322 protein-coding genes and 1 pseudogene (1 of these 323 cut by a window edge) are annotated in these 349,682 nt (G+C 71.8%); 138 read left to right on the top strand and 185 right to left on the bottom strand.

The window, feature by feature from the left end:
- Positions 1 to 168: 168 nt before the first annotated feature.
- Positions 169 to 1,002, bottom strand: coding sequence for a 4-hydroxy-tetrahydrodipicolinate synthase (dapA, locus tag ACWEVP_RS19875; RefSeq protein ID WP_452063998.1), 834 nt, complete (start codon positions 1,000 to 1,002; stop codon positions 169 to 171).
- 73 nt (positions 1,003 to 1,075) lie between these two features.
- Between dapA and ACWEVP_RS19870 the strand changes: the two genes are divergently transcribed.
- From ACWEVP_RS19870 to glmS, 3 genes are all read left to right on the top strand, one after another.
- On the top strand, positions 1,076 to 1,996 hold the full coding sequence (locus ACWEVP_RS19870; RefSeq protein WP_452063997.1) for a LysR substrate-binding domain-containing protein: 921 nt from the start codon (positions 1,076 to 1,078) through the stop codon (positions 1,994 to 1,996).
- A gap of 123 nt (positions 1,997 to 2,119) precedes the next feature.
- Positions 2,120 to 2,380, top strand: a complete 261-nt coding sequence (locus ACWEVP_RS19865) for a hypothetical protein (protein ID WP_452063996.1) — start codon at positions 2,120 to 2,122, stop codon at positions 2,378 to 2,380.
- A 13-nt stretch (positions 2,381 to 2,393) separates the two neighbouring features.
- Positions 2,394 to 4,217, top strand: coding sequence for a glutamine--fructose-6-phosphate transaminase (isomerizing) (gene glmS / locus ACWEVP_RS19860; protein WP_452063995.1), 1,824 nt, complete (start codon positions 2,394 to 2,396; stop codon positions 4,215 to 4,217).
- 1 nt (position 4,218) lies between these two features.
- On the opposite strand, the gene ACWEVP_RS19855 is transcribed toward glmS, so the two are convergent.
- The 3 genes from ACWEVP_RS19855 to ACWEVP_RS19845 are packed head-to-tail and all read right to left on the bottom strand — an operon-like array spanning position 4,219 to position 6,318.
- Positions 4,219 to 4,650 carry a pyridoxamine 5'-phosphate oxidase family protein gene (locus ACWEVP_RS19855; RefSeq protein WP_452063994.1) on the bottom strand — a complete coding sequence of 144 codons (432 nt, stop codon included), beginning with the start codon at positions 4,648 to 4,650 and terminating at the stop codon, positions 4,219 to 4,221.
- A 4-nt stretch (positions 4,651 to 4,654) separates the two neighbouring features.
- Positions 4,655 to 5,776: a cytochrome P450 gene (locus ACWEVP_RS19850; RefSeq protein WP_452063993.1), complete on the bottom strand. Its 1,122-nt coding sequence runs from the start codon at positions 5,774 to 5,776 to the stop codon at positions 4,655 to 4,657.
- Complete coding sequence (locus ACWEVP_RS19845; protein ID WP_452063992.1) at positions 5,773 to 6,318, bottom strand: TetR/AcrR family transcriptional regulator; 546 nt, start codon at positions 6,316 to 6,318, stop codon at positions 5,773 to 5,775. The genes ACWEVP_RS19850 and ACWEVP_RS19845 overlap by 4 nt, the downstream gene beginning before the upstream one ends.
- A 90-nt stretch (positions 6,319 to 6,408) precedes the next feature.
- On the opposite strand from ACWEVP_RS19845, the gene ACWEVP_RS19840 reads away from it, so the two are divergent.
- Together ACWEVP_RS19840 and ACWEVP_RS19835 are read left to right on the top strand one after the other, a co-directional pair.
- Positions 6,409 to 7,428: an aldo/keto reductase gene (locus tag ACWEVP_RS19840; protein ID WP_452063991.1), complete on the top strand. Its 1,020-nt coding sequence runs from the start codon at positions 6,409 to 6,411 to the stop codon at positions 7,426 to 7,428.
- Positions 7,428 to 8,282 (top strand): LLM class flavin-dependent oxidoreductase, encoded by an 855-nt coding sequence (locus ACWEVP_RS19835; protein ID WP_452063990.1) that lies wholly within the window; start codon positions 7,428 to 7,430, stop codon positions 8,280 to 8,282. The genes ACWEVP_RS19840 and ACWEVP_RS19835 overlap by 1 nt, the downstream gene beginning before the upstream one ends.
- Position 8,283: 1 nt before the next feature.
- Here the strand turns inward: ACWEVP_RS19835 and ACWEVP_RS19830 are convergent, their stop codons facing one another.
- The 4 genes from ACWEVP_RS19830 to ACWEVP_RS19815 are packed head-to-tail and all read right to left on the bottom strand — an operon-like array spanning position 8,284 to position 12,463.
- Positions 8,284 to 9,099 carry a carbohydrate ABC transporter permease gene (locus ACWEVP_RS19830; protein WP_452063989.1) on the bottom strand — a complete coding sequence of 272 codons (816 nt, stop codon included), beginning with the start codon at positions 9,097 to 9,099 and terminating at the stop codon, positions 8,284 to 8,286.
- Positions 9,096 to 10,160: a carbohydrate ABC transporter permease gene (locus ACWEVP_RS19825; RefSeq protein WP_452063988.1), complete on the bottom strand. Its 1,065-nt coding sequence runs from the start codon at positions 10,158 to 10,160 to the stop codon at positions 9,096 to 9,098. The genes ACWEVP_RS19830 and ACWEVP_RS19825 overlap by 4 nt, the downstream gene beginning before the upstream one ends.
- 4 nt (positions 10,161 to 10,164) lie before the next feature.
- Positions 10,165 to 11,394 carry a sugar ABC transporter substrate-binding protein gene (locus ACWEVP_RS19820; RefSeq protein ID WP_452063987.1) on the bottom strand — a complete coding sequence of 410 codons (1,230 nt, stop codon included), beginning with the start codon at positions 11,392 to 11,394 and terminating at the stop codon, positions 10,165 to 10,167.
- Between the two features lie 25 nt (positions 11,395 to 11,419).
- Complete coding sequence (locus ACWEVP_RS19815; protein WP_452063986.1) at positions 11,420 to 12,463, bottom strand: LacI family DNA-binding transcriptional regulator; 1,044 nt, start codon at positions 12,461 to 12,463, stop codon at positions 11,420 to 11,422.
- Between the two features lie 114 nt (positions 12,464 to 12,577).
- Between ACWEVP_RS19815 and ACWEVP_RS19810 the strand changes: the two genes are divergently transcribed.
- A complete protein-coding gene (locus tag ACWEVP_RS19810) occupies positions 12,578 to 14,605 on the top strand; it encodes a glycogen debranching N-terminal domain-containing protein (RefSeq protein ID WP_452063985.1) in 2,028 nt (675 codons plus the stop codon).
- On the opposite strand, the gene ACWEVP_RS19805 is transcribed toward ACWEVP_RS19810, so the two are convergent.
- Together ACWEVP_RS19805 and ACWEVP_RS19800 are read right to left on the bottom strand one after the other, a co-directional pair.
- Complete coding sequence (locus ACWEVP_RS19805) at positions 14,576 to 15,259, bottom strand: class I SAM-dependent methyltransferase (protein WP_452063984.1); 684 nt, start codon at positions 15,257 to 15,259, stop codon at positions 14,576 to 14,578. The two genes, ACWEVP_RS19810 and ACWEVP_RS19805, sit on opposite strands and share 30 nt — an antisense overlap.
- Entirely contained in the window at positions 15,256 to 15,654 is a 399-nt protein-coding gene (locus ACWEVP_RS19800; protein WP_452063983.1) for an SRPBCC family protein, read from the bottom strand. Before ACWEVP_RS19800 ends, ACWEVP_RS19805 begins: the two co-directional genes overlap by 4 nt.
- 53 nt (positions 15,655 to 15,707) lie before the next feature.
- Here ACWEVP_RS19800 and ACWEVP_RS19795 point away from each other — a divergent pair, with 53 nt between their 5' ends.
- The gene (locus tag ACWEVP_RS19795) at positions 15,708 to 16,130 is read left to right on the top strand and encodes a MarR family winged helix-turn-helix transcriptional regulator (RefSeq protein ID WP_452063982.1); all 423 of its coding nucleotides are present in this window, start codon (positions 15,708 to 15,710) and stop codon (positions 16,128 to 16,130) included.
- A gap of 45 nt (positions 16,131 to 16,175) precedes the next feature.
- Here ACWEVP_RS19795 and ACWEVP_RS19790 read toward each other — a convergent pair whose 3' ends face one another.
- From ACWEVP_RS19790 to ACWEVP_RS19775, 4 genes are all read right to left on the bottom strand, one after another.
- Positions 16,176 to 18,146 carry a cellulose binding domain-containing protein gene (locus ACWEVP_RS19790; protein ID WP_452063981.1) on the bottom strand — a complete coding sequence of 657 codons (1,971 nt, stop codon included), beginning with the start codon at positions 18,144 to 18,146 and terminating at the stop codon, positions 16,176 to 16,178.
- Positions 18,147 to 18,227: 81 nt separating this feature from the next.
- Entirely contained in the window at positions 18,228 to 21,536 is a 3,309-nt protein-coding gene (locus ACWEVP_RS19785; RefSeq protein WP_452063980.1) for an error-prone DNA polymerase, read from the bottom strand.
- Positions 21,537 to 21,671: 135 nt separating this feature from the next.
- Positions 21,672 to 23,243, bottom strand: coding sequence for a DNA polymerase Y family protein (locus ACWEVP_RS19780; RefSeq protein WP_452063979.1), 1,572 nt, complete (start codon positions 23,241 to 23,243; stop codon positions 21,672 to 21,674).
- A gap of 89 nt (positions 23,244 to 23,332) precedes the next feature.
- Entirely contained in the window at positions 23,333 to 24,016 is a 684-nt protein-coding gene (locus tag ACWEVP_RS19775; protein ID WP_452063978.1) for a hypothetical protein, read from the bottom strand.
- 168 nt (positions 24,017 to 24,184) lie between these two features.
- Here ACWEVP_RS19775 and ACWEVP_RS19770 point away from each other — a divergent pair, with 168 nt between their 5' ends.
- Positions 24,185 to 24,676, top strand: a complete 492-nt coding sequence (locus ACWEVP_RS19770) for a MarR family winged helix-turn-helix transcriptional regulator (protein ID WP_452063977.1) — start codon at positions 24,185 to 24,187, stop codon at positions 24,674 to 24,676.
- Positions 24,677 to 24,679: 3 nt separating this feature from the next.
- Here ACWEVP_RS19770 and ACWEVP_RS19765 read toward each other — a convergent pair whose 3' ends face one another.
- Positions 24,680 to 25,237 carry a GNAT family N-acetyltransferase gene (locus ACWEVP_RS19765; protein WP_452063976.1) on the bottom strand — a complete coding sequence of 186 codons (558 nt, stop codon included), beginning with the start codon at positions 25,235 to 25,237 and terminating at the stop codon, positions 24,680 to 24,682.
- Positions 25,238 to 25,307: 70 nt separating this feature from the next.
- Here ACWEVP_RS19765 and ACWEVP_RS19760 point away from each other — a divergent pair, with 70 nt between their 5' ends.
- Both ACWEVP_RS19760 and ACWEVP_RS19755 read left to right on the top strand, forming a co-directional pair.
- Positions 25,308 to 26,645: an NAD(P)/FAD-dependent oxidoreductase gene (locus ACWEVP_RS19760; protein WP_452063975.1), complete on the top strand. Its 1,338-nt coding sequence runs from the start codon at positions 25,308 to 25,310 to the stop codon at positions 26,643 to 26,645.
- Positions 26,646 to 26,732: 87 nt separating this feature from the next.
- Positions 26,733 to 27,938, top strand: coding sequence for a glycosyltransferase (locus ACWEVP_RS19755; protein ID WP_452063974.1), 1,206 nt, complete (start codon positions 26,733 to 26,735; stop codon positions 27,936 to 27,938).
- Between the two features lie 43 nt (positions 27,939 to 27,981).
- Here the strand turns inward: ACWEVP_RS19755 and ACWEVP_RS19750 are convergent, their stop codons facing one another.
- Positions 27,982 to 29,487 (bottom strand): alpha/beta hydrolase, encoded by a 1,506-nt coding sequence (locus tag ACWEVP_RS19750; protein WP_452063973.1) that lies wholly within the window; start codon positions 29,485 to 29,487, stop codon positions 27,982 to 27,984.
- Positions 29,488 to 29,719: 232 nt separating this feature from the next.
- Between ACWEVP_RS19750 and ACWEVP_RS19745 the strand changes: the two genes are divergently transcribed.
- Genes ACWEVP_RS19745 through ACWEVP_RS19725 form a run of 5 tightly spaced genes read left to right on the top strand, consistent with a single transcriptional unit; the run spans position 29,720 to position 34,209 of the window.
- Positions 29,720 to 30,115: a GntR family transcriptional regulator gene (locus tag ACWEVP_RS19745; RefSeq protein WP_452063972.1), complete on the top strand. Its 396-nt coding sequence runs from the start codon at positions 29,720 to 29,722 to the stop codon at positions 30,113 to 30,115.
- Entirely contained in the window at positions 30,112 to 30,993 is an 882-nt protein-coding gene (locus ACWEVP_RS19740; RefSeq protein ID WP_452063971.1) for an ABC transporter ATP-binding protein, read from the top strand. The genes ACWEVP_RS19745 and ACWEVP_RS19740 overlap by 4 nt, the downstream gene beginning before the upstream one ends.
- Complete coding sequence (locus ACWEVP_RS19735) at positions 30,990 to 31,973, top strand: transporter (RefSeq protein WP_452063970.1); 984 nt, start codon at positions 30,990 to 30,992, stop codon at positions 31,971 to 31,973. Before ACWEVP_RS19740 ends, ACWEVP_RS19735 begins: the two co-directional genes overlap by 4 nt.
- 20 nt (positions 31,974 to 31,993) lie before the next feature.
- Positions 31,994 to 33,106, top strand: coding sequence for an alpha/beta hydrolase family protein (locus tag ACWEVP_RS19730; protein WP_452063969.1), 1,113 nt, complete (start codon positions 31,994 to 31,996; stop codon positions 33,104 to 33,106).
- The gene (locus ACWEVP_RS19725) at positions 33,103 to 34,209 is read left to right on the top strand and encodes an alpha/beta hydrolase family protein (protein ID WP_452063968.1); all 1,107 of its coding nucleotides are present in this window, start codon (positions 33,103 to 33,105) and stop codon (positions 34,207 to 34,209) included. The genes ACWEVP_RS19730 and ACWEVP_RS19725 overlap by 4 nt, the downstream gene beginning before the upstream one ends.
- Before the next feature lie 50 nt (positions 34,210 to 34,259).
- On the opposite strand, the gene ACWEVP_RS19720 is transcribed toward ACWEVP_RS19725, so the two are convergent.
- Entirely contained in the window at positions 34,260 to 35,129 is an 870-nt protein-coding gene (locus ACWEVP_RS19720; protein ID WP_452063967.1) for a formate/nitrite transporter family protein, read from the bottom strand.
- A 203-nt stretch (positions 35,130 to 35,332) separates the two neighbouring features.
- Here ACWEVP_RS19720 and ACWEVP_RS19715 point away from each other — a divergent pair, with 203 nt between their 5' ends.
- Positions 35,333 to 35,824: a hypothetical protein gene (locus ACWEVP_RS19715; RefSeq protein ID WP_452063966.1), complete on the top strand. Its 492-nt coding sequence runs from the start codon at positions 35,333 to 35,335 to the stop codon at positions 35,822 to 35,824.
- A 4-nt stretch (positions 35,825 to 35,828) separates the two neighbouring features.
- Here ACWEVP_RS19715 and ACWEVP_RS19710 read toward each other — a convergent pair whose 3' ends face one another.
- Together ACWEVP_RS19710 and ACWEVP_RS19705 are read right to left on the bottom strand one after the other, a co-directional pair.
- Complete coding sequence (locus tag ACWEVP_RS19710; RefSeq protein WP_452063965.1) at positions 35,829 to 36,371, bottom strand: ferritin; 543 nt, start codon at positions 36,369 to 36,371, stop codon at positions 35,829 to 35,831.
- A gap of 34 nt (positions 36,372 to 36,405) precedes the next feature.
- Positions 36,406 to 36,921 carry a hypothetical protein gene (locus tag ACWEVP_RS19705; RefSeq protein ID WP_452063964.1) on the bottom strand — a complete coding sequence of 172 codons (516 nt, stop codon included), beginning with the start codon at positions 36,919 to 36,921 and terminating at the stop codon, positions 36,406 to 36,408.
- A gap of 81 nt (positions 36,922 to 37,002) precedes the next feature.
- Here ACWEVP_RS19705 and ACWEVP_RS19700 point away from each other — a divergent pair, with 81 nt between their 5' ends.
- On the top strand, positions 37,003 to 37,752 hold the full coding sequence (locus tag ACWEVP_RS19700; protein ID WP_452064017.1) for an SDR family NAD(P)-dependent oxidoreductase: 750 nt from the start codon (positions 37,003 to 37,005) through the stop codon (positions 37,750 to 37,752).
- Between the two features lie 31 nt (positions 37,753 to 37,783).
- Positions 37,784 to 38,395 carry a PaaI family thioesterase gene (locus ACWEVP_RS19695; RefSeq protein WP_452063963.1) on the top strand — a complete coding sequence of 204 codons (612 nt, stop codon included), beginning with the start codon at positions 37,784 to 37,786 and terminating at the stop codon, positions 38,393 to 38,395.
- On the opposite strand, the gene ACWEVP_RS19690 is transcribed toward ACWEVP_RS19695, so the two are convergent.
- From ACWEVP_RS19690 to ACWEVP_RS19670, 5 genes are read right to left on the bottom strand one after another with little or no spacing between them, the layout of a single operon-like run.
- Complete coding sequence (locus tag ACWEVP_RS19690) at positions 38,392 to 39,150, bottom strand: MHYT domain-containing protein (RefSeq protein WP_452064016.1); 759 nt, start codon at positions 39,148 to 39,150, stop codon at positions 38,392 to 38,394. The genes ACWEVP_RS19695 and ACWEVP_RS19690 overlap by 4 nt on opposite strands.
- A 20-nt stretch (positions 39,151 to 39,170) precedes the next feature.
- Positions 39,171 to 39,758, bottom strand: coding sequence for a GTP-binding protein (locus ACWEVP_RS19685; protein ID WP_452063962.1), 588 nt, complete (start codon positions 39,756 to 39,758; stop codon positions 39,171 to 39,173).
- Positions 39,739 to 40,116, bottom strand: a complete 378-nt coding sequence (locus tag ACWEVP_RS19680; RefSeq protein WP_452063961.1) for a DUF742 domain-containing protein — start codon at positions 40,114 to 40,116, stop codon at positions 39,739 to 39,741. The genes ACWEVP_RS19685 and ACWEVP_RS19680 overlap by 20 nt, the downstream gene beginning before the upstream one ends.
- Positions 40,113 to 40,547 carry a roadblock/LC7 domain-containing protein gene (locus tag ACWEVP_RS19675; RefSeq protein WP_452063960.1) on the bottom strand — a complete coding sequence of 145 codons (435 nt, stop codon included), beginning with the start codon at positions 40,545 to 40,547 and terminating at the stop codon, positions 40,113 to 40,115. The genes ACWEVP_RS19680 and ACWEVP_RS19675 overlap by 4 nt, the downstream gene beginning before the upstream one ends.
- Positions 40,544 to 42,769, bottom strand: a complete 2,226-nt coding sequence (locus tag ACWEVP_RS19670; protein WP_452063959.1) for an ATP-binding protein — start codon at positions 42,767 to 42,769, stop codon at positions 40,544 to 40,546. Before ACWEVP_RS19670 ends, ACWEVP_RS19675 begins: the two co-directional genes overlap by 4 nt.
- A gap of 394 nt (positions 42,770 to 43,163) precedes the next feature.
- Between ACWEVP_RS19670 and ACWEVP_RS19665 the strand changes: the two genes are divergently transcribed.
- The 4 genes from ACWEVP_RS19665 (at position 43,164) to ACWEVP_RS19650 (ending at position 46,007) form a co-directional block, all read left to right on the top strand.
- The gene (locus ACWEVP_RS19665; RefSeq protein WP_452063958.1) at positions 43,164 to 44,123 is read left to right on the top strand and encodes an ArsR/SmtB family transcription factor; all 960 of its coding nucleotides are present in this window, start codon (positions 43,164 to 43,166) and stop codon (positions 44,121 to 44,123) included.
- A 47-nt stretch (positions 44,124 to 44,170) separates the two neighbouring features.
- Positions 44,171 to 45,004 carry a class I SAM-dependent methyltransferase gene (locus ACWEVP_RS19660; protein ID WP_452063957.1) on the top strand — a complete coding sequence of 278 codons (834 nt, stop codon included), beginning with the start codon at positions 44,171 to 44,173 and terminating at the stop codon, positions 45,002 to 45,004.
- Positions 44,988 to 45,572: a TetR/AcrR family transcriptional regulator gene (locus ACWEVP_RS19655; protein ID WP_452063956.1), complete on the top strand. Its 585-nt coding sequence runs from the start codon at positions 44,988 to 44,990 to the stop codon at positions 45,570 to 45,572. The genes ACWEVP_RS19660 and ACWEVP_RS19655 overlap by 17 nt, the downstream gene beginning before the upstream one ends.
- A gap of 165 nt (positions 45,573 to 45,737) precedes the next feature.
- Positions 45,738 to 46,007 carry a hypothetical protein gene (locus tag ACWEVP_RS19650; protein WP_452063955.1) on the top strand — a complete coding sequence of 90 codons (270 nt, stop codon included), beginning with the start codon at positions 45,738 to 45,740 and terminating at the stop codon, positions 46,005 to 46,007.
- Here the strand turns inward: ACWEVP_RS19650 and ACWEVP_RS19645 are convergent.
- The 16 genes from ACWEVP_RS19645 to ACWEVP_RS19570 all read right to left on the bottom strand — a co-directional run bounded on the left by ACWEVP_RS19645 (position 46,004) and on the right by ACWEVP_RS19570 (position 65,671).
- The gene (locus ACWEVP_RS19645) at positions 46,004 to 46,585 is read right to left on the bottom strand and encodes an anthranilate synthase component II (RefSeq protein ID WP_452063954.1); all 582 of its coding nucleotides are present in this window, start codon (positions 46,583 to 46,585) and stop codon (positions 46,004 to 46,006) included. The two genes, ACWEVP_RS19650 and ACWEVP_RS19645, sit on opposite strands and share 4 nt — an antisense overlap.
- Positions 46,582 to 47,922, bottom strand: a complete 1,341-nt coding sequence (locus ACWEVP_RS19640) for an anthranilate synthase component I family protein (protein ID WP_452063953.1) — start codon at positions 47,920 to 47,922, stop codon at positions 46,582 to 46,584. Before ACWEVP_RS19640 ends, ACWEVP_RS19645 begins: the two co-directional genes overlap by 4 nt.
- A complete protein-coding gene (locus ACWEVP_RS19635; RefSeq protein ID WP_452063952.1) occupies positions 47,919 to 49,076 on the bottom strand; it encodes a DUF362 domain-containing protein in 1,158 nt (385 codons plus the stop codon). Before ACWEVP_RS19635 ends, ACWEVP_RS19640 begins: the two co-directional genes overlap by 4 nt.
- The gene (locus ACWEVP_RS19630; RefSeq protein ID WP_452063951.1) at positions 49,069 to 49,743 is read right to left on the bottom strand and encodes a cyclase family protein; all 675 of its coding nucleotides are present in this window, start codon (positions 49,741 to 49,743) and stop codon (positions 49,069 to 49,071) included. Before ACWEVP_RS19630 ends, ACWEVP_RS19635 begins: the two co-directional genes overlap by 8 nt.
- 15 nt (positions 49,744 to 49,758) lie before the next feature.
- Positions 49,759 to 51,093, bottom strand: a complete 1,335-nt coding sequence (locus ACWEVP_RS19625; protein ID WP_452063950.1) for a hypothetical protein — start codon at positions 51,091 to 51,093, stop codon at positions 49,759 to 49,761.
- 20 nt (positions 51,094 to 51,113) lie between these two features.
- Entirely contained in the window at positions 51,114 to 52,355 is a 1,242-nt protein-coding gene (locus ACWEVP_RS19620) for an MFS transporter (protein WP_452063949.1), read from the bottom strand.
- Complete coding sequence (locus ACWEVP_RS19615; protein ID WP_452063948.1) at positions 52,352 to 53,569, bottom strand: ATP-grasp domain-containing protein; 1,218 nt, start codon at positions 53,567 to 53,569, stop codon at positions 52,352 to 52,354. Before ACWEVP_RS19615 ends, ACWEVP_RS19620 begins: the two co-directional genes overlap by 4 nt.
- 46 nt (positions 53,570 to 53,615) lie before the next feature.
- Entirely contained in the window at positions 53,616 to 54,884 is a 1,269-nt protein-coding gene (locus ACWEVP_RS19610; RefSeq protein WP_452063947.1) for an ATP-grasp domain-containing protein, read from the bottom strand.
- Between the two features lie 10 nt (positions 54,885 to 54,894).
- On the bottom strand, positions 54,895 to 55,491 hold the full coding sequence (locus tag ACWEVP_RS19605; RefSeq protein ID WP_452063946.1) for a mycothiol-dependent nitroreductase Rv2466c family protein: 597 nt from the start codon (positions 55,489 to 55,491) through the stop codon (positions 54,895 to 54,897).
- Positions 55,488 to 56,576 carry a branched-chain amino acid aminotransferase gene (locus ACWEVP_RS19600; protein WP_452063945.1) on the bottom strand — a complete coding sequence of 363 codons (1,089 nt, stop codon included), beginning with the start codon at positions 56,574 to 56,576 and terminating at the stop codon, positions 55,488 to 55,490. Before ACWEVP_RS19600 ends, ACWEVP_RS19605 begins: the two co-directional genes overlap by 4 nt.
- Positions 56,573 to 57,883 (bottom strand): class-II fumarase/aspartase family protein, encoded by a 1,311-nt coding sequence (locus tag ACWEVP_RS19595; protein ID WP_452063944.1) that lies wholly within the window; start codon positions 57,881 to 57,883, stop codon positions 56,573 to 56,575. The genes ACWEVP_RS19600 and ACWEVP_RS19595 overlap by 4 nt, the downstream gene beginning before the upstream one ends.
- Positions 57,880 to 59,802 carry an FAD/NAD(P)-binding protein gene (locus tag ACWEVP_RS19590; RefSeq protein WP_452063943.1) on the bottom strand — a complete coding sequence of 641 codons (1,923 nt, stop codon included), beginning with the start codon at positions 59,800 to 59,802 and terminating at the stop codon, positions 57,880 to 57,882. Before ACWEVP_RS19590 ends, ACWEVP_RS19595 begins: the two co-directional genes overlap by 4 nt.
- Before the next feature lie 63 nt (positions 59,803 to 59,865).
- Positions 59,866 to 60,930, bottom strand: a complete 1,065-nt coding sequence (aroF, locus tag ACWEVP_RS19585; RefSeq protein WP_452063942.1) for a 3-deoxy-7-phosphoheptulonate synthase — start codon at positions 60,928 to 60,930, stop codon at positions 59,866 to 59,868.
- The gene (locus ACWEVP_RS19580; RefSeq protein WP_452063941.1) at positions 60,927 to 62,591 is read right to left on the bottom strand and encodes a class I adenylate-forming enzyme family protein; all 1,665 of its coding nucleotides are present in this window, start codon (positions 62,589 to 62,591) and stop codon (positions 60,927 to 60,929) included. Before ACWEVP_RS19580 ends, aroF begins: the two co-directional genes overlap by 4 nt.
- A gap of 176 nt (positions 62,592 to 62,767) precedes the next feature.
- Complete coding sequence (locus ACWEVP_RS19575) at positions 62,768 to 64,582, bottom strand: BTAD domain-containing putative transcriptional regulator (protein WP_452063940.1); 1,815 nt, start codon at positions 64,580 to 64,582, stop codon at positions 62,768 to 62,770.
- 246 nt (positions 64,583 to 64,828) lie between these two features.
- The gene (locus ACWEVP_RS19570) at positions 64,829 to 65,671 is read right to left on the bottom strand and encodes an ATP-dependent sacrificial sulfur transferase LarE (RefSeq protein WP_452063939.1); all 843 of its coding nucleotides are present in this window, start codon (positions 65,669 to 65,671) and stop codon (positions 64,829 to 64,831) included.
- Between the two features lie 196 nt (positions 65,672 to 65,867).
- Between ACWEVP_RS19570 and larB the strand changes: the two genes are divergently transcribed.
- Both larB and larC read left to right on the top strand, forming a co-directional pair.
- Entirely contained in the window at positions 65,868 to 66,560 is a 693-nt protein-coding gene (gene larB, locus ACWEVP_RS19565; RefSeq protein WP_452063938.1) for a nickel pincer cofactor biosynthesis protein LarB, read from the top strand.
- A complete protein-coding gene (gene larC / locus ACWEVP_RS19560) occupies positions 66,557 to 67,753 on the top strand; it encodes a nickel pincer cofactor biosynthesis protein LarC (RefSeq protein WP_452063937.1) in 1,197 nt (398 codons plus the stop codon). Before larB ends, larC begins: the two co-directional genes overlap by 4 nt.
- Here larC and ACWEVP_RS19555 read toward each other — a convergent pair whose 3' ends face one another.
- The 5 genes from ACWEVP_RS19555 to ACWEVP_RS19535 all read right to left on the bottom strand — a co-directional run bounded on the left by ACWEVP_RS19555 (position 67,754) and on the right by ACWEVP_RS19535 (position 73,647).
- The gene (locus tag ACWEVP_RS19555) at positions 67,754 to 69,844 is read right to left on the bottom strand and encodes a xanthine dehydrogenase family protein molybdopterin-binding subunit (RefSeq protein WP_452063936.1); all 2,091 of its coding nucleotides are present in this window, start codon (positions 69,842 to 69,844) and stop codon (positions 67,754 to 67,756) included.
- Positions 69,841 to 70,848 carry an FAD binding domain-containing protein gene (locus ACWEVP_RS19550; protein WP_452063935.1) on the bottom strand — a complete coding sequence of 336 codons (1,008 nt, stop codon included), beginning with the start codon at positions 70,846 to 70,848 and terminating at the stop codon, positions 69,841 to 69,843. The genes ACWEVP_RS19555 and ACWEVP_RS19550 overlap by 4 nt, the downstream gene beginning before the upstream one ends.
- A complete protein-coding gene (locus ACWEVP_RS19545) occupies positions 70,845 to 71,354 on the bottom strand; it encodes a (2Fe-2S)-binding protein (RefSeq protein WP_452063934.1) in 510 nt (169 codons plus the stop codon). The genes ACWEVP_RS19550 and ACWEVP_RS19545 overlap by 4 nt, the downstream gene beginning before the upstream one ends.
- Entirely contained in the window at positions 71,351 to 72,550 is a 1,200-nt protein-coding gene (locus ACWEVP_RS19540) for a zinc-dependent alcohol dehydrogenase (RefSeq protein WP_452063933.1), read from the bottom strand. The genes ACWEVP_RS19545 and ACWEVP_RS19540 overlap by 4 nt, the downstream gene beginning before the upstream one ends.
- A gap of 74 nt (positions 72,551 to 72,624) precedes the next feature.
- On the bottom strand, positions 72,625 to 73,647 hold the full coding sequence (locus tag ACWEVP_RS19535) for an NAD-dependent epimerase/dehydratase family protein (protein ID WP_452063932.1): 1,023 nt from the start codon (positions 73,645 to 73,647) through the stop codon (positions 72,625 to 72,627).
- Between the two features lie 192 nt (positions 73,648 to 73,839).
- Here ACWEVP_RS19535 and ACWEVP_RS19530 point away from each other — a divergent pair, with 192 nt between their 5' ends.
- On the top strand, positions 73,840 to 75,432 hold the full coding sequence (locus ACWEVP_RS19530; RefSeq protein WP_452063931.1) for an ABC-F family ATP-binding cassette domain-containing protein: 1,593 nt from the start codon (positions 73,840 to 73,842) through the stop codon (positions 75,430 to 75,432).
- Positions 75,433 to 75,438: 6 nt separating this feature from the next.
- On the opposite strand, the gene ACWEVP_RS19525 is transcribed toward ACWEVP_RS19530, so the two are convergent.
- Both ACWEVP_RS19525 and ACWEVP_RS19520 read right to left on the bottom strand, forming a co-directional pair.
- Complete coding sequence (locus tag ACWEVP_RS19525; RefSeq protein ID WP_452063930.1) at positions 75,439 to 76,473, bottom strand: alpha/beta fold hydrolase; 1,035 nt, start codon at positions 76,471 to 76,473, stop codon at positions 75,439 to 75,441.
- Between the two features lie 92 nt (positions 76,474 to 76,565).
- Positions 76,566 to 79,259 (bottom strand): ATP-binding protein, encoded by a 2,694-nt coding sequence (locus ACWEVP_RS19520; RefSeq protein ID WP_452063929.1) that lies wholly within the window; start codon positions 79,257 to 79,259, stop codon positions 76,566 to 76,568.
- A 136-nt stretch (positions 79,260 to 79,395) separates the two neighbouring features.
- Here ACWEVP_RS19520 and ACWEVP_RS19515 point away from each other — a divergent pair, with 136 nt between their 5' ends.
- Together ACWEVP_RS19515 and ACWEVP_RS19510 are read left to right on the top strand one after the other, a co-directional pair.
- Positions 79,396 to 80,910: a tannase/feruloyl esterase family alpha/beta hydrolase gene (locus ACWEVP_RS19515; RefSeq protein ID WP_452063928.1), complete on the top strand. Its 1,515-nt coding sequence runs from the start codon at positions 79,396 to 79,398 to the stop codon at positions 80,908 to 80,910.
- A gap of 84 nt (positions 80,911 to 80,994) precedes the next feature.
- Entirely contained in the window at positions 80,995 to 82,065 is a 1,071-nt protein-coding gene (locus tag ACWEVP_RS19510; protein WP_452063927.1) for an aldo/keto reductase, read from the top strand.
- A 586-nt stretch (positions 82,066 to 82,651) separates the two neighbouring features.
- Here ACWEVP_RS19510 and ACWEVP_RS19505 read toward each other — a convergent pair.
- Together ACWEVP_RS19505 and ACWEVP_RS19500 are read right to left on the bottom strand one after the other, a co-directional pair.
- Positions 82,652 to 82,984: a helix-turn-helix domain-containing protein gene (locus ACWEVP_RS19505; protein WP_452063926.1), complete on the bottom strand. Its 333-nt coding sequence runs from the start codon at positions 82,982 to 82,984 to the stop codon at positions 82,652 to 82,654.
- 368 nt (positions 82,985 to 83,352) lie between these two features.
- The gene (locus ACWEVP_RS19500; RefSeq protein WP_452063925.1) at positions 83,353 to 86,400 is read right to left on the bottom strand and encodes a BTAD domain-containing putative transcriptional regulator; all 3,048 of its coding nucleotides are present in this window, start codon (positions 86,398 to 86,400) and stop codon (positions 83,353 to 83,355) included.
- A 221-nt stretch (positions 86,401 to 86,621) separates the two neighbouring features.
- Between ACWEVP_RS19500 and ACWEVP_RS19495 the strand changes: the two genes are divergently transcribed.
- Entirely contained in the window at positions 86,622 to 87,836 is a 1,215-nt protein-coding gene (locus ACWEVP_RS19495; RefSeq protein WP_452063924.1) for a hypothetical protein, read from the top strand.
- A 296-nt stretch (positions 87,837 to 88,132) separates the two neighbouring features.
- On the opposite strand, the gene ACWEVP_RS19490 is transcribed toward ACWEVP_RS19495, so the two are convergent.
- The 4 genes from ACWEVP_RS19490 to ACWEVP_RS19475 form a co-directional block, all read right to left on the bottom strand.
- The gene (locus tag ACWEVP_RS19490) at positions 88,133 to 90,295 is read right to left on the bottom strand and encodes a tetratricopeptide repeat protein (protein ID WP_452063923.1); all 2,163 of its coding nucleotides are present in this window, start codon (positions 90,293 to 90,295) and stop codon (positions 88,133 to 88,135) included.
- Positions 90,296 to 90,391: 96 nt separating this feature from the next.
- Entirely contained in the window at positions 90,392 to 91,612 is a 1,221-nt protein-coding gene (locus tag ACWEVP_RS19485; RefSeq protein ID WP_452063922.1) for an amidohydrolase family protein, read from the bottom strand.
- A complete protein-coding gene (locus ACWEVP_RS19480; protein WP_452063921.1) occupies positions 91,609 to 92,031 on the bottom strand; it encodes a GAF domain-containing protein in 423 nt (140 codons plus the stop codon). The genes ACWEVP_RS19485 and ACWEVP_RS19480 overlap by 4 nt, the downstream gene beginning before the upstream one ends.
- Positions 92,028 to 93,419, bottom strand: a complete 1,392-nt coding sequence (locus ACWEVP_RS19475) for an MFS transporter (RefSeq protein WP_452063920.1) — start codon at positions 93,417 to 93,419, stop codon at positions 92,028 to 92,030. Before ACWEVP_RS19475 ends, ACWEVP_RS19480 begins: the two co-directional genes overlap by 4 nt.
- A gap of 129 nt (positions 93,420 to 93,548) precedes the next feature.
- Between ACWEVP_RS19475 and ACWEVP_RS19470 the strand changes: the two genes are divergently transcribed.
- From ACWEVP_RS19470 to ACWEVP_RS19460, 3 genes are all read left to right on the top strand, one after another.
- On the top strand, positions 93,549 to 94,427 hold the full coding sequence (locus ACWEVP_RS19470) for a MurR/RpiR family transcriptional regulator (RefSeq protein ID WP_452063919.1): 879 nt from the start codon (positions 93,549 to 93,551) through the stop codon (positions 94,425 to 94,427).
- A gap of 80 nt (positions 94,428 to 94,507) precedes the next feature.
- The gene (locus tag ACWEVP_RS19465) at positions 94,508 to 95,230 is read left to right on the top strand and encodes an SDR family oxidoreductase (RefSeq protein ID WP_452063918.1); all 723 of its coding nucleotides are present in this window, start codon (positions 94,508 to 94,510) and stop codon (positions 95,228 to 95,230) included.
- A 5-nt stretch (positions 95,231 to 95,235) separates the two neighbouring features.
- Positions 95,236 to 96,195: an RNA polymerase subunit sigma-70 gene (locus tag ACWEVP_RS19460; protein ID WP_452063917.1), complete on the top strand. Its 960-nt coding sequence runs from the start codon at positions 95,236 to 95,238 to the stop codon at positions 96,193 to 96,195.
- Here ACWEVP_RS19460 and ACWEVP_RS19455 read toward each other — a convergent pair.
- Positions 96,155 to 96,874 (bottom strand): ANTAR domain-containing response regulator, encoded by a 720-nt coding sequence (locus ACWEVP_RS19455; protein ID WP_452064015.1) that lies wholly within the window; start codon positions 96,872 to 96,874, stop codon positions 96,155 to 96,157. The two genes, ACWEVP_RS19460 and ACWEVP_RS19455, sit on opposite strands and share 41 nt — an antisense overlap.
- A 176-nt stretch (positions 96,875 to 97,050) precedes the next feature.
- On the opposite strand from ACWEVP_RS19455, the gene ACWEVP_RS19450 reads away from it, so the two are divergent.
- Both ACWEVP_RS19450 and ACWEVP_RS19445 read left to right on the top strand, forming a co-directional pair.
- Entirely contained in the window at positions 97,051 to 97,389 is a 339-nt protein-coding gene (locus ACWEVP_RS19450; RefSeq protein WP_452063916.1) for a DUF3140 domain-containing protein, read from the top strand.
- A gap of 338 nt (positions 97,390 to 97,727) precedes the next feature.
- Positions 97,728 to 99,272, top strand: coding sequence for a recombinase family protein (locus tag ACWEVP_RS19445; protein ID WP_452063915.1), 1,545 nt, complete (start codon positions 97,728 to 97,730; stop codon positions 99,270 to 99,272).
- Positions 99,273 to 99,308: 36 nt separating this feature from the next.
- On the opposite strand, the gene ACWEVP_RS19440 is transcribed toward ACWEVP_RS19445, so the two are convergent.
- From ACWEVP_RS19440 to ACWEVP_RS19410, 7 genes are all read right to left on the bottom strand, one after another.
- A complete protein-coding gene (locus tag ACWEVP_RS19440) occupies positions 99,309 to 100,547 on the bottom strand; it encodes a hypothetical protein (RefSeq protein WP_452063914.1) in 1,239 nt (412 codons plus the stop codon).
- 696 nt (positions 100,548 to 101,243) lie between these two features.
- On the bottom strand, positions 101,244 to 101,453 hold the full coding sequence (locus ACWEVP_RS19435; RefSeq protein WP_452063913.1) for a hypothetical protein: 210 nt from the start codon (positions 101,451 to 101,453) through the stop codon (positions 101,244 to 101,246).
- Positions 101,443 to 103,626 (bottom strand): FtsK/SpoIIIE domain-containing protein, encoded by a 2,184-nt coding sequence (locus ACWEVP_RS19430; RefSeq protein WP_452063912.1) that lies wholly within the window; start codon positions 103,624 to 103,626, stop codon positions 101,443 to 101,445. Before ACWEVP_RS19430 ends, ACWEVP_RS19435 begins: the two co-directional genes overlap by 11 nt.
- Complete coding sequence (locus ACWEVP_RS19425; RefSeq protein ID WP_452063911.1) at positions 103,616 to 104,422, bottom strand: hypothetical protein; 807 nt, start codon at positions 104,420 to 104,422, stop codon at positions 103,616 to 103,618. The genes ACWEVP_RS19430 and ACWEVP_RS19425 overlap by 11 nt, the downstream gene beginning before the upstream one ends.
- Positions 104,419 to 104,757: a hypothetical protein gene (locus tag ACWEVP_RS19420; protein WP_452063910.1), complete on the bottom strand. Its 339-nt coding sequence runs from the start codon at positions 104,755 to 104,757 to the stop codon at positions 104,419 to 104,421. The genes ACWEVP_RS19425 and ACWEVP_RS19420 overlap by 4 nt, the downstream gene beginning before the upstream one ends.
- Entirely contained in the window at positions 104,757 to 105,086 is a 330-nt protein-coding gene (locus ACWEVP_RS19415; RefSeq protein ID WP_452063909.1) for a WhiB family transcriptional regulator, read from the bottom strand. The genes ACWEVP_RS19420 and ACWEVP_RS19415 overlap by 1 nt, the downstream gene beginning before the upstream one ends.
- Entirely contained in the window at positions 105,083 to 105,280 is a 198-nt protein-coding gene (locus ACWEVP_RS19410) for a helix-turn-helix domain-containing protein (RefSeq protein WP_452063908.1), read from the bottom strand. The genes ACWEVP_RS19415 and ACWEVP_RS19410 overlap by 4 nt, the downstream gene beginning before the upstream one ends.
- A 167-nt stretch (positions 105,281 to 105,447) precedes the next feature.
- On the opposite strand from ACWEVP_RS19410, the gene ACWEVP_RS19405 reads away from it, so the two are divergent.
- Positions 105,448 to 105,822, top strand: a complete 375-nt coding sequence (locus ACWEVP_RS19405; protein ID WP_452063907.1) for a helix-turn-helix domain-containing protein — start codon at positions 105,448 to 105,450, stop codon at positions 105,820 to 105,822.
- Between the two features lie 351 nt (positions 105,823 to 106,173).
- The gene (locus tag ACWEVP_RS19400; protein ID WP_452063906.1) at positions 106,174 to 107,127 is read left to right on the top strand and encodes a tetratricopeptide repeat protein; all 954 of its coding nucleotides are present in this window, start codon (positions 106,174 to 106,176) and stop codon (positions 107,125 to 107,127) included.
- Here the strand turns inward: ACWEVP_RS19400 and ACWEVP_RS19395 are convergent.
- Positions 107,113 to 107,661, bottom strand: a complete 549-nt coding sequence (locus ACWEVP_RS19395; RefSeq protein ID WP_452063905.1) for an NUDIX hydrolase — start codon at positions 107,659 to 107,661, stop codon at positions 107,113 to 107,115. The genes ACWEVP_RS19400 and ACWEVP_RS19395 overlap by 15 nt on opposite strands.
- 378 nt (positions 107,662 to 108,039) lie before the next feature.
- On the bottom strand, positions 108,040 to 111,174 hold the full coding sequence (locus ACWEVP_RS19390; protein WP_452063904.1) for a tetratricopeptide repeat protein: 3,135 nt from the start codon (positions 111,172 to 111,174) through the stop codon (positions 108,040 to 108,042).
- Positions 111,175 to 111,900: 726 nt separating this feature from the next.
- On the opposite strand from ACWEVP_RS19390, the gene ACWEVP_RS19385 reads away from it, so the two are divergent.
- Positions 111,901 to 113,634, top strand: coding sequence for an ATP-dependent nuclease (locus tag ACWEVP_RS19385; protein WP_452063903.1), 1,734 nt, complete (start codon positions 111,901 to 111,903; stop codon positions 113,632 to 113,634).
- A gap of 58 nt (positions 113,635 to 113,692) precedes the next feature.
- Here ACWEVP_RS19385 and ACWEVP_RS19380 read toward each other — a convergent pair whose 3' ends face one another.
- Positions 113,693 to 114,859, bottom strand: a complete 1,167-nt coding sequence (locus tag ACWEVP_RS19380; RefSeq protein WP_452063902.1) for a hypothetical protein — start codon at positions 114,857 to 114,859, stop codon at positions 113,693 to 113,695.
- A 656-nt stretch (positions 114,860 to 115,515) separates the two neighbouring features.
- On the opposite strand from ACWEVP_RS19380, the gene ACWEVP_RS19375 reads away from it, so the two are divergent.
- The 4 genes from ACWEVP_RS19375 to ACWEVP_RS19360 all read left to right on the top strand — a co-directional run bounded on the left by ACWEVP_RS19375 (position 115,516) and on the right by ACWEVP_RS19360 (position 117,607).
- Entirely contained in the window at positions 115,516 to 115,770 is a 255-nt protein-coding gene (locus tag ACWEVP_RS19375; RefSeq protein ID WP_452063901.1) for a hypothetical protein, read from the top strand.
- On the top strand, positions 115,767 to 116,018 hold the full coding sequence (locus tag ACWEVP_RS19370) for a hypothetical protein (protein WP_452063900.1): 252 nt from the start codon (positions 115,767 to 115,769) through the stop codon (positions 116,016 to 116,018). The genes ACWEVP_RS19375 and ACWEVP_RS19370 overlap by 4 nt, the downstream gene beginning before the upstream one ends.
- Positions 116,019 to 116,079: 61 nt before the next feature.
- Positions 116,080 to 116,925 carry a S1 family peptidase gene (locus tag ACWEVP_RS19365; RefSeq protein WP_452063899.1) on the top strand — a complete coding sequence of 282 codons (846 nt, stop codon included), beginning with the start codon at positions 116,080 to 116,082 and terminating at the stop codon, positions 116,923 to 116,925.
- A gap of 295 nt (positions 116,926 to 117,220) precedes the next feature.
- Positions 117,221 to 117,607 (top strand): transcriptional regulator, encoded by a 387-nt coding sequence (locus tag ACWEVP_RS19360; protein ID WP_452063898.1) that lies wholly within the window; start codon positions 117,221 to 117,223, stop codon positions 117,605 to 117,607.
- Between the two features lie 241 nt (positions 117,608 to 117,848).
- Here ACWEVP_RS19360 and ACWEVP_RS19355 read toward each other — a convergent pair whose 3' ends face one another.
- Genes ACWEVP_RS19355 through ACWEVP_RS19330 form a run of 6 tightly spaced genes read right to left on the bottom strand, consistent with a single transcriptional unit; the run spans position 117,849 to position 126,284 of the window.
- Positions 117,849 to 119,810, bottom strand: a complete 1,962-nt coding sequence (locus ACWEVP_RS19355) for an RICIN domain-containing protein (RefSeq protein ID WP_452063897.1) — start codon at positions 119,808 to 119,810, stop codon at positions 117,849 to 117,851.
- 33 nt (positions 119,811 to 119,843) lie between these two features.
- Positions 119,844 to 121,592: a glycoside hydrolase family 35 protein gene (locus tag ACWEVP_RS19350; protein ID WP_452063896.1), complete on the bottom strand. Its 1,749-nt coding sequence runs from the start codon at positions 121,590 to 121,592 to the stop codon at positions 119,844 to 119,846.
- The gene (gene arfA / locus ACWEVP_RS19345) at positions 121,585 to 123,123 is read right to left on the bottom strand and encodes an arabinosylfuranosidase ArfA (protein WP_452063895.1); all 1,539 of its coding nucleotides are present in this window, start codon (positions 123,121 to 123,123) and stop codon (positions 121,585 to 121,587) included. Before arfA ends, ACWEVP_RS19350 begins: the two co-directional genes overlap by 8 nt.
- Entirely contained in the window at positions 123,120 to 124,460 is a 1,341-nt protein-coding gene (locus tag ACWEVP_RS19340) for an ABC transporter substrate-binding protein (RefSeq protein ID WP_452063894.1), read from the bottom strand. Before ACWEVP_RS19340 ends, arfA begins: the two co-directional genes overlap by 4 nt.
- Before the next feature lie 32 nt (positions 124,461 to 124,492).
- Complete coding sequence (locus ACWEVP_RS19335; protein WP_452063893.1) at positions 124,493 to 125,356, bottom strand: carbohydrate ABC transporter permease; 864 nt, start codon at positions 125,354 to 125,356, stop codon at positions 124,493 to 124,495.
- A gap of 1 nt (position 125,357) precedes the next feature.
- Positions 125,358 to 126,284, bottom strand: a complete 927-nt coding sequence (locus ACWEVP_RS19330; protein ID WP_452063892.1) for a carbohydrate ABC transporter permease — start codon at positions 126,282 to 126,284, stop codon at positions 125,358 to 125,360.
- A gap of 134 nt (positions 126,285 to 126,418) precedes the next feature.
- On the opposite strand from ACWEVP_RS19330, the gene ACWEVP_RS19325 reads away from it, so the two are divergent.
- Positions 126,419 to 127,417 carry a LacI family DNA-binding transcriptional regulator gene (locus tag ACWEVP_RS19325; RefSeq protein ID WP_452063891.1) on the top strand — a complete coding sequence of 333 codons (999 nt, stop codon included), beginning with the start codon at positions 126,419 to 126,421 and terminating at the stop codon, positions 127,415 to 127,417.
- Positions 127,418 to 127,524: 107 nt separating this feature from the next.
- Positions 127,525 to 127,707: a hypothetical protein gene (locus ACWEVP_RS19320; protein WP_372664434.1), complete on the top strand. Its 183-nt coding sequence runs from the start codon at positions 127,525 to 127,527 to the stop codon at positions 127,705 to 127,707.
- Here the strand turns inward: ACWEVP_RS19320 and ACWEVP_RS19315 are convergent.
- Positions 127,685 to 128,308, bottom strand: coding sequence for a DsbA family oxidoreductase (locus ACWEVP_RS19315; RefSeq protein ID WP_452064014.1), 624 nt, complete (start codon positions 128,306 to 128,308; stop codon positions 127,685 to 127,687). The genes ACWEVP_RS19320 and ACWEVP_RS19315 overlap by 23 nt on opposite strands.
- 84 nt (positions 128,309 to 128,392) lie before the next feature.
- Here ACWEVP_RS19315 and ACWEVP_RS19310 point away from each other — a divergent pair, with 84 nt between their 5' ends.
- Both ACWEVP_RS19310 and bdeA read left to right on the top strand, forming a co-directional pair.
- Positions 128,393 to 128,992, top strand: coding sequence for a QsdR family transcriptional regulator (locus ACWEVP_RS19310; RefSeq protein ID WP_452063890.1), 600 nt, complete (start codon positions 128,393 to 128,395; stop codon positions 128,990 to 128,992).
- A 243-nt stretch (positions 128,993 to 129,235) separates the two neighbouring features.
- Positions 129,236 to 130,165 (top strand): bis(hydroxyethyl) terephthalate hydrolase, encoded by a 930-nt coding sequence (bdeA, locus tag ACWEVP_RS19305; RefSeq protein ID WP_452063889.1) that lies wholly within the window; start codon positions 129,236 to 129,238, stop codon positions 130,163 to 130,165.
- 4 nt (positions 130,166 to 130,169) lie between these two features.
- On the opposite strand, the gene ACWEVP_RS19300 is transcribed toward bdeA, so the two are convergent.
- Positions 130,170 to 131,150, bottom strand: a complete 981-nt coding sequence (locus tag ACWEVP_RS19300) for an NAD(P)-dependent alcohol dehydrogenase (RefSeq protein WP_452063888.1) — start codon at positions 131,148 to 131,150, stop codon at positions 130,170 to 130,172.
- A 90-nt stretch (positions 131,151 to 131,240) separates the two neighbouring features.
- Here ACWEVP_RS19300 and ACWEVP_RS19295 point away from each other — a divergent pair, with 90 nt between their 5' ends.
- Positions 131,241 to 131,900, top strand: coding sequence for a TetR/AcrR family transcriptional regulator C-terminal domain-containing protein (locus ACWEVP_RS19295; protein ID WP_452063887.1), 660 nt, complete (start codon positions 131,241 to 131,243; stop codon positions 131,898 to 131,900).
- Between the two features lie 45 nt (positions 131,901 to 131,945).
- Positions 131,946 to 132,938, top strand: a complete 993-nt coding sequence (locus ACWEVP_RS19290) for an LLM class flavin-dependent oxidoreductase (RefSeq protein WP_452063886.1) — start codon at positions 131,946 to 131,948, stop codon at positions 132,936 to 132,938.
- Here the strand turns inward: ACWEVP_RS19290 and ACWEVP_RS19285 are convergent, their stop codons facing one another.
- Positions 132,939 to 133,571, bottom strand: a complete 633-nt coding sequence (locus tag ACWEVP_RS19285) for a fasciclin domain-containing protein (RefSeq protein ID WP_452064013.1) — start codon at positions 133,569 to 133,571, stop codon at positions 132,939 to 132,941. It lies immediately after the preceding gene.
- Here ACWEVP_RS19285 and ACWEVP_RS19280 point away from each other — a divergent pair.
- Entirely contained in the window at positions 133,459 to 133,719 is a 261-nt protein-coding gene (locus ACWEVP_RS19280) for a hypothetical protein (protein ID WP_452064019.1), read from the top strand. The genes ACWEVP_RS19285 and ACWEVP_RS19280 overlap by 113 nt on opposite strands.
- Here the strand turns inward: ACWEVP_RS19280 and ACWEVP_RS19275 are convergent.
- Genes ACWEVP_RS19275 through sigK form a run of 3 tightly spaced genes read right to left on the bottom strand, consistent with a single transcriptional unit; the run spans position 133,706 to position 136,582 of the window.
- Positions 133,706 to 135,262: a molybdopterin-dependent oxidoreductase gene (locus ACWEVP_RS19275; RefSeq protein ID WP_452063885.1), complete on the bottom strand. Its 1,557-nt coding sequence runs from the start codon at positions 135,260 to 135,262 to the stop codon at positions 133,706 to 133,708. The genes ACWEVP_RS19280 and ACWEVP_RS19275 overlap by 14 nt on opposite strands.
- Before the next feature lie 13 nt (positions 135,263 to 135,275).
- The gene (locus tag ACWEVP_RS19270; RefSeq protein ID WP_452063884.1) at positions 135,276 to 135,989 is read right to left on the bottom strand and encodes an anti-sigma factor; all 714 of its coding nucleotides are present in this window, start codon (positions 135,987 to 135,989) and stop codon (positions 135,276 to 135,278) included.
- A complete protein-coding gene (sigK, locus tag ACWEVP_RS19265) occupies positions 135,986 to 136,582 on the bottom strand; it encodes an ECF RNA polymerase sigma factor SigK (RefSeq protein WP_452063883.1) in 597 nt (198 codons plus the stop codon). Before sigK ends, ACWEVP_RS19270 begins: the two co-directional genes overlap by 4 nt.
- 490 nt (positions 136,583 to 137,072) lie before the next feature.
- Here sigK and ACWEVP_RS19260 point away from each other — a divergent pair, with 490 nt between their 5' ends.
- Complete coding sequence (locus ACWEVP_RS19260; RefSeq protein WP_452063882.1) at positions 137,073 to 137,486, top strand: SsgA family sporulation/cell division regulator; 414 nt, start codon at positions 137,073 to 137,075, stop codon at positions 137,484 to 137,486.
- Positions 137,487 to 137,500: 14 nt separating this feature from the next.
- On the top strand, positions 137,501 to 138,832 hold the full coding sequence (locus ACWEVP_RS19255) for a class I adenylate-forming enzyme family protein (RefSeq protein WP_452063881.1): 1,332 nt from the start codon (positions 137,501 to 137,503) through the stop codon (positions 138,830 to 138,832).
- Here ACWEVP_RS19255 and ilvD read toward each other — a convergent pair.
- Positions 138,822 to 140,513, bottom strand: coding sequence for a dihydroxy-acid dehydratase (gene ilvD, locus ACWEVP_RS19250; RefSeq protein ID WP_452063880.1), 1,692 nt, complete (start codon positions 140,511 to 140,513; stop codon positions 138,822 to 138,824). The two genes, ACWEVP_RS19255 and ilvD, sit on opposite strands and share 11 nt — an antisense overlap.
- Before the next feature lie 115 nt (positions 140,514 to 140,628).
- On the opposite strand from ilvD, the gene ACWEVP_RS19245 reads away from it, so the two are divergent.
- Positions 140,629 to 141,705: an NAD(P)H-dependent amine dehydrogenase family protein gene (locus ACWEVP_RS19245; protein ID WP_452063879.1), complete on the top strand. Its 1,077-nt coding sequence runs from the start codon at positions 140,629 to 140,631 to the stop codon at positions 141,703 to 141,705.
- The gene (locus ACWEVP_RS19240; RefSeq protein ID WP_452063878.1) at positions 141,702 to 142,187 is read left to right on the top strand and encodes a carboxymuconolactone decarboxylase family protein; all 486 of its coding nucleotides are present in this window, start codon (positions 141,702 to 141,704) and stop codon (positions 142,185 to 142,187) included. Before ACWEVP_RS19245 ends, ACWEVP_RS19240 begins: the two co-directional genes overlap by 4 nt.
- A gap of 54 nt (positions 142,188 to 142,241) precedes the next feature.
- Here ACWEVP_RS19240 and ACWEVP_RS19235 read toward each other — a convergent pair whose 3' ends face one another.
- Positions 142,242 to 143,765: a GMC oxidoreductase gene (locus tag ACWEVP_RS19235; protein ID WP_452063877.1), complete on the bottom strand. Its 1,524-nt coding sequence runs from the start codon at positions 143,763 to 143,765 to the stop codon at positions 142,242 to 142,244.
- A 224-nt stretch (positions 143,766 to 143,989) separates the two neighbouring features.
- Between ACWEVP_RS19235 and ACWEVP_RS19230 the strand changes: the two genes are divergently transcribed.
- The 3 genes from ACWEVP_RS19230 (at position 143,990) to ACWEVP_RS19220 (ending at position 145,410) form a co-directional block, all read left to right on the top strand.
- Positions 143,990 to 144,355 (top strand): RNA-binding S4 domain-containing protein, encoded by a 366-nt coding sequence (locus ACWEVP_RS19230; RefSeq protein ID WP_364462582.1) that lies wholly within the window; start codon positions 143,990 to 143,992, stop codon positions 144,353 to 144,355.
- Between the two features lie 224 nt (positions 144,356 to 144,579).
- A complete protein-coding gene (locus tag ACWEVP_RS19225; RefSeq protein ID WP_452063876.1) occupies positions 144,580 to 145,092 on the top strand; it encodes a sigma-70 family RNA polymerase sigma factor in 513 nt (170 codons plus the stop codon).
- Between the two features lie 15 nt (positions 145,093 to 145,107).
- A complete protein-coding gene (locus ACWEVP_RS19220) occupies positions 145,108 to 145,410 on the top strand; it encodes a cupin domain-containing protein (RefSeq protein WP_452063875.1) in 303 nt (100 codons plus the stop codon).
- A gap of 3 nt (positions 145,411 to 145,413) precedes the next feature.
- Here the strand turns inward: ACWEVP_RS19220 and shbA are convergent, their stop codons facing one another.
- Entirely contained in the window at positions 145,414 to 146,043 is a 630-nt protein-coding gene (gene shbA / locus ACWEVP_RS19215; protein ID WP_452064012.1) for an RNA polymerase sigma factor ShbA, read from the bottom strand.
- Positions 146,044 to 146,374: 331 nt separating this feature from the next.
- Between shbA and ACWEVP_RS19210 the strand changes: the two genes are divergently transcribed.
- Positions 146,375 to 148,810, top strand: a complete 2,436-nt coding sequence (locus tag ACWEVP_RS19210; protein WP_452063874.1) for a hypothetical protein — start codon at positions 146,375 to 146,377, stop codon at positions 148,808 to 148,810.
- Positions 148,811 to 148,813: 3 nt separating this feature from the next.
- Here the strand turns inward: ACWEVP_RS19210 and ACWEVP_RS19205 are convergent, their stop codons facing one another.
- Complete coding sequence (locus tag ACWEVP_RS19205) at positions 148,814 to 149,626, bottom strand: hypothetical protein (RefSeq protein ID WP_452063873.1); 813 nt, start codon at positions 149,624 to 149,626, stop codon at positions 148,814 to 148,816.
- Between the two features lie 403 nt (positions 149,627 to 150,029).
- On the opposite strand from ACWEVP_RS19205, the gene ACWEVP_RS19200 reads away from it, so the two are divergent.
- Positions 150,030 to 150,197, top strand: a complete 168-nt coding sequence (locus ACWEVP_RS19200; protein WP_452063872.1) for a hypothetical protein — start codon at positions 150,030 to 150,032, stop codon at positions 150,195 to 150,197.
- Here ACWEVP_RS19200 and ACWEVP_RS19195 read toward each other — a convergent pair.
- From ACWEVP_RS19195 to ACWEVP_RS19185, 3 genes and pseudogenes are all read right to left on the bottom strand, one after another.
- On the bottom strand, positions 150,194 to 150,826 hold the full coding sequence (locus tag ACWEVP_RS19195) for a TetR/AcrR family transcriptional regulator (RefSeq protein ID WP_452063871.1): 633 nt from the start codon (positions 150,824 to 150,826) through the stop codon (positions 150,194 to 150,196). The two genes, ACWEVP_RS19200 and ACWEVP_RS19195, sit on opposite strands and share 4 nt — an antisense overlap.
- A gap of 125 nt (positions 150,827 to 150,951) precedes the next feature.
- Positions 150,952 to 151,182 carry a hypothetical protein gene (locus ACWEVP_RS19190; RefSeq protein ID WP_452064018.1) on the bottom strand — a complete coding sequence of 77 codons (231 nt, stop codon included), beginning with the start codon at positions 151,180 to 151,182 and terminating at the stop codon, positions 150,952 to 150,954.
- Between the two features lie 302 nt (positions 151,183 to 151,484).
- A pseudogene (locus ACWEVP_RS19185) lies at positions 151,485 to 151,619 on the bottom strand (hypothetical protein); the annotation flags it as partial.
- Between the two features lie 110 nt (positions 151,620 to 151,729).
- Here ACWEVP_RS19185 and ACWEVP_RS19180 point away from each other — a divergent pair.
- Positions 151,730 to 154,024 carry a putative bifunctional diguanylate cyclase/phosphodiesterase gene (locus ACWEVP_RS19180; RefSeq protein WP_452063870.1) on the top strand — a complete coding sequence of 765 codons (2,295 nt, stop codon included), beginning with the start codon at positions 151,730 to 151,732 and terminating at the stop codon, positions 154,022 to 154,024.
- On the opposite strand, the gene ACWEVP_RS19175 is transcribed toward ACWEVP_RS19180, so the two are convergent.
- On the bottom strand, positions 154,021 to 154,839 hold the full coding sequence (locus tag ACWEVP_RS19175; RefSeq protein WP_452063869.1) for a cyclase family protein: 819 nt from the start codon (positions 154,837 to 154,839) through the stop codon (positions 154,021 to 154,023). The two genes, ACWEVP_RS19180 and ACWEVP_RS19175, sit on opposite strands and share 4 nt — an antisense overlap.
- 97 nt (positions 154,840 to 154,936) lie before the next feature.
- Here ACWEVP_RS19175 and ACWEVP_RS19170 point away from each other — a divergent pair, with 97 nt between their 5' ends.
- Both ACWEVP_RS19170 and ACWEVP_RS19165 read left to right on the top strand, forming a co-directional pair.
- Positions 154,937 to 155,359 carry a DUF5709 domain-containing protein gene (locus tag ACWEVP_RS19170; protein WP_452063868.1) on the top strand — a complete coding sequence of 141 codons (423 nt, stop codon included), beginning with the start codon at positions 154,937 to 154,939 and terminating at the stop codon, positions 155,357 to 155,359.
- A 113-nt stretch (positions 155,360 to 155,472) separates the two neighbouring features.
- Positions 155,473 to 156,429, top strand: coding sequence for a LuxR C-terminal-related transcriptional regulator (locus ACWEVP_RS19165; protein ID WP_452063867.1), 957 nt, complete (start codon positions 155,473 to 155,475; stop codon positions 156,427 to 156,429).
- 93 nt (positions 156,430 to 156,522) lie between these two features.
- Here the strand turns inward: ACWEVP_RS19165 and ACWEVP_RS19160 are convergent, their stop codons facing one another.
- A complete protein-coding gene (locus tag ACWEVP_RS19160) occupies positions 156,523 to 156,693 on the bottom strand; it encodes a hypothetical protein (RefSeq protein WP_452063866.1) in 171 nt (56 codons plus the stop codon).
- A 483-nt stretch (positions 156,694 to 157,176) separates the two neighbouring features.
- Positions 157,177 to 157,545 carry a MerR family transcriptional regulator gene (locus ACWEVP_RS19155; protein ID WP_452063865.1) on the bottom strand — a complete coding sequence of 123 codons (369 nt, stop codon included), beginning with the start codon at positions 157,543 to 157,545 and terminating at the stop codon, positions 157,177 to 157,179.
- Positions 157,546 to 157,599: 54 nt separating this feature from the next.
- Here ACWEVP_RS19155 and ACWEVP_RS19150 point away from each other — a divergent pair, with 54 nt between their 5' ends.
- Complete coding sequence (locus ACWEVP_RS19150) at positions 157,600 to 158,760, top strand: MFS transporter (RefSeq protein WP_452063864.1); 1,161 nt, start codon at positions 157,600 to 157,602, stop codon at positions 158,758 to 158,760.
- 50 nt (positions 158,761 to 158,810) lie between these two features.
- Here ACWEVP_RS19150 and ACWEVP_RS19145 read toward each other — a convergent pair whose 3' ends face one another.
- Positions 158,811 to 159,995 (bottom strand): glycoside hydrolase family 18 protein, encoded by a 1,185-nt coding sequence (locus ACWEVP_RS19145; RefSeq protein WP_452063863.1) that lies wholly within the window; start codon positions 159,993 to 159,995, stop codon positions 158,811 to 158,813.
- A 154-nt stretch (positions 159,996 to 160,149) separates the two neighbouring features.
- Here ACWEVP_RS19145 and ACWEVP_RS19140 point away from each other — a divergent pair, with 154 nt between their 5' ends.
- Complete coding sequence (locus tag ACWEVP_RS19140) at positions 160,150 to 160,542, top strand: hypothetical protein (protein WP_452063862.1); 393 nt, start codon at positions 160,150 to 160,152, stop codon at positions 160,540 to 160,542.
- Here ACWEVP_RS19140 and ACWEVP_RS19135 read toward each other — a convergent pair.
- On the bottom strand, positions 160,536 to 161,870 hold the full coding sequence (locus ACWEVP_RS19135; RefSeq protein ID WP_452064011.1) for a pyridoxal phosphate-dependent decarboxylase family protein: 1,335 nt from the start codon (positions 161,868 to 161,870) through the stop codon (positions 160,536 to 160,538). The two genes, ACWEVP_RS19140 and ACWEVP_RS19135, sit on opposite strands and share 7 nt — an antisense overlap.
- An 84-nt stretch (positions 161,871 to 161,954) precedes the next feature.
- On the opposite strand from ACWEVP_RS19135, the gene ACWEVP_RS19130 reads away from it, so the two are divergent.
- On the top strand, positions 161,955 to 162,485 hold the full coding sequence (locus ACWEVP_RS19130) for a GNAT family N-acetyltransferase (protein WP_452063861.1): 531 nt from the start codon (positions 161,955 to 161,957) through the stop codon (positions 162,483 to 162,485).
- On the opposite strand, the gene ACWEVP_RS19125 is transcribed toward ACWEVP_RS19130, so the two are convergent.
- Together ACWEVP_RS19125 and ACWEVP_RS19120 are read right to left on the bottom strand one after the other, a co-directional pair.
- Positions 162,478 to 162,942: a nitroreductase family deazaflavin-dependent oxidoreductase gene (locus ACWEVP_RS19125; protein WP_452064010.1), complete on the bottom strand. Its 465-nt coding sequence runs from the start codon at positions 162,940 to 162,942 to the stop codon at positions 162,478 to 162,480. The genes ACWEVP_RS19130 and ACWEVP_RS19125 overlap by 8 nt on opposite strands.
- A gap of 25 nt (positions 162,943 to 162,967) precedes the next feature.
- Positions 162,968 to 164,893 (bottom strand): glycosyl hydrolase family 28-related protein, encoded by a 1,926-nt coding sequence (locus tag ACWEVP_RS19120; protein WP_452063860.1) that lies wholly within the window; start codon positions 164,891 to 164,893, stop codon positions 162,968 to 162,970.
- A 142-nt stretch (positions 164,894 to 165,035) separates the two neighbouring features.
- On the opposite strand from ACWEVP_RS19120, the gene ACWEVP_RS19115 reads away from it, so the two are divergent.
- From ACWEVP_RS19115 to ACWEVP_RS19095, 5 genes are all read left to right on the top strand, one after another.
- Positions 165,036 to 165,665: a class I SAM-dependent DNA methyltransferase gene (locus tag ACWEVP_RS19115; RefSeq protein WP_452063859.1), complete on the top strand. Its 630-nt coding sequence runs from the start codon at positions 165,036 to 165,038 to the stop codon at positions 165,663 to 165,665.
- Positions 165,666 to 165,769: 104 nt separating this feature from the next.
- The gene (locus ACWEVP_RS19110; RefSeq protein WP_452063858.1) at positions 165,770 to 166,951 is read left to right on the top strand and encodes a PucR family transcriptional regulator; all 1,182 of its coding nucleotides are present in this window, start codon (positions 165,770 to 165,772) and stop codon (positions 166,949 to 166,951) included.
- Between the two features lie 31 nt (positions 166,952 to 166,982).
- On the top strand, positions 166,983 to 167,462 hold the full coding sequence (locus ACWEVP_RS19105; protein WP_452063857.1) for a DUF2975 domain-containing protein: 480 nt from the start codon (positions 166,983 to 166,985) through the stop codon (positions 167,460 to 167,462).
- On the top strand, positions 167,462 to 167,668 hold the full coding sequence (locus ACWEVP_RS19100; RefSeq protein ID WP_086673211.1) for a helix-turn-helix domain-containing protein: 207 nt from the start codon (positions 167,462 to 167,464) through the stop codon (positions 167,666 to 167,668). Before ACWEVP_RS19105 ends, ACWEVP_RS19100 begins: the two co-directional genes overlap by 1 nt.
- 3 nt (positions 167,669 to 167,671) lie before the next feature.
- Positions 167,672 to 168,676: a pentapeptide repeat-containing protein gene (locus ACWEVP_RS19095; RefSeq protein ID WP_452063856.1), complete on the top strand. Its 1,005-nt coding sequence runs from the start codon at positions 167,672 to 167,674 to the stop codon at positions 168,674 to 168,676.
- Here ACWEVP_RS19095 and ACWEVP_RS19090 read toward each other — a convergent pair.
- Positions 168,673 to 169,164 (bottom strand): hypothetical protein, encoded by a 492-nt coding sequence (locus ACWEVP_RS19090; RefSeq protein WP_452063855.1) that lies wholly within the window; start codon positions 169,162 to 169,164, stop codon positions 168,673 to 168,675. The two genes, ACWEVP_RS19095 and ACWEVP_RS19090, sit on opposite strands and share 4 nt — an antisense overlap.
- Before the next feature lie 273 nt (positions 169,165 to 169,437).
- On the opposite strand from ACWEVP_RS19090, the gene ACWEVP_RS19085 reads away from it, so the two are divergent.
- A complete protein-coding gene (locus ACWEVP_RS19085) occupies positions 169,438 to 170,505 on the top strand; it encodes a DUF3068 domain-containing protein (RefSeq protein ID WP_452063854.1) in 1,068 nt (355 codons plus the stop codon).
- Position 170,506: 1 nt separating this feature from the next.
- On the opposite strand, the gene ACWEVP_RS19080 is transcribed toward ACWEVP_RS19085, so the two are convergent.
- Positions 170,507 to 171,202: a class I SAM-dependent methyltransferase gene (locus ACWEVP_RS19080; protein WP_452063853.1), complete on the bottom strand. Its 696-nt coding sequence runs from the start codon at positions 171,200 to 171,202 to the stop codon at positions 170,507 to 170,509.
- Positions 171,203 to 171,338: 136 nt separating this feature from the next.
- Here ACWEVP_RS19080 and ACWEVP_RS19075 point away from each other — a divergent pair, with 136 nt between their 5' ends.
- Positions 171,339 to 172,493 (top strand): glycosyltransferase family 4 protein, encoded by a 1,155-nt coding sequence (locus ACWEVP_RS19075; RefSeq protein ID WP_452063852.1) that lies wholly within the window; start codon positions 171,339 to 171,341, stop codon positions 172,491 to 172,493.
- Here ACWEVP_RS19075 and ACWEVP_RS19070 read toward each other — a convergent pair.
- From ACWEVP_RS19070 to ACWEVP_RS19060, 3 genes are read right to left on the bottom strand one after another with little or no spacing between them, the layout of a single operon-like run.
- Complete coding sequence (locus ACWEVP_RS19070) at positions 172,460 to 173,518, bottom strand: hypothetical protein (RefSeq protein WP_452063851.1); 1,059 nt, start codon at positions 173,516 to 173,518, stop codon at positions 172,460 to 172,462. The two genes, ACWEVP_RS19075 and ACWEVP_RS19070, sit on opposite strands and share 34 nt — an antisense overlap.
- Positions 173,519 to 173,521: 3 nt before the next feature.
- Positions 173,522 to 173,704 carry a hypothetical protein gene (locus ACWEVP_RS19065; protein ID WP_400893745.1) on the bottom strand — a complete coding sequence of 61 codons (183 nt, stop codon included), beginning with the start codon at positions 173,702 to 173,704 and terminating at the stop codon, positions 173,522 to 173,524.
- Positions 173,705 to 173,707: 3 nt separating this feature from the next.
- Positions 173,708 to 175,390, bottom strand: coding sequence for a hypothetical protein (locus tag ACWEVP_RS19060; RefSeq protein WP_452063850.1), 1,683 nt, complete (start codon positions 175,388 to 175,390; stop codon positions 173,708 to 173,710).
- Between the two features lie 70 nt (positions 175,391 to 175,460).
- Between ACWEVP_RS19060 and ACWEVP_RS19055 the strand changes: the two genes are divergently transcribed.
- Entirely contained in the window at positions 175,461 to 176,663 is a 1,203-nt protein-coding gene (locus tag ACWEVP_RS19055; RefSeq protein ID WP_452063849.1) for a polysaccharide biosynthesis protein, read from the top strand.
- Positions 176,664 to 176,968: 305 nt separating this feature from the next.
- Here ACWEVP_RS19055 and ACWEVP_RS19050 read toward each other — a convergent pair whose 3' ends face one another.
- Complete coding sequence (locus tag ACWEVP_RS19050; RefSeq protein WP_452063848.1) at positions 176,969 to 180,979, bottom strand: alpha-(1->3)-arabinofuranosyltransferase domain-containing protein; 4,011 nt, start codon at positions 180,977 to 180,979, stop codon at positions 176,969 to 176,971.
- A 132-nt stretch (positions 180,980 to 181,111) separates the two neighbouring features.
- Between ACWEVP_RS19050 and ACWEVP_RS19045 the strand changes: the two genes are divergently transcribed.
- The gene (locus ACWEVP_RS19045; RefSeq protein WP_452063847.1) at positions 181,112 to 181,762 is read left to right on the top strand and encodes a class I SAM-dependent methyltransferase; all 651 of its coding nucleotides are present in this window, start codon (positions 181,112 to 181,114) and stop codon (positions 181,760 to 181,762) included.
- Here the strand turns inward: ACWEVP_RS19045 and ACWEVP_RS19040 are convergent.
- A complete protein-coding gene (locus ACWEVP_RS19040) occupies positions 181,756 to 183,489 on the bottom strand; it encodes a hypothetical protein (RefSeq protein WP_452064009.1) in 1,734 nt (577 codons plus the stop codon). The genes ACWEVP_RS19045 and ACWEVP_RS19040 overlap by 7 nt on opposite strands.
- A gap of 20 nt (positions 183,490 to 183,509) precedes the next feature.
- Positions 183,510 to 185,090 carry a substrate-binding domain-containing protein gene (locus ACWEVP_RS19035; RefSeq protein ID WP_452063846.1) on the bottom strand — a complete coding sequence of 527 codons (1,581 nt, stop codon included), beginning with the start codon at positions 185,088 to 185,090 and terminating at the stop codon, positions 183,510 to 183,512.
- 259 nt (positions 185,091 to 185,349) lie between these two features.
- On the opposite strand from ACWEVP_RS19035, the gene ACWEVP_RS19030 reads away from it, so the two are divergent.
- On the top strand, positions 185,350 to 186,150 hold the full coding sequence (locus ACWEVP_RS19030) for a hypothetical protein (protein ID WP_452063845.1): 801 nt from the start codon (positions 185,350 to 185,352) through the stop codon (positions 186,148 to 186,150).
- Between the two features lie 46 nt (positions 186,151 to 186,196).
- Complete coding sequence (locus tag ACWEVP_RS19025; protein WP_452063844.1) at positions 186,197 to 186,550, top strand: VOC family protein; 354 nt, start codon at positions 186,197 to 186,199, stop codon at positions 186,548 to 186,550.
- A 5-nt stretch (positions 186,551 to 186,555) separates the two neighbouring features.
- Here ACWEVP_RS19025 and pdxR read toward each other — a convergent pair whose 3' ends face one another.
- The gene (gene pdxR / locus ACWEVP_RS19020) at positions 186,556 to 187,938 is read right to left on the bottom strand and encodes a MocR-like pyridoxine biosynthesis transcription factor PdxR (RefSeq protein ID WP_452063843.1); all 1,383 of its coding nucleotides are present in this window, start codon (positions 187,936 to 187,938) and stop codon (positions 186,556 to 186,558) included.
- A 47-nt stretch (positions 187,939 to 187,985) separates the two neighbouring features.
- Here pdxR and ACWEVP_RS19015 point away from each other — a divergent pair, with 47 nt between their 5' ends.
- Together ACWEVP_RS19015 and ACWEVP_RS19010 are read left to right on the top strand one after the other, a co-directional pair.
- A complete protein-coding gene (locus tag ACWEVP_RS19015) occupies positions 187,986 to 188,444 on the top strand; it encodes a carboxymuconolactone decarboxylase family protein (protein WP_452063842.1) in 459 nt (152 codons plus the stop codon).
- Entirely contained in the window at positions 188,441 to 189,799 is a 1,359-nt protein-coding gene (locus tag ACWEVP_RS19010) for an MFS transporter (protein WP_452063841.1), read from the top strand. The genes ACWEVP_RS19015 and ACWEVP_RS19010 overlap by 4 nt, the downstream gene beginning before the upstream one ends.
- Positions 189,800 to 189,924: 125 nt before the next feature.
- Here ACWEVP_RS19010 and ACWEVP_RS19005 read toward each other — a convergent pair whose 3' ends face one another.
- Positions 189,925 to 191,382 carry an MFS transporter gene (locus ACWEVP_RS19005; protein ID WP_452063840.1) on the bottom strand — a complete coding sequence of 486 codons (1,458 nt, stop codon included), beginning with the start codon at positions 191,380 to 191,382 and terminating at the stop codon, positions 189,925 to 189,927.
- 86 nt (positions 191,383 to 191,468) lie between these two features.
- Between ACWEVP_RS19005 and ACWEVP_RS19000 the strand changes: the two genes are divergently transcribed.
- Positions 191,469 to 191,843, top strand: a complete 375-nt coding sequence (locus tag ACWEVP_RS19000) for a MarR family winged helix-turn-helix transcriptional regulator (RefSeq protein ID WP_452063839.1) — start codon at positions 191,469 to 191,471, stop codon at positions 191,841 to 191,843.
- A 3-nt stretch (positions 191,844 to 191,846) separates the two neighbouring features.
- On the opposite strand, the gene ACWEVP_RS18995 is transcribed toward ACWEVP_RS19000, so the two are convergent.
- The 8 genes from ACWEVP_RS18995 to ACWEVP_RS18960 all read right to left on the bottom strand — a co-directional run bounded on the left by ACWEVP_RS18995 (position 191,847) and on the right by ACWEVP_RS18960 (position 201,594).
- A complete protein-coding gene (locus ACWEVP_RS18995; protein WP_452063838.1) occupies positions 191,847 to 193,187 on the bottom strand; it encodes a S1C family serine protease in 1,341 nt (446 codons plus the stop codon).
- Positions 193,188 to 193,321: 134 nt separating this feature from the next.
- Positions 193,322 to 193,822: a cyclodeaminase/cyclohydrolase family protein gene (locus tag ACWEVP_RS18990; RefSeq protein WP_452063837.1), complete on the bottom strand. Its 501-nt coding sequence runs from the start codon at positions 193,820 to 193,822 to the stop codon at positions 193,322 to 193,324.
- Positions 193,823 to 193,825: 3 nt separating this feature from the next.
- Complete coding sequence (locus ACWEVP_RS18985; protein ID WP_452063836.1) at positions 193,826 to 196,252, bottom strand: GcvT family protein; 2,427 nt, start codon at positions 196,250 to 196,252, stop codon at positions 193,826 to 193,828.
- 13 nt (positions 196,253 to 196,265) lie between these two features.
- Complete coding sequence (gene purU / locus ACWEVP_RS18980; protein ID WP_452063835.1) at positions 196,266 to 197,108, bottom strand: formyltetrahydrofolate deformylase; 843 nt, start codon at positions 197,106 to 197,108, stop codon at positions 196,266 to 196,268.
- The gene (locus ACWEVP_RS18975) at positions 197,105 to 197,572 is read right to left on the bottom strand and encodes a sarcosine oxidase subunit gamma (protein WP_452063834.1); all 468 of its coding nucleotides are present in this window, start codon (positions 197,570 to 197,572) and stop codon (positions 197,105 to 197,107) included. The genes purU and ACWEVP_RS18975 overlap by 4 nt, the downstream gene beginning before the upstream one ends.
- Positions 197,562 to 200,099 (bottom strand): 2Fe-2S iron-sulfur cluster-binding protein, encoded by a 2,538-nt coding sequence (locus ACWEVP_RS18970; RefSeq protein ID WP_452063833.1) that lies wholly within the window; start codon positions 200,097 to 200,099, stop codon positions 197,562 to 197,564. Before ACWEVP_RS18970 ends, ACWEVP_RS18975 begins: the two co-directional genes overlap by 11 nt.
- Complete coding sequence (locus ACWEVP_RS18965) at positions 200,096 to 200,374, bottom strand: sarcosine oxidase subunit delta (RefSeq protein ID WP_452063832.1); 279 nt, start codon at positions 200,372 to 200,374, stop codon at positions 200,096 to 200,098. Before ACWEVP_RS18965 ends, ACWEVP_RS18970 begins: the two co-directional genes overlap by 4 nt.
- Positions 200,375 to 200,382: 8 nt before the next feature.
- Positions 200,383 to 201,594 carry a sarcosine oxidase subunit beta family protein gene (locus ACWEVP_RS18960; protein ID WP_452063831.1) on the bottom strand — a complete coding sequence of 404 codons (1,212 nt, stop codon included), beginning with the start codon at positions 201,592 to 201,594 and terminating at the stop codon, positions 200,383 to 200,385.
- A 62-nt stretch (positions 201,595 to 201,656) separates the two neighbouring features.
- Between ACWEVP_RS18960 and ACWEVP_RS18955 the strand changes: the two genes are divergently transcribed.
- Positions 201,657 to 202,304, top strand: a complete 648-nt coding sequence (locus ACWEVP_RS18955; RefSeq protein ID WP_452063830.1) for a GntR family transcriptional regulator — start codon at positions 201,657 to 201,659, stop codon at positions 202,302 to 202,304.
- On the opposite strand, the gene ACWEVP_RS18950 is transcribed toward ACWEVP_RS18955, so the two are convergent.
- Together ACWEVP_RS18950 and ACWEVP_RS18945 are read right to left on the bottom strand one after the other, a co-directional pair.
- The gene (locus ACWEVP_RS18950) at positions 202,301 to 203,422 is read right to left on the bottom strand and encodes an aromatic ring-hydroxylating oxygenase subunit alpha (RefSeq protein WP_452063829.1); all 1,122 of its coding nucleotides are present in this window, start codon (positions 203,420 to 203,422) and stop codon (positions 202,301 to 202,303) included. The genes ACWEVP_RS18955 and ACWEVP_RS18950 overlap by 4 nt on opposite strands.
- A 127-nt stretch (positions 203,423 to 203,549) precedes the next feature.
- Positions 203,550 to 204,128, bottom strand: a complete 579-nt coding sequence (locus ACWEVP_RS18945) for a TetR/AcrR family transcriptional regulator (protein ID WP_452063828.1) — start codon at positions 204,126 to 204,128, stop codon at positions 203,550 to 203,552.
- Between the two features lie 92 nt (positions 204,129 to 204,220).
- On the opposite strand from ACWEVP_RS18945, the gene ACWEVP_RS18940 reads away from it, so the two are divergent.
- The 6 genes from ACWEVP_RS18940 to ACWEVP_RS18915 all read left to right on the top strand — a co-directional run bounded on the left by ACWEVP_RS18940 (position 204,221) and on the right by ACWEVP_RS18915 (position 211,112).
- Positions 204,221 to 205,687: an aldehyde dehydrogenase family protein gene (locus ACWEVP_RS18940; RefSeq protein WP_452063827.1), complete on the top strand. Its 1,467-nt coding sequence runs from the start codon at positions 204,221 to 204,223 to the stop codon at positions 205,685 to 205,687.
- Between the two features lie 35 nt (positions 205,688 to 205,722).
- On the top strand, positions 205,723 to 207,291 hold the full coding sequence (locus ACWEVP_RS18935) for an amino acid permease (protein WP_452063826.1): 1,569 nt from the start codon (positions 205,723 to 205,725) through the stop codon (positions 207,289 to 207,291).
- 8 nt (positions 207,292 to 207,299) lie between these two features.
- Positions 207,300 to 208,958, top strand: a complete 1,659-nt coding sequence (betA, locus tag ACWEVP_RS18930) for a choline dehydrogenase (RefSeq protein ID WP_452063825.1) — start codon at positions 207,300 to 207,302, stop codon at positions 208,956 to 208,958.
- Between the two features lie 182 nt (positions 208,959 to 209,140).
- Positions 209,141 to 209,461 carry a bifunctional 3-phenylpropionate/cinnamic acid dioxygenase ferredoxin subunit gene (locus tag ACWEVP_RS18925; RefSeq protein ID WP_452063824.1) on the top strand — a complete coding sequence of 107 codons (321 nt, stop codon included), beginning with the start codon at positions 209,141 to 209,143 and terminating at the stop codon, positions 209,459 to 209,461.
- The gene (locus tag ACWEVP_RS18920; RefSeq protein ID WP_452063823.1) at positions 209,458 to 210,588 is read left to right on the top strand and encodes an NAD(P)/FAD-dependent oxidoreductase; all 1,131 of its coding nucleotides are present in this window, start codon (positions 209,458 to 209,460) and stop codon (positions 210,586 to 210,588) included. Before ACWEVP_RS18925 ends, ACWEVP_RS18920 begins: the two co-directional genes overlap by 4 nt.
- 38 nt (positions 210,589 to 210,626) lie before the next feature.
- Positions 210,627 to 211,112 carry a putative immunity protein gene (locus ACWEVP_RS18915; protein ID WP_452063822.1) on the top strand — a complete coding sequence of 162 codons (486 nt, stop codon included), beginning with the start codon at positions 210,627 to 210,629 and terminating at the stop codon, positions 211,110 to 211,112.
- Between the two features lie 5 nt (positions 211,113 to 211,117).
- On the opposite strand, the gene ACWEVP_RS18910 is transcribed toward ACWEVP_RS18915, so the two are convergent.
- Genes ACWEVP_RS18910 through pdhA form a run of 5 tightly spaced genes read right to left on the bottom strand, consistent with a single transcriptional unit; the run spans position 211,118 to position 215,942 of the window.
- Positions 211,118 to 212,104 carry a hypothetical protein gene (locus ACWEVP_RS18910; protein WP_452063821.1) on the bottom strand — a complete coding sequence of 329 codons (987 nt, stop codon included), beginning with the start codon at positions 212,102 to 212,104 and terminating at the stop codon, positions 211,118 to 211,120.
- Complete coding sequence (locus tag ACWEVP_RS18905) at positions 212,101 to 212,649, bottom strand: hypothetical protein (protein WP_452063820.1); 549 nt, start codon at positions 212,647 to 212,649, stop codon at positions 212,101 to 212,103. The genes ACWEVP_RS18910 and ACWEVP_RS18905 overlap by 4 nt, the downstream gene beginning before the upstream one ends.
- Positions 212,650 to 212,702: 53 nt before the next feature.
- Complete coding sequence (locus ACWEVP_RS18900) at positions 212,703 to 213,884, bottom strand: dihydrolipoamide acetyltransferase family protein (RefSeq protein ID WP_452063819.1); 1,182 nt, start codon at positions 213,882 to 213,884, stop codon at positions 212,703 to 212,705.
- Positions 213,877 to 214,872: an alpha-ketoacid dehydrogenase subunit beta gene (locus ACWEVP_RS18895; protein WP_452063818.1), complete on the bottom strand. Its 996-nt coding sequence runs from the start codon at positions 214,870 to 214,872 to the stop codon at positions 213,877 to 213,879. The genes ACWEVP_RS18900 and ACWEVP_RS18895 overlap by 8 nt, the downstream gene beginning before the upstream one ends.
- Complete coding sequence (gene pdhA, locus ACWEVP_RS18890) at positions 214,872 to 215,942, bottom strand: pyruvate dehydrogenase (acetyl-transferring) E1 component subunit alpha (protein ID WP_452063817.1); 1,071 nt, start codon at positions 215,940 to 215,942, stop codon at positions 214,872 to 214,874. The genes ACWEVP_RS18895 and pdhA overlap by 1 nt, the downstream gene beginning before the upstream one ends.
- A 185-nt stretch (positions 215,943 to 216,127) precedes the next feature.
- Between pdhA and ACWEVP_RS18885 the strand changes: the two genes are divergently transcribed.
- Entirely contained in the window at positions 216,128 to 216,544 is a 417-nt protein-coding gene (locus ACWEVP_RS18885) for an Lrp/AsnC family transcriptional regulator (RefSeq protein ID WP_452063816.1), read from the top strand.
- Positions 216,545 to 216,825: 281 nt separating this feature from the next.
- Positions 216,826 to 219,417 carry a glycoside hydrolase family 3 protein gene (locus ACWEVP_RS18880; protein WP_452064008.1) on the top strand — a complete coding sequence of 864 codons (2,592 nt, stop codon included), beginning with the start codon at positions 216,826 to 216,828 and terminating at the stop codon, positions 219,415 to 219,417.
- A 44-nt stretch (positions 219,418 to 219,461) separates the two neighbouring features.
- On the opposite strand, the gene ACWEVP_RS18875 is transcribed toward ACWEVP_RS18880, so the two are convergent.
- Positions 219,462 to 219,995 (bottom strand): hypothetical protein, encoded by a 534-nt coding sequence (locus tag ACWEVP_RS18875; RefSeq protein WP_452063815.1) that lies wholly within the window; start codon positions 219,993 to 219,995, stop codon positions 219,462 to 219,464.
- Between the two features lie 41 nt (positions 219,996 to 220,036).
- Complete coding sequence (locus ACWEVP_RS18870) at positions 220,037 to 220,240, bottom strand: hypothetical protein (protein ID WP_452063814.1); 204 nt, start codon at positions 220,238 to 220,240, stop codon at positions 220,037 to 220,039.
- Between the two features lie 808 nt (positions 220,241 to 221,048).
- Here ACWEVP_RS18870 and ACWEVP_RS18865 point away from each other — a divergent pair.
- Positions 221,049 to 222,713, top strand: coding sequence for a DUF885 domain-containing protein (locus ACWEVP_RS18865; protein WP_452063813.1), 1,665 nt, complete (start codon positions 221,049 to 221,051; stop codon positions 222,711 to 222,713).
- Here the strand turns inward: ACWEVP_RS18865 and ACWEVP_RS18860 are convergent.
- From ACWEVP_RS18860 to ACWEVP_RS18850, 3 genes are all read right to left on the bottom strand, one after another.
- Positions 222,710 to 223,138, bottom strand: coding sequence for a hypothetical protein (locus ACWEVP_RS18860; RefSeq protein WP_452063812.1), 429 nt, complete (start codon positions 223,136 to 223,138; stop codon positions 222,710 to 222,712). The two genes, ACWEVP_RS18865 and ACWEVP_RS18860, sit on opposite strands and share 4 nt — an antisense overlap.
- Positions 223,135 to 223,620, bottom strand: a complete 486-nt coding sequence (locus ACWEVP_RS18855; RefSeq protein WP_452063811.1) for a hypothetical protein — start codon at positions 223,618 to 223,620, stop codon at positions 223,135 to 223,137. The genes ACWEVP_RS18860 and ACWEVP_RS18855 overlap by 4 nt, the downstream gene beginning before the upstream one ends.
- A 99-nt stretch (positions 223,621 to 223,719) precedes the next feature.
- Positions 223,720 to 224,838, bottom strand: coding sequence for a PucR family transcriptional regulator (locus ACWEVP_RS18850; protein WP_452063810.1), 1,119 nt, complete (start codon positions 224,836 to 224,838; stop codon positions 223,720 to 223,722).
- A gap of 115 nt (positions 224,839 to 224,953) precedes the next feature.
- On the opposite strand from ACWEVP_RS18850, the gene ACWEVP_RS18845 reads away from it, so the two are divergent.
- The 3 genes from ACWEVP_RS18845 to ACWEVP_RS18835 all read left to right on the top strand — a co-directional run bounded on the left by ACWEVP_RS18845 (position 224,954) and on the right by ACWEVP_RS18835 (position 227,215).
- Entirely contained in the window at positions 224,954 to 225,814 is an 861-nt protein-coding gene (locus ACWEVP_RS18845) for an esterase/lipase family protein (protein ID WP_452063809.1), read from the top strand.
- Between the two features lie 53 nt (positions 225,815 to 225,867).
- Complete coding sequence (locus ACWEVP_RS18840) at positions 225,868 to 226,107, top strand: helix-turn-helix domain-containing protein (RefSeq protein ID WP_452063808.1); 240 nt, start codon at positions 225,868 to 225,870, stop codon at positions 226,105 to 226,107.
- Positions 226,108 to 226,201: 94 nt separating this feature from the next.
- The gene (locus ACWEVP_RS18835) at positions 226,202 to 227,215 is read left to right on the top strand and encodes a trypsin-like serine peptidase (RefSeq protein WP_452063807.1); all 1,014 of its coding nucleotides are present in this window, start codon (positions 226,202 to 226,204) and stop codon (positions 227,213 to 227,215) included.
- 10 nt (positions 227,216 to 227,225) lie between these two features.
- Here ACWEVP_RS18835 and ACWEVP_RS18830 read toward each other — a convergent pair whose 3' ends face one another.
- Positions 227,226 to 230,360 (bottom strand): GH92 family glycosyl hydrolase, encoded by a 3,135-nt coding sequence (locus ACWEVP_RS18830; protein ID WP_452063806.1) that lies wholly within the window; start codon positions 230,358 to 230,360, stop codon positions 227,226 to 227,228.
- Positions 230,361 to 230,506: 146 nt separating this feature from the next.
- Here ACWEVP_RS18830 and ACWEVP_RS18825 point away from each other — a divergent pair, with 146 nt between their 5' ends.
- Positions 230,507 to 231,202, top strand: a complete 696-nt coding sequence (locus ACWEVP_RS18825; RefSeq protein WP_372664335.1) for a response regulator transcription factor — start codon at positions 230,507 to 230,509, stop codon at positions 231,200 to 231,202.
- A complete protein-coding gene (locus ACWEVP_RS18820) occupies positions 231,192 to 232,967 on the top strand; it encodes a sensor histidine kinase (protein ID WP_452063805.1) in 1,776 nt (591 codons plus the stop codon). Before ACWEVP_RS18825 ends, ACWEVP_RS18820 begins: the two co-directional genes overlap by 11 nt.
- Here ACWEVP_RS18820 and ACWEVP_RS18815 read toward each other — a convergent pair.
- The 9 genes from ACWEVP_RS18815 to ACWEVP_RS18775 form a co-directional block, all read right to left on the bottom strand.
- A complete protein-coding gene (locus ACWEVP_RS18815) occupies positions 232,957 to 233,784 on the bottom strand; it encodes a carbohydrate ABC transporter permease (protein ID WP_452063804.1) in 828 nt (275 codons plus the stop codon). The genes ACWEVP_RS18820 and ACWEVP_RS18815 overlap by 11 nt on opposite strands.
- The gene (locus tag ACWEVP_RS18810; protein ID WP_452063803.1) at positions 233,774 to 234,658 is read right to left on the bottom strand and encodes a carbohydrate ABC transporter permease; all 885 of its coding nucleotides are present in this window, start codon (positions 234,656 to 234,658) and stop codon (positions 233,774 to 233,776) included. Before ACWEVP_RS18810 ends, ACWEVP_RS18815 begins: the two co-directional genes overlap by 11 nt.
- Positions 234,655 to 235,944, bottom strand: a complete 1,290-nt coding sequence (locus ACWEVP_RS18805; RefSeq protein WP_452063802.1) for an ABC transporter substrate-binding protein — start codon at positions 235,942 to 235,944, stop codon at positions 234,655 to 234,657. Before ACWEVP_RS18805 ends, ACWEVP_RS18810 begins: the two co-directional genes overlap by 4 nt.
- 74 nt (positions 235,945 to 236,018) lie before the next feature.
- Positions 236,019 to 237,074: a LacI family DNA-binding transcriptional regulator gene (locus tag ACWEVP_RS18800; RefSeq protein WP_452063801.1), complete on the bottom strand. Its 1,056-nt coding sequence runs from the start codon at positions 237,072 to 237,074 to the stop codon at positions 236,019 to 236,021.
- A gap of 48 nt (positions 237,075 to 237,122) precedes the next feature.
- Positions 237,123 to 238,742 (bottom strand): FAD-dependent oxidoreductase, encoded by a 1,620-nt coding sequence (locus tag ACWEVP_RS18795; protein ID WP_452063800.1) that lies wholly within the window; start codon positions 238,740 to 238,742, stop codon positions 237,123 to 237,125.
- A 90-nt stretch (positions 238,743 to 238,832) separates the two neighbouring features.
- The gene (locus tag ACWEVP_RS18790; protein WP_452063799.1) at positions 238,833 to 239,984 is read right to left on the bottom strand and encodes a 4-hydroxybenzoate 3-monooxygenase; all 1,152 of its coding nucleotides are present in this window, start codon (positions 239,982 to 239,984) and stop codon (positions 238,833 to 238,835) included.
- A gap of 69 nt (positions 239,985 to 240,053) precedes the next feature.
- Positions 240,054 to 240,791 (bottom strand): IclR family transcriptional regulator, encoded by a 738-nt coding sequence (locus ACWEVP_RS18785; RefSeq protein WP_452063798.1) that lies wholly within the window; start codon positions 240,789 to 240,791, stop codon positions 240,054 to 240,056.
- 43 nt (positions 240,792 to 240,834) lie between these two features.
- Positions 240,835 to 242,601, bottom strand: coding sequence for a chitinase (locus ACWEVP_RS18780; protein ID WP_452063797.1), 1,767 nt, complete (start codon positions 242,599 to 242,601; stop codon positions 240,835 to 240,837).
- A 265-nt stretch (positions 242,602 to 242,866) separates the two neighbouring features.
- Positions 242,867 to 243,412, bottom strand: coding sequence for an AAA family ATPase (locus ACWEVP_RS18775; protein ID WP_452063796.1), 546 nt, complete (start codon positions 243,410 to 243,412; stop codon positions 242,867 to 242,869).
- A 284-nt stretch (positions 243,413 to 243,696) separates the two neighbouring features.
- Between ACWEVP_RS18775 and ACWEVP_RS18770 the strand changes: the two genes are divergently transcribed.
- The gene (locus ACWEVP_RS18770) at positions 243,697 to 244,119 is read left to right on the top strand and encodes a hypothetical protein (RefSeq protein ID WP_452063795.1); all 423 of its coding nucleotides are present in this window, start codon (positions 243,697 to 243,699) and stop codon (positions 244,117 to 244,119) included.
- Here ACWEVP_RS18770 and ACWEVP_RS18765 read toward each other — a convergent pair.
- Both ACWEVP_RS18765 and ACWEVP_RS18760 read right to left on the bottom strand, forming a co-directional pair.
- On the bottom strand, positions 244,097 to 246,058 hold the full coding sequence (locus ACWEVP_RS18765; RefSeq protein WP_452063794.1) for a serine/threonine-protein kinase: 1,962 nt from the start codon (positions 246,056 to 246,058) through the stop codon (positions 244,097 to 244,099). The two genes, ACWEVP_RS18770 and ACWEVP_RS18765, sit on opposite strands and share 23 nt — an antisense overlap.
- A complete protein-coding gene (locus ACWEVP_RS18760) occupies positions 246,055 to 246,846 on the bottom strand; it encodes a hypothetical protein (RefSeq protein WP_452063793.1) in 792 nt (263 codons plus the stop codon). The genes ACWEVP_RS18765 and ACWEVP_RS18760 overlap by 4 nt, the downstream gene beginning before the upstream one ends.
- A 275-nt stretch (positions 246,847 to 247,121) precedes the next feature.
- On the opposite strand from ACWEVP_RS18760, the gene ACWEVP_RS18755 reads away from it, so the two are divergent.
- From ACWEVP_RS18755 to ACWEVP_RS18735, 5 genes are all read left to right on the top strand, one after another.
- Positions 247,122 to 247,808, top strand: coding sequence for a hypothetical protein (locus ACWEVP_RS18755; protein WP_452063792.1), 687 nt, complete (start codon positions 247,122 to 247,124; stop codon positions 247,806 to 247,808).
- A 78-nt stretch (positions 247,809 to 247,886) separates the two neighbouring features.
- Entirely contained in the window at positions 247,887 to 248,669 is a 783-nt protein-coding gene (locus ACWEVP_RS18750) for an ArsR/SmtB family transcription factor (RefSeq protein ID WP_452063791.1), read from the top strand.
- Positions 248,670 to 248,873: 204 nt separating this feature from the next.
- Positions 248,874 to 250,031, top strand: a complete 1,158-nt coding sequence (locus ACWEVP_RS18745) for an EfeM/EfeO family lipoprotein (RefSeq protein WP_452064007.1) — start codon at positions 248,874 to 248,876, stop codon at positions 250,029 to 250,031.
- A gap of 71 nt (positions 250,032 to 250,102) precedes the next feature.
- On the top strand, positions 250,103 to 251,254 hold the full coding sequence (locus tag ACWEVP_RS18740; RefSeq protein WP_452064006.1) for a Dyp-type peroxidase: 1,152 nt from the start codon (positions 250,103 to 250,105) through the stop codon (positions 251,252 to 251,254).
- Positions 251,255 to 251,290: 36 nt separating this feature from the next.
- Complete coding sequence (locus ACWEVP_RS18735) at positions 251,291 to 252,913, top strand: phospholipase C (protein ID WP_452063790.1); 1,623 nt, start codon at positions 251,291 to 251,293, stop codon at positions 252,911 to 252,913.
- Positions 252,914 to 252,958: 45 nt separating this feature from the next.
- On the opposite strand, the gene ACWEVP_RS18730 is transcribed toward ACWEVP_RS18735, so the two are convergent.
- Genes ACWEVP_RS18730 through ACWEVP_RS18710 form a run of 5 tightly spaced genes read right to left on the bottom strand, consistent with a single transcriptional unit; the run spans position 252,959 to position 256,934 of the window.
- The gene (locus ACWEVP_RS18730; RefSeq protein ID WP_452063789.1) at positions 252,959 to 253,378 is read right to left on the bottom strand and encodes an ATP-binding protein; all 420 of its coding nucleotides are present in this window, start codon (positions 253,376 to 253,378) and stop codon (positions 252,959 to 252,961) included.
- 5 nt (positions 253,379 to 253,383) lie between these two features.
- Positions 253,384 to 253,743: an STAS domain-containing protein gene (locus ACWEVP_RS18725; protein WP_452063788.1), complete on the bottom strand. Its 360-nt coding sequence runs from the start codon at positions 253,741 to 253,743 to the stop codon at positions 253,384 to 253,386.
- A gap of 49 nt (positions 253,744 to 253,792) precedes the next feature.
- Complete coding sequence (locus ACWEVP_RS18720; protein ID WP_452063787.1) at positions 253,793 to 254,233, bottom strand: response regulator; 441 nt, start codon at positions 254,231 to 254,233, stop codon at positions 253,793 to 253,795.
- A complete protein-coding gene (locus ACWEVP_RS18715) occupies positions 254,230 to 255,747 on the bottom strand; it encodes a sensor histidine kinase (protein ID WP_452063786.1) in 1,518 nt (505 codons plus the stop codon). The genes ACWEVP_RS18720 and ACWEVP_RS18715 overlap by 4 nt, the downstream gene beginning before the upstream one ends.
- Entirely contained in the window at positions 255,744 to 256,934 is a 1,191-nt protein-coding gene (locus ACWEVP_RS18710; RefSeq protein ID WP_452063785.1) for a PP2C family protein-serine/threonine phosphatase, read from the bottom strand. The genes ACWEVP_RS18715 and ACWEVP_RS18710 overlap by 4 nt, the downstream gene beginning before the upstream one ends.
- 197 nt (positions 256,935 to 257,131) lie before the next feature.
- On the opposite strand from ACWEVP_RS18710, the gene ACWEVP_RS18705 reads away from it, so the two are divergent.
- The gene (locus tag ACWEVP_RS18705) at positions 257,132 to 257,635 is read left to right on the top strand and encodes a hypothetical protein (RefSeq protein ID WP_452063784.1); all 504 of its coding nucleotides are present in this window, start codon (positions 257,132 to 257,134) and stop codon (positions 257,633 to 257,635) included.
- Here the strand turns inward: ACWEVP_RS18705 and ACWEVP_RS18700 are convergent.
- From ACWEVP_RS18700 to ACWEVP_RS18685, 4 genes are all read right to left on the bottom strand, one after another.
- On the bottom strand, positions 257,622 to 258,791 hold the full coding sequence (locus ACWEVP_RS18700; RefSeq protein WP_452063783.1) for an RNA polymerase sigma factor: 1,170 nt from the start codon (positions 258,789 to 258,791) through the stop codon (positions 257,622 to 257,624). The two genes, ACWEVP_RS18705 and ACWEVP_RS18700, sit on opposite strands and share 14 nt — an antisense overlap.
- 50 nt (positions 258,792 to 258,841) lie before the next feature.
- Positions 258,842 to 259,180: a YciI family protein gene (locus ACWEVP_RS18695; RefSeq protein ID WP_452063782.1), complete on the bottom strand. Its 339-nt coding sequence runs from the start codon at positions 259,178 to 259,180 to the stop codon at positions 258,842 to 258,844.
- A gap of 80 nt (positions 259,181 to 259,260) precedes the next feature.
- On the bottom strand, positions 259,261 to 260,301 hold the full coding sequence (locus ACWEVP_RS18690) for a DUF6801 domain-containing protein (protein ID WP_452063781.1): 1,041 nt from the start codon (positions 260,299 to 260,301) through the stop codon (positions 259,261 to 259,263).
- A 77-nt stretch (positions 260,302 to 260,378) separates the two neighbouring features.
- Positions 260,379 to 261,608 carry a DUF6801 domain-containing protein gene (locus tag ACWEVP_RS18685; protein WP_452063780.1) on the bottom strand — a complete coding sequence of 410 codons (1,230 nt, stop codon included), beginning with the start codon at positions 261,606 to 261,608 and terminating at the stop codon, positions 260,379 to 260,381.
- Positions 261,609 to 261,926: 318 nt separating this feature from the next.
- Here ACWEVP_RS18685 and ACWEVP_RS18680 point away from each other — a divergent pair, with 318 nt between their 5' ends.
- Positions 261,927 to 262,490: a hypothetical protein gene (locus ACWEVP_RS18680; RefSeq protein ID WP_452063779.1), complete on the top strand. Its 564-nt coding sequence runs from the start codon at positions 261,927 to 261,929 to the stop codon at positions 262,488 to 262,490.
- A complete protein-coding gene (locus ACWEVP_RS18675) occupies positions 262,487 to 263,671 on the top strand; it encodes a lipase family protein (protein WP_452063778.1) in 1,185 nt (394 codons plus the stop codon). The genes ACWEVP_RS18680 and ACWEVP_RS18675 overlap by 4 nt, the downstream gene beginning before the upstream one ends.
- Here ACWEVP_RS18675 and ACWEVP_RS18670 read toward each other — a convergent pair whose 3' ends face one another.
- Positions 263,672 to 264,262 (bottom strand): hypothetical protein, encoded by a 591-nt coding sequence (locus tag ACWEVP_RS18670; RefSeq protein WP_452063777.1) that lies wholly within the window; start codon positions 264,260 to 264,262, stop codon positions 263,672 to 263,674.
- 40 nt (positions 264,263 to 264,302) lie between these two features.
- Here ACWEVP_RS18670 and ACWEVP_RS18665 point away from each other — a divergent pair, with 40 nt between their 5' ends.
- Positions 264,303 to 264,797 carry a GtrA family protein gene (locus ACWEVP_RS18665; protein ID WP_452063776.1) on the top strand — a complete coding sequence of 165 codons (495 nt, stop codon included), beginning with the start codon at positions 264,303 to 264,305 and terminating at the stop codon, positions 264,795 to 264,797.
- Positions 264,798 to 264,808: 11 nt separating this feature from the next.
- Here ACWEVP_RS18665 and ACWEVP_RS18660 read toward each other — a convergent pair whose 3' ends face one another.
- Positions 264,809 to 266,008: a helix-turn-helix domain-containing protein gene (locus ACWEVP_RS18660; RefSeq protein WP_452063775.1), complete on the bottom strand. Its 1,200-nt coding sequence runs from the start codon at positions 266,006 to 266,008 to the stop codon at positions 264,809 to 264,811.
- Between the two features lie 198 nt (positions 266,009 to 266,206).
- On the opposite strand from ACWEVP_RS18660, the gene ACWEVP_RS18655 reads away from it, so the two are divergent.
- The 4 genes from ACWEVP_RS18655 (at position 266,207) to ACWEVP_RS18640 (ending at position 271,485) form a co-directional block, all read left to right on the top strand.
- Positions 266,207 to 267,415 carry a PucR family transcriptional regulator gene (locus tag ACWEVP_RS18655; RefSeq protein WP_452063774.1) on the top strand — a complete coding sequence of 403 codons (1,209 nt, stop codon included), beginning with the start codon at positions 266,207 to 266,209 and terminating at the stop codon, positions 267,413 to 267,415.
- A gap of 338 nt (positions 267,416 to 267,753) precedes the next feature.
- Positions 267,754 to 268,668, top strand: a complete 915-nt coding sequence (locus ACWEVP_RS18650; protein ID WP_452063773.1) for an alpha/beta fold hydrolase — start codon at positions 267,754 to 267,756, stop codon at positions 268,666 to 268,668.
- A gap of 403 nt (positions 268,669 to 269,071) precedes the next feature.
- The gene (locus tag ACWEVP_RS18645) at positions 269,072 to 270,262 is read left to right on the top strand and encodes a helix-turn-helix domain-containing protein (protein ID WP_452064005.1); all 1,191 of its coding nucleotides are present in this window, start codon (positions 269,072 to 269,074) and stop codon (positions 270,260 to 270,262) included.
- A 29-nt stretch (positions 270,263 to 270,291) separates the two neighbouring features.
- Positions 270,292 to 271,485, top strand: a complete 1,194-nt coding sequence (locus ACWEVP_RS18640) for a helix-turn-helix domain-containing protein (protein WP_452063772.1) — start codon at positions 270,292 to 270,294, stop codon at positions 271,483 to 271,485.
- Here ACWEVP_RS18640 and ACWEVP_RS18635 read toward each other — a convergent pair.
- The 14 genes from ACWEVP_RS18635 to ACWEVP_RS18570 all read right to left on the bottom strand — a co-directional run bounded on the left by ACWEVP_RS18635 (position 271,482) and on the right by ACWEVP_RS18570 (position 288,139).
- A complete protein-coding gene (locus ACWEVP_RS18635) occupies positions 271,482 to 276,482 on the bottom strand; it encodes an acyltransferase domain-containing protein (RefSeq protein ID WP_452063771.1) in 5,001 nt (1,666 codons plus the stop codon). The genes ACWEVP_RS18640 and ACWEVP_RS18635 overlap by 4 nt on opposite strands.
- The gene (locus ACWEVP_RS18630) at positions 276,479 to 276,637 is read right to left on the bottom strand and encodes a hypothetical protein (protein WP_452063770.1); all 159 of its coding nucleotides are present in this window, start codon (positions 276,635 to 276,637) and stop codon (positions 276,479 to 276,481) included. Before ACWEVP_RS18630 ends, ACWEVP_RS18635 begins: the two co-directional genes overlap by 4 nt.
- Before the next feature lie 122 nt (positions 276,638 to 276,759).
- The gene (locus ACWEVP_RS18625; protein WP_452063769.1) at positions 276,760 to 277,344 is read right to left on the bottom strand and encodes a hypothetical protein; all 585 of its coding nucleotides are present in this window, start codon (positions 277,342 to 277,344) and stop codon (positions 276,760 to 276,762) included.
- A complete protein-coding gene (locus ACWEVP_RS18620) occupies positions 277,341 to 277,838 on the bottom strand; it encodes a hypothetical protein (protein ID WP_452063768.1) in 498 nt (165 codons plus the stop codon). Before ACWEVP_RS18620 ends, ACWEVP_RS18625 begins: the two co-directional genes overlap by 4 nt.
- Entirely contained in the window at positions 277,835 to 278,941 is a 1,107-nt protein-coding gene (locus tag ACWEVP_RS18615) for an MlaD family protein (protein ID WP_452063767.1), read from the bottom strand. The genes ACWEVP_RS18620 and ACWEVP_RS18615 overlap by 4 nt, the downstream gene beginning before the upstream one ends.
- Positions 278,941 to 279,912, bottom strand: a complete 972-nt coding sequence (locus tag ACWEVP_RS18610; protein ID WP_452063766.1) for an MCE family protein — start codon at positions 279,910 to 279,912, stop codon at positions 278,941 to 278,943. Before ACWEVP_RS18610 ends, ACWEVP_RS18615 begins: the two co-directional genes overlap by 1 nt.
- Positions 279,909 to 280,907 carry an MCE family protein gene (locus ACWEVP_RS18605; protein WP_452063765.1) on the bottom strand — a complete coding sequence of 333 codons (999 nt, stop codon included), beginning with the start codon at positions 280,905 to 280,907 and terminating at the stop codon, positions 279,909 to 279,911. Before ACWEVP_RS18605 ends, ACWEVP_RS18610 begins: the two co-directional genes overlap by 4 nt.
- Positions 280,907 to 281,917 carry an MCE family protein gene (locus ACWEVP_RS18600; protein WP_452063764.1) on the bottom strand — a complete coding sequence of 337 codons (1,011 nt, stop codon included), beginning with the start codon at positions 281,915 to 281,917 and terminating at the stop codon, positions 280,907 to 280,909. Before ACWEVP_RS18600 ends, ACWEVP_RS18605 begins: the two co-directional genes overlap by 1 nt.
- Positions 281,914 to 282,930: an MCE family protein gene (locus ACWEVP_RS18595; protein WP_452063763.1), complete on the bottom strand. Its 1,017-nt coding sequence runs from the start codon at positions 282,928 to 282,930 to the stop codon at positions 281,914 to 281,916. The genes ACWEVP_RS18600 and ACWEVP_RS18595 overlap by 4 nt, the downstream gene beginning before the upstream one ends.
- A complete protein-coding gene (locus tag ACWEVP_RS18590; protein WP_452063762.1) occupies positions 282,927 to 284,123 on the bottom strand; it encodes an MCE family protein in 1,197 nt (398 codons plus the stop codon). Before ACWEVP_RS18590 ends, ACWEVP_RS18595 begins: the two co-directional genes overlap by 4 nt.
- Positions 284,120 to 284,935: an MlaE family ABC transporter permease gene (locus ACWEVP_RS18585; protein ID WP_013229372.1), complete on the bottom strand. Its 816-nt coding sequence runs from the start codon at positions 284,933 to 284,935 to the stop codon at positions 284,120 to 284,122. Before ACWEVP_RS18585 ends, ACWEVP_RS18590 begins: the two co-directional genes overlap by 4 nt.
- Positions 284,936 to 285,730: an MlaE family ABC transporter permease gene (locus tag ACWEVP_RS18580; protein ID WP_452063761.1), complete on the bottom strand. Its 795-nt coding sequence runs from the start codon at positions 285,728 to 285,730 to the stop codon at positions 284,936 to 284,938.
- Positions 285,727 to 286,458 carry a hypothetical protein gene (locus ACWEVP_RS18575; RefSeq protein ID WP_452063760.1) on the bottom strand — a complete coding sequence of 244 codons (732 nt, stop codon included), beginning with the start codon at positions 286,456 to 286,458 and terminating at the stop codon, positions 285,727 to 285,729. Before ACWEVP_RS18575 ends, ACWEVP_RS18580 begins: the two co-directional genes overlap by 4 nt.
- Positions 286,459 to 286,576: 118 nt before the next feature.
- Positions 286,577 to 288,139: a DUF6801 domain-containing protein gene (locus tag ACWEVP_RS18570; protein WP_452063759.1), complete on the bottom strand. Its 1,563-nt coding sequence runs from the start codon at positions 288,137 to 288,139 to the stop codon at positions 286,577 to 286,579.
- A 254-nt stretch (positions 288,140 to 288,393) separates the two neighbouring features.
- On the opposite strand from ACWEVP_RS18570, the gene ACWEVP_RS18565 reads away from it, so the two are divergent.
- A complete protein-coding gene (locus ACWEVP_RS18565; protein WP_452063758.1) occupies positions 288,394 to 289,329 on the top strand; it encodes an ATP-binding cassette domain-containing protein in 936 nt (311 codons plus the stop codon).
- Positions 289,326 to 290,159 (top strand): ABC transporter permease, encoded by an 834-nt coding sequence (locus tag ACWEVP_RS18560; protein ID WP_452063757.1) that lies wholly within the window; start codon positions 289,326 to 289,328, stop codon positions 290,157 to 290,159. The genes ACWEVP_RS18565 and ACWEVP_RS18560 overlap by 4 nt, the downstream gene beginning before the upstream one ends.
- On the opposite strand, the gene ACWEVP_RS18555 is transcribed toward ACWEVP_RS18560, so the two are convergent.
- The 5 genes from ACWEVP_RS18555 to ACWEVP_RS18535 are packed head-to-tail and all read right to left on the bottom strand — an operon-like array spanning position 290,156 to position 302,058.
- Positions 290,156 to 291,262 (bottom strand): glycosyltransferase, encoded by a 1,107-nt coding sequence (locus ACWEVP_RS18555; protein ID WP_452063756.1) that lies wholly within the window; start codon positions 291,260 to 291,262, stop codon positions 290,156 to 290,158. The two genes, ACWEVP_RS18560 and ACWEVP_RS18555, sit on opposite strands and share 4 nt — an antisense overlap.
- Positions 291,259 to 292,035, bottom strand: coding sequence for an alpha/beta fold hydrolase (locus ACWEVP_RS18550; RefSeq protein WP_452063755.1), 777 nt, complete (start codon positions 292,033 to 292,035; stop codon positions 291,259 to 291,261). Before ACWEVP_RS18550 ends, ACWEVP_RS18555 begins: the two co-directional genes overlap by 4 nt.
- Complete coding sequence (locus ACWEVP_RS18545; RefSeq protein ID WP_364465269.1) at positions 292,023 to 292,313, bottom strand: acyl carrier protein; 291 nt, start codon at positions 292,311 to 292,313, stop codon at positions 292,023 to 292,025. The genes ACWEVP_RS18550 and ACWEVP_RS18545 overlap by 13 nt, the downstream gene beginning before the upstream one ends.
- Positions 292,310 to 296,152 (bottom strand): beta-ketoacyl synthase N-terminal-like domain-containing protein, encoded by a 3,843-nt coding sequence (locus ACWEVP_RS18540; RefSeq protein WP_452063754.1) that lies wholly within the window; start codon positions 296,150 to 296,152, stop codon positions 292,310 to 292,312. Before ACWEVP_RS18540 ends, ACWEVP_RS18545 begins: the two co-directional genes overlap by 4 nt.
- Positions 296,146 to 302,058, bottom strand: a complete 5,913-nt coding sequence (locus ACWEVP_RS18535) for an SDR family NAD(P)-dependent oxidoreductase (RefSeq protein WP_452063753.1) — start codon at positions 302,056 to 302,058, stop codon at positions 296,146 to 296,148. The genes ACWEVP_RS18540 and ACWEVP_RS18535 overlap by 7 nt, the downstream gene beginning before the upstream one ends.
- A gap of 215 nt (positions 302,059 to 302,273) precedes the next feature.
- On the opposite strand from ACWEVP_RS18535, the gene ACWEVP_RS18530 reads away from it, so the two are divergent.
- Positions 302,274 to 303,062, top strand: coding sequence for an SDR family oxidoreductase (locus ACWEVP_RS18530; protein WP_452063752.1), 789 nt, complete (start codon positions 302,274 to 302,276; stop codon positions 303,060 to 303,062).
- A 3-nt stretch (positions 303,063 to 303,065) separates the two neighbouring features.
- A complete protein-coding gene (locus ACWEVP_RS18525; protein ID WP_452063751.1) occupies positions 303,066 to 304,031 on the top strand; it encodes an aldo/keto reductase in 966 nt (321 codons plus the stop codon).
- On the opposite strand, the gene ACWEVP_RS18520 is transcribed toward ACWEVP_RS18525, so the two are convergent.
- From ACWEVP_RS18520 to ACWEVP_RS18510, 3 genes are all read right to left on the bottom strand, one after another.
- Positions 304,023 to 306,632, bottom strand: a complete 2,610-nt coding sequence (locus ACWEVP_RS18520; RefSeq protein WP_452063750.1) for a CHAT domain-containing protein — start codon at positions 306,630 to 306,632, stop codon at positions 304,023 to 304,025. The genes ACWEVP_RS18525 and ACWEVP_RS18520 overlap by 9 nt on opposite strands.
- 92 nt (positions 306,633 to 306,724) lie before the next feature.
- Positions 306,725 to 306,910, bottom strand: coding sequence for a hypothetical protein (locus tag ACWEVP_RS18515; RefSeq protein ID WP_452063749.1), 186 nt, complete (start codon positions 306,908 to 306,910; stop codon positions 306,725 to 306,727).
- A gap of 304 nt (positions 306,911 to 307,214) precedes the next feature.
- Complete coding sequence (locus tag ACWEVP_RS18510; protein ID WP_452063748.1) at positions 307,215 to 308,360, bottom strand: serine hydrolase domain-containing protein; 1,146 nt, start codon at positions 308,358 to 308,360, stop codon at positions 307,215 to 307,217.
- Between the two features lie 101 nt (positions 308,361 to 308,461).
- On the opposite strand from ACWEVP_RS18510, the gene ACWEVP_RS18505 reads away from it, so the two are divergent.
- The 5 genes from ACWEVP_RS18505 to ACWEVP_RS18485 all read left to right on the top strand — a co-directional run bounded on the left by ACWEVP_RS18505 (position 308,462) and on the right by ACWEVP_RS18485 (position 312,273).
- Positions 308,462 to 308,866, top strand: coding sequence for a hypothetical protein (locus tag ACWEVP_RS18505; RefSeq protein ID WP_452063747.1), 405 nt, complete (start codon positions 308,462 to 308,464; stop codon positions 308,864 to 308,866).
- 30 nt (positions 308,867 to 308,896) lie between these two features.
- A complete protein-coding gene (locus ACWEVP_RS18500) occupies positions 308,897 to 309,259 on the top strand; it encodes a VOC family protein (RefSeq protein ID WP_452063746.1) in 363 nt (120 codons plus the stop codon).
- An 81-nt stretch (positions 309,260 to 309,340) separates the two neighbouring features.
- On the top strand, positions 309,341 to 311,011 hold the full coding sequence (locus ACWEVP_RS18495; RefSeq protein WP_452063745.1) for a hypothetical protein: 1,671 nt from the start codon (positions 309,341 to 309,343) through the stop codon (positions 311,009 to 311,011).
- Between the two features lie 15 nt (positions 311,012 to 311,026).
- Positions 311,027 to 311,416 (top strand): NUDIX domain-containing protein, encoded by a 390-nt coding sequence (locus ACWEVP_RS18490; RefSeq protein ID WP_452063744.1) that lies wholly within the window; start codon positions 311,027 to 311,029, stop codon positions 311,414 to 311,416.
- A 32-nt stretch (positions 311,417 to 311,448) separates the two neighbouring features.
- Positions 311,449 to 312,273: a DUF72 domain-containing protein gene (locus tag ACWEVP_RS18485; protein ID WP_452064004.1), complete on the top strand. Its 825-nt coding sequence runs from the start codon at positions 311,449 to 311,451 to the stop codon at positions 312,271 to 312,273.
- 7 nt (positions 312,274 to 312,280) lie between these two features.
- Here the strand turns inward: ACWEVP_RS18485 and ACWEVP_RS18480 are convergent, their stop codons facing one another.
- Both ACWEVP_RS18480 and ACWEVP_RS18475 read right to left on the bottom strand, forming a co-directional pair.
- The gene (locus ACWEVP_RS18480) at positions 312,281 to 313,162 is read right to left on the bottom strand and encodes an aminoglycoside phosphotransferase family protein (RefSeq protein ID WP_452063743.1); all 882 of its coding nucleotides are present in this window, start codon (positions 313,160 to 313,162) and stop codon (positions 312,281 to 312,283) included.
- 4 nt (positions 313,163 to 313,166) lie between these two features.
- A complete protein-coding gene (locus ACWEVP_RS18475) occupies positions 313,167 to 314,321 on the bottom strand; it encodes an epoxide hydrolase (protein ID WP_452063742.1) in 1,155 nt (384 codons plus the stop codon).
- A gap of 82 nt (positions 314,322 to 314,403) precedes the next feature.
- Between ACWEVP_RS18475 and ACWEVP_RS18470 the strand changes: the two genes are divergently transcribed.
- From ACWEVP_RS18470 to ACWEVP_RS18455, 4 genes are all read left to right on the top strand, one after another.
- Positions 314,404 to 315,006 carry a CGNR zinc finger domain-containing protein gene (locus ACWEVP_RS18470; protein WP_452063741.1) on the top strand — a complete coding sequence of 201 codons (603 nt, stop codon included), beginning with the start codon at positions 314,404 to 314,406 and terminating at the stop codon, positions 315,004 to 315,006.
- Positions 315,007 to 315,069: 63 nt separating this feature from the next.
- A complete protein-coding gene (locus ACWEVP_RS18465; protein WP_452063740.1) occupies positions 315,070 to 315,672 on the top strand; it encodes a dihydrofolate reductase family protein in 603 nt (200 codons plus the stop codon).
- Positions 315,673 to 315,687: 15 nt separating this feature from the next.
- Positions 315,688 to 316,011 carry a YciI family protein gene (locus ACWEVP_RS18460; RefSeq protein ID WP_452063739.1) on the top strand — a complete coding sequence of 108 codons (324 nt, stop codon included), beginning with the start codon at positions 315,688 to 315,690 and terminating at the stop codon, positions 316,009 to 316,011.
- A complete protein-coding gene (locus ACWEVP_RS18455; RefSeq protein ID WP_452063738.1) occupies positions 316,008 to 317,243 on the top strand; it encodes an RNA polymerase sigma factor in 1,236 nt (411 codons plus the stop codon). Before ACWEVP_RS18460 ends, ACWEVP_RS18455 begins: the two co-directional genes overlap by 4 nt.
- Here the strand turns inward: ACWEVP_RS18455 and ACWEVP_RS18450 are convergent.
- From ACWEVP_RS18450 to ACWEVP_RS18440, 3 genes are all read right to left on the bottom strand, one after another.
- Positions 317,230 to 317,967, bottom strand: a complete 738-nt coding sequence (locus tag ACWEVP_RS18450) for a dihydrofolate reductase family protein (protein WP_452064003.1) — start codon at positions 317,965 to 317,967, stop codon at positions 317,230 to 317,232. The two genes, ACWEVP_RS18455 and ACWEVP_RS18450, sit on opposite strands and share 14 nt — an antisense overlap.
- Entirely contained in the window at positions 317,964 to 318,557 is a 594-nt protein-coding gene (locus ACWEVP_RS18445) for a dihydropteroate synthase (RefSeq protein ID WP_452063737.1), read from the bottom strand. The genes ACWEVP_RS18450 and ACWEVP_RS18445 overlap by 4 nt, the downstream gene beginning before the upstream one ends.
- 117 nt (positions 318,558 to 318,674) lie before the next feature.
- On the bottom strand, positions 318,675 to 318,974 hold the full coding sequence (locus ACWEVP_RS18440) for a YciI family protein (protein WP_452063736.1): 300 nt from the start codon (positions 318,972 to 318,974) through the stop codon (positions 318,675 to 318,677).
- 212 nt (positions 318,975 to 319,186) lie between these two features.
- Here ACWEVP_RS18440 and ACWEVP_RS18435 point away from each other — a divergent pair, with 212 nt between their 5' ends.
- From ACWEVP_RS18435 to ACWEVP_RS18415, 5 genes are read left to right on the top strand one after another with little or no spacing between them, the layout of a single operon-like run.
- A complete protein-coding gene (locus ACWEVP_RS18435) occupies positions 319,187 to 320,095 on the top strand; it encodes a hypothetical protein (protein WP_452063735.1) in 909 nt (302 codons plus the stop codon).
- 33 nt (positions 320,096 to 320,128) lie between these two features.
- Positions 320,129 to 321,307, top strand: coding sequence for a pyridoxal phosphate-dependent aminotransferase (locus tag ACWEVP_RS18430; protein WP_452063734.1), 1,179 nt, complete (start codon positions 320,129 to 320,131; stop codon positions 321,305 to 321,307).
- An 11-nt stretch (positions 321,308 to 321,318) separates the two neighbouring features.
- Positions 321,319 to 322,248 carry a phosphotransferase enzyme family protein gene (locus ACWEVP_RS18425; RefSeq protein ID WP_452063733.1) on the top strand — a complete coding sequence of 310 codons (930 nt, stop codon included), beginning with the start codon at positions 321,319 to 321,321 and terminating at the stop codon, positions 322,246 to 322,248.
- Positions 322,249 to 322,276: 28 nt separating this feature from the next.
- On the top strand, positions 322,277 to 322,966 hold the full coding sequence (locus ACWEVP_RS18420) for a TetR/AcrR family transcriptional regulator (RefSeq protein ID WP_452063732.1): 690 nt from the start codon (positions 322,277 to 322,279) through the stop codon (positions 322,964 to 322,966).
- Positions 322,967 to 322,994: 28 nt separating this feature from the next.
- Entirely contained in the window at positions 322,995 to 323,846 is an 852-nt protein-coding gene (locus tag ACWEVP_RS18415) for a TIGR03620 family F420-dependent LLM class oxidoreductase (RefSeq protein WP_452063731.1), read from the top strand.
- A 49-nt stretch (positions 323,847 to 323,895) separates the two neighbouring features.
- Here the strand turns inward: ACWEVP_RS18415 and ACWEVP_RS18410 are convergent, their stop codons facing one another.
- The gene (locus tag ACWEVP_RS18410) at positions 323,896 to 324,735 is read right to left on the bottom strand and encodes a hypothetical protein (protein ID WP_452064002.1); all 840 of its coding nucleotides are present in this window, start codon (positions 324,733 to 324,735) and stop codon (positions 323,896 to 323,898) included.
- Positions 324,736 to 324,796: 61 nt separating this feature from the next.
- On the opposite strand from ACWEVP_RS18410, the gene ACWEVP_RS18405 reads away from it, so the two are divergent.
- Entirely contained in the window at positions 324,797 to 326,320 is a 1,524-nt protein-coding gene (locus tag ACWEVP_RS18405) for an AMP-binding protein (protein WP_452063730.1), read from the top strand.
- Between the two features lie 149 nt (positions 326,321 to 326,469).
- On the opposite strand, the gene ACWEVP_RS18400 is transcribed toward ACWEVP_RS18405, so the two are convergent.
- From ACWEVP_RS18400 to ACWEVP_RS18365, 8 genes are all read right to left on the bottom strand, one after another.
- Entirely contained in the window at positions 326,470 to 327,567 is a 1,098-nt protein-coding gene (locus ACWEVP_RS18400) for an epoxide hydrolase family protein (RefSeq protein WP_452063729.1), read from the bottom strand.
- On the bottom strand, positions 327,564 to 328,109 hold the full coding sequence (locus tag ACWEVP_RS18395) for a dihydrofolate reductase family protein (protein WP_452063728.1): 546 nt from the start codon (positions 328,107 to 328,109) through the stop codon (positions 327,564 to 327,566). The genes ACWEVP_RS18400 and ACWEVP_RS18395 overlap by 4 nt, the downstream gene beginning before the upstream one ends.
- Positions 328,110 to 328,153: 44 nt before the next feature.
- On the bottom strand, positions 328,154 to 330,469 hold the full coding sequence (locus tag ACWEVP_RS18390) for a molybdopterin-dependent oxidoreductase (protein WP_452063727.1): 2,316 nt from the start codon (positions 330,467 to 330,469) through the stop codon (positions 328,154 to 328,156).
- Positions 330,466 to 331,491 (bottom strand): LLM class flavin-dependent oxidoreductase, encoded by a 1,026-nt coding sequence (locus ACWEVP_RS18385; RefSeq protein WP_452063726.1) that lies wholly within the window; start codon positions 331,489 to 331,491, stop codon positions 330,466 to 330,468. The genes ACWEVP_RS18390 and ACWEVP_RS18385 overlap by 4 nt, the downstream gene beginning before the upstream one ends.
- A complete protein-coding gene (locus ACWEVP_RS18380; protein WP_452063725.1) occupies positions 331,488 to 331,979 on the bottom strand; it encodes an SRPBCC family protein in 492 nt (163 codons plus the stop codon). Before ACWEVP_RS18380 ends, ACWEVP_RS18385 begins: the two co-directional genes overlap by 4 nt.
- 77 nt (positions 331,980 to 332,056) lie before the next feature.
- The gene (locus ACWEVP_RS18375) at positions 332,057 to 332,560 is read right to left on the bottom strand and encodes a winged helix-turn-helix transcriptional regulator (RefSeq protein WP_400879222.1); all 504 of its coding nucleotides are present in this window, start codon (positions 332,558 to 332,560) and stop codon (positions 332,057 to 332,059) included.
- A gap of 32 nt (positions 332,561 to 332,592) precedes the next feature.
- Positions 332,593 to 333,168 carry a GNAT family N-acetyltransferase gene (locus tag ACWEVP_RS18370; protein WP_452063724.1) on the bottom strand — a complete coding sequence of 192 codons (576 nt, stop codon included), beginning with the start codon at positions 333,166 to 333,168 and terminating at the stop codon, positions 332,593 to 332,595.
- A gap of 10 nt (positions 333,169 to 333,178) precedes the next feature.
- Entirely contained in the window at positions 333,179 to 333,568 is a 390-nt protein-coding gene (locus tag ACWEVP_RS18365) for a cupin domain-containing protein (RefSeq protein WP_452063723.1), read from the bottom strand.
- Between the two features lie 43 nt (positions 333,569 to 333,611).
- On the opposite strand from ACWEVP_RS18365, the gene ACWEVP_RS18360 reads away from it, so the two are divergent.
- Positions 333,612 to 334,577, top strand: coding sequence for a helix-turn-helix domain-containing protein (locus ACWEVP_RS18360; RefSeq protein WP_452063722.1), 966 nt, complete (start codon positions 333,612 to 333,614; stop codon positions 334,575 to 334,577).
- 15 nt (positions 334,578 to 334,592) lie between these two features.
- On the opposite strand, the gene ACWEVP_RS18355 is transcribed toward ACWEVP_RS18360, so the two are convergent.
- Positions 334,593 to 335,174 carry a TetR family transcriptional regulator C-terminal domain-containing protein gene (locus ACWEVP_RS18355; RefSeq protein ID WP_452063721.1) on the bottom strand — a complete coding sequence of 194 codons (582 nt, stop codon included), beginning with the start codon at positions 335,172 to 335,174 and terminating at the stop codon, positions 334,593 to 334,595.
- A gap of 70 nt (positions 335,175 to 335,244) precedes the next feature.
- Here ACWEVP_RS18355 and ACWEVP_RS18350 point away from each other — a divergent pair, with 70 nt between their 5' ends.
- The 8 genes from ACWEVP_RS18350 to ACWEVP_RS18315 all read left to right on the top strand — a co-directional run bounded on the left by ACWEVP_RS18350 (position 335,245) and on the right by ACWEVP_RS18315 (position 342,580).
- Positions 335,245 to 335,706, top strand: coding sequence for a GNAT family N-acetyltransferase (locus ACWEVP_RS18350; RefSeq protein WP_452063720.1), 462 nt, complete (start codon positions 335,245 to 335,247; stop codon positions 335,704 to 335,706).
- A gap of 122 nt (positions 335,707 to 335,828) precedes the next feature.
- Positions 335,829 to 336,722, top strand: a complete 894-nt coding sequence (locus tag ACWEVP_RS18345; RefSeq protein WP_452063719.1) for a hypothetical protein — start codon at positions 335,829 to 335,831, stop codon at positions 336,720 to 336,722.
- Positions 336,723 to 337,020: 298 nt separating this feature from the next.
- Positions 337,021 to 337,335 (top strand): hypothetical protein, encoded by a 315-nt coding sequence (locus ACWEVP_RS18340; protein WP_452063718.1) that lies wholly within the window; start codon positions 337,021 to 337,023, stop codon positions 337,333 to 337,335.
- A 202-nt stretch (positions 337,336 to 337,537) separates the two neighbouring features.
- The gene (locus ACWEVP_RS18335) at positions 337,538 to 338,539 is read left to right on the top strand and encodes a LacI family DNA-binding transcriptional regulator (RefSeq protein ID WP_452063717.1); all 1,002 of its coding nucleotides are present in this window, start codon (positions 337,538 to 337,540) and stop codon (positions 338,537 to 338,539) included.
- Positions 338,540 to 338,558: 19 nt separating this feature from the next.
- On the top strand, positions 338,559 to 338,720 hold the full coding sequence (locus ACWEVP_RS18330; protein ID WP_452063716.1) for a hypothetical protein: 162 nt from the start codon (positions 338,559 to 338,561) through the stop codon (positions 338,718 to 338,720).
- 47 nt (positions 338,721 to 338,767) lie between these two features.
- Complete coding sequence (locus ACWEVP_RS18325; RefSeq protein ID WP_452063715.1) at positions 338,768 to 340,132, top strand: MDR family MFS transporter; 1,365 nt, start codon at positions 338,768 to 338,770, stop codon at positions 340,130 to 340,132.
- A gap of 83 nt (positions 340,133 to 340,215) precedes the next feature.
- Positions 340,216 to 341,703 (top strand): alpha/beta hydrolase, encoded by a 1,488-nt coding sequence (locus ACWEVP_RS18320; RefSeq protein WP_452063714.1) that lies wholly within the window; start codon positions 340,216 to 340,218, stop codon positions 341,701 to 341,703.
- Between the two features lie 64 nt (positions 341,704 to 341,767).
- Entirely contained in the window at positions 341,768 to 342,580 is an 813-nt protein-coding gene (locus ACWEVP_RS18315; protein WP_452063713.1) for an SGNH/GDSL hydrolase family protein, read from the top strand.
- Between the two features lies 1 nt (position 342,581).
- On the opposite strand, the gene ACWEVP_RS18310 is transcribed toward ACWEVP_RS18315, so the two are convergent.
- Positions 342,582 to 343,367: a DeoR/GlpR family DNA-binding transcription regulator gene (locus tag ACWEVP_RS18310; RefSeq protein ID WP_452063712.1), complete on the bottom strand. Its 786-nt coding sequence runs from the start codon at positions 343,365 to 343,367 to the stop codon at positions 342,582 to 342,584.
- Positions 343,368 to 343,741: 374 nt separating this feature from the next.
- Entirely contained in the window at positions 343,742 to 343,963 is a 222-nt protein-coding gene (locus ACWEVP_RS18305; protein ID WP_452063711.1) for a hypothetical protein, read from the bottom strand.
- A 96-nt stretch (positions 343,964 to 344,059) separates the two neighbouring features.
- On the opposite strand from ACWEVP_RS18305, the gene ACWEVP_RS18300 reads away from it, so the two are divergent.
- A complete protein-coding gene (locus ACWEVP_RS18300; RefSeq protein ID WP_452063710.1) occupies positions 344,060 to 344,494 on the top strand; it encodes an N-acetyltransferase family protein in 435 nt (144 codons plus the stop codon).
- A gap of 1 nt (position 344,495) precedes the next feature.
- On the opposite strand, the gene ACWEVP_RS18295 is transcribed toward ACWEVP_RS18300, so the two are convergent.
- Both ACWEVP_RS18295 and ACWEVP_RS18290 read right to left on the bottom strand, forming a co-directional pair.
- Positions 344,496 to 345,092, bottom strand: a complete 597-nt coding sequence (locus ACWEVP_RS18295; protein ID WP_452063709.1) for a hypothetical protein — start codon at positions 345,090 to 345,092, stop codon at positions 344,496 to 344,498.
- Between the two features lie 101 nt (positions 345,093 to 345,193).
- Positions 345,194 to 345,889: an SDR family oxidoreductase gene (locus ACWEVP_RS18290; protein WP_452063708.1), complete on the bottom strand. Its 696-nt coding sequence runs from the start codon at positions 345,887 to 345,889 to the stop codon at positions 345,194 to 345,196.
- A 104-nt stretch (positions 345,890 to 345,993) separates the two neighbouring features.
- Between ACWEVP_RS18290 and ACWEVP_RS18285 the strand changes: the two genes are divergently transcribed.
- The 3 genes from ACWEVP_RS18285 (at position 345,994) to ACWEVP_RS18275 (ending at position 348,514) form a co-directional block, all read left to right on the top strand.
- Complete coding sequence (locus ACWEVP_RS18285) at positions 345,994 to 346,908, top strand: LysR family transcriptional regulator (protein WP_452063707.1); 915 nt, start codon at positions 345,994 to 345,996, stop codon at positions 346,906 to 346,908.
- 194 nt (positions 346,909 to 347,102) lie between these two features.
- Positions 347,103 to 348,254, top strand: coding sequence for a lytic transglycosylase domain-containing protein (locus ACWEVP_RS18280; RefSeq protein WP_452063706.1), 1,152 nt, complete (start codon positions 347,103 to 347,105; stop codon positions 348,252 to 348,254).
- Between the two features lie 5 nt (positions 348,255 to 348,259).
- The gene (locus ACWEVP_RS18275) at positions 348,260 to 348,514 is read left to right on the top strand and encodes a hypothetical protein (protein WP_452063705.1); all 255 of its coding nucleotides are present in this window, start codon (positions 348,260 to 348,262) and stop codon (positions 348,512 to 348,514) included.
- Here ACWEVP_RS18275 and ACWEVP_RS18270 read toward each other — a convergent pair.
- The gene (locus ACWEVP_RS18270; RefSeq protein WP_452063704.1) at positions 348,511 to 349,281 is read right to left on the bottom strand and encodes a TetR/AcrR family transcriptional regulator; all 771 of its coding nucleotides are present in this window, start codon (positions 349,279 to 349,281) and stop codon (positions 348,511 to 348,513) included. The genes ACWEVP_RS18275 and ACWEVP_RS18270 overlap by 4 nt on opposite strands.
- Positions 349,282 to 349,347: 66 nt before the next feature.
- Between ACWEVP_RS18270 and ACWEVP_RS18265 the strand changes: the two genes are divergently transcribed.
- Positions 349,348 to 349,682 carry the 5' portion of a DnaJ family domain-containing protein gene (locus tag ACWEVP_RS18265; protein ID WP_452063703.1) on the top strand. It continues 79 nt past the right edge of the window, so the window shows 335 of its 414 coding nt (coding positions 1-335); its start codon is at positions 349,348 to 349,350; its stop codon lies beyond the right edge, outside the window.

The raw sequence follows: 349,682 nt of genomic DNA, 5'->3' as shown, positions 1-349,682 counted from the left end.
TGCCGGTCGGGGTGAGGGGTGCGTTAGCGTGGGTCACGAGGGCCTCCGTTGCTCGGCGTAGATGTCGCAATCCACACCGAACCCGGAGGCCCTCCCTCACACCAAGATCATCCGATCACGTGTCGCCACGATCGCAACCTCCCCGGACAGAACACCTAGCCCGTCCGGTCAAGCGGGTACGGCGAGCAGCGGGAGCCGGACCGTCGCGTGCGGGATCACTCCGAGCCCGGCCAGCGCCGCCTTGGCCGCCGTCGTCCCCGGGCCGTTCCGCATGATCGTCTCCACCAGCGGGACCAGCGACCGGTTGACCGCGCGCGCCGACTCGAGGTCGCCGCGGCGGACGGCGGCGATCAGGGCCGCCGTGCGGTCGGCCGCCACGTTGCCGACCACGCTCACCACGCCCGCCGCGCCGCACGCGAGGTACGGCAGGTTCAGCTCGTCGATGCCGCAGTAGTACGCCAGCCCGGTGTCCGCCATGACCGTCATCGCCTCGAACAGGTCGCCCTTCGCGTCCTTGACCGCCCGGATCCGGGGGTGCGCGGCGAGTTCGGCCAGCGTGGACGGCGTCATCGCGATCCCGGCCCGCGCCGGGACGTCGTAGAGCATCACCGGCAGCCCGGTCGCGTCGGCCACCGCGAGGCAGTGGGCCACCACGCCCTCCTGCGTCGGCCGGGAGTAGTAGGGGCAGACGAGCAGGAGCCCGTCCGCGCCGGCGGCCTCGGCGTCGCGGGCCCGGCGGATGCTCGCGGCGGTGTCGTACGTGCCGACGCCGGCGATCACCCGGGCCCGGCCGGCGACCCGGGCCACCACGCTCCGGACGAGCCCGGCGGCTTCGGGCTCGGTGAGGGTGGGGGACTCGCCGGTCGTCCCGCCGGCGACGAGCCCGTCGCAGCCGGTGGCGAGCAGGTGGTCGACGAGGCCCGCGAGGCCGGGTTCGCTGAGTGCCCCGCCGGGCCGCATGGGGGTCACCATCGCGACGAGGTTGGTGCCGAAGTCGGTCATGCCGTCGACCCTGCCCGCCGCGACTGGTGTGGTCCAGCGACGCTTTTTTGCCGATACCGCGTAGCCTGGCTTAATGATCGAAGTCGGTGCGCTGCGGGCGTTGCGGTCGGTGGCGGCGCTCGGGACGCTGGCCAAGGCGGCCGACGAGCTGGGGTTCACGGCGTCGGCGGTGTCGCAGCAGCTCAAGCGCCTGGAGCGGCAGGTCGGCGTGCCGGTGCTGGCGCCGGCGGGCCGCGGGGTGGTGCTGACCCCGGCCGGTCGGGCGATCGCCGACTCGGCCCCCGACGTGTTCCAGGCGCTGGAACGCTGCGCGGAAGCGGCCCAGTCGGTCTCGGAAGGCGCGCCGCGCGGCACGCTCCGGGTGGTGGCGTTCTCGACCGCGATCCGCGGCCTGCTCGCCCCGGTCCTGCGGGGCCTGGCGGAGCGCTGCCCGGACCTGCGCGTGCGGATCACCGAACAGGACCCGGACGAGGCACTGCGCAGCGTCGACGCGGGCACGGCCGACCTCGCCCTCGTCCACGACGCCGACGGGCTGCCGGCCCCGGCGCCCTCTTCGTTGACGCAGCGGCTGGTGCACACCGACGCCGGCGACGTGGTGCTGAGCCGCACGCACCCGCTGGCGTCGGCCGCCGCCCCGCTGGGCCGTCTCGACCTCGCGGGCCACGCGTGGGTGACCAGCCCGCCGGGAACGGTGTGCCACCAGTGGTTCCGCCGCCTGTTCGCGGACGCACCCGCCGAGCCGGACGTGCGTCACCTGGTCGACGACTTCGCGACGCAGCTGGCGCTGGTCGCGTCGGGGGAGGTGATCGCGTTGATCCCCCGGCTGGCCCGACCGCCGCTGGGCGAGGACCTCGTCGCGCGCCCGTTGCGCCGGCAGCCGAAGCGGGAGGTCCACGCGGCGTGGCGGCGCAGTGCCGACGCCAGCCCGGCGATCCGGGCGCTGCTCACGGAACTCGGCCGGGATCGTCCGCAGCCCGTGCCGAAGCCGGCTTGAACCGAGCGGCCAGGCGCACACCTCCACCCTCACCGCCACCCCTGAAGCTCTCCAACCCGTAAAGCTTGCCCGATTTCGGGCAAGAATTTGAAGTTCCCGACACGGGCGGGGCATGATGGCCGCGTGGCAGAGACCGACATCGTCGAACGCGTGGCCGCGTCCACCGGTCTCCCGCCGGGGGTCGCCGCCCGCGTCGTCGACGACGTCCTCGCCTACTACCGGACGCCCACCGAGGCCTACGTCCGCCGCCGGCACGCCGAGCTGCAGGCCGAGGGCCGGAAGAACCCCGAGATCTTCCCGCTCATCGCCGCCGAGCTGCGCGGCAGGCTGGTGGCCGCGCCCGACCTGTCCGAGCGCCAGCTGCGGCGCATCGTCTACGGCTGAAAGAAGGTTCGCCATGTGCGGGATCGTCGGCTACATCGGCGGCCAGAACGCCGCCCCCATCCTCCTCGAGGGCCTGACCCGGCTCGAGTACCGCGGGTACGACTCCGCGGGCATCGCCGTCCTCGGCGCCAAGGGCGCCCCGCAGGTCCACCGCGTCGTCGGCCGGGTCCGCAACCTGGCCGCCGCGCTGCCCAAGAGACTCGCCGGCAAGGTCGGCATCGGCCACACGCGCTGGGCGACGCACGGGCCGGCGTCGGAGGCCAACGCGCACCCGCACACGTCGGAAGACGGCCGGATCTCCGTGGTCCACAACGGAATCATCGACAACGCCGACGCGCTGCGCGCCCAGCTCGCCGACGCCGGCGTCACCCTCACCTCCGAGACCGACACCGAGGTCCTCGCCCACCTGATCGCGCGGTCGGCCGCCGAAACCCTCGAAGACGCCGTCGTCGAGGCGGTCTCGCGGATCACCGGCACGTACGCGATCGCCGTGACCGACAGCGAACACCCCGACCGCCTGGTCATCGCGCGCAACGGCTCGCCGCTGATCATCGGCGTCGGCGAGCGCGAGATGTTCGTCGCGAGCGACCTCGCCGCGCTGGTCCGGCACACCTCCCAGGTCGCGCACCTCGACGACGGCGAGTTCGCCACGGTCTTCGCCACCGGCTACCGCACCTTCACCGTCGACGAGAGCGACACCACCAAGCCGGCGACCGAGATCGACATCGCCGCCGAAGACCTCGACCTCGGCGGCTTCCCGCACTACATGGTCAAGGAGATCCAGGAGCAGCCCGAATCCGTGGAGCGGATCATCCGCGGCCGGCTCGACGACCGGTTCGGTGTCGCCCGGCTCGACGGGCTCAACCTGACGCCGCGGGAGCTGCGCGGGTTCAGCCGCGTGAAGATCCTCGGCTGCGGCTCGGCCTACTACGTCGGCCAGATCGGCGCGACGATGATCGAGGAGCTGGCGCGGATCCCGGCCGACGCCGAGGCCGCGTCGGAGTTCCGCTACCGCAACCCGATCATCGAGGCGGACACGCTCTACATCGCGGTCAGCCAGTCCGGCGAGACGATCGACACCGCCTTCGCCGTCGAGGAGATCAAGCGCAAGGGCGGCCGGGTGGTCGGTCTCGTGAACGTCGTCGGCTCGACGATCGCGCGCGCCTGCGACGGCGGGGTCTACCTGCACGCCGGCCCGGAGATCGCGGTCGCCTCGACGAAGGCGCTGACGAACATGGCCGTCGGGTTCGCGCTGATCGCCCTGGCCCTCGGCCGCGTGCGCGATCTGTCCAATGCGGACGGTCAGCGGATCATCGCCGCGATCCGCGCGCTGCCCGGCCAGATCAAGTCCGTTCTGGACGCCGAACCCGAGATCGCTGAGCACGCGAAGACCGCGGCCACCGCGAAGAGCCTGTTCTTCATCGGCCGCGTCCGCGGCTACCCGGTGGCCCGCGAGGGCGCGCAGAAGTTCAAGGAGATCTCCTACCGCCACGCCGAGGCGTACCAGACGTCCGAGCTCAAGCACGGCCCGCTGGCCTTGATCGACGACACGCTCCCGACGATCGCGATCGTGCCCGCCGACGAGCTGGCCGACCGCAACCTCGCGGCCGTGCAGCAGATCCGGGCCCGCGGCGGGTCCGTGCTGGCCGTGACGCACGAAGCCGTCGACTTCGGCGAGCTGGACGTCCCGCGGATCGTCGTGCCGCGGACCGAGCCGGAGCTCGACCCGATCCTGCTGACCATCCCGTTGCAGTTGCTCGCCTACCACGCCGCGCTGACGCTGGGCTACGACATCGACAAGCCGCGCAACCTCGCCAAGTCCGTCACCGTGGAGTGAGCTACTCGCGTTCGACCTTGCGCAGGCCGGCCTCGGGCGTCCACCACTCGACGACCAGCAGCGTCGCCGCCTCGTTCAAGTGCGTGTGGACCACCTCGGCGATGTCCACCCGGAAGCCCTCGCCCGTGTCGAGGGCCCGGCCGGAGATCTTCGCCTCCCCCGGCCACTTCGCCTCTTCGCCGTCGACCGGGTCGACCGTCGCGCTGTGCAGCGCCAGCCGCGGGTCGCGCTTCAGGTCGGCGCCCTTGCGCGCGTTCGGCATCGAGCCGAACGTCAGCTCGCCGTCGGCGAACTTCAGTTCGATGCCCGAGATCCGCGGCGAGCCGTCGGCCCGGATGGTCGCCATCGTCTTGTGCCTGCGCGCGTCGAACAACGTCCGCACGCGCCGCGCGAACTCCGGTTCCGCCGCCTCGACCTCACGCCACGCCGTCATGCGGTCATGATGGCAGCCACCGCGCGGGGACGGCGACGGGTTTGCGGAACACCAGCCCGATCGGTGCGGCCGGCTCCGCCAAGGCGAGCCCGGGCAGCCGGTCGAGCACGGTCTCGAGCGCGATCCGCGCCTCCAGCCGGGCGAGGTCGGCGCCGAGGCAGAAGTGCGGGCCGTGCGCGAACGCCAGCTGTTTGCCCAAGCCGGGGCGGCCCGGGTCGAAGACGTCCGGGTTCTCGAACACCGCCGGGTCGCGGTTGGCGGCCGTGAGCGAGACAGTCACGAGATCGCCCCGCGCGATCGATGCCCCCGCGAGCTCGACGTCGCGGGTCGCGTACCGGTCGACCACCGCCGCCGCGGGTTCCAGGCGCAGCGACTCCTCGATCGCGGCCGGGACGAGCGCGCGGTCCGCCCGCACCGCCTCGAGCCGCGCCGGGTCGCGCAGCAGGTGCAGCAGGAGGTTGGCGATCATGCCCTCGGTCGTCTCGATGCCGCCGAACATCAGCACCGCCGCGTTCGACACCACCTCCGGCAGGGCCAGCGCATCGGCCGCCTCGGTGAGCAGCGACGGCCGGCCGACCGTGGCTTCGATGTGCGCGCGCAGCTCACCGAACGCCTCCCCGCCACGCGCACCCGGCGGACGGCCGGCCGAGATGTCGTCCACCGTGGACACGATCGCGTCGTACCAGGCCAGCACCCGGGCGGTGTCGGCGCCGTCCAGGCCCAGCGCGCCGGCCACGACCGCGACCGACAGCGGGCCGGCCAGCGCCCGCCGCAGTTCCGCCCGCCCGGTGGCGGCGAACCCGTCGACCAGCCGGGTGCACTCCGCTCGGACGAACCCGGCGAACCGGTCCTCGATCTCCCGGGGCCGGAAGTGGCGGGCGAACGGCGTCCGGTGGCGGGTGTGCTCGCCCGCGTCGAGCGAGAGCATCGACGGGCCGACGACCCGGGCGGTCGAGAAGCGGGGGTCGTCCACGGTGAAGGTGGCGGCGTCGCGCATGACGTGCAGCGCGAGGTCGTGCCGGGTGACGAGCCAGCCGTTCAGCGCCGGCAGCCAGGCCACCGGTTCGGTCGCCCGGAGCCGGGCCAGCAGCGGGTACGGGTCGGTCGTGAGCTGCTCGATCGTCACGCCCGCAGCCCCGCGATGAGCAGCCCGACCAGCCGCCGCGCGTCGTAGTCCGGGTTGCCGTCCTCCGCGCCGACGCACAGGTTGCCGACCCCGCGCATCAGCTCCAGCGGGCGCACCCGCGCGGTCAGCCCGGCGGCTTCGAGCAGCTGGGCGCACACCGGGACCAGGCGATCGAGGAAGTACGCGTGCAGCGAGGCGAACCCGTCGCCCTGCAGGACCCCCGCGAGCCCGTGCTTGGTCACCAGGAAGTCGACGAACAGGTCGATCCACGCCGCCAGCGCCGCGTGGGGCGAGGACGCGGTCTCCAGCAGCGCGGGGCCCGCGTCGGCGCAGGCTTCCACCTGGTGGCGGTAGACGGCGACGATCAGGTCCGCCCGCGTCGGGAAGTGGCGGTAGATCGTGCCCATCCCGACGCCGGCCTTGGCCGCGATGTCCCGCACCGGCGCGTCGACCCCGGCCGCGACAAACACCGCCGCGGCCGCGTCGAGCAGCGCTTTCTCGTTGCGCCGGGCATCGGCGCGCTTGGGCTTGCTTCCGCTCACCACACCTCCCGGGGTTGCTAAGCGGAACAATGCTCCGTATCGTTAGCGGAGCAACGTTCCGCTTGCCATCATCCCACGGAGGAACCCCTCATGCAGTACCGCACCCTGGGCCGCACCGGCGTCCAGGTCAGCAGCCTCGCGCTCGGCGCGATGAACTTCGGCGCCATCGGGCGCACCACCCAGGACGAGGCCACCGCCATCGTCGGCGCCGCCGTCGACGGCGGGATCAACCTCGTCGACACCGCCGACATGTACGGCCAGGGCGAGTCGGAAGTCATGGTCGGCAGGGCGATCAAGAACCACCGCGACGACCTCGTGCTCGCCACCAAGGCGGCGATGCCGATGGGCGAGGAGCGCAACCACCGCGGCACCTCGCGCCGCTGGATCTTCAAAGCACTCGAAGACAGCCTGCGCCGCCTCGACGTCGACCACGTCGACCTGTACCAGATGCACCGCTGGGACCCGGCCACGAGCGACGAGGAAGCACTTTCCGCGCTGACCGACCTCCAGCGCGCGGGCAAGATCCGCTACTTCGGCTCGTCGACCTTCCCGGCCTACCGGATCGTGCAGGCCCAGTGGGCGGCGCGGGAAAACCACCTGGGCCGGTACGTCACCGAGCAGCCCAGCTACTCGATCCTGCAACGCGGCATCGAGGCCCACGTGCTCCCGGTGACGCAGGAGTACGGCCTCGGCGTGCTGGCCTGGAGCCCGCTGGCCTCCGGCTGGCTGTCGGGCGCGGTGCGCGCCGGGCAGGAGATCACGACCAACCGCGCCGGTGCCCTGCCCCAGCGCTTCGACCTCACCGACCCGGCCAACCAGGCCCGCCTCGACGCCGTCGAGAAGCTCGTCAAGCTCGCCGACCAGGCCGGGCTTTCCCTGATCCAGCTGTCGCTCGGGTTCGTCACCGCGCACCCGGGCGTGACCAGCGCGCTCATCGGCCCGCGCACGCTCGGCCACCTCCAGGCGCAGCTCGCGGCGGCCGACACCGTCCTGCCCGCCGACGTCCTCGACGAGATCGACGCGGTCGTCGCACCCGGCGTCGACCTGGCCGCGCACGAGAAGTTCGACACCCCGCCCGCCCTGCTCGAGAAGTCCCTCCGGAGGCGTTGATGACCAGCTTCGGCATCCTGACCGCACCGATGAACGTCGGCTACGACGAGATCCAGCGCGTCTGGCGCGAAGCCGACGAAATCCCGGAGATCGAGCACGCCTGGCTGTTCGACCACCTCATGCCGATCGGCGGCGACCCGGACGGCCCGATCTTCGAAGGCTGGACGCTGCTTTCGGCGCTGGCCGCGCAGACCGAGCGGATCCGGCTCGGCCTGCTGGTCACCAGCAACCGCTTCCGGCCCCCGGCGGTGCTGGCGAAGATCGCGACCACGGTGGACGTCGTGTCCGGCGGACGGCTCGACTTCGGCATCGGCGCCGGTTCCCGCCCGAGCCACCCGCTGGCCCGTCGCGAGTACGACGGCCACGGCCTGCCGTACCACACCCAGGACGACGCGGTCGCCGCGCTCGCCGAGGCGTGCACGGTCATCCGTCGCTTGTGGACGGAAACCGAGCCGTTCGACTTCGACGGGGAGCACGTCCACCTGAAAGGCGCGTTCGGCAACCCCAAGCCGGTGCAGCGCCCGCACCCGCCGATCATGATCGGCGGCCGCGCGAGCGCGACGCTGCGCGTGGTCGCCGAGCACGCCGACCAGTGGACCATCCCCGGTGGCGGCGACATCGAAGACCTGGCCGGCCGCAGCAGGCTCCTCGACCGCTACTGCGCCGAAATCGGCCGCGACCCGGCGGAGATCACCCGCTCGATCTTCCTGCCCGTCGACTACGACAAGCCCGCCGCCACGCGGGAGAAGATCGAGGAAGCGGTCGGCGCCGGGTTCGGCCACGTCGTCCTCGGCCTGGCGAACCCGTACCCGGACGGTGTCGTGCGGTGGGTCGCCGACGAGCTGGTCCGCTGAGCTACTTGTCGACCCCTTCGTAGGTGCCCCGAGTGAACCGGCGCGAGAAGACGAAGTAGACGATCGCGACCGGCAGCGTCATCAGCAGCGCCGCGGCGAGCTTCAGCGGGAACTGGTTGCCCTGGCCGAGTTCACCGGAGACCAGGCTCGCCACCCCGGAGGTCAGCGTGTTCAGCGCCGGGTCCTGCCGGGACACGATGTAGTGCGGCAGCTCGTTCCACGATCCCTGGAACGACAGGATGGTCACGGTGATCAATGCCGGTTTCGACATCGGCAGCACCACCGACCAGAACGTGCGCAGCGGCCCGGCGCCGTCGATGCGGGCGGCCTCTTCGACGCTCACCGGCACGGTGTCGAAGAACTGCTTCATGATGAACACGCCGGTGCCGTCGACCAGCAACGGGATGATCATGCCCGCGTAGCTGTCGTACATGCCGAGCTGGTTGAGCACGAGGAACTTCGGGATCAGCAGCACCACGCTCGGCACGGCGATGACCGCCAGTACCGCCCCGAAGACCGCGCGGCGGCCACGGAAGCGAAGCCTCGAAAGGGCGTAACCGGCGAAGGAGTCGAACACGACCCGGCCCACGGTGATCGTCACCGAGACGAACACCGAGTTCGCCGCCCAGCGCGGGAAATCCTGCTGGGCGAGCGTCCGGAAGACGCTCACCGACCACTGCCGCGGCCAGGGCAGAAGCGGGTGCGCGGTGGCGTCGGCGTCGGTCTTGAACGCCGTCGCGAGCTGGATGAGGAAGGGGTAGATGTAGAGCGCCGCGACCAGCGCCAGCACCGCGTACCCGAGCCACCGGAGTTTCATCGGCGCTCCCGCAGGGCCCAGCGCTGCACCAGGGTGAAGGCGACGATCACGAGGAACAGGAGGAACGCGATCGCCGCGCCCTGGCCCCACTGGTGGCCGATGAACGAGGACGAGTACGACAGGTACGCCGGCGTCAGCGTGGTGTTGGCCGGGTTGCCGCGGCTGAGCACGTACACCTGGTCGAAGACCTGCCAGGTGCCGATCAGGCCGAGCGTCAGCACGAGGAACAGCGTCGGGCGCAGCTGCGGCAGCGTGACGCGCCAGAAGCGCTGCCACGACGTCGCGCCGTCGATCAGCGCGGCCTCGTCGACCGACGGCGGCAGGTTCTGCAGCGCCGCGTAGAACATCAGCATGAACCCGCCCGTGGAGGTCCAGACGACGAGCACGATGATCGAGCACATCGCCACGCTCGGGCCGGACAGCCAGTCCCACCAGGACAGGCCGAGGAAGTCGTGGCCGGCCAGTGCCGGCGGCGGGCTCGCCGGGTCGCCGAGCGCGAGGTGGAAGATGCCGCGCGGGTCGGCGAACCAGCTGGGACCGTCCACTCCGAACAGCTTGAGCGCGGCGTTCACCGTGCCGGTGCTGGAGAACAGGAAGAGGAACACGACGGAGATCGCGACCGAGCTGGTCACGGTCGGGAAGTAGAACGCGGTCCGGAAGAACTGGCGGCCCTTGAGCTTCTTCCGGTGCAGGAGCAACGCCAGGAAGAGGGCCAAGGCGGTCTGGAGCGGGACGACGAACAGCACGAAATAGCCGTTGTTGCGGACACTGGTGGCGAAGTTCCGGCGCGTCAGCCCCGGTTCGGCGAGCAGCGCGGCGTAGTTGTCCCCGCCGACGAAACGCACCCGCGAGGAGAACGGGCTGCCGCTGCCGGTCCAGTCGCTGACGCTCACCCACAGCGCCATCAGGATCGGCAGCACCATGAACAGGCCGAGCACGATCAGCGTCGGCGCGAGGAAGAGCCAGCCCGCCTTGCCGTCGCGCCGGAGGGGGCGGCGGGCCCGGGTGCCGCGCGGGGGTGCGGCACCCGGGGCCACCGGTGTGGTGAGCAGCGTGCCCATGGCGTCACTGCCCCAGCGCGGCCGCGGTGTTCTGCTGCAGCTGCTGCAGGATCCGCTTCGGGTCGGCGCCCGGCAGCTGCTGCAGCTGGGCGTCGAAGTCGGTCAGCACGGGGTCCATCTTGGCCAGCGTGACGGGCCCGTGCGCGTACTCGGCACCGGCGACGAACGCCGACTGCGCGGGGAACTTCTGCTCGTACTGCGTCCGCACGGACTGCCGCGACGGGATGACGCCGAACGCTTCAGCGAACGCGAGCTGCTGCTGCGGCCGCATGAACGAGTCGACGAGCTGCTTCGCCTGCTCCTGGAACTTGCTCTTGGCGGCGATGCCCCAGCACTGCGTGAACGACAGCGTCCCGGGCCCGGCCGGCCCGGCGGGCAGCGCGACGACGCGGTACTTGACGTCCGGGTAGTCCTTCTTCATGCCGCCGGCCAGCCAGTTGCCGTCGATGCTCATCGACGCCTTGTGCTGGCCGAACGCCTCGCCGGAGTCCCCGGCGCCGATCTGCTTCGGGTACTTGGCCGCGCCGGAGGCGAGCAGGTCGCGGACGTAGGTCAGGGCCTGGAGGTTCTGCGGCGTGTCGGCGGTGGCCTTCTTCTGGTCGGCGTCGACGGCCCAGCCGCCGGCCTGGACGAGGAAGGCGCCGACGCGGTCGCGGGTGTCGTTGAACACCAGCCCGGTGCGGCCGCCGGTGGTCAGCTTCCGCGCGACGGTCGTCAGCTGGTCCCACGTCTTGGGGACGTCGGTGTCGGTCAGCCCGGCCGCGGCCCAGTCGTCGGTGTTGATCGCCAGCGCGAGGGTCGAGAAGTCCTTGGGGGCGCAGTAGAGCTTGCCGTCCTTGGTGAACGTCGTGCGCAGCGTGGGATAGATGTCGTCCTTGTAGGACAGACCGTCGCCGTACGGGAGCATTTCGGCGGCGTAGCCCTGGAACTTGGTGGCGTCGACGGCGAAGACGTCCGGCGGGCTGCCCGCGGCGAAGCCCTGGCTGAGCTGCTGCGCGAGGTCGTTGGCGCTCACGACCTCGGCCTGGGAGCCGTCCTTGCCCCACGCCGCGGCGGCGTCCTGCATGGCCTTGAGCTCGGCGCCGCCGCTCGCGGCGATCATCACCTTGAGCGTGGCGGGCCCGGACTGCTGCGTGGCAGGCCGGGCCGGGTCGTCGAAACCGCTGCCGCAGGCGGAAAGCGGGAGCAGCAGGCCGGCCGCCGCGAGGGCGGCCACAGTTCGGCGGGGAAGCATCGATCCTCCTTGATCGCGCGGGGACTCAAGTTGTGCGGAGCACGAGGTGCGGGGTGAAGAGGGTGGTCGCGGGTTCGGCGCCGGCTCCACCTCGCAGGGCGGTCCTCAGCTGCCGCACGCATTCGGCGGCGACGTCGGCGATGGGCTGGGCGACGCTGCTCAGCCCGAGGACGGCGGCGGTGGGGGTGTCGTCGAACCCGATGACGGCGGCATCGGCGCCGGGCCGGATGCCGCGGTCCCGGAGTTCGGCGGCGACACCGAGGGCGAGCGAGTCGCTGGCGCAGACGAACGCGGTCGGCACGCCGGCGCCGGGCAGGTCGGCGGCCGAGCCGCTGCTCCCGGCCGGGCCACCGGCGTCCAGCAGCCGGGCGGCCGCCGAGCGCCCGCCCTCCACGCCGTCGAACACCGCGACCCGCGGCCCCTCCCCCAGCCCGGCCGCGGCGAGCCCCGCCGCCCAGCCCGCGCGGCGGTCGTCACCGCTGCCCGAGCCCTCCGGCCACCCCACGAACGCGATCCGCCGGTGCCCCTGGCGGACCAGGTGGTCGGTGGCCAGCCGCGTCCCGGCGGCGCCGTCGACGTCGACCCACGGGTGCGTGTCCTCGGCACCCCACGGCCTGCCGAACGTGACGAACGGCAGCTCGCGCTCGAGCAGCCAGCGGGTGCGCAGGTCGTCGTGGTGGGTGTTGGTGAGCACGAACCCGTCGATCCCGACCGAGGCGATCAGGTCGGCGTACGCGCGGGTCTCGGCCTCGTCGTCGGCCGCGGTGAACAGCATGATCCGGTGGTCGTAGCGCTCGGCCGTCGCGGTCAGCGAGTGCAGGAACTGGTCGAGCACGACGCCGCTCACGCCGTTGCCCGAAGGCGGGATGCACAGCCCGATGATCTGCGACCGGGTGGTGCGCATCTGCCGCGCGGCGGTGTTCGGGCGGTACCCCAGCCGTTCGATGGCGGCCAGGACGCGTTCGCGCGTCTCCGGGCTGACGACCTCGGGCGAGTTGATCACGTTGGACACGGTCTGGCGCGACACCGCGGCCGCCTCCGCCACCGAGTTCAGCGTGGGCCGTCCCATGGTTCGCCTCCGGTTTGAACGTTCAACTGGCGGCAACTCTGAACCCGTAGCGCTGAGCTGTCAAGACCTCGAACCCAGTTGACATTCTTTGGTTGGATCGATCCAATCGTTGTCATGGCCCACCTCCAGCCCCTGCTCCACGACCTCGCGATCGCACTGCACGCACCGACCGTCGTCCTGTCCGGCCGGGACGGGCAGATCCGCGCCGGCGGGACGCAGGGCCTGCTCCACGGCGACCTCCGGCTGCTCAGCGAAGCCGTGGTGACGGTCGACGGCGACGAGCCCGAGGCCATCGGCGGCGACGAGCCGGTCGCCGGCCGCGCGCGGTTCACCGGGCTGCTGCGCCGGCTCGGCGACCCCGGCCCCGACCCGACGGTGTGGCTGCGGCGCGACCGCACGGTCACGGCGTCCGGGATGACCGAGGAGCTTTCGCTGGTATCGACGGCCTCGGTGCACCGACCGCGCGTAGTGGAGCTCGTGCTGGCCGCCGACTTCGCGCCGATCGACGAGATCAAGTCGGGCGGCCGGCGCTCCCCCGTCGTCCCGGCCGGCACCGGGTGGGCCGCTTCCTCGGCGGTCTCCGAAGTGACGGCCGAAGGCGCCGAAATCGACGTCGACGGACCTCGGCTCCGGCTGCGCTGGACCGTGGAAGGTGCGGCGACGCTGCGCTGGTCGCTGCGGGTTTCCGACGAGCGGGCGTTGTTCGCGCCGGCCGGCACCCGGCTGCCCCGGCCGGAGGTGCACGCGGACGACCGCCGGTTCACCGCGTTGCTGGACCGCGCGCTCGACGACCTCGACGGGCTGCTCCTGGCCGAGCGCGACCACCCGGGCGACGCGTTCGCCGGCGCGGGCGCGCCGTGGTTCCTCACGCTGTTCGGCCGTGACAGCCTGTGGGCCGCGCGGCTCGCCTTGCCACTGTCGGTCGACCTGGCGGGCGGGACACTCCGCACGCTCGCCCGAGCCCAGGGTTCGCGCCACGACCCGGCGACCGGCGAGGCGCCGGGCAAGATCCTGCACGAGCGGCGCCGGGACGTCTTCGAGACGATCGAGGGCGCGTCGCTGCCCGCCGAGTACTACGGGACGGTCGACGCGACCGCGTTGTGGGTGTGCCTGCTGCACGACGCGTGGCGCTGGGGCCTGCCCGAGGACGAGGTCCGCGACCTGCTGCCGACGCTGCGGTTCGCGCTGTCCTGGATCACCGGCGCCGCGGACCCGGACGGCGACGGGTTCGCCGAATACCGCGACGAAAGCGGGCACGGCCTGGCCAACCAGGGGTGGAAGGACTCCGGTGACGCCGTCCGCTTCCACGACGGCGCGCAGGCGAAACCCCCGATCGCCTTGAGTGAGGTCCAGGCGTACCAGCACGAAGCCGTGGTGCGTTCGGTAGCGTTGCTGACGGCCTTGGGCGAGCCCTCCGATGGCCTTGCCGAGTGGGCTTCGGCTCTTCGCACCCGGTTCCGGGACCGGTTCTGGGTGTCCACTTCGGACGGTCACTACCCGGCGCTGGCCCTGGACGGCGACAAGCGGCCGGTGGACGCGCTGACGAGCAACATCGGGCACCTCCTCGGCACCGGACTGCTTTCGGAAGACGAAAGCGCGTCCGTCGGCGCGTTGCTGGTGGGCTCCTCCCTGGCGTCGGGCTTCGGCCTGCGCACGATGAGCGCGTCTTCGGGCGGTTATTCGCCGTTGAGCTACCACTGCGGCTCGGTGTGGCCGCACGACACGGCGATCGTGGTCCGGGGTCTGCAGCGCACGGGCCAGGGCGCGCGGGCCGGCCACCTCGCCGCCCAGCTGCTCGCGGCCGCGCCCGCTTTCGGCTACCGGCTGCCGGAACTGTTCGCCGGCTACGGCGTTCCGGAGACGTCGTCGCCGCTGCCGTACCCGGCGTCGTGCCGTCCGCAGGCGTGGTCGGCGGCGGCCGCGGTGAGCCTGCTGGTGGCGTTCCTCGGCCTGGAGGTCGACGTCCCGGCGGGCACGGTGTCCCTGACCCCGCCCCGGCCGAGCCCGGTCGGCGCGCTGCGGGTGTCGGGGCTGCCGGTGGCGGGCGGCACCCTCGACGTCTCGGTCTCCGCGGCCGGTGAAGTCACCGAACTGCGGCTGCCGCCGGGGTTTTCAGTCCTTCCGGAACAGCCCGGCGAGTAGGAACGGCTCGCCGAAGCGGCCCGTTTTCCCCTTCATCGGGCGGAGTTCGAGTTCGGTGTAGCCGTCGAACAGGCTTCGCAGTTCGGCCGGTGAGTAGGCGAGGCCGCCGTGGAGGCTCCGGTCGCGGTAGAGCTGCGCGTCCGGGATCTCGGTGCCGGAATCCGGGTTTCCGGTGCCGGCGGCGAAGCAGACGAGGCCGAAGTGCCCGCCGGGTTTCAGGTACCGGTCGAGCAGGGCGAGGTAGCTGATCCGCCGGTGCGGCGCGAGGTGGTGCAGGCAGCCGGAGTCGTAGACCAGGTCGTAGTCGTCGTGCGGCAGGTCCATGGCGAAGATGTCGGCTCGGTGGAAGCGCACGCCGGCCACGCGTTCCCGCGCCCAGGCGATCGCTTCGGACGAGCCGTCGACGGCGTCGACGGCGTAGCCGGCTTCGGCGAGCCTCCGCGCGTTGCGGCCGGGCCCGCACCCCAGTTCCAGGGCGCGGCCGCCGGGCAGCCGGCCGTCCCTCGCCCAGGCGTCGAGGTTTTCGTCGGGTTCTTCGACGAAGAACGGGACGGGCCGGTCGCGGTCGGCGTAGAAGCCGTCCCACTCGATGTTCTCGAAGAGGCCGTCCAGCATCCGCAGGAGGTCGTCGACCGACCGGACGTCGCGGTTCACCGTTCGACGTGCACGCGCACGGCCCGGAGTTCCTCGTCGATCACGGCCATCTGCGCGTCGACGGCCGCCGGTTCGGTGTCCTCGGGGAAGAACAGGCTGAAGATCAGTTCCGCACCGGTCAGGTTGGGCACGACGCGGGCGAAGAGGCCGAGGTGCGGGGCGTCGGCGCTGACGAAGTCGACGACGCCGTGGTCCGCGGCGGCCTTGACGGCGACCGGTCGCGCGTCCTCGCCGACGCGCCAGACGTCACCGTGGTCGTGCTCGACGGTGGCGGCGAAACCCGGCGCCCAGTCGGGCAGGTGGCGGGCGTCGGACAGGTAGGCGAAGACCCGCGCGGGCGGCGCGGAGACGGAGATGGTGCGCGTCTCGGCGCGCCCCGGCTCGAATGTGGTCATGAGCCAAACGATACGCAGGTGCTTATCATCTGTCCACGCGTAAAATCTTCCCGGTGAGCGAAGACCTCGGAGCGTTGTGCGCCGGAGCGGCTCGCGCGCTGGCCGAGGCCGAGCGCCCGGTGCTGGAGTCGCACGGGCTCACGATGTGGCAATACGTGGTGCTGTCGGCGCTGTCCCCGGGTGCGGCGCCGAGCCAGCTGGTGCTGGCCCAGCAGATCCACTACGACAAGACGCGGTTGATCGCGTTGCTGGACGGGCTGGAGGCGGCGGGGCTGGTGAGCCGGGCACCGGACCCGGCCGACCGCCGGGCGCGCGTGGTGCGGTTGACGGAGGCCGGGATCTCGCGGCACGCGGCGGTCCGGGACGCGATCCGCGCGCTGGAGGAGCGGATGCTGGCGGGGTTGAGCGCCCAGGAGCGGCGGGCCCTGCGGTCGGGGCTGGCCCACCTGGCCGACTCGCGCCCGGTGCGTGAATGACCCATTCACGTCGGCTGACGACGTGAATGGGTCATTCACGTCGGCTCACGCCACCGAGCAGAGGGTTCCGTTCAGCCTGAACGCCGTCGGCAGGATGTTCGGCCCGCTGTAGTCCGCCACGAAACCGATGTCCGTTCCCGACGCCACCGGGGCCGACGAAGTGACCGTCACCGTCGAACCCGACTGCGCCCACGTTCCGTTCCAGCCGCTCGTCACCCGCTGCCGCGCGGTCGGCCACGTGAACGTCAGCGTCCAGTCACCCGTCACCACCGGCGACGACACGCGGATCCCGCCCACGAAACCGCTCGCCCAGTCGTTCACGTCCGTCAACCGGACCGTGCAGCTGCTCGACGCCGGTGCGCCCGTCGTCAACGTCAGCGGCGGCGACGCCCACGACACGCGCCCCGCCGCGTCGCGGGCCAGCACGTTCACCGTGTAGCGCGTTCCCGGGACCAGGTTCGCCACCGGCAGCGACGTTCCCGTCGTCTCGCCCCACTCCTCGCTGACCGCCCCCAGCTGCCGGTACACCTCGTACTTCACGCCCGGCGCCGACGCGGGCCAGCTGATCGTCGCCGTCGTGTCGGTCGTCGTCGCCGTCGGCTGACCAGGGGCGCGCAACGGCGAGACAGCGTCGTGCAGTACCACCGTCGTCAGGGAATACGGTGGCAGCACACCGTCCCATGTGGACGAGCGGGCGATCGACGTCGCGCCATTGGTGAACGTGTACGCCTCGGCCACCGGCGAACCCGCGCGGCCGAGGTCGACCGTCCGCGCCGCCGCGGGGTCCTTGTTCACCAGCAACACCGCGACGTCCCCGTTCGGGCGGCGGGCCGCGTGCACGTCGACCAGCGGGTCGTCCGCGGCGGCGCGGACGAACTGGTCACCCGGTCTCGCGAACGCGCTCAGCATCTTCAGCCCGTAGTACGGCGCGAACGGCGTGTTCAGCGCGGGCTCGCAGCCACCGTCCACACAGGTCGCGCTCGACAGCAGGCCGGAGTCCCCGTAGTCGGGGTATCCGGCCACTGTGGACACCTTGGTCGGTCCGTTGTGCGTGTCCCACCAGTCCACTGTGAACACGCCGTTCTCCAGCATCGACGCGTACGCCTCGGCCGCGAACAGCGCGCCCGGCTGGGTGTTCAGGCCCACCGGCGAGTTCGTCTCCGTCAGCGCGATGCCCAGCGGACGGCTCGCGTACCGGGTGATCTGCTCCCGGACCAGGTAGAGCAGGTCGTCGACCTGTTCGGTGCGGGAGAGCGCTTCTTCCGCCGTCGAACCGCCCGGGTACCAGTGCAGCACGGCGAAGTCGACGTGCGGGCCCGCGATCGAGAGCACCGTCTGGTTCCACGTGCCGGTGTCGCCGGCCGCGACGATGCCGTCCGGCCAGTTCGCCGGGGTCGTCAGCACGACGCCGATCTTGACCGACGGGTCGACGGCCTTCATCGCGTCGGCGTAGGCCACGACGCCCGCGGCGTACGCGGCCGGGCTCTTGTCCTCGTGGTCGTCGGCCTCCCAGTTCGCGCCGTAGTGGCCGTTGCCGTACAGCTCGTTGCCGATCTCCCAATACTTGACGCCATAGCCCTTCGTGACGTTCGCGTACCGCACCCAGTCCGCGGCCTCCGCCGGCGTCCCGGTGCCGTAGTTGGCGATGACGATCGGCTGGGCACCCGCCCGCCGGACGCCGCCCATGAACGTGTCGAAATCCGTGTTCGGCGCCACGTAACCGCCGGGCGCGGAGTTGTCCTTCCAGTGGTAGATGTCGCCGTAGGAGCCGCCCGGGTACCGCATCGTGCGGACCCCGGCGGCGCCGTACAGGTCGGCCACGACATCGGTGCCGAGCTGGCTGTCCCACACGGCGTGGTTGACGCCGACCGCGGTGTCCGGCACCGTGGCCAGCCCCGCTTTCACGTTGATGGTGACGGTCGTCGCGGCCGGGGTCGCCGCGGCGGCCGCCGGCACCGCCGCCACGAGCACGGCGGCCAGCGGCCACGCGGCCCAGTGCGGACGTCGAACTGTCATCGAAGGGTCCATCCTCTCGTCGGGCACGAAGGGATGGCTGGAAGCGCTCTCGGAGCAGAGAACCAGTGCGTGGCCCGGAAGTCAACGGAAGTCCCGCGACGGCGCGGTCCGCATCGACAGGTCGAGCGGTTCGAGCCGGTCCGCGACGAGCGTGACGACCCCCTCGGCCGCCTGGACGTACCCGCGGACCAGCAACGCCGCGCTCGTGTGGGCGACCAGCCGCTGCCGACGCCAGAGCCCTGGGGACACGATGACGTTGGCCATGCCGGTCTCGTCCTCCAGGTTGAGGAACGTGATCCCGCCCGCGGTCGCCGGGCGCTGGCGGTGGGTGACCGCGCCGCCGACCCAGACGCGCGTGCCGTCCTCGGCCCGCGCCAGTTCGGCCGTCGTGAGCGCGCCGCGCTTCCCGAGCAACGAGCGCAAGTACTCGACCGGGTGGCTGTCCGGGGAGACGCCGGTGGCCCACAGGTCCGCCGCGGTGACCTCCAGCCGCGTCATCCCCGGCAACGCGGGCGCGTCGAGGCCCGGGGCCAGGCCGGGCAGGTGCCCGGGCCGGGTCGCCGCCGCGGCACCGGCGGCCCAGAGGTCCCGGCGCCGGTCGCCACCGAACGCGCCGGCCGTCGCCAGCGCCTCGGCGGCGTTCTTCTTCAGCCGGACACGGCGGGCGAGGTCGCCGGGCCCCGCGTACGGCCCGTTCGCGTCGCGTTCGGCGACGATCTCGCCGGCGACGGCCTCACCCAGGTGCCGGACACCGGCGAGGCCGAGGCGGAGCGCGACGCCGCCGGTGCTCCCGGCGTCGGGTTCGAGCGTGGCGTGGGCGAGGCTGGCGTTGACGTCCGGTTCGCGGACGCGGACGCCGTGGCGGCGCGCGTCGGCCACCAGCGACTGCGGGCTGTAGAACCCCATCGGCTGCGCGCGCAGCAGGCCCGCGCAGAAGGCGGCCGGGTAGTAGCGCTTGAACCACGCCGACGCGTAGACGAGCAAGGCGAACGACATCGAGTGCGCTTCGGGGAACCCGTAGCCGGAGAAGGCGTGGATCTGCTCGAAGATCCGCGTCGCCAGCTCGCGGTCGAGACCGTTGGCTTCGCAGCCGGCGAAGAACCGCGCCATCAGCGCCTTCATCTTCGCGCTGGAGCGCTTGGCGCCCATGGCACGCCGGAGCTGGTCGGCTTCGGCGGGTGAGAAGCTCGCGACGTCGACGGCCATCTGCATCACCTGTTCCTGGAACAGCGGCACGCCGAGCGTCCGGTCCAAACTGGACGCCAGCAGCGGGTGCGCGTGCTGCCACTGCTCGTCGCCGCGGCGGCGCCGGATGTACGGGTGCACCGAACCGCCCTGGATCGGGCCGGGCCGGATCAACGCGACTTCGACGACGAGGTCGTAGAACTCCCTGGGGCGCAACCGCGGCAGGGTCGCCAACTGCGCGCGGGACTCCACTTGGAACACTCCGACGGCGTCGGCCTCGCACAGCATGTCGTAGACGGCGGGGTCGGCGAGGTCCAGCTTTCCGATGTCCACTTCGGACCCGTGGTGCTCGGCGACGAGGTCGAGCGTGTAGTGCAGCGCCGAAAGCATGCCGAGGCCGAGCAGGTCGAACTTGACCAGGCCGACGGCCGCGCAGTCGTCCTTGTCCCACTGCAGCACCGAGCGGTTCTCCATCGTGGCCCACTCGACCGGGACCACTTCGGACACCGGCTGCTTCGAGATGACCATGCCGCCGGAGTGGATGCCCAGGTGGCGCGGGAAGTCCTCGATCCGGGCGGCCAGCTCCAGGACCTCCGCCGGGATGTCGCCCGCGGTCTGCCCGCCGGTCCGGCTCCAGCGGTCGACGAGCTTGCCGTAGGCGTCCTGCTGCCCGGGGCTGTGCCCGAGGGCCTTCGCGGCGTCGCGGATCGCCGAAGGCGCGCGGTAGGTGATGACGTTGGCGACCTGCGCGGCGTGGAAGCGGCCGTGTTTTTCGTAGACGTACTGGATGGCCTCCTCGCGGCGGTCGGACTCGATGTCGATGTCGATGTCGGGCGGCCCGTCCCGTTCCGGCGCGAGGAAGCGCTCGAACAGCAGGTTCCACTTCACCGGGTCGGCGTGGCAGATCTCCAGCGCGTAGCAGACCGCGGAGTTCGCCGCGGAACCGCGGCCCTGGCAGAGGATGTTCGCCTCCTTGCAGAAGCGGACGATGTCCCACACCACGAGGAAGTACCCCGGGAACCCGAGCTTTTCGATGATGCCGAGTTCGTGGTCGAGCTGGGCGTAGGCTTCCGGGTTGTCTTCCCGCGTCCCGTAGCGTTTCGCCGCGCCGCGCCAGGTCAGTTCGCACAGGAACGACATTTCGTCGTGCCCGGGCGGCACCGGGAACGGCGGCAGGTCGGGGGCGACGAGCTTCAGGTCGAACGCGACCTCGACGCCGAGGACGGCGGCACGCCCGACCGCGCCCGGGTAGCGGCGCTCGAAGCGGCGGCGCTGCTCCATCCCGGACCGCAGGAACGCCTGCCCCGACGGCGGCCGCCACGCTTCGAGGTCCTCGGCCGAGCGCCGCGCCCGGACGGCGGCGACCATGTCGGCCACGACGGCGTCCTCGGGGCGGGCGTAGTGGACGTTGTTGGAGACGACGGTCGGCAGCCGCAGCTCCTTCGCCATCCCGTCGAGGTGGTCGTTGGCCGCGTCGTCGAGGGGCTGCCGGTGGTCGATCAGCTCGACGGCGACGTGCCGGCGCCCGAACCGGTCGACGAGCCGGCCGAGCTCGGCGCGCGCGGCGGCGGGCCCGTGGGCGGCGAGCGCCCGGCGCACCGGCCCCTTGCGGCACCCGGTGAGCACGACGACGTGCCCGGCCAGCTCGTCGACGAGCTCGTCGGGGTCGTAGACGGGCCGGCCCTTCTCCCCGCCGGCGAGCTGCGCGCGCGAGATGACTTTGCAGAGCCGGTGGTACCCGGCCTGCTGCCGGGCGATCACGAGCAGGTGTGTCCCGTCCGGGTCCGGCTGACCGGCCCGCGGCCCGGGCAGGCCGAGGGAGAGCTCCGCCCCGAACCCGACCCGCACCCCGAGCTCCCGAGCGGCGTCGTTGAACCGGACGGCGCCGTAGAGGCCGTCGTGATCGGTGAGGACGAGGGCGTCGAGCTCGAGCCGGGCGGCTTCCTCGACGAGGGTCTCGGGGTGGGAGGCACCGTCGAGGAAGCTGAAGTTGGAGTGGACGTGCAGCTCGGCGTAGGGGGCCCGGATCCGGTCACCACCGTCGTCCCGGGCCCTGCGCCGCCGCAGGTCTTCGGGCGCGCCAGCGTACCCTTCGCGTTTGCGCGACCACGCGGGGGCATCGTTGCCGTCACCGGGAACGGGCGGCCGCCCGGAGGCGATCCGTTCCACTTCGGACCACGGCACACTCGGGTTGTTGAACGCCAAAATCCGCTCCCCACAAGGAGTTCGCTGTGGGGAAGCCAGCGACTACTGTTCGAACACACGTGCGACTACGTGGACCGATCCTGAGCCCGGCGGGGCCCGCTGTCAACTCGGCAGTCGCGTCGGTCACAAGGACGGTCAGTCGTAGACGCCCTCGACAGTCCATTGTGGATCAACTCCCACGGTGACCCTCAGCAGCAGCGCCAGGTCGTCGTTTTCGCCCTCCAGCACCACCTGTACCCGGGCCAGCGGGCGTTCGCCGCGGTGACCGGGCAGCGCCGGGTGCACCACCCACGGCCCGGCCGACCCCAGGACGCGGCGCGCCGGGCCGCCGTCGATCGCTATCGTCGCCGGTGGGTACGTGAGCTCGCCGCGGTCCGTGCACGCCACCGGGTCGCCCACCGCGTCCAGCACCCTCGCCGGTGGGGGCTCCGGTGGGACCCGGGACGGCGATGGTGCCGGGAGGCGGCCCGGCCACGGGCGGTCCTCGACCGCCGGCTTTCGCGGCTCGCCCCACGGGATCAGGCGGACCCGCTCCGCCGGGCCGCGGCCGCCGTCCAGCAACGGCGTCACCACCGCGCCCGGGCCGAGGAGACCCTGGATGCGCACCAGCGCGCGGCCCGCGCGCTCGGCCGCGTCCGCGTCGCGGCCCAGCGAACCGAGCTGCAGCTGCAGCGCCTGCCCGCCGACGACCTCCTCGGGGTCGAGGCGCAGCCGGACGATCCCCGCGCTGGGCCGGTCGCGCGTGGTGAGCCAGCCTTCGCACTGCCAGCGCACGCGGTCCGCCGTCGCGCGGGCGGTCAACGGCTCCGCGCAGCGCCAGACGCGCACGCGCTCTTCGCCCGCTTCGGTGACCGCGACGATCGCCAGGCGTGTGCAGGCGAGACCGTGGTTCGCGAGGCCGGCGAAAAAGCGTTCGCCGAGGGTCTTCGCGACGAACGCGGCTTCGTCGACGCGGCTCAGGGGGTGGTCGAACTCCTCGGTGACCGTCAGGTCCGGCGGGAGGGCGCGGCGCAGCGGCGGGCGTTCGGCGAGGCCGCGGGCGAGGCGGTGGGCGGTGACGGCGTCCTTCGGGAAGCGGCCCGCGACGTCGCGTTCGGCCAGCGCGGCGAACGCGCCGAGGGTGCGCAGGCCCAGCCGCCGCAGCAGGTCGACGAGCTCGCCGCGGTCGTCGCCCGGCTGGTTCAGCTCGGTGATCGGGAGGGGCGCGAGGAAGCCGGGCGTGTCCCCGGGCGGGACGAGAGCCGCGCGGCGGGCGGCGAGGGTCGCGGCGAAGAGCCCGTCGGCGATCCCGACCTGGCATTCGACGCCGGCGCCGGCTTCGACCTCGTTGATGAGGAGCTCGGCGAGCGCTTCCTCGCCGCCGAAGTACCCGGCGGCGCCGGTGACCGGCACGGCGACGATGCCCGGCCGCACGACCTCGACTCCGACGGCCTGCCGTTCGACGGCGGCGGCGACGGGTTCGAAGAGGCGGGCGTCGCGGTCGGGGTCGTGCTGGTGGACGACGAGATCGGGACACCGGGACTGGGCATCGCGCCGGCGCATGCCGCGCCCGACCCCGTCGCGGCGGGCGGCGGCGGAGCAGGCGACGACGCGGTTGGCGGAGAAGACGGCGGCGGGTGCGAGGGGCGGGGTACCGGCCGCGGCCCCGGCGGCGACGACCGGCCAGTCCGGGCACCACAGCACCAGCAGCCGTGGTGAACCGCTCATCCCGCGAACGAAAGAGGAGTCATCGCCCGGCTTCCGCGGGTCCGGGCGAGAACGGCAAGCCGATCAAGCGAAATCCGTGGCACCCAGGCTCACCCGGCCACCTCGGCCAGCCGCCGCTTCCGGGGCTCGCCCGCCGCGACCGCCCCGCCCGGCCCCGGCAGCTGCAGCCGCACCGACGACGGCCGCACCGCCGCACCCCGCCCGGCGCTCGTCGCCACCACTTCGCGCGTCCTCAAATGCCCGTACCCGTCCGGTGTCAGGCCCTGCCAGCGGCGGCCCGACACCGTCAGCTCCACGTCCGCGCCCGGCCACGGGCCCATCGCCAGCAGCACCGTGCCGCGGTTGCGGACCCGCCCCGCCAGCCGGCGCGCCAGCTGGGGCTGGACGCCGACCGGGCCGAGCACCACCAGGTCGAACCCGTCCACCAGCGCCGACAGCACACCCGGCAGCTCCGCGCCCGGGTGCGGCACCAGCGCGATCCGCGCCAGGTCGACGCCGAGCTCCGCCGCCGCGGCCAGGCCCAGCTCGGGCAGGCCCGTCACCGCCGCCCAGGAACCGTCGCGGGTCGCCGCCGCCAGCAACGCCAGCGCCAGCGAGGTCGCGCCGCGCACCGAGACCGTGCTGCCGCGCCGCAGGCCGCCGCCCGGCAGCAGGTCCGCCAGCGGCGGCAGCACGGCCAGCACGTCGCCGGAAACCGGGGACGAGCCCAGCTGCGCCGCCGTGCGGACCCCCGGGATCGCCGTGAGCCCGGCCAGCGCGTCCGGCACCGCCACCACCGCTCACCTCCAGCACCACGTACTCGCACCGGAGACACCCGCGCGGAGCGGGCGCACCCAGGAGAAAGTTATCGAACATTTGTTCGCATAGTGCGAGACGGGCGGCCCGCTGTCAAGCCGGGGGTCACCCCGGCGGGGCAGGGCCGCTCCGGCACACTGGACGGCATGACCCGCACGAACCCGGGCCTGGACGCCGCCGGCGTCGACACGCTGACCGACGCGGTCCTCACCGCGTCGCGGCTGCTGGTGGCGGTGTCCGTCCGGTCGATCGCCGCGGCCGAGGACGGCCTGACCCTGCCGCAGTTCCGGCTCCTCGTGGTGCTGCACACCCGCGGCCCGCTCAAGCACGCGACGCTCGCCGAACACCTCGGTGTCACGCCGTCCACGGCCAGCCGGATGGTCGACCGGCTGGTCGCCGCCGGGCTCGTCGACCGGCGGCACAGCCCGGTGTCCCGCCGCGAGATCGTGCTCGACATCACCCCGGAAGGCGCGCGGATCGTCCGGCAGGTGACGACCCGGCGGCGCCGGGAGATCGCCAAGATCGTCGCCCGGATGCCGGCGGAGAGCAGGCAGGGGCTCGTCGACGCGCTGACGGCGTTCGCCGAAGCCGGCGGGGAGCCGCCCGCGGCCGCGGCACCCGAAGCCATCTGGGGCTGACGCTCAGACCTCGCGGCGCACGATCCACGCGTGGGCGCCGAGCTGACGGCCGCGGGTGAACCCGAACTCCTCGAACAGCTCCACGGTCGCGCTGAACAGGAACCGGCCCGGCGCGTCCCGGCCGGTCGTCACCTCGGAAATCGCCTCGACGAGCCCGCCACCCGCCGTCGCGATCTGCGCCAGCGCCCCTTCGAGCGCGGCGCGGGCGACGCCGGCCCGCCGGTGCTTCCGGTCGACGAAGAAGCAGGTGATCCGCCAGTCCGGCCGCGGCGGCGGGGTCTTGTCGTACTCGCGCCGGTGCTTGATCCGGGGCAGCTCGTCCGGTCCGCCGTACTGGCACCATCCCTGCGCGACGCCGTCGCCGTCCAGCACGAGGGCGGCGTGTGCGCCACCGGTCCGGACCCGCTCCTCCTTGAGCTCGCGGCGGACCGGCCCCCGCTGCTTGCCTTCGGGGTGGAACCCGAGGCACCAGCAGCCGCCGAAGACACCGTTGTTGCGCTCGACGAGCTCGGCGAAGACGTCCCACGTCGAGGCGTGCAGCGGCACTGTGATGTAGGGCATCCGCGGATCCTGCCAGTCACGTCCTGCCCCGCCACCTCGTCCAGGGGGTGAAGCGAGAAAAGAGGACGAAATGCGCCGGATCCTGATCGTCGGCGGTGGGTACGCCGGGTTCTACGCCGCCTGGAAGCTGGAGAAGAAGCTCCGCGAGCACGAGGCCGAGGTCACCCTCGTCGACCCGCGGCCCTACCTCACCTACCAACCGTTCCTGCCCGAAGTCGTCGCCGGGGCCGTCGAGGCGCGGCACGCCGCCGTGTCGCTGCGGCGGCACCTGCGCCGGACCCGCGTGGTCGCCGGAGCCGTCACGGCCATCGACCACGCGCACCGGGTCGTCACCGTGCAGCCGGCCGACGGGGACGCCTTCGAACTCGGCTACGACATCGTCGTCGTCACCGCCGGGGCCGTCACGCGGAAGCTGCCCGTGCCCGGCGTCGCCGAAGAGGCGATCGGCCTCAAGCACGTCGAAGAGGCGGTCGCGATCCGGGACCGGCTGCTCACCGCGTTCGACCGCGCCGCCGTGCTCCCCGAAGGCCCGCAACGGCGGAAGCTGCTCACCGTCACCTTCGTGGGCGGCGGCTTCTCGGGCGTCGAAGGCTGCGGTGAACTGCTGTCGCTGGCCACCGCGCTGCTCAAGCGCTACCCGGAACTGCGCCGCGACGAACTGGCGTTCCACCTCGTCGAGGCGTCGGGCCGGATCCTGCCCGAGGTCACCGACCGGCCGGGGCGCTGGGTCGTGCGCGAGCTGGAACGGCGGGGTGCGCACGTCCACCTCGACACGCTGGTGACGTCGGCGACCGGCGGGCACGTGACGCTCTCGACCGGCGAAGAGTTCGACTCGGAGCTGATCGTCTGGACCGCCGGCAACGGCGCGAACCCCGTCATCGGCAAGCACACCGACCTCCCGGTCGACGCTCGCGGCCTGGTCGTCGTGCGCCCCGATCTGCGGGTCGAGGGCGTGACCGGCGCCTGGGCGGCCGGCGACGCCGCTGCGGTGCCCGACCTCGCGTCGCCGGTCCCCGGCGCGCGCACGGTGCCCAACGCGCAGCACGCCTACCGGCAGGGAAAACTGTTGGCGCGCAACATCATCGCGACGTTGCGCGGCCGGCCGCCGAAGCCGTACGTCCACCACAGCCTGGGTGCCATCGCGACGCTCGGCCTCGGCCGCGGCATCTTCCAGTACCGGCGCCTGGTGCTCACCGGCCTGCCGGCGTGGCTCCTGCACCGCGGCTACCACGTGCTGGCGGTGCCGAGCTGGGAGCGCAAGGTCCGCGTGCTCGCCGTGTGGCTGACGGCGGCGCTGTTCGGGCGCGACATCCTGTCGCTGGCTTCGGTGCAGCACCCGCGCGACGCGTTCGTCACCGGCGGTGCCCGCCCGGAAGGGAAAGATCTCCCCGCCCCCTTCAAGGTATAGCCGAACCCCGGGCTTGCGGCAAGGCGGGGGTGATCCCCCACAATGGCCCGCCGTAGGCCACCACCAGGGAAAACGGGGGAACGCTCAATGCGGTTGCTGTTGACGACATGGGGTTCGCGAGGGGACGTCGAGCCGCTGGCCGGGCTCGCGGTGGCCCTGCGGGAACTGGGCGCGGACGCGGTGGTGTGCGCGCCACCGGACGACGACTTCGGCCGGCTGCTGGCGCGGGCGGGGGTGCCGCTGGTGCCGCTGGGCCCGACGGTGCACTCGATCGTCGCCAATCCGAAGCCGCCGACGGCCGAAGACGCGTTCAAGCTCGCGCCCCGGCTGGTCGACGCGCGGTTCGAGACGCTCACCGCGGCGGCCGAAGGGTGTGACGCCCTGCTGGCGACCGGCCTGATGCCGGCCGGCGCGCGGGATGTGGCGGACCACCTGGGCCTGCCGTACGTGTTCGCGTGCTTCCACCTGCTCGGGCTGCCGTCGCGGCACTTCCCGCCGGGGGCGCGGCCGGGCACGCCGTCCTCACCGGACGAGACCGACAACCGGGTGCTGTGGCGGCAGGACGCCGAACGGGTCGACGCCCTGTACGGCCCGGCCGTGCGGCGCCACCGCGCAGCGCTGGGCCTGCCGCCGGTGGACAACCTCCGCGACTACGTCTTCACGGATGAGCCGTGGCTGGCCGCGGACCCGCTGCTGTGCCCGTCGGACGGCCAGACCGACCTGGACATCTTCCAGACGGGCGCGTGGATCATGCCCGACGACCGGCCGCTCCCGGACGGGCTCGAGGAGTTCCTGGACGACGGCGAGCCGCCGGTGTACGTGGGCTTCGGCAGCATGGCCGCGTACGCGCCGGAGGGCATCGCGCGGACCGCCATCGAGGCGGTCCGCGCACGGGGCCGCCGGATCGTGCTGGCCGCCGGCTGGGCCGGACTGGCCCCGATCGACGACGCCGTCGACTGCTTCGCCGTCGGCGAGGTGAACCAGCAGGCGCTGTTCCGGCGGGTCGCCGCCGTCGTGCACCACGGCGGTGCCGGCACCACCACGACGGCGGCGCGGGCCGGCGCGCCGCAGCTGGTGGTGCCGCGGATCGCGGACCAGCCGCACTGGGCGGCGCGGGTGGCCGAGCTGGGCATCGGCGCCGCGCACCCGGACCCGGCGCCGACGGTCGGGTCCCTGTCCGCGGCACTGGACACGGCGCTGGCCGCGGAAAGCCGGGCGAAGGCCGTGGGCGCGGAAATCCGTCCCGACGGCGCGCTGGTGGCCGCCAAGCGGCTCGTCGAACTGGCCGGGTGAGCCCCGGGGCGGCACTTTCACGTGAAAGTGCCGCCCTCGGGCCTCAGCCCGCGAACGGGCTCGCGTCGATCGCGCAGGTCTTGCCCGCCGCCGGGAACGTCCCGGAGATCAGGTACTCCCGCTTCACCTGCTCGGTGCAGGTGCTCGGCACGTACATCGACGAGTGGCCGTACCCCTCGGTGACGAACACCCGGGCGCGGGCCAGTTCCGCGGCCCCGTCACGGGCGCCGTGGAGCGGGGTCGACGGGTCGTAGCGGTTGTTCAGTACCAGGATCTCCGCCGACGTCGGGCGGTTCCACGGACCGGTGTAGCGGTCGGTGTCCTTCGCCTGCCAGAACGCGCAGCTCATCATGTCCAGCACCGCGATCCGGCCGAAGTACGGCACCCGCTGGTCTTCCGACTCCGCGTACCGGCTGTAGATCGCCGGGTCGGTCGGGACGTCGCTGTCACTGCACTGGATCGCGTTGAACGCCTCGGTGCGGTTGGACGTGTACGGCTCGCCCGTCTTGAACGCCGCCGCCGTACGAGGGGCCTCGTAAAGCCGCTGCAGCAGCGAAGCGATGTCCGGCCAGCCCCGCGAGTCCGACAGGTCCGCCGCGGCGTTGATGATCCCGGAGTACGTCCAGGTTTCGCCGTCCACGGTGATCGGCGCCTGCTTCGCGCGGGCGGTCAGGGCAGCCCACTTCGCCTTCGGGTCGCCCGGGGAGAACGCGCACTTCGGGCCGGCTTCCGCGCACAGGCGCAGGAACTGCTCGAACGTCTGCGAGATGCCGGTGGCGACGTCCTGACGGGTGTCGAGCGGGACGGTCTTCCCGGTGCCGTCGCGGCCGGTGGAGTTGCCCGCGAAGTCCATCGTGCCGTCGAACGCCATCGCCCGGATCCGGTTCGGGAACAGGTTCGCGTACGTGGCGCCGAGCTGGGTCCCGTAGGAAATGCCGTGGTAGGTCAGCTTCGCGTCGCCGACCGCGCGGCGCAGCAGTTCGAGGTCCCGGGCGGTGTTGGCCGTCGAGACGTGCTCGAGGATCGGGCCCGCCTTCGCCGAGCAGCGGTCGGCGAGTTCCTCGGACTTGGCGTAGAAAGCCGCGTTGCCGCTGGGATCCCCCGGCATCTCCGGGAAGGAGCCGAAGAACGCCTCCTGCTCGGCGAGGGTGTCGAAGCAGCGGACGGCGGTGCTGTGCCCGATGCCGCGCGGATCCCATGACACGAGGTCGAACCGCGCGCGCAGCTCGTCGGAGAAGAGCCACGGCCACTTCCCGCGCTCCCGCAGGCGTTGCAGGCCGGACGCGCCGGGGCCGCCGAAGTTGACGAACAGCGTGCCGATCTTGTGCGCGGGATCGGTGGCGGGCAGCTTGATGAGCGCGAGGTCGATCTTCGCGCCGGCGGGCCGGTCGTAGTCCAGCGGCACCGAAGCGGTGGCGCACTGGAAGCCGTCTTCGCAGCCGGTCCAGCTCAGCTTCGGCGTGGGAACGCTGTCGACGGAGGCGGACGCCACCGCCGGACCGGCCACGACGGCCATCGAGACCCCGAGCGCGACGACGATGCCGCGCACGAGGGCTCCCCCAGTGAATCGACGCACGAAAAACCCTTTCGTCGGAGGAAACGATCACCCCCACAGACGGGCGAGGGGGTGATCGGGTTGGCAGCCGGGCCGAAAAGATCACGGCCGCCTCTGGGTTGTTCGCGCGGAGCCCGGGCAGGGTTCCCGCCCGCTCGCCTGAGCACTGGCGCGGACTTGCACCGCTTAGCTATAGTACTAGGCAACTAGATAAATGGAGTTGCCGATGATCGAATTCCACCTCGACGCCCGGTCGGGTCTCTCGCCGTACCAGCAGCTGGTCCAGCAGGTGCGGCACGCGCTCCGCCTGGGCCTGCTCAGCGAGGGAGACCAGCTCCCGAAGGTCAAGGACGTGGTCGCCTCCCTCGCGATCAACCCGAACACCGTGCTCAAGGCCTACCGCGAACTGGAGCACGACGGCCTCGTCTCGGCCCGGCCCGGTGTCGGCACGTTCGTCACCGCGACGCTCAACGGCGGTGCCTCCTTCGCCGTGCTCGGGTCGCTGCGGCAGGACCTGCGCCGCTGGCTGGGCAAGGCCCGCAAGGCCGGTCTCGACGAAGAGAGCATCGAGGCCCTGCTGATGTCCACGTTTCGCGACTCCGCCAGAGAGGACATAGCGTGACCGTCCTGACCGCCCGGGGACTGGGCAAGAAGTACAAGCGCAAGTGGGCGCTGACCGGCTGCACACTCGAAATCGAAGCCGGACACGTCACCGGGCTCGTCGGCCCCAACGGCGCCGGCAAGTCCACCCTGCTGAACATCGCCGCCGGCATGCTGGAGCCGACCACCGGCAGCGTCGAGGTGTGCGGCGGGGTGCCCGGCAGCGGGCCGGACCAGCTGGCGAAAGTCGGCTACGTCGCCCAGAGCACGCCCGTCTACACGGGACTGACCATCGAAGAGCACCTGCGGCTCGGCGCGCACCTCAACCCGCGCTGGGACTCCGCGCTCGCCGCGAAGCGGATCGAACGGCTGGGGCTCGACCCGAAGCAGCACGCGGGAAAGCTGTCCGGCGGCCAGCGCGCGCAGCTGGCGCTCACCCTCGGCATCGCCAAGCGCCCCGAACTGCTGCTGCTCGACGAGCCGGTCGCCGCGCTGGACCCGTTGGCGCGGCGGGAGTTCCTGCAGGACCTCATGGAAGCCGTCGCCGAACACGAGCTGTCGGTCGTGATGTCCTCGCACCTGGTCAACGACCTGGAACGCGTCTGCGACCACCTCGTCGTGCTGGTGGCGTCGCAGGTCCGGGTGATCGGCGAGGTCGAAGAGCTGCTGGCCACGCACCACCGGCTGTCGGGGCCGCGCCGTGACGTCGGCACGCTGCCGGCGGACCAGTACGTCGTGTCCGAGAAGCACACCGACCGCCAGACCACCGTGCTCGTGCGCACCGAGGCGCCGATCCTCGATCCCGCGTGGACGGTCGCGCGGATCGGGCTGGAGGACCTCGTCCTCGAGTACATGAGCAACCCCGCCGCCGCCCGCCCCGCACTGGAGGTCTTGAAATGACCTGGCTGACCTGGCGCCAGTTCCGCCTGTCCGCGCTGTCGGTGTTCGCCGCGCTGGTCCTGATCGGCGTCGCGCTCGCCATCACCGGACCGGAGCTGGTCGGGCGCACGGACTTCTCCGACCAGGACGTCCTCTTCGGCGGCACGATCCTGGTGCTGTACCTGCTGCCCGCGGTGATCGGCGTGTTCTGGGGCGTCCCGATGATCACGCGCGAGCTGGAGACCGGGACGCACAGCCTGGTCTGGAACCAGACCGTCACGCGCACGCGGTGGCTCACCACCAAGCTCGGCTTCGGCCTGCTCGCGGCGATGGTGGCGGCCGGCCTGCTCGGCTGGGCGGTGTCGTGGTGGGCGAGCCCGATCGACGCGCTCGCGGCCCAGCAGACCGACCGCGGGATGCTCTCGCGCATCATGCCGGTCGTCTTCGGCGCCCGCGGCATCGTCCCGATCGGCTACGCGGCCTTCGCCCTCGCGCTCGGTGTCGCGGTCGGGATGCTGCTGAAGCGGACGGTGGCCGCCATGGCCGTCACGCTCGTCGCGCTCGCCGCCGTGCTGCTCGTGGTGCCGAACTTCGTGCGGCCGTACCTCATCCCGCCGGCGCAGATGACGGTCCCGATCGTCAGCAAGGACATCACGAACATCACCGGCGACGACACCCACGGCATCCTGGAGATCGGCGTGCGGAACCCGGCCGGCGCGTGGGTGCTGGCGAACGAGACCATCGACCCGGCGGGCAGCGTCGCCGAGCCGCTGCCGGACTTCATCCAGACGTGCGCCCCGCGGCCGGGCCAGGGCCCGCCGGAGCGCGGGAGCATGGAAGCGTGCATGGGCCAGCTCGGCCAGCACGGCTACCAGCAGCGCCTGACCTACCAGCCGGGTTCGCGGTTCTGGCCGCTGCAGTGGCTCGAGCTCGCGCTCTACCTCGCCATGACCGCACTGCTCACCTGGTTCTGCTTCCGCCGCGTCCGCCACCTTTCCTGACGACGATTCCTGGGGGAATCATGCGCACCCTCGCGGTAGCCACCGCTTTGGCACTCACCCTCTCCGCGTCGCCGGCCGCTTCGGCGGCCACGGCGCCCCACCTGCCCCGCCCGACCGGCCACGAGCCCGTCGGCGTCAGCTCACTGTCCGTTGTGGACAGATCACGACCCGATCCCTGGGTACCGGCGGTGCCCTACCGGGAGCTGATGGTCTCGCTCTTCTACCCGGCCGCCTCGGCGAACGGGACCACGAAGCAGTACATGACGCCGCTGGAGTCCGAGCTCAACCTCGACCGGGAAAACATCCCCGGGCTGCCCCTGGACGTCCTGAGCACCGTCCGGACGAACGCCGTCGTCGACGCGAAGCCGGCCGGGCGGTGGCACGGCCTGCCGCTGGTCGTGCTGTCACCGGGCTGGACGCAGCCGCGCGCCACGCTCACCGCGCTGGCCGAGGAGCTCGCCAGCCGCGGGTACGCCGTCGCCGCGATCGACCACACCTACGAAAACCGCGCGACGACCTTCCCCGACGGGCACGTCACCGGCTGCGCCGCCTGCGAAGTCGACGACCAGCCCGGGTTCTGGGAGAAGTTCGCGCAGGTCCGGTCGAAGGACACGTCGTTCGTGCTCGACGAGCTGCTGCGCTCGAAGAAGTGGGGCGCCCTGATCGACCCGGCACGGATCGGCATGACCGGCCACTCCGCAGGCGGGGCGATCACGACGCAGGCGATGCTGGCCGACCGGCGCATCCGGGCCGGCGCCGACCTGGACGGGAGCATCCACGTCCCGCTGCCGGCTTCGGGGCTGTCGCGGCCGTTCCTGTTCCTGGGCAGCATGGACGACTACGTGCCGGGTCAACCGGGTCCGTACGACGACTGGGAAACGGACTGGACGCACCTCACGGGGTGGAAGCGCTGGCTCATGGTCTCCGGCACCGTGCACGCCTCGTTCACCGACCTCGGCGTGCTGGCCGAGCAGCTCGGCGTCGACCTCGGCGCGTCGATCGACGCGGACCGCGCGCTGGCGATCACCCGCACCTACGTAAGCGCTTTCTTCGACCTGCACCTGCGGTGCCGGCCCCAGCCGCTGCTGACCGCGCCGTCGCCCGCCTACCCGGAAGTGACGTTCATCGGATGAAGACCACGATCTTGACGGCGGTCACCGCGCTGGCCTTGAGTTCACCCGTGGCCCCGCCGCACTCCACGGAGGTCGATTCCGCCATGACGCTCTCCCTGCCCGCGCCGACCGGGCACCGCCCGGTCGGCAGCACGCCGGTGTACCTGAAGGACGTCTCGCGCCCGGACCCCTGGGTGCCGTCGGTGCCCTACCGGGAACTGATGGTCTCGCTCTTCTACCCGGCGGCGTCCGCGCACGGGCCGAAGACGCGGTACCTCACCTCGGCCGAATCCGCGGCGCTGCTGCGGGACAGCGGCCTGGCCGTGCCGCCGGACCTGCTCACCGGGGTGGTGACCAACTCGGTGGCCGGGGCCCGGCCGGCCGGGCACCACCTGCCGCTGGTGGTGCTTTCACCCGGCTACACCAAGCCCCGCGCCACGCTCACCGCGCTGGCCGAGGACCTGGCGAGCCACGGATACGCCGTCGCGCTCGTCGGCCACACCTACGAGAACACCGGCACGAGCTTCCCCGACGGGCACTTCGCCGGGTGCGCGTCCTGCGAGGTGCCGCACGACGACGCGTTCTGGACGAAACTGGAACTGGGCCGGGCCGCGGACGTGTCGTTCGTGCTCGATTCCCTGACCCGCTCGAAGCAGTGGGGCCCGCTCGTCGACGCGGCGCGGATCGGCATGGCCGGGCACTCCGTGGGCGGCGCGAGCGCGATCCCCGCGATGGTCGCCGACGCCCGGATCCGGGCCGGGATCGACATCGACGGGTCGACGCACGTCCCGCTCACCGCACCCGGGCTGGCCCGGCCGTTCCTGTTCGTCAACCACGAGCAGGTTCCGGCGTGCGCGCCGGGGAACGTGGACTGGGAACGGGACTGGGCGCAGCTGACGGGGTGGCGGCGCTGGCTCGAGGTGGCGGGCACGCAGCACGCGTCCTTCACCGACGTGGGCCTGATCGGGGAACAGCTCGGCGCCGACCTGGGCACGACGAGCGCCGAGCGGGCGCAGGAGATCACGCGGACGTACGTGAACGCGTTCTTCGACCGGCACTTGCGGGGCGAGGCGCGGCCGGCGCTCGACACGCCGGCCTACCCGGAAGTCTCGTTCTGCCGCTGAGAACGGCGGAAGCGGCACGCGTTGGGGGTGTGCCGCTTCCGCCGGGCTGCCTACCGCGCGAGCACCTCGGCCGGCGGCCGCGCCTGTGCCGACCGCCGGCGGGGTCGAGGCTCGGCCGCCGGAGCCGGTCCGCCGCGGCCCAGGAAGCCGTAGCCCGCGCCGACGATCAGGCCGCCGCCCACGAGGTTGCCCAAGCCGACCAGCACCAGGTTGACCGCGAACGCGCCGAACGTCGCTCCCGGCACGCCTTCGAACAGGCCGAGGGAGAACATCGTCATGTTGGCCACCACGTGCTCGAACCCCGAACCGATGAACGCGAGCAGGCACCAGAAGAGCAGCACCAGCTTCGCGCCGTCCGACTTCGTGCGGGCCGCCATCCAGACCCCGAGGCAGACCAGCAGGTTGCAGAGCACGCCGCGGAAGAAGAGCATCGCTGCCGATTCCGCCGTCTTCGCCTTGACCGTCGCGGCGAGCAGCGCGGCGGCCGGGGCGGCGTGGCCCGGAGTCGCGCCCGCCTGCAGGATCCCGCTTTCGTGCACCAGCCACGCGAACCCGGCCGAGCCGGCCAGGTTGCCCGCGAACGACCCGGCGATCACCGCGATCCCCCGGCCCACCCCGGTGCGGCGCGCGAACGCGCCCTGCACCATCGTCATCATGTTGCCGGTCGACAGCTCGCCGCCGGCGAACACCACGAGCGTCAGCGCGATCCCGAACACCAGCCCTTGCACGAGCTTCGTCCACGGCGACTGCGCCGCGTTCAACGGCCCGGTCACGGCGAGCAGCACCACCACGGCGATCCCGATGTACGCGCCCGCCAGCGCAGAGCTCAGCAGGTACCGGCCCGGCCGCCGCAGTTCGGCGCTCTTGCTCCGCGCGGCTTCCGCCTGGACACTGAGGGCTTCGGAAATCGGGACGGGCACGGTGCTCCTCCTGGCGGTCTCGGTTGCGGCGATCGGACGATCACCGGCCCCAGTCGAATCGCCGCCCGCTGCGACGCGGTGAACCCGGCATCACGGCCTCGTGAGCGGCTCCGCACCCGCGCTCCGGTTTCCGGTGAGAACGGTCATCCGGCACGAAACTCGAAGATCGAACGTTTGCCGCGATCACGCCGATACTGGACACCGTGTACGAGACGCTCTCGCTGCTCGCCGCGCTCGCCAGCGCCGTCGCCGCGGTCGTCGGCACCTGGGTCGCGGTCGCCCAGTGGCGGGCGTCGCGGCCGGCCGCGCCCGCGCGTCCCCCGGCGCCGCGTTCGCCGGCACCGCCTTCCCCGGCACCACCGCGTGAGACCGCGGCCGGACGCCCGCCCGGCCGCGGTCTCACGCGCACCGCCGCGGTGGCGGTCACCCTCGGCACGGTCACCGCCGTGTCCTCGGCGCTGGGCGACGTCGTCTTCGGGCTCCAGCAGCAGGACTCCACCTCCGGTCAGGAGGCGCTGCTCAGCGTCCTGCTGGGCGCCGCCGTCCTGGCCGGCCTGGCCGCGACGCTGCTCGGGCTCGTCCTGATCGCCGCCGGCCTGGGGAAACGGCAGCGGAAGCTGGTCCGGCTCGGCCTGCTCGCCGTCGTGCTGAGCCAGACGTTCTGGCTGGCGACCTGGCTGACCACGTTCCTGTAGCGCCTCAGAGCTTGCCGCCCGCGACCGGCGGCATGTCCGGCGCGTCCTCGACCCCCGTCGCGGCCTCGCGGTAGAGGTGGTTTTCGACCTCGAAGAGGTTGTCCGCGGCGCGCTCGACGACCGTGAGCAGTGTGGACATCTGGGCCACCTCTTCGACCTGCTCCTTGAGGAACCAGGCCACGAACTGCTCGCCGAGGTAGTCCTCCTCCGCCCGCGCGGCCTTCGCCATGGCCTCGATGTCGGCGGTCACCGCGCGCTCCTGGTCCAGGGCCAGCTCGATGGCCTCGTGGACGCTCGAGAAGTCGTTCCGGACGTCGCCGCTGCCCGGGATCGCCACCGGCTGGCTGCGGTCGAGCAGGTACTGGACCATGGCGAGCGCGTGGTTGCGCTCCTCGATCGACTGCCGGTAGAAGCGTTTCGCCAGCCTCGGCAGATCGCGGGCGTCGAACCAGACGGCGAGGGCGACGTACTGCTGCGCGGCGGTGAACTCGTGCCGGATCTGCGCCTGCAGGAGTTCGGAGAACTTCGAACGCTGGGTATCGGCCATGTCCCACAAGGTACGGCCTGCCCGGCCGCCGGGGCTACGAGCCGCGGGCGCCCCGGACGCTGTCCTTCACGGCGTCGAGCAGCTCGTTGCGGGCCGCGGTCAAGGCCCGGTACTCGGGTTTCCCGGGGTTGATCAGCTCGTGCCACAGGGAAACGACCGCGGCGCCGCGGTCTTCCAGCTCGTGTGCCTTGGCGATCACCGCCGGTGTCCCGATCACCTCCAGCATCGCGACCTGCTCCCGCAGTCCCGCGAGCGCCTCGGCGCCGGCCTGGTACCTCGACCGGCGGTCGTCCTCTTCGGTGAGCACCTGGTACCGGAACGCGGTGATCCGCCCGAAGTACCGGGTGATCTCCAGGTAGGCGTCGCGGAGGTCGCGGTCCCACTGGCGCCGGTCTTCGCGGTTCAGCCGCCGCCGATCGCTCAGCGCGGTCGCGACGAACGCGATCACCGCGCCCGCGAGCAGGAAGCCCCCGGCGATGACGGGAACGCCCCACCAGGGCGCGGAACCCGGTGCGGCTGGGGCGAGGGCGGCGGGCACCGGCGGCAGCATGCGGGCACGATACCGGGGAACGGCGGCAAATCCGCCTGAAGATTTTCGCCCGGGAGCTACGATCCGCGGGTGCCGAGCCACCTGCCCGACCTCTCCGGGACCGTCACCTGCGTCACCGGCGCGTCCGGCACGATCGGCCGGGGCGTCGCCGCGAGGTTCGCCGAAGCCGGCAGCGCCGTGGCCGTGCACCACCGCCGCCCCGGCGCGGCCGACGACCTGGTCGCCGCGATCGAGGCCGCGGGTGGCCGGGCCCGCGCCTTCACCGCCGAACTGACCGACGACGACGCCTGCCACGCACTGCTGGCCGCCGTCGCGGAGTGGGGCGGCCGGCTCGACGCCCTCGTCAACAACGCCGGCGCCCAGCCCGTCGAACCCCTCGCGGACCTGACCGCGCACCAGTGGCGCGCGATGCTCGACACGACGCTGACCAGCGCGTTCTCCTGCACCCAGGCCGCCGCGACGCTCCTGCGCGACGGCGGCAGCGTCACCCACGTCGCGTCGATCGAAGCCCGGCAGCCCGCGCCCGGGCACGTCCACTACAGCGCGGCCAAGGCCGCGCTCGTCATGCACGCCCGGGGCGCCGCGCTGGAGTACGGCCCGCGCGGGATCCGCGTCAACACCGTGTCGCCCGGGCTCATCGCGCGCACCGGGCTCGAGCGGGACTGGCCCGAGGGTGTCGAACGGTGGCGGCGCGCCGCGCCGCTGGGCCGGCTCGGCACCCCCGAAGACGTCGGCAACGCCTGCGTCTTCCTGGCCTCGCCGCTGGCTTCCTGGGTCACCGGCCACGACCTCGTCGTCGACGGCGGGGTCACCGCGCGCCCGACCTGGTAACCTGGAACACGTTCTAGTTCCTGGGGGCGCGATGACCTTCCCGATCGTCGACGGCGTGCCGCCCGGGCGCGCGCTGCTGGGGTCCCGGATCCGCGAGCTGATCGAAGCTTCGGTGTGCGCGGGCGACGACGCCGACCTGGCCGCCGCCGCGAGCCGCGTCGAAGCCGTCACCGCCGCGCTGCGGGCGACCGGCGGCGCACCGCCGCTGCTGCTGGCCGCGCTCGAAGGCGGCGGTCACCTGAGCGTCAACAACCCGCTGGAAGGGCCGGGGAACCCGCTGGCACCCCCGTTGTCGTGGACCCACGTGGGCCCCGGGGAGGTCCGCGCGGAAGTCCTCCTCGGCGCGGCGCACGAAGGACCACCCGGCCGGGTCCACGGCGGCTGGGTGGCGGCGGTCCTGGACCACGTGCTGGGCCGCGCCACCGCCGCGGCCGGCTTCCCCGGGATGACGGCGTCGCTGACGGTCGACTACCACCGGGGCACGCCGTACGCGGTGCCGCTCAGCGCCGAAGGGCGGCTCGAGCGCCGGGACGGGCGGAAGCTGCACGCCACCGGCACCCTCCGCGCGGGCGAAGAGATCTGCGCGACGGCCAAGGCGATCCTCGTCCACTTCGGCGCCGACCGGTTCCCGGTGTCCACTTAGGGCACGACGGACGTGTGGCGGGGCGCGTCCGAACTGGACGACGCCATCAGCACCGCGCAGATCGGCACCGCCATCGCCAGCGCCGCCAGCACGAACACCGGGAACAGGAACGAGAACACCTCCGCGCCCGACGGGTCCGGGGCCGCCGGGTCGAGGTGCAGGCGGACCGCCGCCATGCCCGTGTAGTGCATGCCCGTCACCGCCGCCGCCATCACCAGGCCCGCCGCCAGGCGCGGCAGGAGCTTGTCCAGCCCGACCGTGAACCACAGCGCCGCGGTCGCCGCCACCACGGCGATCACCACCGACAGCGTCACCAGCGTCGGGTCGTAGCCGATCGTGCCCTTGACCTCGACCGCCCACATCCCCGTGTAGTGCATGACGGCCACGGCGAGCCCGGTCAGCAGGCCGCCGAGCAGCAGCCGCCGCCACGCGAACCGGTTGCGGACGCCGAACACCAGCAGGCCGCAGAACACCGCCGCCACCGACAGGACCGCGGACAGCGCCGTGCGCGGGATGTCGTAGCGCACCGGCTGCCCCGGCGTCGAAAACCCGAGCATCGCGATGAAGTGCATGACCCAGATGCCGACGCCGCCGATCGACAGCGCGGCGAGCCCGAGCCAGGTCAGCCGGGTGCGCGCGTTGTCCGTCGTACGCGCCTGCAGCGTGCACGCGAGCCCGAGCGCGCAGCCGACCACCGAGGTCAGGTAGGCCAGCACGACGAGCCATTGGCCCATCGCGAAGTCGTCGTGGTCCATGTGCATTTTCCGGCTCCTACTCAGGCTTGCCGCTGGCGCGGCGCGTGCAACGCGACCAGTGCGTACTCGGCCGCGGCGATGAGGGTCTGCTTCGTCGACTCAGGCGAACGCGCGTCGCAGGTGATGACCTGGACCTCCGCCGGGATCTTCAGCGCTTCGCGCACCTGCTCCGGCGGGTGCTGCCGGGTGTCCTGGAACTGGTTGACGGCGACCAGGAACGGCAGCCCGCGCGACTCGAAGAAGTCGATCGAGGCGAAGCTGTCCGCCAGCCGGCGCGTGTCGACCAGGACGATCGCCGCCACCGCGCCGCAGACGAGGTCGTCCCACATGAACCAGAACCGGTGCTGGCCCGGCGTGCCGAACACGTAGAGGATCAGGTCGTCGGCCAGGGTGAGCCTGCCGAAGTCCATCGCCACCGTCGTGGCGAACTTCCCCGGCACCGCTTCGGTCCGGTCGATCCCGATGGCGGCGGCCGTCATCACGGCTTCGGTGCGCAGCGGGTCGATCTCGGAGACGGCGCCGACGAACGTCGTCTTGCCGGCCCCGAACCCGCCGGCCACGACGATCTTGGCCGAGGTGATCCGCTTGTCAGAGTGCACGTAGTCCACTGAGGACCCTTTCGAGCAGGTCGTTGCGTTCGTCGAAGGAGGCGTCCGCGGTGAGCGTGTCGCGGATCGACACGTGGCCGGCGACCAGGAGGTCGCCGATGAGCACCCGGGCCACGCCCAGCGGCACGCCCAGGTGCAACGCGACCTCCGCCACCGAGCGCTGGTGCAGGCACAGCTGCGTCACCGCGGCCAGCGGGTTGGTCGGGCTGAAGGGCGCCGTCCGCCCCTCGGCCGTCGTCTCGACGAGGGCTTCCACCGCCAGGTCGACCGTCGGCCGGGTGCGCCCGGCGGTCCACGCGTAGGGGCGGGCCAGCGACGCCGCGTGCCGCCCGCCTTCGCGTCGCCGGCCTTCGGTCACCGGCTCGCCCCGGGTGCGGCCGTGGGTCGCGCGGGCGTCTCGACCATCTTCCCGACCCGGTCGACCAGCAGCGTCATCTCGTAGCCGACCAGGCCGATGTCGCAGCCCGGGTTGGCCAGCACCACCAGGTTCGAGCCGTCGCCGACGTTCATCAGCAGCAGGAAACCCTGCTCCATCTCGATGACCGACTGCACGACCCGGCCGGCGGTGAACAGGTCCGCGGTGCCCAGCGCGAGGCTGGCGAGACCGGACGCGATCGCGGAGAGCTGGTCCGCCCGGTCGCGCGGCATCGCATCGTTCGCCGCCACCAGCAGGCCGTCCGCCGAGACGAGCGCGGCGTGCGCGACACCGGGCACCTCCTGCGTGAACGCCGACACCAGCCAGTTCCGGGACCCCTCGGCCACTTCCGCTCCTTCCTGCCGGGTGCTCATGCCGATCCCGGGCCCTTCGGGTCGGTCGCGACCCGGTGGCGGGCCGCGCGCATGCCGCTGTAGTGCCGGGACAGGTTGCTCCGCACCGCGGCCGGGTCCCGGAACGACGAGTCGGTCTGCTGCGGCCTGCGCGGGGTGACCGAACCGGGCGCGAGCTGCGCGCCGGGCTGCCGGGTCGGCAGGCCGGACTCGGTGAACTCGAGGCCGTCCAGCGTGCCGACCGCGGCCTCCGCGGCCTGCCGGACGTCGTCGGCGGGGGTCGCCCACCCGCCGGGGCGCGCCGGTTTCGCCGGCGGGTCGGCGAACCAGTGCGAAAGCATCTGGTCGAAGATCGGCGTCGGCATCGGCGCGGGCTCCGCGACGGCCGGCGGTTCCTCGGCGGGCCACCGGGGTTCCGGCTCGCGGCGGACGCCGTCGACGGCGGGCGGCGCCGCGGGCAGCCCGGGCCGCGGCGGCAGGTCGACCAGGATCAGCGCCCCGGGTACGTGCACGCTGGCGGTGATGCCGGCGCTCGCGGTCCGCGTGGTCGTGGGCCGCAGCCGCACGGTGATCCCGTGCGAAGCGGCGAGCCTGCTCACCACGAACAGGCCCATCCGGCGGGTGGTCTCCGGGCTCACCGACGCGCCGGCGGCGAGCCGGGCGTTCGCCGCTTCGAGGTCCTCGCGGGTCATGCCGAGCCCGGTGTCGACGACCTCGATCAGCACCCCGCCGTCGAAGCCGCGGTCGGCGGTGAGCACGACCTGCTCGTCCGGCGGGGACGAGCGGATCGCGTTCTCCAGCAGCTCGGCGAGGATGTGCACGACGTCGGCCGCGGCCTCGGCCTGCACCGACCCGCGGGGCGCGTTGCCGAGCGTGACGCGCTGGTAGTCCTTGACCTCCGACGTCGCCGCGCGCAGCAGCTCGACCGTCGCGACCGGCCCGACCTCGCGGCGCACCGGCCGCCCGCCCGCGAGGACCTGCAGGTTCTCGCCGTTGCGCCGCAGGCGGGTGGCGATGTGGTCGATCCGGAAGAGCTCGGCCAGCCGCTGCGGGTCCTGCTCGTCGGCTTCGAGGTCCTCGATCACCGACAGCTGCAGCTCCACCAGCGACTGGCTGCGCCGCGACAGCGTCATGAACATCTCGCTGACCTGGATCCGCATCTCGGCCTGCTCGCCGACGGCCAGCCGCACCGCCTGCCGGTGCATGTCGTCGAAGGCGCGGGCCAGCTGGCCGACCTCCTCGTCGGAGTCGACGGGCAGCCGCTCGGTCGACTGCCAGTCGACGTCCTCGCCCTCCCGGATCCGCTCGATGGTGGCGGGCAGCCGGCGGCGCGCGGTGTCGACCGCGGCCGCGTGCAGCCGCCGGATCGGGGCGACCACCGAGCGGGCCACGGCGAGCGCGATGGCGAGGGCGCCGAGCAGCGACGCGATCACGAGCGCGGCGTCGCGCAGCGCGTCGGACCGGGTGAGGTTGGTCCGCGCGCCGACGGCGTCGGAAAGCGTCTTCACCTGGTCGTCCAGGATGGTCCCGAGCGCCGCGCGCTTGGCCGCGGGCCCGCCGGCGCCGGGGATGGTCGCGGCGGCGAACCGCGCCGCCACCGCACCGGACGGCAGCGCGCGGCGGATCTGCCCGGTGAGCACCGCCTCTTCGGCGACGGCGGCGGCGAGCGAGTCCGCGGATCTTCCGTCCGGCACCTCTTGGCCGGCGAGGGACGCCCTCAGCTGCGTCAATGCTTTCGTGATATCGGCAGGCGCGTCGAGATCGACATTCCCGGCCTGGGCGACGATACCGGGGATCACCTCGCCCAAACCGACGACGAAGTCGTGGTAGGCGGCGGCTTTCTCACCGGGGGAACCTTCCTGCAGGCGCACACCGGCCAATTTTCCCAATTGATCTTCCAGTGCGCGGGAAAGCTCCGGGCCCAGCTGCGAGAATGCGGCGTCGTGGCGGATCGTGGCGGTTTTGGCGTCGACCGCGGCGGTCTGCGCGGCCGCGCCGCCGTGGATCAGTTCGTCGTCGACGAGGCCGGTGAGCTCGGCGATCCCTTGCACGACAGGCATTTGGTCGCGCACGGCGCTGAGCGCGCCGGCCTGGGCGAGCTCGCCCTGCACGCGCCCGCCCGCCAGCAGCAGCGCGACCAGGACGGGCAGCAGCAACACGACGGAGATCTTGGTGCGCAGCCGCCAGGTGCCGGGATTCCACGACGCGGCGGACCGTCGGCGCAGCGGTTCATCTTCTTTCATCGGTGGCGTGGCTCGATTCGTACCGGTGGCCCGAGAACGATTTCCTGGATTTTTTCCCCCGGAATTCTGACCGGAGACATAACTCCGCGGGCCGCGGTGCTGTCAAGGAACGGCGGCCGTTTCCCCCGTACGCATCAGCTACGCAGGGTAATGGTCGGCGACGCCGCTTTTCACCTTCGCGGAGTGCGTGAATTTCCGTCCGCTTCGGACGGTCCCGGGCCGGGCCGACCCCCAGCCGGCCCGCGCCACTCGCCGTGAATCCGGCGGGAGGTGAGCACGACGGTGCCAGCGGCTCGTGAGCAGCGTCAACAGCCGTGCGGACCTTTCACGCCTGGGTGAAACATCACTCCGCGTCACCACGGCTATCCTCGGCCGGGAAAGGGCGGTGCGGTGCATGCTGAAGATCCACTTCACGGACGCGGACCTGGCGAAGGTGACCATCGCCGAGGACGCCGATCCGATGTGGGAGCTGCTGATGAGCAGTTACCGGATCCGCCGACCCGAGGGCGAGCCGTTCTTCGGCCGGTGGCGCAAGGGGTCGCGCACCGCCGTTCCCGAGTCCGGCCGGCTGCTGATGTCCGCCGTCCCGCCGTACGGGTACTGCCCGGACTTCCTCACCCCGGCCGGGCACGCCACGATCGGTGACGGCGTCTCGGCGGTGCTCGAGACCCCGGCGAAGGCACTGGCCGGGGACGTCGCGGAGCTGGCGGCGCAGGGCACGCGTGTCACGCCGTGGCTGCGCCGGCTGGCCGGCGGCGACACCGGCGAACTGCACCGGCTCGGCACCGCCCTGCACGACTACTACCGCCGCTGCCTGGCCCCGGACTGGGCGACGGTCCGCCACGTCGTCGCCCGCGACCGCCGCCGGCTGCAGGCGAACCTGGACCGCGGCGGGCCGCAGCTGCTGCTCTCGACGTTGCACCCGGACGTCACGTGGACGCCGCCGGTGCTGCGGGTGCGCTTCCCGATCGAGCAGGAGCTGCACCTCGACGGCCGCGGCCTCCGCCTGATCCCGACGTTCTTCGCGCACGGCATGCCGACGACGTACAAGGACCCGGATCTGCCGCCGGTGCTGGTCTACTCGATCGGCCACCCGCGCTTCGACAGCGACGCCGAGCCCGGCGCCTCCCTGGTCGCGCTGCTCGGCCAGACGCGGGCGCGGGTGCTGGTGGCGGTGGCGACCGCCCGGTGCAACACGAGCGAGCTGGCCGCGACGACGGGGGTGTCCCTGGCGACGGCCAGCCAGCACGCGTCGGTGCTGCGGGCCGCCGGGCTGATCACCAGCGCCCGGTCGGGGAAGTCGCAGATCCACGAGGTCACCCCGCTGGGCCTGGGCGTCATCCGGGCCGGCTGACGCCGGGGGTTGCGCGACCCGCCCGCCAAAGCGAACAATCATTCGCCATGGAGTCCCGAGCCAGCTTCACCGCGGAGACGATGGCCCTGCAGCGGGCGTTCGAATCCCACCGCCCACCCGGGCGGCGCCTGTTCGACGACCCGTACGCGACCGCCTTCCTGCGCCCGTCGCTGCGCGTCCTCGCCGAGGCGGCGCGGCTCCCCGGCGTCCGGCACCTCGCCTTCGGCCTCTACGACGCGGTCGCCGGGCCGGGACCACGCGCGTCCGGCATCACCCGGACCAAGGTCATCGACGACGCCCTCACCGCGGCCGTGACCGGCGAAACCCAGTGCGTCCTGCTCGGCGCCGGCTACGACACGCGCGCCCACCGGCTGCCCGCGCTCGCCGGCCGGGCCGTCTTCGAGGTCGACCACCCCGCCACCCAGGCCCGGAAGCGGGCCGTCCTGGGCGCGGGCCCGGAGTACGTGCCGGTCGACTTCGAACGCGACGACCTCGCGGCCCGGCTCGTCGAAAGCGGCTTCGACCCGGGGAAACCGAGCGTGTTCGTCTGGGAGGGCGTCACCAACTACCTCACCGCCGAGGCCGTCGGCACGACCCTGGCCGCCGTGCACGGGCTCGGCGGCGACCTCGTCTTCACCTACGTCGACGTCCGCGCCCTGCACGAGCCCAGCCCCTTCCCCGAGGCGCGCCGGTGGGTGCGGGCCGTCGCGCGGTCCGGGGAGCCGTGGACCTTCGGCCTGCTGCCGGCCTCGACCGGGGCCTTCCTGGCCGAGCACGGCTTCGACCTGCGAAAAGACGTCTCGGCCAGGGAAGCGGGCGGCGGCTCGCGGCTGTACCGGATCGCGATCGCGGCGAGGCGGGCCGATGCCCCGCATCAGTGACGAGCGCCGCGCGGCCCAGCGGAAGCGGATCCTCGACGCGGCGATGACGTGCTTCGAGCAGGCCGGCCCGGACGGTGCGTCCATGCAGGACATCGTGGCCGCGTCGGGGATGAGCGCGGGTGCGATCTACCGCTACTTCGACGGCAAGGAGGCGATCATCGAGGCGGTCGCCGCCGACCGCCACGAGCACGAGCGCGACCTCGTCGCCGCGGCGATCGCGGACGGCGGGCCGGAGGCGCTGAAGCGGTTCCTGGACGCCTACTTCGACTGGGTGGCCGACCCCGAGGAGGCACGACGCCGGCGCGTCACGGTCCACGTCTGGGCCCGCGCCCAGCACGACGAGCGGCTCCGGCGGATCGTCACCGAGGGGCTCGCCCCGCTCGACGACGTAGGCCGCGCACTGGCCGGGATGGGGCTGCCGGACGGCGTCGAGCCGGACATGTTCGCCCGGGTCCTGCTCGCGCTCATCCAGGGCTTCCTGCTGCAACGCTCGTGGGAGCCCGACCTCGACCCGCACCGCTACCGTGACACGGTGACCAGCCTCCTCGACCGGGTGTTGCGTCCGTGAGCGGCTCGCGTGTTAGCCTGACGCCGTGCAGCGCCCGATGACGTCCTCGCGACTCGTAACCCGGCGCGCCGGCTGAACCCAGGTCGCCGGCGCGCAGCGTCGTCGATCGCTCTTCCGGGACCTGGCCCCGATCTCGTTCCCTTCTTTCGTTCCGGGAGATCAGCCATGTCCACGTCGTTCGCCATTCCCGCCGCCCGCTCGGCGATGCTGCTGCGCCGCCGCATCGCCACGTACTTCGTCGGCGGCGCCGAGGAAATCCCGGCGCTGGTCACCGCTCTGGGCGGCCACCTGGTCCACGAACTGTCCGTCGACATCAAGGACGGCGTCCGCGAGAGCAGCATGGTCTGCGCGGTTCTGCTGGCCGCCGAGGAGACCGAGCCGCTGCTGGAGCGGTTGCGGGAGCTGCCGTCGGTCGTCTCGGCGGAACTCGTCTAACCGCGGACGAGGGTGCGCGGGCGCATCGCGTTCGCCACCATCGACATCCCGCCCTCGGTGAACAGCGACTCCGGGTGGAACTGCACCCCCTCGACCGGCAGCTCGCGGTGCCGCACCCCCATCACCTCCCCCGTCGACGACCACGCCGTCACGACCAGGTCCGCCGGCAGCGATGCCGGGTCCAGCACCAGCGAGTGGTACCGGGCCACCGTCAACGGGTTCGGCAGCCCGGCGAACACGCCCCGGCCGTCGTGGGCCAGCGGGGAGCACTTGCCGTGCATCGGCTCCGCCGCGTGGACCACCCGGGCGCCGAACGCCGCGCCGATCGCCTGGTGGCCCAGGCACACCCCGAGGATCGGCACGCGCCCGGCCAGCGCGCGGACCAGCTCGACCGAGATGCCCGCGTCCGCCGGGGCGCCCGGGCCCGGGGAGATCAGCACCAGCTCCGGGTCGAGCGCGGCCACGTCCGCCACCGACACCTCGTCGTTGCGGTAGACCTGGCACGACGCACCCAGATCGCCCAGGTACTGCACGAGGTTGTAGACGAACGAGTCGTAGTTGTCGAGCACGCAGATCACGCGGCCGCCCCTTTCACCGTCACGCCGAGAGCGCGGGCCCCGGAGCCGAGCTTCGCCAGGCACTCCGCGTACTCCTCGGCCGGGTCGGAGTCGTGGACGATGCCGCCGCCCGCCTGCAGCCGGATTTCGCCGTCGCACCAGACCATGCTGCGGATCGTCAGGTACAGGTCCACATGGGACACCCCGAACGAGCCGACCGCGCCCGAGTACAGCCAGCGCCGCGCCGGTTCCAGCGAATCGATGATCTCCATCGCGCGCACCTTCGGCGTGCCGGTCATCGTGCCCGCCGGGAACGTCGCCCGGATCAGCTCGGCCGTGCCGCGCTCCCGGGCCGGCTCGCCCCACACGTCGGACGTCAGGTGCATGACGTGCGAATACCGCTCGACGGCCAGCAGCCGCTCCACCGAGACCGTGCCGGGGCGGCACACCCGGCCCAGGTCGTTGCGGGCCAGGTCGACCAGCATCCGGTGCTCGGCCAGCTCCTTCACCGACGAGCGCAGGTCGTCCTCGGCGAGCCGGTCGGCGCGGCCGTCGCGGCCCCGCGGCCGGGTGCCGGCCAGCGGGCGGATCAGCGCCCGGCCACCGCGCAGCGTCAGGCACGGTTCCGGTGACGCCCCCACGGCCTCGAACTCCGGGCCGCCGTACCAGAAGTGGTACGGCGACGGGTTGATCTCCGTCAGCCTCCGGTAGACGGCCAGACCGTCCACAGTGGCCGGTGCCGTCCAGGGGTTGGACAGCACGAGCTGGAAGACGTCGCCGTCGAGGATGTGCTGCTGGGCGCGGCGCAGAGCGTGGACGTACTCGTCGTACCCGAAGCCGAACGTCCCGGCCCCCACCGCGACCGTCCCGAGTGGAGCGACGACGAGCCGGTCGAGCGTCCGGGCGACCTGCTCGGCCGCCTTCCGGGCCGCCGCGGGGGTCGGGCCCCGGCCGATCACCCGGCCCTCGGTGACCAGTACCTCGGGCAGGAAGAACTCGTACACCGGCCGCCCGGCCGCCGGGTGCCGGCTGGGCAGCCGCTCGAAGTCGCGCGCCGCGTCGTAGGCGAGGAACCCGTACCAGGCCGCCTCGGCGTCGGTCGTGTCCGGCGGCAGCTCCAGCCCGGCCAGCAGGTCCACCGCCGCGGTGAGCGGGGCGGGCCCGGCACCGCCGGGGTGTGAGAGGACGGCGAGCTCGCCCGCGGCCAGCACCGCGTCCCGGCCACCCGGCCCGGCGGTGAGCATGACGCGCCCGGCCGGGCGCAGCGCCGCGGCGGCCGCCACCGGGTCCACTGTGGACGACAGCGGCACGACGCAGCGGTGCAGCCGGGCCCCCGGGGACAGCGCGGACGTGATCATCGCGCGACCGCCGGCACCCGGAACTGCGTCCGCTCGTGGTCGCCGACGGGCTTGCCCATGGCGTAGCGGAACGCGGCGAGCTGGATCGCCCGCGGCGGGCAGCCTTCGACGAAGATACCCAGGTCCCTGCTCTCGTACAGGCAGTTGCCGACGAGGATCACTTCGCCCCGCAACGGCGGCACCTCGACCTGGGGCCCGGAGATGATCGTCATCTCGCCGTCCCACTCGCACAGTTCCCCGGCCAGCGCCCGCATCGCCCCGGCGACGAACCGGCTGCACGCCGGGCAGGCGTTGTCGGCGTGGACGTGGATGCCCTCGCGCGGCACGACGATCTCGACCGGTGCCTTCACCATGTCGAACGCCAGCTCCTCCAGCGGTGTCCCGAGCAGCTCGATTTCGTCGAGGGCGAGGGGTCCCATCCCCCGCGCGTGCGCGTCCCGCAGGTACGCGACGCTGTCCGGGTCGAACCCGGCCAGGGTCCCGACGGCGACGTCGAGTGCGACGGCGTTGCGGCTCGCGGCCAGGAAACCGACCTCGCGGGCCTGCCCGTCCATCGGGTAGTTGCCCTCGATCACCGTGGTCCCGTCGCAGACGACCAGGTCCTGCGGCCGCAGGACATTGAGGTCCACAGTGGACTCGTCGACGCCCGCCATGTGCACGATCCGGGTGGTGTACCCGGGAAGCAGCCCGACCAGGTTCTTCATCGCGTTCGAGTAGACGACGCTCGCGTGCGTGCGCAGCTGCGGGACGCCGATGAAGTAGTCGCAGTCCAGGATGAGCTCGGGGACGGCGATCGGCACCCGCAGGGACGTCGCCCCGGGGATGCCGGTGATGCGCAGCGGCAGGTCGTCGAAGCTGACGACGCGGGCGTACTTCGCGGCCTCGTGGTCGCGCAGGATCTCGTAGATCGCGTGCGTGCGCTCGGCGATCACCGGCCGTGCCCCGTGTTCGGCGACGGCGCGGGCGATCGCGGCCAGCAGCGCCGGCCGCACGTGGAACCCGGGCGCGGTCTGGAAGAGGTTCGGCTTGATCAGCACCTCCGCGCCGGGCGGCAGCGCGGCCAGCGGGTCGCCGAGCAGGTCGAGCAGGCGGGCCAGGCCGTCCGGCACGTCGGCGTCACCACCGACGGCCGAGAGGGCGACAGCCTCAGACATCGGTGTCCTCCACGGCGATCACGCGCGCGGGCGCGGCTTCGGCGCCGGCGACCTTGGTCGGCAGCGCGATCAGCTGCACCACCTGCCGGGTCAGCTCGTGCATGTTGGTGACGTACTCCAGCAGCGGGATCCCGGCCGCCAGCAGCGCGTGGTGCACCGGCGACTCCGCGTCGCCGGGCCGTTCGGTGAGGCAGTCGAAGCCGACCAGGCACGCGCGGTTGTCGATGGCCCACTGCGCGGCCGACGGCGTCAGGTAGGGCGGGCGGTCCCAGTAGTCGGACCGTCCCCAGTTGTGCCGCAGCCAGTCGGTGCGGACGAGCAGCCGGTCGCCGGGCCGCCACACCGGCCGCAGCACCTTCTCCAGGTCTTCGCCGGTCACCTCGTCCAGCTCGCCCTTGTACGACAGGTCGGCGACGCAGGCGCGGCCGATCAGCGTGGCGAGCGGCACCTCGTCGATGCCTTCGGTGCCCGGGTAGAAGTGCAGCTTGTACTCCATGTGCGTCCCGTTGTGCGGGAACACGTGCAGGTACGAGAAGGTGCGCTTGGTGCCGTACGGGTCGGTCTCCGGCGTCATCGAGCGTTCGCTGACGAACTTCGGGAACCAGTCGGCGGGGTAGGACGGCATTCCGTCGTAGAAGCCGTGGGTGAGGTCGACGAGTCGGGGCACCGGGGTTCTCCTTGCTCAGCAGGTGAAGAGGCAGGTGTTGCGGACGTCGGGGTTGTTGATCATCGTGATGACGGTGGTGCCGCCGGGCGGGATCGCCCGCACGCCGCCACCGGACAGGCCGGCCGGAGTCATGAACGCCGCCCACAGCGCGTACCACTCGGTGCGTTCGCCGGTGTCCGGGTCGATCACCGTCTCCAGGTTGGGCCGCACGATCTCCTGGACGAGGGAGCCGGTCCGCGAACCGGCTTCGAGGGTTTCCCGCCAGGTGGCCGCGTCGACTTCCGGGCCGATGACGACGCCTTGGCCGCCGTAGAGGCCGGTCGGCTTGAACACCAGCTGGTCCTGGCGCTCGAGGCACTCCTCGATGCGCCCGGCGTCGGGACCCGCGCCGGGGCGCCCGAGCATCCGGCACCACGGCAGCACGCGCTCGATCGCGGCCCGCTCGCCGGGCTCGAAGGTGTCCACGAACTCCGACAGCATCGCGAGGGTTCCCTTGTTGCTGAACACGTTCGTCGGGGTCCAGACCACGACCTGGCCGTTCTCGTGGGCGCGGAACACCGGTTCCAGAAGCTCATCGCAGTCCGGGTGCTCCAGCATCTCCTCGAGGCCGTAGTAACGCAGGATGACGTCGACGCCCGCGCCGTCGAGGTACGGCTTCCCGGAGCGGAACTCCAGGTCGCCGATCTCCCCCACCCGACAGACGACGTCGTTTTCCGCCAGCAGCTCGGCGATCGCGCGCCGCTGGTGGCCGTACGTCGTCATGCCGCCGGGGCCTTCGACGATCGCCACCACCGGCTCGCCGGCCCCGATCGTCTTGCCCGCGTTGCGCAGCGCCTCGGCGAGGTCGGAGCCCATGTCGAGGAACCCGAGGCCGTGCTCGGCGGCGAACTCCGCGACGGCCGGGACCCGCAGGTACGCCTTGGGCAGCGTGCCGACCATGTCCAGGCCGCCCAGTGCGCTGCCGATGTTGTATTCGAGCAGCTTGAACGCCGAGCCGTCGTAGTAGACGTCGGCGCGGCCGTACAGCGGCGGCGGTTCCTCGCCGAGCAGCCGGGTCATCAGCGCCGCGTGCCGGTCGTCGATGCCGAGCGACCGGCGGAACCGGTCGAAGTCGCCGTCGAACAGCCGCCGCGGCAGGCTGCCGACGAGCTCGTAGACCGTGACGAGGTCGCGGCCGAACGCGCGGTACTCCGCCTCGTCGACCACGATCGGCCGCGGCAGCAACCGGGGCCACGAAAGGCGCTTGGTCTCCGACAGCTCGAGGCTCTCCCGCGCGTGGCGCAGCGGGCTGTCCGCCTCCTCGCACCCGGCGAGGTAGGCCTTGGTGATCCGCTCGGACCGTGCCGACATGGTTACCTTCCCAGGTGGATTCAGGCGGAGACCGCGACGCGGGCCTCGCGCCGGGCCAGGATCGCCCGGTACTGCAGGATGACCACGACGCCGAAGGCCAGGTAGATCCCGGCCATCCCGGCCGTGCTCACCACCGCGCTCAGGCTGATCAGGATCGAGTTGACGATCTGGCCGAACCGGATGTGCAGGTAGTACGCGGCCAGGTAGCGCGGCCGGCCGTCGTCCGGGGCCAGCTCGGCCAGCAGGGCCTGCTGCACCGGCAGGTTCATCAGTTCCCCGACGGTCAGCACGACGACGGCGACGAGCAGCAGCCACGCGTCATCGGTGACGGCCAGCACCGCGAACCCGCCCGCGTACAGCGTGATACCCGCGTAGAGCCGCGCCCGGTCCGGCATCCGCTTCAGCAGCGTGTTGACCACCAACGCGAACGCGACGACGAGGACCGTGTTGACCGCCTTGAGCACGCCGAGCATCTCCACGCCGGTCACCACGCCGAACGGGAACACCGGCTGCGTGGGGAAGTCCGTCGACAGCCGGATGCCGATCGCGGTGCTCAGCTGGCCTTCCAGGGTCAGGATCAGCGTGGCGGCGATGATGAGCCGGCGGAACGTCGAGTCGGCGAGCACGACCTTGTAGCCCTGCGCGAACTGGGCGAGCCCGGTCAGTTTCGTCGGCGGCCGGGGAATCTCCGGTTTCGTCTCCGCCACCATCGTGACGGTGATCGTGAGGGCGAACGCCATCCCGATCGCGCCGCCGAGGATCACCGCGCCGAAATGGCTGCTGTACAGGAACGCGCCGAGCAGCGCGCCGGTGCCGAGGGCGAGGTTGATGACCCAGTAGTTGACCGTGTAGACGAACTTGCGCTCGTCCGGCGGCGTGACGTCGATGATCGTCGCGTCGTTGGCGGGCAGCGCGAGGTTCGTCCCGAACTTCACGATGGCGTAGGCGAAGTAGACGGCGAGCGCGCCCCACTCCGAGTAGTAGGCGACCGCCATCACCGCGAGGAAGCCGGTGCCGATCAGGTCGCCGACGACGAGCACCGGGCGCCGTCCCCAGCGTTCGGACAGGTGGCCGCCCACCAGCATGCCGATCACCGCGAACGCGGCGAACACCAGGATCAGCGCGCCGGCGACCGCGACGCCGACGTGCGCCGCGAGGTAGATCGCGATGAACGTCAGGATCATCGCGTCGATCAGCTTGTGCACGAACGCGAGGCCGATCCGGACCCGGACGTTGCGGTGCAGGGCGAAGAAGCTCCTCATCGGACCTCGACCTCGATCAGGGAGCGGACGTGGTCCGCGCGGGCTCGGGCTTGTTCCGCGGCTTCGGAACCGGTGAGGATCACGAAACCGTGCCGGGTCTTGGAGCTGACGGTCTCCGGCAGGACGTCCCCGGGGGCGAACGGGAAGCTCAGGATGTCCACATAGTCCAGTGCGCGGGCTCGCTCGAGACCGGTGACCGACCGCAGAACTCCCGTGGGGAAGGAGAAGTAGGCGATGTGCCCGACCGAGCCGCCCGGCTCCGGCAGCGACGTCCGCCCGGCGAGCGCGGCGAACATCGCCCGCTTGACGTCGAAGCCGCGCGCGTGCCGGATGATGTCCGGGATCTTGTCCCCGCCCAGCCGGGCCTGCGACTCCACGATCCGCGGCCCGGCTCCGGTCAGGATGACCTCCGTGTGCGCCGGGCCGCACTGGTAGCCGACGGCGTCGAGCAGCTCGACCGCGAGCGCGGCGACCTCCCGCGTCTCCGCCGTCTCCGGCTCGCCGAAGAGGTGGCCCCGCTCGACGAAGTGCGGCAGCGGGCCGAGCAGCTTGCGCGTCACGCCGATGACGTGGTGTTCGCCGCGCACGGTCATCGTCTCGACGCTGAACTCGGGCCCGCGCAGGTATTCCTCGACCAGCAGCGGCCCGGAATAGGCCAGCGCGGCCAGTTCGTCGCCCCAGGCGGGCAGCTCGGCCGGGTCGGTGAGCAGCCGCGTCCCGCGGCTGGCCGACAGCGCGGCGGGCTTCACCACGACCGGCAGCGTGAACCCGGCCAGCAGCGGCTCGACGTCCTGCCAGCGGTCCGCGACGGCGAACCGGACGGTCGAGATGCCCTTGTCGCGCAACAAGGTCCGCATCGCGAGCTTGTCGTTGAGCAGGAACACCGAACGCGGCGAGTTGACCGCCACGCCCAGTTCGTCGGCCACCTCATAGGCGAGCTGCATGCTCTCCTCGGAGCCGACGTGCCAGACCCGGCGGGCGCCGGTGTCCCGGACGGCCGCGCGGATCGCCTCGGCGTAGGCGGCGCGGTCGGTGAAGTCGACCAGCCACAGGCTTTCGGCGAGGCTCTCGACCTCCTTGAGGTAGGCGGGCGCGTCCGCGCCGAACAGCCGCGTGGCTTCGGCCGGGTCCCAGATCGCCGTGATCCGGAAGCCCTCCGCCCGCGCCTTGCCGAGGTATGCCTTGTAGGGCATCACCATCACGAGGTCCGGCATGTCTTCTCTTCCTCCCGTCCTGGGTCCAGCCTCACCGACGCGGCCATCAGCGGGCCATCGGCGGCGCATCGGCGCGGGTCTCGACGACGATCTGCTGCGCGGCGGCCTCGGCGATCCGGCCCGCCAGGTAGGCGTCCGCGGCTGTGGCGAGGACGTGGCCGACGCGGTCTTCGTTCACCCGCAACGGGTCGACCCGCCCGCCGGGGCCGACCGACACCCCGGCTTCGCGGACCCCGGGCACCGCGGCCGCGATGTCCAGGCCGGTCACGGCGGTCACGACCCCGGGATCGGCGGTGAGGTAGCGGATGGCCGCGCCGCGCGCCGGCTCGGTCACGACGTCGCCGGCGGACTCCCCGAGGTACTGGCGGATCAGCAGCTCCATCGTGCACCAGCCGAAACTGGCGTCCATCAGCTCGGTGATCCGGTCGCCCGCCGGCCGCGGGTTGATCTCGATCAGCTTCGGGCCGTCGCCGGTGTACTTGAGCTCGACGTGCGCGATGCCGAGGTCGAAGCCGACGGCTTCGGTGGCGGCCACCGCGGCCGCCTCCAGCTCGCGCCGGACGTCGCCGGGCAACGCCGTCGGGAAGCTGTGCCCCAGCTCGACGAACCGGTTGCGGCCGCCGAGGATCTTGTCGGTGACGCCGAGCACCCGGACCGCGCCCGCCTCGGCCAGCACCTCGACGCTGACCTCGAACCCGACGAGGCACTCCTCGACGAGCACCTCGGGCGAGCGGGCCTGGCCGCGGCGGTTGGTCGTCTCGGAGCGGATCGCGGTGAACGTCCCGGTGACCTCGTCGAGCGTGCCGCAGCGGACGACGTGGGCGCCGCTGGTCTCGTCGACCGCCTTCACCACGCACGGCAACCCGATCTCCTCGGCCGCCCGCACCGCCTGCCCGGCCGTCGTGACGACGCGGAATTCCGGGACGGGCACGCCGCGTCCGGCCCAGCGACGTCGTTGCGCGGCCTTGTCACGGGCGATCCGGACGGCAGCCGGGTCGGGACCGGGGAGGCCGAGCTGGCGGGCCGCTTCGGCGGCCTGGATCACCTCGTACTCGGCCACCGACAGCAGCGCGTCGAGGGGCTTGGCGGCGTCGACGGCCTTGACCGCCTCCAGCAGCGGTTCCAGCTCGTGGGTCGGGCAGGACACGAACTCGTCGACGCACGTTTCGAGCACCTCGGTGCCGCCCGGCGTCGCGTGGTAGCGGTCCAGCCCGCGGCTGAAGAAGGTGACGTGCAGGCCCAGCCCGCGCGCCGCCCGCAGGGCGTCGAACCCGGACCCGGACCGGTTCGACTCGACGAACCCGATGCGTCTCATGTCCGTTCCCTCACTCGTAACTCAGGCCCGGCGTGCGGGCGCGCTTCAGCTCGAAGAAGTGCGGGTTGCGCGCGAGCGCGACCACGCCGTCGAAGAGGTCGACGGCGTCCTGCCCGCGGGGGATCGCGTTGAGCACGGGCCCGAAGAAGCCGGTGCCGTCGACGTGGATCGCCGGTGTGCCGAGGTCCGCGCCGACCGGGGCCAGCGCCTCTTCGTGGCTCTTGCGCAGGGCTTCGTCGTACTCGGTGCTCTCCATCGCGTCGATGAGCCCGGCCGGCAGGCCGGCCTCGGCCAGCGCCTGCGCGACGACGGCGGGGAAGTCCTTGTTCCGTCCGTTGTGGATCCGGGTGCCGAGCGCGGTGTAGAGATCGCGCAGGACGTCCTCGCCGTGCTGCTGCGCGGCGGCGACGCAAACCCGGACCGGGCCCCACGAACGGTCGCAGAACTCGCGGTACCACGGCTCGATCTCGCGGTCTTCGTTGAGCACGCCGAGGCTCATCACCCGGAACCGCAGGGTGACTTCGCGGTGGCGTTCGACCTCGAGGATCCACCGCGAGGTGATCCAGGCGAACGGGCAGGCGGGGTCGAAGTAGAAGTCGATCTTCACGGGGTCCTCTCCGGGGTGTGCAGCCAGCCGAACTCGTCGGGGGTCTCGCCGTACTGGATGTCCAGCAGCGTGTTGAGCAGGCGGCGGGTGACCGGGCCGGTGGTGCCGTCCCCGACGGCCCACTCGCCGTCCGGCGTGACCGCGTGCCCGACCGGGGCCAGCGCGCGGGCCGTCCCGCAGGCGAACGTCTCGGTGATGCGCCCGTCCCGGCAGCCGCGCTGCCAGTCGTCGAGGGTCACCGGCGCTTCGGTGACCGCCAGCCCGAGCCGCGCGGCCAGCCGCAGGATCGAATCCCGCGTGACGCCGGCCAGCAGCGTCCCGCTCAGCGGCGGCGTCACGAGCCGGTCGCCCTCGACGAAGAACAGGTTGGAGCCGCCCACTTCTTCGACGTACCGGCGCTCGCGCGCGTCCAGCCAGACCACCTGGTGGCAGCCGTGCGCCGCTGCCTCGCGCTGCGCGACGTACGACCCGCCGTAGTTGCCGCCGCACTTGATCGTGCCGGTACCGCCGTCGGCCGCGCGGACGTACTCGGGCGACGCCCACAGCCGGATCGGGGCCGGTTCCGCCGTGGCGGGCCGGGCGGGACTGCCGATGACCGCGAACAGGTACTCCTCGGCGGGCCGGTTCGACAGGTGGGTCTCGCTGGCGATCATGAAGGGCCGCAGGTAGAAGCTGTGCCCGCGGGTGCGCGGCACCCAGTCGCCGTCCAGGCGCAGCAGCGCCTCCACGGCCGCGAGGAAGTCGGCCTCCGGCAGCTCGGGCATGGCCATCCGGCGGGCCGAGCGCGCGAACCGGGCGGCGTGGTCGCGCGGCCGGAAGAGGGCGTGCGCGCCGTCCGGCCGCCAGAACGCCTTCAGTCCCTCGAAGATCGTCTGTCCATAGTGGAACGCCATGGTGGCCGGGTGCAGCGAGAACGCGGTGAGCGGCCGGCTGCGGGCGTCGTGCCAGCCGCGGCCGGCGGTCCACCGGGCGGTGACCATGTGGTCGGAGTAGAGCGATCCGAAGCCCGGCATGCGCAGGAGTTCTTCGCGCTGCCCGGCGGGCATCGGGTCGGTCCGCTCGTGGGCGAAGTCCAGGGTCGTCATCGTCGCTCCTCGCGTTCGAAGCGGGCCAGGGCCCGGTCGGCCAGCGGGCCGGCCAGTCCGGTGTAGCCCGCCGGGTCCAGCAGGCCGGGGGGAACGTCGAGCAGGCCGGCCAGGTCCGCACCGGTCCGCTCGGCCTCGGCGGTGGCTTCGGTCAGCAGGCGCTTGGCCGCGGCTTTGCCCAGCTTCGGGGCCAGGACGGCGTTGACGCGTTCGGAGACGATCGCGCCCCGGGTCAGCCGCAGGTTCGTCGCCATCGCCCCGGGGTGCACCCGCAGCGTCGCGGCCAGCCGGACGCCGTTCGCGGCGGCACCGGCGGCGATCCGCAGGGCCTCCCGCAGCGGCTGCCACTCGGCGTGCCAGCCACCGGAGGAGCGTTCGTCCTCGGCGGCCATCGAGCCGAACAGCACGGTGGCGAGCGGCGGCAGCTGCCGGGCGGCGGTCGCCACGAGCGTCGCGAACACCGGGTTGTGCTTCTGCGGCATCGCCGAGGAGGCGCCGCGGCCGGGCGCGCGTTCCTCGGATACCTCGCCGATCTCGGTGCGCGCCAGCACGAGGACGTCGGCGGCGATCTTGCCGAGCGCGCCCGTGGTGACCAGCAGCGCCGAAGCGACGTCGGCGATCGGCGTGCGGATCCCGTGCCAGGGCAGGACCTGCGGGGCGAGCCCGAGCCTGCGCGCCACCCGGTCGGGCAGTTCCAGCGAGCCGGGACCGTACTCTTCGTACGCGGCGAGGGTCCCGGCCGCACCACCGAGCGAGACCGGCAGGTCCGCGCGCGCCCGGCGCACCCGCTCGACGGCGTCGAGGACGAGGTGCAGCCAGGTCGCCGCCTTGAGCCCGAACGTGACCGGCACGGCGTGCTGGGTCAGGGTGCGCCCGGCCATCGGTGTGTCCCGGTGGGTCCGGACGTGGTCCGCCAGGCCCGCGGCGGTGGTTCGCAGATCACGCTCGACGCGGTCGAGGGTGCTCGCGCACAGCAGCATCAGGGCGGTGTCGAGGATGTCCTGGCTGGTGCTGCCGCGGTGGACGTACTCGGCGGCGGCCGGGTCGACGGCCGCGGTGAGGCCGGTGACGAACGCGACCACCGGGTTCGCCGTCTCGCGCACCCCCGCGGCGATGGCCTGGGGGTCGAGGTCGGCGACGGCGACCGCACGGATGGCCTTGGCGGCGGTCTCGGGGATCGCGCCCAGCTCGGCTTGTGCCTCGGCCAGGGCGGCTTCGGTGTCGATCATCGCGGCCAGCAGAGCGTGGTCGTCGACGAGTTCGCCGGCGCCGGTCCCGGCCCACGCCGGGGCGAGCAGCTCGCTCACGCGGTCCTCCCCAGGTCGTCCCGTTCGGCGGCGATCCGCAGGCACGAGCGCGCGATGGCGTCCGCGTCGCCGAGGATCACCGAGTTGACGCCGGGCCGGATGCCCGCCGCCGTCACCCAGTGCACCGCTTCCGTCGGCACGCCGAACGCGAAGCGGCGCGGGTGGGGCCGCCCGCCCGTGTCCAGCACGTGGTACGGACGGCGCGTCACCGCGAGGCCGCCCGTCTCGAACTCCCCGATGCGGTACGGGCGGCACTCGCCGCGCGCCAGCAACGCGCGCAGCAGCGGGTCCGTCGTGCGCCGCAGGTCGGTGTCCGGCAGGCGCGCCTCGATCAGCGTCTTCGCGTGGACCGTGACGTCGGGGCACGCGGCCGACCGCGCGACGAACCGGCCGCCCGCGGCCTCGATCCGCAGGTCCGGGCCGAGCACCTCGAGCACGCCCGCGTCGAGCAGCGCGCCGAACTGCTCGACGCGTTCGGCGGGCGGCCCGATCGACAGGTACGCGTTGAGCGGCATGTACCAGCGCCGCAGGTCGTCGCGGTAGGACGCGCCGGAGATGCCGCCGTGGTCGACGACCAGCCGGATCTCGTTGCGCAGGTCGCGCAGGACGTCCGTGGCCGCCTTGAGCGGGCCGGTCACGTTGCCCTTGCCCGCCTCGGCCAGATCGGTGTCCACAAAGGACCGGAGCCACGTGCGGAACGTCGCCGTCGAGGCCAGGTCGGCGGCCGAGTACGGCGTCGCGACGCCTCCCCAGTCCCAGCTCTCCTCGAGCCCGAACTTGGCCAGCACGATCCGCTGGGCCTCGGTTTCCCGCACCGCCAGTGGATCCGCGGGCACCTCCGCCGGCCCGGCCGCCGCGAACGCTTCGGTGAACTCCTCGACGTCGCACGCGCACCCCCGCTCCCGCACCAGCGCCGCGTAGAAGACCGTGCGGACCTCCTGGTCGATCAGCGGCCAGACGTCCCGCCGGAAGTCGGCGCCGGCCCGCAGCCGCTCGATCACCGAGGTGGTGAGGAACCGCGGTTCGTGCCGCCCGGACGCGCCCTTCTCGTTGCGGGCACGGGCCTGGTACGGAACCCCGCGCCGCGACCCGGCGACCAGCCGCGGCTCCCGGCCGGACGGCACGTACTCGAGCGCGCCGCCCGGCTCGCGGACGAACTCGCCGCCGCGGCCGAGCGTGAGCAGGGCCAGGTGGTCGAAGAATTTCAAGCCCATCCCGCGCAGCAGCACCGGCTCCCCCGCCGGGACGTCGTCGAGCGACGCGTCGGCCGGGTTGCCCGGCGCGAGGTAGCGCAGGCCGTGCCGGGCGGCGTACCGGCTCAGGTCCGCTTCGGCCGGGCTGAGCTCGTGCGGCTGGTGCCCCAGCGCGAGCACGACCGCGGCCAGCCCGCCGATGGTCGTGCCGTCGTCGAGCACGACGTCCTGCCCGGTTCCGGTGTCCCGGACGTCGACCGCCCGCGCCTGGTGCGCCACGAACTCGAGCGACGGCGGCGCGGTCCGGGTGATCCGCCGCCGCGTCCACCGCAGGTAGCTGCCGTAGAACGCCCGGGACGGGTAGTCGTCCGGGCCCAGCCGCTCGGCTTCGGCGCGGACGGCGTCCGGCACGTCCGGGCTGCCGAGCAGGGCGATCGAGCGCGCCCACTCGTACAGGCTCGGACCGCGCACGACCGGGCCCGCGCAGTCGACGGTGTCGTCGACGAACATCGTCACCTGCGACGCGACGGTGTTCATCAGCAGCAGGCGGTCCTGCGTGCTGCGCCACACCTGGCCGCCGTCGGCCAGCCGCGGGTCGATCAGGTGCACGACGAGCCGGTGGCCCCGCGGCACGAGCGCGCGTGCGTTGGCGCTCAGCCGTTCCGCGACCGACAGCCCGCGCGGGCCGAGCCCGGCCACGGCGATCTCCGACGTCTCCCCGAACACGATCTCCCACTCCCGTACAGGTCGTGGGTGAGAGCACACTGCTTCTCACCCACGAGGTCTTGGTCAGCGTTGGTGCAAGGTGCGGCCCAGGCCGGCCGCGGCGCCGGCCAGCCGGGTCATCAGCCCGGCGAACTGCTCCGGCCGCAACGCCTGTTTGGCGTCGCACAGCGCCTGCTCCGGCTGGACGTGCACGTCGATCAGCAGTGCGTCCGCGCCGGCCGCGATGGCGGCGAGCGAGAGCGGCTCCACCAGTTCCGGCCGGCCGCCCGAATGGCTCGGGTCGACGATCACCGGCAGGTGCGTGCGCTGCTTCCACAGCGCCACCGCGGTCAGGTCGAGGGTGAACCGCGCCGACGGCTCGAACGTGCGGATGCCGCGCTCGCACAGCACCACCTGGTCGTTGCCCTCCAGCAGCAGGTACTCCCCGGCGGAAAGGGTCTCCTCGACGGTGCAGCCGAACCCGCGCTTGAGCACCACCGGCAGGCCGCTCTGGCCCACCGCGCTCAGCAGCGCGAAGTTCTGCATGTTCCGCGCGCCGATCTGGAAGCCGTCCACCACTTCGGCCAGCCGCTTGACGTGCTCCGCGTCGACGACCTCGGTGACGAACGGCAGGCCGGTCCGCTTCCGCGCCTCGACGAGCAGCTCGAGCCCGGAGAACCCGAGGCCCTGGAACGAATGCGGCGACGTCCGCGGCTTGAAGACGCCGCCGCGCAGGGCGACGGCACCGTGCTCGGCGACGACCCGCGCCGTCGCCAGCATCTGCTCCGGCGTCTCGACCGCGCACGGCCCGGCGATCACCGCGACCGAGCCGTCTCCGATCGTCGCGGGGCCGAGGGCGACCTCGGTCCCGGCCGGGCGCAGCTCCCGGCGGCCCAGCCACGCCTCGCCGCCCCGCGGCACACGCCGGGTCGGCGACGGCAAGTCCGCCGCCGCGGCGAGCAGCTCGGGGTTGTCCACTCCGGACACCGGGAGGACGTGGCTGGCGCCGAGGCGGTAGACCTGCGTCGGCGTGCCGGCGGACTCGAGGTACCGCAGCCAGCCGTCGACCCGGGCGCGGGTCACGGTCTCGTCGAACACGAGCAGTTGGTCTTGGTGGGTCACGGCGATCGTCTCTTCTCCGATGGTCACGCGAGCGCGTCGCTCGTCGCGAGGTTTTTGCCCCGGCGGTCCCGGACGTGGACGGCGAGGTCCTTGTACTTGTCGCGGAGGAAGCGCTTGAGCGACTTCCCGGTCACCCCGAGCGGGAAGTCGTCGTCGCCGGTGGCGACCTCGACGACCGACAGTTCGGGTTTCCCGTTGGCGCGCAGGGCTTCGTTGGCCGCGAACAGCACCTTCTCGGCGTCGACGTCCCGGCCGGTCACGACGGCCACGGCCACCTTCTCCCCGCCGTAGCCGCCGGCCACGACGGTGCAGTCCTCGACGCCGGCGACCTCGTTGAGGATGAGTTCCTCCATGAGCACCGAGTAACCGGGGCCGTCGGCGGTGGGCACGACGTCGACCGCGCGGTCGACCTGGTAGAAGTTGCCCTCTTCGTCGCGGTAGGCGATGTCGCCGGTCAGCCAGTAGCCGGCCAGCTTGCTGCGGTAGTAGGTGTCCTGGTTGCCCCAGTACCCCACGGTCATCGACGGCGGTTTCGCGCCGAGGAAACCGTATTCGTAGGGCTCGGCGAGCGTGCCGTTCTCCCGCACGATGGCGACCTCGGCGAACCCGACCGACTTGCCGACGCAGCGGTCGTTGCGCTCGGTCGCGAGGGTGCGCGGCTGCATGAGCACGCCCCAGCCCAGCTCGGTGGTGCCGAGCCGGTCCAGGAACGCGGCGGGCGGGCGCTCCGGCGACCGGCGGCCGAGGATGTTCTTCAGGTGCCGCTCGTGGATGGCGTCCGCCATGGACACCCAGATGTTCACCGAGTCCAGCGCGCGCGGCGCCGTCTCGATCGCCGCGAGCTCCGGGTAGGCGTGCCCGAAGGCCATCACCATGGTCGGCTGGTGCTTCTCGACGGCGTCGGCGAGTTCGGCGCCGGTGACGTCCCGGTGGACGACCATCGGCTGGCCGCCCAGCACGGCGTAGGCGTTGAACGACACACAACCCTGGTGCGACTGGGGAAGCGCGTTGAGGATGAGCGCGTCGGGCTCCTCCTGGTAGTTCACCGCACGCCACTTCGGACCGTCCAAAAGGGTCTTGTGGGTGTGGATGACGGGCTTCGGCAGGCCGGTCGTGCCGGAGGAGTGCATGAGGCCGACGGGGTCGTCGGGGTGGTGGCGGAACCGGTCGGCTTCGGGCAGGACCGCCGACGGCGGGCCGACCTGCTCGGTGTGCACCCACTTCAGGTTCAGCCGGTCGAGGTCCGGGGCGATCCGGGCGAGCCGTTCGGAGTCGGTGTAGAGGCCGGTGGCGCCGCTGCGCTCGATCAGGGCGACGGCGCTGTCGCGCTTGGCGTTGCTGTTGATCAGCATGGAGATGGCGCCGATCCGCGCGAGCGCGGAGAGGTGCAGGAAGTACTGGATGGAGTCCGGCGGGAAGACCGCGACCCGGTCGTGCGGCCGCACCCCGCGCTCGAGGTACCACACCGACCAGCTCTGCACGAGGTGGTCGAGGTCGCGGAGGCTGAACCAGGTCTTCGTTTCGCCGTCGGTGTAGGGGATCGGCGTGAGCGAGTGGAGGAAGGGCTCGTCCGGGAAGGGGTTGAGCTCCAGCATGGCGGGCAGCAGGTTTCCCCCGCCGATGGTCGGATCGGCGAGCACCCGGGCGCGCAGCTCGGGGCTCAGGACGGTCTTGTGCGTGAACTCCATGGCATCACTTTCTGCTGCGGGACCACGGTTTTTGTCTCCTAGTACCGAGGATGCCGGGCCGGGCCATCGGCGCGGCCTTGCCGGTGCATCGGCCCTGCATCGGCGCGGATGCATTGCCCGGCAAGGGTTTGCGGTGCGTACCGGAGGCGTCACGCAAGGACAGCGGCGGCCGCCGGTCAGCCGAGGCTGCACTCCAGCTCGACGGCCGAGGGCAGCGGCCGGCCGAACGTCGTCAGCAGCGTCTCGTGTTCTTCGGCCTTCTCGCGCGCGTGCTCGCGGACCAGGGCGTGGAAGTGGTACCGGCCCGCCGTCCGCTGCCGCAGCACGTGGGCGTCGAACAGCTCCTCCAGCACCCGTTCGACCTCCGGCCCCGGCTGGTTCACCAGCCGTGCCGCGTCGGCCGCGTCGAACTCCTCGCCGGCGAACGCGCCCAGGGCCCGGAAGAGCCGGCGCTGCGCCGCGGTCAGCCGCTCGTAGGAGACCTCGAACCGCGACTCCACGCTCCGGTCCTCCAGGCTCAGCTCGGCCAGCCGCCGCACCCGGTCGCGCAAGCGGAACACCAGGTCCTCCAGGGACCACGCGGGCCGGTTGTGGAAGCGGCACGCCGCGATCGTGACCGCCAGCGGCAGGTTCCCGCACAGCGCCACGACCTCGGCGACGGCGTCCGGCCGGTCCGCGGTCCGGTCCGGTCCCGCGATCCGGGTGAACAGCGCCGCCGCGTCCGGTGCCGGGAACACGTCCAGCGAGCGGGAGGTCACCCCGTCGAGGCCGGCCAGCCGGCGGCGGCTCGTGATGATCACCTGCGCCTTGCCCGTGCCGGGCAGCAGCGGCCGGACCTGCCGGGCGTCGAAGGCGTTGTCCAGCACCACCAGAACGCGCCGCTCGGCGACCTCCGCGCGCCAGCGGGCCGCGCGCTGCCGGGCGTCGCGGGGGATCCGGGACGGCGGGAGCCCGAAGTCCAGCAGCAGCCGCTCCAGCGCCGCGTCCGGTTCGAGCGGCTCCTGGCCCGCCGTGTGCCCGTGCAGGTCGATGTAGAGGTGGCCCTCGGGGTACCGGTGCGCGAGCTGGTGGGCGAGCCGCACCGCGAGCGTCGTCTTGCCGGAGCCGGCCATCCCGTCGATGGCCAGGATGCTCAAGGCGGTCCCGGCGGGCCGGCTGCCGGCCAGGAAGCGCAGCTCCTCGGCGCGGCCGGTGAAGTGCGCGGTGTCGTACGGCAGGAAGGAGCGGCCCGCCGCGGGCTCGGCCGGCCGCCGCTTCGGCAGGTCGTCGCGCAGGATCCGTTCGTACAGCTCGCGGATGCTCGCTCCGGGGTCGACCCCCAGTTCGTCCCGCAGCATCCGCCGGCCCTGTTCGTACGCGTTGAGCGCGTCGGCCGTGCGGCCGCACCGGTGCAGGGCCAGCATCAGCAGCTTGCGGGTCTCCTCGCGCAGCGGGTGCCGCGAGACGAGCTCGCCGAGCTGCGGGACGAGCGCCGACGCCTCGCCGCCGTCCAGGCGCAGCCCGATGAGCCGTTCGGTGGCGGACAGGCGGTTCTCCTCGAACCGCGCGGCGACGATCTCGAACACCGGGCTGTTCAACCCGGACAGCGCCGGACCGTTCCACAGGCCGAGCGCGGCCTCCAGGTGCTCGACGGCCGCGGTGGCGCGCCCGGCCGCGGCCGCCGCCGAGGCCGACGCGACCAGCGTGGTGAACCGGTGCGCGTCCACGTCCTGGGGGTCGACGGTGATCCGGTAGCCGGGACCGTCCTTGACGACGAGGTGCTTGGCCGCCCCGAAGCTGCGTCTCAGCGCGGCGACCGCGTTGTGCAGCTGTCTTCGCGCGGTCACCGGCGGCTCGCCGTCCCACATGGCCTCCAGCAGCCGGTCGGCGCCGACCACCTTGTTCACGCTCAACAGCAGCATCGCCAGCAGCCGCTGCTGGCGCAGGCCGCCGAGGTCCACCCGCTCCCCGTCACGCTGGACCCGCAGGGTGCCGAGCAACTCGAAGTACATGCGATCCTCCCCCACCGTACGCGGGCGGCCACCGCTCGCTGCCGTCGCCGCCGAACCCGGGAAATATAGCCGAGAAATGCGCTCGGCAAGACGTAACAACCGACACGGTGTTTTCGGCACGACATCGCCGGGAATGATCGACTCGGTCCGTACACGAATCGTCGCAACCGGCCGACGAATATGTCCGACGTGATAGCGGCGGTTCGATGTGTGCTTTTTTCACGACCCGTTCGGCGACGGCACAAATCACCGCGCGGGCGAATTGCCCGGCGGCGGTGCGAGTGCGGGAGCCCGGTAGGCGCCGACCTCGCCCGGACCGGTCAGGCCGAGGCCGGCGAGCTCGCCGACGACGGCCGCGGCGAGCCCCGGCCGAGCTGCGACAGCCACGTGCGCAGGGCCATCCACCTCCACCCGGAATCCCCGGCCGAGCAAGCGCACGCGCAGGTCTCGCGGGCGGATCCCCGCCTCGGCCAGCCGCGCGCCCACCGCGATCTCGGCGCGTTCCACCAGTCCCAACCTCCCTAAAGAGACGGGGACGCCCACGGAGATACGTGAGGCGAGGCAAGGTGTCGACGGCTTGTCCGCCACGGGCAGCCCCCACGCGGCCGCCAGCGCCCTGACCTCGGCTTTGCCCAGCCCGGCCGCGGCCAGCGGCTCGACGACGCGCAGTTCGCGGGCCGCGCGCAGGCCGGGCCGGTGCAGGGCGCGGTGGTCGTCGGCGTGCGTGCCGGTGGCCACGTGCGCGAACCCGCGCCGTGCCGCGAGCGCGCCGATCGCGTCCAGCACCGTCCGTTTGCAGAAGTAGCAGCGGTCCCCGGCGTTGTCCCGGTAGCCGGGAACGGCGAGTTCACCGGTCGGGACTTCGGCGAGCTCGGCGCCGAGGCCGGCCGCGATCTCCCGCGCGGCGGCGAGTTCGGCCCGCGCGAGGCCGGGCGAGTCGGCGATCGCCGCCAGCACCCGGCCGGCGGGCAGCACCCGCACGGCCGCGGCCAGCACGACCGCCGAGTCGACGCCGCCGGAGAAGGCGACGGCGACCCCGCCGAGCTCGCGGACCCGGTCCAGCAGCCGATCTTCGATTCCGGCCGCCATTACGGCGTCCCCGCTGGTGGCGACGTCACGATGAGTCGGTTCCGGCAAAAGAACAGCACTTGTCCCCCACTCGAGGCGTGTTGCGTGCGGTAAGTCGATCGCGGCGGGTCCACCCAGTCAACCCATTGCCGTATTCGTAAGACGGCCCCCTCCGGACAGTTTACATACAACGCGCGACGAGGCTAACGTGTCGAACGTGGTATCGACTGGGGTTACGGCGGCGACCGCCGATCTGGGTTTCGCGCGATTGGATCTCGACCGGGCCGCCCGGACCGGGGATCCGGAAGTGGTGTTCGGCGCGGGGAAGACCCCGGAGCAGATCGCGGCCGCGCTCGCGCGGCTGCACGAAGCCCATCCCGGCCGCGCGGTGCTCGCCACGCGGGTCGGCGACGAAGCCCGCGCTCTGTGCCGCGATCGCCTGCCGGGCGCGGACATCGACGACGCCGGCCGGACGGTGACGCTCGGCGCGCCGCCCCCGCCGCGCGGCAAGGTGGCCGTGGTGTGCGCGGGGACCTCGGACCTGCCCGTCGCGCGGGAGTGCGCCACGACGGTGGCGGTCTTCGGCGCGGAGCCGGACCTCGTGGTCGACGTCGGCGTGGCCGGGCTGCACCGCTTGCTGGCCGAACGCGACCGGATCGCCGCCGCCGACGCCGTCGTGGCGATCGCCGGCATGGAGGCCGCGCTGCCGACCGTCCTCGGTGGACTGTGCGGGAAGCCGTTGATCGCCGTGCCCACGAGCGTCGGCTACGGCTGGCACCTCGACGGCCTGACCGCGTTCCTGACCATGCTGAACAGCTGCGCCCCCGGGGTGGTGACGGTCAACATCGACAACGGCTTCGGCGCGGGCGTCGCGGCGGCCCGCGTCGCCCGGCAGTCGGTGGCGCCGTGACCGTCGCGTGGATCGACGCGGGGAACGGCTGCGCCGGCGACATGCTGCTGGCCGCGCTGGTCGACGCGGGCGCGGACTTCGACGCGATCACCGACGGGCTGGCCGGGCTGGGCGTCGACGACATCCGGCTGACCGAGCAGGTGGTGCGGCGCCACGGCCTGCGCGCGCGGCAGGTCGTCGTCGAGGCGCCCGAGACGCGCCACGCCCGCCACCTCCCGGAAATCCTCGGCCTGATCGCCGCCGCCGCGCTGCCCGACGCCGCGAAAGGCTTTGCCACCAAGGTGTTCGACCGGCTGGCGGACGCCGAAGCCGCGGTGCACGGCATCGGCCGCGACCACGTGCACTTCCACGAAGTCGGCGCGCTGGACGCGATCGCCGACATCGTCGGGTGCGCCCTCGGCCTGGACGCGCTCGGCCTGCTGGACGCGACCGTGACGGTCTCGCCGATCGCCGTCGGTGGAGGCACGGTGACGGCGGACCACGGCCGGCTCACCGTGCCGCCGCCCGCGGTGCTCGCGCTCCTCACCGGGGCCGGCGCACCGGTCGCCGCACACCCGGCGATGCGGGAGCTGTGCACGCCCACGGGCGCCGCGCTGCTGGTCTCGCTCGCCGACGCCTACGGCCCGATGCCGTCGTGCGTGCCGGTCCGGGTCGGCGTCGGGGCGGGCACGGCCGACCCGCCAGGGCACGCGAACATCGTCCGGGTCGTCGTCGGCGCGGGGGCGGAGGAACGCGCGTGGGTGCGCGCGAAGCTGACCGTCGTCGAGACGACGGTCGACGACCTCGATCCCCGGCTGTGGCCCGAAGTCCTGGCCGCCCTGCGCGCCGCGGGCGCCGCCGACGCGTGGTGCGCGCCGGTGACCGCGCCGAAGGGCCGGCCGGGCGTGGTCCTGACGGCGCTCGCGGCCGAAGACCGCGTCGACGGCATCTGCGCGACGGTGTTCGCCCACACCTCGACGCTCGGCGTGCGCCTGTCCCCCGTCGAGCGGCGCTCCCTGCCGCGCGACAGCGTCACCGTCGACTACCGCGGGCACGCGGTGAGCGTGAAGCGCGGGTTCCTCAACGGGTCCGTGGTCACGGCGCAGCCGGAGTACGACGACGTCAAGGCGGCCGCGGACGCCACCGGCCGGCCGCTGCGCCGGGTGCTCGAGGAAGTGCGCGCGGCCGTCGAGCCGGAGCGCCACGAGCACTGATCAGGGCAGCCCCGGCAGCAGCTTGTCCAGGGTGATCGGCAGATCGCGCACGCAGACGCCGGTGGCGTGGAAGACCGCGTTGGCCACCGCCGCCGCCGTGCCCACGATGCCGATCTCGCCGACTCCCTTGCTGCCCATGGGGTTCACGTGCGGGTCGACGTCGTCGAGCCAGTGCGCCCGCAGGTCCAGGACGTCCGCGTTGGCCGCGATGTGGTACTCGGCCAGGTCGTGGTTGACGACGTGGCCGAACCGCGGGTCGAGCAGGCTGTGCTCGTGCAGGGCCATCGACAGGCCCATGGTCATCCCGCCGAGGAACTGCGAACGCGCGGTGCGCGGGTTGACGATCCGGCCGGCCGCGAACGTGCCGTGCAGCCGCGCCACCCGGACCTCGCCGGTGTCGGCGTCGACGCGGGCTTCGGCGAACTGCGCCCCGAACGCGTACATCGCGTAGCGGTCCTCGTCCGGGTTCTCCGGTGTTCCCGCCGAAACCTCGTCCCCGTCGCCGGGGTCGTCGCCGTACTTGTCGCGGAACGCCTCGGCCGCCGCGACCAGCGTGGCGCCCCACGACGTCGTCCCGGTCGACCCGCCGGCGACCGTGGCCTCGGGGTGGTCGGTGTCGCCGATGCGGACGTCGACGTCCTCGACCGGTACGCCGAGGGCGTCCGCCGTGATCTGCGGCAGCACCGTCCACGCGCCCGTGCCGAGGTCGGCGGCCCCGATTTCCGCGGTGTAGCGGCCCTTTTCGAACCGGACGACCGCCGTCGAGCCCGGCATCCGCTTCGCCGGGTAGACCGACGCGGCGACGCCGGTGCCGACCAGCCACCGGCCGTCCCGGCGGACGCCCGGCCGCGGATCGCGGTCCGCCCAGCCGAAAGCTCGCGCGCCGGTGCGCAGGCACTCGACGAGCCGGCGGCCGGAGAAGGGGTTACCGGTCTCCGGGTCGCGCTCGGGTTCGTTGCGCACGCGCAGCTCGACCGGGTCGATGCCCAGCTCGTACGCGAGTTCGTCCATCGCCACCTCGGGCCCGAACATGCCGGGGCACTCCCCCGGCGCGCGCATCCACGACGGCACCGGCACGTCGAGCGCGGCGAGGCGGTGGCCGGTCCGCCGGTTCGGCGCGGCGTACATCATCCGCGCGGGCACCGCGGTCTGCTCGGCGAACTCCTTGATCCGCGACGTCTGCTCGACGACGTCCAGCCGGATCGCCCGCAGCCGTCCGTCGCGGCCGACGCCCAGGCGCATCCGCTGGATCGTCGGCGTGCGGTAGCCGGCCAGGCTGAACATCTGCTGCCGGGTCAGCGCGAGCTTCACCGGACGGCCGGGTACGGCCCGTGCGGCCAGCGCCGCGAGGACGACGGGGGCGTGCGCGGTGCCCTTCGACCCGAAGCCGCCGCCGACGTACGGGCAGCTCACCCGCACCTGCGCTGCGGGCAGGCCGAACACCTTCGCGACGGTGCCGCGCACCGGGTGGACGCCCTGCGTGGAGTCCCACAGCGTGAGCGTGCCGTCTTCCCAGAGCGCCGTCGTGGTGTGCGGCTCGAGCGGGTTGTTGTGGTACATCGCCGTCGTGTACGTCCGGTCGACGGTCACGGCGGATTCGCGCAACCCGGCCTCGACGTCGCCCTGGTCGGTGTCCGTCGGGAAGGACGGGTTGACCTTCTCCGGTTTGTAGAGGTCGTCGCGGTCGGCGCGCAGCTCGACGTCGGCTTCGCCGCGGTCGTACTCGACCTCGACGAGGTCCGCCGCCTGCCGCGCGGTCTCCGGGCTGTCGGCGATCACCAGGGCGAGCACACAGCCGCGGAACGGGACCTCTTGGTCCTGCAGGACCGCCAGTTCGGCGTCCTCGGTGTCGGCCAGCCGTTCGGCGGTGAACGGCGTCAGCACCCGCAGGACGCCGTCGAGCGACTCGGCCTCGACGGTGCCGACCCGCGTGCACCGGCCGCGCGCGATCGTCGCCTGCACGGGATGGCAGTAGGCCGCGTGCTCGACGGGGGCCTCGTAGGCGTACGGCGCGGTGCCGGTGACCTTCGCCGGCCCGTCGCGGCGGGTGAGGGCGCGGCCGATGGCCCGCGGTTCCAGCAGTCCGGTCATCGGGGGCGCTCCTCGGCGGTCAGCTCGCGCAGGACGGCGGTCAGGGTGCGGGTGACGAGCGGGATCTTGAAAGCGTTTCCCCCGTCGATCCCCTCCAGCGGGCGGGCGTCGGCGAGTTCGGCTTCGGCAGCCGCGCGGAACAGCGCGTCGGTGGGGCGTTCGCCACGCAGGACGTCTTCGGCGCGGTGGGCCCGCCACGGCTTGTGCGCGACCCCGCCGAGCGCGACCCGGACGTCTTCGACCGTGCCATCCACAATGGACACCGCGGCCGCCGCGGAAACCAGGGCGAACGCGTAGGACGCCCGGTCGCGGACCTTGCGGTAGGCCGACCGGCGGGCCCACGGCAGCGCGGGGACGGTGATCGCGGTGATCAGGTCGCCGTGGCCGAGAACCGTGTCGCGGTCCGGCCGGTCGCCGGGCAGGCGGTGGAGCCCGGTGAACGGGACGTCGCGCTCGCCTTCCGGCCCGAGCACGCGCACCCGGGCGTCCAGCGCGGCCAGCGCCACCGCCAGATCGGACGGGTGGGTGGCGACGCAGTGCTCGGACGCGCCGAGCACCGCGTGCTGGCGGGTGGCCCCGCCGAGCGCCGAGCAGCCTTCGCCGGGCGTGCGCTTGTTGCACGGCGTCGTGACATCCTGGAAGTACACGCACCGGGTGCGCTGCAACGGGTTTCCGCCGGTGGTGGCCATGTTCCGCAGCTGCGCCGACGCGCCCGCCAGCAAGGCCTGGGCCAGCACCGGGTAGCGCTCCCGGACGCGCCGGTCGGCCGCGAGGTCGCTGTTGCGCACGCCCGCGCCGATTTCCAGGCCGCCGTCGGCGTCCTCCCGGACCTCCGTCGACGTCAACGCCGTGACGTCGACGAGCCGGCCGGGTGCGGCGATGCCGAGCTTCAGGTGGTCGACCAGGTTGGTGCCGCCGCCGAGGAACTCCGCCGCCGGATCACCCGCGACGACCTCGACCGCCTCGGCGGCCGTGGCCGGCCTGCCGTACGCGAACGGTTTCACCGGTTCCCTCCCGCCTGCCGCACGGCGGCCACGATCCCGGCGTAGGCACCGCAGCGGCAGAGGTTCCCGCTCATCCGCTCGGCGATCTCGTCGTCAGTCCACTGTGGAGTTTCGGTGACCGGGGCGGTGACGTGGCTCGGCGCGCCCTCGGCGAACTCGGTCAGCAGCCCGGCCGCGGAGCAGATCTGGCCGGGAGTGCAGTAGCCGCACTGGAAGCCGTCGTGTTCGAGGAAGGCTTGCTGCACCGGGTGCAGCTCGCCGTCCGGCGCCAGGCCCGCCGCCGTCGTCACCTCGGCGCCTTCGCAGGTCACCGCGAGGACGAGGCAGGCGAGCACCCGCCGGCCGTCGAGCAGGACCGTGCAGGCACCGCACTGGCCGTGGTCACAGCCCTTCTTCGGGCTGTGGACGCCGAGCTGGTCGCGCAGCAGGTCGAGCAGCGTCCGCCGCGGGTCGACGGTGACCCGGCGCGCGGTCCCGTCGACCCTCAGCTCGAGTGTGGTGGTCATGCGACGTCCAGCACCGTCTTGAGCCAGCCCTCCTCGCGGCGGTCGAACGTCCGGTAGGCGTCGATCGCGGAGGTGGGCTGTTCGTGCTGCGTGATGAACGGCGTCGGGTCGACCGCGCCGGAGGCGACCAGCCCGATCAGTTTCGGGACGTACCGGCGGTGGTTGCAGTTGCCCATGTGGACGGTGAGGTTCTTGTTCATGGCCTGGCCGAACGGGAACCGGTCGAAGCCCGGTGGGTAGACGCCGATCACGCCGATGGTCCCGGCCTTGGCCACGGCCTCGACCGCCCAGCGCGCGGCCAGGCTCGGGGCCTCGCCCGGCACCCACTGGTCGCCGTCCGGGGCGGCGTCGGGCGCGGCCACCTCGCGTTCCGCTTCGAGGTCTTCGCCCTGCCCCGCGGCGGGCCCGCGAGCCGGGCGCTGGGCGTCGACGCCGACCGCGTCGATCACCCGGTCCACGCCGATACCGCCGGTCAGCTCCTTGACCAGGGCGACCGGGTCCTCGGCGTTGAAGTCGACCGTCTCCGCGTTCTGGCCCCGGGCGAGGTCCAGCCGGGAGGCGATGCCGTCCACGACGAACACGCGGCCGGCGCCCTGGCGCTTGGCGGAGGCGATGGCGAACTGCCCGACCGCGCCCGCGCCCAGCACGAGCACGCTGTCCCCCGCGCCGACCTCGGCCAGGCGTGCCCCGAACCACGCGGTCGGGAAGATGTCGGAGACGAGGATCGCCTGGTCGTCGGTGACGTTGTCGGGTACGCGGACGAGCGTGGTCATGGCGAACGGGATCCGGGCGTACTCGGCCTGCAGCCCGTCGACCGGGCCGGTGGACTCGGGACCGCCGAAGAACGACGTGCCCGCGGACGGGCCGTTCGGGTTGGCCGTGTCGCACTGGGCGTAGTACCCGGCCCGGCAGTACGCACAGGTCCCGCACCCGATCGTGGACGTCACCACCACGCGGTCACCGGGGGTGAAACCGCGGACGGCCGGGCCCACCTCTTCGACCACCCCGACGGCTTCGTGACCCAGCACGGTCCCCGGCACCATCCCCGGCATCGTGCCCCGCACGAGGTGCAGGTCGGTGCCGCAGATCGCGCTGCGGGTGATCCGGATGACGGCGTCACTCGGCTCCAGGATCTTCGGGTCGGGCACCTCGTCCAGCCGGATGTCGCCGACGTCGTGCCACACCACTGCCTTCACGTTCGCCTCCGGAGGTCGTTTCGGAGGCGGTTGCCCGCTGGGCGGCCGCGCAAACGGCCACCGGCGGAAAGATGTCAGGGCCGCTTGCCGACACCGGTCGCGAGCTCGTGCAGCCGGTGCCGGTCCGGGGCCAGCGGGGCCGTGTCCGCGCCCGCGCCCGCGCGCAGCCCCTCGAGGAACTCGGTCAGCGTGCTCGCGGCATCGTGCCGCGGCCGCCAGTCCAGCTCGGACTCCGCGCGGCTCGTGTCCATCAGCGGCAGCCGCAGCACGGCGTCGAAGAGCCCGGGCGTCGCCGGGACCGCGTGCAGCCGCCAGGCCGCGTCCACCGCCGCCCGGACCACGCCGGCCGGGACCGGGACCGTCCGGGCGTGCAGCAGGTCCGCGGCGAAGCGGGGGTCGACGACCGGGCCCGTCGCGATGTTGAACGCCCCGCGCACCGGCCGCGTCACGGCCCGGCGGACCGCGTCGGCCAGGTCGGCGGTGTGCACGACCTGCGCGCGCAGTCCCCGGACGTCCGGGACCAGCGGGATCAGGCCCGGCCGGATCAGGCTGCCCGGTACGAACGGCCCGCCGAACAGGCGGCGCTGCGCGGTCGCGGCCGCGCGCTGGAAGACGAACGCGGGCCGGACGCGCACGACGTCGAGCTTCGGGTGGCGCTGCTCGAACGCGTCGAGATAACGCTCCACATAGGACTTCTCACGCGTGTACGCCGCACCGGGCCAGCCGTGCGTCGGCCAGTCCTCGGTCACCGGTTCGTCGTTCTCACGCGGCGAATACGCGCCGACCGACGACGAGTAGACGAGCTTGGGCACGCCGGCGGCGGCCGCGGCGTCGAACACCCGCAGCGAGCCGAGGACGTTGGCGCGCCAGGTGGTTTCCGGGCGGCGCGTCGGCTGGAACAGCCACGCCAGGTGGACGACGGCGTCGGCGCCGCGGAACAGCGGCACGAGGTCGGCGCGCTCGACGTCGGCCGCGACGACGCCCCCGGCCGGCCGCCGCGCCAGCCCGGCGACCGTCTCGACCTGCGGATCGGCCTCCAGCGCCGCGACGACGCCGGTGCCGATGTTGCCCGTTGCTCCCGTGACCACGATGCGCATCGGGGCCGGTTACCCGGCCGGTCGCCGGACAACCCTGCTATGTTCGAGGTGAAGATCCTTACCGAGGGAGCAGTCGTGGCAGGTGACGTCGACATCTCCGGATAGCTCCGGAGTGTGCAGGCCCCCGGCAGTGCCGGCGCGGGCCGCTTTCGACGTCCCCCTTTCGCTTCGCACCACTTCGAGGTCTTCACCATGTCCGAAATCGTGCTGTCCGGCCTGTCCTTCTCCTGGCCGGACGACACCCCCGTGTTCGACCGCCTCTCCGCCACCTTCCCCGGCGGCCGCACCGGGCTCGTCGCCCCGAACGGCTCCGGCAAGACGACGCTGCTGAAGCTCGTCGCGGGCGTCCTGCGGCCGGCGGCGGGCAGCGTCACCGCCGACGGCGTCCTCGGCTACCTGCCGCAGGACCTGCCGTTGAGCGGAAAGCCGTCCGTCGCCGAAGTCCTCGGCGTCGCGCCGGTCCTGGCGGCCATCGCCGCCGTCGAGTCCGGCGACGCCGCCGAAGCGCACTTCACCACCATCGGCACCGACTGGGACATCGAGGAACGCACCCGCGCCCAGCTCGACCGGCTCGGCCTCGACGTCGCACTGGACCGGTCGCTGAGCACGCTGTCCGGCGGGCAGATCGTCTCACTGGGACTGGCCGCGCAGCTGCTCAAGCAGCCCGACGTGCTGCTGCTCGACGAACCGACCAACAACCTCGACCTCGACGCCCGCCACCGGCTGTACGCGGTGCTCGACGACTGGTCCGGTTGCCTCGTCGTGGTCAGCCACGACCGCGCCCTGCTCGACCGGATGGACCGGATCGCCGAGCTGGACCGCGGGGAAATCCGGTTCCACGGCGGCAACTTCACCTCGTACGAGGAAGCCGTCCGAGCCGCGCGGGAGGTCGCCGAAAAGAACATCCGCACCGCCGAACAGGAGGTCAAGCGCGAGAAGCGGGAGATGCAGCAGGCCCGGGAACGCGCCGCCCGCCGAGCGAGCACCGCGTCGCGCAACCTGGGCAACGCCGGGCTGCCCAAGATCTTCGCCGGCACCATGAAACGCAACGCCCAGGAGTCGGCCGCCAAGGCGGACGGCACGCACGCGGCCCGCGTCGGCGCGGCGAAGGCCAAGCTCGACCAGGCCGAACGCGCGCGGCGGGACGAGCAGAAGATCAGCCTCGAGCTGCCGCGGACGGAGGTCCCGGCCGGCCGCACGCTGTTCCTCGGCGAGGGCCTGCGGGCCCGCGGGCTGTTCCCGGACGGCGTCGACCTGGCGATCCGCGGGCCGGAGCGGATCGCGCTGACCGGGCCCAACGGCGCCGGGAAGTCCACGCTGCTGCGGATGATCCACGGCGACCTCACCCCGGACGCGGGTTCGGTGTCCCGTGTGGACGGTCGGATCGCGTTCCTGTCCCAGCGGCTGGACCTGCTGGACGACGAACGCTCGGTGGCCGAGAACCTGGCGTCCGCCGCCCCCGCGACACCGCCCGCGCAGCGGATGAACCTGCTGGCGCGCTTCCTGTTCCGCGGCTCACGGGTACACCTGCCGGTCGGTGTCCTCTCGGGCGGCGAACGGCTGCGCGCGACGCTGGCGTGCGTGCTGTTCGCCGAGCCGGCCCCGCAGCTGCTGTTGCTGGACGAGCCGACGAACAACCTCGACCTGGTCAGCACGGGCCAGCTGGAAAGCGCGCTGACCGCGTTCCGCGGCGCGTTCGTGGTGGTGAGCCACGACGAACGCTTCCTGGACGCCATCGGGATCGACCGCCGGCTGCGGCTCGAAGACGGTGAGGTGCTCGGCTGACGTGTGTCACATGCGGGCGGCGTCGAGGATCGCCTGGGCGAACGGCTTCGGCGCCTCCTGCGGCACGTTGTGGCCGATCCCGTCGAGGATCCGGTGCTCGTACTTGCCGGTGTACTTGGCGCGGTAGGCCTTGCCGTCCTTGGCCGCGCCGTCGAAGTCGCTGGCGATCGTGATCGCCGGGACCGGGATCACCGGGCCCGCCTGCAGCTTCTGCTCGTACGCGTCGTACTGCGGTTCGCCCGGGGCCAGGCCGAGCCGCCAGCGGTAGTTGTGGATCACGATGTCGACGTGGTCGGGGTTGTCGAACGCGGCGGCGCTGCGGTCGTACGTCGCGTCGTCGAAGTGCCACGCGGGGGACGCCGTCTTCCAGATCAGCTTGTTGAAGTCGTGGCGGTTCGCCGCGTAGCCCGCGCGGCCGCGCTCGGTCGCGAAGTAGTACTGGTACCACCAGCCGAGTTCCGCCTGCGGGGCGAGGGGTTTCCGGTTCGCCGCCAGGTTCGTGACGATGTACCCGCTCACCGCGACGACGGCCTTGCACCGCTCCGGGAACAGCGCGGCGATGATGTCGACGGTCCGCGAGCCCCAGTCGTACCCGCCGAGGACGGCCTTGCCGATCTTGAGCGTGTCCATCAGCGCGACGACGTCGAGCGCGACGGCCGCCTGCTGCCCGTTGCGGACGGTCTGCGCCGACTTGAACGCCGTCGGGCCGTAGCCGCGCAGGAACGGGATGATCACGCGGTAGCCGGCCGCGGCCAGGATCGGCGCGACGTCGACGTAGCTGTACGGGTCGTACGGCCAGCCGTGCAGCAGGACCACCGGCTGCCCGGTCGCCGGCCCCGACTCGTGGTAGGCCATGGTCAGCACCCCGGCGTCCGCGTGCTTGACCTCGCCGAGCGAGGTGTGCTCACCGGAGCCGGCCCGCAGGTCAGGGGCCGTCGACGGGGCCGCGGCCGGAGCGGCGGCGTCCGACGAGCAGGCCGCCAAGGACGTCGCCGCCAGCCCCGCCGCGAACGCCTGCCCGAACCTTCTCCTGCTGATCATCTGGACTCCTGTGCGAAAGACCGTGGGACTTTCACGACGTTAGAGCCGGTCCGGTGACCTTCGCGCCCGTCAGGTGACGCAGCCGGTGTACGTCACCCCTCCAGGGTCTTCAGCATCCCGGCGAGGTCGGCGCGGGAGCTCACGCCCAGCTTGGGGAAGATCCGGTGCAGGTGCGTGCCGACGGTCCGGTGCGAAAGGTACAGCCGCTGCCCGATCTCGCGGTTCGTCAGCCCCTCCGCGGCCAGCTGGGCGATGCTCAGCTCGTGCGGGGTCAGCTTCTCGCGCGCGTCCGGACCGCGGTTCGGGCTCGACTCGCCAGCGCCGCGCAGCTCACGTCGCGCCCGCTCGGCCCACGCCGTCATGCCGAGGGCGTCGAACGTCTCGCGCGCGGTGCGCAGGTGCGTCCGCGATTCGACGACCCGCCGCTGCCGCCGCAGCCACTCGCCGAAGGCCAGGTGGACGCGGCCGCGTTCGGCGGGCCAGCCGCTCAGGTCGGCCCCCAGTGCTTCGGCGAACCGCTCGTCGCTCGGGTCGAGCACCGCGCGGGCGTACCGCAGCCCGATGTGCAGCGCGGGCGACGGCGTGTCCAGGCACTCCAGCTCGGCCAGGACGTCCCGCAGGTCATCGGTCCGCCCGGCCCGGACCGCGGCCTCGGTCAGCTCCGCGACGCAGTACGCGCGCAGAGCCAGCTGGTAGGCGGGGTCGGCAGGATCGAGGAGCCGGCGCAGGTCGGCGAAGGCGTCCTCGAAGCGGCCTTCGCTCAGGTCGGTGAGCCCGCGCGTGAGCTGGACGGTGGCGAGCACCGGCCGCGCCCCGGCGGCCAGCCCGGTGCGTTCGGCCTCGCCGGCGAGGGTTCTCGCCTGCTTGTGGTCGCCGCGCAGGGCGGCGATCTCGGCCTGGACGGCGGTGGCCAGGCCGTGCATGAACGGCTGGCCGGTCTCCTGGGCGAACCGGGCCGCTTCCGCCGCGGCGGGCACGGCGCCGGCCAGGTCCCCGAGCCGGACACGGCTCCACGCGAGGACGGCCAGCGCGCGCGGCAGCGCCCCGAGCCGTCCTTGCGCACGCAGGCCCGGCGCGGCGGCCGCGGAGAAGCGGGCGGCGAGGTCGAAGGCCCCGATCTGGAGGGCGGCGCTGCCCAGGTAGCGGTCGACCTCGGGATCGGCCCCGGTCCGCGCGGCCAGCTGCGTGAGTTTTTCCAGGACGTCCCGGCCGCGTTCGAAGGGCGCGACGTACGCGGTGACCGCCACGATCCGCGGGTCGTCGGCCGGGACGGGCAGCGCGTCGGCGACGTCGAGCAGCGCTTTTCGCGCGGCCGGGCCGGGCTCGGTCCAGAAGCACCGCATGGCGGCGCTCCAGAGGATCCGCAGTGCGGCGTCGTGCTGCCCGTCGGCGGCGACGGTTGCGGCGGTGGCCGCGAGTTCGGCGACGCGGGCGGGGTCTTCGCGGACGCCGTCTTCGAACTCGCTCAGCAGCCGGCTGGCGGTGGCGCGCCGGCTCGCGCCGGCCGGGTTGGCGGCGTGCACGAGCCGTTCGGCGGTTTCGCGCCGCCCGGATTCGACGGCCAGTTCGGCGGCCTTGAGCAGCCGATCGGTCCTGGCTTCGGGCTGTTCGCTGAGCCGCGCGGCCTGTTCGAGCGCGGCGATGGCGGCGGCGGCCCCACCCCGGTAAAGGGCGCGGTCGGCGGTCCGTTCCAGATCGGCGGCGACGCTCTCATCGGGCCCGGCGGTCGCGGCGGCCTGGTGCCAGGCACGCCGGTCGGGCTGGTCGTGCAGGGCTTCGGCGAGGGCGAGGTGGGTCCGGCGCCGCTCAGCCGGTGCCGCGGCGGCGGGGATGGCGGAGCGCATGAGGGGATGCCGGAAGGTGACCGTGCCGGCGGAAAGTTCGACGAGCCGCGCTTCGACGGCGGGAGTGAAGACATCGGGCTCGACGCCCGCCGTTACGAGCGCGCCTGTCGCCGTCAATGTCTCGGCCAGCGCCGTCGTCTCGTTGAGCGCCGCCACCAGCAGTGCCGTGCGGGTCGCCGGTGGCACACCCGCCACCCGAACCGTGAACGTGCGCTCCAGCCGCTCCGTCAGCGGCAGCACCGGGTCGAGCCCGTCGAAGTCCGCCAGCGCGGACGGCAGCTCCGTCAACGCCAGCGGATGCCCCGCCGCCTCCGTCAGCAACCTGGTCCGGACCGCCGGCGCCAGCCGCGGCGCGACCGCGTCCAGCAGGTCCGCCGCCTCGTCCGCCGCCAGGCGGTCCAGCAGCATGGGCGCCAGACCCGCGTCCAGCAGCGGCGAAGCGGCACCCTCCCGCAGCGTGGCCAGCAGGACGATCGGCTCGTTCTCGATCCGCCGCGCCACGAACGCCAGGACGTCCGCGCTCGCCTGGTCCAGCCAGTGCACGTCCTCCGCGACCAGCAGCAAGGGCTTCGCCGCCGCTTCTTCGGCCAGCAACGTCAACACGGCGAGCCCGACCAGGTACGCGCTCGGCGAAGCGCCCTCAGCCAGGCCCAGCGCCGTACGCAGCGCGTCCCGCTGCGGCGCGGGCAGCTCGGCCACCCCCGCCCGCACGGGGTGCAGCAGCTGGTGCAACCCCGCGTACGCGAGGTTCCGCTCGGCCTCCGCGCCGGCCGTCCGCAGCACGCGCAGCCCCGCGACCGACGCCGCGTCCGCCGTCTCCGCCACCAGCGCCGACTTGCCGATCCCGGCTTCGCCGCGGATGACGACACCGCTGCGGTCTTCGGGACCGTCGACGAGCTCGCCCAGCTCCTTCAGCTCGGCTTCCCGCCCGTGCAGCGCCATGCGACCGACCTTACCCAACCGGTGTTTTCCCAGCTCAACGCCTAGTGACGTACACGGGCAGCGTCATCCGACGGGCGCGGCGGTCGCGCGCCGCCGCCTAGCTTCGCAGCGTCCACCCAAGCGACCCGAGGAACCGATGAGACGCATCCCCAAGTTCTTGGCGGCCGCTGTGCCGCTCCTGCTGACCGGCCTGATCCCGCTCTCCCCGAGCGCGTCGGCCGCGACGCCGGCCTGTGCCGCCGTGCCGGTCGAGGCGCCGGCCGGCGCGAAGATCGAGTCGGTCCAGGCGGAACCCAAGACCGGCTACTGCCAGATCACCGTCACCCTGACCCACTCGGGCAGCGACCACGTCAAGGTCGCCGTGGCCCTGCCCGACACCGGCTGGACCGGCCGGCTGCAGGCCCTCGGCGGCAGCGCCTACGCCGCCGGGAACTTCGACGGGCTCGCCCAGGCTGTCAAGGACGGCTACACCGGCGTGACGACCGACGCCGGCGTGTCCCTGGACGGGCTCGACACGTCGTGGGCGCTGACCGCCCCCGGCAAGGTCGACCGGACGCTCCTGACCGACTTCGCCACCCGTTCGGTGCACGAAGAGGCCCTGATCGGCAAGGCCGTCACGCAGCGGTACTACCACCGCCCGGTGGCGTACTCGTACTGGACCGGCTGTTCGACCGGCGGCCGCCAGGGCTATTCCGAGGCCCAAAACCACGCCCACGACTTCGACGGCATCCTCGCCAACGCCCCGGCCGTCGACTGGACGCAGTTCGCCGTCGCGACGCTGTGGCCGCAGATCGTGATGAACCAGAGCCACGACTTCCCGAGCACCTGCGTGCTCACGGCGTTCCGCACCGCCGCGGTCCAGGCCTGCGACGCGCGTGACGGCGTCACCAACGGCATCGTCGACCGGCCGGACGAGTGCGGCTACGACCCGCGCAGCCTCGTCGGGACGAAGGTCGTCTGCGACGGCGAGGAGTTCACCGTGACAGCGGCGGACGCCGAGGTCATGCGCAAGATCTGGGCCGGCCCGACCGACGAGCGCGGCCGCAAGCTGTGGGCCGGGCTGCCCAAGGGCGCGGACTTCACCTGGCTGGCCGGCACGACGCCGGGTCCCGACGGCACGCTCGTCGCGCCGGGCTTCCCGGTGGCCGTGAAGTGGGTGCAGTCGTTCGTGGAGAAGCAGGCCGGTTTCGACACCTCGAAGCTGACCTACGCCCAGTACGCCGACGTGTTCCGCCAGTCGGTGCGCGAGTACGACGACGTCATCGGCACGTCCGACCCGGACCTGTCAGCCTTCCGCCGCGCCGGCGGCAAGCTGATCACGTTCGTGGGCGCGAACGACCAGCTGATCCCGCCGGGCGGCACGCTGTCCTACCGCCGCGCGGTGGAGCGGACGATGGGTGGCGCGCAGCGGGTGAACGACTTCTACCGGCTGTTCTCGGCGCCCGGTGTCGAGCACTGCTTCGGCGGTGGCGGCCCGGAGCCGACGAACGCGCTCGGGCAGCTGGTCGACTGGGTCGAGCACGGCAAGGCCCCGGCCACCTTGACGGCCGCTTCGGCGGACGGCAAGACCCGCGACCTGTGCCCGTTCCCGTCGGTTTCGCGCTACACGGGCGGCGACCCGGCGGTGGCGTCGAGCTACCGCTGCCGCTGAGTCCACGCCGTGGGTGCCGGCCTCCCTCCGGCACCCACGGCGAATGGACTTGCGGGTCCAAAAACGGCTCGGCACGGTGGAGTCATGGCACTCGACCAGTACTACCTCCTCGGCCGGTCCGGCCTCCGCGTCAGCAGGTTCGCGCTCGGCACCATGAACTTCGGCACCGGCGGTTTCCACGCCGCCTACGGCAAGACCGAAGCCGAAGCCCGCCCGATCTTCCGCAAGTACCTCGACGAGGGCGGCAACTTCGTCGACACGGCGGACTTCTACACCGCGGGCGAAAGCGAGACGATCCTCGGCCGCCTCATCGCCGAAGCGAAGGTGCGCGACCGCGTGGTCCTCACCACCAAGTTCACCAACAGCGTCGACCCGGGCGACCCCAACGCGGGCGGCAACGGCCGCAAGCACATGATCCGCGCGCTCGAGGCGTCGCTGCGCCGGCTGGGCACCGACTACGTGGACCTGTTCCTGCTGCACACGTGGGACCGGCTCACCCCGGTCGAGGAGGTCGTCCGCACGCTCGACGACCTCGTCCGCGCGGGCAAGATCCGCTACGCGGGCCTGTCCGACGTGCCGGCCTGGTACGCGGCGCGCGCCCAGAGCGTCGCCGAGGCGAACTCGTTCGGCCCGATGATCAACCTGCAGCTGCCGTATTCCTTGGTGCAGCGCCAGATCGAGACCGAGCACGTCCCGATGGGCCAGGAACTCGGCCTCGGGGTAACGGCGTGGAGCCCGCTGGCCGGCGGCTTCCTGACGGGCAAGTACCGCGACGGCGGTCCGGGCCGGTTCGCCGACCCGGACGCCCAGACCTGGACCGACCACGACTGGCAGCTGCTGAAGCCACTGGAGGAGGTGGCGGGCAAGCTGGGCGTGACGATGGCCCAGGTGGCGATCAACTGGGTGGCGACCCAGCCGGGCATAGCGGCGGCGATCGTGGGCGCGAGCAGCGCGACCCAGCTGGAGAAGAGCATGGCGGCGCTGGACTTCGAGATCCCACCCGAGCTGCGTGCGGTACTGGACGAGGCGAGCGCGGTGCCACCGGCGTCGGTGTACCGGATGTTCACGGCGCAGTACCAGAACTGGATCGTCACCCCGGACACGAAAGTGGGCGACAAACCGGCGGGGTACGCACCCGCGATCCGGAACTGGTAGCTCCGCCCCTTTCGAGTGAAGATTTCTCGCTTTCTTGTCGCCAACCGAGGACAAGAAGGAAGTGCGGCCACCCGGTCGGGTGGCCGCATTGCTCTGTCCGCGCACACGTGGACGACCGGAGGAGCGAACGCCTTGCCAGGCCGTGCCACCAGCCTCACCGAAGGTCTACAGTGGAACGACACCGGTTGCGTCAGTTGTTGAATTCACAGCGGATCGAAGCAGGTCAGACCATCAGGTGACAATCACTCGACCGTGTTGTCCCATCCGAGCGACACCCTGCTAAGTTTTCCCCTGACAGGGGGATGTACCCTCCCCCCAACGAAACCGAATGACCGCCGAAAGAGGCTCGCACTCGATTTTCCCGGCTTCGGATGAGCTCTAATCTTGATGCTCGTCCACCTGCGAGGTGCGCCGCGCCGGTCCCCAGCTGTCGTGAGGAGGTTCCCTGATGCACGCCCTGTTGCCCCTTTGGTGGATCATCATGAGTGGCGCCGCCTGAGCCACCGCCCACCCTACCGGCGAACGGCCGGGTCGCGCCGGGCTTCGTACGTGGCATCTCGTTTCGGAGCCCGGCCGCACAAGAGAATCAGGGCTGGCCACGCCTGCGCAGTTCGACACCCTCGGCGAGCAGAACGTTGCGCGTCTGGTTGTAGGACAAGCCGTACGTGTCCGCGAGCTGGCGGATCGACCGGCCTTCGAGATAAGCCTCGACCATGCCCGGCGGGGTCGGTGGCAGCGGAATGCGCTGCGGCCGCAGCGTGATCCCGGCATCGAGCAGCACAGTCCGGATCTTGCGGTAGCTGAACGGGTAACGCGCGACCAGGCCTTCGATCGTGTCGCCGGCGGCGTAGTGCTCGACGAGCTCTCGCACCACGTCGTCGGGAACGGGACCGGGTTCGGCTCGGTGCTCGTCGCTCACGGGATCATCCGCCCAGCTGATCCGGGTGCGTTGCAGTTCGTGCGCACCCAGCCAACGGCATCGCCGCCGCCGCGTACACCGCCGCGAGTGTGGTCCCCGGTCGATCCGTGCTCATGGCCGCTCCGCTCCCGGTGTGCGCGTGTGACGTGCTCGTGGTGCGCGGTCTCCCCGGAGGAACGACCGCGAGCGGCGGCGATGACGCGGATCGGCGGCTTTGTGGCCGACGCCAGGAGTACGCCTCGCCTTCAGCCTCGACGTCACGTTCGGTCGACACCAAGATCCCGAAGGGCTGACCACTGTGGACGATCACGCTGTTGATCGTCGTGGTACGACCGGAAAACCGACACGAAACCGGTGGGATTCCCGCTTCACCGTTCGTGGCGCAGCCGCGGCGGCAACATCGCCACGGTGTCGCGTTCACCGTCCCGCGCGGCCGGGATGACCAGCTCCGCGTCCAGTTCGGCCACCAGCTCACCCAGCTCTTCCGCCCGCCTGCCGCGCTCCCTCCCCCGGTAGAGCTCCGCCGCCTGCAGCCACAGGGCCCGCGCGTCCGCCCGGTTCTCGCGCTCGCGCAGGATCGCCGCGAGCGCCGACAAGGCCCTCGCCTGCCCGGTCGCGTGGCCGGTGCGATCGGCCAGCTCGACCGCCCGGTACGCGTACCACAACGCCGCCCGTGCGTTGCCCTGCTCGTGCCTCAGCCTGGCCAGGACCGTGTTGAGCTTCATCACCGCGGGCAGGCTCAGGCTCGCCGACGTCAGCTCCGAGGCTCGCCGGCACTGTTCGTCGGCCTCGGCCAGCCGTCCCTGGTCGGTCAGCAAGGACGCCCACGCCGTGTGGATCTCCAGCCGCGTCGTCACGTCCGGGGTGTCGCGCAGGTCGGCCAGGGCCTCGGCGTACAGCTGGGCGGCCTCCTGCTCGAAGCCGCCCGCGGCCACCAGCGCGTTCGCGAGCCGGTGCGCCGCGGCGGCGCACAGCGCCGGCTCGCCCAGCTCGTAGGCCAGCTCCAGGGCGAGCCGGCACAGCACGGCGGCTTCCGCCGCGCGGTCGTCCCGCAGGTGCCACTTGGCCAGGTTCAGGGTCGACGCGATCCGCCCCAGCGGTGAGCCGTCCGCCTCCGCCAGTGCCAGCGCCCGCCGCAGGTGGCGTTCCGCCTGCCGCTCCTCGCCGCGGTGCATCAGGACCACGCCCAGGTCGTTCAGGTGCGACCCCAGCAGCTGCCGCAGCCTCACCTCGTCCGCGCCGGGCTCGGTCAGCGCCGATTCCACGCTCTCGACCGCGGTCGTCAGGCAGGCGATCGCGTCGGCGAAGAAGCCTGTGTTCACCAACAACTCGACGAACAGCGCCGGGAGGTGGCAGGCGATCTCGTGCAGCCCCTCGGCGCAGGCGCCGGCGACGACCGCCACCAGCAGGCTCTTCTCCCGGATCACCCACTGCCGGGCCGCGACCGCGCCGGCGAACCCGGTGCCCGGCCGATCCAGGGTCGTCGGGGGCAGAGGCGGCAGCGGTTTGTGCGGGAACACCAGACGGTGCGCGTCACGGGCCATCAGCAGGTAGAACTCGAACAGCCGGCGGCGCACCGCCGCGATGTCGTCCAGCTGCGCCGCGACCGACGCGGCGTAGGCGTGCAGGAGGTCGTGGACGCGGTAGCGGTCGAGGTCGCCGGGGTGCTCGAGCAGGTGCGCCGCGACCAGGACGTCGAGCGAGCGGCGCACCGCGGACACCGGCCGTCCGGCCGCGGCCGCGACGGCTTCGGCGGTGACTTCCGCACCCGGGTGCACCCCGATCACCGCGAGCGCGCGCCGCTCGTCCGCCGCCAGCGCCTGGTAGGACACGGTGAACGCCGCACGCAGGCTCCGCTGCGGCCAGTCGCCTTCGTGCCCGAGGTCCAGCAGCAGATCCGCGTCGCGCAGGAGCCGGGCCAAGGTCGGCAGCACCATGCCCGTGCGGGCCAGCGCACGATCGGCCACCAGCGTGAGCGCCAGCGGGTTGCCCCGGCACAGCCGCACCAGTTCCGCCACACCGCGGCGGTCGTCCCGGGCGCGCCGGCCGATCCGGCGCTCCAGCAACGACATCGCGTCCGAAATGGCCAGCGGCCGCACGGTCACCACCGGCGGGGACACTGTCGCCGCCAGCGACGGCAACCGCCACCGCGACACCACCAGCACCGTGCAGGCCGCCAGCACACCCAGCAGCGGAGCGACCTGCTCCCGGCTGCGCACGTTGTCGAGCACCACCGCCAGCTGCCGTGGCCGCAGCAGCGCCGCCAGCTTCGCCGCACGCGCCACCGGGTTGACGACTTGGTCGACCGGGAAGTCCAGCAACGACAACAGCGTGTCGACGACCTCGCCGGCGTCCGCGGCCGTCGCCTGGCTGTCACCGCGCATGTCCAGCACGACGACGCCGTGGCGGAACCGCCGCCGCGCCCGGTGCGCCCACCGCACCACCGCGGTGGACTTGCCGACGCCCGGGCCGCCGGTCACGACGACCGCGCCCGGACGGGGCACCCCGCTCGAATCCGAGGTGAACGCGTCCAGCTCCGCGAGCAGCTCGGCGCGGCCCTCGAGCTCGTCGCAGTCCGGCGGGACGTGCCACAACGCCGGAACGCCGGGCTCCGCGGCTTCGGCCGGGGCGAGCACCTCCACCACCTGACGTGGAAAAGCGCCGTGGCCGGTGATCACTTCTTCGTGCACCGCCCGCAGCTCGTCGCCGGCCCGCTGCTCCCCCGCGTCGAGGTACTGCCGGCGCATGGAGAGGTAGAACTCGGTCACTTCGCCGGGGCGCTCCGCCGCGGCCAACGCCCGGATCCGCAGCTTCGCGAGGCTCAGCTCCAGCGGATGGGCCTGTTCGAGCTCCAGCAACCTGCCGAGCGCGACGTCGGCCTGCCCGGCGGCCAGCAGTTCGGCCACCAGCAGGGCGTTCGCCGGGAGCCACTGGCTGCGCAGCCACTGCGCGCGCCAGCCGGCCGCGCGCCGCGTCCGCAGGTCGCTCAGCGGCTCGTCGCGCCACAGCCGCATCGCCGCTTGCGCCTCGACGTGGGCTCGCTGGTGGTCGCCCCGGTCGCGCCGCTGCCGGGCGAGCCCCAGCAGGGTGGCGAACGCGAAGTGGTCGACCAGCGCGGGATCGATCTCGACCACGCAGCCGGCCTTGCCGACCCCGACGTGCGCGGCGACCCCGCGAGCCTGCAGCGCGTGCCGCAGGTGCGCGGCGTTCTGGTGCAGGGTCGCGAGCGCTCCCCGTGGCGCGTTCTCGTCGTCGGACCACACCCAGTCGACGACCTCGTCGACGGAGAACCGCTGGTTCGGGCGCGTCAGCAAGGCGGCCAGAACCTGCCTCGACCGCGGCTGGGCCCACTTCACATCCACTTTCCCGTGCAGCAGCAAGGCCGTTTGCCCGAGAATTCCGAACACCAATTCCACGCCGCCCCCTTCCCCCTCGGTGAACACTGTCCACCGCCCGCTCCGCCGCAGACATTTTTCCATTGATCTTAATGAAAGACCACGTCAGAAAAGTGAAGAAAGCGCGTTGACGATCACTGTTGATCGTTTGTCAATCCACTAAAGCACAGGCCGAAAGGCTTTTCTCAACGGGGTCCAGGACATTCGTGACAACAACTGGACACGACACCGAGGAGACCCCGATGGCCGACCACACCTGGGTGCGCAGCCCCCTCGGCCCCGCCGACGCGCACTTCGCCACCCGGCTCGGCACGAAATCCGTTCTCGTGCTCGTGCCGCACATCGTGGCCGGCACCCGGTTGCTGGACCTCCTGCCGCTGCTCGAAGCCGACCATCGCATCCAGATCGCGTTCGCCGATCCCGGCGACGGCGAAGACTGGCAGGCCACGCACGACTTCCTGCGCGCCCAGGGCGGCACGGTGCTCCCGTGGGCACAGGCGCGTCGCAGCGAAGTCGACCTCGTCCTCGCCGGCAGCACCCGCGGCATCGACGACCTGACCGCGCCGGTCCTGCTGGTCCCGCACGGCGGCGGGTTCGGCCAGTACCAGCCGTGGCGCCCGCGGGCGGGCGACCCGCACCAGGTCGGGCTCGGACCGGACCAGCTGCTGCGCGCGGGCCGGGTGCGCGCCGACGCGATCGTCCTGGTCCACGACCGCGAGCAAGACCTCCTGGCCGAATTGTGCCCGCCCGCGGTGCCGGCCGCGGTCGTCGCCGGCGACATCGCCCTCGACCGGCTCACCGCGAGCCTCCCGTTCCGCGACCGGTACCGGCAGGCGCTCGGCGCCACCGGTGAGCAGGAGGTCGTCGTGGTGACGTCCACCTGGTCGCCGCGGTCGGCGTTCGGCAGGCACCCGGACCTGTTCGACCGGGTCCTGGCCGAGCTGTCGCCGGAACGTTTCCGGGTCGTCGGCGCGCTGCACCCGGCGATCTGGTCCCACCACGGCGCCCGGCAGGTCCGGTCGTGGCTCGCCGACGCGCTGCGGGCCGGGCTGGTGCTGGTACCGCCGGAGGAGGGGTGGCGCGGAGCGCTGGCCGCCGCGGACCACGTCCTCGGCGACTACGGATCCGTCACCGGTTACGCCGCCACCACGGGTGCGTCGATCCTGCTCGCCGACAACCCCGACCAGCCGCTCCTGTGCGGCAGCCCCGCCGAAGTCCTCGCCCGGCACGCGCCCCGCTGGCAGCCCGGCCTGCCCCTGCGGCCCCAGCTGGTGGCCGCGGCGGCAGCACGCGACGCCGCCGGCCTGCCCGGCATCGTCCGCGGACTGCTCAGCTCCCGTCCCGGGCGGACCGGGCACATCCTGCGCCGCACGCTGTACCGGCTGCTCGGCCTCGCGGAGCCCGCGCGGGCCGTGCCCGTTTCCCCGGTCCCGCTGCCGAAGGCGGTGGCGTGGTGACCCGCTGGCACTACACGTGCGGCGCCCGGCACGGCACGCTCGTCACCGCCACCCCGCACAGCCGCGCCTCGCTCGCCGACGCCGTGATCGCGCCGGCCTGCGCCACCCGCGCCGACGGACGAGCAGTCCTGGCCGGGCTCTTCGCCCGGCTCCCCGGGCTCACCGCTGCCGTCGTCCCGGTCGAGGCGACCGGCCTGCTGCTCGGTGCGCACAGTGGAGACACCACCCTCGTCGACGACGGACCCGCCGAGCTCGCCGCGGTCGCCGCCTGCCTGTGGCTGATCATCGGGCGGCGGCTAACCGCCCTCGCCTCGGTCCAGGGCGTCGAGCGCGGTCCGGACCCGCGACAGCACCTCGCCGCCGACGTCGGCGACCAGTTCCGCCGCTTCCACGAGGTACTGCCGGGCGCGCGGGAAGTCGTCCTGGGTGACCTCGGCCAGCGCCAGCAGCACGTTCGCCTCGTGCACCTCTGAGCCTCGCCGTCCCAGCACCTCGCGGGCCTCTTCCAGCCGCCGGACCGCCACCTCGGGCTGCCCGGATCGCGCGTCGATCCGGGCGAGCCCGAGTGTCACCCAGGCCCCGCCCCGTGCGTCGCCGATCCGGGCGAACAGCCGGGCGGCCGTCTCCAGGTGCCGCTTCGCACCTCCTTCGCGGCCGGCCAGCAGGAGCACTTCGCCGATTCGCCAGTGCCGGGCCGCCACCCCACGCTCGATCCCCAGGTCCTGCTCGATGCGCAGGCTGTCGGTGAACAGGACCACCGCCGCGTCGACGTCACCGCGGTTCTGCGCGACCAGTCCCAGCTGCTCCAACGCGGCGGACTCGCCGCGCCGGTCCCCGGCCTCACGCGCCAGCTCCGCCGCCCACCGCGATTCGCGCTCGGCCGCCTCCGGCTGCCCGAGGTCCAGGTGGGCCCGGCCGAGCTGGTACCGGAGCCTCGATTCCGCGATCCGGTTGCCGCAGCGGTGCGCGGCGGTGATCCCGAGCTCGTGCGAGCGCAGCCACTCCGGGTAGCGCTTGCGCCGGAGCAGCAGCTCCCACAACGCTTCGCAGAGCTGCCACGCCACCTCGTCGTGGCGGTCGGCCACCGCTTCTTCCAGCAACGCCAGCACTCCCGGCAGCTCGCCGGCCAGCCAGTCCAGTGCCTCGCCGTCCGTGGCGAACGGCGCCGGCTCGTCCCGCACGTCCTCGGCGACCGAGCTCACGCGCCAGCGCATCGGAATGACCACCAGGTTCGCCCGCGTCAGCTCCCGCAGGTACCACCGGGCGGCGCGAGGCACGGCTTCGAACCGGTCCTCGTCCCGCTGGGCGCGCGCGTGCAGCCGGACGAGGTCGTGGAAGCGGTAGCGGTCGAGGTCGACCTCCTCGAGCAGGCTCGCGTCGACCAGCAGTTCCAGCGCCTCGCCCACGTCGTGCTCCCGCATGCCGGTGACCGCGGTGGCCAGTCCCGCGGTGAACTCCGGCACGGGGACCTCGGCCGTCAACCGGTACAGCAGCGCCGCGTGCGCGGGCAGCTCGCGGTAGGACCAGTCGAACGCCGCCGTCGCGGAGTCCTCCGCGCCCGCGAGCCGGGACAACGTCGCCAGCCGTGAACGCTCGTCGCGCAACTGCGTCACCACCCGCGAGACCGGCCAGCGCGGCCGCGCGGCCAGCCGCGCCGCCGCCACCCGCAAGGTGATGGGGAACCGCCCGCACAGCTCCGCCAGTTCCGCCACCCCCGCCGGTTCCGCGTCGGCCCGGCTCCGGCCGACCGTGCTGGAGAGCAACGCGATCGCGTCGCCGGGCGGCAGTGGCGCCACGTCCACGAACCGGGCGCCGTCGGCGAGCAGTCCGTCCAGGCGAAGGCGGCTGGTCACCACCACCGCGGATCCGGCCGAGGCGGGGATGAGCGAGCGCACCTGTGCCGTCGACACGGCGTTGTCCAGCACCACCAGCAACCGGCGCTCGGCGGTCACCGTCCGGTACAGCCCGACCTGCTCGGCCAGCCCGGCCGGGACCCGCTCCGGGGCGACGCCCAGTGCGCGCAGAAAAACGCCCAGCACCTCTTCCGGCGCCACGGCCGTGTCGGCGGAAAAGCCGCGCAGGTCGGTGTAGAGCTGCCCGTCGGGATAGCGGTGCGCGTGGCCGGACGCCCACGTCACCGCCAGAGCGGTCTTCCCGACTCCGCCGGGACCGACCACGACGACCACCTGCGCCCGGGAGCCTGCCCCGGGTCCGGTCAGCTCGTCGAGACAGGAAAGCTCGTCCGCGCGGCTGACGAAGTGCGCGGGCGGCGGTGGCAGCTGCCGGGGACTGCCCGGCACGATCGCCGGTACGCCCGGTACCGCGGCGGCGGGCTCCGGATCGGCGGCGCCGTGCTGGGAGGGCACAGCCGACAACTGCCCCGTCCGCGGCGAACGACTGCCGTCCTGCCCGTTCGCGCCCTTCGCCGCCCCGCGGCCGCCCTCGCTGACGCCGTTCACCCGAACACCCCCCGACGTACCCGGAGCTTCCCTGTCTACAGGGTGCGCACGGAAAAGTCAGTGGGCGGGCCAGTGAGTTGGCCGACAGCCCCGGCGTCAGATCGCCGTGCCGGCGACCACCTCGCCGCCCTGGATGATGTGGCTGAAGTGCTTCGGGTCCGCCAATACTCCGATGTCCGCCAGCGGATCTCCGTCCACCACCAGCAGGTCCGCGTGCGCGCCCGTGGCCAGTGTTCCGATTTCACCCGTAAGGTTCAGCAAGTCCGCCGCTGTTGATGTTGCCGAACGGATTACCTCCAACGGGGTCTGGACTTCGCCGCGGAGGCGGAACTCGTGGTTCTGGTGGCGGTGCATGCCGCCCAGCAGGTCCGTTCCGTACACCAGCTTCACGCCGCCGCGGGCCGCTCGCTCCAGGGCCGCCATGCCCGCGCCCAGTACCTCGTCGACCTTGCGCCAGCTCGGCTCCGGCAGCCCGTGCTCGCGGCCCTCCTCCTTCAGCGCCCAGTACGTCACCAGGGTCGGGACCAGGTAGGCGTCCTGGGACCGGAACAGCGAAACACTGCGGTCGTCCAGCAGGTTGCCGTGCTCGATCGACCGGACGCCCAGCTCCAGTGCCCGGTTGACCGCGCGGGCGGTGTACGCGTGCGCCGCCACGTACCGGTTCGCCGCCGATGCCTCCTCGACGATCGCGGTCAGCTCCTCCGCCGAATACTGCGTCGAGTCGATGCGGTCGGTCGGGGACGCGACGCCGCCCGAGGCCATCACCTTGATGTGGTGCGCGCCCTTGCGCAGCTCGTCGCGGGCGGCCGCGCGGACCGCGTCCACGCCGTCGGCCACCCGGCCCAGGCCCGCGCAGCACGGGTGGTCGTCCTTGACGTGGGTGCCGCGGGTGCGGCTGTCGCCGTGCCCGCCCGTCTGGCTCAGCGCCCGGCCGCAGAACAGCAGCCGCGGCCCGCGGAACAGCCCGTCCGCCTGGGCGTCCGCCAGTCCGTAGTCGGCACCGGAGGCGTCGCGGACCGTGGTGAACCCGCGGTCGAGCATGCGGCTCATGGTCTGCGCGGCCTGAGCGGCCACATAGGACGGTGACGACGAGGAAAGCGAGCCCAGGTCCGCCGTCGACGCCGTGACGTGCACGTGCGCGTCGACCAGCCCGGGCAGCACGACCGCGCCGCGCACGTCCAGCGTCGGCACGTCGGCGGCGGCGAGGCCCGGCCCCACCTCGACGATCCGTCCGTCGGAAGCACGCAGGTCGCCTTCGGTGTACTCGCCCGACAGCGGGTCGAGCAGCCGGGCGTTGCGCAGTAACAGTCCGGTCATCGTTCCTCCAGTAGCGCGGACACGGCCAGCGGCGCCAGCGATGCGGCCACCGCCACCGAATCTTCGTCATAGCTGCCTTCGGCGTCCAGGATGTTGAGCACCCCGAGCGTCCGGCCGTCGGCGACCACGGGCACGTTGATGATCGACCCGCAGCCGAGGCTTTCGATCAGGTCGTGGTCGGCGAAGATCTCGCGCACCGCCGCCCGGTCCGGCCCGAAGTACGGCTCCTGGGCGGTGATGCAGCGGTCGAGCCAGCCGGCCGCGACCTCGACCGTCTTCTCCCCGCCCACCGGGTACTCCGCCGGGTGGCTGCTGTGCACCCGCTTCAACGCGCGGCGTTCGGGCACCCACGCGAGCACCGTGAACAGCCGCACGCCGATCGCGTCGCGCACCCGTTCCTCCACAGTGGACAAGCTCACTTCGTCATCTCCTTCGCGGCGGCCTTCGGCGCGCCGTGTTCGGTCAGTTCTTCCAGCGACCGGCCCGCGGTGGACAGGCCGAAGACGAGCACGCAGAGCACCCCGGCCGCCAGCACCGCCGTCGTCATGCCGAAGACGCCGGCGAACCCGAGGCTCGCCGAGGACAGGCCGATGATCGTCGGCGCGAGGATGCTGCCGACCCGGCCGAACGCGCTGGACAAACCGGTGCCGCTGGCGCGGATCCAGGTCGGGAACACCTCGGGCGTGTACGAGTACACCCCGGCGTAGGTGCCGTTGAGGAAGAACGACAGCACCGCGCCCGCCAGCGTGATCGACCACGGCGCGCTCGTCTGGCTCAGCCAGAACGCGCTCACGGCCGAGCCGGCGAGGTACAGCGCGATGGTGTGCTTGCGGTCGAGCCGCTCCGACAGCCACGCGGCCGAGAAGTACCCGGGCACCTGCGCCAGGTAGATGATGATCGAGAACTCGAAGCTCTTCGTCACGGTGATGCCGCGTTCGACGAGCAGCGTCGGGATCCACGAGAAGAAGCCGTAGTAGGAGAACGTGATCACGAACCAGACGGTCCAGATCACCGCCGTCCGGCGCCGCATCGCCGGGCTCCACAGGAACTTCAGCGCGCTGAAGAGGTTGACCTTCGGTGTCTCGGTGGCCGGCTGGGCGTCGGCGGGCGGCACCGGCGGGAGCGTCGTGCGCGTGGCCTTCTCGACGTCGCGCTCGATCTTGGCGACCACGTTCTCGGCTTCGGTGACCCGTCCTTGGGCGAGCAGGAACCGCGGCGACTCGGGCAGCGACCGCCGCCACCACAGCAGCATCACGATCGGCAGCGCGGTGACCAGCTGCGCGATCCGCCAGCCCTCGTCGAACGACGGCACGACGAACCGCCCGATCAGCGCGGCCGCGACGAACCCGAAGGAGAAGAAGCCGGCGAGCGCGCCGACGAACCAGCCGCGCCGCTTGGCCGGCACGAACTCGGACAGGAACGGCGCGATGATCGCGCTTTCGGCGCCGGCGCCCGCCCCCGCGAGCACCCGGGCGCCGAGGAAGATCTCGTAGTTCGGCGAGAAGGACGCGATGACGGAGAACAGCGCGTAGAAGGCCAGCGCGTACATCATGACCTTCTTGCGGCCGATGCGGTCGCCGAGCAGGCCGGCCGCGATCGCGCCGAAGAGGAAGCCGAACGGCGTCGCGGAGCCGATCAGCCCGAGCTGGCCGTTGTCGAGACCCCACGCCGCCTTGGCGCTGGGCAGCAGGAAGGCGACGACCGCCGAGTCCATGCCGTCGAAGGTGTAGCCGAGCCCGCCGATGAGCAGCAGCTTGTAGTGGGGCCGGCTGAGCGGCAGCCGATCCAGTCGTGCCAGCAGGGTCATGGGGGAACGCCTTCCGTGTCCGGGCGCCGGGGAGTGTGGACAACGTATACTGCGTTTTTGCAGTTTTGCAATGTTTGTTGCAACTCGACATCCCTGCGTTACGGTTACCCGATCCGAGGGAGGGGACGAGTGGCGGACACCGACGACGGTTTCGAGGCGTGGCTGCGGGACCGGCTGCCCGAGCGCGGGCTGCGGCCGAAATCGGCCGCCGTGCTGGAGGTCCTCGTCTCCCAGCCGAGGCGGGCGTCCTTCGGCTCGACGGCCGAGCTGGCCCAGCTCGCGGGCGTCAACGTCGCGACCGTGACGCGCACGGCGCAGGCGCTGGGCTTCGCCGGCTGGCCGGCACTGCAGCAGGAGCTGCGGGCCCGGTACATGTCGTCGCTGAGCGCGCCGCAGGTCGCCGAGGAGCACCGCGGCGTCGACTCGCCGGGGTCGGCGTCGCTGCGCCGCGACCTCGACAGCCTCGCCCTGCTGAACCGGCGGTTCGACGAAGAGGTGATCCGCGAGGTCGCCCGGGCGATCGCCGCGGCCCGCCGGACGCTGGTGATCGCCGACGGCAGCTACGCGGCGGTCGGCATCGCTTTCGCGCACAACGCGCGGCTCGCGGGCTACGACGTCCACGCGGTGACGGCGGGCGACGCGGAGCTGGCCAACCAGACGGCGAAGCTGACCTCGGACGACGTCCTGGTGGCGATCAGCTTCTGGCGCCTGTACGAGAGCACGGTCCTGGCGGCGAGCGAGGCGAAGCGCCGCGGCGCGCGGGTGTTCGCCGTGACGGACGCGGCCAGCCCGGCACTGGCGGGCGCGGTCGAGCAGGTCTTGATGGTGCCGGCCGAGGGCGTGACGTTCTTCCCGTCGCTGACCGCGGGCATGGCGCTGGTCCAGGCGATCGTCGCCCAGCTGGCGGCGGTGGACCCGGCGCGGACGAGCGAGTCGATCGAGGCCGCGGAGGCGATGTGGTCGCGCTTCGACCTGCTGCACCGCCGCCCCTCGGCCAAACCCGTGTGATCTGGGTCACTCAGCGACGGTTTTCCGCTCCCCCGGCGGTCTCGATCCGGTCCACACGGCATCGACCACCGGGAGTCCTCATGTCCACCACCGCCGTAGTCACCGGGGCCGGCCGCGGCTTCGGGCGTGCCATCGCCGCGGCGCTCGTCGCCGGCGGCCGTACCGTCGTCGGCATCGCCCGCAGCGCGCCCGAACTCGACGCCGTGCGCGACGAGCTCGGCGCGTCCTTCGTCCCCGTCGCCGCCGACGCGACCGACGACCAGCTCGCCGAGAGCGTCCTTCGCGAACACCGGCCGGGCCTGCTCGTGCTCAACGCGGGGGCCGTGCCGCACATGGCGCCCGTGCACGAACAGACCTGGGAAACCTTCAGCCGCAACTGGCACGTCGACACCCGGCACGTCTTCGCCTGGACGCGCGCCGCACTCCGGGAGCCGCTCGGGAAGGGCAGCGTCGTCGTCTCGATGTCCAGCGGGGCCGCCCTCGCCGGGTCGCCGCTCAGCGGCGGGTACGCCAGCGCGAAAGCCGCGATCCGGTACCTGCGCGCGTACGGCGCCGAGGAGTCCGAGCGCGCCGGGCTCGGACTCCGGTTCGCCACGCTCCTGCCGCAGCTCACGCCCGCCACCGGCCTCGGCACGGTCGGCGTCGAGGGCTACGCCGCGCGCACGGGCGTCGACCGCGACACCTTCGTCGCGAAGATGGAGTCGGTCCTGACGCCGGAGCAGGTGGCCAAGGCCGTCCTCGAAGTGATCGACGGCGACGCCGCGGAATACCAGGTCAGCGGCACCGGCCTGCGTACGCTCTGAGTGTCATGCCCGACTTCGCCACCGAGACCGCGCCCTTCCGGGCCGAGCTGCTCGCGCACTGCTACCGGCTGCTCGGCTCGATCCACGACGCCGAGGACCTGGTGCAGGAGACGTACCTGCGGGCGTGGCGCGCGTTCGGCGGGTTCGAGGGCCGGTCTTCGGTGCGGCGCTGGCTGTACAAGATCGCGACGACGGCGTGCTTGACCGCGCTGGAAAGCCGGGCCCGGCGGCCGCTCCCGTCGGGGCTGGGCGCGCCGTCCGACGACCACCGGGTGGCGGTGGCGGCCGCCGATCCGGCGGTGCCCTGGCTCCAGCCGATCCCCGACGCGCTCCTCGACCCGGCCGCGGTCGTGGCCGGGCGCGCCGGGGTGCGGCTGGCGTTCGTCGCCGCGCTGCAGCTGCTGCCCGCCCGGCAGCGGGCGGTGCTGACCCTGCGGGACGTGCTGGCGTTCGGCACCGCCGAGGTCGCCGAGATGCTCGGCACGACCCCGGCGGCGGTCGACAGCGCGCTGCGCCGGGCCCGCGGCCGGCTCGCCGAGGCCGGCCCGGTGCAGGAGGACCTCGCCGAACCGGCCGGGCAGGGCCGGTTGCTCGACCGGTACGTGGACGCGTTCGTCCGCGCCGACCCCGGCGCGCTGGTGACGCTGCTGCGCGCGGACGTCGAGCTGGAGATGCCGCCGGTCCCGACGTGGTTCACCGGCCGCGACGCGGTCGTCGGATTCCTGGGCCGCCGCGTGCTGCGGCCGGGGGCCTGGCGGCTGGTGCCGTCCCGGGCCAACGGCCAGCCGGCGCTGGTCGAGTACGCGGCCGTGGGCGACGGGCGGTTCGCCGCCCACGGCGTCCAGGTCCTGACGGTGCTCGGCACCCGGGTCGCGCGGATCACCGCGTTCAACGACGCCTCGCTGGTCCCGCTCTTCGCCGCGGCTAGCTGCGACCCCCGTCGGCCGAGCTCATCCGCTTGGTGAACCGGGCCGCGACATCGCGCAGCTTCGTGTTCGTGTGCTGCGACTCGACGATCAGCCGTTGCATCGCCGCGTCCTCGCTCGCCCGGTGGATCAGCATCAGCATGCCCTTGGCCTGCTCGATCACCGCGCGCGTCTCCATCGCGTTGCGGAGCTCGTCGGCGAGCCGGCGGGCCTCCCGGTAGCGGCGGGTCAAGCGCAGGACCGTCTCCACGCACAACGTGAACAGCCGCAGCACCTTCGTGTCGAACTCGTGGTAGCCGTGCGCGCCGAAGCCGAACAGCGTGATCGCGCCCACGAGCGCGTCGTCCACCCGCAGCGGCACCGCCAGGTAGCTGCCCACGCCGAGTTCCTTGGCCGCGAGGACGAACTCGGGCCACCGGTCGCCGGTGTCGGCGACGGCGACCCGCACCACCTCGCCCGTGAGCGCCGCGAACAGGCCGGGTCCGTCGCCCGCCGCGTACTGCACGTCGTCGATGCGCCGGGCGCGTTCGTCGGTGAAGGCCGCGGTCTGCGTCACGCCGTCGCGGACCACCACGATGCTCGCCAGGTCCGCGTCCGGCACCACCCGGACCGCCTCGCCGCAGACCGCGTCGAGCAGGCCAGGCGTGTCCGAGACCGATTCGAGGACCCCGACGAGATCGCCCAGGACGGCGTTCAGCTCGTCGACCCGCTCCGCCATGGCGTCGCCAGTGGTCGGCAAGATCCACCCCTCCCATGCGTCAAGCGGCGAGCCATGGGAAAGAGCTCGCCAGCAGCGTCAACCGAGACCACCGCTGGCGTTTCAACGGGTCCGGGAGAACCTTACCGGCCGGGTGCCTGCGGTTTGGCGTGGGCCGCGCCGGGTAGCCCCGGAAAATGAGCAACACGGCAGTTGACGACGAGTTGTGGGCGGAGTTCCACCGGGTGGTGAACATGACTTCGCGCGAGCTGGAGGACTGGCTGCGCACGCGCGACGCGGGCCCGGAGGCCGAACCGCTGCCCGACGAGGCGGGCCCGCCGACCGGCCACCAGGTGCTGGCGGTGCTGCGCAAACGCAGGAGCGACGCCGATGAGCACGACGCCGACGTGATGCGGAAGGTGGTCGACCGGGTGCACGCGCAGCGCCGCGACGACCTCGAGCCGACGGCGGGCGAACCGCACTGGCGGCACCGGCTGATGTCGATCGGCCACGACCCGCTCAAGCCGGCGGGCTGAGTTCGCGGCCGGGTTTGCCGGGTAAGCGACCGGCCACAGGGGCAGGTGACGTCGCGGGCGACAACGGCCGCCGGGGCGCCGAGGAGATCGCGGCGGACGAAGGCCGTGAAGCGGAGGGCCAGCGCGTCCCAGCGTTCCTACGGCTCGGCGGACTGAGCCCGGCCGAGCAGCCCCCGGTTTCCACGCTAGCGGAGGGCACCGACAAATCCGGCGCCGGTCGTTCCTGATCGCCCGAGTTGTCCACAGCGCGGGTCAGGCGCCCCGAGGTGGCCTTGGTTGCGTCAGACGCACCGAAGGCCGCCTTGGCGAGGTCTCATTTGCTGACATAGCCTCGTCGTATGGCAATCAAACAGGATGTTAACGCAGGTCAGGGCTCTGACCGACCGATCGTCCTGGACTCCTACGGCCGGCTGTCGCGGGTGCCAGAGACGGGCGAGTTGGAGAAGATCGAGACCCAGTGGGCCGATAACCGGAAGGTGATCGAGCGGGCCGGCGCGGCCCTCGGCGAGGAGTTGAAGGACGGGCTTTCGGCGTGGAAGCGTAGCGTCCGCCGCCCCGGCTGGGAGCGACTGTTGGAACGGGTCGAGTCCGGCGAGTCGGACGGGATTGTGGTCTGGCATACCGACCGCCTGTTCCGGCAGCCGCGCGACCTGGAAAAGTTGATCGAGCTGGGCGAACGCGGATTCAAGGTCTACTCGGCGCACGGCGAGCGGGACTTGGCCGACCCGGACGACCGGTTCATCCTGCGAATCGAGGTCGCGCACGCGGCCCGCTCGTCCGATGACACGTCCCGGCGGATCAAGCGCCGGTTCGCCACCAAGCGTGAACAGGGCGTCGGGCACCTGGGAGGTCCGCGCCGGTTCGGGTGGCCGGGGAAGGACATGACGTGGGAACCGGGTCCGGGCGAGACCGACAAGAACCGGCCCGATGTTACTGCCGAGCTGGTCGAGCGGGAGCGAGCCGCGTTGCGGGACGCGACGGATGCGCAGTTGGCGGGGATCGGTCAAGGCACGATCGCCAATGAGTGGAACACAGCAGAGCTACGGACGGCGTTGGGGCGTGAGTGGGTCGCCGTCACGGTGAAGTCCGTCCTGCTGCGGCCGACGAATGCCGGGCTGATCGAGCATGACGGTAAGTTGGTCGGCCGGATCGAGGGCGAGCCGATTGTGGACCCGGACAAGTTCGCACGGCTGCGAGCGATGTATGCCGCTCGGCGGCGAGGACGGGTTGTCGGCGAAAGCTACGTCGGGACTGGCATCCTGCGGTGTGGCCGCTGCGAGATGAAGCTGTCGGCAAGCCGTAAGGACACGGTGTACAAGGACACTGGCGAGCGGCGCGCGGTGTACTTCTCCAACAAGCAGCGGCGCGGGTGCGGGAAGGTCTACGGAGACCGGCGCGCCGTGGATGCCGAGTTGCGGTTGATCGTGATCGCGCGGCAGTCCGATCCGCGTCACGCTTCGGCGGTCGCTGCGGCCCGGGCGCGCGTCGCCGACCGGCTCGCCGAGGTGCGAGCGGAGATCGCCGAGTGCGAGAAGATTCAGAACGCGTTGTCTGAGCGACTGGGACGACGGGAACTCACCTTGGATGCGTTCGATCAGGCGAACCGGCCTCTTGCTATCGATCTTGCGCGGCTGCGCGCGGAACGGGACGCACTCTCCGGCGGGAACCCTGACGGTCCGATGACGGCCCAGGAACCGGCCGAGATCGCACGCCAGTGGGACGACGGTGACGTCAGTGAACGACGGACGATGCTGACGTCGGCATTGGGCAAGGCCCTGCTTTTCCTGGACCCGCCCGACCGGAGGGGCACACGGAAGTTCGATCGGGAGCGGTTACGGCTGAACGACGCCGAAAGCCGAGGCTACAAAGCGGATCGGGCATGACAGGCGAAGGGGTGCCATAACGTCGCGGCCCCGGGTTCAGAAAAGAGTTTCCTCGGATATATGAAATCCTATTAGTGATACGGATTCCTCTTGTACAACTGCTACGACCTCTTTGTGGCGTCGCGATTCGACGAATGTTCTCACGCGAGCAGCGGCCCCCTTCAACAGGTTGTAGCTGCCAGATCTAGTCATCAGCTTTATTGAGTCTTCAAGTTCAATTGCGAAGCCGCTGCTGATCGGATATGTTTCCAGCACTTCATCTAGGTTGACATGGATTCGACTTGCTTCGCGATAGCTTTTGACTGGCTGAAGTCGAACGTCACGGTTTTCGTTCCCAACTCGCAGATTTACGACATGAAGCCGACCTGCAACAGAAGCCAGTATATGAGAATTCGAGTTGCCCAGGACTTTGATATCCAGTTCAGCTGGAGGGGTGCCCTGCCCTAGGTCGGATAGCGTCGATTGAGTCGTCGTAAGGAGTTCGGACTCCTGCTCGTACCCGATCACTTGGACATCATCAAATCTGGCAGTTCCTTGAGCTGGTCGCTCTTCGATCCGCGACCGCAGAAGACTAGGAGCTGCGTCCTGGGTGTAATTTAGCAAATTTCTTCCGGCGTAGGACGATGAAAGAGAGTAGTCCGCAACCCGACGGAACGTTGACGGCTTGAATCCGGGGCGCCCGACGAGAGAGTCGTCTGCGCTCTCGTCCGCAGCGAACCTGATTCGCCCAAAGAGTAAGCCATCATCTTCGGCGGATGCATTTATGGCTGCGTACCCCACCGCCAGGCGTGATACCCGTCGGTCGAGTTGCTGATTTAGCTCGTACTCTCTGTCGGGGTGTCGCGGGTGTATGTAGCTCTCAAACAGGCCATTTAGGGTAGCGAGGTATAGTCGGTTCGCGTAGAGATAGGAGTCTAGTACCGGCTCACGGTAGGCCTCGCTGCCGCTGAACCCAAACAGGTTCTCCGGAAGCTCTAAGACAATTCTGTCATTGCCCCTGAAAGGGCGCAAAAAAGCGGATTCCAATTCGGGTATTTGCAGCATTAGGCGGGTTTGTTCGCCAACCTTCCAGTCGTTTCGGAAGATCAGTTGTTGAACAAGGAATGCAATATTGAGACCGTAGTTCTTGGCAAGCTTCTTGTACGCGGCCTCCATGTCAAGATATCGCAAGAGGCCAATGCGATCCCAGAGGTAGATTCGATTCTTGTACAACCAAATATCCCGCCATTGTCCTGGGATTCTTAGCTGAATCGAAAGTAGTTCCGGCATCGCCATCTCACCTGCGCCTTGTCAGGATTCGCTGCTGCTCAGTGTATGAGATGAATCCCGACGTGTGCCACTTGAGCACTAGGTCGTCTGGCGGTGGCTTGAAGGCGAGAGCGCCCCGCTTGGTGCCGACGGGGAAGCCATGCCACGGGTCCGGGGGGTTTTGAGGCGCGTCGAAGAACGCTACTCGCTCCCCGCGCGTGCCCAGGTCTGGAGCGCCAGCCTCGGCGACCGCCCAGTAGTTGCCTCGGGCGTCCTTCCACGATTCAGCTTCTGCTCGGCAGAACGTGTGACACTCGTCGTCACGACTGATGTTCCACTGTGACTTGGGATGCTTGGTGGTCGCGGTGGCGCGGTGGTAGTTGACTGACTTATAAGGCGTCTGCTGGCAAGAGTCGAACAGGACGCCATCCGACGCGACTGCGGTTCGCCTGCACGAACGGCTGCCAGACGTCAAGTCGCCCCCTCTCGTCGCCGCCCCGGAGCGAGCAGTGTACGTCTGGGACGCGTGTCAACTGGCCATCTTGTGCAGATGTCGTTGAAGAGGACGAGTTCGTTTCAATCGCACGCCGTCTGACCAGGGCACATGCGCTGACCTCGGGTTTTGGATCGGCCCTCCGTATGCGGCGCGTAGCGACCAGAGTCTGCGTTTGGGCGTGAGGATGGACCGCCAACAGCTAGCGGCAGCCCATCCCCCGCATCTGATCAGCGTTGGTGGCGCTGGTCGATCCGGCGAAGCACGACGGCGAGTCTCTCGATTTCGTCGCCGGTCATGGGCGGCAAGGCGGCGCACGCCCGGCGCCAGTACTCCAGACCTTCCGGATCGATTGGCTCGGCGAGTTCAGCATGGTCTTCCTTTGCGGGTTGCTCGGCTGCGGGCTGTTCGGCGGTGCTCGGGGCCCGGTCAGCCGTCATCCGCGCCCACCTCACCACCGTTCGCCGTGTGTCGGCTGGCCTCGCCAAGAACGCGGTCGACGGCCGCACGAAGGTCGGACGTGAGGTAGCCGCGTACGCGTTTGGTCTGGCCGTCCTCGGCGGGGATGTAGTCGCGTGTCGGGCGGCATCCCAGCTCACCCATCGAACGGCCGAACGCGGTCGGTTCGACGGCGAGCGCGTCGACAAGTTCGGCGCTGGGGATGAATGCGCGTTCGTCCGCGTCGTCGCCGAGGTAGTCGATCACCGACGCCAGCGGTTCCGGTAGCTCGTCGAGTCCGGCCGGTTCCGAAGTGGGTACGGCGCCGACGCCGATGGCGTGGGCAGCGGCCGCGTGGTCAAGGGTCGGCATGGTGTCCTGCCCTGCGGCGTGCCCGCTGAGCGTTCCGGCAGCTTTGCGGAGCGCCCGGCCTTGCTGACAGATGGTCTGCCAGTCCTCGTTCGGCATGTAGTAGGTTCGGACTGTCATCGCGAGGACATCGGCTCCGGCGGCGGTATCTCCGTCCGGCCGGAGGATGCCCACCCCCTTGTGGGAAGGCAGCAGGCGGCTGGAGTCGAACCCTCGCGTGTTCATCTGCTCGCCGAGCACGATGTTGGAGTCGCGCCAGTCCATCACCCGCAGTGCGAACCGTGATCCGAGCACGGCCCGCAGCCCGGAGGGGATGGTCTTCGAGTCCGGCCGCTGTGTGGCGAGCACGAGTACGATTCCGGCGGCCGGTCCCTTCTTTGCCAGCCACGTCAGCAGTTCGCCGACGTACTCGCCCGCCGTGACCTTCTTGCCTTCCACTTCCACAGGTGTCCGGCTTTCGAGCGGGACTTGGACCTCATCGATGAAGATCGCTGTAATCGGCATGTCCAATGACGGGTCGCGGGACATCTCCGGCGTGACCTTGGACTCCGGGCAGGTCAGGTCGTCGAGGTCTCGCATCCGCCGGAACCTTCCCTGAACCTCTGAGACCAGTTCGACGAGCCAGTCCACGAGGGACAGCACGTGTTCGGGTTCGTCGCCGGACATGAACCGGTGCGCGACCTGGCCGGCGGCGTCCCAGTCCTTCCCGGCTTTGAAGTCCACCACGTACAGCCGGACCCACGCGTCCAGGATGAGACCGGCCGCCGCGAGCCGAGCGGCGAATGTCTTGCCCTGCCGAGGAATCGCACCGACCAGAAGGGACGTCCACACAAGCGGCAAATCGATCCGCCGATCCCGCGCGTCGCGCCCGAACGGGATCGGACGCCACGCGTCCCACGTGGACACCCCGAGCAACGGGGTCCGCAGCGGCGGCCGGGCATACGGGTCCTCATCCGCGACCCACATCGACACCCGACCGGCATGCCCGCCGTTGCCGCGCACGCGTTCCACGATGAGCTGAACCTCATCTACCGCCAGGGCCGACGCGAGCGCGTCCCGGTTCTTCACCACGTCGGCCGCCTTGCGAGTGGCGGGTAAGTCGACCGTGATCGCCCATCCGTTCCCGACATGTGTTGCCCGCTCCACCAGGCGGAGCGTTTCGTCCTTGCCGATCAGCTTCGCGTCCCGGAACGCGTCCACCAGAACTTGCGGGTCCATCGTCCATGTGAGTGTGCGTGGACCGGCGAGCGCGGGTTTCCGCCCAGGGCTTCCATCCTTGCGACGCCCCAGGATCGCCAACGCCACCGATGCGACGGCACCGGCGATCCAGAGTGGATCGGTGCCGTACACGAGATCCACCACGGCGACCGTCAGTGTCAGGACGGCGAGCACCGCACCGGTGACCTTCCACCGGAACAGTGTGAGTTCGCGGATCTCGGTGAACTTGTCGGCGAGCTTGTCCGACTCCTCAGCGGCCGTTCGGTAGTCCCGCACCTTCACCCAGCCTCGCCACCACCGCGCGCCGACGACGACGCCGCGCACCACCGCGCCGAGGAACCGCCACGGCGACTTGAGCACCCAGACCACGCCGTCCTTGGCGGCTTGAACGGCCTGCGGCTTGCTCTTGAGCCACAGCGGCACCTGGGGCGAGTGCTGCCACCACCGCACGAACCGGCGCCGCACGGTCCGGTGGCGCGGTTGCGGCAACGTGTCATCGATTAACTCGCCGTCGAGCACCGGCCCGACGTGCTCGACTTCCCGCGAGCTCATCCGGGCCAGCGCACCACCTTCCGGTTCAGTGTTCATCGCGGGCCCCCTCGCTTACCTCGGCGACGAGGGCGGCCGCGAGCCGGGAGGACAGGCCGCGCGAGCAGCCGGTGACCTCTCGCACCCATGCTGGGGTCACGACGATGTCGGGTGACCAGGCTCGTCGAGCGTCGGCGAGGTAGTCGGCGAACCACCGCCGTCGCTTGGTTGGCTGTTCACGCCGGGGCGCGGCCGGTTCATGAACGCCCGCCGGGTTAGTGGCAGTCGTGAACGCGACGTGCACGGCGTCGGTGAGCTTGTCGCGCAGGTCGGTGACCGCTTCGGCGGCCACGAACACGACCAGGGGCGGCACCGAGTGCAGGACCACCCCGGCCGGCGACCCAGCCGCCCACGATGACCAGGTGTTCATGACGTACGTGGCGGCTAGCGTGAGCCACTTCGCTGCCCGCACCCACGCTCCTGTGTGGACCTGGTACCGCGCCGTCACCTGCTCCGCCCGTAGGATCGCGAGCAGCACCAGGCACACGGTCGGATCGAGCAGCCACGCCGTCAGCCACGGCAGCGAGCCGAACGCGGCCCCGGACGCGGCGAACCATTGGACATTGGCCGTAGTGAACGCCAGACCGAGGATGATCCCAGCCCAGCACAGCCGGTCCACCTGCGTGCGGACGCGTTCGACCTGCAAGGCCACCACGTCCGGGTGGGTCTGCCAGCGGCGGACGTCGGCCGCTTCGGCAGCGTCTTCGGCCAGCCGCTGCGCCCGGTTCGGCGCGGCCGGGGCGGGCAGCCGCCGGATGGCGGCCACCCCTCCTGGCTTCCGGTTGGTCGTGGTCATCGGCGACCACCACCCCGGCGACGCGTGCTGGTGGTGTCCAGCGACGTGACCGTCAGGGCACGCGTGAGGACGTGCGCGGCGATCAGGTCCGGCAGGCCCGGCACCACGAGCAGCAGCGTCGGGTTACCCGGGTGCGTGATCACCAGCCACTGAACGCCCATGAACGCCGCGCCCGTGAACAGCACCCGCCCGGCGAGCGACACCACCCGGGCGCCCGCCCGGGCCGCGTCGGCCGCCCGGCGTGCCTTCCGCGCGCCGAACCGCCACACCACGAACAGCGCGAGCAGGACACCGGCCCCGGCGAGGATCTGTGTCGGCGTGAGGGTGAGCGTCATCATGCCTCACCTCCACGGCGTCGCAGCCAGACCGGGTGGAGCGTGCGCCGGTCGGTGTCCGGCAGCGCGCCCCAGACGCCGAGCGTGTCCGGCCCGGCGGTGCGCAGGTCGAGTTCCAGGCACTCGTCGACCACCGGGCATCCGGCGCACAGCCGGGCGGCCAGCTCCCTGTCTGGCGGGTCGTCCCCGGTCAGTTCTGGCATGTCGGCCCGGTCGAACGCCCAGAAACACAGACCGTCCCTGGTCACCAGGTTGTTGAGCACGTCGTCCGGCACGTCGACGTACCGGTCGAGCCAAGCGGCCATCTCTTCGTAGTTGGGTTCGGTCATCGCGCACCCCCGTCGAGTACGCGCCGCAGCTCGGCGGCCGGGATGACGAGGCGGGAGCGGCGCCGCTCTGCGTGCAGCGAACCGACCCGGATGGCGCGATGGATCTCGTTGCGGTCGACGCCGAGAATCCACGCGGCGTCGGCAAGTGAGTAGAACGCCGGACCACCGGCGTCAGGGATGTTCTTCTTCTGCATTGGAGTGAGCCCTTAGAGTCGTTCAGCTGATTTGAGCTGAAAAAGAAAGCTGATTTAGTCGCATGAAGGCGTGAAAATGGTCCAAATGCGCGACGCGGTGTCGATCTCGGCGCCGCGGATTCCGTTAAGCGCTAATGTCGGCGCTGAGGCGGACCACGGAGGAATGGGTGTCGGAAGACTGGGCGGCGGTCGCGAAGACCATCAACGAGCGCGTGAACGAGCTCGGATGGAAGCAACGCGAGCTGGCCGAACGCTCGCAGGTCTCCCAGGCGATCGTCCGCGAAATCCAGAACCACACCGTGGAGCGCAAGCGCAGCGACCGCACCCTGGAAGCGCTGGCCGTGGCGCTGGGGCTGCACCCGCAGCACCTGCTCGCAGTGCTGCACGGCCGCATCCCGCCGGCCCTGGGCCAGCCTCGCGAGGACATGGAAGACGCCGTGTCGGCGCGGCTGGCCGTCATCGAGCAGCGGCTGACGCAGATCACCGATCAACTGGCCGATCTCACCGAGCTGATCCGCCGTGATGGTGATCCGCGCGGCTAGCGCGAATTCCTCATCACGGTCGGCCTCTGCGGCCGTCCGGCGGGCGTTCCTGTCGTGTGTCATGCCTCTAAGAAACGGCATTTCTGCGGCCGCCGGGAGCTGGCAGCGGATGACACACCCCGTGTTATCTCGTGTTATTTCCGCAGGTCGCGGCCGTTATCACGGGGCAGCGTCATGACGCCGATAAGCCCCCTGCAGGCCGCCCGGCACGCGGTCGGCTGGAGTCAGGAAAAGCTCGCGCGAGCAATCAACACGCGCGCTGCCGCACACGGATTGTCGGAGCGTTCAGTCCCGAGTCGGAAGACGGACATATCCCGGTGGGAGAACGGGCACGTCACGCCAGAACCGCCGATGCGCGCAGTCCTGCGCGAGATCTACGGCCGCACCGACGCGGAACTCGGTCTCCCATCTGGTGACGCCGCAATCGGCGAAGAGCTGGCCGAACGGCTCGTCGTCGCCAAGCGTGTCGACGCCGCGATCATCGCGGGGTTTCGCCAGGAGGTCGACGGCGTCCGCCACGCCGACCGCCGGTTCGGCTCGGCCGCCCGGCTGGAGCGGCTGCGCGGCCAGATTACCGAGATAGAAGAGCGGCTGCAGCACACACTGTTGCGGCGCGACCGGGCGCCGCTAGCTGGGGTGCTGGTCGAGGCGTCCACCCTGGCCGGCTGGAACTCGCTCGACATCGGCTCACTCACGCAAGCGTGGACCCACTACGAACGCGCCAAGTCAGCCGCACTGGAGTCCGGCTCGGCCGCGCTGCTCGCGCACGCCACCGCCGAACAGGCATACGTGCTGATCGACGCGGGCAACATCGACGACGCACTAGCCCTGTTCGCCGAGGCACGATCGATCGGCAAACAGGCGCCGCGCCTGCTGCGCGCGTGGCTGGCCGCCGCCGAAGGAGAAGGCCACGCCATCGCCGGACACGGAGACGACTCCCTACGCGCGTTCGACGACGCCGACACACACCGGCCATCCGAAGTCGTACACCCCGAACTGCCGTTCCTGTTCCTGGGCGGCACCCACCTGGACCGCTGGCGCGGCAACGCGCTCGTCCACCTCGGCGCACCGGAGGCCATCGACCAACTCGAACGGCTCGTCGACGACGCCCGATCATCGTCGTTCGTCCGGGCGAGCGCAGCCGTGTATGTCGACCTTGCGCTTGCCTACAGCGCGGCCGGGGACCGAGAGGCCGCCCGGACCTACGCGCAGCAGGCCCGGCGGATCATCTCCCCGGTCAGGTCCGTCCGACTACGTCGCCGATTGGAACGGCTCGTGCTGCCCGGCGACTCACGCCCGGCGTGAGTTGAGGTAGTAGAGCAGGGACACCAGCGTGCCCGACCCGAGCAACTCCTGACGCTGCGCCAGCTCGTTCACCCGCAACAACGGCACCCACTCCACCCGGCCTACCTCCTCGGTGTCGGTCGGGTCGCCGACGTGCTCGGCTTCTCGCCACAGGTACACGTCGACCGGCGCGGTGACCTGCCCCGGGAGTGGCTCGAAGCTCACCAAGTGCTCGGGTTCGCCGACCGGCCGCCAGCCGCTCTCCTCCGCCGCCTCCCGAGCGGCCGTGCCTGCCGAGTCGTCGCCGTCGTCGACCATGCCGCCGAGCAGCTCATACCCCCATTGCTCGGTAGCGAAGCGGTAGCGCCAGAGCATGAGTGCTTCGTCGTGCTCGTTCACGATCAGCGCGATAGCGATCCGCGCGAGGTGGACCACGTGGTAGTCCCACCGCTCGCCGTTCGGCGCCTCCACGTCCGTCAACCCGACCTTGACCCACCGGTTGTCATAGACCAGCCGCTCACCGAACGTCTTCCACGACCCATGCTCGTCAGCCACGCCGGGCAGCCTACGGGCTGGACGCCGCTGAGCGCGATTGTTGCCGACTAGTACGGGCAGCGCCGAGACGAGATCATTGCGTCACTTCAGGCGGTCGAGTAGCAGTGTGACGAACTCGCCGCGCTGTGGGCCACACCGGGCGAGCTGGCCACGACCGAGTGGCAGACCGCCCGCCGAACGTTTGCAGAGAATGAACGGCGGCTGCGCGCAGAGTTGGCCGCCGTTCCGCTTCCGCTGGTGAATGTCGATATCGCAGAGGCGCGGCCCATGGCGATAAGTGGACAATGGGCTAACCCCATTGTTGGGGCTTTCGCCGGCGTCGACAAAACCTCACCCCGTTGCGGCTGGGTCGGCACCTTGCGGGGCGCAAGCTCGGACTCACATATCGCTGGCGACAATAGACCGTATCTGATCAATTCCGGGTAGCGGCGGATCGGATAGCAGGTCGTACATCACTTGGCTTTCGAGCCGGTCACCAGGAGTCCGCAGTGACAGGGAATCCCGCAGACGACGTTCGTAGTCGTTTGCCTGCTCTACGCCACAAAGGGCAATTGTTTCCAGCTCAACGGTGCGGAAGGGGGAGCACCCGGTCACACGGTTTTCGGCGCGCGCGAATCTATCTCGAGCTCCCGCGATATCTTGCCGGTGCCACAGGATAGCCCCGGCCCATATCCTGGCTTCTCCCGTATGCCCTGGACTGAGTTGTTCGGCGACATCAAACTCAGCGAGCGCCTCCGACAATTCGCCTATCGTTGCCAGCGCGATGCCGCGGTTGCTGTGGTAGTCGCCGTCGTCGGGGTTGAGGGCGATGGCCTGGTCGAAGGCGGTGAGGGATTCCTCGAGCCGCCCCAACCGCTGCAGCGTGATGCCGCGGTTGTTGTGGTAGTCGCCGTTGTCGGGGTTGAGGGCGATGGCCTGATCGTGGGCGGTGAGGGATTCCTCGAGCCGCCCCAACCGCTGCAGCGTGATGCCGCGGTTGCTGTGGTAGTCGCCGTCGTCGGGGTTGAGGGCGATGGCCTGGTCGAAGGCGGTGAGGGATTCCTCGAGCCGCCCCAACCGCAGCAGCGTGATGCCGCGGTTGTTGTGGAAGTCGCCGTAGTCGGGGTTGAGGGCGATGGCCCGGTCGCGGGCTGTGAGGGATTCCTCGAGCCGCCCCAACCGCTCCAGTGCAATGCTGCGGTTGCTGTGGTAAGCGCCGTTGTCGGGGTTGAGGTCGATGGCCCGGTCGTAGGTGGTGAGGGATTCCTCGAGCCGCCCTGCTTCACCCAGAGCCACAGCGTAGTTGTGCCAGGCTGCCCCATCGTCGTTCGTGTACGTTTCTGTAGCGACGTGGGCGGCTGCCAGGCCAATCGCAGTGGGCACGGCGGTGTCGTCGACACCTGCCCAGATCAACCTGTTGGCGATTGCGTGCGCCTCGTTCCCGATCTGCTTTCGCATGCTGGTGCTGTATGTTCGGTCAGCTGCCGAGCGAAGTATAGCGACGGCTTCCTTGTCGTTGTGGTTTGTTGCCTGGAGCCGTGCCTGAAGGATCATCAGCGCGATCCCGCGATCGGTTGCATCACCAAGCATACATTCAACCTCGTTCCGACTCGCTCGTTGCAAGGCGGCATGAGGTAAGACCGATTTAACTCGGCGTTCCGCGCGAACGAAGGTTCTCTGTTGGATTTCCCTCAACCTCTCAGCGGTTGTTCGCGGCGAATCCGTCGTGACCAAATCCAGCTCACGGTGCTGCTTATCGTCAAAGGTGCTCGCGAACGTGTCAACAACAGACGCAGCGGCGTCGGCGGTTTCTGGGGCCGTCACGGCGAGTACCGGTAGAATGTTGATGAATATCTCCAGTCCGACTTGATTGTCTCGCCAGAGCGAGTGCCATAGGTAGGCCAGCAAAGTTGTGTCGTAATGAGAATTGTTCAGCTGGTCGTCAACGAGTGGCCACTTTATGCGCAGCTGCATCAAACGCTCCGCGAACAGGTCGAGGGCCCGTTGGTTGATTACGCGTACACGATCGCGTCGAAACGGGTCTAGCAGGTCGGTGCGTAGCGTGTCGCGCACGTCATCGTGCAGTCGACGCGAGCCCGGCAAGACAAAGTCATGACGGCGCGCCAAGTCCAGGAATGCTTCCAACGGGTCGGGAACGTTCCACAGGGTCCTCAGCAGTTCGGGATCGCTGCGCAGGTCTCCGATAGTGAGAGCAAGTCCGAGGATCTTCTCCACATCGCCACGGCGCGGGTCATCGTCTGAGTGGACAAGCTGCTCGGCGTGAATGAGATAACGCCGCGCCAGCTGGGACACGATGCTGCTGGGGTGTCCTGCGTCCATCTGGCGGCAGACATCCTCGACCGGTTGGTCTTCGTCGAGTAACTTCGCCGCCAAGCTGACCGCGAGTGGCAGCCCCTTGGTGAACCGTGCGATGACATCGATTTGCGCGTCGGTGTAGCGACGGCCGGGCATACGTGTGCCGAGATAGTCCCGGATCATCGAATCGTCGAACCTCGTCGGCGACATGAGCAGCAGGCGTGCGTCGCCGATGTCCCGTACAAACTGCACCACCGGGCTGTCGACGCCGGCTTCTGCCTCGGTTTCGAAACGGGCACCAACCACCCACAGGACCCGAGGCCCAGTCTGCGCCATGACGTGCCGCAACCAATTCCAAGCGCGAAGACCAACGACCTCTCCGGTGTCCAGCAGGACCACCATCGGTTGTCGACCTGCCACTGTTCGTACGGCCGCAGCAAGTCGACGTGTCAACTCCCGAACGGGATCGGTCACCAAGTCGTATTCGTCCGGGGACAGCACCCCGGTCTTCCTCCCGGTGACCGCCCGGGCTGCGGCGGTCGACAGGTGCCCCGCGGCCTTCGCCGAGTCTTTGAGCTGGTCTGGCGTCAGTCCCAGAAGCCCGCCTGGATGCCCGCTGAACGTCAGCCCAGCCGACACCGCCGACTTCACCAACGTTCCGGCGTCCTCTGCTGTGAACGGCGACCCGGATTGCCGGCTCTGTGCAAGCACCTCCGAGAAGCGGGCCGCGTACTCAGGCATCCGAGCAGCACCGCGCACGTAGCCCTCGAAAGCCTGATCTGCCCCACGTACATCCTCCCCGATCGCGTCGATCACAGCCGCGCGGACGGCGTCGAGGACGGTGACCAGGCTAGGCCCCTGGATATCCGCGTAGCGGCTCGGCTGGTCACGCATTTCGTCCTCCCAATCCAGCCATACGGTCCGGATCCGCCCCGGCGACACCGGCGAGTCGCCGACCTCGCCCTCGGCCATCTCCTGGAAGTAGTGCAGCAAACGGCTCTTGCCGCTCCCGCCCAAGCCGTGCACCAACACCACACGGGAAACCGGGCCACTCCGGCCCTCACTACGTCGTCGCCATCGCGCTCGGCGCCCGGTCGGCATCGTCTTCAGCAACGCCGCGAACCGCGCACGCTCGTCGCGGCGACCGACGAACGCTCCCTCGACCGCCCAAGTTGTGGTTACATCGGCAGCTTGAGACCTGACCCGTCCGCCGCGCATCGCGCCCCTCCGCTCTGAGAGCTAGGCTTAACTGCTCATCGATGAGGATGAAGTCGCGCCTTCCGTGCACTTCCACTGCACCAACGCGTTCCAGCCTGACGCCGCGCGGACCTCCGGTGGCACAACTGCACCACTAGATCGAAAGGTCAACCACCTCATGCCCCGAACAGTCGCCTCAACTAGTGCACCTGTTACGCCCATGGTCGCTCTCCGTATGCACGCTCGTGCGTGTCCAGGCAACGGGGCAGGTGCGGCGTGCGCGGCCGGGTACCACAGGCTTTGACACGGGTCGCGTGGATATCGCCTAGCAGTCCCGGCGACGTCCGAGCCTTGCAGTCCGGGACGCATGCCGAACCCCCGGCAACCGTGGCGCACTGACGGGTATTGCCCGGGCGCCGGGGTTCCGGCATCCAAGATCAGCCTTTCTGACGTCCGCGAGCGAGGGCGCTGGACTCGACCGCCCGGCCCGCCTCCTCGATGAACGCTACAGGTCTTACCAAAGTGCTTAGCAAACGCACATGGCTCCCCGGATGCGGCGAGCTCAACGTCCGTAATAAAACCTTGAGAGCGCGCGACTACATGGTATGGGATTGGGACTTCGGCGGAGGGCGTGACTATAGGGCTTTTCGGCGCGCATGCACACAAGATCTTCGGCAGCCTAGCTAGCCACCATTCCTTCAATGTGGTCGCCAACTCGCAGAATGGACGTATTTCTTGCTTGCACGAATGCATCTAGTCAACTACAAAGGATTTGGCAATTTCACTGTTCACTTTAAGCCGGAAACATCAATCTTGATCGGCCCCAATAATGCCGGAAAAAGTACAATAATTGCAGCCCTCAGATTGTGCTCCAGTCTACTATCTCTAGCGATGAGGCGAAAGCCTGAGTTTGTCATCAAGGACGTTCGGCGCGACCGATCGGTCATGGCATATGCGGTGTCTTCCGCGCCGGCCAGCGGCTTTATTGACGCCAATGTCCGCCACGAGTTTCGCGAAGTTGAAGCGCGGATCGAACTTTACTTCAAGAATAAGGCCGCACTCTATGTAGTATGGCCAGTCGACGATGAGCGGCCCTACTTCTATCTGGAACACGTCCCAGGCGCACAGCCGCCTGCTCTGCGTGTTGCCAAACAGTTCTACTCGACGATGGGTTTTGTCCAAACCATGTCGCCCTTAGAGCAAGACGAGGTAGTCCTGTCTGAAACCCACGTTAAAGAGAATCTTGGCACGCGGCTGGCGAGTAGGCACTTTCGTAACCAGCTTCACCTCCGAAAAGAAGCGAACCCGGAAGAGTATTCCAAGCTCTGTGAATATTTAATAGAGCACACTCCAGAGATTGAAAAGATTGATCTTGTTGTAACAACATCCAAGGATTCCAGGGCTCTTGATCTTTATTTTGTCGAAAGTAGTACACGGACCGAAAAGGAGATCTGCTGGTCGGGGGATGGTCTCCAAATCTGGCTGCAGATTCTATTCCACATCTGGCGCCAGATGGATTCCACAAGCCTTGTGCTCGACGAGCCCGACGTCTACCTGCATCCCGATCTGCAACGTCGACTGATCCATCTGCTCGAAGACTCGCGGTGTCAAGTAGTTCTAGCGACACATGCGCCGGAGATGCTAGCTGAAGCCAGTAGGAATTCCGTAGTTATTGTCGATAGGGGTAAAAAGACTTCACGGGCTGTCAATAGTGACGATGCACTTTCAGAGTTGAACCACGTCCTCGGCTCCGGGTTTAACCTTCAACTAGCCAAGGCGCTCCGTGCCAGAGTTGCGCTCTTTGTTGAGGGGCAGGACATGCGGGTTTTGCGAAATATTGCAAAAACGATCGGTGCCGATATGGTTGCCCAAGAACGAGGTCTAACGGTTGTTCCCATGGGGGGAGCATCAAAGCGCAGGCTTGCAAGCTCGTTTGGATGGATCAACACCACACTACTGGACTCCGCAGTGGCGATATACGTGGTTCTCGACAGAGATTTCCTTGACGAAAAAGCTGTAGCAGAAATGGTTTCCGAGTTCGACTTCAGTGAAGTCAGTCCGCATGTATGGCAACGCAAAGAGTTAGAGAGCTATCTGATTTCTGAACCGGCGATGGTGCGCATATCGGGCTTGTCGGAGGATGTTGTCCGTGAGTCGTTGGACGATGTTTTGGAGTCCCTTGAGGAGTACGTATTCTCGCAGACTCTCGCGCTGGCTCTTGAAGAGGAGCGACGTAAAGGAATTTACTCTGCAACCACCTATCAATCTTGCAGGCAAAGATTTGATGAAAACTGGTCGATTCGCCAGTGGAGAATCGACCATGTCCCCGCAAAGGATCTTATTGCAGGCGTGAACCGAAACTTTCAAGCCGTGGGCGGCAAAGCGTTGTCTGCTCGCTCATTGTCGTCGACGATGAGATCACATGAGGTTCCCGCAGAAATGCGTGACCTGCTCCTCGAAATAGATCAGAAGCTGAGTTGATTCCGTCCAACTACTTGATGCTGCCAGCTACGACGCACTGACCTTGCCAAATAGGAAGTCACGTCAGCGCGGCTTGGAGCCGATCAATCCGTCGCTGTTGGCGGAGGGAACCGATCTCGGCCGCGAGCGCTCTCGCTCGGACCGCGTGCGCACGCCCCTGCTCACGATCGCCCATCGTCGTAAAAGCGGTAGCGAGGTCGACGCGCAGTGCCGTCTCGGCGCGAGCGAATGTAGGGTCAAGGCGACTAAGGGCCGCCGAGAGAACGTCGACGGCTTCGGGTTCGCCGATCCGGGCCAGAGCGTGACCGCGCCATCGCGCGAGGTGGACCTGGTCGAGTACGACATACGGTCCATCCGCCGTCGGCGTGCAGGACGGCAACAACCCGGCCGCGCGATCGAAAGCGTGCAGGCTCGCTGAACGCTGGCCGTCTGCCGCGAGTGCTTCCCCGTGTGCGGCAGCAAGCCAGGATCGCAGGAGACGGCCGCTGGTGCGCTGGGCTCGGCGCTCGGTCGTGTTCAGCAGTTCCACGGCCGACGTCGTCTCATTGACCTCGATCAACACAAAGGCCTGTTCAGCGGCGCAATGGACTTCGAACGCGGCATTGCCGGATTCCGACGCAGCCGCTTTCGCTCGTTCGTAGAACTGCCACGAGTCGGAGACCCATCCCATATCGAGGGCCTGCCACCCGGCGAGTGTGCCGAACTCGGCGAGCAAAGCCGCAAGCTGGCTCCGGACGCTTGGAGTCAAGCTATGCGACCGCAGGCGGTACACCTGACTGATCTTGGTCGCGACCTCGTCGTGAGCAGTAGTCGCACCCAACTGTCGATCAAGTCTGCGCACTGCTGTGAGCTGAGACTGGAGCAGCGCCAGCACATCTGGGTTGACCCGGCGGGCCGCGCTAAGTCGCTGCCGTAGCTCGTACTCGCTCGGCTTAACTGCCAGAGCCGCGTCCGGTTGAGCGAGCAGTTCATCGATCCTAAGTCCCAGCATCCGCTCAAGTAGCCGTGCCGTCGCCGGACGCGGACGGCCGACCGGCGTGCCGTCGGGACGACGCCCAGCGGCGAGGCGCTTCAGGTGGCGTTCGCTGAGGGTTCCCGGCTCACCGAAGCTGCGCGCGAACTCTTCGGCGGCAGAAGCGAACTCCGCCAACGTCTGATGTCGCTCGCGGATCTTCTGCTCTAGGACGGTGCGAGGCGCAGGCCCGGCAGCGTCATCGATTGCCATCGTCCACCCTCCTCACATTCCGGTGCCGCGGCATGTCCCCTGTATGTCCCTCGCCTGACCTGTCGCTGATATGAGCTATTGATCCAGGCTGATTTCAGATCATACAACTTGTTCCGCCTGGTCGGCCTGTAGGAGGCGGCACCCACCCGGGAGCGTGGATCCGACCTGGCCGGCGGGACCTGCGGAGAAGGGTTTCAGGTGAGCGTCGAACGGCCGGGAAGGGGCGCGGGCCTGCATGTGAGCTGGCACCGGAGCGAACGAGACGGCATAGACCATGCAGTGACCGATGAGGAGTTCGCTCGCGGCAGGCGCGACGACACCCATGGACGGTACGAGGCAGTCTGCGGGCACGTCGTGCTGACCGGCTCGATGCTGCTGCCGCCGGGTCGCCTCTGCCCAAGGTGCTACGCGTTCCTGGTCGCCCGCTCAACACTCCCGACCGCGAAGCAACGCATCCGGCGAACGCGGCATCGGAAGCCATCGGCGTTGCGTCGCTTGCTTCGCGGCTCCCAGTTTCCCGACCTTCCGTCATCCATCCCGTGCCCGCAGTCACGACCGGGACCGGAGCGAAACGGTCGAACCCCAGTTCCGGCGGGGGCGGGTAGCGCCCCGATCGCATCCGTTCCCGCCGGTCACCACGCGCTGCGGGGGGCGCGGTGACGGTCCGGCTGGTGTTCGGGCGCCCGTTGCCGGGGGTCGTGGGTGAGACGCGCCGGGTGGTGCACGTGTTCGAGGTGTCGACCGGGGACACGGTGCCGGAGCGGCTAACCGCGTTCTGCGGGACCTCCTTCGGTCACGGCGAACTGGAGCACCTCGACCGGATCCAGGGGATGCCGTGCGTGTCGTGTTTGCGCCGGGCACCGATGCCTGATCCGGAGCTGACCGACGGTGTGCCGGAGCTGTCGCGGTGAACGATCTCCTTGTTCTGGGGATGGTGTGGGTTCCGTGGGGGCTGGTCATCGGCCGGGAGACCTACGGCGACCTGCGCTCGTCGGTGCCGTCGCAGTGGTATCAGGGCCCCGTCAGGGCGCGGGCCGTGGTCGTGGCCGTCGTCGCCGGGATCTGCTGGCCCGCCGTGCTGGTCGTTGACGACCTCGTCCACGTCCCGGGTCTTTTCCGGTGGCTCTTGGCATTCGTCGTGTGGCGGCGACCTTACTAAGCACGATGGATCTTCCGAGCGTTTGGCTCGGAGTTTTGTTGGTACACAACGGAAAGAGGGAGTGTTGAGAACAACCGCAATCGCGTCCATCGTGGCCGCGTTGGCCTTGCCGGGGCTGCTCGGCGCAAGCGTCGCGACCGCTGCTGTCCAACCTGAGATTGTCGGCGGGAGCGCCGCGACCGGGGACACGAGCTGGGCAGTGTCGATGGTGTATGACGCCCCCGCCTACGGCCGCTTCACCGCCCCGTGGTGCGGGGGCGTGCTGGTGTTCCGGAGCTGGGTGGCGACCAACGCGCACTGTTTCACCGACACGCCCGGCAACACCGGGAGGATCCCGGTGTCGGCGAAAACCTTCTCCGTGCGCGTGGGCTCGAAGGACCGCACCCGGGGTGGCGAGACGGCCAGGGTCGTTCAGATCAAGGTGCACCCGGGGTGGCAGTGGGCGGCGGGGGCGCCGAAACAGCCGGTGGACGATATCGCCCTGCTCAAGCTGGATCACCCGGTGAATGTGCAGCCGATCCCGCTCGCCGGACAGGCGGCCCGGCCCGGTGACCCGGTGACGCTCTACGGCTGGGGCGCGGACCAGCCGGACGGGGACACCAGCAACCCGCCGGTGCGGCTCCAGCAGTTGCGTACCACGGTGCTGGCGCCGGAGCGGTGCGCCGACGCGGGCCAGTCGGCGGGCGAGATCTGCACCGACAACCCGCACGGCACCGACGGCCCCGGCGGCGGCGACTCCGGCGGCCCCGCCGTCGCGCTCGTGGACGGGGTGCCGCAACTGGTCGGCACCTGCAGCCGCGCCGCCGCCGAGTACCCGGGCGTCTCGCCGACGATCTACACGAGTTCGCCGGACTTCCGGACCTGGATCTACGACACGGCCCGAGGAGCCGCGGTCGCTGCCGCGTAGTCCCTGGCCGCGTCGCGGTGGCGTATCACCTCATGCGGCCGTGAAAGTCACCGCCCCCGGACCACTCATCACCCCGGGATATGCGGAATCCAAGGTGGGGAGCAGTCTTCTTTCGCTGTACTGATCCACCTGCGGCCAGCATGAGCACCAAGAGTTGAGCCGCCCGACCCCGTGTGCGGAGGGGGTCGGGCGGCTCCTCGCGGCTCCAGGATGCCGGGTACAGATGCGCGCCCACGCGGCGGCAAGGCGCACGGCCGTTCCACGACACGACAACGAAACGACGAGGGAAGCGCTAGTGATCGCCAGAGTGCGCAGTGAGCGACGACCGGTCGCTATCCGCAGCATCAGCCGTGATCTTGATCCGGTGCTGCTCGCGCCCGCGCGGCTGTTCGTCGTGACCCTGCTTGCCGAGATGCGCTGGTGTGAGTTCGGGTTCATCTGCGCAGCGCTCGACGTCACCCCGGCCGCGCTGTCCGCCCAGCTCGGCAAGCTCCGCCGGGAGGGCATCGTCCAGACCCAGCGGAACAAGGCGCAGCGAACCTCGGTCCGGCTCACACCCGAGGGCTGCGACCGGCTCGTGAACCACCTCGAAGCGCTCCAAGCCGTGGTGTCCCGCGCGGTCGAACTGATCGGCACTGGATCCGCTGCGTGCGACGGTCCGCCACCGGAGCAGGACGTGTGACAGCCTGCTGCCATGTCTTGAAAGAGCTCCAGACGGCCGGTTCGGGACGGGTGGGACAGGCTCCGGTGAACCTGTCCCACCCCTCCCAGTCGACGTTTCCCCAGCTCAAATCCTATTTTTCTACCTGTCCCACGTGCGGGACGGGTACGCCTACCTGTCCCACGTGCGGGACAGGTAGGCGGCCCGGCCTTCTCTGTCACAACTATGTAACCAAATAGGACATCGTCTTGGGGCGCTTGGGCTACCTCGCCACGGCCTGCCAGCGCTGGTTCGGGCCGTTCGTCGGCCGGTAGAGCCCGATCTTCGCGCCGTCGGCGCGGGACTCGCCCGTGACGTCCAGCAGCTGACCGCTCGCCGCGTTGACGAACGTCCACGTCCCGTCACCCGTTGTCGACAGCGTCCACTGGGCCGCCGGGTCCGACGTGCCCGGTGGGGCCAGCGTCACCGCGCCGCCTGATGTGCTCAGTACCGCGCCCGTCGCCGCCGAGGCGATCGAGAACCGGTCGCGGTTGCCGTAGCGGCCCGTGCGGTCGGTCAACGTCCAGTGCTGCGCCGCCGCCGAGGCGTCCGTCGTGCGCTGGACCAGCCCGCCGTTCTCCGCCGACAGCGACTTGCCGCTCTGCACCCCCGTGAACGCGACCGGCTTGCCCGACCCCAGTCCCGTGCCCGCGGCCGTCGACGACACCCCGGTGACCAGGAACGTCGTCACCGACCGGGCCGGGACCCGCAGCGTCGCCCGCGCCGACGTCACCCGCACCGGCTTGCCGCGGCGCAGCGCGCCGGTGACGTCGGTGACCACCGGCGTCACGGACGCGCCCGGCCGGACGCTCCCGAAGCCGGACAAGTCCAGTGTCACGTCCTGCTCCGCCGCGCCCGGGTTGACGTGGACCACCGACGACAGTTCGTCGGCGCGCATCGCGGCCGTCGAAGCGGTGTCGTCCGACGCGATCAGCCGGTCGCCCGGGCGGATGAAGTGGGTGAAGTTCCGCATCGTGTCGAACTTCGTGTTCGTCCGGATAGGACAGTCCGAAGTGGTGCAGCCGAACGGGACCTGGATCTCGCCCCAGTTCATCCCCGCCGCCGACTCCCCGCCCGGCTTCATGTTGTCGTAGTCCTCGATCGGCTGCCAGCCGACCCACGCGCCCGGCTCCAGCAGGCGCAGGTCGTCGGTGATCTGGCCGGCCAGCCCGAGCCCCGAGTCCATGCTGGTGAAGTCCTGCCGGTCCAGCCAGCTCCCGCCGACCTCGCTCATCCACAACGGCTTCGACGCGCCCTTCGCCAGGTCACGCGGGATCGGCCGGTTGCCGGTGCCGTAGGTGTGCACGTTCAGCCGCCCGGCCGCCGCCCGCGCCGCGGCGGACCAGCCCGCCCAGTCGGCGGCGAAGATGTCCGGGTTCGTCTCGTCGGGCGCGGAGACGACCTTCCCGGGCAGCGCCGCGGCCATCGCCGGGATCAGCCGCGACTGCACGGCCGGCCCGATGTGCGCACCCTCCTGCCGGCCGCCGGTCGGGTTCCCGTCGGCGCCGAGGGTGGTCTTCCAGTAGTTCGTGTTCGGCTCGTTCAGCGGGTCGACCGAGGAGAACGTGATGCCGTGCGCCCGTTCCAGCGTGCGCACGACCTGCGCCAGGTACGCCGTGAAGTCGCCGATCTTGTCCGGGCGCAGCTGCTCGTCGGTGGCCGTGAAGCCGCCGGAGACGTACCCCGACACCGTCTGGAAGTACGGCGGCGAGTTGCTGAACGCCTCCCACTTCGTGACGCGGTTCTTGATCTTGTCGACCCACCAGCGCTGGTTCGGGTCCGCCGCGGTGTCGAACTCGGCCGGGTCCCCCGGCGTCCACCAGTCCTTGTCGGCGCGGGTCGTCCCGGCGGGCGCCTTCCACCAGCCGGGGACCGCGCCACCGGGCCGCAGGTAGTCCGGGACGTCCGGGGCGTTGCCGCCGCCGATGTCGAACCGGGCGATGTTCAGGTTGAGCCCGTCGGGGCCGAACACCATGTCCGCCAGGCGGTTCCGGACCGGATCGGGGTAACCGCCGGTCGCCTCGGCCATCCACGCCAGGCTCGCCCCCCACCCTTCGAACGGCTGCTGGCGATAGGTCGGATCGGGCCGGACGGTGACGGCGGTGGCCGCGGAAGCGGGTGCCGCGGCCACCCCCGCCGCCACGATCGGTACACAAAGGACGGTGAGCAAACGCCGCAGGTTCATCGTCGAACTGCCCTTCGCTTCGGTGGGGACTGCTCAGGCCTCCGTGTGGCCCAGCAGCGGCCGCGGCACGAACCGCGCCGCCGGGTCGAGCATCGTGTCCAGTTCGAGCACGACGAGGTCGTTGGCGCCCGCGCGGACGACCGGGCGCGGCACGTACAGCGTCCGCTGCGGGCCGCGCCGCCAGTACCGGCCGAGGCAGAACCCGTTGAACCACACCAGGCCCTTGCCCCACTCGCCGGTGTCGAGGAACAGGTCCGCGGACGCGTCGACGTCCACCGAAGCCCGCAGCAGCACCGGCCCGGCCACCGCACCGGCGACCAGCGACGGCACCGCCGGCCGCAGCCCGGGGAGCGTGTCGAGCTCCAGCGGCAGCACGTCCCACCCGGTCAGCGGCTCGCCGTGCAGCGTCGCGCCGCCAATGACGCCCTTCGCCTCGCCGATCCGCGGGCCGTAGTCGACGCGGCCCTGGTCCTCGACCAGCACGAGCAGCTCGCCGTGCGCCCGCGGCAGCGCGATCGCCCGCTCGTGGTGGTCGCGCTGCAGCGTGCCCACCGGGTCGCCGTCGAAGAACACCGTCGCGCGGTCGCGGACCTCGCCGAACGCCAGCACGCCCGGCCGGTCGCCCGAAACGGTCGTGCGCAGCAGCGCCAGGCGCGGCATCGGCGTCAGGTCGTCGAACGCGGGCAGCTCCTCGTGGAACTCCCAGGTGCCCCAGCGGTCCGGGGCGTCGAGCAGCCGGACCGGGTCGCGCAGCACCGCGTGGGCCGTCGGCGCGGGCCGCGGCGGCGGCGGGACCGAGTCCGGCACCTTGTGGTAGCGGGCGATCACGTCGCGGAACGCGTGGTACTTCGGCGTCGGGTCGCCGGCTTCGTCCAGCGGGGCGTGATAGTCGTAGGACGTCACCAGCGGCTGGTAGACGCCCTTGTCGTTCGCGCCGTTGGTGAGGCCGAAGTTGGTGCCGCCGTGGAACATGTACAGGTTGACCGACGCGCCCGCGGCGAGCAGCGCGTCGAGCTCCGCCGCGGCGTCCGCGGCGGGCGTCGTGTGGTGGTGGGCGCCCCAGTGGTCGAACCAGCCGTTCCAGAACTCGCTGCACATCAGCGGACCGGTCGGCTGGTGCGCCCGCAGGATCGCCAGCCGCTCCCGTGCGCCGGAGCCGAACGACGCGGTGCGGTGCAGCCCGTCGAGGCTGCCCGCTTCGAGCATGTCCGGCTGGTCCACTGTGGTCAGTGGCACGGTGATCCCGGACGCGCGTGTGTGGTCGGCCAGCGCCCGCAGGTACTGCTTGTCGTCGCCGAACGCGCCGTACTCGTTCTCGACCTGCACGAGCAGCACCGGCCCGCCGCGGTCGACCTGGTGCGGCACCACGACTTCGTAGACGCGCGTCAGGTACTCGCGCACGGCGGCGAGGTAGCGCGGCTCGTACCGGCGGACCCCGACCGCCGGGTCGCGGAACAGCCACGCCGGCAGGCCGCCGTTGTCCCACTCCGCGCAGATGTACGGTCCCGGCCGGACGATCGCGTACATCCCGGCTTCGGCGACCAGCCGCAGGAACCGGTCGAGGTCGAGCCCGCCGGCCAGGTCGAACACGTCGGGCGAAGGGGCGTGCGCGTTCCACGGGACGTACGTCTCGATGGTGTTCAGGCCCATCCGCCGGGCCTTGTCGATCCGGTCGGCCCACAGGTCCGGGTGCACCCGGAAGTAGTGCAGGGCACCGGAAAGGATCCGGAACGGCTGCCCGTCGAGCAGGAAGTCGGACTCCCCGATGGCGAACTCAGGCATGCGGAGCCGCCTCCGGGCTCAGCTGGAGCACGGTCCAGGACAGCGGTGGCAGTGTCACGGTGATGGTCGTCCCCCCTGGGTCGGACGTCGCGGCGGCGCCGGGGAGCGGCACCGGCCGGACCGGTTGCGCGGTGGCGGTGTTGGTCGTGTGGCGCGTCCCGCCTTCGGGCGTGGTCAACGTTTCGGCGGCGTACAACCCGTACCGCGCGCCGCGCAGGCGGATCCGGACCTCGGTCGCCGACGTGGTGGCGCGGTTGGTCAGGAACACCGCGCCGCGCCCGGACTCCCCCGCCGTCGCGGCGACGTCGACGAGGTCGACCTCACCGTGTTGCGCGGTGCGAAGCCGTGGACCCTCGACGGACAGGCGCAGGCTCTGCCCGCTCGCCAGCGCGGCCACCCGCTGGAACGGGTGGAACGTCGTCTGCCGCCACGCCGGGCCGCCGGGCTCGGTGCGGATCGGCGCGATGACGTTCACCAGCTGCGCCTGGTTGGCCATGGTGACGCGGTCGACGTTGCGCAGCAGGGAGCTCAGGAGCGAGCCGACGACGACCGCGTCGGTGACGGTGTAGTCGTCCTCGATGATCCGCGGGTGCTCCCGCCAGCCGCCTTCGGCGAGCCGCGCCTGGTCCACCTCGTTCCACCGGCGCAGGTCCCAGACGTTCCACTCGTCGACGCTGATCCCGATCTTCTTGTCCAGGCCCAGTTCGGCGAGGGCGTCGTCGATGATCGCCGCGGTGGTGCCGATGAAGCGGTCCAGCGCGGCGCCGCTGGCCAGGTAGCTGTCGGTGTCGCCGTGCAGTTCCTGGTAGTAGGCGTGCAGCGAGATGTGGTCGACGAGCTCGGCGGTGTGGCGCAGCACCGTGCGTTCCCACGAGCCGAACGTCGGCATGTCCGCGTGCGAGCTGCCCGCGACGACCAGCTCGACGTCCGGGTCGACCATCCGCATGACCCGCGCGGTTTCGGCGGCCAGGCGGCCGTACTCTTCGGCCGTCTTGTGGCCGATCTGCCACGGGCCGTCCATCTCGTTGCCGAGGCACCACAGCTTGAAGCCGAACGGGCGGTCGGCGCCGTTCGCGCGCCGCCGCTCGCTCAGTTCCGTGCCGCCCTCGTGGTTACAGTACTCCAGGACGTCGATGGCCTCCTGGATGCCGCGGGTACCGAGGTTGACGGCGTACATCACCTCGGTACCCGCGGCTTCGGCCCACGCGGCGAATTCGTGCAGGCCGAAGCGGTTGGACTCGACGCTGTGCCAGGACGGGTCGAGCCGGACCGGCCGCCGCGGGCCGACGCCGTCCTCCCAGCGGTAGCCGGAGACGAAGTTGCCGCCGGGGTACCGGACCACGGTCGGCCCGAGCTCGCGGACCAGTTCCAGCACGTCGCCGCGGAACCCGCGGTCGTCCGACGTGGAGTGCCCGGGTTCGTACAGTCCCGTGTAGACGGACCGGCCCATGTGCTCGACGAACGAGCCGAAGAGGCGACGCGGGACCGGGCCGATCACCTCGCCCGCGTCGCCTTCGATGTGGACGGTCATCCCGCGCTGACCGTGAAGCCCTGCTGGTTGCCGTAGTCCACGATGGCCTGCTGCCAGGCCGCCAGGCCGGCGTCGAGCGGCGTGGCGTTCACGTAGGCCTTGCCCGCGGTGTCGCTGAAGATGCTGTTGGCGTAGGTCTGGTACGGCAGGTAGGTCCAGCCCGGCGCGACGTCCTTCGACGCCTGCGTCAGCACCTGGTTGATCTTCTGGCCGCCGAAGTACGGCACCGCCTCGTCGACGAACGCGGGCGAGGTCAGGTCGGCCGTGGTGGACGGGAAGCCGCCGCTCTTGATGAACGGCGCGACGCCGCCGGCGTGGTTGAGCCAGCGCACGAAACCCGCGGCCAGGGCCGGGTTCTTGCTCTGCTTGACCACGGACTGGGCACTGCCGCCGTTCTCCGCGGTCACCGGCTTGCCGTCGTAGGTCGGCATCGGCGCCACGGCCCACTTCCCGCTGGCGCCGGGCACCGAAGAGATGAAGTTGCCCGGCATCCAGGCCCCCGTGACCAGGGACGAGATGGTGCCGTCACCGAGGGCGCGGAACCAGTCGTCGGACCACTCCTTGACCGGGGCGAGCAGCTTGCCCTGGATCATCTGGTCCCACATCGCGGTCCACTTCTTGGTGCCCGCGTCGCCGAAGTTCACCTTCACGTTCTTGCCGTCGACGGCGAACGGGCGCCCGCCGGCCTGCCAGATCATGCTGAGCACGGCCCCGGGATCACCGGTGTCCGAGGTCATGTACTTGGTGGGGTCGGCGGCGTGCAGCTTCTTCGCCGCGGCGAGGTACTCGTCCCACGTCTTCGGGACGGTGATGCCGTTCTTGTCGAAGACTTCCTTGTTGTAGAACAGGGCCATCGGGCCGGAGTCCTGCGGGAGGCCGTAGATCCCGTTGCCGTTCTTCACCTGCGCCCACGTCGAAGCGCTGTAGTCCTTCTCGAACGAGCCGAACCCGAACTGGTTGAGGTCGGCCAGTGAATCGGTCAGCGCGAACTGCGGAAGGGCGTAGTACTCGATCTGGGCGACGTCGGGGGCACCCGAGCCGGCCTTGATCGCGTTCTGGAGCTTGGTGTACTCCTCCTTGTTGGTGCCCGCGTTGACGTAGTTGACCTTGACGTTCGGGTATTCCTTCTGGAACGCGGCCACCTGGTCCTTGGCCGACGGGGTCCAGCTCCAGTAGGTGATCTCGCCGCCTGCCTTGAGCGCGGCGTCGACGGAGTCCTGGGTGCCGGTGGCGGCGGCGGGTGCGGAGGACGTGCCCCCGGACGAGCAGCCGACCGCGAGCGCTGCGGCCAGCGCGATGGCGGCGGCCGCCTTGGCGCGAGTGCGGAATCTTGACATCGGATGTCCCTTCACGGCGGTGTGACGGCGGGTTACTGCTTGACGCTGCCCGCGCTCAGCCCGGATTGCCAGAACCGTTGCATGAGCAGGAAAGCGAGGACGAGGGGGATGATCGTGAGCAACGACCCCGTGAGCACGAGGTTGAAGATCGGCTGGGCGCCGGCGCCGTTGGCCTGCGCGCTCCACTGGTTGAGCCCGACGGTCAGCGGGTACCACTTCGGCTCGCTGAGCATGATCAGCGGCAGGAAGTAGTTGTTCCACGTCTGCACCATCGTGAACAGCGCGACGGTGATGATCCCGGGGACCAGCTGGCGCAGCGTCACGGTGAGGAAGATCCGGATCTCGCCCGCGCCGTCGATCCGCGCCGCTTCCAGGAGCTCGTCCGGGATGGCGTCGGCGGCGTAGACCCAGATCAGGTACAGGCCGAACGGGCTGATCAGCGACGGGATGAGGACCGCCAGCGGCGTGTTGGTCAGCCCGAGCTTGCTGAACATCAGGAACGTCGGCACGGCCAGCGCGGTGGGCGGCACCGCCACCGCACCCAGGACGACGGCGAACACCGAGCGGCGGCCGGGGAAGCGGTACTTGGCCAGCCCGTAGCCCGCGGCCGTGGCGAGGATCGTCGCGCCACCGGCGCCGGCCACGACGTACAGCAGGGTGTTGCCGAGCCAGCGGAAGAAGATCCCGCCGTTGTAGGTGAACGTCTGGCCGATGTTGTCGAACAGCGCGAACGTGCCGCCGAAGGACAGCCCCGACGTCGAGAACAGCGCCGGCTGGGTCTTGGACGCGTTGATCACCAGCCACACCAGGGGAACCAGGGTGTAGAGCAGGTAGAGCGCCATGAAGCCGGTGAGGACGCGCGATTTGCGGGGGTTGGTCACCGAGAACGCGGCCACGTCACATCTCCTTCCGGGAGCCGCGCAGCTGCACGACGTAGGCGATGACGGCGGTGATCACGCCCATCACGATCGCGACGGTGGCGGAGTAGTTGTACTGCTGCCCGGTGAAGGAAAGGTTGTAGGCGTACATGTTCGGTGTGTAGAAGGTGCCGATCGTGTTCGGCACCAGGTTGCGCATGATGTTCGGCTCGTTGAACAGCTGGAAGCTGCCGATGATCGAGAAGATCGTCGCCACCACGATCGCACCCCGGATCGCGGGGAGCTTAACCGACAGGATGGTGCGGAACGCGCCGGCGCCGTCGATCGCGGCCGCCTCGAACAGTTCCTTGGGGATCACCTTCAGCGCGGAGTAGAAGATGAGCATGTTGTAGCCCACGAACTCCCACGTGACGATGTTGCCGATCGAGGTGAGCAGCCAGCCGGGCGACAACGGCTTGACCTCGGTGCCCAGCAGGTGGTTCAGGTCGGCGGCCAGTCCGAAGTGGTCACCGTAGATGAAGCCCCACATCAGGGCGGCGACCACGGCGGGGACGGCGTACGGCAGGAAGATCACGACCCGGAAGAACCCGGCGGCGTGCAGGCGGGCGCTGTCGATCGCGAGTGCGGCGATCAGCGCGAGCACCAGCATGATCGGCACCTGCACCGCGAGGAACACCAGCACCCGCTGGAACGCCTCCCAGAACTTCGGGTCGGCGAGCACCTGTGCGTAGTTGTCGGCTCCGACGAACACCGTGCCGCCGAAGAACGCCTGGTCGCGGAAGAGGCTGAGCACGAACGCGTAGCCGACCGGCGCCACGAACGTGAGCGCGAACACGAGCATGAAGGGGGCGACGAAGAGCCAGCCGCGCCAGTTCCGCCGCGAACGGCGGGCCGCGCGCGCCGGGCGCGCCGGTGCCGCGACGGGCGGTGCCGCTGTGGACGTCATCGTCCCTCCGGATTTTGGTGCTGATGTTTACGTCAACATTTCCGCGCCGAAGGGTAACGTGTTGACGTAAACATGTCCAGGACGCTCCTGAGGAGACACTCGTGCCGGCTGCATCCCCCCGTCGTGGACCGTCGATGGCGGACGTGGCCCGCGAGGCGGGTGTGTCCGGCCAGACGGTGTCGCGGGTCGCGAACGGCCGGACGAACGTCGACGACGCGACCCGCGAACGCGTCCTCGCGGCCATGCGCCGGGTCGGCTACCGGCCCAACAGCGCGGCGCGGGCGTTGCGCAACGGCAAGTTCCGCAGCATCGGCGTGATCATTTCCGCGCTCCCGACGTTCGGCAACAGCCGCACGCTCGACGCGATCGCGGCGGCGGTGGTGCCGGAGGGGTTCTCGATCATCCTGATGCCGGTGACGCGCCCGACGCAGGGCGAGGTGACGGGGGCGTTCAGCAAGCTGAACGAGCAGGCCGTCGACGGCGTGATCATCCTGATCGAGCAGCACCAGCTCGACCAGAGCGAGATCGAGCTGCCGCACGGGCTCCCGGTGGTGGTGATCGATTCGAGCGCGCGTTACGACTACCCGGTGGTGGACACCGACCAGGCCGACGGCGCGGCGACGGCGACCCGGCACCTGCTCGAGCTGGGGCACGCGACGGTGTGGCACATCGCGGGGCCACCGCAGTCGTATTCGGCGGAGCGGCGCCGCAAGTCGTGGCGGGCCACATTGGAGCTGGCGGGGGCTTTCGTCCCGCCGGTGCTGACGGGCGACTGGTCTCCGTCGTCGGGTTACGAGGCGGGGCTGGCGCTGGCCCGCGATCCGTCGGTGACGGCGGTGTTCGCGGCCAACGACCAGATGGCGCTGGGATTGCTGCGGGCGTTGCACGAGTCGGGGCGCCGCGTGCCGTCGGAGGTCAGCGTGGTGGGCTTCGACGACATGGAGGAGGCCGCCCACTTCTGGCCGCCGTTGACGACGATCCGCCAGTCGTTCGAAGCGGTGGGCCGGCACGCGGTTTCGGCGCTGCTGGCGGAGATCGAGACGGGCGCGGAGGCCGGCGAACCGGTGTCGGTGCCGACGGAGCTGGTCGTCCGGTCGAGCACGGCGCCGCCCCACCCGAAACTTCTCGTTTGAGCGCGCGAAACCGCGGGCATTACCGGCCACCAAGCCGGATCCCCCGGTCGGACGAACGTCGCAGTGGTGTGGACCATTCGGCCCACCGCCGCAGAAACGAGGCCGTCATGCTCGCCATCCTCGCCGCCGTGCTCTTCGGGCTGGCCCTGCTCATGGAACTGGCCGGGTTCGGCCTCGGGCCGATCATCACCACCGGCACCCTCACCACGGCCGGGCTGCTGTGCGTCGCCCTGCACCTGGCCGGCGTCGCCACCGACCGGTCGCGGTTCAGCCGGCGGCGGCGTCGCTGACCCGCCGCAGCACCTGGGCGAACACCTCGGGCGACTGGGCGCCCGCGACGCCGAACCGCCGGTCGATCACGAAGAACGGCACCCCGGTGGCGCCCAGCGCCCGCGCTTCTTCGCCGTCCGCCACGACTTCGGCTTCGTAGGCGTCCGACTCGAGCACCGCGCGCGCGTCGGACGCGTCGAGACCGGCTTCGGCGGCCAGTTCCACCAGCGAATCGCGGTCGAACAGCGACTTCCGCTCGGTGAAGTGCGCGCGGTAGAACCGGTCGACGACGGCGTCGGCCAGCCCGTGCCCGGCCGCGAGGTGGACCAGGCGGTGGCCGTCGACGGTGTTTCCCATGTGGACACCGTCGAGGTGGTACTCGAGACCGTCGGCGGCCGCGCGCTGTTCCATCTGCGCTTCCATCGCGTCGGCCTCCTCGAGCGTCCGGCCGTACTTCTCGGCGAGCACCTCCCGCGTCGGCCGGGAGGTCCCGCGCGGGAACGAGGGGTCGAGCTGGAACGAGTGGTGCACGACCTCGACGTCGACGCCGACGTCGGCGACCGCTTGCTCGAAGCGGCGCTTGCCGAGGTAGCACCAGGGACAGACGAGATCGGACCAGATGTCAACACGCACGTACCCAAGCTAACCCGGCCGGTGGCACGCACTTCAAGGTAACCGTCCTCCAGCTGTGGATAGGGTGACCCGGTGACCGTCTCGACCGACGACATCGTCCGCCACGCGGCGCGGCTGCTGTACGCCGGCACCCGCCTCGACCTCGGCCGGATGGCGACCGAACTCGGGATCTCGCGCACGACGTTCTTCCGCCGCGTCGGCAACCGCGACGACCTGATGGGCGCGGGACTGCGGCTGCTGTCGGACCGCACGTGGCAGCGCGCGCTGGAAAACTGGCGGTCCGTGCACGGCGACGAGGTCCGCACCCCCGAGGGACGGCTGCGGTGCCTGTGGGTGATGGAGGAGTACCGCCGCGAGGTCGCGGGCAACGAGGGGATGCGCAAGCTGATCGAGGCGGAGTCGACGGTGGCGTTGCGGGTGCTGACGGACCCGCGCGGCGCGGTCCAGCCGGCCTTGGTCGACGCGCACGTGGAGCTGTTCCGCGAGGACGCCTCGGCTGCGGGGCTGACGCCGCTGGTGGGCCTGCCGGACCTGGCGTTCGCGGTGGTGCGGCTCGGCGAGTCGTTCCTGTACTCGGACGTGCTGGCGGCGCGGACGGTGGACCTGAAGGTGGCGACGACGCTGCTGGACACGTTGGTGCGCGGCGCCTTGGAGCCGAACGCGACCCGCTGACCCGAGTACTCACGTGCGTGAGTGCCACGCGCCCCCGAATCGCTGAGCAAGCGCACAGTCGGTCGGCTACTCACCCGTTCGGGTGTTGTGGAACATTTGCCCGAAGTGTTTCATGAGTCCACGGGAAAGCGGTTCCCCCGCATCTCGCACGCGGCACGTTCTCCGTTGCCGTGCAACGGTTCCATCGGTCCGCCCGTCCGTGTCCGGGCGCGCTTTCGCCTGCCCGGGGAAAGAGAGCGATCCATGTCCGTACTCACCAGTCCGCCGACGTCGCCAGACTCGGGTGAGAAAATTTCCCGCCGCCGCTCCTGGCGGGCCAAGGCCGCCGGCGTGCTCGCGGCCGCCTTGACGGTCACCACCGCCGTCGCCTCGCCGGCCCCCGCCGCCGACAACCCCTACGAGCGCGGACCCGCGCCGACCACCGCCAGCATCGAAGCCAGCCGCGGCAGTTTCGCCACCAGCACCGTCACCGTGTCACGGCTGGCCGTCTCGGGCTTCGGCGGCGGGACCATCTACTACCCCACCACCACGACCGCCGGCACGTTCGGGGCGATCTCGATCGCGCCCGGCTTCACGGCGCTCCAGTCGAGCATCGCCTGGCTGGGCCCGCGGCTCGCGTCGCAGGGGTTCGTCGTGTTCACCATCGACACCCTGACCACCAGTGACCAGCCCGACAGCCGGGGCAGGCAGCTGCTGGCCTCGCTCGACTACCTGACCCAGCAAAGCAGCGTCCGGTCGCGCATCGACAGCAGCAGGCTCGGCGTGGTCGGGCACTCGATGGGCGGCGGCGGCACGCTCGAGGCGGCCCGCTCCCGGCCGTCACTGCAGGCCGCGATCCCGCTGACCGGCTGGAACCTGACCAAGAACTGGTCGACGCTGCGCGTGCCGACGCTCGTCGTCGGGGCGGAGGCGGACACGGTCGCCCCGGTGGCCACGCACTCGATCCCGTTCTACACCAGCCTGCCGTCCACTTTGGACAAGGCGTACCTCGAACTGCGCGGCGCCAGCCACTTCGCCCCGAACTCGTCGAACACGACGATCGCGAAGTACACCCTCTCGTGGCTCAAGCGGTTCATCGACAACGACGCCCGCTACGAACAGTTCCTCTGCCCGATCCCGGGCACCAGCCTGTCCATTTCGGACTACCGCGGCAACTGCCCGCACAACGGCTGACCGGTCAGCCGGGCACGCCGAGGGTGACCGACACCTTCCCCTTGGCGTGCCCGGCTTCCTGGTAGGCGATCGCGGCGCGCAGGTCGTCGAACGGGTAGCTCCGGTCGACCACCGGCCGCAGCGAGCCGCGTTCCACCAGCTCGGCCAGTTCGTCCAGGACCGCTTTCTTGTCCCGGCACGCGACGGCGTCCGCGAGCACCACGCGCCGCCGGGCGAACGGGCCGGCGGCCAGCGCGGCGAAGACGTGCCCGGCGGGCTGCACCCAGCGCCCGGCCGGGCCGCCGACCGCGACGAACGTGCCGCCGCGTTCGAGCACCCGGCGGCAGGCGAACACCGACCGGCCGCCGGCGACGTCCAGCACGAAGTCGTAGCGGCGGCCGCCGCGGGTGAAGTCCGCCGAGCGGTAGTCGGTGACGTGCTCCGCGCCGAGGGACCGGACCAGTCCGGCGTTCGCCGGGCCGCAAACGGCGTCGACGCCGGCCCCCAGCGCCTTCGCGAGCTGGACGGCGAAAGTGCCGACGCCGCCGGAAGCGCCGTTGACCAGAACCCGGTGCCCCGGCTCCACTCCTCGCAGCGACAGCAGCGCCGTCACGGCCGCCATCGGCATCGCCGCCGCCTGCTCGTGGGTGAGGTTCGCGGGCATCCGCGCCAGCAGGTCCTCACGTACGCAGACGTACTCCGCGTAGGCGCCCCTCGGCAGCAGGGCGTAGACGTCATCACCGGGTGAGAACTCCTTCCCGGCCGTCTCGACCCGGCCGGCCAGGTCGCAGCCGAGGACACCGGCCGGCGGCCGGCGCAGGCCGAAGCCCCCGGTCATCAGGCGCGCCACGCGGGGCTCGCCTCTCATGAAGTGCCAGTCGTACGGGTTCACCGACGTGGCGTGCACGCGGACCAGCACTTCGCCTTCACCGGGAACCGGATCCGGCACGTCTTCCCAGCTCAGAGCCTCCGGCGAGCCGTACACACGCTGAACGAGAGCTTTCACGACGCCTCCCTTACGTTGTAAGTCTTACGTCGTAAGGTAGCGCCGGAGCCGACGAGGGGTCAAGTGGCCTTACGTTGTACGATCTTGGGCGTGACCACCGAAGCCCGCGTCCCGCTGAGCCGGGAGCGCGTGCTGCGCGCGGCCGTCGCGCTCGCCGACGAGCACGGCCTGCGCGCGGTGACGATGCGCCGGCTCGCCGACGAACTCGACGCCGAGGCGATGTCGCTCTACTACCACGTCGCCAAGAAGGAAGACCTGCTCGACGGCATCGTCGACGTGGTCGCGCAGGAGATCAACGAGGCCGTCGCCGGGCTGGAACCAGGTCCGGACTGGCGGCGGACGGCGCGGCGGCGCATCCTCACCGCCCGCGAGGTGTTCCTGCGCCACCGCTGGGCCCCGGCGCTGTTCGAGACGCGGTCGTCGGCGAGCCTCGCCGTGCTGAAGTACTACGACGCCCTGGTCGGGGTGATGCGCGAGGGCGGCTTCACGCACGACCGGATCCACCACGCGCTGCACGCGCTCGGCAGCCGGGCCCTGGGGTTCAGCCACGAGGTGTTCGACCCGAACGCGGGCGCGTCGGCCGAGCTCCCCGCGGAGCTGGCCGCGCAGCTGCCGAACCTGGCCGGGATGCTGAGCGAAATCGCCCACGACGACCCGGACTCGACGCTGGGCTGGTGCGACGACCAGGCGGAGTTCGAGTTCGGCCTGGACCTCATCCTCGACGGCTTGGACCGGCTCCGGGACCGGTAGTCCAGCACGTGGGACACCACCGCGCGCCGGAGCAGAATCGGCGGTGTGTCGCGACCACTGCGGAAGCTCGGCTTCCTGACCATCGGCCTCTTCGATCCCGCGGACCCGCGGCGGGGCCACGAGTCCACGCTGGAGATCATCGAGCTCGGCGAGCGGCTCGGGTTCGACAGCGCCTGGGTGCGGCACCGGCACCTGCAGCACGGGATCTCGTCACCGGTCGCCGTGCTCGCCGCCGCGTCGCAGCGGACCAGCCGGATCGACCTCGGCACCGCCGTCATCCCGCTGGGCTGGGAGAACCCGCTACGGCTCGCCGAGGACCTCGCCACCGTCGACCTGCTCTCCGGCGGCCGGCTCAACCCGGGGATCAGCGTCGGCCCGCCGATGCGCTACGACGAGGTCAAGCGCGCCCTCTACCCGGACACCGCGGACGCCGAAGACTTCTCCTACGAGCGTGTGCGGCGGCTGCTGGACTTCGTCCGCGGCGAGCCGGCCACCGGGTTCAGCGGCACCGAGGGTTTCGAGGTCTTCTCCGACCGCGTCCAGCCGCAGGCGCCCGGCCTCGGCGATCGCCTCTGGTACGGCGGCGCGAGCCTGCGCTCGGCCGAGTGGGCGGGCAAGCACGCGATGAACTTCCTGACCAGCAGCGTGGTCAAGGCCGAAGGCGAGAGCACGGACTTCGCCGAAATCCAGCTCTCGCACATCCGGACCTTCCGCGAGCACCACCCGGCCGGGCGGATCTCGCAGGGCCTGGTCGTCATCCCGACCGACACGGCGACGCCGGCGCAACGCGCGAAGTACCAGGCCTACGCGGAAAACCGGCTGCCGCGCACCGCGCGGCCGCAGGGCCCGGCGCGGATGCTGTTCTCCCCCGACTTCGTCGGCAGCTCCGCCGAGATCGCCGAGCGGCTGCACGCGCACGAGGCGTTCCGCGAGATCGACGAGGTGGCTTTCGCCCTGCCGTTCACCTTCGAGCACGAAGACTACGTGCAGATCCTCACCGACATCGCGGAACGCCTCGGCCCCCTGCTCGGACGCTGACTACTTGTTGGTGCCCGGGGTCAGCACCTTGTCGATCACGAAGACGGTGGCGTTCTTCGTGGGGATGTTGCCGCACAGGATCTTCGCGCCGTTGACGGTCAGGTTGTCACCCGAGCCCTCGATCTTCAGCGGCCCGCCGGCGGTGTTCAGCGACTCCAGCGTGCCCGCGGAGGCGAGCCCCTTGGCGTCGTAGCGCTTGCCGACGACGTGGTACTGCAGGATCGGCGCCAGCTCGGCCGGCTTGCCCGCCAGTTCGTTGAACTTCGCGTCTCCCAGCGCGGCGAACGCCGGGTCGGCCGGCGCGAACACCGTGATGGCCTGCTGGCTGTTGAGGGTGTCGACCAGGTTGGTGGCCTTGACCGCCGCCACCAGCTTGGTCAGCAGGGGGTTGGTCGACGCGGCCGAGGCGACCGGCTGCGGGCCCATCGAGTCCAGCGAACCGGGCGCGGACCCCTGCGGCAGCTGGGAACAGGCCGGGCCGAAGACGTCGGCGTTGGTGGTCACGCCGTCCCCGGCGGCCATGCTGGACGACGGAGCCATCGACGACGACGGCGCCGGAGCCGGGGCGCTGCTGGAGCTGCCGGAAGAAGCGGTGTCGCTGCCGCTGCACGCGGTCAGCGAAAGCGCGGCCACGGCGGCGATGCCGATTCCGGCGACACGAAGCTTGGTCACGAAAATCACTCCAAAGAAAGCGGCTGTGAACTTCTTCTTGCGGGGTATTCGGAACTACCGGGAAAACGGATGGGCACCCGATCAGGTGATGTGGGTCACCGCGCCGTGAAATTGATGCCGTGCCATCCGGTGGCACCGTCGGGAACGGTTCCGGCGCGCGCGTCGGTCTGCGTGTACCCGTTTCGGTCGGTGGCCCGGCAGACGACCTGGTGACCGCCGGGCGCGGCGTCGAACTCGATCCACCACATGCGCCAGGTGTCGAGGTTGACTTCGTGGGACAGCAAGGCTTCGCGCCACGGGCCGTCGTCGATCCGCACTTCGACCTTCTCGACACCGGTGTGCTGGGCCCAGGCGATCCCGGCGACGCGCACCTTTCCGGCGGGCACGGTTTCGAAACCCTTCGGGGTGTCGATGCGCGATTCCGTCTTGATCGGCGCTTCCCGTCCCCAGCCGCGTTTCAGCCAATAGGCCTGCCGGGCCCGCCAGGTCGTCACCTCGAGGTCGGTGACCCATTTCGTCGCGGACACGTAACCGTACAGCCCGGGTATCACCAGGCGAGCCGGGAACCCGTGCTCGATCGGCAGCGGTTCGCCGTTCATCCCGATGGCGAGCATGGCACCGCGCCCGCGGTCGAGTGCCGCCGCCACCGGGCTGCCGGACGTCCAACCGTCCACACTGGACGAGAAGAGCTGCTCCGCGCCGGGGCGGACCCCGGCCTCTTCGAGGAGGTCGGCCAGGTCGACGCCGATGAAGTTCGCCGTGGACACGTAGGTGCCGCCGACTTCGTTGGACACGCACGTCATCGTGATGGTGCGTTCCACGAGCGGCCGGCCGCGGATGTCGCCGTAGCCGAACCGGAGTTCGCGGTCGACCATGCCGTGCAGGCGCAGGCTCCAGTCCTCGGTCCGGACCTGCGGGACGGACAGCGCGGTGTCCACGCGGTAGAAGTCGGCGTTGCGGGTGAGGAAGGTGGGGGTGCCCAGCTTCGCGAAGTCGGCGTCGGCCGGGATCACCGGCGCGGTCCGGGCCGGGACGAGCCGCCCGACCGCGGCGCGCGACGACGCCGCGTCCCGGCTGCCGGCGAGGAGCTGCCCGCCGAGGCCCGCGACCCCGGCGCCGACGACCACGCCGGCGCCGGCCAAGAGCACCGTCCGGCGCGAAGAGTCGGCCACGACGTCGCGCCGGGCCAGCCGGTGCAGGAAGGCGAACGTCGCGACGCCGGCGACCAGGCTCGCCAGCGGGGCGAGCAGGGCGACGGTGTCGAGGTCGGGACGGGCGTACACCGCGACGACGCCGACGAGGCCGAACGCGGCGACCACCCCGAGCCCCGGCCACGGAGTGCGGCGGGACGCCAGACCGGCGACCGCCGCGGCCACCACCATGACCACGGCCATGCCGGAGAGCAGCACGAGCTTGTCGTAGGTGCCGAAGGTGCGGACCGCGAAGTCCTTGAGCTGCACGGGGGTCAGGTCGATCGCGCCGTTGCCGACCGCCAGGTAGGGCGACGCGTTGACGCCGACGAAGCCGGCGACGAGGTGACCCGCCGCCAGCGCCGCCGCGAGCGCGAGGACGCCCAGGAGGGCGGCCATCCACCGGCGCAGCTTCGGCGCGGGTGGCGTCGGGGTCGGCCGTGGGGCCGTCGAGGTGCTCATCGCAGTCCGATCGCTAGACGAGGGAAATCCGGGTGACCGCCGGGGTCGTCGGGCCCGCGGAGCCGCCCGCGGGCTCGACGGTGATGCCGATCCGGTCGGTGCCGGGCGGGATGTCGGACATCAGCATCCGCGGCTGCAGGATCCCGGCCGAGTGCGCTTCGCCGGCGCGGATCAGCCACACCTGGTAGACGTGGCCGGCGTCGAGCGCGGGCAGGTCCGACGCGAGCAGCACGGCCTGGTTCCGGCTGCGCGAGACGACCAGCGTGGCGTGCCCCTCGCCGGTGCCCTGGATCGCGGAGGCGTCCGGCGCGGACAGCACCGAGTCGACGGGAGCCGGCGGCGCGGAGACGCCGGCCACCCCGATCCCGACCGCGACGACGGCCGCCGCGGCGGCGCCGAACAGCGCGACGCGGAGCTGGAACCCCTTGCCGCGCCCGGGTTTCCGCCCGGCGTCCGGCCTCGGCTCGCCGTCGGCGGCGCGGGGCCCCGGGACCTTCGGGGGCAGCTGACGGGTGCGGGCCACGTCGGCCAGCACCAGCAGTCTCAGCTCGGCCGGCGGGGTGACGGAGGCGGCCGCGCCCAGCCGGGCGCCGGTCGCGCGCAGCTCGGCCACCTCCTGGCGGCACGCCGGGCACGCGCCGAGGTGCCGTTCGAACCCGGCACGCTCCACATCGGACACGGCGTCCAGCGCGTAGGCCCCGGTCAGCGTGTGCAGCTCGGCGGTCATCGATCCACCCCCAGGCAGTCACGCAGCCGGATCAAGCCGTCCCGGATGCGGGTCTTGACGGTGCCGGGCGCCACTTTCAGCACCTCGGCGACTTCGGGATAGGTGTAGCCGTTGTAGTACGCCAGCACGATCGACTCGCGCTGGAGCTCGGTCAGCTGCGCCAGGCACTGCCGGACGCGCTGCTGGTCGAGCGTGGCCAAAGTGGACTCGGTGACGTCGTCGAAGGGCCGCCGCACGTCCATCCGGCCGGCCTTCTCCTCCCGGTCGAGCACGGCCTGGTGCGAGCGCACCCGGTCGACGGCGCGGCGGTGGGCGATGGTCAGCACCCACGACAGCGCGCTCCCCCGTTCCGGGACGTACCGGGCGGCTTTGCGCCACACCTCCACCAGCACCTCCTGTGCCACTTCCTCGGCCTGGGCGTGGTTGCGCAGCACGCGCGTCACCAGCCCGAGCACCGGACCGGCGATGACGTCGTACAGCGCCGCGAAGGCGGATTCGTCTCCGGCCGCGACGTGTCTCAGGAGTTCCTCGGCGCTCGCCGCGGGCCCCGGAGCCTCGCCCGGATGCAGCCGCAGCCGCCCTCGCTCACCCATGCCCGGCACCCTCCGCCTCACCCTGGTTGTACGAGGCGTTCGCGGCCGGACGGCGCCGCGGACTGGTGCGGGGTGGCGCTTCCCACCCGGACGGTGCAACTCGGGCGCCGGAACCCATCCGGCGGCGCGGCGGCTCCGAAAGTCTGGTGTCGAGGTCGGCCGGTGGGCCGGCTGGGTTCGACGCGCCCGGTCGCGGGCGCGGTCTTGAACGGCTCGCTCCGCACCTCCGGCGCCCGTCGATGACTCACTCCCGACCACCGGCAACGCGGACCGGCACAAAAAGTGGAGTCACTTCACTTGCGCACCGACTCCAGATCGACCGCTCACCCAGCGTGAGAAATCTGCCCGTCCGGCCACGCCGACGGTGACCTCGGACACTTCTTGATCACCCCGAAGTGTGAAAGTTTTTCGGAACGCTGGGCGTTGAACTCACCATGGGTTATCCCTGGAACAAGACGAAGTTAACCGACGAGTAGCAAAGGCGGTCCCGATGGCCGACCCGCACAGCATGACCAGCGCCCGCATCGACTTCGCCCTGCGCACCTTCGGGGCCGGGCCGCGACCGGTGCCCGCCGAGCTGGAGTACGACACCCGTGACCCCTACGCGGTCGCCGTCGTGCTGCACGCCGGCGTCAACGCCGTCCGGTGGCTCTTCGGGCGCGATCTGCTGGCCGACGGCCTGCTCGCCCGCTGCGGCGACGGCGACGTCCGCGTCGGGCCCGCCGGCGATCCCGCCCTGGTCGTCGTGGAACTGACCTCGCCCGACGGCGCCGCCGTGCTCGAAGCGCCCGCCAAGGAGATCGCCGCCTTCCTCGACCGGACCTACGACGTCGTCCCCGCCGGGAGCGAGAGCGACTGGTTCGACTTCGACCAGGAACTCGAGAAGCTGTCGTACCAGGACTGAGTACCGTCCACGCGGTGAGCTTCTTCCTGACGAAGGTCCTCGCCGCCCTGGACGACGGCGGTGACCGCCCGCTCTTCGTCCACGACGGGGTCACCACCTACCACCAGGCCCGCGACCGCCTCCGCCGGCTGCACGGCGGGCTCGGCACCACCGGCACCGTCGCCGTCGACCTCCGGAACCGGCCCGAGACCGTTCTCGTCCAGCTCGCCGCCCTCCTGCGCGGCGCGACCGTGCTGATGGTCCCGGCCTCGGCGCCGACGCAGGACCGCCTGGCGGCCGCGCGCGGCGCCACTGTCGTCACCGACCGGCCGCACGACTGGCCCGGCGAGCCGAACACCCTCGACGACCTCGACGGCGACCCCGAACCGCTGACCCCGCCGGACACCGTGCACCTGCTCTTCCCCACCGGCGGTACCACCGGCACCCCCAAGCTCATCCGCCACAGCGGCATCTACGACGGCATGGCGCACATCTTCGCGCCGAACCCGGACGGCCCCGGCCGCACGCTGCTCGTCGCCCCCATGACGCACATGACCGGCAACGCCACGGTCCTCGCCGCGCTGCTCCGGCGCGACACCGTCGTCGTCCACGACGGTTTCGACGCGGGCGCGGTCCTCGGCGCGATCCAGGAGCACCGCATCGACACGCTCTCCCTGACGCCGCCGCGGCTGGCCGCCGTGCTCGACCACCCGGCGCGCGAGAGCACCGACCTCAGCAGCGTCCGCTCGCTGTCCCTCGGCGCCGCGCCGCTGCCGCCGCACCGGCTCGCGCAGGCCCTCGACGTCTTCGGCCCGGTCGTCGGCCAGGGCTACGGCCTCACCGAAGCGCCGATGATCGCGAGCATCTCCGCCGCCGAACTGATCGCCCGCCCCGAGCTGCTCGGCTCGGTCGGCCGGATCGTGCCCGGCATGGAAGCCCGCATCGAGGACGGCGAAGTCGTCGTCCGTGGACTGTCCATGATGGACGGTTACCGCGGCGGCCCCGACATCGGCGCCGGCTGGCTGCGCACCGGCGACCTCGGCCGCCTGGACGACGACGGCTACCTCTACCTGCTCGGCCGGGCCGACGACGTCGTCGTGGTCGGCGAGCACGGCACCAAGGTCGCCACGACCGTCGTCGAGCACGCCCTCGAGACGCACCCGGCCGTGCGGGCCGCGGCCGTCTTCGGCCGCGGCGACGTGCTGCACGCCGTCGTCGTCGCCGGAAACGTCACCGAAGACGAGCTGAAAGCGCACGCCCGGGCGACTTTCGGCCAGGAGCACTACGTCCCGGCGAAGGTGGACTTCGCCGACGCGCTCCCCCTCACCGAGGTCGGCAAGGTCGACAAGCGCGCGCTCAGCTCGTGACGGCGCCGTAGGACGACGACCGGACCAGCTTCGCGTACTTGCCGAGCACCCCTTCCGGGAACTTGTTCGGCAGCGGCTCCCAGCCTTCGCGGCGACGCGCCAGTTCGGCGGCGTCGACCAGCAGGTCCATGCTGCGGCCCTTGATGTCGACGGCGATCCGGTCGCCGTCGCGGACGAACGCGATCGGCCCGCCGTCGACCGCCTCGGGCGCGACGTGGCCGATGCACAGCCCCGTCGTCCCGCCGGAGAACCGCCCGTCGGTCAGCAGCAGGACGTCCTTGCCCAGCCCGGCGCCCTTGATCGCCGCGGTGATCGCGAGCATCTCGCGCATGCCCGGCCCGCCCTTGGGGCCTTCGTAGCGGATGACGACGACGTCCCCCGCCTGGATGCGGCCCTCGTTCAGCGCCGCCATCGCCTCCTGCTCGCGCTCGAACACGCGCGCCGGGCCTTCGAAGCTGGCCGTGTCGAAGCCCGCGGACTTCACGACCGCGCCTTCGGGCGCGAGCGAGCCGCGCAGGATGGTGATGCCGCCGGTCGGGTGCAGCGGGTTGTCCAGGCGCCGCAGGACTTCACCGTCGATCGGCTCGGGGTCCAGCTCGGCGAGGTTCTCCGCGACCGTCTTGCCGGTGACGGTCAGCGCGCCGCCGTGGATCAGGCCCTCGTCCAGGAGCGCCTTCATCAGCACCGGGATGCCGCCGTGGCGGTCGATGTCCTGCATGACGTACTTGCCGAACGGCTTCAGGTCGCCCAGGTGCGGGACGCGGTCCCCGATCCGGTTGAAGTCGTCCAGCGTCAGCTCGACCTTCGCCTCGTGTGCGATGGCCAGCAGGTGCAGCACGGCGTTGGTCGAGCCGCCGAGGGCCATCACGACGGTGATGGCGTTCTCGAACGCTTCGCGCGTGAGGATGTCGCGCGCGGTGATGCCCTTTTCGAGCAGTCCGACGACGGCCTCACCGGAGAGGTGCGCGTAGTGGTCGCGGCGGCGGTCCGCGGAGGGCGGTGCGGCCGACCCCGGCATGCTCATCCCCATCGCCTCGGCCGCCGACGCCATCGTGTTCGCCGTGTACATGCCGCCGCAGGCACCTTCGCCGGGGCAGATGGCGCGTTCGATCCGGTCGAGGTCGGCGGTGCCCATTCGGCCCGCCCGGCAGGCGCCGACCGCCTCGAAGGCGTCGATGATGCTGACGTCCTTCTCGGTGCCGTCCGTGAGTTTCACCCAGCCGGGGGCGATGGTGCCCGCGTAGAGGAACACCGACGCGAGGTCGAGCCGGGCCGCCGCCATCAGCATCCCGGGCAGGGACTTGTCGCAGCCGGCCAGCAGCACCGAGCCGTCGAGCCGCTCGGCCTGCATGACCGTCTCGACGGAGTCGGCGATGACCTCGCGCGACACGAGCGAGAAGTGCATGCCGTCGTGGCCCATGGAGATGCCGTCGGAGACGGAGATCGTGCCGAACTGCAGCGGGTAGCCGCCGGCCGCGTGCACGCCCTCCTTCGACGCCTGCGCGAGCCGGTCCAGCGACAGGTTGCACGGCGTGATCTCGTTCCACGAACTGGCGACGCCGACGATCGGCTTGCGCCAGTCGCCGTCCCCCATCCCGACGGCGCGGAGCATGCCGCGGGCGGGCGCGGCCTCGATCCCGTCGGTCACCGTGCGGCTGCGGGGTTTCGGATCGATCGTCATCGCGGGGCCCTCCGGTACGACGTTCGGACGCACTGCAGCCTACTCGGCTCCGCGCGGTCCGCTGGCCGGAACGATTCGCTTCCGGCGCCCCGGCCGACCGCGAAAACTCGGGCAGATGATCGCCACAGTGGTGTGGGGCACGGGCAACGTCGGCCGTGCGGCAATCCGGGCCGTCGAGGCCCACCCGGCGCTGGAGCTGACCGCGGTGCTCGTCCACGACCCGGCCAAGGTCGGCAAGGACGCGGGCGCGCTGGCGGGCGTCGGCGACCTCGGCGTCGCCGCCACGGACGACATCGACGCCGTCCTGGCCGCGAAGCCGCGAGCCGTCGTCTACGCCGCTTCGGGGGACGTCCGGTTCGACGACGCGCTCGCCGACGTCGTCCGCGCCCTCGGGTCGGGCGCCGTGGTCGTGACCCCGGCGCTCTACCCCCTCTACGACCAGCGCAACGCGCCCCCGGAACTGCGGGACCCGGTGCTCGCGGCGATCAAGGAGGGCGGCGGTTCGCTGTTCGTCTCCGGCGTCGACCCCGGCTGGGGCAACGACGTGCTGCCGCTGCTGATCAGCGGCCTCGGCACGGACGTCGACGTCATCCGCTGCCAGGAGATCTTCGACTACTCGACCTACGAGCAGCCCGACTCCGTCCGGTACCTGGTCGGCATGGGCCAGCCGATGGACTACGACCCGCCGATGCTGATGACCGGCGTGCCGTCGATGGTGTGGGGCGGGCAGGTCCGGCTGATCGCGCGCGGCCTCGGCGTCGAGGTGACCGAACTGCGCGAGACCCTGGATCGCCGTCCGCTCGAGGAGACGGTGACCACGCGGACCATGGGCGACTTCGAGAAGGGCACCCAGGGTGCGGTGCGGTTCGAGGTCCAGGGCATCGTCGACGGCGAGCCGCGGATCGTCATCGAGCACGTGACGCGCATCCACCCGTCGTGCGCGCCGGACTGGCCGGCGCCGCCCAGCGGCGACGGCGCCCACCGCGTGATCATCGAAGGCCGGCCGCGCATCGAGGTCAGCGTCGAAGCTTCCGACGAGGGCGAAAACCGGTCCGCGGGCGGCAATGCCACCGCGGTCGGCCGGCTCGTCGGCGCGATCGACTGGCTGGCCGAGGCGGAACCCGGTCTCTACGACGCACTCGACGTCCCGCTGCGCCCGGCAGCCGGCAAGCTCGGAAGGAGGCGCTCGTGAACATCGACATCCCCGAGGGCAAGGACCCGATCGGGTACGTGTGGGGCGAGATGGTGCCCGGTATCGGCGTCGCCGCGTCGCAGTTCTCGCTGGCGGTGTACTCGCACACCACGTTGGGGCTGCGGGAGTTCGAGGCCGCGCGGCTGCGGATCGCGCAGATCAACGGCTGTGTCTTCTGCCTGGACTGGCGCACCGAGCGCGACGGCGTGAAAGTCGAACCGGAATTCGCGGACGCGGTCACCGAATGGCGCACGACGGAGCTGTTCGACGAGCGCACGCGCCTCGCGGCCGAATACGCCGAGCGGTACACCCTGGACCACCACAACCTGGACGACGAGTTCTGGAAGCGGATGTCCGCGCAGTACAGCCAGAAGGAGATCGTCGAGTTGTCGATGAGCCTGGGCTCGTGGCTGGCGTTCGGGCGCCTCAACCACGTCCTGGGCCTGGACACCGTCTGCGTCCTGCCGTCCCACCGGTCGTGAGTGAGAAACAGCGTTCTAACGCTGTTTCTCACTCACGAGGGCCGCGGGAGACTGCTAGAAGTCGGTGGCGATGATCTTCTCGATGTTGCGCTCGGCCAGGGCTGTGATCGTCACGAACGGGTTGACGCTCGTGTTGCCTGGGATCAGGGAACCGTCGATCGCGTACAGGCCGGGGTAGCCGGCCAGCCTGCCGTAGTTGTCGGTCGCCTTGCCGAGCACCGCGCCGCCGAGCGGGTGGTACGTCAGGTGGTCGCCCCAGATCTTGTACACGCCGAAGAGGTCGGTGCGGTAGATCGTCCCCTCCTTCGCGTTGATCTTGTCGAAAATGGACTTCGCCATGTCGATCCCCGGCTGTTTCCAGGCCGTCTGCCAGTTCAGGTCGACCTTCTGCGTCGCCGGGTTCCACGAGAACTGCGCGCGGTTCGGGTTCTTCGTGATGGACAGGTAGAACGACGCCCACGTCTCGATCCCGGTCGGCAGCGGCGCCACCTCCGCGAACGCGCCGCCCGCGGCCCAGTTGTCGATGCCGCCGCAGGGGATGGACGACTGGAGGCTGCCGGTCGGGTCCCAGATCTGGTTGGCGCGCCCGACCATCACGTTCCCGTTGTCGCCCCAGCCCTTCCCGACTTCGCCGTTGAGGTTGGGCAGCGCGCCGGTGGCCTTCAGCTTCACCAGCAGCTTGCTCGTCCCGACGCTGCCCGCGGCGAAGAACACCTTGTCGGCGGTGACGCCCTTGGTCGCGATCACCGCGCCGGAGGTGTTCAGCTGCTCCAGCGTCACCGCGTAGCCGCCGCCGGACGCGGGCGTCACCGACGTCACCCGGTGCAGCGGCGAGATGGTGACCCGGCCGGTCGCCTTGATCTGCGGCAGGTACGTCTTCTGCAGCGACTTCTTGCCGTAGTTGTTGCCGTACAGGATTTCCCCGGCCAGCGCCGACCGCGGCACGGTGTTCGCCTGCTCCTGCTGCATGTAGTTCCAGTCGTAGACGTCCGGGACGAAGATGAACGGGAACCCGGACCGCTGCGCCTGCTTCCGGCCGACGCGCGCGTACTGGTAGCACTCGGCGGAGTCGAACCAGGCCGGGTCGACCAGGCCGACGCCGAGGCCGGCGTTGGCGCGCGGGTAGTAGGTGCCGTACATCTCGTCGGCGTTGACCGTCGGCAGGATCGCACCGAAGTTCTCCCGCTTCGGCGTGACGGCCATGCCGCCGTTGACGAGCGAGCCGCCGCCGACGCCGCGGCCCTGGTACACGATGATCCCGCCGAACTCCTCCGCGTCGAGGATGCCGGTGTACTTGGGGATGTCCTTGTCGATGGGGAACCCGAGGAAGTTGGACAGCGGCTGCTTCGTCCTGGTGCGCAACCAGAAGGAGCGCTGGTCCGGGCTGGTCGTGTTCGCGAAGATCTTGCCGTCCGAGCCGGGCGTGTCCCAGGCCATGCCCATTTCGACGAGCTGGACGTCGACGCCGGCCTGGGCCAGGCGCAGGGCGGCGACCGAACCGCCGTAACCCGAGCCGATCACCAGGGCGGGCACGCGCGCCGCGTCGGCGATGGTGGCGGCGGCCGCCCGGCTCCCCACAGCCGCGGCCGCCAAGATAGAACCAGTTCCTGCGATGAAAAGACGACGGGAAACTTGCCCAGAAGCTGTTCTCCATACGGATTCGTCACGCATGTGATGGTCCTCACCGTTGAGGTATATTAGAACAGGTTATAACTCAGTGGTGCAGACAAGTCGACATATACCCACGAGTAACCTCCCGGGGCTGCGCGAGGATTCCGCTGAATGGGCCATGATGGACGACTGTGGAGTCGACCCGAGTGGACCGCTGGCTCTGGGCGGTCCGGCTGACGAAGACCCGTCCGGACGCCGCAGCGGCGTGCCGGGGCGGGCACGTGCGCGTCAACGACAAGCCGGCGAAGCCCGCGACGACCGTCGTGCCGGGCGACGAGGTCCGCCTGCGCATCGGCGGGACGACCAGGATCCTCGACGTGGTACGGGTGATCCAGAAACGCGTGGGCGCGCCGGACGCGGTCACGTGCTACGTCGACCGGACGCCGAAGCCGCCGCCGGAGACCGCGATCCCGGTCGCCCGGCGCGACCGCGGCGCGGGCCGTCCGACCAAAAGGGAACGGCGCGTGCTGGACGCGTTCCGGCAGCAGGAGTTCTGAGGCGGTCGGCCCATTCCGGAAATGGGTCGACCGCAACACGACAGCGACGATTCACCGCGGTGGTGCGGTCGCCGCTGCGCACCCTCCGGGCGATGGTCATCTCGCCCGATGACCTCGGAATCGCCATCGCGCGCGGTCGTTGACCGGCGATAGCGGGGAATTCGCGCGGTCCGGGTCCGTACCGGGGGAAAACGGGTAGTACCCCCGCCGGATGGAGGGGAACCATGACAACCGCAGAAGAAGCCCCGGACCGCCTGCTCGCCGCCGCACGGCCGCTGGTGGTGCGCTACTGCCGCGCCCGGCTCGGCACCCGGCACGCCACCTGGTGCTCCGCGGACGACGTCGCGCAGGACGTGTGCGTCGCCGTGTTCAAGGCACTGACCGCGCGGCCGCCGGACCGGCCGTTCCCCACGTTCGTCCAGGGCATCGCCCGCCAGAAGGTCACGGCCGCCCGCAAGGCGGCGGCGCGCCAGTGGGACGAGCCGGCGGCCGAGCTCCCCGACGAGGCCGACGTTTCGATGGACCCCGAAGACCACGCCCTGCGCCGCGAACTGGGCGAGCGGATGGCGAAGCTGCTGCAGGTGCTACCGGAGAGGCAACGCGAGATCCTCGTCCTGCGGGTCGCGGTGGGGCTGTCGGCCGAGGAGACGGCGGAGCAGGTCGGGTCGACGCCGGGCGCGGTCCGCGTCGCCCAGCACCGGGCGCTCAGCCAGCTGCGGAAAGTGGTCGGCGGTTAGAGCTACGCTGGATCGGTGAGCGACAGCGAGAACTTCGAAGGACGCGACGTCGGGTCCGGGATCTCCGTCATCCGCGAAAGCACCGACGTCGTCGGCTCCGGACCGCGCCTGCACAAGCACCCGTACACCGAGACGTTCGTCATCATCCGGGGGCGGGCGCGGTTCACCGTCGGCGACACCGAACGCGACGGCGGCGCCGGGGACGTGCTGGTCGTCCCCGCCGGCACGCCGCACAAGTTCGCCGTGCTCGGCCCCGGTGTCTACGAAGCCGTGCACATCCACGAGAGCGACCACTTCATCACCGAATGGCTGGAGTGACGCTCAGAACCCGCCGTCGCCGATCATGCCGCGCAGCTTCGTCAGCGCGCGGTACTGCGTGATGCGGACGTTGCCGGCGGAAATGCCCAGCGCCTCCGCGGTCTCGTTCGCCGAGAGGCCGACGACGACCCGCAGCGACAGGATCTCCTGGTGCAGCGGCGGCAGCGACGCCATCAGCTTGCCCAGCCGGGCACCGAGGTCGAGGCCGAGCACGTGGCTCTCCGGCTCGTTGCCGCCCAGCGGCCGGTCCGGCAGCTCCGGCACCGGCTTCGACCGGTCCCGCGCCACCGAGCGGAAGGCGTCGGCGACCTTGTTCGCGGCGATGGCGCGCACCAGGTAGAGGAACGAGCCGCCGCGGTCCTGGTAGCCGGGCAGCACCTTCAGCACGGCCAGGCAGACCTCCTGAGCGACGTCGTCGGCCGACAGGTAGGACAGGTCGCGCCCGCCGATCCGGGCGCGGCAGTACCGCACGACCGTCGGCTTGATCAGCCGCAGCAGGGCCTGGACGGCGTCCGGGTCGCCGGCGCGCGCCGCCGCCACGACCGGGTCGAGCTGCTCCTTCGTCAGCTTCCCGTCCGGGCGCGGCAGCTCCTCGAGCACGACGTAGCCGTCGACCGCCGTCTCCGCCATCATGGTGTCCACGGGTTCCCTCCTCGCATCCGTCCACCGGACCGGGGACCCGCCGTCCGCAATGGACCACACTGGCCCGCATCCGCTTTTCCCGGTTCCCAGTCCGACAATCGGAGTAATCGAGGCGCTGACCAGCAACGTTGCAGCAGTGTGGTTCTTGTCCAGATATTGTCCGTTAACCGCAAACGGCCCACCGGGCTTTCCCGGCGGTCCTGCCCGCCGGGCAGGTCAAATAGTGGACAGATCCTGCCGGGCGTAGCGAATTCGCGGCCCGGTCCGATCCTTGGCGCGTGACCGAACTCGACCTCCCGGGAACCGAAGCCATGATCACCCATTGACCGCCGACCGGTTCGACGTCTTCCTGTGTCCCGCGGCGTCCGGCAGCGTGGAAAAAGCCCTGCGCGCCGACGGGCTGCGCGTTTTCCGAAGTTCCCCTTTCGACGATTTCGACAAGATCGCGCCGGATCTGGCGGCCTCCCGCGTCCTGCTCGCCGACCACCCGGCTCGGTCCGGCCGCGTCCTGGCGATGGTTCCGGGGGAACCCCTCCCGGACCTGGTCCGGCGGGTGCGCGAGAAAGCCGTCGCCGGCCCCGGGTGCGCGTTGCTGTGGACCGTCCACAGTGAACTCGCCGCGCGGCGGGCGGTGCTGGTGCGCGGCCTGCCGGGCGCCGGCAAGACGACGCTGGCCGAGGAGTACGCGTGCCTGGCCGGCCGGTTCGGCGGCCGGGTGCTACGGACGGGCCCGTTCGGCCACCTCGACCCGGACGACTTCCTGTCCCGGTTCCACCTCGCGCTGGCGGCGGCCGCGGGCACGTCCGCCGGCGGGTTCGACCGGTTGCGCGCGCGGCTCGGCGCCCGGATCGACGCGGCGGGTTCGCGGGTGCTGGTGCTGGTCGACGACGTCCCGGCGGGGGTGCCACCCGGCGAGCTGGCCCGGGTGCTGCTGCCGGCGCCGTCGGTCCGCACGCTGATGACGAGCCGGACGGCCCACTGGCCGGGGGCGACGGTGGACGTGCCGGGCCTGACGGTCGCCGAGGCCCGCCGGGTGCTGCCGGCCGCGACGGCGGAGTTCACCGCCCGCTGCGACGGCCACCCGATGACGCTCCGGGCGGCGGAGTTCCTGCTGCGCGAGCGGCCGGGCCGGGCGCTGGAGGAGCTGCCGGACACGGCACCGCAGGCGATCCGCGAGGTGCTCCTGCGGCTGGGGCGCCCGGCGCGCGAGCTGCTGCGGCTGGGATCGGTGCTGGCGCCTTCGCCGCTCCCACCGGAGGTGACGTGCGGCGCGGCGGTGGCGGAGCTGGTCGAGCACGGGTTCGCGGTGCGGGAGGAGGGCGGCGTGCGGCTTCAGGCGCTGGCGGTGGAGGTGGCCCGCGGCGAGTTCGGACAGCCGGCGGCCGATGGGCCGGCGGCGGTGGTGGTGAGGGGGTTGGCGGGCGACCTGGGCGCGGAGGAGCCGGGCGCGGTTGAGCTGGGCGGCGCCTTCCCGAGCACGGGCGGGCAGGCCGAGGCCTCGCCGGGCGCGGCTCGACCGAACGGCTTCACACCAGCCCTCACCAGCGCGGCCGGGCCGACCGACTCCCCGCCAACCCCCACCACCGCAACCGACCCAACCGACCCCCCACCGAGCCTCGCGAGCGCAGCCGGGCCCACCGACTCCCCGCCAACCCCGACAGGCGCAGCCACCCCCTCCTCACCCAGCCACCTGACCTCCATCACCCACACGGACCTCATCGAGCACGCCCGCGCGCTGGCCGAGCACAGTCCCGCCCACCGCGTCGCCCTCCTGCGGCACGTCGCCGCCGCTCATGAAACCTGCGGTGATCCCGCCGCCGCCGGGGAAATCCATGCCGTCATCCTCTCCTCCGGCGAAGCCACCTCCGCGGACTTCGCCGCCGCCGCCCAGGTCGAACTCGCCTGCGGGCTCGTTCCCGAGGCCCTCGCCCACGCCCGCCGGGCCTTCGCCGCCGGCCACCACCTCGCCGCCCGCGTCGTCGCCCAGGTCCTCGACAGCCGAGGCGACTACGCCGAAGCCGACCGCCTCTTCTGGCGCACCCACCGTCCGGCCACCGCCGAGGAGCGGCTGCACGCCGCCCGAGCCCGGCGGCTGCGCGGCCACCCCGGGGAAGCCATCGCCCTCCTCGAACCCGCGCTCGGCCCGCCCGGCGCGCTGACCCTCGAATACGCCCGCAACCTCCTCCAGGCCGGCCACGCACAGCGTGCGCACGACGTCGCCGAAGCACTCGACCACCCGGACGCGGACGTGATCCGAGCCGAAGCCGCCCTGCGCGGCCACGAGCCCGCCGATCTCGAAAAGACCTACGCGCGGCGGTTCGGCGTCGAAAGCCCCCTCACCCTGACGGCGTCGGTCCACGCCGCCCGCGCGCGGCACCGGCCCGAGCAGGCCCTGGCCGCCCTGCGGCGGGCCGAGCCCGCCGTCCGGCGGGTGCTCGGCGACGACCACCCGCTGCACCACCGGCTCCGGCACGGCATGGGCCTCGCGCACGCGAGGCTGCGCGAATTCGACCGGCAGGCCGACCTGCTCGACGGCATCCTCGGCCCCCAGCTCCGCCTTCTCGGCCGGACCCACCCGGAAACCGTCGAAACCCGCCTCGACCTCGGGCTCGCGCTCGCCCTCAGCGGCCGCGGACCGCTCGATCGAGCGACCGAACTCGTCGACGGCGCCGCCCGGGACGCCGAACGGCGGGGCACCCCCGGCCTGGCCGCGAAAGCGCGGGCGGCCCAGGGCATCGTGCGGCTGGTCCTGCCCTGAGCGTCACGCGCACTGCCAGCCGATCCCGTACGCGAAGCCCGGCGCGAGGTGCCGGAACCGCACGTGCACCTCGCCCACCTCGTCGGCCTCCAGCACCGCGCCGCGGGGCGACCGGGTGTCGTTCTGGAACGCCTTCTCCAGCAGCACGATCCGCTCCGGCACCCGGTCGCCGAACCGGACGTGCAGGTCGAACAGGTCGCACGGGTGCCGCGGCACGCAGATGTAGTGCGGCTGGCGCATGTTCGCCCGGAACCGCAGCCCGATGTCGTGCCGCTCGCCGCGCCGCAACGGCTCCGGCAACCGCAGCGCCAGCCCCACCCGGTCGCTCGACTCCATCGCGCGACCGGCGAGCGCGCCGCCGTGGAACACGTCGACCTCGAGATCGGACTCCCGCACCGAATCGCCGGATTCGGCGCCCGCGGTGAGCGTGAGCGCCAGGTCGAGCTCAGCGATTTCGTCGGCGTCGGCGACGACCCGGCGGAATTCGAACGCCTCGGCCACCGGCTGGTCGAGTGCGAGCGTCACGCGCAGTTCTTCGGTGTGCCAACTGCGGCTCGGATAGCGCGGCCGCGGATCGGGCCCGCCCGCCGCGACGGCCATTGCCGCGACCTGCTCGATTCCTTCGTCGATCCGCCGCCGAACCGTCCGGTCGTCGCGATCGAGCGTGATCGCCGCCCAATGCACCCGTTCCTGGTAGAACGGCTTTCGCGCGCGCTCGTCCAGCGCGAACGCGGCCCGCAGAGCGATCTTCAGGTCGTCCGGCAACGACTCGACGAGCGGCCGCAATCGGTCGGTGAGTTTACGCCGGACCGCCACCGAGTCGTCATCTTCCACAATGCCGCATGCGGCGCGCAAAGCGGGTCCGACGCGATCCGCGAGGGGTGTGGTGAAAATTCCCCGCCCTTTGCGCAGAACCTTCAACTCACCGACCACGTCCGCCGCACTGAGGTCCACCGTTCCTCCCTCGCCCTTACCGCACGGGGATCAATATTCGTCAGCGCCGACGCCGCTGTCCAGTCGATCAAGCGGCGGCAAACGGATCGTTATCCGCCGCATTCTTGACGGGGCCGCACCGATTTCGCGCGGAAAATCGCGGGGCCGTCCGGGGTGCCCGAACACGGCTGCCGCGCGCCGGCGGGTCGAAATCGTCGAACTCCCGCACGCCACCCCGGTGGGTGACCGAGGCGTGGCCGCCCGCGGACCGGGGTACTTGTTGATCATGAGCCCGAAGGTGTGGCGCCTGCTGATCTCGGGGTCGCTGCGGCTGTTCCTGATCAGCGCCGTGCCGGCCGCGGCGCACTTGTCCCTGTTCGTCGGGGTGGTCGCGACGGTGATCGCGTTCGTCGTGCCGGCGCCGCAGACCCCGCACGAACGCCTGGGTCCCTAGGCCACGACGACGCGCGCCAGCACGGCCGGGACCGCCCGCTCGAGCTCGGCCGCCGCGTCCTCGTCCCCGGCCAGGTGGCGCAGCAGGGCCTGCTGGAACAGGCCGTCGAACAGCGCGTACGCGACGGACCGCGGCACGCCGGCCGGCACGGACGCCAGCTCGGCGTGGCGCACGACGACGTGGTCGATCATCTCCTCGCGGCGCCGGTCGATCTCGAGCACGTCGGCGCGGAACGACTCCTCGAACAGGCTCTGGTTGCGCAGGTCGTACCAGAGCCGGTGCAGCTTGGCGTCCGCGCGCAGCGTCGCGGCCATCGCCGCCGCGAAGTCCCGTTCCAGCTCTTCGGCCGTCCGCGCGCGGGCGACGATTTCGTCGTAGCGGGTGACGCACACTTCCTCGAACTGCCGCACGCAGTGGGTCAGCAGGTCGACCTTGTCGGCGAAGTAGTAGTGCAGGACGCCGTGCGAGAACTCCGAGTTCTGCGCGATCTCCCGCAGGCTGGTGCGCGCGTAGCCGAGCTCGGCCAGGGTCTGCAGCGCCGACTCGGCCAGCTGGGCCCGGCGGTCGGCGAACTTGTCGACCCGGCGGCTCGAGATCCGGTCCCGGGTCCGCTCCTTCGCCTCTGTCACCTGCACCGTCCGTCACGTCGGGGACTGCCGGGATCAGTCTATCGGGCGGTTGACCAGCGCTTCCGCACCCGACGTCCGCCAGGGGCGCAGCTTCTCCGGGTTCCGCACCGCCCAGATCCGCCGGATCACCCCGCCAGCACCGTCTCGACCACCCCGTCCCGCTCGGCCACCAGCCCGGGCCGTCCGTTCACCACCCGCTTCACCAGCGTCATCGCCGGCACGCGGCGGGTGATCCCGACCGCGTACCGGGCCACGTTCCCGCCGCCGTCGGCGACCGCGACGGCGGCGGGGTCCAGCAGCCCGACCAGCCCGGCGATGTCCCTCGCTTCCCAAGCCGCTTTGAACGCCCGGACCACCGCCGCGTCCCCCGGAACCGGCGGAGCCGGCGCGGGCCGCACGCGGCGCCGGGCCGACGTCGCCAGCTGACTCGTCGAGCAGCAGCGCTTCGGCCGGGTCCGCCAGGCCGTCCGGCGGCAGCGGCTCCGGGAGCCACTCGCCCGGGTACCGCTCCCGCCGGACCCGGGCCGAGCCCAGCAGGTCCAGGCAGATCCGGCTCGCGACCGTCGTCAGCCACGCCCCTGGCCGCTCGATCGCGTCCCGCTGCCGCACGGACAGGGCGTACCACCCGGCCGTACGCGTCCTGGACGACGTCCTCGGCGTCGCTCAGGGAACCCAGCAGCCGGTAGGCGATCCCGATCAGCCGCGGCCGCTCGGTCAGCACGTCGTTCTCGCTCACACCGCTTCGACGAACCGGGCGGGCGCCGCCGGGCCTGCTGCTGCACCGGCGTGACATCGCCTGACCAACCGGTCCCGGCTACCGGTGCGGTGACCGTGAAGCGGCGGGCACGCGGTGTAGTGTTTGCCGGTCCGACCGGCGGGTGACCCACGTGAGGTGCCATGACAGTGCGGCGGTACCCAGTCGCGGCCCTGCTCGTCCTCGGCACGGTGGCCCTCGTCGTCGTCAACGGCTTCGCGTTCTGGGGCGACACCCTCGCCCTCTGGATCGACGACGCCATGCAGCTGAGCGCCGGGGTCGGCGCGGTCGTCTGCGGTGTCCTGGCCGCGCGCCGCGTCCGGGGGCACCAGCGCTGGTGGCGGGTGCTCGTCGCGGTCGGGATGGCCGGCTGGTCGCTCGGCCAGTGCGCCTGGTCGTGGTACCAGCTGATCGACGGGCGCGGGCTGCCGTCGCCATCCCTCGCCGACGTCGGCTACCTGAGCTTCCCGGTGTTCGCGCTCGCCGCGCTCTTCGTCCTGGCCCGGGCGCGGGTCCGGCCGGACCGGGAACGCTGGCAGCCCGCCCAGTGGACCGCCCACTTCGGCGTCGCGGTCGTGCTCGACGGCCTGGTCGTCACCGGCTCGCTGTTCATCCTCACCTGGACCGCGGCGCTCGGGCAGCTCGTGCGCGCCACCGCGCCGGACAAGCTGACCTGGTCGGTCGCCATCGCCTACCCGCTGTCGGACCTGGTGATCGTGGTCGTCGCCGTGCTGCTGGTCGTGTTCGACCGGGTGGACCGCCCGTACCGGGCGAACCTGCTGCTGGCCGCGGTCGGGATCGTGGCGCTGGCCTGCTCCGACAGCGTCTTCGCCTACCTCGTCAGCATCGGCGCGGAGAGCATGAAGCCGTGGTCGGACGGCGGGTTCGTGCTCGGGCCGCTGTTCATCGCGTTCGCGTTGCTGGTGACGCCCGGGCGGCGGCAGCGCGAGGACGCGGGCCCGGCGGCCGGTGTCGACTGGTGGCAGCTCGCGCTGCCGTACGTCCCGGTCACCGCCGTCGCGCTGCTGATCACCGTGCAGCTGCTGGCCGGGGCCGGCCCGGACGGCGTCGAGGTGTTCGTCGGCGTGCTCGTGGTGTTCCTCGTGCTCGCCCGGCAGCTGCTTTCCTTGCTGGACAACCGGTTGCTGCTGCGCCGGGTGTACGAGGGCCAGCAGCAGCTGACCCACCAGGCCTACCACGACCCGCTGACCGGCCTGGCCAACCGCGCCCTGTTCGCCGACCGGCTGGACCGGGCCGTCGAGGCCGTCGACCGGCCGCTCGTGCTGATCTTCGTCGATCTCGACGACTTCAAGGAGGTCAACGACCGGTTCGGGCACGCGGGCGGCGACGTCCTCCTGCACGCCGTCGCGCAGCGGCTGCTGAGCTGCGTGCGAGCGGGCGACACCGTCGCGCGCTTGGGCGGCGACGAGTTCGCGATCCTGCTGGAAGGGGAGCTGGACGCGCCGCAGGCCGTCGCCGACCGGATCCAGGGCGCGCTGCGGCGGCCGTTCGCGGTGCACGGCACGCTCGTTCCCGTCCGCGCGAGCATGGGCCTGGTCGTGCCGGACCCGGCCGAGCCGCTGGTGTCCGCGGACGTGCTGCTGGGCCGCGCGGACACGTCGATGTACGCGGGCAAGCGGCTGGGCAAGGACACGACGGTCGTCTACCGCCCGTCGCAGGACGGCCCGCCGGACTTCCCGGCCGCGCTGCGGCGGGCGGCGGACGGGATCCCCGAAGGGTTCGGCCTGGTGTTCCAGCCGATCGTCCGGCTGGCCGACGAGACCCCCGTGGCCGTCGAGGCACTGGCCCGCTGGACCATGCGCGACGGGACGTCGGTGTCGCCCGAGACGTTCGTCCGCGCCGCCGAGGGCGCCGGGCTCGGCGCCGAGCTGGACGCGCTGGTGCTGGACCTGGCGTGCCGCGAGATCACCACGGCCGGGCTGGATCTGACGGTGCACGTCAACGTGTGCGCGAGCCGCCTCGGCGCGGCGGCGATCGAGCAGAGCGTCGGGTCGGCGCTGGAGCGCTACCGGCTGCCGGCGTCCCGGCTGGTCGTCGAGATCACCGAGACGGTCCCGGTCCCGGACCTGGCCGCGGGCGCGGCGGCGATCCGGCGGCTGCAGGAGCTGGGCGTCCGGGTGGCGCTGGACGACTTCGGGGCGGGCTACAGCTCGCTGACGGTGCTGCACGCGCTGCCGGTCAACCTGATCAAGCTGGACCGCGCGTTGACGACGGGCGTGCAGCCCGACCGCGACGCGGCGCTGTGCCGGTCGCTGGTCGGGCTGTGCGCGGACCTGGAGCTGGACGTGGTCGCCGAGGGGATCGAGACGGCCGAACAGGCCGCGTTGGTGACCGCGGCCGGGTGCACGACGGCGCAGGGCTACCGCTACGGCCGCCCCGCGCCGCTGTCGGCGTTGAGACTGTCGGCGATCCCCGCGGGTTAGCCGACCCCGGGCGGGAGGACGCCGAAGATCGTCGCCGTCGAGCCCGCTCCCCTCCGGTTGATCGGGCCGCCCGCCAGTACCCACGCGCCCGTCGCCGGCAGCGCCTTCAGGTTCGCCAGGATCTCCAGGCTGATCCGGTGGCGCCGGTAGACCAGCTTCGACACCGTGTACGTCTCGTCGGTGCCGACGTCCGGGCTGAAGGTGTCGGTGCCCGTGCCGCCGCGGCGGCCGAGCCGTCCGGTGTCGATCAGCCACTCGACCGCCGGGATCGAGAAGCCGGGCTGGTGCAGCACGCCGTCGGCGTCGGTGTTCGGGTACGCCGGGGTGCCCCACTTCGCGTCCCAGCCGGTCCAGAGCACCACGACGGACTCGCCGGGGATGCGGCCGTGGCGCTTCTCCCACGCCTTGAGGTCGTCGATCGTGACGGCGTAGTCGGGGTTGCCCGCGGCCTTCGCTCTCACGTCGATCTTCACGGCCGGCCGGAATAGATCCGCCGGGTCCAGGTCGTCGGCGAGGGGCTCGCCGGTGTTGAAGTGGCCCGGCGCGCCCCAGTGCGTGCCGGTGTGCTCGCCCTCGCGGACGAACTGCAGGTAGTAGCCGTCGTCCGGGATCGTGGCGATGGTTTCCAGCTCGAAGGCCGGGTCGCCGGGGAAGACGTTCGTCGTGGCGGGATCGTTGACGTGCGAGAGGTTCACCAGGTTCAGCTGGTCGAGCCGGACCGGCGGCGCGGTCGCGGCCTGGGCGGTCCGCCCGGACAGCGCGGCGCCGAACACACCGGCCAGTCCCGCGGCCAGCACCCTGCGTCTCATCGGCATGGAGGTCACCTTTCACCGGAACACCGCCCGTGCGGTGCGCTGCACGGTGATATCACCCGGGCCGCGCGGGGCCAAGGAGCTGAGCGAGGATGGACACATGGACGACGACATCGAAGACCACGCCGACGAAGGCATCCTCGACCCGGAGGACACCTTGGTCGACCGCGACGAGCTGGCGGAGGGCTATTCACCGCCGGAGCGCCCGCGGGAAACCGAGGAGTGGGGCACGACCGCGCGGGAGACCGCGGAGGGCGAGAGCTGGGAGGGGCGGCTCGCGCGCGAGGTCCCGGACCTGGCCGACGACGAGGGCGACGGCCTCGGCGACAGCGAAGACACCGACGGCGAGCTGATCGACGAGGAGGTGGGTGACGTCCGCGCGGGCCGCCTGGTGGCGACCGACGAGGGCTTCGGCGAAGACAGCGACGAAGAGCTGTACGCGTCCGACGCCGGCATCGACGGCGGCGCGGCTTCGGCGGAGGAGGCGGCCGTCCACGTGATCGACCCGTCCCGCCGGTGGTGACCTCGATTCGGCGACCGGCCTAATCCTTTCCCCCGTCCGGCGCGTGGGGTAGGCGGCAGCGCGGTGGTGTCCGGATCCGGCCGGGTCCGCCCACGCTGCCGGAAGGGACACGGATGCTCGAGGGGCTGCTGACACCGGGCGCGGGCGCGCTGTACGACACGATGGTGCGCACCGGGCCGCTCCCGCTGGACGACCCGCGGGCCGAGAGCCCGGAGATGCGGGAGCTGTTCGACCGCGGGTTCGTGCGCCGCGACTACCGCGAAGACCCGGTGATCGCGCCGATGGAGCCGGTGCGCGCGGTCGACCACGCCATCCTGGGCGCGCAGCAGCAGCTGCTGGAGCAGCAGCGGCAGATCGTCGCCGCGCGCCAGCAGCTGGACGTGCTGCAGGCGGTGTACCGGGCGGCGAACGGTTCGGGCGGTGATTCGGCCGTCGAGGTGCTGACGGACCCGCGGCGCATCGGCTCGCTGTCGCTGGAGCTGTGCCTGTCCGCGCGCGAGGAGTTCCTGACGTTCACGACGCACCACTTCAAGCGCAAGCCGGACGCGAGCACGGTGATGCGCCTGCCGGAGGCGGTGACCGAGCGCGGAGTGGCGTTGCGCAACGTGTACGAGCGCGCGGCGCTGGAGTTCGAGGGCGCCAAGGAGATCGTCGACGCGAGCGTCGCGGCGGGCTGGACCATGCGGGTGGCGCCGGAGCTGCCGATGAAGATGGTGATCGCCGACCGCCATTCGGCACTGGTGCCGTTGGACCCGAGCGGCATGGAGGGCGCGCTGTTCGTGCGAAGCCCGACGATCGTGGCGGCGCTGCGAATGCTGTTCGAGCTGGTGTGGAGCCAGGCGGTGGCGGTGAACGGCCCGGCATCCCGCCCGCGGCACGGGTTGACGCCGACGCAGGCGAAGGTGCTGGACCTGCTGGCGACGGGGATGACGGACGGCGCGATCGCGCGGCACCTGGACGTGAGCGAGCGGACGGTCCGGAGGCACGTGCAGGGGTTGCTGGAGGCGCTGCAGGCGGACAACCGGGTGGCGGCGGTCTTCGCGGCGACCAGGCTGGGCTGGCTCGGCTGACCCCGAGCGCCCCGATGTGGTCTTGGTTGCGTCTGACGCACCGAAGGCCACATCGGGGCGCTTCTCCCCCTCCGGAGCCGCCCCTCCCCTGGGCTACTCCAGCTTGCGGCACTCCGGCGGGCCGTCGGTCCAGATCCAGACGCACACGGTTCCCGGGGGCCGGACGGCCGGGTCGCCGGTCCCCTGCGCCGCGGCCGCCACCGGTGCGCCCAGTGTGCCGATCGCCGCCGCCGCGGCCAGGCCGGCCAAGGCTCGCTTGATCATGGTCGTTTCTCCCCGCGAAGTGATCTTCTTCCGGGACCAAACGTAAAGCGGGACCACCGTGCGCCGGCAGGGGCGGGTTCGGCCACTGTCCGCTTCCGGCCACCGGCGATCCCGGCCGGGCTGGCCCCTCCGGGCGACCGGAACCGGCCCGGCCGCCCGCCGAATCGGCCGCGCCCGGCCGCCCCCGCGAACCAGCCACGCCCGGCCGCCTCGCCGAAACGAGCCACCCCGTCGAAACCGGCCGCGCCGCGCCGAACCGCCCCGGCGACCGCGCGGCCCCTTCCAGCCGAACCGGCCGGAACCGGACGTTGGCCGCCCTCGACCGGTGTGCTCGGCCCTGGCTCCCTCCTACCTTCGTCCCATGGCTGAGGACGCGCCTCCGCGATGGTGGGCCGATGAAGGGGCGCGTCCGCGGCCGGAACCCGCCGGCTGGTGGCCCGAAGCCGACACCCTGCACTGGGTGCGGACTCCCGACGAACCCGACTAGACCCGGTTGTACTCGCGCACCGCGTCGAGGTACTCGGCGATCGCGTCGCGGTTGCGCAGCAGGCACTCCGCTCGTCTCGCCATGCGGTCGCGCTCCTGTTCGAGGGTCGCGATCATCTCCGGGGTCGCGTCCGGGAAGTAGATCGCGCGGGGCTTGTCGAGGCAGGGCAGGATCTGTTTGATGATCCTGGTGGGCAGCCCCGCGTCGAGCAGCCCGCGGACCTGGATCACCCGGTCGACCGTCGGCTCGTCGTAGTCCCGGTAGCCGTTCGGCCCGCGGGCGGCGATGATCAGGCCCTGCTCCTCGTAGTACCGGAGCAGCCGCCGTGACGTCCCCGTCCGCTCCGCGAGTTCGCCGATCCGCATGTGCCCCACCTCACGTAGACCTTCACACGTATGTGAAGGTTCGAGCATAGCGGCATGACGAGCACCGAAGTCCGCCGACAGACCCCCGCCCTCCTCGCCCTCACCACCGCCGCGTTCGTCACCGTGCTCACCGAGGCGCTGCCCGCCGGCGTGCTGCCCGGCATGAGCGCCGGCCTCGGCGTCGGCGAGGCCGCGGCCGGCCAGGCCGTGACGATCTACGCCCTCGGCACGGCCCTCACCGCGATCCCGCTCGCCGCGGCCACCGCGACCAGGTCCCGCAAACGCTTGCTGCTGGCCGGCGTGGCCGGCTTCGCCGTCGCCAACACCGTGACGGCGCTGTCGGCGGACTACCCGCTGACCATGGCCGCCCGGTTCGTCGCCGGGGTGGCCGCGGGCGTGGTCTGGGCACTGCTGGCCGGGTACGCCCGGCGCCTGGACCCCGGCAACCCGGGCCGGGCGATCGCGATGGTGATGGCCGGCATCCCGCTGGCGCTGTCGCTCGGCATCCCGGCCGGGACGTTCCTCGGCGGCCTGCTCGGCTGGCGCTCGGCGTTCGGCGTCATGTCCGCGATCGCCGTGGCACTCCTGCCCTGGATCGTCCTCAAGGTCCCCGACCAGCCGGGGCGGACCGGCGGCCGGGTGCCGGTCCGGCGCACGCTGTCCGTGCCCGGGGTCGCGCCCGTGCTGGCCGTGACACTGGTGTTCGTGCTGGCCCACACCGTGCTCTACACCTACGTCGCCGCGTTCCTCGGCCACGCCGGGATGGGCGGCGCGGTGGACGTCGTCGTGCTGGTCTTCGGCATCGCGTCGATGGCCGGGATCGGGATCGTCGGCGTGCGGGTCGACCGCGCGCTGCGCACCCTGACCGTCCTCAGCACGCTCCTGGTCGCCGTCGCCGCGACGATCCTGGCGACCGCGGCCGGCAGCCCGGCGCTGGTCTACGCCGCCGTCGCGCTGTGGGGTCTGGGCTGGGGCGGCGTCCCGACGCTCCTGCAGACCGCGGCCGGGAACGCGGGCGGCGACGCGGCGGACAACGCGCAGGCCATGCTCGTCACGCTGTGGAACGCGGCGATGGCCGCGGGTGGCGTGCTCGGCGGCGTCCTGCTCGACGCCGCGGGGCCGTCCTCGTTCCCGTGGACGCTGCTGCTGCTCCTGCTGCCGGTGCTCGCCGTGGTCCTGGGGGCCCGGCGGCACGGTTTCCCGGCGAAGTCCTGAGTGGACGAAGGGCCCGGGCGGGTTCGCGCCCGGGCCCTCCAGCTGGTGGGTCAGCAGCGGCCGGCGATGGCCCGCAGCAGTTCCGCGTTCGCGGTGTCGCCCGAGAGCTCCCAGGCGAACACCCCGCCGAGCCCCTGCGACTTCGCGTACCCGGCCTTCGCCGACGCCGTCTCGGGCGTGTCGTAGCTCCACCACTGCGAACCGCACTTCGCGTACGCCGTACCGGCCACCTTGCCGTTCGCGGGACACGTGGTCTTGAGGACCTTGTAGTCCTCGACGCCCGCTTCGTACGTGCCCGGAGCCGGGCCGGCGGCGGTGCCGCCGGGCTGCTTCTGCGTCACGCCGTCCCAGCCGCGGCCGTAGAAACCGAGGCCCAGCAACATCTTCGACGACGGAACGCCCTGGTGGCGCAGCTTCTGGAGCGCGGCGTCGGCGTAGTACCCGGCGTGCGGGATGCCCGGGTAGGACCGCAGCGGCGAGTGCGGCGCGGTGGGCCCGGTCGGCTGGCCGCCCGCGACGAAGTAGTCGTAGGTCATCACGTTGTACCAGTCGAGGTACCGGCTCGCGCTGCCGTAGTCGGTGGCGTCGATCTTCCCGCCGCGAGAGCCGTCCGCGGTGATCGCGGCGGTGACGAGCTGGCGCCCGAACTTCGCCCGCAACGCCTTGACCAGCGCCGTGAACGCCTTCGGTCCGCTGGTGTCGCAGGTGTCGCCGCAGGCGTTCGGGTATTCCCAGTCGATGTCGATGCCGTCGAAGACGCCCGCCCAGCGCGGGTCGTTGACGAGGTTGTAGCAGGACTCGGCGAACGCCTCCGGGTTCCTGGCCGCCTCCGGGAAGCCGGCCGACCAGGTCCAGCCGCCGAACGACCACAGCACCTTCAGCTTCGGGTGCAGCTTCTTCAGCTGGAGGAGCTGGTTGAAGCTGCCGTGCAGCGGGCCGCTGTCGGCCTGGCCGTTGACGCTCATGGCGGCGTCGTAGGGCATGTCGTGGTCGGCCCACGGGTCGCCGACGGCGCACCCGCCGCCCGTGACGTTGCCGAACGCGTAGTTGATGTGGGTCAGCTTCGCGGCCGAACCCGACGTCTCGATGTCCTTGACGTGGTAGTTGCGGGCGTAGACGTCCCAATCGGCGAAGTAGGCCATCACCTTGCCCGAAGGCTGGCTCGCTTCGGCGGACGGCGCCACGACGCCGGCGGCGGCCAGCGCCAGTGCGGCGACAGCGACGCTCTTTCTCATGCGGAGCACGACTTTCCCTTCCGGCCTGCGGACTGGGTGGCGCGCTGAGGCTAACAGGTCCAGACCACTGCGGACCAGGGCGAAACGTTGTGGTCAAAGGTTTCGCGATGACACCGCAGCCCGGCGCGAATTCACGGCGTGGCATGATCGGCCGATGACCGAGTTCGGCTGCGCCCGCTGTTCCGGCGAAGACGCCCTCACCGCGCTGGCCTTCTGCACGACCCGGCTGCGGGAAACCCACCGCCTGGTCGAACAGTCCCACTTCGGCATTTCGCTGCGCGAATGTCCGGAGTGCCGCCAGGGGTTCGCCGCGATCTTCACCGAGTTCGTCGACTGGTCCGGCGGCGAGGACGCGCAGTACTTCGACTTCGTCCCGCTCACCCCCGCCGAGGTGACATCGTTGGCAGCGCAGGGTTCCCGCGTCGACCTCGTCCGGCTGGGCGCGCTCGGCAGCGTCCGGCGGCGGCTGTCGTCGAGCTGGCCGACCGGTGCCGACAAGCAGATCGGCTGGCGGACGGACCCGCTTTCGGTGCGCGAAGGCTACTGAGCGGCCAGCCGGAGGATCGCCGCGGCCGAGCGGTCGACGTCCGCCTCCGTCGTCGTCCAGCCGGACACCGAAATCCGCAGGTACCGGCGGCCGCGCCAGGTCGTTCCGCCGAGCCAGCAGGTGCCGTCGCGCTGCACCCGGTCGACGATCGCGTCGGTGCCGTCCCCGAAGGACACGAGGACCTGGTTGAGGACGACGTCGTTCGCGATCTCGGCGCCGCCGTCGGCGAGGGCCGCGGCGAAGCGGCGGGCCAGCCGGCAGCAGCGGTCGACGAGTTCGGCGACGCCGTCGCGGCCCAGTTCGCGCAGCGCGGCCCAGACCGCGAAGCCGCGGGCGCGGCGCGACGATTCCAGCGTCAGGTCGCCCATCCCGGACACTTCGCCGGCGCCGGTCAGGTAGGCCGCGCGGTAGGCGATCGCCTCGGCGTGGACGTCCGGGCGGGCACAGAAGACGAACCCCGAGTCGTACGGGACGTTCAGCCACTTGTGGCCGTCGCAGGCCCAGGAGTCGGCCAGCTCGACGCCGTCGAGCAGCGGCCGGGTCGCGGGGTTGGCGGCGGCCCAGAGCCCGAAGGCGCCGTCGACGTGGATCCAGGCGTCCGGCGCGACCGCGCGGGCGGCCCGGATGTCGTCGCAGGCGCCGGTGTTCACGTTGCCCGCCTGCAGGCAGACGATGGTGGGTCCGTCGACTTTGGCCGCGAGGTCGGCGATGTCGATGGCACCGTCCGCTTCGGCCCTGACCGGGACGACGGCCCGGGTGCCGAAGCCGAGCAGCCGCAGGGCGCGGTCGACGGTGGCGTGCCGTTCCTCGCTCGCGACGACGCGGACGCGCGGGGCGCCGGCGAGCCCGTCGCGCTCGACGTCCCAGCCGGCTTCGGCGAGCACGTGGTGCCGGGCGGCGGCCAGCCCGACGGTGTTCGCGGCCTGCCCGCCGGTGACGAAACCGGCGGACGCGGTGGCGGGGAGGCCGAGCAGGTCCTTGAGCCAGTCCCCGGCGGCCCGCTCGGCGGCGGCCGCGGCGGGTGAGAGAACGGCGTTGAAGGCGTTCTGGTCCCAGCCGGCGGCGAGGACGTCGGCGGCGGTGGCGGCGGGCAGCGCGCCCCCGACGACGAAGCCGAAGAACCGCGGCCCGGCGGTGGCGACCAGCCCGGGCTCGGCGGCTTTCGCGAGTTCTTCGAGGACGGTGGCGGGCGGGGTCGGAGCGTCGCGCAGCTGCCCGAACCCCGCCCGCAGGGCTTCCGGGTCGACGGGCCGGGCCACCGGGCGGTCTTCGAGCCCGGCCCGGTGGTCGGCGGCCAGCTCGGCGGCGCGGGCCAGGAGGTCACGCAGTTCGTCCACGAGGTGACTGTAAGCCCGGAGTGACGTGCACCGGAGCCGGGAACAATCACGGGCCGCGCGGCGTAGCGTCCTGGTATGGAGACCCCGCTGAGCACCGACCGGCTCGTGATCCGGGACTGGACGCCTGCCGACGCCGAAGCCGCGTACGCCATTTACGGCGCGGAAGACGTCACGCACTGGCTGACCCCGGCCATGGAGCGCGTCGGCGACGTCGGCGCCATGCGCTCGGTCCTGGCCGCGTGGCAGGAGGCGCAGCCGAACCTGCCGCCGCCGCGCGGGCGCTGGGCCGTGGAGCGCAAGGAGGACGGCGTCGTCATCGGCGGGCTCGGCATCCGGCTGCTGCCGCCGTTCGAAGAGGACCTCGAGCTCAGCTGGCAGCTCGCGCCCGGTGTCTGGGGCCGGGGCTACGCGTCGGAAGCGGCGACCGCGCTGATCGAGTGGGCGTTCACCCAGGACACCGACGAGCTCTTCGCCGTCGCCCGGCCGAACAACACGCGCGCGATCGCCGTCGCGAAGCGGCTCGGCATGCAGTGGGTCGGCGAGACCGAGAAGTACTACAACCTGCGGCTCCAGGTGTACCGGATCCGGCACACCGACCTCATCTGACCGGCTCCAGCAGGAAGACGCGGATCTCGCGGTCGCCCGCGCGGACGGCGTAGCGGTCGTACGCCGGCCAGTAGGACGCGACGGCGTCCCACATCTCCCGGCGCTCGTCGCCGGTCAGGAGCCGGCCGGTGACCTCGGTGGTCCGGCCGCCGATCGCGACCGTCGCCTTCGGCTGGGCCAGGAGGTTCGCCGACCACGCCGGATGCGCCTCGCCGCCCCAGTTCGAGCCGATGACGACGTACCCGCCGCCGCGCTCGACGTACAGCAGAGGCACCTGCCGGGGTTCGCCGCTGCGCCGGCCGACGGTGGTGAGCAGCAGCGTCCGCAGCCCGACCGCCGCGCCGACCCCCACCCGGCCGCCGGTGACCCGCAGCAGCACCCGGTCGGCGGGCACGAGCGCCCGTCCGAGCACCGCGAACGCCCTGCTCTTGCCGAACCCGGCGAAGACACCCCGCAAACCAGCCACGGCGAAACCCTAGCGGTCACCACCCCGAAGGCGGCGGGGGCGGCACGACCGGCGGCCGGTCGTCGCAGGTGATCGTGTTCGGCAGGAGCCACGGCGCGAGCCAGCTGCCGTTGCCGCCGAGGTCGGTCAGCGCGAACTCCGAGCCCGTGGGTGGGAAGTTGAACGACCCGCAGTTGTTGACGGCGACCGCGCCGACACCGCGCGCGGCCACGTTCCGGAACGACGCCGACCCCGCCGACCGGGCGCTGACCACCGACGTCCCCGCGCCGTCGACGCGCAGGTCGGCGAACCGCAGGCCGGTGATCGAGTACCGGTCCTTCACCGGGAAGTCGCTGACCAGCATGATCGCGTTGTAGGTGTTGTCGAGGAAGTGGTCGCCGGTCACCTCGACGTCCGCGGCGATGTCCTTTTCCAGCGCGTAGAACCAGATCGCGCCGAGCCCGATCTTCCAGTTCAGCTCGAACGTTCCCGCCCGGACGGTAGTGTTGTCCACGATCCGCACCGTCCCGCCCAACGCCTCCGCGCCGAACCGCGAGCCCACCTGGATCGCGCTGCCCTCGCGGATCGGGTCGGCGATCAGGTTCCCCGAGACGACGTTGTCCACGCCGCCGTAGAGCGCGATCCCGTTGGCCAGCACCGGCGTCTGGACCGTGTTGTGGTCGAACGTGTTCCGCGCGTCCTGCGCCTTCTCCGACCACATGGCCAGGCCGTCGTCGCCGGTGTTGCGCAGGAAGTTGTTCGCCACCATCGAGTCCGTCACTCCCGTGTGGAAGTTCAGGCCGTCGGCGATCTGGTCGGCGATGACGTTGCCCGTGATCCGCGTGCGCGCCATCGGCCCGTCGAACCACAGGCCGACCTTGGTGTGGTGCAGGTACAGCGAATCCACAGTGGAGTCGCTGAGCGCGCCGCCGACCGCGTTGACCTGGTCGGTGTCGACGCGCTCCCGGACGTCCCCCTCGATCGCGAAGCCGGTGAGGTGGACGCCGTGACTGCCGCCCGCGGTCGCTTCCTTGCCGTAGATGCCGACGCCGTGCCCCTTGACGATCGTGTACCAGCTGCCCGCGCCTTCGATCGTGACGTCGTCGACGATGACGTGCCGGTTCACCTGGTAGGTGCCGGGCGGCAGGTAGACCTTCAGGTGCGCGCGCCGCGCGAAGGCGATGGCGCGGTCGAGCGCGTCGGCCGAGTCCCGGCGGCCGGTCGGGTCGGCGCCGAAGAGCACCGCGTCGGCCGCGAAAGGAAGCACGCGCGGCGGCGCGACGCGCTCGGAGTCGAGCAGGTCGACGACCGTCCACGCCGCGCCCGCCGACGCGGTGAGCCGGACCTTGGCCCCCGCCGGGTGGGACGCGCCAAGCAGGAGCCGCTGCTCGTCGTAGAAGTGCGTGGGGCGGAACGGCTTTTCGATCACCGGCGCGGGCGTGCTGGCCGCGGGCACGCACGAGCACTCGGTGATCCACCAGTCCGGGTGCAGCAGGTCCGCGTCGGGGGAGTTAGTGAACGGGTACTGGTTGTACAGCCAGGAATACTGCGAGGTCAGCGTCATCCGCTGCCGGTGGGCGCCGTTCACGGTGACGTCGAGGGGCGCGGTGATCCCGCCGCCGTTCGGCGCGTCCGGGATGCTGTAGCGGACGGTGATCGCGTTCGCCGCGGCCGGCAGCGTGAACTCGACGTACTGCCCGGGCGCCAGCCGGACCGCGCGGCGGCCGGACGCCTCCGACGGGAGCGTGTAGGCCGAGCGGTCGGGCCCGATCACGACGCCGTCGGTGCGCGCGTTCTCCGCCTCCTGCTCGAGAAACGGGACGTCGGCGCCGCGGCCGGCGACGAGCGCCGGGTCGAGCGCGGCCCGCGTCACCACCGGCCGGACGGCGGCGGACGCGGGCGCGGCCACCGACAGCAGGGTGACGACCGCGACGAGCACGGTTCCGAAGGTGCGGCGGGCCATCGCGGACCTCGATTCTCGAATGGAGTGCCGCGGAAGAGTAGGTCGACGACCCTCGGTACCACAAGGTTTTTCGTGAACTTACTCTGCACTTGCGCGATTTGATTCGTAAGTTGCGCAACCGGACGTCTGGCAGGGTGGGCGCATGACGCGCCCCGAAACCGCCGCCGAGGTCTTCGACGCCCTGGGCAAGGACTACGAAGCCGCCTTCCCGGACCAGCCGGGCCAGCGGGCCGTGCTGACGTGGCTGCTGGACCGGCTGCCCGGCCGCGCCACGGTGGTCGACCTCGGCTCGGGCACCGGCCGACCGGTGGCAGAGACCTTCGCGGCCGCCGGACACGACGTGACCGGGTACGACGTGTCGGCGAAGATGGTCGAGATCGCCCGCGAGCAGGTCCCCGCGGCGCGGTTCGCCCAGGCGGACCTGCGCGAACTGACCCGCCCGGCCGGCAGCGCCGACGTGGTCACCGCCTTCTTCTCGCTGCTGCAGATGACCCGGGCGGAGATCGACGCGGTGCTCACCAAGGCCGCGTCGTGGCTGGCACCCGGTGGCCACTTCGTGCTCGGGACGGTCGCGGCCGACGCCGACGGGGTCGAGTTCGCGTTCCTCGGGCATCCGATCCGCGCCAGCACCTACCCCGCCGGGACCTTCGCCGCCCGGCTGGAGTCCGCGGGTCTCGAGATCGTCTACCGGGAGCAGGTGCGCTACGAATCGCCCCATCCCGCGGTTCGCCCGGAAGACCAGCTCTACCTCGTCGGGCGCCGCCCTTCGTGAGTCGATCGTGGCGTCAACCCCTCACCGGGCCGATCACCCGGTGGACATGAATTTTGCTCAAGTTCGTGCATGTCCCGGGCCGGGGACCCGAGCTAAAGTGAGGAATGGGCATCGAAGCTCTGGCCAGGCCAGTCCCTCGCGAACACCGCGAGCTGGTGCGCGAAATGCTGGCCAGACTGCCCGAGTTCGCCGACCGCCTCGCCCGGCTGCTGAGTGAAGAAGACGAGTTCTACCGGCAGGTCGACCACGTCGCGCCGGACGAGCTGCGGCAGGTCTGCCACGCCAATCTCGAACGCGCCCTGACCGCGCTGGCCGAGGGCCGCGGCCTCGCCCTCGACGCCGCCCGCAAGACCGGGCTCGTCCAGGCCCGGCAGGGCATCCCGCTGCCCGCGGTGCTGCGCGCCTTCCGGATCGGCGGCACCTTCGTCTACGAGGCCCTGCTCGAGCTGGCCGGCCCGGAATTCCTCAACCCGACCCGGACGATCGAGATCAACTCCTACGTGTGGAAGGCGATCGACCTCTACTCGGACGCGCTGACGACGGCCTACGAGGAGGTCGCGGCCGAGCCGTCGCACGCCAACGTCCGGCTGCTCGACGACCTGCTGCGCGGCCGGCTCGCGAGCCAGGCCGACATGGAGGCCGCCGCCCGGGAGCTGGGCCTGCCGACCGCGGGGATGTTCGTCGCGGTGGTCACCGAGCGCGTCGAACCCGACGAGCACGACACGGTCGAGGCGCTGCTGCGGGCGCGCCGCTGGCGGTCGGCGTGGCGGCCGGGCGGCGAGGCCGGCCTGGTGGCGATCGACCGCATCGAGGACGTCCGGCGGCTGCGGGAAGTGCTGGGCTCGCTGCCGGTGGCGGCCGGGATGAGCCGGCCGTTCAGCGGGTTCCCCGACGTCCCGGACGCGCTGCACCGCGCCCGGATCGCGCGCCGCTCGCTGCCGTCGGCGACGGCCGGCGTGGTCGTGTTCGGCGACTCGCCGGTGACGACGCTGGTCGCGGCGGCGCCGGGGATGGCCCGCGACGTCGTGCGCTCGGCGCTGGCCGGTGTGCTCGCGCTGCCGGGCGCGGAACGGAAGGTCCTGCTCGACACGCTGCTCGCGTGGTTCGCCGGTCATGGCTCGGCGAAGGAGGCCGCGGACCGGCTGTTCGTGCACCCCAACACGGTCCGGTACCGGCTGCGCCGGGTGCAGGACCTGACCAAGCGGGACCTGAGCGACCCCGTGGACATCGGCGAGCTGTACGTCGCACTGGAGTCGGTACGTCTCGATCCCGACTCGATCGATTGACTTTCGATAGATATCGAGCGATAGTCGTCGCATGATTTCCGAGAAGTGGGCCGTTCGCGCGCTCAGAGTGTTCCTGGTGGTGCTCTTTGGCGTCCTCCTCGTGTTCCAGACGCTGTCGCTGCCGGGCGGGATCGCCTACCACACGCAGCAGAACCCGCACGACGCTCCGCTGCGCTGGCCGCTGACCGCCATCGCGGTGTTCCTCGTGCTGTGCGTGCAGGTGGTGCTCGTCGCGACCTGGCAGTTGCTCACGCTGGTCAAGAAGGACCGGATCTTCACCACCGCGTCGCTGAAGTGGGTCGACGCGATCGTCTGGGCCATCGGCGCGGCCTGGCTGGTGTTCGTCGGCATGCTGCTGTTCGTCGGCTTCAACGCCGACGACCCGGGGATGCCGATGGTGCTGTTCCTGGTCACCGTCGGGATCACCGTGCTCGGCCTGCTGATGGTGGTCATGCGCGCGCTGCTGCGCCAGGCCACTACGCTGCGGACCGACATGGAAGCGGTCATCTGATGGCGATCGTCGTGCGCATCGACGTCGAACTGGCGAAGCGCAAGATGAGCGTCGGGGAGTTCGCCGAGAAGGTCGGGCTGACGCCGGCCAACGTGGCGGTGCTGAAGAACGGGCGGGCGAAGGCGGTGCGGTTCAGCACGCTGGAAGCGATGTGCCGGGTCCTCGGCTGCCAGCCCGGTGATCTGCTGGAGTGGGTGGAGGAGTAGCGCGTGCTCGACGACCTCGGCCGGTGGTGGCGCCGTCGGGGCGGCACGTGGTGGTGGGCGATCGCCGTCATCGTCGTGCCGGTCGCGGTGATCACCGCGGCCGCGGTCACGCTGCTCCTGCTGTTCGTGGGCGGCGGCACGCCGTCGGACCGGATCGAACTGATCAAGACCGGCCTGACGGTCGGCGCGGGCACGGGCGGGGTCGTCGCGCTGGTGCTCACCGGGCGCCGTCAGCGGACCACCGAGCACGACGCCGGCGAGCGGCGGCTCACCGAGCTCTACCTCAAGGCGGTCGAGCAGCTCGGGTCCGACAAGGCGGCGGTCCGCCACGGCGGGTGCTACGCGCTCGAGCGCGTCGCGCAGGACAACCCCGCGCAGCGGCAGACGGTGGTCAACGTGCTGTGCGCCTACCTGCGCACGCCATACACCGAACCGGCGCCGGCGAAGAACGGCGTGCGGCGCCCGCTGGTGTCCCGCCGCCGTCCGGGCCTGCGCCCGCCGTCGCCGCTGCCCGCCGGCGACGCGCGGCAGGAACGCGAGGTGCGGCTCACCGTCCAGCGGTTGCTCGCCGACCACCTGAACCCCGGCAAGGACCCGAAGCACCCGCAACCCTCGTTCTGGCCGGACATGGACCTCGACCTGTCCGGCGCCACCCTGGTCGAGTTCGACCTGATCGGCTGCCGGGTCGCCGCCGCGAACTTCACGGGCGCGACGTTCGTCGGACGGGCCTGGTTCGACTACGCGAGCTTCGCCGGCAGCGCCCGGTTCCAGCGGGCGACGTTCACCTCCGAAGCCCGGTTCGCCGGCGCGGTCTTCGGCCGGACGGCGTGGTTCGAAGACGCGACGTTCGCCGACGAGGCCCAGTTCCACAGCGCGCGGTTCGCCGCCGACACGGTGTTCTGGCGGAGCCGCTTCGCCGGCGCCGCCGCCTTCGACCTCGCGGAGTTCGGCGAAGAACCCGACTTCGGCACCGCGACCTTCGCCGAACCACCCACGTTCGACGGCTAAGCCGCGTCCGCCTCTACCAGCCGAGCCAGTTCCAGCAACGTTCCTTCGAAGCCGGGACCGGCGGTGAGCGCCACCGTGAGCGGACCCCCGCGCCGGTCCGTGCCCACCGGGAGCGTCACCGCCGGCTCCGTCCACTGGGGACGGTCCACACCGGCCGAGACGACCACGTCCGGCCGGGCTGCCGGGCGGCGGCGGCCGCCCGCGTCGAGGTCGAGCACCACGTTGCCGTGCAGGGAAAGCAGCGCCGCCACGTCGGCGACGGCGTCGCGCAGTTCCCGGTCGGCGATCGAGTCCGAGTGCGCGCCGATCGCCGCCCGGGACGGCTCGGCGCCGAGCCTCGGCACGATCACGCCGAGGTCGCCCGGGGTGCAGGCGAGCAACCGGATGCCGGGCACGCCGGCCAGCGGGTCGGTCAGCGTGATCCCCGCGCTCGCGGCCGCCGCCACGATCCGGGCCCGCCAGCGCGCGGTGGCCGCGATGGCGACCATCGAAGGGTCCTGGGGCAAAAGGGATGCGCTCCTTTGCGGTACGGCGCGGCGGAGTGAGGATCGTCCGATGGTGGGCCCGTGCCCGTTGTGCCCGGGAACAAACATGTTTGGTCGCTTGGTCCGAACGGCCGCCCACATGCGACCTTCCGGTGGCACCGGGTGTCTGTGACCGCCGGTCACACTTTGACGCGCGGCGTGGCGCGGGCCACTATCCGCAGCACTGATTACCGCCGGGTAATTTGTGCTGTCGACGAGGACGACCCAGGAGGACCGTTGCGACGAGCTTTCGGCCTGATCTTGCTGGCACTGGGCGTCTTCGCCGTCGCCGGGGCGGTGCTCCTCCCCACGTACGTCTACCCGAAGCTCGCCAAGGTGCCGCTGGACCAGGACTCCACGTCGGTGCTCGAGGGCACCGCGAGCAAGGTCCTCGCCGTGACCGACGACGGCTCCGGCCCGGTCTCGAACATCCGCGAGAACGCCAAGCTGACCGCGGTGGCGCACGTGCAGGCGAACTTCGCCGCGCCCGAGATGCACCAGGACACCGACTACGCGGTCTGGCTGCTCGCGGTGCAGGTCACCGACGACGCCGACGGCACGGTGCTCAGCGCGAGCAAGCGGCAGGTCTGCTTCGACCGGCGCACCGGCGAGGGCTACGACCCGCGCGGCGCGACCGACCCGTCGTGCGCGGCGAACAGCAGCTACGTCACCGAACTGAAGGACAAGGCCGACAAGGACGGTCAGAAGCCGCCGGAGACGAACGTCGAGAAGGCGCAGCCCGGCCTGAACTTCAAGTTCCCCTTCGGCACCGAGCAGAAGGACTACAAGGTCTACGACGACAACACCGGCGCGGCCGTCACCGCGCGCTACACCGGCACCGAGACGGTGAACGGGATCGAGACCTACAAGTTCGTCCAGGAGATCCCGGACACGAAGCTCGACTCGAAGAAGGTGCCCGGCTCGCTGGTCGGCTCCGACCAGTCCACTGTGGACGCGGATCTCTACTACCGCGGCGTGAACACCCTGTGGGTCGAGCCGGTCACCGGGATCGAGGTCAAGCAGCAGCAACAGCAGCACCAGGAGCTGCGCGTCGGCACCGGTGGCAGCTCGACGGTCGTGTTCGACGGGACGCTCGCCTACAACGGCAAGACGATCTCGCAGATGGTCGACCAGGTGAACGCGAACAAGGGCAAGCTGGAGTTCCTGTCGAGCACCGGCCCGCTCTGGCTCGGCATCGGCGGTGGCGTGCTGATCGTCGTCGCGATCATCCTGCTGGCCCGCCGCCGCCCGCCGGAGCCCCCGACGTCGCACCGGCGGCGCCAGGTGGCCTACGCCGGCAGCTGAGTCACTTCTTCCGCAGGACCAGGACCAGGTTCCAGGAGGCTATTTCCCGGAGGCCGGGAATCCGCACGATCCACATCGCCCAGCTCGGGTGGTACCGCGGATACCCGGCCACGAGATCGGCGAGCGGCGTCGTCTTCGCCCAGCGGAGCGCGGCGCCGACCGAAACCGGGAACAGGCTTTCGCCGAATTTGTTCTTCGGCTGCTTCCCCTCTTTCCGGGAATACCGCTCACGGGCGTAGTAACCACCGAGGAAATGCCACGGCGCGGTCTCGTGGCCGCCCCACGGGGAGAACCACGGCGTGAACGACGCGAAGACCGTGCCGCCGGGCTTGGTCACCCGGCACATCTCCTCGAGCATCACCCACGGCTCGCTGACGTGCTCCAGCACGTTCGACGAGTAGCAGACGTCGACGGAACCGCTGCGCACGGGCAGTTCCGTGCCGCTGGCGCGGATCATGTTCTCGCCGGGCTCGCCGCGCGCGGACAGCTCGCCGACGTCCGGGTCGAGGCCCAGGTAGACCGCGCCGGCGGCGCGGAAGGCCTCGGAGAAGTACCCCGGCCCGCCGCCGACGTCGAGCACCGTGCGGCCGGACAGCGGAGTGTGCGCCGCCAATTGCCGGACCGAGTCGGCGGCCAGCGCGGAATAGAAGCCGTCCGGGTCGGTCTGCTCGGTGAGGAACGTGCGGAAGAGCGTCACGGAACGGCCGAGCGTGGCCCGGTGCGGCCGGTCGACAACAGAATTACCTACCATTGAACCGTCGCTTTCCCGATTACGTTCATCTACTGTGTACGCACCGGTAACCTAGCATCGTCGCTACAGTTTGGATAACCCGATGGAACGACCTCGCGTGCTCCTCGTCAACTGGCGCGACACCGGCCACCCCGAAGGCGGCGGGTCGGAGCGGTACGTCGAGCGGATGGCCGAAGGGCTCGCGAGAGCCGGGTACCGGGTCGAAATCCAGTGCGCCGCCTACCCGGGCGCGACCGCGGGCGAGTGGCGCGAAGGTGTCCGCTACCGGCGGCGCGGCAACAAGTTCGGGGTGTACGCGCACGCACTGCGCGCCATTCGCCGGGCCCGCGCCGACCTGGTGGTCGACGTCCAGAACGGCATGCCCTTCTTCGCCCGGCTGGTCGCCGGGTGCCCCGTGCTGGTGCTCGTGCACCACGTCCACAAGGAACAGTGGATCAGCGCGCTCGGCGAGACGCTGGGCCGGGTCGGCTGGTGGATCGAGTCGCGGCTGGCGCCGTGGCTGTTCCGGAAGTGCCGGTACGTCACGGTTTCCGAGGTCACCAGGACCGAGCTGGCCGGGCTGGGCGTCGACCGCGCCCGGGTGGCCGTGGTGCCGAACGGACTGGACGCGCCGCCGGCGTGCGTGTCCGGACGGGACGCGACACCGACGCTGGTCGCGGTGAGCAGGCTGGTGCCGCACAAGCGGATCGAGCACGCCATCGACGTCGTCGCGCGGCTCGCGCGGAGGTGGCCGTCGCTGAAGCTCGAGGTGGTGGGCCAGGGGCCGTGGGACGAGGTGCTGCGCGAGCACGCGGCTTCGCGCGGGGTCGCCGACCGCGTGGTCCTGCACGGCTGGGTCGACGAGCACGCCAAGCACGAGATCCTCGCGCGGTCGTGGCTGCACCTGTGCCCGTCGGTCAAGGAGGGCTGGGGCATCGTCATCATGGAGGCCGCGGCGCACGGCGTGCCGTCGGTCGCCTACCGCGCGGCCGGTGGCGTGGCCGAATCCATTGTGGAGGGCCGCACCGGCCTGCTCGCGAACGACTTCGAGGACTTCACGGCCCAGGTGGACGGCCTGCTCGCGGACGGCCTGCGGCGCGCGGAGATGGGACTGGCCGGCGCCGAGCGAGCCGGGATGTACAGCTGGGACGCGAGTGTCGGGCAGTTCGAGGCGTTGGTACGGGACGTTTCCGGGGTTCCGGCGCCTCGGCCGCGCGTGCTGGGTCAGGTGGCGCGCGGCGAGGCGCTGGCCTCGTGAACCGCGGCCCGGAACTCCTCCAGCAGCCGCCCGGCCGCGGCCTCGTCGAAGTCGCGACGACGGGCCCGCACCGTCACCGTGGTGACCTCCCCCGTCGTCGCCGCGCCGAACGCCACCCCTGACCGCCCACTCGCCGCCGGGTAGAACGCCAGCGAGCGCACGGAATCCCCCGCGGACACCACGCCCAGGTTGGACACCAGGAACGTCGAGCCGAGCCGGCTCGCCAGCAGCCGCGTGCCCAGCCGGGCGAGCCTGCTGCTGCGGGCCGGGAAGTCCGGTTCCGGTGCCTGGGCCGCGAGCACCGCGGCGACGTCGGCGCCGGGCCGCAGCCGCAGCCGGAAGAACGCGCTGTCGTGCACCGGTTCCGGCGCCGCTCCGGGGCGCCACGACGCCCCCAGCGCGGCCACGACCCGCGCGGTGCGGGCGCCGTGCGCGCGGTTCCAGCGTCCGGTGGCCCGGGCGGCGGCCGCGACGAACCCCGCCGCGCCGAGACGCAGCCGTGGCTCGTGCCGGGCGCGGAAGACGTCACCGGCGGCCGGTGCGACCCGGTCGGGCGTGATGCGGCCAGGCGGCGCGAAAAGCGCCTCAGCGAGCCGCTGGAGGGCCGAAAGGGCAAAGGGTTTCCCGCCGGTGCGTTCGCCGATACCCCGCGCCGCCGAGGAAACCGGGACGTCGAGGAGGATGCCCAGCAGCGAGAGCAGGCCGAGGCCGTCGAGGGCGCCGTGGTGCGCGGCGACGAGTAACGTGGACTCGCCGACCGCGATCCGCAGGAGCGGCGCAGCGCGTTCGTAAGGCGCCGAAGCGAACCGGTCGCGGGTGGCCGGCAAGTCCGCGGCCCGCTCGATTTCCGGCACGGCACCGAGGTGCGGGTACTGCTGGACGGCGGCCGCCAGCCGGGCGCGGAGCTTCTCCGGTTCCGGTGCGGCCGTGCCGAGTTCCGCTTCGAGGAGGATGCTCCAGGAAACGGTGGGGTCGCCGTAGAGCCCGACGACGCGGTGGGCGTGGTCGGAGGCGAGCCGGGTCACGCGTCAGCGGTTCCCGTAGATCTTGCCGGGGTGGTCGGCGGGGTTGTACTTCACCTGTGCGTTGAGCTTTTCCTGCACCTGGGCGGAGCTGTCCGGGTCCGCGCCCTTGGTGAGGGCGAAGCCCGCTCCGGTCGCGAGACCGCCTCCGAGGATGACGGCGGCGACCACGCCGATGACCGTGCCCACGTGTCACTCCTTCCGCGGCGGGAGATTCCTGCCGCGGCCCAATGTACGCATCGGTAACATGCGGCACAACACTGCGACGCACAGCGACGCGAGCACTACTCCGTTCGCCGCCAGGGCGGGCGCCCACGAAATCGGTTTCACCGCCGGCTCACCCGGGGTCCGGTACAGCGTCAGCCACTCACCGGACCACACCGGCGTCGCGCCGGCGAGCAACCGTCCGTCGACCTCGCCGGGTGTCCCGTGCTCGACGAGGATCCAGCCGATGCCCGCCGCCGTCAGCTCACGCGCGGACGTCGCGGCGCGGACGTCGCCGATGCGCGGGTCCTCGCCGGCGACGCGGTCCGCTCCCACTTGGAGGGTGTCGTCCATCAGCACGGGTTTCGGCAGGACGCGCGGCGCCGGGTCGAGCTGGGTGCGGTCGTCGTTCCAGGCGAACCCCCGGAACGCCGACAGCGGCAGCGTCAGCACGTCGCCGGGACGGTCACCGAGCACTTCGGACACCGCCTGCCAGTCGGCGGGGTACCGGACGGTGGCCAGCCGGCCCCAGCCACCCCACGCCAGATCGGGCAGGGTGAGCAGCGGGAAGAGGGCCGCCGCCGTCACGAGCGCGACGCGCCCGCGCCCGGTCTTGAGCTTGGCCGCGGCGACCTCGACGGCCAGCGCGAAACCCAGTGCGAGCGGCAACGCCCACCAGGCGACCCACTTCTGGGCGTCCCGCAGGAGCCCGGCGCCGGGCAGGTGGCGCGTGGCGGCGGTCAGCACCGCGTCCCCGCCCGGCAGTGTGGCCAGTGCCGCGAGCAGCACGCCCGCGGCACCGAGGGCGAACAAGGACCGCGCGGGCGCCTTTCCCCACCTTTCGGTGAGCGGCTTGAGCCCGGCCACCGCGATGGCGACCACGACGAGCGTCAGCACCGGGACGAGCGGCATGGCCCGGCTGCCGGGAACCGTTTCGGAGTTCCAGATCCCGCCCAGGCCGAGGACGCTGAGCAGCGCGGGGCCCCAGCTTTCGGCGCGGGCGCTGAACGCCGTGACGCCGGCCGGGTCGGAGTACGTGCCGCCGGCGTCGAGGAACGTCGGGACCAGCCACGGCAGGTTGAGCACGATCGCGATGGCGAGGGTCTGCCAGAGGCGGCGGGAACCGGCGGCGACGGCCATGACGACGGCCGCGAGCACGCCACCCGGCGGAGTCAGGACGGCGGGCGCGCAGGCGAGCACCAGTCTCGGCAGCGCGTTCGGTTCGTGCTTCCGTGCGGCGAGGCCGGCGCGGACGATCCAGGGCAGGGCCGCGTAGGCCAGGAGCAGCGGCCAGTGCCCGATGAAGAGCCGCTCGGCGACGTACGGCGTCCAGGCGTACGCGGTCGCGGCGACGAGCCGCGTGCCCAGGTGTTCGGTCGGGACGAGCCGGCCGGCGCCCTGCGCGGCGGCGAAGATCGCCAGCAGCAGCACGATCTTCTGGACGATGTCCCCGGGCAGCGCGGTGGTGGCGAGCGCGACGGCGGCGTCGGCGGGGACGGACCGCGGCAGCGTGCTGCCGATCCCGAAGGCGTCCGGCACGAAGTACTGGCGGGGCGCGAACACCATGTCGTAGCTCAGGACGAACCCGCGGCCGAGCAGCGGCGCGCACACGGCGAACGCGAGCAGGGCGGACACCGCGGGGAGCGCGAGCCGTCTGCCCGGTGCGTCCACTGCCCTTCCTTTCCGGTGTCCGCGCGGTTAGGGTCCCTGGAAATTACCCGCCGGTAATGGGAGCCCGCCGTTGAGCGTAGCCACCGAAGTGCCGGCCCGGACCGGCAACCGGGTCGCGGCGATCCTCGTCTCGCTCGCGCTCGCGGGCAACAACGCGGGCAGCTACGTGCTGAGCCTCGCGGCCGCGCGGATCCTCGCGCCGGGGGCGTTCGGCGAGCTGAGCTCGCTGCTGGCGGTGCTGGTCATCGGCGTCGTCCCGGCGATGGGACTGCAGACGGTGGTGGCGCTGCGGGTCGCGCGCTCGTCGTCGTCGGCGCGGGGCTCGCTGTTCGCGCTGGGGCTGATGACGAGCGCGATCGTCGCGACGGCGGCGTTGACACTGAGCCCGTTGCTGGTGCTCCTGCTCCACCTGGGCTCGCTGACCCCGGCGCTGCTGGTGACGGCCGCGCTCGGGCCGTTGACGCTGCTGGGGGTCTTCCACGGGCTGCTCCAGGGCGCCCACCGGTTCGCGCTGCTCGCCGGGCTGATCGCGCTCGAGGGCGTGGGCAAGGTCGGCGGATCGCTGGTGGGGTTGCTGGTGTCGGGCTCTTCCACGGGCGCGCTGGCCGGCACCGCGCTCGGGTCGCTGGCGGTGGTCGTGGCGGGCTGGTGGGTGTGCGGGCGCCCGCGGCCCCGCTGGGCCGACCGCCACGGCGTGGAAGTACTCCACACGGCGCAGGCGATGCTGGCGCTGGTGCTGCTGGTGAACCTGGACCTGGTGCTGGCGCGGCACACGCTGCCGTCGTCGTCGGCCGGGGAGTACGCGCTCGGGGCGATCGTCACGAAGATCGCGTACTGGCTGCCGCAGGCGGTGGGAGTGCTCGTGCTGCCCCGGTTCGCCGCTTCTTCCGGGCGCCGGCGGGCGTTGCCGGTGGCGTTGGCGGTGTGCGCTTTCCTGGATGCGTTCGTGGTGCTGGCATCCGTGGTGCTGGGGCCGTCGTTGCTCGCGGTGATCGGCGGTGCGCGTTACGCCGGGAGCACGATGCCGGTGTGGCCGTTCGCGCTGGCGGGGTCGATGCTGGCGCTGGTGCAGATCCTGTTGTACGCGCGGCTCGCCGACGGGGATCGGCGGGTCGCGGTGCTGATGTGGGCGGCCGTGGGCGTGGAGGCGTTGCTGGTCACGGCTTGGCTGCACGGATCGGCGACGCAGGTGGTGACGGTCGCGGCTTGCTGCGCGGGCGGGCTGGCGGTGGCGGGCGCGGTTCTGGAGCTGCGGGCGCGGCGGGTTTCTTGAGCCTGGCCGGGATGACATGAACGACTCGTTCATGCCATCCGCCAACCGCCCAAGGCGAGAGGCCCCCGAGAACGGGCACCGACGAGAACCCAGACTCCCCCGCACCCCGATCCGAAGCCAGAACACGGCCGGCAGCGCCGGGTCAAGGCATCTTTCCCGCCTTGACGCGGTGTTGCCGGCCGTAGTCACAATGACAGCTTCGGGGTGCCGGAGGGGCTTTGGCAGGACAGCTGTCCCCGCCCGGCACGACCGCCCGCGGAACGCTGGGCCGAAGAGGCGCTTCAGCAGGATGCCGAGCTCCCCGGCTAACCAGCCGGTTCCGTCGGGTTGTCCTTGCGGGTGAACCAGTCCACGCACGTCGCCACCATCGCGGCCGCCGCCAGGAGCAGGGCCGCCTGGGTCACCGGGCCGTACGCCCACTCCTGGCCGTGGCCCAGTACCCGGCCCGTCACCGACACCACCGCCGCCACGGCCATCCCGCCGAACGCCACGTACCTCGGCGCCCGGTCCCAGAACTGCCGCGCCAGCAGGCACGCGATCAGCAGCACCACCGGCAGCATCCCGCCCAGCGCCACCAGCAGGCCGATCAGCACCACCGGCACGAAGGAACCGCCCGGCGGCACCGCGAACGGCCGCCGCCGGGCCGGCCAGAAGACGCCCACCAGCAGCAGGACGACCGCCACCGCACCGACCAAGAGCGAGCTGCGGTACGCCGAGTCCGGCGCGAACGACAGCGACACCACCCCGCCCGCGCCCGCCGGGACGATCCACGCCTGCTGCCAGCCGTCGACGCGGGTGCGGGCCAGCTCGCGACCGTCCATTGTGGCCACCCAGCCCGCGTTCGCGTTCTCCGGGACCGCCAGCACCGCCTCCGCGCCCGGCGCGACCGTCACCGATCGCGAAGCCGCGTCCCACTTCCCCACCTGCACCGCGCGGTGCACCGGCGGGGTGGCCGCCACCGCCGGGCGCAGCCACAGGTCCTGGACGACGAAGGAGTCCGACCGGTCGGTCCGCAGCTCGTGCCCGCCGGACGGCAGCGAGATCCCGCCCTCGGAGTCCCGGCACATCCGCAGTTCCAGCGGCCGGTGCGCGGTGATGTCGGACAGCGTCCCCTGCACCGACGTCCGGTAGTCCAGGCCGTCGAGGTGGACGTTCGGCCCCGACCCGCACGGCACCGTGAACGCCGGGTCCGGCCCGGGCAGCAGCCCGTCGGTGCCCGACAGCTCCAGGCTCCCGATCCCCACCACCGCGCGCGCGGCGGGGTCGTCGTCGTCGCCCGGCAGCACGATCTGCAGCTGGTCGGTGTCCAAGGGCTCGAAGGACGCCGATCCGCCCGCGTCGAGCTGGACCGTGCGCGACCCGGACTTCCCCACCAGCTCCAGCTGCCGCGGCGCTCGCGCGCCGCTCGCCGGCGCGACCCCGATGTGCAGCCCCGAAATCCGCTTCGGGGCGGTCCAGTTCAGCGTGAGTGCCGGCCGCAGGTCGGTGACGTCGGGACGCCACGTCGTGCCCGCGTCGCCGTCCACCGCGGCGAACCCGCCCGCCGCCGGGTCGCCACCCAGCTGCGACGTCGACGCCACCGTGACCCCCGGCAGCGCGACCGGGTTCTTGCCGCCGCCGGCGGGCAGCACCGAGCCGCCGACGAGGAACGTCTGCTCGGCCGGGGTGCTGAACAGGCGCCGGATGCCGTCGGGCTCTTCGCCGTCACGGGCCGCGGACGCGTCGCACCGCACCGCACCGTCGGCGGGCAGGCACGCGAACCGCGGCGCGGCGCCCCGCGTGAACGCGAAGCCGGGCGCGGGGCCGGCGGGCAGGTCGGCCGGGACTTCCAGCGCACGCTGCGGTTCGGTGCCGGGGATCTTCAGCTCCGCGATGCCGACGTTGCCGTCCTGGCGCCCGACCACCAGCGACAGCAACGTGATCCGCACCTTGCGCGTCACGCCCGCCGCCACGGCGTAGGTGTGCGGCCCGGCCCCGCGGATCACCTGCTGGTCGACCGAGCCGTTGTCGGTGGTGATCCGGACCCGCGTCGCCGGCCAGCCGACGCGGAGGTCGTCGACCATCTCCAGGTCCACCGAGTTCACCAGCCGAGGCGTGTCCAGCTCCACCTCGAGCCACTGGCCGATCGGCCCGGTGAACGACGACGAGCGCCACGACGTGCGCGGGTCACCGTCGATCGCCGCGAACGGCTGGTGGCCGGGGTCGGACCCGCCGAACGCGTCGGCGAACGACGCGGCCGTCGACGCCGTCACCGCGCGGATGCCCCGGTAGGCGGCGACGGTCTGGTGCTCCTCACCCGGGAACGGCAGCACGTCCCCCGCGGCGCGCTGCTGCCGGAACGCCTCGCCCGCGGTCAGGGTCTGGCTGAGGTTGTCGCGCACGCCACCGACGTTCCGTTCGGCCCGGCGCAGGCCGTCGGTCACCAGCCGGGGGCCGCCGGGTGAACCGCCGTCGCCGGTCAGCACCGTCGGCGTCGCCGGGTCGAGCTGACCGGAATCGATCAGCGGGAGCAGGTTCTCCGGGCCGCCGCTCACGGTGGGGACGTCCGTGGTGGACGTCGCGGTGGCGAGCGGCACCGGTTTGCGCACCTCGTAGACCTCGAGCGGCCCGAACTCCGCCGCCTTGCCGATGCCGGGCGAGCCGGCCAGCCCGGCCCGCAGGGTCGCCACCGGCGGCGCGGACGTCCGCTCGCGGTCGATGTCGTTGCGCAGCAGCAGGAACCGGTAGCCGGACCGCGCGAGCAGCGCGGCGAGCCCGGGATCGCCGCGGCCGTCGGCCAGCGCCGCGTCGACCGAGTCCATCAGCCGCGTGTTGCCCTCGGACCCGAGCGGCACCTGGTTGCGCACCGCCCACGGGCTTCTCGCGATGGCCTGCGCGGGTTCGTCGACCGTGCGGCCCCAGTCGTACTCGCCGAACCCGGTGGCCGGCAGCAGCAGCGTCCGGGCGTTCGGGTCGGCCTTGGCGACGTAGCCCATCGCGTCGTACCAGTAGCCGGGAACCTCGTCCCAGCCCGGGCCGGACCGCAGGTTGAGCAGCCACGCGGGCGCGGCCATCACGAGCACCAGCAAGAGCCCCAGAGCGGGCCGGAGGAACCGGCGCGCGGACCGCACCCGGACCGGGCTCGCGATGCCGTGCACGAACGCCAGCATCAGCGGCAGCCGCAGCACCGGTTCGAACTTGTGGACGTTGCGCAGCGGGGCGAGCGGGCCGTCGAGCAGGTGCCGGACCTGTTCGGCCACCGGGCTGTCGAGCGTGCCGACGTACCCGATGGTCAGCAGCGTCAGTCCGGTGAGGACGCCCAGCACGAGGAACCGGCGTTCCGGCAGGCCGCGCCGGGTCAGGCCGAGCAGGCCGACGCCGGCGACGAGGCCCGTCGCGAGCATCAGCACCGGGTTGTCGATCAGCGACCAGCCGCCCGGCCACCACGGCGTGCCCTGCACGACGTAGGCGACCCACTGGTTGGTCCCGCGCAGCACCTCGAACAGCGACATCGGCGCGGTCGTGTTCGTCGCGGACTCGATGTAGTCCAGGAACGGCAGGCTGTACTCGCCGAGCAGCAGCAGCGGCAGGATCCACCACAGCGTCGCGCCGACGACGAAGACGAACCACCACAGCACCAGTTCGACGTGGTGGCGCGTCCACTTGCGCGTCAGCAGCCACAGTCCGGGCAGGACGAGCGCCATCACGACCATCGCGCCGTTGACCCCGCCCATGCACAGCACGGCGACGGCCGACAACCCGGCCGCCCGCCGCGGCGAGCCGATCGTCCCGGCCCGCACCAGCGGCACCAGCACCCACGGCAGCAGCACCGCGGGCAGCATTTCCGCGGACAGGCCGCCGATCTCGGTCAGCATGCGCGGCGCGAGCGCGTACCCGACCGCGCCGATCAGCCGCGTGCGTTCGGTGCCGAGCTTCATCGCGCGCGCCAGCAGCAGGGCCCCGCCGAACGCGGCGACGAGCAGGATCGCGCCCCACAGCCGTTGCGCGATCCACGCGGGCATCCCGACGGCCTGGCACAGCGCGAAGAACGGGCCCATCGGGAAGAGATAGCCGTACGCCTGGTTCTGCAGCTCCCCCGCCGTCGCCTGGGGGTTCCACAGGTGCAGCGCGCGGCCGAGGAACGCGAGCGGGTCGACGGCGAGGTCGAGCTTGGTGTCGAACGTCGTCTTCCCCGGCATCTGCAGGAATGACAACGTGGTCAGCGCCAGCGCGATCCAGGTGCTCGGCCGGCGGAAGAACGCGCCCGCCGAAAACTTCCGGGCACCGTCCGAGGGCGGGGCGTCGTCCCGGGACCGTTCGCGGGTGGCGGTTACCATCCGGTAGATACTAGGCCGAAACCTGGCTACCATGTGCCGACAGTTTTGTTGGAGGCACAGTTCCCGACTTCTGGCAGGTGCGCCATCTCCTTCGATGATGCCTGGGCTCTGGCCGAGCCGGTCAAGGGCTGGATGACGCGCGCGCAGGGCGAAGCGCTGTGGGACGCGGTGTGCCGCCTGGAGAAGGGCGACGTCGTCCTGGAAATCGGCAGCCACCAGGGCAGATCCACGATCGTCCTCGGCGCGGCCGCGCGCACGGTCGGCGCCACGGTGATCGCCGTCGACCCGTTCGTGGACGGCAGGCTGTTCGGCGGATCGCCGACCCGGCAGCTGTTCGAGCGCAACATCCGGCAGGCCGGGCTGGACGACGTCGTCGAGCTCGTCGCCGGTTACAGCACGCAGCTGCGCCCTGACTGGGACCGGCCCTTACAGCTGCTTTACATCGACGGCAAGCACGACTACTGGACCTACACCGACGACCTGCGCTGGTCGGCACACCTGCCGCCGGGCGCGGAAATCCTGGTGCACGACTGCTTTTCCTCGATCGGCGTCACGCTCGGCACGATCGCGAAAGTCCTCTTCGGACGCCGGTACACCTACGTGGACCGGGCGACGTCGCTGGCGCGGTTCCGGCTGGCGCCACCGTCCACGGCGGACCGCGTCCGCGTGCTGGCGCAGCTGCCGTGGTTCCTGCGCAACGTCGTGGTGAAGGTGCTGCTGCGCCTGCGGTTGCGGCCGGTGGCGCGGCTGCTCGGGCACGACAGCCCGTACGACCCCTACTGAGCCACCGGTTTCCCGACCTCGACCTTCGCGACGCAGACCGGCGCGCCCGGGCTCGACAGCCGCAGGTCGACGTGGTCGAAGAGGCCGTCGACCGGCAGGTACAGCGAGTGCAGCCCGGCCTGGAACCACACCGGCGTCCGGTCGACCAGGCCTTCGCCGCCGTCCGAGGTGAAGTAGTCGAGCTTCAGCAGGTACCTGCCCAGCAGCGGCTTGTCCAGCGGAACGCGGATCGGCGTCTCGCCGACGGTGTACCCGCAGTTCGGCACCGGTCCCGTGGCCCCGCGGGATTCCGCGGCCACGCCGGTGATCAGGTGCGGCGTACCGGTGGCGTCGAGCTGGTGCATCCGGTTCGTCGGCTGGTCGAAGTGCGTGCCGGGGATCAGGCCGGCCACGCGCGAGGCCCGGGAGTCGGCGCCGAACCACTCGTGCACCACGTCGGACGGCACGAAGGTGTCGAAGAAAACGAGCTCCGGGTCCTCGGCGACGGCGGCCCGGACGTTGCCGAGGTACTGCGCGGAATGCCCGAACCGCACCGCGGGCGCCAGCCCGGAGAACCCGATCGCCGAACTGACGAGCAAAAGCACGCAGCAGGCTAGCGCGATCGGCCGTTCACGCTTTCGGCCGGACGGCGCAATTCCGCCGGGCCGCAGAAAAGCGAACGCTCCACAAAGGGCGGCCGCCAGCGCGAGATCGGCGACGTACCGCGGGTCGTCGCCCGCCGACGGCCCGACTTCGCGCAGCCGGGTCAGCGCCAGCAGCCCGACGTCCACCGCGAACAGGGCCGCGAGCAGCGCCCACGCACCCCACGCGCGCCGTCCACCGGCACGCACCCCGGCGATCACCACGGCGATCGCGGCGACGAGCAGCGCCGCGACCACCGCGAACGGCGACGCCGCCCAGGTCGCGCCCGCACCGGCGCCCGACCACGGCCCGCCGGCCAGGCCGGGCAGCAGCGTGTCGCCGAGCATCCGGCCGGTCAGGTCGGCGACCGTCCCGGCCGACATCGGTCGCGCGCCGGCGCCGACCTGGCTCGCCGTCACCGCGAAGTAGCCCGCGACGAACGCGGCCAGCAGCACGGAGTGCCCGGCCCAGTAGCGGGCGTGGTCCCGGAAGGACCGTCCGAGCAGGACGGTCACCCCGGCCAGCAGCACCGGGATCAGCGCGGCCTTTTCGTAGAACGCGAGGCCGAACAGCGTCCAGGCGAACGCGCCGATCCACCACCGGCCGCCGCCGTCGAGGTAGCGGACGTGCGCGTGCAGCGCCCCGGCCGCGGCCAGGACGACCGGCACGAGCTGGACGCCGAACGACCACCACAGCGTCGGGACCAGCAGCAGCGTCGAGGCCGTGAACACGGTGAACGGCACCAGGATCGCCCAGCGGCGGCCGAAGCAGCGCACGAGCACGCACCAGAACAGGACCGTCGCGACGGCCCGCATCAGCAGCAGCGGGGCCATGAGCAGGGCGAAGTTCAGCGGTGCCCACCACGTCAGCACCGCGGCGAGGAAGAACCCGCCGGGCTGCAGGTGCCCGTGGTAGTCCTGGAAGAGGTAGCCGAGGTCGAAGGGCCCGGCCGCGGCGGCCCGGTAGGTGACGACGAAGTCGTCCTGCGCGAAACTCCCGTGCAGGGCCGCCCAGGCGTGGAACGCGAACGGCACCACGCCCGCGACGAACGCCGCGAGGACCACAGTGGACGGTCTTCGCGGCGCCCGGGAGGCGGGCTTTTCCATCTCCACCAACACGGGCGTCCTCAATTCTTGCAGGCGGGCGGCTGGCACATGAGCTTGCTCAGTGCCTGGTAGAAGACGTCGGAGATCTTGCGCGGGTCCGGCGTGGTGAACGACTCGCCGCCGGTGGCGGCCGAGACCTGGCGCAGCTCGCTCGCGTCGATGTCCGGGCCGATGCCGATCCCGATCACCGGCAGCGGTTTCCGCGGGTCCTGCAGGCGGCCCAGCTCGGCCAGCAGGCCGGGCAGCCCGACCGAGTCGCTGTCCTCGTTGCGGCCGTCGGTGAGCACGACGACGACGTTGATCCGGCCGAGCTGCCAGTTCTGGCGGGCGTTCTGATACGCGGCGAGGATCGAGTCGTACAGCCCGGTCGCGCCGCCGGGCTTCGGCTTCACCGCCTGCAGTGTCGCGACACCGCCGGCGGCCAGCTGCTGGGAGATGGGCCGCATCGGCAGCAGTTCCTTGTAGTCCTTGTCGCCGTCGAGCTTGGTGGAGAACAGCCAGAGCCCGATTTCCGTCGTCGGCTTGAACAGCCCGAGCCCCTGCGTCGCGGCTTCCAGCGTCAGCGCCATCCGGCTGCGCCCGGTGCCGGGCACGGTGGCGGCCATCGAGCCGGAGACGTCGAGCAGCACCTGGACGCGCGCGCTGAGGTTGGCCCCGGCCCAGGCTTGCAGCACGCCGTACATCGCGTCGGGTGCCGGTGGCCCGGCCGGGCGCGGCGCGGCGTCGGTGCGCGTGTCACGGGGCCGGTCGCCGAGCAGCTGCCCGGCCGGCGTCCGGAACCCGGCGTCGGCGAACGACTTCGTCGCGGTCTGGTCCAGCAGCAGCCGCAGGAACCGCTCGGCGGCCGACCGCGAAGCCTCCGACGCGCGCGGCAGCACGACGTACGGGTAGTCGAAGCTCGGCACCCCGGCCGCCGGGTACGCGGCGACGAGCTTGCGCGCCAGCACGGACTGCTCCGACGCGGGTGCGGCCGTGAACGGCTGCTTCACCGCCGACACCTTGCGGATCTCTTCGGTGAACGCGGCGCCGGGGTCGGGCGCGTCCTTCGTCAGCTGCTGCAAGCCGATCAGCGCGGCGATCGCCGCCGGGTCGCGGCCCGGGTCGGGCAGGCCGACCGGGCCGCCCGCGAGGACGTCCGCCCAGGACGGCGACTTCCCCGGCCAGCCCGCCCGCTTCGCGACGTCGTCGGTCAGCGCCAGTACGACCGGCGAGCTCGCCACCGACTGGCCGGACTCGGGCAGGTTCCACGCGCCGAGGTCACGCGCCTGCAGCAGCCAGCTGCTCGACTCCGGCACCCAGACGTCGGGGCCGTTCGCGCCGTTGGCTTCGAGCGCCGCCGCGGTGGCCGTCGACGCGGCCGCGGTGACCTCGACGGTGTAGCAGTCCGGCTCCGGCACGGTCCGGGCGAGCGCGCCGAGCACCGGCGCGACGTCGGGCGCCGCCGTGATGTGCACCGGCGTCGTGGTGTCGCAGCCGCCGGCGGCGAGGCGGTCGCGCAGCCAGTCGGCACCGGCCCAGGCGAGCAGGGCCACCACGAGCAGCACGCTCAGGACGACGACTCGCGCGTCGACGCGCCGGGCCCGCGCCGGGTGTGCCGCCATGCACTCGCCTTCCCTCGTGAAGTCCTGGCAGCTTGCCAGCCGGGTGAGCGGGAAGCCAGCCCCGATAGCGGAAAGTCACCGCGGGTTCGTGAACGAGTGGTGAAGAAATCGCGCGCTGCGGCCGTTTTGGTGATCGGCTGCCAGTGCGTAACATTTCCGCTTGACGCCCGTCCCACATGGGTAACAGCACGATGGCGGATCGCGGAGACGATTTCGCCGTCCCCGAAACGGCGAACGGCACCGAACGGAGACGTAACCCGTGCGCACGATGTACGACGCGGTCACGGCCGCGAACATCCCCGCCGGCGCGCAGATGGTCGCGGGGTACATCGACCGGATCAAGCTCGAACCCTGGTCGGACGCCGACTGGGCCCGCTTCCCCAACGCGGTCAAGGTCACCATCGTCAAGAAAGCGAGTACCAACGCCGGGCACGTCTTGGACGTCGAACCCGGTGACGCCGCACCGGGCGAGGCGCCGGGGTGGGTGCGGATGCGCCGCGAGGCGGGCGCCGACCCGACGGTCTACTGCAGCCTGTCGACCTGGCCGGCGGTGCGGTCGGCGTTCTCGTCGGCGGGCGTCGCCGAGCCGCACTACTGGATCGCCCACTACAACGGCGATCCCGCGATCCCCGACGGCGCGATCGCCAAGCAGTACCGCGGAGACGTCGCCCCGGGCTACGACGTCTCGTCCGTCGCGGACTTCTGGCCCGGAGTGGACGGAAACGGTTCCGCCTCGACCGGAGTGGAGATCATGGAGCGCATCACCGTCACCCCGCCCAACGGCAACCAGAACGCGGTCCGCGTGTTCCTGTCCGGCAGCCCCGGCGCCGCGGTGGTCATCCGGCCGCGCCTCGGCGGTGACGGCTTCTCGAAGCCGATGTGGGTCGGCGACATCTTCGCCTGGGGCAACGACCACCAGGGCGTCGGCCACAACCCGACGCAGACCCCCGGCTACAACAACAAGCTGACCTCCCACCGGCGCTACGACCTGCCGGGCGCGGTGTGGGCCGACATCAACTACAGCGCGGCCGAACCGTTCGAGATCGACATCGTCGGCTAGCGACACCGCACGCGTTCCGGGTCCGGGTCCCTGGCAGGATCGGGGCATGGAACGCGTGCTCGGCATCGGTGGGTACTTCGTCCGCGCGGCGGACCCGGAGGCGCTGGGCGCCTGGTACCGGGACTGCCTCGGCCTGGACCTCGACGCGACCGGCGTGTGGCGGCAGGAGCCGGGGCCGACGGTGTTCGCGCCGTTCGAGTCCTCGACGGACTACTTCGGGGCGCGGTCGCAGCAGACGATGCTGAACTTCCGCGTCCGCGACCTGGACGCGATGCTCGCGCAACTGCGGGAGAAGGGCGCCGACGTGGTCGACGACGTCCAGGAGATGGACGGCGTCGGCCGGTTCGGGTGGGTGACGGATCCCGAGGGGAACCGCGTCGAGCTGTGGCAGCCCGCCTGATCGCCTCACGCGGGCGGGAGAGCGCGGCAGAGGGCGTCGACCGCCGCCGGGTAGGCGTGCTCCGGCGGGGTCGCGTAGCCGACCACCAGGCCGTCCATTGTGGACATGTCGGTGCCCGGGTGGCGGAACGCGGCCAGTCCGTCGAGCGCGAGTCCTTGCCACGCCGCGGCTTTCAGCGCCGACTGCTCGGTGCCCGGCGGCAACCGCAGCACCGCGTGCAGTCCCGCGGCGATGCCGGTCGGCGCCACGTGCGGTGCCCGTTCGGCCAGCGCGTCCACGAGCAGGTCGCGGCGGCGCCGGTAGCGCTGGCGCATGCGCCGGATGTGCCGGTCGTACGCACCCGCCTTCAGGAACTCCGCGAGCGTGAGCTGGTCGAGCACCCCCGCCCACGCCTCGCGCTCGCCCTTGGCCGCGAGCACCGCGTCCACCAGTGCCGCCGGCAGCACCAGCCAGCCGAGCCGCAGCGCGGGTGAGAGGCTCTTGCTCACCGAACCGATGTGGACGACGTGCTCGGGGTCGAGACCCTGCACCGCGCCGACCGGCTTGCGGTCGTAGCGGAATTCGCCGTCGTAGTCGTCCTCGATGAGCACGCCGCCGGACGAGCGGACGTGGTCGAGCACCGCCGTGCGGCGGTCGTGGTGCAGCGGGCCGCCGGTCGGGAACTGGTGCGCGGGCGTCAGCAGCACCGTCGGCACCGCCAGTTCGCCGACGCGTGCGCCCTTTTCGTCCAGCGCAAGGGGAATCGTCTCGACGCCGGCCTCGGTGAAGATCGAGCGGTGGAACGGCAGGCCGTACGCTTCGACGGCGAGCGGGCCGGCCAGCACCGCGGGGAACAGCAGCCGCAGCGCGTGCGCGAACCCCGAGCACACGACGATGCGCTCCGGTGACGTCCGCACCCCGCGGGCCCGCGCGAGGTAACCGGCCAGCGCTTCCCGCAGCTCCGGCCGTCCACGCGGGTCGCCGGGCCCGAAAGCGTCGTGCGGGGCGACGTTCAACGCTCGCCGCGCGGCGGCCAGCCAGTCCGTGCGCGGGAACGACGTCGCGTCCGGCTGGCCCTGGCGCAGGTTGTACCGCGGCGCCGGGACGGGCGCTTTCTTCGGCGTCCGCGCCGGCGGGAGCGGCTCGGCCCGCGAGGCGACGCGGGTGCCGGAGCCCTGGACCGCGGTCAGCCAGCCCTCGGCGACCAGTTCGGCGTAGGCGTCGGCGACGGTGTTGCGGGCCAGCCCCAGGTCCGCGGCCAGCGCGCGGTACGGCGGGAGCCGGGTGCCCGCGGCGAGCCTGCCGGTGCGGACGGCGTCGCGCAGGGCGGTGATGAGCGCGGCCCGCTTGCCGCCGCCCGCCAGCTCCAGGTGGAGGTCGACCCCCGAATTGACCCACGATTCCGGCACAGAAATGCACCCTACACGGAGGTCAAAGCGGCCCTAGATTTCTGGTCATGACGAACTCCCGCATCAACTTCGCCAAGACCGCCCCGAAGGCCTTCAAGGCCCTGATCGGCTTCGACGCCGCCGCCCGCGCCGGGCTCGACCCCGCGCTGGTGGAGCTGGTCCAGATCCGCGCGTCTCAGCTCAACCGCTGTGCCTACTGCCTGCACATGCACACCTCCGACGCCCGCAAGGCCGGCGAGAGCGAAGAGCGGCTGCACATGGTCGCGGTGTGGCACGAAGCCGCGCACTTCTTCAGCGAGCAGGAGCAGGCCGCGCTGGCCCTGACCGAGGCCGTCACGCTGGTTTCCGGCGGCGTCCCCGACGACGTCTACGCCCGGGCCGCCGGCCAGTTCGGCGAAGCGGAACTGGCGCAGCTGCTCGCGCTGATCTTCACGATCAACACGTGGAACCGCATCGCGATCACCACGGCGAAGGTGCCCGGCACGGACGAGCGGGTCGCGCGATGAGCCGCCGTCCGGGCGCCGTGCTGGCGCTGCTGGCGTTCGCGCAGCTGATCATTTCCCTCGACTACAACATCGTGTACGTGGCGCTGCCGGACATCGGCCGCGACCTCGGGTTCTCCGCGCAGAGCCTGCAGTGGGTGGTGAGCGCGTACGCCGTGGCGTTCGGCGGGGCGCTGCTGCTCGGCGGCCGGGCCTGCGACCTGCTCGGCCCGCGCCGGGTGTTCGCCGCCGGGTGCGCGCTCTACGCGGGCGCGTCACTGCTGGGCGGGCTGGCCGGGGACCCCGGCCTGCTCGTCGCCGCCCGGGCCGGGCAGGGCCTGGGCGGGGCGCTGCTCTTCCCCGCGACGCTCACCCTGGTCAGCACGTCGTTCGCGGCCGGCCGCGAGCGCGACCGCGCGTTCGCCGTCTGGGGTACGGCCGGCGGCAGCGGGATGATCCTGGGCTCGCTGCTGGGTGGCGTGCTGACGCAGGCGTCCGGCTGGGCGGCGGTGTTCTTCGTGAACGTGCCGCCGGCCGCGGCGGCCGCGGCGCTCGCGTTCGTCCTGCTGCCGGCCGGCCCGGCCCGGGTGCCCGGCCGCCGGTTCGACCTCCCCGGCGCGCTGACCGCGACGCTCGGCACGGCGCTGGTGGTCTTCGCGCTGGTCGAAGGCCCGGAGCTGGGCTGGGGCGCGGTGCTGGTCCCGGCTTTCGCCGGGTTCGCCCTGCTGGCCGCGTTCGCCGTGATCGAGCGCCGCGGCCGCGACCCGCTGCTGCCCTTGCGGTTGCTGCGGGAGCGCAACCTCGGCACCGGGGTCGTCGTGACGTCCCTCTACATGGGCACGTTCGGGACGGTGCTGTACTTCCTCACCGCGTATTTCCAGGGCGTGCACGGTTACGGGGCGCTGGCGACCGGGCTGGCGTTCGGCGTGCCGATGGTGGCGATCGCGGCGGGCTCGCAGGCGGCGGGCCGGCTGGCCACCCGCTACGGCACCCGTCCGACGCTGGTGGTTTCGCTGGTCGCCGGCGGAGCCGGAACCGTCCTGCTGGGGCTGTCGATGACGCTTTCGGCGTCCTACCTGGACGTCGTGCCGGCCCTGGTCGTGCTGGGCCTGGGCCAGGGAGCGGGGTACACGCTGATGTTCGGCGCGGCGACGGCCGGGATTCCCGCGTCGGAGCAAGGGATCGCGTCCGGGGTGGCTTCGACGGCCCAGCAGGCCGGCGGGGCGGTCGGGCTGGCGGTGTTCGTGGCGGTGGCCGGCTCCGGTGCGTCCGAAGTGGACGGTCTGCGCACGGCGGTGCTGCTGGCCGCGACGGGAATCGCGCTGACGGCGGTGGTGGCGCTGCGGTTCCGCGGCTCCCGGGCGACGGTGCCGGCCTGAGCAGCCCCCGTTTTCCACGCTACCGGAGGGCACCGACGATTCCGGCGCGGTCGGGCGCGGCAAACGTCTTGACTGACTCGTTCAGGTCGTCGGCCGACCTGAACGAGTCAGTCAAGACAGCGGGGTCAGTCGGCGAGGGCCAGCAGGTCGGCCTCGGGGACCGGCTCCCCGGCCGGCTTCCGGCGGGCGACCAGGCCGCTGATCGCGATCAGCAGGCCCAGCACCGCGATCCCGGTGACCACGCTCAACGCCGGCGTCAACCCGGTGAGCAGCGCGGCCGGGGAGGCCTCACGCCCGCCGTTGGCGGTCAGGACCGCCGTCACGACCGCGAGCCCGATCGCGCCGCCGACCTGCAGCGACGTGTTCAGCAGACCGCCCGCCAAGCCCTGCTCGCCGTCCGGAATCCCGGCCGTGGCCTGGATGTTCAGCGAAGAGAACGCCAGCGTGAAGCCGATGCCGAGCAGGATCATGCTGGGCAGGACGCTGCCCGCGTAGCCCGAGTGCTCGTCGATGCGCAGAAACAGCGCGTACCCGATGACGTGCGCGACCACGCCCGCGAAGATCGTGCGCGGCGTGCCCACGCGGTCGATCAGCGGCTCGATGCGCGGCGAACCGAACGCCACGATCAGCGCCGCCGGCAGGAAGCCCAGCGCCGTCTGCAGCGCGGACCACCCCAGGACCCGCTGCAGGTAGAGCATCACGACGAACTGGAACCCGATGTACGCGCCGAAGAACAACGCGCCGCCGAGGTTCGCCCGCGCGAGCGGTCCCGAACGCAGGATCCCCAGCCGCAGCAGCGGGTGGCTGCTGCGCTTTTCGATGACCACGAACGTCACCAGCAGGGCGAGCGCGACGACGAACGTGATCAGCGTCCGCGGCGCGGCCCAGCCGACCTCCGGTGCCTCGACGACGCCGAACACCAGCAGCAGCGACCCGGCAGCGCCGGTGATGGCGCCCGGGAAGTCGTAGCCACGGCCTTCTTCCCGCTGGTACGACGGGATCAGCTGCCACGCCGCGGCCAGCGCGACGAGCGCGATCGGCGCGGGCAGCAGGAACGTCCAGCGCCAGCCGACCTCGGTCAGCAGGCCGGAGAACACCAGACCGGCGGAGTACCCGCTGGCGCCGAACACGGCGAAGATGCTGATCGCCTTGTTGCGGGCCGGGCCCTCCTGGAACGTCGTGGTGATGATGGACAGCGCGGCCGGCGCCGTGAACGCGGCGGCCAGGCCCTTGATGAAGCGGCTCGCGATGAGCAGCGCGCCGTCGTCGACGAGCCCGCCGAGCAGCGAGGCCAGCGCGAACACGGCGACGGCGACGAGGAACACGCGGCGGCGGCCGAGCAGGTCGGCGGTGCGCCCGCCGAGCAGCAGCAGCCCGCCGTAGCCCAGGACGTAGCCGCTGACGACCCATTGCAGCGCGTTGGTGGACAGGCCGAGGTCGGCCTGGATGGCGGGGAGCGCGACCCCGACCATCGACACGTCGAGCGCGTCGAGGCCGATGACGATCGAAACGGTGAGCAGGACACCCCAGAGACGTGCGTCCCACCGGGTCGAGGTGGTGGACAAGGACACGGAAGAGCTCATGGCGGCGACATTACATGCACGCGCATCTAATGTCGATGCATTTAATGCACTTGCATCTGATGCCTGTGCATGATAAGTTGGCCGTCGTGAGCGACGTCGCCGAGCAAAGCCTGGTCGAGGAGTGGCACGAGCTGCTGGCCCGCTACTCGGCCGTGTTCACCGCGCTCGAGTGCCGGCTGCAGGAGCGCCACGGCATCGGCGCGAACGAGTTCGAAGCGCTGGAGCGGCTCGCGACGTGCGAGTTCAAGTGCCGCTCGGCCGATCTGACCGGCGCGATCCACCTCAGCCAGAGCGCGACGTCCCGGCTGGTCGCCCGGCTGGAGAAGGAAGGCCTGGTCGAGCGGGCGCTGTGCGAGGTCGACCGGCGGGGCATCTTCGTGACGCTCACCGACGCCGGCCGCGAGAAGTACCTCGAGGCGAAGCTGACGCACCGCGAAGTGCTCGACGAGACCCTGCGCTGAGCGTCAGCCGACCGGCCCTTCGGCGGCCGTCACCTGGAGCTGCTGCTGCCCGCCCGACGCGTCGGTGACCGTCAGCGTCAGCTTGTCGCCCGGGTGGTGGGTGTCCATGACGTTCGTCAACGTCGTCGCCGAGTCGATCGGCTTGCCGTCGATCGCCGTGATCACGTTCCCCGCCGCCAAGCCTGCCTTCTGGGCCGGACCGCGCGGGACGACCTCACGGACCTGGGCGCCGCCCTGGCCGTCCGCCACCGAGACCCCGATGAACGCGGTCTTGCCGATGTGGATCTTGTCCGTCGCCGTGCCCGCGACGATCTTGTGCGCGATGTCGATCGCCTGGTTGATCGGGATGGCGAAGCCCTGCCCGGCCCCGCCGCTGCGGCGGCCGTTGAGCTGGTAGCCGGTGGACGCGGCCGTGTCCACGCCGATGACCTGAGCGTCCGCGTTGACCAGCGGCCCGCCCGAGTCGCCGGACTCGATGTTCGCGCGGACCTGGATCAGCCCGGTGAGCTGCTCGGACGACCCGCTGGACTCGTCGGAGGCGGTGATCGACTGGTCCAGCGCCGTCACCGTGCCCGGCGCCGGCACCGGGTCGCCGCCCTTTCCGCCGGCGTTGCCGAGGCCGAGGATCTGGTCGCCGACCTTGACCGTGCCCGAGTCGCCGATGCTCGCGGTCGGCAGGCCGGAGGCGCCTTCGAGCTGGATGACCGCGACGTCCTCGCTGCGGTCGTAGCCCACCACGTGCGCCTTGTACGTCTCCCCGGTGCCGATGCTGGTGGCCTTGATGCTGGTCGCGCCGGCGACGACGTGGTTGTTCGTCAGGATCTCGCCGTCCGCGGTGAGCACGATCCCGGTGCCCGCCGCGGCCGCGCCCTGCAGCCCGAGTTCGGTGTTGATGTTGACGATCGCCGGGTTGACCTTCGCGGCCACGGCGTCGGCGTCGAGCACCGTCTGCGACGACGTGGGCTGCCCGGAGAAGCCGAAGTTCTGGTTGCCGCTCGCGCTGGGGCTGGTGGAGGCCGAGATGAGGTGCCCGATCCCCAGGCCGGCGACCACGGCGAGCGCCACCGCGACGACGGCGAACGCCAGCGCGCGCACCGGCCGCCGCCGCGGCGGCGGCGGAACGGGCGGCGGCGGGTAGCCGTACCCCTGCCGGCCGTAGGGAGTGCCTTCGTGGCCGTAGTAGTAGCCGGAGGAGGCGCCTTCCTGGCCGTAGTACCCCGGCTGGGTGTACTGGGGCGGGTACGGGCGACCCCACTGGTCACGGGGCTGCTGGTCGTAGTAGCCCCGGCCGTGGCCGTACGGGTACTCGCCGCCGCCCTGCGGTCCTCGGTCGTACTCGCTCATGCACAGCTCCAGCCCTCGACAAGCCTCCGGCCGTTCCAGGAAACGCCTCGTTCCTGAGAATTTCCTGGCGCCCTTCCATGGACTTGCTGTGGATGTACCCGGGCCGGCGGGCCGGCATGCCAGCGTGATCGACGTTACGCCGGGACCACCGTCCCCCGGATCGACGCGATCAGGCGATCCGCGTGCTCGCCGACCGCGGCCACCTCGGGTGGGACGGCCGCGCCGGAGTGCAGCTCGACGCTCACCCCGGCCGTCACCGCCGCGGCCCGGGCGGCCGCCGCGACCGCGGCCAGGTCGGTGGCCACCCACAGGTCCAGCGGCACCACGTCCGCCAGGTCGAGCACCGCCGCCGCGGCCGCGATCACCTCTTCCGCCAGGCCGCACGCGTGCCGGCGCGCCGCCGCCAGCTCGCCCGGCGGCCGCCGTCGCGCCCGGGCGAGCACCGTGGCCGCGTGGGCCTCTTTCTCCGCCAGCCGCAGCGCGTGCATGCTCAACGCCGTGGCTTCCCGGGCCCCGGAAACCCGGCCGACCAGCGCCGCGGCCTGGGCGACGTGCAACGCCGCCGTCGCGCCGCCGCCCGGGGAGGTCTCCGAGGCGAGGGCCTTGAGGAAGTCGCTCATGATCTGGTCACGCACAGCTCACTGCCGGATCCGTTCCATGCCGGGGTCGACCAGTGGCTCGGCGGCCACGGTGGCCGCGACCCGGCGGCCGAAGTACTCGATCTCCACGCTGCTGCCGATGTCCGCCGCCGCCGGGAGCCACGCGTAGGCGATCGGCCGCCCGACGGTGTACCCGTACGCGGCGCTCGTGACGTAACCCGCGGCCACGCCGTCGACGAAGACCGGTTCCTTGCCCAGCACGACCGTGCGGCCGTCGTCGATCGTGAGGCACCGCAGCCGCCGCGACGGCGTCCGCCCCTCGATCGCTTCCCGGCCGAGGAACTCCCCCTTCGCCGGGCGCACCGCGAAGTCGACGCCGGCCTCGTACGGGTCGTGCTCGGTGGTCATGTCGGTGCCCCACAACCGGTAGCCCTTCTCCAGCCGCAGGCTGTTGAACGCCGCCCGCCCGGCCGCGATGACGCCGAGGGGCTGCCCGGCCGCCCACAGCGCGTCCCACAACCGGAGGCCATTGTCGGCGCTCGTGTAGATCTCCCAGCCGAGCTCGCCCACATAGGACAGTCGCATCGCGACCACCGGCACCCCGGCGATCCGCGCCTTCCGCGCCCGGAAGTACTTCAGCCCGGTGTGGGAAAAGTCCTCGTGCGACAGCGGCTGCACGAGATCCCGCGCCAGCGGCCCCCAGACGCCGACGCAGCAGGTCCCGCCGGTGGTGTCCCGGACCCGCACGCCCGGAGGCGCGTGCTTGACGAAGTGGTCGACGTCGATGTTGCCGTTGATCCCGACCTGGAAGAGCTCCGGTTCGAGCCGCGCCACCGTGACGTCGCTGCGGATGCCGCCGGCGTTGTCGAGCATCAGCGTGTAGGTCACCGACCCGACCGGCTTGTCCAGCTGGTTGGTGGTCAGCGACTGCAGGAACTCCAGAGAGCCCGGCCCGCTGATCTCCACGCGCTTCAGCGGCGTCATGTCGTAGAGCGCGACGCCGTTGCGCGTCTGCCACGCCTCGGCCGCCGCGATCGGCGAGTGGAACTGCGCCGACCACGCGTCCCGGGCGGGCGGCAACACCTCGTGCGGCAGCTTCTTCAGCAGCGGTGCGTTGGCCTCGAACCAGTGCGGCCGCTCCCAGCCGCCCGCTTCCAGGAACACCGCGCCCAGCTCGCGCTGCCGCACGTGGAACGGCGTCGCGCGCAGATCGCGCGGGGACAGCTTGGGCTGCAACGGGTGCAGGATGTCGTAGACCTCGACGAAGTTCTGCTGCGCCGTCTCGCTCACGTACGACGGCGCGAGCTGCACCTCCTCGAAGCGGTGGACGTCGATGTCGTGGGTGTCCACTTGCGCGTGCCCGTCGACGAGCAGCTGCGCGACCGCCTTCGCGATGCCCGCCGAGTGCGTCACCCAGATCGCCTCGGCCAGCCAGAACCCGCGGACGTCGGCCGACTCGCCGACCAGCGACTGCCCGTCCGGGGTGAAGGAGAAGATGCCGTTGAAACCCTCTTCGACCTTGGTCCCGCCCAGCGCGGGCAGCAGCAGCTTGCTCTCCTCCCACGACGGCGCGAAGTCGTCCTCGGTGAAGGGCAGCATGGACGGCATGGCCGTCTCCGTCACCGAATGGTCCAAGGTGGACTCCTCGACCGGCATCGGGCGGTGGGCGTAGGAGCCGATGCCGAGCCGGTCGACGTGCTCGCGGAAGTACAGGTCCTGGTCCTGGTGGCGCAGGATCGGCAGGCTCGCCTCGACCTCCTCGGTGTTGCGCCCGACGAGTTCCGCGACCTGACCGGTCTTCACGTACTGGTGGGCCAGCGGCAGCAGCGGGACGTCCATGCCCGCCATCGCGCCGATCTCGCGGCCCCAGAACCCGGCGCACGACACGACGACGTCGGCCGGGAAGTCGCCCTGGTCGGTCCGGACGCCGGTGACGCGCCCGCCGTGGGACAGGACGTCGGTCACACGGGTGGCGCCGACGAACCGCGCACCCCGTTCGGTGGCGCGGGAAATCAGCACCTCCACGGCCTTCGCGGCCCGGGCCAGGCCGTCGGTCGGCACGTGCAGCGCGCCGAAGATCCGCGATCCGTCCAGCAGCGGCCAGCGCCGGACGCACTCGCCGGCGTCGATGAGCGACCCTTCGACGCCCCACGACGTCGCCCAGCCGTGCTTGCGCTTCAGGTCTTCCCAGCGGGCCGGGGTGGTCGCGACCTCCATGCCGCCGACCTGGAGGAAGCAGTCCAGGGCCGTGAGCTTCTCGACGGTGTACTTCGCGAAGTCCGTCATCGCCTTGGACGCGTTGGTCTGGAAGACCAGCCCCGGCGCGTGGGACGTCGACCCGCCGGTGCGCGGCAGCGGGCCCCGGTCGAGCACGGTGACGTCGGACCACCCGCGGGTGGTCAGCTCGTCGGCGAGGTTCGCGCCGACGATGCCGGCGCCGATGATCACGACTCGCGGAGCGGTCATGGCGGGACTCCTTCTACCGGAAGACGACGGTGCTGTTGCCGTTGAGCAGGACGCGGCGTTCGCAGTGCCAGCGGACCGCGCGGGAGAGGGCGAGGGCTTCGGCGTCGCGGCCGACGGTCACCAGCTCGCGCGGCGAGTACGTGTGGTCGACCCGCTGCACCTCCTGCTCGATGATCGGGCCCTCGTCGAGGTCGGGCGTGACGTAGTGCGCGGTGGCGCCGACGTACTTGACGCCGCGGTCGTAGGCCTGGTGGTAGGGCTTGGCGCCCTTGAAGCCGGGCAGGAACGAGTGGTGGATGTTGATCGCGCGGCCCTCGAGCTTCTGGCACAGCTCGTTCGACAGCACCTGCATGTACCGCGCGAGCACGATGAGATCGGCCTCGTACTCCCCGACGAGGTCGAGCAGTCGCTGCTCGGCCTCCGGCTTGGTCTCCGGCGTGACCGGGACGTGCACGAACGGCACCCCGGCCGCCTCGGCCATCGGCCGGAGATCCTCGTGGTTGGACACGACCACGGCGATCTCGGCGCCGAGGCCGCCCGCGCGCCAGCGGAAGAGCAGGTCGTTGAGGCAGTGCCCGAACTTCGAGACCATCACCAGGATCCGCGGCGGGGTGCCGTCGGAGAAGCCGAACTCCATGCCGAAGTCCCCGGCCACCGGGGCGAACGCCCGGGTCAGGTCGTCCACTGTGGTCGGTTCGGTGCAGGTGAAGGACGTGCGCAGGAAGAGCGAGCCGCGGACGTCGTCGTCGAACTGCTGGTGCTCGACGATGTCGCAGCCCTGCCCGACCAGGAACGTCGTGACGGCGTGCACGATCCCCGAACGCTCGGGGCACTTGAGGGTCAGGGTGAAGGTCACGAGACGTACTCCAGGCTCGCATCGGCCAGCCAGGCCGTGAAGTAGTCCGAAAAGGACTGCCGCACGAGGATGGTGAAGCCCTCGTCCCGGACCATGAGCACGATGCCGGTCCGCGCGCACAGCGTCTGCACACACGTCCCCGGCGGCGACACCTCCAGGTCGATCGAGCAGCCGTGGGCCAGGGCATCGGCCGCGTGCGTCCCGGTCAGCCGGAAGACGTTGCGCTGCGCCGAGACGTCCACCACGGCCGCACTTTCACGTGAAAGTGCGGCTTCCAGTTCGGCCTGGCGGCCGGGTTCGGCGAGGACGAGGTACTCGTCGGGGCCCATCCAGAGGACGTCGACGGCCTCTCCGCTGGTGAACGTGCACGGGCCTGGCAACGGAACGCCGAGGAGGGTGTCCCCCTCGCGGAGGCGGACGGTGAGCTGGGTGCGGAACTTCTCTTCGGCGATGTCAACCGTCACGGCGGGCTCCTTCCTTGTCGAAGAGCACGGATTCGGTCACGGTCACCGGCACCACCTGGTCCCCGACCGGCACGTACAGCGTCTCGCCGATCCGTTCGCGGCCGGAGCGCACGAGGGCGAGGGCGAAGGTGCGGCCGAGGGCGGCGCTGTCGTAGCTGGAGGTGACGTGGCCGAGCATCCGCACCGGCGGTTCCGGCACGACGTCCGATTCGATGATCTGCGAGCCCTCGGGCAGCAGCACCGACGGATCGACGGGGAGCAACCCGACCAGGTGCTTGCGGTCGGGCCGGTTGTTCTCGGCGCGGGCGAACGAGCGTTTGCCGATGAAGTCGGCTTTCTTCTTCGACACCGCCCAGGACATCCCGAGGTCGTGCGGGGTGACCGTGCCGTCGGTGTCCTGCCCGATGATCGGGTAGCCCTTCTCGGCGCGCAGGACGTGCATGGTCTCGGTGCCGTACGGCGTCGCCCCCTGGTCCACTACGGACTGCCAGAGCGCGGGCCCGTGCCACGACGGGACGTTGATCTCGTACGCCAGTTCACCGGAGAAGCTGATCCGGCAGACCCGGGCCCGCAGACCGGCGACTTCGGCGTCCTGCCAGGTCATGAACCCGAACGCCTCGTTCGAGACGTCCAGGCCCGGCGCCAGGCGGCCCAGCACTTCCCGCGACCGCGGCCCGACCAGCGGGATGGTGGTCCAGTGCTCGGTCACTGACGTCGCGAACACCCGCAGGTGCGGCCACTCCGTCTGCAGCCACTCCTCCATCCACTCGAGGACCATCGCCGCGTTGCCGGTCGTCGTGGTGACCAGGAACCGCTCCTCGCCGACGCGGATGACCGTGCCGTCGTCGATCACCATGCCGTCGACACCGCACATCACGCCGTAGCGGATCCGGCCGACCTCGATGGTGCTCATCATGTTCGTGTAGAGCATGTCGAGGAACCAGCCGGCGTCCGGGCCCTGCACGTCGATCTTGCCCAACGTGGACCCGTCCATCAGCGCGACGTCGTTGCGGGCCGCGCGGCACTCGCGCTCGACGGCGTCGTGCATCGACTCGCCGGGCCGCGGGTAGTACCACGGCCGCTTCCACTGGCCGACGTTCTCGAACTCGGCGCCGTGCTCGACGTGCCACGGGTGGATCGTCGTGACACGCACGGGGTCGTGCAGCTCGCCGCGGTTCCGCCCGGCCAGCGCGGCGAACGACACCGGCGTGTACGGCGGGCGGAACGTCGTCGGCCGGCGGTCGGCGAGGTCGACGCCCAGCGCCTCGGCCGTGATGCCGGCCGCGAGCATGCCGGAGGTCTTGCCCTGGTCGTGCGCGGTACCGATCGTCGTGTACCGCTTGACGTGCTCCAGCGAGCGCAGCCCGGCCCCAGTGGCGCGCAGGACGTCGGAGACGGTCGCGTCCCGCTGCTGGTCCACAAACCGGGTGTCCACTTCGGACTCCGGTGCGGGTACCTGCCAGAGCACCTTCGTCTCCGGCAGGCCTTCGCCCGCGGCCGCGCCGACGACGGTCACGTTCGGGAGCGAGCCGTCCGGGACGTAAGCGCCCAGCCGGGGCTCGTAGCGCAGGGTGCCGCGGGCTTGGCTGTAGAGGTGGACGGCGGGGTTCCAGCCGCCGGACACGAGCAGCAGGTCGCACGGCACCCGCTCGCCCTCCAGCGATCCCAGCGGAGCCACGTGGGCGGCCGTGACGTGGGGGTCGCCGTCGGTGCCGATGACACCGTAGCCCTCGCGGGCGTCGACGATCCGCACGACCTCGGCCCCGGCCGCCGCCAGGTCGGACGCGGCTTCGTAGGCGGAGTCGTTGGTGGTGAACACGACCACGCGCTGTCCGGCGAGCACGCCGTAGCGGTTCAGGTACGTGCGGGCCGCCGAAGCGAGCATGATGCCGGGACGGTCGTTGTCCGGGAAGACGATCGGCCGCTCGTGGGCACCGGTGGCGATGACGATCCGCTTCGCCCGGATCCGCCAGACCCGCTGGCGCGAGATCCGTTCCGGCGCGGCGGGCTCGCCCCGGCGCTCCAACGCCAGCACGAACCCGTCGTCGTAGATGCCGAACGCCGTGGTGCGCGAGAGGAACCGGACACCCTCCGGAGCTTCGCCACCGGGCTGGTCGTCGACCAGCAGGACCCGGCCTTCCGCCGAAGCGGCGGCGGCGCGGCCGGCGGGTCCGGCGCCGATGACCAGGACGTCGCAGTGCGCGTGCTTGGCGTCGTACCGCGCCGGGTCCGGTTCGGCGGCGAGCCGCCCCTGACCACGCAGGCCACGGGCTTCCAGGCCGTCGTACAGCTCGACGGTCGTCGCGCTCAGCATCGGCTCGGGGAACGGCTTTTCGATCTGCACCAGGGCGTTCGAGTCCTCGACGCCCGCCGCGACGATGCCGCGCGGGCGGCCGTACTTGATACTGGTCGCGACCTGGTGGATGCCGTTGGCGAGCAACGCCGACGCCAGGGTGTCGCCGAGGTAACCGGTCAGCTCGCGGCCGTCGAAGGTGAACTTGAGCGGGATGCCGGACAGCCGGGTCACGAGAGCACCGGCCTGGGCTCGTCGAGGCGGTAGACCGCCAGGAGGTCGTGGGTACGGGTGTCGCGGACGGCGTTGAACCAGCGGCGGCAGCCCGCCGAGTGGCTCCACCGCTCGGCGAACGGGCCGCTCGGGTTCTCGCGGAAGAACACGAACTTCGCCCAGTCCTCATCGGACAGTGCCGACGGATCCGCGGGGTAGGCGACGTGGGCCTGGCCGCCGTAGTGGAACTCGGCTTCCTCGCGGGGCCCGCACCAGGGGCAGGGGATCAGTTGCATCAGCACTCCTAGTGCGCGACGGCGGCGGCGCCGTGCTCGTCGACGAGGGCACCGGTGGTGAACCGGTCCAAGCTGAACGGTTCGGCGTACTCGTGCGGCTTGCCCCGCGCGATGGTCTGCGCGAAGACGTCACCGACACCGGGGGTGGCCTTGAAGCCGCCGGTGCCCCAGCCGCAGTTGAGGAACAGGTTCTCCACCGGGGTCAGGCCGATGATCGGCGAGGCGTCCGGGCTGGTGTCGACGATCCCGGCCCACGTCCGCAGCAGGTGCGCCCGCGCGAACACCGGGAACAGCTCCAGCGCGGCCGCCATCTGCTGCTCGATGACGTGGAACGAGCCGCGCTGGCCATAGCCGTTGTAGGAGTCGATGCCGGCGCCCATCACGAGTTCGCCCTTGTGCGCCTGGGAAACGTAGACGTGCACGGCGTTCGACATGACGACCGTCGGGTGGATCGGTTCGAGCAGCTCGGAGACGAGCGCCTGGAGCGGGTGCGACGTCAGCGGCAGGTCGAGGCCGACCAGCTTCGCCAGCACGGAGGTGTGCCCGGCCGCGCACAGCGCCACCTTGCCCGCCGCGATCCGGCCCCTGCCGGTGTCGACGCCGGTGACCCGGCCGTCCACTGTGGAGATCCCGGTGACCTCGCAGTTCTGGATGAGGTCCACGCCCATTTCGTGCGCGGCTCTGGCGAACCCCCAGGCCACGTAGTCGTGCTTGGCGATGCCCGCGCGCGGCTGGAAGGTCGCGCCGAGCACCGGGTAGCGGACGTCCGGGGAGGTGTTGACGATCGGGCAGATCTCCTTGACGCCGTCGGCGTCCACCCACTCGGCGTCGATGCCGTTGAGCTTGTTGGCCTCGACGCGGCGCACGCTGTCGCGGACGTCCTGCAGGCTGTGCGCCAGGTTCAGCACCCCGCGCTGGCTGAACAGGATCGGGTAGCCGAGGTCCTCTTCGAGCCCTTCCCACAGCTTGAGGGAGTGCTCGTAGATGCCGGAGCTTTCGTCCCAGAGGTAGTTGGAGCGGATGATCGTGGTGTTGCGGGCCATGTTCCCGCCCGCGAGCCAGCCCTTCTCCAGCACGGCCACGTTCGTGATGCCCCGCTTGGCCAGGTAGTACGCGGTGGCCAGGCCGTGCCCGCCGCCACCGACGATGACGACGTCGTAGGTCTTGCGGGGTTCCGGGTTGTCCCAGAGGAAGTCCGGGTGCTCCGGCAGATCGGTCATCGAGCGTCCTCCGAGGACTGGTCGACTTCTGATATATCAATCGTCGATGTAGGCTAAGCGCCATGCACCCGCAGGTCAATCCCCCGTCGCTGGCCGAACAGGCGTACCTGTTCGTCCGTGATCGCCTGGTCATGCTCGACATCCGGCCGGGCTCCCCCATCAACGAGGAGGAGCTCGGCACCGAGCTCGGCATGGGCCGCACGCCGATCCGCGAAGCGCTGAAGCGCCTGGAGTCCGAGCGGCTGGTCGTCGCCTACCCGCGGCGCGGGACGTTCGCCACCGACGTCAACATCTCCGACCTCGCGCACATCTCCGAGGTCCGGCGCACGCTGGAGCCGATGGCGACGGCCGCGGCGGCCGAGCGCGCGACCACGGCCGACCGCGAGACGCTCACCGAGCTGCGCGCGCAGCTCGACGCCGGGGTCCCCACCGGGGACAACGCCGAGCTGCTGCGCACCGACCTCGCCCTGCACCGGGCGGTCTACCGGTGCGTGCACAACCCGTTCCTCGAGGACACGCTGATCCGGTACGACAACCTCGCGACCCGGATCTGGTGCGTGTTCGTGCCCCGGCTGCCGGGGATGGCCGGCCACGTCGACGAGCACGTCCCGCTCCTCACCGCGATCATCGAGGGTGACGCCGAAAAGGCGGCCGCGTTGACGCAGGCGCACGTCACCGGCTTCGAGGCGGCCATCCGCGCGCTGATCTAGCCGTCCAGCCGGGCGCGGACCCAGTCGTGGAACGCGCCGATGTGGTGCTCGCTGGGCACGAGCACGCCGCCGCGCGCGTACGACCGCGAGTCCATCGCCAGCTGGCAGCGTTCGCACGCCTCGAAGTCCTGCAGGTTGACCCGGTGGAACAGCTCCACCGACCGGCTCAGGTCGCGGCCCGATTCGACCACCTCCGGCAGGTACAGCCAGTCGCAGCGCACCAGCGTCCGGTCCGGGGCCAGCGGGAACATGCGGTGGAGGATGACGTGGTCGGGGACGAGGTTGACGAACACCCCGGGCTTGATCGTGATGGCGTAGTACTTGCGGTCCTGGGCCTCGGTGACCCCGGGCAGGCGGTCGACCCCCTCGGAACCGTCGACGGTGAAGCCCTTGATCTCGCCGCCGAACTCGGCGCCGTGGCCGACGTAGTACTGCGCGGCGTAGCCGTCGGCGAACTCCGGGAGCACCTCGGTCAGCTCCGGGTGGATCGTCGCGCAGTGGTAGCACTCCATGAAGTTCTCGACGATCTGCTTCCAGTTCGCCTTCACGTCGTACTCGATGCGCTTGCCCAGCGCGAGCCCGTCGATGCCGTAGGCGTCGATCTCCGTCGGGCCGCCGAGCCGTTCGGTGACGGCGCCGACGACGGTCTCCTCGAACGACGGCGGCTCGTCGGCCAGGCACACCCAGGCGTAGCCGAGCCACTCCCGCAGGTGCAGCCGGGTGAGGCCGAACTCGGTGCGGTCGACGTCCGGCATGCCGGTGAGGTTGGGCGCGGCGATCAGCTTGCCGTCGAGGCCGTAGGTCCAGGCGTGGTACGGGCACTGGAAGGCGCGCTTCACCGTCCCGCTCTCGGACGTGCACAGCCGGGCGCCGCGGTGGCGGCAGACGTTGAGGAAGGCGTTGAGCCTGCCATCCCGCCCGCGGGAGACGAGGACGCTCTCCTTGCCGATCCGGACGGTCTCGAACGCCCCGGGACCGGCGAGGTCGGCGCTGCGCACGGCGCAGAACCAGTCCGCCTCGAAGATCTTCGCCTGCTCGGCCGCGAAGACGGCCGGGTCGGTGTAGGCGGAGCCGGGCAGGGTGGCGAGCAGGCTCGGCGGGAGATCGATTGCGGTCACCGGCGTGGTCCTCTCCGCGGATCAGTTCGGGAGTTGCGCAGAACGCGTCTTGTTGCTCACTCCGGAACAGAGTGACTGCCGTCGCGCACGCCTGTCAAGACGCGCTTTCCCCGTGTCCGCAGGGGGTTCAGGCGGCCGGGCCGTCGATCGCCCGCCGGAACAGTGTTTCGATCTCCGCGCGGCCCGGCCGCGGGTCGGCCAGCGCCAGCTGCATCAGCAGGCCGCAGAACAGGCCCGCCAGCAGCCGGCCGGTGAGCGGGTCGGTCCGCAGGCCGAAGAACTCGATGAGCGCTTCGTCCCAGGCCGCGCTCGCCTTGCGCAGCGCCGGCCGGTGCAGGGCCGCGACGTACAGGTCGTACTCGACCACGGTGTCGCGGTACTGCTCGTTGACGTAGCCCATCACCAGGTCGGCGAGCGCCGCGGCGAAGTCGGCGTCCGGCGGGAGCGCGGCCTCCCACTCCTTCAGCGCGTGGACGTTCTTCTCGGCGGCCTCGTGCAGGGCGACCTCCAGGAGGTCGTCCAGCGTCGCGAAGTGGTAGGTCGTGGAGCCGAGCGGGACACCGGCCGCGGCCGCCACCGACCGGTGCGTGACCCCGTCGATCCCGCGCTGCGCGACGACCTCGATCGCGGCCTTGGCGATCCGCGCGCGCCGTTCGGGGTCGTTCGGACCACGGCGCCGCGTCGCGCCGGGTTCGCTCTTCGCCATCGAGCCCCCTTGTGGACATCTGTACACGTTTCGCGTACAAATGTACGCACTCTCGACCCGAACCGGCCACCACCGATCCGGAAGGAGCCGGAGTGAAAGACCTCCACATCGACGGCAGCTGGCTGGACGCGTCCACCGGGACGCGCTCCGACGTGCTGAACCCCGCGACCGGCGAGGTCGTCGTGACCGTCGCCGAGGCGGGCCGCGCGGAGGTCGACGCCGCGGTCAGAGCCGCGAGGCGGGCCTTCGACGAGGGCCCGTGGCGGCGGACCACCGCCACCGAACGCGGCGCTTTGCTGCGCAGGGTCGCCGACCTGCTGGTCCGCGACCGCGAGGAGCTGGCCCGCACCGAGAGCCTCGACACCGGCAAGACGCTCGGCGAGGGCGGCATCGACATCGACGACGTGACAGGCGTCTTCCGCTACTACGCCGACCTCGCCGACAAGGACGCCGGACGCCTGGTCGACGCCGGCAGCGCGACCGTCGTCAGCCGGATCGTGCACGAACCGGTCGGCGTCTGCGCGCTCATCGCGCCGTGGAACTACCCGCTGCTGCAGATGTCCTGGAAGGTCGCGCCCGCGCTGGCCGCGGGCAACACCGTGGTGCTCAAGCCGAGCGAGGTCACGCCGCTGACCACGATCAAGCTCGTCTCCCTGCTGGAGGAGGCCGGCACCCCGCCCGGCGTCGTCAACCTGCTGCTCGGCGACGGCCGGGTCGGCGCGGCGATGGTCGAACACCCCGGAGTCGACCTGGTGTCGTTCACCGGCGGCTACGCGACCGGCGAGAAGATCATGACGGCCGCCGCGAAGGGCGTCCGCCGGGTCGCGCTGGAGCTGGGCGGCAAGAACCCGAACGTGGTCTTCGCCGACGCCGACTACGACACCGCGCTGGACTACGCGCTGATGGCCGCGTTCGTCCATTCGGGACAGGTCTGCTCGGCGGGCGCGCGCCTGATCGTCCAGGATGAGATCCATGACCGGTTCGTCGCGGACCTCGCCGCGCGCGCCGACAAGATCCGCGTCGGCGACCCGCTCGACCCCGCCACCGAAACGGGCGCCCTCGTCTCGGCGCAGCACCGCGCCAAGGTCGAGGGCTACATCGAAAGCGCCCTCAAGGAAGGCGCGACGCTGCGGGCGGGCGGCAAACGCCCCGAGGGACCGCAGTACGGAAACGGTTTCTTCCTGCGCCCGACGGTGTTTTCCGACTGCACCAGGGACATGGCGGTCGTCCGGGAAGAGGTCTTCGGCCCGGTCGTCACCGTGGAACGCTTCGCCGAAGAGGCCGACGCGATCGCGCTGGCCAACGACACCGAGTACGGGCTCGCCGGGGCCGTGTGGACGTCGGACGCGTCCCGCGCCCAGCGGGTCGCCGGGGCCCTGCGCCACGGCACCGTGTGGATCAACGACTACCACCCCTACCTGCCGCAGGCGGAGTGGGGTGGTTTCGGCAAGTCGGGCATCGGCCGTGAACTCGGGCCGTCCGGGCTGGCCGAGTACCAGGAGAGCAAGCACGTCTACCAGAACATCGATCCCGTTCCGCAGCACTGGTTCAAGGGCTGAATTCCCTCCCCCACCCACCACGTGAGGACGTTGCGATGACCACTCAGGAAATACCGGCGGGCGGGGGTCCTGCTGCCGACGACAGCTCCGAACTCGAGAAGTTCGGCTACCGCCAGGAGCTCGAGCGCTCGCTCGGGTCGTTCTCCAGCTTCGCCGCCGGGTTCAGCTACATCTCCATCCTGACCGGCGTGTTCCAGCTCTTCTTCTTCGGCTTCGGGTCGGGGGGCCCGGCCTTCATCTGGACGTGGCCGCTGGTCTTCCTCGGCCAGTTCGCCGTCGCCCTGTGCTTCGCCGAGCTGGCCGGTCAGTTCCCGCTCGCCGGGTCGGTGTACCAGTGGGCCAAGCAGATCGCGAAACCCGCGACGTCGTGGCTGGCCGGCTGGATCATGATCATCGGCGCGATCGTGACGGCGGGCGCCGTCGCGGTGGCCTACCAGATCATCCTGCCGCAGGTCTCGACCGCGTTCCAGATCGTCGGCAGCGACGCCGACGCCGGCTTGACGTCGACGCCGGGCGGCGCGCAGAACGCCATCATCCTCGCCGTGGTGCTGGTCGTGTTCGCCACGATCGTCAACATCATCGGCGTCAAGCTGATGGCCAAGATCAACAACTTCGGTGTCGCGGTCGAGCTCGGCGCGAGCATCCTGCTCGTGATCGCGTTGGCCATCCACATCAAGCGCGGACCCGGCCTCGTCTTCGACACCGCGGGCACCGGCGAAGGTCACTCGTTCGGGTACCTCGGGGCGTTCCTCGTCGCGTCGCTGATGAGCGCGTACGTCTTCTACGGCTTCGACACCGCGGGCTCGCTGGCCGAGGAGACCACCCAGCCGCGGCGGCACGCGCCGCGCGCGATCCTGCGGGCGCTCGCGGCCGCGTTCATCGTCGGCGGGCTGATCATGCTGTTCGGCATGATGGCGGTCGGCAACCTCAAGGCCGACGAGCTGAGCACGTCCGGCATGCCCTACCTGCTCAAGAGCACCCTCGGCGAAGGTCTCGGCGACGCCTTCCTGATCTGCTCGGCGATCGCGATCACCGTGTGCTGCCTGGCCGTGCAGACGGCCGCCATCCGGATGACGTGGGCGATGGCCCGCGACGGCCGCCTGCCGTTCAGCCGCGCGATGGCGAAGGTGTCACCGCGGTCCAAGACGCCGGTGCTGCCGGCGCTGCTCACCGGCGGCCTCACGATCGTGGTGCTGCTGGTCAACCTGGGCAACCAGCGGGCGTTCTTCATCCTGACCTCGACCGCGATCATCCTCTTCTACATCCCCTACCTGATGGTCACCGGCCCGATGCTGGTGCGCCGCCTGCGCGGGCACTGGCCGCGTCCCGAGCACGGCCCGTACTTCAAGCTCGGCCGCTGGGGCACGCTGGTGAACCTGGTCGCGGTCGTTTACGGCGCCGCGATGACGATCAACCTGATCTGGCCGCGCGCCGAGGTCTACGGCGACGACCACTGGTACTTCCAGTGGGGCGCGGTGATCGTCACCGGGCTGATCGTGATCATCGGTGCGATCATGCTGTACGTCCGGCGCCGCACCTGGGGTTCGTCCCACACGAGCCCCGAGCACATGCCCGACAACGCCCCGGACACCCTGCCCGGCTAGGAGGACGCATGACTTCCGAAACCTACGACTTCGTCATCGTCGGCGGTGGCTCGGCGGGCTGTGCGCTGGCGAACCGGCTCTCGGCCGACCCGGCGAACAAGGTCCTCGTCCTGGAGGCGGGGCGGTCGGACTACAAGTGGGACGTCTTCATCCACATGCCGGCCGCGCTGACCTTCCCGATCGGGTCGAAGTTCTACGACTGGGGGTACCGCAGCGAACCCGAGCCGTACATGAACCGGCGGCGCATCTACCACGCGCGGGGCAAGGTGCTCGGCGGGTCGTCGAGCATCAACGGGATGATCTTCCAGCGCGGCAACCCGATGGACTACGAACGCTGGGGCGCCGACCCCGGGATGTCCACTTGGGACTACGCGCACTGCCTGCCCTACTTCAACCGGATGGAGAACTGCCTGGCGGACCCGCCGGACGGGAAGTGGCGCGGGCACGACGGCCCCCTGGAGCTGGAGCGCGGCCCGGCGTCGAACCCGTTGTTCCAGGCGTTCTTCGACGCCGCCGAGCAGGCGGGCTACCCGCGCACCGACGACGTCAACGGCTACCGGCAGGAGGGCTTCGCGCCCTTCGACCGGAACGTCCGCAAAGGACGGCGGCTGTCCGCCGCCGGCGCGTACCTCCACCCGGTGATGAACCGGCCCAACCTGACGGTCAAGACGCACGCGTTCGTGTCGCAGATCCTCTTCGACGGCACGCGCGCGATCGGCGTCGAGTACGCACAGGGTCGCAACGCGCCGGCCGAGGTGTACGGCAAGGAGATCATCCTCTGCGGCGGCGCGATCAACAGCCCGCAGCTGCTGCAGCTGTCCGGCGTCGGGAACGCGGCCGAGCTGGAGAAGCTCGGCATCGACGTCGTCAAGGACCTGCCGGGCGTCGGCGAGAACCTGCAGGACCACCTGGAGGTGTACATCCAGTACGCCTGCAAGCAGCCGGTGTCGATGCAGCCGTCGCTGGCGAAGTGGAAGCGGCCCTACATCGGCGCGCAGTGGCTGTTCCTGCGGTCCGGGCCGGCCGCGACCAACCACTTCGAAGGCGGCGGGTTCGTCCGGTCCAACGACGAGGTGAAGTACCCGAACCTGATGTTCCACTTCCTGCCGGTGGCGATCCGCTACGACGGTTCGGCGCCGACGGGCGGCCACGGCTACCAGGTGCACGTCGGCCCGATGTACGCCGACACCCGCGGCTCGGTGAAGATCACCTCGACCGACCCGCGGCAGCACCCGGCGATCAAGTTCAACTACCTGTCGACCGAGACCGACCGCAAGGAATGGGTCGAGGCCGTGCGGGTGGCGCGCGAGATCCTCAACCAGCCGGCGCTGGATCCCTTCAACGACGGGGAAATCTCGCCGGGGCCGGCGGTGGAGACCGACGAGGAGATCCTCGACTGGGTCGCCAAGGACGCCGAGACCGCGCTGCACCCGTCGTGCACGGCCAAGATGGGCGTGGACGAGAAGTCCGTCGTCGACCCGCAGACCATGCGGGTGCACGGCACCGAGGGCCTGCGTGTCGTCGACGCGTCGGTGATGCCCTACATCACCAACGGCAACATCTACGCGCCGGTGATGATGACCGCCGAGAAGGCCGCCGACCTGATCCTCGGCAACACCCCGCTCGCCCCGATCAAGACGCCGTTCTACCGGCACGGCGAGAACTAGCCCGGTCGGCGCAGCGCCCGTACCGCCATCCCCCGGTACGGGCGCTTCGGCGTGCCCGGGATACCCGTTACCCGGTAACGAAAACTACCGGGGCGTACCCCCTTGACGGCACCCTTCCCGAGACTCAGACTTTGTTGCGTATCACAGTCGATGTTCCCCCATGCGCAACTACCGGAGGCGTCATGATTCGCGCGTGCACGGTGGACGAGCTGCCCCCCGGCGAGTCCGTCCGGATCCCCGGACCGCCCGCCATCGCGGTGTTCCACACCGAGGAGGGCGAGCTGTACGCCATCGGCGACACGTGCACCCACCAGGACGCCTCCCTGGCCGACGGCTGGCTCGAAGGCTGCTTCGTCGAGTGCCCGCTGCACGCGGCGCTGTTCGACCTGCGCACGGGCATGCCGACCTGCCTGCCGGCGAAGGACCCGGTGCGCACCTACGCCGTGCTGGTCGACGACGGAGTCGTCTACGTCCAGGGCGTGGCCGGCGAGGACGCGGCGTGAAGCGCATCGCGGTCGTCGGCGCGTCGCTCGCCGGGGTCCGCGCGGCGCAGGAGCTGCGCGCGCAGGGGTACGACGGCGGGATCGTGCTGATCGGCGAGGAGGCGCACCTGCCCTACGACCGGCCGCCGCTGTCGAAGGGCTTCCTCGCCGGGACGGCGTCCCGTGCGTCGCTGGAGCTGCTCGACGCCGGGGACCTCGCCTCGCTCGCGCTGGACTTCCGGCTCGGCGTGCGGGCGACGGCGCTGGAGCCGGCCCACCGCCGGGTCCTGCTGTCGGACGGCGGCTCGGTGCACGCGGACGGCGTCGTCATCGCGACCGGCGGCCGCGCCCGCACGCTGCCGGGTTTCGAGGGCGCCCACACGCTGCGGACGGTCGACGACGCGCTGGCGTTGCGGGCCGCCCTGGTGCCCGGGGCCCGCGTGGCCGTCGTCGGGGCCGGGTTCATCGGGGCCGAGGTGGCCTCGACGTGCCGTTCGCTGGGGCTGGACGTGACCGTCCTGGAAGCGCTGGCCGCCCCGCTGGCGCCGGTGCTGGGTCCCGAGCTGGCCGCGGTCTGCGCCCGGCTGCACCGCGACCACGGCACGGACCTGCGCTGCGGGGTCCGGGTTTCGGGACTTTCCCCGGCCGGTGTCGAGCTGGCGTCCGGTGAGCTGGTTCCGGCCGACGTCGTGGTGACGGGCGTCGGAATGGTCCCGGCGACCGACTGGCTGGCGGGCTCGGGGTTGAAGGTCGGCGACGGCGTCCACACGGACGCCGGGCTGGTGACCTCGCTGCCGTCCGTGGTCGCCGTCGGCGATGTGGCGCGGTTCGGCGGGCGGCGGCACGAGCACTGGACGAACGCGTCGGAGCAGGCGCCGGTCGCGGTGGCGAACCTGCTGGCCGGGCACAGCGGGCGGTCTTATCTGCCGAGCGGGTACGTGTGGTCGGACCAGTATTCGGGGACGTTGCAGCTGGCCGGGCACCCGCGTCCGGGCGACTCGCTTTCGTTCGTGGACGGCGGCCCGGCTTCGCCGTCGTTCGCCGCGGTGTGGCAGCGGGACGGGGAGACGGTGGGCGTGTTCGCGTTGAACAACGCGAAGCTGTTCAACCGCTTGCGGCGGCCGCTCCGCCGGCCGGCCGCCGTCTGAAAGCCTCAACCGGGGTTTCAAAGATACGCTTCACCCACATGGAGCTGACTCTCGACGAACTGCGGGTGCTGACCGGCTGGGCCGCCGACTGCGCGGCGCGGGTGCTGCCGCTGGTTCCCGACGACCCACGTCCGGCTTCGGCGATCTCGGCGGCGCGGGAGTTCGCCTCGGGCGGTCCCCGCACCAAGGCACTGCGCACCGCGGCCTGGGAGGCGTTGGCGGCCAGCAAGGCTTCGGATCCGGCGGCCGCGGCGGCCGCACGCGCCGCCGTGGGCGCGGCCGGCGCCGCTTACCTGCACCCGCTGGAGTCACCGCACCAGGTGAAGCACATCGTCGGCGCGGCCCAGCAGGCGGCGTTGGCCCGCGAGCTGGCAGGTGGTTCGGCGGACGCGGAAATCGAGTGGGCGCTGGCGCAGGCCCCGCCCGAGGTGGGCGAGATCCTGCGGAGGTTCCCGCCGGGCAAGCCGGGCAAGACCCGCCCGGGCGAGCTGCACCGCCGGCTGGAAGCGGCGCTGCGCGGCTGAACGGCCTACAGCGAGAGGTCGTCCAGATCCGACTCCAGGCGCGCCCGCCAGGTCCACCGCCGCTCGGTCGTGTCCGCGCCCTCGCCCGCCGGCGGGCCCAGCGGCAACGCCGGGTCGGTGATCCCAAAGGTCACCCGGTACGCCAGCACCGACGCCGCCGTGCGGATCCACGCGTCACCGGCGGCCCCGGCCGGCGGCGCCACCCCAAGCGCGTGCCCGAACCACGTCGGCAGCAGGGCGTTCGACCCCAGCGCGTCCGTGATCCGCGTCCGGAGCCGCACCTGCAGGTCGTGCCACGCCCGCTCGGCCCGCTCCAGCTGCGGCACGACCCGCGCCTCCACCGCGTCCGCCTCGCGCAACGCCAGCTCGGCCTGGTCGGCCGCCTGGACCGCCGCCGGGATCTCCTCGTCCAGCAACGTCCGGCGCCGCGTCGACAACGCCCGCAACGACGACTCCGCGTCGCCCCGGGCGCGCGACGCGCGGTCCGTCGAAGCCAGGACTCCCATGACGTCCAGCAAGTCCGCGTCGCAGCGGGACAACGCCGCCTGCACCGAGGAAAGGCGCGAGATCTCGTCGGAGTACCGCGCGCGCTGTTCCTTCGTGACGAGCTCCTTGTGCAGGTCGTCCCAGCGCGCCGCCTCGGCCGCGAGCGCCCGTGTCTCCGCGCCGACGTCGTCGAGGTTCACCTGCGGCACCCCGTCGGACACGCGGACCGCGCGCTCCAGGGCCTGGACCTGCTGCTGCAGCCGGTCCAGCCGCCGCCCCAGCAGCTCGAGCCGGTCTTCGGCCCGGTTCGCGCCGCCGCTCTCGAGCCGCTCGGTCAGGTCGGCGACGTCCTGGCGCACGCGGTCGTCGGTCTCCTCGACGGCCGCGCGCAGCCCGTCGACCGCCGCGAACAGCTCGTCGAGGTCGCGCCGCGTGGTGTCGACCGGCTCGACGTACTCCTGCTCGAACGCGGGGTCGTCGCCGTAGGTCGCGTAGCCGTGGCTCACGGGATCCGGCTTTCCCGCCACAGCAGCCCGCACGTGGCCGCGACGCCCAGCGCCGTCAGGATCGTGCAGACCACCGCCCCGGACCACGGGACCAGCGCGAGGACCAGCAGCCCGGCGGTGACGCTCCCGGCCCACGCCGCCCGCGTCCGCTCGCGGATGACGTCGCCGACGCGCCGGACCGGGCCGAAGCCGATCCACAGCCCGGCCGCGAACAGCGGGACCAGCGCGAGCAGCCACACCGGCGGCAGCACGTCGAACAGCACCAGCGCCGCGGCGACCAGCGGCACCAGCACCGGCGCGGCCGCGAAGTACACGACCGCGCGCTGCGTCGCCGCGTGCCGCGACTCCAGCTCGGCGTTCGCGAGCCGGTGCTTCGCCTCGTCGAACGCCACTTCGGCGTCGAGCAGCCGGTGGGCCGTCGCGACGAGCTCGTCCATCGCCTCGACGTCGGCGGGCGGGGTCGCCAGCCCGGCCCGCAGGTCCTGCTTGAGCCGGCCCACGCGGGCTTCCGCCTGGTCCCGGTCGTGCTGGGCTGGAGTCGTCACGCGAACACTGTAAGTGCCACGGCCGTCACCACCGGCCAATGCGGCCGGTGCGTCTACAAATCACCGAGGGCGGTGACGGGCGACTCCACGCAGTCGGCGACGAACCGCAGGAACCCGCCGGCCGTGCCGCCGTCGCAGACGCGGTGGTCGAACGCCAGCGTCAGCTCGCAGACCTTCCGCACGCCCAGCGCGCCGTCGACCACCCACGGCCGGTCGATGATCCGGCCGATGCCGAGGATCGCGGCCTCGGGGTGGTTGATGATCGCCGCGGACCCGTCGACGCCGAAGACGCCGTAGTTGTTGACGGTGAACGTGCCGCCGGTGAGGTCCGCGGGCGCGAGCTTGCCGTCCCGGGCGGTGCGGGCGCGGTCGCCGATCGCCGCCGACAGGTCCCGCGTCGACAGCGCCCCCGCGTCCCGCACGACCGGCACGACCAGGCCGCGGTCGGTCTGCGCGGCGAACCCGAGGTGGATCTCGTCGAGCAGGACGATCTCGTCGCCTTCGACGCGCGAGTTCAGCTCCGGGAACTTCTTCAGTCCCGCGACGGCGAACCGCGCGATCAGCCCGAGCAGGCTGACCGGCCGGTCGGACTTGGCGTTCAGCGCCGCACGCGCGGCGACCAGCTCGGTCGCGTCGACGTCCACCCAGACCGTGGCCTCGGGGATCTCGCGCCGCGACGTGGTCAGCTTGTCCGCGACGGCCTTGCGCACCCCGGTCAGCGGGATCCGCTTGCCCTTCGCGACGGGCTTCGTCGTCTTCAGCGCCGCCTCGACGTCGGCGCGGCGGATGATGCCGTCCGCGCCGGTGGCGGTGACCGTCGCGAGGTCGATCCCGTTGTCGGCGGCCAGTTTCCGGACGAACGGCGAGATCACCCCGGGTGCCTTGGCCTTCGGCGCGGGCGCTTCGACGCGGCGGGCGCGCTTGCGCCGGGTCGTCGGCGCGGTGCCGTACCCGATGAGGACGTTCCCGCTGCCGGACGACGTCGTGACGCCGGGTTCGGCGAACCCGCCGACGGACAGCAGCGGCGCGCCGACCGGCAGCAGCTGCCCCGGCTCGCCGTGCAGCGCGGACACCACGCCGGCGAACGGCACGGGCACCTCGACGGCGGCCTTCGCCGTCTCGACCTCGACGACGATCTGGTCGACCTTGACCGTGTCGCCGACGTTCACGTGCCAGTTGAGGATCGCCGCCTCGGTCAGGCCTTCGCCGAGGTCGGGCAGCAGGAAGTCAGGCACCGGCCACCACCGGGGTGTCGTTCCACTGCAGGCGCGCGATCGTGTCGAGGATCCGGTCGACGTCCGGCAGCGTGTGCCGCTCCAGCTTCGGCGCCGGGTACGGGATGTCGAGCCCGGTCACGCGCAGCACGGGCGCGTGCAGCTGGTGGAAGCACTGCTCGGTGACGCGCGCGACGACCTCGGCGCCGTAGCCGCCGAAGCCCGCGGCCTCGTGGACCACCACCGCGCGTCCCGTGCGGCGCACGGACGCCGTCACGGTCTCGTCGTCGAAGGGGCTCAGGGAACGCAGGTCCACCACCTCGACGTCCCAGCCCTCGTCCTTCGCGGCTTCGGCGGTCTCCATGGCCGTGGCGACCATCGGGCCGTACGCGATGAGCGTGACGTCCTTGCCGGTCTTGCGCACCACGGCCTGGTCCATGGCCGGACCGTTGCGGGTGAAGGTGACCTCTTCGCCCGACCAGTAGCGGGCCTTCGGCTCGAGGAAGACGACCGGGTCCGGCGACTCGATGGCGTCGCGCAGCAGGTCGTAGGCGTCCTGCGCGGTGCCCGGCGTGACGACGCGCAGGCCCGGCGTGTGCGTGTAGTAGACCTCGCTGGAGTCGCAGTGGTGCTCGACGCCGCCGATGCCGCCGGCGTAGGGGATCCGGATGACCATCGGCAGTTCCAGCGCGCCGCGGGTGCGGTTGCGCAGCTTCGCGACGTGCGAGGTGATCTGCTCGAACGCGGGGTAGGCGAAGGCGTCGAACTGCATCTCGACGACCGGGCGGAAGCCGCCCATGGCCATCCCGACGGCGAACCCGACGATGCCGGACTCGGCCAGTGGCGTGTCGAAGCAGCGGTCCTCGCCGAAGTCGGCGGTGATGCCGTCGGTGACGCGGAAGACGCCGCCGAGCGTGCCGACGTCCTCGCCGAAGACGAGGACGCGGTCGTCGTCCTTGAGCGCGTCGCGCAGGGCCGCGTTGAGCGCCTGCGCCATCGTGGTCGTCATCAGGCCTCCAGTTCGGCTTGCAGGGCGGCCCGCTGGGCTTCGAGGTGGCGGGTCGGCTCGGCGTAGACGTGGTCGAACAGGGACATCGGGTCGAGCTCGGTGTCGGCGTTGAGGGTGTCGCGGACGGACTGGGCGAACTCCTCGGCCTCGGCGTGGCAGAGCTCGACCTCGTTCTGGCTCAAGGCGTCCCCGAGATAGGTCTCCAGGCGCTTGAGGGGGTCGGCTTCGCGCCACTTCGCGACTTCGGCGGCGTCGCGGTAGCGGGTGGCGTCGTCGGCGTTGGTGTGGGCGTCGATGCGGTAGGTGTGGGCCTCGACGAGCACCGGGCCCTTGCCGTCGCGGGCGTGCTTCACGGCGTCGTCGAGAACGGCGAGGACCGCGACGGCGTCGTTGCCGTCGACCTGCTCCGAGCGCATGCCGTAGCCGATCCCCTTGTACGCCAACGCGGGCGCGGCGCTCTGCTTCTCGAACGGCACGGAGATGGCGTAGCGGTTGTTCTGCACGAAGAACACGACGGGCGCCTTGAAGACGGCGGCGAAGTTGAGCGCCTCGTGGAAGTCGCCTTCGCTGGTGGCGCCGTCCCCGATGAGCGCGAGCGCGACGGCGTCTTCACCGCGTCGCTGCATGGCGTGCGCGAGACCGGCGGCGTGCAGGGTCTGCGTCGCGAGCGGAGTGCACTGGGGCGCGACGCGCGTCTCGGCGGGGTTGTAGCCGCAGTGCGCGTCGCCGCGAAGGAGCGTCAGGACTTCGCCGGGCTTCAGGCCGCGCGCGACGAGGGCGACGGAGTCACGGTAGGTCGGGAAGAGCCAGTCCTGGTCCTGGAGCGCGAGCGCGGCGGCGACCTGGCAGGCCTCCTGGCCGGCGCTGGAGGGGTAGACGGCGAGGCGGCCCTGCTTGGTGAGGGCGGTCGCCTGGACGTCGAACCGGCGGCCAAGGACCATCAGCCGGTAGGCGGCCTTCAGGCGGTCTCGCGCGGGCTCGGCGTAGCCACCGTGCTGGTCGACGCGAGTCCCGTCCTCGGCGACGAACCGCACCGGCGACGCGGACGGCAGCAGGGTTTCCACGGGCACCACCTCTCGCAGACATATGATGCTGAGATGGTGGTTCTTGCTGATCGTGTGTTCAAGGCGTTGGCCAAATGAGCGACAAACGGCCTTTCGAGGGCCCAACTGGTGACCAAACGTCCATCGGGGCGCTGGCTCACGGCGGCCTTCCGGGACGAACGGCCCCGGCCCTCGACGAGGTCGACCGGGCGATGCTGGCGGAGCTGTCCGCGGACGGCCGCCTGGCGGTCCGCGCGCTGGCGGAGAAGCTGCACATTTCGCGCACGAACGCGTACGCACGCTTGGAGCGGCTGCTGGCGGAAGGGGTGATCAAGGGGTTCGGAGCGCGCATCGACCCGCGCCGGGCGGGCCTGGGCACGTCGGCGTACATCATGGTGACGGTGGAGCAGACATCGTGGCGGACGATGGCCACGGACCTGCACGAGATCCCGTACGTCGACCACGTGGCGCTGGTGGGTGGCGACTTCGACATCCTGCTGCTGGTGCGGACACCGGACAACCAGACGCTGCGGGACGTCGTGCTGGAGCGGCTGCAGGCGCTGGAGGGGGTGCGGTCGACGCGGACCTGGTTGATCTTCGAGGAACTGCCGGGCTCGGTGCTGGGCTGATCCGGACGGCTCGGGCGAGGGCCGGCGACGAGCGGGCAAAACCCCTGCCCGCAAGCACCCTTGCCTTTCACCACGGCACCGATTAGGCAGGACAGCACGTGACCCCGTCGCCGGGCGACTCTTATTTTATGTCGAGAAATAACTAGCCCGAAACCTATTGACGACACTCCCCTCACCCGGTGAGGATCGGCCGGTCCGCCGTTCATCGCAGAATGGACCAGACCATGGCCAGAAGATCCCGCGCGTGGGTCCGTGCGCGCCGAAGTTCGCTCGTCACCTTGATGAGCCTGAGCCTGCTCGGCGGGGCCGCGCAGGCGATCCCGGCCCAAGCCGCCGATTCGCCGCAGCCCGTCATCGGCCAGCCGGCCAAGGACAAGGACGGCTGCGCCAAGATCGAGAACAGCCTGCCCACCCTCGCCGACTGGCCGAAGGTCGACAGCCGGTTCAAGGGCAAGGCCGACGACGAAGCGCGCATCGCCAAGATCCTCTCCGGGATGACCCTCGAGGAGAAGGTCGGGCAGATGACGCAGCCCGAGATCACCTCGATCACCCCCGACGAGGTCAAGCAGTACGCCATCGGCTCCGTCCTCAACGGCGGCGGCGCGTGGCCGGGCGGCAACAAGCACGCCACCCAGCAGGACTGGCTGAACCTCGCCGACGCCTACTGGAACGCCTCGAAGACCAGCCGCACCAAGATCCCCGTCATCTGGGGCATCGACGCGGTGCACGGCAACAACAACGTCTACGGCGCGACCGTGTTCCCCCACAACATCGGGCTCGGCGCCGCGCACGACCCGTGCCTCGTGCGCGACGTCGCCGGCGCCACCGCCCGGCAGATCCGCGCCACCGGCCAGGACTGGGCGTTCTCGCCCACCCTCGCCGTCGTGCAGGACGACCGCTGGGGCCGCACCTACGAAGGCTTCTCCGAGGACCCGCGCATCACGCGCTCCTACGGCTTCGAGGCCATCAACGGCCTCCAGGACGGCGCCACCAAGCGCATCGGCTACAACGGCGTCATCGCCACCGCCAAGCACTTCATCGGCGACGGCGGCACCCTCAAGGGCCAGGACCAGGGCGTCAACCCCTCGTCCGAAGCCGACATGATCAACATCCACGGCCAGGGCTACTACGGCGCGCTCGCCGCCGGCACCCAGACCGTCATGGTGTCGTTCAACAGCTGGACCAACACCGACCTCGGCATCAACGAGGGCAAGCTGCACGGCAGCGACAAGGCGCTGAACCAGATCCTCAAGGGCAAGATGGGCTTCGACGGCCTGGTCGTGTCCGACTGGAACGGCATCGGCCAGGTCACCGGCTGCACGAACTCCTCGTGCCCGCAGGCGATCAACGCCGGCATCGACATCGTGATGGTGCCCGCCGACTGGAAGGCGTTCATCACCAACACGATCGCCCAGGTGCAGAGCGGCCAGATCCCGATGTCGCGGATCGACGACGCCGTCACCCGCATCCTGCGCGTCAAGCTGCGCGACGGCCTCTTCGAGTCGCAGAAGCCCTCCGACCGCTCCTACGCGAACTCCGACGAGGCGCTGAAGGACAACTGGCTGGCCCGCGACGCCGCGCGCGAGTCGCAGACACTGCTGAAGAACAACGGCAACGTGCTGCCGCTGAAGCCGACGTCGAAGGTCCTGGTGGTCGGCAAGAGCGCCGACAACATCCAGAACCAGACCGGCGGCTGGACGCTGAGCTGGCAGGGCACCGGCAACACCAACGCCGACTTCCCCAACGCCACCTCGATCCTGTCCGGCATCAAGCAGGACCTCGGCGACGCCAACGTCACCTTCGACGCCGCCGGGAACGTCGACCCGAAGGGCTACGACGCCGTCATCGCGGTCATCGGCGAGACGCCGTACGCCGAGGGCGTCGGCGACCTGACCCGCAAGACCCTCGAGGCGTCGAAGCTCTACCCCGAGGACCTGGCCGTGCTGGACAAGGTCAGCGGCAAGGGCACCCCGGTCGTCACCGTGTACGTCGGCGGCCGCCCGCTGTACATGAACAAGGAGATCAACCGCTCCGACGCGTTCGTGGCGGCCTGGCTGCCCGGTACCGAGGGCGGCGGCGTCGCCGACATGCTGGTCAAGGGCAAGGACGGCACGGGCTACCAGGGCACGCTGTCGTACTCGTGGCCGAAGAGCGCGTGCCAGTCGCCGCTCAACCCGTGGTCGCCGGACTACGACCCGCTGTTCAAGCTCGGGTACGGCCTGAAGAGCGGCCAGCGCGTCACGATCGGCCAGCTGGACGAGACCCCGGGCCCGGCGTCGTGCGGGTCGACCGGTGGCGGCGGGACCGCGACCGAGGACCTGTCGATCTACGACCGCACCGACGTGCCGCCGTACACCAGCCAGATCGGCTCGGCTTCGAACTGGGGCGGCACCGTGATCGGCCCGGACGGCACGGCTTCGCACCCGGAGATCACCACGGTCCCGACGGACGTCAACGTGCAGGGCGACGGCCTGAAGGCGACCTGGACGGGTACCGGAGCGGCGCAGCTCTACATGCAGAACACGGCGGGCACGAACGACCTGCGCAGCTACCTGAACGCGGACGGGGCGCTGGAGTTCGACACGACCGTGCAGCAGGCGCCGGTCAACCGCACGGTGATCAGCATGCACTGCGTCTACCCGTGCTTCTCGGAGGTGAACGCGACGAAGCTGTTCACCGACCTGGCGGGCGGCCCGAAGACGACGGTCAAGATCCCGTTGTCCTGCTTCAACAACGGGCTGGACTTCGAGCACATCAACACACCGTTCCTCGTGTACACCGACGCTGCGTTCCAGGCGTCGTTCGCGAACGTGCGGTGGGTGCCGGGCGGGGCGAAGGATCCTGACGCGAGACCTTGTTCGAGTTTGACCTGATCGGTGACCGGGCCGGGAGCGGAAAGCTCCCGGCCCGGTTTCTTTCAGGCGTCGAGCTGAGCACGCTCGGCCAACAGGGCTCCGGTCAGTCTCCGCGCCCATGCTGCTGCCACAACGTGATCGCCCGCGGCACGGAGTCGCCGAATCTCCTCCATGCATTCGTCGACCCCCAGATCTTTCGGCAAGGGCGACTGCTCGGATCTCGCCGAGCTCCCGTCCCTCCGCCGGCGATTGTCGACGCTCAGTCGCGCCCACGCACGCATGACCGCGTCAACCTGGTCCTGACGCAGGCCACACCCACGCACGAACAGCCGCACCTGCACAGGATCGACCGGCAGGCCGGTCCGCGTAGCGGACACGAGGTTGTACGCGGAACTCCGAGCGATCGTCGTCTTCGCCGCGACCTGCCCCGCGGTCAAGCCGGACTTCTCCAATACCAACCGGAGCATCGCCACAAATTCAGACACCGTCGCCAACGTCAGTTCATCCGGCCTGAGCACCACTCGCTCGGTTGAAGTGAAGGTCTCACGAACGCGCCCGGTCAGAATGGGCTGAAGCCGGAGGTTGTCGCGTTTCATTGGACGCCTGCTCCACGGCCGACGGTCCGCCGCAGGAAGAGTCATATGTCACCCACCGCTTCGATACCCAACCTGAATCGACGGAATCGCAGGTTGAGCACAATCAGCGGCCCGCTCATGGAGAGGCCTGCCGACGCACCAGTACTGGCGAGGAGCAAGAGCAGGACGGGCTCTTGCTCCTCGCCGAACAGGTGCGCCCCGAAGATGGCCGAAACCACGATCACGAGGAGAGCGACGCCGCCCACGGTCGTGATGGACGAGTCTCCCGCGATGCGCGCGCACGGCTGATGCTGTCTAGGAAACATGATCAAACGCTCCAGGGATTGCAGCGCCTCGAGGTGCCCGGGCGACGGTCGAGTCGGTGAAGTCGGAGACGCCGGATCTCACGCACGGCACGAGGTGGCACTCAACGCCGGGCGTTCCCCGGCCTCAGCGGCACCTCACGGGCGGGGACGATCCGATACTCTCACCCTGGTTCGCCGAGACGCACGTATCAAGCGAAGAATGCGTCCAAGGCTCAGCGAGGTGTCCAGAGTGCTGTCCACCAACCGAATGACAAATTAGAAGTTTCCGCAGCTCAGAGCGCTAATCGAGCTCTAATTACGGTATATACCAGTATTCCCTTCGAATTAAGACCCTGGTATAGGTGCGGAGCGCACGAGAGTGCGACGCACGGGTTCCGGGTGTCAAGACGGTGAAGTCGGAGCAGGGACCCAGGCGGGCAGCCGGTGGCACGGTGGCTCGTCGCACGGGGCGCGGAGGTTCGCACCGGATCTCCGCGCCCTCCAGGCGCACACCGTGGACAGCAGAGTCGTCGGGCCCAGCTGGCTGTCCCGCGTTCAGCGTTACCGGTTTCGCTGCCACCACCAGTTCTGCCATCACCGCGTGCATCTCCGCTCGACGCACACGTCGATGCGCGCGCCGGGCTGTCGACAACGTGGCCAGCAGGTCGTCGCGACCGCCGCAGATGCAGAGCCGGGTGATCAAGCAGCTACCGGCGGGGCCGGGAGCGACCAGCTCCCGGCCCCGCTCGTTTGCCGACAGAATGGGGCGATGACCTCCGCCGCCGCGCTCGCGGACGAACTGCTGGACGTGCTGGGCACCTTGATGCCGCTCGAGGCGACCTTCGTGGGCGTCCCGGGGCATGACGCGCAGCTGCCCGACCCTTCCGAAGCCGGGCACGCCCGGATCCGCGAGCGGGCCGCCGGCGTCCTCGCGCGGGCCCGGGCGTCGGCGGACGCGGACCGGGTGACGCTCGGGGTGGTCGTCCAGCAGGCGGAAGCCGTGCTCACCCAGCTCGACGCGCGGGTCGTCGAGTTCACCCTCGCCGACCCGATGTTCGCCACCGGCATCAGCCACCTGGCGTTCCTGCCGCAGCTCACCCCGGCCGGCGAACAGGCCGAGGAGGACTACCTGACCCGGCTGGCGGGGCTCCCGGCGTTCTACGAAGCGCTGGCGCGGCGCCAAGGGGACGGCCTGCGCGCGGGCCGGACGCCGGTCGACCGCAACGCGCGCAACGCGGTCGCGTTCCTGGACCGGTACCTCGCGCAGGACGAGCTGTTCGCCCAGCCGCTGACCGGCGACCGCGGCGAGCGCCGTGACCGGCTGGTCGCGGAGGCCGTCCGGCCCGCGTTGACGCGGTACCGGGAGTTCCTCGCCGCCGACGTCGTCGGGCACGGCCGTCCCGACGACCGGCCGGGGCTGCGCTGGCTGGAGGACGGCGCGGCGCACTACGCGGCGTTGGCGCGCATGCACACGACCACGGGCCACTCTCCGGAGGAGCTGCACCGGCTGGGGCTCGACGTGCTGGCCGGGCTCGATGCCGAGTACGCGGAGATAGGCGGCCGCGAGTTCGGGCTGACGGACCCGGCCCAGGTGCGCCGCCGCTTGCGCACCGACGACAGCCTCCGCTGGCGCGACGCGGAGGAGATGCTGCAAACGGCCCGGGCGGCGGTGGCCAGGGCGACGGCGGCGGCCCCGGAGTGGTTCCACCGCAGGCCGGCCACCGAGTGCGTCGTCCGGCCGGTCCCGGAGGCCGACGCACCGGTAGCCGCCCCGGCGTACTACCTGCCGGCCGCCCTCGACGGCTCGCGCCCGGGAACCTACTTCACCAACACGCACGAGGTCCGCACGCGCGACCGGTTCATCGCCGAGACGGTGGCGTTCCACGAAGCGGTGCCCGGCCACCACTTCGAGGTCTCGCTCGCCCAGGAGCTGACGGACCTGCCACTGCTGCGCCGAATAGCCCCGGTGACGGCGTACGCCGAGGGCTGGGGGCTGTACGCGGAGCGGCTGGCCGACGAGATGGGCTTGTTTTCGAGCGACTTGATGAGGCTGGGCATGGTGGCCGAGGACTCGGTCCGAGCGGCGCGGCTGGTGGTCGACACGGGTCTGCACGCGCTGGGCTGGACGCGTTCGCAGTGCGTCGGGTTCCTGCGGACGCACACGGTGCTGAGCGAGGTGGAGGTCCAGTCGGAGACCGACCGGTACATCGAGTGCCCGGGCCAGGCGTTGGCGTACATGACGGGCCGGCTGGAAATCCTGCGCCTGCGCCGGTTCGCGGCGGAGGCGCTGGGGGATGCGTTTTCGCTGAGGGACTTCCATGACGTGGTGCTCGGAGGTGGGCCGCTGCCGTTGTCGGTGCTGGCGGAGGTGGTCCGCGCGTGGGTGGGTCAGCGGCGAGCGGCGGGCACCGACTTGGCGAACGAGCGAACCTAATGCTGCATGCCGTAAGACTTCTGGCAGGGATAGCCATCATTGGTGGCGGACCAGCTCGCGGGATAACCGTTCTGCGCCCAAGCGGCATAGGCCTGCGCATAAGAGTATCCACGCGCATGAAGCCACTGACACGGCGTCTGCCCCACCGCCGGTGTGATCGTGATCCAAGGCTGGGCGGCGATCCAGCTCGGCTGGGCGTACCACTGCGCGGAAGCACCCTTCGGCGTGACGACGACGGTCTGCGGCGGCTGGACGACGACCGTCTGCGGCGGGGCCACGGTGACCGTCGGCGTGCTCGGCGCTGTCGTGACCACTGTGGACACCGCGGGCTGGCCGGAGATCGTCCGCGGCAGTCCGCACGCGGCCAGCGCGAGTACGGCGGAAAGGGCGGCGGTGGCTCGGAAAAGACGCATGGGCTGGCTCATTTCGTCCGGGTCATGTGGCTGCCGGTGATGACGCCGCCGGAAACCGTGTAGGTGCCCGCGAACCTCCGGATGCTTCCGTCGGTCTGGACGGCGGACAGCACAACGGAAACCGTGCTCCCGCGGACGTCCGTGACGGTCAGCGTGTCCCACGACGTCGTCGCGAAACCGTTGACGTACTTCGTGTAGCCACCACCGCCCGCGATGCGGCTGCCGCCGAGCGACCACGCCGTGGCGAAGTCGCGGCGGTTGATCGCGTCGTAGTACGCGACCACCGTGCGCGCCTCCGCGGTGTCCGTGGGGGCCACATAGGCGGGCTGCGGCACGTAGACCGTCTGCGGGGGCGCCGGTACCGCGACGACAGCCGTGGTGGCCGGCGCCGGCGTCACGGCGACGGGTACGGGCACCCCGACCACCGACGGCACCCCGCACGCGGCGGCGCACGTTCCGATCAGGACGGCGACGAGAACTCCGGCGGCTTTCATGGGAATCAACTTCTTCCGTGTCCGCCCCCTGGAATCGGCCGCCCGCGCCGATCCGCAACGGATCCGCGAGAACGCGACCCAAGCGTTATCCCGTGGGATTCACCCGTTCCGGCGCACGATGTCGTGAGCCGTCATCGCGGCGGCCAGGTGGCGGGCGTCCGCCTGCTGCGTCGCGTCGTAGCCCGTGATGAGCTGGATGCGCCCCAGCCGGTACGTCAATGTGTTGCGGTGGATGCTCAACGCCGAAGCCGCTTCGCCGCGGTTGTACCCCGACGTCACGAACGCACGCAGGGCGTCGATCAAGTGCGGGTGGTCCGCCAGCGGCGCCAGCACCGCGGCCAGCGCTTCCCGCGCCGGGCTCGGCTGGGCGATCTGGTACTCGATGGCCAGGTCGGCCAGCCGGTAGAGCCGTGGCGGCCGGCCCAGGTTCTCCGCCAGCGCAAGGATTTCCGACGCCGAGGCGTGCGCGGCGGGGATGCGAGCGTGCGTCGAAGCGCGGGCGGTGGCCGCGACACAGGGGCGGCCGCAGACCCGGTCCACCCGGGCCGCCACCTCGTCGGCGGACGCCGAGGCCGGCACCAGGAGCACGCCGCCGTCACCCTTGAACGTCACCAGCACACCCGGCTGACTGTCCAAATCGGACCTCACCGCCCGGAACAGGTCCGTCGCCGCGCGCGAGCCCGCGGCGGCCGGCTGCGCGGGCAGGTGGAACACCACGACGTCGTACGCCTCGGCGAGCTCCCGGCGGCCCACCGGCCGGCCGGCGAGCAGGTTGGCCGTGAGGTGCTGCCGGTCCTCGCGCCGCTCCCAGTCGAGGTCGTCGCGCTCGCGCAGGTACGCCGCAGCGACGCGCGGCATCACCTCGCCGAGGAAGTCGAGCATCCGCGCCCCGAGCAGCGCGCGGTCGCCGCTCGCCTGCTCCCACGCCACGCTCGCGGCCAGCGGGTAGATCCGCAGCACGGCCTCCAGCGGCAAGCCGTCCCGAGCCCGCTCCGCACCCCACGCGATCGGCAGGGCGAGCTCGTCGGGGGTCGGCCGGCGGCCCTCCGCCACCGTGGTGAGGAACAGCTCGAACACGGCCAGCGCGTTGGCGACCAGGTCGCCCTCCAGCACGCTCGCCGGCAGCAGCCGGTACGCCGGGATCTCGGCGGCGCACCGGGCGATCATCGCGGCGGCGATCTCCCCCGACCGCGGGAAGAGCGCCTCGACGGCATCCACCCCCACATTGTCACCATGCACAAACGGTCGCGGCAAGTTTCTGCGCGTTTTGCCAGCAGACAGCGTTGATCAACCGGCGCATGCTGTGCACACCACCAGACGAAGGGACTTCGCAATGGCGCGGGGAACGAAACGATGGCTGGCCGCGATCGGCCTGGCGGGCCTGCTGACGCTGGGCGCCGCCGTCCCGGCCCAGGCGGCCGCCGGCGGGAACAACGACTTCGGCTGCCGGCCGTCCGCGGCCCACCCGAACCCGGTCGTCCTGCTCCACGGCACGTTCGCCACCTACTACGAGGACCTCAACTTCCTCCAGGCCGACCTGGCCGCCCGCGGCTACTGCACGTTCTCGCTCACCTACGGCGCCTACCCGCAGTTCCCGTTCGTCGGCGGGCTGAAGCCGGTCGCGGAGTCGTCGCTGGAGATCAAGGCCTTCGTCGAGAAGGTCCGCGCGGCCACCGGCGCGGCCAAGGTCGACGTCGTCGGGCACTCCGAGGGCGGCCTCCAGTCGCTGTACCTCGCCAAGATGCAGGGCATCCAGAGCGAGCTCGGCCAGGTCGTCGCGATCGCCCCGCCGACGCACGGCGCGAACGCGTCCGGCCTCCTGACGCTGGCCTACACGCTGCTCGGCAAGAGCACGTGGGACACGATCGTCAAGACCATCGGCCTCCCGATCTTCGCCGACGAACTGGACGGCGGCGCGGCGATCGTCGCCCTGAACACGGGCCCGGTCGCGCAGCCGGGCATCGGCTACACGATCATCACCTCCCGCTACGACGAGCTGGTGACGCCGACCGAGACGTCGTTCGTCCGCGAGCCCGGCGTGCGGAACCAGTACGTCCAGGACTTCTGCCCGTTCGACCCGGTGGGCCACATCGGCGAGGCCTACGACCTCAACGTCTGGCACCTCGTGCGCAACGCGCTCGACCCGGCGCACGCGGCCCCGATCACGGTCTGCGCCGCCGGCTCGCCCGGCTGAGTATCTGCACCCGCGCGTTCCCCCTCTTCTCGGTGCGAGCAGAGGGGGAACAGATGAACGACGGCGTCTTCGAACGCGTCGAGCGGCTGAGCCGGCGGGAGCGCGAGATCTTCGGCCTGCTCGGCCACGGCCTGTCCAACCGCGGGATCGCCCGGCGGCTCGACATCAGCCAGCGCACCGTGAAGTTCCACGTCAGCAACGTCCTGATCAAGCTGCGCGTCGAGTCGCGGCTGCAGGCCGGGTCGGTGGCCTGCCTGCTCCGCGCCCGCCCGGCCCCGCCCGGTCTGCCCTGAACGGCGCAACTCCAAGGTCCAGTGTCGCCGCCCCGCCGTGCGGCGGGAGGCTGGCTGCCGGGCGGAACCACCGCCCGGAACGGGGAGGTGCCAAGTGAGAAGATGGGCAGGCGTCGCCGCCGTCGTGGCGCTCGGGGGATTGCTGGTCCACGGCACGGCGCACGCGGGAACGCCGGCGGTGCCGGGCAAAGCGTCGGCCGCGGTGGTTCTCCAGTCGGCCACGGCCGAAAAGGACGTCCTCAGCTCGTGGACGCCGGAACGGATGGCCGCGGCCAAGCCGGCCGACATCCCGCGGGAACAGCACGGATCCGAGCCGCAGTCGCACGTCCTGCCCGCGCGGTCGGCGCCGGGCGCGGCGGTGGCGAAAACCGTGCCCCAGGCCCCGGGCGCGCTGACTTCGCTCAGCCAGTCGCAGGTCTGGACCGCGCACGGCCAGATGCCCGCGACGACCGTCGGCAAGCTGTACTTCGACGAGCCGGACGGCGGCCACCAGTGCACCGCGAGCGTCATCAACTCCACCAACCGCAGCATGATCTGGACCGCCGGGCACTGCGTCACCGACGGCGCGAAGCACTGGTACAGCAACTTCGTCTTCGTCCCGGACTACGCCGGTTCCGGTGAGCCGCTGGGCCGGTGGAGCTGGAAGTCGGTGTCGACGCCGAACGGCTACTTCGACGGCAAGGACAGCGACTACGACTTCGCGGCCATCACGCTCTGGCCACGCAATGGCGTCAGCGTCGCCAACGTGACCGGCTGGCAGGGCTACAAGTTCGGCCAGGGCTACGACTGGACCGTCTACGAGTTCGGCTACCCGTTCGACACGCACCCGGCCCGCACCGGCATCACCGGCCAGCAGCTGCGCTACTGCACCGGGACGACGTGGCGCCCGGGGATCTGGCCGTTCCAGCCGGACCAGGAGGCGATCCACTGCGACCAGGGCCACGGCGCCAGCGGCGGCCCCTGGCTCGACGACCTGCAGCTGTCCCGCGGCTGGGGCTACCTCGTCGGCAACGTGAGCTACCACTCCGACGACAACTCCGACGAGGAACGCAGCCCGCACTTCGGCGACGCGGCGATCAACGTCTACAACGCCCAGCAAGCCGCCTGACGCCCACCCGTCAGGCGAGGCCGAGGGCGAACACGTGCAGGTTGCCGTCGGAAGGCAGGGTCACCGACGCGATCTGCTTCCCGGGCGGGGCGTCGAACGGCGTCGTCGCGTAGATCGACGCCCCGCCGCCCGGGCCGCCCGGGGAGTTGCGGTGGTCCGTGCGGGCCACCAGCGTGTTGCCGAACACCGGGTCCGTGCCGCCGCCCGGGAACACCCAGTCACCGAAGGACAGGTCGGCGGCCGCGGTGGTGCCGTCGGTGAACGTCACCGTCGCCGACGCGCGGTGGTCGCCGTTGGAAGCCGTGCCGATGAACGACAACCGCGTCCCCGAGAGCTTGATCGTCTGTCCGGCCGGGACGACGTTGTCCGGCCGTCCCGCCGGCGCCGCGGGCCACACGAACGACGTGCCGACGGCCGAAGCCCGCTGACCGCCCACCAGCCCGGCCGACGCCAAAGCCTGGCGCGACAAGCTGTTCCCGGCGCCGTCGATGTCGGCCGACCCGGTGTCACCGTCGTCCGAGATGCCGACGTTCGAGTACGCCGCCGCCAGGCCGCCCGGAGGCGCGACCAGCACGATCACCGACGACGACACGGTGGTCGAGCCGCCGCGGACGGTCACCGGCACCTGGTAGTAGCCCTCGGGGGTGCCGGCGGCCACCGATACCGTCAGCTCCGCCGAACCGCTGCCGGTCCGGTCGTCGAGCCGCAGCTGCCGCGGCCCGGTCACCGAGATGCCGGACGGCGCCTGCGTGGTCAGGTCGAGCACGCGGTCGTGCCCGCCGAGCCGTTGTCCGCTCACGGTCGCTTCCCCGGTGCTCCCCGGCGGGACGACGACCTGGTTGGCCGCCGAGGCCAGGAACGGCTTCTCACTGTCCCGGTAGGACGGTGGCGTGGAGTCCGCCGCCCACCGCTTGTCCGGAGTGGACACCAGCGAGAAGTCCAGCCGCCCGCCGTCGCGCGCGGTGCCGACCGGCAGCGACGTCCGGTTCCAGTCCCGGCCGTTCAGCGACAACGAGTGGACGTACGTCGCGGGCGCCCGGGGCGCGCGGATGTCGAGCGTCCGCCCGTCGGGCAGGCTCAGAAGAGCACGCTCGAACATCGGGCTGTGCACGACCAGGTCCGGCGTCCCCGGCGTGGCCGGGTAGATGCCGAGCGCGGCCCAGACGTACCACGACGACTGCGCGCCGAGGTCGTCGTTGCCCGGCTCGCCGTCCGGGGTGGCGTTGAACAGCGTCGTCGCGATCTCGCGGACCACCTGCTGCGTCTTCCACGGCTGCCCGACGTGGTTGTACAGCCACGGCACCCCGAAGTCGGGTTCGTTGCCCGCCCACATGTACGGCTCGTTCGGGCCGGCGTTCAGCTTCTGGAAGAAGGTGTCCAACCGGGACGCGACCGCCGCCGGGCCGCCCATCGCCGTCACCAGCCCGGCCGGGTCCTGCGGGACCAGCCACGTGTACTGGGCCGCGTTGCCCTCGTCGAACCCGTCCTGGCCGAACTTGCCGGGCGGCGGCGGGACGTAGGCCGGGCCGTCCGGGAAGCGGCCGTCCTGCCCGCGCGGCTGGAGGTACCCGGTCAGCGGGTTGAAGATGTTCTGCCAGTTCTGGCCGCGCTCGGTGAACTCACGCGCGACGTCGCGGTCGCCGATCCCCTGCGCGAACTGCGCGATCGCGAAGTCGTCGATCGCCCACTCCAGGGTGATCGACGCGCCGACGCGGGCGTGGTCGCCGCGTGAGGCGTCGTTGTTCGGCAGGTACCCGCGGGCGACGTAGTCCGCGATACCTCGCCGTTCCTGGTACGCCCCCGGCGTTCCGTCGACCGAAGTCGCACCCTTGACCAGGTACTTCAACGCCGTCTTGACGTCGAAGTCGCGCGCGCCGAACGCGTAGAGGTTCGAGATCAGCGCGACCGAGCTGTCCCCGGTCATCTGTCCCGTGTAGCCGTTCGCCATCGGCCAGCGCGGCCACCAGCCGCCCTGCACGGCGTCGTTGGTCAGCGACTGCGCCATGTCGCTGGCTTCCTTCGGGAACAACATGGCGTGCAGCGGCGCGAGTGAGCGGTAGGTGTCCCAGTCGGAGAAGTTCGCGTACTGGTGCCGTCCCTGCGGGAGGGTCCGGACCTGGTTGTCGAAGCCGATGTAGCGGCCGTCGGCGTCGTCGAACGTGTTGGGGTGCTGCAGCGAGTGGTACAGCGCGGTGTAGAACGTCTTGAGCTGCGCGGTGTCGCGACCGGCGACGCGGATCTTGCCCAGCGCCCGCGCCCACTTGTCGCGAGTGGACTTCCGGACCGCGGCGAAGTCCCAGCCCGGCACCTCCGCGGCCATGTTGGCCTTCGCGCCGTCGACGCCCACATAGGACATCGACACCTTCGCGTGCACAGTCCCCGAGCCGAACGTCAGGTACGCGCCCGCCCGCGGCGAGTCGACGCTGTCCGTGCCCGGCTGCACCGACGAGCCGTCCCACGTTCCGTGCGCGGTGAACGGCTGGTCGAAGGTGATGTCGTAGTAGACCGTGTAGTGGTTGCCCTTGCCGCAGAAGTTGCCGGTGGTCGCCGAGCCGCTCACCTCGCGGTCCCCGGTGATCTTCACGGTCGCGGCGGAGTTCCCGGCCAGGCTGGCCCCGCCCTTGACCAGCACCTGCGGTGTCGAGCCCGCCGGGTAGGTGAAGGTCGCGAGCCCGGTGCGGGTGGTCGCGGTCAGCTCGGCGCGGACGTTCGAGTCGGCGAGCGTCACGGCGTAGTAGCCGGGCTCGGCCTGCTCGCCGTCGTGGGCGAAGTGCTCGGTGCGGTCCCAGGGTGCGCTGCCGACGTCGCCGGTGACCGGCAGGATCGGCACGTCGCCGAACGCGTTGCAGCCGACGGAGGCGTGGTCGAGGCTGAACCCCCGGATCCGGTCGGCGTGGTACTGGTAGCCGGCGTACGCGCCCTGGGTGTCCGGCGAGAACTGCATCATCCCGAACGGTGCCGCCGGCCCGGGGAAGTTGTTGATCTCACCGACCGAGCTGCCGCCGCTCCCCGTGCCGATCAGCGGGTCGACGTAGGCCGCCGGGTCCCCCACCAGCGTTGACAACGTTGTCGGAGCCGCCGAAGCGACGACGGGCGCCCCGATCACCGCCGTCGCGACCAGTGCCGCCGTGAACTTGTATCGCACCGTGCCTCCCAGAGCTGTCATCCGACCTTTGCCGGTCACCGAGCCCCGGGTCAACACTTTGACAAAGACCTGGCTCGTGCCCTCAAGGTATGAAGATCCGGTCAGGATGCGGTGGTGACGGTGTCAGGACGCCTAACCTCGACGCCGTGTGCGCACGTGTACTGGTCGCCGAGGACGACGAGAAGCAGGCCGAGGTCCTCCGGCTCTACCTCGAGAGCGAAGGTCACACCGTCGTGCTGGCCCCGGACGGCCGCGCGGCCCTCGACGAGGCCCGCCGCGAACGGCCCGACCTGCTGGTCCTCGACGTGATGATGCCCAAGGTCGACGGGTTGGACGTCTGCCGCATCCTGCGCGGCGAGTCCGACGTCGCGGTGCTGATGCTCACCGCCCGCGCGACCGAGGAGGACCTGCTCCTGGGCCTCGACCTGGGCGCCGACGACTACCTGACCAAGCCCTACAGCCCGCGCGAGCTGATGGCCCGCGTCCGCACCCTGCTGCGCCGGACGTCGGCGCGCAGCGAGCCGCCCGACCCGGCGCTGCGGGCCGGCGCCCTGCGGCTCGACCCGGTCCGGCACGAGGTGTCGGTCGACGGCCGCCCGGTCGAGACGACGCCGGGCGAGTTCCAGCTGCTGGAGACGCTGATCCGGCAGCCGGGGCGGGTGTTCACCCGGCGCCAGCTGCTGGAGCTGACCCGCGGCGACGACCGGTTCGTCAGCACCCGCATCATCGACGTCCACGTCCTCAACCTGCGCAAGAAGCTCGAACCCGACCCCCAGAAGCCCGTCTACCTGCGTACCGTCTTCGGCGTGGGGTACAAGCTGACGGCGGAAAATGACGCGTAGCTTTCCGCTCCGGCGCAGTCTCGTCGTCCGGCTGACGGCGGTCTCCCTGCTGATCGCGCTGGGCTCCATCGCCGCGACCGCGTGGCTGGCCGTGCAGACCACGACCCGCGCGATCCAGCAGGAGCAGGGCCAGGCCCTGTCGGGCGACGCGACCATCTACACCGAGCTGATCGGCTTCGCCGCGGCCAACCACACGTGGGACCAGGTCGGCCCGCGGCTGCGGGAGCTGTCCGCGGGCACCGGCCGCCGGATCGTGCTGACCACCCTCGACCGGCGGGTCCTCGGCGACTCCGGTGGCGAGCCGGTCACCCTCCCGGTGAAGGCGACGGCGTCGGTCGACCCGCTGCACGTCGACCCGGTGCTGCTGCCCCAGGCCGGGACCAGCGGCATCGACCCGCGCGCGGCGGGCCCGTTCCGCCTGCCCGCGGCCGAGCGCGAGGACCTCGACGGGCTGGCGCGGAAGGCCGCCGCGTGCCTCACCTCGTTCGGCTTCCCCAGCCAGGTGCGCGCCGGGGCGAGCGGCCGGCCGCAGCTCACCGGGCTCGACCCGCTCGCCGCCCGCTACTTCGCGGCCAAGTGCGGCATCTACGACCTGGCCACCCCGACGCCGACCGAGCAGGCCGCGCTCGACAGCCTCGACGAGGCCGTGAACCGCTGTCTGCGGGCCCAGGGCGCCGAGGAAGTGAAACTGGGCCTCGACTTCGACGCGCTCGGCGTCGCCGACCAGGGCCCCAGCCGCGCCTGCGTCGACTCCGCCCGCCGCGCGCAGCTGACGCCGTTCGTCGCGCCGCCCGCGTTGCTCTTCACGCTCGGCCCCGGCGGGTCGCAGCTGCCGACGTTCACGCTGTCGCAGGAGAACCTCACGCGGATCCTGGCGGTGACCGGCGGCGTGCTGGTGCTGGCCGCGGCGATCACCGTGCTGGTCGCCCGGCGGCTGTCGCGGCCGCTGCGCGCGCTGACCGAGGCCGCGCAGCAGGACCGGCCGGCGCCGGTGAAGTCCCGCGACGAGGTCGGCTACCTCGCCGCCGCGTTCAACGACCTCACCGCGCGCCGCGAACGCATCGAGGAGCAGCGCAAGGCGATGGTCAGCGACATCGCCCACGAGCTGCGCAACCCGCTCAACGTCATCCGCGGCCGGCTGGAGGCCGCCGAGGACGGGCACCTGCCGTTCGACCGGGCGCTGTCGACGTCGCTGCTCGAAGAAACCGTGCTGCTGCAGCACATCGTCGAGGACCTGCAGGACCTCGCCGCGGCCGACGCCGGCCGGCTGCGGCTGCACCCGGAGCCGGTGGACGCCGCCGAGCTGGCCGGCCACGTCGCCGCCGCGCACGCCGACCGGGCCGCCGCGGCCGGCGTGACGCTCGCGGTCGAAGCGGCCGGCTCCACCGGGCTCGACGCCGATCCGGTGCGGCTGCGCCAGATCGTCGGCAACCTGGTAACGAACGCGGTCCGGCACACCCCGCCCGGCGGCCGCGTGACGATCCACGTATCGTCCACTGTGGACACCGTCACGCTGGCTGTGGCGGACACCGGCACCGGGATCGCCGCCGAGGACCTGCCGCACGTGTTCGACCGGTTCTGGCGGGCCGAGAAGTCCCGCAGCCGCCAGACCGGCGGCAGCGGTCTCGGCCTCGCCATCGTGCGCCACCTCGTGCAGGCTCACGGCGGCACGGTGACCGTGGCATCCGAGGTGGACACCGGATCGACCTTCACCGTCGCCCTTCCCCGGACGCAGCTTTCCCGTGAAAGCTCCGCTAGCCTTTGAGCCCACTCTGGGCGAGCCCTTCGACGAACTGGCGTTGCGCGATGATGAAGACGACCAGCACCGGCACGACCGTGGTGGTCGCGGCGGCGAGCTGGACGTTCCAGAGGTGGCCGCCGTAGACGTCGATGTACTGCGTCAGCGCCACCGGCAGCGTGAACATGTCCTTGTCGGTCAGGTACACCAGCGGTTCGAGGAAGAAGTTCCACGTGTTGAGGAACGTGAAGATGGCGACCGCGGCGAGCGCGGGCTTGGCGATCGGCAGGGCGACGCGCCGGTAGAGCCCGAACCGCGACAGGCCGTCGAGCCGTCCGGCTTCTTCGAGTTCGCCCGGGATGGTGATGAAGAACTGGCGCATCACGAACGTCGCCAGCACGCTCGGCGCGCCGAAGATCGGGACGACGATCAGCGGCCAGTGCGTGTTGGTCAGGCCGAGGTCGTCGACCACCCGGAACAGCGGGATGATCGTGACCTCGCTCGGCACCATCAGTCCGATGAGGATCAACGCGAACAGCTTCTCGCCGCGGAACCGGATGCGCGCGAAGGCGTACCCGGCCAGCGAGGAGAAGAACATCGTGCCGAGCGTGACGAGCACGGCGATGTACAGGCTGTTGAAGTACTGCCGCGCCAACGGGAAGTCCGTGAACGCGGTGCGGTAGTTCTCCCACCGCGGCTGGCTCGGGAACAGCTTCGGCGGGTACGCGAGCACCTCGTTGGCCGGCAGCAGCGACGCCGTGATCATCCACCAGGTCGGGAACACGAACGGTACGGCCAGCACGACCATCACCGCGTAGCACGCGATCTTGGCCCTACGACTCATGGAACACCCACCGCTTCCGCATCCGCCACTGCAGCAGCGTGAGCACGAGGATGACGAGGAACAGCACGACCGCCAGCGCGGAGCCGTAGCCGAGGTCGTGGTTGGCGAACGCCTGCTGGTAGAAGTAGAACACCAGCACGTTGGTGCTGTCGGCGGGCCCGCCGAGGGTCAGCACCTGGATCTGGGCGAAGACCTGCAGCGCGCCCGCCACGGTGATGATCGCCGTCAGCAACGTCGTCGGGCTGATCATCGGGAGGATCACCGACCGGAACCGGCGCCACGGCCCGGCACCGTCCAGTTGCGACGCCTCCATGACGGACGCCGGGATGCCCTGCAGCGCGGCGAGGAACAGCACCATGTTGAGCCCGACGTTCTTCAGCACCTGCACCACGATCACCGACAGCATCGCGGTGCCGTTGCCGCGCAGCCAGTTCGGCCCGTCGACCCCGATCGTCTGCAGCAGCGAGTTGATGCCGCCGTTGTCCTGCAGCAGGAAGTTCCAGACGATCGTCCACGCGACCAGCGTGACGACGACCGGCGAGAAGAAGACCGTGCGGAACACCGTGGTGCCCCGCAGTTTCAGGTTGAGCAGCAACGCCAGCGACAGCGCGAGCGCCAGGTTCAGCACGACCAGGCCGACGCAGAAGATCGCCGTGGCGCGGGCGACCTTCGGCGCGGTCGGGTCGTCGAAGAGCTTCGCGTAGTTGCCCGCGCCCGCGAACGTCGACGTCCCGGCGAGGAGGTTGACGTCCTGGAAGCTGTACCAGACCACCGCGACCAGCGGCGCGACCACGAAGGCGAGGAAGCCGAGCGCCTGCGGGGCGACGAACAGCCACCCCGCGAGCTCGTCGCGCTTCTTCGTCGTCCACGTCATTGGCTCAGCGCCGGGTCGATCGCCTGGCAGACGCCGGCCAGCGCGGCGGGCACGTTCGCGTCCGGCTTCCACATCGGGTCCAGCGCGGACTGGACGAGCGAGGCGATCCGCGCGCTCCCGGTGTGCGACGGCAGCACCGCGCCGGTCTTGATCCCGTTGACGACGACCTTCTGCAGCTGCTCCTGGCTGAACAGCGGGTTCGCCTTGGCCAGGGTGGCCGCGTTGAGCAGGCTGTCGCGCGCGGGCGGGAAGTACTGGCCGAGCTTGGCCGAGTTGGCCGGATCGGTGAAGAACGCGAGGAAGTCCGCGGCGGCCTTGGCGTGCTTGCCCTTGACCGGGACGCCGATCCCGGCCTGGCCGATGACCTGCGCGTTCGCCTTCGGCCCGGCGGGCAGCGGGACGATGCCCCACTCGAACGGCTTGGCCTTGAGCAGCCCGGCGCGGCTGATCTGGGCGATGGTCAGGCCGGCTTCCCCGGCGAAGAAGTCCGCCGTCGTGCCCGGGCCGGGCAGCGCCTTGTCGGTGAAGATCGCCTGGTGCAGGAACGTCATCGCGGACGTCATCTCCGGCGAGGTGAACCCGCACGTCCGGCCGTCCGGGCCCCAGGCGTCGGCGCCGAAGCCGCGCCACACCGACGCGAGCAGCACCCACTGCTTGTACTCGAACTCGCGGATGACCAGGCCGGCCTTGCCCGTATCGCGAGCGGCGACCTGGGTGGCGATCTGCTTGGCCGCGTCCCAGGTCCACCGTCCACTCGCGAGCAGCTGGTCCGGCGTCTCGGCGACGCCGGCCTGGGCGAGCAGGTTCTTGTTGTAGAACATGCCGAACGGCGACGTCGAGAACGGATAGGCGTAGAGGCCGTCGTCCTTGGTCCACAGCTTCGTCGCGGCGGGCACCAGCTCGCCGGCGTTGTACCCGGGCGCACTGTCCAAAGTGGGCTTGAGGTTCGTCAGGGCGCCGGACTGGACGAAGTCCGGGGCGTCGCGCTCGAGGATCCACGCCAGGTCCGGCGGGTTGCCGCCGGAGAGCTGGGTGGTGAGCGCGGCCGAGTACGCGCTGGTGTCGCCCGGGACGACGTCGAACTTGACCGACGCGACCTCCGGGTGGGCCGTGCGGTACTCGGCGGCGATGGAGTCGAAGAGAGCGAGCTGGTTCTTGTCGGTCGTCCAGACCGTCATGCGCAGCGCGATGTTCTTGTCGTCGCCGGCGCCGCCCGAGCACGCCGTCGAAGCCAGTGCGACGGCGGACAGGGCCGCGGCGAGCAGCCGGATTCTCCGGTAGGCCACGATGCCTCCTGGTTATTCGAATTAGCAGCGACGGTAAGTGTCGCTGTCAGTGCTGTCAACAGGCCGTTTGCGCCTCAGCGGGGGTCTGGTGCGGAGGGTGCCGCCGTGGTGGCGCCCTCGTGGATCGTGCACGGCAGGAGCAGCTGGCGGGGCTTGGGGTTCTTCAGCAGCCCGACGAGCACGCGCACCGCGTGCGCGCCCATTTCATGACGCGGGATGCGGAACATCGACCAGTCCGTGCCGGTGCTCGGCACCGCGTGCGCGTGCGGCTGCTGGGACGGGTCGGCGTCGCCGAGCACCACTATGGACAGATCGCCGGGCACGCCGAGGCCGAGTTCGCGCGCGCGGGCCAGGATGCCGTCCGCCATCGCCGAGCTCTCGACGAGCAACGCCGTGACGCCCTCGTCGAGCGCCTGCCGCAACGCGATCGCCGGGTCGTCGGCGAGGAAGACCAGCGGCGGGCGGCGGTGCCTGCGCGCGGCGGCCTCGTAGCCGGCGCGGCGGTCGAGCGTCGGCTCGTTCTCCTCGGTCACGCTGAGCAGGCCGATCCGGCGGTGCCCGAGGCCCCACAGCCGTTCGTGGACCTCACGGGTGGCGGCGACGTAGTCCGCGCCGACGTAGCTGATCGGCCCGGTCGGCGACTCGCGGCGGCCGACGAACACGAACGGGAACTGCTCCTCGACGAGCTGCGCGAGCTCCTGCGGGTCGTTGTGGCGGCCGAGCAGGATCGAGCCGTCGGCGATGCGCAGCCGGTTCGTGCCCTGTTCGTAGATGCGGCGGCGCCCGTCGCGGCGGCCACCGCTGGTGAACAGCAGCAGGTCGAAGCCCTGCGCCTCGGCCTCCTCCTCGATGCCGAGCAGGAACGGGCGGTAGAAGTCGGCCACCCCGGAGGGGAACACCGACTCGTAGGTGAAGACGCCGAGGATCTGGTTGGACCCGCCCCGCAGCCGGCGGCCCATGATGTCCACCGTGTACCCGGTTTCGCGCAGCACCTGCTGCACGCGGTCGCGGGTCTCGGGGGTGATGCGCAGGCTGTCGGAGCCGTTGAGCACCATGGACACGACGGCCTGCGAGACGCCGGCCAGGCGCGCCACCTGGGCCTGCGTGACCCGGCCCGAACCCGCCGTCATCGGTGACTCCCTCCCGTGCGGTTCGCCTGGACTCTACCGGCGGCCGCATCAGTACCCCCGCACTTCCGGCCACCGGCGTTCCACTCCGGCGGCGTCCAGCACGCGGGCGAAGTCCTCGAAGAGCCTGCTGTCCGTGTGGACGCTCCGCGGCTCGACGTCCTCGTCGATGGCGAAGGCGGCGAGCAGCCCGGCCACTTCACCGATGTTCCACTCCACCGGGTGCAGCCGGAAGCAGCCGTTGGTGATGTGCGTGGTGCCGATGTTCTTGCCGGCGGGCAGCAGGTTCTTCGAGCGGATCGGCAGCAGCGCGCCGAGCGGGATCTCGTAGGGCACGCTGGCGACGTCGATGTAGTTGTCCCCGCCGGTCGACGGGTGCAGGTCGATCCGGTAGCTCCCGACCCCGACGGCGTCCGCGCGGCGCACCCGGCCGTCGACGCCGAGGATCTCGGCCGAGACGTCGTGCTCGGTGACCGTGGTGACGGCCTTGATGCGCCGGGCTTCGCGGACATACGCCGACTTCGCGAGTCCATCCTCCGTGCCGGTGACGTCGGGGCGGAGCCGGAGTCCCGGAAAGCCCGTGCCGCCGTCCGCGCGGGGCGCCTCGGTCTGCAGCCAGTACAGGACCGACAGGCTGAGCTGCTTGGCTTCGTGGTGCGCCTGCGCGACGTCCGCTTCGTCGGCGTGGCCGGGGATCGTGAGCGCGGGCTTGAGCCAGTAGTCGTTGAGCGGCCAGTTGACGAGCGTGATGTCGGAGTCGAACGCGCCTTCGGTGTGCAGGTTGCGGGCGAGGATGCGGCGGAAGGCCCACAGCTCCTTGTCGCCGGCGTCGGCGCTCTGGTCGGCGCTCACCGCGAGGGGGTCGCCGGGCGGGTTCGGGACGAAGGTGCGCTTGACCGGGTCGAGCGTCCGCGGGTCCGGGGCGACGAAGCCGAGCAGCGGGCCAGGCCAGAAGTCCGGCTGGTAGCCGCGCCAGAAGGCGTACATCTCCGGCTTGTCGATGACGTGGTTTTCGCCGTCGTGGTGGGAAACCGCGAAGCAGTAGGTGATGCCCTGCAGGTTGGCCGGGGCGGCTTCGTCGGGGGCGTGCGGTTCGTCGTGCGTACTCTTCGCTTCCGCACCGGTGACGTGCTCGGTGCCGGTGAGCGGCAGGAGGTCGCCGTTTTCGGTGGCGTCGAGGACGTACTGGGCCTGCACGGTGACTTTGTCCTGGCCGGTTTCGAGGACCACGGCGTCGACGCGGTCGCCGGTGGTGTGCGCCTCGACCGGCCGGTGGTGGCGCAGGACGTGGATCCGCCCGGCGCTGACGTGCGGCGCGAGCATGGCTTCGATGACCGCGAGGGCGACCCGGGGTTCGCCGCAGAGCTTGCTGACGCGCCCGGCCCCGGGGTTCAGCTCCGGGTGCTTCGCGGCTTCGGCCCGCAGCGGGTAGTGGCGGCGGTAGTGGTCGCGGATGCCCGCGCGCAGGTCGCGGTAGGTGCGGGTGGAGCCGAACCGCTCGATCCAGGGGTTCTCGTCCGGCGGCACGGCCTGGGCGGTGAGCTGCCCGCCGAGCCAGCCGGTCTCCTCGGTGAGCACGACGCGCCGCCCCCGGGACGCGGCGGCCAGCGCGGCGGCGACCCCGCCGAGTCCGCCGCCGACCACCAGAATCTCCGTGTCCAGTTCCCTCATGAGCCCTTCCCGGCACTGATAATTCGAATTACTACGCGGGTATGGTGCGACGCGGGCGCACCGGGCGTCAAGAGCCAGAGCCGGACAGGACTACAGCGGCAGGCCCGCGTAGTTGTCGGCGAGCTCGGTCATCGCGGCGGTCGAAGTGACCGTGCGGCGCAGCTGGGACAGCTGCAACTGGGCGTCGAAGTCGTCGCCGTGGCGGTGCAGCATCGACGTCATCCACCACGAGAAGTGGGTGCACCGCCAGACCCGCCGCAACGCCGTTTCCGAGTAGGCGTCCACGAGTTCGTCGTCACCCTGGAACGAAGCCCGCAGGGCGCGGGCCAGGAGGGCGACGTCGGCCACCGCCAGGTTCAGCCCCTTCGCGCCGGTCGGCGGCACGATGTGCGCCGCGTCGCCGGCCAGGTACAGGTTCCCGTGCCGCATCGGCGTCGTCACGAAGCTGCGCATCGGCAGGACGCTCTTCTCGGTGATCGTCCCGGTCTCGAGGGTCCAGCCGTCGACGCCCAGCCGGTCGGACAGCGCCGTCCAGATCCGGTCGTCGCTCCACCGCTCGATGTCCTCGTCCGGCGCCACCTGCAGGTAGAACCGGCTCACCCGCGGCGAACGCATGCTGTGCATCGCGAAGCCGTCGCGGTGCCAGGCGTAGATCAGCTCGTCCGTCGACGGCGCGACGTCGGCCAGCACGCCCAGCCACGCGAACGGGTAGGTCCGCTCCCAGACCTTCGGGTCCGGAATGGACGCACGGCTCGGCCCGTGGAACCCGTCGCAGCCGACGACGACGTCCGCGTCGATCCGGCGGGCGGTACCGTCACCGTCCACAAAGGTCACATACGGCTTGTCGGTGACGTCGTGCACGGCGACGTCCGAAGCCGAGTAGTACGCGGGGCGGCCGGCCTTTTCCCGCGCCGCCATGAGGTCCTTGGTCACCTCGGTCTGCCCGTAGACCGTCACCGACCGGCCGATGAGGCCGGTGAAGTCGATGTGCCGCCGCTCCCCCGGCGCCTGCAGGTGGATCCCGCGGTGTTCCATGCCCTCGACGTCGAGCCGCTCGCCGAGGCCGACCTGCCGCAGCAGCTCGACCGTGCCCGCCTCGAGGATGCCCGCGCGGATGCGGGCCTGGACGTACTCGGCGGTCTGCCGTTCGAGCAGCACCGAGTCGATGCCCTCGAGCCCGAGCAGGTGGGACAGCAGCAGCCCGGCCGGGCCGGCGCCGACGATGACGACCTGGGTGCGCACTTCGATGTCCTTCCCACGGGGAAGCCGAGCATCTCCCGGCGGGTCCGGCGCCGACTACGGCATTCTCATTCAGTGAGAGAGCGTCCGCGAGATTCCGCGCGCCGCGGCCCGCAGCGCCGGGATCTGCATCCGCGCGTTGCGGTCGTTGGGCACGATCACCGACAACGCGGCGACGACCTGGTCGCCGGGGCCCCGCAGCGGCACGGCGATCCCCGTGGTCTCTTCGTCGATGAAGCCCGCGCAGTACGCGTAGCCGTCCCGCCGCACGTCGGCGAGGAACCGCCGCAGCCGCGCGGGGTCGGTGAGCGTGGTCCGGCGGAACGCGCCGAGCGGACCGGCGAGCACCTGTTCTTGCAGGTCAGCGGGTGCGTGCGCGAGCAGCACCAGCCCGGACGACGACGCGTGCAGCGGCAGCCGCCCGGCCACCCGCGTCACGTTCACGACCGCGCCGGGCGCGGACAGCCGCTCGACGAACAGCACCTCGCGGTCCTCGAGCACCGCGAGCTGCGTGTGGTGCCCGACGACGGCGTGCAGGTCCTCCATGAACGGCAGCGCCGCCTCGCGCAGCCCGAGCGTCGGCGACGCGCGCGAAGCGAGTTCCCACAGACGGACACCCACGCGGATCCTCCGATCGGGGTCGCGCCGCAGCCAGCCGTGCCCGACCAGCTCGTCGATCAGCCGCGACGCCGTCGCGACGTGCAGGCCGGCCCGGCGCGCGATGTCGGTGACCCGCTGCGCCGGGGTGTCCGGCCCGAAGGTCTCGTAGATGCGGACGACGCGCGTCAGCACGGAGTCGCGTTTCACCACGTCAGGCAGTGTGCCCCACCGCGGCGGGGCACACCGCCCGGCGTCACGGCAGCGAGTTCAGGAACGGCTCGTGGCTGTTCTGGAACTCCCAGTTGTAGTACTTGTCCCAGTTGATCGACCAGGTCATCAGGCCCCGCAGCGCCGGCGAGGTGCCGCCGCGCAGCGTGTACGACCCGCAGCCGCTGCCCTTGACCAGGCAGTTCACCGCCGTCTGGACGTCGGCGGGCGAGGTGTAGCCGTTGCCGGCGCTGACCGCGGCGGGCAGGCCGATCGCGATCTGGTCGGGGCGCAGGCCGGGGAAGAACTGGCCGGTGTTCGCCACGGTGAAACCGGCCTTGAGCATGTCGGTCATCGCGATGTGGAAGTCCGCGCCGCCCATGGTGTGGTACTGGTTGTCGAGGCCCATGACGGGACCCGAGTTGTAGTCCTGGACGTGCAGCACGGTCAGCGAGTCCCGCAGCGCGTGGATGACGGGCAGGTAGGCGCCGGTCCGCGCGTCCCCGGCGCTGGTGCCGCCGTAGAACTGGTAGCCGACCTGCACGAAGAACGTCTCGGGTGCCATCGTCAGCACGAAGCCCGAGCCGTACTTGGCCTTGAGCGACTTCAGCGCGGAGATGAGGTTGACGATCACCGGCGTGGTCGGGTTGCGAAAGTCGGAGTCGCCGGCGTTGAGCGAGAGGGAGTGGCCCTCGAAGTCGACGTCGAGACCGTTGAGGCCGTACTTGTCGATGATGGCGGAGACGGAGCTGACGAACTTGTCCCGCGCGGCGGTGGTGGTCAGCTGGACCTGGCCGTTCTGGCCGCCGATGGAGATGAGGACCTTCTTGCCCTGCGCCTGCTTCGCCTTGATCGCGGCGGTGAAGTCGGCGTCGCTCTCGACGTTCGGGCACTCGGTGACGGGGCAGCGGGTGAAGCGGATGTCCCCGGAGGTGACGGAGGTCGGTTCGCCGAAGGCGAGGTCGATGATGTCCCAGGCGGCGGGGACGTCGGCCATCCGGACGTAGCCGGAGCCGTTGGCGAAGCTGGCGTGCTGGTAGCCGATGAGGGCGTGCTTGGGCAGGCCGGTGTCGACGCACCCGGTGGTACTGGCGGTGGCGGTGGCGCTCTTCGGCGACTCGCCTGCGCCGTTGTAGGCGGCGACCGAGAAGCTGTGGGTCGTGCAGGCGGTCAGGCCGCCGACGGTGGCGCTGGTCCCGGTGGTCGTCGCGACGACCGTGCTGCCTTCGTAGACGCGGTACCCGGTGACGGTCCCGGCGCTCGCGCCCCAGCTCAGGGCGATGGAGCTGGTCGTGACCGCGGTGGTCTGCGGGGTGCCCGGCGTGGCGGGCGTGCCGGGGGTGCCGCCGCCCGGGCCGTCGAGGACGACGTCGTCGGCGTAGTAGGTGCCGGCGCCGTACCAGCCGTGGAGGTAGAGCTGGGCGGAGGTCTGGTTGCCGGTGGTGAAGGTGAGGGAGAGCTGGTTGTAGGCACTGCTGTTGCCGGACCAGGTCGAGGGCCCACCGGTGACGCCGAGGTAGACGGGGTTCCCCCGCACCCAGGCCGAGACGGAGTAGGTGGTGTTCGGCTGAACGGACACGGTTTGCGAGCACTGGGCGTAATCGGCGCCGACGGGCGTGCCGGCGAGGGCGTAGCCGCCGGTGTGCGCGGGGCTGGTGACGGTGGTGGCGTTGGCGCAGGTCCAGCCGGACAGCGAGCCGGCTTCGAAGCCGGGGTTGGCGAGGAGGTTGGCCGCTTCGGCGGTTCCGGTGGCGATCCCGGAGAGCGCGAGCGTTGCGGCGGCGAGGATTGCGGACAGTCTGGAACGCCTCATCGGGTCCTCCAGTCGGGGAGACTGGAGATATTGTCTAGACCAATATGTAAAATGTCCAGACCAGCCGGGGTGGCGTTCACCGTCTGCCACCGCTCACCGCCCCGGCGGCGCTCCCTCCCGCAGCCACTCGCCGACCGCCGCGGTCAGCCTCACGACACCGGGAGGCCAGGAGGCACCCGGCCATCCCGCTTCCCCAGCGACCGGCCCACATCACCCCAGCAGCCCCACCACCACCCGCGTCCGTTTCCCCGGCGACCGGCCCACATCACCCCAGCAGCTCCACCACCACCCGCGTCCGTCCGGCACGGGCCCGGTCGATCACCTGCACGCTGCTCCACCCCGCCGGCACCCGCTCCGCCAGCAGCCCCTCGCGCCAGCGGTCCACCCGGCGGACGTGGCGCGCGAACGACCGCGGGCGCACCACCCGCCCGCGGCTGCGCTGCCCCGCCAGTGCTTCCGAAGCCGTCGCGTCCAGGAACAGCAGCCGCACCGGACGGCCGCTCAGCGCTCCCACCAGCGCCAGCAGCGCCCGGGTCGACGCGCGCGTCGACGGCTCGTGGACCACGATCGGCCCCCGCGTCAGCGCCCTTCCGACCACCCGCGCCCGGTGCCACGCGTGGACCACCGGCCGGTAGCAGCGGTACGGCACCGACGGCACCGCCGCGGCCAGCCGCGTGCGCACCTGGTCGGAATCCAGCACCACCAGGCCGGACGCGGCGTGGCGGAGCATCGTCGTCTTGCCCGCGCCGGGCAGGCCCGCCACGACGAGCATGTCGCGGGGCCCGAGCTCGATGACCGTGGGCTCGCTCATGCCCCCGTCAACGCGCCGGCCAAGGTAATGGTTCCTTTACCTTTAGCTCACCGAGCGTCACCGCACCCCCGGGAGACCCCACCGTACGGCCGGCACCACCCGGAGAGACGCACCGATGTCACCTCCCGTGCCCGGGGTCACCCACTCGCCTGAAAACCCGTGCGTGGCAGGGCATTCGTCGCCCGGGAACCGCTTCGGGTGAAGATCGTCCCGTCCCCTTCCCGGCGTCCGGATTTTCCCTATCTTCTGAAGGGGACGCTCGGCCTAGAACAGGGGAACTCGTCATGACCCAGTCGCTGGAACTCCCGGTCCAGGAATTCTGTCTCGATTGGACGCTCACGGGCGACGAAGGCGGCCGCGTCGGCGTCACGCTCTCCGGGCAGGTGTCCCTGCTCGACAACAACCGGTTCTACAAGATCGACGGCGTCGTGTACGTCACCGAGGGTGACAGCGACATCCGCGCGGTCGGCAACCCGTGCCTGTCCGTGCGCCGCAACGGCGTCGAGAAGTCCGGGCGCCAGTGGGGCTGGGAGATGTGCTCGGCCCGCAAGCGCCTCGCCGCGCTGAACACGATGGAGGGCTACTTCGTCCGCACCGGCTACTGGGCGCCCGCCGACCGCGCGATCCAGCTGAGCCTCTGCGCCGAAACCGGGTGGAGCCGGCGCAAGAGCTACAGCCCGCACGTCACCGTCCGGATGGTCGACTGACCACTGTGGACGCCCGGCGCCGCGCCGCCGCGACCACGAGCCCCGCCGCGACCGCACCGGCGACGGCGCACCCCGCCCCGAACCCCGGCGACGGTTCGTGCACCCGCAGCACGGAGACGCACAACCACGCGACGGCGCCGAACAGCAGGCCCAGCACCGGCCCGCCGACCGCCGCGCCGCGCCAACGGTGGCCGTTGCGGATCGTCCGCAACCCGGACTCGAGGTAGGCGAGCGCGAACAGCGCCAGGATGAGGCTGCCCGCGCCCATCGCGCTGGCCAGCGGGTGCTGGCTGGTGAGCAGGGTGAAGGTCTGGGTGACGGGCCCGGTCTGGACGGTCGCGGTGACCGCCCCGCCGACCACCCACCGCGCGATCGCCGGCAGGGTGAGCTCGGCGGTGAAGCCGTTTCCGTTCGGCTTGGCGAGGGTTTCGGCCGAGCCGAGCGGGATCCCGGCGGCGGACAGGCTGAGCGAGACCCGGCCGGGGTTCCCGGCACCGGCGAGGGTGAGCGGCTTGCTGAGGTCCACTTCGACGGGCGCGGTGACCCGGGTGCTGCCGAGCAGCAGGGTGGGCGACGCCTCGTGCGGCAGTCGTTCGGGGTTGAGCAGCGCGAGGACGATCAGCAAGACAGCCGCCGCGGCGGCGGCGAGCCGCAGCCAGAGGACGGCGGCCTTCGAGCGGCTGGAGGGGTCGGAATCCGGGGCAAGCGTGCCACCGGTCGAGCCCGCACCACCGGCCGGGCCCGCGGCAGCACCGCCGAAACCCGAGCCACCGGGCCCAGGCCCGTGGCCGCTCGCCGAACCGGATCCGGGACCGCCCGCCGAGGCCGGGCCCGCACCGCCGGCCGGGCCCAGGCCGCCGGCATAGCCGGCCTCGGCACCCCCCGCCGGGCCCGCGCCGCCGGCGAAGCCCGGCCCGAAGCCACCGGCCGAACCCGGCGCCGTGTCCAACCCACCACTCGTCGCCACCAGTGTCGCGTTCGGACCCGTCGGCTTTCTCACCGGCCGCGTCCGGTCGTCGACCTGCGGTGCCGTCGGCGAGTTCAACCCCGCGATCACCCGGGGCGTCAAGTGCAGCACCGGCACCCCGGACCGCTCCAGCCACCCCGGCCCGTAAACCGCTGTCGCCGCCCCGGCCAGATCGGCCGCGAACGACTCCGCCTCGCGGTACCTCGAATCCAGCTCACGCGCCAGCGCCCGCATGATCACGCCCGCGATCGGCATCGGCACGCCCGAGATCGGCTTCGGGTCGGTGAACATGTGCTGGCGCATCATGCTGATCGCGCCGCGCGTGTTGTCGAACGGCAGCTCCTTCGCCAGCAGCTCGTACAGCACCGTGCCCGCCGCGTACACGTCGGCCGCCGGGCTCAGCGCGTTGCCCATCGCCTGCTCCGGGGCGATGTACGCCGGCGTGCCGAGGATTTCGCCACCGTGCGTGACCAGTGTCGCGCCCTCGCTGATCACCCGGGCGATGCCGAAGTCGGCCACCTTCACCACGCCCTGCAGGTTGAACAGCAGGTTGCGCGGCTTGACGTCGAGGTGCAGCACGCCCGCCCGGTGCGCCGCGTGCAGCCCGGCGAGCATCGCCAGGCCGATCGCGCACGCCTGCTCGCCGCTGACGCCCTCGCCGTGGAACCGGCTGTGCACCGTGCCGCCGTCGAGGCGTTCCATCACCAGCAGGTGCTCGCGGCCGGTGCGGACGTAGTCGTACACCGGCACGATGTGCGGGTGGTCCAGGCTGGCCAGCACGCGGGCCTCGCGGTCGAACAGCTCGCTGCTCGCCGCGTGGTTGAGCACGTCCCACGGCAGCTGCTTGATCGCGACGTGCCGCCCGAGCGTCCGGTGCGTCCCGGCGAACACGACGCCCATGCCGCCCTCGCCGATCTCCGCCCCGATGTCGTACTGCGGCAGGGCGGCGACCAGCTCGGCCGGTGCGCTCATCGGGTGAATTCCTGCGTCGGCGGGACCGCCAGTCGGACGGTGGTGTCACTTTCGGCGACGACGGCCGGCGGCGCGGGGTGCGGGGTCAGGTAGCCGAGCAGGAACGCGATCGCCGCGGCGCCGAGCACCACCGGGATCTCGACCGCCGGCTCCGGCGGGACCAGCCGCAGCACCGACAGCGTGATCACCGCGACCAGGCCGGTGCCGAACCCGGCGGGCAGGAACCGCAGGCCGCGGCGCCAGCGGTTGGGCGCCAGCCGGTGCCGGGCCAGCGCGAGCAGCGCGGTCAGCCAGGCGAGGACCGTGAGCACGAGCATCGCCAGGCCGAAGACGCCGTAGACCGACCAGAACGACCCCTGGACGTCGGCGACGGTGGTCGCTTCGCCGAGCGTCGCGCGCTGGGCGTCGAGCAGCTCGACCGACGACGGCAGCAGCCCCGTCGCCTGTCCGGCGAGGTCGCCGAGGTCGAGCACGAACGTCCGGGTGGTCGAGCCCCGCGCCGGAACTTCGAAGGGCGCCGTCGTGTCGTAGGCGAAGAACGTCAGGGCGAGCGCGACGCCGGAGAGCCGGACGCTGCGGACCTTCACCGGCGCGGTGCCGGAGTTGGTCGCCACGACCTGCAGCTCGATCTGCTTGGCCGGGTCGATCGGGACGGTGACGCCCGCGACCGGCCGCCCGTCGATCGACGCCTGCACGTCGAGCGAGCCGGAGTCCGCCGAAGCGGCCGGCGCGCCGAGCAGCACGGCGCACAAACCCAACGCAACCCCCGCCGCGATGACACGTCCCATTGGGCATCCCCTACTTGCGTTATCCGACTGGTCCGGAATGCTACAGCGAGCACACACCGGGGAGGGACGTCCCAATGCGATTCGTGGTTCGGCTGTTTTTCGGCGCCGTCGCCGGAACGTTGCTTCTGCTCGCCACCGCGACCAGCGCCAACGCACAATACACGTCGTCGGTTGGTTTGAAACCGTCGAGCGGTAAGGCCGGGAGTTCTTTCACCATTTCCTGGAATTTCTACCCGTGCAAAGGCCCGGTCACCTTTTCCTGGAACGGCACGCCGATGTGGTCGGCGAACGCCGACCCGCAGAACCCCAGTGGCACGGTCGCGGCCACGGTGCCCGCCGGCGCGCAGCCCGGCACCTATCCGGTGACCGGCACGTGCACCAACGCCCGCACCGGCGGACCGCTCAGCGCCGGCAGCCGGTTCACGGTGACCGCCACGCCGACCACGACCCCACCGCCGCCGACCACGACGACCCCGCCGGTCGTCACCACGAAACCGACCCGGCCCGGCACCACCACGACTCCGCCCACCCCCACGACCACCACCCCGCCGACCACCACGACCACCCCGCCGACGTCCACCACCCCCACCACGCCCGGCGCCCCGGTGACCACCAGCACCGAGCCGAAGCCGGGTGAGCTGGTGCTCGACCGGCCGAGCGTCCAGCCCGGCGACGAGCTGTCGGCGTCCGGGAAGGGCTGCGAGCCGGGCCGGATGGTCACGCTGACCTCCGACGGCGCCGAGGTCGGCTCCGCCTACACCGACAGCACCGGCGCCTTCACCGCGCCGGTCCAGTTCAGCCGGATCGAGGCCGGGCGGCACACCGTCGTCGCCGAGTGCGGGGTGCGGCTGACCGGCTCGGTCGACCAGGTCGTGACGCGCTCGTCCGGCGGCCAGACCGGCACCCTCGTCGTCCTGGTGTTCTTCGTGCTCGCGGGCATCACGGTGATCCGCTTCCGGTGATCCCCGGTTGACATGCAGCTGCCTGGCTGCCTATCGTGAATAGGCAGCCCAATGGCTGCATGTCACGGGAAGGGCGCGATGGACGAGGTGTTCAAGGCGCTGGCCGACCCCAGCCGCCGCCGGCTGCTGGACGTGCTCAACGAGCGCAACGGCCAGACCCTGCGCGAGCTGTGCGCGGGGCTCGACATGGCCCGCCAGTCGGTGAGCAAGCACCTGGCCGTGCTCGAAGCGGCCGGGCTGGTCACGACCACCTGGCGCGGCCGCGAAAAGCTCCACTACCTCGACGCCGCGCCGATCAACGCGATCGGCGAGCGCTGGCTGACCCGCTTCGACCGGCAGCGGGCCGGCGCGCTCGCCGATCTGAAACGAGCCCTGGAGTCCGAACCCATGAACGAATTCGCCTACACCACCTACATCAGCACCACGCCGGAAAAGCTCTGGCAAGCGCTTACCGAGCCGGCGTTCACCCGCCAGTACTGGGGTGTCGCGTTCGAAACCGACTGGAAAAAGGGTTCGCCGATGGTCTGGACGGAAAGCGGCGCGAAAACGAGCCACCCCGACCAGGTCGTCCTCGAAGCTGATCCCTACCGCCGCCTTTCCTACACGTGGCACACGTTCACCGAGGAATGGGCGAACGGAAACGGGATCGACGCGGGGACGCTGGCGAAACTGCGGGAGGAAGGCCGTTCGAAGGTCACGTTCACCCTGGAACCGCAGGGGGAAACCGTGAAATTGACGGTGCTGCACGACGGTTTCGCACCCGGCAGCACGGTCCTGGCGATGTGCAGCCAGGGCTGGCCCGCGCTGCTGTCCAGCCTGAAGACGCTGCTGGAAACCGGTTCCCCGCTGCCGGCAGCGTGACCAACCGGACCAAACCGTCCAACCAGACAGATCTGGCACACGAAATCGTCTGATTCCTCCCCCTTTCGTGGGCGCCCGGCTGAAGTCCCGGTGAATTCCCTCCTCTCGACGGCATCCGATGCGGTTTTCCGGGCGATAGGCTCGCATAATCCGTGATCGGTGATGGTCCGATCGAGTGACGGGAGAGTGTGCGTGCCGGGGTCAGTGCGTACCCGCTGGGTAGTGGCGGCCGTGGTCGTGGCCGCCGCGGCGGGAGCCGTCGTCGCGTTGTGGCCGGACAGCGCGGCGGCGGGAGACCCCGAGATCGCGGTGTCGCGCTCGGCGTGCGGCACCGGCTGGGCCGACCCGAAACCGGGGCCGCAGACGTTCCGCCTGCACAACACGGGGTCGGTGACCGCCGAGGTCGACCTGATCGACCCGGCGACCGGCGTGATCTACGGCGAGGTCGAGGGCCTCGGCCCGGCGACCACCCGGCCGCTGCAGGTCAACCTCGGCAACGGCAGCTACGCGTTCCGCTGCCTGCCCGAGGACGCGGGCGCGATCGTCGGGCCTGCCGTGCAGGTCAGCGGGGGCGCCGACCGGACCGGCCCGGGCGTCGCGCCGGTGACGCACAACGACCTGCTCGGGCCGCTCAAGGCCTACCAGCAGCACGTCACCACGGGCCTCGGCGAACTGGTCGCGAACACGGGCGCGCTGAAGAACGCCGTCCACGGCGGCGACCGCGCGGCGAGCGAGGCCGCGTGGCTGACGGCCCACCTGACCTACGAGCGGCTGGGCGCGGCCTACGACGCGTTCGGCGACTCCGACGGCGCGCTCAACGGCACCGCCGACGGCCTGCCGGACGGCACCGCCGACCCGGGGTTCACCGGCTTCCACCGCCTGGAGCAGGGCCTTTGGCACGGCGAGGACCTGGGTGCGCTGGGCGCGGTCGCGGACAAGCTGGACGCCGACGCCCGCGCGCTGCAGGCGTCCTTCGGCGACAGCCAGGTCGACGGCAACGACCTCGGCCTGCGCGCGCACGAGATCATGGAGAACACGCTGCAGTTCGAACTGACCGGCCGCACCGACTACGGCAGCGGCACCAACCTGGCCACGGCCCGCGCCAACCTCGACGGCACGCGCGCGGTGCTGGACGTGCTCCGCCCGCTGCTCACGCCCCGGTACCCGGACCTGTCCAAGGTGGACAGCCGGCTGACGCGCACGCAGTCCCTTTTGGACTCGGCCCGCCGGCCGGACGGCAGCTGGACGCCGCTGGCGCAGTTGCCACGGCAGGAGAGGCAGAAGCTGAACGCCGACGTGGGCGAGCTGACCGAGCTGCTGGCGCCGATCGCCGCGATCGCCGAGCCGCGGAGGGTTTCGTGACCGACCAGCCTCGCTGTCCCGTTCCCCACCCCACCGGCCTGCCGCGCCGGTCCTTCCTGCGCCGGGCCGCGATGGGCGCCGGCCTCACCGTCGCCGCCGGGGCCGGGCTCGGGGCCTCCTCCGCCGTCACCGACAGCACCGCGCCCGTCGCCTTCCACGGCCCGCACCAGGCCGCCATCCTGCGGAAGCCGCCCACCCAGACCGTCGTCGCCTCCTTCGACGTCGTCGCCGAGTCCAAGGCCGAGCTCACCGACCTCTTCCGCGCGATCACCGACCGGGCGCGGTTCCTCACCGCGGGCGGGGCACCCGCCGCGCTCGGCATCACCGCGCCGCCCGCCGACTCCGGGGTGCTCGGTCCCGTCGTCCCCGGCGGTGACCTCGGCGTCGTCCTCGGCGTCGGCGCCTCGCTCTTCGACGACCGGTACGGCCTCGCGAAACTCAAGCCCGCCAAGCTGAAGCCGATGACGACGTTCCCGAACGACGCCCTCGACCCGGCCCAGTGCCACGGCGACCTGAGTCTCACCCTGTCCGCGAACTCCACCGACACCGTGCTGCACGCGCTGCGCGACATCGCCCGTGCGACGCGCGGGGGCATGCAGCCGCGCTGGAAGATCAACGGCTTCAGCTCGCCGCCGCGGCCGGCCGGGACGCCGCGGAACCTGATGGGGTTCAAGGACGGCACCGCCAACCCCGAAGATGCCGACCTCGACCGTCTCGTGTGGACACCCGGCGACCCCGCCTGGACCGCCGGCGGCAGCTACCAGGTGGTCCGGCTGATCCGGATGCTCGTCGAGTTCTGGGACCGGGTCTCGCTGGCCGAGCAGGAGAACATGTTCGGCCGCCGCCGCGACACCGGCGCCCCGCTCGACGGCACCGAGGAGACCGACGTCCCCCGCTACGCCGACGACCCGATCGGCACCGTCATCCCGCTGACCAGCCACATCCGCAAGGCCAACCCGCGGACACCGGAAACCGACTCGAGCCGGCTCCTGCGCCGCGCGGTGAACTACGACCGCGGGCTCGACAGCAACGGCAACCTCGACATGGGCCTGGTCTTCGTCTGCTACCAGCAGGACCTGGAGCGCCAGTTCGAGGCGGTCCAGACGCGGCTGGCCGACGAACCCCTGACCGACTACATCTCCCCGTTCGGCGGTGGCTACTTCTTCGCGCTGCCGGGCGTCACCGGGCCGGACGACCACTTCGGCCGCTCTTTGCTCGCCTGACCGGCGAACCCCACCACCACGAAAGGAAAATCCACTGTGGACAAGAGAACCCGCAGGCGACGGCGCGGCCTGCTCGGCGCCGGGGCCCTCGCCTCGGTGGCCGCGCTGGCCGTCGTCACCGGCTCCGCGGCGACCACCGCGGACGCCCAGCCGCTGAACGTCTTCCCGGCCCACTGGATCCCCACGGCGACGCCGATCAAGCACGTCGTGGTCATCTTCGGCGAGAACATCTCGTTCGACCACTACTTCGGCACCTACCCGAACGCGGCCAACACCGACGGCACCCCGTTCACCGCCGCGCACGGCACCCCGAAGGTCAACGGCCTCGACAAGAAGCTCCTGACCGACAACCCGAACGCGTACAACCCGAAGCGGCTCTCGCCCCAGCAGGCGATGACCTGCGACCAGAACCACAACTACGGCGCGGAGCAGGCCGCCTTCAACGGCGGCAAGATGGACGAGTTCGTCGAGAAGACCGAGACCGACAAGTGCACCGGCCAGCCGGTGCTGTTCGGCGAACCCGGTCTGGTGATGGACTACTACGACGGCAACACCGTCACCGGCATGTGGAACTACGCGCAGCACTACGCGCTGAACGACAACTCGTTCAACACGGTGTTCGGCCCGTCCAGCCCGGGCGCGATCGACCTGATCTCGGGCAACACCCACGGCGTGCAGGCCGTCGACCCGGTGACGCACGAGCCGGTCAGCGACGCCTACGCCGTGCAGTCGCCGGACGCGAACGGCGTCGGCACGATGATCAACGACCCCGACCCGGCGTGGGACGACTGCTCGGGCAAGAACCACACGAGCAAGGACAACCTGGCGACCATGCACGGCCGCAACATCGGTGACCTGCTCAACCAGCGGCACGTGACGTGGGGCTGGTTCCAGGGCGGCTTCCGCCCGACCGGCGAAGCCAACGGGTATGCGGTCTGCGGCCAGACCCACACGAACGTCGGCGGCAACGCCGTCGTTAACTACAGCCCGCACCACGAGCCGTTCCAGTACTACCCGTCGACGGCGAACCCGAAGCACCTCGCGCCGTCGTCGGTGCGGGCGATCGGCCAGACCGACCGCGCGAACCACCAGTACGACATCTCCGACTTCAACGACTCGCTCGGCGCCGGCTCGATGCCCGCGGTGAGCTTCCTGAAGGCGCCGGAGTACCAGGACGGCCACGCGGGTTACTCGGACCCGCTGGACGAGCAGCAGTTCGTGGTCGGCGAGATCAACAGGATCCAGCAGTCGCCCGAGTGGAAGTCGACGGCGATCGTGCTGGCGTACGACGACTCCGACGGCTGGTACGACCACGTGTCGTCGCCGATCGTCAACGGCTCGCACGACGCTTCGCAGGACCAGGCGGTCTGCACGGCCAAGCCGACGAAGGTGGGCACCTACGCCGACCGCTGCGGCTACGGCCCGCGGCTGCCGCTGCTGGTGGTTTCGCCGTACAGCAAGGTGAACCACGTCGACCACACGCAGACCGACCAGACCTCGGTGCTGAAGTTCATCGAGGACAACTGGTTCACCGGCCGGATCGGCGACTCGTCCTTCGACACCCGCGCGGGTTCGATGACCGGGATGTTCGACTTCTGGTGGCCCGAGGCCAAGAAGGTCACGCTCGACCCGAAGACCGGGGCGGTCGTGCACAGCTAGCGTCCGGTCGTGAGCGGGAAACAGGGCTCTGCCCCTGTTTCCCGCTCACGACGGGTGCACGGGGTCCAGGTCCCACGCCAGCGTCACCACGGTGCCCGACTCGCCGGACGCGATGTCCGCGCGGTCGGCGCTCGCCCGCAGCAGCAGCAACCCCCGGCCGCGCAGGGAAACCGGGCGCGGGTCCACCACCGGGGTCCGCCAGCGGCCGTGGTCGCTGATGACCACCTCGATCCGGTCCGGGTGCACCGCCGCGTCGAGGTCGACCACCCCGGAGCCCGTCCCGTCGTACGCGTGGTCGGCGACGTTCGCCAGTGCCTCGTAGCTCGCCAGCACGATGTCCTGGGCCCTGGCCTGGTCGACGCCCGCCGCGAGGACCCACGCCGTCAGGTCGTGCCGCAGCCGGCGCAGGGCTTCGGGCGCCGCCTGCACGCCGTGGCAGCGGAACGGTCCCGGGGGTTCGTCCATCGCCGTCACCGGCCCAGCGCTTCGTCGACCGTGGCGTGGATGCCGATCCACGTGTCGAGGCCGGTCGTCTTCAACGGTCCCGACGTCACCACCGAATCGCTCACCACCCGCAGCGCGCGCTCGGGCAGCCTGCGGTGCGCCGCCGCGAGCACCTGCAGGCCCGCGGAGCTGAAGAACGTCACCGCGCGCAGGTCGACCACCAGCGTCCCCGGCTCGTCGGCCAGCACGGCGTCGACGACTTCCTCGAACTCCGGCGCGCTCAACAGGTCGATCTCCCCGGCCACGCGCAGCACCGCGGCCGTGTCCCGCCAGTCGAGGGTGACCGCCAGCTCGACGGCGGGGAGGTCCCGCGATGATGAGCTCACGGCGCTCTATGGTGCCCCAATCGCCGCCGCCGCGCCAACGACGCGCTCCTCACCGGTGCGGCAGTTTGACCACCGTGACCCAGAAGTCGTCGATCTTCCGGACCACCTCGACGAACTTCTCGAAGTCGACCGGCTTGGTGACGTAGGCGTTGGCGTGCAGGTCGTAGCTGCGGACGATGTCCTCCTCCGCTTCGGACGTCGTCAGCACGACCACCGGGATGGTGCGCAGCTCCGGGTCCTGCTTGATCTCGCCGAGCAGCTCACGGCCGTCCTTGCGGGGCAGGTTGAGGTCGAGCAGGATCAGCCCCGGTCGCGGCGCCTCCGCGAACCGGCCCCGGCGGTTCAGGAACTCGAGGGCCTCGACGCCGTCGCTGGCGACGTGCAGCGCGTTGCGGATCTTGTGGTGCTCGAAGGCTTCCCGGGTCATCAGCACGTCACCGGGGTCGTCCTCGACGAGCAGGATGTCGATCGGAAGGGGCGCGTGCGTCATGCGTCCTCACCATCCTCGGTCGCCGCCGGCAGCGTGAAGCGGAACGTCGTGCCCTCGGCCTCGGTGTCGAGCCAGATCCGGCCGCCGTGGTACTCGACGATCCGGCGGCACAGGGCCAGGCCGATGCCGGTGCCCGGGTACGCGCTGCGGGTGTGCAGGCGCTGGAACAGCGCGAAGACCCGTTCGGCGTACTCCGCGTCGATGCCGATCCCGTTGTCCGACACCGAGAACACCCAGTCGTCGCCGTCGCGGTCCGCGGTGACCCGCACCTCGGGCGGTGTCTCGCCCTTGAACTTCAGCGCGTTGCCGATCAGGTTCTGGAACACCGCCGTCATCAGCACCGGCTCGACGCGCACGGCCGGCAGCTCGCCGCGGTCGACCTTGCCGCCGCTGAGCGACAGCGCGACCTCCAGGTTCGCGAGCGCGTCGTCGACGAGCTCGCCCGCGTCGGCCACGACGTGCTCGCCGGGTTTGCGCCCGACCCGGGAGAACGCCAGGAGGTCGTTGATCAGGACCTGCATCCGCTTCGCGCCGTCGACGGCGTACTCGATGTACTGCTGGCCGCGTTCGTCGAGCAGGCCCTCGTAGCGCCGCTGGAGCAGCTGGCAGAAGCTCGCCACCTTGCGCAGCGGCTCCTGCAGGTCGTGCGAAGCGACGTAGGCGAACTGCTCCAGGTCGGCGTTCGACCGCTCCAGCTCGCGCGTGCGCCGGTCCAGCAGCGCGTGCGCCCGTTCGAGCTCGGCGACCTCGTCGAGGATCCGCTGGCGCATGGCTTCGACGTCCGCGCCGAGCTGGGCGATCTCGCGTGGCCCGGTTCCGTGCACCGGGTGGTGGACGTCGGAGTCGGCGACCTGACGGACCTCTTGGGCCAAGCCGAGGATCGGCCGGGTGATGATCCGCCGCAAGCCGAGTGCCAGCACCGCGAACAGCAGCACGAGCAGCACGGCGATGGCCACGAGCATCGCGGTCAGCAGACCGGCCGCGGCGTCGAGGTCGGCGCGGCCGGCGTCGCGGACCGCGGCGAGGTGGTCGAGCTGGGTGCCGAGCGCCGAGCGCACGGCGTCGAACAGCTCGCGGCTGCGCTCGACCTGGGCCGGGGTCACCGGCGGGGCGCCGGGTGCGATGGTCGGCGCCGCCGCGGCCTGCCACGTCGTCGCCGCCCGCAGGACGGCGTCCAGGTCGTCGCCGACCTCGGTGCCCAGGACCGCGCCGTTCTGCCGCAGCTGCGCCACGGCGTCGGCCTGCGCCCGGACGCCGTCGGTGTAGGGCGTCAGGAAGTCCGGCTGCCTGCCGAGCTGGTAGCCGCGGACGCCGGTTTCCTGGTTCAGCAGCGCGGTGGACAGCTGGAGCGCGCCGAGCCGCTGCGGCCCGATCACGTCGAGCAGGCGGGTGCGGGCGTCGGTCAGGTTGTTCATCGCGATCCCGCCGCCGATCAGCGCGGCGAGAAGCAGCACGGTTTCGGCGACGGTGAGCAGGGCCAGCCAGCGGCCGACCGACCAGCTGCGAGCACTCATCGTTCCCCCGGGTCGTGGCTGAGCAGGGCGAGGGCGACGTCGTCGTCGAGCGGGCCGGAGTTGAGCCGTTCGGCACGGGCGATCAGCTCGTCGAGCAGTTCGGTCCCGGCGAGCCCGGTCTCGTGCTGGATCTCCAGGACGATGGCGGCCATCCGCTCGTGGCCGAGCCGTTCGGCCCCGGCGCCGACGCGGCCCTCGAAGACGCCGTCGGTGTAGAGCAGCAGCGACCAGCCGGGGTCGAGCGGTACCTCGACGGCCTCCCACTTCGTGCCTTCGACAACGCCCAGCGGGACGCCGAGGCGTTCGCCCGACAGGAGGTGCCCGTCGCCGGGGGTGAGCAGCAGCGGCGGCAGGTGCCCGGCCAGCGACAGCCGCAGGGATCTTCGGTCCGGCGCGACGACGACCATGCAGACGGTGGCGAACAGCGGCTCGATCCGCTCGTGCACCAGCACCCGTTCGACCATGCTCAGCACGTCGGCCATCGGCAGGCCCGCCATCACGAGCGAGCGCCACGCGATCCGCAGCGCGACGCCGAGCGCCGCCTCGTCCGGGCCATGGCCGCAGACGTCGCCGATCATCATGTGCACGGTGCCGTCGGCGAGCTCGACGGCGTCGTAGAAGTCGCCGCCCAGCAGCGAACCGTTGCGGCCGGGGCGGTAGCGGGAGGCGAGTTCGAGGTGCGGGTCGCGCAGCAGCGGGACGGGCAGCAGACCGCGTTCCAGCCGCGCGTTCTCCCGCGCCAGCAGCTGCTGCTGCAGGAACTGCTGCTCGACCTGCTCGGCGCGCTTGCGTTCGCGGGCGAAGCGCAGGGCCTTCACCAGCAGCGGCCCGTCCACCTGGTCCTTGACGAGGTAGTCCTGGGCGCCGGCGGCGACCGCGGCGACGCCGGTGGCCTGGTCGTGCCCGCCGGTCAGGACGACGATCGCGACGCCGGGCGCGTGCTGGCCGAGCTTCGTCAGCCCGCTCAGGCCCATGGCGTCGGGCAGCTGCAGGTCGAGGAGGACGCAGTCGGCGGTGAGCGGGCCGGCCAGCGCGGCCGCCAGCGTTTCGACGCGTTCGAGCGAGAACGGCACGGACGTGTCCGCGAGCATCTCCTCGACCAGCAGCGCGTCGCCGTCGTCGTCCTCGACGAGCAGCACGCGCAAGCGGGTGCCGGAGTCCCACGATGGTTCGTGCGCGGCGGTCACCGGCTTCTCCCGTTCGGCTGCTCGCGAGCCCAGCACATCCAGACGATCACCCTAGCGGCCCCGGCCGCGGCCGCCTACGGCCGCGAAACCGGTCCCACGGAGGTAGCGTTTTATAGCACTCCGGTGTGACACCGGGCCGGTAACGGTTCGGGTCGTGACCGTGCCGGAACCGGAAGATCCCGGCCTATGCTCCGCGCATGTCCGAGTCGCAGGGGGGCGGCGAAGGGTTTTCGCCGGGTCCGAATCCTTACGGTCACTTCCCGCCGGCGCCGCCGGACGCCCGGCAGCCGGCCCGGCCGGAGCCGGTCCGGCGCGCCGCGTTCGCTTGGTGGGGCGCGGTCGCGTGCTGGTTCCTCGGTTCGCTGCTCGGCCAGTTGCTGGACAGCACCAGGATGGCGCCGGGCTCGCTGCCGGCGGACATCGCGGTGCTCACGTTCCTGCTGCCGGGCGCGCTGTGGGCGCTGCTGGTGCACGGGGTGTACCGCGGCGCGGGCTGGGCACGCAAGGTGCTGGCGATCGTCGGTGTGCTGGGCATCCTGAACGTGGTGATCCAGCTGCTCGTCCTCGCGGGCGCGGACCCGATGCGGAGCGGCGACATCGCGCATCTGGTGTTCTTCCTGGCGACGCTGGTCCTGTCGATCACCGGTTTCGTCCTGATGTACCGGGACGGCACCGCGCCGTACTTCGTCAGGCGCCGCTGAGCCGGGCGGCGAGGAACTCCTGCTCGACGGCGTTCTCGCTCAACGCGAGCGCGGCGCGGTAGGCGTCGGCCGCTTCGGCGTCCCGGCCGAGGCGGTGCAGCAGGTCGGCCTTCGTGGCGGACAGGTACCGATAGCCGGCCAGCCTGCCGCCGGCCTCCAGCCGGGCGATCTCGTCCAGGGCAGCTTCGGGCCCGTGCACGGCGGCGACCGCGACCGCGCGGTTGAGCGCCACCACCGGCGAGGGCCACAGGCGCAGCAGCACGTCGTAGAGGGTCAGGATCTGCGGCCAGTCGGTCTCGGCGTAGCTGGGGGCCTGGGCGTGCAGGGCCGCGATCGCGGCCTGGACGCCGAACCGCCCGGGCGGGCCGGTCTTCAACGCCTCGACGACGAGCCGGTCGGCTTCGGCGATCATCGCGGTGTCCCAGCACGAGCGGTCCTGGTCTTCGAGCCGCAGCAGGCGCCCGGCGGCGTCGGTCCGCGTGGCCCGGCGGGCCTGCTGGACGAGCAGGAGCGCGAGCAGCCCGGCGACCTCGGTGTCGGCGGGGAGCAGGGCACGCAGCATCCGTGCCAGGTCCAGCGCGCGGCCGGTCAGTTCGTCGCGCACGAGGTCGTCCCCCGACGGCGCGGTGTGGCCCGCCGCGTACAGCAGGTGCAGCACGGTCAGCACGACGGACACGCGGGCGGGCAGGTCCTCGGCCGCGGGAACCGCGTACGGGATCCGCGCGGCGGCGATCTTCTTCTTGGCGCGGGTGAGCCGGGCGGCCATCGTCGGTTCGGGCACCAGGAAGGCGTGCGCGATGTCGGCCGTCGCGACGCCGCAGACCAGCCGCAGGGTCAACGCGATCTGGGCTTCCTGCGCGAGCGCCGGGTGGCAGCAGGTGAAGACGAGCCGGAGCCGGTCGTCGGGGATCGGGCCGGCGGGCTCCGGCGGCTCGGCGACCCCGGGCTCGACGAGCAGCGGCAGCTTGCGCCGCAGCACTTCCCGGTGCCGGACGCCGTTGAGCGCGCTCCGGCGGGCGACCGTCGTCAGCCACGCGCCGGGCCGGTCGGGGACGCCGTCGGCGGCCCAGCGCTTCAGCGCCTGGAGGTAGGCGTCCTGGACGGCCTCTTCGGCCTCGTCGAGGTCGCGGGTGACCCGCACCGTCGCGGCGAGCACGTAGGCCCACTCGCGACGGTGCGCTTCGGCGACGGCGTCGGCGACCGCGGTCAGTCCGCCACGACCTGGAAGTCGACGAGCGGCCGGACCTCGACACCACCCTCGACGACCGGCGTCAGCTTCGCGCAGGCCAGCGCGTGGTCGAGGTCGCGGGCCTCCAGCAGGTACACGCCGGCGAGCACCTCCTTGGTCTCCACGAAGGGCCCGTCGGTGACCAGGTCGCCGCGGATGGCGGTGGCGGTCTCGTTGGGCTGCAGGGCCAGGCCGGCGGTCACCTTGCCGCCCTTCGAGGCGATCAGGTCCGGCAGGCCGATGTGCCGGTCCATGACCTCCTTGGGCAGGTCCTCGGCGGGCACCCGCTCGTAGATCAGCACCGCGTACTGCGCCATGTCCGTTCCTCCTGGTCGTCGGTCCTTTCCTACTCCGTCACGCGGGGAACGGCGAAATCGACAACCTGGGAGAACGTTCTTCAGCGGGGAGCCAGCGTCAGCGCGAACGCGTTGCCCTCCCCCTGCACCAGTGAGCCGAGGTAGGTGGTGAACGTGCCGCAGCCGGTCAGCGGCGGGATCGTGTACGTGCCCGTCACCGGGCCGCCCGCCGCCGCGGTGAAACCGCTGCCGGACCGCAGGTCGACCGGGATCGAGGTGCTCGCCCGGCAGCCCGCGTCCGCGACCGGCAGCCCGAACAACGTCACCTGCGGCAACGCCAGCGCCAGCTTCGCGTGCGCCACGAACGCGTCCCCGGCGATTTCCCCGGTCTGCGGGCCGTCCGGGCCGAAGACCAGGTCGGCCGTCCCGGGCACGAACCCGAACACCTTGAACTCCGCCCGCGTCCGGTCGAACGCCGGGGTGAACCCCGTGAACGACCCGGTGACCGGCGCCGTCGCCCCGAGCGTCTTCAGCGTCGTCGAGCCGGTCACGCCGTAGTCGCGGGAGGACCCCAGGTCGAACGAAAGCAGCACCGGGTCCTGTCCCGGGTCCAGCGTGCAGTCCGACGTGAACGAGCCGAGCCCGGTGAACGAGCCGTCGGCCTTCTTCGGCGTGAGCCGCGCGCTGAAGCCGCCGATCGTCAGCGTCGTCCGGCCCGCGTTCGGCAGCTGCACCGGCGGGACCGCACCGGACGCGTTCGTGGTGAACGGCCCCGACGCCGGCACCGCCGTCTTCGCCACGGTCAGCGGCAGGGCCAGGGGCAGCGTCAGCGGGCCGTTGGTCAGCGTCACCCCTGCGGACGCCGTCCCTTCGATGCTCGCCGCGCCGACCAGTGCCAGGCCGCGGGTGGACTTGTCCGGCACGGTCACCGCCACCGCGAGGTCGGACGTCGTGAACGTGCCGCCGGGCGCGGCGGGCACCTCGAACGACGCCTTGACCTCCACGGCCAGCTCCTGGAGCCCGATCAGCGGGAACGGGCAGGTGAAGCTCAGCTCCTCGTCGACCGGCGTCGACGCCGAAGCGGGCGTGGCGACGGCGAAAGCGATCACGCAGGCGGCCAGCAACGACCGGACGGTCCGCACGGGCACTCCTCTTCCTCGGGGCGTGGCACCGGCCCCCGCCGCGGCACTCGGCGCGTGGCGGGGGCCGGCAGTTCGGGTCACTTCTTGGCGAGCACGAGGTCCAGCGTGTTGCCGTCACTCTTGGCGAACGCGCTGATGATGTCGTTGAACGAGCCGCAGTTCTGCAGCGCGGACAGCGAATAGGTGCCCGACAGCTTGCCGCCCTTGAGCAGGTCGAAGTCGGGGCCGGTGGTCATCTCGCTCGTCGAAGGGCTGACCGTGCCGCACTTCGGGTCGGTGCTGATCGGGATGCCGAACAGGTTGACCGTGGTGAGGAACGTGTCGAACTTGATGTGCGCCTTGAAGCCGGTGCCCACCAGCTCGCCGGTCTGCGGGCCGTTCTGCACGACCTTGACGTCCGAGCTGCCCTGGAGGAAGCCGAACAGCTTGAAGTCGGTGTGCGTGGGGTTCAGCTGCAGGTTGCCGGTGAACGTCTTGGCCGACAGGTTGACGTCGGCGTCGAACGAGCCGGTGATCGGCGCGGTGCTGCCGAGGGACTTCAGCGCCGTCTGGCCGGTGATGCCGAAGGAGTACTTGATGCCCCCGCCCGGCGGGGTCGTGGTGGGCGGGGTGGTCGTCGGCGGCGTGGTGGTCGGCGGGGTCGTCGTCGGCGGGGTGGTGGTGGGCGGCGTCGTCGTGCCGCCACCGCCGGCGATGGTGATCGTGGCCAGGGTGTTGTTCTGGCCGGCGTCCTGCGTGCAGGGCGCGTCGATCGTGCCGTCCGGGGTGATGCCGGTGACCGAGCCGTCGGCCTTGCGCGGGGTGACCTTGAGGTTCAGGTCGCCGACGGTGATCTTCGCCTGGCCGGCCTGGGTGAACGTCAGCGACGGCGTCTTGCCCGCCGCGTTGATGTTCATCTCACCCGAAGCCGGGATGTTCGTCTTGTCCAGCGTGATCGGGACGTTGACCGGCAGGTTGAGGCTCGGCGCCGCGACGGTCGCGGCGGCGGTGGCGGTGCCTTCTAGGGTCGTGGCGCCGATCAGGCTCAGGCCGCTGACGGTGTCCGCGTTGATCGTGGACACGGCCTTGATGTCGAACGCGCCGGTCGGCTGCCCGGTGTTCACCGTGGTCGGCAGGTCGGTGTTGATCACCACCTTCAGCGACTGGGACCCCACCAGCGGGAACGTGCAGTGGTAGTTCAGCGTCAGCGAGATCGGGTCGGCCGCGCTGGCCTGCGCCCCGACGACCAGCGCGGTGGCGACGAGCCCCACCGCGCCCACGGCCGCGGCGGCCGCGACCGTCTTCTTCTTGCCTCTTGGGTGACTCACGATGGTCCTTCCGTGTATCAACAGTGATACGAAACGGCCCGCGCTATTCGAGAATCGCGACCGATCCGTAAGCTAACGAGCGCGGATGGCGCCGATCAAGGGCTTTCGGTGAAAAGGCAACCCGGGCACCGCAAATTGTCACCCCGGCACGTCACCCGGCTCGGGTTCCTAGCAGGCCGGGGAAGGTTTCCCCAGCACAGGAGCACTACCGAAGCGCTGACGAGCGTGACAAACCCCGCCCGCGAAATGTTGACGCGCGTGCCAATCGGCCATTCTCGCCTTGCTCGTGCGCAACCGCGCCGCGTAGCTTCGAAACCCATGAAAAGAATGCACAGCGCGGTGCTCGCAATGGCGGCGGCCGCGCTTCTGTCGTGCTCCGCGTGCGGTTCGGACGCCCCCGCCGACCCCGGCCGGCACGCCGACCCCGCCGCGCTGGCCTGGGTCGACAAGGTGTGCACCGGGGTGGCCGCGGGCTCGGCGAAGCTGTCGCAGCCACCGGCCGTCGACGACGCCGACCCGGTCAAGACCCGGGACGCGATGGTCGACTTCCTCGGCCGCCTCGGTTCGGCCCTCGACGACATGGCGGGCGGCCTGCGCACCGCCGGTGTCCCGCCCGTCCCGGATGGACAGTCCGCTGTGGACAAGGCGACCGGCAACCTCACCGAGACCAAGACCAAGCTCGCCGAGACCAAGTCCAAGATGGAACAGGCGAAGGTGACCGACCAGCCGAGCCTGCGCAAGGTCATCTCCGACGCCGACGCGACCATGGGCCGGCTCGCCGACCCGGAGGGCCCGATCAAGGACCTCAGGGCGAACCCCGAGCTGAACCTGGCCTTCAGCGAGTCCGCGACCTGCAAACGCGTCTACGGGACGGGCTCGTGACCGCCCGCCGCGCGCTCGCCGCCGGCGTGGCTCTGGTGCTCGCGGCCGCGCTCGCGCCCGCGGCGTCGGCGGCCCCGGACCCCGGCCCCGCCGGCGACGCGTTCTACACGCCGCCGTCACCGCTGCCCGCGGGCAAGCCGGGCGACGTCATCCGCTGGCGGCCGTCGAACGCCGGTCCGCGCAAGGCTTCCGTCGACGCGTGGCAGGTGATGTACCTGTCCACCGACGCGCTCGGGCAGCCCGACGCGGTCACCGGAACCGTGCTGGTGCCGAAGAACGCCGACCGCGCGACGGCGCCGATCGTCTCGTTCGACCCCGGCACGCACGGGCCGGCGTTCGGCTGCACGCCGTCGAAGATGATCGACATCGGCGCGTTCTACGAGCAGCCCGGCCTCGACGACCTGCTCGACGCGGGGTACGCCGTCGCCGTCCCGGACTACGAGGGCTACCAGAGCACACCGAAGACGACGTACGTCGTGGGCCGTTCCGAAGGCCCGGCGGTGATCGACGGGGTCCGCGCGGCCCAGCGGCTCCCCGCGGCGGGGCTCTCGCCGTCGGCGAAGGTCGTGTTCCGCGGCTACTCCCAGGGTGGTGGCGCCGCGGCGTGGGCGGGCGAGCTGCAGCCGGCGTACGCGCCGGAGCTGAACCTCGTCGGGATCGCGGCCGGCGGGGTGCCCGCCGACCTGGTCCAGGTGACGCTGCAGCTCGACGGCAAGTTCGGGTTCGGGGTGTTCGCCTACGCCCTGCTCGGCCTCGACCAGGCCTACCCCGAGCTGCGGCTGGACTCGTTCCTCAGCGACAACGGCCGCGCGAAGCTGGCCGAGATGAAGCAGAGCGCGTGCACGTTCGAGCTGCTCACGACGTACGCGAACCAGAAGATCGCGGACTACACGACCAGCCCGGGCTACATCAAGCCCGCGTGGGTCGCGCGGCTGAACGAGAACAAGCTCGGCGGCACCCCGCCGAAGGTCCCGGTGTTCGAGTACCACGCGACCGGCGACCAGCTGGTGCAGTTCGCGCAGGCCGACGCGCTGCACAAGGCGTACTGCGCGGCCGGGGTGCCGGTGACGTGGAAGACCTACGACACCGACCACATCACGCTGGTCTACACCGGCAACGCCGACGTCCTGGCGTTCGTCAAGGACCGCATCGCCGGGAAGCCGGCGACGCCGAACTGCTGATCAGCGGCCCTGCCTGCCGTGCGGGTGCTGCTGCTGCCACGAGCTGATCACCGAGCTCACGTACTGCTGCCACTGGTCTTCGGCGGGCGGCGCCGTCGTCGAGGGGCGCGCGGGCTTGCGCCCCGCGGCGGCCGGCGGGTTCGTGGTTCGGACCGGCGAGTCGTGCACCTCGGCGGTGAGCGGAGGCGGCTCCGCCGAGGCGTCCATCGTCTCCACCGCGTCGCTCGAGGTCGGCGGCGCGGCGGGGGCGGTCGCGCCCGGCGGCGGCGTGGCGGTCCCGCCGACCTGCTGCGGCTGGAACAGCACGACGGCGGCCAGTCCGAGCGCGACGGCGGCGCCCGCGGCGAGGACGTACGGCTTGGTCCGGCGTGCCCCGGCGGGCGGCGCCTCGAGGGGGCGTTCGTCCTCGGGTTCCGGGGCCGCGAGCTCGGCGTCGAGGATGGCCAGCGGGTCGGGCGCGGGTTCGGGCGCGGGTTCTTCCCTGGTGAGCATCGCGTCGAGGTCACCGCGGATCATCAGCGGTTTCGTCTGCGAGAGGTTCACCAGCTCGGCGACCGAGGGGATGTCACCCTCACCGCCCGTGCGTGCCATCGAAAGACCTCCACCCTGTCGGCGTCACCCTGGAGGAACCATGCCCGAGCCGCGAGAGCTGCTCCGCTTCGCCATCGTCGGCCTGGCCGCGTACGGGGTCACCCTACTGGGCGACTACAGCCTGAAGCTCACCGTGTTCCGTGAGAAACCGGTAACCGCGCTTTTCTGCGCGACGGTGGCCTCGACGGCGTTCGCCTACCTGCTGTCCCGACGCTGGTCGTTCGCCGGCCGGGGTGGCCACCACCGCGTCCGCGAGGCGGCGCTGTTCTTCGTGGTCAACGCGGGTGCGGTGGCGGTGAACCTGGTGCCGCCGCTGGTGTCGCGGTACGTGCTGCACCTGTCGGTGCCGCACGTGAGCTTCGTGGCGCAGGAGGTCGCGGACTTCGTGGCGGGGATGGTGCTGGGCACCGTGGCCGGGACGGCGTTCCGCTGGTTCGGTTACCGCCGGTGGGTGTTCCCCCGACCGGCGCCCCCGGTCGAGATCGCCCGGCCGGGTGGTCTGCCGCAGCTGGTCGTGAGCGAGAAACAGGGTTAGCGCACTGTTTCTCACTCACGACCGGCCGGGAGCGCTCGTTCCGCCAGCAACGCCAGTTCCAGCCGCAGCCGCTCGCCGGGATCGTCCAGCCGCGCCCCGAACAGCTCGCCCAGCTTCTTCAACCGCGCCCGGACGGTCTGCGGGTGCAGCTCCAGCAGCCGCCCCAGCTCCGGCGCGCTGCCCCGGGTCTGGACCAGCGCCAGCAACGTCTCCGCCAGCTGCTCCCGGCGCCGCTCCGGCAAGCCCGCCAGCGGCGCCAGCGTCGTCGACGCCAGCTGGGACACCAGGAACTCGTCCGCCAGCAGCAGCAACGTCGTCAGGTGGTCGCGGCACCACACCACCGGCCCCGGGGCGTCCAGGAGCCCGCGGGCCGACAAGTCCAGCGCCCGGCGGGCCACCCGGAACGACTCGGGCGCCGCCGCCGGGGGCACCAGCGGCCCGACCGCCGCCGTCCAGCCGGCCGGCAACCGGGCCAGCTCCGCCAGATCGGTGTCCGGGGCCGGAGTCAGCGCCGCCGGCTGGTCGCCCGACGGGTCGGCAGGCACGTGCTCCGGCAGCAACCCCGCCGGGAACTCCGGCGCGCCCGGCAACGCGCGGAACGCCACCGCCGCCACGGACGACGGCACCGGCAGTCCCGACGCCGCGAGCAAACCGTCCACTTCGGCCGGTGTGCGGCCGCCGAGCAGCGCGTGCAGCAGGCGGCGGTGCCGCTCGCCCGTGCCGGACATCGCCGCTTCGGCCGCGCGGTAACCCTCGGCGACCGCCGCCATCGACGTCTCCACGTCGGCGAACATGCCCTCGGCGGCGCCGTACAGGACGTCACCGGACAGGCCGGCTTCCCGCGCGATGTCGGCGATCCAGCGCCACGTCACCCGGCTCGACACGCGCACGGCCGCCTGCACCGCCTCGCGGCTCAGGCCATTGTGGAACGCCGCCCGCCCGTGCCCGCGGAACTCGGCCAGCCGGTCGGCCTGCCACATCGCGGGCGTGCCGACGCGGTCGATGTCCCGCTCGATTCCGCGCCGCGCCTGCTCGATCGCCGCGACACGCGTGGGTCCCCGGCCGAAACTCGCGGAATATTCCGGAATCTCGGCGGCGATGCCGTCGACGCAGGCCCGCGCGATCTCCGGGATGCGCGGGCGCACGGCGTCGCCCAGCTCGTGGGGCAGCCGGGCCCACACCGAGCCGTCGGAAGCAGGAGAACCGCGCATGGGGAATTCGGTCCTCCACCGGGATTAATCGTCACTCGGAAATAGCCCCCACCATCTGACACGGAGCGTAGGACGCCCACCCGTCCGTGTCAAAAGGACGTCATCCCGTCACCCTTTCCGGGAACACCTCGTTGATTTTTCAGTGACACAACCGTCGGATACGCTCTGCTCCGCCCGGACCGACTCGAAGGGGGATCGGTGGTCGAGTACCGCAGCTTCCGCTTGCTGGCCTCGCTGCCGCGCGCGCTGGGCGCGGGCCTGCGTCCGCACGTCGGGCGCGCCGCGGCCGCGATGATCCAGGAGGTGCAGCGCACGGTTCCCGCCTACAGCCAGCCGCTCAAGGGCGTGTTCGGAAAAGTGCTGGTCAAGAGCGTCGAGTACGCCGTGCAGCACTGCATCGACTCGATGGGTGAACCGGACCTCGCCCACGACCACTGGATCGACTTCTACCGCGGCCGCGGCCGCATCGAGTTCGCCGAAGGCCGCACCCTCGACGCGCTGCAGGACAGCGCCACCATCGGGGCCAGGGTGGCCTGGCGGGCTATGCACCCCGGCGTCGTCGCCGCCGGCGTCGACCCGGCCGTCATCTCGGTCGCCGCGGAGGCCATCTTCGCCTACGTCGACGAGCTCTGCGCCACCGCGATCGAGGGCTACCAGCGGGCGCAGACCGAGGCCGAGGGAGCCGTCCCGGTCCGGCGCCGCCGCCTGCTGGAGCTGATCGTCCAAGGCCCCGAAGGCGCCGCGACCAGCATCGCCGAGCTCGCGGGCGGCGCGGGCTGGCCGCTGCCCGAGACCGCCGCGATGGTCGCGCTCGAACGCGGCCCGGAAGCGGCCGGCTTCCCCGCCGACCTGCTCGGCGACGGTGTCCTGGCCGACCTCGACGGCCCCGAGCCGCACCTGCTGACCCGCGACCCGGACGCCGACCTCGCGCCGCTGGAAGCCAAGCTCGACGGCTGGCGGGCCGCGGTGTCGCCCACCGTGCCGCTCGCCGACGCCCCGGCCGCGCTGCGCACCGCCCGCCGCGCCCTGCTGCTGTCCGGGCCCGACGTGCCCGGCCCGATCATCTGGTGCCGCGACCACCTGGCCACGCTCTGGCTGCTCGCGGAGGACTTCCTGGCCGCCGAGCTGGCCCGGCAGAGCCTCGACCCGTTCGCCTCCCTCAGCGAAAAGCAGCGGGACCGGCTGGGCGAGACCCTGCTGGCCTGGCTGGAGACGCGCGGCGGGGCGCCGGAGATCGCGCAGCGGCTCGGCGTCCACCCGCAGACCGTCCGCAACCGGCTCCGGCAGCTGGAGGAGCTGTTCGGCGACCGGCTCAAGGACGCCGACGACCGCCTCGGCATGCAGCTGGCGCTGCGGGCTCAGCGGCTCATGCGCGCGCACCGGCCGGACGGTGAGCGGGAGCGCTGAGCGCGCGGTCGAGCGCGCGCACGGGCAGGGGCAGCACGCGCCGCCACGGGCGCCGCACCGGCCGGGGCGGGCGGGGCTCCCGCGAATAGGGGTGGAAACTCGCGCGGCACGACATCAGCGCGTCCGGTGCGTCATTGCGACCATGCCTTCGAGGAATACGCGGATACCGGCGGAATGTCGATACGCATTACCGGGTGAACCCGCAAAACCCGCACCCACGGCCGCCTTTCGGCGGCCGTTCTTGTCACCCGCGCCCGCATTCCCGCGAAGTGGCGTGCGACACATCCGCGGCGAGTAGTCGGATGCCCTATTTTCAGCTCCGCGAGAAAGGGCTCCCGATGACACTCGAGACGCGCACGCTGACCCTCCACGGCCGCCGGATCCGGCTGCACGAGCACCTGCCCGCGACGGCTGCGCGCGACGAAGCGGTCGTGCTCCTGCACGGGATCGCGGGCAGCGCGGGGACCTGGGCACCGGTGCTGGAGCGGTGCTCGACGCTCGGCAACCGCGTGCTGGCGCCCGACCTGCCCGGCCACGGCGAATCCGAGGCGCCGCGCGCGGACTACGGCCTCGGCGCGCTGGCGAGCACCGTGCGGGACGTGCTGGCGGTGTCCGGCGTGCGGCACGCGACGGTCGTCGGCCACTCGCTCGGCGGCGGCGTCGCGCTGCAGTTCGCCTACCAGTTCCCGGAAATGTGCGACCGGCTCGTCCTGGTCGCGAGCGCCGGGCTCGGCCCGGAGGTGAGCCCGGTGTTGCGCGCCACGGCGTTGCCCGGCGCCCGGGCCGTCGTGGCCTGCGCGGTGAACCGCGTGACGCTCGCGATCGCGCGCGCCGCGGGCCGGCTCGGACGCCGGCTCGGTGGATCGTTGAAAACTGAAACACGTGAGCTGGCAAGGCATTTCGGCTCGCTCGCCGACCCCGCGCGCCGGCGCGCGTTCTTCTCCATCGCGCGCAGCCTGATCGACCTGCGCGGCCAGCGCGCGAGCGCGCTGGAGAAGCTCTACCTGGCGGAAGCCGTGCCGGTGCTGCTGGTCTGGGGCGCGCGCGACCCGCTCATCCCCGTCGCGCACGCCCGCCGGGCGGCCGGGCTGCTGCCGAACAGCCGCTTGACCGTGCACGAAAACATGAAACACTTTCCGCACGTGGCCGATCCGGACGGGTTCTGCCTGCTCCTGCACGAGTTCGTGGCCACGACCGAACCCGCGCGGCTCACCCTCGACGACGTCGTCGCGCGGCTGACGGCCGGGTGGTGAGACCCCCGGAACGACCCGCGGAAAAGTTGTCACCCACGCACCATCCGCCCGAAGCGGAAGTGTCACCTCTCACCGCGCCGTTCCACCCGTTCGGGTGTAGTCCGGACGGGTTACCGCAAAGTCAGCGGAGAACCCGTTGACACTGCGGTTCGCGCGAAATTATGTTGCCTGAGCCACAAAATCCGGACCGGCTTCGACGACGAAGAGGCCAGTTTTGTTGCCAGCAAGGATAAAACACATGACCGACGTGGACACCGGGTTCGCCGCCCCCGCCCTGCGCGCGGGACGGCCCAACCCCGGAGAACACCCTTCCGGACCGGCCTACCGGCACCAGTCCGTGTCGGCCGACCGGCCCCGGACCGCCTACCCGCCCGCCCCCCGCAGCCCGGCGGAACCCCGGCCCGTGCGCGCTTCCGGCGCCATCGGGCTGTGGGCGTCACTGCCCCGTGAGCTGGCGATCCGCTTCAAGCCGCGGGTCGACCCGCTGGCCCGCGCCATCCTGCAGGAGGTCCAGCGGGCGGTGCCCGAGTACCGCCAGCCCCTGGAGGGCGCGTTCGGGCACATCATCACCCAGGGTGTCCGGCAGGCGATCATCCAGTGCCTCGACAGTGTCGGCACCCCGGGTGCCGTGCCGCTCGAGACGTGGACGACCGTGTTCCGCAACCTCGGCAAGATCGAGTTCAACGAGGGCCGCAGCCTCGACTGCCTCCAAACGGCCTACCGGGTCGGCGGACGCGTGGCGTGGCGGCACATTTCGGAGTTCGGGCAGGCCGCCGGCCTCGCCGCGGACACGCTCTGCACGTCGGCCGAGGCGATCTTCGCCTACGTCGACGAGATCTCCGCGCTCTCGATCGAGGGCTACACGGCGGCGCAGACCCGCGCGGCGGGCACCCGGGCGCGACGCCGGAGACGGCTGCTCGAACTGCTGCTCGCCGACCCGCCGTCGGCACCGCAGACCATCAGCGCGCAGGCCACGACCGCGCAGTGGGCGCTGCCGGCCGAAGTCACGGTCGTCGCCCTCGAACCGCGCGCCGACCAGCACAGCCTCGCCGCGCCGGACCTGCACTCCGACGTCCTCGTCGACCTCGAGGGCGGCGAGCCGTGCCTGGTCACCGGCGACGCGGAAAAGCACCTGAAGAACCTCGGCGAGCGGCTGCAGGGCTGGCGGGCGGTGATCGGCCCGACCGTCCGGCTGACCGACGCGCCGCGGTCGCTGCTGTGGGCGCGCCGGACGCTGAAGCTCGTGCAACGCGGGGTGCTGCCGGACGCGCCGGTCACCCGCTGCACCGACCACCTGTCCACGCTGTGGCTGCTGGCCGACGAGTTCCTGGTCCGCGAGCTGTGTTCGCGCAGCCTGGAGCCGTTCAACGACCTCACCCCGAAGCAGCGGGCCCGCCTCGGCGAGACGCTGCTGATCTGGCTCCAGTCCCGCGGCAGCGCGCCGGAAATCGCGAAGAAGCTGAAGGTGCACCCGCAGACCGTGCGCTACCGCATGCACCAGCTCATCGACCTGTTCGGCGACCGGCTCAACAACGCCGACGACCGGCTCGACATGGAGATCGCGCTGCGGGCGGAGGCCCTGCTCGGCTCCTGACTCGCTTCAACGACGAGGTGAGGTTTTCCGTGACGGGACCGTCCGGCGAGACGACGTTCGGGCCGATGCTGAGCGGTGACGGCCGGCCGGGGCAGCTGTGGACCATGCTCCCCCGCGAGCTGGCCGCGGTGTTCCGGCCGCGCATGCTCGACGTCGCCGACGAAGTGCTGCGCGAGATCCAGCGGACCATCCCGGACTACGCGCGGCCGCTCGACGGCGCCTTCGGCAAAGCGCTCCGGGCGGGCGTGCAGGCGGCGATCCTGCAGTTCATCGACCGGATCGCCGCGTCGGGACCGATCCCGGACTCGCGGCGGAAGGTGTTCGTCGGGCTCGGCGTGCACGAGCTCGCGCAGGGCCGCAACCTCGACGTCCTGCAGGCGGCCTACCGGGTCGGCGCACGCGTCACCTGGCGGCGGATGGCCGAGGTGGGGACGCGGGCGGGCGTGCCGTCGGCGACGCTGTGCCTGCTGGCCGAGGCGATCTTCGCCTACATCGACGAGCTGTCGGCGTTGTCGATCGAAGGCCACGCGGCCGCGCAGGCCCGGGCCGCGGGCGCGCTGGAACGGCGCCGGCGACGGCTGCTGGACCTGCTGCTGGCGGACCCGCCGGCACCGTCTCGGACGGTCCAGGAAGCGGCGACGGCGGCGGAGTGGCCGTTGCCGCACCGGCTCGTCGCGGTGGTCACGGACGGGCCCGTGGACGTCACCGGGCTGGGCGCGCTGGAGGACTTCGAGGACGGCACCCCGCGGCTGGTGCTGCCGGCACCACCGGACCGCGCCGCGTTGACGGCCGCGCTGGCGGGACACCGGGCGGCGATCGGCCCGCCGGTGCCCCCGCGGCAGGCGGGCCGCTCACTGGCGACGGCGCAGGAGGCGTTGCGCCTGGTCCCCGACGTCCTGCCGGACGAGCCGCTGACCTGGTGCGAAGACCACCTGGCGACGTTGTGGCTGCGCAAGGAACCGTTCCTGGCGACGGAGGTGTCCCGGCGCCGGCTGGCCCCGCTGACGGCGTTGAACCCGAAGCAGTACAACCGGCTGGCGGGAACGCTGCTGGCGTGGCTGGAGACGTGCGGCAACGTCCGCGAGGTCGCCGACCGGCTGGCGATCCACCCGCAGACGGTCCGCGCCCGCGCCCAGGAGCTGGAGGCGCTGTTCGCCGATCACCTGCGGGATCCGGACGACCGCTTCGAGATGATCCTGGCGCTGCGCGCGACCTTGACCTAGACCGGCGTGATGCCCGGGCTGGTGCGCCCGGCGAGCTCGGCGGCGAGCCGGCCCACGTACGGCGGCTCCAGCATCGACCGGTGGTCCCCCGGCACGACCTCCACGTGCAGGTCGGCGCAGCAGGCCGCCCAGCCGGGGGTGGCCGCGTCCGCTGCCAGGTAGAGCACGACCCGGCCCGCGTACGGCCCGGGCTCGGGCGGCGCTTCCGCGGCGAAGAGCACCACGACGTCGACCCGCTCGCCCAGTGCGGTCAGCCGCCGCGCGGTCTCGTAGGCCAGCACGCCGCCGGCCGCCCAGCCACCCAGCCGGTACGGCCCGGACGGCAGCACTTCGCGCAGCCGCTCGACGGCGGTGTCCACATCGGACACGTCGAGCGCGTGGCACGGCACGTCTTCGAGGTGGTCGAGCAGCGGCCGGTACACCCCGGGCTCGCCGAAGAGCACCAGCGGTGTGCCCGCACGCCGGACCCGTACGGGGACGGGAGTGCCCGTCACGTGGCCGGCGAGGTCGTCGAGGGACGCTCCGCCCAGCAGCAGCGGGACCGGCAGCGCGACGCCGAACTCCCGCTCGACCGCGGCCCGCGCGCGCATCGCCGTCAGGGAGTCCAAGCCCCATTCGACCAACGGCACGTCCGGCGCGGGCGCGCGGCCGAGCAGCCCGGCGACGATCGCGGCCAGCCGATCGCGCGGGGTGGCGGCCGCGGGCACACCGGCCGGGAAGTACGGCCGCTCGCCGCGGTCCGGGAGCCGGCTCGCGGCCGGCCGCGCGATCCCGACCGAAGGCCGGTCGGCCGCGAGCACGGCCGGCAGGGCATCGACCACTTCCAGCAGCTCGCCCCCGTGGACCGTCGTCGCGGGCAGGCCGCGCGAGCGGCGCCAGGCCGCGAACGCTTCCAGCCACGCGTCCGCCGTCGCGTGGGCCGTGCGGCCGGGTTCGCCGAACAGCGCCGCGGTCGAGGCGTACGTCAGCCACCAGTCCGGTGGCGCGTCGGCGGTCGCTTCGTGCAGCCGCCGCGCGCCGAGCACCTTGGGGCGCCACACGGCCGCGACGTCGTCACCGGGCACGCTCGCCGCGTGCACGATTCCCCTCAGGGGCAGGCCGTCCTCGGTGGCCGCGGCGACGAGCCGTTCCGCGACGCCGGGCGCCGCGATGTCGCCTTCGATCACCACGACGTCCACGCCGGGCAGTTCCGCGGTGCCGCCACTTCGTCCACAGAGGACTATCCGGGTCGCCCCGCCGCTCGCCAGCCGGCGCGCGGTGGCCGAGCCCATGGCGCCGAACCCGCCGGTGACCACGTAGGCGCCCGGTCCCGTCGCGCCGCCGTCGACGAGCGGGACGCGGGTCAGCCGCGCCGCGCACCGGACCCCGTTGCGCCAGCGCACTTCGTCGTCGGGCGCCGCGGACCGCAGCTCGCGCGCGAGAACGTCCACATCGGACCGGGTGTCGCAGTCGACGAGCGTCGCCCGCAGCTCCGGCCGGTCGAAGGCGAGCACGCGCACGAGCCCGCGCAGGAACGCGAGACCCGGCTCGCCGCTGGACTGCGTGACGAGGTGGAACCGGACGTCCGGGCCGAGGCGGGCGACCACCGAGCGGACGGTGTGCAGGAGGTCGCGGGCGTCCTCGGGGTCGTGGTAGGCGTGCGGTGCGCCGGCGAGGAAGACGACGCCGCGCACCGGCCGCTCGGCGAGGAAGCCCGGCAGCTCGCCGAGGTCGTCCTGCGGCAGGGAGAGCGCTTCGTCGCCGGCTTCGGCCAGCGCGAGGGCGAGCGCGACGGCCCGGCCCAGCGCGGCCGGGTGCTCGTCGGTCAGCAGCAGCCACGAACCCGGTTCGCCCGGCCCGGTCAGCGGCACTTCCGGCCACGTCGTCCCGAAGGCACGGGCGGCGAGCGGCGCGGCGCCGGGCGATCGGAAGCGGACAGCGGCGAAGTCGGCGACGACCTCACCGTCCCCGGTGACGAGCTGGGCCACCTCGGTGCCGTCGGTCCGTACCCCAGCGCTCCGGCCCGGGTCGCCGAGCAGCCGGACCCGGCCGAACCCGGTGGCCTCGCCCGGATCCAGGGCGTTCAGGCAGGCGCCGGCCAGGACCGGGGGCAACGCGTACGCCGGCGAGCCGGCGGGCAGCTCGATGTCCGTTTCGGACAGTGCGGGCGGCGCCGGATCGGTGTCCGCCGAAACCCACGCCGTCGCGTGCCGCACCCAGCCCGCGCCGGCTTTCGCCCGCACCACGGCGGCGCCGTCGACGCGGATTTCCGTGCTGAGCAGCGTTTCCCCGGTCACCGCGAGCGGCCGGTGGATCTCGAGGCCGTCGACGCGGACGCGGCCGGTGCCCAGCAGCTCCCGCGCGCCGGCCAGGAACAGTTCCAGGAAGCCGGTCGCCGGGAACACCACGACGTCGTGCCGCCGGTGTTCGCCCAGCCAGGCGGGCGCGTCCGGGGCGATCGCCGCCTGCCACAGGTGCCGGTCCTCGCCCGGCACCTCGACGCGGGTGCCGAGCAGCGGGTGGCTCGTCGCGCGCCGCGGCAGGCGGAACGCCCGGTGGTCCCAAGGCGGCGGGGGCAGGTCGAGCACGGGCGCCTCCGGGTAACGGCGGCCGAGCACCGCCGGGTGGCCCGCGGCGTGCAGTTCGGCGAGCGAGTGTGCGAAAGCGTTTTCTTCACCGTCGCGGCGGCTCAGGGTGGCCAGCGTCCGGACGCCGGCGGCGGTCTGCTCGACGGCGGGCAAGGCGACCGGGTGCGGCGAGACCTCGACGAACCAGCGGTGCCCGTCGTCGACCGCGGCGGCGACCGCCTGGGTGAACCGGACCGGGCGGCGCACGGTGGCCACCCAGTGGTCCACATCGAACACCGGCACCGCGCCGGCGAGTGCGCTCGAATAGCACGTCGTCGCGGGCGTCCGGGGCCGCAGGTGAGCGAGCGCGGCGCGGAACCGGCCGAGGACCGGCTCCACCGCCGCGGTGTGGCCGGTGCCGTCGAGCCGCCGCGCCAGCAGGCCGAGTCCGGCCACCCGGGACACGAGGGCGGCGATGTCCCCGGCGCTGCCGGCGACGGTGCACTGCGTCGGCGACGTGTGCTCGACGACGGTCAGGCCGGGCTCGCGCACCTCGCCGGCCGGCAGTTCGACGACGGCCATCGCGCTCGGCGGCAGCTCCGCGAGGAGGTTCGCGGCGGTGACGACGATGTCGAGGCCGTCGCCGACGTCCAGCGCTCCGGCGACGACGGCCGCGGCGACCTCGCCGGTCGAGTGGCCGAGCACCGCGGCGGGCTCGACGCCGTGCGCCCGCCACCAGTTCGCGAGGGCGACCTGCGTGCCGAACACGAGCGGCGTCACCACGGCGGGGTCGCCGAGGGGCCGGCGCAGCGCACCCCGCAGCGAAAACCCCGCTCTGGCCAGGAAAACCGGCTCCAGGGCGGCGACCGCGGCCCGGAACTCCGGCTCGGCACCGAGCATGCGCCGTCCCATCGCGGGCCACTGCGACCCGGCGCCGGAGAAGACGAAGACCGGACGTGGGAGTTCACGCCCCGCGGCGCCCCGCACGACATCGCCGGTGGTCCGCCCCTCGGCGAGGGCGCGCAGCCCGGTGACGAGGGCGGAGCGGGACGACGTGACAACGGCGGCCCGCAGCGGAAGGTGCTCCCGCCGCCGGGCGAGCGCGGCGGCGAGCTCCCCGGGCGCGACGGTGCGGCCGGGCCCGGCGAGCCAGCCGGCCAGGTCCCCGGCCCGGCGCCGCAGGGCGGATTCGGAGCGGGCGGACAAGGCGAAGATCTGCGGCCGCCCGCTCCAGCGCGACCCGGGCGCGGCGGGGGCGAGGGGCTTCGGCCATTCTTCGACCACGAGGTGGGCACCGGTCCGCCCGAAGGCCGAAACGCCGGCGCGCGCGGTACCGCCGTAGCGCGGCCAGGCCGGGCTCGGCTCGGCGGCGAGGCCGGGCGACGGCGGAATCCGGTTGTGCCACAACGCAAGCACCACCTTGACCAGCCCGAGGATCCCCGCAGCGGCATCCCCCGTCGCCGACCCGCCGAACAGCAGTGGCCGACGGCCGTCCCGGGTGCGGGCGAGCGCCGCCTCCAGCGCCCGGACCTCGAACTCCGTTCCCTGCGCCGCCACGTAGTCCACCGTGGCCGGGTCCGACCCCGCCACCGCGTGCGCGTCGGCCAGGACCTGCTCCTGCGCGAGGAAGCCCGCCGCCCGGCCCGCAGCGCCGACCGCGCTGCCCCGGATCACCGCCAGCACCCGGTCGCTGTCGCGGCGGGCGTCGGCCAGGCGCTTCAGCACCACCACCGCGGCGGCCCGCTCCTGCACCCCGGCCGCGAGCACCAGGTCGGCCTCCCCCGCCGCCAGCGCGCGCACCGCGTGGTGGACCGCGGCCAGCGACGTCGTCCCCTCCGCGTCCACCACCGAACACGGCCCGCGCAGGTCGAAGTGGTCCGACACCCTGCTCGCGATCGCCGACACTCCCGCCGGGACGCCGGCGAACACGCCCGTCCGGCTGCCGCGCAGCGTGCCCGGTGCGATGCCCGCGTGCTCGAACGCCGCCCACGTCGTCTCCAGCACGAGCCGCTCGCGCGGGTCCATCGCCGCCGCCTCGGCCACGTCGATGCCGAAGAACGCCGCGTCGAACCCGGCGGACGGCTCGTCGTGAGCGGGCGGGAAGGCACCGGACAGCAGGGCCCGCCACAGGTCGTCGGGCGAGTCGATGCCGGGCAGCCGGCAGCCGATGCCGAGCACCGCGACCGGCTCGACCGCCCGGGGGCGCGGCCGGGCGTCGCGCCCGGCGAGCGCCGCCGCGAGCGCCGCGATCGACGGGTACCGCCCGAGCAGGCCGAGGTCGGGTTCGCGGCCGAGCAGCTCCCCCAGCTCGGCCGCGACGGTCGCCGCGTCCCGCGAGGACAGGCCCAGCTCGGCCGGCGGCACCCCGGAGCCGACCAGCTCCGGCGCGAGGCCGGTGAGCCCCGCGATCCGCTCGGTGAGCCACCGCCGCAGCTCCTCGGGGTCGTTCACCGCACGCCACCGAGGTCCGCACCCGCCGGCAACGCGAAGGCGGCGAATTCGCGCTTTTCTTCGACGATATCGACGATCGGCACGGCGACCGCGCCGAAGTGACCACCGAAGACCTGTTCAGAACTCGTGAGCATGGATTCCTCGCGCATTTTCACGGCGGATCGGTGATTCACCGTATTTCCCGCGTTGAATCCGTGTCAACGAATCGTGAATACGCGAAAATACTTTGTCATTCCGTTCACTGCGACGCGGGCAACGCCTGTTGTCAATGTGACAATCACGCGGCGGACATCCCGGTGACCCGCCACTTCCCGGCCACCCGCTCGGCCGTGACGCTCAGCTGGGCCGCCCCGGTGCTCCGCTGCCCGTCACCGCGCGTGCCGGCCTGGTCGAGGAACACCAGCAGCGCCGCGCGGTCGCCGTCGAGCAGTTTCACGCCGGAAGCGACGGCCGTCGACGTCACCACGAGCTTCTGGTCCGCGGCCAGCTTGCGGACCTGGCCGAAGAGCTGGTCGTACTGTGCGAGCGCGGGACCGGCGAGGAGGTCTTTCGCCGCCCGTTCGTTCTTGGCCGGGTCGTCGTAGCGGTAGGAGAACAGCGTGCCGAGCGCGGCGCTGATCTGTTTCCCGGCTTCGGCCGTGCCCGCGACGTCGGAAAGCGCGGTGTTGTGCGCGACGACGGCGTTCGTGCTCCGCGCTTCGAGGCCGAACCACACCGTCGAACCGGTCATCACGACGGCGACCGCGACGGCCACCCACGGCACTCGACGGCGCTTCACGACCGCCGGGGTTTCGGCCTCCGGCGCCTGCTCGTGGTGTCGGCCCGCGACCTTCACCACTCGTTTCTTCGTCGGCACGGTCATGGCGTCTCCCCCGTCGGGACCTGGCCCAGCCCGGTGACCCGCCAGCCGTCGGGCCCGCGCGTCAGGTCGGCTTGGAACCGGTTGCGTTTCGTCACGGCCTCGCCGCCTTCGGGCGCCACCACCAGCTCGACCGACGCGATCAGCTTCGCGGTGCCCGCCCCGGTGTCCACTTCGGTCACCGCCGCGTCGGTCACCTTGCCGGTGGTGACCGTCCTGGCCTGCGCGATCCGGTCGAGGCTGCCCTGGCGATCGGCGGCCAGCTCGTCGTGCAGCGCACCGCCCGACAGCTCGAGCCAGTGCTGGTACCCCGGTGCCGCCTGCCGGTAGTCCAAAGTGGTCAGCCCGGCGACGGCCGTCCGGCCCGCCGCCAGCGCGTCCTCCCGGACCACCGCCCGCGCGACGCCGTCGTCGTGCGCCGCCTGCCACCACGTGTACCCCGACCAGCCGGCCGCGACGGTCGCCAGGACCGCGGCCGGCACCACGACGATCCTCACGGCTGTCCTCCCGGTGCGTTCTGCGAACCCCGCACGTTCGTCGGGTCGCCCTTCGGCAGCGCACAGCGCGCGGCCGTGTTGAACGGGCGGGTCGACGTGTCGAGGCCGTCGTGGTACGGCGTCGTGTACCCGCTGGTGCACGGCGGCGGGTCGAAGAAGGTCAGCGACAGCCCGAAGTGCGCGCCGTCCGGCCGGACCACGGCGCTGCCCGCGGCGACCGCCTGCGGAGCGGTGATCAGCAGCTGCCGCAGCCCGTCCTGGCGGGCCTCGAGGACGTCCGCCGTGGTCAGGAGGTTGGCCAGCAGCACACCCAGCTGCGGCCCGGAGTCGCGGATGAGCGCGCCGACCTCGTTCGCCGCGGCGGGGACCGCCGGGATGAGCGCGCGCAGGTCGCCATCGGACTGCTTCAACGTCGATGCGAGCAGCTTCGCGTTGACGCCGAATTCGCGGATCGCGCCGGCCTGCTGCACCTGCGTGTCGAGCACCGTGTGGGCGTCGGTGACGAACCGGGTCAGCGGCGCGACGTGCGCGCTCGCCGCCTGCACGAACTCGATGCCGCGGCCGACGAGCTGGTCCAGCGCCGGTCCGGCGTCGGCGGTCGCGTTGTACAGCTCGTCGACGACCGTGCGCAACGCCGGCTTCGGCACCGAGTTGGCGAACGAGTCCACTGTCGACAAGACGACGTCCACCGGCAGCGGGATCTTCGTGTCGGCCTGCGTGATCACCGACCCGTCGTGCAGCTTCGGCCCGCCGTCGGCGCGCGGCCGCAGGTCGACGTACTGCTCGCCGACGGCCGAACGGTCGGCGACCACGGCTTCGGTGTCGGCCGGGACGGCCGCGGTGCCGGCGTCGATCTCGAGGTCGGCTTCCATCCCGGCCGGGGTCAGCCGCAGCTCGCCGACGCGGCCGATGGGCACGCCGCGGTAGGTGACCTCCGCGTTGGTGAAGATGCCGCCACCGGTCGGGAACTGCGCCTTCACCGTGTAGCCGCGGTCGAAGAACACTTTGTCGAGCCCGGCGTAGGTGGCCCCGACGTAGGCGACGCCGAGGACGGCGATGACGACGAAGATCGTCACCTGGACGCGCACGAACCGGGTCAGCATCAGTGACCCACCTTGAGAAATCCGTTGAGGTAGTCGCCGCGGATCGTGTCGAGCGCGGCGTCCGGGAACGGGAAGGTGAAGACCATCTCCATCGCCTTCGGCAGCTTGTCCCCGGAGTCGGCCAGCCGCCGCAACAACGGCTCCAGGGCCTTCAGGTCGGCGACGAGGTCGTCTTTGCCGCGGTTCACCGTGTCGACGGCGACGGACGTCAAGCCGTCCAGGGACTTGAGCATCCCGACCAGGGCTTCCCGCTGCTGGTTGAGGACGCCGATGCCGGGCGTGAGGCCGTTGAGGGTCGTGGTGATCTGGTCGGTGTGGGCGTTGAGCGTCTGCGCGAGCTTGTTGACGCTCTCGATGGCCCGCGTGATCTCGGTCCGGTGCTCGTCGAGGCCCTTCACGAAGGCGTCCAAACTGGACAGCAGGCTGCGCGCCGCGGTCTCACGGCCGCCGAGGGCTTCGTTGAGCTGGTGGCTGATGTTCTGGACCTGCGCGACGCCACCGCCGTTGAGCAGCAGCGACAGCGCGCCGAAGACCTCTTCGATCTCCGGTGTCAACGTCGAGCGGTCCAGGGGGATGTTCGCGCCGTCGAGGAGCCTGCCGGACGGCGTCGCGTCGGCCGGCGGGGCCAGCTCGACGAACTTCTCGCCGAGGATGCTGGCCTGCCGCAGCCGCGCGACGGCGTTGCCCGGCAGGTCGACGTCGCCGTTGAGCAGCAGGTCGACGAGCGCGCTGTGCCCGTCCGGCGCCAGTTCGACCTTGACGACCTGGCCGACCGGGACGTCGTTGACCTTGACCCCGGACTGCGGCACGAGGTCGAGGACGTTGGTGAAGCTCGCGGTGACGTGGATCGGGTGGTCACCGAGCGCGGCGCCACCGGGCAGCGGGATGTCGTAGACGCTCACCCCGCGCCCGCAGCCGGTGGTGACCAGCGCCAGCGTCACCACCGCGGCCAGCTTGACCAGGGGTTTCATTTCGGCTCCGGGAACTCGAGGAGGTTGCCGCGGCCGTCGATGGTCCCGTTGGCCTTGTCGTAGGCCCCCAGCAGGTTGGTCAGGGCGTTCGGGGCCGCGCTGAGCGCTTCGGCGAGGGAGTCCTTCTGGTTCACCAGCACCTTCGTGACGTCGGCGAGCTTGTCCACATCGGACTGGACCTTGCCGCGGTTGTCCTTGATGAACCCTTGCACGACGGTCAGGGCCTGGGTCAGCTCGGTCAGCGCGCCGGAGAACTGGTCGCGCTGGTCGGCCAGGACCTTGCTCAGCGACGCGATCTGCGAGATGGCCTGCTTCACCTGCCCGTCGTTGGCGGCGAGCATGGCGGTGAACCTGCTGATGTTGTCGACGGAGCCGAACAGGTCGTCCTTGGAGTCGCTCGCGGCGCGGGCGAACTCGCCGAGGTTCTTGATCGCCGTGCCGATGGTCTGGCCGTTGCCGTTCAGGTACTCCGCCGACTTGGTCAGCACGTCGCTGACCGCGCCGTCCTTGTTGGCCCCCTGCGGGCCGAGCGCGGTCATCAGCTGGTTGAGGCTGTGCAGCAGGTCGTCGACCTCGACCGGGGTCGCGGTGCGCTCGCGCGGGATCGACGCGCCGTCGGGCAGCCGCGGGCCGCCGTGGTAGACGGGCGTGATCTGCACGTACCGGTCGGCGACGAGGCTCGGTGTGATGACGACCGCGCCCGCTTCCGCGGGCAGCTGAACGTCCGGCTTGAGCGTCATCGTCACCTTCACGTCGGTGCCGTTGGGTTCCACTTCGGACACCGAGCCGACGGCGACGCCGAGGACGCGGACGTCGGAGTTCGGGTAGATGCCGACGGCGGCGGCGAAGTACGCGGTCAGGGTGCGCTCGGCGGGTGCGGTCGCGATCGGCCAGGCGGCCGAGACCACGAGCGCGAGCAGCACGCCGAGGGTGAGGGCCCGCAACCGCGTGCGCCGGCGCGCCTCGGCGCCCAGGTCGATGAGCTGGTGGGCCATCAGCGTCCCCCGTTCTTGGGTGGCAGGCAGCTGCCCGGCGTGGTGCCGGTCGGGATGAGCCCGCAGATGTAGGTGTCGATCCACCGGCCGTTGCCGACGGCGTTGCCGAGCAGCCGGTAGAACGGGCCGGCCAGGCGCAGGCTGTCCTCGAGCTTCCCCTGGTTCTGCTGCAGCACGGTCGCCACGCGGTCGAGCTGGTCGAGCGCCGGGCCGAGCGTCTTCTGGTTGTCCGCGACCAGCCCGCGAAGCTGGATCGAGAGGTTCTTGATGCCGGTGAACAGCTGGGCGATGGCGTCCTTGCGGGCGTTCAGCTCGGTGAGCAGTGTGTTGCCGTCGCGGATCAGCGCCTGGATCTGGTCGGAGCGTTCGCCGAGCGTCTTCGCCACCTGGTTGGTGTTCTGGAACAGCTTCACCAGCTCGTCGTCCCGGGACGCAAGCGTTTGCGACAGGGCGGCGATGCCGTCGAACGCGGTCCGCACGTCTTGCGGCGCCGACGCGCCGAGCGTGTCGGACAGCACACCGAACGCCTGCGCGAGCTGGTTCGTGTCGATCGCCCCCACGGTGCTCGCGAGGTCGTTGAACACCTCGGTGACGTCGTAGGGCGAGCTGGTGCGCTCGGCCGGGATCGGCTGGTCCGGGTTCAGTTCGCCGTTGCCGACCGGGTCCAGGACGAGGTTCTTCTGGCCCAGCAGCGTCTTGATCTTGATCGCCGCGGTCGTCCGGTTGCCGATCCAGGTGTCCCTGACCCGGAACAGCACTTCGACGTGGTCGCCGGCCAGCCGCACGTCGGTCACCTCGCCGACCTTCACCCCGGCGACGCGGACCTCGTCGTTCGGCTTGAGCCCGGCGGCTTCGTGGAACTCGGCTTGGTAGGTGGTGCCTCCGCCGACGATCGGCAGGTCGTCGGAGAAGAACGTCGCCCCGCCGACCAGGGCCATGACCAGCGCGGTCACCGCGCCGACGGCGATCGGGTCGCGGCTGCGGAACGGCTTGATCCGGGGCGGTTTCATCGGCACCTCGCGGCCGTGACGGGGATGCCCGGCGGCGGGCCGCCCGGCGCGGGTTTCGCGTCGGTCTCCACCGAGCACAGGTAGAAGTTCGCCCACGAGCCGTAGGAGAAGAGCGTGCCGATCCGGTCGAGCTTCTTGGGCAGGTTGTCGATGAACCGCTGGAACACCGGGGTGTTGTCGGCCAGGTTCTTCGACAGGTCGCCGAGCGCGGTGATGCTGTCCTTGAGCGGCTGACGTCCTTGCTGCAGGAGCCCGGCGGTGGCGGTGGTCAGCTCGCCGAGCCCGCCGATGGCCTGTCCGATCGGCTTGGCGTCCGCGGCGAGGCCGGTGACGAGCTGCGCGGTCGTGTCGACGAGCGCGTCGAACTGGTCGCCCTGGGCGTTCACGGTGTCGAGGACGGTGTTGAGGTTGCCGATGACCTGCCCGATCACGGCGTCCTTGCCGGCCAAAGTGGACGTCAGGGACGCCGTGTGCCGCAACAGGCTTTCGATCGTGCTGCCTTCGCCCTGCAGGACCTGGATGATCTCGAACGACAGCTGGTTGACGTCGTTGGGCGACAACGCCTGGAACAGCGGCTTGAAGCCGTTGAACAACGCGGTCAGGTCGAGCGCCGGCTTGGTGCGTTCCAGCGGGATCTGCGCGCCCTCGGCCAGCGTCGGCGAGGTGTCCGTCGCGCCCGGGTCGACGGAGAGGTACCGCTGGCCGACGAGGTTGCGGTAGCGGATGGTGATCGCGGCCGACGCCGTCAGCCGGTGGGTGCGGTCGACGGAGAAGTCGACGTCGGCCAGCCGGTGTTCGACCACCTTCACGTCCTCGACCTGGCCGATCCGGACCCCGGCCATCCGGACCTCGTCGCCGGGGTTGACCGACGTCGCGTCGGTGAACCGCGCGGTGTACCCGATCGTCGCGCCGACGCTGGAGTTGGCGATCGTGATCGCGAGCACCCCGGTCGCCACCGCGGTGACCAGGAAGAAGATCAGCCCCTTGACGGCGGGCGCCACCACGCTCCTCATCGGACGCTCACCTCCGTGCCGCGCAGCGCCGGTCCGATCAGGACGCTGCTCCAGTCCGGGACGTCCCCCAGGGCAGGCTTCAGGATTTCGGCCACGAGCTGCCGCTCGCCCGGCGAATTGGCCGGGCCGAGGTCGCCGTCCGTCGCGCCCGAAGCCGCGGCTCCGCCGCCGTAGCACTTCGGCCCGCCGGTGGCGTCGTAACGCGGGGTGTCGCGCCCCGGTACGTACTTCTCGCGGGGGTCCTGCACCGTGAGCGTCACGTGCAGGCCCGGCTCGTTCGTCCCCTTGCCGAGGGCCTTCTCCATCAACGGCTTGAGCCGGTTGACGGCGTCGAACAGGCACGGGAACTCGGGTGAGTACCGCGAGAGCAGCTCCAGTGATGGCCGGCTCGCCGCCGAGACGCCGATGATGTTGTCCTTGTTCTTGCGCAGGAAATCGTTCAGGTGCCCGGTGGCGCTCGTGACGCTCGAGTACAGGCTGTCGAGGTCCGCACGGGTGTCCACAATGGTCTTCGCCGTCGTCGACAGGTCCGTGAGCGCCTGCAGGATGTCCGGCGCGGCCGTGGTGTAGACGTCGGCGGCGTTGGCGAGGCCCGTGATGTCGGCTTTGAACTGCGGCATCAGCGGGTTCACTTGACCGAGGAGGTGCTGCAGCTTGACGATGCTGTCGCCGATCGGCTGACCGCGGTTGTCCAGGGCCTGGGAGATCGCGCCGAGCGAGCTGTTCAGCTTCTGCGGCTGGACCGCGCGCAGCAGCGGCAGCAGGTCGCCGAGGACGCGTTCCAGCTCGATCGCGTTGGCGGACTTGTCCTGCCCGATGACGTCTCCCGCGGCGAGCTTCCCCTGTGGACGGTCCGGCAGCACGAGGTTGACGTACCGCTCGCCGAACACGGTCTTCGGCAGCAGCCGCGCGGAGACGTTCCCGGGCAGCAGGCCGATCTTCGCCGGGTCGAGGGCGAGGTCGATCTCGGCGCCGGTGCGCGTGCTGCGCACCGCCCGGACCTCGCCGAACGGGACGCCCTTCACCTTCACCTCGGCGGTCGGCGCGAGCTGGTTGCCGACCCGGTCCGCGCGCAGCGTCACCAGCTCCGAGTCGTCGAAGTCCTTGTCGTAGATGGCAACGGCGAGGTAGCCGAGCAGGACGAGCACGCCGAGGAACGCGACCCCGGCGAGCTGCGTGCCGAACCGGCTCATCCCGACACCTTCACCGTCGTGGTCGCGCCCCAGATGGCCAGGGACAGGAACAGGTCGAGGACGCTGATCAGCACGATCGACGTCCGCACGGCCCGGCCGACCGCGACGCCTACGCCGGCCGGGCCGCCCGAAGCCCGGTAGCCGTAGAAGCAGTGCGTCAGGATCACGCCGACGCTGAAGACGAGCACCTTGCCGAACGACCACAGCACGTCGCCGGGCGGCAGGAACAGCGTGAAGTAGTGGTCGTAGGTGCCACCCGACTGTCCGAAGAAGACGACCGTGGTGAGCCGCGAGCCGAGGTAGGAGATCAGCAGCCCGATCACGTACAGCGGGATGATCGCGATGAACCCGGCGACGATCCGGGTGGTGACCAGGTACGGCATGCTCCGCACGGCCATCACTTCGAGGGCGTCGATCTCCTCGGAGATCCGCATCGCGCCGAGCTGCGCGGTGAACCCACTGCCCACAGTGGACGAAAGGGCCAGCCCGGCCACGAGCGGCGCGATCTCGCGGGTGTTGAAGTACGCGGTCAGGAACCCGGTCATCGCCGAGATGTTGATCTGGTTCAGCGCGCTGAACCCCTGCAGGCCCACCGTGACGCCGGTGAACACGCACAGCCCGACCATCACGCCGATCGTGCCGCCGATGACCGCGAGCGCGCCGCTGCCGAACGTCACCTCGGCCAGCAGCCGGACGACTTCGCGGAAGTAGCGCGTCACGGCGAGCGGGACGGCCGCGAGCGCGCGGACGTAGAAGAGCAGCTGGTCGCCGAGGTCGAACAGCCGGTCGCCGGGTTTGCCGAGGATGGCCACTCAGGTTCCCTTCGCGGGGACGAGCTGCAGGTACAGCGCGGTCAGCACGGTGTTGACGAAGAACAGCAGCAGGAAGGTGATGACGACGGACTGGTTGACGACGTCGCCGACGCCCTTCGGGCCGCCCTTGGGGTTGAGGCCGCGGTAGGAGGCGACGACCCCGGCGAGGTAACCGAAGATCACCGCCTTCACCGAGCTGACGACGAGGTCGGGCAGCTGGGCGAGGGCGTTGAAGCTGGCCAGGTACGCGCCGGGCGTGCCGCCCTGGACGATGACGTTGAAGAAGTAGCCGCCGAGCACGCCGACCACGCTGACCAGGCCGTTCAGCAGCACGGACACGCCGACGGCGGCCTGCACCCGCGGGACGATCAGCCGGTGGATCGGCGAGACCCCGAGCACCTCCATCGCGTCGATCTCCTCGCGGATGCTGCGCGCGCCGAGGTCGGCGCAGATGGCGCTGCCGCCCGCGCCGGCGATGATCAGCGTCGTCACGATCGGGCTGGCCTGCTGCACGACGGCCAGGACACTCGCCGCGCCGTTGAACTGCTGGGCGCCGATCTGGCTGGTGAGCGAGCCGAGCTGCAGCGAGATCACCGCGCCGAACGGGATCGAGACCAGGATCGCCGGCGTGATGGACACGCTGGCGATGAACCAGAACTGCTGGACGAACTCGCGGACCTGGTACGGGCGGCGGAACATCGCGAGGACGATGTCGAGGCCCATCGCGCACAAGCGGCCGAATTCGCGCAGGCCGTTCGCGGCCCGGCGCGGCGCTTCCGTCAGCAGGGTGGTCATGCCTTGCACCCGCTGCTGAAGCACCGCAACGCCAGGTTCGAGACGAACGTGTTGCCCGGCCCCGAAACCAGGCCGGTGAGCAGCCGGCTCACGTCCTCGTGCCCGACGCACCCGGCGAACGGCGGCGCGGTGAACGTCGAGGTCACCTTCACCGGCGGGGCCGGCAGGGAGATCGGCACCAGGGCCTTGATGTTCACCGACGCGGGCTGGGCCGTCCGGCAGTCCGGGCCGACGTCGAGGGTCTTGCCGTCCACTTTCGCGTCCGAGAGCTTGATGAACACCTTCGCGGTGACGTCGGTGTCGGCGCAGATGTTCGTCTGCGTGGCCTTGCAGTTGGTGTCCTTGCCGGTCTTCACGGTGGCGAGGCCGGTGGCGTCGCCGTCGGGGATGATCTCGACCCGGCCGGTGGTGGCCATGAACCGGAACGCGACGAAGTAGCCGTTCGCGGGCGGGATGCTGAGCTTGCCGGAGATCGGCACGGTGCTGGTGAGGCCGCCCAGTGCGCCGTCGAACGTGCCGGGTGGGAAGGCGATGTCGGAACCGAGCTTGGCCACGTGGCTCGTGGTCGGCTGCTGCGCGTCCCCGAGAGTGAACCCGAAGGGGATCGGCGTGGCCGCGGCCTGGACCGGAGCCGCGTCTTCGCTGGGCGCCGCTTGCGCCGCGCCCAGCGAGAACGCGGCCAGCGCCAGCACGAGCAGGAGCGGCACCGCGCGTGTCAGCACTGACATCCGTAGTTCCTCATGGTTCGTAGTTACTCACGATTCCTGTTGGTACACAAGGAATCCGCGTTTCTTGTCATGCCGCTCAGTGGTGCGCGGCGCGGTTTTTCCGCGCCGCGTCACAACTTCACTTCTTGGTGAGGGTGACCTCCAGCCTGTTGCCGGGGCCGGAGGTGATGCCGGTGATGAGACCGGTCAGGAAGCCACAGCCGGTGAACTGCGGGATGCCGTAGGTCGCGGTGAGCTTGCCGCCCTTGAGCGGGTCGAACCCGGCCGCGGAGACGAGCGGCACGTCGGCCGGCTTGACCGTGTGGCAGGAGGTGGACGACAGGATCGGGAAGCCGAACACCCGCACCTTGGTGAGCTGGACGTCCACCTGCGCGTTCGCCTTGACCGCGCCGCCGGTGAGGGTGCCGTTGATCGCGCCGACCTGGTTCAGCTTCACCGTCGCCGACGCGGGGATGAAGCCGAGCACGCGGAAGTCCACGTCGGACTTGGGCAACGCGAGCTGGGCGCCGAACTTGCCGGACGCGGCGTCGAGCTTGGCGTCCAGGGTGCCCGGGCCGAGCGGCAGCGTGGCGTGCAGCTGCTTGATCGTCGACTTGCCCTTGACCGTGTACTTGACCTCGATGCCGCCCGGCGGGGTGGTCGGCTGGGTCGTCGGCGTGGTCGGTTCGGTCGTCGGCGTCGTGGGCTCGGTCGTCGGGGTCGTCGGCTCCGTGGTGGGAGTCGTCGGCTCCGTCGTCGGGGTCGTCGGCTCCGTGGTCGGAGTCGTCGGCTCCGTGGTCGGGGTCGTGGGCTCCGTCGTCGGCGTGGTCGGCTCCGTGGTCGGGGTCGTCGGCTCCGTCGTCGGAGTCGTGGGCTCCGTCGTCGGGGTCGTCGGCTCCGTCGTGGGAGTCGTGGGTTCGGTCGTCGGTGTGGTCGGCTCGGTCGTCGGGGTCGTCGGCTCCGTGGTCGGAGTCGTGGGCTCCGTCGTCGGCGTGGTCGGCTCCGTCGTGGGAGTCGTCGGCTCGGTCGTCGGAGTCGTGGGCGTGGTCGGGGTCGTCGGGGTGGTCGGCGTAGTCGTGCCGCCCGCCGGCTTGATCTCGAACGTGCCCAGCTGCTGGTTCTGGCCCGGGACGGCGACGCAGTCCGAGGTGAACGTGCCGAGGTCGGTCGGCTGGCCGTCCGCCGTGCGCGGGGTCATCGTGGTGCTGAAGTTCCCGACCGTCACCGACGCGGTGCCCGGGCTGGGGAACGTCACGGCCGGCGCCTTGCCGCTGCTCTTGACGTGGAACGCGCCCGACGGCGGCACCGGCGTCGAGGCGATGGTCAGCGGCAGGTTCAGGTTCAGAGTCTTGTCGACCGGGTACTTGAGCACGGCCGCGGCCTTCGCCGAACCGTCGAGCGACGTGGCGCCGACCAGCGCCAGGCCCTCGGTCGCGGTCTCCGGGACGGTGACGTCGACGTCGAAGGTGATCGGGGTCGACGACGCGCCCGCGACGGCGTTGTCGGGCAGGTTCGTGTCGATCTTCACCGACAGCACCTGGTCGCCGATCAACGGGAACGGGCAGTTGTAGTTCAGCGTCAGGCTCACCGGCGCGGCCTGGGTCGGCCCGGCCCCGACCAGCGCGACGGTCGCCGCGATGCCCGCGACGGTCGCGACGGCGAGGCCGTAGGCGGGCTTTCTCGACTTCCACGAAAACTTCACGGATGGTCACCTCGGGGAATGGGGGTAATTTCAGCGAAAAGTACCTCCGTAAAACCGGGTTAACAAGCGAGTCGGAATTCTTTGTCACGCACAGGGGAGCGCCCCCCACCCGAAGGGTCACGCAGGTCAACGCTTGTCACGCGCGTGCTATCCGGCGTCGCGAAAATTGTCACGCGCCCGGCGAATGGCGGCGATCTTCTTGCTCGCACCGGCCGTTTCCCGATATCTTTTCGCGAGCAGGGAAAGGAGCGGCCATGAACCAGCCGGTCATCGCCGTGACGGACCTCGCGAAGACCTACGGCGAAGTCACCGCGCTCGCCGGGATCAGCCTGTCCGTCGCCCGCGGCGCGGTCCTGGCGGTCCTCGGCCACAACGGCGCCGGGAAGACCACGCTGATCGACATCCTCAGCACGCGCGTCCGCCCGAGTGGCGGCACCGCCCGCGTGTGCGGCTACGACGTCGTGCGGCGCGGGCGCGCGGTCCGGCGGCGGATCGGGGTCACCGGGCAGTTCGCCGCGGTCGACGACGCCCTGTCCGGCCGCGGCAACCTGGTGCTGATCGCCCGGCTGCTGGGCGCGAGACCGCGGCAGGCGCAGGCACGGGCGGCCGAGCTGATCGCGTCGTTCGGCCTGGAAGACGCGGCCGACCGGCCGGCGGGCACGTACTCCGGCGGCATGCGGCGGCGGCTGGACCTGGCCGCGGGCCTCGTCGGCGCGCCGCAGGTGCTGTTCCTCGACGAGCCGACCACCGGCCTCGACCCGGTCAGCCGGTCCGGGCTGTGGTCGGTCGTCGAAGGCCTCGCCGCGCGAGGCACCACCGTCGTGCTGACCACCCAGTACCTCGAGGAAGCCGACCGGCTGGCCGACCACGTCGTCGTCCTCGGCTTCGGCCACATCACGGTCGCCGGGACGCCGTCACAGCTCAAGGCCCGGCTCGGCAACCGGACGGCGACGCTGACGTTCGGCACCGAACTGGCTCTGCGGCGCGCGGTGGACGCGTTGGCGCGCTTGGGTTTGGCGGCCGGCCGCACCGGACTGGTGCTCTCGGTGCCGCTGAGCGGCCCCGGCGACATCCCGGTGCTGGTCCGCGCGCTCGACGCGGCCGGCGCGCCGCTGCGCGACCTCACGGTGACCGAGCCGACGCTCGACGACGTCTACCTGTCGCTGCACCGGACGGCGGTGGCGTCGTGACGCAGGCCCGGCACCGCATGGCGGTGGCCGCGCTCGCCGACCCCGCGGCCTGGCCGGAATCCGGTTTCTGGACGCAGGTCCGCGTGCTGGCGGCAAGATCGCTGCGCACGGCGTTCGGCGACCGGCGGCTGGTCTTCTTCGGACTGTTGCAGCCGGTGGTGCTGCTTCTGCTGTTCAGCCAGGTGTTCAGCGGCGTCGGGGCGCTGCCGGGCGTCGCAGCGTACCAGGGTTACGTGAACTTCCTGGTGCCGGCGACGCTGGTGAACATCGCGATGACAACGGCGATGAGTTCGGGCGCGGGCCTGCTGGCGGAGATCTACGGCGGGTTCACCGGCCGGTTGCGCTGCCTGCCGATTTCGCTGTTCTCGGTGCTGGTGGCCCGCACGCTGGCCGACGGCGCGCGGCTCGGCGTCCAGCTGGCGGTGACGGCGCTGGCGAGCGTGGTGTTCCTGGGGTTCCGCCCGGCGGGCGGGGTGCTCGGCCTGGGGCTGGCGCTCGTGCTGACGCTCGTCGTGGGCTGGTGCCTGAGCTGGGTGTTCGTGGCGATCACGACGTGGCTGCGCAAGGCGGAAACGCTGCAGGCGGCGTCCTTTGTGGTGATGTTCCCGCTGATGTTCTCCTCGAGCGCGTACATGCCGCTGGACACGATGCCGGCGTGGGTCCGCGCGGTCTCGGCGGTGAACCCGCTGACGTACGCGATCGACGCGACCCGGGCGCTGGCGCTGGCGCGCCCGATCGGCTGGTCGGTGGCGACGGCCCTGGTGATCGCCGCGGTGGCCGCGGTGGCGGGCTCGGTGCTGGCGGCCCGTACCTTCCGCAACCGCGCTTAGCCCAGTGACTCCAGCTGGGTCGCCGCTTCCTCCGCACCGCCCGCCGCCTCGAACGAGTCGCGGATCTTCGCCGCGCCCGGACGGTACTGTTCCGCTGCCTCGATCGCCTTGCGGATGTCCGCCGCCTTCGCGCGGTCGAACCGGACCCGCGCCCCCGCCCCCGCGGCCGTGACCTGCTGGGCCAGCATCGACTGGTCGTCCCGGATCGGGGCCACCACCAGCGGCACCCCCGCCGCCAGCGCCTCGCACACCGTGTTGTGCCCGCCGTGGCAGACCACCACCGAGGCGCGCGCGAACACCGCCACCTGCGGGATCCGTGGCGCCAGCTCGACGCTTTCGCTGACCAGCCCACCGGACGGGTCCACGACGAGTCCCCGCACGGACGGCATCCCGGCCAGCGCGTCGACGCACTCGGCGAGGAACCGTGAACCCGCCGAAGCGTTCGACGTCCCCAGCGTCACCACGACCAGCGGCCGATCGTCCACAGGGGACCACTCGCCCGCGGCTTCGGGCAGCGCCGGGCCGACGTAGGACACCGGTACCGCCAGCCGTGACTCGCCGGCCAGTGCCCGGGTCGTGAACGCCAGCACCAGGTGCGGCGAGAACCGCAGGTCGCCGAGCAGCACGCCGTGCCGGGCGCGCAGCCCGGCTTGCAGGTCGTCCACCCAGGACGCGATCTTCGGCAGCGAACCCAGCGGATCGGCCAGCTCGGTCGACGTCGACGCCGACGTCGCCCACGGCAGCCCGCACCGCGCGGCCACCAGCGCCCCCGCCATCGCCTGCTGGTCGGCCACCACCACGTCGGGGGCGAACGAGGCGACCGCCGAGGCCACCCCCGGCACCATCGCGTCGGCCAAGGGCACCAGGTACGACTCCCAGAGGTACTTCAACGCGGCGAACCCGCGCAGCCCGGGCGGCCGCAGGGCCAGGGAGAACTGCCCGGAGTCCCCGGCCGGGAACACCGGCCCCGAGACCAAAGTGGACAGTTCGGGGTCCGGGCCGCACCAGGCCACCTGGTGTCCACGCCGGGAGAGCGCCGCGGCCACTCCGCGCAACGGCGCCACGTGCCCGGCCAGCGGCGGCACGACGATCAGGAACCTCACGCCGCGTGCCGTTCGACCCACTTCAGCACCAGCTCGCGCACTTCCCGGTGCTGCTCCACCAGCACCGAATGCCCCTGCCCCTCGAACACGTGCAGCTCGCCGTGCGGCAGCAACGACGTCAACGCTTCGAGGTCGTCGGCCTGGTAGCCGTGACTGCCCAGGATGGACAGCACGGGGCAGCCGATCGCGGCCACCTGCTCCCACGTCAGCAGCGGCCCGAGCGGCACCTCTTCGGCCATCGTCGTCGACGTGATCCGCTCGGCCGCCATCCGCGCGAGCCGCCGGTGGTGGGCGCTGAAGTTGGCCTCGATCCAGTCGAAGCTCTCCTCGACCTGGAGGAACCGCACGGTGTGCGCGAGGATCTCGGCCATCTTGCCCGCCCACACCTCGGTCGCGGGCTCGGACTCGATGCACACGATGCTGCGGACCCGCGACGGGTTGGCCACCGCGTAGCTGTAGGCGAGCGTCCCGCCGAAGCTGTTGCCCACCAGGTGCACCGGCCGGTCGACGCCGAGCTGGGTCAGCAGGTCGTCGAGGTCGGCGACGAAGTCCCCGAGGGTGTAGCCGCGCTCCGGGCGCTCGGTCTTGCCGTGCCCGCGCAGGTCGTAGCTGATGACGTCGATGCCGGCGGCCGCGACCGGCGGCGCCAGCGTGAGGTAGAAGCTGGCCAGGCTGTCGGTGCCCATGCCGTGCAGGAACACCACGGTCTCGGTGCCACCGGCGGGCACGAGCTGCACGTTGGTGCGCAGCCCGTTCACGGTCATCGTGGGCACGTGCGCTCCCCCACGAACCGGGCGATGTCGCCGACGGTCAGGCCGATGACGTCGTCGAGGTCCTTTTCCGCCAGGTACTCGGCGAGGTTGACGTCCGCGCCGAAGTGCTCGGCGAGGATGCTCGCGAAGGTCACCAGGTCGATGCTCTCCAGCTGCAGGTCCTCGTGGAACGTCGTGTCCGGCGTGATCTCGATGCCGAGCACGTCGGTGTCGCCGGTGAGCTGGGTCAGCAGCTCGGCGACGACGTCGAAGACGGCGGACGCGTGGTCGATGGTCATGGCGTGCTCCTGAGTCGTGCGGTGGCGGTGTCCCCGGTCAGGTCGACGGCGACGGCGAAGTCCGGGAGTGCGCGGCCGCGGCCGGACACCCGGCCGTCGGCGTGGACGCGGATTTCCGCCGGGTAGACGGGTTCGGCGAGCCGGGCCCGGACGGCGTCCTTGGCGGCGATGCGTTCCAGCAGCCAGCCGCGCTGCCGCCGCGGCGGGACGGCGGCGAACTCGGCGCGTTCTTCGGCGCTGAGGTAGATCCCCGCGTAGATGTCCCGCGCGGCGACCGTCGGCCAGCGGTCGGTGACCGCGACCGAACCGTCGGCCCGTCGTTCCGCCAGGAGGTTTTCCGCCGGGAACGCGTAGACGCGGTGGGCCGCGCGGTCGCAGGGGAACCGGACGTCCCGCCAGCCCTCGACGCTCGCCAGCACGCGGCCGTCGCGCACCAGCTCGGCCGTCATCTCGAGGACGTCCGGCCGCGGCAGACGGACGCGGACGAGGCACTCGAGCCGCGTGCCCGCGACGGGTTCCGGCCCGTGCCAGGTGAGCCTGCCGATCGACCGCGGGAAGGCGAGCAGGCCGTCGGACCGGGTGGCCATCAGCCAGCAGCCGAGCAGCTGGCCGACGTTGTCCAGCAGCCCGCCCGGCGCCCCGGGCACGACCAGTTCGCCGCGGATGTGCTGCTCGCCGAGCCCGGTCAGCCGGGCCAGGCCCTGGTAGGAGGGCCCGTGGAACATCTCGCGCCGCGCGTAGATTTCGGCCGCGCTCAACGGCGGTGCTGTCTCGGGCCCGGGCACCGCGGTCCGTGCCGGCGGCGGCGCGTACGTCCCCAGTTCCACGGTCATCAGCGCGTACGGTCCGATCTCGACGGTCACGTGGTCGCCCTCGCGGCTCATCGACAACGGCACCCGCCGCGCCGGGGAGGCGATGAGCCAGCGCGAGAACACCGCGTCCCGCACCGCGACCGCCGTCGTGCCCGGCCAGGTGCGTTCGACGGTCCGGCAGGCGAGGTCCACCAGCGTCGTCGCCGGGACGACCGGCCGGAAGTCGGACTCGTCGGGCCAGCCCTCCCGCTGCCGGAAGAACCGGTGGTCGCGCAGGTACGGCATCGCCGCCAGCGAGACGTCCACAGTGGACTCGGTGTGCCGGCGCGCGGCCGCGGCGACGACGTCCGCCGCGGTCTGCCGGGTCTCGGTGAGCAGCGCGGTGAACTCGGCGACGATCGCGTCCGGCACCCCGTCGGGCAGCGCGGGCAGGGCGCGGTCGTCGAGCAGGCCGCGGGCCTGCTCTCCCAGTGACAGCATGGAGTTCCCGGTGGCGAGCCGGATCCGCCGCGGTTCGAGCGCTTCGAAGTCCGGGGCACCACCTTCGACCCACAACGCGGTCGCGACGCGGCGCAGCTGCGCGAGCCCGGACCGGGTGCCGGACGCGGCGGCGACGACCAGGTGCCGCCGCTCGCCGAGCGTGTCGGTGACGTAGGAGCCGAGCTGCCCGGCGCCGACCTGCACGAACGCGCGGAACCCGGCGTCGTGCAGCGCCTCGGTGAGCGCCCGGAACCGGACCGGGCGGATCAGGTGCACGAGGTACAGCTCGCGGACGGCGTCGGGCTCGGCCGGGTAGGGCCGCGCGGTCGTCGCCGACCAGACCGGCAGCGCCGGCTCCCGCAGGTCCAGCTCGGCGGCGAGCCGGGCGAACGGCGCGAGGTACGGGCGCATCAGCGGGGTGTGGAAGCCGGAGCGGAACGGCAGCGTCCGCGCCACGATCCCGGCGCCGCGGCAGAATTCCGCGAACTTCGCGACGGACTCGGGCGGCCCGCAGACGATCGTCTGCTTCGCGGCGTTCTCGTGCGAGACGACCAGGTCGTCCGGCAGCACCCCGGTCACCCGCTCGACCGGGCAGCCCAGCACCAGGTAGTCCGCGTCGGGCAGCTCGAACCCACCAGGCCAGTAGCGGGCCGGCAGGTCCGGCACCGGCCGGTACATCCCGGCGGACTGCATCGCGGTCCACTCGCCCACGCTGTGCCCGGCGAGCGCGTCCGGCCGGATCGCCAGCCGCCGCAGCGCCTGGTCGAGCACCAGCCCGCACGCGGACACACTCGTCGCGCGGTCGAGCACGCTCGCGGTCGACCACCGTGGACGGTCGAGCCCGAAGTGCTTCGCCACGTCGTCGATCCGCGGTTCGGCACCGTCTTCGAGTCCCGGGTGGACGAACGCGATCTTGCCGGACGGCAGCAGCGGGTCGACCGAGCACCAGACGTCCCCGCCGCCGTGCCACGGCTTGCCCGTCGCGGCCACCTTGGCGAGCACCTTGCGGGCCGTGGCCAGCTTGCGCTCGTCCGGGCCGGCGATCCCGACGCGGCAGGGCCCGTCGCCGTCGCCTTCACCGGGCCGGTCGAGGCGCTCCAGCAGCTCTTCGGGGGTGTTCGCGGCCAGCCGCAGCACGCGTTCCGGCTCGTCGACCCGCACCCGCCGCTTCGGTGCCGGGTCCCCCGCCTCCAGCACGACGTGCGCGTTGACGCCGCCGAAGCCGAACGCGTTGACCGCGCCGACCCGCGGCAGCGCGCCCCACTCCTCGGCCTCGGCCAGCACGCGGAAACGCGTCTTGTCCAGCAACGGGTTCGGATCCGCGCAGTGCAGCGTCGGCGGCAGCACGCCGTGGTGCAGTGCGAGGGCGACCTTGACCAGGCCGGCGACCCCGGCCGTCGGCAGCGTGTGCCCGATCATCGACTTGACCGAGCCGATCACCGAGCGCGTCCCCTCGACCTGGCCGAAGACGTCGGCGACGGTGGTCAGCTCGGCGGCGTCGCCGGCCGGCGTTGCGGTGCCGTGGGCCTCGAGCAGGCCGATCTCCGCCGGATCCCGCCCTTCCCAGGCCCGCCGCAGCGCCAGGGTCTGCCCGGCGACCGACGGGCTGAGCAGGCTCGCGCCGCGTCCGTCGCTCGACGTCCCGCTGCCGCGGACCACGGCGTACACGCGGTCGCCGTCGCGCCGGGCGTCGGCCAGCCGCTTGAGCACGACGAGCGCGGTGCCCTCGCCGATGAGCATGCCGTCGGCTTCGCGCGAAAGCGGGCTGATCCGCTGGCTCGGCGACAGCGCGCCGAGCTGGGTGAACAACGACCAGAGCGTGTCGTCGTGCGTCTGGTGCGCGCCGCCGGCCAGGACGACGTCGCAGCGGTGCCGGGTCAGCTCGCCGATCGCCTGGTCGACCGCGACCAGCGAAGACGCGCACGCGGCGTCCACTGTGTACGCCGGGCCCCCGAGGTCGAGCCGGTTGGCGACGCGGGCGGCGGCGAGGTTCGGCACCAGCCCGGCGGCGGTCTCCGGCCGGAACTCGCCGAGCGGTTCGAGCAGCGCCGTCCGCAGCCGGTCGAGGACGTCCGGACCGGCCGACGGCAACAGTTCGCCGACCGTGCGGGTGATCTGCCGGACCGTGCGGACCCGCTGGTCGAAGCCCTGCAACCCGGGCGAGAGGTAGCCGCCGCGGCCGAGCACGACGCCGATCCGCTCGGGGTCGCCGAGCCGGCCGAGGCCACCGGCGTCCTCGACGGCGGTCACGGCGACGGCCAGCGCCGTCAGCTGATCCGGCTCGGTGCCTTCCAGGGACGTCGGCGGGACGCCGTGGGCGACCGGGTCGAACTCGATGAGGTCCGGGGTGAACCCGCCGCGGCGGCCGTGGGTCCGGTCCGGCGCGGTGCTGTCGTGGCCGTGGAACGCCGGGTCGCGGCGGTGCGCGGGAATCTCGGTGACGGCGTCGACGCCGCCGGCGAGGTTGCGCCAGTACTGGTCCACTGTGGACGCGCCGGGCAGGAACACGCCCATGCCGACGATGGCGACCGGCTCCTGGCTCACCACAGCGACGCCGTGTAGAGCACCGCGCGGTCCGTGCCGTAGGCGAGTTCACGCAGCAGGGCGGCGGTGCCCGCGTCCGCGTCGAGCAGGCTGATGTCCCGGCGCTCGTACTCGCGCGCGAGTTCCGGGGACACCATGCCGCTGTGGTCGGCCGCGGGCGCCCACGGTCCCCAGTGGACGGTCACCGCCCGGCCGGGCCGGCTCTCGGCGAGCGCCTCCAGGGCGTCGTTCGCGGCGGCGTAGTCGGTCTGGCCGCGGTTGCCGAGCACCGCGGCGATGCTGCCGAAGAACGTGACGAACCCGGGTTCGGCGTCGAGCGCGTCGAGGAGGGTCCGCGCGCCGTCCACTTTGGTCTCGTACACGGTCCGGAACGACGCTTCGTCCTTGTCCACCATGAGCTTGTCGTCGATGACCCCGGCGGCGAAGACGACTCCGTCGAGCCGGCTGGGCAGGTTCTTGACGAGGCGCCGCACGGCGTCCGGGTCGCGCACGTCGAGCGAGGTGTAGCCCGCGCTGCCGCCGGCGGCGCGGATCTCGTCGAGGGTGCGGCCGATTTCGCGCTGGGCCAGCACGGTCCGCACGCGGCGTTCGATCTCGGCGACCGAGCCGCCGCGACCGGCCAGCACCGCGCGCATCGCCGTGGGGTCTTCCGGCAGGTCGTCCGGCTCGCCCGGCCACGGCGTCCGGCCGGCGAGCTCGAGCCGGCAGCCGGAGGCGGCGAACGCGATCGCCGCCCGGGCGGTGATGCCGCGGGCGCCGCCGACCAGCAGGACGACGGAGTCCGGGCCCAGGCCGAGCGCGGCGAGCTCCCCGCCGCCCGGCCCGGCGCCGGAGTAGGCGATCGACGGGAGGTCCGCCGGCCGCGGCTCGATGGTGAACCGGCCGGCGTCGTCGTGGCCCACCACCGGTGGACCGTCGCTGAGGGCCTCGTCGACCAGGGTTTTCGCGACGTCCTGCGTGACCTCGACGAGCCTCGTCACGCCGTCGCGTTCCAGCGCGGCCGAGCGGACCAGGCCGCGCAGGCCCGGCGTGCCCGGCTTCGCCGCGACGAGCACCGTGCCCTTGGCGTTTTTGAGCTGGGTGAACAGGTCCGGGGCGTCGCCGGCCGTCAGGACGGTGATGTCGGCGTCCCCGGTGACGACCTCGGCCCCGGCCGCGGCGAAGGCGGCGCGCACGGCGTCGTCCGGTACCGCCACGGTCTTCCCGCGCAGCCGCCCGGGGTCCGGGTCCAGCGGCACGGGCACCCGCTCGAGCCGGTACCGGGTGGGCGCGGCCGCGGCGGGTGTGGGGTTCAGCCAGCTCTCCAGGTGCGCGGTCAGCGCGTTCGCCGTGCGGTCGCGGCTGAGCTGGTCGGTGCGGTCGTCGGCGGGGAGGCCGAGGCGGCCCAGCAGGGTCCCGGCGATCTCGGTGCGCTTGATCGAGTCGATGGAGAGGTCGGCTTCGAGGTCGAGGTCGCCGGCGATCATTTCGGCCGGGTAGCCGGTGCGTTCGCTGATCACGCCGATGACGGTGGTGAGGACGTCGGCTTCGGGTTCCGGTTCGGGTTCGGGCTGGGGCTCGGGTTGCGGTTCCGGAATCCGGACGGGCTCTTGGACGACGACGGGCGCGGGCGCGCCGCCGAGGTAGCCGAGCATGACCTCCCGCTGCGCCGCCACGAGCTCGCGGGTGGTGCGCAGGAAGTCGACGACGGCCTGGTCGCGGCCGCTCGCGGGCTGGGTCATGGCGGAACTCCGGATTCGTCGGGCCGGGGGCAGGGCGGGGACCTCGGCACCGGGCGCACGGGCGGACCGCCCGTCGACGGCCCAGGCGGTCGGGGACGGGGCCGGGCGCGGTGCCCGGGTCAGGCGCTCGGTGCGGACGTCGACACCGGCTTCGGCGAGGGTGCGCAGCGCGGTCAGGAAGGCCGTGAGGTCGGGCCCGCACGCGACGACGGTGTGCGGGCGGTCGCCGAGGATCTCCTTGACCAGCCCCGTGAGCACCCGGCCGGGCCCGACCTCGACGAACGTCCGCGCGCCGGCTTCGTACATGGCTTCGATCTGGTCGAGGAACCGCACGGGCGCGCCGATCTGCGCGGCGAGTTCGCTTTTGACGTCGCCTTCGTACGGTTTCGCGGTGCGGTTCGACCAGACCTTCAGCCGGGGAGCGGCAATGGCCTCCCTGGTGAGTTCATGGGCGAAGAGGTCGCCGGCCTTGGCGACGAGCGGGCTGTGGAAGGCGCAGGCGACGGGGATCCGCTGGGCGGCGACGCCGGTTTCGCGCAACCGCCGGATCGCCCGTTCGACGGCGGCGACGGGTCCGGAGAGGACGACCTGCTCGGGCGCGTTGTGGTTGGCGACGACGACGTCCGGGCCGATCAGGGTGGGGGTGAGCAGGTCCCGCGGCGCCTTGACGGCGGCCATGGTCCCGGGCTCGGCGACGTCGGCGATGGCGTGCGCGCGGGCCCGGCTCAGGCGCAGGAGGGTCTCGGTGTCGAAGGCCCCGGCGACCGAGAGGGCGACGAGTTCGCCGTAGCTGTGCCCGGCGACGAAGTCGGGCCGGACGCCGGTTTGCGCGAGGAGCGTGGCGACGGCGGTTTCGACGAGCCCGAGCGCGGGCTGCGCGACACGGGTGTCGGTGAGGGCGCGTTCCTGGGCCTCAGTGGCGTCGAAGGCGTGCGGGGGAAACGCTTTCGCGGCGACATCGGGGGCGAGCCGGAGGAGGTCGGCGAGTTCGGGGAAGTGCACGAAGAGGTCGGCGAGCATGCCGGGACGCTGGCTGCCCTGGCCGGGGAAGAGGAAGGCGACCTTGCCGGGATCGGCCGCGCGAGCCTCGCTCGCTGAGGTCCAGGCTCGCCCGGCACCGCCCGCCCCGGCCCCGCCAGGGTCGGCAGCAGCCCACCGGCTCCCCGCACCGCCCGCCCCGACCCCGCCAAGGTCGGCAGCAGCCCACCGGCTCCCCGCACCGCCCGCCCCGGCCTCTTCACCGCGGGCGCGCCCCGCCGCCCGGTCAGCCACCGCGCGCCGCAGGTCCGCCAGTGCCTGCTCCGCTTCCGGGGCCCAGTCCCGCACCCCGTGCCGCCGGTCCGGGGCCACCGGGCCGGCGCCCAGCACCGCGTGGAAGTTCGTGCCGCCGAAGCCGAACGCGCTCACCCCCGCCAGCCGGGCCGGTTCCGCCCAGGGCCGGGCCGAAGTCGTGAACGTGAACGGGCTCGTCTCCGCGTCCCAGGCCGCGTTCGGGGCGGTCAAGTGCAGCGTCGGCGGCACCACCTCGTGCCACAGCGCCAGCGCCGCCTTGATCAGCCCGGCCAGACCCGCCGCGCACTTCGTGTGGCCGATCTGGCTCTTCACCGACCCCAGCACGCACGCCCCCGGCGCGGCACCCGCCGCCGAGAAGAACCCCGTCAACGTGCGCAGCTCGGTCGCGTCGCCGACCACCGTGCCCGTTCCGTGCGCCTCCACCAGTCCCACGTCCACAGGGGACACTCCCGCGTCGCGGTAGGCCCGCTCCAGCGCGCGGTGCTGCCCCTCCGGCCGCGGCGCGGTCAGGCCCAGCGCCTTGCCGTCGCTGGCCGCGCCCACCCCCTTGACCACCGCGTAGATCCGGTCGCCGTCGCGTTCGGCGTCGGACAGCCGCTTCAGCACCAGGCACGCCACCCCCTCGCCGAGCGCGATGCCGTCGGCCGCCGCGTCGAACGGGCGGCACCGGCCCGTCGGCGAGAGCGCGCCCGCCGAGGTGAACATCAGGTAGTCGTGGATGCCGTTGTGCAGGTCGACCGCGCCGCACAGGACCAGCTCACTGGTACCCGCGCGCAGCTCCTTGGCAGCCAGGTCCAGTGCGGCCAGCGAAGAACCGCACGCCGCGTCCACCGTGTAGTTCGCGCCGCCGAGGTCGAGCCGGTTGGCGATCCGGCCGGAGATGACGTTGGCGAGCGTGCCGGGGAACGTGTCCTCCGTCGGCTGGGGCAGCTGGGCCAGCAGCTCGGGCGGCACCTCGGCCAGGTAGCCGTCGAGCAGCGAACGCAGCGTGCCCGCGTTGGCCAGGTCGCCGCCCGCCTCCGCGCCGAACACGACGCTCGTGCGCTCGCGGTCGAAGTCGCGGTTCGCGTAGCCCGCGTCGGCCAGCGCCCGGCGCGCGGTCTCCAGCGACACCAGCTGCGCCGGGTCGATGCTGCCCATCGCCGACGGCGGGATGCCGTGGTCCAGGGGGTCGACGGCCACCGGCGGCAGGAACCCGCCCCACTTCGACGTCGACTGTCCGAAGTAGACGGAATGGTCCCAGCGGTCCGGCGGGACCTCGGTGACGGCGTCCGCGCCGCGCAGGACGTTCGACCAGAACGCTTCGAGGTCCGGCGCCCCGGGAAAGGTGCAGGCCATCCCGATGACGGCGATGTCCCGGCTGTCGCGCGGCGCCGGTTCTTCCCGCCGGGCAAAGGTTTTCCCCGACGTGACGTCGCGGTGCAGCCCGGCGACGGTCGTCCGGCGGTCGCGCAGCACGGCGACCTCGCCCGCCATGAACATCCCCTCGGCGAGCTGGGTCCCTTCGTCCAGCGGCGAGCCGTCCCGCCGGACGCCCTTGCTCGCGACGCGCAGCCGTCCGGTGTTCAGCTCTTCCAGGCGCTGCCAGGCTTCCTGCGCGGGCACGTCCCGCAGCCCCGCTTTGACCTGCTCGAACTCCGCGGTGTACGGGCTCGGCAGGCAGCGCGTGCGGTGGCCCGGCGCGGTTTCGAGGGTGACCGTCGCGCCGGCGGCGAGCGCCCGTTCCTGGAACAGCCCGGTGATCGCGCCGTGCGCCACGGCTTCCTCGGTGAAGAGGTAGGCGGTGCCCATCAGGAGGCCGACCGCGTCGAGCGGCGCCGCCATCGCGGTGACCATCGCCGCGGAGCGGGCGTCGTGGATCCCGCCGGCGAACAGCACCTCGACGTCTTCGGCCGCACCGAGCACGGCCAGTTGCTCTTCCCACAGCTCGAAACTCGGCAGCGGGCCGACGTGCCCGCCGCACTCGGCGCCTTCGAAGACGAACCGGCGGACCCCGGCGTCGAGGTACTGGCCGAGCAGGACCGGTGAGGGCACGTGCACGAACGTCGCGATCCCGTCCGCCTCCAAGGCCTTGACCTGACCGGGTTTCCCGCCCGCGATCAGCACGCACCGCGGCCGGACGGCCCGGATCGCGGCGAGCTGCTCGACGCGCAGGTCGTCGGGCACGAAGCCGAGGATCCCCGCGCCCCACGGCCGGTCGCCGAGCCGCTCGGCGGTGCGGGTCAGCAGGTCCGTGGTGCGCGCGCCGTCCGCCGTGGCCACCGCGACGAACGGGAAGCCGCCCGCGCCGGCGACCGCGGCCGCGAACCCGGGCTGGTCGCTCACGCGCGTCATCGGGCCCTGCACGACCGGCAGCGCGCTGCCCAGCGTCCGGCACAGCCGGTCCGGCTTCGTCACCGCGGGGACCTCGGCGCCGACGACCCGGCGGACGTCCGCTTCCACAGTGGACTCCAGCAGCACGCCGGCCGCGCCACCGGCGAGCGCGCCCACCGCCGTCCGCGGCCCGGCAACGCGACCCCACACCGGGACGTCGAACCGGCCCAGAAGCTGTTGCAGCAGAACGAAGTCGCTCAGTTCACCACTGCGGGCGAGCAGCCCCAGCGCGCCTCCCGCGACAGCTTCCGCGGCTGTAACGGAATCGGACACCTCGGCGAGCGCGCCGGTCCACGGCGCCCGCGTGCGGACGGCGAACGCGGCACCTTCGGGAACCGGGCCGTCCGTGCGCACGCCGTAGGGCACCCGGACCCGCGCGGCGACGAGCCGGAGGGCGGCCGGATCGGCGCCGTCGAGCACCCCGAGCCCGCCGCCGCGCGCGACGGCGGCCACCGCGCCGGGGTCGCCGATGCCGAGGCACCGCTGCCGTCGAGCGTGCGACGGCGGGACGAGCTCGGCCATCGGCGGACCTCCTGTGCGGGATGGGGTGATCTTCACGAGACCAATCACAGGAATAACGCACCAGGCCCGGAAAAAGCAATACTCGTGCTAGGGTGCGAAACTGTGGAACATGGCACTATCAAGGCACTGACCAGCACTTTTATCATACGGCTTCTAAATGAGAAATACCATTCACTCACCTGCGTAACAATGGCTCGAAAAATACGGGAGCCCCTGTGGAACTGACCGGGCGCGTGGTCGTGCTGACCGGCGCGGCACACGGGATCGGGGCGGCGATGGCCCGCCGCTTCGCCGCGGAAGGCGCGGCGGGGGTCGTCGTGTCCGACGTCGACGCCGCCGGCGCCGGCCGGGTGGCGGACGAGATCACCGCGGCGGGCGGGCGCGCCGTCGCCCTGACCGCCGACGCGACGTCCAAAAAGGACCTGAAGACGCTGGTCGCGGCGGCCCGCGCCGAGTTCGGCGAGGTGGACCTGTTCTGCGCCAACGCGGGCGCGGCCTTCGGCACCGGCGTCCACGCGGCGGACGAGCAGTGGGCGAAGTCGTGGGAGATCAACGTGATGCAGCACGTCCACGCCGCGCAGGTCGTGCTGCCGGCGATGCTCGCGCGCGGCGAGGGGTACCTGCTGATCACCGCGTCCGGCGCCGGCCTGCTCGGCACCCCCGGCGACGCGCCGTACTCGGTCACCAAGCACGCGGCCGTCGGCCTCGCCGAGTGGCTGGCGATCACCTACCGGCCGCGCGGGGTGCGGGTCAGCGCGCTGTGCCCGCTCGGCGTCCGCACGGCGCTGCTCGAACCCGGCATCGCCGCCGGGCACCCGGCCGCGCTGGCGATCGCCGCGGCCGCCCCGCTGCTCGAACCCGAAGACGTCGCCGCGGCGGTCGTGGCCGGGCTCGGCACGGAGGAGTTCCTGATCCTGCCGCACGCCTCGGTGCGGGAAGCGGTCCTGCGCAAGGCCGGCGCGGTCGACGCGTGGATCGACGAGATGGCCGTCCAGGGAGGCTGAGCAGTGGAGTACCGCAGGATCGGCGCGAGCGGGCTCGCCGTGAGCGAGATCGCCTACGGCAACTGGCTGACGCACGACGCCCCCGGCTGCGTCGCCGCGGCGCTGGACGCCGGCGTCACGACGTTCCACACCGCGGCGGCGTGGGACGGCGGCGCCGCGGAAGCCGCGTTCGGCGAGGCGTTCACCGGCGTGCGCCGCGACGAACTCGTACTGTGCACCGGCGTGTTCTGGCCCGAAGGTCCCGGCCCGAACGACGCCGGGCTGAGCCGCAAGCACGTGATCGCGTCGCTGGAAGGCTCGCTGCGGCGGCTGCGCACCGACCACGTCGACGTCTACCAGCTGCTGCGCTTCGACTACCGGACCCCGGTCGCGGAGACGTTCCTCGCGCTCTCGGATCTGGTGCGGCAGGGGAAGATCCGGTACGCCGGCACGGCGGAGTGGACGGCCGAGCAGCTGCTGCAGGCCCGCGAAGCGGCCGAGCGGTACGACGTCCCGCTGATCAGCAACCAGCCGCACTACTCGATGCTGTGGCGGGTGGCCGAGGCGCAGGTGATGCCGGTGGGCGAGCGGATCGGCCTCGGGCAGTTCGCGTCGGTGCCGCTGGCGCAGGGCGTGCTGACCGGCAAGTACCGGGACGGGCGCGTCCCGGCGGGCTCGCGCGCGGCCGGGAAGCCCGCCACGCGGCCGCTGCTGATACCGGAGCTGCTGGACCGGGTCGAGCTGCTGCGCGGCGTCGCGGACGACGTGGGGCTGACGCTGGCGCAGCTCGCGCTGGCGTGGACGCTGCAGCACGAGACGGTGGCGTCGGCGGTCGTCGGCGCGAGCACGCCGGAGCAGGTCACCGAGAACGCGAAGGCCGCCGGTGTCCGGCTGGACCTCGACGTCCTGACCCGCGTCGACCACCTGCTCGGCAGCTTCGTGCAAACCGATCCGCGGCTGGTGTGGTCACCGCCGGCGTCGTCAGCCTGAGCCCAGGCAGACGAACGGGCGCCGGAACGGGTCGACGGCGATCGCGTCGGCCAGCGCCAGCGCGGGGCTGTCGCGGACGGCCAGCGCCCGGTAGTAGTCGTCCATCGCGGCCGCCGAGGCCAGGTCGCCGACGCGCGACAGCGGCGCGATGACCGTGCGGGAACCGCTGGCGAGCAACGCGCTGGCGAAGCCGAGTGCCTCGTCGCCGGGCCGGATGCGGTTGAGCGCGAGCTCGCACGCGGCGAAGACGACCTGCCGCGGCGGCTGCCGCAGCCCGGCCATCTCGTGCCCGAAGAGGGCGCCGTCGGCGAGTTCGAGCCGCGAGAACAGCGCGTTCTCCGGCTCGTGCGCGCCGTGCGCGGCGAAGTGGGCGAGCTTGGCGCCGTCCATCGCGCGCAGCACCGACTTCACGGTCGCCTTGGCACCGGTCATCGTCGTCGCGGTGCGGTAGTGCGTGGTGAGCTTTTCCAGCTCACCCCGCGCGCCGGCCAGGCCGGGCCCGCGCACGAGCACGATCTTGCGGGCGCGCGGCGACTTCGTCAGCTCGGCGGCGAGCCACGCGGTCGCCGACGGCGCGACGACGGTGGGCCGTCCCCGCAGCCCGGGCAGGACGCCCCACGGCACGGCGTAGAGCGGCCCGGTCGGGACGATGACCAGCTCGCGGTCGCCGATCGTGCCGGCCAGCGGCCGGATGAGCTGGGTGTCGAGCTTGTCGGCCTGCTTGCGCGCCGAGGCCATGACGACCTCGGCCAGCCGTTCGGGCAGGTTGTCGGGGGCGAGGGCGTCGAGGTCGACGTTGAGCACGCGCGCGGACTCGGCGGCGGCCCCGGCGGACCCGAGCCGCACGAGCCGGCACTCACCCCCGGCCACGACGACGGCGACGAGCTCGTCCCCGGAAGCGGCGAAGCTGACCATGGCCCGGTCGCCGAGCCGCTCGAAGACCTCGTTGAGCGCGGCGACCGGCCGCGGCCGCCCCCACCGCCCGGTGTGCCAGCCGAGCCGCTGGGCCTCGCGGAGGCGTTCGTTGTACTTGGCGCGCAGGCCGGCGATGGGGTGCCCGTCGTGCTGGGCCTCCTGGATGGCCTGCCCGAGGCCCCGCACCTCGGCGACCCGCGCGGCGAGCTCGGGATCGGTCCCGGCCGACAGCGGTTCGTACCGGTAGGTCTGCGCGCGGGTGCGCTCGAGCCAGACGAAGAGGCGCCGGGCGTCATTGCGTTCGAGCACGAGCTTGACGGCGAGATCGGCGAGCTCCTGGCCGTGCAGGGCGGTCCCGGAGACGAGGTCCAGCCCGCCCATCCGGTCGCGCACGGCGTCGAGTTCGGTGAGCCCGGACCGGATTTCGGTGAGGGCCTTGGCCCGGCTCCCCTGTGCGACGGCGAGTTCGGCCCGGCAGAGGCGGCGCAGCATCCGGTAGTCGATGGGGGTCAGCTGCCCGGGGCGGGGAACCTTGTCGAGGGTCTCGACGGCCCGCTTGAGGTTCCCGCGGCGGATGTCGAGACGGACGGCGAGCATCCGCGCGGTGGCGGCCTGGTCGGCCAGCTGCGCTGCCGGCATCTTGTCCGCCAGCCGCAGCGCACGGGTCGGCAGGGCGCTGGGGACGGTCCCGGAGCGCAGCGCGTCCCGCGCGTCGGCTTGCAGGCCGGTCAGCGTGGCGTTCGCGATGCAGGTCTGGCAGCCGACCCGCAGCATCTTGCGGCGCGCGGAGTCCGCCATCTGGCGCGCCAGCTCGATCTCGTCGGTCATCAACGCCGCCGAGGCGCGGTACTGCTCCGCACGCGCCACCTCGCGGGTGATGCTCTGCTCGGCGAGCAGCTTGGGCAGCACCTCGTCCAGGTGCGCACCCGCCTCCTCGGCGAGCCCGGCCGCCAGCAGCGCTTCCGCCTGCTCGAACCGCAGGCCCTCGGGAACGTCCAGCTCCAGCGCGCGGTAGCTGCGCTCGGCCACCTCGTACAGCCGGAGCGCCTCGGGCACGTCACCGGTGCGCAGCGCGAGCATGCCCATGGTGCGCCGCATGTCGGCGGCGACCGTGCGGAGCTCGTACTTCTCGGCGAGCTCGAGCGAACGGTTGAGGTCTTCCTGGGCCTGGCGCACGTTGCCGAGCCGGATCTGCACCCACGCCCGCGACGAGAGGGTCTGGACGAAAGCGCCCATCCTCGTCTCCGGCGCCGGGCCGTTGGCCAGCCGGTACTCCTGGTGCTCGACCGAGATGTCGAACGAAACCAGGCTCTCCTCGTTGCGGCCCACGCTCATCAGGCGGGCCGCGTAGTTGTGGTTGAGCGCGCCGTTCAGCTCGGCTTGGAGGACGTCGTCCGGTACCGCGTTGATGAGGAGCCGCACGTCGTCGAGCCCCGCGAGACCGGCCGCGAGGTCCCCGCTGATCTCGGAGGACAGCGCGGCCATCAGGCTGGCCAGCCGGATCCGGGTGACCAGCCAGTCGGTCCGGTGCTCCGGGGCCACGGGGTGGATCGAGTCCAGCATCGTCATACCGCGGCGAAGCAACCGGACTCCCTCCCGGTAGTGCTTCAGGCAGGACCCCTCGGCAGCTTGGCGCTGAAGAGCACGGACCGTCTCGATGACTTCGGTCGGGTCCAGGTTCGTCACAGGCACACTCCTATGACATCACAGCAAGTCGCAGAAAGAAGCCCGCCTGCCAGGCGAAGATCGGCAGGCGGGCGATCACGAATCGGTGAAGGTCAGGGCTTGACCACCTGGTAGCACGGGTTGCCGCAGTCCGGCGTCATGATCGGGCCGTCCTTGAGCGGCGGGTGGTCGACGTGCACCCAGCCGAACTCGTCGGGCTCCGGGTGCGGGACCACCGGGCCGGCCTTCTCGACCGGCTCCGGGGTTTCTTCGGGCTTGGTGTCCGTGGGCGTCGACATGGTCGATCTCCTCTCCCCTGGGGATCTGCATGGGGCCGCTCGCCGTGACGGTGAGTCCCCCCTCGCGGGGCCCTCTCCCCGCGAACGGCCCAATAGTTCCACAACGGAGCAATGATCGGGAGGGTTTTCGCTACTGAAAGTCAGAGCGACCCCCGTGATCAGGTCAAACGTCCCGACCGCACCGTCCTAACGAGTGAACTCTGTAACGACGTCCACGATGGACGTGCATCGGACCAGGTGGCCGAACGGCCGCGCGGGCCGTCCGGCACCAGGTGATCGCCCGGGCACGGAGAGCGATCCCCCGTCAGTCCTTTGTGGACCGCCGCTCCGTCACCGCTCCGTGGATCGCGCCCACCAGCCGCACGTTCTCCGGGGCGGCTCCGCCCGGGAACGCGAACCGGCGGCGGTTGTACCCGTAGGCCAGCCCGCTGCGGGGGTCGGCGAACGCCTGGGACCCCGCCGCGCCGCTGTGGCCGAACGCCCCCTGGCCCAGCACCGGGTAGTCGTCCGACACGACCGCGAACCCGAGGCCGAACGCGTTGTGGTTACGGGTCGCCAGGTCGTCCCCCACCGAGTGGATCTGGGCGAACTCCGCCGCCGTCTCGGGGTTGAGCAGCTCGGTCGCCGCCACGTACATGCCCGCCAGGCCACGCGCCGAGGCCACGCCGCCCACCGAAGCCGGGCTCAGCTGCCGGACCACCTTGATGTTCGGGAGGTCCCAGAGCTCCGGCGCCTTCGGGTGGTTGCGGTTGAACGCGATGCCCGTGATGCTGTCCGCGCCCGTCGCGCCGGCCTCCAGCTCGGCCAGCTGCTCCGGCGTCGGCAGCATCGGCTGCGTCGTCAGGAACCGGGGCTCCAGCTCCTCCGGCAGCCCGAGGTAGAAGTCCAGCCCGAACGGCTTGCGGACGCGCTCTTCGTAGTGCTCCTGGATGCTGCGGCCGGTCACGCGGCGGACGACCTCGCCGGTCAGGGCGCCGATCACCAGCGCGTGGTAGCCGAACTGCGTGCCCGGCCGCCAGTACGGGCGCTGCGGGGCGAGCCGCTCGGCGATCACGCGGTCGTCGGCGAGCTCCTCCGCCGTGAAGCCCCCGTCCGCGCCCACGACGCCGGCCCGGTGCGCGAGCAGCTCCCGCAGCGTGATCGCGGCCTTGCCCGCCGCGCCGAACTCCGGCCAGTAGTGGCTGACCCGCTGGTCGAGGTCGAGCACGCCGTCCTGGACGAGCAGCGCGACGACCAGGTGCGCCGCGCCCTTCGTCGAGGAGAAGACGCCGGTCAGCGAGTCGGCCGTCATTTCGGGGCCCGTCCACAGGTCGACGACGCGCTCGCCGTCGACGTGCGCGACGAGCTGGGCGGCGTAGTCACCGCCCTCGCCGGCCGCGACGGCGGCGAACTCCTCGCGGACGGACTCGAACCCGTCGGCGACGGTTCCCTGGATGTGCTCGGACGACATGGTGGCTCCCTCAGTGATCTTCAGCCTGTGCCAGGAGTCAACCCGCGCGCCCGCGCGGTATTCCGCGCAACACCGGGACGCCGGGCCGGGATGTTCCCGGCATGGGGGAACCGACCGAAACCACGCGGCCCGGCCGCGGCCTCACGATCGCGTCGCTCGCCATCGGCGCGTCCGGGCTCACGCTGGCCGTCGCGACCTGGGCGGCCTGGCTGGTCGTCCGCCCGCCGGTCGTGACCGCGTGGACGTTCTCCTGGGTCTCGCAGGCCTTCGTGCTCGTCCTCGGCGCGCTGTGGTTCGCGCTGCTGCCGATCAGCGTGCTGGCCTTGGTCTTCGGCGTCTGCGCCGGTGCGCGCACGCGGCCCGGGCCGGGCCGGATCGGCGCCACGCTCGCCGTCCTCACCGCGCTGCTCGCGTTGTCGGGGGCCGCGGTGTTCGCGACGACGTCGTGGCGCGGCGTCGGGCCGCCCGTCGCCTACTTCGACACGCGGCCGGGGCCCCTCCGGTAGAAGACCCGGCCCGGCGGGTACCACCGGACCATGAAGCTGACCTCCACCGTGCTCGGCGCGCCGGAACCGCGTGCCCTCGCCGGGTTCTACTCGAAGCTGCTCGGCTGGCCGATCAGGACCGACGAGCCGGAGTGGGTGACGCTGCGCCCGGACGACGGCGGCGCGGGGCTGTCCTTCCAGCTCGAGCGCGACCACATCGCGCCGGTGTGGCCGCCGGCCGGCGGCGCCCAGCAGATGCAGCTGCACCTCGACATCGAGGTCGACGACCTCGCCGCGGCGACGGCGGAAGCGACCGCCGCGGGCGCCGTCGTCGCGGACTTCCAGCCCCAGGAAGACGTCCGCGTCTGCTTCGACCCGGCCGGGCATCCCTTCTGCCTCTGGACGCGTACCTGACGTGACGCCCCGCGTTCGTCCGGTCACAGGATCCGCTATGTTCGCCTGAGGTCCTGTTTCCGGCGAACGGAGTTGAGTCCTGTGGGGGTGCACCGGATCTGGCACCACGGACTGGTCCCCACCGAGGGGAAACGCCCACTGGACGCGTTGCGCAGCAGGCTGATCACCCGCCAGCGGCAGCACGAGGACTACACGGTCGCCGACCTCGGCTCGTCCGACGACGGCGGATCGCGCCGGTGCGACCTCAAGTTCGGCTGGACCGACGATCGAGGCCGCTACTCCGTTCAGGTATTGCTTTCCCTGTGCTACCACGCCGGCGAAGACCGCGTCGCGTGGCTGCTGGCCGCCGCGTGCACGCGGCCGTGGCGCAGCTGCCACGAAGCGCCGGCGCAGCGGATCGGGCTCGAAGAGCTCGGCGCGAGCGGGAGCGACGAAATCCCGATCGAGGCACCGGTTCTCGCGATGCGCGGGTGGTCTCGCAAGGAGTGCGACCGCGTCGCGGAACTGCTGGGCGAGGCACTGGTGGCGGACTGGCGGACGTCGGCGGTGCTGGTGCTCACCGAGCCGCCGACGGTCCCGGTCGACGGCTGGCCCGGCCTGGTCAACGTGTTCGACGTCGACGACCGCTTCCGCCGGGCGCTCAACGAGCACGTGCCGCTCGGCTACGAGGTGCCGCAGGGCGCGCGGCTGTACGCGCCGCCGTGCGACCAGCTCCCGGACTTCGTCGAGACCGCGAGCCCGGTGTCCGGCGAGGCGTTGCAGGGCGCGATCACGCGGCTTTTGCAGACGCGCGGCCGGACGGCGCTGCCCGAGGAATGGGCCGAGGTGCCGAGCGTGCGGGCCTGGTACGCCGCCGATCCGTTCGACACGCCGGACCGGGAACCGGACGCCGAGCTGACCGAAAAGCTGAGCCGCGCCGAGCGCGAGCTGGCCGAGGCGCGGGGCGTGATCACGATCCTGCGCAAGAAGGCGAAGGCCGACGCCGAGGAGCGCGATCGGCACGCGGGCGAGGCGAAGGCGCTCCGCCGCCGTCTCGAAGAACTGTCCGCGGCCGACGTCGCGGGCCTGCGGACGCAGCTCGCGCAGCTGCAGGGGACGGTGGACGACTACGCCCGCGCGTTCGAGGAGACGGAGGCCGAGCGCGACGAGCTCAGACGCGTGAACGGGTTGCTGGCGGGCACGCTGGCCCGCTACCACGACGCCGACGACGAGGTCGCCGCCGCCGAGCGGCCGCCCGAGGAGTTCCCGAGCTTCGCCGAGCTGATCGGCGCCGCGGCGGCGACGCTCAAGCACCTCGCGATCACGGCCGAGCCGGCACCCGCCGCGATCCTCGACCACCACCCGAAAGCCACGGCGTGGCGCCGGAAGGCGTGGGACGCGCTGCGCACCCTCGACGCGTACGCGTGCGCGCGGACGACGTTGCTCGACGCCGGCCAGGACCCCGGGCCCGAGCTGTCGGACGTGCTCGCGTTCGCCCGCACCGGCCAGCCGGGTTCGCTGATCAGCGCCAACATCATCGCCCTGGCGGAGTCGGACACGGTGACCACGAACGAGCGGCTCCGCCAGGCGCGCACCTTCCGCGTCGACCCGCGGACGAACCCGGCGGGCCGCGACTACTTCGGCGCCCACATCGCCCTGGAGCGCTTCAAGGCGCCGGCGCCGCGGCTGCACTTCCTCGACGACACCGACCGCACGGGCACGGTGTACGTCGGGTACCTCGGCGCCCACCTGCCGACGTCGAAGACCAACTGAGCGAGAATCGGGCGCATGACGGAGACCAAGTACCTGGCCTACTGCTGGATAGCCCGCGGCGACCGGGTGCTGTTCCTCCGGCGCGCACCGGGCGTGTTCCTCTCGGGGAGGTGGGAGCTGCCCGGCGGCACGGTCGAGCCGGACGAGGACTTCGAGGCGGCGGCGATCCGGGAAGTGGTGGAGGAGACGGGGTTGAAGGTCCAGGTGACGGGCGAGCTGTCCCGCACCGCGTGGCCGGACGTGGCGGGGCGCGCGATGGAGATCCACGGTTTCGTCTACACGGTGGAGGAGGACGGCGCGGGAGACGTGGTGCTCAACCCGGAGGAACACGACGACTTCGCTTGGGTGACCCGGGAAGAGGCGCGAAAACTCGAGATGGCGCAACACTTCCGCAGGCTGCTGTGATGGGCGCTTCCGTTCTTCACGTCGGCTGTGCGATGTGGACGCACAAGGCGTGGCCCGGAAAGTTCCTGCCGCAGTCGCTGCCGGCCAAGGAGCGCCTGCGGGCCTACGCCGGCTGGTGCAACGCCGTCGAAGGCAACACCACCTTCTACGCGACTCCCGCCCGGGCCACCGTCGAAAGCTGGGCGCAGCAGACCGGCCCCGATTTCCGGTTCGTGGTCAAGGTGCCCAAAGCCGTCACGCACGAACGCCGGTTCGCCGGGGTCGAGGCCGAGATGCGCGCGTTCCTGGCCGCGCTCGACCCGCTCGGCGACCGGGCGGTCCTGTGGACCCAGCTGCCCGGCTCGTTCGGCCCGTCGGACGTCGATGCCCTCGGCCGCTTCCTGCGGCGGCTCCCGGCCGGCCGCAGGCGCGCGGTGGAGGTGCGCCACCCCGGGTTCTTCACCGACGCCGGCTCGACGTCGCGGCTGGAGCGGACGCTCGCCGCCGCGGACGCCGAATGGGTGCCGTTCGACACCACGGTCTTCTTCCGGAGCCCGCCGACCAGTGCGGCCGAGCAAGACGCGTGGGCCAGGAAACCCCGGCTGCCGCGGCGAACCCGGGCGCTGACCGACCAGCCGATCGTCCGCTACCTGGGCCGGGACTCGGTCGAGGAGACGGTCGAGGGGTGGCAGCCGTGGACCGAGGTGGTGGCCGGCTGGCTGCGCGAGGGCCGCACGCCGACGGTGTTCGTGCACACCCCGGACAACGACGACGCACCGGCGCTGGCCCGCCGCTTCCACGCCGGTGTACGAGCGCTGGTGCCCGGCCTCGACGCGCTGCCCGAGCCGGAGCCGGTCGAGCCCGCGACCCTGTTCTGAGCGGCGGTCACCGGGACAGGGCGAGCAGTTCGTCGATCGCCGGCTCCGGACCGCCGTGGGTGAGGTGGGCGATCGCGAACATGGGGGCGATCACGCGGCTCCACGCGTGGAGCCGGTCCCCGTCGAGGCCGCACGCGGCCGCCACCCGCCGGCACCGCGCCTCGACACCCTCCTGCCCGGCACCCGCCACGACGTAGTCGACGGCGTCGAAGCACGGATCGCCGACGCACGCCTTGGGATCGATCGCGACCAGGCCCCGTGCCGGGCCGCCGTCGAGGACGTTGCCGAGGTGCAGATCGCCGTGCAGCAACACGACCGTGGTCTGGGTGTCCAGCAGCGTCTCGCACCGCCGCATCGCCCGCTGCCACGCGCCGGTGCCGATCCGCGCGGCGATGGCCGGTTCGGCCAGCCGCCGGCCGATCCGGGCGAAGGCTTCGCCGAACCGGCCGCGCAGGTCCCACGGCCAGCCCGCGGGCGCGGCGACGGCGTGCAGCGCGGCGAGCAGCTCACCCCACTGCCGCGGCAACGACGCCGGCGGCAGGTCTGCGGCCTCGGTGCCGGGCCGGACTTCTTCCAGCACCATGGCCCCGGCCTCCGCGTCCGCGGCCAGCACGGCGGGCACCCGGCCCGACGCCGCGAAGACGTGCAGCATCTCCCGCTGCCTGGTCAGCAGCGCCCGATCCGGGCTGAGCTTGAGCACCGCGGGCGACCCGTCCGGCCACCGGCACCGCAGGACGACGGAGGACGCCCCGCCGTCGAAGGGTTCGCCGAGCACGAGGCCCCACCGTGAAGCCAGCCGCGCCGCGAGGGCCGGGACTTCGCCGATCCACACCCCGGCCGCGGGACCGAACCGGCTGACCAGCCGTGCGCCGGCAGCTCCGATGTCCACCCCGTCAGCCCGCACGCGGCACGCTCACCGCCAGCACGGCCGAGAGACCCGCACGCAGATCTTCGACGAAATACCCCGGCACCTCCAGCGACGGGAAGTGTCCCCCGGTTTCCGGCGATCCCCAGTGGACGATCCGGCGGAATCGCTCCTGGGTCCAGGGGCGCGGGCACTTCTCGATGTCCCGTGGATAGACACTGATCGCCGCCGGGACGTCGACCCGGAGCCCGGGGTCGAGCGAATCGTGGCTCTCGTAGTAGATCCGGGCGGCCGACGCGCCCGTGCGCGTCAGCCAGTACAAGGTGACGTCGTCGAGGAGCCGGTCCCGGGAGATCGTCTCGAATGGACTGTCCGCAGTGTCCGTCCACTCGGCGAACTTGTCGAGGATCCAGGCGAGCAGCCCGACCGGCGAGTCGACGAGCGAGTAGCCGATGGTCTGCGGCCGGGTCGCCTGCTGCTTCGCGTACGCCGCTCGGTCGATCCAGAAATCGCGGGTTTCTTCGGTCCACCGGCGCTCGGCCGCCGTCAGTCCGTCGGTGCTCAACCCCGGCGGTGCCTGCGCGGTCGTCGTGTGGATGCCGAGCACCCGCTCCGGGTACCGGCCGCCGAGGATCGTGGTGATCACGCCTCCCCAGTCGCCGCCGTGGGCCACGAACTCGTCGTAGCCGAGCCGTCCCATCAGTTCGGCCCAAGCGGCCGCGATCTTCTCCGTCCCCCACCCCGTGGTGGCCGGCTTGTCGCTGAAACCGAAGCCCGGCAACGAAGGGGCGACCACGTGGAACGCCGGCGCGTCCGCGTCCGCCGGATCCGCCAGCTCGTCGAGCACGTCGACGAACTCGGCGACGCTGCCCGGCCAGCCGTGCGTCAAGAGGAGGGGCGTGGCGTCCGCGCGCGCCGAACGGCGGTGCAGGAAGTGGATTCCCAGACCGTCGATGGTCGTGCGGAACTGCCCGATCCGGTCGAGGCGCGCTTCGAACGCCCGCCAGTCGTACCCGGTGCGCCAGTACTCCACGAGCTCGACGAGGTCCGCGAGGGGAACGCCCTGTTCCCACCGCCGCCGGACCGTCTCCGCCTCCGGCAGCCGCGCCGCGGCCAGCCGGGCGCGCAGGTCGTCGAGGTCGGCGTCGGTCGCGTGGGCGGCGAATGCGTGCACGTCGGACATGGGACCTCCTGGCTGTCGCGGAACCGTCTTAGACGGTTCTAACATGCCTCGGCGGCCCAGAGCAACCTGCTAAGGTGGTTCCATGCGTTCGGAGTTTCCCGGCTTCCGGCTGGGTAGCGTGCTGGCGACGAGCTTCACCGGGACGCTGTCGGAGCGCCGGGGCAACCCCGTGGAACGCATTCCCACCCCGCACCGGCTGGCCGACTGGCTGGCGGTGAACGGCCTGGCCGTGGCGTCCTGCACCCCCGCCCAGCTCGAACTCGCCCGGGAGCTGCGGGAAGCGATCCACGTCGCCGCGACCGCGGCCGCGACCCAGCACCCGCTCCCCGCGGCGGCGGTCCGGGTCATCAACGACCGCAGCACCGGAGGCCACGCCGCGGCCGTCCTGACCCCCGGCGGCGAGCGGCGCTGGCAGCTCAGCTCGGCGTCCTGTGTGGAAGACGCCCTTGGCGTGATCGCCGCGGACGCGATCAGCATCATCGCGGGCGAACGGGACGGGAAGCTGGCCTTGTGCGCGTCGCCGACCTGCCGGGCCGCGTTCTTCGACACCAGCCAGAGCCGCACCCGCCGGTGGTGCGACATGAACACGTGCGGGAACCGGCAGAAGAAGGCGCGTTTCAACGCCAACCGCGGTCGGCCGGGACCGCCGGAAAAATCTTCGAAGAGCCTGTCGGATCCGGAGTAGGGCGTTCGTAGCAGGGGTGAGGCCGCCCGAAACCGGGGGCCGCGCCGAAGACAAGGAGCCCCGATGAAGCTGACCACCATGACCCAGCTGACCCTCGACGGAGTCGTGCAGGGCAACGGCGGCGCGTCCGACGAGGACCGCCGGAACGGGTTCGACCGCGGCGGCTGGGCCCTGGGGAAGGGCGACGACGAGACCCGGGCCTTCATCGACCAGACCTACCAGGACGCCGACGCGTTCCTCTTCGGCCGCCGCACCTACGAGCTGTTCGCCGCCGCCTGGGGCCCCCGGAAAACCCACCCCATCGGCGCCGCCCTGAACGCCGCCCCCAAGTACGTCGCCTCGACCACCCTCACCTCGCCGGCCTGGGAGAACTCCACCGCGCTCGGCGGCGACCTCGTCGCGGCGATCAAGGAGCTGAAGGCGAAGCCCGGCGGTGAGCTGCAGGTGCACGGCAGTGGCACCCTGGTCCGGTGGCTGCTGGCGAACGACCTGGTCGACGAGATGACGCTGATCGTGGTCCCGGTGGTCGTCGGTCAGGGCACGCGGCTGTTCCCCGAAACCGGCCCGGACCTCGCGCTCGACCTGGTTGACTCGCGAGTCGACACCAACGGCGTGACGATCCAGGTCCACCGGCCGGCCGGACGCCCGCAGTACGCGACGGCCTGAAACAGGAGAACGAGCATGCGCTACCTGGTTTCCGTCATCGACGACAAGGAAGACCCCGGCAGCACCGACCGCGAGCCCCTGATCAGCGAGTTCAACGACCGGCTGATCGCCGGCGGCTACTGGGTCTTCGCGGGCGGGCTCGCCGACACCGACGCGGCCACCGTCGTCGACAACCGGGGCGACCAGGCGGTCGTCACCGACGGGCCCTTCCTGGAGTCCAAGGAGTACCTCGCCGGCGTCTGGGTGTGGGAGGCCCCCGATCTGGACATCGCGCTCGAGCTCGCCGCCGAGGCGTCGAAGGTCTGCGATCGCCGGATCGAGGTCCGGCCATTCCGGTGAACGACGTCGCGGAAGCGGTCACGCGGGCCCACCACGCCGAGTGGGCCCGCGTGGTCGCCGCTCTGACCAGGCGCTTCGGTGACCTCGACGTCGCCGAGGAGGCGGCCGCCGAGGCGTTCGCGATCGCCGTCGAACGGTGGCCCGCCGACGGCGTGCCCCCGAACCCGGGTGCCTGGCTGACCACCACCGCCCAGCGCAAGGCCATCGACCGGATCCGGCGCGAGAGCAAGCGCGACGACAAGCAGAAGGAGGCGGGGCTGGTGCGCGACGACGACCCGCCCGAACCCCTCGGCGCCATCGACGACGACCGGCTCCGGCTGGTGTTCACCTGCTGCCACCCCGCACTGTCGCCGGAAGCCCGCGTGGCGTTGACGCTGCGCATGGTCGGCGGCCTGACCGTGCCCGAGATCGCGCGTGCCTTCCTGGTCGCCGAGGCCACCATGGGCCAGCGGATCACCCGCGCGAAGGCCAAGATCAAGGCGGCCCGCATCCCCTACCGGGTGCCGTCGGCCGGGGACCTGCCGGCCCGCGTCTCCGGGGTGCTGACCGTCCTGTTCCTCGTGTTCAACGAGGGCTACCTGGCCACCGGCCCGGACACCGATCCGGTGCGGCACGACCTGACCACCGAGGCGATCCGGCTCGCCCGCCTGATCCACGCCCTCCTCCCGGACGACGGCGAGGTGACCGGCCTGCTGGCGCTGATGCTGCTCACCGAGGCCCGCCGCCCCGCCCGGATTTCGGCGGGCGGCGAACTGGTCGCGCTCGACGAGCAGGACCGCGGGGCCTGGGACACGGAGCGGATCGCCGAGGGCCACCGGCTGGTGCGCGAGCGCCTCGCCAGTGGCGTGGCGCCGGGCCGCTACCAGATCCTGGCCGCGATCAACGCCGTGCACACCTCCGCTCCCGACATGCGCGACACGGACTGGGCGCAGGTCCTCGCCCTCTACGACCAGCTGGTCCGCGTCGACGCTTCGCCGATCGTCGCGCTCAACCGCGCCATCGCGGTCGCCGAGCTCGACGGCCCGCAGGTGGCGCTGGCGGTGGTCGAAGAGCTCGAGCCCCGGCTGGCCGGCTACCACCCGTTCCACGCCACCCGCGCCGACCTGCTGCGCCGGCTGGGCCGCGGCGCCGAAGCCCGCGCGGCGTACGACAAGGCCATCGAACTGGCGGGCAACACCGCCGAGACAACGTCTCTGACCCGCCGCCGCGACCGGCTGCCTACCGCGGGCTGAGGTACCGCAGCAGCACGCTGGCGCCGTCCGTGAGCACCGAAGCCAGCTCGAGCGACGCGGGATCGATCGCGGCGCCGGCCGCCGCCCGGCTCGCCGCTCCCGCCACCAGGAACGGCGCGACCGTCAGGCGGAACTCGTCGACGACGCCCGCCTCGATCAGCGAGCCGAACAGCCGGGGCCCGCCCTCGCAGTCGATGCGGCGCAGTCCTTCGGCCGCCAGCGTCTCGACCACCTGCGCGGCCGAAACGCCCGTCGAGCCCGCCGTGAACACCCGCGCCCCGTTCGCCGCCCACTCCTCCCGCAGCGACGAAGGCGCTGCCTCGGACGTGAACACCAGCGTCGGGACCGCCGCCTTCGTGATCACCGGGGCGTCCGGGGGCAGCGACCGCCCGGTCGTCACCACCGCGACCGGGGCGATCGGGGCCAGGCCGAACCGGCGGCGCCGCTCGGCCGTGCGCTCGTCGGGGCGCAGGCCCTCGAAGCCCTCCGCCATCGCCGTGCCCGCGCCCACCAGGACGACGTCGGCGAGGTCGTTGCCCAGCCGGTAGACGATCCGGTCGGCCGGGGTCGACAGGCTCGCCGACCGGCCTTCGACCGAAACCGCCCCGTCCGCGCTGGACACGAAGTTGACCGCGACCCAGCGCGGGCCGTCCGGGTAGCGGTACAGCTGCTCCAGGTCGTGGTCGTCGAGGCCGCGCTCGACCGGCCAGATCTGCCGGATCACTCCCATCGGACCGCCTTCGACGGCGGGCGCGTGCCCGCGATGCTCGCTGCCATTTCGGCGACGTGCCTCGTGGCGCGCACGTGCCGGGTCCGGATGATCGCCGCGCCCGCCGACGCCGCGAGCGCCGCCAGCGCCAAGCCGGCCGGGGTACCGTCGCCTGCCGCTTCCACCAGCACCGGGACGTCTTCGGGCAGCGACGGCGCCGACCGCAGCACGCCGACGTCCAGGACGAACCCGGGCAGGCCGGCCGCCGAAGGGCCGGCGTAGCCGGCGCCGAACCTCGCCGCGACGTCGGTGAGGTCGGCACGCGCGATGATCAGGTCCGCGCCGGCCTCGCAGCCGCCGGCGGCGACCGAGGCGTCCGCGGTGTCGACGGCCAGGAAGAGATCGGGGAACTTGTCCCGCGCCCACGAGATCAGGGGCTCGACGCCGGTTCCGGCGAAACCCACGAGGTCGGCGCCGTCCTCGACGGCGCTCACGACCGCCTCCCGCGCCGCGTCGGGCTCCGGGAGCACCTGGATCGCGGCCAGCACCAGTGCGCGGTCACGGCTCAACCGGCGGCCCCGGAAGACGAGGTCGGGGGTTTTCATCGCGCTCTCCCTGCTGGACGTCCGTCCTCGCGATCATAAGCGAGCCGGCAGGTGCGCGGTTTTCGCAGGCAGGTGGCAGGGCCTCGGCGCCGGGCCACCCGACCCTGGCGGAACTCCTCAGGAGGCGATGGCCTCGTTGATCGCCAGCAGCTCCTGCGCGGTGCGCGTGGCGGTGAATTCGATGACTTCGTAGCGGGCGAGCCGCTGGACGACGAACGGGTCGCTGGCGAGCACCGCGTCGAGCTTGCCGCGCAGCACCGACCGCGTGAGGATCACCTGGTCGGCCGCGCCGTTCCCCTTTCCGGAAACGAGGAAGACCCCCTTCGCGAATTGTTTGCGCAACCAGTCAGAATGGTCCGGCAGCGCGTAGTCGACTTCTGTTTCGGGCGCCGTATAGGTCAGCAGGGCTATGTACATGACCCGATGGTAGAACGCTTTCGGCTCCCGCGCATCCGCCTGGCGAGTGTCGCGGCACACCCGTTTTCCCCGTATTCGGTCAAGAATGACTCAATTCCTTTACCAATGCTTTCCCCCCTTTCTTCTCCCGTGCCGTACGCCCGTCGTCGTACGCCGCGGTGCCGCCACCGGGCCGACGCGGTGACCCCCGCCGCGGCGCGACACTTCGTCCCATGAACGCACTGACCCGGATCTGGCACGACGGCAGGCGAGCCGAGCGGATCGCCTACGCCGTCGGTGCGGCGCTGTTCGCCGGCGGCGTCGTCCACGCGATCGTGCTCATCGGCTCCGGCGGCTCGTGGCTGGGCCCGCTGTCGATGCGCAAGGCCGTCACGTTCGGCCTGTCGTTCGGGCTGACGCTCGCCTCGGTCGCCTGGGCGACGTCCTTCCTCACCGTCCGCCCGCGGTTGCGGGCGATCCTGCTCGGCGCGTTCACCGCCGCGAGCGTCGTGGAGGTCGTGCTGGTGAGCCTGCAGGCCTGGCGCGGGGTGCCGTCGCACTTCGACTTCGAGACGCCGTTCGACACAGCCGTGTCGATGACGCTCGCCTTGGGCGGCGGCGTGCTCGTCCTGACCGTCATCGGCTTCACCGCCGCCGCGCTGGTCGAACCCGGCCCCGAAGCGGCGAGCCTGCGCCTGGCCGTCCGCGCCGGCCTGGTCGTGCTGCTGGTCGCGCTGGCCACCGGCGCGGTGATGATCGGCCGCGGCGTCGTCGCGGCGCGCGGCGGTGACCCGCAGGCCGCGTACACGACCGCCGGCTCGCTCAAGCCGCTGCACGCCGTCGCGATGCACGTCATCCTCGTCCTGCCCGCACTGGCCTGGATCCTGCGCTTCACCCGCTGGCCCGAGGCGCACCGGCTGCTGGTCGTGAAGCTGGCGGTCGCCGCCGACGCCGTGCTCACGGCGGTCATCGGTGTCGAGTCCTTCACCGGGATCGACCCGCTGGCCGCGCCGCTGCCACTGCTGGGGCTGTCCGCGCTGGCCGCGGTCGCGCTGGCCGGCACCGGGGTCTACGCGCTGTCCGGCATTGAACCGCCCGTCCGATTCACCCGTGTCCCCATCGGGAAGGCAAGGGGCCGGTAAAGCGGCGGACGGAGACCACGCGTGCGGCACGGTATGACCACCAGAGGCCTTTTCCAGCAGAGTGCGGCCCACAGCCCGTCGTTCTTCTCCGTGGCGCGCGCGATGGGACAGCACGCGGACGACCTCGCGGACTTCTGCATCCCCTGCAACCCGTACTTCCCGACCGACGAGATGTTCGGCGAGCTCGAGCGCAACCTCCGCACGATCCTCAAGTTCTACCCGAGCGACGCGGGCGCGATCACCGCACAGCTGGCGGGCGTGCTGCGGCTCAACCCCTCGACGATCTCGCTGGCCAACGGCTCGACCGAGCTGATCACGTGGATCGACCGGCTGCTGGTCGACGCCAGCGTCGCCGTGCCGATCCCGACGTTCGGCCGCTGGACCGACCAGCCGCTGGAGACCGGCAAGCGCGTCGACATGTTCCTGCTCAAGGAATCGGACAACTTCGAGCTGCGCGTCGACGAGTACGTCGACTTCATCAAGCGCCGCGGCTCCCGGGTCGCGGTGCTGTGCAACCCGAACAACCCCGACGGCGGGTACCTGCCGCGCCGCGAGGTGATCCGGTTCATGGACGCCCTCGAGGACCTCGACCTCGTGGTGATCGACGAGTCGTTCATCGACTTCGTCGAGGTCGAACGGGATCCGTCGGTGGCCGCCGAAGCCGTCGTGCGGCCGAACGTCATCGTGCTGAAGAGCCTCGGCAAGAACTTCGGGCTGCACGGGATCCGGTTCGGCTACCAGGTGTCGAACCCGGCGCTGACGCGCAAGCTGTCGGCCGCGCTGCCGAAGTGGAACCTGAACTCGCTCGCCGAGACCGTCATCTTCATGCTCGCGGAGCACCGCGCGGAGTACGAGGACAGCCTCAAGAAGCTCGCCCTCGACCGGTTCATGATGAACTCGCAGCTGAACCAGTTCCCGGAGCTGACGGTGTTCCCGTCGCAGGCGAACTTCCTGCTCGTCAAGCTGCCCGGCTCGGTCGACGGCGCCGAGCTGTGCGACTACCTGCTCGCCGAGCACCACCTGCTGGTGCGCCAGTGCGGCAACAAGATCGGCATGACCAGCCAGTTCATGCGCTTCGGGGTGCGGCCGGACACCGAGGTCGAGCGGCTGGTCGAGGGCCTGCGCGGGGTCGAGCGGCTGGGCGGCGGCCGTCACACGCCGCCGATCGAGCTCGTCGCGCACGCCCGCGAGCCGGAACGGTCGATCAGCTGAGCACGTGGGCCATGGCCGGCTCGACGGCGAACGACCGGCCGTTCGCCGAGCTGGACCGCTCGGGCCGCACCCGGCGCCTGCGCCGGCTCGCCGAAGCCGCGCTGACCGACTACGACGTGCCGGTCGCCCGGCTGACCCCGCTGGGCCGCGGGCGCAACACGACGTTCCGCGTCGACGGTGCCGACGGCCACCGGTACGTGCTGCGGGTGGAGCGCGCGGACGGCCCCGGCGCCGCGCAGGTGCGGGCGGAGCTGGCGTGGCTTTCCATGCTGCGCAGGGAAACCGGCCTCGTGGTGCCGCGACCGGTGCCGACGCGGGCGCGGGACCTGGTCACCGTCGTCGCCGACCCCGCCGTGCCCGAGCCGCGGACCTGCGCGCTCTGCCACTGGGTCGACGGCCGGTTCGTCGACGAACGGCTCAGCGCGCCGCAGCTGTACGCGGTGGGCGAGTTCACCGCGCGGCTGCACCTGCACGGCGCCCGGATGAACGGCCTCGACCGCGGGCGCGTCGACGACCTCACCGACTTCGGCCGGTCGCAGGTGGACGGTTTCTCCGACGCCGTCGTCGACCGGGCGGTGACGCGGGCCGGCGGCGACGAACGGGTCCGCGGCGCCGTCGAGCGCGTCCGCGCGGTGCGGGCCGGGCTGGGGTGCGGCGCCGACGTCTTCGGCCTGGTGCACGGCGACCTGCGCCAGGTGAACTACCTGTTCCACCGCGGGCGCGTCCGGGCCATCGACTTCGACGACTGCGGATACGGGCACTACGCCTACGACCTCGCCGTGGCGCTCGACGAGCTGAAGCACCTGCCGCAGCGGGACGAGCTGCGGGAGGCGCTGCTGGACGGCTACCGCTCGGTGCGCCCGGACGCGGCGACGACCGACCCGGCGGTGCTGAACGCCTTCGTCGGCCTGCGCCGGGTCCAGCTCCGGCTGCGGACCTGACGCTACAGACCGGCGTTACAATTGCTACATGGCCGGACGATCGAGCAACGCCACCAGCACCCGCGACCGCCTGCTGCTGGCGGCCGGGCAGCTCCTGCACGAGGCGCACGGCGGGCCGGTGTCGACGCGGGCGATCTGCGAGCGCGCCGGCGTCCAGGCACCCACGCTGTACCACCACTTCGGCAGCAAGCAGGGCCTGCTCGACGCGGTCGTCAACTACGGCTTCACGCAGTACGTGCAGGCGCCGGCGCCGGGCGGCGACCCGGTCGACCGGATCCGCGCGGGCTGGGACCGGCACGTCGAGTACGGCCTGGAGAACCCGCAGTTCTACGTGCTGCTCTACGGCCAGATCGAACCCGGCGTGCCGTGCAACCTCACCTCCAGCGCCGAAGCGATGCTGCTGGAGCTGTTCACGCCGCTGGCGCGCGACGGCCGGCTGCGCGTCGACGCCGCGGAGGCCGCTCGGCAGTTCGCGGCGGCCAACAGCGGGGTCACGCTCAGCCTGATCGCGCAGCCCGAAGACGGCCGCGACCTGGCGATGTCCGCGCAGGTCCGCGAGTCGGTGCTGGCCGGGCTGCTCGCCGAGCGGCCGGCCGAGGGCTCGTCCGTCGGCGCACTGGCGGTCGCTTTGTCGACCCGGCTCGCCGACGAGGTCGACGCCCTGACCCCGACCGAGCGGCAGATGCTGCGCGAGTGGCTGGGGCGCCTCTCGAACTGACGGCGCTACATTTGCTACATTGAGTCGTATGACAAGTGTAGTGAACCTCGGCACCTTCGGCGTGTTCCTGTCCCCGCACCGCGACGACGCGACGCGCAAACAGCACGCCATCGCGGCGGACGAGCTCGGCTACGGCACGGTCTGGCTCGGTACCGGCCGCGCGTCGATCAGCGACCTCGCCTTCGCCGAAGACATCTTGGCCTCGACCGAGCGGATCACCGTGGCGACGGCGATCGTGAACGTCTGGGCCGACGCGCCGGAGCCGCTGGCCGAGTCGTACCACCGGCTCGCCGGCCGGTACGGAAAGCGCTTGCTGCTGGGGATCGGTGTCGGCCACCCCGAGTCCGTCACCGGCTACCACAGCCCGTACGACACGCTCGCCGGCTACCTCGACCGGCTCGACGCGGCCGGCGTGCCCGCCGAAGCCCGGGTGCTGGCCGCGCTCGGCGACCGGGTGCTGAAGCTCGCCAGGGACCGCAGCGCGGGCGCGCACCCGTACCTGGTGCCGGTCGCGCACACGCGGCACGCGCGGTCGGTCCTCGGCGCGGGGAAGATCCTGGCGCCGGAACAGAAAGTCGTCCTGGGTGACCCCGCGGAAGCCCGCGGAATCGGCCGCGCGTTCGTCCGCGACCCCTACCTCGGGCTGCGCAACTACGTGAACAACCTGCTGCGCCACGGGTACACCGGCGCCGACGTCGCGGGCGGCGGCAGCGACCGGCTGATCGACGACCTCGCGCTGCACGGGACACCGGAAGACGTCGCGAAGGGACTCCGGTCCCATGTGGACGCCGGCGCCGACCACGTGGCCGTCCAGGTGATCGGTCGCTCGGCCGAGGTGGAGGCGGAGAACCACCGGCGGCTGGCCGAAGTGCTGCTCTGACCGGCCCGACGCGGAACACGCCGATCCACGGCGGCCGGGCAGCCACTGATCAGCGGGCGGCCTCGGCGGCTTTCTGCGCGGCGGTGGCGGCTTTGTCGGCCCGGTCGAAGGCTTCTTCGGCCTCTTCGAACTCCGCCGTCGCGCGCTCGGCGCGTTCCTCGGCCTCCGCCAGGCGGGCACGCAGGTCTTCGACGCGGGCCGTCGCCTGCTCGGCCGCGCGTTCGGTGCGGACCAGGTCGCGCTCGGCCACCGCGCGTTCCTTCGCCAGCTCGGCGGCTTCCTTGCGCAGGCGGTCGCGTTCGGCACGAGCACGTTCGCGTTCGGCCCGGTCCGCTTCCTCGCGCCGGTGGGTTCTTTTCTGCTTGGCCGGTTCGGCTTTTTCCACCAGCCGCGCCGGGCGCTTGGCGGTGGACGGCGGAGCGGCGGTCGCGGCGAGGGTGAACCACTGGTCGGCGTCCTGGTGCGCGACCGACGTCAGGCGGCCGGCCAGCGCGAGCGCCGCCGTGTCCCGGTCGGCCGCCACGGCTTCCAGGGTCCCCTCGACCTCGCGGGACACGGTGTCGCTCATCGACGGCAAGCCGTGGACGATCCGCCGCACGACCTCGCCGCGGCGGCGGGTCAACGCCCGCAGCTCGTCGCCCGCCAGGCGGGTGTGCGCGTCGCGCAGCTCGTCGCCCAGCTCGGCCAGTTCGCGCAGCTCGGCGGCGTCTTCGCGGGCCAGGCGGTTGACGATCGCCGCGGCCGTGGTCGGCTTCCGCAGCTCGCGGATCTTCGCCGCGAGTTCGGCGTCCCCCTCGGCCTTGGCCGCTTTCGCCGCCGCGTTGCGCGCGTCGACGAACTCCGCGAGGTCACCCCCGTAGAGCTCGTCCGCCACCGTGTCGAAGTCCATCGCGCTCCAGCGAACCACATCGGACTGGTGCGAGCACGTGCGAAGGGTCATCATCGGGGACATGTACTTCGATCTGGGTGTCCGGGACTTCCTCGACCGCGCGGAAACGGTGTACCCGGACCGCGTCGCGGTGGTCGACGAGCCGGACCAGCCCGCGCCGAGCTGGGGTTCGCTCACCTACGCCGAGGTGGCGCGCCGCGCCCGCGCCCAGGCGGCCAACCTCGACGCGCTGGGCGTGCCGGCCGGCGGGCGCGTCGCGATGGTGTCGCACAACGCCGCGCGGCTGCTCGTGTCGTTCTTCGGCGTGTCCGGCTGGGGCCGGATCCTGGTGCCGGTGAACTTCCGGCTCGCGCCCGCCGAAGTCAAGTACATCGTGGAGCATTCCGGCGCCGAGGTGCTGATCGTCGACCCCGAGCTGGAACACCTGCTGGACACCGTGACGGCGAAGCACGTCTTCGTCCTCGGCCGCGACGACGAGGCGATCTGGGGCGGTGGCGGGACACCGCGGCCGTGGGCGGGCGACGAGTCGGCGACCGCCACCATCAACTACACCTCCGGCACGACGGCGCGGCCGAAGGGCGTCCAGCTCACCCAGCGCAACATCTGGCTGAACGCCGCCGTGTTCGGCCTGCACACGACGTTGAGCGACAACGACGTCCTGCTGCACACGCTGCCGATGTTCCACTGCAACGGCTGGGGCATGCCGTACGCGGTGACCGGGCTCGGCGGGCGGCACATCGTGCTGCGCAAGGTCGATGGCACCGAAATCCTGCGGCGCATCGAAGAGCACGGCGTGACGATCCTCTGCGCCGCCCCGGCGGTGGTCACGGCGGCCCTCGACGGCGCCGCGACGTGGGAAGGCGAGATCCCGGGCCGCGACCGCGTCCGGATCGTCGTGGCCGGCGCACCGCCGCCGACACGCACGATCGAGCGGGTGCGCGCGGAGCTGGGCTGGGAGTTCATCCAGATCTACGGCCTGACCGAAACCGCACCGCTGCTGACGGTCAACCGGATGCGCAGCGAGTGGGCCGGCCTGGACCCGCACGAGCAGGCCCGCCTGCTCGGCCGCGCGGGCACCCCGGCGCTGGGCGTCCGGATCGCCGTCGACACGGACGGCGAGGTGCTGGCCCGGTCGAACCACAACCTCGACGGCTACTGGGAAAACCCCGAAGAGACCGCGCGCGTGCAGGAAGGCAACTGGTTCCACACGGGCGACGGCGGTTCCTTCGAAGACGGGTACCTGACGATCGCCGACCGCAAGAAGGACGTGATCATCTCGGGCGGCGAGAACGTGTCGTCGATCGAGGTGGAGGACGCGCTGAACTCCCACCCGGCGGTCCGCGAGGCCGCGGTGATCGGCATCCCGGACGAGAAGTGGGGCGAGCTGGTGACGGCCCTGGTGGTGACTTCGTCCGAAGTGACGGCCGAGGAGCTGATCAAGCACTGCCGCGAGTACCTGGCCGGGTACAAGTGCCCGAAGCGGGTGGAGTTCCTGGCCGAGCTGCCGCGGACGGCGACCGGGAAGATCCAGAAGTTCAAGCTGCGGGAACCGTTCTGGCAGGGCCAGTCCCGGCAGGTCAACTGACCTGCTCGGCGACGCCCGCGGCGGTGGTCCCCCGTGGCGCGCACCCGGCGCCCACGGGCGCCGTGCTGTCGGTGAGCACCGAAGAACCCGCCGGCGTCTTCCTGGAGTGGAATCCCCCCGACGGCAACGACGTCAGGAACCTCGGCTGATCAGAGCAGCCGGAAGAACGTCCGCACCTCTTCGGCGAACAGCTCCGGCTGTTCGTAGGCCGCGAAGTGGCCGCCCCGGTCCAGCTCGTGCCAGTGCCGGATGTCCGGGTACCGCTTGGCGGCCCACCGCCGCGACGGCCGCGGCATCTCCTTCGGGAAGATCGAACACCCCACTGGCACGTCGACTGTGTCGTCCGTGGCCTCGGAAAACCACTTCTGCACCTGGCGGATGCTCTCCCAGTACAACCGCGCCGACGAAGCGGCCGTGCCGGTGAGCCAGTACAGCGTCACGTCGTCCAGCAGCTCGTCGCGGGTGAACGGGAAGCCGTCCGACCACGCGTGGAACTTCTCGACCAGCCAGCCGCACAACCCCGCCGGGGAGTCCAGCAGGCCGTAGCCGATCGTCTGCGGGCGGGTCGACTGCAGCACCGAATACCCGTCCTCCCAGCGCTGGGCGTGCTCCAACGCCGAAAGCGCGTCCCGCTCGGCGGGAGTCAGGTCGTCGAACGTCGCCGGGTCCGGGGCCGCGATCGGCGGGTTCAGGTGGATGCCCGCCAGGTGCGCCGCGTCCTGCTGGGCCAGCGACGTCGTGATCGACGTACCCCAGTCGCCGCCCTGGGCGCCGTACCGGTCGTAGCCCAGCCGGGCCATCAGCGTGGCCCAGGCGGAAGCGATCCGTTCGATCCCCCAGCCCGGCGCCGACGGCTTGTCGCTGAAGCCGTACCCCGGCAGCGACGGGATCACCAGGTGGAACTCCGGCGTCAGCAGGGGAATCACCTTGAGGAACTCGAGGAACGACCCCGGCCAGCCGTGCGTCAGGATCAGCGGCAGCGCGGCCGGATCGGGCGAGCGCACGTGCAGGAAGTGGATGCCGAGGCCGTCGATTTCCGTGCGGTACTGCGGAAACCGGTTCACCCGCGCTTCCAGGGCACGCCAGTCGTAGCCGGAAGCCCAGTATTCGCAAAGAGAACGCAGGTACGCCAGGGGCGTGCCCTGGCTCCAGTCGTCCGGCCCGGCCTCGGGCCAGCGCGTCCGGCGCACCCGCGCGCGCAGGTCTTCGAGGTCGGCCTCGGGAACCTCGACGCGGAACGGCTTCACGCCGGGACGTAGGTCAGCTGGACGACGCCGTTGCCGAAGGTCGCCGACTTCTTGAGCACCAACGGGAACGTCGGCCCCTCCTCGGCGAACAGCCGCTTCCCCCGGCCCACGACGATCGGGTACAGCAGCAGGTTCAGCTCGTCGACCAGGCCTTCGGACAGCAGCCAGCGCACCGCCGTCGTGCTGCCGCTGGTCATGATGTCCCCGCCGGGCTCGGTCTTCAGCGCGCGGACGGCCGTGGCCGGGTCGCCGGTCAGCAGCGTCGAGTTGTTCCAGCTCACTTCCGACAACGTGGCCGAAAGCACGTATTTGCGCACGTTGTTCATGAACTCGGCGCCTTCGTCGTCCTCGACGGTCCGGCCGGGCCAGGCTTCGGCGAACCCTTCATAGGTGACGCGCCCGAGCAGCATCGCGTCGGCCGCGGCCATCCCGCCGCCGACCGCCTGGCCGATTTCGTCGGTCCAGTACCGGAGCGACCACTGGTCGGGCGCTTCGACCACGCCGTCGAGCGAGATGAACAGGTTCGAAACGATCTTGCGCATGGGCACCCTTCGGTTGAGGGGTCCCACTATAAACCGGCGAAACGTCAGGATCGTCCACTCGCGACGGTCGCACGCACGCGCACGCTGTCGGCTTCCGCCCGGTCTCGTTCCGCTTCCGTCGCCGGCTCCAGCCGGGCCGGGACGTCCTTGTGGTGCGGCGTTCCCGCGATCGGGTCGCGGTCGCGCGCGTCGGTCAGCAGGTTGATCCGCGGGCCGCTGACCACGCGTTCGCCGTTGGCGTCCGGGTGCGCCATGCCGTAACCGTGCGGCAACGCCAGCTGCCCCGGCCGCAGTCCCGGGTCGGCTTCGGCGCGGACGACCACCCGGCCCGCCGGGGTCACGACCGCCACCCAGTCGCCCGCCGACGCGCCGATCGACGCCAGCTCCTCGGGACGCGCACGCAGCGCGCCGTCCGGGTCCGTGCGGCGCCAGCGCGGGTCGCGCAGGATCTGGTTCGCGTTGTGCGCCCGGCGCTGGCCGTTCAGCAGCGAATACGGGAACGCCGGGTCCGGGCGCTCCGACGCGGGGTCCAGCGAGGCGAGCCACTCCAGCAGTTCCGGCACGGCCAGCCGGACGCGCGAGCGGCGCATCAGGCTCCACACCTCGTCCTGCTCGTGCGCCGAAAACGGCGTCGGACCGGCCAGCACGCGCGCGAACAGCTCCTCACCCAGCGAAGCCCCGGTGGCGGAACTGCCCAGCGCGCGCTGCACCGGCACGGTCATCGTCTTCGCCGCGCGGTGGCAGCCCGCCCACAGCGGCGCGATCGACGCCGCGCCGCCGGGCAGCGTCGCGCCCAAAGTCCGGTAGAGCAGCACCGGGAGGATCGCCGCGCGTTCCGGCATCGCCTCAACCAGCGCCCCGATCCCGGCCTGCAGCTCCGCGCGCGGGCCCGCGGCCAGTGATGCCAGGACGTCCGAAGGTGGCAGCACGCCCAGCGCGTCGAACAGCCGCGTGTAGATCTCGGCTTCGACGAGCGTGCCCGGCAGCGGGTCCAGCAACGGCGGCCGCAGCTGGAAGTAGTTCGTCGGCCACTCGAAGGTGAAGAGCGTGAACTCCCACTTCTCGTGCTGGGACGCCGCCGGCAGCACGTAGTCCGCCAGCGCGGCCGTCTCGGTGTAGGCGACGTCGACGACGACCGACAGCTCGGTCTCCCGGATGGCGCGTTCGACCTCCCGCGTGCCCGCGAACGTGTTGGCCGGGTTCGACGACTCGACCCACAGCGCGCGGACGCGGTTCGGGTGGTCGGTCAGGATCTCCTCGGCGAGGGTGTTCGCCGGCAGCAGGCCGCCGATGTACTCGAACCCGGTGACCTCGGACCGCTTGCCGCTGCCCGAACCCCACAGCGGCAGCAGCCACGAATGCAGGTTGTTGGTCCCCCGCCTGCCGAAGTGCCCGGTGACCAGGTACAGCAGCTTCTCGAGGTAGCTGTTGAGCGTCGAGTGCCTGCCCTGCTGGATGCCCAGCTCGACGCGCACGGTCATGGCCGTCGCGGCGAGGATCAGGTCGACGGCCCGCTCGACGTCCACACGGGACACTTCGGCGTGCGCGATCCACTCGTCCACCGGGATCTTCGCCAGCACCGCCGCGACTTCGTCGAAACCTTCGGTGCGGGAAGCGAGGAACGCCGGATCTTCGCCACCCCGCTCGAGCACCAGCGCCAGGATCGCGCCCAGCAGGTAGGCGTCGGTGCCCGGGCGCAGCGGCAGGTGCAGGTCCGCGATTTCCGCCGTCTCCGTGCGCCGCGGGTCGATCACGATCATCTTGCGGGACGGGTCGTTCTTGATCGTGTTGAGCGCGTGCCGGGCGTTGCTGAACCCGTGTGCTTGCCAGGGGTTGCAGCCGAGGACGAGCAGCAGGTCGCAGTGCTCGACATCCTCGGCGGTGTGCACGAGCGTCGAGCCGTACATCTGCCCGTTGACCCAGAAGTCGCCGGTCTTCTCCTGCGAGAGCGCGTTGAAGTGGCGCGTCGAGTTCATCCACTTCAGCAGCGACGCGCCGTACGCGCCGCCGGAGTGGTTGCCCTGCCCGCCGCCGCCGACGTAGGCGAAGGAGCCGGGCCGGCCCGCTTCGGTGTCGGCGTCCCGGATCTCGCGCAGCTTCGCGGCGATCTCGGTGAGCGCGGTATCCCAGTCGACGGGCTCGTGGGTGCCGTCGGGACGACGGCGCAGCGGGGTCGTCAGCCGGTCGTCGTGGTCGCCGTACCAGGTCAGGCGCTGCGCCTTCTGGCACAGGTACCCGCCCGAGCGCGGGTGCGCCTTGTCGCCGCGGACGCGGGTGATCTTCCGGCCGTCGAGCTGCACTTCGAGGCCGCAGTTGAGATAGCAGAGGCTGCACGCGGTGCGGTGCCACTCGCCGGTCATGTCAGCTCCAATGCGCGGCCGAGCGTCGTGAGACGCGCGTCGAGAGTTTCGCCGGCCGGGTACAGCCGGACCGTGTCGATCCCGGCGTCGCGCCAGACGCGCAGCCGGTCCCGGATCATTTCCTCGGTGCCGATCAGCGTGGTGCCGAGCACCATCTCGTCGGTGACGAGCGCGGTCGCGCCGTCGCGGTCGCCGGCCTGCCACCGCTCGCGGACCTCGGCGGCGACGTCGGCCCAGCCCTGGCGGCTGTAGGCGTCGTTGTAGAAGTTCGTGGTGGCCGAGCCCATCCCGCCGAGGCTGAAGGCCAGTTCCTTCTTGCGGCTGCCGACCAGCACGCGCAGCTCGTCTTCGTTGTCGGCGAAGGCGACTTCGGCGCCCTGGCAGACGTCGATGTCTCCGCGTGTGCGGCCCGACTTCGCGAGCCCGGCGTCGAGGGGCTCGAAGTAGGCGGAGGCGCCTTCGGGCACGAAGCTGGTACCCAGCCAGCCGTCCGCGACCTCACCGGTCAGTTCCAGGAGCTTCGGCGACAGCGTCGCGAGGTAGATCGGGATGTCCGGGTTCGGCGCGGTGGACAGCCGCATCGGCCGGGCCTCACCCGGCAGCGGGATCTCGAACGCTTTGCCGGAGAACGAAATCTTCTCCCCGGCGAACGCCCGGCGGATGATCTCGACCGTCTCACGCATGCGTGTCAACGGTTTCGCGAACGGGACGCCGTGCAGTCCCTCGATCACCTGCGGCCCGGACGGGCCCAGCCCCAGCGCGAACCGGCCGCCGGACAGGTCGGCCAGCGTCAGCGCCGCCTGCGCGATCGCGACCGGCGTGCGCGTGCCGAGCTGGATGATCCCGGAGCCGAGCCGGATCCGGTCGGTGCGGGCGGCGAGGTAGCCGAGCGCGGACGGCGCGTCCGAGCCCCAGGCTTCGGCGACCCAGCAGACGTCGAGCCCGAGCTTTTCCGCCTCCAGCACGAAGTCCAGCGTCGTGCGCGTGTCCGTGGAGAACTCGACGGTCGTCGCGGTCTTCATCGGCCCTCGATCCGCTCCTTGATCGCGGCGAGGTTGCCGGTCATCGCGGTTTCGAACTCGCGCAGCCGCACGAAGACGATCTTCTGCTCCTTCTCGGGCATCCGGTCGATGGCGAACGACAGCCCGGACCGGCCCGGGCCCAGCTGCATCCACTGGGACAGCCGGGTACCGCCGTTGTCGGGTTCGAGGGTGAACTTCCAGATCGCGCTCGGCTCCGCCGGGTCCGCGACGGCCCACGCGAACACGCGCGGCGCCTCGCATTCGACGACGTACGACGTCGTCTCCCATTCGCCGAACGCGTCGTGCTTGCTCCGGCCGAGGAACTTGCGCCCCTCTTCGCACCACTCGACGGACTGGAGCTCCGGGCTCAGCTCGGGCATCAACGCGATGTCCGAAACGACCGGCCAGACGTCCTCCGGGGCGGCGTCGATCCAGGTCGAGACCTCCGCCGTCGGCTTGTCCGCGTACCGCGCGCCGGTCCACTCCATCGTGGTCGCACTCCCCTCAGAGACCGTACTGAGCCGTTGACCACGATAGTTGCGTAGATAGACCTACCCTGTCAACGTCACTCCTGGCGCGCGAAGCGGGCTTCGACGTCCGGGCGCCTGGCCAGCCGCGGCGGGAAGCCGGGGCCGCGGCGCATGCGGGTGTCGTCCGGTGTCATCGGCTCCCGGCACTCGGCACAGACGATTTCGGCGTGCGTGTCGTGCCCGCACGCGAGGTGGTGCACGGTGATCGGCGGGCCGGCTTCGGCCGCGAGCCACTTGTCGCCCCACCGCGTCATGGCGAGCAGCACGGGGTAGAAGTCGCGGCCCTTCTCGGTGAGGACGTAGTCGTAGCGCACCGGCTCGGTCTGGTAGGCGACCTTCTCCAGCAATCCCTCCTCGACCAGCCGCTTGAGCCGGTCGGCGAGGGTGTTGCGCGCGATGCCCAGGGCCTGCTGGAACTCGTCGAAGCGGCGGACGCCGTAGAAGGCGTCCCGCAGCACCAGCGGGGTCCACCAGTCACCGAGCAAGTCCATGGTGCGCGCGATCGAGCACGGCCACTGCGCGAACGATGTCCGTTTCATGCGGCCGAGCGTACGCCGTTTTCCAGAAAGACTCAGCAGGTCAGACGCATGACCACCCGGCGCGCGGTGGGGCGGCTGACCTCGGTGAAGCCCGCGTCGGCGAAGACGCCGACCGTGCCGACGAACAGTTCGCCGGGCCAGGCGACCTTCTGCCCCGGCGCGACGGCGATCGGGTAGCCCTCGACCGCGCGGGCGCCGCGCTCACGGGCGAAGTCCGCGGCCGCCTTCGCCAGCGCCGCGCTGACTCCGCGGCGGCGGAAGCCCTTGCGGGTGACGAAACACGTCACCGCCCAGACCCCGTCGTCTTCCTTGTCTTCGTCGCGGCCGTCCCAGACCAGGCGGCTGGTGCGCAGCCGGCGATAGGCCGTGCGCGGTTCGACCGCGCACCAGCCGGCGGGCTCGCCGTCGAGGAAGGCGACGAGCCCGGTGGCGTGGTCCGCGGTCTGGGCGCGGAACCGCCCGGCACGGTCGGCCGGGGTGCCCGCCCGCCACTCGGCGGCGGTCTCCTTGAAGTACTGGCACCGGCAGCGGGCGGGGTCCCCGCGGTCGCCGAAGATCGCCTCCAGGTCCGCCCAGGGCACCTCGTCGACGGGTACGACAGTCAGCATCCCCCGGACGTTAGACCAGGTGTCCCGTGGTGACGTCGACGTGGTCCGGCACCTCGTCGTGCTCGTCGCCGACCGTCAGGGTGCCCGCCGGCTCGACCAGCAGCACGCTCGCGCCCGTCTTCGACGACGGCTTGTGGAACGTCCCCTTCGGCACCACGAAGACCTGGCCGCGCGACAGCGTGACCACGCGCTCGTCCGGGTCGCGCACGCCGATCTCGATCTCGCCGTCGAGGACCAGGAAGAACTCGTCGGTGTCGGTGTGGACGTGCCAGACGTGCTCGCCGTCGAACCGGGCGAGCCGGACGTCGTAGTCGTTGACGCGGGTGACGATCCGCGGGCTCCAGGCGGCGTCGAAGGTCGCCAGGACTTCGTTCAGGTCGATCGGGTTCATGGTCACCATCGTCGACCTGGCGTGCCGGGTGCGGGAGTGCTAGGAATCGCACATGCCGCAAGAATTCTCGCACCGGGTCGTCGCGATCGTCACCGAGCAGTCGAACCCGTTCGAGATGGGCGTCGCGACGGAGCTGTTCGGGCTGCGGCGCCCGGAGCTGGACCGGCCCTGGTACGACTTCACGCTCTGCGCCGCGACCCCGGACGTCCGGATGAACCTGGGGATGTTCACGCTTTCCGGCGTCGCGGGCATCGAGGCGGCCGACACGGCGGACACGCTGATCGCGCCGGCCCGGCCGGACACCGGCGTGCCGACGGACCCGGCGGTCATCGCGGCGATCCGCCGGGCGGCCGCCCGCGGTGCCCGGCTGGTCAGCTTCTGCACGGGCGCGTTCGCGCTCGCCGAAGCCGGTGTGCTGGACGGCAAGCGGGCCACCACCCACTGGCAGTGGGCCGCGGAGTTCGCCGCGCGGTTCCCGGCGGTGCGCTGGGAACCGGACGTGCTGTTCGTCGACGAAGGCGACGTCCTGACGGCGGCGGGCAGCGCGGCCTCGCTCGACCTGGGCCTGCACCTCATCCGGCGCGACCACGGCGCGGAGGTCGTCAACGCGGTCAGCCGCCGCCTGGTGTTCACCGGCCACCGCGACGGCGGCCAGCAGCAGTTCATCGCGCGACCGGTGCCGGCGGTGCCGGAGACGTCACTGGCGCCGGTGCTCGCGTGGGCACTGGAGCGCCTGGACCAGCCGCTGACGGTGCACGACCTGGCGAACCGCGCGGCGACCAGCCCGGCGACGCTGCACCGCAAGTTCCGCGCGGAGCTGGGCACGACGCCGCTGGCGTGGCTGACGACCGAGCGGGTCTCGCTGGCGTGCCGCCTGATCGAGCGCGGCGAGCTGCGCCTGGACCGGGTGGCCTCGGCGAGCGGCTTCGGCACGGCGGCCAACCTGCGCCTGCAGCTGCGCCGGCACACGGGGTTGAGCCCGAGTGCGTACCGCCGCCGGTTCGGGCCCGCCGCCTAGCTCGATCGCCTGCCGTCAGGCCAGCTCGGTGAGCGCCTTCGCCAAAGCTTCCCGCTGCACCCGCGCGGGATAGGCCGCCGGGTCGGCCGCGGCCAGCACGTTCAACCCCTCCACCAGCCCCACCAGGCTCTTCGTCGTCAGCTCGAGCCGATCGTCCGTCCACTCCGGACGGCACGCCGCCACCAGCCGGCGGATCCGGGCCAGGAACGAGTGGTTCGCCACGCGGTGGCGTTCGGCCAGGTCCTCGTCGGCCAGGGCCGCCGCCAGGAAACCCACCCACACCCGAGATTCCTCGTGGTGACCGTGCGGCAGATCCAGGGCCAGCCCCAGTACCGCCGCCAGCGCGCCGAACGCGTCGCGGCTCGCGGCCTCGGCGGCGTCGGCGCGGACGGCGGTGCGCGCGTAGAGCAGGTCACGCGCGTGCAGCAGCAGTGCCTTCTTCGCCGGGAACGCGTGCATCACCAGCCCGGTCGTGCAGCCGGCGCGCTCGGCGACCGCCCGCAACGTCAGCCCCGGCAGGCCGTCCTCGGCGAGCACCTGCCAGACGGCGTTCGACAGCAGCTCCCGCTGCGCCTGGACGTCACGCTGCTTCGGCACGGAGACCTCCTTCCGAGGTAGTGTAACAGCTGCTACGGTAACAAACGTTACGGAACGGGGGTACGACCTGATGATCGACTGCGCCTTCGCGATCGAGCGGGTGAACTGGGACGATCCCGACGCCGTCCGCTTGCGCGCGGCCCAGCGCACCGAACTGGATGCCCGCTACGGCACCGACGACCACGAGCCCGGCGCGGCCCCGACCGCGGACACGGTCGCGGTGTTCCTCGTCGCGCGCGACGCCGGCACGGCCGTGGCCTGCGGCGGCCTGCGCCTGCTCGGACCGGGATCGGGTGAGGTCAAGCGCATGTACGTCGAGCCCGCGGCCCGCGGCACCGGAGTCGCGACCGCGGTGCTGCGCGCGCTCGAGGACCAGGCGCGCGACCTCGGCATCGGCAGGCTCCTGCTGGAAACGGGCACCGGGCAGCCGGAGGCGATCCGCTTCTACCAGCGCGAGGGCTACGCACCCGTCGACGCCTATGGGCCGTACGTCGGCGAAGCACTCTCGCGCTGCTTCGCCCGCGATCTGTGATCGGTTTTCCGATGGCCACCCCAGCCTGAGCTATTGGTGGCCGGGGGCGCACCGGGCCTACCGTCGAAGGCACGGCGATCTGGGGTTCTTTTCGCCGTTCCCTTCACCCATCGGAGTTTCCCTTGCGCATCAAGCAGATCGGCGCCGCGCTGGCCGCGGCCGCCGTCTTCGCCCTGCCGGCGGCACCCGCGACGGCCGCGTCGAGGATCATCCCCCTCGACCCGGCCACCGGGCAGCAGCCGGAGAACATCGCCCTGGAGCCCGACGGCTCCGCCGACCTCACCTTCGCCTGGACCGGCGAGATCGGCCGGGTCACGCCCGGCGGCCGGGTGAGCGTCATCGCCCGCGTCCCGGTGCCCGCCGACGGCGACATCCCGGTCGTCCACCGGAAACTGTTCCTCGGCGGCATCGTCCGCGCCCCCGGTGGCGACCTGTACTTCGCCGTCTCGACCGGCACCGCGGCGACCGGCCTCTACCGGGTCCGGCCCGGCGGCACCCCGGTCAAGGTCGCGTCCCTGCCGCCGTCCGGTTTCCAGAACGGTGTCGCGCGCGACCCGGCCACCGGGGACCTGTTCGTCGCCGACTCGTTCGGCTCGGCCGTCTGGCGGGTCTCCCGCGGCCGCGTCACCGCCTTCGCCACCGGCGAGCTGCTCGCGCCGGTCACCGGCTTCGGCGCCAACGGGATCAAGGTCCACGCCGGCGCGGTCTGGGTGTCCAATCTGGACCGGGGCACGCTGGTCCGGTTCCCGCTCACCGGTGCACCGGGGCGGATCGTCGCGTCGGGCCTCGGCCCGGTCGACGACTTCGCCTTCCACGGCGGCACGGTCGTCGCCGCCGTCAACCAGGACAACCGGGTGGTCACGGTGGACCGCGACGGCGTCCGGACCATCCTGTCCACTTCGGACGGACTGGCGAACCCGACGGCGGTCGCCGTCCGGGGCGATGCGGTGTACGTCACCGACGGCGCCTACTTCGGGGGGTCGCCGAACCTCCTGCGGACCTCGCTCGCCCGGTAGCGCTCCGTTCCGCAAATTGCATTGTGCAGCTGGCAGTCGAGTCCCGATGATCGGCACGTGCATCCGCACGCGAGCCGTGCACGCTCGCCGTCACGGGCCCGCCGCGCACGCGCGGAATGGTTGCTGTGCGCCAAATCCGCCGGTATGTTGGCGCCGTCCCGGTCGGGCCGACCACGGCTCCCGGGACTCGCGCTGCTCGGCGGCGGCGGGGAGGCCGACGCCGAGAGAGCGCTTTCCGGAGGTAGGGGTCGCCGCCGGACAGGAGGGAAGCAGTGCCTTGGTGTACCCGGGAACGGTCATGGACGACCACGTGACCGAGCCGTACCTGGTCGGGCAGGACGCCATCGCGGGCGAGCTCAGCCGCGGCAAGTGGTGCGTCTACCTGCACGAATGGCTCGGCGACGACCACGACCTGCCCACGTGGCGGATGCAGGTGGCCGAGCACGCGGCCGAGTTCGGCGTCGAAGTGTGTTTCATGGACATCCCGCGCAAGGACATGACGCTGGTGGCGAACGTGCACGCGCTGCCCAGCTTCGAGCAGGTCACCCAGTCCGTGGCGGCGCTGGAGCACTACCGCGAGCGGGTCGCGGACCGCCGCCGCTCACCTCAGTGACCCGAGCGCGATCGCCGCACCGGCGCGGCGGCGGGCCGGCCGATCCCGATCCGGTGCGCGGGGTCGGTCCCGCCGAGCCCGGGGAACTCGGCGAGCACGACGAGGGCGCCGGCACGCGGGGCGGGATTCACCCCTCGGGAAATCGATTACCGCCACGCTATGGTGTGGCAGGGGGACTGTCGACGAACGAGGCGAGGGCGCGGTGGCGACCATCTCCGACGTGGCGGCGCTGGCCGGCGTTTCGACCGCGACCGTGTCCAGGGCGCTCAACGGCAAGTCCACTGTGGACCCGGTGCTGGCCGAGCGCGTCGCCAGGGCCGTGGCGGAGCTCGGCTACACGCCGAACGGCCTCGCGCGCAGCCTGCGCCGCCGCGAGACCGCGGTGCTGGCGCTGATCATCTCCGACGTCGAAAACCCGTTCTTCACGGCGATCGCGCGCGGCGCCGAGGACGCGGCGCAGGCCGCCGGGTACTCGGTGATGCTCTGCAACTCCGACGAGAACACGGCCAAGGAACGCCGGTACGTCGAGGTCGCCGCGCAGGAGCGGCTCGCGGGCGTGATCCTGTCGCCGACCACCGGCGACAGCGACGTCCGGCCGCTGACCACGCACCGGACGCCGATCGTGACGGTCGACCGGCGCCTCGGCTCGGCGGACTGCGACGCCGTGCTCCTCGATTCCCGCGCCGCGGCCCGGGAAGCCGTCCTCCACCTCGCGGACAACGGCTACGAGCGGATCGGCTGCATCGCCGGCCCGCCGGGCATCACGACGGCGGACGACCGGCTCGACGGTTACCGCGACGGACTCCGCGCCACAGGCCGGAAGTTTTCCGCGAAACTGGTGCGCCGCTGCGAATTCCGCGAAACCGGCGGCCGCGAAGCCGCGGCCCGGCTGCTGACCCGGCCCGACCCGCCGGACGCGCTGCTGGTGTCCAGCAGCACGATGTCCGTCGGCGTGCTGCAGGCACTGGCGGAGCTCGGCCTGCGCTCCGGCCGCGACGTCGGGATCGTGTCGTTCGACGACGCGCCGTGGGCGACGCTGATCTCGCCGGCGCTCACCGTCGTCGCCCAGCCCGCCCACGCGATGGGCCGGCTGGCCGCACGGCTGCTGCTCGCCCGCATCGGCGACGGTTCCCGCGCGACGACCACCACGACCATGGCCGCGCAGCTCATCGTCCGGGGCAGCTCCGCCCGAAGTGACGCTTGACGCACCTCCGAACCGGCCCTTGGCTTCGAGCAATCGATTACTCCCCTTCCTCGGCATCGATGGCCTGCCCATCCCGTCCGGCGGCAGCAAGGCGGTCGAAGCGTCGAAGACGCGGATGTTGCCGACCCAGCTCGTCACGCAGGCGAACGCCCCCGAGGTGTACGCGAAGGGCAACGGCTGACGCCGGTCCTTGACTTCAACCTTGCTCGAACTTCTACCGTCGGCACCATGACAGCTGCTCCACCCATCCCGCGGACCGTCTGGATCGCCTCCGGTGTCATGGCGCTGGGCGGTTTTCTGGGCAACATGGACGGTTCGATCGTCGCGGTCGGGCTGGAATCGATGAGGCTGCGCCTGGGGGTCGGCCTCATCGAAATCCAGTGGGTCGCGACGGCCTTCCTCCTCGGTCTCTCGGGCGCTCTCCCGCTGACGCCCTGGCTCGTCAAGAAACTCGGCGCGGGAAGGCTCTGGCTCTGGGCCCTGGCGGCGTTCCTGCTCACGTCGATCGCCTGTGCCCTGGCCCCGGACGCGGGCACGCTGATCGCCTTCCGGGCAGTGCAGGGCATGGCGACCGGCGTCATGGTCACCGCCGGGCAGACGGTGATCGGCCTGGCCGTCGGCCCGGAGCGGCTCGGCCGCACCATGGGCACGCTCGGCCTGGTCGTCGGGCTGGCGCCGGTCGTCGGGCCGAGCGTCGGCGGGTTCCTGCTCGCGCACTTCTCGTGGCCCGTGCTGTTCTGGCTCAACCTGCCGATCGGCCTGGTCGCGTTCGGCTTGGCGCTGCGGTACGTCCCGCGCGGCGACCGCAGCTCGCCGCCGCCGGTGGACTGGCCCGGCCTGGCCCTGATCACGCTCGGCCTGCCGCTGCTCGTCTACACGCTCACCGAGCAGAACGCGCTGTTCGCGGCCGTCGGCGCCCTGGCGCTCGCGGTCTTCACGTGGCGCTCGCTGCGCGTCCGGCACCCGGTGCTGGACCTGCGGCTGGCCGCCCGGCCGATCATGGGGTCGGCGCTGGCGTCGGTCCTGCTCGCCGGCGCCGGGATGTTCGGCGCGGTCCTGGTGCTGCCGCTGTGGTTCCAGGTCCGCCTCGGCGCCGGGCCCGCCGAAGCCGGCGTCCTGCTCGCGCCGATGGGCCTGGCCACGACGGTGTTCGTGCTCGTCGCCGGCCGGCTGACCGACCGCTACGGCGGCGGCACCGTCGCCCTCACCGGGTCGGTGGTGGTGCTGGCGGCCACCGTCCCGCTACCGTGGCTCGGCCCGGACGCGCCGATGTGGCTGGTCCAGGCGCTGCTCGTGGTCCGAGGCGCGGGACTCGGGCTGTCGATCATGCCCGCGTCGACGGCGGCGTACGCGTCGGTCGCGGCCGGTGAACTCGGCCACGCGACCGCGTTGGTCAACATCGTCATGCGCGTGGGCGGCGCGGCCGGGGGCGCGTTGTGCGTGATCGTGCTGTCCCGCGGCCTCACGGTCGATCCGGCGACCGGGTTCGGCTGGGCGTTCGGCGTCCTGGGTGCCGTGTGCGCGCTCGGCACCGCCGCGACGATGTGGCTGCGACGCGCCGAGCGTGCGTCCACAGTGGACGCCGCGACGTGATCCACCTGGGAACCTGGCGCGAACCCCGGTTTGGTGATTTCCTGGAGCCGAACGACCACTGTCGGTAAGGGGAAGGGCTGGCGATGGCGGGGGTGACGAAGCTGCTGACCGCGGCGGCGGTACTGGGGAGCCTGCTGGCGGCGACGCCGGCGACCGCGGCCCCGGCGTCGATCGACTGGAAGCCGTGCGCGGACGCGCCGGGCGTGGACTGCGGCACGGTGACCGTGCCGATCGACTGGGCCCACCCGGACCGGGGCACCGCGAGCATCGCGCTCGCGCGGCGCAAGGCCACCGACCCGCAGGCGCGCATCGGGTCGATCCTGATGGACCCGGGCGGCCCCGGCGGGCCGGGCGCCGGCGAGGTCGAAGGCGGCTGGTCGCTCTCGCCGGAGATCACCAAGCGGTTCGACACCGTGGGCTTCGACCCGCGCGGCGTCGGCGACAGCACGCAGATCAAGTGCGGGCTCGACGAGGTCATCGCCGACCACCCGCAGGTTCCGCGCGACCAGGCCGAATTCGAGCAGCTCGCGGCCTACAACCGAAAGCTCGGCGAAAGCTGCGACCGGCTTTCCGGGCCGTTGGGGCGGTTCGGGGACACCAAGAGCGTCGCGCGGGACATGGACGCGATCCGCGCCGCGCTCGGTGACGAAAAGCTGACGTACTACGGGGTTTCGTACGGCACGCTCATGGGCCAGCAGTACGCCGAACTGTTCCCGGACAAGGTCCGCGCGCTCGTGCTGGACAGCAACATGGACCACTCGCAGTTCACGGCGTTCGAGTTCCTGAACAGCGAAACGCAGTCGGTGCAGGCGGAGTTCGGCGAATTCGTCAAGTGGTGCGACCGGACGCCGAGCTGCGCGTTGCACGGCCGGGACGTCTCGAAGCTGACGCGCGACCTGCAGGACAAGGCCGCGCGCGGCGAGCTGAAGGATCCGCAGAGCGGCGAAGTCGTCACGCCGCTTTCGCTGGCCGGGATGTTCCAGGGCTCCTTCTACGGTCCGAGCTGGGACAGGCTGGCGACGGTCCTCAAGTCGCTGGCCGACGGCACCCCGCCGCCCGCGTCGGCGCGGTCGAAGGACGACGTCCCGGTCAACACCGTGTTCCAGAGCGTGTTCTGCGACGACTGGCGCCTGCCGGTGCACAACTACGCCGAGCTCGAGGCGTACCGGCGGACCGCGGCGGCGCTCGCGCCGGACGTCAAGGTCAACTCGCTGGGCTGGGCGGCGGTCACCGGCTGCATCGGCTGGCCGGACAAGACCAGCAACCCGCAGCACCCGCTGCAGGTCCACGGCGCGCCGCCGCTGCTGATGCTGAGCAGCAAGTACGACCCGGCGACGCCGTACGCGTGGTCGCAGGCCGCGGCCCGGCAGAGCGGCAGCACACTGCTCACCTACGACGGCTGGGGCCACGGCGCGTACTCCAAGAAGAGCCAGTGCGTGATCAAGGCGACCGACGACTACCTGATCACCGGCAAGCTCCCGGCCCGCGGCACGCACTGCGCGGCTGTCGAGCCGGGGTCGGCCGAAGCCCGGATCGCCGGGCCCAAGGCACCGTCGACGATCGGCTTCTGACGCTTCCGCCGCGTGGCCGGAACGAGGCACAATCGTTCCGGCCACGCGTCGGAGGGAGCCCGAGATGCTTCGTCGATTTCTCGTCATGGCCGCGGTGGTCGTCGCGGCGAGTGCGCTCCTGACCGCGCCGGCGCAAGCGACGTCCCGCCACGGCGGGTACCTCGCGCTCGGTGATTCCGTCGCGTTCGGTTACCGGCCCAACGCGGGCGCGGAGTACCTGAACGCGGCCAACTTCAGCGGCTACGCGGAAAAGTACGCGGCGCTGCGCGGGCTGCGGGTGGCGAACGCGTCCTGCCCGGGTGAGACGACCGGCAGCCTGCTGGTGGTCACCGCGCCGAGCAACGGCTGCGAAAACGGCTACCGCTTGGCGTATCCCCTGCACGTTTCGTATGCGGGCGCCCAGATCGACTACGCCGTGCAGTACCTGCGGACGCACCGCGACACCCGGCTCGTGACGCTGACGATCGGCGCGAACGACATGTTCCTGTGCCAGAACACGACACCGGACCACTGCACGGGCGCCTCGTTCACCGCCGCGCTGAACCAGGTGAGCCGCAACCTCGCGACGATCCTCTCGGCGCTGCGCGCGAACTACCACGGCGACCTGGTGCTGGTGTCGTACTACTCCCTGAACTACCGCGACGCGACGCAGGTGGCCCAGGTCAAGGCACTCGACGCGGCACTGATCCAGGTGACCCGCCGCTTCCACGGCAAGGTCGCGGACGGCTTCACGGCGTTCCTCCTGGCCTCCCTGCGCACGGGCGGCGACCCGTGCGCGGCGGGCCTGCTGATCAAGCTGCCGACGGGCGGCTGCGACGTCCACCCGAGCGCGGCCGGCCACCGGGCGCTGGCGGCGGCGCTGGCGTTCGCGCACTGAGTCAGACGGTTCGCACGTCGACCCCGGCGGCTTCGAACGCCCGCACGGCCTCGGGGTCGGCGTCGGTATCGGTGACGAGGGCGTGGACCTGGGTGGTTTCACAGATCCGCGCGAAGGCCCGCCGGCCGAGCTTGGACCCGTCCGCGACGACGACCACGCGCTCGGAACGTTCGACCATGAGCCGGTTGATGCTGGCCTCGCCTTCGTGGTGGGCGAACGCACCGGCGTCGGCGTCGAAGGCGTCGACGCCGAGGAACAGCAGATCGATGGTGAGTTCACTGAGCACCCGGGTGGCGAGCGGCCCGCTGAGCTCGAAGGACTGCGGCCGCGCGACGCCCCCGGTGACGACGATCTTGACGTTCGGCCGCACGGCGAGCTCGTGCGCGATGTTCAGGGCATTGGTGACGACGGTGAGGCCGGCGGCATCCCCCCGGCTGTCGAGATCGGACCGCATGGCGAGCGAGCGAGCGACACCGGCGGTGGTGGTCCCCCCGTTGAGACCGACAACCATGCCCTTGGCGGCGAACGCGGCGGCGGCGTTGCTGATCCGCTGCTTCTCGGGGACGTGCCGGGCGGTCTTGTACCGCAGGGGAAGGTCATAGGCGAGATCATTGGCAACTGCGCCCCCGCGAGTACGGGTGAGCAGCTGTTGTTCGGCAAGGTGGTCGAGATCCCGCCGAATGGTGGCGGCCGAGACACCCAGCTCGACGGCGACCTCCTCGACGTCGATCTTTTCCCGCTGGCCCAGCAGCTCCAGGAGGGTGGTGAGTCTTTGGTGCCGGGCCATGGACCGTACTCCCTCGTTCCGGGCTTCGTTCCGCGCAGTCGCGTGCTCTTTTGGGCGCGTTTTCGAGCAGTATGCTGCATTGAATGTGTCTCTTGCACGCTACCCATGACCAACGCGAAAGACCCGCAGCCACCGGCTACGGGCCCGCACCCACGCTCACAGTCGCTCCCGCCACCGGCGGTTCCGGGGTGACCGCACCATCCCGGCCACGGTGAGCGTCACCGCCCCACCAACGACCAGCCCCCCAGAGCCGCGAGCGCCTCGGTACCCCGCCGCCCGCGAACCTCAGGCCGGGTCAGCCCTACTCAACGAAGATCGCGCACGAGGGCGGCACAGCGGGCAGGACTGGCCGCGAGCCATCGAGCCGCGCGAACCTACCGCCCCATCCGCCGCAAAAGACCCGTGACCGCCGCCAGCGCCCGAGACCGGGACGTCTGCGCGACCACCGGCTCCGGTCCCACCCGGCGGCGCATCCGGTACGCCAGCTCGAGCACCTCCAGATCCTCGGGCCGGCGTCTGCCGTGGACGTCCGGGCGGAGCATCAGCTCTCCCACCGTCACGGGCTTGCCCTTGGCACGGTGCGCCGTGCGCGCCATCGGTGACCTCCGCTGGGTTGGGACCTGATGGCTGATGATTCTATGAATCTGATTCGGGTTCGTCACCTTACTGGCCAGTTGCGTTAGCCTCGGCGCGTGATCACCACTGGGGGCCTCACCGCGGCAGACCGTCCCGCCTGGGAAAACCTGTTCGCCGGCTACAACACGTTCTACGGCAGGACACTCGCGCCCGAACTCGTCGACCGCGCTTGGCGCGAGTTCGAAAGCGGCGAACGGATGCACGCGCTCGGCGCGTGGCTCGACGACGAACTCGTCGGGATCGCGCACTTCTTCACGCACCCGAGCACGACCTCCGCCGACGTCTGCTACCTGCAGGACCTGTTCACCGACCACAAAGCCCGTGGCCGCGGGGCCGGCCGGGCCCTCATCGAAGCCGTCGCCGCGTGGGCGCGGGCGCGAGGCTGCGTCCGCGTCTACTGGCACACGCACACCTCGAACGCGACCGCGCGGCGGCTCTACGACCAGATCGCGCTCGACAAGGGCTTCATGCAGTACCAAATCCCGCTCTGACTCACCGGCGATGGCGCCCGCAGCCGTCGTGCCGGCCGTGGGACCGCGGCTGCTGCGCGACCCACCCACGCCACCACGCCGAGAAGTCCGGGATCTCGTGCCGCACCGGGGCCGCCTTCTTCGACGGCGGCGGGCCCGGCACCTTCAAAAGCTTCTGCGGCTTCACCTTGCCGACGATCTTGACCGCCTTCGCCAGGTTTCCGCGGTGCACCGGCCCGGTTCCGGAATTCGAAACCGGCTGCGCGATCGGAGGCGCGACTTCATCGGAATGTCCGGTCGGAGGAGCGGATTTCGGAGCGGGCGGCACGACGACGTCGGCCGGGAACGGCACCAGCGCGGCCGCCGGTGGTTCCAGCCCCGCCGGTGGCCAGGTCGCTCCCGCGCCGCGCTCGACCGGCATCGACACCGCCGTGGCGACGCCGCCGGTCAGCGCCAGCGCGCCGGCGACCACCGACAACACCCGCAACCGGGCCATCGACCGCAGTGCCTGCGGTTTTTCGCGGTGCCGCGGAGGCTCGCGGTGACGACCGTCCACCGCGGACCGGACCAGCAGTTCGGCGACCGTGACCGCGTCGCCGTGCGGAGCCCTGCGTGCCATCAAACCCTCCACCTGGGCCGACCGGACGCGGGCAACCACGTCCGGACGGCCGATCATAGGAATGGTCGAGGGTCCTGTAAAGGCTCGTTCACCCAGCGTTTCTAACCGAGCCTGCCGCCCCCGTCCACGTGCAGCACCGTGCCCGTGACGAACGGATTCGCCAGCACCTGCAGCGTCGCCGCCGCGACATCCGCCGGGTGGCCCACCCGGCGCGCCGGATTCGCTTCCGCGGTCCGGCGGTAGAAATCGTCCTTCCCCTCGCCGAGGCGGTCCCACGCGCCGGAGTCGACGATGCCCGGGGAGACCGCGTTGACCCGGATCGGCGCGAGCTCGACCGCGAGCGCTTCCGCGAGGAACGCGACCGCGCCGTTGGTCGTGGCCATCACGACCCGCTCACGCGCCGGCCGCCACGCCGCGACGCCGGAGAACAACGCCATCGCGCCGCCGTCCCGGAACCGCGGCGCGAACTGCTTGGCCAGCAGCAGCGGCCCGATCACCTTGGCGTCGAAAGCCCGGACGACCGCGTCCCGCGAAAGCTCCGAGACGGGCCCGTTCGCCGGCGCCGCCGCGAGCGTGACGAGGTAATCGAGTTCGCCGACCTCGTCGGCAAGCGCTTTCAGCGACGATTCTTCCCCGAGGTCCGCGAATGCGGCGCGAATACCGGGAACGGCGATCCGAGCGGGGTCCCGCCCGGCCAAGACGACTTCCGCGCCCGCCGCGTGCGCGTCCACCGCGATCCGGCGCGCGATCCCCGAACTCCCGCCGACGACGACCAGCCGCTTTCCTTCGAACGACATTTCCGTGCTCCTTCCGTTGCGCACACCGGGAGTCAGCGCGGAACACCGCCGGATCCATCCCGTCGCGATCCGAATGTTTTCGATGGCTGCGATAGAATCGGCGAATGCCTACGCTGCGCGCCCTCGAGTGCCTGGTCGCGGTGCTGGACGCCGGGTCGATCACCGAGGCGGCCGCGCGGCTGCACCTGTCGCAGCCCGCGCTGTCCCACCAGATCGGCGCGCTCGAACGGGAACTCGGCACGCCGGTGCTCGAACGGCTGCCGCGCGGGGTCCGGCCGACCGCGACCGGGCGCGCGATCCTGGCCGACGCCCGGGCGGCGCTGGCCGCCGCGGACCGCGTGGTCCGGACCGGCCGCGCGGTGGCCGCCGGCGGCGAGGGCACGCTGCGGATCGCGTGCGCGGAGAGCATGACCGCCGGGTTGCTCGCTCCTGTCCTGCGGGCCTGGCACCGGCACCGGCCCGGCGTGCTGATCACGCTGACCGAAACGACGAGCGCGAACGCGCTGGTGGCGGCCCTGGAAGCGGGCGAGGCGGACGTCGCGGCCGGCCCGCGGCCGAGCCACTGGCCCGGGCACACGGAGCTGGTGGGACGCGAGGAGGTCGTCGTCGCGCTGGCCGCCGACCACCCGCTCGCCACGCGGGCGGCGGTACCGATGGCCGACCTGGCCGGGCTTCCGGTGGTGCACTACCACCCGGACAACGGCCTCGGGGCCTGGCTCGACGAAGAGGCGGCGCGGCGCGGAACCGTGCTGAGCGCGGTGATGCGGACGAAGCAGGCGGCGACGGCGGCCCAGCTCGCCGCGGCCGGGCTCGGGGTCGCACTGGTCCCGACGACCGCGCTGACCCGCACGTTCCCGGGGGCGCTGCGCCGACTGAAGCCCGCTCTGCACCGGGACGTCGTAACGTTCACCGCGACGCCGTCGGATCCACTCGTCCGGCGGTTCACTTCGGACGTGAGGCACCGCGGGATTGCCCTTCCGGGTGTCCTCGAGGACAAACTCTCCCCAGGGCCTCGTTAAGTCCTGGTGAATGTGACAGATTCCCTACGAAGGTTTTGTGCCATCAGGACGAACTTCGCTTCGCCGCCCCGATTTCGCTGTGCTATTCGCCAAAGTTTGGTTCCATCGGATAGCTTGCTCCTACCGGTCAGTACCGGTGGGTGAGGCCGATCGGGTGAGGCGATCAGCGAAGATCGAGGGAAGCGGGGACGCACATGGCGAAGCACCGGCCACGTCGCAAGAGCTCGCGGGCGGTCCGCCGGGCCGCGGCCGCGCTCGCGGGCGGGGCGCTCGTCGTGCTGCCGACGCTGACCACCGGCCTGCCCGTGCCGGTCGTCGTCGCCAACAGCGGGAACGCGCTGCCGGACCAGGCCGTCCCGTTGCAGCAGCCCAACGTCGTCATGCCGCCCGTCGCCGTCGACGGCAGCCTCCCGCAGCCGCCGCTGCCCACCCCGCTGGTCGTGCCCGGCGGGCACGCGGGCTCCGCGGGCATCTCCGGGCCGCTCGGCATCCCGGCCAGCATGCTCAAGGCCTACAAGAACGCCGCCGAGATCCTCGCCAAGGAGCAGCCGAACTGCCACCTGGACTGGGCCCTGATCGCGAGCATCGGCCGGATCGAGTCGAACCACGCGCGCGGCGGGTACGTCAACGCCAACGGCGACACCTTGGAGCCGATCCTCGGCCCGGTGCTCAACGGCGCCGGCGCGTTCGCCGCGATCCCGGACACCGACGGCGGCAAGTACGACGGCGACCCGGTCTGGGACCGCGCGGTCGGCCCGACGCAGTTCATCCCGTCGACGTGGCGCGGCTACGCCTCCGACGGCAACGGCGACGGCGTGTCGAACCCGAACAACATCTACGACGAGGCCCTGGCCACCGCGCGCTACCTCTGCTCGGGCGGACTGGACCTGTCGACGGATGCGGGCCAGCGCCTGGCCGTCCGCCGCTACAACAACTCGCAGTCCTATGTGGACACCGTACTGGCGTGGGCCACGGCCTACCGGACCGGGGTCGCCCAGCTGCCCGACAGCCAGGTCCCGATCGGCACGCCGAACGCCCCGGACGCGGCCGCCGCGGGTGGCCCGGTCGGCGCGCCCGCCCCGCCGGCGCCGCCGGTGGCCGCCCAGCCGCCGGGCTCGCTGCCGGTCACGACCACGCCGCCGACCAGCACGTCACCGACGTCGAGCAGCCCGACCACGAAGCCGAGCACGCCCACCACGGACCCGACCTCGACCCCGCCGTCGTCCAGCACGCCGCCGGAGACGACGCCGACCACGCCCGCGACCAGCAGCGCGGCGCCCACCAGCACCGCCGCCGACTCGGCGAGCACGCCCACCGAGTCCACCACGACCAGCCCGACGGGGTGAGCCCGGTGGAGCCGTTCCTGGTGCACATCCGCTGCGACACCGACGGCTACACCCACGCCGTCACCGAGGACGAGTTCGCGGCGGGGCGGCACGACGGGCGGTTCCGCGCGGTGTGCGGGCACGTGGTGCTGGCGGCGCCGATGATCGAGGCGCCCGGCCGGTTCGACCCGGTCTGCCGGGACGTCCTGCGCGACGCGCCCGCCGAGCCGTCGGTGCCGCGGCAGGAGCGGCGCCGGTCGAGGTGGCGGACCCGCCGCTAGCCGACCATCGCCTGGATGCCGTCGAGCATGCGGTCGAGACCGAACTCGAAGGCCGCTTCCCCCTGGCCCTTCGCGCTCTCGTCGAAGCCGCCGCCGAGCCAGACGCGGTTCATCGCCGGGTGCGCGTCGACCACGAAGTAGTTCTCCCAGAACGACGAGCGCTGGTGCCACCAGGCCTCGGTCGACTGGCCGGTGCTGCGCTCGAGGCGGGTGTTCTCCGCGCCCATCGCCGCGTTCGCGTCGACGTACGTGCCGATCCCGTTGGCCGCCGCGACGGCCTGCCGCGGCGGCAGGCCCAGACCGTCCATGATGGACAGCAAGTACTCCTGGCCCGCCAGCTGGCCGGGCCCCAGCGGCGGCCGCACCCGCGAAACCTCGCACAGCCACGGGTGGGCGCGGTAGGCGTCCCGCGTCCGCTCCGCGTACAGCGCCACCTGCGCGCGCCAATCCGACGGCCGCGGCTCGCCCGGCCCCGGCAGCCGGCGCTCGACGAGCACGTCGTCGACCATCAGGTCCACCAGCTCGGCCTTGCCGGGGACGTAGGTGTAGAGCGTCATGGTGCCGGCGCCGAGCTCCTTGGCGACGCGGTGCATCGACGCGGCGGCCAGCCCGTCGGCGTCCGCGACCGCGATCGCCGCGGCGACGATCCGCTCGATCGTCAGCGTCGGGCGGCGGCCCCGGGTCGGCTCGGCCGCGCCGCCGCGGGCGCGCCAGAGCAGCGCGAGGGTCCGGTCCACGTCGTCGGCACCAGTGCGTTCGGCGGTCATGCGCTCCCCTCGCTCCCCGCCGGTGATCCTACCCGGGCCGCGCGTCCGACCTGGCATTCTGGAGGCATGACCCGACGCAAACCGCCCAAGGTCTCCTTCCGCTGGTGGGTCGACCGGCAGATCGAACAGGCCCGCGACCGCGGCGAGTTCGACGACCTGCCCGGCACCGGCAAGCCGCTGCCGAAGCCCACCGGCAACGACGCGGCGACCGACTGGGTGCTGCGGCAGGTCCGCGCCGGCGGCCACGACACCAAGGCGTTGCTGCCGCCGGCACTCGCGCTCAAGCGCGAGGTCCAGGACCTGCCGGGCCGGCTCGCCGGTGAGCGGACGGAGAAGCAGGTGCGCGAGGTCGTCGACGACCTCAACGACCGGATCCGCGCGGCCTACCTCAACCACCACAC

The sequence above is a fragment of the Amycolatopsis sp. NPDC003865 genome (assembly GCF_053605345.1).
Note: the sequence above shows the minus strand (reverse complement) of the source record. Positions and strands in the feature narration are given on the sequence as shown.

Coding starts and splice junctions, on each gene's coding strand:
- dapA (WP_452063998.1), bottom strand. CDS start 1,002: ATGACCGACTTCGGCACCAACCTCGTCGCGATGGTGACCCCCATGCGG.
- ACWEVP_RS19870 (WP_452063997.1), top strand. CDS start 1,076: ATGATCGAAGTCGGTGCGCTGCGGGCGTTGCGGTCGGTGGCGGCGCTC.
- glmS (WP_452063995.1), top strand. CDS start 2,394: ATGTGCGGGATCGTCGGCTACATCGGCGGCCAGAACGCCGCCCCCATC.
- ACWEVP_RS19855 (WP_452063994.1), bottom strand. CDS start 4,650: ATGACGGCGTGGCGTGAGGTCGAGGCGGCGGAACCGGAGTTCGCGCGG.
- ACWEVP_RS19840 (WP_452063991.1), top strand. CDS start 6,409: ATGCAGTACCGCACCCTGGGCCGCACCGGCGTCCAGGTCAGCAGCCTC.
- ACWEVP_RS19835 (WP_452063990.1), top strand. CDS start 7,428: ATGACCAGCTTCGGCATCCTGACCGCACCGATGAACGTCGGCTACGAC.
- ACWEVP_RS19830 (WP_452063989.1), bottom strand. CDS start 9,099: ATGAAACTCCGGTGGCTCGGGTACGCGGTGCTGGCGCTGGTCGCGGCG.
- ACWEVP_RS19825 (WP_452063988.1), bottom strand. CDS start 10,160: ATGGGCACGCTGCTCACCACACCGGTGGCCCCGGGTGCCGCACCCCCG.
- ACWEVP_RS19820 (WP_452063987.1), bottom strand. CDS start 11,394: ATGCTTCCCCGCCGAACTGTGGCCGCCCTCGCGGCGGCCGGCCTGCTG.
- ACWEVP_RS19815 (WP_452063986.1), bottom strand. CDS start 12,463: ATGGGACGGCCCACGCTGAACTCGGTGGCGGAGGCGGCCGCGGTGTCG.
- ACWEVP_RS19810 (WP_452063985.1), top strand. CDS start 12,578: ATGGCCCACCTCCAGCCCCTGCTCCACGACCTCGCGATCGCACTGCAC.
- ACWEVP_RS19800 (WP_452063983.1), bottom strand. CDS start 15,654: ATGACCACATTCGAGCCGGGGCGCGCCGAGACGCGCACCATCTCCGTC.
- ACWEVP_RS19790 (WP_452063981.1), bottom strand. CDS start 18,146: ATGACAGTTCGACGTCCGCACTGGGCCGCGTGGCCGCTGGCCGCCGTG.
- ACWEVP_RS19780 (WP_452063979.1), bottom strand. CDS start 23,243: ATGAGCGGTTCACCACGGCTGCTGGTGCTGTGGTGCCCGGACTGGCCG.
- ACWEVP_RS19770 (WP_452063977.1), top strand. CDS start 24,185: ATGACCCGCACGAACCCGGGCCTGGACGCCGCCGGCGTCGACACGCTG.
- ACWEVP_RS19765 (WP_452063976.1), bottom strand. CDS start 25,237: ATGCCCTACATCACAGTGCCGCTGCACGCCTCGACGTGGGACGTCTTC.
- ACWEVP_RS19760 (WP_452063975.1), top strand. CDS start 25,308: ATGCGCCGGATCCTGATCGTCGGCGGTGGGTACGCCGGGTTCTACGCC.
- ACWEVP_RS19755 (WP_452063974.1), top strand. CDS start 26,733: ATGCGGTTGCTGTTGACGACATGGGGTTCGCGAGGGGACGTCGAGCCG.
- ACWEVP_RS19745 (WP_452063972.1), top strand. CDS start 29,720: ATGATCGAATTCCACCTCGACGCCCGGTCGGGTCTCTCGCCGTACCAG.
- ACWEVP_RS19735 (WP_452063970.1), top strand. CDS start 30,990: ATGACCTGGCTGACCTGGCGCCAGTTCCGCCTGTCCGCGCTGTCGGTG.
- ACWEVP_RS19730 (WP_452063969.1), top strand. CDS start 31,994: ATGCGCACCCTCGCGGTAGCCACCGCTTTGGCACTCACCCTCTCCGCG.
- ACWEVP_RS19725 (WP_452063968.1), top strand. CDS start 33,103: ATGAAGACCACGATCTTGACGGCGGTCACCGCGCTGGCCTTGAGTTCA.
- ACWEVP_RS19710 (WP_452063965.1), bottom strand. CDS start 36,371: ATGGCCGATACCCAGCGTTCGAAGTTCTCCGAACTCCTGCAGGCGCAG.
- ACWEVP_RS19705 (WP_452063964.1), bottom strand. CDS start 36,921: ATGCTGCCGCCGGTGCCCGCCGCCCTCGCCCCAGCCGCACCGGGTTCC.
- ACWEVP_RS19695 (WP_452063963.1), top strand. CDS start 37,784: ATGACCTTCCCGATCGTCGACGGCGTGCCGCCCGGGCGCGCGCTGCTG.
- ACWEVP_RS19690 (WP_452064016.1), bottom strand. CDS start 39,150: ATGGACCACGACGACTTCGCGATGGGCCAATGGCTCGTCGTGCTGGCC.
- ACWEVP_RS19675 (WP_452063960.1), bottom strand. CDS start 40,547: ATGAGCACCCGGCAGGAAGGAGCGGAAGTGGCCGAGGGGTCCCGGAAC.
- ACWEVP_RS19670 (WP_452063959.1), bottom strand. CDS start 42,769: ATGAAAGAAGATGAACCGCTGCGCCGACGGTCCGCCGCGTCGTGGAAT.
- ACWEVP_RS19665 (WP_452063958.1), top strand. CDS start 43,164: ATGCTGAAGATCCACTTCACGGACGCGGACCTGGCGAAGGTGACCATC.
- ACWEVP_RS19660 (WP_452063957.1), top strand. CDS start 44,171: ATGGAGTCCCGAGCCAGCTTCACCGCGGAGACGATGGCCCTGCAGCGG.
- ACWEVP_RS19655 (WP_452063956.1), top strand. CDS start 44,988: ATGCCCCGCATCAGTGACGAGCGCCGCGCGGCCCAGCGGAAGCGGATC.
- ACWEVP_RS19650 (WP_452063955.1), top strand. CDS start 45,738: ATGTCCACGTCGTTCGCCATTCCCGCCGCCCGCTCGGCGATGCTGCTG.
- ACWEVP_RS19640 (WP_452063953.1), bottom strand. CDS start 47,922: ATGATCACGTCCGCGCTGTCCCCGGGGGCCCGGCTGCACCGCTGCGTC.
- ACWEVP_RS19635 (WP_452063952.1), bottom strand. CDS start 49,076: ATGTCTGAGGCTGTCGCCCTCTCGGCCGTCGGTGGTGACGCCGACGTG.
- ACWEVP_RS19625 (WP_452063950.1), bottom strand. CDS start 51,093: ATGTCGGCACGGTCCGAGCGGATCACCAAGGCCTACCTCGCCGGGTGC.
- ACWEVP_RS19620 (WP_452063949.1), bottom strand. CDS start 52,355: ATGAGGAGCTTCTTCGCCCTGCACCGCAACGTCCGGGTCCGGATCGGC.
- ACWEVP_RS19615 (WP_452063948.1), bottom strand. CDS start 53,569: ATGCCGGACCTCGTGATGGTGATGCCCTACAAGGCATACCTCGGCAAG.
- ACWEVP_RS19610 (WP_452063947.1), bottom strand. CDS start 54,884: ATGAGACGCATCGGGTTCGTCGAGTCGAACCGGTCCGGGTCCGGGTTC.
- ACWEVP_RS19600 (WP_452063945.1), bottom strand. CDS start 56,576: ATGACGACCCTGGACTTCGCCCACGAGCGGACCGACCCGATGCCCGCC.
- ACWEVP_RS19580 (WP_452063941.1), bottom strand. CDS start 62,591: ATGGAGTTCACGCACAAGACCGTCCTGAGCCCCGAGCTGCGCGCCCGG.
- ACWEVP_RS19575 (WP_452063940.1), bottom strand. CDS start 64,582: ATGTACTTCGAGTTGCTCGGCACCCTGCGGGTCCAGCGTGACGGGGAG.
- ACWEVP_RS19570 (WP_452063939.1), bottom strand. CDS start 65,671: ATGGCGGCCGGAATCGAAGATCGGCTGCTGGACCGGGTCCGCGAGCTC.
- ACWEVP_RS19555 (WP_452063936.1), bottom strand. CDS start 69,844: ATGACCGGACTGCTGGAACCGCGGGCCATCGGCCGCGCCCTCACCCGC.
- ACWEVP_RS19545 (WP_452063934.1), bottom strand. CDS start 71,354: ATGACCACCACACTCGAGCTGAGGGTCGACGGGACCGCGCGCCGGGTC.
- ACWEVP_RS19535 (WP_452063932.1), bottom strand. CDS start 73,647: ATGCGCATCGTGGTCACGGGAGCAACGGGCAACATCGGCACCGGCGTC.
- ACWEVP_RS19530 (WP_452063931.1), top strand. CDS start 73,840: ATGTCCGAAATCGTGCTGTCCGGCCTGTCCTTCTCCTGGCCGGACGAC.
- ACWEVP_RS19525 (WP_452063930.1), bottom strand. CDS start 76,473: ATGATCAGCAGGAGAAGGTTCGGGCAGGCGTTCGCGGCGGGGCTGGCG.
- ACWEVP_RS19520 (WP_452063929.1), bottom strand. CDS start 79,259: ATGGCGCTGCACGGGCGGGAAGCCGAGCTGAAGGAGCTGGGCGAGCTC.
- ACWEVP_RS19515 (WP_452063928.1), top strand. CDS start 79,396: ATGAGACGCATCCCCAAGTTCTTGGCGGCCGCTGTGCCGCTCCTGCTG.
- ACWEVP_RS19510 (WP_452063927.1), top strand. CDS start 80,995: ATGGCACTCGACCAGTACTACCTCCTCGGCCGGTCCGGCCTCCGCGTC.
- ACWEVP_RS19495 (WP_452063924.1), top strand. CDS start 86,622: ATGGCCGACCACACCTGGGTGCGCAGCCCCCTCGGCCCCGCCGACGCG.
- ACWEVP_RS19485 (WP_452063922.1), bottom strand. CDS start 91,612: ATGACCGGACTGTTACTGCGCAACGCCCGGCTGCTCGACCCGCTGTCG.
- ACWEVP_RS19475 (WP_452063920.1), bottom strand. CDS start 93,419: ATGACCCTGCTGGCACGACTGGATCGGCTGCCGCTCAGCCGGCCCCAC.
- ACWEVP_RS19465 (WP_452063918.1), top strand. CDS start 94,508: ATGTCCACCACCGCCGTAGTCACCGGGGCCGGCCGCGGCTTCGGGCGT.
- ACWEVP_RS19460 (WP_452063917.1), top strand. CDS start 95,236: ATGCCCGACTTCGCCACCGAGACCGCGCCCTTCCGGGCCGAGCTGCTC.
- ACWEVP_RS19455 (WP_452064015.1), bottom strand. CDS start 96,874: ATGGCGGAGCGGGTCGACGAGCTGAACGCCGTCCTGGGCGATCTCGTC.
- ACWEVP_RS19450 (WP_452063916.1), top strand. CDS start 97,051: ATGAGCAACACGGCAGTTGACGACGAGTTGTGGGCGGAGTTCCACCGG.
- ACWEVP_RS19445 (WP_452063915.1), top strand. CDS start 97,728: ATGGCAATCAAACAGGATGTTAACGCAGGTCAGGGCTCTGACCGACCG.
- ACWEVP_RS19440 (WP_452063914.1), bottom strand. CDS start 100,547: ATGGCGATGCCGGAACTACTTTCGATTCAGCTAAGAATCCCAGGACAA.
- ACWEVP_RS19435 (WP_452063913.1), bottom strand. CDS start 101,453: ATGACGGCTGACCGGGCCCCGAGCACCGCCGAACAGCCCGCAGCCGAG.
- ACWEVP_RS19430 (WP_452063912.1), bottom strand. CDS start 103,626: ATGAACACTGAACCGGAAGGTGGTGCGCTGGCCCGGATGAGCTCGCGG.
- ACWEVP_RS19425 (WP_452063911.1), bottom strand. CDS start 104,422: ATGACCACGACCAACCGGAAGCCAGGAGGGGTGGCCGCCATCCGGCGG.
- ACWEVP_RS19420 (WP_452063910.1), bottom strand. CDS start 104,757: ATGACGCTCACCCTCACGCCGACACAGATCCTCGCCGGGGCCGGTGTC.
- ACWEVP_RS19415 (WP_452063909.1), bottom strand. CDS start 105,086: ATGACCGAACCCAACTACGAAGAGATGGCCGCTTGGCTCGACCGGTAC.
- ACWEVP_RS19410 (WP_452063908.1), bottom strand. CDS start 105,280: ATGCAGAAGAAGAACATCCCTGACGCCGGTGGTCCGGCGTTCTACTCA.
- ACWEVP_RS19400 (WP_452063906.1), top strand. CDS start 106,174: ATGCGCGCAGTCCTGCGCGAGATCTACGGCCGCACCGACGCGGAACTC.
- ACWEVP_RS19390 (WP_452063904.1), bottom strand. CDS start 111,174: ATGCGCGGCGGACGGGTCAGGTCTCAAGCTGCCGATGTAACCACAACT.
- ACWEVP_RS19385 (WP_452063903.1), top strand. CDS start 111,901: ATGCATCTAGTCAACTACAAAGGATTTGGCAATTTCACTGTTCACTTT.
- ACWEVP_RS19380 (WP_452063902.1), bottom strand. CDS start 114,859: ATGGCAATCGATGACGCTGCCGGGCCTGCGCCTCGCACCGTCCTAGAG.
- ACWEVP_RS19355 (WP_452063897.1), bottom strand. CDS start 119,810: ATGAACCTGCGGCGTTTGCTCACCGTCCTTTGTGTACCGATCGTGGCG.
- ACWEVP_RS19350 (WP_452063896.1), bottom strand. CDS start 121,592: ATGCCTGAGTTCGCCATCGGGGAGTCCGACTTCCTGCTCGACGGGCAG.
- arfA (WP_452063895.1), bottom strand. CDS start 123,123: ATGACCGTCCACATCGAAGGCGACGCGGGCGAGGTGATCGGCCCGGTC.
- ACWEVP_RS19340 (WP_452063894.1), bottom strand. CDS start 124,460: ATGTCAAGATTCCGCACTCGCGCCAAGGCGGCCGCCGCCATCGCGCTG.
- ACWEVP_RS19330 (WP_452063892.1), bottom strand. CDS start 126,284: ATGACGTCCACAGCGGCACCGCCCGTCGCGGCACCGGCGCGCCCGGCG.
- ACWEVP_RS19325 (WP_452063891.1), top strand. CDS start 126,419: ATGGCGGACGTGGCCCGCGAGGCGGGTGTGTCCGGCCAGACGGTGTCG.
- ACWEVP_RS19320 (WP_372664434.1), top strand. CDS start 127,525: ATGCTCGCCATCCTCGCCGCCGTGCTCTTCGGGCTGGCCCTGCTCATG.
- bdeA (WP_452063889.1), top strand. CDS start 129,236: ATGTCCGTACTCACCAGTCCGCCGACGTCGCCAGACTCGGGTGAGAAA.
- ACWEVP_RS19280 (WP_452064019.1), top strand. CDS start 133,459: ATGCTGGACGACGGAGCCATCGACGACGACGGCGCCGGAGCCGGGGCG.
- ACWEVP_RS19275 (WP_452063885.1), bottom strand. CDS start 135,262: ATGAGCACCTCGACGGCCCCACGGCCGACCCCGACGCCACCCGCGCCG.
- ACWEVP_RS19270 (WP_452063884.1), bottom strand. CDS start 135,989: ATGACCGCCGAGCTGCACACGCTGACCGGGGCCTACGCGCTGGACGCC.
- sigK (WP_452063883.1), bottom strand. CDS start 136,582: ATGGGTGAGCGAGGGCGGCTGCGGCTGCATCCGGGCGAGGCTCCGGGG.
- ACWEVP_RS19260 (WP_452063882.1), top strand. CDS start 137,073: ATGGCCGACCCGCACAGCATGACCAGCGCCCGCATCGACTTCGCCCTG.
- ilvD (WP_452063880.1), bottom strand. CDS start 140,513: ATGACGATCGATCCGAAACCCCGCAGCCGCACGGTGACCGACGGGATC.
- ACWEVP_RS19245 (WP_452063879.1), top strand. CDS start 140,629: ATGATCGCCACAGTGGTGTGGGGCACGGGCAACGTCGGCCGTGCGGCA.
- ACWEVP_RS19225 (WP_452063876.1), top strand. CDS start 144,580: ATGACAACCGCAGAAGAAGCCCCGGACCGCCTGCTCGCCGCCGCACGG.
- shbA (WP_452064012.1), bottom strand. CDS start 146,043: ATGATGGCGGAGACGGCGGTCGACGGCTACGTCGTGCTCGAGGAGCTG.
- ACWEVP_RS19200 (WP_452063872.1), top strand. CDS start 150,030: ATGAGCCCGAAGGTGTGGCGCCTGCTGATCTCGGGGTCGCTGCGGCTG.
- ACWEVP_RS19175 (WP_452063869.1), bottom strand. CDS start 154,839: ATGCCGATGAGACGCAGGGTGCTGGCCGCGGGACTGGCCGGTGTGTTC.
- ACWEVP_RS19170 (WP_452063868.1), top strand. CDS start 154,937: ATGGACGACGACATCGAAGACCACGCCGACGAAGGCATCCTCGACCCG.
- ACWEVP_RS19165 (WP_452063867.1), top strand. CDS start 155,473: ATGCTCGAGGGGCTGCTGACACCGGGCGCGGGCGCGCTGTACGACACG.
- ACWEVP_RS19160 (WP_452063866.1), bottom strand. CDS start 156,693: ATGATCAAGCGAGCCTTGGCCGGCCTGGCCGCGGCGGCGGCGATCGGC.
- ACWEVP_RS19155 (WP_452063865.1), bottom strand. CDS start 157,545: ATGCGGATCGGCGAACTCGCGGAGCGGACGGGGACGTCACGGCGGCTG.
- ACWEVP_RS19150 (WP_452063864.1), top strand. CDS start 157,600: ATGACGAGCACCGAAGTCCGCCGACAGACCCCCGCCCTCCTCGCCCTC.
- ACWEVP_RS19145 (WP_452063863.1), bottom strand. CDS start 159,995: ATGAGAAAGAGCGTCGCTGTCGCCGCACTGGCGCTGGCCGCCGCCGGC.
- ACWEVP_RS19140 (WP_452063862.1), top strand. CDS start 160,150: ATGACCGAGTTCGGCTGCGCCCGCTGTTCCGGCGAAGACGCCCTCACC.
- ACWEVP_RS19130 (WP_452063861.1), top strand. CDS start 161,955: ATGGAGACCCCGCTGAGCACCGACCGGCTCGTGATCCGGGACTGGACG.
- ACWEVP_RS19120 (WP_452063860.1), bottom strand. CDS start 164,893: ATGGCCCGCCGCACCTTCGGAACCGTGCTCGTCGCGGTCGTCACCCTG.
- ACWEVP_RS19115 (WP_452063859.1), top strand. CDS start 165,036: ATGACGCGCCCCGAAACCGCCGCCGAGGTCTTCGACGCCCTGGGCAAG.
- ACWEVP_RS19110 (WP_452063858.1), top strand. CDS start 165,770: ATGGGCATCGAAGCTCTGGCCAGGCCAGTCCCTCGCGAACACCGCGAG.
- ACWEVP_RS19105 (WP_452063857.1), top strand. CDS start 166,983: ATGATTTCCGAGAAGTGGGCCGTTCGCGCGCTCAGAGTGTTCCTGGTG.
- ACWEVP_RS19100 (WP_086673211.1), top strand. CDS start 167,462: ATGGCGATCGTCGTGCGCATCGACGTCGAACTGGCGAAGCGCAAGATG.
- ACWEVP_RS19090 (WP_452063855.1), bottom strand. CDS start 169,164: ATGGTCGCCATCGCGGCCACCGCGCGCTGGCGGGCCCGGATCGTGGCG.
- ACWEVP_RS19075 (WP_452063852.1), top strand. CDS start 171,339: ATGGAACGACCTCGCGTGCTCCTCGTCAACTGGCGCGACACCGGCCAC.
- ACWEVP_RS19050 (WP_452063848.1), bottom strand. CDS start 180,979: ATGGTAACCGCCACCCGCGAACGGTCCCGGGACGACGCCCCGCCCTCG.
- ACWEVP_RS19045 (WP_452063847.1), top strand. CDS start 181,112: ATGACGCGCGCGCAGGGCGAAGCGCTGTGGGACGCGGTGTGCCGCCTG.
- ACWEVP_RS19040 (WP_452064009.1), bottom strand. CDS start 183,489: ATGGAAAAGCCCGCCTCCCGGGCGCCGCGAAGACCGTCCACTGTGGTC.
- ACWEVP_RS19035 (WP_452063846.1), bottom strand. CDS start 185,090: ATGGCGGCACACCCGGCGCGGGCCCGGCGCGTCGACGCGCGAGTCGTC.
- ACWEVP_RS19025 (WP_452063844.1), top strand. CDS start 186,197: ATGGAACGCGTGCTCGGCATCGGTGGGTACTTCGTCCGCGCGGCGGAC.
- ACWEVP_RS19015 (WP_452063842.1), top strand. CDS start 187,986: ATGACGAACTCCCGCATCAACTTCGCCAAGACCGCCCCGAAGGCCTTC.
- ACWEVP_RS19010 (WP_452063841.1), top strand. CDS start 188,441: ATGAGCCGCCGTCCGGGCGCCGTGCTGGCGCTGCTGGCGTTCGCGCAG.
- ACWEVP_RS19005 (WP_452063840.1), bottom strand. CDS start 191,382: ATGAGCTCTTCCGTGTCCTTGTCCACCACCTCGACCCGGTGGGACGCA.
- ACWEVP_RS18995 (WP_452063838.1), bottom strand. CDS start 193,187: ATGAGCGAGTACGACCGAGGACCGCAGGGCGGCGGCGAGTACCCGTAC.
- ACWEVP_RS18985 (WP_452063836.1), bottom strand. CDS start 196,252: ATGACCGCTCCGCGAGTCGTGATCATCGGCGCCGGCATCGTCGGCGCG.
- ACWEVP_RS18965 (WP_452063832.1), bottom strand. CDS start 200,374: ATGCAACTGATCCCCTGCCCCTGGTGCGGGCCCCGCGAGGAAGCCGAG.
- ACWEVP_RS18960 (WP_452063831.1), bottom strand. CDS start 201,594: ATGACCGATCTGCCGGAGCACCCGGACTTCCTCTGGGACAACCCGGAA.
- ACWEVP_RS18955 (WP_452063830.1), top strand. CDS start 201,657: ATGCACCCGCAGGTCAATCCCCCGTCGCTGGCCGAACAGGCGTACCTG.
- ACWEVP_RS18945 (WP_452063828.1), bottom strand. CDS start 204,128: ATGGCGAAGAGCGAACCCGGCGCGACGCGGCGCCGTGGTCCGAACGAC.
- ACWEVP_RS18935 (WP_452063826.1), top strand. CDS start 205,723: ATGACCACTCAGGAAATACCGGCGGGCGGGGGTCCTGCTGCCGACGAC.
- betA (WP_452063825.1), top strand. CDS start 207,300: ATGACTTCCGAAACCTACGACTTCGTCATCGTCGGCGGTGGCTCGGCG.
- ACWEVP_RS18925 (WP_452063824.1), top strand. CDS start 209,141: ATGATTCGCGCGTGCACGGTGGACGAGCTGCCCCCCGGCGAGTCCGTC.
- ACWEVP_RS18915 (WP_452063822.1), top strand. CDS start 210,627: ATGGAGCTGACTCTCGACGAACTGCGGGTGCTGACCGGCTGGGCCGCC.
- ACWEVP_RS18895 (WP_452063818.1), bottom strand. CDS start 214,872: ATGACGACCACGATGGCGCAGGCGCTCAACGCGGCCCTGCGCGACGCG.
- ACWEVP_RS18885 (WP_452063816.1), top strand. CDS start 216,128: ATGCTGGCGGAGCTGTCCGCGGACGGCCGCCTGGCGGTCCGCGCGCTG.
- ACWEVP_RS18880 (WP_452064008.1), top strand. CDS start 216,826: ATGAGCCTGAGCCTGCTCGGCGGGGCCGCGCAGGCGATCCCGGCCCAA.
- ACWEVP_RS18875 (WP_452063815.1), bottom strand. CDS start 219,995: ATGAAACGCGACAACCTCCGGCTTCAGCCCATTCTGACCGGGCGCGTT.
- ACWEVP_RS18865 (WP_452063813.1), top strand. CDS start 221,049: ATGACCTCCGCCGCCGCGCTCGCGGACGAACTGCTGGACGTGCTGGGC.
- ACWEVP_RS18860 (WP_452063812.1), bottom strand. CDS start 223,138: ATGAGCCAGCCCATGCGTCTTTTCCGAGCCACCGCCGCCCTTTCCGCC.
- ACWEVP_RS18855 (WP_452063811.1), bottom strand. CDS start 223,620: ATGAAAGCCGCCGGAGTTCTCGTCGCCGTCCTGATCGGAACGTGCGCC.
- ACWEVP_RS18845 (WP_452063809.1), top strand. CDS start 224,954: ATGGCGCGGGGAACGAAACGATGGCTGGCCGCGATCGGCCTGGCGGGC.
- ACWEVP_RS18840 (WP_452063808.1), top strand. CDS start 225,868: ATGAACGACGGCGTCTTCGAACGCGTCGAGCGGCTGAGCCGGCGGGAG.
- ACWEVP_RS18820 (WP_452063805.1), top strand. CDS start 231,192: ATGACGCGTAGCTTTCCGCTCCGGCGCAGTCTCGTCGTCCGGCTGACG.
- ACWEVP_RS18815 (WP_452063804.1), bottom strand. CDS start 233,784: ATGAGTCGTAGGGCCAAGATCGCGTGCTACGCGGTGATGGTCGTGCTG.
- ACWEVP_RS18810 (WP_452063803.1), bottom strand. CDS start 234,658: ATGACGTGGACGACGAAGAAGCGCGACGAGCTCGCGGGGTGGCTGTTC.
- ACWEVP_RS18800 (WP_452063801.1), bottom strand. CDS start 237,074: ATGACGGCGGGTTCGGGCCGGGTCACGCAGGCCCAGGTGGCGCGCCTG.
- ACWEVP_RS18795 (WP_452063800.1), bottom strand. CDS start 238,742: ATGAGGGAACTGGACACGGAGATTCTGGTGGTCGGCGGCGGACTCGGC.
- ACWEVP_RS18780 (WP_452063797.1), bottom strand. CDS start 242,601: ATGAGGCGTTCCAGACTGTCCGCAATCCTCGCCGCCGCAACGCTCGCG.
- ACWEVP_RS18775 (WP_452063796.1), bottom strand. CDS start 243,412: ATGAGCGAGCCCACGGTCATCGAGCTCGGGCCCCGCGACATGCTCGTC.
- ACWEVP_RS18770 (WP_452063795.1), top strand. CDS start 243,697: ATGACCCAGTCGCTGGAACTCCCGGTCCAGGAATTCTGTCTCGATTGG.
- ACWEVP_RS18765 (WP_452063794.1), bottom strand. CDS start 246,058: ATGAGCGCACCGGCCGAGCTGGTCGCCGCCCTGCCGCAGTACGACATC.
- ACWEVP_RS18760 (WP_452063793.1), bottom strand. CDS start 246,846: ATGGGACGTGTCATCGCGGCGGGGGTTGCGTTGGGTTTGTGCGCCGTG.
- ACWEVP_RS18755 (WP_452063792.1), top strand. CDS start 247,122: ATGTGGTCGGCGAACGCCGACCCGCAGAACCCCAGTGGCACGGTCGCG.
- ACWEVP_RS18750 (WP_452063791.1), top strand. CDS start 247,887: ATGGACGAGGTGTTCAAGGCGCTGGCCGACCCCAGCCGCCGCCGGCTG.
- ACWEVP_RS18740 (WP_452064006.1), top strand. CDS start 250,103: ATGGGCGCCGGCCTCACCGTCGCCGCCGGGGCCGGGCTCGGGGCCTCC.
- ACWEVP_RS18730 (WP_452063789.1), bottom strand. CDS start 253,378: ATGGACGAACCCCCGGGACCGTTCCGCTGCCACGGCGTGCAGGCGGCG.
- ACWEVP_RS18720 (WP_452063787.1), bottom strand. CDS start 254,233: ATGACGCACGCGCCCCTTCCGATCGACATCCTGCTCGTCGAGGACGAC.
- ACWEVP_RS18715 (WP_452063786.1), bottom strand. CDS start 255,747: ATGAGTGCTCGCAGCTGGTCGGTCGGCCGCTGGCTGGCCCTGCTCACC.
- ACWEVP_RS18705 (WP_452063784.1), top strand. CDS start 257,132: ATGTCCGAGTCGCAGGGGGGCGGCGAAGGGTTTTCGCCGGGTCCGAAT.
- ACWEVP_RS18695 (WP_452063782.1), bottom strand. CDS start 259,180: ATGGCGCAGTACGCGGTGCTGATCTACGAGCGGGTGCCCGCCGAGGAC.
- ACWEVP_RS18680 (WP_452063779.1), top strand. CDS start 261,927: ATGAAAAGAATGCACAGCGCGGTGCTCGCAATGGCGGCGGCCGCGCTT.
- ACWEVP_RS18670 (WP_452063777.1), bottom strand. CDS start 264,262: ATGGCACGCACGGGCGGTGAGGGTGACATCCCCTCGGTCGCCGAGCTG.
- ACWEVP_RS18665 (WP_452063776.1), top strand. CDS start 264,303: ATGCCCGAGCCGCGAGAGCTGCTCCGCTTCGCCATCGTCGGCCTGGCC.
- ACWEVP_RS18660 (WP_452063775.1), bottom strand. CDS start 266,008: ATGCGCGGTTCTCCTGCTTCCGACGGCTCGGTGTGGGCCCGGCTGCCC.
- ACWEVP_RS18650 (WP_452063773.1), top strand. CDS start 267,754: ATGACACTCGAGACGCGCACGCTGACCCTCCACGGCCGCCGGATCCGG.
- ACWEVP_RS18625 (WP_452063769.1), bottom strand. CDS start 277,344: ATGACCGTGCCGACGAAGAAACGAGTGGTGAAGGTCGCGGGCCGACAC.
- ACWEVP_RS18615 (WP_452063767.1), bottom strand. CDS start 278,941: ATGCTGACCCGGTTCGTGCGCGTCCAGGTGACGATCTTCGTCGTCATC.
- ACWEVP_RS18610 (WP_452063766.1), bottom strand. CDS start 279,912: ATGAAACCCCTGGTCAAGCTGGCCGCGGTGGTGACGCTGGCGCTGGTC.
- ACWEVP_RS18605 (WP_452063765.1), bottom strand. CDS start 280,907: ATGGCCCACCAGCTCATCGACCTGGGCGCCGAGGCGCGCCGGCGCACG.
- ACWEVP_RS18600 (WP_452063764.1), bottom strand. CDS start 281,917: ATGAAACCGCCCCGGATCAAGCCGTTCCGCAGCCGCGACCCGATCGCC.
- ACWEVP_RS18595 (WP_452063763.1), bottom strand. CDS start 282,930: ATGAGGAGCGTGGTGGCGCCCGCCGTCAAGGGGCTGATCTTCTTCCTG.
- ACWEVP_RS18590 (WP_452063762.1), bottom strand. CDS start 284,123: ATGAGCCGGTTCGGCACGCAGCTCGCCGGGGTCGCGTTCCTCGGCGTG.
- ACWEVP_RS18580 (WP_452063761.1), bottom strand. CDS start 285,730: ATGACCACCCTGCTGACGGAAGCGCCGCGCCGGGCCGCGAACGGCCTG.
- ACWEVP_RS18575 (WP_452063760.1), bottom strand. CDS start 286,458: ATGTCAGTGCTGACACGCGCGGTGCCGCTCCTGCTCGTGCTGGCGCTG.
- ACWEVP_RS18565 (WP_452063758.1), top strand. CDS start 288,394: ATGAACCAGCCGGTCATCGCCGTGACGGACCTCGCGAAGACCTACGGC.
- ACWEVP_RS18545 (WP_364465269.1), bottom strand. CDS start 292,313: ATGACCATCGACCACGCGTCCGCCGTCTTCGACGTCGTCGCCGAGCTG.
- ACWEVP_RS18535 (WP_452063753.1), bottom strand. CDS start 302,058: ATGGCCGAGCTCGTCCCGCCGTCGCACGCTCGACGGCAGCGGTGCCTC.
- ACWEVP_RS18515 (WP_452063749.1), bottom strand. CDS start 306,910: ATGTCGACGCCCACGGACACCAAGCCCGAAGAAACCCCGGAGCCGGTC.
- ACWEVP_RS18510 (WP_452063748.1), bottom strand. CDS start 308,360: ATGTCGTCCGAGCACATCCAGGGAACCGTCGCCGACGGGTTCGAGTCC.
- ACWEVP_RS18505 (WP_452063747.1), top strand. CDS start 308,462: ATGGGGGAACCGACCGAAACCACGCGGCCCGGCCGCGGCCTCACGATC.
- ACWEVP_RS18500 (WP_452063746.1), top strand. CDS start 308,897: ATGAAGCTGACCTCCACCGTGCTCGGCGCGCCGGAACCGCGTGCCCTC.
- ACWEVP_RS18490 (WP_452063744.1), top strand. CDS start 311,027: ATGACGGAGACCAAGTACCTGGCCTACTGCTGGATAGCCCGCGGCGAC.
- ACWEVP_RS18485 (WP_452064004.1), top strand. CDS start 311,449: ATGTGGACGCACAAGGCGTGGCCCGGAAAGTTCCTGCCGCAGTCGCTG.
- ACWEVP_RS18475 (WP_452063742.1), bottom strand. CDS start 314,321: ATGTCCGACGTGCACGCATTCGCCGCCCACGCGACCGACGCCGACCTC.
- ACWEVP_RS18470 (WP_452063741.1), top strand. CDS start 314,404: ATGCGTTCGGAGTTTCCCGGCTTCCGGCTGGGTAGCGTGCTGGCGACG.
- ACWEVP_RS18465 (WP_452063740.1), top strand. CDS start 315,070: ATGAAGCTGACCACCATGACCCAGCTGACCCTCGACGGAGTCGTGCAG.
- ACWEVP_RS18460 (WP_452063739.1), top strand. CDS start 315,688: ATGCGCTACCTGGTTTCCGTCATCGACGACAAGGAAGACCCCGGCAGC.
- ACWEVP_RS18445 (WP_452063737.1), bottom strand. CDS start 318,557: ATGAAAACCCCCGACCTCGTCTTCCGGGGCCGCCGGTTGAGCCGTGAC.
- ACWEVP_RS18440 (WP_452063736.1), bottom strand. CDS start 318,974: ATGTACATAGCCCTGCTGACCTATACGGCGCCCGAAACAGAAGTCGAC.
- ACWEVP_RS18435 (WP_452063735.1), top strand. CDS start 319,187: ATGAACGCACTGACCCGGATCTGGCACGACGGCAGGCGAGCCGAGCGG.
- ACWEVP_RS18430 (WP_452063734.1), top strand. CDS start 320,129: ATGACCACCAGAGGCCTTTTCCAGCAGAGTGCGGCCCACAGCCCGTCG.
- ACWEVP_RS18425 (WP_452063733.1), top strand. CDS start 321,319: ATGGCCGGCTCGACGGCGAACGACCGGCCGTTCGCCGAGCTGGACCGC.
- ACWEVP_RS18420 (WP_452063732.1), top strand. CDS start 322,277: ATGGCCGGACGATCGAGCAACGCCACCAGCACCCGCGACCGCCTGCTG.
- ACWEVP_RS18415 (WP_452063731.1), top strand. CDS start 322,995: ATGACAAGTGTAGTGAACCTCGGCACCTTCGGCGTGTTCCTGTCCCCG.
- ACWEVP_RS18410 (WP_452064002.1), bottom strand. CDS start 324,735: ATGGACTTCGACACGGTGGCGGACGAGCTCTACGGGGGTGACCTCGCG.
- ACWEVP_RS18405 (WP_452063730.1), top strand. CDS start 324,797: ATGTACTTCGATCTGGGTGTCCGGGACTTCCTCGACCGCGCGGAAACG.
- ACWEVP_RS18395 (WP_452063728.1), bottom strand. CDS start 328,109: ATGCGCAAGATCGTTTCGAACCTGTTCATCTCGCTCGACGGCGTGGTC.
- ACWEVP_RS18390 (WP_452063727.1), bottom strand. CDS start 330,469: ATGACCGGCGAGTGGCACCGCACCGCGTGCAGCCTCTGCTATCTCAAC.
- ACWEVP_RS18385 (WP_452063726.1), bottom strand. CDS start 331,491: ATGAAGACCGCGACGACCGTCGAGTTCTCCACGGACACGCGCACGACG.
- ACWEVP_RS18380 (WP_452063725.1), bottom strand. CDS start 331,979: ATGGAGTGGACCGGCGCGCGGTACGCGGACAAGCCGACGGCGGAGGTC.
- ACWEVP_RS18375 (WP_400879222.1), bottom strand. CDS start 332,560: ATGAAACGGACATCGTTCGCGCAGTGGCCGTGCTCGATCGCGCGCACC.
- ACWEVP_RS18370 (WP_452063724.1), bottom strand. CDS start 333,168: ATGCTGACTGTCGTACCCGTCGACGAGGTGCCCTGGGCGGACCTGGAG.
- ACWEVP_RS18365 (WP_452063723.1), bottom strand. CDS start 333,568: ATGGTGACCATGAACCCGATCGACCTGAACGAAGTCCTGGCGACCTTC.
- ACWEVP_RS18360 (WP_452063722.1), top strand. CDS start 333,612: ATGCCGCAAGAATTCTCGCACCGGGTCGTCGCGATCGTCACCGAGCAG.
- ACWEVP_RS18350 (WP_452063720.1), top strand. CDS start 335,245: ATGATCGACTGCGCCTTCGCGATCGAGCGGGTGAACTGGGACGATCCC.
- ACWEVP_RS18340 (WP_452063718.1), top strand. CDS start 337,021: ATGGACGACCACGTGACCGAGCCGTACCTGGTCGGGCAGGACGCCATC.
- ACWEVP_RS18325 (WP_452063715.1), top strand. CDS start 338,768: ATGACAGCTGCTCCACCCATCCCGCGGACCGTCTGGATCGCCTCCGGT.
- ACWEVP_RS18320 (WP_452063714.1), top strand. CDS start 340,216: ATGGCGGGGGTGACGAAGCTGCTGACCGCGGCGGCGGTACTGGGGAGC.
- ACWEVP_RS18315 (WP_452063713.1), top strand. CDS start 341,768: ATGCTTCGTCGATTTCTCGTCATGGCCGCGGTGGTCGTCGCGGCGAGT.
- ACWEVP_RS18310 (WP_452063712.1), bottom strand. CDS start 343,367: ATGGCCCGGCACCAAAGACTCACCACCCTCCTGGAGCTGCTGGGCCAG.
- ACWEVP_RS18305 (WP_452063711.1), bottom strand. CDS start 343,963: ATGGCGCGCACGGCGCACCGTGCCAAGGGCAAGCCCGTGACGGTGGGA.
- ACWEVP_RS18295 (WP_452063709.1), bottom strand. CDS start 345,092: ATGGCACGCAGGGCTCCGCACGGCGACGCGGTCACGGTCGCCGAACTG.
- ACWEVP_RS18290 (WP_452063708.1), bottom strand. CDS start 345,889: ATGTCGTTCGAAGGAAAGCGGCTGGTCGTCGTCGGCGGGAGTTCGGGG.
- ACWEVP_RS18285 (WP_452063707.1), top strand. CDS start 345,994: ATGCCTACGCTGCGCGCCCTCGAGTGCCTGGTCGCGGTGCTGGACGCC.
- ACWEVP_RS18280 (WP_452063706.1), top strand. CDS start 347,103: ATGGCGAAGCACCGGCCACGTCGCAAGAGCTCGCGGGCGGTCCGCCGG.
- ACWEVP_RS18270 (WP_452063704.1), bottom strand. CDS start 349,281: ATGACCGCCGAACGCACTGGTGCCGACGACGTGGACCGGACCCTCGCG.